Here is a 461,373-nt window from a genome sequence, read left to right as displayed (position 1 = left end):
GAGTACGTTGCCCTTAGAAATGAACTCTTTAAATTCGAAAACAACACCCATAGTATGGAGAGGGAGGTTGGAGGTGGAAAAATAGAAACCGAAATGCTCGATAAAAGGGGCGAAGTAAATGTAATGGGCGAATAGCAGTATTTAGTTGTGGCAGTGGATTTAACACCCGCCGGGTAGGGCACCGGCCCGGGGCCCTACCTTTGACCCAACTGCTTAGCCCTCGCCTCATGGCCACTTCTTTCGATAACCTGCTCTACGACCTCGATGCCGCCACCGGCGTGCTCACCCTCACCGTCAACCGCCCTGCCAAGCTGAATGCCCTGAACGCGGCCACCATTGCGGAGCTCGACACCGCGGCCCAGCAGGCCCTGGCCGACCCGGCGGTGCGCGCCATCCTGCTCACGGGCAGCGGCGAAAAGGCTTTTGTGGCGGGGGCCGACATTGCCGAGCTGGCGTCCCTCACGGCCGTGCAGGCCGCGGGCGCGTCGGCGTACGGGCAGCGGGTGTTTGCCCAGTTCGAGCGCAGCCCCAAGCCGGTGGTGGCCGCCGTGAATGGCTTCGCGTTGGGCGGCGGCTGCGAGCTGGCCATGGCCTGCCACCTGCGCGTGGCCGCCGACACGGCCCGCTTCGGCCTGCCCGAAGTGAGCCTGGGCCTGCTGCCCGGCTATGGCGGCACCCAGCGCCTGCCCCAACTGGTGGGCAAGGCCAAGGCCCTGGAACTAATGCTGACCGCCGACATGATCAAGGCCGATGAGGCCCTGCGCCTGGGGTTAGTGAACCACGTGGTGCCGCTGGCGGAGCTGTTGGGTTTCTGCCAGCAGCTGCTGGCCAAGATGCTGAGCAAGGGCCCCGTGGCGCTTGGGCTGGTCATCGAATGCGTAAATGCCGGCTACGACCCCCGCCAGGACGGCTACGTGGCGGAGACCGAAGCCTTCGGCCGCGCGTTCCAAACCGACGATTTTAAGGAAGGTACCCAGGCGTTTGTGGAGAAGCGGCCAGCGGTATTTCAGGGAAAATAGCGCATGAGCATTGCCAAAAAGCTGGCTTCTCAAACCGCGGTGTACGGCGTGAGCAGCATCGTGGGCCGGGTGCTGACGTACTTCCTGGTGCCAATTTATACGGGCGCGTTTGCGGCGGCCGAATACGGGGTGGTGACGGCGCTGTACGCCTACGTATCGTTTCTGAACGTGGTGTTTACCTACGGCATGGAAACCACGTACTTCCGCTTCGCCAACCGCCCCGGTACCGACCGCCGCGAGCTGTACGACCGCTCCCTGAGCTTGCTGCTGCTGAGCAGCGTCGGGCTCACGCTGCTGCTGATGGCCCTGGCCCGCCCGCTGCTGGGCCTGCTCGACATCGGGCCCGGCTACGAGCGGTACTTCTATTGGATGGCCTTGATTTTGGGCTTCGACGCCGTGTCGGCCATCCCGTTTGCCCGGCTGCGGCTCGAAAACCAGGCCCGCAAGTTTGCCACCGTCAAAATGGCCGGCATTGTGGTAAACGTGGCCCTGAACCTGTTCTTCATTGTGCTGTGCCCCGCTGTGGCCAGCGGCAAGTGGCTGCCCGCGCTGGGGCCCCTGGTGGCCCGCGTGTACGACCCCGGCCTGGGCGTGGGCTACGTGTTTTTGGCCAACCTGGTGGCCAGCGCGGCCACGCTGCTGCTGTTGGGCCGCGAGCTGCTCGACTTCCGGTTTCAATTCAGCCGGGGCCCCCTGCGGCCACTGCTGAAGTACGCCTACCCGCTGATGCTGATGGGGTTGGCCGGCATGGTGAACGAAACGTTTGACCGGATTTTGCTGGCCCAGTGGTTGCCCACGGGCTTCTACCCGGGGAAGAGCAGCCTCACGGCGGTGGGCATCTACGGGGCGTGCTACAAGCTCAGCATCTTCATGTCGCTCGTCATTCAGGCGTTTCGCTACGCGGCCGAGCCGTTCTTCTTCGCCCAAAGCACCGAGAAGAACTCGCCGGCTACGTTCGCGCTGGTGCTCAAGTGGTTTACGCTGTGCTGCGCAGTGATATTCGTGGTTATCAGCCTGAACGTGGAGGACTTCGGGGCCCTGTTTCTGCGGCGCCGCGAGTACCTACAGGGGCTGGCCGTGGTGCCGGTGCTGCTGCTGGCCAACCTGTTTCTGGGCGTGTACTACAACCTGTCGGTGTGGTTCAAGCTGACCGACAAAACCTACTACGGCACCTACATCGGGGCCGGTGGGGCCGTGCTCACCATCGCCCTCAACTTCCTCCTCATTCCGGTGCTGGGCTACATGGGCTCGGCCATCGCCACGCTGGCCTGCTACTTCATGATGGCCTTGCTGTGCTGGCGGCTGGGCGAGCGGCACTTTCCGGTGCCGTACCCGGTGGGCCGGCTGGGCCTGTGGCTGGCGCTGGCCGTGGGGCTGGTAGCGCTGGGCTGGGCGGTGCCGATGGCTTCGTGGGGCCCCCGCCACGCCTGGCACGTGGGGTTGTCGCTGGCCTTCGTGGGGGCCCTGTGGCTGGGCGAAGGCCGCCACTTGCGGCGCGCCTAGCGCGGCTGCGGCTGAACCGGTGGGCAGTGCCAGTCATTTTATTCCGTCGTTCAGCTTGGCGTTCTGGCCCGCCAAAATGCCCCAGGTTCCGTTCCGCTTGGTGAGCACCAGCGTGCGGCGGAACTCAAAGGTTTGGTTGGGGTAGCGCGTGTCGCCGCTCAGGCCGGTGCGCACGTGCATGATGGCTACGTCGGGTTTCACGAATGTCAGGTCTTCGACGGACCGGGTGTAGTAGTGCGACGTTTTGAAGTACGTGCCGTGCACGGTGGCGTAGTGCGCCTGGATGTCGGGCCGGCCCTTTGAGTACGCTCCGAACCAGTTGACCCAAGTCGCGTCGGGGTGGTACTGGGCGGCGAGGCCTTGCGCATCGTGGCGGTTCCACGCATTTTCATAGTTCGTGACGAGCAACGCCAAGGCCTGCCGGTCCTTCAAGGTGTCGGGTTGTTGTGCAACCGCCAACTGGCGCGCCAGCCCGAAAACGAGGGCCGTCAAGGGGGTAGCCAGAAACTTGTTCATAAGCGAAACTTTTGCCGGTTGGCACAGGCAACCCCTGTGCGGGGCGGTGCCGCGAAGAAACAAGTATAAGAATATAATTTTATAAATAACCGACGTTGCGCAGGCCGCGCTTGGCAGGCCAACCGCGGGCAAGTGCCGCGCTTGTCGCACCTTGCGGGCCGGTGGGCCCCGCAACGGTTACGGGGCCCCGTAAGACCTTCTTTTTTTCATGGATAACCTGAACACCGAACTCATCCCGGCCGCCGTGCTGGCCGGGGCCCTCGCCAAAATCCGCGAGGCCCGCGCCGACCTTGCCCCCTACCTGTACCCGCTCACCCCGCAGCAGCGCCAGGACTTGCCCAAGATGGGCGACAAAACCCTGGCCTTTGTCTCAAAAATGGCCGAATACGCCCAGAGCCTGCCCGCGCTCATGCCTAGCTACCTCGACGCGGCCGGCCTCGCCATCGACGCCGACACCAGCAGCGGCCTGCTGCCCATCTACCTCGAAACCGACGCCCTGGCCCTCGACCTCGACTCAACCCGCATGGTGGCCGGCTCCGAAGGCTACGCCGCCGCCCTCGTCGGCTACGGGGCCCTGCAAGCGGCCGCCAAAAACAACCAGCCCGGGGCCCAGGCCGCCGTGGCCGAGCTGGCCCCCCGCTTCGCCCGCCCCACCGCCAAGGCCGTGAAACCAGCCACAGGGGCCTAGCCCCGCGCCGCCCGCCGCCCCCGGCGCGCCAGGGTTCAACCCCGGTGCGCCGGGGTCCAGCCCCGGCGTTCCACCAAAAAAGCCCGGCCCGCCAAGCAAATTGCTTGGCGGGCCGGGCTTTTTTGGTGGAACGCCGGGTTATTTCGGCGGCGCGCCGCTGAAAAAGCTCGGCGCGCCGGGGTCCGCCCCCGGCCCGCCACTGAAAAAGCCCGGCGTTCCACTGAAATAACCCGGCCCGCCGAGCTTTTTCGGCGGAAGACGGATGTTTTGGGGCGGCGGGCCGGGGCCCGGCCCCGGCCCGCCGCCCGCGGGCTAGGGCCCGGCTTATCTTGCCGCCATGAACGAACTTATCCTCGGCGACAACCTCGAAGTACTGCGCCAGCTCCCCGCCGACTCGGTGGACCTCATCTACCTCGACCCGCCGTTCTTCTCCAACCGCACCTACGAAGTCATCTGGGGCGACGCCGGCGAGCGCCGCTCTTTTGAGGACCGCTGGTCGGGCGGCATCATGCAGTAGATGGCGCGGGGCTCTGCCCCGTGCCGCGGTGTCCCCGGCCTCCGGCCGGAACAGTAAAACGGTTTCTTTTTGCAGCTCCGGCCGGGGGCCGGGCCAAACCGAGCAGTTGGCTACCAACCCAGTTCCGTGAGCGGCATGCCGTGGCCGGGGCAAGCGCTGCTGAAGGGGTAGTGCTGCGCTTCGGTGACCAGGCGGGCCACCACGGGATTTTGCCGGATGTAGTGCTGGCAGCGCTTTATCTGCCCCGGATTGGTGAGGCCGACGGGGTGCGAACCGTTTTGCCACACCTTGTTCACTTGCCCGTGGTGCCGGCCTTCGAAGCCGAGCTGGTGCAGCAGCCAAGGGCGGCGGCTTTCCTGGGGGTGGGTTTCGATGAGCTTTACCAGCTCTTTCGCGGTGTAGCTTTTTACGTCGCGCAGCACGTGGGCCAGCAGCTTGTCGTCGTCTGCGAGGTCGGCCAGCAAGTGGATGTGGCTGGGCATAACGCAAAATTCATACACGCGCAGCCCCTTGTGGCGGATGCAATGGCGCAAGCCGTCCAGCACCAGGTCGGCGTAGTCGGCCCGGGTAAAAAGGTCTATCCAGCCCGTAACGGTCATTGTGGCGAAGTAGAGGCCGCCGGCGTGGGTCTTGTATTTTTGTGACATTGGAAAATGGGTACAAGCCTGGGGGCCCGTGCCGCGGGCAATGTAGCGCCTGCCGTTCAACGGTTGCGGGGCAGAGCCCCGCGGCATTGCGGCACGGGGCGGAGCCCCGCGCCACTTCGTTGCCACGTCTTGCCCCCTACGCCTTCGAGGGCTGGCTGGTGACGCAGTTCGGCGGCACGCCCAACGCCAAGCGGCGCGGCGACTTCGGCCTCGACGGCACCAGCCGCGAGGGCCTGCCCCTGCAAGTGAAGCAGAGCGAGGGCATCGGCCGCAACGTGGTCGACAACTTCCGCGCCGCCGCCGAGCGCCACGACGCGGCCCTCTTTGCCCGGCAGCGGGCCAGCGGGGCCCCGGTGGGCTACATCCTGGCCTTCTCGTTTGGCAAAGGGGCCGTGGAGGAGTGCGCCCGCCTGCGCACCAAGGAGGGCATCGGCATCGAGCTGGTGGCCGTGAAAGACATCGTGCCCCTGGCCCACAAGCCCCGCCTGGCGGTGGCCGTGGCGGCGCTGGCGCCGGCGGGGGCCCCCGCCGGCAAGCGGGCCGTGCAGCTCACGGCCACCGGCGAGAGCCCGGCCGGCATTGAGTTCTACGCCTGGGACGCCCACCACGACCCGGCCCAGGGCTTTCGCCCCAGCATTTTGCTCGACAAGGCCGGCGTCCAGACCTTCCAGCTCCGCCCCGGGGCCCACGTGCTGGCCGTGCAAGTGGTGGACAACGACGGCCTGAGTGCCACCGAAGTGGTGCGCCTGCACGTGAACGGCGACGTGAAGGTGCAGCCGAAATTATAGCGGCCGGCGTGTAGCCCGCCCCCGCTTCTATCTTCGCCCGCCTATTTAGTTTTCCCATGCAGATACCCGTCGTCAACCGCTCGCGCCACCCGTTGCCCGAATACCAAACCGACCACGCCGCCGGCCTCGACCTGCGCGCCTTCCTCGACGCGCCCGTGACGCTGGGGCCCCTGGAGCGGGCCCTGATTCCGACGGGGCTGGCGGTGGCCATTCCGGTGGGGTTTGAGGGGCAGGTGCGGCCCCGCAGCGGCCTGGCCCTGCGCCACGGCATTGCCCTGGTGAACAGCCCCGGCACCATCGACGCCGACTACCGCGGCGAAATTGGGGTGCTGCTGGTGAACCTCTCCAACGTGCCCTTCGAGGTGCGCGACGGCGAGCGGGTAGCCCAATTGGTGGTGGCCCGCCACGAAACCATCGCCTGGCAACCCGCCGAAACCCTGGCCCCCACCGGGCGCGGCACCGGCGGCTACGGCAGCACCGGCGCAGGGTAGGGCCCCCGGCGAGGCGGGCTGCCGGCTTTTCGCTGGCTGCCCGCTAATTGTTGCGGCGGCTTGAACAACGGTTTAGGGCCCCAGGAAATTGAGGCAACGATTACCGGGCGGTCAGTGAAAAAGCCGCCCGCCGGGGCCCCGCCCAGCCCCGGGGCCCCTTCTTCCGTATAGCTTTCCACCGATGGACTTCGTTACTTTATCCGATATTGAGCAGGCCCAGGTGCGGCTGCGCGGCCTGGCCCGGCACACGCCGCTGCTGCCGCTGGCCGTGCCCGAGCTGCCCGAGGAAGCCGTGTACCTCAAGGCCGAAAGCCTCCAGCCCATCGGCTCCTTCAAAATTCGCGGGGCGGCCAACCGCATCCTGGCCCTGTCGGCCGAAGAGCGGGCGCAGGGCGTCATCGCCTATTCCAGCGGCAACCACGCCCAGGGGGTGGCCTACGCCGCCCGCGCGCTGGGCTTGTCGGCCGTCATCGTGATGCCCACCAATGCCCCGGCCGTGAAGGTGGCCGCCACCCGGGCCCTGGGGGCCGAAGTGGTGCTGTACGATCCCGCCCACGAGCGGCGCGAAGACGTAGCCGCCCGCCTCCAGGCCCAGCGGCCGCGCATTCTGGTGCCGCCGTTCGACGACTCCTACGTAATTGCCGGGCAGGGTACGGCGGGGCTAGAAATTTTCCGGGACCTGCCGGAAGTAGAACTGGTGCTGGCCCCAGTGGGCGGCGGCGGCCTGCTCAGCGGCCTGGCCGTGGCCCTGAAGGCGCTGAAGCCCAGTATTAAAATTATCGGTGTAGAGCCCGAGCTGGCCGCCGATGCCCAGGCCTCGCTGCGCGCTGGCCACGTGGTGGAATGGCCGGCCGCCGACACCAATCGCACCCTGGCCGACGGCGTGCGCACGCTGCGGCTGAGCGAATTGACCTTTCGGCACATCCGCACGTATGCCGACGACATCGTGACCGTGAGCGAGGCCGACCTGCGCCGCGCCGCCCACCGCCTCCTCACCGAGGCTCGGGTAGTGGTGGAGCCCACGGCTGCCCTGCCGCTGGCGGCGCTGCTGCGCCACCGCGCTACACTGCCGCCCAGCCGCCACACGGTGCTGCTGCTCAGCGGCGGCAACGTGGACCCCGCCACGCTGGCCGATCTGCTAGCTGATCCTGTTGGCGACTAGTTCGGCGGCGCCTTTCTTTGCCGAACATCTTACTTCTTCTTTCTCACCTTTACCGACACTCCGTCCAATGAAAATCATCGTTCCAATGGCGGGCATGGGCAAGCGCATGCGCCCCCACACCCTCACCGTGCCCAAGCCCCTGGTGCCCATCGCCGGCAAACCCATTGTGCAGCGCCTCGTGGAGGACATTGCCAAGGTGTGCGGCGAGCCCGTCGACGAAGTAGCGTTCATCATCGGGCGCTTCGGGGCGGCTGTGGAAAAGCAACTCCAGGGCATTGCCGAATCGGTGGGCGCCAAGGCCACCATTGTGTACCAGGACGAGCCGCTGGGCACGGCCCACGCCATCCTATGCGCCAAAGAGTCGCTGACGGGGCCCCTGGTGGTGGCCTTTGCTGACACGCTGTTCAAAGCCGACTTCACGCTCGATTCGACCGTGGCCGGCACCATTTGGGTGCAGCAGGTGGAAGACCCGCGCCCCTTCGGCGTGGTAAAGCTCAACGAGCAGGGCCAGATCACCGACTTCGTGGAGAAGCCCGTGGAATTTGTGTCCGACCTGGCCATCATCGGCATCTACTACTTCCAGGACGGCGAGTACCTGCGCAAAGAGCTGCAGTACCTGCTTGATAACGACATCAAGGACAAAGGCGAGTTCCAGCTCACCAACGCCTTGGAAAACATGAAAAACCAGGGTACTACGTTCGTGCCCGGCCGCGTGACGGAGTGGCTCGACTGCGGCAACAAAGACGCCACGGTGTTCACCAACCAGCGCTACCTGGAGTACCTCAAGGAGCGCGGCGAATCGCTGGTGGCCGCGTCGGCCATCATCACCAACTCGGTGCTGATCGAGCCGGTGTACGTGGGCGAGAACGCCATCATTACCAATTCGGTGGTGGGGCCCCACGTGAGCCTGGGCGACCACGCCAACGTGCGCGACTCGCGCCTGAGTAACTCCATTGTGCAAACCTCGGCCTCGCTGCTCAACACGGTCATCACCAACTCGATGGTGGGCAACCACGCCGTGGTGGCCGGCACCCCCGACGACCTGAGCCTGGGCGACTACAACAACCTGCGCGTGTGAGGCGGCCGCCCACGGGCGGAAATTTTTAGGGCGAATTTGCGTTAAAGCGGCGCGGCCTCCGGTGGGGGCCGCGCCGTCGGCATTTATTAGCCGTAATTTTGGGACCGGCCGCGGGGCCGATTAGCTTCTTTCGTCATGCGCGCTGCCCTGGTTGTTTTTCTTTTGCTGCTGCCGGCCTGGGCCGCCCGCGCCCAAGCGCCGGCCGACCGCCCGTCGCTGAGCCGGGCCGAGCGCCGGGCCATTGCCAAGCAGCAGCGCGAGGCCGATAAGGCCCAGGCTGCCGCCAAAAAAGACGCGCCCGCCGCGCCCGTACTGTCGGAGCGCGACCGCGAGGTGAGTGAGTCGCTGTTCGTGGACGGCGTGAAGTACGTGCTGCTGGAGGACTACCCCAAGGCCCTCGACCGCCTGGGCAAGGCGTACTCCTTCAACCCCACCAACGCGGCCCTGAACTACAAGCTGGCCGAAGCCAGCCTGCTGAGCGGCAACCTGCGCGACGCCACCAACTACGGCAGCGCCGCCGTGCGCCTCGACCCCAAGAATGCCTACTACTACCTGCTGCTGGCCCAGGCCCAGGCCAGCCAGAAGCAGTACGACGCCGCCACCCGCACCTACGCCGCCCTCGTGAAGGAAGTGCCCAACTCGGGTGGCTACCTCTTCAACCTGAGCGACTTGTACCTGGCGCAGGGCAAGCTGCCCGAGGCCCTGGCTACCCTGGCCCAGGCCGAGCAGCAGTTCGGGCCCAGCGACGAAGTATCGTTCAAAAAGCAGCAGATTTACCTCAAGCAAAACAAGTTGGACCTGGCCCTGGCCGAGGGCAACAAGCTGGTGGCGGCCAACCCCGACCAGCCCCGCTACGTGCTGGCCCAGGCCCAGATGTACGCCGCCAACAACCGCCTGCCCGACGCCATTCGCCTTGCCCAGGAGGCCCTTAAGCTCGACCCCGGCAACGCCGGGGCCCACCTGCTGCTGGCCGACGCCTACCGCCAGCAAAAGCAGGCCGAGGCCTCGGAGAAAGAGCTACGGCTGGCCTTTGATTCGCCGGCGCTGGACATTGACAACGCGGTGCGCATCTTGGCCAGCTACCTCAAGCAGCTGCCCAACCCAGCCTTGAACCAGCTGGCCCTGGACCTGGCCGCTGCCACCGTGCGCACCCACCCCAAAGAAGCCAAAGCCTACGCCCTGAGCGGCGACGTGCAAACCCTGACCGGCCACAAGCGCGAGGCCCGCAACGCCTACCTCAGGGCCCTGAAGTACGACAACACCCGCTACCAGGTATGGCAGCAGGTCGTGCTGCTCGACGCCGAGCTGAGCCAGACCGACTCGCTGCTGGTGCACTCGGAGCGGGCCCTGGAGCTATTTCCCAACCAGGCGTCGATGTGGTTTTTCAACGGCACGGGCCTGCTGATGAAGAAGCAGCCGCAGCAGGCCGTGGCCTCGCTGGAACACGGCCGCAAATTGGCCACCGACACGCCGGAGCTGCTGGCTCAATTCGACTCGCAGCTCGGCGACGCGTACCACGCGATGAAGGACTACGAGAAGTCGGACGCCGCCTACGACGCGGCCCTGGCCATCGACGCCAACAACTGGGCGGTGCTGAATAACTACAGCTACTACCTGTCGCTGCGCGGCCAGAAGCTCGACAAAGCCAAGGAAATGGCCGGCCGCGTGGTGAAGGAGTTTCCCGCCAGCGACACCTACCTCGACACCTACGCCTGGGTGCTGTACAAGCAAAAAGACTACGCCGGGGCCCGCACGGCCCTGGAAACGGCCCTCAAAACCACCAAGGACGCCTCCGTCATCGAGCACTACGGCGACGTGCTGTACCAGCTCGGTGAAAAAGAGCCGGCCCTGGCCGCCTGGCAGCGCGCCCGCAAGGCCGGGGGGGGGGCCTCCGAATTCCTAGACCGCAAAATCCGCGACCATAAATTGTATGAATAAATCCGTTTTGCTGCTGGCCCTTGGGCTGGGGGCTGGCGCGTGCCACCGCGCCGTGCCCACCACGAAAGGCACGGCCCCGGGCGCGTCGACCTCGACCACCGTGCGCCCCAGCAAAGAGGCCGCGGTGAAAGCTGTCGATTTCGACTCGCCCTACCTCACGGCCAAGGGCAAAGTGCAGGCCACCATTAAGGGCGATGAAAAGTCGGCCACCATCAACATTCGGATGCGGCGCGACAGCGCCATCTGGATTTCGGCGGGGCTGTTGGGCTTTGAAGGCGTGCGGGCCCTGCTTACCCCCGACTCGGTGCGGGTAGTCAACCGGCTGGACAAAACCTACTTCGCCGGTGGCTACGACTACCTGACCAAACTGCTGAACGTGCCGGTGAGCTTCGCCCAGGCCCAGGCCCTGCTGCTGGGCAACTACCAGGCGGCCCCGGCCGGCGCGGCCCTCACCTTGGGTACGGGCCCCAGCGGCGGCCAGCGCGTGGCCTACCCGCTCAACGGCGTGATTGTGGAGCAGATAATTCAGGCCGCTTCGGGCCGGGTGGAAAAGCTTACGCTGACCGAAACTGGCTCCAACCGTAGCCTCGCAGCCGACTACGCCGATTTCCAGGCTGTAGACGGGGCCAAAGTACCCTTTGCCCACAGCCTGCTGATAGACGCCAAGCAGGGCGCCGTGGGCACAAAGGCCAGCCTGAAGTACAGCAAGGTGAGCGCTGGTGCGGCCGGGCTGAGCTTTCCCTTTGACATCCCGAAGGGCTTCCAGCGGGTGAAAGGCAACAAATAGCACGGAGTGAACGGCACGGCGCAAGCAACACAACGGCCCCCAAAACAACGGCGACGCAAGTCGCTTCGGGCCACTGTGGCCGGCTTGTTGGTGCTGTGCCTGTGGCTGGGCCAGGCCCTGGGGGCCCCCGCGCAACACCACCCGCGCCGCAAAAAAGCTGCCCCGACGCATTCGGCCAAGAGTCGCCCGGCCCCGGCGCGCCGCCGGAAAACGCGCGTGGCGGTGGGGCCCCCAGCTAAAAGCAAGGCCCAGTTGGAGCGCGAGCGGCGCGCCAACCTGCAAGCTATCCAGGAAAAAAGCCGGGCCCTGGACCAAACCCAGGCCAAGAAAAAGGTGACGTTGGGCCAGCTCAGCGTCATCAAGGAGCAGCTGGTGGTGAAGCAGGACGTCATCCAAAATATTTCGACCCAGCTGCACGGCATCGACACCAATGTGCACCAAACGGCCCAGCAGGTGCTGCAAACCCAGCACAGCCTGGCCGAGCTGAAGGACGAGTACGCCCGGCTGCTGTACACAGCGTCGAAAACGGCCAACGGCTTCAACCAGCTCATGTTTTTGTTCGCCGCCGACTCGTTCAATCAGTTCGTGCTGCGGCTGCGCTACGTGCGCCAATACACCGAGGAGCGGCAGCAGCAGGCGGCGCGCATCCGCGGCACGCAGGTGCGGCTGCACGAGCAGCTCACGGGCCTCACGCAGCAGCAGCGCCGCAAGGGGGCCCTGCTGAACACCCAGCTGTCGGAGAATAAAAGCCTGCTCACCCTCAAAACCCAGCAGGACGAGGTGGTGCAGCAGCTGGGCCAGCAGGAGCAGGGCCTACGCGCCGAGCTGGCCGAGCGCCAGCAGGCCGTGGAGCGCCTCGACCACCTGATTGCCGAGCGCGTGCGCGAGGAAATTGCCCGCGCCGCCCGGGCCGCGCGCCTCGCCGCCCGCCGCGAGGCCCTGGCCACCACCCGCGCCCGCAGCGGCCGCCGCACCTCCCGCAGCGACGACGGCCCCGACGCCGACGCCCCCGAAACCGCCGCCGACCGCAGCGCCAGCCGCGTGGCCCTCACCCCGGAAACCGCCCTGGTGGCGTCCAACTTTGCCGGCAACAAGGGGCGGCTGCCCTGGCCGGTGGGCCGCGGCTTCATCAGCCAGCGCTTTGGGCGGCACCCGCACCCGGTGCTGCGCCACGTGACGGTGGAAAACCGGGGCATCGACATCCAGACCGGGGCCGGCGAGCCGGTGCGGGCCTGCTTCGACGGCAAGGTGCTCACCATCACCAGCATTGCAGGCATGAATACCATCGTTATGATTCAACACGGCGACTACTTCACGGTGTACGCCAAGATGCGCACGGTGAGCGTGAGCGACGGCCAGCGGGTGCGCGCCCGCGACGTCATCGGCACGGTGGCCGCGGGCAGTGACGGCACCGCCGAGCTCCAGTTCCAGGTGTGGCACAACTCGGCCAACCTCAACCCCGAAAGCTGGCTGGGCCGCCGCTAAAGCAAATTGCTGGTGCCGCCAAGCTGCGCTTGGCTTTGCCCTGGGGCCCCAGAGCAGCATATGCTAGGCCAAGCATAGCCTAGCGGTGCCGCTTTAGCGTACCAAAGCTGCGCCCGGGGCCCCCGTGCGGGCTAAAAAAAAGACACCGAGCAAGGCGCGGTGTCTTTCCAAAGCTATGAAAACAAACTTAGCCGCGGCCACCGCCCGGTGCCGGGCAAAGCCCGGCAGGGGCGGCTAATGGCCGGTAGCCGCCATAAAAGTGGGGCGCCGCGGCGGGCTGCCCCGGGCCGACTCGTTCAATGGGCCGATTTTCTCGGTAAAGCTGGGCTGGCGGTAGCTGGCGGCTACAGCACGTGGAGGCGGGCCAGCAGCGCCGCCCGGTAAGAGCTGCCGATGGGCACGGCCGTGGCGGGCCGGCCGGCTGGGGCCCCGGGGCCGGCGTCGAGCAATACGGTGTCGCCTTCGAGGGTCAGCAGGCGGTCGAGGCGAATGATGTATTTGCGGTGGACACGGGCGAAATCGGTGGCGGGCAGGCGCGCTTCCATGTCCTTCATGGTGCCGTACACGGTGAAGCGTTCCCGCACAGTGTACAGGTTCACGTAGTCGCCCAGCGCCTCGAAGTGCGTCACATCGGCAGGGAGCACGCGCAGCAGGCGGGCATCCTGCTTCACGTACAGCTCGGGCCGCTGCACTGGTCCGGCCGCGCCGGCCACCCGAAACACCGCCGCCAACTGCTGCTGGTCGGCCAAAGCCCGCTGGGCCAGGCCCTGGGCCACGTAGTCGGTGGCCCGCCGGGCCAGGCAGGCCAAGGCCTCGCGCTGGTCATCGGCGAGGGCCAGCGGGGTAGGGGCCCCCACGCCCAGCACACCCAGCAGCTCCCCCCCCGGGCCCTGAAACGCAACGCCGGCGCAAAAGTGGGTGTGCGACAAGCTGGTAGCCACCCCATCGGTGTCCGCCGCTGTGGGCTCAGGCCCCAGCAAGGCCCGGCAAAATTTGTCTAACTCGGGCATGCCCGTTGCCCGCCCGTGCCGGGCCTGCACGGCTAGGGCCCCGGGTCCGGCCAGGGCCACCAGCGCGTGCGGCACGCCGCATGCTACGGCGGCCAGGTGCACTAAATCGGCGAAAAGCTGGGGCGGGGCAGCTGCCAGCACTTCGGCGCCGCCGGCCACGGGCGGCTGAACCAGTTCCTGATTTGGGGAAACGGTCATGAGTAGTACGAAAGTGGGAACTGACTTTGAGAGCCGATCATTAATAAAAAACAAACTACGTTGCTAAACCAACCCTGTATTTAATAATCCGACCAAGGGGCCCCAGCGCCCGGCCAACCTTTCCTCCGGCTCCACCAAATTATTAGGGGCCGCGCCGCACAACCGCAGGCGATGCGGTATCTTTGCCATCCAGCCGGGCCCGGGCTCCGTATAACGTCCTACTCAACCCTTTACCGGGCCAAACGGCCCTCCCCCTATGCTTGCTTCCTTGTTCTTGCTCGGTATTCCCAACGGCGGCGAACTGCTGTTGATTGTTTTTGTGATTGTATTGCTGTTCGGGGCCAAGCGCATCCCGGAGCTGTTCAAAGGTTTGGGTTCGGGCGTGCGCGAATTCAAAGACGCGACCAAGGAAACCCCGCCAGCGTACCGCGACCAAGCACCGTATCCCCAAGACAACAACGGGCAGATCTATCCGCCCCAGGGTTATCCCCAGCAGCCCAACGGCTACCAGCAGCCATACCCGCAGCAGGGCTACCCCCAACAGGGCTATCCGCAGCAAAATGGTTACCCCCAGCAGCAAAATGGCTACCAGCCCCAGTATCCGCAGCCTGGCCAGCCCGGCTACCAGCAGCCTGCCCCGCCGGCGCGCAACCCCAACGACCCCAGCCAGCAATTGAGCTAGGGCCTTTGGTGTAGTCACTCATTCGCAATCCTTTTAATTAGCACTATATGCAACAGTCCCTTTTGTTTCTAGGTGACATCGGCGGCTCCGAGTTGATCCTCATCATGGTCGTCATCCTCGTGTTTTTCGGGGCCAACAAAATTCCTGAGTTGGCCCGGGGCCTCGGCAAAGGCATTCGCGAGTTTAAGGATGCCAGCAGCGAAATTCGTAACGAGTTTGAGCGCGCCGGCCAGCAGCCCCAGCAGCCGTACAATCCCAACCCTAATTACAACCCCAACCCCGGCTACAACCCCAATTACCCGGCGCAGCCCGGGGCCCCGCATGACCCCTACGCCGCCCAGCCTACTCCCGGCTACGAGCCGCACCCGGTAGCCGGGGCCCCTACCGAGCAGCCCTACGTGGCCCCCGTGTTGCCGCCCAACCTGGCCCCCGAAGGCACGCAGCCCCGGCAGCCCTACAGCCCGCCCAGCGTTTAGGTACCCCTCAAATAATTTGCGAGTAGTTTGAAGCGTTTCAGTTCTCTTTCGGCAATTCAGCGCGAGCTGACGGCGGGCACCACGTCCTGCCGTCAGCTCGTTGACTATTACCTCGGTAACATCGAGCGGCAGCAGCACCTCAATGCCTTCCTGGAAGTGTGGGCCGACGAGGCCCGCGCCCAGGCCGACGCCATAGACGCCAAGCGCACCGCCGGCACCGCCGGGCCCCTGGCCGGTATGGTCATCGGGTTGAAAGACGTGCTGGCCTATACCGGCCACTCGCTGCAAAGCAGCAGCCGCATGCTCGACGGCTTTAAGTCACTTTTCACCGGCACGGCCGTGCAGCGCTTGCTCGACGCCGACGCCATCCTCATCGGCCGGCAGAACTGCGACGAGTTTGCCATGGGTGGCTCCAACGAAAGCTCGTACTTCGGCCCGGCCCGCAACGCCGCCGACCCTAACCGGGTGCCCGGCGGCTCGTCGGGCGGTTCGGCCGTGGCCGTGCAGGCCGATATGTGCTTGGCCTCCATTGGCTCCGACACCGGCGGCTCGGTGCGGCAGCCAGCGGCCTTTTGCGGCGTCATTGGCCTGAAACCTACCTACTCGCGCATTTCGCGCTACGGTTTAGTAGCCTTCGCCTCGTCGTTTGACCAGATAGGGCCCCTGACTCGCTCGGTGGAAGACGCCGCCCTGCTGCTCGAAGTGATGGCGGGCCCCGACGGCATGGACAGCACCGCCAGCCAGCGCGAGGTGCCAGCCTACAGCCAGCTGCTGGCCCCGGCCGGCCACTACCGCATCGGCTATATCGCCGATGCCATTGACAACGAGGGCCTGAACCCCGAAATCAAAGCCGCCCTCGAAGGGCAGTTGGACCACTTGCGCGGCCTGGGCCACGTGGTGGAGCCGGTCGATTTTCATTACCTCGACGTGATGATTCCGACCTACTACATCCTCACCACCGCCGAGGCCAGCTCCAACCTCAGCCGTTTCGACGGCGTGAAGTACGGCTACCGGGCCCCCGACGTGACGGATTTGGAGTCGCTATACAAGAAAAGCCGGTCGCAGGGCTTCGGCACGGAGGTGCAGCGGCGCATCATCCTCGGTACGTTCGTGCTCAGCGCCAACTACTACGACGCCTACTACACCAAGGCCCAGCGCGTGCGCCGCCTCATCAAAGAGAAGACCGACGAGCTGCTGCGCCAGTACGATTTCCTGGTGCTGCCCACCACGCCCACCACGGCCTTCCGCATCGGCGAAAAGCAAGACCCGGTGAGCATGTACCTGGCCGATATTTTCACGGTGCAGGCCTCGCTGGCGGGCGTGCCGGCCATCTCGGTGCCCATGGGCGACGACGCCGAAGGGATGCCGATGGGCCTGCAAATAATGGCCGGGGCCTTCCGTGAAGCCGAGCTGCTGGCCTTCGCCACCGAATTGGTGCCGGCCGAAACGGCGGCCTAAAGGGCGGTGTTGCGTTGCGCGGCGACGTAAAAAGCCCCCACCGGCCGGTTCCGGTGGGGCTTTTTACGCATTATCGGTTGCGGTTGCTGCAACCTTAGTTGCCGCCAACGACCAGCCGCTCGACCTGGGTTTGCGTGGCTGTGCGGAAGACGCAGTAGTAAACGCCGGGCGCCAGGCCGGTCAGGTCAGCGCTTAGCTCCTGCACGCCGGCCGGGGCATTTTGCGCCAGCAGCGTCCGCACGGTTTGCCCGAGGCTGTTGCGCAACGTCAGCCGCACCGGGCCGGGCTGCTCCACCGGGTAGCGCAGGCGGACCGCGCCGGTGGCGGGGTTCGGATAAGCCTGCAACGCAACACTGGCCGGGGTGCCCGGCGCGGCCGGCGGGCCCGCTTGCGGGCGGCCCGGCTTCAGCAGCGTCACGGCATCGCGGTACTTGCTGCCGTTGCACACGACCTGGACGGTGGCCGGGGTGGCCTGCGGCAACACGCCATCGCTGGCGCGCGGCAGCGTGGTATACTCACTAACGTTGTTTTGATTGACGGGGTACCGGGCCACGAACAGCACGTTTTGGCAGGTACTGCAATCCAGCGGGCGCAGGTTCAGCATCACCTTTAGGTACAGGTTGGTGTAGTAGAATTCGGGGCCGTAATAAGTGCCTTGGATGGGGCCTTTGCGAATGTAGGAGTAGATATTGTTCTTGATGCTGCGGGCGTCCACGTAATCCGTCCGGTACGCGTGTTGCATCATCCCAGTGGCGTTGGTCGTTGGGCCCTCGTAAGTCTGAATGCCGCCGTAATCATAGTACGGCCGGGTGGGAATTGTTTGGTTGGGCCCCTCGAACACCAGCGCCGCCTGAAAATCCTGCACTTCTAAACGGGCCGCCGGATTGATGACGTACTGCAAATCCTCCGTTAAGCGAAATGAATACCGCGTAAACGGCTGAGTCCCCGGTTGTGGGGCGCCGCCCGCGCCAGTGTAGGGCGTGGTGGTCCGCACGTCCACCGTGGGGCGCTTCAACAAGCTGAACACGCCCATTGCCTCGTTGTAGAAGGGGATTTTTTCCGGAATGTTGTTGGGATTGCGGTTGCCGGGGTTTTGGAAGGATAAGCTGGTGTACCAGTTGTTGGTGGTAATAGTCCCCGTAATGGTCGTGCTCATTTCAATGGTCATTGGCTCCATCACCACTTTTTGCGGCCCAGCGTCCTGCCCCCCGCCCATAAAATAGTCGAGCATACTCAGGGCGGCCCCTACGTAAGGCAGAGAATTCAGGCCGTCTTTCATAAAGTTCCCTAATTTGCTCGCGTCTTTAAATGAGCTTAACGGTGTAGCCTTATCGGGAAACAGGTTGGCCATCTTCGTGGTGAACTTGTCGATGTTGTCGTAAGACTTCCCGCCGGCGTCTAGCGCAGAATTTATTTTGCGGATGAACGGCAGGCCCTTGTCCATGTCGGGGTCCGTGGAGCCGGTGGCGGTGCCCGTACCGCCGTCTTTCATTGCAATTAGGCTGCCGGCGGTTTTGCCGAGCAGCTTCACGTCGGCTTGCGTAATCAAATTGACTTCGATATTAAACTGCGAGTCGAATTGGCAAATGCACGGGTCGTAGTCCATCGGAAAATCAGCAACGAACCACTTGGAACGGCCATTGAGGTAGCGGGTTGCCGATACGAATTCCGGGTTGGTACGCGGTTCGGTATCTTCGAGGGCCACGCCCAACGCGCTCATTCTGTTGAGGGTAGCTGCTTTATACGTTGCCGTAGTACCAAACTTGAGCTTAATTTCCGCGAATTGGAAATTGTTTTGCGGGTCGCCAACGCACGTGAAAACGCGCAGCACACTGGTACGGCGGTTATAGAGAATAAGCAAGGGATTGGTGGTTTTAGCTTCGGCACCCGAATCCAAATAGCCAAGGTCGCGCCGGATCAACTCCCAACCATCACCGGGGGTATCGACATGGCCTTGGAAGCGGTTCATTACCGCATTACTAGCTGCCTGAAGCCAGGGCAATTCAGTATACGCCTGCCCCACCCCCGGATACGGACTGTTGAGCGTGTACATAGTGCCATTGTACACCGAGGGCTGGTAATCGCCACGATACCAGTTGAAGGAATTAACCTTCCCGCCCCCACCAGCGGGATTGGCCGGGTCGGTGCGGATGCCCGCGGGCGGGCACGGGGTTTGCGCGAGCACCCGCGCCGGGCCGGATAGGGACGCAGCCAGCAGCCCCACCCCAAAAAGAGTAGAAAAACGCATAAAATAGGAAAAAAGGTGGAAAGAAGCGGCTAGCGGACCCGCTTGCCGAGGAAGACCCTGTCGATAATGGTCGGCGATACCTGGGCCCGGTATTCGAGCCGGATGCTGTCACGGGTCGTCAGGTAACCCCTGTTGACGTTAAAGCTGGTACAGCCGCCACTGGTAGCCGTGATACCCCGCCAAGTCAGCCCTATCTCCCGATAAGGCACCTTGCACCCCTTCGGAATGCCAATCAAATAGTTGAGTGGATCAGGACTATTTGGGTATTGCCAATCCGGGCCGGAATAAATCCGCACGCTGAACGTGTCGGCGGGCGCGTCTTGGTTGGCCCCCTGGAACTTACCGTAGATGGGGGCCCGGTGGTCGTTGTAGTACACCAGCGTCAGGCGCTTGGTGAGCGTGTCGATGCCGTCATCTTTCGGGAAGCAGGCCGTATTTGGGGGGCGCTTGGCAATTAAGCGCACGTCGATATCGCCCAGGGTGCTGCGGTCGAACGCCACGGTGATGGCGCGGCTGGTGCGGCTGTCAACGGGGCCCACCAGCCACTCGTAGCTCGTGTAGGGGGCCCCGGGGGCCTGAAAGGCCATCGGCTGGTTGTTGTAAGCCGTGTCGGGCGTGGGCGTACCGAACGCCTCGATGAACTGGATGGTGAGCGGGTTGGCCACCTGTCCCTTACACGGGTCGGGGGCAGTCTCTTTGTCGCCGCACCCTGGCAGGCATAGGCCAGCCGCAAGCGCGGCTAGGGGCAATAAATGGGAGCGCAACGCTCGGGTGGGCACCAACTGATTTTGCACGGGTAGGAGCAATAATGAGCTTAAGATGAAGCGAATCTACCCCCCCCCCCCTCATTTAAGCAAATTATTTTTTTATATTTTTAAAAATTTATATTGTTAACTTTTAAGATCACAAAAAGAAGCTGTTTGGAATTTGAATGGTATTGCAAATCGATTAGTGAAAAAATGCCTCCGTCCGCCCGGTGCGGCAACTCCCTAACCTGCGTTGTATTTCACCCGATTTAGCCAATGAATTAATGCGTTGTGTGGGCCGGTTGAAGTAATGCTTTAGGACAAACGCTGGGATTTACAGGGTTTTTTTCTACCTTCGGTCATATGAAGCAAGGACGTATCCCGGCGTTTCGGCCCGGCCGCCTGTGGCGGCGGCTGGCGCTGGCCCTGCCTTTGGCCGCCCCCGTGGCCGCCAAGGCACAGCAGCTGCCGCCCCTTTCTACCGATACCACAAAGGTGCCGGTGCTGCTGCTGCCCGACTCGCTGGCTGTGGTGCCCATCGTGCCCGTCGATTCGGTGCGGCTTGCCTGGCTGCAAACCCCGCCTACCGTGCGCGACCTTGTGGGCGACCGGATGAGCTGCATCGAAACCGACGCTCCGCACCAGTTCAACAATGCGGTGATGGCTTACATCACCCTGTTTACGGTGCGCAAGCGCGACTACACGCAGCGGGTGCTGGAGCGCGAAAACCTATATTTTCCGCTGTTTGAGAAGTACCTCGCGCAGTACCACCTGCCCACCGACCTTAAGTACCTGGCCGTGGTGGAGTCGTCGCTGATTCCCACGGCCAAATCGCCGGTGGGGGCCACCGGGCTCTGGCAGTTCATGGGGCCCACGGCTGGCGACCTGCGCCTGCGCCGCGATGAGTGGGTGGACGAGCGCATGGCCCCCGAAAAAGCCACCGAAGCCGCTTGCAAGCACCTGCGCTACCTCTACGGCGTGTTTCACGACTGGGAACTGGTGCTGGCCGCCTACAATTGGGGCGCGGGCAACGTGCAACGGGTGATGCGCCGCACCGGCAAAAAAACCTTCTGGGACCTGTACCCGAACTTGCCGGCCGAAACGCGCAACTACGTGCCCACCTTCACAGCTGTGATGTACAGCATGAAGTACGCCCAGCAGCACGGCCTGCACTCCGACAAGCTGGCCTACCAGCGCGCCGAGGCCCTGGATACGCTGGGCCTGCGCGGCCAGGCCTTCGACCTGCACCGCCTGAGCGTAGCCTGCGGCTATTCCGACTCAACTTACCTCGCTCGCTACAACCCTGAGCTGTTTCGGGCCGGGCTGCCGGCCGGCTACCGGCCCTACGTGGTGCGCTACCCCGCCACGGCCCGCGCCGCTTTTGGCGACGCCGACCGGGCCACCCTGCTAGCGTTTTGCCAGCCACTGGCCGCGCTGCCCCAGCCGCTGGCCGCGCTGCCGCCGCGCCTCGACGGCGTGGAGCCCTGGAGCCGCCCCGCCCCGCTGCTGGCTGATGCAACTGCTGCTGATGTCGCGCCGCGCGTCCGGCGAATCCACCACAAGGTGCGCCGGGGCGAAACCGTGGCCGGCCTGGCCGAGCGGTTCGACGTGAGCCCAGGTCAATTGCGCCGCTGGAACGAGCTAACCAAAAAGCAAACGCTGAAGCCGGGCCGCACCGTGGTGGTACTGGTGCCGCTGCCCGCCGCGCGGCCGCCGATGGTGGTAGCGGCCGTTGCTCCGCCCGCGCCCCGCGCCGTCCGGGCCCTGCCCTCGGCGGAGGACGTAGCGGCCCGCCAGGCCCTGGCCGCTGCCAATGCGTTGGAAGTGGCCCGCGTGGCCGCCGTGGCCGCGCTGGAGCAGCAGCAAGCCACGCGCCTGGCCAAGGTGCGCCAGCGGCAGGAAGCTGCCCAGCACGCCCAGGCCCGGATTGCCGCCGTGCAGGCCGCGGCATTGGCCAAAACCACGGCCTCCCTGGCCGGGCGCAAATCTGCTGAGCCGGTAGCCTTGGCGTCAGCCCTAGTTGAAACCGCTGCTACCGAAACGCTTCTGGCTAGCAATGAAGCGACCCTTGGGGGCCCTGTGGAGGTAGCAGAAACCCCTACGCCCAAGCTACGCCGGGCTCCGGCGGAGGCTGCCGCCCGGCCGCGGGATACTGCCGCCGAAGTAGAGCCAACGCCTACTGCCACTGCAAGCTACGTGGTGCGGCGGGGCGACAACCTGACCAAGCTGGCCCAGGCGCGCGGCGTGAGCGTGGCCCAGCTCGTGGCCTGGAACCACCTCGATGCCGAAACCGTGGAAGCCGGCCAGCACCTGCGCTTCGGCCCCCCCGCCGGGGCCCCAGCGAAGGCGGCGTCTGCGCACCTCGCCGCGGTGCCCAAGACGCATAGGGTTCAGCCCGGCGACACGCTCTATAATATTTCGCGCCGCTTCAACGTGAGCGTGGCGGTGCTGCGGCGCCTCAACCACCTCACTTCCGACGACGTGAAGCTGGGGCAGAAGCTGCTGGTGCCGCAGGGCTAGCGGTGGCCGAGAAGCGGCTTCTGTGAGAGTGGGGCCCTCTTTATCAGGGGATTGGTATAGGGCTTGCCAAGGTGAGTTATTTTGGCTTTTCCTCCACCTTTCCACTTTCTTTCCCATGAAAAAAATCGCCTTCTTTCTGGTTGCTGCTGCGCTGCTCACCGCCTGCGCCAAAAAGAAGTACCGCCCGCCGACCCGGTTCCGGCCACGACGCTGGCCCGCACCCTCACTTTCCCAACGGCCAGCAGCCTGAGCAACGACACCACCTACGCCCAAACGGCCATGACCAGCACGGGCCAATTGGATGGCAAAAACCTGTGGGTGGGCTTTGCGCCTTTGGTCGGCCGGGACGTTATCCGGTTCATGGTGCCGGTGGCGGCGCTCACCCCGGCCGTTGTGGGCAGCTACAAGCTGGTGGACAAGCAGCGCAGCCCGGGCACGGCCGCCTCGGTTTTCTACAATTTTCTGGTGGCCCGGAACGTGTCCACCTCCGGTTCTTTTCTAATTGATGGCGAAAGCCATGCAACGCGGGGGCAGCTATTGATTACCGCTTACGATGCCCCGCGCCGGCTGCTCAGCGGCTCGTTTGAAATGGCCATTGACGGGATGCAAAACATTACCGATAAGTATTCGGTGCCCAACGACCCGCCGCTGTGCAACCTGAAAGTAACGGGCACTTTCACAAATCTCAAGCTGCAATAAACACCTGTTTTTGCTCAGGACGGAAGCTCCGTGCCCGCCCGGTGCAGGGCTTTTGTGCGCCGGGCCGGGCGGGTAAGCGGTACTTTTGGGGCAATCAGCCGGAACTTGCGGGCCCCGGCTGCGTCGTTTCTACCCGCTTCCTGACCAAAACCTTATGCTGAAAATTAACAAGCAGGACGCCCTCAACTACCACTCGCAGAGCCCCGCGGGCAAAATCGAGGTAGTGCCCACCAAGCCCGTCAGCACCCAGCTTGACCTAGCGCTGGCCTACTCGCCGGGCGTGGCCGAACCCTGCCTGGCCATCGCCGCCAACCCCGACGACGTATACAAGTACACCGCCAAAGGCAACCTAGTGGCCGTTATCAGCAACGGGACGGCGGTGCTGGGGCTGGGCAACATCGGGCCCGCCGCCAGCAAGCCGGTAATGGAGGGCAAGGGCGTGCTGTTCAAGAAGTTCGCCGGGCTGGACTGCTTCGATATTGAGATCGACGCCACCGACCCCGACGAGTTCATCCGCATCGTGAAGGCGCTGGAGCCCACGTTTGGCGGCATCAACTTGGAGGACATTAAGGCCCCGGAGTGCTTTCAGATTGAGACGGCCCTGCGCGAGCAGATGAACATCCCGCTGATGCACGACGACCAGCACGGCACGGCCATCATCACGGCGGCGGCGTTGCTGAACGCGCTGGCGCTGGTGGGCAAGAAGATTGACGAAATCCAGCTGGTGGTGAGCGGGGCGGGGGCGGCGGCCGTGTCGTGCCTGCGCCTGTACCTGGCCCTGGGCTTGAAAAAGGAAAACGTGGTGGTGTTCGACAAGGACGGCCTCATCCACGAGGGGCGCACCAACTTGGCCCCCATCCAGATGCAGTTTGCCACCACGCGCCGGCTCAACAACCTGGGCGAGGCCCTGGTGGGGGCCGACATGTTCCTGGGCTTGTCGGCGGCCAACGTGCTGCCGGCCGAGTACCTGCTCACGATGGCCGCCGACCCCATCGTGTTTGCCTTGGCCAACCCGAACCCGGAAATCGAGTACGAGCTGGCCATGGGCACCCGGCCCGACCTCATCATGGCCACCGGGCGCTCCGACCACCCCAACCAAGTGAACAACGTGCTGGGCTTTCCTTACATTTTCCGGGGGGCGATGGACGTGCGGGCCACCGAAATCAACGAAGCCATGAAGCTGGCCGCCGTGCACGCCCTGGCCGAGCTGAGTCGCGAGCCCGTGCCCGACATGGTGAACCGCGCCTACGGCGACAACACGTTGGCCTTCGGCCGCAGCTACCTCATTCCCAAGCCGCTCGACCCGCGCCTCATCACCACCATCAGCCCGGCGGTGGCGCGCGCGGCGATGGAAAGCGGCGTGGCCCGCCTGCCCATCACCGACTGGGAAGCCTACGGCGACCAGCTCCACGCCCGCCTCGGCGGCAACCAGAAGCTGATGAACCGCATCACGAGCGCCGCCAAGTCGGGGCCCAAGCGGGTGGTATTTGCCGAGGGCGACAACTACAAGGTGCTGAAGGCGGCCCAGATTTTGCGCGACGAGGGCATCGCCCGGCCCATCGTGCTGGGGCCCCAGGAAAAGATCGAGGAGATTGCCCGGGCGAACAACATCGACCTGGAAGGCTGCGAAATCATCAATATTCTGAAAGAAGACGAGCGCCGCGCCGAGTTTGCCCAGCTGCTGTACCAAAAGCGCCAGCGCCGGGGCATGACGCTCTACGAGGGCCGCCGCCTGATGCGCGAACGCAACTACTACGCCGCCATGATGGTAGAAACCGGCCAGGCCGACGCCTGCATTACGGGCCTCACCAAGGACTACGGCAAGAGCATCATCCCGGCCCTGCAGGTCATTGGCACCGAAGACGGGGTGAAGCGCGTGTCGTCGATGTACATCATCCAGCACAAGCAGGGGCCCTATTTCTTCGCCGATACCACGGTGAACATCAACCCCACGGCCGAGCAAATGGTGGAAATCATCGGCCTGACCGCCCGGGCCGTACGCTTCTTCGACGCCGAGCCGCGCATCGCCGTTATCTCCTACTCCAACTTCGGCTCGAACCAGGGCGAGCTGCCCGAAAAAACCCGCCGCGCCACCGAGTTGGCCAAAGCCCGCTACCCCGATTTGCTCATCGACGGCGAAATGCAGGCCAACGTGGCCCTGAGCCCGCGCCTGCTGCAAGAGCACTACAGCTTCAGCACCCTGGCCGAAAAAGGCGCCAACACCCTCGTGTTTCCCAACGTGGAATCGGGCAATATCGCCTACAAAGTGCTTCAGGAAATCGGCGGCGCCGAGGTCATCGGCCCGGTGCTGATGGGCATGCGCAAGCCCGTCCACATTCTCCAGCTGGGGGCCTCGGTGCGCGACATCGTGAACATTGCCGCCATCGCCGTGGTCGATGCGCAGTCGGGCGGCAAGGGCATGTAGGTAGGGCCCCGGGGCTATGTTCAGGAATGCTTATAAGAATTCCTGAACATAGCCATGTCGCATTTAATTTGCGGCATGAAAAAAATTATCCTGCGTACGTTGGCCGCGCTGTTGCTGGTAGTGGTTGTGTTGGTCGTCAACACTATTTGGTTTAAGCCCTTTTTCATCCGGGCCTTTTATGAGAAGGTGTTTGCGCAGATTGCCTTCGACTCGCCCGAGCTGCTGTCGCAGCTGCGGCTGGTGGAAGGCGTGGGCATTCAGGGCCACAACCGGAAACTGGACGACGTTTCCGAGGCCAAAACCACCCAAACCCTGGCCCGGCTGCGCGACGACCTGGCCACCCTGCACCGCTACGACACCACCGGGATGCGCGGCCAGGACCGCCTCAACTACCGGGTGCTCGACTGGTACATGACCAACGCGGCGGCCGGTGCGGCCTTCCGCTACGACGATTACCCCGTGAACCAGCTCTTTGGGGTGCAGAACGAGTTTCCGGCCTTTATGGCCAACGTGCACCAGGTGCACAACCGCCGCGACGCCGACTACTACAACGAGCGGCTGGCGGCGGTGAAGGTGAAGTTTGCGCAGGTGCTGGAGGGGCTGAAAGTGCGGGAGCAGCACGGCGTGGTGCCGCCCACGTTCGTCATCGACAAGGTGCTGGCCGGGATGACGGGCCTCGTGGCGCAGCAGCCCGAGCAAAGCATCCTGTACACCTCGCTGGTCGAAAAGCTGAAAAAAGCCGACGGCCTCGACGCCGCCGCGCAGGCTGCGGTGCTGGCCGAAACCAAGCGCCAGATTACGGGCAGCGTGTACCCGGCCTATCAGCAACTCATCAGCTACTTCACGGCCCTGCGCCCCCGCTCAACCACCGACGCGGGGTGTAGAAGTTTCCCGACGGCAAGGCCTACTACGCCTACCGCCTGCGCACCATCACCACCACCAACCTCAGCGCCGTCCAGATTCACCAGTTGGGTTTGCAGGAAGTGGCGCGCATCACGGCCGAAATGCGGGCCATTTTGCAAGCCCAAAAAGTAGCTGGCGCCGACAGCGTGGGCCCCACCCTGGCCCGCCTCGGCGAAGAGCCACGCTTTCTGTACCCCGACACCGACGCGGGCCGGGCGCAGATTCTGGCCGATTACCAAACCATTCTGACCGAAGTGGACAAGGGCCTGAGCAGTGCGTTTCGCATCCGGCCCAAGGCCCGGCTGGAAGTGCGCCGGGTACCGGTGTTCAAGGAAAAAACCTCGGCCGGTGCCTACTACGACCGGGCCGCGCTCGACGGCTCGCGGCCCGGCGTGTTCTACGCCAGCCTCTACGACGTGAAGGCCACGCCCAAGTTCGGGATGCGCACGCTGGCCTACCACGAAGGCATTCCGGGGCACCACTTTCAAGTCGGCGTGGCGCAGGAGCTGAAGGGCCTGCCCACGTTCCGCACGCTGGTTTCCTTTGTTGCTTATGGCGAAGGGTGGGCCCTGTACGCCGAACGGCTGGCTTCGGAGCTGGGCTTTGAGAAAGACCCGTACGACCGGCTGGGTGGCCTGCGGGCCGAGCTGTTCCGGGCCGCCCGCCTGGTGGTGGACACCGGCCTGCACGACCAGCGCTGGACGCGCGAGCAGGCCATCGGCTACCTGCGCCGCACCACGGGCATGGCCGCTTCCGACGTGGAGGCCGAAGTGGAGCGCTACATCGTGATGCCCGGCCAGGCCTGCGCCTACAAAGTGGGGATGCTCAAAATCCTGGAGCTGCGCGAGCGGGCCAAGCAGCAGCTGGGCCCCAAATTCGACCTGCGCGATTTCCACGACGTGGTGCTGAAAAACGGGCCCCTGCCGCTGGAAATCCTGGAGCAAGTCGTGAGCGAGTACATCGCCGCCAAGAAGGCGGCCTGAGCGGTGCCGAGTTGATCGGGCCGATGGGCCTGCGCAAGCCGGTGCACATCCTGCCGCTGGGCGCTTCGGTGCTCGGCATCGTGAGCAGCGCCGCCAGCGCCGTGGCCGGTGCGCAGTTGGGCGGCCAGGGCATGTAGCGGCCCGGCCCGGCCTTTTGGAGGTAAACGGATTTAGGGCCCCGGAAGCGGCATCGATTGGCTGAGTTACGAGCCGCTTGGGGTTGACAAAGCTGAAAAAGCCAACAACGCCACCGCCACCAAGTCCGTTAAAGCCATTACATTTGCAACGGTAAAAAACAAAGGGCCAAGCCTCTCGGCCCGGCCCTTTGCCAACTACCGAAGTAAGAAAGCGAGTAGCAAAGCCCACAGGGCCTTACCTATCCCGCTTGCAAACCCCAACAAGATGCCTTTTCCGACCTCTTGCAATAGTTTATTCGCGCTGTCCCTTTTCATTTGAGTTGAAGTAAGAGGGTTGCACTAAAACCCCCGCACTTCTGAAACCCCGGCGTCTCCTAACGTCGGGGTTTCTCTTTTCAGAGGAACCCGTAGGCCGGGGGACAAACCAAACGCGCTTGCTGCAAAGGTAGCCGGGCGGCTGGCGGTTGAACAATAAACCCGTGTTTATACGTAGGCAGGTTAGCAGCCACGGCTGGAGCTAACTAAAGGAGTGGTTCAGCACTTTCTGACCGAAGCCGGCCGGGTAATTGGATTAAACCGGCGCGGGTAGTTGCTTTTCGGGGCCCCACGCATCGGACTTTCGCATGAAAGTTTAGTAAATTTGGACAGTAAAAAACCCCTCGCGGGGCCTTCCTTTCCAAATTACGGTTTTTATGATTGCTTACCTCGACGGCAAGCTGGCCTACAAAGACGCCACGCAGGCCATCATGGACCTGGGCGGCGTGGGCTACGAAGTCCGGATTTCGCTGGCCACGTTTTCGAAGCTGCCGGCCGAAGGGGCCCCGGCCAAAATCTATACCTACCAGCACATCAAGGAAGACGGCCAAACGCTGTACGGCTTCCTCGATCCGGCCGAAAAGGCGCTGTTTATGCTCCTGATTTCGGTGTCAGGCATCGGGCCGGGCACGGGCATCGTGATGGTAAGCAGCATGAGCGTGGGTGAAATCCGCGAGGCCATCGTGCACGAAAACGTGCGCGCCATCCAGAGCATCAAGGGTGTGGGGCCCAAAACGGCCCAGCGCGTCATCCTGGAGCTAAAAGATAAATTGCGCAAAGACGAGCTGCTGGCCAAGGCCGGCGTGGACACTGTGCCGCTGGCCCGCCAGCACAATACCCAGCGCGCCGAAGCGTTGCAGGCATTGGTAACGTTGGGCTTCGCCCGCGCCGCCGCCGAAAAGAACCTGGACCAAATCGCCCAAAAGCACGGCCCCGGTCTAACGGTGGAGGAAATGATTAAGTTTGCTTTGAAGTCGCACTAGGCCTTGGCGGGAAGTATTTGGCGGGGCCCCGCCAAGGCAACCCTTTTGGCCGGCGAGGTGCTCGTTGGATAATTACTCTAGTGCGCGCTGCGGGGTGCGGGAACCGTTTTGGCGGGCCCGGGCCCCCGGCGCGCGGCCGCTGCCCAACCTTTATTCTGCTTGAAATCCGGTCGTAAATTACTCTCTCCGTCGGTGGTATTGGTGGCGTCGTTGCTGGCATGGTGGGCCCAGGCCAGCCCGCTGGCCAGGCGCCCTGCCCGCATGTGGCCCCTGGCACCCAGCGCCTTGGCTGTGGTCGACGCCGCGCGCTACGCGCCGGCCGACACGGTGTACAAACCCAGCCGCCGGCCGCGGGTGGGTGCGCGCGACCGGCCGGGAAGCCCCATGGGCCAGCCGCGGCGTGAGTCGCCACTGGTGCTGCCCCTGCCGCCCAACGTGAAGCTGAACGTGGCCGTGGACGACAGCCTGCGCAACTTCGACGTGCAGGAAAAGGTGGGCGAAAACATCGACTACCGCGACCCGAGCCGGCTTACGTACAAAGAGTACGAGCAGTTTCAGCAGCGCCAGGCCATCCGCAACTACTACCGCGAGCGGGCCCGGGGCGGCATTACGGGGCCGGCCGTGGCGGCGGGCACGCCGCAGGCCCAGCGCCTGATTCCCAAAATTGACCTGGGGCCCGTGGGCGACCGGATTTTTGGCGGGCGCTACGTCGACATCCGGCCGGCGGGCGCGGTCAGCATCAAGGCGGGGGCGAAGTTCAACGTGAACGAAAACCCGGCCCTGACCCTGCGCCAGCAGCGGGTGGGCGACTTCATCTTCGACCAGAGCATGAACATTAACCTGACCGGGCAGGTCGGGACCAAGCTCAAGCTGGCGTTCAACTACGACACCAAGGCCTCGTTCGACTTCGACAACCAGATGAAGTTCGACTATTCGGGGCAGGAAACGGACATCATCCGCAAGCTGGACCTGGGCAACGTGAGCCTGCCGCTGGGTAACTCGCTGGTGCAGGGCGGCCAAAACCTGTTCGGGGCCAAGGCCCAAATGCAATTCGGGCGGCTGGGCGTGACGGCCGTGGCCGCCACCGTGCGCGGCACCGCCGACGAGGTGCGGGTGCAAAACGGGGCCCAGAGCCGGCAGTTTGAGCTGAAGGCCAGCCAGTACGAGAAGGACAAGCACTTCTTCCTGTCGCACTACTTCCGCGAGCGCTACGACCAGGCCCTGCGCAACCTGCCCACCATCCAGAGCGGCGTGCAGGTGACGCAGCTGGAGGTGTACGTGACCAACGACAACCGCACCACCGCCAGCCTGCGCAACGTGGTGGCCCTGATGGACATCGCCGAGCCGCTGCGCTTCTACCGCCAGCAATTCCTCGACGCCAGCCGCAACGCCACGGTGCGCACCCCGGCCGAAAACAAGGCCAACCGCGAGTACGCCACCCTGGTGAACGGCGGGGCCCAGGCCCGCAACGACCTCACGGCCGATTCGTACCTGGCCGGCCTGGGCCTGCTGAAAAATCTCGACTACGAGCGGGTGCGCGCCCGCAAGCTCGACCCCAACGAGTACACTTTCAACGCCGAGCTGGGCTACGTGTCGCTGAACACCACCCTGCTGCCCGACCAGGCTCTGGGCGTGAGCTACTCCTACATCTACAACGGGCGCACCTACAAGGTGGGCGAAACCGTGCAGGACTACGGCACGGTGAGCGCCGACCAGGTGATTTACCTCAAGCTGCTGCGCGCCACCAACCCCGGCATTGGCACGCTGCCCACGGCCCGGCCCGACCCGCTGGTGCCCCCGGGGCCCCCCACGCGCAACACGCCGACCTGGGACCTGATGATGAAAAACGTGTATTCGCTGAATACCACGCAGCTCAACCGCGACAACTTCCAGCTCCAACTTATTTACAAAGACGACATTACGGGCGTTGACCTTATTTCGCTCAAGGAAGGGGCCAAGATTCAGAACATCCCCCTGATTCAGGTGCTGGGCCTGGACCGGGTGAACCCCAACAACGACCGCAACCCCGACGGCAACTTCGACTTTTTCCCGGGCGTCACGGTCAATCCCGAGTTGGGCCGCATCATTTTCCCCAACGTGCAGCCCTTCGGCGACTACCTGCGGGCGCAGTTCGACACCACCGGCGTAACACCGGGTGCGAACGCGGCCAACGAACAGGCGCTGCTTCGGAAATACGTGTACACCGAGCTGTACACCCAAACCCAGAGCGACGCCCAGCAGCGCCAGGAAAAGGACAAATTCTACCTGCGCGGCCGCTACCAGGGCACCACCACCGACGAAATTAGCCTGCCGGGCATCGGGGTGGCGCAGGGCTCGGTGAAGGTGTTTTCGGGCTCGACGCTGCTCACGGAAGGCACCGACTACCAGGTGTTTTACGACCAGGCAAAGGTGAAAATCCTGAACCCGTCGTACCTGGCCTCGGCCAACGAGCTGCGCATCACCTTCGAGAAAAATGCCCTGGTGCAGGTGCAGCCGCGGCGCCTGCTGGGCACGCGCTTCGACTACAAGATGAACAAGGACGTGACGCTGGGCGGCACGGCCCTGTACTTGCTGGAAAACCAGGCCCCCGGCATCAACCGCGTGAACATCGGCGACGAGCCGGCCAACAACAGCATCGTGGGCCTCGACGGCAGCATCCGCAAGGACAGCCGGGTGCTGACCAAGCTGCTCGACCGGCTGCCGTTTTATTCGACCAAGGAGATTTCGACGTTTGCCTTCAGCGGCGAGTTTGCCAAGCTGCTGGCGGGCAAGTCGCAGCTGGGCAGCGGCGAGAACGGCACCAGCTACGTCGACGACTTCGAAAATGCCCGCACGCCCTACACCCTGGGGGGCCTCACGGCTATTCCGGCCTGGCGCCTGGCCACCACGCCGTCCACCATTTCAATGGCCACCGGCCTGGGCGTGAACTACCAGCGCGCCAAGCTGGCCTGGTACACCGTGGACCAGACCTACTACACCGGGGGCCCCAGCGTGCCGGCCAACATCGGCACCGGCGACGCAACGCTGAGCAACCACTACACCCGCGGCATTCCGCGCAACGAGGTGTTCCCGAACAAGGACCTGGGCGCCACCGGCAACGGCTACGAGTACACTTTCGACATGGCCTACTTCCCCGGCGAGCGGGGCCCCTACAACTACACGCCCAACATCGCCGCCGACGGCCAGCACTTCGCCAACAACACCGGCGTCAACCTACCCGAAAACCGCTTCGGTGGCATTTCGCGGGCCATCACGTTCGACACCGACTTCGACAACGCCAACATCGAGTACCTGGAGTTCTGGATGCTGGACCCGTTTCTGCCCGGTACCAATGGCCAAGTAAACGACTCCAATAACCCGCCCACTAACAACACCACCGGCGGCAAGCTGATCATCAACCTCGGCAATGTGAGCGAGGACTTGCTGCGCGACAGCAACCAGCACGAGTTTGAGAACGGCCTGCCCACGCCCGATCAGACGGATACCACCGGCCTCGCGCGCCGCACCATTTGGGGACGGGTGAGCCGGCAGCAGTTCCTGACCGACGCGTTTTCGGCCGCGCCGGGGGCCCGGGCCGTGCAGGACGTGGGCCTCGACGGGCTGAACGACGTGGCCGAGCAGGCCTTCGTGGCGCAGGCAAACAGCAACATTTCGGGCGTCTACAGCTCGTTTGCCGACCCGGCAGCTGACGACTTCCGCTACCATCTCGACGGGTTTTACACCGACAACAACGTCAAAATCCTGGGGCGCTACAAGAACTACAACGGCTACGAGGGCAACTCGCCCGAGGGCAGCCAGGCCACGTCCACGGCCTACCCCGACAAGGAAGACCTGAACCGCGACAACGTGATTCAGGACGTGGAGCAGTACCACGAGTACAGCATTCCGCTGGGGCCCAACGCCAGCACCAACGCCCTGAACGTGGGCCAGAACTACATCATTGACAAGGTAACTACGCCGCCCATTACGGGCAGCAGCGGCGAGTCGGTGACGTGGTACCAGTTCCGCATCCCCATCCGCGACCCCAGCCAGCGCATCGTGGTGAACGGTGCGACCAGCACCACGGACTTCGGCTACAAGTCCATCCGCTTCATCCGCATGTACATGACCGGCTGGCAGCAGCCGGTGGTGCTGCGCCTGGTACAGCCGCAGTTCGTGGCCAACCAGTGGCGCCGCTACAACTACCCCATTGCGCAGGCCCAGAGCAACTTGCCCGTCAACATCACCACCGACGCGCGGGCCTTCAGCATCTCCACCGTGAGCATCGAGGAGAACGGGCAGTCGGCCACGCCCGGCGCCATTCCGTACGTGACGCCGCCCAACATCATCCGCGACACCGAGTACGGCAGCTCGGCCGTAGCGCGGGTGCAGAACGAGCAGAGCCTGCGCCTGTCGGTAACGGGCCTCAGCGACGGCTACGCCAAGGCAGCTTACAAAAACCTGACTGTGAACATGCTGCGCTACAAGCGCCTGCGCATGTACCTGCACGCCGACGCCGACGACCCCAACATTAAAGACGGTGACGTGCGCGGCTTCGTGCGCATCGGCACCGACTATACCCAAAACTACTACGAGTACTCGGTACCGCTGGTATTCACCCGGTCTGGCCAAACCGCCCAGGCCCAGGTATGGCCCGAGGCGAACAACATTGACGTGGCGTTTCAGGATTTCATCGACGCCAAGTCGCTGCGCAACAAGCAAGTGCCGGTGAACTACTTGGTGCCTTTCACCGTGACGCTGCCCAGCGGGGCCACCGTGACGGTGGTGGGCAACCCCGACTTTTCGGCCGTGCAGGGCTGTATGATTGGCATCCTGAACCCGACCTCGGCCGACGTGGGCGCCAAGAGTGTAAACATGTGGGCCGACGAGCTGCGGGTGTACGACTTCGAGCAGCAGGCCGGCTACGCCGCCAACGCCCGCCTGAACGTAAAGCTGGCCGACTTGGCCACCGTGACGGCCACCGGCAGCTTCACCAGCATCGGCTTCGGCGGTTTGCAGGACAAGGTGCAGCAACGCTCGCTCGACGACGTGCTGCGCGGCGACCTGAACGCCGTGGTGGCCGCCGACAAACTCCTGCCTGCCCAGCTGAACCTGCGCGTGCCGGTGCTGCTGCAAGTGGGCGCCGAGCGCCGGGCCCCCGAGTACGACCCCCTCGACCCCGACACCAAGCTGCGCCAGAGCCTGGAGAAATTTACCGATGCCAACGCCCGCGCCGAGTACAGCAAGAAGGTGATTGACATGACCACCACCCGCAGCCTCTCGCTGCTGAACGTGCGCAAGGAGCGGGTGGTGGCCGCGCCGCCCGTGGGCGGGGGGCCCGCCGCGCTGCCGCGCCAGCCCAAGCCCTGGGACATTGAGAACATTGCTCTGAGCTACTCCATTGCCGAGCGCCAGCACTCCGACGTGCGCACCTCCAGCGACTACACCCGCTCGTTTCAGGCGGCGGCGGCCTACACCTTCCAAACCACGCCCAAAAACTATACGCCCTTCGCCCAGGTGAAGGCCCTGAACAACCCGTACCTGAAGTTTTTGCAGCAGGTGAACTTCACGCCGCTGCCCTCGCGCTTTGCCTTCCGCATCGACCTGGACCGGCGCTACAACGAGCGGTTTTTGCAGCGCGTGGTGAACCCCGGCGAGGTGCCCAGCACGTTTGGTATTCCGGGCGTGTACCAGAAGTCGTTCTACATCAACCGCATCTACGACCTGAGCTGGGCCCTGACCAAGGCCCTGACCATCGACTACACCGCCACCAACCGCGGCGTGATTGACGAGGGCGTGGGCCGCGCCATCGGCACCAGCCAGGAGGCCATCAGCAACCGCACGCTCATCCGCCAGAACCTGCTGGCCGGGGGCCGCACCACCAACTTCTTCCAAAAAGTATCAGCCACCTACCGCCTGCCGCTCGACAAGTTTCCGCTCACCGACTGGCTGAGCGCCGACGTGCGCTACGCAGCCAACTACACCTGGCAGGCGGCCTCTACGGCCCTCCGCTCGCCCGTGTACCCGGTGCCTACCGGCGACATCGCCAAGGACACCATGACCGTGCCGCTGGCCCTGGGCAACACCATCCAGAACAATGCCGAAACCAGTGCCAACGGCCGCATCGATCTGGTGAAGCTCTACAACAAGGTGAAGTTCCTGAACATCATCAACAACGCCCCGCCGCCGCCCCCGCGCCCCGCCCCGCCCGCCCCCGGGGCCCCGGGGGCCGCCGGCACCCGACCCAAGCCCGACGCCGCCGCGCCCCGCGACACTACCCCGGTGCTGGTGAAGGCTGTAAAGGCCGTGCTGCGCTCGCTGATGACGGCCCGCTCGCTCAACTTCACCTACGCCCGCTCCAGCGGCACGCTGCTGCCCGGCTACCTGCCCGGTACCACGGCCTTCGGTCTGAGCCACCTGCGGGGCCCCGGCATCATTGCGCCCGGCATTCCGTTCGTCATCGGCAAGCAATACGACCTGCGCGACCTCTACGAGTACGCCAACCGCAACGGCTGGTACACGGGCAGCAGCGAGTTCCTGAACACCCCGTTTAGCAGCCTGCTGACCGAAAACCTGACCCTGCGCACCACCCTGGAGCCGTTCCGCGACTTCCTCATTCAGTTGGATGCGCGCCGGCAGAAGGTGGAAAACAAGGAGGCCTACTACCGCAACCAGCTCGACACGCTGACCCTGCTGGCCGCCCGCGACCCGGCAACGGGCAACAAGATTCTGGATCCGAAGATAGCCCAGGCCCTCACGTCGGGCTCGTTCAGCACCAGCACCATCACCATCAACACGCTGTTTAACGACCTGAGCGCCAACGGGGAAGTGTCGAAGGCCTTCGCGCGATTCGTGACCAACCGGGGCTTCATCCAGAGCCGGCTGCAAGCGGCGGCGGATGCGCAGAACACGGGCCTGAACACGCCGCTGGGGGCCTACAGCTACAACTCGCAGGACGTGCTCATCCCGGCCTTCCTTGACGCCTATCACGGCCGGTCGTCGGACGGCTACCAGGCCAAGAAATTCAACCTCTTCGACCAGTTGCCTCTGCCCAACTGGAACATCGGCTACAATGGCCTCTCGCAACTGCCATTTTTCCGCAACTACTTCGCCTCCTTCACCCTCAACCACGCCTACAACTCGAGCTACAACGTGGGTTCCTACACGTCGTCCACGCTCTATAATAACAACGACCTGGACTACGCCACCCGTGCCAGCGCCACCGGCCAGTACATCCCGTACTACGTCATCGGGCAGGTGAGCATCGTGGAGCACCTGGCCCCGCTGATTGGGGTGAATTTCCAGACCCTGAATAAGGTAACCGGCCGTATGGAGTACCGCACCGACCGCCTGCTGAGCCTGAATACCACCAACGCCCAGGTGACGGAGCTGCACACCACGGCCTTGGTTATCGGCTTCGGCTACGTTACGAATGGCCTGAAGCTGCCCTTCCGAGTGGGGGGCGAGCAGCGGGTACTGAAAAATACGCTAAACGTGAAGCTCGACCTGAGCATCAACGACAACACCACCGTGCAGCGCAGCATCGTGAACACAGTAGACCCCGCCGCCGCCACCCTGCTCAACCCCGCCAGCGTGGGCACGCCCAGCAGCCAGATCGTGAACGGCTCGCGCACGTTCCAGCTGCGCCCCACCGTCGATTACCTGCTCAATACCCGCCTCAACCTCCAGTTTTACTACACCCAAACCATCACCACGCCCCGTGTCAGCAATGCCTTCCGCAACGCCACCACCGAAGGCGGCCTGCTGCTGCGCTACAGCCTGACGCAGTAAGCGCCGGGGCGAACGAGCGAATGAGGGCGCGGGGCCCCAATGCCGGGCCCCGAATGCGTCGGACTGCGCTGGCTTGCCTACTTTTGGCCCCTGATAAGCCTTGGCTGGCCCACTTACTCATTCGCCCCTTCACTCCCTCACCGCATGACCCTGCCCACCACCCTGCACTACACCAAAGACCACGAATGGATTCGCGTGGAAGGCGACGTGGCCGTCGTTGGCATCACCGACCACGCGCAGCGCGAGCTGGGCGACATTGTGTACGTCGACATCGACACCGTTGACAAAGAAGTGGCCCAGCACGACGTGTTCGGCACCGTGGAAGCCGTGAAAACGGTGTCCGACCTGTTCAGCCCCATCACCGGCACCGTGCTGGAGGTGAACTCCAAGCTGGCCGACGCCCCCGAAACCGTGAACTCGGACCCTTACGGCGACGGCTGGATGGTGAAGATTGCCATTGCCAACCCCGCCGAGCTCGAAGGCCTGCTGAGCGCCGAGGCCTACGGCGAACTGGTGGGTGCCTAGGGCCCCGGCCCCGCTGCCTATGCCAACCTTGCTGCCCCCGGCCCGCCGGCCCTACGCCGCGCTGCCCCTGCTGTGGGCCGCGTTCATGCTCCTGCTCACCCTCACGCCGGCCCGCGACATGCCCGTCACGCCGGCCTGGGAGCTGCTTTCCTTCGATACGGCCGCCCACGCAGCCGTGTTTGGGGTGCTGGCTGCCCTCAGCTGGTTTTCGCTGCGGCGGCAGCGCCGCTGGCCGGTGCTGGCCCAGCAAGCCACAGCGGTGGTGTTGGCCGGCTGCATCGCCTTCGGGGCCCTCATCGAGGTGCTGCAATACGTCATGGCCCAAGGTCGCCACGCCGAGTGGTCGGACCTGCTCAGCGACGGCATTGGGGCCCTACTGGCCCTGGTGCTGGCCGTTTTCCTGGCCCGCCGCCGCCCGGTCGCCGCCTGGGTATAGCCGGTTCAAGTAATAACGCAAAAAGCCCCTCTGCTACCGGCAGAGGGGCTTTTTGCGTTTGGCGCGAAGGCGAGCGGGTTATTTTCCGGCTTCGCTGTTGGCTTTTACCGAGAGCATGATTTGCTTGGCCACCGGCTCCCACTCGGTCTTCTGGCGGTCGGCGCAGTTGAAGGTGCAAATCATGAGCTTGCCCTGCACGTCGGTGAAAAACACCAGCGTGTAAACCTGGTGGCCCATCTCGGGCTTCATGAACTCGAGGTAGCCCACCTTGTGGTTGTTGATGTTCTTCACGCCGTCGCCGAACCAAGTGGCGTCTTTGTACTGCTTGTGGTAGGTTTTGGCAAACGTGGCGGCGTACATGTCCACCATGTCCTGGTCCGATTCGTTGTCGGAATAGTTAAAGGCCAGGCTCACCAGGTTGTTGTTGGTGAAGATGACGCTGGGGCGGCTCTGCGCCTTGGCGTAGTTAAAGTCCATTTGCTGCTCGCTCATCACCTCGAAGCCCTTGGGGATGAGAATCTCCACCCGCTCGCTGAGCACGTGTTTTTTCACCAGCTCAATTTCAGACGCGGGCCGCGCCGCCATTAAAAAGAGGCCCAGGAAGCAGAGTAAAAGGGTGGATTTCATGGGACTGGGGGTTTGGGTGAAGTTGCGGAGGGGAGTGGGCGGGGGTGAAATATAAAAGCCCTTCCGTAAAATTACCAAATCCTGGTAAAACAAAAAATGCCCGTTTTGCCCGCGCTGCCCCGGGGCCCCAGAAATGGCTTACCCGCACAGTACAAGCTGTTTAGCAAAATATGGTCAATTTGCTTGAATAAGGCCTAATACGTTTCGAGTTGTCATTTAAAAGCAAAAATTATCAGTAGTTTATTGCTATTGGTTAATATGTTGAATATGCATTATTTGCCCTGAATAATGCAAATATATTTTCACGATTTAACAGTTGCTTAAACGCTGCCGCGACGGGCCGATGTGGACCTAAAGGATGTTGTTCAACTGCTCCTTTATTTTCTCCAATTCTTCCTTCATGCCCACCACTAGGTGCTGCACGGTGGCATCGTTGGCCTTCGAGCCGATGGTATTGATTTCGCGGCCGATTTCCTGGGCCAGGAAGGCGAGCTTCTTGCCCACAGCCTCGTCGGGCTGGCGGGCGGCTTGCTCGAAGTAGGTGAGGTGAGCGGCGAGGCGCACTTTTTCTTCGGCGATGTCGAGCTTCTCTATATAATACAGCACTTCCTGCTCGAAGCGCGTGGCGTTGAACTGCTCGTGGCTGGTGAGTTCGGCCAGGTGGCCCTGCAAGCGCTGGCGCACGTGGGCAATGCGGGCGGGGTCGTGCAATTCGACGGCGGCCAGCTGCTGCCGGATGGTGGCCACGTAGCCCAGAATTTCGGCCGTGAGCGTCGCGCCCTCGTCGCGCCGGAACTGCTGGAGGGCCCCCAGGGCCTCGTGCAGCAGCGGTTGCAGTTCGGCCCAGGGCACGTCGTCGGCCACGGGCTCGGCGTCGCGGGCGTCGGCGGCGCTGGGCACCACGCCCGGCAGGCGCAGGGCGGCGAGCAGGGTGTTTTCGCCGGCGCGCAGGCCCAGGCCCTCGGCCACGGCGCGCAGCTCGTGGAAGGCGGCTACCAGGGCTTCCTTATTAAGGGCAGTGGCGGTGCGGGCAGCGGTGGGCCGCACGAAGTCGAGGGCGAAGTTGACCTTGCCGCGGAGCAGCTCCTTGGCCACGGCGTTGCGGATTTCGAGCTCGTGCGGCAGCAGGAAGCGCGGCAGGCGCAGGGTGATGTCGAGGGTTTTGGAGTTGAGCGATTTCAGCTCGACGGTGGCGGCGTAGGCGTCGGTCTCGCGGTGGGCCTGGCCGTAGCCGGTCATGGAAATAAGCATGGGGGAAGGGGTGCAGTGCGGGTGGGCCGCAAAGATCGGCACGGCGGGCCGGGGCCCCAGCGGCCGGGCTACCGGGGCCCCGGCCAATGTTACCGTTAGATTAAGGCTATGTTAATAACACAACGATTAAGCAACATGCATTCCTGAAATCAGCCAAATGCGGGCCGGAACTTTGTGCCCGAAACCAACCCCGCATTTTATGCTCCCCAACCGTACCGTTTTCTTTCGTGGCCTGCTGCTCGTGCTCTTGGCCTGGACGACGACTGCCCGTGCGCAGGTAACTACCTCGGCCATAAGCGGCAAGGTGACCTCCGACAAGGGCGAAGACTTAATTGGCGTGACGGTAGTGGCCACCAACGTGCCCACCGGTACCAAGCGCGGCACCGGCACCGAGCCCGACGGCCGCTTCAGCATTCCGAACCTGGCCCCCGGCGGGCCCTACAGCGTGACGGTAACCTACGTGGGCTACAAAGAGCAGACCATCGGCGGCGTGTTCCTGACCCTGGGCAATACCACCCGCCTGAACGTGGTGTTGGTGACCGAAGCCCAGCAATTGAATGAAGTAGTGGTGGTGGGCAACACCGAAGCCACCAAAACCGGGGCCGGCACCAACGTGGGCCGCGCCGCCATCCAGCAGCTGCCCACCATCACGCGCAGCATCCAGGACTTCACTCGCCTCGACCCGCGCAACTCGAACAACTCGTTCGCGGGCAGCTCGTTCCGCTACAACAACATCACCCTCGACGGGGCCGTGAACAACGACGCCATCGGCTTCTCGCCCTCGCTGGGCGGCACCAGCGGCACCAGCGGCCTGCCCGGCAGCTCAGCCCGCGCCAACCCGATTTCGCTCGACGCCATCCAGGAAATTCAAGCCCAGGTGGCCCCGTTTGATGTGAAGCTGGGCAACTTCACCGGTGGCTCCATCAACGCCGTGACCCGCTCGGGCACCAACGACTTCCACGGCTCGGTGTACGGCTACGGCCGCAACCAGGGCATCACGGGCCGCAGCATCGACGGCGCGGACACCAAAATCGGCTCGGCCTACCACGACTACCAGACGGGCGTGCGCCTCGGGGGCCCCATCATCAAGAACAAGCTGTTCTTCTTCGGCAACTACGAAATCGCCCGCCGCAACGAGCCCCAGTTCTACGCCGCCGGGGCCCCCGGCTCGCCCGTGTCCATCGACCTAGCCCAGACCATCAGCAGCAAGCTGCAAAATACCTACAACTACAACGTGGGGGCCTACGGCGACTACAACATCTACGCCAACAGCAACAAGCTCTTTGGCCGCCTCGACTGGAACGTGGACGACAAAACCAGCATCACGCTGCGCCACAACTACGTGAAGTCGGAAGCCACCAACCTGGAGCGCTCCAACAGCTTGTTCAAGTTTGGCTCGCAGGACTTTGTGCAAAACAACCTGCAAAACTCGACGGTGCTGGAAGTGAAGTCGAACTTCAGCAACAAGCTCTCCAACAACCTGATCCTGGGCTACACCGACATCCACGACTACCGCTCGCTGCTGGGCGGCCAAGCCAGCGTGTTCCCGGCGGTGCAAATCAACAACGTGGGCCTGAACGCCGGCAACGGCTACCTGGGCTCGAACCAGATTTTGCTGGGCTCGGACCGCGAGGCGAGCATCTTCAACACCCGCACGAAGACCTTCGAAATCACCGACAACCTGACCTACTACACCGGGGCCCACGCCCTGACGCTGGGCACCCACAACGAGCTGTACAAGATTGACTACGGCTTCATCAACTCCTGGAACGGCCGCATCGAGTACAACAACGTGGCCCAGTTCCTGGCCGACCAGCCCAACCGCATCCGCGGTACCTACAACATCGCCGACAACAGCTACGCCAACAACTACAACAACCCCTCGGCCCAGTTCAACATCAACCTGTACTCGGCCTACTTGCAGGACGAGTGGACGGTGAGCGACCGGTTGAAAATCAGCCCCGGCATTCGCTTCGATCTGACCTCGCTGCCCACCCCGCCGGCCCTGAACTCGACCTTGGTGAACAACCCCGCCAACGACGCCCGCACCCTGAACCAGACCTACCAGCACACCAACTGGACGGACCTGAAGAACAACATCCTGGGCAAGGTACAAGTCTCGCCCCGCCTAGGCGTCAACTTCGACGTGAAGGGCGACCAGAGCGTGGTGATCCGCGGCGGTACGGGCTTGTTCACGGGCCGCGTGCCGTTTGCCTGGCTCGGCTACGCCTATTACAACAACGGCATCAACTACAACTCGGTGGATTTGAACAACATCCAGCCTAGTACTACTTCCACCACGGGCCCCAAGTACCTGCTCAACCAGGACCCGAACAAGATTTACGCCCAACTGCCCGCCTCGGCCCAGAACACGACGGAGGTGAACCTGATCGACAACAACTTCAAGATGCCGCAGGTGTGGCGCTCGTCGCTGGCCCTCGACCTGAAACTGCCCGGCGGCGTGCGCGCCTCGGTGGAAGGCCTCTACACGAAAGTGATTCAGGACGTGAAGTTTGAGAACATCAACCTGATCGACAACGCCACCTACTTCAGCCAGGGCCCCACCCAGACGCCCCGCTACGCGGGCTACACCTTCCCCGGCGCCACCACCGCCGCCACCAAGGTGAACACGGCCTTCTCGAACGCCTTTTTCCTGACCAACACCCAGCAGGGCTACCGCTACCAGCTCACGGGCTCGCTGGGCAAAACGTTCGCCAACGTGTTTGACGCCAACGTGGCCTACACCTACGGCCAGAGCAAGGACATCAGCAACGGCATCCGCAACTCGCCCCAGAGCAACTGGGAGCTGAACCCGGCCCTGAACGTGAACAACCCCGGCCTAGCCTACTCCAACTTCGACCTGCGCCACCGCGTGGTAAGCTCCTTGAACCTGCACCACAACATCGGCGACCGGTTCACGGCCTACGCCACCGCGGTGCTGACCTTCGCCAGCGGCTCGCCGTTCACCTACGTCTACAACAACAACTTCTTCGGCAACGGCCAGCAGAACGTGCAGCTGGCCTACATCCCCGGCTCGGCCGCCGACATCACGCTGGTCTCGCGCGCTAGCTCAACGGCCCCTTACACCGTGGAAGCCTCCGGGGCCCAGTACGCCGCCCTGAGCAGCTTCATCGACAACGACCCGTACCTGAAAACCCGCCGCGGCCAGTACGCCGAGCGCAACGGCGCCCGCACCCCCTGGAACGACCAGGCCGACGTGCGCCTGATGGTGGAAGCCCGCTTGGGCAACCTCTCGCCCAACGCCGCCGGCGTGGTGGCCCCCGGCCATAGCATCCAGATTTCGTTCGACGTGGTGAACGTGGGCAACATGCTGAACAAGAACTGGGGCCGCCAGTACTTCGTGCCGAACACCTTCAACTCGACGCTCGGCACGGGCCTTTCGCAGGTGGCCTTCGCCGATGCCGCCGGCAACATCTCGACCACCTACAGCGCCGGCACCTTCAACCGCCCGGCCTTCACCTACAACGGCTCGCCGGCTACCTACGCCATCGACCAGCTGGCCTCGCGCTGGCAGGGGCAGCTGGGCCTGCGCTACTCGTTCTAAGCCGCTCTTCCAGGTTGCCTCGGCGGACCCGACCGCCCCGCCCGGCCCAAAAGCAAAGCCCGCCCGCAACGGCGGGCTTTACTTTTGGGGCCCCGGCCAAGCTTGGCGGGGCCCCGCGCGCCGCGGTTCCTTCGGCTTTCCTCATGAGAATTCTGCACCTGCCCAAGTGGTACCCGCACCGCTACGACGACCAGGACGGCGACTTCATCGGGCGGCACGTGGCGGCCATTGCGGCGGCGGCCGGCCCGGGGGCACAGGTGGCGGTGGTGTTTGCCGCCGTGGCGCGGGGGCCCCTGGCTAGCTTTATTGAGGAAGATATTGACCGGACGGGCCCCGTGCCCACCTGGCGCTACTACTACCGCGCCCGCCCCACCGGCTGGGGGCCCCTGGACCGGCTGCTGAAGCTGGGCCTGTGGCTGGCCTGCCAGCGGCGCGGTTACCGGGCCGTGCGCCGCCACTGGGGCGGCGCGGGCCCCGACCTGGTGCACGCCCACATTTTGCTGCGCACGGGCCTGGCGGCGTGGTGGCTGAAGGCGCGGCACGGCATCCCGTACGTCGTCACCGAGCAGTGGACGCTGTACCTGCCGGCGCGGGTGGCGCAGGTGGGCTGGGGGCGGCGGTGGCTCACGCGGGCGGTGGTGCGGCGGGCAGGCGCTCTGCACGCGGTGTCGCAGGCGCTGGCCGATGCCCTGGGGGCCCTGGGTGCCCGCGCCCCGCGCACGGCCGTCATCGCCAACGTGGTGGACGCCGCGCTGTTCCGGCCCGTGGCGGCTGGCGCCGACAACCCCGACCACGCCCGCCGGCTGCTGCACGTGGCCGCCTACCACGACCGGGTGAAGAACCTCTCGGGCGTGCTGCGAGTGGTGGCTGCCCTGCGCCCGGCCTGGCCCGGCCTGTGCCTGCGCGTGGCCGGCTACGGCCCCGACGAGGCCGCCCTGCGCCGCTACGCCGCCGAGTTGGGCCTGCTGGCCGACGGCACGGTGGAATTTCTGGGCAAGCTGCCGCACGCCGCCGTGGCCGCCGAAATGGCGCAGGCCACGGCGCTGGTGTCCTTCAGCCGGGCCGAAACTTTTGGGGTGGTGCTGCTGGAGGCCCGCGCCTGCGGCCGGCCGGTGGTGGCCACCCGCATGGGCAGCGTGCCCGAGCTGTTCGCCCCCGAAGGCGCCTTCGGCCTACTGGTAGCGCCCGACGACGAGGCTGCCCTGGCCGGGGCCCTGGCCGAAGTGCTGGCCCGTCCCGGGCAGTTCGACGGGGCCCGCCTGCGGGCCGACGCCGAGGCCCGGTGCAGCCCCGCCGCCGTGGGCACGGCCTTTTGGGCCCTGTATGCGGAGGTGGTTTCTTAGTTGTCAGTTGCTGGTTGTCAGTTGCTAGACGTTTGTTTGATGCATTCCCAATAACCAGCAACTGACAACCAGCAACTGACAACCAGCAACTGACAACCAGCAACTGACAACCAGCAACTGACAACCAGCAACTGACAACCAGCAACTGACAACCAGCAACTGACAACCAGCAACTGACAACCAGCAACTGACAACCAGCAACTGACAACCAGCAACTGACAACCAGCAACTGACAACCAGCAACTGACAACCAGCAACTGACAACTAATTCACTTTACCACTTGCAGCCAGCCTTTTACGCGGTGGCCGTCGGGGTAGTGGAGGAGGTAGTAGTAGGTGCCGGCGGGCTGGCCCTCGGCGGCCCAATCGTTCTGGTAGGCCACGGCTTCGAATACCGGCTGGCCCCAGCGCGAGAAAATCTGGATGCGGGGCGCGCAGCTGGCGGGCAGGCGGAAGGTTTGGTTGAGGCCGTCGCCGTTGGGGGTGATGATGTTGGGCAGCGGGGCGTCGGTGGCCTCGACGGGGGCCAGGGCGGCGGTGGTTTCGCAGCGGCCGTTGTTGTAGCGCAGGCGCAGCGTGGGCTGGTAGCGGCCGGCCGCGGCGTAGGTGTGCGCCGGGCTAGCGTCGGTGCTCTGGGTGCCGTCGCCGAAGTCCCACACGGTGCCCGAAACCGCCGCGCCGTTGGTAGCTGCCCCAAGGTTGAACTGCACCCGCAGCGGCACCTGCCGGTCTTCGGGGCAGGCCGCTGGGGCCCAACCAGCCACCACGGCCGGCACCGGGGCCACGCCCACGCGCCGCACCGCGCTGGTGCTGCAACTGCCCGCCGCGTACGTGAGGGCCACCGAGCCGCTAAACCCCGCCGGCGGCGTGAACACGTAGCCCGTAGCGGCGTTGCCGCTCACGCCCGGCCCGCTCCAGGTGCCGCCCGCCGGGGCCCCGCGCAGGGCAAACGGCCGGGTGCTGCCCGGGCACAGCAGCGTATCGGCCGGCACTTGGGCGGCCACGGGGTTGGCCACCGTGATGGCCAGCATGGCATCGACGGCGCACTGCCCGGTCGAAACGGAGTACCTCAGTTGAAAAGTGCCGGCGGTAGTGGGCGTGAAGTAGTAAGCACTCCCGGAATAGAACACCCCGAAACCCGCCCAGTAGCCACCGGCCGGTGTGGCCGCCAGCAGCTGCGGCGCGGGGTTGTTGGTGCACAGCACCGGCACGGGCGCGAAGGCAATGGCCGGCACCGGGTTCACCGTAATCACGCGGGTGAGGGTGGCGGCGCAGCTCCCGCCCGGGGCCCCCACGGTGTAGGTGAGGGCGTTGGCGCCCGGGCTGGCCTTGGCGGGGTCGAAGGAGTAGCCCGCGACGCTGCCGCCCACGCCGGGCCCGCTCCAGGTGCCGCCGGCGGGGCTGGCCACCAGGGCCGTGGGCGCGGCGTTGGCACAAAACTGCGTTTGGGGCCCCACTTCCGTGATGCGCAGCACGCTCACCTGCTGGGTAGCAATGCTGGGGCAGCCCGTGTCGTAGGTGTAGGTGAGGGTGAAAGTGCCATTGCCGGTAGCCTTGGGGTCGAACACGAAGCCCGTGGCCACGCTGCCGCTCACGCCGGGGCCCGAAAACACGCCGCCCGCCGGCGTGCCCGCCAGCGGTACCGGCGCCGGGCCGGTGGGCGCGGTGGGGGCCCCCGCGCCGTAGGTAATGGCGGGCAGGCAGTACGCCGCCTGCGGCAGCGCGGCAAACGTGGCCGTGGGTGGCGCCGTCACCGTGATGCGCCGTGCCGAGCTGGTGGTGCAGTCGCCGGTGCTGGCCACGGTGTAGGTGAGCACGTGGGGCCCCGCACCGGCCGCGGTGGGGTTGAAGACGAAGCCCGCTGCCGCGCTGCCGCTCACGCCGTCGCCGGCCCAGGTGCCGCCGCCCGGGCTGCCCACCAAGGCCAGGGGCCCCGCGGTAAGGCAGCGCTCCTGGTCGGCACCGGCCTGGGCAATGTCGGGCTGGAAGTTGAGCACGAACGCCGCGTTGTTGCAGGTGCCGGCGCTGCCGTTGGTGGGCGAATAGGTGTTCACGCCCGGCGGAATGGGGAAGCCGGTGGTGGTGAAGCACGAGCAAACCGCCTGGTAGACAACGCCCCGCGGGTCGAAGCGCGAGGTGCCGCCGTCCACATGCTCGCCGATGCTGGCGGTGCTGGTGTTGCCGAAGTACGTGCCGTAGCCCAGGGCCGTGAGGCCGGCCGCGAACTGGGCCAGGTAGAAGTTGCTGCCGTTGGTGGTGCGCTGGGCCGCGTCGGCCGTCACGGGCAGGTTGTAGGTCGAGCCGCCCGCATTGGCGCTCAGGTACGCCGCCCCCGCCAGGTTGCTGGTGCCGCCCCAGCCGCACACAAACACCCGGTCGCAGCGGTCCACCAAAAAGGCGGTGGGCGCGATGTCCACGCTGGCCCGGCCGCTGCCGAACACCGTGGCCAGCTGCGTCTGGGCCAGGTCGGCGCTCAGTTTATGGATGAACTGCCGGCCGTTGGCATTTTGGTACAGGCCGGCGGTGGTGGGGTAGGCCCCCAGCGTTTGGCCCAGCGTGTACACCCCGCCGTCGGAGCCGAGTTGCAGGAAGTACGCCTGGTCGTAGGCGCTGGTGCCCAGGTAGGTAGTGCGGCGCAGGGTGGTGCCGTCGGCGCTGATGCGGGCCGCGAAGCCATCCACCCCGCCCAGGGCCCCCGGGTGCAGGGCCCCCGCCGTGGCCGGTAGGTCGGGGCTGAGCGTGCCGCCGGCCACGTACACCTCGCCGCTGCCGGGCGCCACTTGCAGCGAGTAGGCCGCGTCGGAGGCGCTGCCGCCCAGGTAGCTGCCCCACAGCAGGCTGGTCAGGCCCGCGTTCAGCTTGCACACCACCCCATCGGAGGTGCCGCCGCGGTAGGTGCTTTGGAAGCCGCGCGCCACCGGGAAGTTGCTCGACGACGTGCACGAGGCCACGTACACGTTGCCGGCCGCGTCCACCCCAATGTCGCCCCGGAACGAGTCGCCGTAATTATGGGCCAGCTGCACCACGCTGCTGAAGGGTTGGAGCGGCAGCAGGCCGTCGTTGCCGCTGCCGCCCAGGTAGGTGCTGCCCGCTAGGGCTGCCCCATCGGCGCTGAAACGGCTGATAACCAAGTCGGAGCCCGGAATCTCGTACGCCGTGCCGTCGCCAAACGGGTCGGCTACGGTGCCGCCCCCGAAGGTGCGTTGCAGGGCCCCCGCCGTGGTGGGAAAGTCGGCCGAGGCCGTGGTGCCCAGCACCAGCAGCTCGCCGCGGCCGTTCACCACCAGGCTGTGGGGGTAGTCGGCGCGGGTGCCGCCCAGGTAGGTGGCCCACACGCGGGCCGAGGCGCCGTTGGCGGCCACGTTGTACTTGATCAGGGCCATGTCAATCACGCCCCCGAACGTGGTTTTATAGGCCCCCACCGTGGCCGGGTAGCCGGGCCCGAAGGCAATGCCGCCGGAGTACAAATTGCCCTGCGCATCGTACGTCGCCGTGAAGCCCCAGTTGTTGGCCAGCGAGCCGGTGTAGGTGGCAAAGACCACCACCGGGTCGATGGTCAGGGCGCGGGTGTGGTCGTAGGGCCCCAGGGCGAAATGCACCACGTCGCCGCTCAGCGCGTAGCGGCAGGCCACGGGCTGGCGCTGGCCCTGGGCATCGGTTTGCCAGGCCTGGGGAGCCAGCTCCTCCAGGGTGCCGGCGCTGGTTTGCACCTGCAAGCGGCCGTCGGGGGCCAGGCGCACGGCGTCGGCGCCGGCGTGGCGCAGGCCGATGGCGGCCGCATTAGCCCCGGCAGCCACCTCAAAATCGTACTCCAATTGCTGCTGAGCGTTTTCGTAAAAGCGCGCGTCCACGCCCGGCCACAGCCCGGCGTAGTGCAATTGCCGGTAGCTGCGCACGCCCCGGGCCCAGTGCGCCGCATCGGCCCCCAGGAAGTAGTTGCGCCGCTCGGCCGTGGGGCCCTCGGGGGTGATGCGGGCCGGGGCCGCGCCCGCAAAGCGCAGGTCCAGGGCGTGGGCGCGCACGGGGGCCTCGGGCGCCGGGTGGGCGCGGTGCCCAGGCAGGTCTACGTCGCTGAACAAGGCGAACCGCAACCCGTCGGCCTCGGCAAACAGGCGGCCCCCGGGCACGGCTGCGGCGTAGCGCACGGGCGCGGCCCATTGGCCTTTGTTCTCAATGAATTCGAGGGTGGGCGCGGGGGCGGCGCTGGCGTGGTGGACGGGCGCCGCGTGGGCCAGGGGCCCCAGCAACGCTACGCCCAGAAGCATAAAGAGTGTTTTCACTTGGTATTTATCGAGGACGGGGATAGCAACCAATAAAGATAGAATGCCCATCCATGCGCCGCCCGCCGCGGGCTTAAAAGCAGAGAAAAATCCTGTTTAAACCCCGTAAAAGCTAGCCTGATGGGTGTGCAGTGCCTACGGAGGCCACTGCGAAGACTTTGCCCGCCCGCCCCGGGAAATTGCCCAAACCGGCCTTGTCAGTCCAACTGCAATTGGAGGGATAATAAGTTTTTGATGAAAATTTATTTGGAATGTGTCTAAACAATGCGCTAGTTTTGCATCAGTTTTGAATCATTCTAAATAGCCCGATGCGCAAAATCTTACTTTCCACGGTGGCGGCGGCCTTCCTTTTGCCGGCTTTGGGGCAGGCCCAGCTGGCCCCGGCCGGCACTCCGGCCACCCGCTTGCACCAGCGGCCGGGTGCCATCAAGGGCGTCATCCGCACCAGCGACGGCCAGCCGGCGGCTTTTGTGAGCGTCGGCATCCCCAAGCTGGGCAAGGGCGCCAACACGGCCGAGGATGGCTCGTTCCAGATCATCGGCGTCGAGCCGGGGCCCCACGTGCTGCAAGTGTCGTTCGTGGGCTTGCAGCCCCAGCAGCAAACCGTGGCGGTAGAAGCCGGCCAGGTTACCCGGGCTGATTTTGCGCTGAGCGAAAACGCGGCCCGGCTCCAGGAGGTGGTCGTGACGGCCACCAGCGTCATCAACCGGCGGGCCACGGCCAGCAAGAGTGACCTTGCGCCCCTCGACCTGCCCCAAAGCATTGGGGTGGTGAGCAGCACCGTGATTGCCGACCAGCAGGTGAACCGCCTCGGCGATGCGCTGCGCAACGTGAGCGGCGTATCGCTGACGCAGCAGCGCGGCGGCGTGGCCGAAACGTTTTCGGCCCGGGGCTCCAGCATCGGCGTGGGCGGCGCGGGCGGCAGCATCTTCAAGAACGGGCTGCTGTCCAACACCCAGGGCTTCCCCGATGCCAGCACCCTGGAATCGGTGGAAGTGCTGAAGGGCGCGGCGGCCCTGCTCTACGGCAACGTATCGGGCGGGCTGGTTATCAACATGGTCACCAAGAAGCCGCGCTACGAGTGGGGCGGCGCGGTGGAGATGCGCGCCGGCAGCTACGGCTTCTACAAGCCGATGGTGGACGTGTACGGGCCGCTCACCAAAAACCTGGCCTTCCGGGTGGTGGGCACCTACGAAAACGCCCAAAGCTACCGCGACGTGGTGACCCAGAAGCGCCTGTACGTGAACCCCTCGCTGCGCTACAAGCTCGGGGAGAAAACCGACCTGCTGGTGCAGGGCGACTACCTGCGCTCCAACCTCACGCCCGATGCGGGCGTGGGCATCATCAACCAGAACACCGACGCCCGGCTGCCGGACGCCGCGCCGCGCGCGCGCTTCATCAACACGGCGTGGGCCTACAACGTGACGGACCAGGCCAGCGGCTCGGCCGTGCTCAACCACCGCTTTTCCGACCAGTGGCGGCTGAGCGCCATTGCCGGCGTGCAGGACACCCGCGTGCACGGCTTCGGGGCGGCCGTGCCCAACAACACCATTGCTGCCAACGGCGACTACACCCGCACCCTGAGCGCCGCCAACACCAGTGAGCGCAACTACAACGCCCAGCTGAACCTGAACGGCAAGTTCGACACGGGTTTCCTGCACCACCAGCTGCTGGTGGGGGCCGACGCGCTGCGCATCGTGAGCACCACCACCACGTTCAAGTACCAGGATGCCAGCGGCAAGGTGGGCCCGGCCTACGACAAAATCAACCTCATCGACCGCGCGAAGTACGAGGAGCGCCTGGACGTGCCCGGCATCATCGACACGGCCCGCACCACCTCGCCTTCGTACCGCTTCGGGGGCTACGTGCAGGACTTGGTTACGCTCACGCCCAAGTTTAAGGTGCTGGCCGGCGTGCGCTACTCGTACCAGAACACGCGGCAAACCACCATTGCCAACCTCGACCAGCAGCGCGAACGCGGCGGCGTGGCCGCCGACAAGCGGGACAAGGCGTTTTCGCCCAAAGGCGCGCTGATTTACCAGCCCCTGCCCACGCTCTCGTTCTACGCCAGCTACGCCAACAACTTCATCGTCAACACCGGCACCGACATTTACCTCCAGAACCTGTCGCCCTCGCTGGTGAACCAGTACGAGGCCGGGGCCAAGACGGAGCTGTTCGGCAGCCGCCTGTTTGCCAACGCCACCGTGTACCGCTACCGCAACGGCAACTTTGCCCAAATCGCGGCCCTCGACCAGTACGGCAAGCCCAACGGCAACACCAACATCAAGGAGCTGACCGGCGAAACCACCAGCGACGGGGTGGACGTGGACATCAGCGGCAGCTTCGCCACCAACCTGTACTTCAACGTGGGCTACGCCTACAACTACGCCCGCTACACCCACACGGCCGGCGTGGCGGGTAGCCCCGTGGAGGGCGAGCGCCTCACCAACAACCCGGCCCACACCGCCAACGCCGCGCTTTTCTACACCTTCACCCAGCCCGGCCTGCGGGGCCTCAAGCTGGGGGCCTCGGCCTTCTACACCGGCCAGCGCCTGGGCGGCAACAACAACACGGTGGGCCAGGCGCCGGTGTACAATCGCCTCATTGCCCTGAGCGGCTTCACCACCGTCGACCTGTCGGCGGGCTACGCCTTCGAGCACTTCTCCCTCCTGGCCAAGGTGTCCAACGTCACCAACGCGCTGAACTACCTGGTGCACGACCGCTACAGCATCAACCCCATCCCGCCCCGCCAGTTCCTGACCACGGTGGGCTACCGGTTCTAAGGCGGCGAATGCGGACGCTCCGTCGCCGCATTCCGCCTGTTTGTCCTGATTGATTTGACCCATCGGCCTGGCCGGTGGGTTATTTGCTGAAAATCTGGCTTCTATGAAAGTACTCTTCCGCCGCATTCACTTGTACCTCGGGCTTGCCTCGGGGCTTTTCCTGGTGATGGTGTGCCTCACGGGCTCGTTGTTGGTGTTCGAGCAGGAGCTGGAGCACCTCTGGCACCCCGCGCGCTACTTCGTGGCGCCGGCCGGGGGGCCCCGCCTGTCGCTGGCCCAGCTCACCGCCGCCGTGCGCGCCGCCAAGCCCCAGGCCAAGGTCAGCAGCTTCAAAATCTATGCCGACCCCGCCCGCACCGTGGAGGTGAACCTGGCCGGCAGCGGCAATAAAGGCGGCGAAGGCCGGGGCGCAACGGCCGGCGGGGGCCCCCGCGGCGGGCAAGGGCCGGGCGAAGGCCGGGCCGAAAGCCGTCCTTCCGCCGAAGCCCGGGGCCCCGGGCCCCTTGCCCCCGCGGGGCCCCAGGGCCCGGGCGGCCGCAGGGGTAAGGGCCGCGACAACGGCCCGCGCCTCTTCCTGAACCCCTATACTGGGGCCATTGCGGGCGAGGTGAAGCCCCAGGATTCGTTCTTCCACTTCGTCGAGCAGCTGCACCGGGGGCTGGTGGCGGGCCGGGTGGGCAAGCTCGTGATGGGCATCAACGCCATCATTTTCCTCTTCATCCTGGGCACGGGCCTCGTGCTGTGGTGGCCAGCTGCCCGCAAGGCCCTCACCCAGCGCCTGATGGTGAAGTGGGGCAGCAGCTGGAAGCGCCTCAACCACGATTTCCACATCGTGCTGGGCTTTTACACCTCGCTGTTTCTGTTCATCATGGCCCTCACGGGCGTGGGCATGTCGTTCGATTGGGTGGGCAACACCATCAACACCCTCACCCACTCGCCCTCGCAGCGCCCCGAGCCGCCTGCCTCCACCGTGCCGGCCGCAGCGGGCCAAACCTTCGGGGCCGACGACGCCCTGGCCGCGGCGCGCCAACAGGCCCCGGCCGCCGAAAGCTATAACATGCAGCTACCCAAGGAAGCCACCGGCAGCCTCCAGGTGGGCATACTGCGCCCCGGGGCCCCCACCGAGCGCGCCACCAACGACGTGTACTTCGACCGGTACTCGGGCCAGGTGCTGCGCCGGACCACCTACGCCCAGCAGCCGCTGGGCCAGCGCATCCGGGGCTTGTTCAAGCCCATCCACACGGGCGCCATTTTCGGCTGGCCCACCAAGGTGCTGGCCTTCATCATCGTGTTGCTGGGGGCCACATTCCCCGTCACCGGCACGTTGCTGTGGCTGAACCGCACGCGCAAATCCAAGAAGAAAAGCGCGCCCCGCGGGCTGGCCGTGGAGGTGGGGTAGGGCCCCCGGCGCTTGGGGGCGGTTCGGTCAGGGACGGTTTGGATTAATTGAGTTAATAAACACGGTCATGCTGAACGCAGTGAAGCATCTCTCCCGCGCAAGTAATTAGGTTTACTGCTGCGGTAGAGATGCTTCACTGCGTTCAGCATGACCGTGTTTATAGCTTTTATCAGTTCAACAAAGGCCAGTTGGCAAGCGACGCCTGCCTAACCTGGGGCCCTACCGTACCACCTGCACCCAGCCCTTTACTTGGCGGTCGTCGGCGTCGCGCAGCAGGTAGTAGTAGAGGCCGGCGGGCAGGCCTTCGGCCGCCCAGTTGTTGTGGTAGTCGGCGGTGGTGTACACCTCCTGGCCCCAGCGCGAAAACACTTTCAGGCTGGCCGGCTGGCAAGTGAAGCGCGGCTGGAAGGTGGCGTTCAGCTGGTCGTCGTTGGCGGTGATGACGTTGGGCACGAACACGTCGCCCACCTCCACCGGCGCAAACTGCGTGATGACCTCGCACCCCGCGTAGCGCGCCGTGAGCCGGATGCGGTAGGTGCCGGCCTGCACGTAGCGGTGCGTAGGCGCGGCCTCGGTGCTGACGGGACTGCCATCACCAAAATCCCAGCTGTAGGTGCCGCCGGCCAGCAGCGGCGTCATCGGGCAGTCGAAGGGCGCGAGGCCGGCGTATTGGGGCGCGGCGGCGCACACGGGTAGGTTTAGGGGCACGTCGCTGAGGCTGGCGGGGGCCAGGATGACGCGGCGGGTGGCGGTGGTCTGGCACACGCCCTGCGTCACGGCGTAGGTCAGCTCGAACGCGCCGCCCCGGTTCTGGGTATTGGGCGGCGTGAAGAGGCCGCCGGGGCTCACGCCCGTGCCGCTCCAAGTGCCGCCGGCCGGGTTGGCGCGCAGCTGGAAGGGCCGCAGCTGGTCGGCGCACAGCGTGGTGTCGGGGCTCACCCGCGCCTGCACGGGGCTGCTGATGACCACCTGCTGGGTGGCCGCGCCGCAGGCCAGCGAGTCGGCCACGGTGTAGGTGAGGGTGTGGGTGCCCGCGCCCGCCGCCTGGGGCGAAAACGTGTTGCCCGTCACGCCCGGTCCGCTGAAGGTGCCGCCGGCCGGGGCCCCCACCAGCGTCACGGCCGGGCTGCTCACGCACCGGGGCCCCACCGGGGCAAAGTCCGGCACGGTGGCCGGCGCCACCTGGTAGCGCACCCGCAGCGTGGCCTGGCAAATGCCCGTGGTGGTCACCTTGTAGGTCAGCACGAAGGCGCCGGGGCCCGCCGCGCTGGGCACAAACTGGTAGCCCCCGCCAGCGGTGCGCTGCACGCCCGGGCCGCTCCACACACCGCCGCCGGGGGCGCCGCCCAGGGCCACCGGGGCCCCGCTGGCGCACAGGGCGCGCCGGGGCCCCGCGTCGGCCACTTCGGGCTGGAAGTCCATCTTAAAGGCCGCGTTGTTGCAGTTCACGCTGCCGTTGCGGTTGGTGTAGGTGTTGGCGCCGGGTGGCACCGGGAAGCCCGACGTGCCGCCGCAGCCGCCGCACACGGCCTGGTACACAATGCCGCGCTTGTCGAAGCGCGAGGTGCCGCCGTCCACGTGCTCGCCGCGGCCGCCGGCCTCGCCAAAAAACGTCGCGTAGTCGAGCCCCACCATGCCGGGCAGGAACTCGGCCAGGTAAAAATCGGAGCCGTCGGTGGTGCGCTGGGCCGCGTCGGCCGTCACGGGCAGGCCGCGGGTGCTGCCGCCCAGGTTGCCGGCGTTGGTGCCGCCGCCCCAGCCGCTCACGTAGATGCGCTCACAATCGTCGACGAGGAACGCCGTGGGCACCAGGTTGATGCCCGCGCCCGACCCAAACACGGTGCTGTACAAGCTGGCCGTCAGTTCGGCGTCCAGCTTCTGGATGAACTGGCCGCTGCCCGCGTTGGCGTACAGGCCGGCTGTGACGGGGAAGGTGCCGCCCAGCGTTTGGCCCAGCAAGTAGGCGTTGCCGGCCGCGTCGAGCTGCAAAAACTGGGCTTGGTCGTAGCCGGCCGTGCCCACGTAGGTGGCCCGCTCCAGGGTGCGGCCGTCGGCGCTGATGCGGGCCGCGAAGCCGTCCACGCCGCCCGGGCGGGCCGCGCGGTAGGCCCCGGCGGTGGCCGGGAAGTTGGGGCTGGTGGTGCCGCCGCTCACGTACACCCGGCCGGCGGCGTCGCGCTGCACCGAGTACGCGGCGTCGGCGCCGCTGCCGCCCAGCAGGCTGGCCCAGGTCACGGCGCTCAGGCCCGCGTTCAGCTTGCACACCACGCCGTCGGAGGTGCCGCCGCGGTAGGTGCCGTTGAAGCCCGTGCCCAGGCCGGGGAAGTTGGGCGAGTTGGTGTTGGCCGCCACGTACACGTTGCCGTCGCCGTCGAGCAGCACGTCGCTGCGGAAGGCCTCGCCGTAGTTGGCCGCCAGGCGCTGGGTGGCGGCCACGCGCGGGTCGGGGTCGAGCACGCCGTCGTTGCCGCTGCCGCCCAGGTAGGTGCCGGCCAGCAGCGTGCCGCCGTCGGCGCTGAGGCGGGCCACGAACATGTCGGCCCCGTTGGCCAAGATTTCGGTGGCGTCACCGCCCTGAAAGGGTTCGATGGCCGTGCCCCCGCCGAAGCGCCGGCTCAGGGCCCCCGCGGTGGTGGGAAAGTTGGGCGAGCCCGTGCTGCCCAGCACCACCAGCTCACCCAAGGCGTTGGTCACCAGGCTATGCGGGAACTCCGTGCCGCTGCCGCCCAGGTACGTGGCCCAGACCCGCGCCGCCGGGCCGCTCACCTGGGTGTTGTACTTGATGAGGGCCACGTCGCACAGGGCCCCAAACTTGGTTTGGAACGCGCCCACCGTGGTTGGGTAGCCGGGCCCAAAAGCAATGCCGCCCGAAAATAGGTTGCCCGACGGCCCGTAGGTGGCCGTGAAGCCCCAGTTGTCGTCGGTGGCGCCGGTGAAGCTCGAAAACACCACTTTCGGGTCGATGGTCAGGGCCCGTTGGTGGTCGTAGGGCCCCAGGGCGAAGCGCACCGTGCTGCCAATCAGCGTGTAGCGGCAGGCCACGGGCTGGCGGCGGCCCTGGGCGTCGGTTTGCCAGGCCTGGGGAGCTAGCTCCGTCACGCGGCCCACGGCGGTGGCAATGGCCAGGTCGCCGGTAGCAGCGTCGAGGGCCACGGCCTGCGTGCCCTCGTAGCGCAGCGCCACGCGGGCGGCGTCGGCGCCGGGGGCCAGGGCGAAGTCGTACTCCAGCTGCTGGCCCGCGTTTTCGTACACCGCCGCGTCGATGCCCGGCCACAGCCCGGCGTACTGCACCCGCCGGAAGCTGCCCACGCCCCGGGCCCAGCGGCGCGGGTCGCTGCCCTGCAAGTAGTTGCGCACCTCGCCCGTGGGGCCCGTGGCCACCGGGCGCGCCTGCCGGCTGGCTCCCTCAAAATGCACGGTGTAGGCGTGGCCCGCCACTTGGTCGCCGGGCAGGGCGGGGGCGGTTTCGGCCGGGGCCCCGCGGTGGCGGGGCAGCGCGGCGGGGTCCACGAACAGGTAGGTGAGGGCCGCGTTTTCGAGGAACAGCCGGCCGCTGGGCAGCGCCGCCGCGTAGCGGGCGCGGGCGTCCCACTGGCCCTTGTTTTCGACGAATTCAAGCGAGGCCGCGCCGGGGGCCGACCTGGGGGCCACGGCCGGGCGCGGCGCGGCGGCCAGCGGCGCAGGCGCCAAAGCAGCGGCCCCCAGCAGCAGGGTTCCGCAGTACACTAAGTAGCGTTGTTTCATAGCAAGGAAGGGCGGGGCAGGCAGCGCGGCGCCGGCCCGCCAAGGTACCTTTGCCGCTCGTTAAAGAATTCGTTGTGCGTCGTTCGTTCGCTTTCAAAATTACACTTTTAGCGCTGGCTTGGCTCGTGCTCGCCATTGCCTGCGAGCGGGTGCCGGCGGGCACCTGGTGGCCGGCGGTTTTCGGGGCCCTCACGACGCCCGGGGCCCTGCTGCTGACGGCCGCGCTGGCCCTGTACTGGCTGCGGCGCGACTGGCGCGGGGCCCTGCTGCCGGCCGTGGCGCTGGCCCTGTGCTGGCCGCACGTGCAGCGGGGCCTGGCGCTGCACTGGCCGGCCGGGGGCGCCGCCCAAAGCAGTGGCCCCGGCCCGGGCCTTGCTTCCACCTTTCTGCCCGAGGCCGCGCCCGGGGCCCTGCGGCTGCTCTCGGCCAACGTGCGCATTTTCAACGTGTACGCCGAGCTGCGTAATCCGAACTTCGCGTCTTCCAAAGCCTTTATCGCCTGGCTGGCCGAGAGTCCGGCCGATGTGCTCTGCCTCCAGGAGTTCTACAACGAGCCGCGTGGCTCGCGCGAAAACGGCCCGGTGTTCCGCAGCGCCGAGCGGCTGGGGCGCGGCAGCGGGCGGCACGCGTTCGTGAGCATCAGCCTCACCAACCGCATCGGGGCCGAGTTTGGGCTGGCCATCTTTTCGCGCTTTCCCATTGTGCGGCGCGGCACCATCCCGTTCGGCAAAATCAGCCAGAACCACGCCATGTGGGCCGACCTGGCCCGCCCCGCAGGTTCCGCGGGCCCCGGCCAGCCGCGCGCTGATACCATCCGCGTCTTCAACCTGCACCTGCAAAGCATGAGCCTGGCCGAGGGCGACATCGTGGACGCCTCCACCACCAAGGCCGGCCTGCGCGACAAGGCCCCCAATTTGCTGCGCCGCTTCCGCAACGGGGCCGTGGCCCGCGCCTGGCAAACCGATACCGTGCTGGCCCGCGTGCGCCGCTCGCCCTACCCGGTGCTGCTGGCCGGCGACTTCAACGACCTGCCCTACTCGTACCCTTACGACCAATTCGCCGGGGCCCTCACCAACGCCTGGGCCGCCGTGGGCCTCGGCCTGGGCGCCACCTACCACGGCCGCCTGCCCGGCCTGCGCATTGACCAGCAGTTTGCCAGCCCGCAGTGGCAGGTGCTGGGCTGCCGCGTGCACGACGAGATTTTGTGGTCCGACCATTTCCCGGTGGAAGCCCTGTACCTACTGGGGCCCCGCTAACCCCACCCCACCGGATTCCGCGCATCAAGCGGCATGGGCCGGGGGTGGGGTTTTTTGCGTTGGGCCCGAAGCGCACAAATTGCCGAACTTTGCGCCGCCCGCCACCGAACGAACCGGACCGGTCGCCGGTTGCTCGCTTTCTGACTTTCTGATTTTCATGTCGCTGACTCTTTATAATACGCTTACCCGCGCCAAAGCGCCCTTCGTGCCCATTCAGCCGCCCGTGGTGGGCGTGTACTTGTGCGGGCCCACCGTGTACAGCGAGGCCCACCTGGGCAACGCCCGGGGCCCCGTGGTGTTCGACGTGCTCACGCGCTACCTGCGCTACCTCGGCCACACCGTGCGCTACGTGCGCAACATCACCGACGTGGGCCACCTTGAAAGCGACGCCGACACCGGCGAAGACAAGCTCGCCAAAGCCGCCCGTGCCCAGCGCCTCGAGCCCATGCAGGTGGCCCAGCACTTCGCCAACCGCTACCGCGCCCACATGGCCCAGCTCGGCTGCCTGCCGCCCGACATCGAGCCCCAGGCCAGCGGCCACATCACCGAGCAAATCGGGCTGGTGGAGGAAATCATCGCCAACGGCCTGGCCTACGAGGTGAACGGCTCGGTGTACTTCGACGTGCCCAAGTACGACGCGCAGCACGACAAAGCCGGGCGCTACGGCAAGCTCGCGAACCGCAGCATTGAGGACCAGCTCGCCGGCACCCGCGACACGCTGGCCGGCCAGGACGAGAAGCGCAGCCCGCTCGATTTTGCCCTCTGGAAAAACGCTGCGCCCGAGCACATCATGCGCTGGCCCTCGCCCTGGGGCGAAGGCTTCCCCGGCTGGCACCTCGAATGCTCGGCCATGAGCCGCAAGTACTTGGGTGCCGAGTTCGACATCCACGGCGGCGGGCTCGACCTGATGTTTCCGCACCACGAGTGCGAAATTGCCCAGAGCCAGGGCAGCCACAGCCACACCGACGAGGCCCGCGTGTGGATGCACAACAACATGATTACCGTAGGCGGCGCCAAGATGAGCAAGTCGACGGGCAACTTCATCACCCTCACCAACTTGTTTGCGGGCCCCACCGGCGGCCTCAGCCAGGCGTATTCGCCCATGGTGGTGCGCTTCTTCCTGCTGCAAGCCCACTACCGCAGCCCCGTCGACGTGAGCGACGACGCCCTGCAAGCCGCCCGCAAAGGCTACCGCAAGCTGATGAACGGCCTGCGCCTGCTGGATAAATTAGTTGTTAGTAGTTCGTTGTCAGCTGTCAGTGGGCAAGACGGCCAGGCAGGGGCCCAAAAAAACGGCCCAACAACTGACAACGAACAACCAACAACTAAAGACAACGCCGAGCTAACCAAGCTCACCGCCGACCTGTGGGTGGGCCTGGACGACGACCTGAACACGGCCCGTAGCATCGCGGCGCTGTTCAACCTGCTGCGCAAATTCAACGCGCTGGCCACCACGCCCGCCGCCCGCGCCGGCGTGAGCGACGCCGCCCTGGCCGCCGCCGCCACCGCCTACCGGGCCCTGGTGACCGACGTGCTGGGCCTGCGCGACGAGCCCCGCGCCAACGCCGAGGAGCTGCTGGCCCTCACGCTGGGCTTTTACTCCGAAGCCAAGGCCGACAAAGCCTACGACAAAGTGGACGTCATCCGCGCCGCCCTCAAGGACCAGGGCATCGTCATCAAAGACACCAAGGCCGGCGTGGAGTGGGCCTACAGCGAGGACTAGGGCCCCGGCGCGAAATTTGTCATTCACCGCGTTAGGCCGTCGTGTCATTAGGCCGTTGCCATCGGGCCGTCATGCAGAGCGCAGCGAAGCATCTTTCCTGCGTAACTAATCAATTACCGCCGCGAAAAAGATGCTTCGCTGCGCTCTGCATGACGGCCTTTCGAACGGCCCTTTGCATATATAGCACCTTGTAGTATAACGGCTGCTCGTATAATCGATTCACCCCAATCCATGCGTTTCCTTCGCCTTCCCCTGGCCGCTTTGGCGGGCCTGCTGCTACTCACCGCCTGCCCCAGCAAAACCCCCGACGCCGGCACCGACGCCGCGGCCCCCGAGGCGCCGCTGCCCAAAGCCCCGGCCTTCAACGCCGATTCGGCCTACGCCTTCACGGCCAAGCAGGTGGCGTTTGGGCCCCGGGTGCCCAACTCGAAGGCGCACATTGCCTGCGGCGACTGGCTGGTGGCCAAGCTCAAAGGCTACAAGTTGAAGGTGTTGCAGCAGCCGTTCGACGCCATGACGTTTGACGGTACTAACATCCACGGCCGCAACATCATCGCCCAATTTCAGCCGCAGGCCGCGCGCCGGGTGGCCATCTTCGGCCACTGGGACACGCGCCCCTTTGCCGACGCCGACAAGGTGCACAAGAACGCGCCCATGGACGGCGCCTCCGACGGGGCCAGCGCCGTGGCCGTGGCCCTGGAAATGGCCCGCGTGCTCAGCCAACAGCCCGACAGCCTAGCCCCCGCCGTGGGCGTCGATTTTATCTTCTTCGACGCCGAGGACTGGGGCTACGAAACCACCACCCAGGCTGACCTGAAGGACCAGCTGGAGGAAAGCGCCACCACGTCGTCGTGGTGCCTGGGCTCGCAATATTGGGCCGCGCACCTGCTGCCCGCCGGCTACAAGGCCGAGTACGGCGTGCTGCTCGACATGGTGGGCGCCAAGGGCGGCGTCTTCACCCGCGAGGGCACCTCGCGCGAAAACGCCCTGGGGCCCCTGAACAAAATCTGGAACACCGCCGCCCGCCTCGGCTACTCCGATTACTTCCGCTACCAGGACACCGGCGGCATCACCGACGACCACGTATTCGCCAACAAGGCCGGCGTACCCACCATCGACATCTACCACTACAACAACAGCGTGGACATCTTCCCCGCCTACCACCACGCCACCGGCGACAATATGAGCATCATCGACCGCAAAACCCTGAAAGCGGTGGGCCAAACGATGCTGCAAACCCTGTACGTGGATTGATTTATAGCAGCCTTTCACCAAAAAAAGCCCCGCCAACGCGGGGCTTTTTCGTGAAAGACCGTCATCAAAGGCCGTCATGCTCATCTGGCGTCCGCGCAGCCGAAGCATCTCTCCCGCAGCAGTAAACCATGATTAGTTGAGCAGTAAAGATGCTTCGGCTGCGCTCAGCATGACGGCTTTTGAGCGTTCCTATAATGCATTGAGATACGTCAGTCGGGCCCCGGCGGCGTCCACCGTCAGGGTCGCTGCGCGGCCCACCACCAGGGCCCTGTTATCGGCCTCGTGGCCCACGGCGAAGCCGTAGCCGACGGGGAAGTTGTACAGCTGGGCGTAGTTGTTGATGATTTCCAGGGCTGAGTGGCCGAAGGGGATGGCGTTGTCGTGCATCTGCGAGAAGTGGCCCACTACCAGCCCGGCCAGGCCCGCCAGCTGGCCGCTGCGGTGCAGGTGCAGCAGCATCCGGTCGATGTGGTAGAGGTACTCGTCGAGGTCTTCGATAAACAAAATCCGACTCGCGAAGCTGGCCTGCGAGCCCGTGCCCGTGAGCGTGTGCAGCAGGCTGAGGTTGCCGCCCACCAGGGCCCCGGTGGCCGTGCCGGGCCGGTTGAGGGGGTGCACTGGGGCCCCCAGGCCGGCGTCGGCTTCGCCGAACAGGGCGCGGCGCAGGCTCTCCAAGGCCTCCTCGCCGCCGGGCTGGTTGAACAGCACCGGCACCGGGCTGTGCAGGCTGGCGAAGCCCCGGCGCAGCAAGTGGCAGTTGAGCACGGTAACGTCGGAAAAGCCGGCCACCCACTTCGGGTGCTGCGCAAACCGCTCGAGGTCAAGCCCGTCTACGATGCGGGCGGTGCCGTAGCCGCCGCGGGCGCAGAAGATGGCGCGGATGCTGGGGTCGTCGAGCTGCTGCTGGAAGTCGCGGCGGCGCGCGTCGTCGTCGCCGGCAAACTGGTGGCTTTCGGCCCCGATGCTTGCCCCCAGCGTCACCTCCAGGCCCCAGCCGGCGAGGGTTTCGAGGGCCTCGGCCAGGTCGGCGGGCGGCACTTTGCGGGCGGGGGCCACGATGGCCACGCGCTGGCCGGCTTGCAGCGGCGGCGGAAAAACAATCGGCATAACGAAACTTTAAGTAGTCGGGCAAAAATAAATGGGTTGTCAGTTACTCGTTGTCAGTTGTCAGTCAATAGCTTATCAACTAGCTAATAACTGACAACGAGCAACTGACAACTTAAAAGGGCCCGCAAAATAACGGCCGCCCGCGCCCCGCCCGCGGCAACCTGGCCCGCCGGGGCCCCGTTTGCCCAAGGCACCCCACTGCTGCTGCCATGAAAATCCTGCCTTCCCTCGCCGCCGGCCTCGCCGGGGCCCTGGCCCTCACCGCCCTGCACGAAACCGTGCGCCGCCTGCGCCCCCGCGACGCGCCCCGCATGGACCTGCTTGGCGAGCGGGCCCTGCGCCAGCTACTGGCGCAAGCTGACGCCGACCAACCCAACGACCAGGAAGCCTACTTCCTCACTATGGCTGGCGACGTAGTGGGCAACGCGCTATACTTCAGCTTGGTGGGCAGCGGCCGGCACGCCCCGCGGCGCGGCCTGCTGCTGGGCCTGGCTGCCGGCGTGGGCGGCGTGGTGCTGCCGGGGCCCCTGGGCCTGGGCACCGCGCCCAGCGCCCGCACCCCCCAAACCCAGGCCATGACCGTTGCCTGGTACACGGTGGGCGGCGTAGTAGCCGGCGCCGTGGCCCGGGCGCTGCGCCGGCGGCGCTAGGGTTTGGCTGGCGCTCAGCCGTTATTCACCCGCCGTGTGCCACCTTGCGGCGGCGGGCGCCAAAGTGCAGCCCAGCAGACCGTTAATCTTGTTTACGCACGCTTTTTTCTTCTGATAATGAAAACAATCTTATTCTTGCTGGCGCTGTGGCTGCTGGCCGCCGTGGGCCCCGCCGCCGCCCAAATCGATACCACCCGCGCCCGCTACTACCAGCCCGTGTTTGCCAACGTGGACGTGACCAGCAACGTGGCCTATGGTTCGGCCCCCACTTACACCGGCAGCACCCAGTCGCTGGTGATGGACATCTACCAACCCGCCGGCGACACGGTGAAGCGCCGGCCACTTATCATTTTCGCCCACCAAGGCGGCTTTTTCCTGGGCTCCAAAACCGACGCCTACATGGTGGCCGTGTGCACCCGGCTGGCCCGGCTGGGCTACGTCACGGCCAGCATGGAGTACCGCCTGGGCTTCGCCGTCACGGGCCTCGCCCAGCCCGCCGACACCACGGGCCTGGCCCAGGCCGCCATCCGCGGCATGCAGGACATGAAGGCCGCCGTGCGCTTCTTCCGGCAGGACGCGGCCACGGCCAAAACCTACCGCGTACACGCCAGCTACATCGCCGTGGGCGGCTCGTCGGCCGGCGCCTTTATGGCCTTGGAAACTGGCTACTTAGACAAGGCCAGCGAAGTGCCCGCCTACGTGGGCCTGGCCGCGCTGGGCGGGGTGGATGGCCAAAGCGGCAACCCCGGTTACAGCGCCGCCGTGCTGGCCGTGCTCAACCTGAGCGGCGCCCTTGAAAGCCCCAGCTACATCGAAGCTGGCAATGCGCCGCTGTGCAGCGTACACGGCACCGCCGACCGCACGGTGCCCTTCTTTCAGGGCAAAATCGGCTCCATTATCCCCCCCAAGTACGTGTACGGCAGTGGCCGCCTCCACCCCCGCGCCGCGGCCCTGGGCATCCCCAACACGCTGCGCACCCTCAAGGGCGCGGACCACGTACCGTTTGAGAAAAATGCCGCCTACGCCGACACGGCGTTCTGGACCATGCGCGACTTCCTGCGGCCCCTGCTGCGGCAAACCGGTACCGTGCTGGCCGCCCGCGCCACCGCCGTGGGGCCCCAGGCCCAGGCCTACCCCAACCCCGCCACCGACGCCGTACAGCTGAACATCCCCGCCGCCTGGCGCCAGCTCGGCGAAGCCCAATTGCTCGACATGACCGGCCGCGTGGTGCGCCGCCTCGACCCCCGCACGGCTGACTTGCGCCTCACCCGCGGGGCCCTAACCGCCGGCGTGTACTCGCTGCGCTTCCCCGGCCAGGCCCCCCTGCGCATCGTGTTCGAGTAGCGCCGGGCGGCGCTGCTGGTACTTGCGACGAAAGCCTTGAGTGGCCTGCTTATGAAGGAACGGAATGGCTAATTACCTTGCGGGTAACGGAAGATTTTCTAGCAAGCATGGGTAATTATTCAAGGCGCAACTTCATCGAGCAAATTGGCTGGGGGCTGGGTGCCGCGGTTGCTTTGCCGCCCCTCGCCGCAATGGCGCCGGACCAAGCGCTGTTTCAGGGTAAGCAGAAGCTAAACATTGCGCTCTGTGGGCTGGGTCGCTACGCCAACGTCCTCAAAACCGGGCTGGCGGCCTCGCAGCATTGCCGCCTGGCGGGCATCGTGACCGGCACCCCCGCCAAGGCGGCGGAGTGGAAACGGGCTTACAACATACCCGACAAAAACAGCTACACCTACCAAACCTTCGACCAAATCAGCGCCAACCCGGCGATTGACTTGGTGTACATCACCCTCCCCAACGGGCTGCACAAAGAATACGTCCTCCGGGCCGCCAAGGCGGGCAAGCACGTCATCGTGGAGAAACCGATGGCCTTCACGGAGCAGGACTGCCAGGAAATGATTGCGGCCTGCCGAAGGGCGGGGGTGCAGCTAGCGGTTGGGTACCGGCTGCACTACGACCCCCACCACATTGAGCTGAAGCGACTGGGCCAGAACAAGGTATTTGGGCAAGTCCGCCTCATTGAAGCCTCGTTGGGCTACCGCTTGGAAGGCATCAGCCCGGACGATTGGCACCTGAAAAAAGCGCTAGCCGGTGGTGGGCCCCTTATGAACCTGGGGGTGTACTGCGTGCAAAGCGGCCGGTACGTGCTGGGCGAAGAACCCAGCGCGGTAACGGCGCAATTTGGGCCGGTTACCATGCCCCAGCTATTTAAAGAGGTCGAAGAAAACATCACCTGGCAGCTCTATTTCCCCAGCGGGGCCATCTGCACCTCCTCCAGCACGTCGAACTGCAACGTCGACCGGTTCTTCGCCTCCGCGGATGAGGGTTATTTTGAATTGCAGCTCGCGCTCAGCTATGGGCCTTTCCAGGGCCGCACCAGCCAGGCCGTGTTCAATTTTCCAGTAGTCAATCAGCAGGCCGCGCAGCTGGACGATATTGCCGCCCACATCCTAGCAAACAAGCCTTTGCCCGCCCACATATCCGGCGAGGAAGGCTGCAAAGACATGCGGGTAATCGAGGCCATTTACCAAGCGGCCCGCACGGGCCGAAAAATCACGCTGGCATGAGTACTCCCAAGAAATGGGCCTTTTCCCTGCTGACCTCCGGTGCGTTGCTGGTGCTGGTCACCGCGCTTCTGGTCCTGAATCCGGGCTTCTTGTACGCCAACCGGACGGCGACAACCCACTACGTCATCTACCATAACCGCGCCCTAGACCCGGCGCTGCTCCCCCGCCTGGATCAGGCCCGGGCGATAGACCAACAAAGCAGCTGGTTCGATCCGGCCCTGCGTCTGAATATCTGCTTGAACGACGGATCAGCGTATCCTAAGCTGGTGGAAAAGGTGCTGGGGCCCGCGTTTGGGTGGAGCGTCTACCGCAGCGTCGTACTCAGCGGAGAAGCCAATCCCCGAGCGAATTACGTGTTCCTAAATGGGTACAAGTGGAATTTAGTCCAGCTGCTCGCTCACGAAGCCGCCCATTGTTACCAGTTGCGGCGGTTGGGCATCTGGCGAATGAATCCAATAATTCAGCAGTACCCGACGTGGAAACTAGAAGGCTACGCGGAGTACGTTGCCCGCCGGGGCCCCAATTACCCGTCCCTACGCCAACAAGTCCAGCAACTAAACCAGGCGGAGCAAGCAACGCCGCACGAATGGGGCATCACCCTAGTCGATGGCACCACCGCCAGCCGTGAGTACGCGAACTACCTTATCATCACCACCTATTGCTTGGACGTTAAAAAGCTGACCTACCAGCAATTGCTGGCCGATACCACTTCCAAACAAACGGTTCACCGCCAACTAGCAAACTGGTATCGGCACGGGGAAAGCCAATAGGCGTTGCTCGCGCTGGCAGAGATTTCCTGGGGGCCCTATTTAATTATGCCGCCACGCCCAGCGCCTCCAGCAGCCGCTGCTTCTGGGCCTGGAAATCGGGGGCGGTGCGGCGGCGGGGGCGGGGCAGGTCCACGTGGAAGGTGTGGTGCACGCGGCCGGGGCGGCTGCGCAGCACCACTACGCGGTCGGCCAGCACGAGGGCTTCCTCCAGGTCGTGGGTCACGAGGACGAGGGTGGGGCGGTCGTCGGCCCAAATGCCGAGCAGGTGCTCCTGCAAGTCCATCTTCGTGAACGGGTCGAGGGCGCTGAAGGGCTCATCGAGCAGCAGCAGGCTTGGCCGCGCCACCAAGGCCCGGGCGATGGCCGCCCGCTGCGCCATGCCGCCCGAGAGCTGCCGCGGCCAGGCTTCGGCAAAATCGGCCAGGCCCACCCGGGCCAGGGCCCCCGCGCTGCGCTCGGCGCGCTCGGCCGCGGGCAGGTGGGCAATGCCAAACTCCACGTTTTGGCGCACCGTGAGCCAGGGCAGCAGCCGCGGCTCCTGAAACAGGAAGCCCACCGCCGGGTGGGGCCCCGCCACCGGGGCCCCGTCAATCAGCACGCGGCCGGTGCCGGGCGCTTCCAGCCCCGCCACAATGCGGAGCAGGGTGCTTTTGCCGCAGCCGCTGGTGCCCACCAGGGCCACAATTTCGCCGGGCTGTACCTGGAGGCTAACGTCTTGCAACGCCACCACCTGGGGCCCAAACTGCTTGCCAAGGTGCTCGATGCGCAGCATTATTTAGATGTGAAGAATGTGGGAAATGTAGAGATGTGAAGAATGTAGGGAGTTATGGAAACGGAAGGGCGAGAATATAAAATTTGGAAATTGATTCTATTATCTCTCCACCCTTCACATTTTCACATTTTCCATATTCATCACATTTGTTCACTGCCGTGCGTGTCTTGCCAGCGTAGCAGGCGGTGGCTGAGCCAGGCCAAGCCGGCATCGGTGGTGCGGCCCAGAATGGCGAAGAGTAGGATGGCAGCCAGGATGGTTTGGGGCCGGCCGGTCATCTGGCCGTCCACCAGCAGGAAGCCCAGGCCCTTGTTGGCCCCCATGATTTCGGCGGCCACCACGAACATCCAGCCCAGGCCGAGGCCGTTGCGCAGGCCCACCAGGTAGGCCGGCAGCGTGGCCGGCAGAAACACCCGCCGCACCAGCGCCAGCCCCGAGAGGCGGTACATGCGGCCCACTTCCACCAGCTTGCGGTCTACGCCCTGCACGCCGCTCATCAGCCCCAAATACACCGGGAAAAACACGCCCACGGCAATCAGCACCACTTTCGAGGTTTCGTAAATGCCCATCCAGAGGATGAACAGCGGCACCCAGGCCAGCGACGGGATGTTGCGCACGCCTTGCAGCAGCGGGTCGAGCAGGCGGCGGGCCAGCGGCGCGTAGCCCGTGAGGGCCCCCAGCGCCGTGGCCGCCAGGCTGCCCAGCGCGAAGCCCGCCCCCACCCGCGCCAGCGTGAGGCCCAGGTGCGGCCACAGCTCGCCGGTGCGGGCCAGCTCGGCAATGGTGCCCAGTACTTTGGACGGTGCGGGCAGCAGGTTAGGCGGCAGGGCCCCGGTGCGGGCCAGCACTTCCCACAGCGCCAGCAGGGCCAGCGGCAGCGCGGCGCCCAGCGGCCACTGCCAGCGCCGCGGCGCGCGCGGGGAAGCCGGTGGCCGGGCCGCTATGCGAACGGGCGGGGCTAAAACGAGGGTGGAGTTGGACATGGAGAAAGAGAAAATGGGAGCCAGCCTGGGCCCGGCGTGGGGCCCCGGGGCCCTAGCGAACCGCCACGGGCGCGGCGGGCAGCTTGTTCACGAATTGCGGATCAATCAGCGCCTTCAGGGTTTGGGCCACGTCCACGCCGGCTTCGATGGTGCCAGTTTTCTTGAGCACGTCGCCGGCCGCCGCAATGGTGGCCAGCTGCGGGGCCCCAAAGCTGTTGACGGCAAAGTCGGTGCGGGCCAGTTGCTTAGCGGCTACGGCCGGGCTCAGCTTGGCCGCGTCGGCGAGGGTTTGCTGGAGCTCGGCGGGGTGCTGGCGGGCCCAGGCGCGCGCTTGCTCGTAGGCGCGCAGCACGGCGCTCACCAGGGCCGGGTGGTCCTTGGCAAAGGCTTCGCGGACGTTCAGCACGCCGTAGCTATTGAAGTCGGGGTTGCGGTAAAGGAGCTTCGCGCCCGACTCCAGCTCGGCCTTGGCCATGTGCGGGTCGAGGCCGGCCCAGGCGTCCACGTCGCCTTTTTCGAGGGCAGCGCGGCCGTCGGGATGCTGCAGCGGAATCAGCTCAATATCTTTCTCGCTCATCCCGGCTTGGTCGAGGGCGCGCAGCAGAAAGATGTACGGGTCGGTGCCCTTAGTAGCGGCCACGCGCTTGCCCTTGAGGCCCGCCACGGTCGTAATGGTCGATTTGGGGCCCACCACTAGCGCTGTCCACTCGGGTTTCGAGTAGATGTACACGGCCTTAAGCGGGTTGCCGTTGGCGCGGGCCACCAGCGCCGCCGCCCCGGCCGTCGAGCCAAAATCGAGGCTGCTGCCGTTGAGGAATTCCAGGGCCTTGTTGCTGCCCTGGCTCAGCACCCACTCCACCTTAATGTTCTGCTTGGCCAGGTCTTTTTCCAACCAACCCTGCCGCTTCAGCACCAGGCTGAGCGGGTTGTAGTAGGCGTAGTCGAGGCGTACGGTTTCGGGCGCGGCAATGGCACCCGCGGCGTTACTGCCGCTGCCACAGCTGGTTAGCAACCCAGCCAAAGCCAGCGCACCGCACAAAAGGGCCCGCGGCCCGCGAAGGGCCGATAAGAAAGGAAAGGTCATGTTCAAGAGAATAAGGGGGTTGATGGGCCTGGGGCCCCGGCGCCTACTGCGCGAGGGCCGGCGCGTAGAACCGTTCCAGCTGCTGGGCGATTTGCACGGTTTCCAGCAAAAAGCCGTCGTGCCCGAAGCCCGAATCCAGCTCGGTGTACAGGGCCCCGGCAATGCCCTCGGCCAATTCCCGCTGCTCGCTGACGGGAAACAGCACGTCGGACGTGATGCCCAGCACCAGCGTGCGCGCCCGCACCTCGGCCAGCGCCGCCGGTACGCCGCCGCGGTGGCGGCCCAAGTGGTGGGTGTCCATGGCCCGGCTCAGGGCCACGTAGCTATAGGCGTCGAAGCGGGCCACGAGCTTGTCGCCCTGGTAGCGCTGGTACGTGCTGGCGCGGTAGTCGCGCAGGCGCGGGTCGTCGTCGGCTTCGGTTTGGGTGGCGGCGTAGGCTTCGTAGCCGCGGTAGCTGAGCAGGGCAATGGCGCGGGCGGCCCGCAGGCCCTCGTCGCCGCCGCCGGGCTCGTTGGCGTGGTAGGTGGGGTCGGCCTCGATGGCCAGCCGCTGGGCTTCGTTAAAGGCGATGCCCCAGGCCGAGTGGCGGGCATTAGTGGCAATAACCACCAAGTGGTTAAATACTTCAGGTTGCATCACCGCCCACTCCAGGGCCTGCTGCCCGCCCAGCGAACCGCCAATCAGGGTGTGGATGCGGTCCAGGCCCAGCTCCTGGCGCAGGGCTTCGTGGGCCCCCGCCAGGTCGCGGATGGTGAGCAGCGGAAACGCCTGGTAGCGTGGCCGGCCGGTAACCGGGTCGGGGCTAAGTGGGCTGGTGCTGCCGTAGCACGAGCCCAACACGTTGGCGCACACGATGAACCAGTCGGCCGGGTCGAAAAAGCAGCCCGGCCCAAACAAGCCCGGCCACCAGTCCAGCACGTCGGCGTTGGCCGTCAGGGCGTGGCACACCCACACCGCATTGTCGCGGGCCGCGTTCAGCTGGCCCCAGGTGCGGTACGCCACGTGGGCCCCTGAAAGCACTGCACCGCTCTCCAGCGGAAACGGGTCGGGCAGTTGAAAAATGTGTTCGGGCATGGCCATGAATGAGTCGGAAGCTGTCTAACGCTAAAACCCAGGGCCCCGGCGACTGCCGCCGGGGCCCTGAGCTTCAGGTACGTTGCGCGCCGGCAGGGGGGGGTTATACCTCTAGCGGCTGCGCGTGCTGCGCCGCGGGCTCGGGAATGGATTCGTCGGTGTGTGTCTCGCCCTTCGGCGTGGCCTGGGTGGCGGCGGCCAGGGCCTGGGCCAGGTCGGCGGTGATGTCGTCGATGTGCTCGATGCCGACCGACAGGCGCAACAGCGTGGGCGTCACGCCGGCCACCAGCTGCTCCTGCTCGCTCAGCTGCTGGTGCGTGGTGGCCGAGGGCTGGATGATCAGCGTTTTAGCGTCGCCCACGTTGGCCAAGTGGCTGATCAGCTTGAGGTTGTCAATCAGGGCCACGGCTGTTTCCTTGGTGCCGTGCAGCGTGAAGGAGAGCACGCCGCCGAAGCCGCGCTTGAGGTACTTGGCCGCGTTGGCGTGGTGGGGGCTGCTGGCCAGGCCGGGGTAGTTCACGTTAGCTACTTCGGGCTGCTGTTCCAGCCACTGGGCCACTTTCAGGGCGTTTTCCACGGTGCGCTCCACGCGCAGGCTCAGGGTTTCGAGGCCTTGCAGCAGCAGGAACGAGTTGAACGGGCTGATGGCGGGACCGAAGTCGCGCAGGCCTTCCACCCGGGCCCGGATGGCGAAAGCAATGTTGCCGAACGGCCCGTTTTTGCCGAACACGTCGTTGAAAACCAGGCCGTGGTAGCCTTCGCTGGGCTCGGTGAACTGCGGGTACTTGCCGTTGCCGAAGTCGTAGGTGCCGCCGTCCACAATCACGCCGCCCACGCTGGTGCCGTGGCCGCCGATCCACTTCGTGGCCGACTCCACCACGATGCTGGCGCCGTGCTTGAGGGGCTGGAACAGGTAGCCGCCCGCGCCAAACGTGTTGTCGACCACCAGCGGAATGTCGTGCTTGTGGGCCACGGCCGCAATGCGCTCAAAATCCGGCACGCTGAAGCTGGGGTTGCCAATCGTTTCCACGTACAGGGCCTTGGTGTTCTCGTCAATCAGCTTCTCAAAGCCGTCGGCGTCGTCGCCGTCCACGAAGCGGGCCTCGATGCCCAACCGCTTGAAGGCCACCTTAAACTGGTTATAAGTGCCGCCGTAGAGGTACGAGCTGGCCACCAGGTTGTCGCCCTGCTTGAGGATGTTGTTGAGCGCGATGAACTGCGCCGCCTGGCCCGAGCCCACGGCCACGGCCGCCACGCCGCCTTCGAGGGCCGCAATGCGCTGCTCGAATACGTCGGTGGTGGGGTTCATCAGGCGGGTGTAGATGTTGCCGAACTCCTTCAGGGCAAATAGATTAGCGCCGTGCTCCGCGCTTTTGAACACGTAGCTCGTGGTTTGGTGAATGGGCACGGCACGCGAGCCGGTGGTGGGGTCGGGCACCTGGCCAGCGTGGAGTTGGAGGGTTTCGAAATGCAGGGGAGCGGACATAAAAGGGGAGGGTTGAAAACCGTAAAAAATCTAAGGGAGAGAGGGGAGGCTGGTCAAAACCGGGGACCTGGGCCGCGCCGGCAAGCAATAAAGCCCGTGTGGTTGAGGTGAAAGGGGGCCCCAAGGTGCCCAGTGGCCCGGTGCGGCCCAGCTGGCCGCTACCCAAAAAACCAGTGGTAAGAGGGGGCGGGCAGTGCCCGCAGCATCAGCCTAACCGCAACAACACGGGCCCCAACAGCACATTCGCATGCGGCCGGCCAACGCCAAAAAGCCCAGCACCGGCAAGGCCGGCTGGGCAGGGAGGGTCGAATGGGAAACGGGGGGGTTGTTCATGGCACTCCGGTTATATTTCCCGCAACGGCCAGGGGCCGAGGGGTAGGAAGTGGCACCTTTCGCGCGGTCGAAGGTTGCCAGCGGGTCGTAGAGCCTAATCTCTCGCCGCTTCTGTATAAAATGAAACGCTGCACCGCCGCGAGGGGGAGCGTACCGGGTTGGTAATGGCAAATATAGAAGCGAAAAATTTGCTTCCGCAAGCGGCGCCCCAATTTTTTCGCCGATGGGCCCAAAAAAGCCCGCGCCAGGGGCCCGGGCTTTTTCTGCCTTTTTTCTGCAAAAAAGTACCTAGAGACTAGGTAGGGTCAACACCTGGCCTACTTCGATGAGGTCAGGGTCGTTGCCGATGAGGTCTTTGTTGGCCTCGTATATCTGGTGCCACTTGGTGCCGTCACCGTAGTGGTTTTTAGCAATCTTCGAAAGGGAATCGCCGCTTGCCACCGTATAGGTGTTGGCATCGGCATTACCAAAGAGGGCGTCGGCCCCAGCGGTGGGCTGGGGGGCATCGACAGGCTTCTTTTCGCCTTCGGTGTTCAGGAAATCCATCAGGCCCATGGCGTGGGGGTGGGGGTTAGGTGAAAACGGGTAGGACATTGCCGGGGTCCCTCCAGGGAAGTACTGGCAACAACTGAGCGGGTTTTACGCACCGCTAAGCATAGGGGTTGCCGAATAAACTATTTAATTACCTTGCCGTAAGCAGGGCGGTCGGCACGGGCCGGCACCTCACCCTCCCCATCATTACTTCCGCACCTTTCATGAAAAACTTCCAATTGGTTGCCCGTTCTTTCCTGGCCAGCTTCGCCCTGTTGCTCTCCCTGTTTGTGGTGGCCTGTGGCAACGACAAAGGCAAAGTAGAAGCCGTGAACATGCTCTACGGCACCGACAGCAAGGTGTGGAAAACTGCCAAAGAAACCAGCGCCGCCGGCGACAAAGTGAAGCAGACCGATGCCCAGAAGCAGGAGGAGCTGCGCATTTTCGCCAACGGCAATTACACCATGACGAGCCCCACCGAATCCATTTCGGGCAAGTACACCTTCGACCAAGCCGGCAAGACCGTCACGATGACGCCTCAAGGTGCCACTGCTGGCAACCAGTTTACGGTGGAAACGCTCACCGACGACAAGCTGACCTTGGTGGGCACCAGCGGTGCTAAGCTGATGTTGGAAAAAGAATAATGCCGTTTCCACAACGCTACAAGAGCCCCGCGCCGATTCTGGCGCGGGGCTTTTTTGTAGCCGGTCTGGTGCAGCGAACACGCAGAAGGCGGTTCTTTGCGTTTGGTATTTTGCTTGGTTTAAATTTTCTTTTTGCTTAAAAAATGGCGTGGTTTCGAATGTTGCTGCTGTGGGGCGTGTACCTGGGAGCTATCGGGGTGCAGGCCCAAACTCCGGCCGCACCGGGGCCCCGGCCGGTACCGGCGCGTGCGTTGCGCAGCCTAAGCCCAGCTGACACCTCGTTTGCCGAGCTGGAGTTTTTGCGGGCGGAAATTGGCGGGGCGCGGGTGGTATTCCTCGGCGAGCCCACCCACGGCGAGGGCAACGTGCTGGCGGCTAAGGCGCGGCTCGTGGCGTTTTTGCAGCAGCGCATGGGCTTCACCACGCTGGCTATGGAGAGCGGTTTTTTTGAGCTGCACAAGGCCCAGCAGGGCATTGCGGCGGGTAAGTCGGTGGCCAAAAACCTGGCCAGCAGCGTGTTCCCGGTGTGGACGAGCACCCAGGAGTTCCAGGCCGTGGGGGCCCTGCTGGGCCCCGATGGCCTGCGCGTAATGGGCTTCGACCCGCAGCTGAGCGGCGACTACAGCGACGACCTGGCCGACGACCTGGAGGATTTCCTGGAAAGCGAGAAGGGCGCCGACGCCGTGAATTACGAGTTGTTGGGCGACGCGGTAGACTACATGGCCGCGCACTATGCCTTCCCGCTTACCCAAAAACCAGCCGAGTTTGAGGCTGTGCTGGCCCAGGCCGACCGGCTGCTGCGCAAGGCCGCCGGGGCCCCCGCTGCCAGCCGCCGCACCGAGGCCGCCTTCTGGCAGCAGTGCCTGCGCAGCCTGGGGGCCCTGGCCCGCGACTACGCCGCCCACGACCCTAGTTCCAAAACCGCTGCCACCTTCGTGGCCGCCGACAGCAACCCGCGCGACGCCCAAATGGCCGATAACCTGCTGTGGTACCTACGCCAGCACCCGGCCGAAAAAGTGATTTGCTGGGGGGCCCTGCCGCACTTCGCCAACCACGTGGAGGTGCTGGGCAGCGAGGAGCTGCGCGCCTACCAGCCCATGGGCCGCGCCGTGAAAACTGCCCTGGGGCCCAACCAGGTGTACGTGCTGGGCACCCTGGCCGGTGGGGGCACCCACGGCCTGGTGGGCACCGAGGGCGTGCCCGTGCCCGCGCCCGCCGCCGGCACCCTGGAAGCCGAGCTGCTGGAAAAAGACGGGCCCCTGGCTTTCGTCAGCCTGAAGCACGACGCGCCCGGCTTGCAGCTCACCACCTACGCCTTTGATTACCAGCCATTGGCGGGGCCCTGGAGCGAGGTAGTGGACGGCTTCCTATTCTTCCGGAGCGTAGCGCCGCCGCACCCGGCCGTGCCCGACAGTACCGCTGGGGCCGCCGCCGCAGTGGTCGCTGCGGCCGATACCACAGCCACGGCCGTGGCGGCCCGCGCCGCGCCACCCGGCTCGCTGAACCCCGCGGCCGGCCGGGGTGGGGCCCTGGTGCGGGCGGCCGCGGCGGCCCCCGACGTATCGGGGGTGCGCACGGTGCGCGGGCAGGTACTCGACGCGCGCAGCCGGGCGGGCGTGCCCTACGCGTCGGTGGTGGTGCCGGGGCAGGGCAAGGGCACCACGGCCAACGCGCAGGGCCGCTTTGCCTTATCGCTGCCGGGGCCCACGCCGCTGCAAGTGAGCAGCTTGGGCTACGCCACGGCCGTGGTACAGTCGCCGCGCGGCAACGAGGAGCTGACAGTGCCGCTGACGCCATCGGCCTACGCCCTCGACGAGGTGCGCGTGCCCACGGTGCCGCCCAGCCCGTTGGCCATCATGCAGGACGTCATCAAGAACGTCCCGGCCAACTACGAGCAGCAGGACTACGCCACGGAGGTGTACGCGCACCGCCGCATCAGCAACTTCGACACGCTGCGCTACGAGGCCGAAACCGTGGGCCGGCTGCGGGTGCCGGCCGGCTACCGGCACTTCACGGGCGGCTTTATGATGCGCGGGCCACTGGTCGATTTGCAAGTGCAGCAGCAGCACGTGCTGGCGAAGCGCGGGGCCCCGGTTGGCTGGGAGTTGTACGGAAGCGTCCAAAATTCTTACCCTGAGTCGGCCGACGCCGTGCGGATTTCGCCGCTGTTCGTGGCCCGTAACCTGCGGCGCTTCACGCTCAAGCTCGACAGCGTGCGCGGCGAGGGCCCCGAAACGGTGTATTTGCTGAGCTTCGCCGCCAAGAAGGCCGACCGCCGCAGCACCGGCACCAACCTGATGGGCGTGTACCAGGGCCGCCTGCTGGTGCGCCAGCGCGACCACGCCGTGCTGCGCTACGAGGCGCTGTGGCAGCTCGACACGGCTGCCTTCAACGGCGCGGCGCGCAAGAACCGGGGCAGCCAAAGCCTGAAGGACCGCCTCTTTAACCAAACCTTCACCGCCGACCGCACCACCCACGTGGTGGACTACGCCCGGGGCCCCAACGGCCGCTACTACGCCCGCCGCAGCGTGGGCCAAACCCAGAGTGCGGGCCGCGGGCCGGGCAAAGCGCCGTTCTACTACCAGAGCCTGAGCGAGCTGTTTTTCAAGCCGTTGCCCGATGCGGGGCCCCCGCCGCCGCCCGCCGCCAAAACCAACGGTCCGCCCGCGGCCATGCCCGAAGTGCCGTACCGGCCCGAGTTTTGGAACGCCTACCGGCGGCCGGGTGGGGCCCTGGCGGCGCCGGCTACTCGGCCATAGGGGCCCCACCCGCGGCTGGGCGTGGGCCGAACACCCGCGCCAGCCAGCGCGGCAGGTAGGCCACGCCCAGCGCCAAGTAGAAGTAGTACGTGACGATGCGGTAAAGCAGTACGAGGAAGCTCGTCATGGTGGCGGTGCCGATGAAGTGGCCGAAAAATGTGGGAAATGCCCCCTCGGCAATGCCCGCGCCGCCCGGCGTAATGGCCAGCAGCAGCACCACCTTATAGGTAATGTTGCGGGCGAAAATGAACAGGAACGTGCTCGTGGCCATGGGCGTGAAGGCGGCAATGAGGCAGCCGATGACGGCGTAGCGGGCCGTCCACACGAAGGCCGTGCTCAGGCAGGCGCGCCACCAGTACAGGGGCCCCGCGCCGCGCAGGTGGTGGGAGGCGTTCACCATTTCCTGGCCCTGCCGGTAGGCCAGCCGCCGGAATCGCCGCAGCCCGCGTACCGAGGCCAGGCGCACCAGCAGCCGCCGCACCGAGCGCGGGTTCACGAGCAGCGCGTAGAGCAGCAGCCCGGCGTAGGCCGACACGGCTACGTAGCTCACCACAAACAGCACCCGCAGCGTTTGCACAAACGCCGACTGCAGCCCGTGCGGGTACAGCCCCGCGCCGGCCAGGGTCACCACCAGCGGCACCATCAGCACGTAGTACAGGTTGTCGAGCAGGGCCGTAACGAGCGTGTAGGCCAGCGACTTGCCCAGCGGAATGCCCGTGTGGGTAAGGATGATGGGGGCCGCCGCCGTGCCGCCCGCCGCCGAGGGCAGCACGCACGAGGCAAACTCCCACACCACAATCACGCCGAACGACTGCTGCCAGCTCAGGGCCCGCTCCGTGATGTGGCGGATGCGGTAGATGTAGCCCAGGTCGCGGGCCCAGAGCACGAGCAAGGTCACGAGCAGCCACTCCCACTTGGCGTCGAGCAGCGGGGCCAGGTCGCCGGGCTTGTAGGAGCGCCAGAACAGGATGGCCACCACGCCCAGCCCAATCAGGGCCGGCACCACAATGCGCGACGGCCGCAGCTGCCGCAGCAAGGCGGCGTCCTGGTCGGCGGCGGGGCCGGCGGATGGGGGCGAGGGAGGGGAGAGGGGCATAGGTACGGGAAAGGCCGGGTAAAAGTACGGCCGCCCACCGGGCGGGGCCCCACCCGCCACTCCTACGCAAAACGCCCCGCGGCGACGGGCGCAGCGGGGCGTTGGCAAAAGCATTAGCGAAGCCTTGGCGGGCCCCAACCGGCGGGGGCCCTGCCACCTACGGCCGCCCGCCGGGGCTACCGGCCGGCGTGATGCCGCCCGGCGACGTAGTGCCCGGCGAAGGCGTGCCCACCGGCACGGTGGACTTCGTGGCTGGCGCTTTAGCCTTGGTGGCCGAGCTGTCGGCCGGGGCCGCGGTGGCGGGCACGGGCGCGTTGGCGGGGTCGGGGGCGGCGGGCAGGCCGGTGGGCGTGCCCGCGCCGGGGATGAGGGCCGGCGTGGCAGCGGGCGCCACGGTGCCGTCGGGCTGCACTGCGCCAGTGGCGGGGGCCCCGGCCGGGGCTGTGCGCGTGGTATCGGCGCGGGGGGCGGCCGTGGCCGGGCGGGCCCCGGGGGCCCCAGCTGCCCCGGCGGGGCGCCCGCCGCCCTGGCGAGCGCCGCCACCGCCCTGGCCACCGCCGCCACCGCCTTGGCCGCCGGCTCCAGCTCCTGCGTCGCCGCCGCCGCCGTTGTCGCCGCCTTCTTTCAGGTCGTCGTTGTTCACGCCCTTGCGGTTGCGGGGGCGCTGGTCCACCGTCAGCTTGCCGATGCGGTAGCTCATGTTCACCTTAAAGCTCATGTTGTGCAGCACGTTGGTGCTGTTCTGCGTGAGCAAGGGGCTGGAAATATCGTTGCGGATGTTGATGGAATTCGTGAAGAAGTTCTCCGCCCCGATGCCGAAGCTGCCCTTCTTCTCGGCGAAGTCGCGCTTCACGCTCAGGCTGTACACCCCAAAACCGCTTTGCGTGCCTTGCAGCTGCACTTGCCGCCCGCGGTAGAAGGCAAACGCCTGCAAGCCCCACACCTTGGTGAGGGCGTAGGAGCCAAACAAGCGGCCGCTCACCACGAAGCCTTCGTTCTTGGCGGTGTAGTTGGCGTCGGCAATCTGGTTGTTTAGCACGGCGTAGTAGGTGTCCACCCCGCCGTTGAGGCTGAACTTGCTGCCCGAGTTTTTGCTCACGAACACGCTCCCACCGTAGGCGTCTTCCTTGCCGATGTTTTGGTAGGTGACGTACACGGCCCCCGGGTAGTAGGTGAGGCCCAGCGGCGTGATCACCGCGTCGATGGGCGAGCGCACCGACTGGATGGAGCCGGTGGTGTTGCGCATGAAGCCCGAGAAGTTCAGGTTGGCCCCCTTGAGCGCCGTGCTGTAGCCCAGCTCGTAGTTATTGGTGTACTCGGGCCGCAACTCGGGGTTGCCCTGGGTCTGAATCAGCGGGTTGGAGGCCTGCACGTTGGGGTTCAGGAACTGCAGCGACGGGCGCTGGATGCGACGGTTGTAGGCCAGCTTCAGCACGTTGCCGTTGGCGAGTTTGCGCGAGAGGTTCACGCTGGGCACCGTCACGCCGTAGTTCGGAATCTCAGCCAGCGGGCCCTGGCCAAAGTCCGCCGTGATGGTGGTGTACTCGAAACGCACGCCCGGCTTCAGGGTGAAGCCCTTGGGCAGGCCGATGGTGTAGGCCACGTAGCCCGAAGCCACGTTCTGGTTGTAATTAAAAGAATTGTTGGGCTGCGTAGTGCCCTGCGGCACGGTGGTCGAATAAGAATAGTCGCTGTTGACGGTGCGCTTGATGTCCTTCACCCCGAACTCTAGCAGCTGGTTCTTGGCCGTTGGCGTCTGGTAGTCCAGCTGGGCCGTCAGCTCCTGGTTTGAGCTTAGGTTGTCGTTGCCCAAGGTGCCCGTGCGGCCATCGCTCGCCGAGTAAATGTCGTTGTTGAAATTATAAGTACGGTTGTTGCGGCTGAAGAGCGTCAGCACGCTGAATTCGCGCTGCTCCACTTCGTAGGTGTGGGTGTAGTTCAGGCTGGCGTCCACCGTGCCCGACTGGTCGGTGGTCTTCACGTTACGCAGCGTGTTGGCGGTCGTGCCGGCCAACGTCAGGCTCGTGGCGGTGGCCAGCGCGTCCTGGTAGTTGGTGGCGTTGCGCGTGCCGTAGGCCACGGAGGCGGCCAGCGAATTGTGTTTGTCGATGTCGTAGTCCCAGCCCAGGGTGTAGCGCCCAAACACCTGGTTCTGCCGCGTGTCGGCTGCCTGCCGGGTCGTCGATTGCCGGGTGCCGTCCGTGTTGTAGGTCGTTTGATTGTTTTCGAAGCTGCCGGGCGTGTTGTAGCCGGCCCGCCCAAAGCCGCCGAGCGAGAAGCCCATTTTGCCGGTGCGGTAGCTGCCGTTCAGGCCCAGGTTAGCCGAGCGGGTGCCCACGCTAAGGTCGGCGCCGAGCTGGCCCCCGCGCAGGTTGTTCTGCTTGGTGACGATGTTGATGATGCCGCCCGAGCCTTCGGCGTCGTACTTGGCGGAGGGCGAGGTAATCACCTCCACGCTCTTGATCTGATCGGCCGGAATCTGCTTCAGCGCGTCGGCGATGCTGTTGGCGGCAATCGTGCTGGGCTTGTTGTTGATGAGCACCCGGATGTTGCTGGAGCCGCGCAGGCTCACGTTGCCGTCGAGGTCCACGCTCAGCAGCGGCACGCGCTTGAGTACATCGGTGGCGTCGCCGCCGCGGGTGGTCTGGTCGTTCTCGGCGTTGTACACGGTACGGTCCACCTTTTCCTCAATCAGCGGCTTTTGGGCCACTACCACCACTTCGCCCAGCTTCTGGGCCGAGGCCGCCATGGGCAGGGTGCCCAGGGCCACCGCACCGCCGTCCGCGGGCACCACCACGCCCGGGCGGGTCACGTCCTGGTAGCCCAGAAAGCTAACCTTGATGGTGTAGGTGCCGGGCGGAATGCCGGGCAGCACAAACCGGCCGTCGTCGCCGCACACGCCCCCGTTCACGGGGGTGCCGGCGGCGTTCAACACCGCCACCGAGGCGTACGACACGGGTTTGCCGTTGGCGCCATCTGTTACGGTGCCCGTGATGCGGCCCGCCACGCGGGTGGGGGCCCCGGGCAGGGCTGGGCGGGCGGGAGCTTGCTGGCCGCGGCCAGAAGAAATAGAGCCTGCTAAAGCCGTGGCTAATAGCAGGGTAGAGGTAAGAATTCTTGGTTGCATATATTTTAGGGTAGCCCCCAAAGTGCGTATTTGGCGGCAAAAGGTTGCACCGGTCCCAGTTTTTTCTGTGAATCCCCGACCAAGAGTCCCTTTGTCCCGACGTAGACCAGTTTTTGGGCCAATTGTTGCGAAGGGCCGCAACTGCTCGTCCGGCCCCGGTGTATCTTTACTGCCGGCCGGCCAATCTTTTTGCGGGCCCAGCGGTTGCTTACCGCCTCCCACTCCGACGCTTGCCCCTGATGACAGTTGAACCCGGCCCGCTCCTAGCGGCGATAAATTCGCCCGACGACCTCAAAAAGCTCGCCCCCGAGCAGTTGGTGCAAGTCAGCACCGAGCTGCGCGAGTTCATCATCGACACGGTGAGCATCTACGGCGGGCACTTCGGGGCCTCGCTGGGCGTGGTCGAGCTGTCGGTGGCGTTGCACTATGTCTTCAATACGCCCTACGACCAGCTTGTCTGGGACGTGGGCCACCAGGCCTACGGCCACAAAATCCTGACCGGCCGGCGCGAACGGTTCCCCACCAACCGGCGCTACGGCGGCATGTCGGGCTTCCCCAAGATGTCGGAAAGCCCCTACGATGCCTTTGGGGTGGGCCACAGCAGCACCAGCATCGGGGCGGCGCTGGGCATGGCGGTAGCCTCGGATTATAAAAAAGAGTTTGACCGCCAGCACATTGCCGTGATTGGCGACGGCGCCATGACGGCCGGCATGAGCTTCGAGGCCCTGAACCAGGCCGGGGCCCTGAACAACAACATGATTGTCGTGCTCAACGACAACTGCATGAGCATCGACCCCAACGTGGGGGCCCTCAAGGAATACCTGACCGACATCACCACCTCGCGCACCTACAACAAAGTGCGCGACGAGCTGTGGAACGTGCTGGGTAAGCTCAGTAAGTTTGGCCCCAACCCGCAGCAGATTGCCCGCAAAGTAGAGGCCGCTATGAAGGCGACCCTCATGAAGCAGAGCAACCTGTTCGAGGCCCTCAACTTCCGCTACTTCGGGCCCGTCGACGGCCACGATGTGCAGCACTTAGTGGCGGTGCTCAACGACCTCAAGGCCATCCCGGGCCCCAAGCTGCTGCACTGCGTGACGGTGAAGGGCAAGGGCTATGCGCTGGCCGAGAAGGACCAGACGCTGTGGCACGCGCCGGGCTTGTTCGACAAGATTACGGGCGAGATTTTTACCAAAATTCCTGATAAGCCGCAGCCGCCCAAGTACCAGGATGTGTTCGGCCACACGCTGGTGGAGCTGGCCGAGGCCAACGACAAAATCATGGGCGTGACGCCGGCCATGCCTTCGGGCTCGTCGCTGAACATTATGATGGCCGCCATGCCCACCCGCGCCTTCGACGTGGGCATTGCCGAGCAACACGCCGTGACGTTTTCGGCCGGCCTGGCCACGCAAGGGCTGGTGCCGTTCTGCAACATCTACTCCTCGTTCATGCAGCGGGGCTACGACCAGGTGATCCACGACGTGGCCCTGCAAAACCTGCACGTGGTGTTCTGCCTTGACCGGGCCGGCTTAGCCGGGGCCGACGGTCCCACGCACCACGGCTGCTACGATTTGGCTTTCATGCGCTGCGTTCCCAACATCGTGGTGGCCGCGCCCATGAACGAGCAGGAGCTGCGCAACCTGATGTACACCGCCCAGCTGCCCGAAAACGCGGGGCCCTTCAGCATCCGCTACCCGCGCGGCGAGGGCGTGATGCCCGCTTGGCGCACGCCGCTCCAGCGCGTGGCCGTGGGCACGGGCCGCGTGGTGCACAAGGGCGAGGCCGGCGGCGTGGCTATCCTCACCATCGGCCACATCGGCAACTACGCCGTGAAGGCCACCGCCGCCCTCGCCGCCGAGGGCCTCGACGTGGGCCACTACGACCTGCGCTTCTGCAAGCCGCTCGATGAGGAAATGCTGCTGGCCGTGGCCCGTCGCTACCGCGCCATCGTGACGGTAGAGGACGGCTGCCTGCCCGGCGGCTTCGGCTCGGCGGTGCTCGAGTTCCTGGCCGACAACGGGCAGCACTTGCCCCTGCGCCGCCTCGGCATTCCCGACCGCGTGGTGGAGCACGGCACCCAGGACCAGCTCTACAAAGAGTGCGGCTTCGACGCCGCCGGCATCGCGCAGGCCGTGCGCGAAATGGCCGCCAAGGTGCCGGATGCGGCGCTGGCGCTGCGGTAATTGGGTTTTTGAAATAGGAGAGGGCCCCGCGGCGGATGCTGCGGGGCCCTGTTCATGTTTAAAGTGTAGCGAACGAAATGCACAGGCTTAATGCGCAGGGCCCCGGCGTGGCTGGCCTGAAACGCAAAAGATAAAACAATAGCAGCCCCGAAAACGTCTTAACTGAATGCCCCGGCCACACCCGGCCGGCCGCGTTCACTTTAAGCAATTTAGCAATGGCAGCTACCACCGCAACTTACCCCGCCACGTTCACCATCGGCGGCGACCTCACCGTGAACCGCCTCGGCTACGGGGCCATGCGCATTACCGGCGAAGGCATTTGGGGGGCCCCGGCCGACCACGACGAGTCCATCCGCGTGCTGCAAAGGGCCGTGGAGCTGGGCGTGAACTTCATTGACACCGCCGACAGCTACGGCCCCAACGTGTCGGAAGAGCTGATTGCCGAGGCACTGCACCCCTACGCCAAGGGCCTCGTCATCGGCACGAAGGGCGGACTGCTGCGCACGGGCCCCAACCAGTGGCCCGTCGATGCCAGCCCCAAGCACCTGGAAGACGTGCTGCACGGCAGCCTCAAGCGCCTGAAGCTCGACCAGATTGACTTGTACCAGCTGCACCGCGTGGACCCCAACGTGCCGTTTGAAGACACGCTGAAGTTCCTGCAAAAGGCCCAGCAAGACGGCTACATCAAGCACATCGGCCTGTCGGAAGTGGATGTGGACCAGATCAAAAAGGCCCAGGAGTTTGTGGAAATCGTGTCGGTGCAGAACATGTACTCCGTTGACAACCGCAAGTGGGAGCCGGTGCTCGACTACACCCGCGAGCAGAATATGGCCTTCATTCCGTGGTTCCCACTCTCGGGCGGCAACAAGGAGGCCCTGGCGGCCCTCGACCAAATCGCTAAAAAACACGGCGCCACCCAGCAGCAAATTGCCCTGAGCTGGCTGCTGCACCATTCGCCCAACATCCTGCTCATCCCCGGCACCTCGAAGGTGAAGCACCTGGAGGAGAATATGAAAACCGCTGACATTCAGCTGTCTTCGGAAGACATGGCGGCGCTGGATAAAATCAAAACGGCATAGAACTGATATTGCGGGCCTGTAGAACGGAGTAGCACCCCGTTCCCGTGCGAACGCCGAACGAAGTGCCGCTCCGTTCTACGCGCTGGGTACGCCGACTTGAAAACCGTTCTGGTTCCCGGCATTGGCCTGCTACCAAAAGGGGCCCCGCGACTACGGTTGCGGGGCCCCTTTTGGTGGGCGGGGCCCCTTTTGGTGGGTGGGCCGCCCGGGAAATGAATTCTTCGCCGGCTGCGTTTGATGAATACACGTTTTGGGATTCTACCCCGCCTTCACCATTGCCCTTTGCCATGTCTTTCCCTTTCCAACTGCTGAAAACACCGTTGCTCGCGCTGGCCTTGGGGCTCGCGGCAGGCGCGCCCGCGTGGGCGCAGGCCACGCAAACCGACCAAAAGACCGGCACCGATTTTACGCGCTACAAAACCTACAACTTCATGGACGAGACGGCGCGCAATGATTCGACGGCGGCCGACCTGAGCGCGAACATTTTTGACCTGAAGCGGGCCGTGACCCACGAAATGGAGGCCCGCGGCTACCAGTTGGCCGCCCAACCCGACCTATTGGTGAACATCGGCATCTCTACCCAGCTGCTGACCCAAACCCGCGAAACCAACTTCCTCAACGACGGGGCCCCGTACTACATCGGCCAGCGCAACTACCGCTGGCAGGCCCAAAACGTGCCCATCGGCCAGTACCGCGAAGGCACGGCCACCATCGACGTGGTGGACGCCGCCCGCAAGGAGCAGGTGTGGCAGGGCACCACCACCAGCATCCTCTCGCGCAAGTCGCGCAAGGCCGCCCAGCAGATTGACAAGGGCGTGGCCGAAGCGTTTGCAAAGTTTCCGGGGCGGGTGCGCTAGGGCCCCGGTTACGCCAATGCCTGTTCGAACAAATGCAAAAAAGAACAGTCATGCTTCGCTGCGCGCTGCATGACCGCCTATTTGGGTAGGCCTTTGCCGGCGTTGGTGCGGTCGATGAGTTGGAGTACGTCTTTGGTCGAAACCCGCTGGCCGGTTTCGGCGGCGCGGTAAATGGCTGCGAGCAGCTGCACGTCGCGCAGGCCCATTTCGCCGGGCACGCGGGTAGGCCGGTTGCGCAGGATGCAGTCGGCAAAGTCGTCCATTTGGGCGGCTTGCTGGTTGATGTTGGGCAGGTTGAGCCGGCCGTCGTTTTGGCTGGTATTGCCCGCCAGGCCGCCGTAACCAAAGGCCGGCGTCAGCTCGGCCCAGCCCTGGGGCCCCTCGGCGCGCAGGCGGCCTTCCATGTTTTCGGTGTAGCGGGTGCGGCAGTCGGCCACGGCGCCGTCGGCAAACTGGAACTGCCAGTCGAGCCCCGCTTCCACGTTCTTAAACAGCTTCGGGTCGGGGTTGGGAATGAACTTGGCCGTGACCGACACCGGCACCTGGCCCTTGGTGTAGAGGCAGCCCTGCACGCAATAAATGCCCATGTCCATGAGGGGTCCCCCGCCGCTCAGGGCCCTATCCACGCGCCAGCTGGGCGTGCTGAGCCGAAAGCCGTTGTCGGCCGCCAGGTGCCGCACCGGCCCGAACACTTCGCGCTGGCCCAGGCGCATCATTTCCTGGTTGTGGGGCTCGAAGTGCAGCCGGTAGCCCACGCTGAACTGCTTGCCCGCTTGTTGCACCGCCGCCACCATGCGGCGCGCGTCGGCCGCCGACGTGGCCAGCGGCTTCTCGCAGATGACGTGCTTGCCCGCTTGCGCCGCCCGCACCACGTACTCGGCGTGCAAAGCGTTGGGCAGCACCACGTACACAATATCGATGGCCGGGTTGTCAATCATCCGGTCGAAGGTCTTGTAATCGTAGACGTTCGCGTCGGGGATGTTGTACTGCTGCTTCCACTGAGCGGCCTTGGCCGGCGTGCCCGTCACGATGCCCGCCAGCCGGCACCGCTTGGTTTGCTGCAAGGCCGGGGCCAACTGCCCGGCGCTGTAGCTGCCCAGCCCCACCAGCGCCACGCCCAATTGGCGGTCGGCCGCCGGGGCCCCGGCCAGCCAGCCCAGGGGCCCCGCCATAGCGTTGGCACCCACCAGCGTGGCCCCCGCGCCCAACGAAAGTGTGCGCACAAAATCGCGGCGGGAAGTAGCAGAAGCGAGGAAGTCGGTCATAGCACGCAGAAGGTTGGGGTAGATGCAGCTTACCCCATATGGCCGCGCCGGGTTATGGTCGAGCTTGCGTCAGGCACTTACCCAAATAGAACGGTCATGCTGAGTTTGCCGAAGCATCTCTCCCGCTGAGTAATAAACGGATTACTGCTGCGGGAGCGATGCTTCGGCAAGCTCAACATGACCGTTCTTAATTAATGCTTAGGAGGGGCCCCGGCTACTCGTCCTCCGGAAACTTGCCCATGTTGCCGCTCTCAAAGTCGGCAATGGCGGCCATTAGCTCCTCGTTAGTGTTCATCACGAACGGGCCGTAGGTGGCCAGCGGCTCCTCGATGGCGGCACCGGCTAGCGCCAACACGAGGCTGTCTTTCGAGGCGGTGATTTGCACGTCGGGCGAGTTCCAGCCCAGCACCACGAGCTGCTGGGTTTTGGCGGGCCGCTCGCCGTTCACCAGCACCGCGCCGCGCACCACGTACAGCCCACGTTGTAGGCGGCGGGCAGCATCAGCACAAAGTCGGCGCCCTGGGGCAAGTGCAAGTCCAGCAGCGTCATGGGCGAAAACGTGCTGGCCGGGCCCGTGGCGCCGCCGTAGCTGCCGGCTATCACGCGGACGTGGCCCCCGCCGCCGGGCAGCGGCACGCTCGGAATAGCCGCAGTGCGCAGCTCCTGGTACTGGGGCGGCACCAGCTTATCGGCCTTGGGCATGTTCACCCAGAGTTGCAGCAGCTCCAGGGCCCCGCCGCGGCGGGCGAAGTCGCGGTCGTACATCTCGGCGTGGCGCAGGCCGGCGTCGGCGGTCATCCACTGTACATCGCCGGGCCCGATGGTGCCGACGTGGCCGGCCGTGTCGCGGTGGGCCAGGTAGCCGTCGTACACCACCGTCACGGTTTCGAAGCCGCGGTGCGGGTGGGGCGGCGAGCCGAGCGGCGCCTCAGTGGGCGCAATCTGCATCGGCCCGATGTGGTCGATGAGCAGGTACGGGCTCAGCTGCCGGATGCGGGGCCCCGGCATGGGGCTGGTCACGTCGAAGCCGTCGCCAACGGCTTTCTTGTTGCCGTCAATCACCTGAAATACGCGGCGGAAAGGTGAGGTAGCTATAGCAGAATCGGAACAAGAGGAAAGTGGCTTTTATAAGCCACGGGCCCCCAAAAGGTTATGTCTTAATAAGGAGAATTAGTCGGCGGAAGTGCTTCTATTGATGACAAGTACATTCTCAACAATTAAGCGAACCCGAACGGGTATGCCTTCAAAACGATTGTTGAAAGAAGCACTCAACGCCAGAAAATCTGCTCCGGGATAAGGCCGCTGGGAGGTGCGCCCAACGCACGCATAGGCCATCACCAGGGCCCCCGGCGGAATAATATCGCGGCTGATGAAATCCTTGATGGTGTGTTCTAATTGCTCCACGCAGTCAGCAGCGCGGGCGTAGCGTAGGTTGCCGCTGGTGGTAATATCTCGCTCGGCAGCCTTAAACTCCACAAAATAAGCTTGCTCGGTGGTCAACAGCAGGCAGTCGCAGCGCCGCCCTTCTGCTGCGGAGTACAGGCAGCGGTCAATCTGGATGAGGTGCACCAACCGGCCTGATGCATTCCGCACTTGCAAATCAAACCGGTTGCGCGCCGGGGGCAAATAGTGAAAACAGGGAGCCGTACTGGGCGGAGGCGGGTCTTGTATGAAAAACTCAACTGCCGTGATGGCCTCTTGGCAAGCGTTGCCGCGCGTCTGGTCGCGGAATGATTCGCGGAGCGGATTCAGCATCTTCTAGAAGCCGCGATTAATGTCGAGCAATTGGTCAAACTCATCGGCCTGAATACCCGAAACCGCGTCCAACTCATTCTGCGAAATAAGCTTAGTTTCCGGGTCTAGCAACGACCGGATACCGCCTGCTCCCTCGGGACCATTCACGTAGTAAGCCGCAAACTCATCGGGATTTACCCAATATTTCTCAGGAATAATAGCTGCTACTTTCTGGCGCTTTTCTTCATCTTTATTACCGACGTGGTGCGCATAAAGCAGTAAATTTAAGTGCGAAAGAATGTAAGGGCTATGCGTAGTTATCGTCAGGTCGTTTTCGCCCTTCGTGCATTTTTCCACCAGCCAGTTCAGCAGCCCTTGTTGGGCGGTGGGATAGAGGTTCAGCTCCGGCTCTTCAACGATAAAGCTCTGTGCTTGCTCAGTATTGCGGCTGACGTACTCCAGTAATACTAGCAACGGTGTGACGGATTGAATACCGCTGGCAGTTTCGTAAAGACGGAGAAGAATTGCGCTGCCAGGCATTTTGATAAAATCCTGTCCATTGCGATGGACATAATCAATATTCAAGAATCCTATGGCAAGTTTTTTTACTTGCGCTTTTGCAACAGAAAAATCGTTTGCAAAATTTAATAAGATTTTCGGTAGCCCAATATCATCTCTTAAAAGACCAGCCCAAGAATACTCTACAGCTGGCACAAATATTCTATCCGTTGGAATATATATGTTCTTTTGAAGCCTATTAACTGTAAAGAATTTCATAAACATTCTTGCAAGCTTATCAGCCGTCGTCTGACTTGTTTCATTGTGAATGGCTGAATTTCTCGCACTTTTATAATCATTTACCAGCTTCATAAAATCAGGGGTACTGGATAATCGTGTTAAAAATTCTGTATTGATAGGTTGTAGTTCAGGAAGAGGTGCATTCGATGAATCTTTGCCGTATTCCTTACCCATAGAGAAAGAAATTACTTTATCGCCCCAAATTATATTAGAACCCTTTTTGAAATACTTATCTATTGAAAAGTCTTTGAAAAACAGCTCTCGCTCTTTAGCTAGAGAATTCATAAATTCATTATCTCTAAATACGGCCGCCAACTTCGCCAGCGTACTCTTCCCGCCACCCGTGGGCCCTATAAAAACCGTTACCCGCTTAAAGTCCACCGTGGCGTCTTTAATGGGGCCAAAGTTTTTGACAATCAGTTGCTCGTTCATAACCAATACGAATTAGGATAGGGCCAAAAATAGCACGTGGCGGCCCCGTTGCCGGAACCGCCGCGTGGGTAACCGTTTCGGGCGCTGCTAGATTTTCTCCGGCAGCAGCGTGGCGTCGGGGTAGTTGCCGAGCACGGGGGCCTTGCCCTGCGTGACGGCCTCCACCAGCAGGGCCCCGCCCACGAAGGCGCCTTTCCACGACTCGCCCAGGCCGCCGAATACCTCGGCCCGGTCGCCGCGCGAGCGCAGGCCGTTCACGCCCACCTTGAAGGCGCGGATTTCCTTGGCCGTGCGGGCGGCCCAGGCCGCGTCGTCCGACACGATGGCGGCCACCAGGGCCCCGTTCGAGATGTTCATCTCGCCCACCAGCTCCTCCACGCGGTCCACCAGCACCACGCTGTCGATGGGGCCGAAGGGCTCCTTGTAGTACAGCTCGCTCTGGCGGGGCAGGCCCACCAGGGCACGGGGGGCGCGGTAGGCGCTGCGGTCCTGGCCGGGCAGGAAGAGGCTGTCGTCGAGCTTGCCGTCGTAGAGCGGCGTGGCGCCGGTCTGCAACGCGTTGTCGTAGAGGCGGTCCAGGTCTTCGGCCTGGCGCGCGTTGATGACCGGCCCGAAGGCCAGCTCGGGCAGCTTGTCGTCGGGGCTGTCCACCAGGGTGGGGTTGCCCACCTTCAGGCCCTTGATGACGCCGAGGTAGGTTTCGAGGAACTGCGGGAACAGGCGGCGCTCCACCACGAAGCGCACGTAGGCCGTGCAGCGCTGCTTGCCGTAGTCGTAGCCCTTGCGCAGGTGCTGGGCCAGGGCGTCCCAGTCCGAGAAATTCCAGAGGCCGTAGGTGTTCACGCCCTCCATTTCGAGCATGTAGCGCTTGTGGTTCTGGCCCAGGGCATCGGCGATGTTGCGGCCGTTGTAGCGCCCGCCCACAAAGCTCAGTGCGTCGATGCGCGGGTCCTGCACCAGCACCTCGCTCAGCTCGCCGCCGGGGCCGCTCACCAGCGTCAGGGGCAGGCCGCAGCGGCGGGCCACGGCAAAGGCCAGGCTCAGGGAAATGAAGCCGCCGTCGGTGGGCGTCTTGGCAATCACGGCGTTGCCGGCCAGCGCCTGCACCAGCACGGCGTGGAAAAGCACCGAGAACGGGTAGTTCCACGAGGCAATGTTGCTGACCAGGCCCAGCGGCTGGCGGCCGGCCAGCATGGGCTCGATGTTCTCCACGTACCACTGGGCTCCGTCGATGCAGCGGTCGATGTCGGTGAAGCCGGTGGCGTAGGTTTTGCCGATTTCCCACATCAGCAGCTTGCCGATGAGGTCGGCCATTGGCCGCAACTGGGCTAAGCAGTCCTGCACGCGGCGCTGGCGGTCGGCCAGGCTGGTGGCGCTCCAGGCGGCGGCTTCGGCCTTGGCGGCCACCACGGCGCGCAGGGCCACGTCGTGCGTGAGCATGGGCAGGCCGCCCAGCTCCGAGCCGTCGATGGCCGAGTGGAAGGCGCGCGGCTGGCCGGGCTCCTGCCAGCGGCCTTCGAGCAGGTTGAGGAAGTGGCCGTCCTGGTCGAAGATTTCGGGCGCGTGCTGCTTGACTTGTTGCAGCAGGAAACTGAATTCGACCTGCGGCGAAACGATTTTGGGCATGGTGCTTTGGGCAAGTGAGACGGAGTAGTAACGCGGAAGGTAGGGCGGAGTTTATTGCCAAAAAAGCCGGTGCGGGGCCCCGTGGAACTGCCAACGCGTTAGCAACCCGGCCCGGGGGGGCGAAATGCCCGCGAACGGGCCCGGCAACGTTTGCGGATGTATTATTTCTACTCACGCCAACCGAGTCATTTTTGGGGCCCCCGCACGCCAATTGCCGGCCCAAAAGCGCGGCCCCGGGCCCGGCGTTTACATTTGCCGGCATGGCTGCACCCCTTACCACTGCCCCCACGCTCGTTTTCCTGCACGGCTTTGCCGAAAGCCGCGAGGTGTGGACCGATTTCACCCGCTCGTTTCCGGCCGGCTACCGGCTGCTGGCCCCCAACCTGCCCGGCCACGGCACCAACCGGGCGCCCGTGCCCGATTTCAGCATGGAGGCCCAGGCGCGCTACGTGGCGCAGTACCTCACCGACAAGGGCGCCGCCGACCCCGTGCTGCTGGTGGCCCACAGCATGGGCGGCTACGTGGCCCTGGCCCTGGCCGAGCGCTACCCCAGCCGTGTAGCCGGCCTGGCCCTCATCAACTCCACGGCCCTGCCCGACACCGACGAGAAGCGCCAGAACCGCGAGAAAAACATCGGCTTCGTGGAGCGCCACGGCGTCGAGAAGTTCATGGACAGCTTCGTGCGCCCGCTCTTCGCGCCCGCCAACCGCGACCGGCTGGCCGAGGCCCGCGAGCTGCTCGAAGAAATTGGCAAGGCCACGCCGGCCGCCACCTTCGCCGGGGCCCTGCGCGGCATGGCCGCCCGCCCCGACCGCACCGCCGTGCTGGCCCGCGCCGCGTTTCCGGTGCTGACGGTGGCCGGCAAGCACGACGTGGCTGTGCCCTTCGACGACTCGGTGCGCCAAGCGGCGCTGCCCGCCACGGCCGCCGCCCTGTTCCTGGAAGGCAGCGGCCACTTGGCCTACCTCGAACAGCCCGAGGAAACCCGCCGCGCCGTGCTGGCCCTGGCCGCCGCCGTGTTTGGGGAATAGCCGGGGCCCTATTGTATTCTGAAGGTAACCGGCAGGACGTAGTACACCCGCACCGGTTGGCCGCGCAGCAGTGCGGGGGACGTAGCCGGTGGGAGAAGTTTGACTACACGCAGGGCTTCCTCGTCGAGCGACGGGCTGGCAGTGCCCACCACTTCGGGCCGCTCAATTGCCCCGGTTTCGGCCACTTCGAAGTACAGGTACACCACGCCTTGCTCGTTGTTGTTCTGGGCATTGCGCGGGTAGCGGGTTTGGCGCTGGATTAAGCCGAGCAGGTCCCATGCTGAGTAGGCAACCCGGGGCTTGGCGCGCGACTGCCCCATTTCCGGCACAGAGAATACCGGGTTTTGGTCGGCGTAGGCGTAGGGGAGAGCTGCCTGGCCCGTTGCGAAATCCAAGGCCAAAATCGTCTTTGGGGCCCTGCCCGCCCCCGCCTTTGGAGCGACCGGGCCCGCTTGCCAATCGGGCATTTTGGCGTCCAAATAATTCAGGACCGCTGTTGCGGCCTTGGTAAGTGCGGGGTCGGTTGGCTTGGGCGGCGGTGCCAATTGAAAAGCGAAAGGCATTTGGCCGTTGCCTAACTCAAAGACTAAGGCCACCCGGCCCGCGGGCGCGGGGCCAGCCAGCCGAGTGGCGCGAGCAACGAGGGCGCGCAGCGAATCGGGCCCACCCGGAAAGCGGGGCCCGGTGTAGGCAGCTTCCGGCACTACGGTTTGGGCATAAGCCAAGGGAGCCGCGGCTAATAGTAGGATGGCGGCAACAGCTCCGGTAAACAGGTTTTTCATGCGGGGTAGGCGAGGAAAGTGGTACCGCAAGCTACGCGGCTTCCGGCGCGGCGCCGGGCAGCCCAGAGTCACAAATCCTCATTTTTCGTTCATGCGCGGCCTTGTTTGCCGTGGGCGCCGGGGCCCCGGCGGCCGAAAAAGCCCGGCGCTCCGGCGTCGGCCCGTATCTTTACGGCCGATTTATCTACCGCCGGGCTGAGATGAGGAGTTGCGGCGCTTACCTGTTTTATTGATGAAACTTCGCTACTTACTAGCCGCCCTGTTGTTGGGCGGTGCCCAAACGGTGTGGGCCCAAACCGACGTGCCGGCCACCCCCGCCCCGGCTACCACACCCCAGACGCCCACCATCATTTTGCCGCCCAGCGCCAAGCACCGCGGCAGCCTCTACTTCAGCTGGGGCTACAACCGCGACTGGTACGCGCGCTCCGACATCCGGTTCCAGAACCAGAAAACGGACAACTACGACTTCACTTTCGTGAACGCGCACGCCAGCGACCACCCCAGCATGAGCGACTTCTGGAAGTTCAAGTCCCTGACCATTCCGCAGTACGACGCCACGCTGGGCTACCTCTTCAACGACAAGCACGACCTGGGCATCGAGGTGAGCTGGAACCACTTGAAGTACGTGGTCGACGACAACCAAATCATCCACGTGCGCGGCAACATCCGCGGCCACTACATCGACAAGGACACGCTGGTGACGCCCGACTTCGTGCACCTCCAGCACACCAACGGCAACAACTACCTGATGGTGAACCTGGTGAAGCGCCAAAAGCTGATTGTGGGCAAGCACCTGCAGCTCAGCGCCATCGGCAAAATCGGCGGGGGCCCCATGATTTCCTACACCATCTCCACCATCTTCGGCAGCCACCAGGAGGGGCCCTTCCACTACCACGGCTGGGTGGTGGGCACCAGCGCCGGCCTGAAGCTCGACATCTACAAGTACTTTTTCTTGCAGGGCGACGTGCAGGGCGCCTTTGCCGACTACACCAACACCTGGATCGGGGCCGATAAAGTAGGCCGCGTAACGCACGTATTTACCTCGGCGCAGGCCATCTACGCCTTCGGCTTCAACGTGCCGCTGTGAGTCACTTGATATTTATCAATTAGCATTTAACAGACATTCCTGCCGGAGGGCAACGGAATATTTACCCTACTTTCGGCCCGCCGCCCCTTGCTTTGGCAAAAGGGCGGCGGGCCGTTTCTATTGGATTTCACCTGTTAAATGCTGATTGATAAATGTTAAATGACCAGGTTGCCTTCTACCGTTGGGACGACATGCCCGAGGAGCGCATGACGGACTTGATTTCGCGCCGCTTCATCACCGGCGACAAAACGATGCTCGCCCACGTGTACCTCAAAAAGGGGGCCCTCGTGCCCAAGCACCACCACGAAAACGAGCAGATTACCTACATCCTCGAAGGGGCCCTGCGCTTCTACCTCGGCGACGACCAGGCCCAGGAAATCATCGTGCGAGCCGGCGAAGTGCTCCACATCCCGTCCAACGTGCCGCACGCGGCCGAGGCCCTGGAGGACACGCTCGACGTGGACATCTTCAGCCCGCCCCGCCAGGATTGGATCGACAAGACCGACGCCTACCTGCGCTAATGCTTTAGTTGCCCGTTGTCAGTTGTTAGTGCGGGGTAAACCAATAACCGGCAACTAATAACTGGCAACTCACAACTGGCAGCGAGCGACTGACAACTGACAACGAGCAACTGAAATGGACTTAGGCTTAAAAGGCAAGATTGCGCTAGTGGCCGCCGCCAGCAAAGGCCTGGGCCGCGCCGTGGCTGAAGAGCTAGCTGCCGAAGGCGCGCACTTAGTACTTTGTGCCCGGGGCGAAGCCGAGCTACGGGCCACGGCCGCCGCCCTCGAAGCCGCCAGCGGCGTGCCGGTGCTGGCCGTGCCCGCCGACCTGTCCGCGCCCGGGGCCCCCGCCGCGGTGGTGGCGGCGGCGCTGGCCCGCTTCGGCCGCGTCGATGTATTGGTGACCAACGCCGGGGGGCCCCCGGCTGGGGGATTCGACGGCCTTACGGCCGAAATGTGGGATGCCGCCACCCGCCTGCTGCTCACCAGCGTGGTGGAGCTGACGCGCGCCGTGCTGCCCGGCATGAAGGCGCAGGGCTGGGGCCGCATCCTCAACATCACGTCCATCAGCGTGAAGCAGCCGGTGGATAACCTCATGCTGTCCAACAGCTTGCGGGCGGCCGTGACGGGCATGGCGCGCACGCTGGCCACGGAGGTGGCGCCGTTCGGCATTACCGTCAACAACATCCTGCCCGGCTACACCCGCACCGCCCGCGTCGAAAACCTGGCCCAGGCCATTGCCACCCGCGACGGCATCGCGCCCACCGAGGCCCAGGCCCGCTGGGAAAACGAAATTCCCATGCGCCGCCTCGGCGAGCCGCGCGAGTTTGGGGCCCTGGCTGCCTTTCTGTGCTCGGCGCGCGCCAGCTACATCACCGCCACCTCCATCCCGGTGGATGGGGGGTGGATTAAAGGGTTGTTGTAGAGATAAATAAGGAAAGTTCGCTGTCATCCTGAACGCAGTGAAGGATCTGAGAACTGTAGAACGGCGCGCAGTAGCCATTTACTGCAAGCTGTTCCGCGGTCCTCAGGTCCTTTGCTGCGTTCAGGATGACAGCGAGATTTTTTGTTTCTGCTCTTTAATCAAAATGCTACACCAACCCGCGCAGCCGCTCAAAGTCGGTGCCCAGAATGCTCGTGTCGTCGGCGCCGAGCCAGTCTTTGAGGACGCTGGCGTAGATGCCGCGGAAATCGACTTGGTGGCGCAAGTCGCCCTGGTCGAGGTTGGCCAGGTCGGGGGCGTCGTTAAGGACGCCTCTTTGTTGGAGGCTGCCGCCGAGGAGGAACACGGGGTTGGCGGTGCCGTGGTCGGTACCGTTGCTGGCGTTCTGGCCCACGCGGCGGCCGAATTCGGAGAACACCAGCACCAGCGTGTTGGCCCACTGGCCGTTCTTCTGGAGGTCGTCGGCCAGCGCAGCCAGGCCGTCGCCGAGGTCGGTGAAGAGCTTCTGCTGCTGCTCGTGCTGGCGCACGTGGGTATCGAAGCCGTTGAGGGCCAGGTAGTACACCCGCGACTCCACACCGGAGTTAATCAGCTCGGCGGTGGTTTTTAGGTTCTTGCCAAACTCGGACTGGGGGTAGGCCCCGGCCGACTTGTACACCTTCGACTTGTCGTAGAGGTAGTCGGCCGACGACGCGGTTTCGGCCAGCGTTTGGTAGAGGTAATCGACTTGCGCGTGGTGGTGGTCGGAGGCGGTTTCGCGGCTCACCTTGCTCAGTAAGCGGTTCTGGGTGAGCTGGTGCAGCTTGTCGGGGTTCTTGAATGCCAGGCCTTTGCGCTGGCTGCCCTTCAGGGTCAGGCTCAGGGTGTCGTCTACTTCGAGGGCGTTGTAGGGGTTTTGGCACCCTGGGGCCCCCGAGTCGAGGTAGCGGCCGAGCCAGCCGGTGCTCAGGTTCTGGCCGCTGCCCGAGCCGGTTTGCCAGATGTCCATCGAGCGGAAGTGCGAGCGGTCGGGATTGGGGTAGCCCACGCCGTTGAGCACGGCCAGGTAGCCCTGATCGTAGAGGTTCTTGAAGCCCTTGAGCGCTGGGTGGAAGCCCATCCCTTTGTCCAGGGCAAAGATTCCTTCCGATTCCTTAATGCCCAGCGTGGGCCGGGCCTTGTAGTACAGGTCGTTCTGGTACGGAATGACGGTGTTCAGGCCGTCGTTGCCGCCGCCTAGCTGCACCACGATGAGGCGGCGGGCCCCCGGCGCGTCGGCCAGCCGGGCCAGCCCCGGGCCCCGGTCGAGGGCATGCAGCATTTTGGGCACGAACAGCAGCGTGCTGGCCAATACCGAGGCCTGGAGGAATTCGCGGCGTTGCATAATGGGGATAAGATAAATAGAAGATGAGAACGGTCATGCAGAGCGCAACGAAGCATCTCTACTGCTTCACTAATCATGGTCACAGCCGCGGGAGAGATGCTTTGCGGCGCTCTGCATGACGACCTTGTTTAAAAAATAAGTGCTCAAAATTCCCTACGACAATTGGTATTCCGGCAGGCTCATTAGGCTAATTAGTGTGTTGCGCAGGGCCTCGGCAGGGACGGAGTTTTGGGCGGCGGCTTGCTGCACCAGGGCTAGGTTTTCGGGCCGGATGGGCGTTTGGAGCAGGAACTCGCTGAGGCGGGCGGGTTGGGCCGGGGCGGGTGTGGCGCCCAGCAGCTGTTGCAGGGGCCCCAGCGGCAGGTGGGCCCCGGTGGTGGGCTTCACGAGGCGGTCGGCGCGCGTTAAGTTGGGGGCGATATCGTTCTCGTCCTGCTTGAGGGCCACGGCGAAGTCGGCGTTTTTGAAGAGGATGGCCGGTATTTGCAGGCGCAGCAGCAGCGACGACGAGTCAATCCAGTTGCGGCCGCCGGGCCAGCCGGCTACGTTCGGTGGCTCGAACAGCGTCTGGCCCAGGGCTTTCTGGTAGCCCAGCAAGGGCAGCTCGTTGTCGAGCTTCACGTTGAGGGTGCGGCGGATGCCGGCCAGCAGCTCCACCGGGCTCTTGAGGTGCGTGCCCACGTTGGCGGGGTCGTAAAACCAGTCGGCCGAAAACATGCGCTCCAGCAGGTCCTGGATGTCGTAGCCGCTGCGGCGAAACGCATCGGCCAGCGGCGCGATGCGGGCCGGGTCGGGCGTGTCGTTCACGAAAAAGCGGTAGAGCTTGGTGGTGAGGAAGGTAGCCGCCGCCGGCTGCTCCAGGATGATGGCCAGCACGTCTTCGCCCTTAAAGTTGCCGGTGCGGCCGAGGAAGGTTTTGGGGCCGTCGTCGTGGTCCATTGGCCGGAACTTGAAGTTGCCCTGCGCGTCGTAGCTCCAGCCGGTGAAGGCGCGGGCCCCGTCCTTCACGTCCTGCTCCGAGTAGTTGCCGCGGCCCAGCGTAAACAGTTCCATCACCTCGCGGGCGAAGTTTTCGTTGGGGTGGCCCTTATGGTTCTGGCGGTTGTTAAGGAATTCGAGCATGGCCGGCTCCTGGCTCACGGCCAGCAGCAGGTCGGGGAATTTGCCCAGCGCGTGCTGCCGCATGGTGTTGTGCAGGCTGAGGGCGGGGCCCGGCTGCCGCACCCGGCAGGCAAAGTGGCCGTGCCAAAACAGCGTCATCTTCTCGCGCAGCTGGGCCGGCGAGGTGGCCATGCGGTCCATCCAGGCCGTCGAGATGTTGATGAACGCCTCGCGCAGGCCCTGGTTCTGCATCTTGCGCTGCTCGGGCGTGAGGTCGCGGCGGCGCAGCAGCGGCACGCCGCCGGGGCCCATGCGGTAGGGCTGGCGCGCCGGCAGCGCGGCCACCGGGGCGGGGGGCGTGGCTTCGCCGCCGGCCATATCCATCGTCGCGGGCGCAGCGGTGGCCGTGGCCTGGTCCGGCGTGGTCACCATGCCGGTGGGCACCGGGTTTTTGGCCGGCGCGGAGGCGGGCGGCACGGGGGCCACGGCCATCACCGCGCCCATCGGGTCGGTGAAGTGCATGCTGGGCGCGTCGAGCGGCTCGAACTGCGCCGAATCGTGCAGCAGCTGCCGCAGGGCTTTGCGAAGGCTGAGGCCAGCGGCCACATCTTGGGGCCGGGGCCCAAAGCCGGCGCGCCAATACAAGTGCTGGAGTTGCTGGGTGGTATCCATGCCGGTAAGAGGGCCGGCGGCGGGCAGGGTTTAAAAGGCTGGCCAGAATAGACTGGTCGCCAGGCCTGAATTGGCCCACCGGGGCAAGTTCGAAATTGAGCAATGGGCCGTTTCCTCCGGCTCGTGTTAAATTGACCGCAACAGGGGCGAAACCAGCGCTTGCGACCACTAAAGCCAATGAAAAAACTAGCCGATTTGCTTCAACTGGGCGACCCGCGCCTTTACGAAACGTGCGCGCCGGTTTTGCCCGCCGAGCGGCCGTTGGTAGCGGGTTGGGTGGCCGATTTGCACCACGTCATGCAGGAGATAAGGGCCCGATACCACTTCGGCCGGGCCATTGCCGCGCCGCAACTGGGCATCATGAAGCGGCTGATTTACCTGAACATCGACCGGCCCGTGGTCTTCATCAACCCCGAACTCAGCGGGCTAAGTACCGAGCTGTTTGAGCTGTGGGACGACTGCATGAGCTTCCCCCACCTACTGGTCAAAGTGCGGCGGCACACCCACCTAACCATCGACTACCTGGATGAAAACTGGCAGCCGCAGACCTGGCACATGACGGGCGATTTGTCCGAACTGTTGCAGCACGAGTACGACCACCTGAACGGTGTACTCTGTACCATGCGGGCCATCGACGACAAGTCGTTCAAGTGGCGGCCGTGAACAGATTGCCACGGTCAGGCAAAAAAACGGTTATGCTGAGCGCAGCCGAAGCATAACCGTTTTTTTGTAATTGTAACTAGGTGGTTGCCAAGTGCTCGACTTACTAAAACCGGGCCCCCAGCACCACCGTTTTCTTGTATTCGCGCCGCTCGCCGCTGGCGGGCCGGAACAGTTCGACGTGCAGGATGTAGTACCCCACGGCGGCTTTGCGGCCGCCATCGTCGAGGCCGTCCCAGGCCACGAAGCCGGCGGTGGGCAGGCTCGCGTTGCGGAGCAGGCGGCGGGTGAGGCGGCCCACGGCGTCGTAAACCGTGACAGAGCCTACGTAGCCGGCCTGGTCGAGCTGGTAGGTGAGGGTGGTGAAATCCTGCTGGCCGTCGTCGTCGGGCGTGAAAACTTCGGGCGTCACGGTTAACTCTTGGCCGCCGCCGGGCGCATCCTGGGCCTGCGAGTTGGGGCGGCCGGGCGTGGCGTAGCCCACTGTGCCGGCCGCCGAGTGGAAGTTGCTGCCCAGGCTGGGCCCCTGCGCCCGGATGCGCTCCAGCGACACGCCGTCCTGGCTGCTAAGCAGCGGCAAGTGCAGGCTTTTGTTGTAGGCCAAGCGGTCGATTTCCTTCCCGCTCGCATCCAGCAGCACGGCCAGGCCGGCGTCGTCGGGCCAGGTGGGCAGGGCCCCCACGGGCAGCATTGCCGCTGGGTCGGCACTGGTGGGGTACTGCGCCTGCACCGTGGCCGGGCTGGTGCTGAAGGCCACTAGCTGCCCCGGCGTCAGCACGTAGGGCCCCGGGCATACCGGCAGCCCCGCCCCGCCGTCTCCCACCTGAAACCCTTGCAAGTCAACGTATTTCTGGCTGCGGTTCAGTAGTTCGACGAAGCGCACGGCCCCCACCCGGGGGTTAAAGAGCAGTTCGTTTATCACTACGTCGCCGGGAGCGGCGGTCTCGGGCAGAGCAAATTCGGCGGCTTGCAGCGGGCCGCTGGCGTTGCCGGCGCAGTCGGTCGCTGTTTGCACCGTGAGGGCCGTGGGGCGGCTGGGAGCCAGGGCCCCGGCCAGCACCAGGTCCACCACCCGGAAGTCAGGTCCCACGGGCGCGGCGCGGGCCACGGCGGGGGCCTGAGACCCCAGGGCGTAGCGGGCGGGGTTGGCCGCGGCGGCGCTGTCGAGCTTTTCGGAGAAGAACAGGCGCACGGTGCGGGCATCCACCGCCACGGCGCGGAGCAGTGCGGGCGGCACGGCGTCGGGGTGCGGGGCCCCGGCGGCGTTGGCACGGCCCGGGGTGCCGCCGCGCGGGTCGGGGCTGGCGGTCCAGTTGTCGGCGCCGGCGCAGAGGTTGGCGGGGTCCAGCATTTCCAGGCTCCAGCCACCGGCTTGCTTGCGCGCGTCGCGGTACCACGCGTCCGAGTACGTCACCTCAAACAACACCCGGCCGCCGGGGCCCCGCAGCACCAGCTGGTCGCCGCCGTTGCTCAGCGCGGGGAAATTCGTGAGCCCGTACACCTTGCCGAACGGCGCAAACTGCGCCGCCCGGGTGCTGCCGCAGACCACCGCGTACTGCCCCGGCAGCAGCCGCGCCGTGTCGGGAAATACGGCCTGGGCGGCGGTGCCCGTCTTGCCCAGCCGCACGCCGCGCAGGCTGAGGGTTTTGGTGGCCGAGCGGTTGTAAACCTCCACGAATTCCGATTCGGGCAGGCCGACGGCCGGGGTTTCATCGGCGAATATTTCGCTGATAATCAAATCGCTAAATTCCGGAGCTACCGGCAGGCCAGCGAAGCTGGCCGCCAGGGCCCCCGTCGCCGCATTGCCGAACAAGTCGGCCACCTGCCGCGCTTCCAGCACGTTGGCCGCCGGCAAATCGGCGCCGAAGGTCAGGCGCACCACGGCCGGATTATTAGCCAAAATTTCAGCCGCCACCGGTCCTGCCCCACCGCGCAGCCGGTAGCTGGCCGCCAGGGCCCCTGTGGCCGGGTCCACGGCTTCGTTGAACACGACCTCGACCCGGCGCGCATTAAGCGGCGTGGCCTTCAGCAGTAGGGGTGGCGTGGCGTCAACCACGTTAAAATCATCGAAGTAGAAGTTTTTGCCGTTGGCCGACGAGTATAGCAAAGCCACGCCCGCGGCGGCGCTGCGCTGGTGCGTGGCGTCGGTAGCCGGGGCCCCATCGGCCACGAAGTTGCGGCCCCCAGCCAGGTCGCGCTCCAGCGTCCAGCGGTTGGCGGTGGTGCGGGTGATGCGCACGCGCACCGGATTGTTAGTGCTGCTGCTCAGCGTACTGGCGTTCCCCGTGATGAGGGCCACGGCCGTCTTCGCCGAGTCTTTGCGGAATAGGGTAAGGTTGTCGGCGGTGCTACCCAGGCGCACGAAGTAGCCGGCCGTGGCGGCGCTGCCCAAGTCGGGCCCCGAGGCCATCAGCCACACGTCGGCCACGTTGCTGGCGCTGGTGGCCAGGCGCAGGTTGGCCCAGAATTCCCAGGTGGTGCCGGTGCTGGCGCGGCAGGGCGCGGCCAGTTGGAGGCGGGTGCCGGTCACGGCGGGGCCGTTGCTTTGCAGCTGGCGCTGGGCGTTGACGGTGAAGAAATTAGCGGTGCCGGCCCAAGCGGGGTTGGCGGTAAAATTGCCGTCGGTGAAATCGTCGCGCAGTTGGGCCGAGGCCGCGTGGGAAAGCAATAGAAAAGCTAAGAATAGTAATCGTTTCGACATTAATAAGCGGACTAAAAGGGTATTAGCGTCGAATGTAACCCATTTTTGGCGACCTTTGCCCGGTGCGCGCGCCGGTTTGCGCGCCCCTTCAACCCCCTGATTACCTCCATGAAACTTGCCATCGTGGGTGCCACCGGCCTGGTGGGCACCGAGCTGCTGAAAGTGCTGGCCGAGCGCCATTTCCCCCTCACCGAGCTGCTGCCCGTGGCCTCGGCCAAATCGGTGGGCCAACTGGTTCACTTCCAAGGCAAAGACTACCCCGTGGTGAGCATGGACGACGCCATCGCGGCCCGGCCCGACATCGCCATTTTCTCGGCCGGCGGCTCGGTTTCCAAGGAGCACGCCCCGCGCTTCGCCGCCGTGGGCACCACCGTGGTCGACAATTCCTCGGCCTGGCGCATGGACCCCACCAAGAAGCTCGTGGTGCCCGAAATCAACGCCAGCACCCTCACGGCCGCCGATAAAATCATCGCCAACCCCAACTGCTCGACTATCCAGATGGTGGTGGCCCTGAATGACTTGCACAAGGCTTACGGCTTGCAGCGCATCGTGGTGAGTACCTACCAGAGCGTGACCGGCACCGGCAAAAAAGCCGTGGACCAGCTCCTGGAGGAGCGCGCCGGCCAAACCGCCCGCAACCCCGCCTACCCGCACCCCATCGACCTGAACGTGCTGCCCCACATCGACGTGTTCGAGGAGAACGGCTACACCAAGGAGGAGATGAAAATGGTGCACGAAACCAAGAAAATCATGGGCGACAACAGCATCCAGGTGACGGCCACCTGCGTGCGCATCCCCGTGATGGGCGGCCACTCGGAGGCCCTGAACGTGCAGTTCCACAAGGAGTTTGCCCTGGCCGAGGTGCGCGCCATCTTGCGCCACACCGCCGGTGTGGAGCTGGTGGATGAGCCGAGCCAGAACCTCTACCCCATGCCCAAAGACAGCCACGGCCGCGACGCCGTGCTGGTGGGCCGCCTGCGCCGCGACGAAACCCAGGGCTGCACCCTGAACATGTGGGTGGTGGCCGACAACCTGCGCAAAGGCGCCGCCACCAACGCCGTGCAAATCGCCGAGTACCTGGTAGCGAATAAGTTGGTAGGATAATCTGTAGCGTGGACTCTGCGAGTCCGCGTGTTTCGCTTCGTCCTGCCGTTCATCGTTTGGCGACCGTTTAACCGCGCGGACCCATAGCGTCCACGGCGCTGCCCGATAATTGGTAGGGCGAAGCGAAACGCGCGGACTCGCAGAGTTCACGCTACATTTAGCCGTATGCGCGGATTTCTGATTGCCCTCCTACTGCTGCTATTGGCTGGGCCCGCTTGGGCCCAGGGTTCCGCCGAGCTGCGCGGCCGCGTGGTAGACGCCGAAACCGGCCAGCCAGTACCCAACGCGCAAGTGGGCGTGGCCGGTAACCGCTTGGGCACCAGCACCAACGTCGACGGCATTTTCACGCTTAACATTCCGCCCGCCTACCAGCACGAGCCGCTGGAAGTGGCGCTGCTTGGCTACCGCAAGTACACCCAGGCGCTGCCGCCGCTGCCGGGCCCCGGGCTGCTTATTCGCCTGCAAATCAGCCCCGCCGCGCTGGGCGAGGTGACGGTGACCAGCTCCGTGATGGGCATTATCCGGGCGGCGGTGGCGCGCATTCCGCGCAACTACCCGATGCGGCCCGCGCGCCTCACGGGCTTCTACCGCGAGGCCGAAAACGTGCTGGGCGACAGCAGCCAGTACCAATATTTTGCCGAGGGCTTGCTGACCGTGTACCAGGCTGGCTACCAGCACCCGGGCGACGACGGGGCGGTGGAAATCCGGGAGTCGCGCAAGGTGGAGCTGCGGGCCCCCGGCACCGCTGACCACAATTGGTACGGGGGCCCCTTCGTGCCGCACCAGCTCGATTTTGTGCACCGCCGCGCGGCCTTCATCAACCCTGCCCACTTCCGCGACTACGACTACCGGCTGCTGCCGCAAACCACGTTCCGGGGCCGGCCGGTGTACGTCATTGCTTTTGCCCCCAAACCAGGCCGCGCCGCGCGGGCCAATTTTGCGGGCCGGCTTTTTATTGAGGAGAACAGCTACGCCTTTTTGCGGGCCGAGTGGCACCGCACGCCGGCCGGCCTGCGCCACGAAAGCCAGGTGGCCGTGGCCATCGAGGAGCGCGCCAGCCGCGCCGATTACCAGCCCTACGCCGGCCGCTGGTACCTCAAAAGCGCCTGGCACCGCACCCAAGGCCGCCCGCGGCTGGGCAACAAAGCGCCTATTAGTGTGCTGGTGGAGTACCTGACGACGGGTATCGACACCGCTCAGGGGCTCCGGCCCGGCTACGCGGCCCGCGCCCAGTACCGCGACGTGTACCTGGAAAACCCGGTGCCTTACGACTCCACGTTTTGGCAGCGCCAAACCACGCTGGTGCCGCCCGCGGCCGTACAGCAGGCCCTGCGCCGGGCGGCCGCGCCGGTGCCTGCCGCGGCCGGGGCCCCGGGGCCCGTTGCGGGGGCCCCTGCCGCACCGGCCGCGCCGGTGCGCCGCCCGAGCCGGCTGCGCTACGGCTACCTGGTGGGCGGCTGGCCAGTGGCGGTAGCGGGCGGCGCGGTGCAGGCGGGGTTTGCGCCAGCGGGTTCGGGGTTTCAGGCGCTGGGCTCGGCGGAACTCCGGGCGCAAAGCACAACGTATTGGTACGGTTTCTCTTACGAGTACAACGCCGTGGGCGGGTGGTGGCTGCGCCTGGGCTCGCGCAGTGGCTTCGAGCCGCTGGGCGGCAGCGGTTGGGAAGGCGGCCTGGCCTACGAGCGCAACCTCAACCCGCGCCGCCGGCCCATTTTTGCGCGGTCAGGGCTAACATACTTCCGCCAGAGCGTGGGCCGCGACCTGGGGCCCTACCATAACCCCGACGCCGGCCTGCGCGTGGCCGGCACGGCCTTCAAAGCCGACGAAATTGGCCTGACCTTGCAAACCACCACCGGGGCCCTGCAACCCAAGCTGGGCCTGGGTGTGGAGCTGAGCCACCACCTGGAGCTGGTGGCCGACGCGGGTTACCTGCTCTTCCCGCGCACCCGCACCCAGCTGGCCCTCGACGAGCGCAGCGGCTTCTGGCTCAGCCGCAGCGCCGCCACGCTCGACCTGCCCGCCGCCGACGCCACCCTGCGCGTGAACGGCCAGCCGGCCACCGGCGCGCCGTGGCAGCCCGGCCGGCTCACGTTCGGCTTTGGGCTGCTGTACCGGCCACGGTAGGGCCCCAGGAGTCAGTTAAAAGTGAAGGGTTAAAAACAGCAAAAAATTTAACCCTTCACTTTTAACTGGCCTCTACCCCAGCCGTATGGAAGCGGTATGAAGCTAGGTTTGGAGTTCTACCAGCGGCCCGACGTGCTGCAAATTGCCCGCGAGCTGCTGGGCAAGCACTTGTACACCAACGTGGATGGGGTGATAACCGCCGGCCGGGTGGTCGAAACCGAGGCCTATCGTCACGAAGGCGACAACTCGATGACCATGCACCTGCAACGCAAGCACCAGCAGGCCAGCGCCTTGTACGTGCCCGGGGGCCACGCCTACATCTACACCGTGTATGACCGCCATGCCCTTTTCAACATCGCCACCCACGACGCTACCCACCCCGACACGGTGTTGATCCGGGCCGTGGAGCCGCTGGTGGGCATCGAAGAGATGCTGCGCCGCCGCGGCCTGGGGGCCCCCGCCCGGTCCCTCACCGCGGGCCCCGGCGTGCTCACCCAGGCGCTGGGCATCACGCCCGCTCTCAGCGGCACGGCGCTGGATGGCAGCGTATTATGGTTTGAAGACCACGGCGAAACGGTGACCGACGCCGACGTGCTGGCCAGCGCCCGCGTGGGCCTGGCCTACGCCGGTGCGGAAGCCGCGGCGCTGCCCTGGCGCTTCCGCATAAGTGGGAGCCAGTGGACGAGCCCCGCCAAATAGGGGCCCCGGGGCGTGCCGGTCTGGTACTCATGGGGGTTTTTAGCTGGCCGCGGCACGGCGGCGCGGCTGGGGGCATTGCACAATTGCACCAACCACAATTTTGGGTAAAGCGTACATGTAATCGATAGCCTGTATATATTTGACGCCGAAAGGGTTATTATTCTCCGATTCGTTATCATTTCCCGATGAAAAAAGCGTTGTTTACCACCATGCTGGCCGGAAATATGCTGGCCGCCCGGGCCCAGGCGCCGGCACTGGCCACGTTTCCGGTGGGCACGGCCACCGTCACGGTGTCGGAGCTGACGCCCGGGCTGGCCACGCTTTGGGAACTGGTTTGGGGCCCCGATAACTTCCTGTGGGCCACCGAGCGCGCCGGGCGCATCAGTCGCATCAACCCCAGCACCGGGGCGCTGCTGCCGCTGCTCACCATCGCCGACGTGACGCAGAACAACGAAAGCGGCCTGCTGGGCATGGCCCTACACCCCGATTTTGCCACCCAGCCCTACGTGTACGTGGTGTACAACTACACCGAGCAGGGGGTGCTGAAGGAGAAGCTGGTGCGCCTCACCTACGCGGCCGCGGCGGGCACGCTGGGGGAGCCGCTGGTGCTGCTGGGCGGCATCGTGGCCACCACCAACCACAGTGGCTCGCGCCTGCTCATCCTGCCCGACCGCACCATCTTGATGACCACCGGCGACGCGCTGCAAGCCTCCGAAGCCCAGAACCGGGCTTCGCTGAACGGCAAAATCCTGCGCCTGAACCTCGACGGCAGCATCCCGGCCGACAATCCCACGCCCGGCAGCTACGTGTACACGCTGGGCCACCGCAACCCCCAAGGCATTGTGCAGCTGGCCAATAGCCGCATTTATAGCTCGGAGCACGGCCCCAGCAACGACGATGAAATCAACAAGATTGAGGTGGGCCGCAACTACGGCTGGCCCACCGTGGAGGGCCTCTGCAACTTGCCCGCCGAGGCCGCCTTCTGCACCGCCAACAACGTGCGCGAGCCCCTCACCACCTGGACGCCCACCATCGCCCCAGCCGCGCTGAAGTACTACGACCACCCCGCCATTCCGGGCTGGCGCGGTAGCCTGCTGGTGGCGGCCCTGGGCGGCCGCCGCCTCGTGCAGATGCCCCTGGACGCCACCGGCGCCACCATCACCGCCCGCAACGAGTTCCTGACGGACTTTGGCCGGCTGCGCAGCCTGTGCGTGTCGCCCGACGGCCGGGTGTACGTGGGCACCAGCAACCGCGACGGCCGCGGCACCCCCGCTGCTACCGACGACCGCATCCTGGTGCTCGAAAACCGGGCCTACATGCCCACGGCCAACCGCAACGCCGCGGCCGTCAAGTTCGAGATTTTCCCCAATCCCGCCCGCCAGCAGGCCAGCCTAACGCTGCTCGCCCCGGGGGCCCACGTCACCATCTGCGACCTGCTGGGCCGCCGCCTGCGCGAGCAGTCCGTGCCGGGCCTCACCGCCACCCTCGACCTGGCCGGCCTGCCCGCCGGCCGCTACCTAGTGGCCGTGGCCACCGCCGCCGGCACCGCCACCAAGCCGCTGAGTGTGGAGTAGGGGCCCTGAATTGGAGTGCAATGGCTGCTAAGAATTAATGAATCAGACAGTGGTTGCGAGATAGTTCAAACTCACTTTCCTCTGCTTCTAACTGGCTCGCTTGTTAGGGAAGTCTACATCGCTAGCTGAGAAATGAAAGACTTTCTTTGACTACCTGAAGCTAGAGGACCGGGCTTTCATTCAAGAAGATATGAATATCGCCGGCTGGCTCCAATTTATCGGCGACCGAAATCTGCGCGCCGCGGCGGATGCTTAGGCGCCGCCATTAAGCGCTTGGTGGTTTCTAGATGCTTGGGCACAGACTAGCGGTGGGTTGCATAGCACGATAGGAAGTTAGAATAGAAAATTACTTGGCATATTGAGACGGTACTGTCGACCCATCATTTCCCCTATCTTTGAAGCGAGGCTGCTTGCAGCTTTCATTATCACTTACTTACGGCCGGCTTTACGAGCTGATGAGCCCTTGAGCTTCCTATCCCAGCCGGTTGCACTTGCTACCTATGATAACTTTCTACTTCATTGCCTCTCCCCTAGCTCACAGTTGCCTAACCACGGCAGTGACGCTTGGTCCGTGCCAGGTGGACCAAGCGCACGCTAGCGAGCGCAACGGCTGCTCCCAGGTCCTGCTGCCCTGGGCCCAGGCTAGGTCACGAGCGCTGATCTGCGGTCGCGTTAGGTGTGGCGCCCAACCGGGCGGCTCGGGCTCTTAAGCGTCGCGGGCAGGCCATGTCTAGTACGCAGCCGCTCGCATAGCTTAACTACTCGCCGCGGTACTGGAGGATTGACCATCACTATAAGCTCAATTCGTTTTCTTGCGGGCTCACACCATTGCCAGATGCCGGCACACCCTCGAGCTCCCACCGCCCTTCCTGCGCATCTCTGTTGCGGAAGCCCAGTAGGGGCCCGTAGGGGTGGCAGCTACTTTAGGGTGCTGCTTTATTCTGCGCAAGGGCTTTGGAGGTCATCGCCGATGAGCAACTTGTCCCGAGCCCGGCAATAAGATTCAACACTTTGCTCCCATTATTCTCCTTTGAGCCCGCAATAGTAAAAAAGAACGGATTGATTATGAAAAACAAGCATTATGCACGAGTACTTTTTTTACTTATTAGCCTACTGCTAACTTCTATGCAACGCTCCGCGGCCCAAAGAACCCAAATCAGGGGGTTTGCGGATATCTCTACTTTTTATCAAAAAGGAAAAATAAATTTTGGGTTTGGAGAGGAAGATTTATTTATCACCTCCGAAATAACCCAGCGGCTGTCTTTTTTAGGAGAAACAATTTTTAAGTATTCACCGGATTCACCTACTGATTTTAATATCAGCATCGAGCGCATTATTTTAAAGTATAATTACTGGGGTAACCATAGCGTGTTGATTGGTAAGCATCACACACCTATCAATTATTGGAATGACACTTACCACCACGGCAAGGTCTTCTTCCCAACGGTTGACCGGCCCTTGTTGTTTGCGGAGGGTTTTATTCCACTTCACACGACTGGCATCAGTTTACAAGGGCAGAACTTGGGTCGACTGCGCTTCGGCTACAATGCGATGCTTGGCAATGGCCTGGGTTCGGGAGATGCGGAAGATAACAATATGTTTAAGTCAGTTACCCTGGCGGTGCACGTAAAGCCCTCCGATGGCTTGCGCCTTGGTGCTTCCCTGTACCACGATGTAATCTCGAAAGGGAGCACGATCCAAAATCATACGACCGGCATTAACACGATAGCACTTAGTAGAATAAATCAGGATATCATGACGGCTTCGGTGTATTATAACGACTCCATTTTCTCCAAGAAGTTTGAATTACTGGTGGAGAGCAGCATGGCCGTCAACAAATCCGATAGCCTAGGAGCGCAAAGAGCACTCGCTTCTTACGCGTATGCAGGACTCAGAATTACTGATAAAGTCATTCCCTACGTCAGAGTGGATGACATCCGGTACAGTAATAAGGAAGTGTATTTTTTGGACAACAATACGCGCTCCTTCGTGGGAGGCGTGCGGTACGAGTTAAGTTACTTAGCCGTGTTTAAGCTTGAATACCAGCACGTAAAGACCCGCATGTACAATAATTCAGACAACATCATTTTCCAGGTTGCAGTCGGATTTTAAACTACCATTGTTTATGACTTGGATTTGGCGATTTCTTATTAATACTTTCATCATCAGCATACTTTGTCATTTATCAGCAAGTTCGCAGGACCTGAACTTGGTGATAATTGCCAATGGCAAGGGGGTACCCACGGAAATGAAGCTGGCTCAGCTGAAATCAACTATGCGAGGAGAAAAGTTACGGTGGCCCGATGGTACCAAAGTAGTTATTGCGTTACTTAAAAGCAGTACGCCTATTGGTGTTGATACCAGCAAAAAAATCTATAATATGAGCGCGAACGAATTAAATAAATACTGGCTGGCGCTGGTATTTCAGGGCAAAGCAGATGCACCTAATTTTTTCAATTCGGAAAGTGAATTGGAAGAATTTGTTTCTCAAAACAATGGGGCTATTGGAGTAATTGTCCACCCGGCTGCCAACAATAAAATCGTTCTCATTGACGGGAAAAGGTTTTTATAAAAGCTTTATCCTTTCGGCTTTAAATCGATATTTTTCATGTTGACTAGCACATCGACATCCTTGCCTTTTTCCGTTCTGCGACACATTCGTCTAACGGTCAAGACTAAAATTTGGATGACGGTAACGTCGATTGTATTATTATTCTCCTTTTTTGTCTTATTTTATCTTCCCGCTATTCAGGGAAAAACGCTGCTGAATAATTTCAATAAAGACGTTCAGAATCAAGCTAACACCGTGGCCCTCGGGGTAAAAATTGCCATGACTGAACAAAATTTCCAGGGCGTCCAAATCGCCATGGATTTTGTGAAGAAGGATCCCCTCTTACGGTTTGTAAGCTTAATCCAGATTGACACCGTCTGGGACGCGAACCATGCTACTTACCAAACAATTAAAAACGTTTTTAAGACTTACCCGGATCAGAAGAAAATTGATATGGCCGTGGTCTCTGATAATTCAATGGTTGTCAAGCATGCGGACTTCGATACCCCGACGATGAAAGGCGAAATACTATTGGCCTTCTCCACAAAAGAAATTATTGAAAGTCGGAGGCAGATTCGTGCTACTTCGCTTTTTTTTAGCTTTTTAGTGTTTAGCATCGGTATGCTCATTGGCTTTGGCTTGGCCCGGAGCATCTCTGTCCCCATCCTGAAGCTACGAGACGCGGCCACTAAAGTGGGTCGAGGTGACCTGACCCAGCGCGTATCGAATAAATCACGGGATGAGATTGGCGAGTTGGGAATAGTCTTTAATAAAATGGTAACTGATTTGGCGACAGCCCGTCAGGAATTGGAAAATAGTACCAGTGAACTGATTATTGAAAAGAAGAAATCGGATGATTTATTGGAAGGCCTCAAGCAAACTCTTGCTGACCTGAAAGCTACTCAGGAGCAATTAATTAGGCAGGAAAAACTGGCTTCCCTCGGCCAGCTAACTAAAGGGCTAGTGGATAGATTGCTGAATCCCCTAAGTTATATCAACAACTTTGCGGCGGTCTCGAATGAGCTCCTGCATGAAAGCCAAGAGTTATTAGCCGCAGATAAATACACCGCGGATGAACACGTGCACCAGGAAGTAGCATCTTTGTTTGCGTTAATTGAAAGTAATATAGAGAAAATTAAAGAGCACGGCGCTAGCTTAACGAGGATAGTTCGGAGCATGGATAAATTGCTGCAAAACAGATCTGAACTTTTTATTGAGAGTGATATCAATTATTTTGTCGAAGCGCAAGTAATTACCTACAAAAACGAGCTCGAGGAAAATTACCGTAGCATACCGCTGAAGTTCATTCAAGGACCTAACCTAAAAAGATTCTCCGTAAAAATCTTGCCCGCCGAGATGAGTTTGGTGCTGGTCAGTATGTTGAACAACGCCATGTACGCGTTACATGAAAAGTCTTTAAAAGACTTGCATTTCCACCCTAAGCTTACCGTGGAAACCCAGTATGGTGATAATTACGTTGCGATAATTATAAGGGACAACGGAATCGGGATTTCTGAAGGGGAGAAAAAGCAGTTGTTTTCTCCGTTTTTTACCACTAAGCCCACCTCCAAGGGCACGGGTTTAGGCCTCTTCCTTAGTCAGGATATTGTTAAAACCCATAAAGGGACCATCTCGGTAGATACCCAACCAGACGCCTATACTACGTTTACTATTCAATTGCCACTATCCAATTCGCCGGAGATGGTTTAGTCAAAACGGATATTTTCGCTGTTTTAACTTCTCTCAGCAACTTGAAAAGGTAGGCTCCAGAAGGTACGGCGGCGGTAGAATTTCACCTTGGGTAGCCGGGTTACGCCTCAACCCGCTAAAACCTCCCAACAAACCGCATCAAAGCGACGCTGATTAGCATTCTGCCGACGACATCTTGTAGGTGTGCACTACCCCAGCCCTTCTTCACCACCAAGCCCACGGGCGAGGGCACCGGCCTGGGCCTGTCCCTGGGCTACGACATCGTCGTGCAGGGCCACGGCGGCACGCTCGCGGTACAAAGTCAGGCAGGCCAGTGCACCACGTTTACGATTTGCTTACCTGTTTAACTCCTTTGTTTCTATGTCAACCCCTACGCCGCGCCAGCTAAAACACGCCGGCTTCTTAGTGGGCCTGCTAGTACTGCTCTTGGCAGGTGGTCCGCTACGGGCCCAAACCTCTTTGCACCGCTATTGGGCCGCGTCGCCCGACTCCCTGCGCCGGGTGCTGGCGACGCAGCACGCCGATACGGCTCGGCTGCGCACCCTGCTGCACCTGCTAGATTGCTCCTTGTATGAGACAGAATCGGCTATGCCTGACATAGCCACGGTCGTCGCGCTAACCAAGCACCTGCGCCGCCCGGAATATTGTGCCTACCGCTTGCTGCTCGCCGGGGTGCAGGCAAAAGGGGAGCCATCGCTCGACAGCCTGCAAGCAGCCGTGACGGCCTTCGACCAGCTGCACCAGCCCGCCGCCTGGCCCCTCATCTACCTGCGCGAGGTCTTTAGCGCCCTCAACCGCGAAGATGCCCGGCTGGCCTACTATCAAACCAAACGCGCCCAGTACCTGCGCAGCGGAGACACCATCAGCCTGGCGGTGTGCCACCATGCGCTGGGGGGCTCCTACACCTACCGGGGCGATTACAACCAAGCCACTAGCCAGTACCTGCGAGCAGCGGAGCTGGGGCGTTCGGCTTCCCAGCAATTGTACCACACCTTGCTGCTGAGTGTGGCCAGCAGCTACCGCAAGTGGGGCAACTACGCCAAAGCCTTGAAGTACCTGCGCTTGGGAGAACCTGGCCTGACCAGCGTTTCCGCCCGCGCTAGTGTGTTTCAGGCACGTGGCTTTATTTACCTGCGTCAACGTGACTACCCGGCCGCCCTGCGCGCCGCCGACCAAGCGCTACTAACCGCTGTATTCGCCGGCCCAGGACCCGCGCCGGCGGCCATACTGCGCGCAAGGGCCTACGCTCTGCTATTGAAAAGCCAAGTGCTGCTTACGCTGGGTCGGGTGGGAGAAGCCGGCTTGCTGCTGCAGCAGGCCCAGTCCCTAGCCGATTCGCTGCGGCTTCCGCTGGTATCGACGGCCGCTCCCTTTGAGTTAGATGCGACCTGGGCGCGTTATTACCAAGCTCGGCGCGAGCCCGCCCGCGCCGAAACATACTGGCTAACGGCCTACCGCAAAGCCCGCGAATCCCTCAGCACCCCGCTGCGCCTGGCTTACTTGCGCGCGCTGACCCGCTTTTACCAGCCGCGCCAGCCCGCGAAAGCGGCCTCCTATGCCATCGCCGTCTTGGCGCTGGCCGATTCGCTCGAGGCGCGCGAAGGGACTTTGCACGTGGCCAGCTACGAAATTGAGCAAGCCGACCGCGCCCAGACCTCGCGCATCGCCGGCCTGCGGCAAGCCCAGGTGCAGGAGGCGGCGCGGGCCCGGCGCCAACGCTGGGTGCTCGGGGCCGTGCTCACAGTGCTGGCCCTGATTGGCGGCTTCTCGTTTTTGCTGTGGCGTAGCAACCGCCGCCAGCAGCGAGCTAACGCTCTGCTGAGCCAGCAGAAAGCCGAAATTCAGGCCCAGCGCGACCAGCTCAACACCAGCCTGACCAGCTTGCGTGCCACCCAGGCCCAGCTCATCCAGGCCGAGAAGATGGCCAGCCTGGGGGAGCTCACGGCCGGCATCGCCCACGAGATTCAAAACCCGCTCAACTTCGTCAACAACTTCTCGGAAGTCTCAGCCGAGCTGGTCGAAGAGTTGAAAGCAGCCCAGGCGGCCGGCGACGCCGCGGAAGCCACCGCGCTGGCCGACGACCTGATGCAGAACCTGGGCAAGATCCATCACCACGGGCGGCGGGCGGCCCGCATCGTGCGCGGCATGCTCGAGCACAGCCGCGCCGGCGCCGGGGAGCGGGCCCCCACGGACGTGAACGCGCTGGCCGACGAGTACCTGCGCCTGGCCTACCAAGGCTTGCGGGCCAGGGATAAAACCTTCAACGCCGCGCTCCAGACGGACTTTGCTCCCGATTTGCCGCTGGTGGAGGTCGCGGCCGGCGACCTGGGGCGCGTCTTGCTCAACCTATTCAGCAACGCCTTCTACGCCGTGCGCCAGCGCCAGCAAGCCGGCGAGCCGGGCTACGCGCCCACCGTGCGCGTGGCCACCACCCGCGCCGGCGACGCGGTGGAGCTGCGGGTGTCGGACAACGGCACGGGCATCAGCCCCGAGGTGCAGGCCAAGATCTTCCAGCCCTTCTTCACCACCAAGCCCACGGGCGAGGGCACGGGCCTGGGCCTGTCGCTGAGCTACGACATCATTACCCAGGGCCACGGCGGCACGCTGCGCGTGCAATCCCGGCCGGGCCACTCCACCGAATTCCTCCTCACCCTACCCCGCTAACCGTGCTCGTTTCTGTCCTCGCTGCCTCGCGCCTCCGCCGGGGCTGGCTGCTGCCGCTGTTGCTCCTGCTGCTGAGTGGGCCGCTGGCCGCCCAGCCCAGCCGCCGCTATTGGGAGGCCAACCCCGACTCGCTGCGCCGGGTGCTGGATACCCAGCACGCCGACGCCGCCCGCCTGCGTACCCTGTTGCACCTATACGACGTGGGAGGCTACCGGTCAGATGCTGATTTGGAGAAGCTGAGCCAGGAACAGGTGCAGCTATTACGCCGGCTGCGGCGGCCCGAGGCGGGCGCTTTCCACCAAGAATACGCCCTCCAGCAAGTATTCAAAGCCCATACCGCGCCCACCCAGCAGCTCGACAGCGCCCAGGCAGCCGTGGAGGCCTTTGACCGTCTGGGCCGGCCCGTGCCGGAACTACTATCGACTGTTGCCAAGCTGTTCAGAGAACTTAAGCAGCCGGAGGCACAGGTTGCTTATTTTCAGGCCAAGCTAGCCCAGTATCAGGCCCAGGGGGCTCAGGTAAATCTGGCCGTTTGCCACCATTCGCTGGGTGCCCCCTTCGCGGACCAGGGCAACTACAACCAAGCCATCAGCCACTACCTGCACTCGGCCGACCTGTACCGTACGTTCACCCGATTTGGGCAGGAAAACGAATTGAAAGTAGTCGGCTACTACTACGCCGAATGGGGCAACCCGGTCAAGGCGCTGCACTTCCTGCGCCAGGCGCTGGCCGTGAGCGCCACGCTGCCTCAGCGGTACGGCTACAATAGGACTGTCTATACTTACTGGGGCATTGCCAAGGCCTATCGCCAGCTGCACAACTACCCCGCCGCCCTGCGCTATGCCAACTTGGCCCTGGCGGGTAACCCGGCCGATACTACCCGCAGCTACGCCGCCGGCGTATCACTTTACCAAGCTTATGGACTGGTGCTCAAGAGTGCCGTGCTGCTCGATGCGGGCCACGTGGCTGAAGCCGGGCCCTTGCTGGCGCGGGCGCAGCACCTGGCCGACTCGCTGAAGCTGAACATCAATTCTTCCAGCGGCTCCTTTGAACTCGATGCCACCTGGGCCCGCTACTACGCCGCCCGCGGCGAGCCGGCCCGCGCCGAAACCGCCTGGCTGGTGGCCTACCGCAAAGCCCGCGAGTTCAAGCTCGTGCCGCTGCGGCTGGCGTATTTGCGCGGGCTAGCCGATTTTTACGCCCAGCGCGGGCAGACGGAGCCGGCCGGCCGCTATGCCCGCGCCGGACTGGCCCTGAGCGACAGCCTCACTACCCGGCAGGGTACGTTTCACGTCGCGCAATACGAGGCCGAGCGCGCCGAGCAGGCCCAGCAGGCCCGCATCGGGGCGCTGCGCCTGGCCCAGGCGCAGGATGCCGCCCGCGCCCGCCGCCAGCGCTACGTGCTGGGCGGCGTGCTGGTGGTGCTGGCCCTGCTGGCGGGCCTGGGCTTCGTGCTCTGGCGCGGCAACCGCCGCCAGCAGCGCGCCAACGCCCTGCTCAGCCAGCAGAAAGCCGAAATTCAGGCCCAGCGCGACCAGACCACCCAGGCCCTCACCGACCTGCGCGCCACCCAGGCCCAGCTCATCCAGGCCGAGAAAATGGCCAGCCTGGGCGAGCTCACGGCCGGCATCGCCCACGAGATTCAAAACCCGCTCAACTTCGTCAACAATTTCTCGGAAGTTTCGGCCGAGCTGGTCGAAGAGTTGAAAGAAGCGCAGGCGGCTGGCGACGCTGCGGAAGCCACCGCGCTGGCCGACGACTTGGCGCAGAACCTGGGCAAGATCCATCACCACGGGCGGCGGGCGGCCCGCATCGTGCGCGGCATGCTCGAGCACAGCCGCGCCGGCGCCGGGGAGCGGGCCCCCACGGACGTGAACGCGCTGGCCGACGAGTACCTGCGCCTGGCCTACCACGGCCTGCGCGCCAAAGACAAGGCCTTTAACGCGGCCCTCGAAACGGACTTCGCCCCCGGCCTGGCCCCCGTCGAGGCTGTGGCCGGCGACCTGAGCCGGGTGCTGCTCAATCTGTTCACCAACGCCTTCTACGCCGTGCGCCAGCGCCAGCAGGCCGGCGAGGCGGGCTACGCGCCCACCGTGTGCGTGCGCACGAAACGGGTGGGGCCCCAGGTCGAAATCCGCGTGGCCGACAACGGCACGGGCATACCGGCCGAGGTGCAGGCCAAGATATTCCAGCCCTTCTTCACCACCAAGCCCACGGGCGAGGGCACCGGCCTGGGCCTCTCGCTGGCGCACGACATCGTTGTGCAGGGCCACGGCGGCGTGCTCACCGTGGAGAGCGAAGCCGGGGTCGGCACCGCGTTTACCATCCGGCTGCCGGCCGGCGGCCCGGTGATTTGAACGCGCGCGGGGTAAAAACCCGGGCGAGGCCACGGCGCAACCACTGCCCGGCCGCGGCGGACGCTTTTCTTGGGGCCCCGGCCTCACGTCTACCGGCTAATTGAGTTAAATTTGCCAAGATGAAAATACTGGTGGTAGACGACGAAATGGACGTGCGCGTCCTGTTCGAGCAACGGTTTCGGCGCGAAATCCGCAGCGGCGAGTTTGTGTTTGCTTTCGCCCATTCGGGCGAAGAAGCGTTGGACTACCTGCGCGACCACCCCTCCGAAGTGGTGCTCATCCTCTCCGACATCAACATGCCCGGCATGAGCGGGCTGGAGCTGCTGCGGCAGGTGCGGGCGCAGTACCCGGCCCCGGTTCCGCCGCCCACTCCGGTCGTGCTGATGCTCACTGCCTACGGCGACCAAGCCACCCGCGACCAGGCCCTGGGCCTGGGAGCCGATGACCTGATAACCAAACCCGTCGATTTCGCCGCCCTCAAGCACACGCTCCTGGCCCTGGCCGGCGTCTAGGCCCTCCTCCCCAACCCCTGCCCCCGCATGAAGACCCACATTTTGGTCGTCGACGACGAGGCCGACCTTGAGCTGCTTATCAAGCAGAAGTTCCGGCGCCAAATCCGCGAAAACGTGTACGAATTCCGGTTCGCGGCCAACGGAGAGGAGGCCCTGGCCAGCCTGGCGGCCCACCCCGACACCGACGTCCTGCTCTGCGACATCAACATGCCCGTGATGGACGGGCTCACGCTGCTCTCGAACCTGCCGGCCGCCAACCCGGTGGCCAAGGCCGTGATGGTGTCGGCCTACGGCGACATGCAGAACCTGCGCACGGCCATGAACCGCGGGGCCTACGACTTCGTGACCAAGCCCGTGGATTTTGCGGACCTGGAGCGGACGATGGAAAAAACCGCCGCTCACGTGCAGCAGCTGCGCCAAACGCTGCTCGCCATCCGGGAGAACAACATCCTAAAGATGTACGTCGACGAAACGGTGATCAACTTCATGGGCCGGCCCGGTTTCGAGAACCAGCTGCTGGTTAGCGAAACCGTGGAGGCCACGGTGGTCTTCTTCGACCTGTGCGGCTTCACGGCCCTCTCGGAAGGGCAGCCCGCGGGCGTGGTCGTGCCGCTGCTCAACGCCTACTTCGACAGCATGGTGCAGGAAATCATCGCCCACGAGGGGCACGTCGACAAGTTCATGGGCGACGCGGTGATGGCCGTGTTCCGGGGCGCGTACCACCTCGACCGCGCCGTGGACGCGGCCCTGGCCGTGCGCGCGCTGCTGGCCGCCACCCAGAGCCCGCTGCCCGACGGCTCAACTTACCAGCCACGGGTGAGCATCGGCGTCAACACCGGCGACATGGTGTCGGGCAACATTGGCTCGGCCACGCTCAAGCGCCTCGACTACACCGTCATCGGCGACGCCGTGAACGTGAGCCAGCGCCTGCAGGCCGCGGCGCAGGCCGGCCAAATCCTCGTCAGCGAAGCCACCTACCAGCGGCTGAAAGAATCGTTCCAGTGCCAGCCGGTGGGCGAGGCGCACCTCAAAAACAAGGCCGCCCCGGTCATGACGTACGAAGTGGTGGCCTAAAGCACGTGCATACGCTAGGCACGACGGTCAAAGGGGCGGGTTGAACGTTAAAACCTTTATCAAATAAGGTTTTAACGTTTAACCCGCCCCTTTGACCTGCTTCAAACCCGTGCCCAGACTTGGAAACCATTCTAAGCCGGGGCCTGCACCGGGGCCGGGGCGCGGGCTTCGTTCTGGCGGCGCAGGCGCTGGCACAGCACCCGCACGATGTTGCGCAGCACCTCGCCGCGCTCCTCCATCACGTCGTAAAAGTCCTCTTGATCGAGCCGGAAGGCCGTTACCGCGTCCTGCGCCACCGCCGACGCCGAGCGCGGCTCGGTGTCGAGCAGAGCCAACTCGCCAAAAAAGTCGCCGTTGCCGAAGGTGGCCAGTTGTTGGGAGCCGTTGAAAATCCCGACTTGGCCTTCGTGGATGATGAAGAGCGAGGCTCCTAACTCGCCCTTAGCAAAAATCTGCTCGCCGGCGGCAAAGCGCACTTCGTGCATGATGGGCACAATGCTGCTGAGCACGTTCGCCGCCGTTTGGGCAAACAGCGCCGTTTGTTGCAGCACCCGCACCTGCTCGGCGGCGCCGATGGACGAAGTAGTGGCGGTGTGGCTCATAAGCAACTGGTTAAGGGGTTGGTGGGCGGCCTCTACGAGCCGGTAAAGGGCCGGCTGCCGTGCGGCGAGCCGCGCCAGCAGGGCGAAAGCGCTTTCGCGCACCAGCGGGCTGGGGCTGCGCAGGTGCGGCGAAAGCGCCGCCACCGAACTGGCAGTGGGCTGCCACTGCTCCAGGGCCACCCGCACGGTCCAGTCGGAAAAGGCGGTTTCGCCGCGCGTCACAATGGTCTCGACGACGGGAGCGGGGGCCAGCAGGGGCCCCAACAGGCGGTCAAAAATGCCCGCTTTTTCAGCGGGCGGATCTTGCGTGAGCAGGGCTTGCAGGCCCAGGTAGGTGGGCCGGGCAATGCTGTTGTCGAGAATTTCGAGCGCGTTGGCTTGGCGCTCGCGGGCGGCGTGGGCCACCCCGCGTTGCGCGTCGGCAATGAGCTGGGGCGCGTGCAGCTGGCCCAGCAAGGCAAACACCCGCTGCTGGGCCCGGGCCAGCTCGTAGTCGAGGCAACCGGCCAGCGCGGGGCCGGCCGTGGCCTGGCCGTGCAGCAGCAGCTGGGCCAGGTGCAATTCTTCGCGCACCAGGGCCTGAAACAGAGGCGCCTCGTGCTGCTCCGCGTCGGCGTGGCGCAGCGCCCGCATGGCCGCCTCGCGCCGGAACAGGTGGGGCTGCCGGGCCAGGGCCACCAGCAGCTGGTGGCTGGCGGCCGTGCGCAGGCGGCCGCACACCTGTGCTACCCGGCGCACCAGGGCCTGGTCGGGCTCGGCGCTGAGCACGTTCGCCAGCGTAGGTAGGGCGGCTTCGCCCAGGTGCAGCAGGTGCTGCGTCGCGGCGGCCCGGCCCGCCTTGCGCCCCAACTCCGTCACTAGGCGGCGAATCTCGTCGGGGCTAGCGGTGACCGGGGGGGCCAGGGCGCTGCCGGGGCGGCCGGCCGCCGGCGCTTCGTCTTCGCCCGGCGCAAAGCGCGGGCGCAGGGCGTGCTGCAGCTCGGCTACGTACTGGCGGTAGGTGCGCCCCAGCAGCAGCAGCACGCCGAGCAGCAGCAGGCCCATCCACGCGAACGGGGCCCCGGGGTGGCTCCCCGGCAGGGCGGGCAGCGCAAAGAGCAGCCCGCCGCCCAGGGCCAGGCCCAGCGGCTCGTAGAGGCCCTTGGCCAGGGTGTGCGCCTGCAGGCGCTCGGGCGGCGAAAGGGGTTGAAAGAGCAGCAAAAAAACGGGATCGAACACGGCCCGGCGCAGCACTTCCAGCCCCAGGTACAGCCCGCAGAAATACCGCAGCGCCGTGCCCGCGTTGGCCAGGTCGAGGCTGACGTACAGGGCCAGCCCACTTAGCAGGGCCACCGGCAACGCCAGCAGCACCCGGCGCACGCCCAGCCGGTCGAGGGTGCGCTGCGAGAGCAGCAGCTTGAAGACCAGGGCCAGCAGGTAGGTGCACCCGAGCACGGTGCCCACGTAGCGCATGATGGCCGCCTCGTCGTGAAAGCGGTGCTTGACGTTCACAAAAAACAGGTATTCGATGCCCGTCGTCACGGCCGCCAGGCCCAGCAGGCTCAAGCACAAGGTCGTTACCAGGCGGCTCTCGCCCAGCCAGCGGCGCAGCCCCGGGGCCACCGCTTGCTCCCGGGCCCGCCGCGGGGCAGGGGCCGCGGCCACCGCGTGCGCGCCCAGTGTGGCACGCAAGGCCAGTAGCGCCGCCAAGTAGGCCCCGAAGGCCATGCCCAGCAGCCACGGCAGGTCGGCGTTGCCGCGGATGGCCAGGGCCAGCACGGCCCCCAGCATTTTGGCCGGCATGTCGCCCGCGCTGATAACGCCAAACAGCCGCTTGCTCTGCCGTACGTCGAACACCACTGCCGCCACGCCCCAGAACTCCAGGCTGGTGAGCAGGTAGATGACCCGGTAGCCCGCCATCACAGCCACGGCCGAGGCCACCGAGTGGCCCGTAGCCACCAGCACGCCTAGCACGCCCGCCAACACCACCGCCGCCAGCAGCACCCGCACCGCCAGCTTTGGCAGGGGCCAGTGGTGCTCGAAGCGCCCGTAGAGTTGGCCCGCCGCCAGCATGGCCAGGGCCGCCGCGCCGTAGGCCAGCGGCAGGTTGCGCTCGGGGTTGTTTTCGAGCAGCAGCACGTTGGCCGCCACGTACACCAGCACGGCCCCGACCCCCAGCAGGCAGTTGTGCAGGAAAAATAGCCATACCGTGCGCCCCTCCCCGGTCCGCACGCCCAGCAGCCGTTTTCCGCGCTCGGTTATCGTCATGGCCCGCAAGTTATACCCGTCACGTAGAGGAAAACGAAAATAAGTGGTAAGGTTGCCACATGAACCTGATCCTAACTGCATCGGAGTAGAGCCAGTTGCGGATGAGGTGGTCTAGGAGTGCCGGACAGAAGAAGGCTGTCTTGTCCTGAAATAGGTTGACAGTTTTTGCCTAAAAAACTGTCTCATGGAAGACCACATTCGCGCCTTACTTCAGCGTTTTCAGTACAGCGAGCAACTCAAAGAAACGGCCGCGTTCCGCATTGTCTTTGGGGGCGAAACGCTGAGCCAGGTCATGGCCGACCTGGATATTCATAACAGCTATACCCTGCGCAACTGGGTGAGCCTTTATCAGCGTAAGCTGCAGACCGGCTTGTTCGTTTGCCCGGCTATGACACGAACACCAAAACGGGACGTGCAGGCCTTACAACAGCACAATGACGAGTTGGAAGAAACGCTCCAACAGGCCAATCTGCTAATTTTAGCCCTGCATACGATGATTGAGGTGGCCGCGCAAGAGCTACAAGTGCCCATCCGAAAAAAGTCTGGCACCAAACAGTCCTGAGGCTTCAGGAAAACGAAATCGCCCGGGTGAGCGTCGGTCACCTGTGTCGACTGTTTGGTGTCAGCCGACACGCCTTTTATCACCGCCAACACGACGCCCAACGGGTGCGTGGCCACGCTTTGCTGGTGCTGGACCCGGTGCTCGCGCTTCGGCGCGAGATTCCAGGGCTGGGTACCCGCTGCTGCTCCAACAACCCCTGGCAGCAAGCGGCATCAAAATGGGCCGCGACAAGCTGCATCAGCTCCTACAAACACACAATTTGATTCTGCGCCGAAAGCGGTCAGTGCCGAAAACGACGAATTCTGCCCATAGCCTGCGCAAGTAGCCGGACTTGCTGCTGGATACAGCGCTTACGGCGCCCCAGCAAGCGTGGGTGTGCGACATTACCTACTTGTGCATCGGGCTGGGCTTCGGCTACTTATTCTTGCTAACGGATGCGTATTCGAAGCTCATCGTCGGCTACTGCCTGCATCCGTACCTCACGGTGGAGGGCGCACTGAACGCGTTGGAAATGGCCCTGCAAAGCGAGCAGCCCCGCTCCGCATGCCTGATTCACCACTCGGACCGGGGGAGTCAGTATGGCAGCTTCGCTTACATCCAGCGGCTCCGGCAAGCCGGGATTGCCATCAGCATGACCCAACACGGCGACCCCTACGAGAATGCCGTGGCTGAGCGCATCAATGGTATCTTGAAAACGGATTTTCGGTTAAACCGCGTGTTTACCACCTTTGACGAAGCAGCCCGCGCCGTCGAGCAGAGTGTGCGCAATTACAATCACCTGCGCCCTCACATGAGTTGTAGCTATCTAACGCCGGCCGCCGCCCACGCCAGTACCAAGCCCTTGCAAAAGCATTGGAAACCTAAAGTCTACAAGATCGCGCAGCCCCCAACATCAACCGACACAGCTTAACTTGACAACCTGCTAGCAGGATTAAAACCACTCATTTTTTCTCCCGCAAAAACTGACAACTTTTTTTCAGGATTGGACAAATGGTCAACGCAGACCCGGACTACCACTAACCGATCAACTTATTTCTGGACAAGACGCTCGGTGTCGGCCGGGCCACCATTTACCGTTACCTAGCGCATTTAGCTGTCCCTACCGGTGGCAGTATGGGAGTAACCCCTGGCAGATAACGTAGGATATGCCCATACCCCTAGAAGGTAGCTAAGGGGGGAAACCACAGCTGAAACGCACTGCCTGCCCCCGCTACGGAATGGACCTGAATGCTGCCTTGGTGCAGCTGCATGATTTGCTTGGCCAAGCTCAGCCCAATCCCGGAGCCGTTGGGGCGGGTAGTGAAAAAAGGAATAAAGATGCTGTCCAGCACGTCGGCGGGAATACCGCTGCCGTTGTCCTTTACCTCGATAATCACCCGCTCCTGTTCATCGAACCAAGCCTGCAGGCTAAGGCGGGGGTTGGGGTTTTGTACGAGCGCCTGCGCCGCATTGAGCACCAGATTGATGAGCACTTGCTCCAGTAGGTGGCCGTCAGCGTGCAGGGTGAGGTGGGCGGGCCGGACGCTAAGGGTGACCTCAATGCCTTGCGCGGCCAGTTGTTCCGCCAGTAGCTGCCGGGTGGCCTGGAGCAACTCCCGCACATAAAGGGTCGTGCGCTGCGGCGAGGTCAGGGTACTAAATTCCCGGTACACTTGGGCGAAGCGCAGCAGCCCTTCGCTGCGCTGCTGGATGATGCGAATGCCGGTTCCCACGTCGTCGAGCAACTCATCTGAAGTCTCCTGCTGCCGGGCACGCTGCACGTGGCGGCCCAACGAATCGGCCAGCGAAGCGATGGGGGCAACCGAGTTCATGATTTCGTGCGTCATCACCCGGAGCAGTTGCTGCCAAGCAGCGGTTTCGGTATCAGCCAGGGCCTGGCTCACGTTTTTGAAGGCCAGGAGGGTAAACGCTTCGCCGCGTAGCTTAAACTGGGTGGCCGATACGAGCAACTGCACCGTTTGGAGGCCCACAATCAGCTTCACTACCGCGGGCTGGCCGGGAACCGCCCGGCAAATGGCCTCGTAGAGGACCGGCTGCCGGGATTGCAGCGCCCGGATGTTTTTCAGGTACGGCAGGTGCAGCGTCTGCTTAAACGCCTCGTTCACCCAGGCCACGGTGCCCGCCGCGTCGTAGGACACGATACCGGTATCGAGCAGCGCCAGGATGGTTTGCAGGTATTGGAACTGCCCTTCCTGCGCGGCCCGCAACTCCCGAAACGTGGCGTTGACCTGGTTGAAGGCCTCGTGCAAAGGCCGCAGCGACGCCGGGACGGACTGCACTGGGTACTGCCGCGAAAAATCCCGGTACTGGAGGGCCAGGGTGAAGTCGGCCAGGGCCTGCTGGCCGCGCGTCAGGTAACGGGCCAGGTCCAGGACCAGCGCTAACAGTAGCACCAGGGCCCCCAGGGCTAGCCCGTAGGCGTGGTGCAGCGCGGCGTACCCGCCCCCGGCCAGCGTGGCCACCAACATCACCAACCGCCCCAGCAGACGGGCATCCAGGCTATTAAATATCATGCTTGTCGAGCCGACGGTAGAGGGCGGTGCGGGTGAGGCCCAGTTCCTTGGCGGCTTTGGTGAGGTTGCCTTGATGGCGCTCAAGGGCCTGCTGAATGGTATTTTTTTCTATTTCCAGCAACGGCAGCGGATTCTCAGCCACGGTCGTAGCCGGCGCTGCCGCCGCGGAATCATGCGCCGATTCGGGGTGTCGAAACGAGAAATCCTCGGGTCCCAGCACCGGGCCGCTCCCCAAAATAACCGCCCGCTCCACGGCGTGTTGCAGTTCCCGCACGTTGCCCGGCCAGGCGTGCTGCCGAAGCTTGCGCAGGGTGGCGGGCGCAAACTCCGGGGCGGGGCGTTGGTTGCGGGCGGCGTACACCTGGGCGAAGTGCCGGGCCAGCAGCCACACGTCGTCGCCGCGCTCGCGCAGGGGCGGCAGCGTGAGTTCGACCGTGTTGAGGCGGTACATCAGGTCCTGGCGGAAGTCGCCGCGGGCCACCAGCGCGTGCAGCGGGGCGTTGGTGGCCGACAACAGCCGGATATCCACCGGTACGGGGGTGTTGCTTCCTACGGGCACCACCTGGCGGTTTTGCAGGGCCGTGAGCAGCTTGGCTTGCTGCGGCAGGCCAATGTTGCCAATCTCATCCAGAAACAAGGTTCCTCCGGTGGCCGCCTCAAAGCGGCCCACGCGGCTGGCCTGGGCATCCGTGAACGCGCCCTTGGTGTGCCCGAACAGCTCGCTTTCAAACAACCCCTCACTAAGCGCGGCCACGTCGGCGGCCACGAAAGGCCGGGCAGCACGGCGCGACTGCTCGTGCAGGGACTTGGCGACCAGCTCCTTACCCGTGCCGTTCTCGCCGAGCAGCAGCACGTTGGCTTCGGTTGGGGCGACTTTTTCAATGATGGCGCGCACTTCCTGCATGGCGGCTGACTCGCCGAGTAGCGCGGTAGCCGCGGCCGGCCCGACTACTTTTTTCGAGGTGACTCCGCTTTTGCTACCGGTTTTAGGTTGGAGAGCGGCGGCCAGCGTTTGCAGCAGTTGTTCGTTGTGCCAGGGCTTGAGCAGGAAGTCGGTGGCGCCGGCTTTAAGGGCGCGCACTGCCGTGCGCACGTCGCCATAAGCCGTAATGAGGATAACGGCCGTGGTGGGGTCGTATTCCCGGATGCGGCCCAGCCAGTAGAAGCCCTCGTTGCCCGTCGCCTGGCCGCTGCGGTAGTTCATGTCGAGCATCACGGCGTCGAAGTGCTGCTGGCGGAGCAGGGAGAGCAGCAGCTCCGGGTTTTTCTCCGTCACGACTTCCCGCACCTCGCTTTTGAGCAGCAGCTTGAAGGCGAACAGTACGTCGGGTTCGTCGTCTACTACCAGGATGCGGGCGTGCTTGAGAATCATGAAAAAAGGATGGGTAAAACGTAAAAGTGGGTGTTGTTAAACAAATAGGGGAAAACCTCCAACTCTAAGGTTTTCCCCTACTCTGTCTATCTACGAAGCTTTTATTTTCCGCGCCCTTAGGCTGGCTGACGATTGGCCACAAAAGGAGCTTGCTTCACATACTCGGGGCTATGGAGCTGTGTAAGCAGAAATTGTGCTAGGTCAGCTACTGTGATAGTTGGCCCTAGCAAGCATTCTAATCGCGCTTCCACATTGCTAATAAGCGCTGGCCCTTCTAAGAGATAGGGTAAACGAACGTAGGTCCACGCTAAATCACTATCTGAAAGAAGCTGCAACTCCCGCTCTCTGTCTGCCATAAAGAGTGGATAGTGCTGCTGCATATAGGCCGCAGCCTGTTTGGTGCCCGCATCGTGTTGCTCGTGGGCGGTTTGGTAAAGAGAAGTTACCGCGATATACCGCTTAATGTGTTGTGCTTGTAGAATAGGTAATAGCTGTGCTGTTACCGCGCTTAACATAGGAGCAGGTTCTCCTTTCGGGTTGCCTAATGTGCTGACTAGGGCTTGGCAACCCTGTAACAGCGTGGTTAAGGCTGCGGGGTCCCGGGCATCGCCTGAGATAATAGTGAGCTGCTTGTGCTGTAGCTGAAAATCAGCTGGATGGCGAAGTAAAAGACGGACGTTATAGCCGGTTTGTAGGGCTTGTTGTACTAGGGGCTGGCCAGCTTTGCCGGCTCCGCCTAAAATGGCGATGGTTGAAAAGATAGTAGACATGCTGCTAACACGTTGGGGACTGCCTAAGGTGGACAATCGGATAAGGCTAAAAAAGAGAAGAAAAGCCCTTATTCCGCAATGGGACTGGTGCTGATTTATTCCCCGCCATAAAAATGAGAAGAGCTCTTTCCGGGCATCCACGCTGAAAAATACCAGCGCAGCCGTTCGCGGTAGACCATACCGGCCTACACCTCCACTGGCAGGAGGTCGGAACAAGCAAAAAGGGGTAATTAGCAGATTTTAATGAGCCAAAGTAAAGCAACTATTCTTTAACAAGAACTGAGCACGGCTACTTTTTAGAAGAGTAGTTTCTTCTTTGAGGCAGTAGACAGGTGATTTGCCTAAGCTGGTGGGGGAGTAATGGGTTGGAGCTTTTACCCTATTTATTTAACGACACCCAAAAGTTGGGGCTAGCTGGCACCCGTACCAACCCAGGCCACATAAACCGTGCAGGCCTCTGAAAATGCTGGGTTTCAGTTGACCAAGACATTCCTGGCCCAGCAACAGCTTCAGACTGTATCAGAACCGAACGGTCAACTGTATCAAAACCGGACGCTTGGCAACAACTGGCTACTAGGTTTTCGAGCCAGGCCATTGAATAGCAATACTTTGTGAGTAAGGCACCGTTCTTGGCACCTCCGGTCAATAGCTTTTTGCTGCTATTCCCTGCGCCAAACCGAATGGATGTCCTGATACCGAAGAAAAAGTGGTCGTTTGTCACCCGCTGGTGGTGGCTGGGCGCCTTGGTGCTGGCGGGCACGGGCGCGGCCGGCCTCTACTGGCCCCGGCCGGGCCAGCGGCTGCACGTGGCGGCCAGCCGGCTGACCATCAGCCCTGTAACGCGGGGAAATTTTCAGGAATTCACGGCCATCGACGGGGTGGTGCAGCCGCTGCACACCGTGTACCTGGACGCGGCGGAGGCCGGCACCGTGCAGCAGGTACTGGTGGAAGAAGGTATGACCTTGACGGCGGGCCAGCCGTTGCTGCGGCTGGCCAATCCCGACCTGCAACTGGAAATGGTAAACCGCGAAACGGCCGTGTACGACCTGATGAATAACCTGCGCAACACCCGCAACCAGCTGCTGCAAAACCGCATCCTGCGCCAAAACCAGCTAGCCGACATCGACTTTCAGCTGGCCGAGGCCCGGCGGGTGTTCGACACCAACCAGGTGCTCTACGACCAGAAAGTGATTGCGCGGCAGGACTACCTGCAAAGCCAGAACGCCTACCGCTACCAGCTACGCCGGCGACAGCTGACGCAGCAGACCCTGCGCCAGGACTCAATAGCCATGCAGCAGCAGCTGGGCACCATGCAGGAATCGGTGCAGCGCATGACCAGCAACCTGGCCCTGATGCGGCGCAAGATGGACGACCTGCTGCTACGGGCCCCAGTCGGCGGGCGGCTCAGCTCGCTGGCCGCGGAAGTGGGCGAGGCCAAAACGCGGGGCCAGCGCCTGGGGCAGATTGACGCGCTGGCGGGCGTGAAACTACACGCCGCGGTGGACGAGTTTTACATTGCTCGTATCGGCGCCGGTCAGGTGGGCGAAGTGGTGGTGGAGGGCCAGGCGTATGCCTTGCGCGTGACCAAAATCTTCGCCCAGGTGGCCAAAGGCCTGCAAATCGACCTGGCCTTTATAGGCACCCCGCCACCGGGCCTGCGGCGGGGACAGACCCTGCCCATTCGGCTGGCGCTGAGCGCAAAGGCCCCGGCGGTGCTGCTCCCAAAAGGCGGCTTTTACCAGCAAACCGTGGGCAATTGGGCGTTTAAGCTGGGGGCCGATGGCACTAGGGCCCAGCGGGTGGCCATCCGGCTGGGGCGGCAGAACCCCGACTACTACGAGGTGCTGGCGGGCCTGCGTCCTGGTGACCAAGTTGTAACGTCCAGCTACGAAGGGTACGCCGACCAACAGGAACTAGTGCTGGACAACCACCAGCCGTAGGCATTTTACTAACTACTTGGCCCTAAAAGACTGCTAATCATGATTAAGACCGAAAATCTGGAAAAGGTATACCGCACCGAGGAGGTGCAAACCAAGGCGCTGAACCACGTCTCGCTGACGGTGGAGCAGGGGGAGTTTGTGGCCATCATGGGCCCCTCGGGCTGCGGCAAATCGACGTTGCTCAACCTGCTGGGCCTGCTCGACGAGCCCGACGGCGGCAGCCTGCAACTGCTGGGCACCGAAACCAGCCGCTACTCGGAGCGGCAGCGGGCCGAGCTGCGCAAGCGCAGCCTGGGCTTCGTGTTCCAGAGCTTCAACCTGATTGACGAGCTGACGGTGTTCGAGAACGTGGAGCTGCCCCTGCGCTACCTCGGCGTGGGGGCCGCCGAGCGGCGGCAGCGGGTGGAACAGGTGCTGGAGAAAATGCAGCTGCTGCACCGGCGCCACCACTTTCCCCTGCAACTCTCGGGCGGGCAGCAGCAGCGCGTGGCCGTGGCCCGCGCCGTGGTAAACGCCCCGCCGCTGCTGCTGGCGGATGAGCCTACCGGCAACCTCGACTCAGCCAGCGGCCACGACGTGCTGGGGCTGCTAACCGAGCTGAATGAGGCGGGCACCACCGTGCTCATGGTCACGCACTCTGAGCACGACGCCCGGTACGCCCGGCGCGTCATCCGCCTGCTCGACGGGCAGGTGGTGCTGGAAAACAGCCGCAGCCAATTCTAACCGATTCCTCACCCTTCGGCCATGCTTCCCTACCCCCTGCTGCTCCTCTACCGCAACTTTAAGCGGTTCAAAAGCACGTTCTTCATCAACCTGATTGGCCTTTCGACCGGCCTGGCCTGCGCGCTGCTCATCTACTTGTGGATAAGCGACGAGCGCAGCTTCGACCGCTACCACGCCCTGGACGGCCGGCTTTACCAGGTGATGGAAAACCGCCGTACGGCCGCCGGCATCGAGACGCAGCTCGGCACCATGCCGCTGCTGGCCGAGGCCCTGCGGCGGGAAATGCCGGAGATTGAATTCGTGGCCACTACCACGCCGGTCCCGTTTTTCGACGCGTTCTCGCTGTCGGCGGCGGGCGGCCAGCACCTCACCGGCGTCGCCAAATACGCGGACCCGGCCTTCTTCCAGCTGTTTTCCTACCCCCTGCTAGTGGGCACCCCCGCCACGGTGCTGCGGGATAAACATTCCATTGTGCTCTCCGCAGCCCTGGCCACTAAGCTCTTTGGGTCGCCGCAGAACAGCCTGGGCAAAGCTGTGAAATGGCAAATGATGACCGATAGCACGCAGACCAGCCTGGTGGCCGGGGTGTTTGCCGGGGTGCTCCGCAACTCGTCGGAGCAGTTTGACCTCGTGCTGCCGTTTGCCTCGTTCAGGGAACGGATGCAGGTGGGTGAAACCATCAAGTGGGACGACAACGGCCCTTTCAACACCTACCTGGCCCTGAAGGAGGGGGCGGACCCCGCGCAGTTTCAAGCCAAGCTGGCGGGGTTACTGAAAACCAAAAGCGCGCAGGCCCAGGCCCAGGGGCGCACGCTATTCGTGCGGCCGTTCTCGGCGGCATATTTGCACGGCACCTACGAAAACGGCGTTGCCACCGGGGGGCGCATTGCCTACGTGCGGCTGTTCGCCCTGATTGCCGGGCTCATTCTGGTGATTGCCAGCATCAATTTCATGAACCTGTTCACGGCCAAGGCCTCGCGGCGGGTCAAGGAAGTGGGCATTCGCAAGGCCCTGGGGGCGAGCCGCGCCGCGCTGGTGGGGCAGTACCTGACCGAGTCCGTGGTGATGGCCTTGCTGGCCCTGGTCGTGGCCGTGGGGCTGGTACAGCTCGTGCTCCCGCAGTTCAGCGCGCTGACGGGCAAGCCGCTGGCCTTGCGCTGGGAGTGGCCGCTGGTGGCGGCCAGCCTGGCCCTGGCGCTGGGTACGGGGCTGCTGGCGGGCAGCTACCCCGCGTTCTACCTGTCGGGGTTCCAGCCGGCGGCCGTGCTGAAGGGCAAGCTGCCGACCCGGGCCGGCGACGTCTGGACGCGGCAGGGACTGGTCGTGCTGCAGTTCACGCTCTCGGTGCTGTTCATTGTGGCCGTGGTGGTCGTTAACGCGCAGCTGGCGTTTGTACAGCGCCAGCCGCTGGGCTACGACAAGGCGCACGTAATCCGCTTTGAAGCGGCGGGCCGGGCGGCCCGCCAGCCCGCGGCGTTTCTGGCCGAGGTGAAAAAATTGCCCGGCGTCGTGCAGGCATCCAGTGTCGTGGGCGGCTTCTTGAGGGGGGGCAGCGGCGGGGGGGGCGGCCCTGAGGTGAGCTGGGGAGGCCGGCGCGTGGCGGTAAACGCGCAGTTGGGCAATTACGACCTGGTGGAAACCCTGGGCCTGCACCTGGTAGCGGGCCGCAGCTTTTCGCGGCAGTACCGCGCCGACAGCGCCGTTATCCTCGTCAACCAGGCCCTGGTGGCCAGCCTGGGAATGCCGGACCCCGTGGGCCAACGGCTCGACGGCGCCCGCATCGTGGGCGTGGTCCGCGACTTCCACCTCGAGTCACTGCACGAAAAAATCAAGCCCTACCTCCTTCGGCTGGAAACCCAAGCGGGCACCCTCTACGTCAAGCTCCAGCCCAACGCGGAGCAGGCCACGATTGCGCGGCTTCAGCAACTGTACGCCGCCTACAACCCCGGCTTTACGCTCGACTACACGTTTCTGGATACCGACTACCAGGCCCAGTACGTAGCCGAGCGGCGGGTGGCGGTGCTCGCTCGCTACTTTGCCGGGCTGGCCATTCTCATTTCTGCCCTGGGCCTGCTGGGACTGGCGGCCTTCACCGCCGAGCGCCGGCGCAAGGAAATTGGTATCCGCAAGGCCTTGGGCGCAAGCGAGCTGGGCATCGTCTGGTTGTTGACCAGCAGCCTGACCTGGCTGGTAGTCGTGGCCATCGTGCTGGCGTTGCCCCTGAGCTACCTGCTCCTGCAGCGGTGGTTGGAAGGCTTTGCCTACCGCGTGGCGTGGCAGTGGTGGTACTTCGCGGCGGCCGGCATGGGTGCCCTGCTTATTGCCTGGCTCACGGTGAGTGTGCAGGCCTGGCGGGCCGCCCGCCGCAACCCCGTGCTGAGCCTGCGGGCCGAGTGAGAGGCAGATAGATGGGTCGCTCTGAGTTGGGTGTTGTTGAACAGATAGGGGAAACCTCCGACTCAGCAGCCAACAGTGGATTAGTGGTCCAGCCATTGCTTAAAGTCCGGCGCGCGGCCCGCGCTGACGACCAGGGCCTCCCCCGCGACCGGGGGCGCTACCTGCAGGACCAAGCGGCCCTTGAAATACGGACTTTTCGCCCTGGCCTCGTTGGGGGTTGCCGGGCGGACCGCTTGTTCACTTCGGACGCACCGGAAGCCCGTGGGTCCGGCGCCCTAGCCCCAAGCAGCCAGCTGCTGGAGCGCAAGGCGGTCTCTAATTAGAAGCGCCGACGAAGACAAATCCGTCGGGGTGCCAGCTAAATGTAACGCCGCAATAAACTAAAAACTCTGCCCGCTCTCAGCTTATAACGCCGATTATGTTAGGTAGTAAGATACCCTGCGCCCGGCGGGAGCTAATATTCAACTTGGGAAAGTGGAAATTTATAACGGAGGCCTTTTCCAGCTTTCCAGCCTCCAACAGCGCACCTGTATAACCCATAGTATAATCCAGAAACAAAACAGCCACTCATCCTTGTGGATAAGTGGCTGATTCTGAATGAGCGAGAAACGAGGTTCGAACTCGCGACCCTCAGCTTGGGAAGCTATGGCAGTAGTCTAATTATGGGTTAGCCCCGTTCATCAAAACTGCCATAAACCGTCTAATAACAGCTATTCATTCTATTGTTGCTTATCGTTACTATCTGGCTTTCTATTACATTTGTGTAAACCGGCGTGTAAACCGCCATTGGTTTACACGCGATGAGCAAGACCACCGGTCATAAAGAAGGGCGCGCCACGGTGCGGGTCGTGTACTACACCAGCAAAACGCTGGCTGATGGCTCACACCCCTTGCTGGTGTGCATCACGAAAGACCGCAAGCGCAAGTACCTGTCCACCGGACTCTCGCTCCTGCCCAAATACTGGAACGCCAGCAAGAGCAACTACCGGGAGGCCATTCGCAAGAGCTACCCGGAGCCACACCGCGAGCAGCTACTGAATTCCTTAGGAAAATGGGAAGCCAAGTACAGTGAAGCCGCTGGCACATTGGCAGCAGCCGACGAGCAACACGATGCGCTTGCTGTGGCCACCAAGGCCATCGAAGGACGAAAGGCCACGCGCCGCGTGAAGCTGCTGGCCTACGTCGAGGAGCTGGCCGCCGGCATGGCCGCGGTCGGGCAGATCGGCAACGCAGGTATTTACCGGGACCTGGCCAGCCAGTTGGCCAAGTTCGTCGGCAGTGCGCACGGCGCGCCTGAGCCGCCACTAGGAAGGGGGCAGGAGGCAGACAAAGCTGCCTGGGTGAGCAAGCACGACGTGCCCTTCGAGCGCGTAACGGTGGCCTTTTGCACGGAGTGGGAGTCGGCGCTGCGCGCCACGGGCATCGAGGAGATTACATTATCGCTCCGCTTTCGGACCCTGCGGGCCGTACTCAACAAGGCCATTGCCGCGGGCGTGGCCAAAGCCGACTACTATCCGTTCGCGCGCACGGTTGCCGAGAAGCACAAGTTTAGCGTGGGCAAGTTCGACGTGAGCACCACCAAGCGGGCCCTGCCCCGTGATGCCGTGCGCCGGCTCGAGGCCTTGCAGCCGGGCACTGACCGGTTGCGCCTGGCCAGAGAGGTTTTCCTCTTTTCGTTCTATGGCGGGGGCATCAACTTCGTGGATCTGGCGCAACTCCGCTGGCGAGACGTAAGCTTTGACGCAGTTGGTCAGCCCGAACGCCTGCACTACGTGCGCCAGAAGACGGGCGGGAAGTTTTCGCTTAAGCTGCTGGGTCCGGCTTCCAATTTGGTGAGCGCTTACGCCCCCTTGACACGGGCCACGCCTGAGAGTTATCTGTTCCCCATTCTGGACCCAGCAAGGCACCAGACGCCCACACAAATCAAAAACCGTTTGCACAAGGTGCTTGGGCAAGTCAATGAGGATTTGAAAGTGCTGGCTGAGCAGGCGGGTATCACGACCTCGCTCACAACATATGTTGCTCGACACTCCTTTGCCACGGCTATGAAGCTGAACGGTACCAAAACGGCCATTATCAGCCAAGCCATGGGACATAAGTCTGAGGCCGTCACGTCTGTGTACCTGGATAGCTTCGCTTCGGTACAGGTCGATGCAGAATTTGATAAACTCTTGTAACTACTTTTTACATAAGGCAGCTTATGGCTTCTTACAGCGAACAACTAGCCCAACGGAAGCAAGCTGCCGCCAATGCTGAAGCAGCATTGGTAACACATTTTGGCCCCGAAGCTAAAAATTGCGCGAGTTGGAATAGCCTTTGGCAACGGGGGTGGCGGGAAGTCTTAGTTAACCCGGCTTCAACTGCAACATACCAGCCTAAAGGATTGCCTCCAGATGGAGCCGGCGGCTGGATCTCGGAGGACGGTCACCAAGCCTTCGCGGAACCGCCTAGTCTCTACAGTGACAAATTTTTGTTCTATTTCGCCACACAACTAGTTGATGGTGAGGCAACGGTAGCGGCAAGGATTTCGGAGTGGCTGGAAGATGCTGACGAGATAGATTGTGATCAACTCAATACTGCTGTGGGCAAAGTGGCTACTTGTTTGGCCAATTATAACCTGTACCATGTGAGTGGTACAGGCTGGAACGTGGACATGGGCATACTCGAACCAACGCGGTTGGAAGCATTTTTCCAGAATTGGAAAGGCACAGATGAGGAGGCTGGGTTATTCATTTCCCGTCCTGGTTTAGCCGTTGCCAAGCATCAAGCTGTGCCAGCGGTTGTAGTGAGTAGTGTATTACAAGCCGTGAGTAGAAGGATTGAAACTCGGCAGCAGCAGTTGAAGAACGGTGTAGCCATTCAAACGCCTTTCAAGGAGAATGGCAAAATGCCGTTACCCACGTTGGCTTTAATTCTAATCTACGAGCACCAAGTATTGCAGCGTGGAGAACAGGCTAACCAACTGGCTCGCAATGCTGGATATAACAGCGGTGACAGCTTGTACAATGAATACTGCCGCTATTCGACTAAGGATAACCGGTTAGGGTTTGATAATGATACAGCTCAAAAGGGGCGCAATATGATAAGCCGTATTCGCGCAGCACTACCTTACCTAAAAGATGGCTCAAAACAAATGGCTGAAAATGAGATCAATATAATTGATGGTAGAATTTCGTAACCGGTTGTAACCGGTTACCGTCCTACGCACAAAGGCAATTTTGGCCCGTCAAACTAATCAGACGGAAGCCATGCATAACCCCTTTGAAAACCTCAGTACCAGACTGACTAACCTGGAAACTCTGGCACTGCAAATCTTGGAAAAGCTTGGCAGTAATACCGAGAACGTCGCTCACATCGGTGGCATTGAGCTGGCTCAAGAAATAACACGCTTAAGTAAGGCCCGCCTATACGCGTTAGTATCAGCGCGGCGCATTCCGCACAGCAAGCGAGGCCAAAGATTGTATTTTGATCGTGCTGAACTACTAGCGTGGATCCAGGCTGGCAAGCGAGCCCAAAACGAAACGGCCGCCTGCATATGAATGCCGACGACCGCAACGCTTTGGAGTGCTTTGGAGTGCACGACAAAGTTAACGAGAACTCAGGGGTTTACCTATCAAAAAAGGGCACACCAATTACCAGTACGCTGCCCATGTCGAAGGACCTCGACATGACGCATGGCAACCTGTTGCAAACTCTGGACAACTTGGATGTAAGTCCAGAGTTTGATCGAATGAATTATCATTCGATTACTTACCGCGACAGCCGTAATCGCCAGCAACGGGAAGTCGTCATGACCCGGCAGGGGTGCGTACGCTTGCTTTTGGCGTTCCGAGGAAAACGCGCCGCCGCCTTCCTTGAGCAATACATTGCCCAGTTTGACCGCATGGAAGCTCGATTGAGAGCCTCACAGTCGGCAGCGCCAGCGGCCACGCCCTTAGTCGCACTAACCCGCACCGATGTACAGGTAACTCACGTCAAAGCGGCCAACGCATACTTGTGGCGCCTTGCCAATGACCCGCACGTTCTTATCCAGCACCACCGCCAAGTCATGTGGTTGCTGACCACCCGGACCCCTAGCCAATACAGGCGTGACGCAGTGGAAAACGGAATGCGGGTTAGCTCGCTCTCTGGCCGCCAGGTGCTACGCCAACTGGAGCCAGCCAAGGCCTGCACCGCGGCCTTAATGGACGAATTGGTCGAACAAGGCTGTACCCTGGAGCAAATCGCCGCTGCTGGCATCCCTCAGACGCTCACGGCGGCCTTTGATGCCATGCTCAGGTGCGGTATCGCTCCCGCCGAATTGCGAGCGGCCGCTTAGTAGTGCTATTCCGCTAAGCGCGCCCATGGCTCATCCCAGCACCCTGCCCTTAACGCTGCCGGCCGACGTGTTGCGCCTGCCTTACCCGCCCGCTACACGTTTAGTGCTAGCCGAAATCGTGAGCCTGCACGCCGCCAACCGCGGCTGCTGCGATTGCTCCGATGCCCACCTAGCTGCTCGCCTCACCATCGCCAAAGACACGGCCAGCGTTGCGGTCCAGTTGCTCGAAAAAGACGGCTTGCTAGTGAAGCACGTCGTACGGGAACGCACCGGATTCTACCGCACACTGGCTCCCGTCGCGGCGGCCATTGCCGCCAAGGCCGCGGCCAACCCCTACCCGGACTTTCCGGGTACCCGGAAAACGCCGGTACACGGAAATACCCCCCCAGCCTACCCGGAAATTCCGGCTACCCCTACCCGGAATTTACCCCTCGCCCTACCCGGAAATTCCGGCAGTAATACTACACTTAATACTCCAGAGAGTTTACAGGTAAATAATACATCAGCGGCTAGCGCCGCAAGTGCGCCAATTGGTGGAAGAGAGGCTACTCTTTTCCCCTCAGAAATGGAGACAGCGCCTTCCCGTACCACGACCACACCGGGCCTCAGCTTCGAAGAGTTTTGGGACGCCTACGCTTACAAGCGGGATCGTAAAAAATCGAAGGGGCAGTGGCAGTCGCTAAAGCCCGCCGAGCGCGTCGCGGCGCTCGCCGCCGTGCCGGCCTACGTGGCCGCGACGCCAGACAAGCATTTTCGGAAAAACCCGCTGACGTGGCTGCGCGGGTCCTGTTGGCTCGACGAGGAAAACCCCGAACCATTCAAGTCCCGTGTCTCGGGTCCCGCAGGCGGGTCCCCGCCAGTGGCTGCCCCCTTCGCCATCGCCGACAAAGTGCGGCAACAACAACAAAACAATTACCTATGACAACCGCTGACCTCCTTGCCCCACCGGCCAACACCGACCTTGAAGCCGCCGTGTTGGGGAACATGCTCCTGTCGCGCGACGCCGTTAGCCTAACCATAGCCTTGCTACGCGCCGGCGCGGCCGTCTTCTACCGCCCTGCTTACCAAGTCGTGTATCGTACGATACAAGTGCTTCACAGCAAAGGCGATGCGGTGGACGTACTGACCGTAATTCAGCAGTTGCTAACGGATGGTTTACTGGAAAGAGCCGGTGGCGCGGCCGATGTGGGCCATCTCGTCAAATGCGTACCGTCGGACTTACACCTGAAAACCTACTGTCTGCAGCTGGTCGAATTGCACACGAAGCGTTGCGTCGCAGAGATGGCAGCTCAACTGCGCGATCAGGCGCTTTCGCCTACCCACGATCCGCACGACTTGCTGGCTGCGGCCCAGCGCACGCTCAACGAGCTGCACGACACGCTGCAACTGCGCCGGGCCCAAACCGTGGCCGAACGCTTTCCCGCCGCCGTGGACGAAATCGTGGCCGCGACCCGGGCCCCCAACGGCATCACGGGGGTGACGTCGGGGTTGTGGGCCCTCGACAAGGTGACGGGCGGCTGGCAGCCCGAGGATTTGATCATCGTGGCGGCGCGGCCCGGCATGGGCAAAACCAGCGCCTCACTGGCCATGGCCGCCATGGCCGAAGCAGCAGGCGTGCCCGGCTTCTTTGTCTCGTTGGAGATGGGCGCGGGCCAACTGGTTAAAAAGCTCATTGCTAACGAACTAAGCTACACCACCTCGCAGCTCACCAAGGGGGCCCGCTTGAGCCCAGCTGAGGCGGAGAGCATCCGCACCCGCGCCGCCGGTACGGCCCGTTCACGCCTGTTGCTCGACGACACGCCCGGCTTGAGCGTGGGCGAGTTCCGGGCTAAGGCTGCCAAAGCCGTGCAAGAACACGGCGCGCGTTTCGCTATGGTGGACTACCTGCAATTAATGACGGGCGACGCCCGCGGCAACCGCGAGCAGGAGATCAGTTCCATCTCGCGCGGGCTAAAACTTGTGGCCAAGGAGCTCAAAATACCGGTGCTGGCCATGTGCCAGCTCTCGCGGGCGGTGGAAACCCGGGGCGGCGACAAGAAGCCGCAGCTCTCGGATCTGCGCGAGAGCGGGGCCATTGAGCAGGACGCGGACGTTGTGATTTTCCCCTACCGGGCCGAATACTACGGCACCCTGCAGGACAGCGAGGGCAACTCCACCGCCGACTTGACAGAGTTCATCATTGCCAAGCATCGCAACGGGGCCCTAGCCAACGTGTTTGTGCGCTCCAACATGGCAACGGGGCGCTACGAAGACCTGGAAGCTGATGCTCCTGTGACAGTGTCCAACGCGTTGGACGACCACGCGACCAGGGCCCTGCCTACTTCCCAGTTCGACCGCGACCCTCCCTTTTAGTCCTGCTCAGTATCCGCTCAATCAATTGACAATTGGTGGTTTACACGATAAACCATTCATAAAACTGAACATTCCCGGTTTTACAAACGGCGTACCCAGCCCCCCTAACTCTTCATTTTCCTTCTTATGAGAATCCACGTCTTAACGCCAATCGAAGGCTACGGCACCCTAGCCTCTCTCTTCAACGACTACATGCGCGGCCTCGCAGGCCTCCAGTTCGTCGCCGTTCCCCGGCAGACCGTGGCGCAAATGACCGCGCTGGTCGCCCAGGATGCGGCGGCCGGCACCCAACACGCAGCCGAGCAGGCCCTCCCGTTCTACAGTTTGCAGGTGCTGGACAACGCCCTAACGGACCTTCACCGCTGCGTGCAACTGGCCGGGCTGGAGCTCTGCGATTTCTTTAAGATTTATCGAGGCAATTTCTTCGATTTTGCCGTGGGACAGCGCCAGGAGTTACTTGAAATCCATGGCAGTGACGATGACGGCGATTGGAACGAAGACGGCAGCATCCGCCACCGGGTGGATGCCGCGGGGCTGTTACCCTTCACGCTGCGTGCCGCGCTCGCGCCTTATTTCACGGGGCCCGCTGCCCGAGGCGAGGCCATTGGGAGCAGCCAACCGGCTGACTTTTCATTTTTTCACAAAATTGTTGGCAATGCCTCGGCCTTTAGCCCAATCAGTTTGCTGGCTGCGGTGACCAGCGAGCCCCTGCCGCTCTACCAACGGTCCGAAAGCGGGGGAATGGTGTCAGAAACGTTGGGCGACCAATTGGAGCGTCAGTTGAACGAGGATTTGCAAGGCGAAGCGGTCGTCCAGCGCTTCAACGCGGTGCTGCACTTGGGGCAAACCGCTGCCGCCCTCTACGCTACGCTGGGCCCTGAGGACGCAGCCGGTTACCAGCGGCTCTACAACTTGGTGAAGCAGATGGACGCTTAGCCCAGTACACCCTAACGCCGGTCTATTCGACTCTTTTACAACCACCTTCGTGTGCGTGTGTCGGCCGGCTAGTTCCTCTCCCACATTTCCTCATTTCCTGCAACGCCTACAAAATGCCTGTCCCGCCGCCAGCCTCCGCTGATTTACCGCTGTTTCTTGTGGTAGCCGAAGTAACGGCGCGTCGCCGGTGCGCTGCTCGCTACGGCCTGCGCAGCGGGGCCCTGCCCGTGCTGGCAGCAGTCGGGGCCCTGGCCGCGCGCAACACCGCAGCGATTCAACCCGCTCACCTGCACGCGGCGGGCCTGATGTCGGCCAGCTTGCTGCGCAGCTACGTGCGCGAGTTGTGTATGGCTGGCCTGGTGGAGCGCTACACTCGGGGCGGCACCCGGTACCTGTGCCTCGCCGCTCCCGGCGTGCGTTGCCTGGCTTGGTACCAGCGCGCGCTGCGCAGTGGTGCGCAGGCCTACTTTTCCAACACCCGCATTGGCTGAAGGCTGTGCAGACCCGGTGAAAGACCAAGCACCCCCGTGCTGCAAAAGCTGGGGCCTCGGGCAAACGAAACCAGCAAACCCGGTACCCCTCTGCGAAGGGCCACCCCCCGCATGGCTTCAGGAGCCCCGCCACCCGGCCTGCTGATTACCAGCCACGGGGCGGGGGCTTTCTGCTGGGGCCATGACCAGCAAGTGCCAGAAGCGCACAACGGCAACGCAATGGAACGGAGCGGCGCCCCGAAAGCATAGCGCTTAACTGACCTGTAGGGCAGAGGGACGCAGCCGGCGGGCGCAGCCAAGCGTCACGCTTCGGGGCCTGGCGGCAAGCTCCAAGCAAGACGAAACCACTCACATTTAATGCGTAATAAATTGAAGTATTCAGCTGATTTTTAGTATATAAGCGTGCAAAATGTTGTACCTTGAGAGAACTGGTTATCTACTGAAAGCAACTCCCAACCGTGCACCCTTCTGCCTCGCCCGACCTCTGCAAGCACGGCCATGCTTTCACGGAAGCGAACACTTACAAGAGCAAAAGGGGCCGGGAGTGCCGCCAGTGCCGGCGCGTGCAAACCGGCTACAAGGGCTACCGCCAAAAACGCCCTTTAGCTGACCGGTTCTGGCCCAAAGTGGATAAAACACCGGGCTTCGGCCCCCACGGCACGTGCTGGCGGTGGACGGGTGCTCAGGCGAGTCAGTACGGCGCCATCATGATTGAGCGCAAAAAACGGTTGGCGCACCGCGTCGGCTACGTGCTGGCAGTGGCACCGGTAGCGCCGGGGGTGAACGTGCGACACACGTGCAGCACGTCACTGTGCGTCAACCCAGCGCACTTGTTCGTGGACAGGCTTCAATGCAAAAAAGGTCATCTGCTTACCCTGGCTAACACCTACGTCGGATCCGATGGCGGAAAGCGGTGCAAGGCGTGCATCAAGCAGAATTACACCCTAAAGGGGCGCGTAGCCCAGCCATAACATGCCCATTAACGGAGAAAACTTAGGTATTCTAGGCCCTCGTATGGGTGCAGCCGTCGTGCTTGGCACCGACAACAGCGCGCTCAACATCCTCAACCAGGGCTACCGCGCCCGCGAGCTGCGCGCCCAGCGCGAGGCGGCGGCGCAGGCCAAGCGCGACGCGGAGCGCGGCAAGCAGTTGGTGGACGCCGTGAAGTTTCCCACCGACGGCAGCCACCTCTTCGGCAACGCCTTGCAACAGCAAGTGTACCAGCCCCTGCTTGGCAAAATCACGCCGTTCTACCGCAGCGACAGCGGGCTGGACGAGGTGGGCCGCCGGGTAGCCGCGCAGCCGCACCTGCAACAGGCCGACAGCGAAACCGTCCAGAGCAAGGCCAAAACGGCGTTCGTGGACGAGAAAATCCGCGCTGCCCAGGCCGACAAGGCCCTCTACAACGTGGAGAACCTGTCGCGCGGGCTCTCGGCCCGCTTGCATGCCCCAGACGGGCGCGAACTGTTGCCCTCGCAATTCGACGAGGAACAGTGGCACCAGGACGCGCTGGCCAACGCCGACAACTACAACGAGCCCGAAGTGATCAAGCGCAGCGTGAAGGACCTGTTCCCGGCCGTGACCCAGCGCATTGCCGAGGCGGGCACGCTCGGCGGGCAGCACTTCGCCGACCAAGTAAAGGGCCGCTTTGTCGCCTACGATGGCCACGGACGCCCGGTACTCAACGCCGACGGCAGCCCCCAACTCAACCTCACCAAGGACACCGAGGCCCTGCTCGACCAGGGGCTGCTCAAGCTGCAGGTTGACAAACGCGCCGCCGCCTACGAGGCCCGTCGCGCCGCCGACCCGTCGCTGCCCGTGATGACGCGCCGCGGCCACTTGGCCACAATGCTCGGCCCCCTGGCTTCCTACGACACCGCCCACGACGAAGGACTCAACGCGCGCGTCGCACCGCCCCGCACCGGGGCCGCTCCCAAGTTTACCGTACTGCCCAACACCGGTGGGGGCGGGGCAGCCGGCGTGGGCATTGCCGACCACGGCCGCGCCCTGAACTACCCCACGCCCTACGTGGGCCAGGCCCCGCAGAAGCAGAAGCCCAGCGGCGAGGTGGTGAGCTTTTCCCACGCCGGGGCCGTGCACAACACGTTTATCCGGCAGATTCCTGGCCGCGACGACGAGGTGGTGGCCAATAACAAAGAGCCGCAGGATGTGCAGTATGGCGGGCATTTCACCGCCTTGGTGACGCCCTCGGGCAAGCTGGTGCGGCCCCACAACGAGGCCGCCCTGAGTCCAGAACAGCTGCACCGGTACTGGCAGCAGGAGCGCGAAAAAGATTCGCGGCTCACCGTGGAAACGGTCATCACCGGCAGCCCCGCCAAGGGCAAGAACCGATTGGGTGACCGCGAGAGCGTTGCCCAGGCGCTGGCCAGCAGCTACGGCGGGCGCGGCCACCGGCCCTCGCACGAGGAGCTGCTGAAAAAGGCCGACGACCTCATTGGCCAGCAGAACGCCACCTACCAGTACGTCTACCGCGACGGCACGAAGCGCGAGATCGACGCTTTCGCCCCCGGGGCCTACAACGGCCCGGAGAAAGCCGCCGAAATCGAGCGGGCCCGCCGCGCCGCCGACCAGGCGTCGGCCCCGCGCCAATTGAGGGGCCCGGCGGCCGCGCTCCAGCACGCGCAGGCCTCCACCGTGGCTCCTGGCACCCCTACCCCTACAAGCATTCCCACCGGCAACGCCAGCCGCTTCCGTAAAAAACGCTAAGCATGTCCCCGAAAACCCTGCCGGCCACGCCGCCGCAAGCCCCCGCCACCCTGCTCGGCGAGACCTACAAATTGATGCGCCAGGGCGACTACGACGTCCCCGACAGCTACGACGCGTTCGAACAGCAGGCCACCACGGATCCCCAATACGTGGCCGACCTGCACGCGCTATTCAAGGAAGAGAAGTGGACGGCCCCCGACAAGTTGAATGACTTTCGCCAGGAGTTGCTGGCCGGCGTAAAAAAAAAGCCCGCGTTGGCTACGCCGCCCGTCGATTCGTTGCCATCTGGGGGCGTGCTGCCATCGGCTTTGGGCTCGGACTTGGGGCTGGGGGCAGCGCTGTCTGGCTCGCCTGCCACTGACCAGCAGTTTGCCGAAGTAGGCCCTGGGGCCCCGCCGCTGCCGGTTCTTACCGACGCGCCCACCGAGCAGCGCCTCTCCCCGTTGGCCGCGCTCGAAAAGGCGCCCGGCGACGAGTACCTGGCCGCCGGGGTCCCGCTGCCCTCGGGCGAAGACCTGCGGGCCGAGGAGGAGGCCGCCAGCCTGGCCAACTTGGCGCTACTGCGGGGCAGTACGAACGGCGACGTGCGCCCCGTCGTGGACCGCAAGGCGCTCGGTAAAGCGCTGCCCCCGCTGGCCTACGGGCAGGAGCGGGTTGTGATTCCGGCCGGCCACCAGGGCGTGGTGCCGCCCAATACGTACGCCGACCCCGAAACCGGCCTGCGCTTCTTTGACCGGGCCCTGAGCACCAAAGCCGACGGCCAGGAGCAGGGCGCACTGGGCGGGGCGGCGGCCCTGTTCAAGAACAGCCTCATCGAGATGGGGCAGGGCCTTGTCGAGGGCGTGGGGGCCCTGGCCAACGCCACCTCGGGCCTGCCTTACGACGCCGCGCCCGACGCGGTGAGCCAGCGGATGGAAGGGGCGAAGGCGGCCGTGTCGGACCTGAACGCCCGCCAGCCCCTCGACCTGGCCCACCCCAGCACCATCCTGATGAAGTCGGCCGAGTACGGCCCGCTCATCGTGGCGCAGGTCGCGCAGACCCTGGCCCCCGAGCTGCGGGCCCCCGCGGCCGTGAGTAAAATCCTGGGCCTGGTGAGCACGGTCGGTTTCGACGCCCAAATGGTGCACGGCGCGGCCGAGCACGCCAAGGCCGCTGGCCTCACCGGCAAGGACGCCGCGCTCTACACCGTGCTGGAGGGCGCCCTGACCATCGGGGGCTTCAAGGCCGGCAGCAAGCTCATGGGGGCCCTCGGCGACAAGCTGGCCCGGAAGCTGGCCCCCGACGCGCTACGCGAGCAGGTAGCGGCCGACGCCGTGGCCCGGGTGCGGGCCCTGGAGGCCCAGACGGGCCGCACCGCCACCCAGGCCGAAACCAGCGCCGCCCTGCACGAGAGCCTGCGGGCCGCCCTGCCGGGCCTGGCCCAGGTGCCGAAGGAAATGCTCCAGCAGGCCCCGACGTTCGCCGGGGTGGAGGGGCTGAAAATCGCAGCGAACCAACTCGCGGCCCCCGCCCTGGGCGGCCAGGCCGACAACCTGACGCCGGAGCAAATGCTGGCTCAGGTCGGCGGGGCCGCCGGTGAAGGCCTGGTGATGGGCGCGGTGACGGGCGCCACCAGCGCCGTGCTCGGCGGGCTGGCCCGTTCCGGCACGGTGGGCGGCGCGGCGCTACCCGCCGAAAACCAGGGCCCGGAGGCAGCGGCTCCCGAAGCAAGTGGCGAACCCCCCGCACTGCCCCGCACCGTGCCGCTGGGCCCGGGCAGCACGGGCGAGCCCATGTTTGCCGAGCTGAGCCCCGAGGGCCAGGTCGTGCGCGTGCACACCGCCGACGGCGCCGAGGCCGACCTGCAAGCCTGGGGGCCCTGGCTGGAAAAGAATTTGCCCACTAAACTGGCGGAAGCCGATGCGCCCGCGCCCGCGCCCGCCGCGGCCGAACCGTCCGCCGAACCCGTTTCCCTAGATGCACCCGCCGACCCTCTCCCCGCTGCTGAACCAGCCCCCGCCCCCGCCCCGCCTGCCGGTTTCGGTCCTGTATCAGCGGAGCCGCCTGCGCCTGCGCCGGCTCCTACTGCTGCAACTCCACCGCCAGCTGACGGGGCCCCCACCGAGCGCCTGCCTGCCGCCGAGCCCCACCCCGACCACGCCCAGCCGCTTACCCCTGCTCAGCAGGCCGTAAACGCCACCCTCGACGCGCTGGATGGCTACAACGCGCTCGGCACCCGCGAAAAGAAGGGCAAGGCCGGCAGCGCGGCCCGCGCCGAGCTGGCCCGCCTCGGTAAAGCGGCCGGGCTCGACGTGCAGGTGGGCAACGACTTCGGCGTGAAAGTCACGCGCGGCGGCAAGCGGGTGACGCGGGCCAACGAGTACACGGCCACCACGCCCGCCAATAACCCCGTTCCGCTGGCCGAGCGGCCCGCGGCGGTGCGTCCCTTCCTGGAGCAGGTCGTGGCCGCCGCCGACGGCACGCCCGGCGTGGTGCAGGGCCTGGGCATCGAGTTGCGCGGCAAGCCGTTGGGGGGGCCCGAATTGCAGGGGGCCCTCGACGACATCAAGGCGGGCCGCAACACGCTCCGCGCCCAGCTCACGCTCGACGCGCTTGAAAACGCGCACCGCCGCGGCTTCGTGGAGAAAAGCGAGGGGACCGGCCTGGCCACCCGCAAGTACAGCATCCCCGTCGAGGAGTTCGTGGGCGGCGGGGCCCCGGCTGAAGCGGCTGCCCAACACGAGCGGCCCATCACCGACGCCGAAATCGACGCCCTGCTGGCCCAGGCCCCGCAGTTGGACGCGGCCCTGGCCGACTACACCGACCTGGCCACGGGCGGCCTGAATTACGCCAAGCTGGCCCAGGATGGCCGCGCCCTGCCGTTTCTCTTCGAAGTTCCCGACGATATTGCCCTTCAAATAACCACCCTAGCCCGTGAGCGCGCCCAATCCCCAACTAACCGCCAACAACCAACCGCCAGCGAAACCGACCCCGGAAGCGAAGCGCCAGGCCTTCCGCCAAGCCCAGGCCCTGCTGCGGCAGGCCCAGGGGTTGCCCCCGCTGCCGGAACCGAAGCCGTAGCGGCCGTCCCCGCCGCGACCCGCGCGCGGGGCCACGCCCAGCGTTACAGCGAGGAGACGCAGGCCGCCCTAACAGGCGAGGAAAAGAGCTACGCGCCCGCCGCCGCCCAGCTAGCAGCCAATGAATCTCCTGCGGCCTTCATCCAACGGGTTGGGGCCGATGCCGCGTACGAAGCGGCCCTCGCGCCACGGGGCGACCAGGAAGCGCTGCTGCACAACCGCCTGATTAAGGGCGTGCGGGCTCATTACGAGGCCGCCCGCACCGCTGCGCTGGCGGCGGGCAAACCCGCGGTAGCCGAGCAGGCCAACGAGCAGGTGTTGCGCCTGACTGGCCGGTTGGCCCGGGCCGGTACCGAAGCGGCCCAGGCGTTGCAGGACTTTGCGGGCGCGGCCGACACCATTGGGCGGCTCGTACAAGCCGTGCACCCAGCTGACGCCGGCCAGGCCACGGTGGACAGCGCGTTCGGGGCCATCGCCCAGGACACCGAAGCCAAGCAGGCCGAAAACGACCACGACGGGGCCGCTCTGCTGAAGAAAGCCATACCGGCCCGCCGGCAGAAGATGGCGGACGTGCTGGCAAGTGCTGCGGTGCAGGCCGCCGTGGAGAAAGCCGTGCGGGGCCCCCGCGCCGCGCCGGCCCCTCGCGCGGAAGCGCCCGAGCCCACCGGCTACGGCGCGGGCAACAAGGTCTTCACCAAAAAGGGCTTGGGCGAGCTGCGGACGCGGCTCAAAAACACGGCGTTTGCAGCCCCTTTGCCCCCCGACTTGGTGTACCTGGCCGGCTACCACGTCGAAGCCGGGGCCCGCCGGTTCGTGGACTTCGCTCAAAAAATGGTGCGCGAGCTCGGCGAGCGGGTGCGTCCCCACCTGCCCGCACTCTATGAAGCCGCCACGCGCGAGGTGGTGGGCGCCGGGGCCAACGCGGCCGGCTTCGACAGCCCGGCCGCGGTGCGGGCCCTGGTAGCTGAACAAGCCGCGCCCAGCGCCGTGCGGGCCGGCGTGCACGAGCTAGGCAAGCGCCTCGTGGACATTGCCAAGCAGCACGCCGCCGACCTCAACGAGGACCGCCGCACGCTGACCAAGAAGTTTGTCGAGGACGCGGGCCTGTCGGGCCCCGCAGCCGGCGAAATGGCTGCGGCCATTGAAAAGGAGTGGAACCGGCGCGTAGAAAAAGGCGCGTGGCAGGCCCTGGGGCAGCGCTTTCAGCCCCGGCGCAGCCGCGCCAAAGCCGACGCGTTCGACCGGCTGGTGAACGACTTGAACGCGGCGGCGAATTTGCCCGAAAGCCCCCAACGCAACCCGGCCGGGCAGCTGCTCGACCAACTCCTCGGCGACCAGGTGCGCGTTGGCGCGGCGGAGGCCGACCACATCCAGCACTTAAAAGACGCCTACGTGGCGGCGGCGCAGAAAACGGTGCAGCGCATCGGCGGCAAAATGGTGGAAACCACGGACACGCGCCGGGCCACGACGGCCGCCATCGACTTGCTGCGGGTGCTGGGCCAGCTCAAAAACGTGGGCCAGTCGGACTGGGCGCAAAAAAGCCAGGCCTTGTACTACGCGAGCCTGCTCTCGGGGCCCTACACGCACCTGGCCAACGCCTACCTGAACGCCATCGCCACCGGCCACGAGGTGGGCCTTATTTCTACGCTGCACACGTGGGCTGCCACCGGCTCGCTGCGCACTGCCTTGGCGCCGCTCGGCGGCCTGGGGGCCGGCTACCGGCGCGGGGCCGCCGAGGCCCAGCACGTGCTGGCGACCGGCTACGACGGCGACACCAAAACCGGGGCCCGCTTCACCGACGCGTCCTTCGACAGCGACCCGTTGGAAACGGCCTCCACCCTGCGGGGCGGAGCCGTGCGGCTGCTCCACCGGCTGGGCCTGGGCCGGGGGCTGGCCGTGCCCGACCAGAGCGCCGCCCGCTACGTGCGGCGGGCGCTGGGGGCCAGCGACACCTTTTTCCAGGGCGGCCTGGCCGAAGCCCGGGCCCGCGAACTGGCCGTGAAGCTGGCCACGCAGCGGGTGGCCCGCGACCAGCGGGCCGGCGTTGCCGTGAGCCGCCAACGCGTGCGCCAGCTGGTGGCCGACGAGGCCGATAAAATCCTGTTCAACACGCCCGAGGCGCTGGCCGACATCGCGGCCCTGGTAGACCGCGAAGGCCTGGTCCAGCCAAAAACAGCCGCGGCGTGGGCGGCCCGGCAGGCGCGCCTCGGCGACTTGCTCGACCAGGCCCGCGCCAGCGCGCACCCCGAGCTGGTGGCCGACGCCCAGGCGTTTGCCGCCCGCCACGCCGGCAACAGCGACTACGAAGGACACATGGGCGCGTGGGCCCACCAGTTCGCCGGCGTGATGCAGAACGTGCCGGTGCTCGGCAAGCTGCTCATGCCCTTCAGCCGGGTCGTGGCGAACTTCCAGGCCCGGCACGCCGAATGGTTCGGCCTGGGTTTTTACCGCGCCGTGCGCGGCGGGGCCGGCCAGCCGCTGCTGGGGGGCCAAGGATTAGCCGACCGCTACCGGCGCGCCTACACGCCCGAAGAACAGGAAAAAGCCTTTCTGCGCTCCACGCTGGGCGTGGTGGCCACCCTGGGGGCCTACGCGCTGGTGAAACAGGGGCTTATCCAGGTAACCGGGCCTGCTACCGGCGACAAGGAGCAGGACCAGCAAACGCCGCCGATGAGCATCATTTGCCGCGGCGCGGCGTGGTCGTACAAGGGCCAGGAGTGCGAGATTCCGTTGCTGGCCTTGGCGCAGACCATGGCCTGGGCCAAGGCCATGCACCTGAAGGGCGACGACCCCGACCTGGCGCAAAAACTCGGCATGGTGGGCGTGTTCACCGTCGTGGCCACGGCCAACACGGGGCCCACCAACGGGGTGGCGGAATTTGCCGGGGCCCTGAGCGAGGCGCAGCGCCACCCCGACCAGCTCATCGGGGCCCTTAAACGCCTGGCCGTTTCTGGGGCCAAGACGGCGGCGGCCCCGGCCGCGCTGACCCAGCTGGCCCAGCTCTACAACGTGGCCACCGACGCCGCGCTGCCCGAAAAGCGCAGCACCGACGCCTGGCACCAACTCCAGCTCCAGGTGTTCGGCGACGTACCGGTGTGGCACGGTGGGGCGGAAGCGGCCCTCGACCAGTTCGGTGACCCGCTGCACTACGCCAGCAACCGCTTCTGGGGCGTGCGGCCAGTGGCGGCCGACCCCATCAAGGACGCGGCGAAGGTGCGGCTGGCCGAATTGGGCATCGACACGGGCAACCCCCGGCCGGCTGATTACGGGCTGCGACTCTTCGACCCGGTGAGCGGCACGCAGGCCACGGCCCTGTCCGACGCCGAGTTCCGGCAGTACGCGCAGGCCCGGGGCAAAGGCTTTTGGAAGGAATTGACCCGCCCGGCCCCGGGCGGTGCGACGCCTGCGCTGGCCGCGCTGCTGCACGGCACGCCGGCGGAGGCCGAAGCCGCGGTGAAGGAAGCGTTGAAGTTCGCCACGGCAGACGCGAAACAGCTGGTGCTGGACCAACGCATCCGCCAGGGGCAAGAGGTCCGCTTCGGCAAACCGCACCGCGTGGCCGGAGGGCGATAAAACCCGTAATGCGCGGGGAGCAACCCGTAATGACTGGGTGCTCTCAGCGCATTACGGGTATTTTGTGGGTTGCTCTCCTAAACCAGGGCCCTGGCACTCAGCTGAACCGCCCGGTTCGGCTGGCCACCGGGGCCCTGGCACTACGCATTGCTTAGGCGGAGACTACTTGGCTTTGCGCTTGGCCGCATGTGTAACGGGCAAGGGAACGACTTGGCCGGAGCGGTTGCGCTGCTGCCAAGCGGCGATATCGGACTGGAGCACGCGCCGGCCCGCGGCGTGGTTGGAGGTACTCACATAAGGCAGGTGCTGCGGGTGCCCAAGGGGCAGATCGAAGTAGCGACGCACCGTTGACGGGTAGACGCTGAGGGTTTTAGCGGCAATCGGCACTGACACCTGCGGGTCAACGGCCGGTAATTGCGCCTGGGCCTCGCGGGCTGCTTGCAGAGCGGCCTCGCGCAGTAAAGCCTTGATATCAACGTCGACATTGAAGGTAAGCATGAGGTAAGGGGGGGGGGCTGATTAGGAAATGCTGGCCATAACTACGACGCCGAAGAAATGGTGGACACGACCCGGTACCAGCAGCACCCCAGCTCGTACTTGGGCAGCTTCAACAGACCGGGCCCCGCGGGCGTGCCGCGGTAGAGCACGAGCCAATCGTGTTCGGGTCCGTGGTCGCCCCGCCGGGATTTCTCCAGCACCACGCCGGCTTCGAGCAGGGTGGGCACGGCGTCGGCCAGCCGTTCGACGACCGCCACGTTGCCCACCCGGCTCTGCTGGAGGCGGGCGCGCACCACCACGTCGCCCAGCCAGATGTCGGCCCACTCGACCACTTCCAGCCGCAGCAGCGACCCCTGCGGCAGGCCCACCGGCACGAGGGAGTTGTCGGGCACGCAGTAGCACAGCCCGCCGCCGAGCTGGATGGTCTGGTGCGTTTCCAAATACAAGTTGCCGACGCGGGCCAGGGCCTCGGCGTAGGTGCCCGGCTCGTTTTTGCGGAGCTTGGCGATGCGGTAGGCGCAGCCGGTTTTTTGGGTCAGGGCCGCAATGGCCTGGGTTTGCGCCGCGGTGGCGTGGGCCCGTTTTGGTAAGGTGGCCATGGCTACGCGGCAAGAGAAGTAAGCATGTCTGCTGCTTTGGGGTGGGCAACGCCGCCCCGGTCCAGCACCTTTTGGTACAGATTGCCCACCAGGGCCACAGCCTGGGGCCCATCGAGCCGGTTGATGTTCAGCAGCGCCTTCGTCTTTTCCTGCCGGGTGATGAGCACGTGGTTGAGCAGGGTAATGATTTCTTCCCGCTGCGCCGGTGTGGCGTAGGCAGCCGGAGAAGTTGCTTCCGTCCCGCGGCGGGCAATCTCGTGCGCACAGTTGCGGTGCCACTTCTGGAGCGTTTCCAGCGACTGGCAGGCGTTGACGCGCTGGGCAGCGGTTTGGTATTCTTGGTCGGAGATGTGCTCCGACGTGGCCAGTAGGGCCTCGATGGCGGTGCGGAGCACCGCCAATGAATTGACCGCTTTGGGGATGGGAGCCAAGCTGTTCGTGCAGCCGACAGCGCCCTGCATTGCATTTTCCATGTAATTTTGGGGGTGAAGATTGGGTTGAAAAATCCAGCTAGATTTCAGTCGTTCGTGCGATTGTTGTCGGGAGGTCAGCCGTTCGTGCGGCTGGCCTCCTTTCATTTTCTCCGTGCTGGCATTCCCTTTTGGAACGATACAAATATACAGTAATTTTCTGTACATTCAAGATGAAATACAGAAATGATAAACTTATTTTATAGTTAATATATAGTTATTATCTTTGCGATATGAAATCACCAAAGGAAACACCCATTCGTAAGCCGCAAATCAACTTTGGCTTGGAGGAAGAAGAAAAAGACATATTCGAGCAGGTAGCTAAAGCGCGGGGTAACATCGGCGTTTCAGCCCTTATCCGCTTGCTGGTAATGGACGAAGCCCGTCGTTTGGGTATTGTGAAGTAATGAAAGCCGAGCACGTGCCCCCTCTGCCGCCCCACGCCGGCACCGGCCTTTCTGCCGCCTGGCTCGACGCGGGCCGCGGGCAGTACGTCCACCACTACGGGGCCAACCAGAACACCAGCGCCTGCGGGCGATACCGTCAGCGGGTGGGTGTACAACAACTGGGTGGGCTACCAAACCTACGTGGGCATCGTGGCCGGGGCCGACGCCTGCCTGTTCCCGTTGCGGGACAACCGGTGCGCGTACCTGCTCAACGACAACCGCGAGGTCGTCGGGCCCTGGAACCACGCCGTGGCGTGGATCGTCACCGACTGGGCGCCGCGCGCCGCCGCCCAGGGCCTGACGCACTTCGCCAACGTGGTCAGCTCCGAATCCATGGCCGCCCAGTCCGCCGAGGCCATGTTTTTGGGGATTGGCGCGCGCTTGCAGATGCGCATGTTCGGCGCCATCGAAGAAGCCCAGGCGTGGCTGCGGGAGGCCCAGCGGGGGGTCGCCAGTTAGGGCCTAAATTGAATCAGTCCGCTTCCCCATTAATCGCGAGCCCGCCACTTGGGTATTGAATATGATACCCACCGACCTTCCCCCGCGCCCGCCCAATGGCACCGGCATTCCTGAAGCCGCGTGGCTCGACCCGGCGGGCGGCAAGTACCTCCACCACTATGCGCCGTATGCCAACAGGGCCGCCTGCGCCCGGTATCGGCCAGTGCCTGCCACGCGCGAGGCGTGGCTGCGACGGAAAACAACGGATAAGCCCAAGTGCCTGACTTGCCTACGCAAAACATCGTTGGGCTGGTTTCCTGAGTTAATGTCCTAAAAAGTCCGAAGCCCCCGCGCTTGCCCTCGGCTTCGCAGCCAGCGAGTTATTTGCTTGCATTGTCTCAAGCCCCGTACAAAGCCCGCTAGCCATATATTATATGCTGCATCCTGATAACTCAGTCTGCAAATGAGTGAACTGCCGCGGCACCCTTATCTCTGCATTCGTGTTATCTTCACGCCCCCGCTGATTGGGATGTCGCCCAAAGTACAATAAGAACTATGTTTTATTCAAAACCACAATCCCTGCAAAAAATCGATTCTCTGCATTTATGCGAGTACATCATTGAAAAGGTGCGCGCTTATGGACCAGTTTCGCACTTGAAACTTCAAAAGTTGCTCTACTATTGCCAGGCTTTTCACTTGGCTTACTTTGATGCGCCCATCATTGATGACCAGTTCCAGGCTTGGTTGCATGGACCGGTTTCGCGTAAGATATATGACGAATTAAAAGGTGTTTCCGTATTACACGCTGCAATTAATTACACACAGGACCCAGGCGAGCCGAGCCCGCAAGAGCGACTCGATCATACATTATTGGCTTCCCAAGTCGAGTTTATTGATGATGTATTAGCTGAGTTCGGTCCAAAATCGGCCTACGAGTTAGAGGGCATGACTCATGCTGAGTTGCCTTGGGTTGAAGCCCGGCGCGGGTACGGACCGGGTGATCGTTGCGAGCGAAACATCTCCGAAGCAACGATAAAGTCCTACTACGGGCAGTTCATGTATGGGCCAGAACCAGAAGCGGTTTAAACCGGGCCAGACTAAAAGTTTTATGCAGCAAGTAGCAGAGCTTAAGGCGTCTGCTACTGTCGAATCTCTAGCTGAAGCTGGTAACTTTCAAATCAGTTTCCAGCACCTAGATCGCGAACAAGGGCAGAGCTTCGGGCGGTGGCAAGAAACTACAAAGCTTTCGGAAGCGATGGAAACCTTGCGCAATTATTCTGCCCGACCGCTACGGAGTCAACTGGACGGCAAGAAATTTACCGAGTACGGAGATTTCCCGCCCGATGCTAAAACTAAGTTTGCGCACCCGGCGCAAGTGCCGCCAGACGCTTCGTGGGCACGCATTCATGTGGATGGACTACATTGTTTGATTGGACATTTAGTGGAGAATACATTTTATTTAGTCTTCCTAGACGAAAATCACGAGTTCTGGATCTCAGAGTTGAAACACACTTAATAGATCAAGCCCCGCGCCCCATCCGGCCGGGGCTCTTGCCTTCAAGCAATATGTTACAGACCGGTTCGCTGCTTTTTCTCGAGCACGAACACGATAGTAGTAACGCCGACAGTAGCCACGGATGTGAAAGGAATTGGCACTATCTGCTTTACAGTGTAGCCATCCGCTAGTGCAGCATCCAGGCTAGGGAAGTTGATTTCTGACATTATATTATTAGTCAGCGCCTTGACGTTGACGGTGATTATTTTTTCAGCTATTTGGATGGTAAGGATTAAGTGGACTGCCAAGGTAGCTGCGCCCCATGAAACTCACCCGTTCCCGCGTTCTGGCTTGGGCCCGCTATTGGCGCTTGGATATGTGGTGGTGGGGCGTACTGGCGCTGCTGGCCATTGGGGTGCGGGAGTGCAGCCGGAACGAGGCGCTGCCGAGCGTGGGGCCGGTGGAGGTGGCAGTGAAGCCCTGAAAACGCAATTCGTAATCTTGGTTGAAATTATTTTGCAACCGTTTGCGAGGTATCACAAATAAAGTCAGAGAATTGGCATCCATGAGTTATGTTTGCTACGTATTTGAGTTATCCCAAAAGTATTTGGCATTTTGCCAATATTTTTGGTGTTATCTTTGCAGCCCGATTTACAGGGGCGTCAACTTTTTTTTGGGAGGACAAGACTATGAACACCGCCTTTTTTGATTACGAAAAAGCGATGCAAGCATTGCTTTATGTCGTGAGCGAACTAAAGGCTCCGACCTTACACCAGGCTTTTAAAGCGCTCTACTTTGCTGAGCAAGACTACTTGGGGAACTACGGGAATACTATGCTCGGCGACACCTTCATTAAGATGGAGGCTGGCCCCGTGCCTTCGCGTATCTACCATTTAGTTCAGATGGCTGATGGCCGCTATAATGGCAATTGGCTTGGAACGCTTGGCATTCAATACGCTAAGCAAAATATTGAGGTAATACAAGGCAAGCGCCTCTCTGCGTTGGTCGCACCTGATTTAGATTATTTGGCAGGCACTGAAAAAGATTGTTTAGACAAAGCCATTGCTTTCTGCCGAAATCGTTCGTTTGCAGATCTTAAGTCTCTATCGCATGACGCTGCATGGGATGCAGCGGATATGAATAGGGAGATGGACAGGTTAAAGATTGCCGAGGCGGGCGGCGCTGACGAATCTGCACTTAGCTATTTGGGCGAGTCTTTGGCAAACAACGATTATTGCTCGTTGTAGCCCGCCCTTGTAATTGTGCATAGTCCAAATAGCTCGCCTCTCCCGGTCCCACTATCTTTAGCTGTAGGGACTGTCATTAGGTCGTTTGTTGACGACACGACACCTCCAAAGATTAAGTTCTGGATAATTGTTGGCGTGACAAGTGATGAGGTCGACCTAGCTACTGTGTATATCAATTCTTGGCCCAATGACTTTATTCTTCGGAATCAGGCACTAGCAGATGCGCAGTTCCCTCTTATGGCGGATAGTCGGAAGCTAGTAGATTATAATTGCTACGCTAACTGTTCAGAAGTGAAAAGGAAAAGCGCCGCTGCGATCCACGGCCTACTGGCAAAAAATCCAGATTTCATTCGTGGCGAGCTGTATCCGGAGGAAATAGATCAAGTTTTGAAATTGTTGAGAGAAACAACTAACATATCGAATCGTGATAAAAAGCGATACGGATTGCTATAATAAAAAAAGCCCCGCCCACCAGCGGGGCTTTTTTGTGCCCCACCCGCCCGCTTCTCCCGCTTTCCCCCGCCCGGTTCCGGCACCCGGGGCCCCCGTCCGGAACTTCGAGCATGTGTAAATAGCTGCACCGCCAGATTATTCCGAACCCGGCCCCCGGTGGAGTCGCTAGGATAAAAAGTTAGCGCTCTTTGTGCTCATATTGGGTTAATGAGCCAAGTTACAGGCCTATCCATGCTCGCAGCATCAGCCCTCCATTAACAAGCTTGACGCATGGCCGCCAGCCGCACTAAGCGGTCCCACCCACTTACTCGCATGGTACCCAAACTCATTCTGACCGGGCTATTGGCCGCCACCGTAGGCCTGCTCACCCCGCCGGCCAACGCACAAGCGCCGTCCGCCACCACAGCCTACCGCCGGCCGGTACAGTACGCCATCCTGTACGCGCAGTCCATCAATGCCGACCATCCCGCCGGCGACGCGCGCTTGGAATTGCAGTACAGCTTGGTGGCGGGCTACACAGTGGACGAAAAGATCCGCCTGCGCACGGAGGCCACCAAAGTCACGGGCTTTGCCTCCGTGGCCGACGCCCTGAACTACCTCAGCGCCCACGGCTGGAAGTACGTGGACGCCCAAACCGACGTGACACCCCATTCTTACTGGCAGCGCTACACGCTACGGTGGCCGCTGAACTAAGAGCCACTAAGCCACCATCAGTTGGTGGGGCCACTGTCGGTGCGGGCCTCCAGCGTGCTCTGCAGCCCCCCTGATAAGGCCGAGAGCAAGTCCAGGCCCGTGGCCGCCTCGATGGCGTCGACGCTCGTGCGGTACTTGCCCCAGCTGGAACTAAGAGAGTTGTCGTTGGGCGTGTCGATGGCAATCACGCGGGTGCTGCTGCTGACCGGGGCTACGTCGTTGGTGCCGACGGGCAGCACCACCAGCACCTTCCAGCAGCGGGCGGGCACGGTCACCTTGCCGCCGGCTACGGTGGTGGCGTAGCCGTTGCTGCCCGTGCCGCCCCGGCCGTACGAGCCGCAGACGATGTACAACTCGTTGCCCGCGTCGGCCAGGGCCCGGGCGTAGTTTTCCAAGTTGGCCCAGGTCTGCTGGTTGTTGTTGGGCGCCTGGGGCATCATGTTGGTCATGAAGAACGTGGCCGTGTTGTCGGCGGCCGAGCCCTTGCGGTCGGCGCTAGGGCAGTTGTGCCCCCGGTCGAAGCCCGAGCCGCTGTAGTCCGACGCTTTCACTTGGTACCAGCCGCTGGGCAGGCTGGCGTCGGCGGCGAAGTCATCTTTGCGGGGCGCGCTGCCTTCCCACGCGGTGCTCAGGTGCCAGCTCACCCAGTTAGGCTTGCCTTGGTCGCGGTTGTAAGACAGCGTGTACTGGTCTTTTACCAGCAGGTAGTTGTTGGGCGAAGAGGTACTAGCAGTGGCGCCGCTGGGGTTACCCAGCATTAGGTTGTTGTCGCGGGTGGCGGTAGCGGGTGCGACGGGCGCTACCGTATCGGTTTTGGCGCAGGACGTGGCCAGCAGCCCCAACAGGGCCCAAGCGCCGAGGCGGGTAACGAAATGTTTCATAAGGGTGGCCCTTGGGGCAGGCGCACATGTCACAGACGGGCGCCTTTCCGAGAGTATGGAAAAAATGCCCAATCACCAGACAATGGCTAAACACCAAGCCGGGCAGTAGTTACTGCGCTGGCTGTCGAAGTTCTAACGCGAGAAGTAACGCGGTAACGGGTAAAGCCTAATAAGCAGATGCCCAAATATATGATGTCACATCGCTCTGGAAAGTGTCCTTTTTATTGGCTCCTTTTAGCAATTCATTTGTAGCACATTAAAACCTCCTCTTTTCCACATTCCTCTTTCCTACCCCCATTTCTCCGTTTATGCGCTTTCTACCCCTCTTTTCCACCCACAACCCTTGGCGCCTTCGGTCGTTGTTTGCCGCCACCTTGGGCCTGGCTTTAAGTGCCTGTTCTGTCCTGCCCGAAGCACCAGCACCGGTCGCGCCAGCTGTTTCACAAAACCCGAACCAGCTAAAAACCAATCAATTAATTGTTGATCTACCCCCTGTTGTCGTTGTTGGCACCCCCGAGCCTACATTTCCCGGAGGCGTTACCATCACCCCAGGCGGTACCGGCGGCGGCGGCACCGGCGGCGATGGGGGAGCTGGCGGCGGCGGCGGCGGCGGGACAGGCACCGGGACGGGCACCGGGACAGGTCCCGATGGCCTTCCTTATGCAGAAGATGCGCCGTTGACCGTCGGCGATCATTCCAAGATGATGACGGTCAAGTACAACGCCACTACCACCATTGCTGTGAAAATCGAGTTTACCGAGGCCACGCACACGGTCGAAAAATTGTCGATCACCAGCTACGGGTTTGCGTTGGGCACGTCCTTTGCCCCCTTTGGCGACGGCATCGGGAAATACATTTCGGCGCACGACATGTACAACTTCTCAATTTCTGGGCAATTCTCAACCACCTCGCCCCAGACGGGTACGGTACAGAACCTGGCTCCAATTACGCTAAACGGCACATACTACCCAGCGACGGATACATACAAGCTATACGTAAAGCCGTAAACGTCACGAGCGGCTGACCTGCTTGTCCCCGGGAGTGGGGCCGGCCATTGAACATACAACGTTCAATGGCCGGCCCCACTCCCGGGTATTTTTGCTGGCAACGCCCGTTGGCTAAGCACCGCGTGGTTGGCCACTCGTGCGGGGTGGCATCTTACCAAAATTCCCTTACTATTTTTGCCTTCAGCCCCCTCCACATGCGGTTGCTTTTTGACTTAAACTATTGGTTACTGCCTTTCTTTCAATTGGTGCTCTCAGCAGTGATAGCCGGGGTCTTATTTTTAGTAATTCGCTTGCTAATCGTTAAAAACTTTCGCAAAAAATGAGGAAAGGGGGTTAGGAACACGGCGGCGAAAGTAGCGCAGGCTTCGCACGAAAATACCCCGGCCTCAACTGGATTTTTTTTCTGCGTAGGTACGGGCATGGTCAAGATGTACAACGACGGCAAGGGCCAGCCCCAATCGGTCGAAGCGTCCACGACGGATGTAGACTTACCGGCCTCGGTCAACTACGGCCACGGGGCCGACGAAGCGGAGGCCGTAGCCGACTTGCGTCGACGCGTGCTGGCCTACACCGCCAGCCGGTACGGCCTGGATTTCACGGTCCTCATTCGCTAGGGGCCGCGCGGTTGCCCCACCGCTTCAGCGCCCCCTGCCGAGCGCGTTCGCTGCGTTGCTCGGGCGTGAGCTTGGTGACGGTAGGTACTATGCGGTCACTCCACCGTTTAAGCGCCCCTTGCCGCGCAATGTCACTGCGTTGCTCGGGTGTCAGCTTCACCGCTTTGGCCGCGATCCGCTGACGATTCTGGGCTAGGCGTTGTTCGTACCGGGCCTGCGCTACCGGGTCGCCGGCGGCCATGCGTTGCTTGCGGGCCTGGTAGGCCGCGCGGTTCCGGGCCAGGTTCAGCGCGACGGCCTGTACCGCCCGCTCGGCGGCCGAGAGCACGGGCTTAGGCGGGGCGGCCGCAGCGGCTTCGCGCTTTAGTTTCGCGGCCGCCAAGCGAGCCCGGCGTTGACGGGCGTCCTCCGCTTCCGCCGGGGTTAGAGCCAATAGCCAAGCGGCTTTCGCGCGAGCCCGATAAGCGGCCTTTTGTGCGGGGTATCGGTACTTACGGCCTTCCGCTTGGGCTTTGGCGGCGGAAGCGCGGTTGCCGGCGTTGATCGCGTCCACTTGCGCCTGGGCCACCGCGTCGCCGGCACGGGCCTGCGCGCGCAGAGCTTTGTAGCGCTCGGCTTGGGTCGGCTTGCGGACGGGCGGCTCTTCCATGGGCCCAAAATAAAGCGCGGGCGCGGTAATTTGGGCCGGTATGACGCTCTACGAATTCAACCAGCTGCCCTACGAACGCCAGCTGGTGGCCGTTTTCGACACCGGTACTTACCTGGCCCGGCGCTGGGAGGAAGAGGACGGCGTGAACCTGTACCACTTGCCGGGCGGGTTCTTCGTCGAGCTCTACTACGACACGCACCGCCACGAGCTGGTGCGGCTGCGCAGCTTCACCCGTGCCGCTGGAGGACTACGCCGCGTCGGTGCGGCTGCCGGACGGGTTATGATCAGCATGACCGGTGATTCGCGGCAACTAACGCGCTTAAACCGGAGAACGGGAGTTGAGTAAATAATCTGCTGTGCCGTATTGGAAAGGCTTCGGCACCTACTTTAGCTGCACCTTTTCTCTTCGCCTGCTTATGAAAACACCTACTACGCTTTACTCCTGCCTTTTGGCACTCGTTGGGTGCGCGGCCCATGCGCAAGCCGTGGCGCCCCGTTGGACGTGGGCCAATTCGCTCGCTAGCGTCCCTGCGGTTTTACCCCAGGCGCTGGCCGCGGACGCGGCCGGCAACACCTACGTGAGCGGCACGTTCACGGCGCCGCTTACCCTCGGCGCGGGCGCGGTGCTGACGAGCCAGGGCGGGACGGACAGCTTCGTGGCGAAGTACGGCCCGGACGGGGCCCTGCGGTGGACCTGCCAACTCGCGGGGCCGGGAACCGAGCGCATCGCGCGCCTGGTGGCCGACCAGGCGGGGGGCGTTTACCTGCTGGGCACGTCCAACCTCGTGGGCCAACCCAACACGGTGCGCCTCGGCGCTTCAGCGCTGACCGCCACGGGCAGCGGCAACACGGCCACGCTGCTCGCCCGCCTCGACGCGCAGGGGCAGCCGCAGTGGCTGCGCCAGCCCAACCCCGGATCGGGGGCCGTCGGGGCAGACCTGGGCGTGGACGCGGCCGGCAACCTGTACCTGACCGGTGTGCTTACCGGCACTGCCACCTTTGGCGCCCTCACGCTGGCCGTGCCGTCGATCTCCTTTGACCGCTACTTGGTGAAACTGGACCCGCAGGGGGCCGCGGTGTGGGCCCGGCAGGGCGGCCGCGTGCCCAACAGCAACGGGCTCGCCTTCTATAATCAAAAGTTGGTGGTCAGCGCGGACGGGGACGCGTACCTGGTTTTTTACGCCAACGCGGGACCCAACGGGGCCTTTGGTTCGGTCACGCTGCCCCCCGGCGCCGGCGATTTTGACGAGGCGGTCGTTAAGTACGACGGCCAAGGCGCCGCGCAGTGGGCGCAGCAAGGCGGCGGCCCGGGGTTCGACCGGGTGCTAGACGCCGCACTCGACGGCACGGGCCGCTTGGGTTTGGTCTGCCAATTTCCCGGCACCGCCACGTTTGGCGCGCAGGTGCTGGCCGGACCGGGGACGCAAAGCGGGGCCTTGGTGGTGCTGGACGCGGCGACCGGGGCGGTGCAGTGGGGCCGGGCCTTCACCAGCCCGGGCGCGGCCCAGCTGAGCGGCGTCGCCGCCGATCCCCAGGGCACGTGGTACGTGGCCGGCTACTTCGACGGCACGGGCACGTTGGGCGACCGGTCCTTCGCCAGCACGGGCGGTAACGACGCCGTGGTGGCCAGTGTCTCGGCCCAGGGCGCCGTGGGGTGGGTGCAGCAATCGACCGGGCCGAACAACGAGTCCGCTTTTCTCTTGCGGTTCACCAGCCCCGGCCGCTTGGCCGTCGGGGGCACGTTCACCGGCACGGCGCAATTGGGAAACCTCGCCCTGACGAGCCAAGGCGGGGCCGCGGCGGCGGACGGGTTTGTGGCGCAGCTGGCCAGCACGCCGTTGGCTTCCCGCGCCGCCCACGCCGCCGGGCCGTTGGCGCTGTACCCCAACCCGGTGGCCACCACAGGCGCGTTGGGGCTCCCCGTCTTGCCCGCGGGCACCCGGTTGGCTGTGCGCGACGCGTTGGGGCGAACCGTGCGCACCGGCCCCGCGGCGGCTTCCTTCCCGTTGGCTGGCGTAGCCCCCGGCCTCTATCAGGTGCAAGCAACGGCGCCCAATGGGCAACTGTGGGCTGCCAAATTTATCGTGGAATAGACCCCTGTGGGGTTCATTGGGAGTTGCAGTGATGGTACTGCTCTTAACGACAGCGTACTACTTTCTGACCGGGTCGGACTTCGTCTGGATCATATCGGCAGGCTTACTTTTCTGTATCATCCGCCGCCCAAGCTCCTCGCCGTTGCGAACCACTTTTGGTCCTGTGTAGGCAGCTGTGCGACGATTAGTTGTCTTGGTTCGGCTGGCTAGGGCCTGGCTGGGCGTAGTAGTAGGGGGCTTACTTTGCGCATGCGCCGGCAGTGACAAGGTGGTCAAGGCTAGGGGGGCAGCAAGAAACAGTAAGGCTTTCATGGCGAAAGAAGAATTGCAAACCGACTATTACACGTGATTCAAACTAACTTTGCTGTAAATCCGTACTTTACGTGTTACCTGAAAGTACTAAACGTAGCTTAATTTTGTGGCGGGCAAACCAATTCCTGCGGATTCCTACCTGTTTTTGAGTTGTGAATCCCTTGGAGCATTCAACAATAAAAGAAGGTGGCGTTCGCTCGACGGCAAAAGGTATTTTGAGTGGGATGCTCTACATGGAGAAATTGAAGTTTACAACCGACGTGGTAAACACATGGGCGTGCTCGACGCTTACGGAAATTTTATAAAAGATGCAGTTGAAGGTCGCACAATCACCATCTAGCTTCATCAGCGATTGCATCCGCGGGGTTGCACTGCTTGAGGACGCAGATGATTACATTGACCGGTGGCACGAAGGTGACACGGGGCAGACTCTTCATGAATTTCTGGGTATGACGCGCCAAGAATACAATGCTTACCTACTCGATGATAGTGCGTTAGCTTTCATTGTAAAAGCCCATCGTGAGCAGGTTCCTTTTAAGCAGATTGCCGAACAAGACTATTCGTATGCACTGGCCGCCCGTTCCCAGGGCGGTGAAAAAATATTGCAATTGATGCAGTGGCTGAAACAGGAGGGGCTTTTGAGCTAAGCGAGTACCCCGAAGTCAATATGGCGCGCACGCTTTTGCAAAAGCAGTGTCTCACACCACCGATTGACGTACTCACTTTGATTCAGCGATACGCTGACGTCATTTTTCGGCCTATTCCGATTGCGAATGTCGACGGCGTGTGCCTTGACCTTAAGGTAGCAGGTAAACGCCCGCGAGTCATTGTGAATACCAACACGTCGACTCGTCGGCGGCTATTCACGCTTGCGCATGAGTTGGGCCACATCATTATTCCCTGGCACGTCGGGACGATAGCCGACATCATAAACTTCTCACCCGAGGAATTGGATGAGTTGCCTGCTGAATATGTGTCTTCTGCGTTAACAGATCTCGGTCGCTATTCGCAGACAGAGCAGGAGGCAAACCGTTTCGCGTCGGAGCTACTAATGCCAGAGCAATGGGTAAAGACTCAAATTGCCCAGTATTATGATTTAGCTCAACTCCACCGCGTTATTTCCGAGACAGCAGGCGTCTCTCCTTTAGCTGCCAGCATCCGTTTAAAGGCGTTGCTACCACCCGGAATCGTGTATTTCTGTTTGGAAAGCGACGTCAATGTCTCTTTTGCTGGCCGTACTGAAGGTACTATCCAGCGCCAACTATCTCGTGGCGAATTGGATTTGCCTGATTCATACGTTCAAGCAATAGCTAGCTACAAGTGGGAATCAGGATACAACGTTTATCACTGGTGGCGCTTCCCAATTGAAATAGCACTTGAAATATCTGATCCAAGGCCGTGGAAAGAGATACTTCATTCCGTTATAACGGATGTGGCATCGCAGCCTGAAGACGTTGTGCAGTTGAAGCACGTAGTCAATGCTGTCCTTGCCGCAGCACATGGCTCTGTAATAAAAAATGCCTTAGTTACTTACTCCGAGGATGCTATAATTGCTGCGTGCATCCATCGTCTGCACGAGCGGGAAGATTTAAAGGAAGTAGCACGGCATGTAAGCATTAAGCAAGTGATTAAAAAACGGGCGGTAGAATGGTACGTTGTGCGGTCTCGACAGCGCTAAGTGATTGTATTACCACTACTCGAACTACTTGGGTATCTGGTAGCCTGGCAGTTGCTTAACCTGATCTAGCGTCAGCGGCTGGTACTCGATGCCCAGGCGTTGGGCGTTGGCTTCCACGGTCTGGTCGAAGCCGGCCTTTTTGCGGCGTGCGTTGACGTGGGCAGGGTCTTTTATAGGCCAAATGAAGCTCTTGCCCCCGGTGTAGGTCATTCCCTGGGTGCCGTACACCTGGGGTTGCTGCGTGTACATCAGGTGCCGGTCGAGCATCATGGCGTACAGGCGAAACGGCAACTCTCCCTGCTGAGCTGCTCGTTCGACGAGGGGTAGGTACTGGGCGATGCGGGCCGAGTGCTGCAAAACGTAGAAGGCGGCCTCGTTGGTGGGGGTGCCGACCAGGGTTTTGCCTGGGTAGCCGTAGCGGTTGATCAGGGCGTACACCCGGGTGGCGTTGGACGAATCGGTCTGCATCATCAGGTTCATCAGGCCCTGGGATTCGCGGCCTGGGGGGAAGTGCCGGGCCTGGGCGATGGAGTCCCGGAGCCGGCTTTTGCTCGGATCGACCAGGGCCTCGCGGTAGAGCTGGTCGATGACGTAAAGGCTGTCGAGCTCGTGCTTGAGTCGGGGGTTCTGGGGGCGTTGGGCGTGAGCTAGGACGGGCAGCACGAGCAGGCAGCCGAGGAGCAGCGTTTTCATGGGCCCAAGCTACACACGGCGCCCACTATTTCTACAGGTAAGCTGCTCTGAACAAGCGCGCTAAATGCCAAGGAATCGCTTAAAAACAACAATTTCCACCCGGACTACAACGTACATATCGGGGAATTAACGGGCCTCAATGCGTAACCCATTACGCATTGGGGCCGCCCCGCCCGCCATGTCCTACGCCATCCTGCGCCTGAGCAAACTCACGAACCTGGGCACGGCCACGAGCGCCACCCAGCACAACTACCGGCTACAAGACACGCCCAACGCCAACCCGGACTGGGCCGCGCTCAACGAGGAATACCTCAACCACGGCCACCGCAACTACTGGCATTTGGCCACCGAACGCATCGCCGAGCTGCACCTGCCGCGCCTGCGCCACGACGCCGTGCGGGCAGTGGAGGTGGTGCTCACGGCCAGCCCCGAGGGCTTCGCACGCGACGCCGAGGGCCGGGCCCTGGACGTGCGGGGCACCCCCTGGGTGGCGGACAACCTGGCCTTTTTGCAGGCAACGTTCGGGGCCCCCAACGTAGTCAGCTTCACGCTGCACCAGGACGAGGTGACGCCCCACATCCACGCCGTGGTGGTGCCCGTCACGGCCGATGGCCGGCTCTCCAGCCGCGACGTATTCAGCCCGGCCAGCCTGCGCCAGTTGCAAACCGATTACGCCCAGGCCATGGCGCCCCACGGGTTCGAGCGGGGCATCAAATACAGTACGGCCCTGCACGAAGATGTGCGCCGGCACTACGGAGCCCAGCGGACAAGCCAGCAGCAACTGGCCGAGGTGGCCACACCGGTACCGACGGGGCCCCACCTGCTCCAGGCCATGCCCCCGTGGCTGGAGCCCGAGAACCACCGCGTCCGGGAGCAGTTCCGTCTCGACCACTACGTGCACCACCTGACCACCACCAGCAACGAGAAGATTGCCCAGCTGGCCACCGTGGCCTCGGCCAACGCGCTGGCGCACGACCGGGCGCGCGTGCTGGAAAAGCAGTTGGCCCGCAGCCAGGAGCAGCTGGCCCTGGCGCGGGACGGGCTGACGCCCCGCCTCGCCCACCTCACGGAGCAGCTACGCCAGGCAAAAGAGCAACTGGCGGCCAAAACCACCCAGTTCAGTGAGCAGCAAGCGCTCGCCAAGCAGCAAATCCTGCTGCACAAACGGGCCGTCATTCGGCACGTGCAGGGGCAGTCGGTGCCGGACTGGTTGGCAACCTTGGCAAAGGGCCTTCGGGAGCGGCACCAGCGCAAAATTGAGGCGTTGCTGGCCAAGCAGTTGCTGTTACCCACCCGCGAGGTGGCGGATCTAAAACCAGGCCTAGAGCAGGCGGGGTACGTCCTGAAAGTAGTGGGGCCCCAGGAGTGGACGGTGCAGCACAAAGAAGATGGGACGCGCTTTCGGGGTGACGAGCTCCGCCCCAATGGCCGGAACTTGTTAGAGCAGTGCCGGGAGGCAGCGGAAAGAACGAAAGAACAAGAGCCAACCATTCAGTTACTGCCCAAGGAAAGAGAGATTGAGATGTGATGATTGCCCCAGGCTTTGAGGTTTATTCGAGTTATTATTGTGCTGAACCAAGTGGCCAAGTCCTGCTTTCAGCGACCGTCAGAAGGTTGGTACATTACTTAATAACAAGCGGCGTGGCTGAGTTAGAATCGAAATGGATCAAGGCGGAGCGGGAAGCACGCTGCCGTGGGATCCCTAGTGCCAGGTGGCACGGCATACCGCCTCCCTATACCAGTCGTTTTGATTTTTATCTGCGTTGGGTACTGGCCCGAATTCCCTTACCAAGCAGAGAATCGCCGAAACCATCGCCGCTCGTTACAACCGACTACCACGCACGGGAGTCGGCCATGAACGAGTATTTTAGGCGTGCTCCTATAGCTCTATATGAAGTAGAAAGCTTTTTGGAGGAGCTGCTTGGCGAGCAGTTTGAGGCAACCCTTGGGTGCAAAGCAGATAGTGAAGATTATAAGTACGTTGCCGACGTAATCCAGGAAGAAACACAAGAGCTTAATCCTGTCCCTATTAACGTAGCGCGCGCTCTTGAATGGTTACGTGAGCAGATGGTGCGCCTAAATAATGCCGAGGCGCTGCTAAGCGGTGCATCCGCACCTCCTACGAATGCAGTAGAGGAGCTAAGCTTGGATTCAGCAGAACCGACAAAGCCACTTGTCGTTCAATCCGTTACTGAAACCAGCCGGAAACTCAGTATACGGCAAGTGGCTCTATTGCACATTTATCGAGGTTCTGCCGCCATTATCAACGATGCAAAACAAGTAGCTCTCGACGCTGGGTACAAAAAGCCCACGAGCGGGCAGCAGTTAAAGGGACACTACAATAAATTAAGTCGCCAAATTAGTAACCGCATAGGTGTAGAAGGCAAAGCATCAACTGATATGGCGAAAGACATATCAAAGGTTATTCCATACCTCACTGGAGCAGCCCAACAGCAGGCTGAAAGAGAGTTGCAAACAATTAAAGCGAAATCGTAGGTACTGGGAATGTCCTCAGCACCTACTCACGGCTTGTGTAAACCACCGCGTAAACCAAAACCAAAACAGCCACCCATCTTTGCAGATAAGTGGCTGATTATGAACGAGCGAGAAACGAGGTTCGAACTCGCGACCCTCAGCTTGGGAAGCTGATGCTCTACCAACTGAGCTACTCTCGCGGGGTGTTTGGTAAGGCAAAAGTACGGCGCCGGGGCCAATCGGCAAGCTCGGCCGCTAAAAACCCGGCCGCGGCGGGCGGCGTATGAAACGGGGTATGGCCACCGCTCCCCTTTCGCCCGCTACCCGCCGCCTCCTGGGGTGGATGTTTCTCTGGACCGGTATTTTGCTGGGGCTGGGCCAGTTGATTCGGCTGAGCATTGCGGCCTATGCGTGGTCCATCGAGGGCATTGAGGGCGGGCTGGAAGTGGGCCTGGTGCTGCTGTACCTGCTGGGCCTGGTGGGGGCCAGCCTGCTGGTGCGCTACGGCCGCCAGCTGCTGCGCGGCGGCCGGCTGGCCGACGGCCCGGCCAAAGAAACCATCCTCTAATGCCTGCCCCGGGGCCCGGTTGGCCAGCGGGCCCCACCTTTGCTGCCCTTATGTCGTCTCCCCTCCGCATTGCGCTGGCCAAGGCCAACGCCGCCACCGCCGCCCAACTGGCCGAATTGGGCCGCCAAACCTTCCAGGATACTTTCGCCGCTACCACCGCGCCCGCCGACATGGCCGCGTTCCTGGCCGCCACCTTCGGGCCCGAGCAGCAGTTGGCCGAACTGCAGGATTCGGCCAATACTTTCCTGCTGGCCCACATGCAGGGGGCCGTGGTGGGCTACGCCAAGCTGCGTGAACCCTCGGCCCTGGGCCTGCCCGCAGGCGAAGACGCCCCCGCCGGCCGCCTCGAAATTGAGCGCCTCTACGTGGCCGAAGACTGGCTGGGCACCGGCCTGGGCGCGGCCCTGATGCGCGCCGTGCTGGCCCTGGCCGAGCAGCTGCACTGCTCGGCCGTGGTGCTGGGCGTGTGGGAAAAAAATACCCGCGCCCTGGCGTTCTATCAGCGGTTTGGCTTCCGCGAAATCGGGGCCCACGACTTCCGCATGGGCCAGACCTTGGACCGCGACCTGATCCTGCGCAAAGGCCTGGCCGGCCGATGAGGGCCCACCCGGGCGGCGGCCCCGCCACGCACCGGCCCGCCGGGGCCCCATCCGCCCCGGGGCGGGGCTTGCTGGCCGCGGCCCGGCGCGGGCCCGGGCGGCTGGTGCTGCTCGCACTGGCCGGTGCCCTGGGGTTGCCGGCCTGCCAGCCGGGCGGCCCCGGGCACGCCGCGCCTGCCCCGCCGCCCGTGGGCCACTACGCCGGCACAGTGCAGCTCGCCGCTGGGCAGCCCGCCCAAGCCGTGGCCCTGGAGCTGCGCCACCCGGCTCCCGGCCACTACACCGCCGAGCTGACGGGGCCCCCGGCCCTGCGCTTCGTGGCCGATACCGTGGCGTTCCAAGGCGGGGAGCTGCACCTCGTGCGCCCCGGCCGCCCCGGCGAAGCACTGGCCCTGACCCTCGACGGTGACTTCTGGCGCGGCACGCTGCGCCTCGATTCGGTGCAGGCGCCCATGCTGCTGGTGCGGCGCGGCCCGCCCACGCCCACCATGTACCGCGTTGGAGAAGTGCCCCAGGCCCAAGGCTCGGCCTGGCTGTTTGCCCCCGCCGACGTGCGCACCGCGGGCGCCGGCTTGGCCCTGCTGCCCGATGCCGCCACGGGCCCCGCCGCCGCCATCTGGGCCGATGCCCTGGCCCGCTACGGCCTCACCGTGCTGCTGCTGCCCGCCACCGATTCGGCCAGCCCAGCCCCCGCCGGGGCCCTGCTGGCCGCCGCGCGCCGCCTGCTGCGCAACACCGCCGGCGTGGACACTGCCAACATCGGCACCTGGGCCACCGGCCCCCGCGCCGACGCCGCGGCGTTGGCGCTGGCGGCCCCTGGGGGCCCCCGCACGGCGTTTTTCATTGTGCAAAACGCGCCCGCGGCCGCCGCCAGCCGCGACGCTTACCGCGCCCTGGCCCGCCAAAAGCTGCCCATGTTGGGCCTGTACGGCGGCGGCGGAACCAGCAGCGCCGCGGCCGCCGGCTTGCGCGGGGCCCTGCGCAGCCCCGCCGTGCGCACCTACCGCGCCGCCGGGCCCGATTTGCTGGTGCCCGGCCCCGGGGGCCCCACCTTCGCCCCGGGCCTGCCCGATGCAGTGGTGCAGTGGCTGCCCCGCCCGCAGTAAGGGGCCCTAAAGTTGGTTGTGTTGGTTACAAGATAGCACGGGGTGGTCCGGCGACTTTTTCAGTCGTCGGGCCACTCTGACTACGGCCCGGGGCCCCTGTTTAAGGATAAAAGTGGCCCGACGACTGAAAAAGTCGCCGGACCACCCCGTGCTTGCCCTTCGCCAACTGCTACTTACTTCCGAAAGCAACGCTGCGCGCCGGTTTAGCAAATGCCCCCGAAGCTGGCGCTACTGCGGCAACTCCACCGTTACGCGGTGGGCCAGCGGCGGGGCCCCGGGGGGGGGCGGCGCGGCGGGCAGCGGGCGCGGACTATAAATGGCGCACAGCGAATGGCTTACCACGTACAGGTGGCCGGGTGCGGCGGCGGGCAGGCCGTCGAGCAAGCCGGCCAGCACCTCCCAGCGCGGGGCTCCGGGCTGGCGGCTGGCGTCGTGCCACACCACCACAGTTTGGGGCCCCACGAGGTGCGCAAACACGCGGGCTGTGTCGCGGCGCACGGCCTCGTAGTGGTGGTCGCCGTCGATGAAAATCAAATCGAACGGCGGGTCCAGGCCGGCAAAATCGAAGGTGGCGGAGTTGCCGTGCAGGTGCGTGACGTTGGGCAAGTCCTGCGAGAAAAATCCGTGCAGGCCGATGTATTCCTCCGCCAAGCCCAGGGCCCGCATCTCGGCGGCCGACAGGTTGAGGGTGTGGACCGAGGCGGCCACGGCGGCCACATTGGCCGCGCTCTCGCCCCGCCAGGTGCCGATTTCGAAGTAGCGGCAGCCGGGGCGCTGGCGGGCCAAGCCGCGCAGCAGCAGCAGGTCGGTAGGCAGCGAGCCGCCCTCCTCGAAGGCGAAGGGCGCCGCGGCATCGGTGCCACTTGGGGGTAGGAAGTGGCGCAGCGGCACCACCGGCAGCCCCTGGGGCCCCACGCCCCAGCGGGCGGCGTGGGCCCCGGCCCGGCGCTGCCAGGCGCTGGTGTCGGCGGCCAGCACGGCGTTTAGCAGCCAGGGGTTGCGGGCCAGACGGACAAGGGCAGATAGGGTTTTGGAGAGGCGCGACACGGGTGCGAAGCTAGGCCCGCCGGCCGTAGCGCGGACTTTGTAGCCCGCGGCTCTCGCTTTGTCCTGCCGATTACCGTGCGGCGACCGAGCAGCGCCGCGGACTGCAGAGTCCGTGCTACGGATCGTGCAGCGACCGTTCAGCCGCGTGGACTCGCAGCGTCCACGCTACAGCAGCAGCAGGCCTTTTTCGCGCAGCAGCTGCCAGGCGGGGCTTGTGAGGAAGGCGTCGAAGGGGCCCGCGACGGCGGGGAAAGTGGCGGCGGCTTCTTTCAGCAGCACTTTCGTGTCGTAGTCGTGGCTGAGGCGCACCAGCAGCTCGTGCAGCCAGCGGCCGGCGGCTTCGGGGGCCTTTACCTCGAAATCTTCGGCCTGCTCGTAGCAGGTGAGGACGGCGCGGGCGCCTTTTTTGCCGGCCTCCACGCGCAGCTCGGGGGCGTTGCCGAGCCAGAACAGGCGCTGGTTTTGCTTAGCGAAGTCGGGCTTCTCGGGGGCTTGCAGGGCCTGGGCCACCAGCTGGCGCGGGGTGGTGGTTTTGGGCGTTTTGAAGTCGAACCAGAAGCCCAGCGGCTCGTCCAGGGCCACGCCGTGGAGGTAGTTGTAGAGGCTTTTGGCCAGGCCGGGGCCGAAGGCTTCGTGGTCGGTGCCCAGGGGGTCGTCGTGCCACAGGTCGTTCCAGGCGAAGCCGGCGGGCTCGGGGCCCACGGCGGCCACTTGGTACTTGGCCGGGTTCTTCCCCACCGGCGAGTGGGCCGTCATCGAGAAGCGGTGCCAGTAGCCGCTCTGCACCACGCCGGCGGCAAACAGCTGCCGCACAACTTCCAGCGAATCAACGGTTTCTTGCGCCGTTTGGGTGGGGAAGCCGTACATGAGGTAGGCGTGCACCATGATGCCGGCCTGCGTGAAACCGTCGGTGACGCGCGCCACCTGGCCGATGGTGACGCCCTTTTCCATCAGCGCCAGCAGCCGATCCGACGCTACCTCCAGGCCCCCCGAAATGGCGATGCAGCCCGAGGCGGCCAGCAGCCGGCAGAGGTCGGGCGAGAAGGTTTTCTCGAACCGGATGTTGCCCCACCACGTGATGGCCACGCGGCGCCGGAGCAGCTCCACGGCCAGGTCGCGCAGAGCCAGGGGCGGGGCGGCCTCGTCCACGAAGTGGAAGCCGGTTTGGCCGGTTTGGGCAATGATTTGCTCGATGCGGTCCACGAGCAGCGTGGCCGGCGCGGTTTCATAGCGGCTGATGTAGTCGAGGGTGACGTCGCAGAACGAGCAGCGCTTCCAGTAGCAGCCGTGGGCCACGGTGAGCTTGTTCCAGCGGCCGTCGCTCCAGAGGCGGTGCATGGGGTTGAGCACTTCCAGCACCGAGAGGTAGTCGGTGAGGGGCAAATCGGAGTAGTCGGGCGTGCCCACTTCGGGGTGCGGCACGTCGGGGTGCGGGTGGTTGACGTACTGAATCTCACCCGCTTCGTCGCGCAGAAACGTGCGTTGCAGCTCGGTTTGCGGGATTTTGCCGGCCCAAAAGTCAAACAAGCGAAGCCAGGGCCCCTCGCCGTCGTCGAGCGTGAGGTGGTCGATGTAGTCGAAAAAGCGCGGCTCCTGGATGGTGCGCAGCTCTGTGTTGGGGTAGCCGCCGCCCATGATGGTCCGCGTTTCGGGGCAGGTTTGCTTGATGCGTTGGGCCAGACGCAGGGCCCCGTAGAGGTTGCCAGGGAAGGGCACCGTGAAGCCCACCACGTCGGGCTGCGTGCGGGCCAGCAGCGCGTCCAGCTCTTCCAATAGTAACGCATCCAATAAGTTAGCGGGGGCTTGCAGGGCCTGATGCAGCGGCTCGAAGCTGGTGGCGGAGAGGGCCAGCTTTTCGGCGTAGCGGGAGAAGCCGAAGTGGGGCCCCACGGTTTCCTTGATGAGGTCGGCCAGGTCCTCCAGGTAGAGCGTGGCCAGGTGGCGGGCCTGGTCGGTGAGGCCCATCGTGCCGAAGGCGGATTCGAGGTCGGCCACGTTGTCGAAGCGGCTGGCTTCGGGCAGAAAGCGGCCGTGGCAGATGCGCGGGGCCAGCGTCAAGTCCTTGTTTTGCAAGAACCTGACCACCGGCGCCACGGTGGCCAGGTAGCGGTTTTGCAGCCGCAGCATCCGCTTGGCGTTGTCGCTGAGATTGAAATCGCCGGCTTCGATTTCGGCAAACACCCGCTTCAGCCCATCCACCGAAAACAGGCGCAGCACCAGCTGCAGGCCCAGGTCGGCCTGCGCCACGTCGTAGCCGCGGCCCTTCAAAAACCCCTTGATGTAGGCCGTGGCCGGGTACGGGGTGTTGAGCTGCGTGAGCGGCGGGGTGATGAGCAGGATTTTGGGAGCGACGAGCGACACGGTAGCCTTCAACCCGGCCAGGGGGCCCCGGGTTCAGTGGCCGCAAAGGTCGGGCGGGATTTGCGGGTGCGGGGCTGTACCTTTTGCCAAGCTGTTTGGGGAGTTAATGGCACGTCATGCTCGTCTGGCGTACGCTTCGACAAGCGTACGCCAGATGAGCATGACGTTCAACTTTGAATCTCCATATTCCTGAACACCTCCTACATCTTCATGCCGCCCATCTTGCTGCCGCCCATCATTTTGCCCATGCTCATCCAGGGCGCGTTCAGGCGCACGTACACCGAGGCCGAAAGCGGCACCTGGCCGTAAAGCGGGCGCAGCGCGGCGGCCGGCACGTAGCCCGTAAGCTGGCCGCCGACGTGCACCTCGGGGCCCCGGAAATCGTCGGCGGTGAGGCGGTAGCTGGCCCCCAGCGTGAGGGCGTGCACGTTGAACACGGCCGCCAGCGGCTCATCGGCGGGGCCCTGCAAGTAATAGCCCAGCTCCTCGCTGTCTTTCTGCACGAACTCGTAGCGGCCGTAGAACGTGGGGCGGCCCAGGGTGAGGTTGGTTTCGGCCAGCACGGCGTGCTCGGGGTGCGGGGTAGAGCCCTGGTTCATGCCCCAGATGAGGGCCGAGGCGATGTAGTGGCGGGCATCGCCAAAGTGGTGGCTGTGCAGGATGCTGGCCGTGGTGCGGGTCACGTTCTCGTCGGGGTGCAAGTCTTCAGGGCTTTTGATGAAGGCGCGGCTCACTTGCAGCGCCAGCTCGCGGCCGGGGTTCCAGTTCAGGCGGGCGGCCCAGGAGTCGGCCCGGGGCTTGTCGAAATTGTAACGGTGCTCGTCGGGCTCGCGGCCGGTGAAGTTGCTGCCTTCCAGCTTAAACTGCTTGTAGCGCACGCCCAGCGTGGCCACCCCGAAGGCGATGTGCGTGGCGTCGGTCCAGTGGTGGGAGAGGGGCGCGTCGGGGTTGGGCATGGCCGAAATGCGGTGCATGAAGGCCACCGGCCCGATGGCCGGCTCGCCGGGGTAGCCCAGGTACAGGCTCACGTCCACGTCCTGGCTCACGGCGTGCACGTAGCCCACGCTCAGGCCCGAAAATAGGTCGTGCGGGTGCTGCTTGTCGATGAGCGGCTGACCCTTGTAGCTCTCGCCGGTCTGGAACAGCAGCGGGTAGCCGCCGCGGGTTTCCGTTAGCGCGTCGAGCGACATCATCAGCGTGAGGTTCAGCAGGCCGTGGGCCCCCACGTTGCGCTGGGCCATGGCCATGCCCCAGTTGGGGCCGTCCACGGCGTTGGCGTGGCCGCGGCCGCCGCTGTGGTTGAAGTTCTGGCTGGTGTAGCGGCCGTAGGCGCCGCCGTGGGCCATCACCATCCAGGGGCCCTTGTGGGTCATCCACATGTACATCGGCGTGGCGTCGGGCTGCCAGCTGGTGGCCGAGCCGTTGCGGCTCATGGGCAGGTTGCGCGAGGTGGCGGCCGACATGGTGGGCCCGCCGTCGGCGCCGCCCATGTCCATGCCCGCGTGGTCCATGCCCGGCATGTGCTCCATTTGTTTTTTGGGGCGAGCGGTGTCGGCGGGCATGGCCATGCCGGGCATGGCGCCGGGCTGCTGGGCGTGCGCGGGGGCCCCGGTCAGGGCCACCAGGCCGGCGGCCACCAGGCTGGCGGCGGCCCGCTTGGGGCCCCGGGCGGCGGAAGGATGTAACGGTGTGTGCATGGCCTTATAACGCTCGGTTTCCCCGCCCGGTTTTCACCCGGGCCAACACCATTCGGCCTGGCATCAACAGGATTTGGGGCCCCCGCCGAATGGTGTAGGCTTTTGGCCGAATGCTGCACCACCCCGGCGGCCGGGGCCCCGTAAACCAGTCCAAGCAGCGCGTTGCCGCTTATTTATTCAACTTATTCCTGCCTCAGTACATGGCCATTTCCACTGACCCCCGTCCCGCCCACCAAGACGTCCTCGATGCCCTCGCCCGCTGCGTAGCCGCCTGCGAGCACTGCGCCACCGCCTGCCTCGGCGAAGACAACCTTGCGATGATGGTGCCCTGCATCCGGCTCGACCGCGACTGCGCCGACATCTGCCGCCTCACCGCCGCCTTCATCGCCCGCGGCTCCGACCACGCTCCGCACGTGCTCAAGGAGTGCATCGAAATCTGTCAGAAGTGCCACGACGAATGCGCCCAGCACCAGCACGCCCACTGCCAGCAATGTGCCGCCGCCTGCAAAGCCTGCCTGGAAGCTTGCAAATCCTACAAATAATTGCCCTGTAGAGACGCGGCACTTCGCGCCTCAATCGCTGCTCGGTCGTGGCAATGCTGTATCGGTCAGCTCAAGCCGGGCAGTGTTCAACCGGATATTGGCCGAGGCGCGAATCGGGCATTTATAGAGGCGCGAAGTATCGCGTCTCTATAGCTATGAACCAAAAAGGGGCCCCTACCGATTTGGTGGGGGCCCCTTTTATATGCCTGAAATCGGGGCTTTACAGCGCGTCGAGCGAGAGGCGGGGGGGCAGGACCTGGCGGCGGAACTCGCTCACGGAGTGGCCCGTGACCTGGCGAAACTGGTTGCTTAAGTGCTGGCCCGAACTGTAGCGCATCTGGTCGGCAATCTGGTTTAGGGTGAGCTCGCCGTAGCTAAGGAGCTCCTTCACGTGCTCAATTTTGAGGCGGATGAGGTACTTCTCGATGGTGAGGTGGGCGGTGCGCGAAAACACCTTGCTGAGGTGCGAGTAGGTGGCGGCCAGCCGCTCGGTGAGGAAGGCCGAGGTGGTGAGCGGCGAGCGGGCCGTGCGCAGGTGCTCGAGGTAGTCGGCGAGCAGGGTTTTGATTTGTTCGGTGAGCTGCTCGGCGCGGCCGCGCAGCAGCTCGAAGCCGGCGGCTTCGAGCAGCGGGGCCACGGTTTCAGGGTCGACGGGGGTGGTGGCGTCGAGCTCGGCGGTGCCCAGCGTCACGGTTTTGGTCTTGTAACCGGCGCGCTCCAGCAGGTTGTGCACGGCTTCGACGCAGCGTGGGCACACCATGTTTTTGATGTATAGCAAGTTCGTAGACATATAACTAACGTGTTGAAGACCGCCTTGCGGCGGCGGTGGAAGATGTGGAACGAACGGGCCCCCGGGCCGGAGCCGGGCGGGAGCGGCGGGCCGCCGGAGCCGGCGACGATGCCGCCCAGCCCCGGCCAAACCAGTGCTCGGTGGCCCAGCTCACGAAGGGCACCACGGCCAGGAAGGTAACAGCCAACAGCCAGAAAAAGATAAAGAACGCCGGGGCTAGCCGGCCAAAGAAATGCCCGTCGGCCCCAAATACGTACCCCACCAGCGCCAGGGCCAGCCCCAGGCTGACGGCGGCCAGCACGCTCACCCGCCGCCACGGCCCAGGGGCCAGGAAACGGGCAAAGCGCAGGCGCGGCAACTGGGGCATGGAGGGGAATTGGGCAGGTGAAATTACACGGAAATTTATAAGGGCCCCGCGGGCCGGGCCGCTACAACGTGCCCCGGCCCCGGAATAGTGCCCACCGCTACGCCAGCACCGCCAGCAGCTCGCGCTGCAACGATTTGCCCTGGTCGGCGGTGTACCACTCGTTCATTTGGCGCACGATGGCGGCGGTGTGCTGCTCAGGGTCGGAGTGCAGGCGGTGGGCCAGCGCCTGCGCTTCGGCCGGGCGGGGGCCCCACTCGGCCACGGTGGCGCCGGTGGCCGCGTCCTGCATCACTAGCTTGGGAATGCTGTCTTTGCCGTTGGTTTGGTGGGCAGCCATGAAGGCGGGGTGCTCGGAGCGCAGCAGCACGTGCAAAGTCACGCGGCCGCCGCTGCCCTCGGCCAGGTGCGCCAGCAGGGGCAGCTCGTGGGCGGTGTCGCCGCACCAGGCCTCGGCCAGCACCAGCCAGCGCTGGGGAGCGGGCAGGTGGCGCAGGCGGTCTACCAGCTCGGGCAGCAGGGGCAGGGCGTAAGCATTGTCGAGGTGTTGCTGGTTTTGCTCGGTGAAGCGCACCAGGGCGGGGCCCTGGTCGGGGCCGGTGGTGCGGCGCTCGGCGGCCAGCGTGCCCACCAGGGCCCGGAACTCGGCGTAAGTATGGGCAGGGGCCGGCAAAGTAGCGGAAGCGGAAGAAGCGGACATGAACGGGGACGTGGGGCGAAAGAGCCGGGCAAATTAACCGGCGGCCGGTGAGTTAACCCAACCCGAGGCCAGAGGTTACGTTTACCTTTGCACCGGGGAGTTACCGCCGGGCTGGTTTTAATCTTTTTGCTTTGTCGCCATGAAAAACTGCTTGCGCCCCCTCCCCGTCTTGCTGGCCGTTGCTTTCGTTGGCGCCTTGGCCAGCTGCAGCAACCCCGACCACCCCGGCGAAACCAACGTCGAGAACGGGGGCGACAAGTCCATCGTGCCGCGGGAAACGGCGCCTCCTACCGGCGGCGACTCGGCCGTGGCCGGCCTGCACCGCAACGCGCCGGGCCGCCCCACCGGCGAGCAGCTTTATGAGCACGCCGACGAGCACGTAGACCACAACCACGACGGCAAGGCCGACCATTAGCGCCACGCTGTTTACCCACGCCGTTACCCACGGCTTTTCCTATTTTCGCTTACCTTATGAAAACCCTTTTTCGTCCCCTCCTGCTGGTTGCCGCCGTGGCCGCCGGCCTCAGCGTCAGCGCGTGCGGCGATTCGAACAAATACGGCTCGACCCACGTGGAGGAGAGCGGCCCCAAGCACGGCGACATTATCCAGGCCAACCCCAGCGGCGACTCCATTGTGGCCGGCCTGCGCCGCCCCGGCAAAGCGCCCAGCCAGGAGCAGGGATACGAGGCCGCCGATACCCGCACCGACAGCAACCACGACGGCAGGTCGGACAAGTAATACCATTTAACAACCAGCGACGGACTGGGCCCCATGCAATGGCATTGCTCGCCGCTGGTTGTTCAGAAGCTGTCCGACTAGGGGCTATCGTGCTGACGCAGAAAGCAGCTTATCACCGCTGAACGGCTTGTTCTACCTTGATAGGCTGCTTTCTGCGTCAGCAGAACAGCCCCTAGTCGGATACTTCCTAATTTGGATAGCTTCTGATTGATAAATGCTAAACAATTAGCGCCGGAAGCTGACGCCCAGGAAATACTCGCGGTCGACGCCGTGGGTAACGGGCAAGTGGGCACCAAAATCGAGCTGCACGTTGTCGTTGATGTCGAGCTGGGGCCCCACGTTGATGGAGCTGCCCCACGACCTCTGGCGTACGTCCCAATAGCCCACCAGCTCCACAAAGGCCTGCACCACCTTGCTGAACTGATAATCGGTGGTGAGCGTGGGTGTGAGCTGAAGGTAGCGCGACTGGGTGTCGCGGTCCCAGTACACGGACCCCGCCACCTGCCCGCCGATGCTCCAGGGCTTGGTGATTTGGAACACCGCGGGCAGCACCGCCCCGTACTCCACGGCCCCGTCGCCGCGGGGGCCCCCGGTGGGCAGCGTCACGTAGCCGATCAGGCCCAGGGCCCAGCGGCTGTTGTCGTCGCCGGCGATGGTGTGCTTAATGCGCAGCCGCACGTCGCCGAAGCCGTGGTACAGCTGCGACTGACCCGGGTCGCTGTTGTCGTAGTTGCGGGTGTCGGTGTATGAATCGATGCCGACCTGGAAATCGGTTCGGTCGGTGAGGCCGATTTTGGCCAGCGCGTGGTTCACGTACCAGTCGTGGCCGTAGGTGCTGCCCTCGCGCCGCGTCAGCAGGCGCAAGGCGTCGGTTTCGTACTGGAAGTGGCCCGCGTCCACCGAGTACGGGCTTTCGGTGATGCCCGGGCGGTCGGGCACCATGGGCCGCATAAACTTGCGCGGCGTGGGCTTGAAAATGGTATAGTGACTTTTGTCGACGGAGACGGTATCGTTCAGCAAGGCCTTGTTGGCCCCGCTGGTTTTGTGGGTCACGGGGGCTTTTTGGGCGGCCGCCGGGCGGGCCCCCGCCAGCGCCAGGCCCAGGGATAGATAGAACAGCTTCATGGCGGCAGATTAAAAGGACATTAAAATTTGCCCCCAATACGCAGCGCCCGCCCCAGCGGCTGAAAACAGTTGGATGACGTAAGGAAATGGGTCTGAGACTAACCAGAACGTCATGCTGAGCGCAGCCGAAGCATCTCTCCCGCTCACTAAATGATTAGTTAAGCAGTAGGGATGCTTCGGCTACGCTCAGCATGACGTTCTAACTAGTACGTTCCCAAAGGCCTTTCCAACACCTACTCAGAACGGCACCACCACTTTCAGGCCCACGTTGCGGCCGGGGTTGAAAATGCCGGTGCGGCCGGTGGGCGTGGTGGCGTAGTACTCGAAGTACTTCAGGCGGCTGAGGTGGGCCTGGTAGGCGGTGTTGAGCACGTTGTCGGCCTGCGCGAACACCTGCACGGCCTCGCGCCCGGCGCGGGTGCGCCAGGTGGCGCCGGCCCCCAGGCCCAGCAGCACGTAACCGGGTGTGGCGGTTTCGGCCCCGTCCACGGCGTAAAACTGGGTTTGGCGGGCCGTGGCGTCCAGCCCCACCCGGACGTAGGCGCCGGCCACCCGCCCGGGCCGGGCGGGGGCCGTGGCGCGCCACTCGGTGCGAGCCTGCGGGGCCGGAATAAGCGGCAGGTAGCGGGCCGGGGGCCCCAGGCGCTCCAGCAGCGCGGCGTTGTCGTTGAGGCCGCGCACCAGGGCCGCGCCGGTGCGCCAGCTCAGCCAGGGCAGGGCGGTGGGGTGCACGTTCACGCTGATTTCCAGGCCGTAGAGGCGGGCGGCGGCTTGCTGGTACTGGTAGGTAGCGTTGCCGGGCACCACCTCCACGGGCTGGCCGGCGGCGTCGTAGAGCCGGGCCTGGTAAATGAAATTATCGACGTGGTTGTGGAAGATTTCGGCGCTGGCGTCTACGGCCGGCGACTGCCACAGGGCCCCCACGTCTTCCTGTAAGCTGAACTCGGGGCCGAAGCCGCGGTTGCCCAGGTACACGATGTGGGCCCCGGGGTCGAGGCCGTTCGAGCCGATTTCGGGGATGTTGGGGGCCCGGTAGCCGCGCGCCACGTTGGCCCGCAGCACCAGCCGGGGCCCCAGCGCGTAGCTGCCGCCCAGGCTGGCCGACACGCCCCGGTAGCGGTTCCGAAACGCCGGAAACGGCAAATCGGCCCCCGCCGCGCCCGCCCCCGCGGCCCCCGCGAAGCCCGTGGCCGGGTTCGGGGCCACGTAAAAATCGTCCCAGCGTACCGCGCGGGTGTCGTAGCGCAGGCCGCCGGTCAGCTCCAGGGGGCCCAGCGTTTTCTTCAGCACCCCAAAGCCGCCCAGGTCGAAGAGCTGGTAGGCGGGGATGGGGAAGTCGGTGGCGTTGAGGTGCTTATTGAGCTGCGTCATGCCGTTGCCGCCCACCGTCAGCTCGTAGCCGCGCCAGGCTGGCAGCAGGTAACGTGTCTCGTAGCTGTAGGTGGTGAGCTGCAAATCGAGCCCCGCCTGGGCCGGCGCGGTGGGGTGGTTGAACTCCTGGCGGTGGTTGCGCTGGGCCCCCAGTAGCAGGCGCAGCTCGCCGCCGCCCAGCCGCACGGTGCCCCGCCCAAAGGCCCGGTAGTGCCGGATGCGCTGGCGCAAGTCGCTGAGGACGTAGCGGTTCAGTTCGTCGTCCGTCACCAGCGGCCGGTTCTTGATATTGTCGGCCCCGCTCTCCAGCACCTGCCGCGTGAAGCGCCGGCTGAGCGAGTCGCGGCTGCCGTCGGGAATTTCCTGGCGGTTGTCGTAGGCCGTGAGGTAGCCGTGGGCGCTGCCCCAGCTTTTTTGCACGCCCACCATGCCGGTGAGGGCCAGCTCGCGGTAGCCGGTGTTGTACACCGGGCCATCGGCGGCGTTGCGGTAGTCGCGGGCCAGGTGGTGGCTGGCGCGCAGGCTGGTTTGGAAGCCGTTCTGCTGGTAGTTCAGGCCCAGCGAGGTGCCAATTAATCCATTGACGCTCTGGTACTCGGCCAGGGCTTCGCCGTGCAGCTCGCCGCTGGGGCCCTGGGGCAGGGCGGGCAGCAGGTTCACCACGCCGGCCACCGCGTCGGAGCCGTAGAGCAGGCTGGCGGGGCCCTTCACTACCTCCACCCGCTCCACGTCGTAGCCGTCCACCTCCAGGCCGTGCTCGTCGCCCCACTGCTGGCCTTCCTGGCGCAGGCCGTTGTACAGGGTCAGCACCCGGTTGTAGCCCAGCCCGCGGATGAACGGCTTGCTGATGTTGGGGCCCGTGGTCACGGCGCTCAGGCCGGGCACGCCGCGCACCGCCGCGTCGATGGCGTTCGTGTTGGCATTAAGCTGCATTTCGCGTCGGCTGAGGGCGGCAATGGGCACGGGGCTGCGCCGAAGCTCGGTGGCCCGGCCCACGCCCGTCACCACCACCTCGCCCAGGCCGGCGGGCGCGGCCACCAGCACAAAGTCAACGGCGACAGGGGCCCCGGCCGGCCCCGAAACGGCCACTGCCCGCTCGGCCGGCGCGAAGCCCACGGCGCTGGCCCGCAGCCGCTGGGGCCCCGGCGGCACCCCGCGCAGCTGGTAGCGGCCGGCCGCGTCGGCGGTGGCCCCCAGGGCCGTGCCCACCACGCCCACCCCGGCAAACGGCACCGACTGGTGCCGGCCGTCGCGCACGGTGCCGCTCACCTCAACGCTTTGGGCAAAAGTCAATTGAGAAATAAAAAGCAAGGCGAGGAATAATATTCTCATAGATATTTTCTTAGATATTAAGAGGCACGACGAAGCCGACCCGCCGTGGAGCGGGGGAAGTAGGAGATAGGTGATCGAGCGGCTGTGCTTGTTCGCTGGCCACAGTTTAGCGCGGAGCGCGTAACTGCGAGCCGTGGTACGGGGTGAGTTTGCAACTCACGGCCGCGTAACGGCCAGGCAGGTTGCGCAAATAGGTCGTTCCACTTTGCGAGTTGCAAACTCGCCCCATTTACCAGCCAGCAGTTACGCGCTCCGCGCTAAATTGCGGCCAGTGAAAAGCCTAGCCACCCCCGGGGCCCTAGCCCACCGCGGTTTGCCAGAGCAGGTACACGTTCAGCACGATGATGATGGCGGAGACGGCCCAGGCGGCCACTTGCACGCCGGGGCGGTTGGCGAACACGCCCATTTTCAGCTTGTCGCCGGTGAAGAGCACCAGCGGCACCACCGCAAAGCTGAGCTGCAACGACAGGATGACCTGGCTGAGCACCAGCAGCTGCCCGGTGCCCCGCTCGCCGTACAAGATGGTGACCACCAGGGCCGGTACCACGGCAATGAGCCGCGTGATGAGCCGCCGCACCCAGGGCTTGAGCTTGAGGTCGAGGAAGCCTTCCATCACAATTTGGCCGGCCAGCGTGCCGGTCAGCGTCGAGTTTTGGCCCGAGGCCAGCAACGCCACGGCAAACAGCACCGAGGCCGCGCCCGCGCCCAGCACCGGCGTGAGCAGCTTGTGGGCGTCGGCGATGTCAGCTACGCTGTCGTGGCCCTTGCCGTGGAAGGCAGCGGCGGCCGTGACGAGGATGGCCGCGTTCACGAAAAACGCCAGGAACAGCGCCACCGTCGAGTCGATGGTGGAGAACTTGATGGCCGTGCGCTTGGCCGTTTCGTCCTGCCCGAAGGCCCGGGTTTGCACAATGCTGGAGTGTAGGTACAGGTTGTGGGGCATCACAGTGGCCCCCAGGATGCCGATGGCCACGTAGAGCATCCCGGGGTTCATCACCACTTCGGGGCGGGGCAGCAGGCCGCCGGCCAGGGCCCGCCAATCGGGCCGCGAGGCGATGATTTCGTAGAGGAAACAGAAAAAAATCAGGAGAATGAGCCCCCCAACCAGGCTTTCGATGAGCCGAAAACCTTTGTGCTGGAAAAACAGCACCACCAGCACATCCAGCGTGGTGAGGACGACGCCCCAGGCCAGCGGCAGCCCAAAGAGCAGGTTGAGCGCAATGGCCGAGCCGATGACTTCGGCCAGGTCGCAGGCGGCGATGGCAATTTCGCACATGGCCCACAGCCCCAGGCTCACGGGGCGCGAGTAGTGGTCGCGGCAGGCTTGGGCCAGGTCGCGGCCCGTGGCGATGCCCAGCTTGGCGGCCAAGTGCTGCAAAAACATGGCAAACAAGCTGGAAACCAACACCACCGACAGCAGCGTATAGCCGTAGCGGGCCCCGCCGGCCAGGTCGGTGGCCCAGTTGCCGGGGTCCATGTAGCCCACGGCCACCAGCAAGCCGGGGCCCCAGTAGGCCCGGAACTTCCGCCAAAACGAGGCCCCCGCTTCGGGCACCGCAATGCTGCCGTGCACCTCGCTCAGCGAGTTGGCGCGGCGGGCGTGGCGCCAGCCAGCATCGGCGGGATTGGCAACGGCAGTGGAAACGGCGGGCACGGCAGTGGAAGAAGCAAACTCAGTCATGGTACACTACAAAGGTAGGGCAGATTTTTAGGTTAGTCTAAAAATTAATTTTAAACGACCTAAAATACGCCGAACCTGGGGAAAAGTTGCGGGCTGGCCGGCGGCCGGGGGCCCCCAAAGCGCGACCTTTGTCGGCCCGTTTTGCTTTTATACATGACTGCGCTGGCTCAAACCAAAACCCGCCTCGGCCTGCTTTCCCTCGTGGTGAGCGTGGCCCTGGTGGCCATCAAATTCTACGCCTACCACCTCACCCGCTCGCAAGTGGTGCTGACGGATGCCCTGGAAAGCATCATCAACATCTTCACCAGCGGCTTTGCCCTGTACAGTCTGTACCTGGCCGGCCTGCCCAAAGACGAGAACCACCCCTACGGCCACGGCAAAATCGAGCACCTGTCGGTGGGCTTCGAAGGGGCCCTAATTTTTATAGCCGGGGCCTACATCCTGTACTCGGCCACGGGCAGCCTGCTGCACCCGCACGCCGTGGCCCGGCCCAGCTGGGGCGTGGCGCTGCTGGCCACCACGGCGGTGGCCAACCTGGGGCTGGGCTTGTACCTGGTGCGCCAGGGCCGGGCGCTGAACTCGGTGGCTCTGGTGGGCGACGGCCAGCACCTGTACATCGACGCCCTGACGTCCATTGTGTCGTCGGGGGCGCTGCTGCTGGTGGCGGCCACTGGCGTGGTGCGCATCGACGGCGGAGCGGCGCTGCTGCTGGGCGGCTTCATTCTGGTGAACGGCGGGCGCATGGTGGGCCGCTCGGTGGCGGGCCTGATGGACGAAACCGACACGGCCGTCGTCACGGAGGTCATCGCCGAGCTGCAAGCCCACCGCCGGGCCCCCTGGATCGACGTGCACAACCTGCGCGTGCAGCGCTACGGCGCCAACCTGCACATCGACTGCCACATGCAGATGCCTTACTACTTCAGCCTGGAGCACGTGCACACCGAGCTGCACGACATCGAGGAGCTGATTCGGGAGAAGTTTGCGGTGGAAGTGGAGATGTTCGTCCACGCCGACCCGTGCACATTTGCCGCCTGCTCGCTCTGCCGCGTGGCCGACTGCCCGGTGCGCGAGCACCCCTTCGAGCACGCCGTAGTGTGGGACCTGCACAACGCCGTGCGCAACGAGCGCCACCGGCTGTAGGAAAAAGGCATTTGATGAGCGGCGGAAGGAGGCTTCACGCGCAGCACGGGGGCAACGGCCAACTATATGTGGTACGTTTGCAACCCGGCCGGTCACCCACGGCTCTTGTGCTACAACCTCCTTTCTACTTCGCTATGAAAATCCACTTTTACACCACGCTCCCCGTCTTGTTGGTGGCGCTGAGCCACGCCCCCGGGGCCCTGGCCCAGGCCGAACGCGCGACGCCGCTGGAAGCTGTGCCTGCTACGTCCGCCGCGCCGGTTCCAGCGCGGCCCTTTCAGGTGGCCTACCTGCGCATTGGCCTCGGCACCACGTTCGATGCCTACAAAGCCTACCGCTGCACCCGCCTCGCGGTGGAGTACGCCCCGATGCTGACGCGCCACGTGGGGCTGGCCGGGCGCCTGGTGGGCGTGGCGGGCACGCCTTCAGACTCAGGGCCTTTCGGGCCTTGGATCTACCAGCTGCCGAACCAGAACTACAAATCCGGCCACGCGGAAGCCGAAGTGCTGTTCTACCCCTTTGGCAATGCCAAGCGGATACGCTTTGCGGTTGGGGCCGGCGGCTTCGCGGGTTACTATAAACTCAACGGTTTCAGTTCGGCGAGCTTGCTGGACGGCAACGTTGTTGCTTACCAATTGCTCTCGGAACAACGAGTCTACGGCGGCTACCTGGCCTCGCTGAACCTGGACGTGGCCCTGGGCCCGCAACAGCGCTGGCTGGTGGGCCTGCGGGTGGCGCAGCAAAAGGGCGCCGGCGGCGTAACCGACGTGCCCTCCGAAACCCTCACGCTGGCCCGCCGCCTCTGAGCCGCTGGGGCCCCAGTTGCCCTTATCTTGGCCGGCGTACGCTACTTTTTCGATGGCCAGAATGCCAGCTGAATACCACGAAACCTCCGAGGACGCCGCATCCGCTACAGCCCGCGGCCGGCGCCAGCGCCTGGCCGGGGCGGCGGCCACCACCGCTACCAAGTTGCTGCCGCTCGTGGCCCTGCTCGACGCCGTGCAGCCAGCGGCGGCGCAGGAATCAGTGTTCCGCGTGCGGCGCAAGAAAATTCAGGTGCACTTGGCCTTGGTATACAAAGAGTTGCAGGCGGAGCGGCCACGCTGCCGGACCCTAGCTCACGCCTTCCAGACCCTGGCCTACTTGGTGCGCGAAGAAACTCGCGACATCAGTCCCGACGAGCTAAAGCAGGCCGCTAAAGAAGTGGCGCTGGCCACCCTCAAAAACGCGCCCGCCCTCCTCAACGCCGCCCACCAGGCGCGGTTGCTATCGTAGGGGCCCGGCGCCTACTTGCTGGGGCCCCCGGCACTCATCCTGCCCAACGGCTGCCTTGCCAACCCGCTGAGCGTGCGGCTATACGGCTTCTGGGGCTTCGAGAAAGTAGGCGAAACCCTGCCCCGGGACTACGTGCCCGGTGCGGTGAAGTAGGCTTAGGGTTCCGGGGCCCTAATCCGTGGCGGTGTCCTCGGTTTCGCCTTCGTACTCGTCGAGCAAGAATTCGCGCATGCGGTTGACGTGACGCTTGAGGTCGTCGAGGCGCTCGGTGTGGCGGCCAGTGCCGTAGGCTTCGTCGCGGGCGGCGAGGCTGGCGAGCAGGTTCTTGCGCTCCTCCATCATGCGCAGGGCCACCCACAGGGTTTCCTGCATTTTGCGCTGCGAGCCCTCCAGCATGGAGGCTGCGGTGTAAGCGTGGCCGGTGTGGCAGCGGAAGCGCAGCACCTCGCCTTGGGTCACGTCCCAAAGGTTGCCGCCGCAGTCGGGGCAGGTGAAGGGCACCAGGGTGCCCAACTCGCCCATTTGGCCGGCCGTGCCCACCGTGCGCTCGGCAATGGCCGCTTCCAGCCGCAAGTCGGGCGGGATGCTCAGGGCATGGGCGGGGCCGGCGTGGGCGGGGCCCACCAGCCCCACCAGCAGGGCCCCCATGGCGGCCACGGGCAGCACGTGGTCCACGGCCACGTTGCGCAGGGCACTTTCGGGCATGCTTGGGAACTCGGCCTCGGCGGGGTCTTGCACCACGGCCGTGCCCCCGCAGCGCTTGATGAACTCCAGGCCGGCGGTGCCGTCGTGCAGCATGCCGGTGAGCACCACGCCCACCACCTGCGCGCCAAAGGCCACCGCCGCCGCCCGGAACAGTGCGTCGGCGGAGGGGCGGTAGCCGTTCTCGAAGGGGCCCTTGGTCACCAGCACCCGGTCTTCCTTCACCAGCAAGTGGCGCTCGGGCGGGGCCAGGTACAGGTGGCCGGCCAGCAGCGGGGCCCCGTGGCCGGCCACTTGGCAGCGCAAGCCGGTGTGGGCGGCCAGCCGCGTCACCAAGGCTTCTGTGTCGGCGTCGGGGGCGAGGTGCTGCACCACCAGCACGGCGGCGGGCAGGGCGGCGGGCAGCTGGGCCACGAGCTGCGTGAGGGCGGGCATGCCGCCGGCCGACGTGCCGATGACGATGAGGTGAGTAGGGGCGGCCACAATAGTGGAAGGAAAGTAGAGGAAGGACCCCGGCCCGCGCGGGCCGGGGCCTAGCTATACGGCCCGTCGGGCGGGGCGTTAGCCAAATTATGCGCAATTTTGGTAGGATAATGCGTTTTGTTACCTGCTTGGTGCGCCGCGGAAAAATTTGTTTTTGGCTCGATGAAACAACCTGTGCCCCCGGCCGACGCGCTGCCTACCCCGCCTAACCCAGACGCCGCCGCACCCGCCGCTACACCCGCCGCCGCGCCCGCTGCTACGCCCGCCGGGCCCCCGCGGCCCCGCACCGGCGCCGCGGGGGCCGACAAGTTTCCGGTGGTGGCGCTGTGCGGCTCGGCGGGCTCGCTGGCGGCGTTCGAGCAATTTTTTGGGGCCCTGCCGGAGCGGACTGGCTTGGCCTTTGTGGTGATAACCCACCTGGGGGCCACCCCCTACAGCCAGCTCCCGCAGGTGTTGCAAAACTTCACGCCGCTGCCCGTGGCGGAGGCCACCGACGGCCTGCCCGTGCGCCCCGACCACGTGTACGTCATCCCGCCCGCCGCCGACCTGAGCCTGCTGCACGGCTGCTTGTTTGTGCTGCGGCCCACCCAGCCGCCGGGCCACCGCCTGCCCATCGATTTCTTTCTGGAGAGCCTGGCCAAGGACGTGGGCGCGCGGGCCGTGTGCATCATCTTTTCGGGCCTGGGGGCCGACGGCAGCGCGGGGCTGAAGGCGGTGATGGAAAACTTCGGGATGGTGGTGGCCCAGGACCCCGACACGGCCGCCTTCGATTCGATGCCGCGGGCGGCGCTGGCCACCGAGTTCGTCGATTTTTCCCTCGCCCCCGGCCAGATGCCCGCCGAGCTGCTGGCCTACACCGCCCGCCTGAAAACGCCCGGCGGCAGCCGCCAGCGCCTGCCCAACGACGCGGCCGACGCCCAGCCGGCCCACGCGCTGCAAAAAATCTTTCTGCTCATCCGCCAGCGCACCGGGCACGACTTCAGCTTTTATAAGCGCAACACGATGTTCCGGCGCATCGAGCGGCGCATGAACGCCCACCAAATCAAGGCGTTCACGGACTACGTGCGCTACTTGCAGCACAACCCCGCCGAGGTGGAGCAGCTATTTCGGGAGCTGCTGATTGGGGTGACGAAGTTCTTCCGCGACGCGGCGGCCTTCGAGAGCCTCCACGAGCACTTGCAGCCGCTGGTGCTGGCCAAGGAGCCGCGCGGCACCGTGCGCGTGTGGGCCCCGGGCTGCTCCACGGGCGAGGAGGTGTACTCGCTGGCCATGCTGCTGCTCGAATGCCTCGACGCCGTGGGCCACAGCCGGGGCGTCAAGCTCCAGCTTTTCGCCACCGACATTGCGTCCGACGCCATCGACTTTGCCCGCGCCGGGCGCTACCCGGCCGCCATTGCCGCCGACGTATCGCCCGAGCGCCTGGCGCGCTTCTTCACCCCGGAAGACGGCCACTACCAAATCTGCAAGGAAGTGCGCGAGGCGGTGGTGTTTGCCCTGCACGACGTGAACAAGGACGCGCCCTTCACCAAGCTCGACCTGCTGTGCTGCCGCAACCTGCTGATTTACCTGAACGCGGAGCTGCAGAAAAACCTGCTGCCCGTGTTCCACTACGCCCTGCGGCCGGGCGGCATCCTGTTTTTGGGCCCCAGCGAAAACCTGACCGGCTTCCAGGACCTGTTCCAGCCCCTGGACGGCAAGTGGAAAATTTCGCGGCGCCTCGAAACCGGCGCCGCGCCCGGCCGGTTGCTCAACTTTCCGTTCGTCCTGTCGCCCCGGCCGCCGGCGGCGGCCCACCCCGCCACCATGCCTTCCGCCGCCGCCACCGCTGCCCGCCCGGGCGGCCCTTTTGCTGCCCTGGTGCAGAAAACGCTGCTCACCGCCTACGCCCCGCCGGCGGTGGTGATTACGCCCAAGGGCGAAATCCTGTACGTGAACGGCCGCACCGGCAAGTACCTGGAGCCGGCCCCCGGCGTGGGCGGCCTCAACCTGTTTGACATGGCCCGCGACGGGCTGCGGGTGGAAATCAGCGGGGCCGTGCACCGGGCCCTGCAAACCCACGAGGACGTGGCCGTGGACCGGGTGCGCGTGGACGCCACCGCCGGGCCATCGCAGCTGGTGCGCCTCTCGGTGCGGCACCTGCCGGGGGCCGATGCCTTGGCCGGGCTGCTGCTGGTGGCGTTTGAAGACCAGCCCACCCCGCGCCGCGGGCACCGGGCCAAGGGCCAGGCCGGGGCCCCCGCCGCCGACCCTGGCCGCGAAGCCGCCGCCGCCCTCGACCAGGAGCTGCAGTACACCAAGCGCCGCCTCCAAACCACGGTGGAGGAAATGGAAAGCAGCCTCGAAGAGCTCAAAAGCGCCAACGAAGAGCTGCAAAGCGCCAACGAGGAGCTGCAGAGCACCAACGAGGAGGCCATGACCAACAAGGAGGAAATGCAGAGCCTGAACGAGGAGCTGATGACGCTGAACATGCAGTACCTGTCCAAAACGGAGGAGTTTTCGCAGACGGCCAGCGACTTGAAAAACCTGCTCGACGCCACCGAAATCGCCATTATTTTTCTCGACAATGATTTGCTGATCAAGCGCTTCACGCCGCACGTGCGCGACATCATCAGCCTGGTGCCCAGCGACGTGGGGCGGCCGCTGGCCCACTTCGCCTCCACCCTGCGCTACGAGCACCTGCTGCGCGACGCCCAGCAGGTGCTCGACCGCCTCACCACTGTGGAGGCCAACATCCAAACCACCCGGGGCGAGTGGTACACAATGCGCATTTTGCCCTACCGCTCGCTCGACAACTACATCAACGGCGCCGTCATCACCTTCACCGGCGTGACGGCCCTCAAGCAGCTCGAAGCCCAGCTCCAGGAAACGGCCCGCTTCGCCGACAGCCTCCAGGACGCCGTGCCCCAGCCCTCCGTGGCCCTCGACGGGGCCCTGCGCGTGCGCCTGGCCAACCACGCCTTCGCCGAGGCGTTTGGGCTGGTGGCCACCGAAATCCGTGGCCACTCCCTGGTCTCCCTCAGCGGCGGGGCCTGGAACCAGCCGGCCCTGCTGGCCCAGCTGGCCCAGCTGCTGAACCCCGCCCATCCCCAAAACCAGTTCGACGGCCTGACGCTAACGGCCGATTTTGCCGGCCTGGGGCCCCGGCGCGTGGTGCTGTACGGCCGCCGCCTGCTGCACCAGGGCCAGCCCACCGGCCAGGTGCTGCTGGGCGTGGAGGTGGTGGCCCCGCCCGCCTAGCGGCCGGGGCCCCGCGCACCGCTGCGCGGCCGGGCTAGGCGGCGGCGCCCACCGGCTGGTCCAGCTCGCTCGGGGCCAGGTCGCCCACGGCTTCCGCCAGGGGAATTTCGACGGTGAACACGCTGCCCGCGCCCTCGGTGCTGGCCACGGCAAGCGTGCCGTGGTGCCACTCCACAATGGTTTTGCACAGCGACAGGCCCAGGCCGATGGTTTCCTCGCCCCGCAGGCCGAGCCGCCGCGCCCGCGTGAACCGCTCGAACACGTGGGGCAGCATGGCCGCCGAAATGCCCATCCCGTCGTCGCTCACCCGGAGGCGGGCCCGGCCCGGCAGCCGCTCCACCAGCACGCGCACGTGGCCCTCGTCGCGCGTGAACTTGATGGCGTTGCTCACCAGGTTGATGAGCACCTGGGTAAACTTGCTCACGTCCAGGTTCACGTACACCGGGTCGGGGGGCAGCGCGTAGCTGAAGTGGTGGCCCAGCAGCCCCTGCCCAATTTGCAGCTGCTCCAGGGGCCCCCGCACGACGAGGTTCAGGTCCACCCGGTCAAACTTCAGGTCGGTGTCGGCAGCAGCCGAAAACTCCAGGTTGATGAGGTTCCGAATCATTTTCACGCTCTCGCGGCTGGTTTGTTCGAGCACGCCCAGCATCTGGGTCACGCGGGCCAGGGCGGGCTCGGGAATTTCTTCGCGCAGGTACTGCGCAATTTGCTCCACCAGGATGAACGCCCCGCTCGCGTCGTGCGAGAGCACTTCCAGCGTCACGTTTTTGCGGCTATTGAACAGGTCGGAATTCTCCTGGTGGTACTTCGCCGCGCTGATGTCGTGCAGCGTGCACAGCAGCAAGGGGCCCCCGGGGCCCCCCGGGTGGTAGTAGGGGCTGGCCGAAAACCACTGGTTGGGAAGGTCGGGGGTTTGCAGGCGCACCTCGATGGCCACCAGCCGCTCGCCCCGCATCCACTGCTGCCAGTGCGCGGCCAGGTAGCCCCGGTCGTCGGGGTGAATGCGGCGGAGCAGGGCCGGCAGCTCGGCGTTCGCCCCGGCGTCGGTGCCGTGCAGCACGTGCGCGTAGGCCGCGTTGACGAACACCACGCGGCTGGCGGCGATGTCGTACGCAAACTGCACTTGCGTGCTGGCGTGCACCTGGGCCAGGAAAACGGGGGCAAAATCAATCATAAGGAGTGGTGGAAACCGGGGGCGCCAACGGCGCAATAGGCTGAACGTTAAACGCAAGCTGAACGATAAAAAATCGGATAAATACTTGTTATCCAGAGGGGCCTGCCCGCGCCAATGCCCCGCCCCGGGCCTACCTTGCTTGCACTACCCGCGCTCCCTGCCCGTTGGCCCCATGACCCCCCCCGACCCCCGCACCGCCCAAGCCCAGCTGCGCGCCCGCGCCGAGCGCCAGCGCCTGGCCGCCGCCGCGCCCCTGGCCCCCGCCGACGCGCAACGCCTGGCCCAGGAGCTGCAAGTGCACCAGATTGAGCTGGAAATGCAGTACGAAGAGCTGCTGCTGACCCAGGCCGACGCCGAAGCCAGCCGCGCCCAGTACGTCGATTTGTACGACTTTGCGCCGGTGGGCTACTGCACCCTGGCCCCCGACGGCACCCTGGCCCAGCTAAACCTGCGCCTGGCCCAGCAGCTGGGCCCCGTGCGCCAGCAGCTGCTGGGCCGGCGCCTGGACTTGTACGTGGCGCCCGCCGAGCGGCTGGCGTTTTCCCAGTTTCTGGCCCGGCTGTGGGCCGCGCCCGGCCAGCGCCACACCTGCGAGGTGGCCATGCAGGGCCCCGGCGAAGCGCCGTTTTTTGCCCAGCTCGAAGGCCTGGTGGGCACCGGGCCCGGCGGCGGCGACCATGCTCCCGCCGGCTGCCGCCTGGCCCTCACCGACGTGACGGCCCGCCGCCAGGTCGCCGATGCCCTGGCCGCCAGCGAGGCCCGCTTCCGCGCCACCTTCGAGCAGAGCCACGACGGCGTGCTGCTGCTGCGCGGCCAGTGCCTGGTGGACGCCAACGCCGCCGCCCTGCGCCTGCTGGGGGCCGCCGATAAAAAAGAAGTGCTGGGCCGCCACCTGGCCGGGTTCTGGCCCGACGACCAGCCCGACGGCCGCCCGCTGCGGGAAGTGCTGAACTATTGCGCCCGCGAAGCCCAGGCGCACGGCTGGTGCCGCCACGAGTGGCGGCGCTACGACGCGGCCGGCCAGCCGCGCTGGGACGAGCTGTCCTTCAACCCGGTGCTGGTGGTGGGCGAGCCGCTGCTGCACGTGGCCCTGCGCGACATCACCGAGCGCAAGCTCAGCCGCCAGCGCATCGAGGAAAACGAAGCCCGCCTGAACCTGGCGCTGGAAGCCTCGGCCACTGGCGTCTTTACCTGGGATATTGCCCAGGACCGCCTCGAATGGGACGCCCGCGCCCAGGCCGTGTTCGGCCGGGCCTTCGACCCCGCCCCCGTGCCCGCCGCCGTGCTGGGCGAGCGCCTGCACCCCGACGATGCCCCCCGGGTGTGGGCGGCCACGGAGGCGGCCATTGCGGCGCAGGCCCCGCTCGCCATCGATTACCGGGCGGTGTGGCCCGACGGCTCGGTGCACCACGTGTCGGCGGCGGGCCGGGCGGTGGCCGACGCGCACGGCCAGGTAAAGAGCCTGGCCGGCGTGCTGCGCGACGTGACGGCCCTGTACGCCGCCGAAGAAGAGCTGCACTACAAAAACCGCCTGCTCGACCACATCCTGAAAAGCCTGCCCGTGGCCCTGATCCGCTTCGACCCCGAGGGCCGCTACCTCAGCCTGGCCGGGGCCGGCCTGCGCCGCCTGGGCCTGGCCGACAATGGCTTGGTAGGGCAGTTGGCCGCTGAGGTGTTTCCGAGCGAAGCCGCGGCCATCGGGCGCCTGCTGGCGGGCCACGACGATAACCACCTAGCGGTGCTGGGCACCCCCGAGCAGCCCGCCTACTTCCTCACCTACAGCTTCTGGGACCCCATTTACCGCGAAGGGGTCAGGTTTGCGCTCGACGTCACCGAGTCGGAACTGCTGAAGCAGACGGTGGCCCGCCAGCAGCAGGTGCTGCTAGTGGCCGTGCTCACGGCCCAGGAGGAGGAGCGCCGCCGCATTGCCGAGGCCCTGCACAACGGCGTGGGCCAGCTGCTGTACGCCACCCGCCTGCACCTCGACGCGCTGCCGCCCTCGGCGGCGGTGCGCGCCGGCCAGGAGCTGCTGAGCGACGCCATCCGGGCCACCCGCACCATGGCCTTCGAGCTGACGCCCAGCATCCTGGAGGACTTTGGCCTGCCCGCGGCCCTGCGCGAGCTGGCCCGCCGCATCCCCGCCAACCAGCTCGCCGTCGACTTGAACTTGAGCAACCTCGACGCGCCCCTGCCCGCCCCCTTGGCCACGGCCGTGTACCGGACGGTGCAGGAGCTGCTCAACAACGTGATGAAGCACGCCCGCGCCCGCGAGGTGTTTGTGCAAGTGGCCCGCGAGGGCCCCGAGGTGCACCTGAGCGTGGAAGACAACGGGGTGGGCTTCGACGCGGACGCGCCGGGGCCCCCGCCGGGCCTGGGGCTGGCCGGCATCCGCACGCGGGTGGGGCTGCTGGGCGGCACGCTCACCGTTCGCTCGCGGCCGGGGCAGGGCACGGGCGTGTTCCTGGTGCTGCCGGTGGCGTAGGGCCAGGGCCCCGGGGCCCCGCCGCCCGCGCCCGGGGCCCTACGCCGGGGCCCCGGCGGGCACCAGGGCGGCGGGCACGGGGTCTTGGGCCAGCTCGGGGGCGTCGCGCAGCAGGTCGTAGTTGTTGGCGGCGGGCTTGATGGTGAGCGGCACTTTCTCCACGGCCACGTCGCTGGTGTCCAGGCCGAAAAGCTGCTGGTCGGAGATGGCGAAGCGGTTGATGAAGAAGTAGCCGTTCATGAAGAAGCGCTCCTACCAAGTGAGCTGGTTGTCGTAGCTGAGCACCTTTTCGAGCACCACGAAGCGGAAGTCGCCGGGCAGGTGGTGGCGGGCCAGCGAGTCGTAGCGCGAGGTAATGTCGATTTCGCCGCGCGCGGCCATTTCCTCCAGTACCCTTCTGAACAGCAGGTTGAGGCGGGGCTGCACCCGGAAGCCGAGCCGGAAGTTGATTTTGTACGCCACGCCCGGCACTAGCTCCTCCACGCTGTAGCGCGTCGAGTACGGGTCGGTGAGGGTGCTCATGTTGATGAACCAGTAGCGGTCGGCCCGCTTGGGCTGCTTGCGGATGATGGAGTAGAGGATTTCGCTCTCCAGCGCGCCGGGCGTTTTGCTGTGCGTGAGGTACACCAGGTTGGAGGCGTAGCGGCGCACCGAGGTGTCGGCGCTCAGCTCTTCCAGCGTGGGCACGCTGCTGGCCACGGGCACGGTGGCCAGCAGGCGGTTCTTGATTTCGCGGCCCTTGCAGCCCAGGTACATCATGAAAATCAGGCCCCACTCGAACACCAAAATGCCGAGCCGGTTCAGCAGCTTGGTGATGTTGGCGATGAGAAACGACGTCTCAACGGTGAAGAACACCAGCATAATAGCCGCCACCACCGGCACGGCCCAGTGCTTGACGCCGCGCAGGTACTGCGACAGCAAGATGCTGGTCATCAGCATGGCCACCGTGATGGAGAAGCCGTAAGCCGCCGTCATGGCCTCGGAGGTTTGGAAGTGCAGCTGCACGCACACGCAACCAAACCACAGCAGCCAGTTGATGCTGGGCACGTAAATCTGCCCGCGCTGGTCCGTGGGGAACAGCACCCGCACCTTGGGCCAGAAGCGCAGGCTCACGGCCTCCGAAATAAGCGTGTAGGAGCCCGAGATGAGGGCCTGCGAGGCGATGATGGTGGCCATCGTGGCCAAAATAATGAGCGGCACCAGGGCCCACGGCGGGGCAATCATGAAAAATGGGTTTTGGTTGCTGGCCAGTGGCGCGCCCACGTGGCCCATCGTCCAGGCGGCCTGGCCCAGGTAGTTGAGCACGAGCGTGGTTTTCACAAAAACCCACGACGTGCGGATATTCTTGCGGCCGCAGTGGCCCAGGTCCGAGTACAGGCCTCGGCCCCGGTGGTGCAGAGAAACACGGCCCCCAGCAGCCAGCAGCCCTTGGGGTACTCCGTCAGCAGGCGCACGGCGTACACGGGGTTCAGGGCGGCCAGCACGCCGGGGTGGTGCGCAATCTGGACGAGGCCCAGCGTGCCAATCACCGAAAACCAGACCAGCATGATGGGCCCGAAGGCGGCGCCCACGATTTTGGTGCCGAACTGCTGGAACCCAAACAGCAGGCTGATGATGACCAGCACCACGACGACGATGGTTCCCTGGTTGAGCGCTGGGTACAGAATTTTCAGGCCTTCGATGGCCGATGTGACCGAGATGGGCGGCGTGATGATGCCGTCGGCCAGCAGCGTGCCCGCCCCGATGATGGCCGGAAACAGCAGCCAGCGGCCCCGGCTCTTCACCAGCGGAAACAGCGAGAAAATGCCGCCCTCGCCGTGGTCGTCGGCCTCCAGCGTCAGCAGGATGTACTTGGTGGTGGTCTGGAGCGTGAGCGTCCAGAAAACGGCCGACACGCCGCCGTACACCAGCAGCTCGCTCACCGGCCGGGGCCCGATGATGGTTTGAAACACGTAGAGCGGCGAGGTGCCAATGTCGCCGAAAATGATGCCGAGCGTGACCATGTTTGGCGGGGTTGGTCGGGGATTTTTGCCCATTGGGCGATTGGCCCGGCGGGCTTCATATGAAAAGCTGGGGCCCCCGCACTATTTGCGCGCCGGCCGGGCCTCCCGGCTCGGCCCATCACCCCCGTTACGTTTTGCGTTTCATGAAAAAACTTCTCCTGGCCCTGCTCGTGGGCACCGCTGCGGCCCCCGCCGCCCGCGCCCAGGCCGATGCCGACGCCCCCGCCAAGCCCACGCCGCCCGCCCCCGCGCCGCGCCCCGCCACCCGCACCAGCGTGGGCCTCAAGGCCGGCTACTCGCTCTCGTCCATCACCGGCGACGGGGCCAGCGCCCTGCCCAACGCCGACCGCCTGCCCGCCTTCCACCTGGGGGCGTACGGGCAGCTGGGCATCAACAAGTTTGCCTCGGTGCAGGCCGAGCTGCTGTACGCCCGCCGCGGCTACCGCACCACGCTGGGCAGCACCGCGGCCTACAACACGCGCCTCAACTACCTCGACCTGCCGGTGCTGTTCGTGGGCAACCTCACGCCCAACCTCAGCTTCCACGCGGGGCCCCAGGCGTCGGTGCTGCTCGACGTGGCCCGCGACGGCGACAACGTGCCGCTCGGCGGCCGCTACCAGCGCTTCGCCCTGGGCGGCGTGGGCGGTCTTGAGTACCGGGTGGGCAACGCCCGCCTCGGCGCGCGCTACAACCTGAGCTTCAGCCGCCTCTACCAGCAAGACGCCAACGTGCAGTACAACAGCGGCGCCGTGTTCCTGTCCAACAACAACATCTACACCCGCAGCCTGGAGGTGTACCTGGGCTTCGGCTTCGGGAATTAGGGCCCCGGCGGATGCGTGCCCACTGGCTTGCCCCAACGGGTGGTACCCCAACGGCCCGCCTGTCATCCTTCACTGCGTTCAGGATGACAGGCGGTGGCGCGGGCGGTGGCGGGTAGAACATTCCGAACGGGCTACCCGGCGATGGGCAGGGTGAAGTGGAAGGCGCTGCCGCTGCCCAGCTCGCTCTCGACCCACAGCCGCCTGTAAGCTCCCCCTCAAAGTAGGCCAGTCAAAACTAGAGTTAGGCAGCTTGACGAAACTCAATGGGGGTTAGAAAGTTAAGGGCCTCATGCGGGCGCAAATGATTGTAATCGTACTGCCAGCTCTGGCATTGTTCGCGCACCTGCCGTAGCGTGGTAAAGAGGTAGGCATTGAGCAGCTCGCGGCGAAACGAACCGTTAAAGCGTTCAATATAGGCATTTTGGGTCGGGCTAGCGGGTTGAATCCAGTGCAACTCGATGTGCTGGTCTTCACACCAGGTCTGCAGCACCTGGCTGATAAGTTCAGGGCCGTTATCCACCCGAATCCGGGTCGGCGAGCCGTAGCGGCTGACCAGGGTGGTGAGCAGGGCCACTACCCGCGTGGCGGGCAGCGAGAAATCGACTTCAATACCGAGCACTTCCCGGTTCCAATCTTCGACTACGTTCAAGGTGCGGAAGCGCCGCCCATCGGTTAAGGCCTCGCTCATAAAGTCGAGCGACCAGCAGACATTGGGCTGGATGGGGACTTCCAACGGCTGCTTGACCCGTTCAGGCAACCGCTTCTTTTTGCGCCCCTTACCCAGTTGTAAGCTCAGGAGCTGGTAGATACGCCATAGCCGCTTGTGATTGACCAGTACCCCCAACTTGCGCAGCCGGTAGTAGTATTTCCAACATCCCCAGCCCCCGTGCCGCTTGACCAGCGCCCGCAAGCGGGTGACCAGGTCGGCGTCGGTGGCTTGCAGTCCCCCACGGCCCCCGCCCGGCGGGGTGGCATAGCGGTCGCGGGCCAGACCCGCGAGTCGACACGCCTGGCGCTGGCTCAGCCCCCGCTCACAGGCGTAGTGCGCTACTTGGCGCCGGGCCGTGGGGGTGGTTACTTTTTTCGCAACACCTCCTTGATAACCTGGTTTTCCAGACTCAACTCGGCGTAGAGCTGGTTGAGGCGGCGGTTTTCGTCCGCTAAATGCTTAAGGCGTTGCAACTCACTGGTGCTTATGCCGCCGAGCTTGTTTTTCCACGCGTAGAACGTGGCTTCGCTGATGCTGTGCGCCCGGCAACTCTGGGCGACGGTCTGCCCTTGTTCCTGCTGACGCAACATACCCACTATTTGGGCTTCACTAAATCGACTCTTTTTCATAGGGCTGGTAAAAAAAGGGGGGGATGAAAAATACCACCTTCCTCTAGTAGGTCAAATCTAGCCGGTTGTCGGGTACAACCGTTTGAGTTTGATGCGGGCCTTCTCGGTTGTAAACTGCCAGTTGGTGGGTGCCCCCAGTTGGTTGCGCGCTAGTTGCCAAGCGTAGCAGTGCGCTTCCAGCGTCGGCCGGTCGGGCACGCGCTGCGGCAGGCCGTGGGTGAGCAGGGCGGCAAACTCGATTTCAGCCATGTTGAGCCACGAGCCATGCTTGGGGGTGAACACAAATTCCACGCGCTGCAACAGGGCGTGCGCCCGTACCGGGTCAAAAATCTCGTAAAAAGCGGCGGGCTGGTGCGCCGACAAATTGTCGAGCACCAGCGTCACGCGCGTCGCTTGGGCGTAGTCCTCCTCCAGCAGGCGGGCTACCGCCCGGGCAAACGTGAGTCGGTCATGGCGGTCTTCGACCTGCACCCGGCGGCGACCGGCCAGCGGCTCGTGCAGCATATACACCTGGGCCACGCCCTGGCGGTGGTACTCGCAGTCGTAGCGGGTGCTGCCATCGGGCAGCGGGAGTGGCACGCGGCTTTCGCGTAGTAATTGCTTGGGCGACTCATCCAGGCACACGACTGGCTGGGCTGGGTCGTACGGGCGTTGGTAGACGTCAAGCACCCGTTCCATGGCGCAGACGAAGGCCGCGTTCTGAGCGGGTGGAATCACCCACATCTGTCGCTTCCAGGGCTGTAACGCATTTTTTTTAGTACCCGCCCCACCATCGCCGGGCTGGCCTCGGGCAGCACCTGCAGCGTGACCAGGTGAGCGGCCAACAAGCGCAATGTCCAGTGGGCGTACCCTTCGGGCGGGGTGGAGCAGGCCGCCGCGGCCAGGTGCGCCTCCACCTCCCCGGTGTACTTACTGGCCGGCCACTGCTGGCGGGGCTGCCCCAGCAGGGCGGCCTCCACGCCCGCCTCGCAGGCGCGTTGGCGCAGGCGCTCCAGGGTGCGCGTACTCACGCCGTAGGCTTGGCTAGTCTGGGTGTCGCTCCAGTTCAAGCCGTTTGTAGCTACGGCCAACAGGCACTGAGCCCGCACAAGCCGGGCGCTGGCCACGCGCCGCTGCTGCACGAGTTCCGTTAGCGAGGCCTGTTCTTCGGCCCTCAGCGCTAAGACATAATACTTCGCCATTTGTCAGGTCATTTTACCCGACAAGATACTAGATTTATCCTACTAGTTTACACTGGCCTACTTACAGGGGAAGCTTACAGCCTGGGCCCCCGTGAAGGCTCCCTTCTTGTAGCCAAACAGCTCTGACTCCAGCAATTCGCACGAAAAGGCGCTGCAATTGACGGCCACGAATGCCTTGTTGCGCCGCCCGCTGGCCCCGTGGATGGCCTGGGCAAACAGCTCCTTGCCCGCGCCCGTGGGGCCCCCCAGCAGCACGGTGGCGTCGGTGGGTGCCGCCTGGCGGGCCAGGTGCTTGGCCGCTTCCAGGGCCGGCGCGTGCCCGATGATGGCGTCGAACGTGGACTGGGCCCCCGCCACTTGGCGCTCCAGGTCGGCCACGCGGTGCTGGAGGCGGGCTTTTTCCACGGCCCGCTCGGCCACCACCAGCAATTGGTCGTCGGAGTCGCCCTTGGTGAGGTAGTCGAAGGCCCCCGCCTTCATGGCGCGCACGCCGTCGGCCACGGTGCCGTAGGCGGTCATCAGCACCACCTCGGCCAGGGGCGCCTGCGCCTTGTAGCGGGGCAGCAGCTCCACGCCGTAGCCGTCGGGCAGCTTCACGTCGCTCAGCACCAGCAAGATGTCGTCGGCGTGGTCGTGCAAGGTTTGCAGGCCGCGGCGGGCGTCGGGGGCTTGCCACACGGTGTATCCTTCCAGTTCCAGCAGCCGCCCCACCACGGTGCGCAGCTGGGTTTCGTCGTCAATCAGCAAAATGGTGCCGGTGGGCATGGGCGGGCGGGGCAAGTGGGACCCAAAGAACGGTGGAACAGACTGGCCAATGCACAAAAAGGGCCCCGCACCAAGCGGTGCGGGGCCCTTAAAATGGCCAACTACAGTAGTTAGTTACTACTGGTTCACGCTGGTGGGCGTGAACAAGTCCGCATTGGTCTGAGCGGGCGTGTTGGAGTTGGTCGTTATTTCGCTTTGCGGGTAGAGGAAGCGCTGGGGGAGCACAGCGCCCTTCTTGGGCGTCACGCCCACCACGCTTTGTGCCAGCACGCTGCCGCCGGCTAGCGGCCGAGCGCGGCGCTGGTCGTTGAAGGGCTCAATCTGGCCAATCATGCTCAGATACTTTTCCGTCAGAATTTCCTTCAACAGGGCCTCATTGGCGTTGGCCGTGCCGTATACCGCGATGCCACCGGCGGCAAAATCGGCCGCTGTATAAGCGTCGTACTGCGCCGTGCCTCTAGCAGCGTAGAGGCTGGTGCTACCAGCATGATAAGCGCGCACGGCATTTAAGGCCGCCAGAGCCGCAGTGAAATTACCAAGTCGAAGCTGTGCCTCAGCCAAAATCAGCTGCGTTTCGACATAGGTGACGATAGGGTAAGAACTGCCAGGGGTAAAAGCACCGTTGTAGATGTTAGGCTCGTAATCGATAGTGGCATATCCTTTCTGAACACCGTTGACGAACGTCTTAGTATAGAAATAATTGAGTCGGCCAGTTTCGTTGGTTTTAGTGTTGGTGTGGCCAGTTGCCAGCAGTTTGGTTGCAAAGGCGGCATCAGCAGTAATGTCGCCGGAACGGTCCTGATCAAGAAAGGAATAGATTAGGTTCATGTCAACGTGGACCGCTGTACCTGGGTGAGCGATAATCAACTCGGTGTTCGTGGCCGGTGTGCCGCCTGGGCGTGCCACGCCCAAGGCTGCGTATTTAGCAGCGTTGGTATAATCTTTGGTGTGCAGATAATAGCGGGCACGCAATGTATTGGCTGCACCTAACCAGTACGCGCTTGTGCCACCAAAGAAAATATCGGCCGCTCCCGGACTGATGCCGGGCTTCGCCAAATTAGCGGCGGCATCTGTCAGCAAGGTTTGCACACTGGTGTACACGTCCTTCTGCGCATCGAACTTAGGCTGGGGAATAGTCAACGGGGTAAAAGCTTCCGAATACGGAACATCTCCCCATAAAGCAGTGGCTTGGCCGATAGACAAACCCTCCAGGGTCTGGACAATGCCTTTTACTAGGGGATTTTTGTCAACGTCAGCGCTGGCTTCAGCTAGGCGGGCATTGTTGGTTACGTACAAGTAGTAGTTGGCCCAATCACTGTCGTAGTCGGAAGCTAGGGTCTGGTACACATTCAGGCCAGCAGCTTGACGCGCCACCCCGGTGAACTGCTGGGTCCAGATGCTTGACAGACGGGCCGCGTTTGCCTCTTCCTGCAAGCCCGTGGCCACCTCTACTGAAGTTAGCAGCAGCGGAGTAGAAGCCGCTAGGGGTAAGTTTGGACTGATGTCGTAGCCGGTCGTGAATTTCTCGCAACCCGCCAGTGCGGTTGCGGCCAAAAGCCCGGGCACAAGGAATCTTAATTGTTTTTTCATATAAGCAGCGACGTGTAACGTCTGCGAATAAAGTAAGCTGGAGGTTAGTACGTGAGGCGGACGGAAAACAAGACCGAGCGGGTGCTCGGGTTGTTGAAGTAGTCCAGGCCGCGGCCGTTCGATACCCCCGTCAGGTTAGTTTCTGGGTCCACGCCCGAATAGTTTGTCCACAAGTAAAGGTTGCGGCCAGTCAGGCTGAAATCGATGGATTGCAGCTTGGTGGCGTCGCGGAAGCCCTGGCCGTTGAGCGAGTAAGAGAGCGTGACTTCGCGCAGGCGGGTTGTGTTCACGTGCTCCACGTACTGTTCGCCGGCCCCAGTGAAGCCGCTGCCGGCCCCGCTCGAATACCAATCCTCGTCTAGAGCCACCGGGCCCCCGCCGTAGTTGCCCACGGTGCCGCGGAAAGTAACGCTGCCGTCGGCATTAAGCACGTAAGCCGAGTTCTGGCCCACTTTGGAAGCTACTGTGCCACCGCCATAGGTTTTGGTGTTGGCGGCGTCAGCGGCGCTCAGCGTAGTTTTCGTGCCGGTAATGGCCGAAGTGCCGAAGTAGTTCAGGATGCCGCGGGTACCGTTCCACACGTCAAAGGCGTGCACGTGATCAACGAGAGCGTACAGCGACAAGCCTTTGTAGCGAATGGTGGCACCGAGGCCACCGCGCCACTGCGGGTTGGGGTCGCCCACCACGCCGTTGGCCGGATCGAGTTGCGCAAAGCCTTGGGCATCGAGTACCAGTGCATTGGTACCATCGGTGGCGCGCTGGAAGCGTGAGCCGTACAGCACGCCCAACTGGCGGCCCTGAATAGCCGAGGAGTTAACGGAGTTGCCGCTGAAGCCGTTGAGAAACACCGAAGTTACGCCGGCCAAGTTGGCCACATTGTTTTTGTTCTGCGAAAAGTTAGCGTTCAGGTTAAAACCAAAATCCTGGGTTTTGACGATAGCCCCGTCCAACTGAAGCTCAATACCCTTGTTAGTAATGGTGGCCGCATTCTGGTACTGCGACGCAAAACCCGTTGTGTAAGGCTTCGGAATAGCCAGAATAGCATCAGTTGTCTTGTTGTTGTAGTACGTGGCGCTGAAGCTGATGCGGTCTTTGAGAAAGCGCAGGTCAAGTCCGGTTTCTACCTCCTGCTTGCGCTCGGGTTTCAGGAAGTTGTTGCCCTGAGTAGTGCTGCGGATATAGCCACCGCCGTAAGCCGCTACGTCCAGTGCGGGGCCGTAGCCGTCCACCAGCGAACCGCTGGCGGGTATGTAGTACGTCTGGGTCTGGTACAGGCCCGGCTGCACGCCCACCTGGCCGTAAGCCACCCGCAATTTGCCAAAGGTCAGACCCTGCTTGTCGGCTAGGGCCCCCACTTTGGTGAACTGCCAGGCGAATGTGCCCGACGGGAAGTAAAACGTGTTAGCAGTGGCGGTGCCGAAGGTAGAAGCGGCTTCGCCGCGCAACGTACCCGTCAGGAAGAACTGGTTCAACAGGGCCACGTCCACTTCGCCGTACACGGCTGCCGTGCGCAGCACCGTTTTTAGGTTGTAGGGCGTGCGAGCCGTAGCCGGCGAGTTGTTGAGCTGGGGAGGCGAGAGTACGTTCACGATGTTGGTGGCCGAAGCACCAACCTGGTCGGCCCGCCGCTCGTTCAGGTTGTTGCCCACAATCGCCGAAATCGAGAAATTCTCGCTGAAATTGTGGTTGGCCCGCACGATGAAATCGTTGTTTACCTGCGTTTCAGTGATATTTTCTTCCGTCAGCGCGCCGGTCAGGTTAGCCGCCGATTGCCGGGGAAAGAAAGCCTCGCGCCGGTCGTTGTAGGTGTCCACGCCCGTGCGGTTGAGGAAGCTCAACCACTCAGTGGGATGGTAATTAAGCTCGGCCGAACCTACTAAGCGGTTCACCAGCGAGTTGTTCGTTACACGGTTGATGGTCCAGTTAGGATTGTCGTAGCCAGGGTTAGCGGCCCCCAGTGGGTTGCGGAAGCTTACCTGGCGGTTAGTAGTAGTGGCCCCAGCGGCATTGGTGTAGTCACCGTAGTATTGGCTGTTATTGTAGTCAGCCGGGGTGCGCAAGCCGCCCAAGAAGATGCCGCTGACGTTGGAACCCTGCTGAATCCGGTCGGAATAGGTACGGGCGTAAGTCAGGTTTACGGCCGAGCTGAATTTGTCCGACAAGTTGCGCGTCACGTTGGCCCGAATAGTCGTCCGGTTGTTGTCGCTGTTATTGTACACAATGCCCTTGGTATAGGTATTGCCAGCACTTAGGAAGTAGGTCGATTTTTCGTCGCCGCCGCTAAATTCCACTGAGTTGTCGTGGTAGTAGCCCGTGCCAAAAATGTCGCGGCCGTGGTCATACGTCTGCTGGCTGTTTCGGCCGCCGTGGGGGTTGGCCGCTGTGCCATTGGCAATAGCGTATTGCGTCGAGCCGTCGGGGAAAGTCACGAAGCCGCGATAGCCGGCCGCCGTTGGGTCAGTAATTTGGGTATCTGCTCCGCCAGTACGGGTGCTGATTTCGTCGCCCCAGTTGGTGCGGCTGCCGAAAGCATATCGGCCGCCGGCTCCCTGGCCGTAGTTGAGCTGCAAGGCGGGCGTCTTATTAATGCGGTCGAAGCTATAAGCCGAGCGCACGGCAATGTGCATCCGGTCACCCAGCTTGCCCTTTTTGGTGGTAATAACGATTACGCCGTTGGCGGCCCGGGTGCCCCACAGCGCGGCGGCGGCGGCGCCTTTCAGCACTTCCATCGAGGCGATGTCGTCAGGGTTGATGTCGTTGAGGCGCGAGGCCTGTACTACGCCGTCGGTTTGGTTCGAGCTGGCACCGCCGTTACTGGAAGCAATGCCGTCGTTGCCAATCGACGAGTTGGAAATCGGAATGCCGTCCACCACAATCAGCGGCTGCAAGTTGCCCGTGATGGTGGCCGCGCCCCGAATCTGAATGTTGGCGCTGGCGCCCGGGTCGCCCGACGAGCGGGTGATGAGCACGCCCGGCGTTTTGCCCGAAATACCGGTCACGACGCTGGTTTCGCCTGAGCTCACCAGGGCCGTGCCCTGCACCGTGGCCTGGGCCGTGCCCAGTTGGTCACGGTTGGCCTGGAGGCCCAGGGCCGTCACCACCACCTCGCTCAGCTGCTTGGCGTCGGTGGCCAGCGCCACGTTTAGTGACCCCCCGGTAATGGGCTGCTCCTGCGTGGCGTAGCCCACAAAGCTGAATACTAGGGCAGACGCATCGGCCGGCACGTCGTTCAGTACGAAAGTGCCTTCCGCGTTACTCGTGGTGCCAATGGTCGGCCGCCCCTTCACAATCACCGTTACCCCGGGCAGTCCTTGGCTAGTAGCCCGGTCGGTTATTTTCCCCGAAACGGTTCGGTTCTGCGCCTGGGCCTGCTGCAACAGGCCGCCGAGGAGCAGGACAAACAACAATAAAATTTGCTTCATCTTTTGGTTGGTTTGGTGAGTGAAAATGTCTGGTAAAGGGCACAAGAAACGATGGCAAGTGGAAGATAAAAAAATAAGGAGAATTTTTTGCGCGAACTATGGCCAGCGGCTCCACATTTTTTGGTCGGATGTTTCGCCGCTGGCCACTGCCCGAGCCCCAGCAGCGGCCAGCGGGGTGCTTTATCGCCGGCCATCCGCGGGGCCCGGCCTACTCTCTGCTTTCCGTAGCGCTAATTTGTGCTAATCAATGGTGAGCAATTGATTAAGATTAAAGCAACTTGTTGATAAACAAGAGAAATAATATTTGGCCGGGTGGATTTGGGGCCCCAAGCCGCCAATTGCTTCCCTGCTGAATACGCAAAAAAGCCCGAAGCCCCTGCGCGCAGCAAGGGCCCCGGGCCTCGATTTGTTTAACAAAAAATTAGTCGCGCTTGCCCTTCAGCACGCCTTTTAGGGCGGCCAACTCGTCGCGCAGCTTGGCGGCTTGCAGGAAGTCGAGCTCCTTGGCGGCGGCTTCCATCTGCTTTTCAGTTTGCTTGATGAATTTTTCCAGCTCGGTTCGGTTCATCATGGCCACTACCGGCTCGGCGGCCATGGCCAGGGCGGCGCCGCCGTCGGCGTAGCCCACGGCAGCGGCCTGGGGCTCCACGGTGCGGTAGTCGGCCAGATCGGTTTGGCCCAGGATCTGGGCGTGGCTCTTGCGCACAGTGCGCGGCGTGATGCCGTGCAGCTCGTTGTAGGCGGCCTGAGTGGCGCGGCGGCGGTTGGTTTCGTCAATGGCGCGCTGCATCGAGCCGGTCATGCGGTCGGCGTAAAGAATGACCTTGCCACGGTCGTTCCGCGCCGCCCGGCCCATAGTCTGGATCAGGCTGCGCTGGTCGCGCAGGAAACCTTCCTTGTCGGCATCCAGAATGGCCACCAGACTCACCTCGGGCAAGTCGAGGCCCTCGCGCAGCAGGTTCACGCCGATGAGCACGTCGATTTCGCCCAGCCGCAGCTTGCGCAAAATCTCCACCCGGTCCAGGGTTTTCACGTCGGAGTGCACGTACTCCACCTTGATGCCCAGGCGCAGCATGTACTTGCTCAGCTCCTCGGCCATGCGCTTGGTGAGGGTGGTGACGAGCACCCGGTCGCCCATCTTCACGCGGTTGTCCACCTCGTCGAGCAGGTCGTCGATCTGGTTCGAGCTGGGGCGCAGGTCAATTTCGGGGTCGAGCAGGCCGGTGGGGCGGATGATTTGCTCCACCACCACGCCGTCGGCCTGGGCCAGCTCGTAGTCGGCCGGCGTGGCGCTCACAAACACGGCCTGCTGGTACATGCTCTCAAACTCGTTGAAGGTCAGGGGCCGGTTGTCGAGGGCCGAGGGCAGGCGGAAGCCGTACTCAATGAGGGCCGTTTTGCGGCTGCGGTCGCCGCCCCACATGGCCCGGATTTGCGGCATCGTGGCGTGGCTCTCGTCCACCACCAGCAGGTAGTCTTTCGGAAAGTAGTCGAGCAGGCAGAAGGGGCGCGAGCCGGGCGTGCGCTGGTCGAAGTAGCGCGAGTAGTTCTCGATGCCCGAGCAGTAGCCCAACTCCCGAATCATCTCCAAATCGAACTCGGTACGCTCCTGGATGCGTTTGGCCTCCACGTCGCGGCCTTCCTTTTCGAAGTACGCGTGCTGGGCCACCATGTCGTCCTGAATCTGGTGGATGGCGGTTTGCAGCGTCTCCTTGCCGGTCACGAACAGGTTGGCGGGGTAGAGCGTGGCCGATTTTTCCTCGCTCAGCTTCTTGCCGCTCACCGGGTCAATCTTCTGCACAGACTCAATCTCATCGCCGTAGAAGTAGATGCGGTAGGCGTAGTCGGCGTAGGCCGGGAACACGTCCACGGTGTCGCCCTTCACCCGAAACGTGCCACGGGTGAACTCCACCTCGGTGCGCGAGTACAAAATCTGGACGAACTGGTAGAGCAGGTTGTTGCGCGTGTAGCGTTGCCCAGGGGCCAGGAAAATGACGTTTTTGGCGAACTCCTCGGGGTTGCCGATGCCGTAGATGCACGACACAGAGGCCACCACAATCACGTCGCGCCGGCCACTCAGCAGCGTGGAGGTGCAGTGCAGCCGCAGCTTCTCAATCTCCTCGTTGATGGCCAAGTCCTTCTCAATGAACACATCAGAGCTGGCGATGTAGGCTTCGGGCTGGTAGTAGTCGTAGTAGCTGATGTAGTACTCGACGGCATTTTCCGGGAAAAATGCCTTGAACTCGCCGTAGAGCTGGGCGGCCAGCGTCTTGTTGTGGCAGAGCACGAGGGCCGGCTTACCGGTTTCGGCGATGACGTTGGCCATCGTGAAGGTTTTGCCAGTGCCGGTGGCCCCCAGCAGCACCTGGGCGTGCTCGCCGTTGTTCACGCCTTCCACCAGCTTGGCGATGGCGGTGGGCTGGTCGCCGGTGGGCTTGAATTCGGAAGTAAGCTGGTAATCCATGCGGAAGGGAAAGCGGCGGAAAAAGGCCAACCTACCCAACCCCAAACCAGGGGCTTGGGTTTCTGCGCCTTTAACAAAAATAGGCCGCGCCGCCACCCGGGGCCCCCGTTCAGCGCGGGTCGCGCCAGACAAGTTGCCGGTCGGTTGAGAGCCGGTAGAATTCTGGGCAGCGGCCGTCGCCCTGGCCCGAGAGGCCGCCGCTGGGGGCGCACAGCACGTTCAGGCACGCATCGTACAGCGTTTCGTACTGGTCGCAGCACGAGGCTGTGACCAAGTACACTTTCTGGTCGCGGAACGTGTACTGCCACACTTCGTAGGCGGGGTTACCCTTGGGCAACGCCTGCAATTCCGCAATTTTGGTCTGGATGTTGGCGCGGCATTGGGGCCCCGGCTCGCTGGCCGCGTGGCTGCACTGGAAGGCCAAGAGGGGCAAGCTGCCGAGGGCAGCCAGCCAAAAGAGTCGAAGTTGAACCATAGAACGTCCCGCGCTGCGATGGTGGAAGAAACCACTTGTGCCGAATGGATTGGCCCTAGGGCCCCGAGCGGCTACGGCGTTTTCACAGCGCCCCCGAAATCGACGGCGGCTTCCAGGCCCACACTGTAGGGGCGGCGCTGGTTCACAAAATCCTGCACTGGCTGGGCGTTGAGCGAGAGCACGCCAATCTCGGCCGTGGGGCCCGCCGAGATGGTCCAGCGGCCCGCCGCGGCGCGGTACTGCACGCCGCCGCCGCCGCGCAGGGTGGTGAGCAGCCGCCGGTAGGGCGAGCCGGCCGCCGCCAGTGGGTAGTCTTTGGTGGCGTCGGGCTCGCCGGCCACTTCCGAGCGCACGCTCAGTAGGGCCCCCACCACGGCGCCGAGGTGGCCGTAGCCGCTCCACCCACGCTTGGCGGGGTTGGCGTAGTGCACCGCCACGGGTACGCCCACGGTGCGGTAGCGAAACGAGGTGGTGCGCAGCGTCGGCTCGGGGGCCATCATGGCCAGGGCAGCAGCGTTGTTGTAAGCGTAGTAAGTCGGCAGTTGCTCGCCCACGAAGCGGGTGCTGGTGGCCGACTGGGCTTCGTGCTGGCCCAACTCTACGCCGGTGCGCAAGGCCCAGCGGCCGCCCAGCAGGCGGGTGGCCCGCACGGCCACGCGCTGGTCGAGCCCGCCGTGCAGGTACTGGCGGTACTCGGCCGCCGAGCGGTTGTTGAGGGCTACTGCGTTGGTGGTGGCCGCCACCGAGTAGGGAATGCTGGCCGTTGTGGGCGCCGGCGCGCCGCCCGCCTGTGAGAAATCGGCGTTGGGGGAAAACACGCCCGATGCCACGCTGACCCCAAACTGCCAGCGCTTTAGGGGTGCGGTGGCCACGTTGGGCACTACGGCCACCGCCGCCAGGTGGACCGGCAAAGCTGACGCAGCTGAATTCTTCGCCAGCGCTGCCGGCCGTTGGGCCAGGGCATCCCACCCCGCTGCAAATTGCGCAGTGGCAGCCGCTGCTGCGTAGCCAGGGCCCTGGGCATTCATTCCGGTGCCCGCCGCATCGTAGGTGTTCAGGGCCGTGCGGTAGGTTTCGCCGCGCTGGCCGGTGGTTGAGCTGGCAAAAGCCGCCTCGCCCGCCGCTGCCTGTGCCCCAAAACCCGCGCCCTGGTCGCCGCCCGTGCGGGCTAGCACTTGAGCGTTAGCCCGCGTTCCAGCCAGTCCGGTACCTGCCGCCGGGGCCCCAGGCGCCGCGTAGCCGGCGCCGCGGCCACTGGCAGCGTCGCCGTAAGTAACGTAACCGGCGCGGCTGGTCGCGGTCGGTTGCGGCGTGCCTACTGGCGAGCCAGCCGCTAGCTGGTTCGCCACGGTTTTGGCATCGGTAGTGCCGACACCAGCCAAGGCGGCGTCATGGGCTTGGCCCGCCCTCGGGGCCCCAGCAGCCCACTCGGCGGTGCTGCGGCTAGCGGGTGAGCTGGGCGTGGCAGCGGCCACGGGCCCCCCCGGGGGGGCCTGGTGGGCCCACCAGCTTGCCCCGCCGGCCAGCGAGGCCAGCAGCAGGCTGGCGGCCGCTACCCAGCGGGTGGCGGCGAGGCGGCGGCGGTACGTTTCGTTCTGGCGTACGAGCAGCGCGGTGTCAATTTGCTTCCATAGTACCGGGCGCGGGGGCGCCTCGGCATGGGCCAGGTGGTGGCGGAACAAGTCTTCCAGGCTGCCCTGGGGCCGGTCGGCGTCGTGGCCGGCCGGGCTAGAGGAATCGGTAAAGGCCATAAAGAATGAGTAGTTAAATAATCGTTAAGAATCGTGGCGGGGCGGGGCACCCAGGCGCTCCAGCTTGGCTTGCAGAATGGCGCGGGCCCGTGAGTACTGCGACTTGCTGGTGCCCTCGCTGATGCCCATCAGCTCGCCGATTTCGCGGTGGTTGTAGCCCTCGATGGCGTAGAGGTTGAACACCATGCGGTAGCGCGGGGCCAGCTCCTGCACCAGCCCCAGCAGCTCCTGGAAGCTGTAGTTGCTGAGCGTAAACTCGGGGCTGGCCAGCGCAGCCGGGTACTCGGCGTCGCTCACCGCCACCAGCGGGGCGTTGCGGCGGTGCTGGCGCAGGGCAGCGTTCACCATCACCCGCCGAATCCAGAATTCAAGTGGGCACTTGCGCCGGAAGCTGCCCAGCGTCCGGAACACGGTCAGGAAGCCTTCCTGGAGCACGTCCTCGGCTTCGAACGTGGTTTGGGCATAGCGCAGGCACACGGCCATCATGCGGGCCGCGTACTTGTCATAAAGCTGCTTTTGAGCCAGTTGGCGGCCTTCGAGGCAGCCGGCAATTAACTCCTCTTCGGTGGGCGCGGCGCGGGTGGTGCGGCTCACGGTGAGGTGTGGCAGGGCGGCTTCGCCGGCCCCGCGGGCCGGCCAGGCGGCCGCGCTCATGCGCGGGGCCGGCGGCAAAAACCGGCCCGGTGCCCGGCAGGACCAGCGGTGAAGGGAGCGAAAAAGGAAAAGTCCGGCATAGGGGCGCGCGAGGTGGGTAGAACTAGCAAAGCCGTGGGCTATTTCCGGGAGGCCGGCCGCGCCCGAATGGTTGCATGCGCGCCCGCTGCCCTTAAAATAAGTTGACGATCAGTGAAAAATAATATTATCGCGCAACCATGTTTGTACATTTAATGTATATACATTTGTTTTGTATCACTCACCTGTCCCCCTTTTTTCCACTTAGTCCCAACTCCATGAAAACGCTGGTTCTGTTTTATTCCACCTATGGCCACGTCTGGAAATTAGCCGAGGCCGTAGCCGAAGGCGCCCGTCAGGTAGCTGGTAATGAAGTAGTAGTGAAGCGCGTACCCGAAACGCTGCCCAAGGAAGTGCTCGACAAAACTGGCGCCACCGGGGCCCAGCAGGCCTTTGCTCACGTGCCCGTGGCCACCCCCGATGAGCTGACGCAGTACGATGCCATCATCTTTGGTACGCCTACCCGCTACGGCAACCTCTGCGGCCAGATGCAGGCGTTCATGGACAGCACCGGCGGCCTGTGGGCCACGGGGGCCCTGGTGGGCAAAGTGGGCGGCGCCTTTGTGAGCACCGCCACCCAGCACGGCGGCCAGGAAGAAACCATTCGCAACTTCCACACCGAGCTGTTGCACCACGGCTTCGTCATCGTGGGCCTGCCCTACGCCTGGCAGGGCCAGATGGGCCACGAGGAAGTGACCGGCGGCACGCCCTACGGCGCCAGCACCGTGGCCGGCGGCAAAGGCGAGCGCCAGCCCAGCGAGAACGAATTGGAAGGCGCCCGCTTCCAAGGCCGCCACACGGCCGAAATTGCCAGCAAGCTGGCCAAGTAAGGGCAACGTTTTCAACATAAGAGCGGGCTGCCCAGCAATGGGCAGCCCGCTCTTATGTGTTTGTGCGGTAGTTCTGTTCAAGCCGGTGGGTTCCAAATGTCCCAGGCGGCTTCGGCTTGCAGGCACAGCATCTCGTAGCCGTTTTTGACCTGGGCCCCGGCGGCCCGGCCGCGCGCCATGAATGCGGTTTCGCGCGGGTTGTACACCAAATCGTAGAGGTAGTGGCCCGGCGTGAGGGCCCCATAAGGCAAGTCCGGCGCTTCTTCCACGTGCGGAAAGGTGCCCACCGGCGTGGCATTGATGATGAGTGGATGTGCGGCCAGCACCGCCGGCGTCAGGTCGGCGTAGGTGAGGCTGGGGCCCCCCGGGCGGCGGCCCACCAGCTGGTACGGAATGCCTAAGTCGCGCAGAGCAGCCTCCACGGCTTTGGCGGCGCCGCCCATGCCCAGCACCAGCGCTGGGGCCCCGGCTCTGGTGCTGGGGAGAAACCGGCGCAGCGATTCGCGGAAGCCGATGTAGTCGGTGTTGTGGCCCACCAGGCGACCGTCGGGGCGCACGTCAATCACATTTACGGCGCCAATGAGGGCCGCGGCAAGTACCACTTCGTCGAGCAGCGGCAGCACGTCCTGCTTGTAGGGCACCGTCACGTTCAGGCCCCGCAGGCCCGGGTGGGCGCGCAACAGCACCGGCAGCTCGGCGGCGGTAGGCAGCTCGTGCAGGTCGTAGCGGCAGTCGGCCAGGCCCAGGTCGTGGAACTTCTGGGTGAAATAGGTTTGTGAAAACGAGTGGCCGAGCGAGCGGCCGATGAGTCCGAACTCACGCATGGGGCAGGAATAAAACGGGCGCCTACTTCGCCGGGGCCCCGGACTGGGCCCCTAGCTTGCCCTTCAGGTACGACCACAGCGGGGGCAGCACCGACAGGGCGATGATGCCGAGCACGACAAGCTCGAAGTTTTTCTTTATCATTTCGATGTTGCCAAACAGGTAGCCCGCCAGCGTCAGCACCACCACCCACAGCACGGCCCCCACGATGCTGTACGACGCGAAGTGGCGGTACGTCATGGTGCCCACGCCGGCCACAAACGGCGCAAACGTGCGCACAATGGGCACGAAGCGCGCCATGATGATGGTTTTGCCGCCGTGCTTGGCGTAGAACGCCTGGGTTTGCTCCAGGTACTTGCGCTTCAAAAACCGGAAATCCTGCTGAAACACCCGGGGCCCCAGGTAGTCGCCCACGGCATAGTTCACGTTGTCGCCGATGAAGGCCGCCGCAATCAGCAGCGGCATCAGCGCCCACACGCTCAGGCCGGTTTCGGGGCGGGCCGCCAGGGCCCCCGCGGCAAACAGCAGCGAGTCGCCGGGCAGGAAAGGAAAAATGATGATGCCCGTTTCGGTGAAGATGATGAGGAACAGAATCAGGTAGGTGAGGCTGCCGTAGTCGTGCACCACGTTCACGAGGGTTTTGTCGAGGTGCAGCAGCAGGTCGAAGAAGTGTTTAATGATTTCCATTAGGTGCGAAAAGAATAGACGACAAAGAAAACGGCTCCGAGGCAAAGCCCGGACAGCCAAAACGCTGGCCCCTGCCAAGAGACCAGCGTTTCGGTGAGGAGAAGCGCGCAACGCCCGCGCTGGGGCCCCGGGTTAGCCGCGGGGCATCGACGTGCCGGGCTTGCCGGTTTTGGCGGCCGGGTGGAACATAGGGTCCACCGCGTCCATGTCAAGGAAGTGAGTGAACGTATCGCCACGCAGGCCCAGGCGGATGGTTTCGAGGCTCACCACCTCGTTGGGGGCGATGTTGCCCAGGTTCACGTTGGCCCCGAGCAGCTTGATGAACCACACCTGCTGGGCTTTCTGCGGGGCCTCCCAAATGATTTTCTCGCCCGGAATCTTGGTCAGAATCTCTTCCACTAAGCCCGAGCGCACCTCGCCCGTGCTGCGGAACAGGCCCACGTTGCCGCCCTCGCGGGCCTCGCCGATGACCTTGATGGCCCCGGCGGCCAGCTCGGCCTCCATCTGCGAAATCCACTTATAGGGCGGAATGATCTTCTCGGCGTCCTTGCTGCCCACTTCGCTTAGCACCCGCACGGTCTTGCTCAGGTCGCGGATGTACGCGCACTTGCGGTCGTGGGCCAGGTCGATGCTGCCGTCCGATACCTCGGCGTACTCCATCTGGTACTCGTCGAGCAGGCGGCGGTAGTCGTCGAACTGGTTGCGGATGATGAAGGCTTCGAATAGCGTGCCCCCGAAGTACACCGGGATGCCGGCCGCCCGGTAAATTTCCAGCTTGCGCTTCAGGTTGGGCACCACGTACGACGTGGCCCAGCCCAGCTTCACCACGTCGGTGTAAGCGGCGCCCACTTCCAGAAAGTCTTCCACCTCGCGCAGGCTCATGCCCTTGTCCATCACCATGGTGTAGCCTTGCTCGCGGGGTTTAGCGGTGCGGTCGGGAAGTTGGTTAATCGAATAATTCATGGGCAAAACAAGCGTAGAATGGGCCAGCAAGCGCGGCAGAAAACAAAAAAACCTGCCCGCCCCGAAGGGCAGGCAGGCACAAAAATAGCAACTGGGGCCCCACCGCTACGACCGGTGCTGGTCGATGAGGCGCAGCAGGGCCGGCTGGCGGCGCAGCTCAGGGAAGTAGTCGAACAGCAGCGTGTGCTGGTCGTAGTTCAGGGCCAGGGCCGTTTCCAGCGACTGGTACGCTTCGCGCAAGTGGCCGTCGGCCAGCAAGTAAGCGCAGCGCATATAGTGGAAATGGGCCTCGTGGGGGTGCAGCTCCACGGCGTGTTGCACTAGCGCCGCGGCCTCACCAAAGTGGCCTTGCTCGTAGAGAATGGCGCTCCAGTTCACCCAGCCCTGGGCCTCCTCAGGGGCAACTTCAGTGGCTTTTTCGTAGGCCTCCAGGGCACTGACGACGTTGCCCACTTGGTTTTCGGCCGCGCCCAGCGCCGCCCAGTACTCGCCGCTGTCGCCGTACAGCTCGGTGGCCTTGCGGAAGAAGTGGATGGCTTCCATCCAACGTTCCTGCTCCTGCATCAGCACGCCCTGGCCAAACCAGGCTTCGTCCATCTCGGGGTTCACCTCCAGGGCCTGGCGGTAGAAGCGCCGGGCCGCGTCCCACTCGCGCAGCTTCTCGTAGCACTCGCCGATGTTGCACAGGGCCTCGTCGGTAGGCTCGCCGGGCGCGTAGCTCAACTCAAATTCGGCAATGGCCTTGCGGAATTCCTCCTGGCACACAAACGCGTCGGCCAGCCAGTGGTGGGCGTCGTAAAAATCGGGGCTGATGACGATGGCGTAGTCAAACGCCTCGGCGGCCTTCGTGAAATCCTCGCGCCGGTACCAATACTGGCCGAGGTTGTACCAGGCCATGGCCGCATAGGGGTCGTCGTCGGTGAATTTCTGGAAAAACTCCGCATGCTCCTCCAGGCGGCCGCTGATTTCCAGGCAGTGCAGCAGCTCCTGCACGCCGGTTTCGTTGTCGGGGTTCAGGCGTAGGCTCTGCTTGTAGTGCTTGGCGGCGCTCTTGAATTTTTGCCAGCTCTGGTACGCGAGGCCCAGGTTGAAGTGAATGTCGTCGCGCTCAGGCTCCTGCTCCAATCCAATTTGGAAAAACGCCACAGCTTCAGCAAACTGCCCGCGCTGGGTGCTGATGATGCCCCGCGTCACGGCCACGTCGGCGTTGGTAGGGTCCAGCGTGGCCACGTGGTCAATCTGGCGTTCGGCTTCGGTGTAGTCGCCGCGCATGGCTGTGACCTGCGCCCGGTCGATGAGCAACTCGGTGGAAAACGGATACTGGCCGAGCGCGGCTTCGCACGCCTGCAGTGCCTCCTCAAACCGGGCATTGGTGACGTAGTGATCAATGATTAATTCAAAGTCTTCCAAGTCAAAAAAGACAGACTCTTGGCGCGCCTGCATTTGCTCGAAGCGCCGGACGGTGTCAAGCACGGCCCGGTGGTTTTCATAATGTTCGTTCATTCGCATAGTATCGCCGCTAAACCCCGGGGCTGGTGCGACCCGGACCGGCCGCTAAAGCCGGGCGCGGTGCAACCGGTGGGCTCCGGGAGTTAACCAATATTACTAACAATATTCCCCAAAATCCGTGCGATTAACGAAAAAACTCCGCGCCACGGATGAGGCAGCTATCAACAGCTAAAGCTAAGTTGCCGCCGGGGCAATTACCAAATTTGCAGCGCACCAAGCAATGGTTTCGTTTAAAGGTTTGAAGGGAAGGCCGGTGGCTTGCTGCACCCGCGCACTGGCGTAGGTAACGGGGCGGCGGCCGGCACGGGCCGTGTCGCGGGTGATGAGTGGCCGCGCCCCCGTTAGCAGGGCCCGCGCGTGTTCGAGCCGCCAAATGCCTTCGGCCGCCCAGTCGGGCACGGCCACCGTGGGCGGGCGGCGGCCCATCGCCGCCGCCGCCTGCCCAAAGAACTCGGCCAGCGGCAGGGCCCCAGCGCTCAGAATGAAGCGTTGGTCGCGCACGGCCGGCAGGTCCAGCGCCAGCGCCAGCAATTGGGCCACCACGTCGCGCACGTCCACGAAATTGACCAGGCCGCGGGTATAAAAGTGGTGCTGCTCGTGGGCGTAGCGCAGCAAGCGGGTGCTGCTGCGATGCCAGTCGCCGGGCCCCAGCACCACCGACGGGTTTACGACGACGGCAGATAAGCCCTCGGCTGCGCCGCGCCACACCTCCAGCTCGCCCAGGTACTTGCTGGTAGCGTAGACGGGGTGGGCGGCCCCCAGGTCCCAGGTGGCGGCTTCCGTCACTACCTGGGGCCCCGGGGCCGTGGGCGTGCCCAGCGCCGCCACCGACGACACGTGCGCCAGCCGAATGCCTGGCCTTTCCAGGCACGCGTCCACCATGCCCGCCGTGCCGTCCACGTTCACGGACTGAAGCAGTTCTATGTCCTGTGGCGCATACGACACCAGCCCGGCGCAGTGGAACACGTGCGTGACGTCGGGCGTGAGCGCTGCCCGCAGCAGGTCAGTATCGAGCAAGTCGCCGGCCAGCCACTCCACGCCCGGTGCTGCTCCGGTGGGCACCGGGCCCCGGTGCAGGGCGCGCACCGCCAAGCCCCGCGCTCGCAAAGCCCGTAGCAGAAAAGAGCCGATAAGCCCGGTGCCACCCGTGACAAAAATCATGGCTCAGAGCGTTTTATTAAGCAGCGGCAATTCCAAAAGCCGCTGGAAGTAGGGGGACGATGCCACCTTGCGGCCTAGCGTGGAAGTGTGGCGCAAGTGATGCGTGTCGGTGCCCACAAAGTCTACGAGTTGCGCGTCAATCAGCCGCTCGGCAATCTTTTGCGCGGTGGGCGAGTAGTAGCCTGCCAGCGAATTCAAGTTGATTTGCAGCAGCACGCCGTAGTCGCGGCGCAGCTTCTCAATGTCGGCCAGCCGCCCGTAGAGGTAGGTGTAGCGCTCGGGATGGGCCAGCACCGGCTGGTAGCCCTGCGATTTCAGTTCGAAGATGGTTTCGTACAGATTAAGCGGCTCATTTAGGTACGACGTCTCGAACAGCAAGTAGCGCCGGCCCCCCCCGAAGGTGAGCATCTCGGTGCCATCCGCCAGCTTGCGGCCCAAAAACTCGTCGAGGTAATATTCGGCCGCGCACTCCAGCACCACATCGTCCAAGCCCTCGGCGGTGGCGGCCTTGCGCAGCAGTGCCAAGGCCTCCCGAATACCTTCGGGTGTATTTTTGTAGAAATCGCCCATGATGTGAGGCGTCATCACCAGCCGCTTAAACCCCAACCGGCGCAGCTCGCGCAACAGGGCCAGCGAGTCTTCCAGCGTTGCCGCGCCATCGTCAAGGCCCGGCAACAAGTGCGAATGCATGTCGGCGCCCAGCGCCGCCAGGGCCCCAGCCGGAGCGAGGCCCGCAGCGACGGGAGCGGCGACCGGGCCGAAAAGCCGTTGCCAAAAAGTAGCCATCAGTGTAGGTTAGGTCCTATAGCAGGCCTATTTGAAGAGTCGGCCCAGCTTTTGCGCCAGCGTAGGAGGCGCAGTTGGGTCTTCGTAGTACCCTTGGCCGTACGTGCCGCTACCATACCCATACCCATAGCCGTACCCATACCCGTAGGCGCCTTTCGACTGGGCGTCATTGAGGATAGTGCACATGCGGGTAAGGTTATTGGTGCGCATCAGGCGGTTCATGTTCTTGATGAAGGCCTTGCGCGAATAGTCAGCCCGCACGATATAAATTGGAATATCCGCCCGCCGCATAATCAGAATGCCATCGGTTACCAATCCCACCGGTGGGGTATCAATCATCACTACGTCATAACTTTCGTACAACTCCTTCAGCATCTGGTCAAACCGGGGGCTGAGGATTAGCTCGGATGGGTTGGGTGGGGTGGGGCCTGCCGAAATAAATTGCAGCGCATCGATGGATGTGCGCTGAATGCATTCTGCCACCGAGTGCCGGTCAATCAGGATGGTGCTCACGCCCTTCAGGTTCTCCGCCCCGAATGCCAGGTTCACTTTGGGCTTGCGCATGTCAAGGTCGAGCACAATAACGCGCTGCCCCGACATAGCAATAATGCCGGCTAAGTTGACCGTAACAAATGTTTTGCCCTCGCCCGATATGGTGGACGTTACCGAAATCAGCCGCTGTTTTTTCGCAGAGCTGATGAAATCCAGGTTGGTGCGGATGGAGCGGATGGCTTCGGAAATGGCCGACTTAGGGTTGTCGTTTACCACTAAGCGCGACACTTCCATTTTCTCCTTATCGTAGGTGGGAATGACGCCCAATACGGCGGCCTGGGTGCTGTGTTCCAGCTCGCGCGTGTTCGTAATGGTGTTGTGCAGCAAGTACCGCACCGCTATCAAACCTAGACCTAAGAATAGGCCTCCAGCCAGTCCAATGGCATATACCATGAGCCGAACTGGCGAAATGGGTACGCGTGGTTCCGAAGCAGGAAACAAAATCTGGAAATCAGCAGTAGTGCCAGCTTTCTGAATATTATAATCCACCTTTTTGCCCATCAGCATGGTATACGTACCCTCAGCCAAGGCGAGCGGACGTTGCAAGCGGGCTTGCTCGGTGGCCCGGCTGGGCAGCCCTTGTTGCTTGGCATCAAGCTTATTTTGCTGCCGGTCGAGCAACGCTATTTTATTGAGTAAAGCCTTGCGTGCCTGCGTAATCTGCCGTAAAATGCTGCTCAAGGTATAGTCCATCTGAGCGTTTTTCTGCTGCACGGCCTCGGTGGCACCAGTATAAGAGCGCCTGATGCGTTCCTGTTCCCACTGCATGCCGTTGAGTTGGCTCAATAGCTGGCTCAGAATAGGGTCGTTAATATCTCCCAGGCCTGGAATGCTTTGCTCTATCGTTTCATCCTCGTTTCGGGTAATGTGGGTTTGTTGCACCATGCGGGAGATTTCACTCAGCAACACAAGGTTTTGGTTTAGCTTTAGTCGTTGCTCCTCTAAGTCCTCGCCTCTGGAAGCCAGTGCCGCCACTTCCGACTTCACGTCGTACGTTTTCGTTTTTTCAACGAAACCTTGGTAACGATTCTCGGCACGTTCCAGGTTATCATAATTGACTTCAAGTTGCTGGTCGAGGTACCGTAGCGTGCGCGCGGTGTTCTCCTGCTCGCGCAACACTTTGGCCCGTTGGTATACAGTGTCAACTTTGTTGACAATGCGCTGCGCCTTTTTGGGATTAAAATCAGTGAAGGAAATCTGGATGGTATTAGCATCGGCGCTCGAAATATCAACGGCCAGATTTTTTTCCAAATAAGCATTCACCGTACCTTGGTCTTGGATGGTGAAATGGTATTTCGCGATTAGGGACGCAGGTCCAAAATACTGCGTCGGCGTTACTTTTAAATCGAGGCCGGGCAGCGATACCTGTTTCTCAAGGTCGTATTCGCCATCTAAGGCTGTACCCGGTCCACTGTAGCTAATGCTGTAGCGAGTAGGGCTGGTAAACGCTAAGCTAATCTTCTGGTTATAAAGATCTTTATCTTTTATTGTATATGCAATCTGGAATGGTGAAATGCCGTACAGCTCACTTTCGAGCACCGTGCCCTGCACGTAATAGTTCACGTACAAATCCAAAGAGTCGCGCAACTCCTTATAAATAATCTCCGACTTGATGAGTTGGACCTCGCCTGCTAATTTGCTGCTGGCGCGGGGGTCGGCAGCAGCAAGCTGGCCACCTAGCCCCACCACGCCAGCTTCGCTTCGCTGGTCTATTTTGAGCAGCGAAGTAGACTTATATACTGGCTTTGTATAACGCAAGTACAGCCAAGCTGCTGAGCCTCCTAAAGCTAACAGCAACAGCAACCACAGCAAGCTGCGCCGCGCCACCAGTGCCAGCGTAGATAAGTCTAGGCCTCCATCAGCTTCGTCGTCAGCGGCCGCGCCCACGGTGGCAGCAGTAGGCGGCTCCGTGCCGCCGTCGATAGCGTTGCGGATGAGAGCTTCTAGCTCTGCATTTTCGTTTACGGCCATTGCGATGGTTGTGCTAATGCGTAGTTAAAAATAAAACAAATTGGATAAGTAACTCATGTTAAGTTATTGTTTAACAAATAAATAGGTGAGCGTAATGACCAACGATATGATGCTGGTTGTAAAACCAAGAATAGGCGCCGAATCGGTTAGGTTCTCCAATAGTGGGCGACGAATGGGATCAATGTAAATTATGTCGTTTGGCTCAACCTGCAAATTGGCGCGCCGCATGCCAGCAATCGTTGTTAAATCTATCTGTTCTATTTGGGGATACTTTAAGTTGCCCCTGATGATGCGAATGTTATCGGCCCGCCCGCCGTACCTGTATAAGCTACTGCCACCCCCACCGCTACCGTCTACACCGCCGGCTAAAGCAAGCACTTCAAGCAAGTTCATGTTATCGTTCTCAAGGGGAATGACCCGACCACCCTGGGCCCCTAGCAAAATGATGCGGTTGTTGGTCACATGCGTCATCACAAAAGGGTCAATGTAATATTTGCCGTAGCTGATCTGGAGCACGCTATCGGCCTGGAGCAGCGAGAGGCCACTCAGCCGCACTCGGTTCACCAAAGGCAATGTGACCGTGCCATCGGCTTGGACTAGAAAAGAGCCTCCCGAGCCCGACCGGCCGCTACCGGTCGTTCTGGAAAGCGGGGCCCCACCCGTTCCCCCAAATTGCAATTCGCCGTTGGGGTCTAGAATTCGCTCGCCCTTGTTCGTGTTGACGCGTACTTCGAGGTAATCGTTGGGCTGGATAAGGTAATTGCGCGCCGTCCGATTCACCGCTACCCGAAGCTTGGCGGTATCTATGGCCCGACCGCGCTCATCGGTGAGGCGGAACATGGTGCGCTGGTTGTAGTAGCGCGTCGAAGCGCACGAGGAAAACAGTAGCGCAGTCAGCAAACAGCTCAGAAGAATCTGCCCAAAGCGGCCAAAAATGGAAGGGAACATGCAGACCGAAAAGGTGCTGATAATAGGAATAATTCAAAGAAGCCCCCACTAATGATAGTTGGATTGCTCCTGAAAAGCCTCAAAAGTAGCACGTTTGCTTCATGCTATCGATGGAATACATTATATACAATAGCCAACCATAAGATTTTCAAACGGTAAAGGCGTACTTTTGTCAGACACGAACTAGCGTTAGTTAGCCACGTGTTTTGTTGTATCTTTTTCTTTTTATTCCCACCCATCCCCGCTTTATGGAAGCCGTAGCCACCGAAAACCAAGCCCTGATTGCGCAAATGGTGCGCGACTTTGGGGCCCAGTACATCCAGCCCCACATTATGGAGTGGGATGAAAGCCAGGAGTTTCCCCGCGACGTGTTTCGCCGATTAGGCGAACTGGGACTAATGGGTGTGCTAGTGCCCACCGAGTACGGCGGGGCAGGGTTTGGCTACCCCGAGTACGTAACGGCCATCGCCGAGCTATCGCGCATTGACGGCAGCATTGGGCTAAGCATGGCGGCACATAACTCTCTTTGTACGGGCCACATCTTGCAGCACGCATCGGCGGCGCAAAAGCAGCAGTACCTGCCCCGCTTGGCCTCGGGCGAGTGGCTGGGGGCCTGGGGCCTCACCGAGCCCAACACGGGCTCTGACGCCGGCAACATGCGCACCACGGCGACGCTTGACGGCGACGATTACGTGCTGAACGGCGCAAAAAACTTTATTACGCACGGTAAGTCCGGCGACGTAGCCGTCGTTATTGCCCGCACCGGCGAGGTTGGCGACTCACACGGCATGACGGCTTTCATCGTGGAGCGCGGTACGCCGGGTTTCGCTGCTGGCCGCAAGGAAAACAAGCTGGGCATGCGCGCCTCCGAAACCACGGAGATGATCTTCACTGACTGCCGCGTGCCCGTGACGAACGTCATCGGCGCAGTGGGGGAGGGGTTTGTGCAGTCGTTGAAAGTGCTCGACGGTGGGCGCATCAGCATCGCGGCCCTCAGCCTAGGCATTGCCCAAGGGGCCCTAGACGCAGCCATTCAGTACAGCAAGGAGCGCCAACAGTTCAATAAGCCCATCAGCCAGTTCCAGGGCATCGCCTTCAAGCTGGCTGATATGGCCACCGAAATCGAAGCCGCCCGCCTGCTCACCTACCGCGCGGCGGAGATGAAGGACGCCGGCCTGAACGTGAACCGCGAATCGGCCATGGCCAAGCTCTACGCCTCCGAGGTGAGCGTGCGCGTGGCCAACGAAGCAGTGCAGATTTTTGGCGGCTACGGCTACACCAAGGACTATCCGGTGGAGAAATTCTACCGCGACGCCAAGCTGTGCACCATCGGCGAGGGCACCAGCGAAATTCAGAAGCTGGTGATTGCACGCACGTTGCTGAAGTAAGATTGTGATTTAGGAGCTTTGCTCAGGCAAAAATTCTGCTTATCTTTGCGGCCCGATTTACTCGGCTTCCCGCCTGAAATTTTTTCGAAATTCCCGATATGATCATCATCCAAATCAAAGACAACGAGTCGGTTGACCGCGCCCTGAAACGCTTTAAAAAGAAATTCGAGCGCACCGGTGTGCTGAAAGAACTGCGTCGCCGCACGTTCTTCCAGAAGCCGAGCGTGACGGACCGTAAGCTGAAGCAGAAGGCCGTGTACAAGCTGGCTACCTACGGCACGCCCAACGAGTAGGCTCCTGTTTTGTGGATAAAAAACCGGCTGGTGAGCTCCTTGGGGCCCGCCAGCCGGTTTTTTCGCGTCCGCTAGGGCCAAGTGCCGCGGGTAAATAAAAAAATGGTACTTTGGACGCCCGGCCCCACAGGCCGGGCTTTTTTGTGGCGTAGGTAAATGGAGGCGTTTTTTGATTTTTTGCAGTTCGAGCGGCGCTACAGCCCGCACACGGTGCTCTCGTACCGCACCGACTTGGGCCAGTTTGCCGCCTACCTGATTGCGGAGGGCGACGCGGAGGGCCCCAGCCAAGCCACGCACCACACCATCCGGGGCTGGGTGGTGGCGCTGATGCAGCAGGACTTGGACCCGCGCACCGTGAACCGCAAGGTGGCGTGCCTGCGCTCGTACTACAAGTTTCTACTGCGCACCAACGCCATTGCGGCCAACCCCATGCTGCGCATCAAGGCCCCCAAAATGGCCAAAAAGCTGCCCGAGTTCGTGCCCGAGGCGGCGCTGAATGGCATGCTGAACTCGTTTGAGTTCGAAGATTCGTTTGCCGGGCAGCGCGATCAGCTGGTGTTGGAGATGCTCTATGGCACGGGCATTCGCCTCTCGGAGCTACTGGGCATGGAGGCGGCCGACGTGAGCCTGCCCGGCGGCACGGTGCGCGTCACGGGCAAGGGCAACAAGCAGCGCCTCGTGCCGCTCAACCCCACGCTGCTGCAAGTGCTGGCCCGGTACCAGGCCCGCCGCGCCCACGAGTTTGGGGCCCTGCCGGGGCCCCTGCTGCTCACCGACAAGGGTGTACCGCTCTACGAAAAGCACGTGTACCGCACCGTGAAGCACTACCTGAGCACCGTCACCACGTCGGCGGCGCAGCAGCACCCGCACGCGCTGCGGCACGCTTTTGCTACCCACCTGCTGGGCAAGGGGGCCGACCTCAACGCCATCAAGGAGTTACTGGGCCACGCCAGCTTGGCGGCCACTCAGGTGTACACCCACATGTCCGTCGACCGCCTGAAATCCGTATTTGATCAGGCCCACCCGCGGGCTTAAACGCGGGGCTTGTTAATTTTTTCACCCTCAATTCCTTCTTCGCTCTATGAAAGTTCAGATGAATGCGGTGCATTTCACTGCCGACCAAAAGCTGCTCGATTTTATCCAGCAGCGGCTCAATAAGTTGGAAACATTTTACGATAAAGTGACCGGCGGAGAAGTCATTTTGCGGGTTAATAACAAGGACGGCGCGGCTAACAAAACCGTCGAAATAAAGCTGCTGGTGCCCGGCGGCACCCTATTTAGCGAGGAAGACGCCACTTCGTTTGAAGCGGCTACCGACGCTGCCACCGAAAACCTGCGCCGCCAAATTGTGAAGCACAAGGAAAAAACCTTGCAAACGCATTAGTGCCAACCCAACGGCTGCCGGCCGTTAGCCGCTGGCCTTTCACATAAAAAAGGGGCCCCGACTGAGTACATCAGCTGGGGCCCCTTGCGTTGCCGCAAAATCAGCAGTGGGTTCTATAGGCCGAAAGCTTCCTTGATTTTGGGCACGTAATCGAGCTTTTCCCAGGTAAAGGTTTCGAAGGTTTTCACCTCGCCGCTGGGCATGGTGACCTGCTTGGTGCCGGGCGTGCGGCCCATGTGGCCGTACGCCGCAGTTTCGCCAAAAACGGGATTTTGCAGGCCCAAGCGTTGCACAATGGCGTAGGGGCGCAGGTCGAACAGCTCCTTCACCTTGCCGGCAATGGCGCCGTTGGACAGCGGCTGGCCGTTGGGGCCCAGGGCCTTGGTGCTGCCATATGTATCCACAAACACGCCTACTGGCTCGGCTACGCCAATGGCGTAGGCCACCTGCACCAGGGCGTGGTCGGCCACGCCGGCGGCCACCAGGTTTTTGGCAATGTGGCGGGTGGCGTAGGCCGCCGAGCGGTCCACTTTGCTGGAGTCTTTGCCCGAGAAGGCACCGCCGCCGTGGGCCCCTTTGCCGCCGTAGGTATCCACGATGATTTTGCGGCCGGTGAGGCCAGAGTCGCCGTGGGGGCCCCCAATGACGAACTTGCCCGTGGGGTTGATGTGGTAGGTAATCTGGTTAGTGAAGAGCTTCTGCACGTCGGAGCCCAAGCCGGCCAGCACGCGCGGCACGAGGATGGATTGCACGTCGGCCTTGATTTTATCCAGCATGGTGGCCTCGTCGGCGTCGAACTCGTCGTGCTGAGTGCTCACCACGATGGTGTCGATGGCCTCCGGGGTTCCGTTATCGGCGTAGCGAATCGTGACCTGGCTTTTGGCGTCGGGGCGCAGGTAGGGCATGTCGCGGGCCTCGCGCCGGATAGCGGCTAACTCTTGCAGCAGCCGGTGCGACAGGTCGAGGGCCAGGGGCATGTAGTTGTCGCTCTCGCGGGTAGCGTAGCCGAACATCATGCCTTGGTCGCCGGCGCCTTGGTCTTCGGCCGTGGCGCGCACCACGCCTTGGTTAATGTCGGGCGACTGCTCGTGCAGGCGGTTCATTACCTCGCAGGTGTCGGCGTTGAAGAGGTATTCGGGCTTGTCATAGCCAATGCGGCGGATGGTGGCCCGGATGATGGGCTCGGCGTCCACGCGGGCCGTCGATTTAATCTCGCCGGCTACCAGCGCAAAATCGGTGGTCACTAGGGTTTCGCAGGCCACTTTGGCAGCCGGGTCCTGCCGCAGGTATTCGTCCAGGATGGCGTCGGAAATCTGGTCTGCAACTTTATCGGGATGGCCTTCCGAAACCGATTCGGAGGTGAACAGGTAGGGCATAGAACGGGAAGAGAAGCAATAAAAAGCAAAAAAACTAACCGCTTACGCAGTCAAAACCAACGCGTGGGCGAACGGCAAAACTACGCCACGCCGCCCGAAGGCGCGGGCCCCGCCGGGGTAGCTTCGGTGAAACTGGGCAGTATTGCTTTCTCGCAAACCAGCACAATGGGCCGGCCGCGCAAGTCAGTGGTGGCAAACAAATACGTGTCGCCGCCCTCGCGGATGCCGGTGCGCAACCGGAAATCGGCCACCGAGTCAGGAAAATTACGGGTCGTGACATGGGCGCGGGCCTCAGGGCCTAAGTGGGCCTTTAGGGCGGCGCCGTCGGCCTTCTCCACCGCCAGCACCCGGAAAATGCGGCCCGGAAAGTCGGCACGCAACGTAGCCGACGTGTACAAGTGGCTGTGCTGGTGCAGTTTCAAAAGCTCGAACGCGGTGCCGATGCTGCGGAAGGCCCCAGCTTTGAGCACTGCCGCGTTGGGCTCGTAGAGAAACTGCTGGGCCTCGGCGTAGCGCGGCACGGCCCGGGCCTCGCGGGCCCGGTTGAAGCGAAATTCCTGCCGGGTGCCGTCGCGCCGCAGGTTCAGGGCGAAGCGCTCGGGATCCACGGCGGCCTCGGGGCCCAACTCGTACAGCACTTCCTTTACTTCGTTGTCCAGGGCCAACACCCAAAGGCGGCGCACGTGCTTCAGTTCCTGCACGGCCTGCTCGATGTCGAGCATGGGCGAGGTTTTCAGTAGCACGCGGTCGGCCTTGTGCAGCAATAGCGGCAGCAGATGCAGCACGTCGGGCTCGCAGTCGGCCAGCCGGAAAATCTTGCGCGAGGCCGTGTCGCGCCGCGCTGGGTCGAGGTAAATCCAGTCGTAGTGGTGGGGCGTTTCCTTAAGAAAAGCCAAGGCGTCGGCGTTATGCACCGCCAAGTTCTCAATGCCGAGCAGTCGGAAATTATAGCGTGCCACGGCCGCCAGCTGCGGGCTGCGCTCCACGTAATCGACCTGAGCCACGCGGGCGGCAAAGTGTGCCGCGTCGGCCCCAAAACCGCCGGTGAGGTCGGCCAGCCGCTGGCCGTCTACCAGCCCGGCTTTAAAGGTTGCCGTGCGTTCCGACGAGGCTTGCTCAACCGACAGGGCGGGCGGAAAGGCCAGGTCGGGGTTGGCGGCCCAGGTGGGGAGCTTGCCCTGGGCCTTCTGGCGGGCCTGGATTTGGCGCACCAATTCGGGAACGGGCAGGCCGGGGTGGCGGCGGGCTTGCAGGGCCAAGTGAGCAGGGTCGTCGTGCAAATGCGCGGCCACGTAGCGACGGGCCGCCTCGGGCAAAGGAAATTCCATGTAGGCGGGTATACGGGGAAAACGCCGCGGGCAGCACAAATAGTGCCCCGCGGCCTAGCGCAGGCCCCAGCCCAGGGCCAGCAGCGGCGTGCTTTGGGGCCCCAGGCGCAGGCCCGCCGTACTGGGTGAGTACCGCTGCCACCACGTGCCGTAGGCGCCCGTCAGGCCACCGTTGTAAGCCGCCACAGCTTTCTGCAAGTGCCCGTTGGTGTGGCGATTGATGGGGATGGTAGCCAGCAGGCTGGCGACGAATAAGCCCGCCGCCACCTGCTGGGTACCGTTGAAATACTGCTGGCCGCCGTCTTTGGCAAATACCTGGCTGCCGTACAGGCCCAGGGCCCCCACGGCCACTAGGCGGTCAGCTAGGAACAGCGTTTTCTGTCGGCGGTAGTCGTTTAGGTTAGCCAGGGCTGCGGCGTTGGGGCCCAGGTAGGGGCGCAAATTTTGGCCGAAGAAACCGGCATTTTGGTAGTTTTCGCCCGTCTTGCCGGGAGGCAGGAAGTAAAAATTGTGCTGATGGCCACTGAGGCCGCGCGCTGCATCGTCGGGCTGAAGCCGGATGGTGGCGGGGGCCGCCTGGGCCACGGCTGGGCGCGGAGCTGCCGCAGACAAAGCCAATAAAAACACGCTAAAAGATAGGTGAAGAGCGGGATTTAAAGCCCTGATAGAATATTGCATGAAGTAAAGATACGGGGGCTTTACCTACTTAAGCTACCGCTTTTAGCGGCCGGGGCCCCGAAACAATTGCCATATCTTTGTGGTTGAACCCGACCATACTAAACAACCCCCTATCATGGTGGAAACCAAAACGAACACCTACGTTCCCTACAAGGTAAAAGACATGTCGTTGGCCGAGTGGGGCCGCAAAGAGATTCGCCTCGCCGAAGCCGAGATGCCCGGCTTAATGGCCCTGCGCGAGGAGTTCGGCGCGCAGCAGCCTTTTAAAGGTGCCCGCATTGCCGGCTGCCTGCACATGACTATCCAAACCGCCGTACTCATCGAAACCCTGAAAGCGCTGGGCGCCGAGGTGACGTGGTCGTCGTGCAACATCTTCTCGACCCAGGACCACGCCGCCGCGGCCATTGCCGCCGCCGGCATCCCGGTGTACGCCTGGAAAGAAATGACCGAGGAGCAATTCGATTGGTGCATCGAGCAGACGCTGTTCTTTGGCGAAGAGCGCCAGCCGCTGAACATGATTCTCGACGACGGCGGTGACCTCACCAACATGGTGCTAAATAAGTATCCTGAGCTAGCCGCTGGCATCCGGGGGGTGTCGGAGGAAACGACCACCGGCGTGCTTCGCCTCTACGAGCGCGTGAAAAATGGCACGCTGGCCTTCCCCGCCATCAATGTGAACGACTCGGTAACGAAGTCGAAGTTTGACAATAAGTACGGCTGCAAAGAGTCGGCCGTGGACGCCATTCGCCGGGCTACCGACGTGATGATGGCCGGCAAAGTGGCCGTAGTGGCTGGCTACGGCGACGTGGGAAAAGGCACCGCCGCTTCGCTGAGCGGCGCCGGGGCCCGCGTCATCGTAACGGAAATTGACCCGATTTGCGCCCTGCAAGCGGCTATGGACGGCTACGCCGTGAAGAAGCTAGCTAACGCCGTGAAGGAAGCCGACATCGTGGTGACGGCCACCGGCAACTGCGACATCCTCACCGAGGAGCACTTCCGCAGCTTAAAGGACAAGGCCATTGTGTGCAACATCGGCCACTTCGACGACGAGATTGACATGGCGTGGCTGAATGGCAACTACGGCCACACCAAGGACACGGTGAAACCGCAGGTGGACATCTACAACATCGACGGCAAAGAGGTCATCATCCTCGCCGAAGGCCGCCTCGTGAACCTGGGCTGCGCCACCGGCCACCCCTCGTTCGTAATGTCGGCTTCGTTTACCAACCAGGTGCTGGCCCAGATAGAGCTATGGGAGCGCAACGACCAGTACACCAACCAGGTGTACACGTTGCCCAAGCACCTCGACGAGAAAGTGGCTCGCCTGCACCTCGCCAAAATCGGCGTGGAGTTGGACGAGTTGACGACCCACCAGGCCGACTACATCAAGGTGACGGTGGAGGGCCCGTTCAAATCAGACCTGTACCGCTACTAGGGCCCCAGCCCTTCGCAAAGAGCCCCGCCAGCATTGCGCTGGCGGGGCTCTTTTGCATTCGTGGAATCAACCGCGTCCGCTAATCCAGAAACTCCGTACCCGTTAGTTCCTCGCTCATTTTCCAAAGGCGTTGGCTGTTGGCCAGCGTGTTGAAGCTGCTTTTCACGGGTTCGGGCTTCTTCTTACTATAGTACCCGCCGCTGACTGCGGCCACGCTGGGGTCGGAGGCCAGGAAAATGCTGGTTTCGGCCCCCTTCTCGGGCGAAAGCATGAAGGGCCGGCCCAGCGCCAGCATGGCCGACAGCCAGCCGCCCGACTGCTGGCCGTAGCCGGTGGCCACGGCGCCGGGGTGCAGCGAATTGGTCGTCACGTTGGCGATGCTGTGGGCGCGCAGCCGCCGGGCCAGCTCCTGAGTGAACATGATGTTCCAGAGCTTGGTAGTGCCGTATTCCCACATGGCGCTGTAGCTGCGCTCCGACTGGAAATCGTCGAGCGTGGGCTTGGAGAAGCGGTAGGCCATCGACGCTACGTTCACGACGCGGGCGGCCGGACTTTTGCGCAGCAAATCGAGCAGCAGGCTTGTGAGCAGGAAGGGCCCCAGGTGGTTGGTGGCCAGCGTCAGCTCGTAGCCGTCGGCCGATACTTCGCGCTGGGCTCCCAGCATGAGGCCGGCGTTGTTCACCAGTACGTCGAGGCGTGGGTACTGGCCGTTGATTTCGGCCGCCACATCGCGCACCTCTTGCAGCGACGAGAGGTCGGCCAGGGCCATGTCCACGCGCTGATTGCCGGTGGCGTCGATGATTTCCTGGCGGGTGCGCTCGGTTTTCAGGCGGTTGCGGCCTAGCAGAATAACGTGGGCCCCCTGCCGGGCCAGCGCCTCGGCCGTAACCTTGCCGATGCCCGAGGTGGCGCCGGTGATGAGAATGATTTGGTCTTTTAAGTCAGCCATGGTGGTGGGAAAAGAGAAAGTACTGGGCCCTGATACGCGCCACGACGGCTCGCGGTGCCGAATATTTTAGGGCCCCGGGCGCTGGGGCCGTGTTTACTTTGCCCCATGCCTGATTTTTTGCGCGTCGAAACCATTTTTTTTACCATGCTCGGCTACCCCATGAGCTACCTCGAATTCTTCGGGGTGCTGACGGGTGCCGTAGCCGTGTGGCTCTCGGCCCGAGCCAACGTGTGGAGCTGGCCGCTGAGCTTGGTGGGCATTGTGCTCTCGTTCTTCCTGTTCTTCCAAGTGCAGCTCTACCCCGATACGTTCTTACAAGTGTTCTTCTTCGTGACCAGCCTCATCGGCTGGTGGCAGTGGACGCACCCGGCCCCCCGCGAGGCCGACCAGAAGGAGGAGCTGCGCATCACCTACACCCCGCGGCCTGTGCTGCTGCTGGGCAGCGCCGGGGCCCTGGCGGCCACCGCACTACTGGGGGCCCTGGCCCAACGCCTGCACCAATGGCTACCGCTGGTGTTCAGCAAACCCAGCGCTTTTCCGTATCTCGACTCGTTCACCACGGTGCTCAGCATCGCCGCCACCTTCCTGCTGATGCGCAAGAAGGTGGAGAGCTGGTACGTGTGGCTCCTCGCCGACGTGGTGCTGACCTACGTGTACTTTCTGAAGGGCATCAAGTTCGTGGGCATCGAATACGTGGTATTCTGCGCCGTGGCGGCCTACGGTGCCTACCACTGGACGCGCGAGTTCCGCGGCTACGCCAACCAGTTGCCCGCCGCCTAGGGGCCCGGGGCCCGACTTTTGCGCTTATCCTTTCGCCCGCCGTGGTTTCGCTTTCCGTCGTCGTCATCACTTTCAACGAAGCCGCCAACATTGGCCGGTGCCTAGACGCGCTGGGCGACGTGGCCGACGAAGTACTAGTGGTGGATTCTTTTTCGACGGACAACACGGTGGAAATCTGCCAAACTCACGGGGCCCGGGTGGTACAAAATGCCTTCGCCGGCTACGTCGAACAGAAGAACTTCGCCACCGCCCAGGCCCGCTTCGACCACGTTCTCCAGCTCGACGCCGACGAGGTGCTGACCGAGGAGCTGCGCCAGAGCATTCGCCAAGCGAAGGCCGATTGGCAGCACGCCGCCTATGCCCTGGCCCGCCTCACCAACTACTGCGGCCACTGGGTGCGCCACGGCGGCTGGTACCCCGACCGCAAGCTGCGCCTCTACGACCGGCGCCTCGGCCGCTGGGAGGGCCTGCTGCTGCACGAGCACTACGAGGTGGGCCCCGGCCACACCACCGGGGCCCTGGCCGGCGACGCGCTGCACTACTCGTACCACTCCATTGCGCAGCACGTCAGTCAGTTGAATAAATTCACTAGCATTACGGCCCAGGAACTGGCCCTGAAAGGCCGCACCCGCGTTACGTTGTTCCACTTGCTGCTCAAGCCGCTCTGGAAGTTCGTACACGGCTATTTCCTGCGGCTGGGCTTCCTGGACGGGTTTGCTGGGCTGTGCATTGCCGGCATCTCGGCCTGGGGCGTGTTCCTGAAATTTGCGAAGCTGAAAACCCGCACCGAACGCGCCGTAGCATGAGCCCTACCTTCCTCGTCTCCCGCACCGATGCCATCGGCGACGTAGTGCTGACCCTGCCCGTGGCGGGCCGCCTGAAGCAGCTATTTCCCGGGTGCCGGGTGGTATTCATCGGCCGCGCCTACACCGCACCGGTGGCCGCCGCCTGCCCGTGGGTGGATGAAGTACTGGACTTCGACGCGCTGCAAAAGCTGCCCGTGGCCGCGCAAGTGGAGGCCCTGCGGGCATACGGGGCCCTGGCCATCGTCCATGTGTTCCCCAATCGGGCCGTGGCCATCCTGGCCCGGCGGGCGGGTATTCCGGTGCGCATCGGCACCCGCAACCGTTGGTGGCACTGGCTGAGCTGCAACCGCTTGGTGGCCCTCAGCCGCCGCCATTCGCCCCTGCACGAAGCCCAGCTCAACCTGCAACTCCTCAAGCCCTTGGGTGGCGCCGAAACCCTGCCCCTGCCTGCCGTGGCCGACCTGGTACGCCTGCGGGCCCCTGAGCCGCTGGGGGCCCCGTGGCAGCAATTGCTGGCCCAGCGCCGCCCTGGCCAACTCAACGTGGTGCTGCACCCCCGCAGCCGGGGCAGCGCCCGCGAGTGGGGCCTGGACAATTTTGGCCACTTGGCGCAGCGCCTGCACACCGCCGGCCACCGCGTATTCGTCACTGGCACGGCTGCCGAGGGTGCCGAGCTAGCCGAGTGGCTAACTGCCAACGCGCCTTACCTAGCTGCCAACCTTACCGGCCAACTGGCCATGCCGCAGTTTCTGGCTTTCCTGGCCGCCGCCGATGGCATAGTGGCGGGCAGTACGGGACCCCTGCACCTGGCCGCCGCGCTAGGCCGCCACGCCTTGGGGCTGTACCCGCCTATCCGGCCCATGCACCCCGGCCGCTGGGGCCCCCTGGGACCCGGGGCCGAGTATTTGGTCTTCAATCGGCCCAATTGCCAGGACTGCCGCGCCCAGCCCACGGCCTGCACTTGCATCCGGGCCCTAGAGGCCGCCGCCGTGGCAGCGCGCGTGGCGCTGTGGCAGCCCGTGTTTCTGAGTGAAAGATGATGCTCGGCTGGGGTCCCCATCTCGTGCTTCTCCGGCCTTGGCCGCCGCCCAGCGCTGGTGCTACACTTCGTACAAAAGCCCGGGGGCCTACTTAATGGTGCAACCCGGGGCCCGTCACCCTCCGTACATCTGCCAGTTTGTAGTGGTGCCTAGCGCAGCATTGTGCACTAGTGCGCTGCTAGATCCGCAGTTACGTTGTCATGCGCTTGTGTTGGGTGGCGGCCTGTGTCGCTTACCACGGGTGGCCCGGCCGCAACTTTAACGCCTGTTGTTGCTTATGCAATGACCCTAGCTCTTTACGCTTGCACTTTTGTAGGTTGCACCCTATTATATTCCCCGCCCCATTATCATGAGCGATTCTCCCGAACGGGTCAAACTGAGCAAAGAAGAAAAAGACCGGCGCTTTCAAGCCGAGTTGATGCCCATCATCGATCCGCTCTACAATTTTGCCTACCGCCTGACGCTGGACGAAGACGACGCCAACGACCTCGTGCAGGAGACCTACCTCAAAGCCTACCGGTTTTTTGAGTACTTCGAGCCCGGCACCAACGCCAAGGCTTGGCTGTTCCGCATCCTCAAAAATTCGTTTATCAACGATTTTCGGAAGAAGAGCAAGCAGCCCGCCAAGGTTGATTACAGCGAAATTGAGGGCTATTATAACCCCGACGATGTGGAGGCCGAAGGCGAAGTGGGCGCTTCGTCGTCCGACCTGCGCCAGCAATCAGCGCGCGATTTAATTGGTGACGAAGTAGCCGGGGCCCTCAATTCTTTGCCAGTCGATTTTCGCACAGTTATTATCCTCTGCGACTTGGAAGGATTTACCTACGAGGAAATGGCTAAAGTGCTTGATATTCCGATCGGTACGGTACGCTCGCGCTTGCACCGGGCTCGTAACTTCCTGAAGGATAAATTGGAGCGCTACGCCCAATCGATGGGCTACGGCCACGACGAATTGCACGCGGCGGCGGAACTTCCCGACGATGAGAATGATTAGCCTCTCAACTAAGTAACTATCTCCTTATCTCCAGCCTCCTACATTTTTTGTTATGAACCCAGCCGTTACTACTTCCACCAATACGTCGGCCCCCGCTTCGCTACCCGATGGCGGCCCCGACTGCGAACGCGTGAACACTGTACTAGACCAACTGGCCGAAGGCCAAGTCATTACGGCCGAAGACGAAGACTTTCTCTACGACCACGGCACTGACTGCTCGCCTTGCTTCGATGGCATTGAGAAGCAGCACGTTTTCATCGAGTTCTTGAATTTGCGCGTTGGGCGCAAGTCTACACCGGCTGGGCTGTCGCAGTCCATCATGGCCCGTGTGCACGTCGAGATGGCGTAAAAGCGGCTAGCTTTGCGCGATGCAAGGCAAAATTATTGTGTTTTCAGCACCTTCCGGGGCAGGCAAAACCACCATTGTGCACCGGCTCATGCAGCGGGTGCCGGGGCTTAGTTTTTCCATTTCGGCTTGTACCCGCGACCGGCGCGGCCGGTCTGAAGTCAACGGCAAGGACTACCACTTTATTACGCCCCAGGATTTTCAAGAGAAAATCCGTCACGATGAATTCGTGGAGTGGGAAGAAGTATACGAAGGTGCTTTCTACGGTACACTTAAGTCTGAGATTGAGCGCATCTGGGCCAATGGCCAGCACGCCATTCTCGACGTTGACGTGAAGGGTGGCCTCAGCATCAAGGAGTTCTACAAGGATAGGGCCCTGGCCGTGTTTGTGCGGCCGCCGTCCATCGAAGCGCTGGGCGAGCGGCTGCAAGCCCGTGCTACCGATTCACAGTCCAGCATTTCATCGCGCCTTTACAAGGCCGCGTTTGAATTGGCCTTCGAAGATCGTTTCGACGTGACAGTGGTTAACGACAACTTGGATGAGGCTTCGGCTGAGGCCGAAAAACTCGTGCGTGACTTCATACAGGCTGAAACGCTAGCTGTATGAGCCGCCGTGTGGGCTTGCTCTTTGGCTCGTTCAACCCGGTGCACACCGGCCACCTCATTTTGGCCGAGCATTTTGCTACCCGCACCGACTTGGCTGCGGTTTGGTTAGTTGTCACCCCCCACAATCCTTTCAAAGCTGCCAGCGGCTTGCTGCCTGAAGCCGAGCGCCTATACTGGGCCGAGCTAGCGGTGGCGGATAACCCATTGTTGCGGGTCGAGGCCATTGAGTTTGAACTACCGCGCCCCAGCTACACCATTGCAACGCTCGATGCCCTACGTTCGCGCTACCCCGGTACCGAATTCGTGCTTTTGATGGGGGCAGACAACCTATCGGGCGTGTCACAATGGCGCGATGCTGACCGTCTACTAGCCGAAACGGCTATTTACGTATACCCTCGTCCTGGGGCCCCAATGCCACCTTTGGCCGGCTTCCCACGGGTGCGAGTGCTGGAAGCGCCACTGCTGGACATTTCGGGGACTTACATTCGGGAATGCCTGCGGGCAGGTTTAAGCATCCGTTACTTGGTGCCGCCCGTGGTAGAACAGGCCCTTGTAACCATTGATTTTCAAGATGAAACGATGAATTAATACAAGTGCAGCTATGGCCCGAGTACCAATAAAAAAGCCCTGACTGCGCGTAGCAGCCAGGGCTTTTTTGTGAAAAAAATCTTCAGATGGTCATAATCTCCGACTCCTTTTTGCTCAGCGACTTCTCCACTTCCATAATGTAGCTGTCGGTAGCTTTTTGCACTTTCTCTTCGGCACTCTTAATTGCATCTTCCGAAGCGCCGTCTTTCAGCAGCTTGCGCAGGGCTTCGTTTACATCCTTGCGGATGCCGCGCATTCTGATTTTACCAGCTTCCGATTCGTTCTTGGCTTGCTTTACCAAATCGCGGCGGCGCTCTTCCGTCATGGCCGGAATGTTTAGCCGCACCCCATCGGCGTCCGACACAGGGTTCAGCCCCAGGTCGCTGGCTTTAATGGCCTTGGCCACCTCGCTCACCATGTTTTTCTCCCAAGGTTTGATGAGGAGCGAGCGAGCGTCGGGAGCCGAGATATTGGCCACCTGACCAATAGGCGTGGGAATGCCGTAATAATCTACCTTGAGGCCTTCGAGCATGGCCGGTGAGGCTTTGCCAGCCCGGATGCGGCCCATTTCGACGCCCACGTGGGCCAGGGCTTTGCCCATCGACTCTACCGCATCGTCGAGGTAGAACTGAATTTCTTCGTCCATTTTAGTTTAAGGTTGTCAGTTATTAGCAGGCTGTCAGGCGTCGGCCGTCATTGGTTTTCCAGTACAAACTAACAACGGCCGGCGGACAACCAAGGATTAGGCATGTTCTGGCTGGGGCCCCACAGCGGGCTGCAAGGCGCTGTGCTTGGCGTCGAGCGCCGGCGCCTTGCCGTGGCGGGCCGTGGCGGTGCCGTCCATGCTCACGAGGGTGCCCATGGGCTCTCCGTTCAGCAGGCGCGCCAAGTTGCCAGGGGTGTTCATGTCGAAAACGATGATGGGCAAATTATTTTCCTTGCACAGCGTGAAGGCCGTCATGTCCATCACGTTCAAATTCTTGGCAATTACTTCGTCGAAGGTGATGGATGGGAAACGCACGGCGTCGGGGTTCTTCTCCGGGTCGGCCGAGTAGATGCCGTCCACGCGCGTGCCCTTCAGCACCACGTCGGCCTCAATCTCGATGGCCCGTAGCGAAGCGGCTGAGTCGGTGGTGAAGTACGGCGAGCCAATGCCGGCTCCAAAAATCACCACGCGGCCTTTTTCCAAATGGCGCACCGCCCGGCGGCGGATGTAGGGTTCGCACACCTGCTGGATGGTGAGGCCCGAAAGCAGCCGAGTGCTCACATCGAGCTTTTCAAGGGCACTCTGTAAAGCCATGGAGTTGATGACCGTGGCCAGCATTCCCATGTAATCACCTTGCACGCGGTCGAGGCCAAACGCTTCGGCCTGCACGCCCCGGTAAATGTTGCCGCCGCCAATCACCACGGCTACTTGCACGCCGGTGGCGGCCACGGCTTTAATTTCGGAGGCGTACTGCATCAGCCGCTCAGCGTCGATGCCGTACTGCTGCTGGCCCATCAGGGCTTCGCCGCTGAGTTTGAGAAGAATACGGTGGTAGTTCAAAATGCGAAGCGTTGGTAAAGAGTAAGATAAATAACAAACTTCAGCGCTGAAGCCCCCGGGGCCCTAGCTGAACTGCACCAGTAGCTGCCCTTTCTGCACGTTGTCGCGCAGGCCCACCTTTATGGCGCTCACGGTGCCGTCGGCTGGGGCCTTGAGGATATTTTCCATCTTCATGGCCTCCAGCACCAGCAGCGGATCGCCTTTCTGCACAACTTGGCCGGGTTGCACCCGCACATCCACAATAAGCCCCGGCATGGGGGCTTTCAACTCGTTGACTTGCACAGCGGCAGCGTTGCTCAGGCCCAAACGCTCCAGTAGCTGGTCGAACCGGTCTTTGGCGCGCAGTTCGATGCGTTGGCCATTGATTTTCACTACGAATTGCTTGGCAGCGTAGTCGGCGCTCACCACTTCCGCGTTGTACGAACGGCCACTGTGTAAAATTTGAAAATGACCGGGGGCCCCGGCGGTTACGTCCCAGCCAAAAGCTTGGCCATTGAGATGCAGATCGTCGGTGGCGCGGTAGTCAACCTCCCAAAAACGGTCGGGGCCGGTGCTGATTTGGAGCATAGGAAAGGGAGCGGATAGGGTAGGAGCGGGGTTAAAGGTAGCCCAATTCCCAAATTATTTCGGAAATTCCAGCGATTTTTCGTCCCTTATCGCCGCTATGAATTATTTGCTAACGGGCCTTTGTGGGCTGCTACTGGCCAGTCCGCTAGGGGTTTGGGCACAAAAGGCGCGGCCTGGGGCCCCGGGGCCAGCCAGCCGGGCAGCGCAACGCCACAAGGGCGCCACGGCCGCCGCTGGGCCCCTCGCTACGGCGCCGCTGGTGGTGCCATCGTGGCTGCCGTCGGAAGGACCGTTGCAGCCGGCCGCCACCATCCTCACCGAAGTCACAAATACCAAGCTCGATGCCCGCTTCGATTACCAGAAGCAGTACCTGCTCGGCACGGCTATTCTCACGCTGCGCTCGCACTTTTACCCACAGAGCCAGGTGGTGCTCGATGCCAAGGGGTTTGATGTGCAAAAGGTGGAGCTCGTGGGCGAGCGTAAGGTGAAGCCGCTGGTGTACACCTACGACAAGCGCCAGCTCACCCTCACCCTCGACCGGCCCTACTCGCGCACCGAGGCCTACCAGGTGCGCATCGTGTACGTAGCCAAGCCCAACGAGCTGCCTGTCGGCGGCTCGGCGGCCATCACGGCCGCCAAGGGCCTGTACTTCATCAACCCGCTGGGCCTGGAGAAGAACAAGCCCCGCCAAATCTGGACCCAGGGCGAGACGGAGTCCAACTCGTGCTGGTTCCCGACCATCGACCGGCCCAACCAGCGCATGACGCAGGAAATCAGCCTAACGGTGGAAAAACAATTCAAAACGCTCTCCAACGGTTCGCTCATCTCGTCCAAAACCAATCCCGATGGCACCCGCACCGACTCGTGGCGCCAAAGCCAACCCCAGCCACCCTACCTGACTACCATTGTAGTGGGCGACTATGCCGTGGTGAGCGACGTGTGGCGCGGCAAAGCTGTCGAGTACTACGTGGAGCCGCCGTACGCCGGCACCGCCAAAGCCGTGTTTGGCCACACGCCCGAGATGCTGGAGTTCTTCTCGAAAAAACTGGGCGTGGACTACCCGTGGGACAAGTACGCCCAGGTAGCGGTGCGCGACTACGTGAGCGGGGCCATGGAAAATACTACCGCCGTCACGCACGGCACCAACGTGCAGGTGACGCGCCGCGAGTTGCTCGACGCCACGTACGCCGGCAACGAGTCCATCATTGCCCACGAGTTGATCCACCACTGGTTCGGCGACTACGTGACCTGCGAAAGCTGGAGCAACCTGCCCCTAAACGAGTCCTTTGCCGACTACGGCGAATACCTCTGGGCCGAGCGCAAGTATGGCCCCGACGAAGCTGCCTTGGTACAAGAAACTAAGCTGGCCAGCTACCTCGACGAAGCCCAGGGCAAGCGCGAGCCGCTGATTCGCTACCACTACAACGAGCGGGAAGACATGTTCGACCGCCACTCTTACGCCAAGGGGGGCCGGGTGCTGCACATGCTGCGCAAGTACGTGGGCGACGAGGCTTTCTTCGGGGCCCTCAACCGCTACTTGGTTCAGAACAGGCAATCGGCGGTGGAAATATCCAAGCTGCGCACGGCTTTCGAAGAAACCACCGGCGAAGACCTGATGTGGTTTTTTGATCAGTGGTTCCTGAAACGCGGGCACCCCGAGTTGCACATCAGCCACAGCTACGCCGGTGGGGCCCTGGCCCTGCGCGTACAGCAAACCCAGGATACCATCTACCAGCCCGTGTTCCGCCTGCCAATAACCGTGACCGTGTGGCAGAAAGACCGGCCAACCGATTACCGCATCACCGTCAGCAAAGCCGACCAAACCTTCTCGTTCCCTGCTGCCGAGCGGCCCAACTTGGTCAAGTTCGACAGCGAAGGCCAACTGCTGGCCCAAATCGACGAAGACCGCACCCCTGACGAGTTGCTGTTCCAATTCGACCACGCCCGTGGCTACTTGCAGCGGGCCGAAGTGCTGGAGTTGCTCCAGAACAAAACGGGCGACCTGCCCATCAGTGCTTTATTTCGGAATGCCTTAAACGATAAGTTCTGGGCCATCCGCCGCACAGCTCTCGAGCACCTGCGCCGCTACCGGGGCCCTGAGGGCAGCGCTGTGCGCCAAGCCGTACTAAGCGTGGCCACCACCGACCCCAACCCCCAAGTGCGCGCCCAGGCGCTGGCCACACTGGCTAGTTTCCCCGACAATGCGTACCGCGCCACTTTCCTAGCCGCTCTCAACGACAGTTCCTATACCGTGGCTGCGGCAGCTTTGACCGCTGTGGCCAAAATCTCCGGCAGTGGCATTCAAGCCCAAGTAACCGCTCTCGACAATACGGCCAGTAGCGTATTAGTATTGGCTTTGGCAGACTACTATGCGCAAAATGGGGCCCTCAACCAGTACGCGTGGTTCCTTCGCCGCCTGCCCGACGTGCCCGAAAGCGACCTCTACCGCTACCTGCAATCCTTCGGGGCCCTCATGGTTAACATCCCGCCCGTCGAGCGCGATAAGGGCAAGCAGTTGCTCGAGGAGTACGCCCGCCACGCTCCCCGCTACGATGTGCGGCTGGGGGCCTACAAAGGCTTGGCGCTACTACTGCCCAGCACGCCCAACCTCAAAGTCACACTCCAACACATCCGCGAGCAGGAAACTGACCAACGGCTTAAAGCATTTTACAATTTGATGTAGAACGAGTTGCCTAATACAACCGAAAAAAGAACAGCTTTTTTATGCGTATTCCTTGCCCCGTAAAAGAAAAACCGTAATTTTGCGCTTCCTAACGAAACACTACTGCTTTAGGGCAATTAGCAAATCAACGGGAATGCTCGCAGGCAATCGGCCGGCCAGCGCCAAATTTGGGGGTATCGCATAGTGGCAATTGCGGGTGACTGTAACTCACCTCCTTCGGGTTCATAGGTTCGAGTCCTGTTACCCCCACTTTTATAATTATTGATTGCCATCTGCGGGAGTAGCTCAGTTGGTAGAGCGGCAGCCTTCCAAGCTGCAGGTCGCGGGTTCGAACCTCGTCTCCCGCTCATTTCAAACAGAACAAGCCGTTTTAGCTCAGTGGTAGAGCACTTCCTTGGTAAGGAAGAGGTCATGGGTTCAAATCCCATAAATGGCTCACATTATTTACAAGTCCTGTCGGCTCACCCGCTACGGGCACGCTCCACACGAAGTAAGCGACGCGCAGTTTTCCTGAACTTTTGGGGGCTGAGTTTCGCTTTCTTGCCGTAGGGGCCTATTTTTTAAAATTCACCACCCTCTTTTTTCAACTCTTTACAATGGCTAAAGAAAATTTCGACCGGTCCAAGCCGCACGTTAACATCGGCACCATCGGCCACGTTGACCACGGCAAAACGACCCTGACTGCTGCTATCACGATGGTGTTGGCAAACCAGGGCCTGGCCGAAAAGCGTGACTTCTCCTCGATTGACAACGCTCCCGAGGAAAAAGAGCGTGGTATTACCATCAACACCTCGCACGTAGAGTACTCGACGGTTAATCGTCACTACGCCCACGTTGACTGCCCCGGCCACGCCGACTATGTGAAGAACATGGTGACGGGTGCCGCCCAGATGGACGGTGCTATCCTCGTGGTAGCTGCTACCGACGGCCCCATGCCTCAGACCCGTGAGCACATCCTGCTCGCCCGTCAGGTTGGTGTGCCCCAGCTGGTGGTGTTCATGAACAAAGTAGACATGGTGGACGATCCTGAGCTCCTCGAGCTGGTGGAGATGGAAATTCGTGAGTTGCTTTCGTTCTACGACTTCGATGGCGATAACATTCCGATCATTCAAGGTTCGGCTCTTGGCGGCCTGAACGGCGATGCTACCTGGGTGCCGAAAATCAACGAGCTGATGGAAGCGGTTGACTCGTTCATTCCGATTCCTGCTCGTCTGACCGAATTGCCTTTCCTGATGCCGGTAGAGGATGTATTCTCGATTACGGGCCGTGGCACTGTAGCCACCGGTCGTATCGAGCGCGGGATTATCAACTCGGGTGAGCAAGTAGATATCCTCGGCATGGGCGCCAAAGCTGGCCTCAAGTCGACGGTAACGGGTGTGGAAATGTTCCGCAAAATCCTGGACCGTGGCGAAGCTGGTGACAACGTTGGCCTGCTGCTCCGTGGCATTGAAAAGGATGACATCCGCCGCGGCATGGTTATCTGCAAGCCCGGCTCGGTAACTCCTCACCAGAAGTTCAAGGCTGAGGTGTACGTTCTCTCGAAAGAGGAAGGCGGCCGCCACACCCCGTTCTTCAACAACTACCGCCCGCAGTTCTACCTGCGTACCACCGACGTTACTGGCATCATCACCCTGCCCGAGGGCGTGGAGATGGTAATGCCCGGCGACAACATCACCATCACTGTTGAGCTGATCAGCAAAGTGGCGATGGAGAAAGGCCTCCGTTTCGCTATCCGTGAGGGTGGCCGTACGGTAGGTGCCGGCCAGGTAACCGAAGTGCTCGACTAGTTCGACTGGTTAAAACGACAATCCGCCCCTGCCTCCGCGGGGGCGGATTTGTTTTGTAACCAAGTTGTAGTACCTTTGCACTCCCGTTGGTAAAATATTGTCACCGGGAGTGTACTTTACGAGTGTAGTTCAAGGGTAGAATAGAGGTCTCCAAAACCTTTGATGGGAGTTCGAATCTCTCCACTCGTGCATTTTGAGGCGGTTGCCTCACATTCGGTTCATTTTTGCTGGCTTAGCCGGTCCCTTCTGCAATGACCAAGCTGACTAATTACTTCCGCGCCACTGCTGAGGAAATGCGTTATAGCGTGACGTGGCCCACTGCCATCGAACTGCAAAAGAGCGCTGGGCTAGTGCTCATTGGCTCGTTGGTATTCGCTGCAGTTGTCGGCATTATGGACGTTGCATTCAGTAAAAGCCTGACGGCTTTTTATCAATCATTTCGCTAATCACTAGTAGAAGATGGGCGAATTGAAATGGTATGTGGTGCGCTCAGTGAGTGGCCAGGAAAAAAAAGCCAAGAATTACCTTGAAACCGAATTAGGTCGCCACAACCTGACCGAGTTGGTTCCTCAAGTGCTGATCCCAGTGGAAAAGGTATTTGAGATGCGTAATGGCAAAAAGCGCGTTCGTGAACGCAACCTTTATCCGGGCTATATCATCATTCACGCTGATCTAGGTCACGGGGAAGTAGACCATATTATTACCAGCACTCCAGGCGTTATTGGTTTCCTTGGTGACAAGGACAAGAAGGACGCTGCCAACAATAAGCCTGTCCCTCTCCACATCACTGAGGTTAACCGGATCCTCGGTATTGTAGACGAGGCGGAAGAACAAGTTGCTACCCTTGATAAACCTTACGTGATGGGCGAGTTGGTGAAGATAACGGATGGTGGTTTCGCCGGTATGTCAGGAACTGTTTCCGAAATCTTTGAGGAGCGTAAAAAGCTTAATGTCATTGTAAAGATATTTGGCCGTTCACAGCCAATGGAATTAAATTACACCCAAGTGGAAAAAGAGTCCTAGGGGCCCTAATGATACCATGTCGACCATTGGCTCCGGGTCGGCTGGGCTTCCAAACAGGAGTATACTACTAACTGAGGCAAATGCGAGTTACGACGCAAGAACCACAGCCTTACAAATCAAATGGCCAAGGAAATTAGAGGTTATCTGCGCTTGCAGATAAAGGGAGGCTCAGCGAACCCATCGCCGCCGGTAGGACCTGCACTTGGTAGCAAAGGCCTTAACATCATGGAGTTTTGCAAGCAATTCAATGCGCGCACCCAGGATAAGGCCGGCCAAATCTGTCCCGTGTTGATTACCATGTACACCGACAAGTCTTTTGACTTTGTGGTGAAAACTGCTCCTGCACCGGTACTGCTCATGGAAGCAGCTAAGTTGCAGGGCGGTTCGAAAGAGCCTAACCGTAACAAGGTGGGTTCGGTTACATGGGATCAAATCCGCACCATTGCCGAAACGAAGATGCCTGACTTAAACGCCTTTAAGGTGGAGTCGGCCATGAAGCAAGTGGCCGGTACAGCTCGCAGCATGGGCATTACCGTCAAAGGCGATTCTCCTTTCGCAGAATAATTAAACGGAGAAAAGCAAATGGCAAAGATCACCAAAAAGCGCAAGGATGCCCTTGCCAAATATGACCTGACAGAGGTACGCAGCCTCCTTGAAGCAGCGAAAGTAGTGAAGGACATCTCCTACACTAAGTTTGATTCTTCAGTAGACATTGACGTGCGCTTGGGCGTTGACCCCCGCAAAGCTGACCAAATGGTTCGTGGTGTGGCAACACTGCCCCACGGCACTGGCAAAACTGTGCGTGTGTTGGCACTCGTAACTCCTGACAAGGAGGCCGAAGCCCTCGCTGCTGGTGCTGATTTTGTGGGCCTGGACGACTACATCTCGAAAATCGAGAAAGGTTGGACTGACATCGACGTTATCATTACCATGCCAGCCGTAATGGCTAAGGTAGGCCGTTTAGGCCGCGTATTGGGCCCCCGTGGCTTGATGCCAAACCCTAAATCGGGTACGGTAACAACCGATGTAGCTAGAGCTGTGCAAGAAGTGAAAGCTGGTAAAATCGATTTCAAAGTTGATAAAACCGGTATCATTCACTGCTCGGTAGGTAAAGTATCATTCGACGAAAGCAAATTAGCTGAAAACGCGCTAGAAATCATCCAGACTTTGGGTCGTTTGAAGCCGTCTTCGTCGAAGGGCACTTATATTAAGAGCATTACTCTGAGCAGCACTATGTCGCCCGGGGTGCCAGTTGACAGCCAGGTTACTTCCGCTAACTAATTAAACGACTCACCCATGAACAGGGAAGAAAAACAAACCCTCGTGGACGAGTTGAGCGAGAAGTTTCAATCGCACAACTCGTTCTACATCGTCGATGCTTCGGTGATGTCAGTAGCGAAAATCAACGAGTTTCGTCGTCTGTGCTTCAACCGTGGTATGGAATATAAGGTGTACAAAAATACCTTTATCCGTAAGGCGCTTGACACTTTGGGCCACGACACTTCGGAGATGGACGCTGCGCTGAAAGGTCAATCGGGCGTACTTTTCTCGCAGGAGAGTGGCTCGGCCCCTGCTAAGCTGTTGCGCGATTTTTATAAGTCGCAAGCTTACGGCCGTAACGTAACACCTAAACCCGTGTTGAAAGGGGCCTACGTTGATGCCAGCATCTATGTGGGTTCGGATCAGCTTGAAGGTCTGACTACCATCAAAGGCAAACAAGAATTGCTTGGCGAGCTTATCGGCCTGCTGCAATCGCCCGCCAAAAATGTTATTTCGGCGCTGCAAAGCGGTGGCAATAAATTGGCTGGTATTCTCAAAACGCTTTCCGAGAAAGAGGCTGCTTAAGCGATTTGCTCATTTCTCGTACTCCAATATTATTTTCAACAACACTTTTTTTAACAATCTACTGAAATGGCAGATTTGAAAGCATTCGCTGAGCAGCTCGTAAACCTGACGGTGAAAGAAGTAAACGAATTGGCTGGTATCTTGAAGGACGAGTACGGCATTGAGCCTGCTGCTGCTGCTCCTGTAATGATGGCTGGTGGCGGTGGCGCTGCTGCCGAAGAAGCCCCTGAGGAAAAAACGTCGTTCGACGTTATCCTGAAGGCTGCCGGAGGTGCTAAACTGGCCGTAGTTAAATTGGTGAAAGACCTGACCGGCCTCGGCCTGAAGGAAGCTAAAGAACTGGTTGACGGTGCCCCCAAGCCCCTGAAAGAAGGCGTAACCAAAGACGAAGCCGACACGCTGAAGAAGCAGTTGGAAGAAGCTGGCGCTGAAGTAGAGGTGAAGTAATTGCAGCTTCTGAAGCTGTATTTATCCTGCTTCAAATAAGGATTAGACCTGGCAACTTAGCCAGGTCTTTTCCTGTTTGTAGTATCGCCGGAGCGCAAGCCAGTTGGTTTGCGCTTCGTTGTGTCAGTATACAGTTCTGTTTTGCAGAATTGTTTTGGGCTGTAAACCAATAGGTTCGCAGAGCTGAACCTCCACCTCTATTGGGTGGCCCCCAGTTTTACGCTTCCGTGTCCATCTTTTAATCCCCTCCGCATTGGCTACACCGAAAGCAAAAACGGCCGCGCTCCAGAAATCGGCCGCCGCTGAGCGAATCAGTTTCGCTAAGATTAGAAAGGTTATTGAATATCCGGACTTCCTAGACGTGCAGGTGCAGTCGTTCCAGGATTTCTTTCAGTTGGAAACCGCCGCTGAGAATCGGTCAAATGAGGGTTTGTTCAAGGTATTTGCCGAGAACTTCCCCATCTCTGATTCGCGCGAAAATTTCGTGCTGAACTTTATAGATTACCACGTTGACCCACCCAAGTACTCGGTTGACGAATGCATTGACCGGGGCCTAACCTACTCGGTGCCTCTTAAAGCCAAACTGCGCCTTATCTGCAATGATAAGGACAACGAGGATTTTGAAACGATTGAGCAGGAAGTGTTTCTGGGTAACATCCCGTACATGACCGAAAAAGGCTCGTTTGTTATTAACGGCGCTGAGCGGGTTATCGTATCGCAGTTGCATCGTTCGCCGGGTGTATTCTTTGCCCAGAGCAAACATACCAACGGTACCAAGCTGTATTCAGCACGCATCATTCCGTTCAAAGGATCGTGGATCGAGTTTGCCACGGACGTGAACAACGTGATGTATGCCTACATCGACCGCAAGAAGAAGTTTCCAGTTACAACGCTTCTCCGTGCCATCGGTTACGGTACTGACAAAGACATTCTCGACCTGTTCGGACTGTCGGAGGAGGTAAAGGCAGACAAAAAGAATCTTAAAAAAGCTGTCGGACGCAAGTTAGCCGCCCGGGTGCTGCGCACTTGGACGGAGGACTTTGTGGATGAGGATACCGGTGAGGTAGTTTCCATCGACCGGAATGAGGTATTGCTGGAGCGTGACTCGATAATTGAGGAGGCTGATATCGATACCATCTTAGAGGCTGGAGCGAAATCGGTTATCCTGCACCGTGAGAACGTTAACATTGCGGACTTCGCTATCATATACAATACGCTTCAGAAGGATAACTCCAACTCGGAGAAGGAAGCTGTAGAGCAGATTTATCGCCAGCTCCGTAACACTGAGGCCCCTGATGAAGAAACTGCTCGCGATATTATCCAGAAGCTGTTTTTCTCGGACAAGCGCTACGACCTTGGGGAAGTAGGCCGCTACCGTATCAATAAGAAGCTAGCCATTGATATGAGCCAGGCTTCACGGGTATTGACCAATCAGGACATTGTGTTGATTGTGAAATACCTGATTGGCCTGATTAACTCAAAGGCCATTGTTGATGACATTGACCACTTGAGTAACCGCCGTGTACGCACGGTTGGCGAGCAGCTCTACGCGCAATTTGGCGTGGGCCTGGCCCGTATGGCCCGTACCATTAAGGAGCGCATGAACGTGCGCGACAATGAGGATTTCAAGCCGGTTGACTTAATTAACGCCCGGACGCTGTCCAGCGTGATTAACTCGTTCTTCGGTACGAACCAGTTGTCGCAGTTCATGGACCAAACCAATCCACTGGCTGAAGTGACGCACAAGCGCCGCGTATCGGCTCTTGGGCCGGGAGGTCTGTCGCGTGAGCGTGCCGGTTTCGAAGTACGTGACGTGCATTATACGCACTACGGTCGTCTGTGCACCATCGAAACCCCTGAGGGCCCCAACATCGGTCTGATTTCGTCGCTGTGCGTTCACGCTCGCGTGAACTCGATGGGTTTCATTGAGACTCCTTACCGGGACGTAAAAGACGGTAAAGTGGACATGAGCTCTAACGTGAAGTTCTTGACCGCTGAGGAAGAAGACACGCACCACATCGCGCAGGCCAACTCCTTGCTTGATAACGACGGTAAACTGACCCAGGAACTGGTAAAAGGCCGTTTTGAAGGTGACTTCCCGGTAGTAAACCCTGAGGAGTATTCCTATATGGACGTAGCTCCGAACCAAATCGTATCGGTGGCTGCTTCGCTGATTCCTTTCCTGGAGCACGACGATGCTAACCGGGCCCTGATGGGCTCGAACATGCAGCGCCAGGCTGTGCCGTTGGTGCGCCCCGAGGCCCCTATTGTAGGTACCGGTTTGGAGGGCCGTATTGCCACCGACTCGCGTACGCTGGTTGTATCGGAAGGCGAGGGTGTAATTGATTACGTTGACGCCAACAAGATTGTCGTAAAGTACGATTTATCGGAAGACGATGTGATGATAAGCTTTGATGCCGAGCGCATCACTTATGACCTCATCAAGTTCCGCCGTACCAACCAAGATACATGCCTCAACCTAACGCCGCTAGTAAAACGCGGCGAGCGAGTGAGCAAGGGTCAGCCGCTGTGCGAAGGTTACGGCACCAACCAGGGCGAACTAGCTTTGGGTCGCAATATGCAGGTGGCCTTCATGCCATGGCAGGGCTATAACTTCGAGGATGCCATCGTCATCTCGGAGCGCGTGGTTCGCGACGACATTTTCACCTCGATTCACATTGAAGAATTTGAGTTGGAAGTGCGTGAAACCAAGCGCGGCGAGGAGGAACTGACCTCGGAGATTCCTAACGTGAGCGAAGAAGCAGTTCGTAACCTTGACGATAACGGCATCATCCGTTTGGGTGCTGAAGTACGGGAAGGCGACATCCTGATTGGTAAAATCACGCCTAAGGGCGAGACGGACCCAACCCCGGAAGAGAAGCTGCTCCGCGCCATATTTGGCGATAAAGCCGGTGATGTTAAAGATGCCTCGCTTAAAGCGCCGCCCTCTTTGCAGGGTGTGGTGATTGGCACCAAGCTATTTTCACGTCCTAAGAAAGACAAGAACCTGCGGGCCAAGTCGAAGAAGGAAGTGGAAGACCTGAAGGACAAGTACGCGCACGAGTTGCGTGGCATCAAAGCCATCATGGTGGATAAGCTGGTGCAGTTACTCGAAGGCAAAACGTCGCAGGGCATCAAGCACCGCTTTGGCGAAGAGATGATTGCCAAGGGCGTTAAGTTCAACCGCAAAAATATCAACGAGGGCCTCTTCCCCGAGAAGAACCCTTACAAGGACGAAAGCAACTACGCCGTACCGGAAGAGGTGAACCTGTTCAAGGACCTGATTCTGGAAGGGTGGACGGCTGACGCCCGCGTGAATGCTATGCTGTTAACGCTGGTGAAAAACTACGCCAAGCGCCGCAACACCATTACGGCACACTTTAAGCGCCACCGCTTCACATTGGAAGTGGGTGATGAATTACCTGCGGGTATTGTGCAGCTGGCCAAGGTTTACATCGCCAAGAAGCGCAAGCTGAAGGTGGGTGATAAAATGGCTGGCCGTCACGGTAACAAAGGGGTTGTGGCCCGCATCGTGCGCGATGAGGACATGCCTTTCCTTGCCGACGGCACGCCGATGGACATTGTACTGAACCCACTGGGCGTACCAAGCCGGATGAACATCGGACAGATCTACGAAACCGTGCTGGGCTGGGCCGGTCTGAAAATGGGCCGTCGTTACTCGACGCCAATTTTTGACGGTGCTACGGAAGCAGAAGTATCGAAAGAACTGGCGGAAGCTGGTCTGCCGCACTTCGGCCGTACCTACTTGCACGATGGTTTGACTGGGCAGCAGTTCGACCAGCCGGTGACCGTGGGCGTGATTTACATGCTCAAGCTTGGCCACTTGGTTGACGACAAGATGCACGCCCGTTCCATTGGGCCGTACTCGCTCATCACGCAGCAGCCGCTGGGTGGTAAAGCACAGTTCGGTGGCCAGCGTTTCGGCGAAATGGAAGTTTGGGCCCTGGAGGCCTTCGGTGCTTCCAACGTGCTCCAGGAAATATTGACCGTGAAATCGGACGACGTGGTGGGCCGTGCCAAAGCTTACGAAGCCATTGTAAAAGGCGACGTATTGCCAAAGCCGAACATTCCCGAGTCGTTCAACGTGCTGATCCACGAATTGCGTGGCTTGGCACTGGAAATCACGCTGGAGTAAGTCTTGGTTGCTGATTGCAGCTATTGGCAAAGCGCTGGTAGCTGCAACCAGTAACTAATGACCAAGGCACGATTGCCGAATTTTCGATGTTGGTTTTATTCGGGCTCATCAAAAGCCATTAAAAACTGACAGCATACAAGCCAACAGCTAACAGCTTCCTAACATGGCGTTTGCAAAAAGCAAAAAATTAGTACAGGACTTCTCGAAAGTCACCATCTCATTGGCGTCGCCGGAAGTGATTCTGGAGCGTTCGACGGGGGAAGTGGTGAAGCCTGAAACCATCAACTACCGCACTTACAAGCCCGAGATGGGCGGCCTGTTTTGCGAGCGGATTTTCGGTCCTGTGAAGGACTGGGAATGCCACTGCGGCAAATACAAGCGCATTCGTTACAAGGGCATCATCTGCGACCGGTGCGGCGTGGAGGTAACCGAGAAGAAAGTTCGCCGTGAGCGGATGGGTCACATCGAGTTGGTGGTGCCCGTTGCGCACATTTGGTACTTCAAATCGCTGCCTAACAAAATCGGCTACCTGCTGGGCTTGCCCACCAAAAAGCTTGATCAAATCATCTACTACGAGCGCTATGTGGTGGTGCAGCCCGGCGCAATGGCCGAAGAAGGCGTGCAGCAACTCGACTTCATGACGGAGGACGAGTATCTGGACGTCATCGATAAGCTGCCGCGTGAAAACCAGATGTTGCCGAACGAAGACCCCAATAAATTCATCGCTAAGATGGGGGCCGACGCTTTGCAGATGTTACTGGAGCGTATCAACCTCGACGAGCTAAGCTATTCGCTCCGTGACTCGGCTGCGCACGAAACCTCGCAGCAGCGTAAGGCGGAAGCGCTGAAGCGCCTGCGCGTAGTGGAAGCCTTCCGCGACGCTGCTACCCGCGTGGAGAACAAGCCCGAGTGGATGGTCATCCGCATGGTGCCGGTGATTCCGCCCGAGCTGCGCCCGCTGGTGCCGCTCGATGGTGGCCGCTTTGCTACCTCGGACTTGAACGACCTGTACCGCCGCGTCATCATCCGCAACAACCGCCTCAAGCGCCTGATTGAAATCAAGGCCCCGGAAGTGATTCTGCGGAACGAGAAGCGGATGCTGCAAGAAGCCGTTGATTCGCTCTTCGATAATTCACGCAAGGTGAATGCCGTGCGCGCCGAAGGCAACCGGGCCCTGAAGTCGCTGTCTGATATGCTGAAAGGCAAGCAAGGCCGTTTCCGTCAGAACCTGCTTGGTAAGCGTGTGGACTACTCGGGCCGCTCGGTTATCGTAGTGGGCCCCGAGCTGAAATTGCACGAGTGCGGCTTGCCTAAAAACATGGCTGCCGAGCTGTTTAAGCCGTTCATCATCCGCAAGCTCATCGAGCGCGGTATCGTGAAAACGGTCAAATCGGCCAAGAAAATCGTGGACCGCAAAGACGCCGTTGTTTGGGATATCCTAGAGAACGTACTGAAAGGCCACCCCGTGCTCCTCAACCGGGCCCCCACGTTGCACCGCTTGGGCATCCAGGCGTTCCAGCCGCGTCTTATTGAGGGTAAAGCTATCCAGCTACACCCGCTGGTGTGTACGGCTTTCAACGCCGACTTTGACGGTGACCAAATGGCTGTGCACGTGCCTCTGGGCCCGGCTGCTATCCTGGAAGCCTCCATGCTGATGTTGGCTTCGCATAACATCCTGAACCCCGCCAACGGGGCCCCCATTGCGGTGCCCTCGCAGGACATGGTGCTCGGGTTGTATTACGTAACCAAAGGCAAGCGCAGTACCGATAACGAGAGGATCCAGGGCGAAGGCCGTGTGTTCTACTCGGACGAGGAAGTGGTGATTGCCTTGAACGAAAACCAGCTTTCGAAGCACGCTTACATCAAGGTGCGCACGGTCATTCGCGACGAGAACGATGACTTAGTGACGAAAGTCATTGAGACGGTAGCCGGTCGCGTGCTGTTCAACCAGATGGTGCCCGCCGAAGTGGGCTTCGTGGACGAGTTATTGACTAAAAAGAAGCTCCAGCAAATTATTTCGCTGGTGTTTAAGCGCACGGGCATGGCCCGCACGGCGCAATTCTTGGACGACATCAAAACCCTCGGTTTCCAGTCAGCCTACAAGGGCGGCTTGAGTATGGGCCTTGGTGACATAAACATTCCCAAGGAGAAAGACGAGTTGATTGCGCAAGCCCAAGCTGACGTAGCTGCAGTAACGCAGAACTATCAGATGGGTTTGATCACCAATAACGAGCGTTACAACCAAGTTATCGACATCTGGACGCGCATCAATAACCAGATCACCGAGACCCTTATGGGCCGCCTGGAGAAGGAAGACCAAGGCTTCAACTCCATCTACATGATGATGCACTCGGGGGCCCGTGGCTCGCGTGAGCAGATTCGTCAGCTTGGCGGCATGCGTGGCCTGATGGCCAAGCCTCAAAAGTCGCTGCAAGGTTCGGTAGGTGAGATCATCGAGAACCCGATTCTGTCTAACTTCAAAGAAGGCCTAGACGTAATTGAGTACTTTATCTCGACGCACGGTGCCCGTAAGGGCCTTGCTGACACGGCTATGAAGACGGCTGACGCCGGCTACCTGACCCGTCGTCTGCATGATGTGGCCCAAGATGTAATCGTTACTCAGAGCGACTGCGGTACCCTGCGGGGCATCGAAACTTTCGCTCTAAAGGATAACGAGGACATTGTGGAGCCGCTATCTGAACGCATCCTCGGCCGAGTAGCTGTCCACGACATTGTGGACCCCTTGACCGATGAGATGATCCTGATTGCTGGCGGTGAGATTACTGAAGAAATCACCCGTCGTGTTGACCAGACGGCCATTGAGTCGGTGGAGATTCGTTCGGTGTTGACTTGTGAATCGAAGCGCGGCATTTGTGGCAAGTGCTACGGCCGTAACCTGTCGTCGGGCCGCATGGTCCAGCGCGGTGAGGCAGTAGGCGTTATCGCTGCCCAGTCGATTGGTGAGCCCGGTACTCAGCTTACGTTGCGCACGTTCCACGTGGGTGGTACCGCTTCAAACATTGCCGTAGAGGCAGGCATTAAGGCTAAATTCGCCGGCGTGGTTGAGTTTGAAGATATCCGCACCGTGGATACCCTGACTGCTGAAGGCGTGAAAGGCCAAGTGGTAATGGGTCGCTCGGGTGAAATCCGAGTGGTAGAAGCAGTCACTGGTAAAGTGTTGCTTTCTAACCACGTTCCCTATGGCTCGGTCCTGCTTGTAAAAGAAGGCCAGCAGGTAGAGAAAGGCCACGAGCTTTGCACCTGGGACCCTTACAACGCCGTTATTTTGGCCGAGTTCGATGGTACCGTGCAGTACGACGCCATCACGGAGGGCATTACCTACCGCGAGGAGTCGGACGAGCAAACAGGCCACCGCGAGAAGGTAGTCATTGAAAGCAAAGACAAGGCTCAGAACCCGTCCATCATTGTGAAGGGTGGCAAAAAAGCCGATGCCGATGCTCAGCGGGCTTACAGCTTGCCCGTGGGTTCGCACATCAATATTGAGAACAACGCGAAAATCAAGGCAGGTGATATCCTGGCCAAGATTCCGCGCATGGTGGGCAAAACCCGTGACATCACCGGCGGTCTACCGCGCGTAGTGGAACTGTTCGAAGCCCGTAACCCGTCGAACCCGGCCGTTGTGTCGGAAATTGATGGTGTGGTAACCTACGGTTCGGTAAAACGTGGCAACCGTGAAATCTTCGTCGAGTCAAAAGACGGCGTGAAGAAAAAGTACATGGTGCCGCTGTCGAAGCACATTCTGGTGCAAGACAACGACTTTATCCGCGCCGGTATGCCGCTTTCGGATGGTGCTATTACGCCTTCCGATATCCTGAGCATTCAGGGCCCCGGGGCTGTGCAAGAGTACCTCGTGAACGAGATTCAGGAAGTGTACCGCTTGCAGGGTGTGAAAATCAACGACAAGCACATTGAGGTGGTTGTCCGCCAGATGATGCAGAAAGTGGTGATCTTAGATGCTGGTGATACCTCGTTCCTTGAGAACCAGGTGATCAACAAAATCCTTTTCATGGAGGAAAACGACACCATCATCGACATGAAGGTGGTGACGGAAGCCGGCGACTCGGCATCGATGAAGCCCGGTCAGATTGTGACGGCTCGCCGCCTCCGCGACGAGAACAGCAGCCTGAAGCGCCGCGACCTGCAACTCGTGCAAGTGCGCGAGGCGCAGCCTTCGGTGTCACGTCCTACGCTGCAAGGCATCACGCAAGCCTCCCTGGGCACGCAGTCGTTCATCTCGGCTGCTTCGTTCCAGGAGACGACCAAGGTGCTGTCGGAGGCTGCCATCCGTGGTAAAGCCGATGAGCTGTTGGGCTTAAAGGAAAACGTGATTGTCGGTCATCTCATCCCGGCCGGTACTGGTTTGCTGGAATACACGCGTCAGATAGTGCAAACTAAAGACGAGGTAGAAGCCCAGCAGGCTGCTAAAGCCGCCGAAGAGGCTACGCCTGCCAAGCGCCCCTCGCGCGCTGGCAAGCGGGAAACCGTAGCCGAATAATTTGGCTCCGCGTTGAGTGAAGAAGAAGCCGACCGGTGTGAGCCGGTCGGCTTTTACTTTTTTCATTAATTGGCAAGCCTTCTTGGGCGTAACGCCGCAAAAAAAACGACCGTATGCAGCCTGAACAAACGCCAGATCCCAACGCCATCAACATTGAGCTTTCTGAAAACATGGCCGAAGGCGAGTATGCCAATCTGGCTCTTATAGCCCATAGCAACAGCGAGTTCGTGATTGATTTTATCCGGATGATGCCGGGAATGTCAAAGGCTAAGGTCAAATCGCGCATTGTGGTAACGCCTGAACACGCTAAGCGCCTGCTCGCAGCACTGTCCGAAAATGTGGAGCGTTACGAACAGTCGTTTGGCCACATCAAAGTGCATAGCGATGCGCCCAATTACCCGATAAGCTTCGGTGGTGCGGTAGGGGAAGCTTAGGGGCCCAGCCGGCACTTAAAATTAACCAACTCACGTAGTTTGCTATTGCAAGGAAATAAACTTACCTTTGCAAGCCAAAAATTGGGGGCAAACGGCTCCTGCTAATCATTCGCTAAATGCCAACTATCAACCAATTAGTACGAAAAGGCCGTGAGGCTTTGACCACAAAGTCAAAGTCGCCCGCGCTTGACTCGTGCCCGCAGCGTCGGGGCGTGTGCACCCGTGTGTACACCACCACGCCTAAGAAGCCGAACTCGGCTATGCGCAAAGTGGCCCGTGTGCGCCTTACCAACGGTAAGGAAGTAAACGCATACATTCCCGGTGAAGGCCACAACCTCCAAGAGCACAGCATTGTGCTGATTCGTGGGGGCCGGGTAAAAGACTTGCCGGGTGTGCGTTACCACATCATCCGCGGTGCCCTTGACACTGCTGGTGTAAGTGGCCGGACGCAACGCCGCTCGAAGTACGGTGCCAAACGTCCTAAGCCTGGTCAGCCTGCTGCGGCCGCTGGCAAAGGTGGAAAAGCCGCACCTGGCAAGAAAAAATAGTGATTGAGTAGTTGGTAGTTAGTTGTCAGCATTCGAGCCCTTGGGTTTAATGGGCGCTGGCTTCAATTGCTGACTACCGACTACCCAATACCAAAAATTCCAATGAGAAAGTCGAAACCAAAGAAGCGCATTCTGCTTCCCGATCCTAAGTACAAAGAGACGCTGGTGACGCGTTTTGTAAACTACATGATGTACGACGGGAAGAAAAACCTAGCGTACACCATTTTCTATGATGCCTGCGATCTAGTGGAGCAGCGGACCAAGGAAAGCGGCCTCGAGATGTGGCGCAAAGCCCTGAATAACGTAATGCCAACTGTTGAGGTGAAAAGCCGTCGCGTGGGTGGTGCTACTTTCCAAGTTCCAATTGAAGTGCGCGCTGATCGCCGTATTTCGGTAGGTGCCAAATGGATGATTCAGTACGCTCGCCGCCGTGGTGAGAAAACGATGAAAGACAAATTGGCTGGTGAAATCATCGCCGCTGCCAAAGGCGAAGGTGCCGCCGTCAAGAAAAAAGACGATACGCACCGCATGGCGGAAGCTAACAAAGCTTTCTCGCACTTCCGATTCTAAATTGGTTGTCCGGCATTTGGGGCCCCAGGGGACTTGGATTTTTTTGACGCAATCTGACGTTGAACAACCAAGTCCTTGGGGCCCCTTATTCCTAAGACCTTAAACATAATCATGGCCGTTAACAAAGAACTCCAGTACCTCCGCAACATCGGGATTATGGCGCACATCGACGCCGGTAAGACCACGACTTCGGAGCGTATTCTGTATTATACCGGGAAAACCCACAAAATCGGGGAAGTGCACGACGGTGCCGCCACGATGGACTGGATGGAGCAGGAGCAGGAGCGGGGTATCACGATTACTTCAGCCGCTACCACGACTTTCTGGAACTACCCAACGGACATCAAGGGTGACCCAATTGCCGATACGCATCAGTACAAGATCAACCTGATCGATACGCCAGGCCACGTAGACTTCACGGTGGAAGTGGAGCGCTCGTTGCGCGTGCTTGACGGAGCAGTAGCTCTGTTCTGCGCCGTATCGGGCGTAGAGCCTCAGTCGGAGACGGTATGGCGCCAAGCTGATAAGTACAAAGTGCCGCGCATCTGTTTCGTCAACAAAATGGACCGTGCCGGTGCTGACTTCTTCAAGGCCGTTGCCGAAATCAAGGACAAGCTCGGGGCTAACCCCGTGCCCCTCCAGATTCCGATTGGTGCTGAGGATACGTTTAAGGGCGTTGTGGATTTGCTGACTGGCAAAGCCATTGTGTGGGACGATGCGACGGAAGGCAAATCATACAGCGAAATCCCAGTACCTGAGGATTTGGTGGAGACTGTGGCTGAGTGGCGACAAAAGCTAGTAGAAAGCGTAGCTGAGTACGATGATGCGTTGATGGAGAAATTCTTCGATGATCCGGACTCCATTACCCGTGAGGAAATGATGGTTGTTATCCGCAAAGCGGTTATCGACATGAAGTTCTCGCCGGTTATGTGCGGCTCGGCTTTCAAGAACAAGGGTGTGCAAACCATGCTGGATGGCGTTATGGCCTACTTGCCGTCTCCGCTCGACATGCCCGCTATTATGGGCAGCGACCCGGATACCGGAGCTGAAATTGAGCGTCACCCTGATAACACGGAGCCTTTCACTGCGCTGGCTTTCAAAATCGCTACTGACCCGTTCGTAGGCCGTCTGTGCTTCTTCCGCTGTTACAGCGGGGTATTGGATGCCGGTTCGTACGTACTAAACAACCGTACTGGCAAAAAGGAGCGTATCTCACGTCTGATGCAGATGCACTCCAACAAGCAGAACCCGATTGATAAAATTCAGGCGGGTGATATTGCTGCTGGTGTGGGTTTCAAAGATATCAAAACCGGTGATACGCTAAGCGAAGAGAAGTACCCCATCGTCCTTGAGTCGATGAGCTTCCCCGAGCCGGTAATTGGTTACGCAATTGAGCCGAAAACGCAAGCTGACGTAGACAAAATGGGCATGGCCATTGCCAAGCTTATCGAGGAAGACCCCACGTTGAAAGTAAACACTGACCCCGAAACCGGCCAGACGGTGTTGCGTGGCATGGGCGAATTGCACTTGGAAATTATCATTGACCGCATGCGTCGTGAGTTCAAAGTGGAAATTAACCAGGGGGCCCCACAAGTGGCCTATAAAGAGATTCTCACTAAGAAGGTCGACCACCGCGAGACGTACAAGAAGCAAACCGGTGGTCGCGGAAAGTTCGGCGATATCGTTTTCGAACTTGGTCCGAAAGAAACAGAACCAGAAAAGCCCGGGTTTGAGTTTGACAACGCTATTGTAGGCGGTGTTATCCCGCGTGAATTCATCGCCCCGATTCAGAAAGGCTTTGAAGAAGCGATGAAGCAGGGCCCCTTGGCTGGCTTCCCAATCGAGGGTATGAAAGTGCGTCTCTACCATGGTTCCTTCCACGACGTTGACTCGGACGCACTATCGTTTGAATTGGCTGCTCGCGGCGGTTTCCGCGAAGCTGCTCGCCAAGCTGGCCCGAAATTGCTCGAGCCCATTATGAGTGTAGAAGTTGTCTGCCCTGACGAATACACTGGCCCGGTAACGGGTGACTTGAACCGTCGTCGTGGTTTGATGAAAGGTATGGACACTAAAGGTGGTGCCCAGTTAATTAAAGCTGATGTGCCCCTTTCGGAGCTTTTCGGCTACGTGACGGCATTGCGCACCATTTCGTCGGGCCGTGCTTCGGCATCGCTCACGTTCTCGCACTACGAGCAAGTACCCAGCAACATGGCTGAGGCCATTATTGCTAAAGTTAAAGGTTCCAAATAACACCCCCTAATACCGGTCACTAACTTGGTCAATCGGACCAAAACCCCAATGAACCAGAAAATTCGCATCAAACTCAAGTCTTACGACCACAACCTCGTAGACAAATCGGCTGAGAAAATCGTGAAAGCCGTAAAGGCTACCGGCGCCATCGTTAGCGGCCCAATTCCGTTGCCGACGCAAAAAGAGAAGTTTACCGTACTGCGCTCGCCTCACGTGAATAAGAAGAGCCGGGAGCAATTCCAACTCTGCACTTACAAGCGTTTGGTGGACATCTTCTCGACTTCGTCGAAAACGGTAGATGCTTTGATGAAGCTGGAACTGCCTAGCGGCGTTGATGTGGAAATCAAAGTCTGAAGACCTAACTTAATGTATTCAGTAAAAAGCCCCGTTGCGACTAATCGCAACGGGGCTTTTTACTGGAATTTCTTTTGAGTTTTATGTAAACCAAATGAGATTATTAAAAGCTAACTGCCTCATTTGGGAATTATTTGTAAGCCATATTGGGAAAATTCGGACTTTAATTCTATCTTTGCACTCCCTTAGCGAAAACGGCACTCGGCCGTTTTCTTTTTGTATTCATAAATTTCCACAGAATGCCTGGCATCATCGGTAAGAAAATCGGTATGACAAGCCTCTTCACTCCGGACGGGAAAAATATTCCCTGCACGCTCATCGAAGCGGGTCCGTGCGTAGTGACGCAGGTTAAGACTATCGCCAACGACGGCTACACCGCCGTTCAGATTGGATACGGCGAAAAAAAGACGAAGAATACGACCAAGGCTTTGGCCGGTCACTTCGCTAAAGCTGGTACCACTCCTAAGAAAAAGCTTGTTGAATTTCGTCTCGACGCGGAATCGACTTACGCCGCTGGTGCTACCATCGACGCTTCGCTCTTCGCAGAAGGCGAGTTTATCGATGTAGTTGGTACCTCAAAAGGCAAAGGCTTTCAGGGGGTCGTAAAGCGCTACAACTTTCAGGGTGTTGGTGGCCAAACCCACGGCCAGCACAACCGCCTACGTCACCCCGGTTCTATTGGGGCTTGTTCATGGCCCTCGCGTGTGTTCAAGGGAATGCGCATGGGTGGCCGCATGGGCAGCGACCGTGTCAAAATTCAAAATTTGAAAGTGATGCGCGTAGTAGCCGACAAGAACCTGATCTTGGTGAGTGGTTCAATACCCGGTGCCAAGAACTCTTACGTGGTCCTGGAGAAATAACCCGACGCAGCAATGGAACTCGCAGTATATAGCATCAAAGGCGAAGACACTGGCCGCAAGGTCACGTTGTCGGAGGACATTTTCGGACTCGACATTAACGAGCACGTGATGTACCTGGACGTGAAGCAGTACCTCGCTAATCAGCGTCAGGGTACACATAAGTCCAAGCAGCGTAACGAGGTGCACGGCACCACGAAAAAGCTTAAGAAGCAAAAAGGTACGGGCGGTGCCCGAGCTGGCAGCATGAAGTCAGGTGTATTCGTTGGTGGCGGCCGGATGTTTGGCCCGCAGCCCCGTGATTACAATTTCAAACTCAATAAAAAGACCAAGCGCGTAGCTCGCCTCTCGGCTCTGTCGAGCTTGGCTAAAGATGGCAAAATTTCTTTGGTGGAGAATATCGCTATGGATGCTCCCCGCACCAAAGATTTCGTTGCCATCATGGACGGCCTTAAGCTAAACAATGGTAAGAAAACGATGCTTGTTACCGCCGAGGTGAACAAGAACGTCATTCTCAGTGCCCGCAACATACAGAAAGTTAAAGTATCGACGCCTATTGGCCTCAATACCCACGATTTGCTGAATACGGATACGCTATTGATTTCCGAAGATGGCATGGCTTCGTTGGTTCAACTCTATAGCACCGCTGAATAATGAGCACGCTGAAACGTCCCATCGTAACAGAGAAGGCCACAGGCCTGAACGAGAAAGGCCGCTATACCTTTGAGGTGGAGCGCACCGCTAATAAAGTGCAAATCAAGAAGGACATCGAAGCGCTTTATGGCGTGACGGTAACCGATATCAATACGATGCGCACCATTGGCAAAATGAAGTCAAAGGCTACCCGTAGCGGCCAAGCCACCGGCCGCCGCGCTCATGGCAAAAAGGCCATTGTGACTGTGAAAGAAGGCGATATCATCGACTTTTACGGTAACCTGTAGCATTATCCGCCGCAAAAGCACAACTAGCTAGTAATGGCACTCAAAAAACTCAGACCAACAACCCCAGGGCAACGCTTTCGCGTTGCGCCGGCGTTTGACGAGCTAACGACGTCAACCCCGGAGAAGTCCTTGATGACTTCCCTCAAGAAATCGGGTGGCCGGAACTCTTCCGGTAAAATGTCGAACCGCTACATCGGCGGTGGGCATAAAACCCAGTACCGTATTGTGGACTTCAAGCGTGACAAGGCCGGTGTGCCTGCCACGGTGAAGACTATCGAGTACGACCCTAACCGTACTGCGCGTATCGCACTACTCGGCTATGCTGATGGTGAGAAGCGGTACATCATTGCCCCGGCTGGCCTTACCGTTGGTACGCAAGTAGTGTCGGGTCCTGGTGTAGCTCCTGAAGTTGGCAATACATTGCCACTACGTGAGATCCCACTTGGTACTATCGTACACAACATAGAGTTGCAGCCTGGCCAAGGAGCAGCTATGGCTCGTTCGGCTGGTACCTACGCTCAGATTGTAGCCCGCGAAGAGCGTTACGCTACGCTGAAATTGCCTTCGGGTGAAATGCGTATGGTGCTGGTAACCTGCATGGCTACGGTGGGTACAGTCTCAAACGGTGACCATATGAATGTGCGTATGGGCAAAGCTGGCCGGAATCGTTGGGCTGGCCGTCGTCCCCGGGTTCGTGGTGTGGCTATGAACCCTGTTGACCACCCAATGGGTGGTGGTGAGGGTAAATCGTCGGGTGGTCACCCGCGTAGCCGCAATGGTCTGCTGTCGAAAGGCTACAAGACCCGCGATAAAAACAAATATTCGGAGAACCTGATTGTGAGCCGCAAAGGCAAGAAGTAATATATGGCACGTTCACTCAAAAAAGGGCCGTACATTGACTTCCGGCTAGAGAAGAAAGTCACGGCGCTCGAAACGGCTGGTAAAAAATCGGTGGTGAAGACTTGGTCGCGCCGCTCAATGATTTCGCCAGATTTCGTAGGCCACACCTTCGCTGTTCACAACGGCAATAAGTTCATCCCGGTGTATGTGACCGAGAACATGGTAGGACACAAGTTGGGCGAATTTGCTCCGACGCGTAACTTCCGTGGTCACGTCGCCAAAAAAGATAAAGGCAAGCGCTAAGATGGAAGCAGTAGCAAAACTCCGCAATGTGCCTACCTCGCCGCGCAAGATGCGCTTGGTAGCCAACTTGGTACGCGGCCAAAAAGTGACGCGGGCCCTCGGTCTGCTTCGTTTTGAAGCCAATAGCGGTGCTGAGAAGATTGAGAAACTGCTCCTCTCGGCCTTGGCCAACTGGCAGCAACATAACGAAGACCAACGCATTGAAGAAGCTAACCTCTACATCAGCGAAATTTTCGTTGACGAAGGCCGGCAGCTAAAGCGTTTGCGTCCAGCCCCCCAGGGGCGCGGCCACCGGATCCGCAAGCGTAGCAATCATGTGACGCTGAAAATCGACACGATGATTGAGAAGGCTGGCAGTAAAGCCGCCCAAGCGCAAGCTGCTAATTCCTCTATCACCGAAAATCAGGCCGAGGCCAACTCATAAATAATATGGGACAGAAAGTAAATCCGGTTGGCTTCCGCTTGGGAGTTATTAAAGGCTGGGACTCGAACTGGTACGGAGGTAAGGATTTCGCCGAAAAATTGGTGGAAGACGAAAAAATCCGTAAATACATCAACGCCCGTATTCAGAAAGGTGGCATCAGCCGCATTGTGATTGAGCGTACCCTTAAGCGGATCACTATCACCATCAACACGGCTCGCCCAGGTGTGGTAATTGGCAAAGGCGGTCAGGAAGTTGATAAGATTAAGGACGAACTGAAGCAAATCACCAACAAAGATGTTCAGATTAACATTTTTGAGATTAAGCGACCAGAACTGGATGCCAAGTTGGTGGGTGAGAGCATTGCTCAGCAATTAGCAGCTCGTATCTCTTTCCGCCGTGCTATGAAGATGTCAATTCAAGCCGCTATGCGGGTTGGAGCTGAAGGCATCAAGATCCAGTGCGGCGGTCGTTTAGGCGGTGCTGAAATTGCTCGCTCTGAACAATACAAAGAAGGACGTACTCCGTTGCACACCCTGCGTGCTGATATTGATTACGCGTTGTCGGAAGCTCAGACCGTATATGGTAAAATTGGTATCAAGGTGTGGGTAATGCGTGGGGAGGTATTTGGCAAACCCGATTTGTCACCTAACCAACAGCAGACAAACCCAGGTGGCGACGCCGGTGGACGCCGTGATGACCGTGGCCCCCGCGGTGAACGCAGTGACCGCGGCGGTGACCGTGGTCCTCGCCGAGACCGTGGTGGCAACCCTGCAGGTGGTGCTCCTGGTAGCGGTGCTGGCCGTGGCGATAGCAATGGGCCTCGTCGTAACGGCCCTGCCCAAGGTGGTGGAGCTGGTCGGGCCCCACGTCGCTAGTAAATAAAATAAGAAGCCACTTCGGGATGCTGGGCCCCGTGCCTTAACATCTCGAAGTGGACTTTTTGCGGATTCAGTCTGCGCATTCTTAATAATCTCTCTATTTAATTTCTCATGTTACAACCGAAAAGGACTAAGTATCGCAAGATGCAAAAGGGTCGCGTGACTGGCTTAGCCTACCGCGGCAGCTCCATAGACTTCGGTTCGTTCGCCATCAAGTCGCTGGAAACGTCTTGGATTACGGCTCGCCAGATTGAGGCTGCTCGTATTGCCATGACCCGCGCCATGAAACGCGAAGGGCAAGTATGGATCCGCATTTTCCCTGATAAGCCAATTACTAAAAAGCCCGCTGAAGTGCGAATGGGCAAGGGTAAAGGCTCGCCTGAGTATTGGGTGGCCTGCGTAAAACCAGGTCAGATTATGTTTGAATCGGATGGCGTGACGCTGGAAGTGGCGAAAGAGTCGCTCCGCCTGGCATCTCAGAAGCTGCCGGTTCGGACGACTTTTGTAGTGCGCCGCGATTACGTTGAAGCTGCTGCCTAATATGAAAAACAAGACCGACCTTAAAGGCCTTTCCGCTGATGCGCTGAAAGAGCAAATCAAAACTGAGCGTGCTCAAGGCCAGCAATTGCGCTTCGCCCACGCCATCTCGCCGCTTGAAAACCCCGCCCGTCTGAAGGCTAGCCGCAAAAATGTTGCCCGTTTGCTTACCGAGCATACCCGCCGCAATAACGAGCAGGCCATTAACCCCGCTCAATAATGGAACCAACTCAAGAAAAACTGTTGCCGGCTCACGACCCCGCATCTGATCGCAACGCGCGCAAGGAAATCGTCGGTAAGGTGACTAGCAGTAAGATGGAAAAGTCCATCACGGTAGCTGTGGTTGAAAAGCAAAAACATCCTAAATACGGGAAGTTTGTGACCAAAACCACCAAATTCCATGCTCACGACGAGAAGAATGAGTGTGGTGAAGGCGATACGGTACGCATCATGAGTACACGCCCGCTGAGTAAGATAAAGCGGTGGCGCTTGGTTGAAATCCTTGAACGTGCTAAATAACCCAGACCGATGATCCAGCAAGAATCCCGCCTGACGGTGGCCGATAATAGCGGTGCCAAGGAAGTGCTCTGCATCCGCGTTCTGGGTGGTACGGGCAAGAAATACGCCAGCGTTGGTGACAAGATTGTGGTAGCCATTAAATCGGCTATTCCTTCCGGCAACGCTAAAAAAGGCACCGTGAGCAAGGCCGTAGTGGTGCGCACGAAGAAGGAAGTACGCCGTAAAGACGGCAGCTACATTCGCTTCGACGACAACGCCGCCGTTCTGCTCAACAACAACGACGAGCCGCGCGGTACGCGCATCTTCGGGCCAGTGGCTCGTGAGTTGCGTGAGCGCCAGTTCATGAAAATTGTATCGCTGGCCCCCGAAGTACTGTAAGCCATGGCTATTAACAAAGAATTGCCCGTCAAGCTGCACGTGAAGTCGGGCGACACCGTGAAGGTGATTGCAGGCGACGAGCGTGGCAAGACCGGTGTTATCAAATCGGTAAACCGGGTGACCCAGCGCGTAATCGTGGATGGTCTCAACCTAGTGACCAAGCACAACAAGCCGAGCGCCAAGTCGCCCCAGGGAGGCATTACCAAGATGGAGGCGCCTATGCACGTAAGCAACGTGCAGGCTATTGATCCCAAAACTGGTGATCGGGTGCGTAAGGCACCTGTCACGAAAAAGGCTTAATTAGCCCCTCGCATCATGGCTCGACTGAAAGATATATACCAAAAAGACGTAGTACCGGCGCTCCAGGAGAAATTCCAGTTTAAGAGCATTATGCAGGTACCGCGCATCTCCAAAATCTGCATCAACCGCGGTATTGGCGCAGCGGTTGCTGACAAGAAGCTAGTGGACAACGGTGTGGAAGAATTGACAACTATAACTGGTCAGAAAGCTGTTCCGACTATTGCTAAGCGTTCGGTGTCGAACTTTAAGCTCCGTGAGGGTATGCCCATCGGTGCCAAAGTGACCCTGCGCGGTGAGCGGATGTACGAGTTTATGGATCGCCTGCTGACGGTGGCTCTGCCCCGTGTGCGCGACTTTAAAGGCATCAATGATAAAGGCTTTGATGGTCGCGGAAATTACACATTAGGTGTGAAAGAGCAAATCATCTTCCCTGAAATCTCGATTGATAAAATCAAAAGCATTTCGGGTATGGATATCACCTTTGTAACCACTGCTGAAAACGATGAGCAAAGCTACGAGCTGCTTAAAGCTTTCGGGATGCCATTCGCCAACGCCAAAAAAGAAGCATAATCTCCCGAACTCATGGCTAAAGAATCCATTAAAGCACGGGAGCGCAAGCGTATTGCTACCGTGGCCCGCTACGCTGAGAAGCGAAAGGCTCTGAAAGCTGCCGGTGACTATGAAGGTCTCGACAAGCTGCCTAAAAATGCTTCGCCTGTGCGCCTGCACAACCGTGACATGATTGATGGTCGCCCTCGCGGCTATATGCGTAAGTTTGGCATTAGCCGGGTGCGCTTTCGTGAAATGGCCCTTGCTGGGAAAATTCCCGGGGTGACCAAATCGAGCTGGTAGTATCAGCTATTGACATTTATCGGATCCCGAGCTTACGTCTTTTAAAAGGCGTAAGCTCGGGATTTTTAATTTAGATCAAATCAGAATAACAGTTCAACTGTTTTTAATTTAATCTTGTGTAAGTCTCGCGCTTTCATTACCTTTGCACTCCGAAAAGTTGGGGAAGTCTCTAAACCCTTTGGCAGGTTGCCGAAAGAAACCATTGGCTGCACCGTCGCCGGGCAAGCCGAGTAGTCTTAACCGAAATTTCGTTGGCCCCACTGGGGACCCGACGAAATTTTCTTATCTTTGCGCTCCGAAAAAAGTGAACGCACTCAGCACTCAATGAATACTGATCCCATTGCCGATTACCTTACCCGGGTGCGCAACGCCATCAAGGCGAACCATCGGGTGGTAGAAATCCCGGCCAGCAACATCAAAAAGGAAATCACGAAGGTGCTCTATCACAAAGGGTACATTCAGAGCTACCGGTTTGATGATGCGGCAGTACAGGGCACGATTAAAATCGCGCTCAAGTACAACCCGACTACCAAGGCTCCGGCCATTACCAAGCTTCAGCGTGTTTCGACGCCTGGCTTGCGCCAGTATGTTGCGGCTGATAATCTGCCGCGAGTACTCAGCGGTTTAGGTATCGCCATCATATCGACCTCTAAAGGTGTAATGACGGAGAAAGAAGCCAAAACCGAGAATGTGGGTGGCGAAGTATTGTGCTTCGTGTACTAATTCGGAACTTGCTTAGCTAATAGAAATATGTCACGTATTGGTAAATTGCCGATTGCTGTTCCTACTGGAGTCGCTGTTTCGGTTGACAAAGACAACGCGGTGACGGTAAAGGGCCCCAAGGGCTCGCTGACCACGCAAGTGGACCGCGATATTGCCGTCGCTATTGAAGACGGTACCCTTACCGTAACCCGTCCCACCGAGCAGAAGCGCCACAAGGCCATGCACGGCCTGTATCGCTCCCTTATTAACAACATGGTGGTTGGTGTGAGCAATGGCTTCACCAAGCAGCTTGAATTGGTAGGTGTGGGTTACAAGGCTACTTTAGCTGGTACCACCTTGGAGCTGGCACTTGGCTACTCGCACAACGTGTACATTGCCCTACCAAAAGAAGTGACTGCCACGGCAATCACCGAAAAAGGCAAGAACCCGATTGTGACGCTCACGAGCATCGACAATCAGCTCTTGGGCCAGGTAGCCGCTAAGATTCGTTCGCTACGCAAAGTTGAGCCCTACAAAGGCAAAGGCGTACGCTTCGTAGGCGAAATCATCCGTCGCAAAGCTGGTAAAACAGCCTCTAAATAATTTCGCATCATGGCTTTTGACAAAGCAACCCGCAGAAAGCGGATCCAGCGCATCATCCGCACTAAGGTGGCTGGCACGTCCGAGCGGCCGCGGTTGTCGGTGTTCCGTAGTAACACGGGCATCTACGCTCAGATTATTGACGATACGGCTGGCCGTACTTTGGCTTCGGCTTCGTCTAAACAGGTAACTGCTGAAGGCGGTAACGGCGTAGCTTTGGCCGCCGCCGTTGGTCGGCAGTTGGCGGTGGTAGCCCAGGAGAAAGGTATATCGAAAGTGGTATTTGACCGTTCGGGCTACTTGTACCATGGCCGCGTAAAATCATTGGCAGAAGGAGCCCGCGAAGGCGGCCTCAATTTCTAAATTATCATGGCGCAAGAACGCGACAATAATCGTCCTGGCGGAGACCGTCAGCGTAGCAACGACCGGGACCGTAACAAGGAAGCGAGCCGCATGGGCCCGGATTCTGACTTTAAAGAAAAAGTCGTTGCTATCAACCGTGTAGCGAAGGTGGTAAAAGGTGGTCGTCGCTTCAGCTTCTCTGCCATTGTGGTGGTGGGCGACGGTAACGGTACTGTAGGCTATGGCTTAGGTAAAGCTAACGAAGTAACCGATGCCATTGCTAAAGGCATTGACGACGCCAAGAAAAATTTGGTGAAGGTGCCGATGTACAAGCATACCGTACCTCATGTGATGCAAGGTAAATACAGCGGTGGTTTTGTGTTAGTGCAACCGGCTGCTGCTGGTACCGGCGTAATTGCTGGTGGGGCCATGCGTGCGGTATTCGAGAGCGCCGGTATTAAAGACGTACTAGCTAAGTCTAAGGGTTCGTCGAACCCTCACAACGTAGTGAAAGCTACCTTTGACGCTTTATCCAAAATGCGTGACCCGCTGCAAATCGCGCAGGCACGTGGTATTTCATTGTCCCGCGTATTTAACGGTTAATTGACGATGGCACAAATTCAAGTAAAGCTCGTGCGCAGCGTCATCGACCGCCCCGAGCGCCAAAAGCGCACCGTGAAATCGTTGGGCTTGGGTAAAATGAATAGCACTGCTCAGCACGAATCAAATCCTGCCATTTTGGGCATGGTTAAGAGCGTGCAGCATTTGGTGCAAGTAACCGAACTGTAGTTCTCCAAACGTTATGAATCTTAGCAATCTAAAACCTGCTGTTGGCTCTACAAAGAACCAAAAGCGGATTGGCCGGGGCGAAGGCTCGACCCGTGGTGGTACGTCGACTCGGGGTCACAAAGGTGCCAAGTCACGCTCTGGCTATAAGCGCAAGTCGGGCTTTGAAGGCGGTCAAATGCCTCTGCAACGCCGGGTACCTAAGTTTGGCTTCACTAACATCAACCGCATCGAGTACAAAGCCATCAATCTTGATGTGTTAGCCTCGTTGGTTGAAGGTACACAGGCTACCACATTGGACGCGGCGTATTTTGTGGCTAATGGGTTAGTATCGAAAAACGCGAAAATCAAAGTTCTGGGCCGTGGTGAAGTCACTACTGCGTTAGAAGTTCATGCTCACGCCTTTTCCAAGTCGGCTGCAGAAGCCATTGAAAAAGCGGGCGGCAAAGCGGTAACGCTCTAAAGCTCAATAAAAAAGCAATGAATAAGTTTATCACCGCGATAAAGAATATTTTTGCGATTGAGGATTTGCGTACGCGAATCCTCAATACGCTTTTTTTCATTGCTATCTATCGGCTGGGCTCATATGTCGTGCTGCCAGGTGTTGACCCAACCCGTTTGAAAACGGGCGCGGCTGGCTTGTTTGGTATTTTGGATACACTGCTCGGTGGTGCTTTTAGCCATGCCTCTATTTTCGCGCTGGGCATTATGCCCTACATCTCGGCTAGTATCGTTCTGCAATTGTTAACAATTGCAGTGCCTTATTTCCAGAAGCTGCAGAAGGAAGGTGAATCGGGTCGCAAGAAGATAAACCAGTATACACGTATCCTCACAATACCTATTGTGTTGGCTCAGTCGGTTGGTTTTATTGCTACCATAAATGCGGAGGCTATTACAAACCCAGGCACGTTCTTTACGATTTCGACCATGCTTATCATCACGGCGGGAACGCTGTTTTGCATGTGGCTGGGCGAAAAAATCACAGACAAAGGCATTGGTAATGGTATCTCCATGATTATCATGATAGGCATCGTATCGCGTCTTCCCGGTGCCATTATTGGGGAAGCAGCTGCTAAGGGAGTGAATAAGTCGTTGATTTTCCTGCTGGAATTGGTTGTACTCTTTCTAGTAGTAATGGCAGTAATCGTCCTGACGCAGGCAGTTCGCCGCATCGCTGTACAATATGCCAAGCAGGTAGGCGGTACTACACAGCTTGATGCACAGCGTCAGTTCATTCCACTGAAAGTAAACGCCGCTGGGGTAATGCCCATCATATTCGCTCAGTCGTTGATGTTCGTGCCAGCAATTGCTGCTTCAGTTTGGCAGAACAAGAGTGATTTTGCTAGCTATATTGGAGTGAAGTTTTCAGACTATACCTCTTGGCAATACAACCTGACGTTTGGGATTCTGATTGTTGTATTTACTTACTTTTACACAGCAATCAGTGTCAATCCTAACCAGATTGCAGATGACTTAAAGCGTAGTGGTGGCTTTGTGCCAGGCGTTAAACCTGGTCGGGACACTTCGGAATTTATTGATGAAATTCTGACCCGCATCACGTTGCCAGGCGCTATCGCACTTGCTGCTATTGCCATTTTCCCGGCTATTGCCTTGTTACTAGGCGTTACTCGTCCGTTCTCGGCATTCTATGGTGGTACTTCACTTATCATTATGGTAGGCGTAGTGCTTGATACGGTGAATCAGGTTCAGAGCTACCTGTTGATGCAGCACTACGACGGTATGATGAAATCGGGCCGGGTGCGTGGACGCTCGCAAAACGTGGCCCTGGCCTCGTAAGCGATTATCATGGCAAGCGGCAGCATTCAATACAAAACAGAGGAAGAGATTGACCTTATCCGTGCCAGTGCTCAACTGTTGGCCAAGGCTCATGGTGAAGTTGCTACCTTGGTGAAAGAAGGAATTACTACTCGTCAACTTGATCAACGAGCTGAGGAGTTTATCCGGGATCATGGTGGAACTCCTTCTTTTAAAGGCTATAACAAGTTTCCATTTAGCCTGTGCGTCTCACCCAATGCGGTGGTTGTACATGGATTCGCTACGGATGAGCCGTTGAAAAGCGGTGATATTCTATCGATTGATTGCGGCGTTTTCCTAAACGGATACCACGCCGATAGTGCTTACACTTACCCAATTGGGGAGGTGACCCCAGAGGTACTAGTCTTGTTGCGAGAAACCAAGGCAAGCCTGTACAAAGGGATTGAAAAAGCAGTGAGTGGCAACCGTGTTGGTGACATCAGCTACGCAATTCAGAACCATGTAGGGCCCCTAGGCTACGGCGTAGTTCGGGAGTTAGTAGGCCACGGTGTGGGAGCCAGCTTGCATGAAAAACCTGAAGTACCAAACTATGGTAAGCGAGGGTCTGGTCCTTTGCTTCAAACAGGTTTAGTATTGGCTATTGAGCCGATGGTGAACTTGGGCAAGAAGGATGTAGTGCAGGAAGCAGATGGCTGGACTATCCGTACCAAAGACCGCAAACCTTCAGCGCACTTTGAGCACACTGTTGTTGTTAGAAAAGATAAGGCGGAGATTCTCACGTCTTTTGAATACATCGAAAAAGCATTGCAGTAGCCCCTTATGGCCAAACAAGCCTCTATTGAGCAGGACGGTACTATCCTCGAAGCCCTTTCCAACGCTATGTTTCGCGTGGAGTTGGAAAACGGTCACCAGCTAATTGCCCACATTTCGGGTAAGATGCGGATGCACTATATTAAAATTCTGCCGGGGGATAAAGTGAAGCTAGAAATGTCACCTTACGATTTGTCGAAGGGCCGAATTAAATACCGTTACAAATAACCTCGTCATGAAAGTCAAGACCTCGGTGAAAAAGCGCAGTGTGGACTGTAAACTCGTCCGCCGTAATGGCAAGCTGTACGTCATCAACAAAAAGAATCCCCGCTACAAGCAGCGTCAGGGATAAATAAATTTTCAAGAATCCCGGAGCCTTGGGTACTGGCCACTGCGGTGGTCGCCTTCCAAGATGCTGCCGGGCTTCTGTCCGCAAACACATAACAAAACCACATGGCTCGTATCGCAGGGGTTGATATCCCGGACAACAAGCGCGGCGAAATCGCCCTGACTTACATTTTCGGCATTGGCCGGAGCAATTCCCAGAAAATTCTGGTTAAAGCAGGTGTTGACATTAATAAGAAAGTGAAAGACTGGACTGAGGAAGAGTCCGGCGCTATTCGCGCAATTATTGCTGCTGAGCACAAGACCGAGGGCGTGCTGCGCTCGGAAGTAACCACTAACATCAAGCGTTTGATGGACATCGGTTGCTACCGTGGTTTGCGTCACCGCAAAGGATTGCCCGTACGTGGCCAGCGTACCAAAAATAACTCGCGTACCCGCAAGGGTAAGCGTAAAACCGTAGCCGGCAAGAAGAAGGCAACGAAATAAATTTTAGTGGGAATCGGCGTTGGCTGCTACGGGTGATGCACTCGAGTTGCCAGTGTCAACACCTTCCACATTTTTCGCGATAACCAAATGGCACAAAAAAGAAAAGACAAAGCTAAGAAGCGCGTTGTCGTGGTGGAGCAAGTTGGACAAGTGCACATTCGTGCTTCATTCAACAACATTATCATCTCCATCACTAATAACAACGGACAAGTGATTTCGTGGGCTTCGGCTGGCAAAATGGGCTTCCGTGGTTCAAAGAAAAACACGCCTTACGCCGCCCAAATGGCGATGAGCGATTGCGGCAAAGTTGCCCATGATCTGGGTATGCGCAAAGCTGAAGTGTTCGTAAAGGGCCCCGGTTCGGGCCGTGAGTCGGCCATCCGCGCCTTGGGTAACGTGGGCATTGAGGTGACGACCATCCGCGACGTAACGCCGCTGCCGCACAACGGCTGCCGCCCGCCCAAGCGCCGTCGCGTCTGATTATTCACCTCTGATTTTATACTAACATGGCACGTTATACCGGCCCCACGTCCAAGATTGCCCGTCGCTTCGCCGAGCCGATTTTCGGCCCGGACAAGGCGCTCAACAAGAAAAACTACCCTCCAGGCCAGCACGGCCGTGGCCGCCGCAAGAAGCAGTCGGAATACGCTGTGCAGCTAATGGAGAAGCAGAAAGTGAAGTATATGTACGGGATGCTCGAGAAGCAATTCGAGAACCTGTTTCATAAAGCAGCCAGCCTACCCGGCATTACGGGTGACAACTTGCTGAGTTTGCTGGAGGCGCGCCTCGACAACACGGTTTACCGTTTGGGCATTGCTTCGACCCGCCGCGCTGCTCGTCAACTGGTGGGCCACAAGCACATCACGGTGAACGGTGAAGTGGTGAACATTCCCTCGTACCACTTGCGTGCCGGCGACATTGTAGCTGTACGCGAGAAGTCGAAGTCGTTGGAAGCCATTGCTACCAGCCTTTCGGTTCGCAACTCGCGTCAGTTTTCGTGGCTGGAGTGGGATGGCAAGGAACTGGCTGGCAAATTTGTGAATGCGCCTTCGCGCGAGTTGATCCCTGAGAAAATCGTGGAGCAGCTCATTGTCGAATTGTATTCGAAGTAATCTGCATAGCGCCGATAGGGTGCGGCCTGGCAAATTGCCGGGCCGCATTCGTGCGTAATGCCTCCCTCATCTTTTTTTAGTTTTTAACGCCTCATCTATGTCAATCTTAGCTTTTCAGATGCCGGAGAAAGTAGTGATGGAGAAATCCGACGACTTCACCGGGACGTTTGAATTTAAACCGCTCGAGAAGGGCTACGGCGTGACCATCGGCAATGCGCTGCGTCGCATTCTGTTGTCGTCGCTGGAAGGTTTTGCCATTACTTCGGTGCGCACTAATAGCGTGTTGCACGAGTTCTCGACGATTGAAGGGGTGATTGAGGACATGTCCGAAATCATTCTGAATCTGAAAATGGTGCGCTTCAAGAAAGTGAGCGATGCCATTCCGGATAAAATTACGGTGCGCGTGAAAGGACAGGACACCTTTTCGGGCGCTGACATCAGCAAGTTTGCCAGCGGCTTTCAGGTGCTGAACCCGGACCACGTGATTTGCCACGTTGACCCGAGCAAAGAACTGGAATTTGAATTGACCATCAATCGTGGCCGCGGCTACGTACCGGCTGACGAAAACAAGCAGATTGACCAAGTATTTGGTCAGATTGCCATTGATGCTATTTACACGCCTATTAAGAACGTGAAATACAGCATTGAGAATACTCGCGTGGAGCAAAAGACTGACTACGAGAAGCTTATTCTTGAAATTCAGACCGATGGCTCTATCCATCCGGAAGAGGCGCTGAAAGGTGCAGCTAACATTTTGATTCAACACTTCATGCTGTTTTCGGACAGCACGATGGCTACCGTAGGGGCTCGTGTAGTGGAAGATGAGCCCATCGATGAGGAAACCATGCAGATGCGCAAAATGCTGAAAACTCCGTTGGAAGACATGGAGTTGAGCGTGCGCGCCAAGAACTGCCTCAAAGCTGCCGACATCAAGACCATGGGCGAGCTGGTGACCTTAGAGATTGCCGACATGATGAAGTTTCGGAACTTTGGCAAGAAGAGCCTGACAGAGTTGGAGAACTTGGTAGAGGAGCGCGGCCTGGAGTTCGGTATGGACCTCGGCAAGTACCGCCTCGAAGAAGACTAGTAATGTCGTGGAGCAGTGCGACAGTGGGTAACCACTGCGGCACTGCTCCACTTTTTTGTTTTTCACATTTTCAACCAGTGCGCCCGAGGGGCAGCGGTTCTAATGAGGTTTTGACCCGCCGTGGTCGCTACCCGCAAGTGCACACTTACTTTTCAGTCCATGCGGCACGGAAAAAAGATTAACCATTTGGGCCGGACTACCGCCCACCGCCACGCGATGCTGTCGAACATGGCAACGTCGCTCATCATGCACAAGCGCGTGACCACGACCGTTGCTAAGGCCAAGGCCTTGCGCCAGTACGTGGAGCCGCTGCTTACCAAGTCGAAAGAAGACACGACGCACTCGCGCCGCTTAGTGTTTGCTCAGTTGCAGGAGAAAGAGGCTATTAAGGAATTGTTCGGTGAAGTGGCGGGCAAAATTGCCAACCGCCCCGGCGGTTACACCCGCATCATCAAGTTGAGTGCTTCGCGCCTCGGTGACAACGCCGATATGTGCGTGATTGAGCTGGTGGACTACAACGATACCTTGCTGGAAGCCAAAAACGCTACTGCTGAGAAGGCCACCACAACGCGCCGTTCGCGCCGCCGCTCGGGTGGTGCCGCGCCGGTTGCCGGTGATGCCGCTGTGACTTCGGCCACCGAAATGACGGGTGAGGCCGTAGCGCCCAACGCTACCGTGCAGCAGTCAGCTCCGGAAGATACCCCCACCGAAACGGTGAAGGATGGCGAGAGCCGCGACGAGGCCAAAGCCGACGCGTAAGCTCCCCAAGTTTGATTTTGAAAAGGGATGCTCCTCACGGGGCATCCCTTTTTTGTTGGGTTTTGGGCAAGGAAACTCGTGGAATTTTTGCGGTAACTCATCGGAATTTTCAGCGGATTGGTGGGCGGCTAGGCGGGGCCAGCGGCGGGAGAGGCGTGCTTTGAAGTACTCCATCACCGACTATGCGGCCAAGCCGCTTTTCATTATGAAATTCACTTTGCTTCTGAGTTACACTTTGTTTTGGGCCACACCGCTACTATTAAGGGCCCCGGGGGCCCGGGCGCAAACAGCCTTGCCGGAGTCCGTATTTACTGGGGCCCCGTTGGAAACCATTGAGGCGGGAAGGGAGACGTTTGCGCTGTTCGACAAAGCGTTTTATGCTAACCAACTGTTTTTACTGGGTGAATCGCACGGGGTTCAGCGTCCCCAAGACGTTGATTTTGCCCTGCTGAAGCACCTGAATGCCCGGGCAGGGGTACGCACCTACGTGGCAGAAGTGGACTGCGCCAAGGCGTATTATCTGAACGAATACCTGCGCACGGGCCAGGACAGTACCTTGCGACTAGTGTTCAGGGGCTGGGTAGCTGACCGGTCGCAGTGGGCCAATCAGGAGTTCTACCAGAAAATTCAACGCATCAGGGCCCTGAACCAGACGCTGCCGGCGGCGCGGCGCATCCGGTTCGTGGGGCTCGACCAGTTGCAAGATTTACCACTGGCTGCTGATTATATCACGGCGCTGCTGCGTACGGCGCCGCTGGCGCCCGGGCTGCGTAGCCGCGTTGATTCGGTGGTGGCAGTGCTGCGGCAGCCGGGGGGGCCGGGGCTTCCGGGAGTGACGCAGCGGGCAGCATTGGCGCTGGCCAGCGGGCATTTGGGAAGCGAATACGATGACCTGCGCCTTGCGCTGGCGAATGCGGCCTACGACTTGCGAGCGGGTCGGCGGGAGGACAATATTTTTGCCAATTTCCAGGCGTTGGTGCATACCAAGCGGCTGGCCCACGAGAAGATGTACGGAATGTGGGGCCTGGGCCATGTGCTGCAAAGCCCACTGCAAAACGGCTTTTCGGACCTAGCTGCCCGGATTGGGCAGAGTACGCTGCCGGTGCACGACAAGGTGGTGTCGGTGCTGTGCGTGTTTAGCGAGTGCCAAATGCTGTACCCGACGGACGGCCTGCCGGGGCCCTGGCAGGCGGCGGGGCAGCCGTACACCGTGACCGATAAATTCAACCACGACGGGCCCTTGGTAACGATAACCGGCCTAGCCGACTTAAAGCAGCGCACCGCGCCGGGCAGCACCACGCTGGTGCGGCTCGACGCGCCGGGGGCCGCCGCCACCCGCCAGCCCATTCAATTGCGCTACGCGCCGGGGATGCCGCCGGAACAGCAGATGCAGTTCCGCCCCGAGCTGCCGGCCACAGCCTATGTGCAGTACTTGGTGCTGATACGCGGCTCGGGCCCCGTAACGCCGCTGGGGGCCCCAGCAGCGGCGGTATCCAGCCGCCGTTAATCGGTGGAAAAATTTGAAGATAGGGTAATAAATCAACCATTTGATACTGATGAGACTGATTGTTAGTGCATTCATATTAGGAATGCTCGTCTTGTTGCTGTGCTTGCCGGGGTTGTGGCGCGCCGCTGACCGGCGCAATATCCTGTGGGGGGCACTGCTTGTTTTTTGTAACATTGCGGCTGCCTGGGCCCCACTGGATAAATGGACCAGCCAAATGCTGGCACTGCTGGCGAGCGTGGCTGCCATTGCCCTACTGATGCGATTAGGCGGCTGGAAACGAGCAGAATTCGGGCTGCGGGCCGGTTTCAATCCCGGAACCGGCCGCGATGTGGGCCGCTGCTTGTTGCCACTAATACTAGTTGAATCAGCGGTGCTGTGGGCATTGGTGCCGGGTGGGCAGCCGGCGCTGGAATACCACTTGTTTCAGCTGACAATGCCTGGGCTGACCGAGGAGCTTGCCTTTCGCGGGGTGTTGCTGGCGCTACTTGACCGGGCTTTTGCGGGCCGGGTGCGCGTACTGGGGGCCGACATGGGGTGGGGCGCGGTGGCCAGCTCGCTCGTTTTTGGGCTATGCCACGGCTTGCGCGTCAGCCCCGATTTGCACGTCGCACTGCAACTATTGCCGATGGCCATTCCGACCGTGGGTCGGTTTGTGCTGGCGTGGTGCCGGGCGCGGAGCGGCAGCCTACTGCTGCCCATTTTTGTGCACTCGGGCATGAACGAAGCAGCCCAGCTGGTGGCGGTGGCAAAGGCACTGCTTTGAGGCGGTGCGTTGGGGGCCCCAAGCCATTATCCGTTTAGTTTAGCCACTAGACTTGTTCCCGAATAAGAAATGGCTGAAAATTTGCGTCCCTTTGGGCAACTGGGTGGGCTATTTGGCTTGGCCAAGCCAGTATCCTCAGGTTCTTGGAGCAGCTACCGTTTCTGGCTCCAAATACGGCTTGGAAAACATCCGATTTCTTATTGGGGAACAAGTCTACTGTCTGCAATTCCTTTCACATGAATGTTTTACCTGCCGCGCCGCGGCTTTCGCGCTCGGACCTGGGGCTGGTGGCTGCCTACTGGCTCGTGGTAGGGCCCATCTTGCTGGTGCAGTACGGGGCCGACACCGGCTGGAGCTGGGCCCGGGCGCTGCCGGTGGTGGGGGCTACGGCGCTGCTGGACACGGCCACGGTGGGCGTGCTGGTGGGCGGCTTGCTGCCGCTGTTCCTGAACCGACGGCATTGGCTGGGCCTGGCGCTGTTGCCCCTGTTTTTGCTGCTGAGCGGCTGGGCTTACGTCAGCCTCTATGGGGCCCTGCTGGGGCACGCGGTGCCGCTATCGGGGGCGCGGCTGGTGCTGGGGGCGGTGGCCCACGCCAAAAGCTACGGCCTGCTGGCCGTGCTGCTGACGGGCAAGCGCTACTTCGAGGCCCAGCAAAAGGTATTGCAGCTGCGGCAGGCCCAGACCGAAAGCGAGCTGCGCCACCTCAAGGCCCAGATTGACCCGCATTTCCTGTTCAACAACCTCAACGTGCTGCGGGGCCTCATCCAACACGACCCGGCCGAGGCCCACGAATACCTGACCCGTTTCGCCGCGCTCTACCGCTTTTTGATTCGCCATAAGAACGACGACTTTGTGACGCTGGCCGAGGAACTGCAATTTGTGGATGAATACATTTACCTGCTGCGCCACCGCTTCGGGGCGGCCTACGAGTTCTGGCAGGAGCTGCCCGCGGCGGCCGAGCTGCACCGGCTGCTGGTGGTGCCAGGCACGGTGCAGCTGCTGGTCGAAAACGCCATCAAGCACAACGCCGGCGACGACGACGACCCGCTGCGCATCACCATCGGGGCCACCATCGGGGCCACCGCCGAGGCCCTGCGCGTGGCCCACCCGCGCCGGCCCAAACGCACGGCCGTCGACTCGCTGGGCACGGGGCTGGCCAACTTGCGCGAGCGGTACCGGCTACTGGCCGGCCAGGAAATTACGGTGACGGCCACCGCCGCCACCTTTGCCGTGGCCGTGCCGCTGGTGGCGCTGGCCCCGGGGCCCCCCAAGCCCGCCTTGCGATGAACATCCTGATTCTGGAAGACGAAGAGCTGGCCGCCCGCCAAACGGTGGATTTCCTGGCCCGGGCCGGGCTGGCGCCGCTGGCCCCGCCCGTGCTGCGCAGCGTGGCCAAGGCCCTGGCCTGGCTGGAAACGCACCCCGTGCCGGATCTAATTTTCTCCGACATTGAGCTGCTCGACGGCAACGTGTTTGCGCTTTACGAGCAGTTTCGGGTGACGTGTCCGGTCATTTTCACCACTGCCTACGACCAGTTTTTGCTGCCAGCGTTCCGAGGCAACGGCATTGCCTACCTGCTCAAGCCGTTCGACTACGCCCAGTTTCGGGAAGCCCTGGACAAGTACCAGCTCCTGGCCGGGGGCCCCAGCACTGACGCTGGGGCCTCGGTGCTGAGCCCCGAGGTGCTGCGCACGCTGGCCCAGGCCCTACGCCCATCGCCGGGGCCCCAGTACAAGCAGCGGTTTTCGGTGCGGATGCGCAACGGCCTCTACGTGCTGCCCGTGGCCGACGTGGCCTACGTGCAAGCCGATGCGGGCGTGGCCTTCGCTGTGGACGCAGCTGGCGCGCGCTACCCGCTGGCCGGTACGCTGGCCGAGGTGGAGCGCCAGCTCGACCCCGCCCACTTCGGCCGCCTCAACCGCTCCGAGCTGGTGAACATTGCCTTCGTGGCGCGCGTGGAGGCCTACTTCAACAACCGGCTGGCGGTGCAGTTGCGCACCAAGCCCGAGGCGGTGCTCACCACCAGCGCCGCCCAAACGCCCGAGTTCCGGCGCTGGCTGGAAGGGTAGGGGCCCGGCGCGTATTATTTTACCGCGTTTTAACTGACGGCGGCGGGGTGCTAAAAAACGGAATGAGTACCTTGCCGCCACAACGCGCCGCGGCGGGCATTGGGGCCGCCGGGGCGGGTTTTGGAACCTTCCTCCCCAACCAAACCTCATTTTCAATGAGCATCATTTCGCAAATTCACGCCCGCCAGATTTTCGATTCGCGCGGCAATCCCACCATCGAAGTTGACGTGACCACCGACAGCGGGGCCACGGGCCGCGCCGCTGTGCCCAGCGGGGCCAGCACCGGCGTGCACGAAGCCGTGGAGCTGCGCGACGGCGACAAAGCCATGTACCAGGGTAAGGGCGTGCTCAAGGCGGTGGAGAACGTGAACACCACGCTGGCCGAAGAGCTGGTGGGCTTCTCGGTATACGAGCAGGGGCTGATCGACAAAATCATGCGCGAGCTCGACGGCACCCCCAACAAGGGCAACCTCGGGGCCAACGCCATCCTGGGCGTGAGCCTGGCCGCGGCCCGCGCCGCCGCCCAGGACGCCGGCATGCCGCTGTACCGCTACGTGGGCGGCGTGGGCGCCACCACGCTGCCCGTGCCGATGATGAACATCCTCAACGGCGGCTCACACGCTGACAACAAGATTGACTTCCAGGAATTTATGGTGATGCCCGTGGGCGCCAGCTCGTTTAGCGAGGCGCTGCGCTGGGGTACCGACATTTTCCACACCCTCAAAACGGTGCTGAAGAAAAAGGGCTACAGCACCAACGTGGGCGACGAGGGCGGTTTTGCCCCCGACATTCAGAGCAACGAGGAGGCCATCCAAATTGTGCTGCAAGCCATCGAGCAGGCCGGCTACCAGCCCGGCGAGCAGGTGATGATTGCCCTCGACCCCGCCGCGTCGGAGTTCTTCGAAGACGGCCACTACCACTTCAAAAAGAGCACCGGCGAGAAGCTGACGCCCGAGCAAATGGTGAGCTACTGGGTGGACTGGACCAAGAAGTACCCCATCATCAGCATCGAAGACGGCCTGGCCGAGGACGACTGGGCGGGCTGGAAGAGCATCACCGACCAAGTGGGCAAGAAAATTCAGCTCGTGGGCGACGACTTGTTCGTGACCAACGTGGAGCGCCTCCAGCGTGGCATCGACGAGCACATTGCCAACGCCATCCTCATCAAAGTCAACCAAATCGGTACCCTCACCGAAACGATTGACGCCGTAAGCTTAGGCCGCCGCAACGGCTATAAGTCCATCATGAGCCACCGCTCGGGCGAAACCGAGGATTCGACCATCGCCGACCTGGCCGTGGCCCTGAACACCGGCCAGATCAAAACCGGCTCGGCCTCGCGCTCCGACCGCATGGCCAAGTACAACCAGTTGCTGCGCATCGAGGAAGAGCTGGGCGAAATCGCCTACTTCCCCGGCCGCAAAATGTAGCACGGCGCGGGCTCGATAAGCCTGCGAGGTTAAGCGTTTTATAAAGTGGAAAAGCCCCCGCTGTGCCGAACAGCGGGGGCTTTTGCGTAGCTTTAGGGGCCCCTAAACGGCGAACGACCGATGACAATACCCCGATTCCTGGTGCCGGTGCTGCGCGTGGTGCGCAGCTTTTACTTCCTCGTGGGCGGGGCCTTTTTGGTGTGGATGCTGGTGTTTGACGCCAACGACCTGGGCAAGCAGTTCGACATCTACCGCAAGTACCAGGACCTGCTCAGCGAAAAGCAGTACTACCTCGACAACATCGAAACGGTGAAGAGTGACCGCGCCGAGCTGATGAGCAGCCCCGCGCTGCTGGAGAAATTCGCCCGCGAAAAATACCTGATGAAGCGCCCCGGCGAAGACTTGTTCATCATGGTGCCCGAGGACGCTGCCAGCAAGTGAGGAGGGCCCCCGGGGCCCTGTTCGGCTTCCTGGCCTGGGCCGCGGCCGGCCTGGGGGCCCCGGCGGCACGGCCCCCGCAGGCCTTCCTGGCTCGGCATTTTTTGTTGAATGCGCTGGCCGGCCGGCCCCGCGCTGCGCACGCCGCGCTGGCCCCCGGGGCAGCATTGTCGGCAGCGCAGGCGGCGGCCCAGGTGGGCGTGCTGCGGGCGCAGGCCCGGCGTTGGGGCCCCGCTATCGAGCTGTACAAGCTGGGCTGGCGCTTGCCCGAGGGGCGGCCGGCGCTGCTGTTTTACCAGTTCCGGTTTGCCGCCGACTCGGCCCGGCCGGGGCCCCACGTGGTGCTCGACGTCACGTTTCAGGACTCGCTGGCTACCCGGCCGCTGTGGTTTGGGGTGGTGGTGCGGCGGCGCTAGGCACCGGTTGGGCGCAAGGCTGACCGCCAATTAGTTGGGTGTGGAATGGCCGTTGCTAGGCGACGGCGGGTTTGGGGTGCAACTTGGGAAATTAATAAAAAAACTTTGTTCTATATTGTGGCGCTTCCCGGGTAAAACAGCGGTGGCGAGCGTTCCATGCGTTTTTTCGTGCTGCTCGGCTGGTTGGGGTGCAGCGGGCTGCTGGCCTGGCCGGCCGCGGCCCGCCCGGGGCCCCTGGTTGCCGACACCCTGTTCCTGCGAGCCGTGAACGACGGGCCTTGGAACCACTACTTCGCCTACTGCCTCGACGCCTGCGACCAGCCAAGCAGCGGGGCTAAAGCGGCGGCGCTGTGGGCCGCCGGGCGGTTTCGGGAGGTACCGCCGGGGCGCGTGTTTCAGGTGGGCTACACGCAGGACCGGCTGTGGCTGCGGGCCACCGTGGTGAACACGCTGCCCCAACGCACCCGCTTCGTGTGGAGCCTGTACACGTTCGTGGACAGCGCCACGCTCTTTGTGCAGCCCGGCGGGCGGGGTGTGCCGCGCTTCGTGGCGGCCACCAGCGGGCGGGTGGTGGCCGCCCGGCGCGGGTTTCCGGCGCGGGCCAGCTGCCTGCCGTTTTGGCTCGAAGCCCACGCCCAGGCCGTGGTGTACCTGCGCGTCGAGAACCACACCGGGGCCCTGTACCTGCCCACCGACCTGACCACGGCCGAGGATTACCTGGCCTACGAGTCGGGGTTTTTCATGACCAAAAACTGGGTGTGGCTACTGGGCGTGTACCTCAGCAGTGCCCTGTTCAACCTCCTGCTCTACGCGTTTCTGCGCGACCGCATTCACCTCTGGTACGGGGCCTACGTGTTCTTTATTACCTGGTTTTTGCTGATGGAAGACGGCATCGATGCCTGGCTGCTGCCGCCGTGGGCCTACGGGCTGGGCTGGCGCCTGGGGCAGTACAGCGTGCTGCTGCTGGCCCTGGCCTGCGGGCTGCGCATCATGGGGCTGTTTGTGCGGCTGCGGCAGGGCTGGCCGCGCTTGTACCGCCTCAGCGTGGGGCTCAGCGTGGGGGCGGTGGCGTGCGTGGGGGCCTACGCCCTGTTGTTTGGGCCCGTGCTGGCGCGGGCCCCCGCGGGGCTGGCCTGGCTGAACGGCGCCCGCGAGGTGCTGCTGTGGGGAATGCTGCTGGCGGGCGGGGCCATGCTCACGGCGGTGCTGCGCTACGGGCGGCCGCCGCAGCAGCGGCTGGCGGCGCTCTACGGGCTCACGTACAGCTGCTTTTTCCTGGGCAGCGTCAATTTCTTGCTGAACCGCTCGGGGCTGACCAACATTCATATTGCCAACCCCAACGGCCTGGCCTGGGGCCTGGCCCTGGAGCTGCTCGCGCTGAGTACCCTGCTCACGGACCGCTTCCGCCGCACACTGCGCCAGAATGCCGAGCTGCGCGTGCGCCAGCTGCGCGAGCGGGCGGTGGCCGGCCAGCGCCTCATCGGGGCCCAAGAGGAGGAGCGCGCGGCCCTGGCCCGCGAGCTGCACGACGCCCTGGCCCCCGGCCTCACGGCACTGCACCTGGCCTGGCAGGGCCGGCTGGTACGGCAGGCCCTGGCCCTGGCCCCGCCGCTGCTGGCCGAGGCCCATGCCCAAACCGAGGCCCTGCTGCGCCAGCTGCGCCACGACGTGCGCACCCTCAGCCACGTGCTGCTGCCCATTCCGGCCGACGAGCTGCTGCCCCTGCCCCAGGCCCTGGCCCTGCTCGTCGAAACCCTGGGCCTGACCGACGACGGCCCCCGCGTGACGGCCCGCTGCGACCCCGATGCTGACGGCCTGCCCGCCCCCGTGCAGCAGGCGGCCTACCGCATCGTGGCCGAGCTGCTGCACAACGCCCTGCGCCACGCCGAGGCCAGCTACGTGCGCGTGGGCGTGCGCTGCTCGAACGCGGGGGTGCGCCTCACCGTGGCCGACGACGGCCGGGGCTTCGACCCCCACGGCCCGGCCCCGCACCGCGGGGGCTTGGGCCTGCGCGGCGTGCAGGCCCGCGCCAGCTACCTGCGCGGCTGGGTGCTCATCAGCAGCCAGCCCGGCCAGGGCACGGTCGTTAGTGTCGAGCTGCCAGTATTTTAAGGGCGAAGGCGCGATTCGTAATAGGTAACTATGGTGTTAATTGCTGAGCAATAACTGTTTTCTGCCCATGCCCTGCCGTTTAATCCTCGTGGACGACCACCCGGCCCTGACGCGGGGCTTGGCCGCGCTGTTCAGCCAAGAGCCGGACTTGGTGGTGAACGGGCAGTTTGCTACCGGCGGGGCCCTGCTGGCGTTTTTGGAAGGGGCCCCCGTGCTGCCGGCCGATGTGCTGCTGCTCGACCTGCACCTGCCGCCGCCCCACGACGGGCTGGCCCTGCTGCCGCGCCTGCGCCGCCAGTGGCCGGCGCTGCGGGTGCTGGTGTTCAGCAGCGCCACCTCGCCCGTACTGGTGGCGCAAGTAGCGGCGGCCGGGGCCCAGGGCTTCCTCGACAAATCGGCGGAAGCCACCGACTTGCTGGCCGCCATCCGGGCCGTGCACGCGGGGCAGCGGGTATTACCGGCCCGGTCGGGGCCCCGGGCCGCCGCGCCCCACCCGGCCGCCGATGCCTTGCTGCGCCTGCACCAGCTCTCCGCGCGCGAGCGCGAAATCATCGGCCTCGTGTGCGAAGGCCTTTCTTCCCGGGCCATTGCCGCGCGCCTCTCGCTGGCCGAAGTCACGGTGGCCACCCACCGCCGCAACCTGATGCAGAAGCTGGGCCTGCACGGCGTGGCCGAACTGATGCGCTTCGCCCAAGTGCACGGCTTGTAGGCGGTGGGCGAGGCCCCAAAAATTACTTACAAGTAGGTATTGTCAGGCGCACAATTTATAGAAAACTTTGTGTACTGCAAGGTCTTAACCAATGCAGCAGATGTTGTGCTACCCCTCTCCACATTTTTATGAAAACACGCCTACCTGTTTCCGCCCCGCCCTTGTTGGCGTTACGGTACTTACCCGTTTTTTTGTGGGTCGAGCAAGAGCCCGCACCCATCTGGACCGCCGCCCAATCGGGCACCAGCACCGGCCGGGTGCAAGCAGTGGGCACGGCCACCGCCGTTGGCGGTGACAAGTTTGTGGCCTGGGAGAGCACCGACACGCTGCTGATGGGCGGCGCCACTACCACTGCCGCCGACGACCGCCGCGTCGTGGTCCGCACCGCCTAATCGTCCCCACACCCGCATCCAAACCCAAAAACCAGGGGCCCCGTTTCGGACGAAACGGGGCCCCTGGTGCTAAACCGGTAGTGCTGCGCGGCCCGTCAGATGGCCGGGTCGGCGGGCACGTTGGGGTTGTTGAGGCGCTCCTGGCGCGGGTAGGGGTAGTAGTTGCGGGTGCGCTCGGCGGTGCTGGTGGGCGGGCCGGGGCGGCCGAAGCGGCGGCTGTCCTCCAGCCGCTGGCCGCTGAGGAACAGCTCGATGCTGCGCTGCTTGTACACTTCGAGCAGCAAATCGGCCACCGCCGTGGAGCCGCTGTAGGCCGGCAGGGCCGCGTACACGCCAAACGGGTCGCCGCTGGTTTGGGTGCGCACGGCGTTGATGTCGGCCAGGGCCCCCGCCACGTTGGGCGTGGCCAGGCGCAGGTTGGCCTCGGCCCGGATGAGGCGTAGCTCGTCGGGCTGGTAGGCCGGAATGTCGCTGGTGAGGCTGGTGAAGAAGCCGGCCAGCGTGCGCAGGCTATCCGGCGGGCTCGCCACCCGGGCCCCGGTGAGGAAGAAGCTCCGGCGGCGGTCGGCGGGGTCCACGAAGCCCGCGGGCAGGCCAAAGTTGCCACGCGGCGCGAAGTTGCGCGTGATGTTCACCGACTGGTAAATGGGGTTGGGGCTCTGGCTGCTGTAGCTGAACACCGAGCGCACCGTCAAATCGACCAGATTGGCCGCCGTGAGGGCCGCCGCGTAGTTGCCGGCCACCAGGTTGAGGCGGGCGCGGTAGGCCTGCACGGTGTTGGGCAGGTTGAAGGCCGTGCCCAGCACCTGGGTCGTGAAATCAGCGGAGGCGGCGTTGGCTGCCAGCTCGGCGGTGGCCAGGTCCAGCAGGCGCACGGCCTCGGCCAGCACCTGCGCGCGGGGCACGAAGGCCGCCTGCCCGGTGGTGCTGGTGGTGATGGGCGCCTGCTCGAAGGCCCCGGCCAGGGCCCCCAGCGCCGCCGCCTTGAACAGGTAGGCGTGGGCCAGCACGCCGCTGCGGGCCCCGGCGTCGGTGCTGAGCACGGTGGGCGCGGCGGCAATCAGCTGGTCGGCCACGCCCACCACGCGCAACGAGCGCGAGAAAAGGTTGGTCAGGTTGGCGTTGTCGTTGGGCAGGGCGGTGCCGCCGGTTTCCAGGTCGGTCACGTTGATGAACGTGGCCACGCCCTTCACCTCGCGCGACGTGGTGGCCGGCGTCAGCAGGATGGGTTCCAGGGCCGAGGCGGAGTAGAGCTGGCGCAGGCCCACGCTCAGGGCCAGCAGGCCCTCGCGGGTGCCCAGGGTTTGGGCGTCGGTGGCGGCGTTGGGGTTCACCACGTCGAGCTGGCAGGCGGTGGGCCCCAGCAGCGCGGCCACGGGCAGCAGCCGGGCCCAGCGGCGCAGCGAGGAGAAGCGGTTTTTCATATCAATTAAGTAAGCAGCCAAAAGTAAACGGGTTGTCAGTTGCTCGTTGTCGGTTGTTAGCCAGTAACTTGTGACCTGCTAACAGCCGACAACGAGCAACTGACAACTTACTTAGAAAGAAGCGTTGAAGCCCACCGACACGGTGCGCGGGATGGGCACCTCCACGAAGTCGAAGCCCCGCACGGCGTTGCTCTGGCCGGCGGCGTTCACCTCGGGGTCGTAGCCGCTGTACTTGGTGAAAGCCACCAGGTTGCGGCCCGACACGGACAGCCGTAAATCGCGCAGGCCCAGAGCCTTGGGCTTCAGCAGGTAGCTCACCGAGGCCTCGCGCAACTTCACGAACGAGCCGTCCTCCACCCAGCGGTCGAAGGTGTTGTAGATGGCGGCACTGGTGCCCTTGGGCACCTCGCCGCGCAGCTCGCCCTCGTAGCCGCTCAGGCCCCCGTACAGGTCGCGGTTGCCCACGCGGCTCGTGAAGTTGAACACGTCGAAGCCCTGCTGGGCATCAAACTGCACCCGCAAAAGGAGGCGGTTGTTGAGCAGCCCCACTTCGTTGATGAGCGAGGCGATGTAGCGCGGGTTGGGGTTGCCGAGCACCTTGCTCAGGAACGCGCCGGTGGGCTGGCCGGTGGCGTCGCGCTGGGGCGTGCCGGTGCCGTTGGGGCCCTGCACGCCGCGCTCGCGCTGGGGCAGGCCGCCGCTGCCGTCGCTCAGCTTGGGCGTGAGCAGCAGGCTGCCGTCGGGGTTGCGGGCCGAATACGTGCCGTAGAACGTGCCCAGCGGCTGGCCCTCCACGGCCGCCACCAGGCCGAAGCCGTTGGGGAAGGTGAGCAGGCCCCCGGGGATGTCGGTGATGTGGTTTTCGTTGTGCGTGAACGTGCCCGTGATGCTCCAGCGCACGGCTTTTGATTGCACCGGCGTGGCGCGCACCAGCACCTCAATGCCGCGGTTGGTCATGTTGCCGATGTTCTCGAAGCGGTTGCTGTAGCCGCTGCTCAGGGCCAGGTCGCGCGAGAGGAGCAGGTCCTGCACGCGCTTGTTGTAGTACGACACCTCGAAGCCCAGCCGGTCGTTGAAGAAGCTGGCGTCGACGCCGGTTTCGAACTCAGTTTGACGCTCGGGCTTAATGTTTTCGTTGCCTAATAAAGTAGCCGGGGCCAGCCCTTGTAGCGAGCCGGCCGTGACGGGACCATAGTTCGTGAACCGGTCGTAGGGCCCGATGGCCGTCAGGTTGCCGGCCTTGCCGAACGAGCCGCGCAGCTTGAACTGCGGAATTAACGTGCCCAGCTTGCCGTCTTTCCAGAATTTCTCCTCTGACAGCACGTAGGCCACGCTGGCCTTGGGGTAATACTGCGTGCGGTTGTTGGCGCCGTACACCGAGGCCGCGTCCACCCGCAGCGCGCCCGTCAGAAACAGGCGGTTGCCCAGCCCCAGCGTTTGCTGCACAAAGGCTCCCACGAACGTACGTTCTTGGCGGCTGTCGTTGGGCACGGGCAAGCCATTTACTGTCGTTGGCACCAATGTGCCACCCGCGGTCGTTTGCACAATGGGCGAGAGCTGAATGGCGGTGAGGTTGGTGCTCAGGGCCTGGTCGTACTGCAAGGTGCCGCCCACGGTGGTGGTGCTGGCCAGCCACTCCGTGAAGTTGCGGCGGTAGTTGAACGTGGCGTCGTTGTTCACCAGAATGGCCGTGCGGTCGGCCCGCCGGGCGTAGCCGGTGCTGTAGCTGGGCGTGGTGTTGCCTACCGGAATGAAGCCCGTGCCGATTTGGGTGCTGGCGTCGTAGCCCAGCACGTAGTCGAACGAGAAGCCCTCGAACGGGGTGAGGCTCAGTTGGGCATCGCCGATGAAGCGCGAGGTGCGCTGCACGAAGTTGAAGCGGTTGATGGCCTCCAGCGGGTTGGTGCGCAGCACAAACGCCTGGGGCGAGGTGCTGGGGTAGCGCCCGGTGGTGGGGTCGGCGGCGGGGTTGATGAAGTTGTTGGCGAAAATGAAGCCCGTCAGGGCCCCGTAGGCTTCGTTAATGCCGCCATTCGGAATATCATGGCTCTCGCTAAGCGTGTAGTTGGCGCCCACGCTCAGGCTGGCCTTCGAGCCGAAGGACTGCTGCACGCGCACCCGGCCCCCGCCGCGGGCAAAGTCCGAGGCCTTGATAATGCCTTGGTTGCGGAAGTAGTTGGCCGAGGCGAAGTACTTGGTGGTGGCCGAGCCGCCGGTCACGCTCACGTAGTCGTCGGTGCCCACGGCGGTCCGGAAAATGCCGTCCTGGTAGTCGTAGCGCTGCACCGGCACCTGCGTCAGGTCGGTGGCCACGAAGTTGGTGAAGCGCGACGGGTACTGGTTGTAATCAAGCTTCTTGCGGATTTGCGAGACCAGCAGCTGTGACGAAAACGTGACCTGCGGGGCCCCTTCCTTGCCGCGCTTGGTGAAAATCTGCACCACGCCGTTCGACGCCCGCGAGCCGTAGATGGCCGCCGCCGCCGCGCCCTTGATGACCTCGACGCGCTCCACGTCGTTGGGGCTGATGTCGACCAGCCGGTTCTGGGCCGAGCCGCCCAGGTCGAGCAGCTGCGGCGAGTCGTTGTTCACAATCACCCCGTCGATGATGTAGAGCGGGTCCGACGAGCCGGCCACCGTGCTGGGGCCCCGCAGCCGCACCGACATGCCGCCCGCCGGGTTGCCCGAGTTTTGGGTGATTTGCACGCCCGCAAACTTGCCGTCCAGCGCCTGGTCAATCTGGGTGGGCACGGTGGTGCGCAGCTCGTCGCCGCTCACCGTGGCAATGGTGTTGCCGAGCTGCTTCTTGCTCGTGGCCACCGAAGTGCCGGTCACCACCACCTCGTTCAGGCGCAATTGGTCTTCGGTCAGGATGGCGTCCTGCACGGCCACGGGGCCGGCCGTGCCCAGCGCCACCGTGCGGCGCGTGCTGCGGTAGCCCACCGAGCTCACCTCCACCTGGTAGGTGCCGGGGGCTACGGCCGCGGGCAGCTCGTAGCGCCCGTTGGCGTCGGAGGTCACGCCGAGCACCGTGTTCAGCAAGCGCACCGTGGCGCCGGGTAAGCCTTCGTTGTTGCCATCCAGCACCCGGCCACTGATGACGTAGCGCACAGTTTGGGCCGCGGCGGGGCCCCCGGCCGCGCCCAGCAGTAGCAACAGCAACAGCCAGAAGTGCCGGCTGCGGGCGCCGGCAAGCAAGTAAGGTTGAGTCATAGAAAAGAGATTGAACCAGAACAGAATGGCACTAAAAAAAGCCAGGAATAACTTCCCGGCTGAATATTAATATAAAAACGGCAAGAATCTAATTTTTCGGTGAAAAATCACCCCAAGCCCCAGCTTGGAGCCCCAGGGCCCTAAGCCAGGTTTGGGGCAATTCTAGTGTTTCATGAGCGGTATGGAGACGTAGTCTTTGCGTCGTTACCTCGTTCCAGTACTTAGCTTAAATGTAATTTAAGGGTGTACGTCTGTAAAAACGCCGGATTTGAACGTGCTTTGACCGGTGTTGGCCGTGGCGGGATACGCGCCACTGAACGTGCCGGAAAAGCCGCCCGTGGCGGTCTTTTTTACGGTCAGGTTAGCCCCCAGGACGTAATTGGTATAGTCCGAGCCAGTAGCCGGGTTGTAGCGTAACACATCGATGCCGGGGCTGGGTAGCATTCGGAAGGCCGCGTCGGGCTCGGTAGCGAGCTTGATGAAGTCGAGGCTGAACTTCTCAGGGGCTGCGTTCGCCGCTACGGTGCCGACGCAAGTGATGGTCAGCAATTCGGCGGCGTGGTCGCCGGCGGCATCGAGTACGTGGTAGGTGGGATTGCGCACGGCCGTGGCGGTACCCGTCGTGGCGCGTCCGTCCAACACGTAAGAGCACGTGCCGGATGCAGGCTCGGGCGTGGGCTCATCGTTGCGGCGGGCGCAGGCCCAGGCATTGAGGGCTAACACGAGCAGCAGGAAGCGGTGCAAACGGGTAGAAACCATTGGAAGTAGGTGGTTTAGGAACAGGTGATTGTGGGCAAGCAAGATAAATAGGACTTACGCACACGACTAAACAAGGGCTTGGATAAGTGGTTTTTGGAGCAGTTGCCGCAGGTAGGGTGCCCATTGCTGTTGGTGTGCCTGATAAATGGTTTGGCCTATTCGGCGGGCATGTTGGCGGAGCGAAACCCAGGCCAGGTAACAGCAGGCCAAGTGGTTGCGTTGTGCATTGGCGTTGCGGCACTGGCACTTTTCGGCCCCCGTCAGCTGCTTGAAGCTGCGGTGAAATTCCTCCACCTGCCAGCGCACCTGCACGGCCTCGATGACCAGCTCCCGCGTCAAATGAGCGGCCAAGTGGTTGGTGATGACCCATTCAATGTCGCCGTTCGTGGCCACTAGCTTGAAGAGTTTTACGCCAAAGGGCACTTCTTTCAGGCGCACTTCCACGCCCTGGCTCCAGCCCTGCGGCGGCGGGTCGAGCGTGTCCAAGCCCTGGTAGCCGCTGGTTTTGGTCAGGCTCACCAACCGGTTGCTTTTCAGGGTCGTGAAAAACGTCCACCCGGCGCGGTGAATGCGCTTCAGGTTGGTGCTGCCGGCGTACCAGGAGTCGAATAAAATAGTGCGCGCCAGTACTTTGTCCTCGGCCACGACGTGGTCGAACATGGCCAGAAAATGGTCGTTTTTCGTGAGCTGGTCGTCATCCGGCGCGTAGACGCGGTAATCCAGGGGCAGAAAATCGCCCGCCTGGCCGCTGCTGTGCACGCGGTTGACCAGCCCGCTGCCGGTCACCATGCCGTGGACGTTGCCCGAGTACTGGCGCTTGGCCACTGCGATGAAGCGGCTGTACTTTTTGTCCTGTACGCTGTCGTCCACCAACAGAAACGCCTCGGGCGAATCGTGTAACAAGGGCTGCACCAACTCGCGCAACTGACGGACCGGCAGTCGGCTGTTGCGCAAAAAACGGTTCACCTGGTCGTGGCTCGCATCCGGCCGATGCGCTGCCAAATGGGTGCACGTGTAGTTGGTGGGCGTACTCAGCAGGTACTCGATATAAGCGGTTTGGGTCAGCATGAGCGTCCGGTTTTGCCTAAATTACCCCAAAGTGCGTAAGTCCTAATAAACTAAAAGATGCTTTTTTGCACGTGAATCGGGGCCCCAAAATCAACTTAATCCGTTGCTAACCCAACCCGGGAAAGCTACCCCGGCCACGAGATTTTGCCCATCGTGACGGCCGGCACGCGCTGCCGCCCAGCCCCCAGCGCCACCGGCCGGCCCGCCACCGCCTCGTTGGCCAGCACCGCAAACAGGATGGCCTCCTTGGCATCAGCTGGCACGCCCAGGGCATCGGTGCTGGCGAAGGCCGCGCCCGGCAAATGGCGGCGCAGGGCCCCCAGCAGCGCCGGGTTGTGAGCCCCGCCGCCGCTGGTATAAACCGCTGGCAACGGAGCCTCCGCGCTGCCGAATACCTGCTGCACCGCCCGCGCCACGCCCACGGCGCTCAGCTCCACCAGCGTGGCCAGCAGGGCTTCGAGGCCCAAAGCGGTGGTACCGGTGTGGGTCTGCGCGGCGGCCAGGTAGGCGGGGCCGAACAGCTCGGGGCCCGTGGTTTTGGGCAGCGCGGCGGCGAAAAATGGGTGGTCGAGCAGGGCCCCCAGCAGACCCTCATGCACCTGGCCGGCCAGGGCCAGGCGGCCGTCTTCGTCGTAGTGCAGCCCGGGCCGGTGGGCCCGGATGGTGGCGTCGAGCAGGGTGTTGCCGGGGCCCGTGTCTGTGCTAAAGGCGGTGCTGGCGTCGGCCCCGGCGCGGGGCAGGTAGGTGAAGTTGGCGATGCCGCCCAGGTTCAGCAGCAGGCGCTCCTCGTCGGGGCTGCTCAGCAGCAGGTAGTCGCCGTAGGTGGCCAGCGGGGCCCCCTCGCCGCCGGCGGCCAGGTGCTTCTGGCGGAAGTCGCTGACGGTGATGATGCCCGTGCCCTGGGCCACGTGGTCGCCGTCGCCGAGCTGCAGGGTGGCGTTCAGGCCCTCAAAATCGGGGTGCTGGTGCTGGTGGGCGGGCGCGTGGTACACGGTCTGGCCGTGGCTGGCCACCAGGTCCACGTCGGCCGGGGCCACCTGCCAGGCGTGCAGGCACCCAAGTACCATGTCGGCGTGCAGGCGGCCCAGCCAAGGGTTCAGCAAGGTCAGGTATTCCAAGCTAACTTGCTCGCGGGCAAACACCTGCCGGATGCGCCGGCGCACGTCATCGTTGTAGGGCACTGTGGCAAACTGCTCCAGCACTAGCTGCGTGGCCGCGCCGTGGCCCGTGAGGCGGCACAGGGCCACGTCGAGCCCATCAAGTGACGTGCCCGACATCAGCCCCACGATGCGGCGGCTGGGCTGCTGGGCCAGGCGGCAAAGGCGAGCAATGGCTGCGTTCATTCTTGCGCTTTTAAGAACTTTTTATTAAGTACAAAACGAATTTTATGCCCGCTTGTGCTGCTAGGTGGCGCAGGGCCTCTTGCCGAGCTGTGGTGAGGCGCGACGCGTTAAGCCAACAATGGGCTGTCGGCGGGGTCATTGGCGGCTTGGGCGGCGTAGCGCTGCAAGCTAATGGCCAGCCAGAACACCACAATAACCCGTGGCTCCTGCCAGAAATCCTGGGCAAAGGAATGCAACAGAAAGAAGACAAAGTACAAGGCCAGGCCCACGGCCAGCGCCGACCGCTCGCCGTGCAAAACGCGGCGCAGCTGGCGCAGCACCGCGTAGCCCAGCACCAGCAGGCCGGTCAGCAGCCCCAGGGCCCCGGCCTCGATGAGCCAGCCGAGGTAGAGGTTGTGCACGTTCATGCGGCGAAAGGTGGTGTAGTACCGGCGGTTAGCGGGCACTTCCTGCGCGAATTCGAGGTAGCGGTCAGGAAACGTGCCGGGCCCGATGCCCACCAGTGGCGTGCGCCGGTACAGCACCAGGCCGTACTTCCAGCGGTTGAGGCGCTCGGCGTTCGACTCGTTGGTAGCCGTGAAGTCGCTCACCGACTTCAGTTCGTGCAGCAGGGTGGGGGTCTTGCCAGCGTCGATGACGGGCGCAGCGGCCGCCGCCGCTTCCTCCGGCAGGGCCAGCCGCCACGTGATGCCCTGCCAGGCGCCGAACGTCAGGGCTCCGGCCACCGCCCAGGGCAGCCACAGCCGGGCAGCGGCGGTCCGGCCCAGCAGCACCAGCAGCAGCACCGCCTGCACCAGCAGCGACGCGTAGGACGCCCGCGAGTAGGAAAACGCCCCCACCATCAGCACGGCGGTGAGCAGGGCCGTGGCCAGCAGGCGGCCGCGGGGGCCCTGGGCCCGGGGGCTGAACAGCAGCACCAGGTTCAGCCCCAGCACCAGGGGCTCCAGCAGCACCGTTAGGTTGGTGTGGCCGTGCTGCAGGAATGGCTGCGCGATGGCGTACGAGAGCGGATACGTGATGCCCTGCTGCACGTGGCGCGCCAGCACGTACAGCGCCAGCGCGCCGGTGCCCGCGCCCAGCGCGGCCCCCGCCCGCCGCCACTCGGTGCGGCCCAGGCGCAGCACCCGCGGCACCCCGTAGCCAAAGCCCACGAAAACCAATACCGTGGCCACGTACTTAGCCGACACCCGCACGTCGCTCGAAAAAGCCGTGGCCAGTAGCAGGGCCCCCAGGTGCAGCCCCACCAGCTTGTCGAGCAAGGAGCTGGGGCCCGGCCGGGCCACCCACCCGGCCAGCACGCCCAGGCCCAGCAGGCCCACCGTCAGCACCATTAGGGGTTCGGCGGCCACCAGCAGCCCAAAGTGCCCCCAGGGCGAAAACCAGTTGATGGACAGCGGCAAACTAGCCAGGGCAGCATAAAACAGCCCCAGCAGCAGCGAGCGAAAGCGCGGAGAAATCATGTCAATAATCAGGCGGCAAGCAATAAAACGGCGCGCGGGCGCGGCAAGCAAGCCGCAAGAAAGCACACCGCCGGCCAACCGTGCCACTACCCAATCTTCTTGCCCGCCATGGCCTGCTGGATGGAGATGTTCATCACCCGCTCGGCGTAGGGGCGCGTCAGCTCGTCCAGCTCATCCATGCTCTTCAGGATGGGGTCGCGCTCGGTGCCGGCCAGCGCGGCGCGCACGCGCTGCACCTGGGCCCCGGTGGCGCTCAGCTCCTCTTCGGTGAGGTGCATGCGGTGCTTGCGGGTGAAGTTCTCGACCTGGTAAAGCAGCTGCTCGGCGGCGGTGCGGGCCTCTATTAGGAGGCGGGCGGCCACGTCGTCCTTGGCGTTCAGCAATGAGTCCATTAGCATCTGCTCCACTTGCTCGTCGGTGAGGCCGTACTGGGGCTTGATTTCGACCTGCTGGCGGGTGCTCGAGCGCAGCTCGATGGCCTCCACTTGCAGGATGCCGTCGGCGTTGAGCAGGAAGTTCACGTCCACCTTGGGCAGGCCGGCGGGCATGGCCGGGATGCCGGTCAGCACGAACTCGCCCAGCTTGCGGTTCTGGCTCACCAAATCCCGCTCGCCCTGGTACACGCCGATTTTCAGGTTCACCTGCCCGTCGATGCTCGTGGTGTACTGGCGCCCGGCCTTGGTCGGAATCTTCGAGTTGCGCGGAATAATCGGGTCGAGCAGCCCGCCCAGCGTCTCAATGCCCAGCGTGAGCGGCGTCACGTCGAGCAGCAGCACATCGCGGCGGTTGCCGGCCAGGATGTCGGCCTGGATGGCCGCGCCCAGCGCCACCACCTCGTCGGGGTTCAGCGAGCTGTTGGCCGGCTGGCCGAAGAATTTCGACACCTCGTCGAACACCAGCGGCACGCGGGTCGAGCCGCCCACCAGCAGCACCGCGTCTAGTTTAGTTGCTAGCTGTTGGCTGTCAGTTGTTAGGTTTTGGTTTTCGCTGGTACTAACAACTGACAACGGCGAACCGACAACTAACCCCGCATCGGCCACGGCCTGGCGGCAGGCGGCGATGGTGCGCGCCACCAGGGGCCCCACCAGGGCGTTGAATTGCGCTTTGGTGAGCGTAACCGGCAGCACCGCGCCGGCCGCGTCGGTGAGCTGGGTCGTGAAGTCGTCGTGCTGGCTGAGGTAGCGCTTGGCCATTTCGGCGGCCAGGCGCAGCTGCTGCTGGAGGTGCGGGTCGGTGGCGAAGGCGGCGGGCAGGCCGGCCGTGGCCTGCCAGTGCTCGGCAATGGCGCGGTCGAAGTCGTCGCCGCCCAGGTACGTGTCGCCGTTGGTGCTCAGTACCTCAAAAATGCCCTGCTGGATGCGCAGAATGCTGACGTCGAAGGTGCCGCCGCCGAGGTCGTACACGGCCACGGTTTTTTCCTCGTCGGGGCTCAGGCCGATGCCGTAGGCCAGGGCCGCGGCGGTGGGCTCGTTCACGATGCGCAGCACCTCCAGGCCCGCGAGGCGGCCGGCGTCGCGCGTGGCCTGGCGCTGCGAATCGTTGAAGTACGCCGGCACCGTGATGACGGCGCGGTTGACGGGCGTTTTAAGGGCGTGCTCGGCGCGGGCGCGCAACTCCTTCAGGATGTCGGCCGACAGCTCGATGGGCGAGTAAAACCGGTCGGCGACGCGGATTTTCACCAGGCCCTCGGCGTTATCGTCAATCACCTTGTAGCCCAGCTGCCCGGCGTGGAGCCCCAGGTCGCGGTAGCTTTTGCCCAGCAGCCGCTTCACCGAGTAAATCGTGCGCTGCGGGTCCGTGAGTAGGTATTCCTTGGCGTCGGTGCCCACCACGGGGTCGTGCCCATCAGCCGGAAAGTGCACTACTGAGGGCACGATGCTGCCGCGCCCCTGGTCGTTGATGGCCAGCGGCTGGCGGGTTTCGGGGTGCACGTAGGCCACCAGGCTGTTGGTGGTGCCGAGGTCGATGCCGACGATGATTTCCTCCTGCTGGAGGGCCCCGGTGGCGAGGTTGATGGCGACTTTGGCCATAAGAGCAAAACGCCGCAGCGGAGGCGGCACGGATAAGAGCGAGGAAGCGAAGCGGCCCGGCGTGGGCCGGGGCGGGCCCAAAAATACGCCCAGCGCCGCGGCCAGGGCCCCGGTCCAACGGCCCGACCAGGGCTGGGGTTTACATTGGAGTACGCTTTGCCTGTACCGCCAAGCTCTGTGCTGGCACCGCCGGGGCCTTGCATAGGCTGCCTTGGGGCCCTAAGGCAAGGCCCCGGCGGTGCCAGCACAGAGCTTGGCGGTACAGCCTAACGCCCCCAGCAGGGCCCCTGCTGGACAACGGCGCCCAACCACTCAAAGCGCGCTACCGGCCGCTACCGCACCGGCGCGCATTGGATAAAAAGAAGAAAAACTAAAGCTCAACCAGCGGTTTTTTTGCGGCGGGCGCGTAGTTTCGGGGCATGATGCGCTTTTCCGTTTTGGTGACCGGCGCGGCCTTGGCCGTGCTCACGGGCGCGGCCGGCTGCCAGCGGCCCGCCGACGCGCCCCTGGCGGCGGTGCCGCCGGCCGCCGTGGCGCTGCAAGCGGCGCCGGCCGCGGGGCCCCCGTCGGTGCTGCCCCTAGGGGCCCCGGCGGCCCTGCCCGATTCGCTGGTGCTCACGCCCGTGCCCGCCGTGGCCGAAATGCCCGACACCCTGCGCCGGGCCATTGCCCAGCTGCACACGGCCCTGGGGCCCGCCGCCGCCGCGCTGCGCCCCGCCGTGCTGGAGCAGGCCTGCGTGGGCTACCTCACCCTGCGCCGCACCGACCCCAGCTTCCGCGCCGGCCTGCTGGCCGTGGCCGACATGGACCTGCCCAACACCGAAGAGCGCCTGTGGGTACTCGACCTGAAAAACGCCAAGGTGCTGCACCGCAGCCTGGTGGCCCACGGCGCAGGCTCGGGCCACCTGCGCGCCCGCCGCTTCTCCAATAAAGAGTCCTCGGCCTGCACCTCGCTGGGCTTCTACCGCACCGCCGGCAGCTACGACGGCATTCACGGCTACTCGCGCCGCCTGGAGGGGCTGGACAAGGGCGAAAACGCCAACGCCTACAACCGCTACGTGGTGCTGCACGCCGCCGACTACGCCAGCCCGGCCTACGTGCACCAGCACGGCCACCTGGGCTACAGCCGCGGCTGCCCGGCCCTGCCGCCCGAGCAATTCAAGGCCATTATCAGCACGGTGCAGGGCGGTACTACGCTGCTGCTCAGCGGCCCGGGCCTGCACTCGCGCTGGCTCGACGGGCCCGTGGCCACCCGCCGGTTTCTGGCCCACGGCTGGGGTTAGGGCCCCGGCCCTGGAATTTACCGGGAATGTTTTGGCTAAAATTAAGGTTGTTTCTTGCTCCATCGCCGCTGTTTTTGCGTATATGGTTTAGTGCCTCAGTATTAATCAGTCATTATTGGCTACTTTGTTTACTGATTCGCCCTTGTTACTCAATAGATTGCATTCGTCTATGGAAAAGCATCATGTTAGCGTTGTCCTGCGCCAGCGCCGCTACCGGCGCACCAAGCGCGCCGTGCGGCGCGTGCTGCCCTTCTTGGCCGCGCTGTTCCTGGCCACGCCCGTAGCGGGGCCGGTGAGCCGTTCGCTGGCCGGCACCGCCGCGGGCACGCACCAGGTCGCCCGCGTGGCCCCCACCAAGGCCTTGCTGTTCAACCTGAAGCTGCACGAGACCTACGACGCCCTAGGGGCCCAGGCCCAGGGCCTGAAGTTCGAGGTGTTTGAGAAGGCCATGACCGGCTACCTCAACCTCAAGCAGGGCGGCCGCTTGGCCGGCGATAAGCAGTTGCTGACGGTAGTCGACTTCGACTTGCCCAGCACCGAAAAACGCCTGTGGGTGGTGAACCTGGCCAGCCAGCAAATCATTTTCCACACCCTGGTGGCCCACGGCCACAACTCGGGCGAGAACGAGGCCACCAACTTCTCGAACACCGACGCCAGCAACATGAGTAGCCTCGGCTTCTACGTGACGGGCAGCGAGTATCAGGGCAAGCACGGCCACTCGCTGCGCCTCCAGGGCCTCGACGAGGGCTACAACACCAACGCCGCCACCCGCTCGGTGGTGATGCACGGTGCTGAGTACGTGAGCGAAGAGTTCATCCGCGAGAACGGCCGCCTGGGCCGCAGCCTCGGCTGCCCCGCCCTGCCGATGGACCAGTACGCGCAGATCATCGACGCCGTGAACGGCGGCACCTGCCTGTTCATCAACCGGTCGGACGCCGGCTACAGCTCCAAATTCCTGGACCAAAACGTAGCCGTGCAAGCGCTGACGGAAGCGGTCCGGCCGGTGTCGTAATCAACACAAATGATATATAAAAAGGCCTTGCGCACCGTGCGCAAGGCCTTTTTGCTTTTTAGGGGCCCTACAACTTCACACCGAACTTGGCGCCCACGCCCTCCAAGTCTTTCACCACGGCATCGAGCAGCGGAATGCCGTCGAGCAGGCGGTGGGCGGCGGTGTCGCGCTCGGGGTCGCCGGGGATGAGGACCTGCTTGCCCTCCACAGCGTGGGCCTGGCGGAAGGTGGTTATCCAATTGTCCATGTGGGCTTTGAATTCGTCTGCGGGCCGAAAGGCATCCACCCGCAGGGCCCCGAAGAAGTGGCCCAGGCCTTGGCCCACGGGGTTGGCCGAGGGCTGGAGGAAGGCCACGAACGGTGGCACCCAGGGCCCGTAGTTGGCCCCGCTGAGCACGGCCGAGAAAATATCAACCACCGCGCCCAGGCCGTAGCCCTTGTGCGAGCCGGTTGCGCCGCCCAGCGGCAGCAGGGCCCCGCCGTCCTTCACGGCGTTGGCGTCGGTGCTGGGGCGGCCGTCGGCGGTTTGGGCCCAGCCTTCGGGCAGGGGCAGGCCCTTGCGCTGGGCAATTTCGAGCTTGCCGTTGGCGGCGGTGGTGGTGGCCATGTCGAGCACAAAATCGGGCTGCTCGCCGGCGGGCACGGCCACGGCAATGGGATTGGTGCCCAGCAGCCTATCGAGCGAATAGGTGGGGGCCACCAGGGGCGAGGCGTTGGTCATGGCTACCCCAATCATGTCGTGGGCCAGGGCCAGCATGGCGTGGTAGCCTGCTATTCCGAAGTGGTTGGAGTTCTTCACCGACACCCAGCCGGTGCCTACTTGCTGGGCCTTCTCGATGGCCACGCGCATGGCCCGGGGCCCCACCACCAGGCCCAGGCCGCCGTCGCCGTCCACCACGGCCGTGCTGGGCGTTTCGTAGGTCACGGCCACCCGGGGCGCGGCGTTGATGCGGCCGGCTTCCCAGAGGCGCACGTAGCCCACCAGCCGGGCCACGCCGTGCGAATCGACGCCCCGCAAATCGGCGGCTAGCAGGGTTTCGGTGGCCAGCGTGGCGTCGGCTTCGGGGCAGCCGATGGCCTGGAATACGCTTTCGGTGAAAGCAAACAGCTGGTTGTAGGCAAACGGGGTGGGGACGGGCATGGGCAAGTGGCTAAGCAGGAGCGCCGGGATGAGCGCTGGCAAAGGTAGAAGGGGCGCCCCCGGTAGCGTGGACGCTGCGAGTCCGCGCGGTTGAGCTACTGGTTAGGGCCCCGCGCGCGGGCTTGCAGCGTCCACGCTACCAGTTGCCACGATTATAATGAGGCTTTTTAGAGGACAGGAAAAGCCCCGAAACGGTCGTGCTGAACGCAGTGGAGCATGGCCGTTTCGGGGCTCTTCAACCACTTTCCCTCTAATCTTTTAACATGTTTTAAAATAAATAATTTTGATTGTCAATGGTTTACAAATATCAACTAATAATTTAGTTAATTAACTAAATTATTAGTTGATATTTGTTCCACAACCTCCCGCACCTACTTATGAGTCCCTCCTTTCCCGAACTTACCCGCGCTGAAGAGCAGGTGATGCAAATCCTCTGGCGCGAGGGCCCCAGCTACGTCAAGGACGTGCAGGGTGCCCTGCCGGCCCCGGCACCGGCCATCACCACGGTGTCCACCATCGTGCGCATTTTGGAGCAGAAGGGCTTCGTGGGCTACGAGGCCTTTGGGCGCACGCACCGTTACCACGCCCTGGTGGGGCAGGACGACTACCGCCGCTTTTCGCTGCGCAAGCTGCTGGGCGGGCACTTCGGCGGCTCGTTCAGCCGGCTGCTCTCCTTTTTTGCCCAGGAGGAAAACCTCGACGCCGCCGCCCTCGACGCGCTGCTCCGCCAGGCCCAGGCCGGGGGCCCCGGCGATGGCGACGCGCCCGCCGGCACCGACTTAGCTTCCACCCCCCACGCCCCGCAACCATGAACGACTTGCTGACCTGGATGCTGGGCTCCGTGCTGGGGCTGGGCGCTGCCTGGGCCGTGTACCGGCTGGCGCTGCGCGCCGAGCGCTGCTTCGGCTACAACCGCGTGTTCCTGCTGCTGGCGCCGCTGGTGGCGGCGGGGCTGCCGCTGCTGCCGCGCCCGGCACTGGGGTGGCTGACCGGCGCTGCGGCTCCGGGGGCCCCGGGGCTGGCCGGCGGGGGCCCCGGGCCGTCGTTTGTGCTGCCCACGCTGCACGTGCAAGCCAGCGGCTGGGCGGCCGAATGGGCCGGAGTTTCGCCGCTGGTCTGGCTGTACGTGGCCGGCGTGGCGGTGGGCCTGGGCCGCTTGGCGTGGCGGCTGGGGCAGCTGCACCGGGCCACGCGCGGCCTGGCCCGCACCGTTGGGCCCGGCTACGCGCTGGCCAACACCGGCGGCCGGCTGCCCACCAGCTCGTTCGGCCGCACTATATTTTGGGACGATACGGCCGCCCTGGCGCCCGCCGATGCCGCGCAGGTGCTGGCCCACGAGGCGGCCCACGTGAGCCAGGGCCACACCTACGACGTGCTCTGGCTGGAAAGCTGGCGGGCCGTGCTCTGGTTCAACCCCTTCATCTACCCGCTGCTGCGGGCCCTGGCCCTCACCCATGAGCTGCTGGCCGACCGCGCCGCCCTGGCCGAAACCGCCGCCGCCGCCCCGGGGCCCCGGCCCGGACCCACGGCCTACGCCACGTTGCTGGCCCGGCTGGCCACCCGCCGCATCACGCTGCCCGAAGCCCCGTTGCCCCTGCTGCACTCCTTCACCCATTCCCTCACCCTCACCCGCATTGCCATGTTAAAGTCGTCCCACCCCGTGCGCCGCTGGAAGCAGTGGCTGGCGCTGCCCGCCGTGGCGGGCCTATTGGCCGTGGCCTGCCGCACTGCTGACATACAGCCCAATAACGGAGTTGCCCCGTCGCCGCCGCCGCCGCCAATTGCCCTGTCGGAAGCGCAGCGTACGAGCATAAAGCAGGAAATCAAAGCTAAAATAATTGTTGCTCAGCACCTGGATTCGATGCGGACGGGGGGTAAAATTGAGCCGGGTACTACGCAGCAAATCTATGTTTCTAACATGGACAAGCCCGGTGAGGTTGTGGTCACCATTACCAGGGGCCTTATACCGCCGCACCCAATCAAACAGTTCACGAACAGCGGCGACCAAGTTTACGTGTTTGTTGAAGAAATGCCGCAATTACCCGGCGGGGGTGGTAATACTGCCATCGTGGAAGCCATTCAAAAAAACGTTCAGTACCCAATGCTCGCCGCAGCTGACCGGAAAGATGGCCGGGTGTTCGTGTCCTTCGTTGTGACCAAAGCAGGTGCAGTAGAAGATATGGAAATAGTGAAGGGGTTAGGGCCTGCCTACGACGAGGCTGTGAAGACAGCCATTGCCAAGCTGCCCACTTTTACCCCCGGCCGCCAAGGGGGCACCCCGAAAGCTGTACACTTCACCGTGCCCATCATGTTCCAGAAGCAGCCATAAGCTAGCCGCTTTGGGAGAAAACCAACCGGGCCCCGGCGCTGCACAGCGCCGGGGCCCGGTTTTTAGGGGGTTATCCAGTTATTCACATTGTTTTTGTGGATAACTTTTGGATTGGCTAGGGGCCCGGCTGCACATACCAGGGGGCCTTCCCATCGCGGTTAGATTGGTTCTTTAACCAGCCGCAGGCCCAGCGGCGGCAAGTGGTCGAAGTCGTTGTCGGTCGTGTGCAGAGGTAAATCCAGATAGAGGGCGGTGGCCGCAATCCAGAGGTCGTTTTTGCCCATGTTGCGGGCGCTCATGCCGGTCGGCAACTGCTGGCCCCGCAATTTGCCCTGGCTGTAGGCATCGAGCCGGGCGTACAGGCCCGCCAACTCGGGCACGAAGCCGACCAAGGGATGCCGTTCGAGTAGCTGCCGTAAAAAAGCCACTTTTTGGTAGCCCCAATCGGCTTTGAGGGCGAAAGATTCTAACTCCCCGACCACCGCGAAGGGCAGCACCCCGCGCAACGGGAGCCACTGTCGCCGGCGCAGGTGGGCAATAACGACGTTCGTGTCAAAGACCACGCACCGCGGCGGTGCGCTCTTCGCGCAGCAAATCGTCCATGCGGGCGTTCTCTTCGGCCGTGAAACCCAAATCCGGGATGGGCAACGGCTCGGTTGGGGATACTACGTCAAGAAAGTGCTGCACGCCCCAGCGCTTGATATCCGCCGGAGAGTAGTAGGTGAGCTGCCCCCACCGCAGGGGAGGAATAAGCTCGGGCGCTGGGGAGATAGTCATAGCTCAAAGATGGCGGCTTTTGAACAAACCCAGTAGAACTTCCGTGCCGGCACTTCGAAGCGGCCACCAAAAGCGGAACGCCAAGCCTACCGGGGCCCTATTGCTGCTGCTGTTGCTGTTGTTCCCAATCGGCGTACTTGCGGTAGGAGTTGACGGCCATTTTAGGCAGGGGGGCCTGCTGCACGTACACGGGGGCCTTGGGGAAGTCGTCGGAGGGCAGCGGGTGGCCGTTTTCGATGTGCACGGACACCTCCAGCGTGTGGGCCCCGGTGCCCTTGTAGGTGCCCTTCACGGGGGTGCAGTCGGCGAAGTGGCGGCCGATGGCCATGCGCACGTGCCCGTCGCTCACGATGCAGTTGTTGGTCGAGTCCAGCCCCAGCCAGCCGTAGAACGGAATGTAGGCCTCCACCCAGGCGTGGGTGGCCCCGGTGCCGCGCACCCCCGCGTCCTTGGGGCACACGTAGCCGCTCACGTAGCGCGCCGGGATGCCGTGCATGCGCAGCAGAAACAGCAGCAGGTGGGTAAAATCCTGGCAGACGCCGGCCCGCAGCCGCCAGATTTCCTCGGTCGGGGTTTCCACGCTCGTCACGCCCTTTTCGTACTGGAAGTGCTCGTTGACGTACTCCGAAAGCACCAGCGCGTTCTTAAGCGGCTTGTCGTTCAGGTCGATAACGCCCACCAGTGCTTCCCGGATTTCGGCTTGCAGCGCCGGGTTGTCCACGGTCAGGAAGTCGATGAACGCCGCCTCGTGCGCCACCTCGGCCAGGTGCCGCCACTGGGTGGGGGCGTCGGCCTCGTCCATCGGAAACTGGATGGCGTGCGTCACCACGGCCACGTTCGACTCGATGCGCAGCTCGGCGTGGGGCGCCACCAGCGAAAACACGCCCACCTGGTTGCCAAAGTAGTCGGTAAACAGGGCCACGTCGGGGCTGCCGGTCACGGCCACCTCCTGGCTCTTCACCTCCAGCCGGTCGTCGGCCAGCGGGTAGATCATGAGCTGGTTTGTGCAGTCGGTCACGGGGGCCCCGTAGGCGTAGCGCGTCAGGTGCTTGATTTTGTAGGAAGGCATGGGGTTGGCTTTTGGCTAAAGGCTCTTGGCCATTAGCTGATGGCGGTTGGCTCTTGATTCAAAGGACCATTTCTTAAAGAACGTCATGCAGAGCGCAGCGAAGCATCTTTTCTGCGGCAGTATTCAATGATTAGTCAGCGGGAAAGATGCTTCGCTGCGCTCTGCATGACGGCCTTTAAGGAATGGCGTAATCAACTATGCCCAAAGTAATACGTGCCAAAAGCATCGCCCACGTCGAGCAGTTCCTGGTGGGTTTGCTGCAAAAAGGCGTCGAGGCCGGGCGCGTCGTCAGGGGTGAAGCGGTGGTACTCCACGTTGGTTTTCACCCGGCCCAGCAAGTAGCGTACTTGCTCGTAGTGCTCGGGCACGGTGCGGCCTTGCAGCCGCTCGCCGAAGCGCACGAGCTGGCCCAGGGCGTAGGCCAGCGAGTGCGGAAAATCGACGTCGTGCACCGCAAATTGCAGCGCGTGGGCCGGGCTGAACTGGCCCTTGTAGGTTTTCACGTACTGCTCGTAGCCGTACAGGCTCAGCAGCAGGTAGCGCACCTGGGGGCCCCCGGCGGCCTCGGCTTCGGCGGGCACCAGGGCGGCGCGGTGCAGCTGCAAAATGGCCACCGTTTGCAGGGCCCGCTCCAGGTACTTGCCCATATTCAGGAAGGTGTAGCCCTCGTCGCGCGGCATGGCGTTCTGCACCGTGCCGATATACAGCACGTTTTGGCGCAGCAGCGCGTCGATGCCCGACACGGGGTCGTCGGCCAGAATCTGCTGGGCCACCTCGGGCTGGCGGATGACGTGGTAGAAGTCGTTCAGGCTCTGCCACACCTCTTTGCTGATGTGGTCCTGCACGGCGCGGGCATTCTCGCGGCCCTGCCCGATGGCGTTGAACGCCGAGGCTCCGTTGCCCTTATCCAGCAGCAAGTGGTGCAGCACCCGCGCCGTGAACGGGGCCACGGCCTCGATTTCCGCGTCGCTCAAGTCGCCGTAGTTGTGGAGCAGCGCATGCCACCCGGGGTAGTGCTGCTCGTCCTGCTTGGCGATGTAGTGGATGCGGACGACCTGCAGCATGGTTTGCGTGCGCTCCATGTAGCGGGCCAGCCAGTAAATGGTTTCGGCAACGCGGCTTAGCATTTCATTTATCAGTTAGCATTTATCATTTAACACGCCGGGGCAAGCAGTTGAGAGCTGTTAAGCAAGGCCGTCATGCTCATCTGGCGTCCGCGCAGCGCAGCGGAGTCGAAGCATCTCTCCCGCGGCAGTAATTAGAATTAGTGAAGCAGTAGAGATGCTTCGACTCCGCTTCGACTCCGCTGCGCTGCGCGGACGCCAGATGAGCATGACGGCCTTTTGGCTCGCTCATTCATCCATTCGCTCATTCAATCATTCACCGCCGGGCCCCAGCACCCAGGTGTCTTTGCTGCCGCCGCCCTGCGAGGAGTTCACCACCAGCGAGCCTTCGCGCAGGGCCACGCGGGTGAGGCCCCCGGGTACGATGTCGATGCCCGAGGGGCCGCAGAGGGCGAAGGGGCGCAGGTCCACGCGCCGCGGCTGGAGGGTGCCGTTGATGTAGCAGGGCGTGGCCGAGAGGCTGATGATGGGCTGGGCGATGAAGCTGCGCGGGTCGGCGGTGATGGCTTGGCGGAAGTCGTCCATTTCTTCCTCGGTGGCCGCGCTGCCGATGAGCATCCCGTAGCCGCCGCTCTCGTTGGTGCGCTTAATCACCATGCGGTCCATGCGCTCGAACACGTGCTGGCGGGCGTCAGGGTCGGCCATTTGGTGGGTGGGCACGTTCTTGAGGATGGGCTCCTCGCCCAGGTAGTAGCGGATCATGTCGGGCACGTAGCAGTACACGGCCTTGTCGTCGGCCACGCCGTTGCCCATGGCGTTCACGATGGCCACGTTGCCCTTGCGGTAGGCCCAGTACAGGCCCGGCACGCCCAGGGAACTGTCGGGCCGGAACACCAGCGGGTCGAGGAACTCGTCGTCCACGCGCCGGTAAATGACGTCCACCCGGGCCAGGCCCTTGGTGGTTTTCATGTACACGAAGTGGTTGTGCACCAGCAAGTCGCGCCCCTCCACCAGGCTAATGCCCATGAGGCGGGCCAGCGTGCTGTGCTCGAAGTACGCCGAGTTGAAAATGCCCGGCGAGAGCAGCACCACCGTCGGCTCGCTGATTTGGCGGTCGGCCAGGGCCAGCAGGTTGCGCAGCAGCAGGTCGGGGTAGTCCTTCACTGGCTGCACGTTGTTTTTGGGCAGCAGGTCGGGGAAGATGCGGTAGGTGATGCTCCGGTTTTCGAGCATGTACGACACGCCCGACGGCGTGCGCAGGTTGTCTTCGAGCACGTAAAACGCGCCGTCGTGGTCCCGGATCAGGTCCACGCCGGCCACGTGGGTGTACACGTCGTGCGGCACGTGCACGTTCACCATCTCGCGCAGAAACTGCGGGCACGAGTACACCAGCGCCGCCGGAATGATGCCGTCCTTGAGGATGAACTGCTGGTGGTAAATGTCCTTCAGGAAAATGTTCAACGCCTTGAGCCGCTGCTTGATGCCGGCCGCGATGGTCGTCCACTCGGCGTGCTTGATGATGCGCGGGATGATGTCGAAGGGGAAGATTTTCTCGATGCCCTCGCCGTCGCTGTACACCGTGAAGGTGATGCCCTGGCTCATGAAGAGCTTCTTGGCCAGCTCGTCCTTGCGGGTCATTTCGTGGCTTTCCAGGGTTTCGAGGGCGGCCACAAACTGCCGGTATTCGGGACGGATGCCCCCGGCGCTGAACATCTCGTCCCACACGTGGGCCTGTTCCTGGTAAGAGCGAAGAAGCGCGTTGGCCGACATAAGCAGAGCGGGTTAAGTAATGGCAAACGCGCCGGGCCAAACGGGGCCCAGCGGAGGGGCAAACTAGCTAAGCCCAGCCATTAATTTGCCACGGGGCCCCAAAATAAAATGGGTCTGACCAGGAAAAGATGTAATAATTATAGCTTGGTCCCCACAAGAGTAGGCTCAGTTTGAGAAAATATGACTAGGCAAAATATCCGTCGTTCCCAGCAAAAACGGCCCAAAAACCGTAAAGACAGTCGGTTCCACGCGTAGCCCGCCGCGCCATTTCCCGCTCCGCCATGAAGCTTTTTACCTGCCACCACTGCGGCCAGCTGCTGTATTTCGAAAACCATCGGTGCGAGAAGTGCCAGTACCCGCTGGGCTTCCACGCCGAAAAGCTGGCGCTGGCGCCGCTGGTGGCCACGCCCGGGGCCCCCGTCGAGGGCACGGTGCACCGCTACGGCGCGCCGCCCACGGCCCCGGGCTACGTGTACTGCGCCAACTACGGCTACCACGCCTGCAACTGGCTGGTGCCGGTGGGGGCCCCCACGCCGTTTTGCACGGCCTGCGCCCTCAACCGCACCATCCCCGACCTGGGCCACCCCGAGTACCTGGGCCGCTGGCAGCGCCTCGAAGTGGCCAAGCACCGCTTGGTGTACAGCCTGTTGCGCCTGGGCCTGCCCGTGGTGAGCAAGCACGTGGCGCCCAAAACGGGCCTGTGGTTCGACTTCAAGGCCGACGAGGGCCCCGAGCCCAGCGACAAAATCCTCACCGGCCACGACAACGGCCTCATCACCATCAACATCGCCGAGGCCGACGACATCGAGCGCGAAATGGCCCGCAAGTCGATGGACGAGCTGTACCGCACGCTGCTCGGCCACTTCCGCCACGAGGTAGGCCACTACTATTGGGACCGCCTCATCGACAAAACGCCCTTCTTGAAAGAGTGCCGCACGCTGTTCGGCGACGACCGCGCGGATTACGCCGAGGCCCTAAAAAAGCACTACGCCCAGGGCCCCCCGCCCGACTGGCTGGAAACCCACATCAGCGCCTACGCCACCACCCACCCCTGGGAAGACTGGGCCGAAACCTGGGCCCACTACCTGCACATCATGGACACGCTGGAAACGGCCCACGCCTACGGCCTGCGCGTGGCCCCCCGCGGCGTAGCCCCCGACCAGCACCTGCGCGCCACCATTCCCGACCCGTATTTGGAGGAAGATTTCGAGCCCATCATGGCCGCCTGGCTGCCCCTCACCTTCGCCATGAACAGCCTCAACCGCAGCATGGGCCAGCCCGACCCGTACCCGTTCGTCATCGGCCCGGCGGTGGTGCCCAAGCTGGCGTTTATCCACAAGGTATGCCGGGCGGCGAAGCCGTAGCGTGGAGGGGTGAACCCCGCCCCCGGCCCCTCCCCACCGGGGAGGGGCCGGGGGCGGGGTTCACCCCTCCAGCATCTCGGCCAACAGGCCTTCCTTCAAGGCAAAGGCCGAGGTTTGGATTTGCGTGATGCCGCTGATGCCCAGCACCCAATCAATCAGCACAGCGGCAACCACCAGCATATCGGCCCGCATGGGCAGGATGCCGGGCAGGGCCAGGCGCTGGGCGTGGTCGCGGCTTAGCAGTTGGGCGTAGCTGTGCTGGAAGCTGCTGAGGGCCAGCTCAGTGCGGGGCGGTAGCTCCTTCTCCGTGCGCAGGCGGCCGAGCTGCATGTCGGCTAGGCTGTCGAAGCTGCCCGAGGCGCCCACCAGGCCCACGGGTTTCAGCTCCGTAATGGCGGCCACCAGGGGCCCCAGCACGGTGTCGAAATATGCTTGCTCGGCGGCCACCGCCACGGCGGGAAACACGCCGCTGGGGTCGGGGAAAAACTGGTCGAGCAGGCGCTGGGCGCCCAGCTCGAAGCTCTGCTTCCAGAAAATCTCGTGGTCGTTGGCGACGATGAACTCCACCGAGCCGCCGCCGATGTCCACGATGAGCTGGCGCTCGGGCCCCAGCGGCACGGCCTGGCGCACGCCCTTCCAGATCAGCTCGGCCTCGCGGCGGCCGGCAATCACCTCCACCTCAATGCCGAACTGGCCAACAATTTCGCGCACCAGCGCCGGGCCGTTGCGGGCCACGCGCATGGCGCTGGTGGCCGTGGCGCGCACCTGCGTCACGCCGTGCAATTCCATTTCTTCCTTGAAGCCGGCCAGCGTGTGCAGGGCCCGGGCGTAGGGCTCGGGCGCAATTTCGCCCCGGCTGATGCCGCCCTCGCCCAGGCGCACGCCCGCTTTGGTGCGCAGCAGCTCGCGCGGCGGCTGGCCGGGCACGGCGGGCAGCTCCACAATCAGCAGGTGAAACGTGTTGGTGCCCATGTCGATGAGGGCGAGGCGGCGGGGGGAGGCGTGCATGGGAGGAAATTCAGGAGAGCAGCTTGTGCATCTCAACGATGGAGCGTTGCTCTCCGTCGGGAAAATGGATGAAGGAGCGCGCCCCGGCAGCGTAGCCCAGGGCCCGGTACAGCGGTTCGCCGGGTAAGGTTGCGGCCAGCGCCAAACTTCGGAAGCCGGCCGCGTCCGCCGCCCCCTCGCACACCCCAATAATAGCCCGCCCCACGCCCCGGCGCGCCCGGCCGGGGTGCACAAAGAACGCCCGGATGCGCCCGACGTCGCGGGCCGGGTCCAGCAGCGGGTCGGCGGCGGCTTTGCTTTGGTCGCCGCCGTACAGGGTTTGGCGGCGGCTCCAGCCGCCGCAGCCGGCCAGCTGGCCGTCAATTTCGGCCACGTAATAGGTGCCGTCCACCACCAGCTGCGTGTCGATGCCGAACAGGTAGCGCAGCGCACTCTCGATTTGGGGCCCCGTGTAGTAGCCCGCGCTCAATTGGCTCACCGCCAGCCCCACGAGCCGGCTAAGGGCCGGCACGTCGCCCAGGGTAGCCAGTCGAGTGCGAACGTCCATAGAGTATAGGAAAAGGATGTGTAAACCTATTTGAACGTCATGCAGAGCGCAGCCGAAGCACCTTTCCCGCTCACTAATTATTGACTACTGCCGCGGGGAAAATGCTTCGCTGCGCTCTGCATGACGTTCTGGAGCTCACCCGTTAAGTCTAAGCCCAATAACTCAGGTGGCAAACCGGCAGAACGTGCCCAGCGGCAGCTTGCGCTGGCCGGCGTCGTGCAGGTAAATTTCGCCCAGCTCGCGCACCGCCTTGGGCCCCGGGAAGATGGCCGTGGTCAGGTTGTCCAATATCAGCGCCGAAAAGCCCAGCGAGTACAGGTTCACCACGAAGAAGTGGTCTTCCGGGTCGAGCAGCTGCTGGCTCAGCTTGAGCAGCTCGTTCAGCTCGTCTTCGAGCTGCCACTTCTCGCCGTTGGGGCCCCGGCCGTAAGCGGGCGGGTCGAGGATGAGGCCCTGGTACTGGCTGCCGCGCTTCACCTCGCGGCGCACGTACTTCATGGCGTCTTCCACCAGCCAGCGCACGCCGTCGAGGCGGCTGGCCTCCATGTTGTCGCGGGCCCAGAAGTTGACCTGCTTCACCGAATCCAGGTGCGTCACGTCGGCCCCGGCGGCGCGGGCGGCCAGGGTAGCGGCCCCGGTGTAGGCAAACAGGTTCAGCACCCGCGGCTGGGCGGCGCGGCGCGCTTTGGTCTGGTTATAAATGAATTGCCAGTTCGGGTCCTGCTCCGGAAATAGCCCCACGTGCTTGAACGACGAGAGGCCCAGCCGAAACTTCAGCTTCAGGCCATCGGGCCGGTGGTAGTCAATCAGCCACTGCTCGGGCATGGCGGGTTTGAGGCGCCACTGGCCCTTTTCGGTGCTGCCGGGGGCCCGGGCAAAGGCGGCGTCGGCCCGTTCCCATTCGCTCAGCGGCAGGTGCGGGTCCCAGATGGCCTGGGGCTCGGGCCGGGCCAGCACGTGGGGCCCGAAGCGCTCCAGCTTCTGGAAATTACCGGAATCAATCAGCTCGTAGTCGGGCCAGGGCGAGGTGGTGAGGAAGTCGTACATAAGCAGGCCGCAAAGGTAGGGGCGGGCCCCCGGGGCCCCAGCGCCGCCCGGGTCAAGCCTTTTGGCGCGGGCCCTCGTACGTAGCGGGGTTCCCTACAAAACGGTGCCGAAAAAACCTCTGCGCCCGTTACCCGTTACCGGGGGGGGCCACTCGCAAGGCGCTGGGCCTCATTCACCGAACAGGTTGATATGGCCGAGCAAAAGGGTATTTATTTTATGCAATGGCCAGGAAAAATTGGATGAAAACGGTGTGCGGCTGGCTGTGGCTCGTGGGGCTCGGGCTCGGCGCGTGCTCGTCGCCCTCCGGCCCGGCCGCCGATGCGCCGGCCGAAACCTACGCGCGCCGCCGCGAGGTAACCGCCCCGCCCACCCGGCGCGGCCGCATCCTCGACCGCCACGACTCGGTGCTGGTGGACACCCGGCTCAGCTACCTGCTGGCCGTGCCGCAGCGCCCGGGCCTCGATTCGGCCACCACCATGGCCCTGAACCACCTACTGGGCTGGCCCGACAGCACCCTGGTGCGCCGCCTGGCTGAGGCCCTGCCCTACGCCGGGGCCCGCCCCCGGGGCCCCGTTCAGCTCGTCCTCACCCCGGCCGAGGCCGACAGCGTGCGCCGCCACCAGGCCGAGTGGCCCGGGCTGGCCCTGGCCGAAGCCGTGCGGCGCACCTACACCGTGCGCACGGCCGCCCCGGTGCTGGGCTACCAGGCCGCCAATGCCCAGCCTTTTATCAACCAAGCAATTCGCTACCGGCGCGGCCGGTTTTACCGCCTGCGCAACGGCGGCGTCGAAACCTATTATAACGGCCTGCTGACCGGCCACCGCGGCTACCTGCACCCGCTGGTGGACGCGGCGGGCCAGCGCCACGGCAGCTGGGCCCCCGACACGGCCTTCCAGGAAGGGCAGGACCTGCACCTGGCCCTCGACGCCAAGCTGCAAGCTTACGCCGAGCGCCTGCTGGGCGGCCGCAAGGGCTACCTCGTGGCCCTCGACCCGCGCACCGGCGAAATCCTCTGCTCGGTGTCGGCCCCCACCTACGCGCCCGCCGCCCTCACCAGCCCCGACCAGGCCGGCGTGCGCCGCCAGCTGCTGGAGGACGAGGACCTGCCCCTGCTGAACCGGCCCGCCGTGCTGGCCAACCCGCCCGGCTCGGTGTTCAAGCTCGTGAACGCGGCCATTGCCTTGCAGCTGGGGGCCATCGGGCCCGGCACCGGCTTTCCGTGCGACCAGTCGCTCATCAGCTGCGTGCACCACCACCCGGCGGCCCGCAGCCTCACTATGGGCTTGCAATACAGCTGCAACCCGTACTTCTACCAAACCATGCGGGCCCTGATTGACCACGTGCCCGACAGCCTGGTGGCCGATACCGTGGCGGCCCGCCACGCCAATCTGGCCCACTGGCAGCGCTACGCCCAGTCGTTCGGGCTCGACACGCTGCTCGGCGTGGATTTGCCCCGCGAGCAGGCGGGTTTCCTGCCCACGCCGGCTTACTACGACAAGGCCCGGCGTACGCGCAACTGGCGGTTTCGGTCCATCTACTCGCTCAGCGTCGGGCAGGGCGAAATCAACCTGACGGGCCTGCAAATGGCCAACGTGGTGGCCATCATCGCCAACCGGGGCTGGTACTACCCGCCGCATTTTGTGCGCAGCGTGGGCACCGGGGGCCCCCTGCCGCGCTTTCTGGTGAAGCACCACACCCTCGTCGACAGCGTGAACCTGGAGGCCCTGGTGCCCGGCATGCTGGCCGTGGTGCAGCGCGGCGGCACGGCCTCGGCTTCCAGCCTGGCCGACGTGGGCATTGCCGTGGCCGGCAAAACGGGCACCGTGCAGAACGACGAGGGCGACGACCACGCCACGTTCGTCGCCTTCGCCCCCGCCCAATACCCCAGAATTGCGGTGGCCGTGTACCTCGAAAACGCCGGCTTTGGCGCCACCGAAGCGGCGCCCTGCGCCGCCCTGGTCATCGAAAAATACCTGCGCGGCAGCATCGCTCCCCGCCGCAAGCGCTGGGAGCGGCGCATGCAGTACCGCGGCCGGGCCTACGAGCTGGCGCACCGCCTGGGCCGCAAGCCGCCGCCCGCGCCGGTGCCGCCTGCTCCCGTGGTAGTGCCCGTGGCCGCGCCCGAAGGCCGGTAGGTTCACCATCTTTTTGACACTGGCGCTCGTATAAGCGGCAATGTTTGGAATTCGCAAAGACCCCGAGCTGCCGGTTTGGGTATTCGTGCTGTTGCGGCTGGGCACCTTGCTGCTGGTGGCGGGCATCGCCTGGGTGGTGGCCCGGTGCAGCACCTGAGCCGGGGCCCCGGCCCGCCGGTAATTGCGCAAAATCGGCGAAATTTGTGGAAACTCCGGCTTCGCTATGACCCTCGCTTTTCATAAATACCAAGGCACTGGCAACGACTTCGTCATCGTTGACGACCGCGCTGCGCAGTTCGATAACGCCGACCACGCGCGCATCGCTCAACTCTGCCACCGCCGCTTCGGCATCGGGGCCGACGGGCTGATGCTGCTGCGCAACCGGGAAGGCTACGATTTCGAGATGGTGTACTTCAATGCCGACGGCCGCCCCAGCACCATGTGCGGCAACGGCGGCCGCTGCCTGGTGGCCTTCGCCAAATACCTGGGCCTCATCACGGACGAGGCCTACTTCCTGGCCGTGGACGGGCCCCACGCCGCCCGCGTGGAAGCCGACGGCACGGTGCGCCTGAAGATGATTGACGCCGCCGCCCCGCAGCTGGCCGAAGTAGGGCAGGAGGACGTGTTTGTGCACACCGGCTCGCCCCACCACGTGCACTTCCTCAACGCCGGGGAAGGCCACACGCTGGCTGAGTTCGACGTGTACGGCGCGGGCCACGACATCCGCTACGACCCGGCCTACGACCCGGCCGGGGTGAACGTGAACTTCGTGGAAGTGCCCGCCGACCCCGCCTACCCCTGGCCCGTGCGCACCTACGAGCGCGGCGTGGAAAACGAAACCCTGAGCTGCGGCACCGGCGTCACGGCCGTGGCCCTGGCCGCCTCGCAGCGCGGCGCGGCCTCGCCCGTGCGCCTCCAAACCCCCGGCGGCTTGCTGGAAGTAGCCTTCCAAACGCAGCCCGGCGGCGGCTTTGCCGACGTGTGGCTGAGCGGGCCCGCCGTGCGCGTGTTCGGCGGCGACATCAGCCTGTAGTGGCCGCCGCACCTGCTACGCCGTTGCCCGCGCCGGGGCCCCTCGTGCGGCTGCGGGCCCTGGAGCCCGACGACCTGGAATTTCTCTACGCCCTGGAAAACGACGCCGCCGTGTGGGCCGTGTCCGACACGCTGGCCCCCGTGTCGCGCTACGCGCTGCGCGAATACCTGGCCCACGCCACCGCCGATTTCCACGAGGCGCGGCAGCTGCGGCTGGTCGTCGAGCCGGGCGCCGGGGGCCCCGCCGTGGGCGTGGTCGACCTGTTTGGCTTCGAGCCGCTGCACCAGCGGGCGGGCGTAGGCATAATTATTTTGGCCACTGCGCGGCGCCGGGGCTACGCCCGGCACACCCTCGCGCTGCTGGTGGCCCACGCCCGCGACGTGCTGCGCCTGCACCAGCTGTACTGCACCGTAGCGGCAGCTAACCGGGCCAGTTTGCGGCTTTTCCAGGCGGCGGGGTTTCGGCGAGTGGGCACCCGGCGGGCGTGGCTGCGGGGCCCCGCGCCCGGCCAGTGGTCCGACGCGGTCGAGTTCCAGCTCGTATTGGGGTCCACTGGCTGAGCCGGGGGCCCCGGGCCGCCGCCCGCCGGCCGTATCCTTTTGATGCCGGGCCCCGTATAATCAAAGAGTGTTGCACACTAGGCCGGTTATCGGCAATTATATTATACGCAGCACCGCATCCTCTTCCTGTCGTTTCCCATGCCCCACGCTACTTTGGCGGAGGCTGCTGCACGCCCCGACGCGCTGCCGCAGGCTGCTGCTGCCCCAATTGCAACCCCCTACGCCCTGCCCGACCTCGTGTGTTTTGCGCACCTGCACTGGGATTTTGTGTGGCAGCGCCCCCAGCACCTGCTCGTGCGCTTCGCCCAGTACGGCCGCGTGTTCTACGTGGAAGATGCCTTTTACCACCCCGACCAAATAACGCCGCACCTCGAAATCAAGGAGCGCCAACACGGCCTGCGCGTCGTTGTGGCCCACTTGCCGGCCGGTTTGCCGGAGGCCGAAGCCGACCAAATCCAGTTTGAGCTGCTGCGCCAGTACTTCGCCGATCAGGGCGTGCGCCGGTACGTTTTCTGGTACTACACGCCGATGGCGCTGAACAAGTCGCGCCACTTCCGCCCCGTGCTGACGGTATACGACTGCATGGACGAGCTGGCGGCCTTCAAGTTTGCGCCGCCCGAGTTGCGCCAGCGCGAACAAGAACTTTTCGGGCGCGCCGACTTGGTGTTCACGGGTGGCCTGACCATTTACGAATCCAAGCGCGAGCAGCACCCCGACGCGCACCCCTTCCCCAGCAGCATCGACAAGGCCCACTTCGGCCAGGCGCGGGGCCCCATGGCCGAGCCCGCCGACCAAGTCGGCATTGCGCACCCGCGCATTGGCTTCTTCGGGGTGGTCGACGAGCGCCTGGACATTGAGTTGCTGGCCCAGCTGGCCGCCAACTACCCGGAGTGGCAATTTGTCATTATCGGGCCGGTGGTGAAAATTGATCCTGCCAGTTTGCCGCGCCCGATCAACATTCATTATTTGGGCGGCAAAGATTACCAGGAACTCCCGGCCTACTTAAAAGGTTGGGACGTAGCGACGCTGCTTTTCGCTGATAACGAAAGCACTAAGTTTATTTCTCCTACCAAAACCCCCGAGTATTTGGCCGCTGGCAACCCCGTAGTAAGCACGCCCATTCGCGACGTGATACGGCCTTACGGCGACCTCGATTTGGTGCACATTGCCGCTGACGCTGAAGCCTTTGGCGCAGCCATTGAGCGGGCTTTAACCCAGCGCGACGACGCTGACTGGCGCCGCCGCATCGATGCTTACCTAGCGACCATTTCGTGGGACCAGACCTGGCAGCAGATGGTGGGCTTGATGCAGAACCGCCTGACAGCCAAGACATCCGCGCCCCGCGCCGCCGCTCTCACGGCAGTGTCCTAAGCTGCCGTGCACCTCTTTGCAATCCACGTTTCCTAGTATATCCTCCTCCTTTTTTACTCTCCATATGTTTGACTACCTCATTGTAGGGGCCGGATTTGCCGGTAGCGTGCTGGCCGAGCGGCTGGCCACCCGTAGCAACAAGAAAGTGCTCGTCATCGACAAGCGTAACCACATCGCGGGCAATGCCTACGACCACTACAACGAGGACGGCATCCTGATCCATAAATACGGGCCCCACATTTTCCACACCAACTCAAAGGATGTATTCGACTACTTGGGCAACTTTACCGATTGGCGCCCCTACGAGCACCGTGTGCTCGCCTCGGTGGATGGCCAGTTTGTACCAATGCCCATTAATCTGGATACTATCAATTCGCTGTACGGCTTGAAGTTGAATAGCTTCGAGTTGGACCAGTTCTTCGAGTCGGTAGCTGAGGATGTGCCGGTTATCAAAACGTCGGAAGACGTGGTGGTAAGCAAAGTGGGCCGCGAATTGTACAACAAGTTTTTAAGAACTACACCAACAAGCAGTGGGGCCTCGATCCGTCGCAGCTTGATAAGTCGGTGACCAGCCGCGTGCCTACCCGCACCAACCGCGACGACCGCTACTTTACCGATACGTTTCAGGCCATGCCGCTGCACGGCTACACCCGGATGTTCGAGAAGATGCTCGACCACCCGAACATCAAGGTGATGCTGAACACCGATTACCACGAAATCATGGACTTCATTCCCTTCAAGGAGATGATTTTCACGGGCCCCGTGGACGAGTATTTCAACTTCCAGTTCGGTAAATTGCCCTACCGTTCGCTCGAGTTCAAGCACGAAACGCTGAGTAAAGAGAAGCACTTGGTGGCCCCCGTGGTGAACTACCCCAACGAGCACGCCTACACCCGCATTACCGAGTTCAAGGCCCTCACCGGCCAAGAGCACAGCAAAACGGCCATCGTGTACGAGTACCCGCAGGCCGAGGGCGACCCCTACTACCCCGTGCCCCAGCCCGAAAACGCCGAATTGTACAACAAGTACAAGAAGCTGGCCGACGAAACTCCCAACGTGCACTTTGTGGGCCGCCTAGCCACCTACAAGTACTACAACATGGACCAGGTAGTGGCGCAGGCCCTGACGCTGTACAAGCGCCTGACCGAGAAGGAGGAAGCCAGCAAACCCACCCGCCCCGCCATTTCGGGCAGCACCGCCTTGGTAGATAAGCTGGTGAGCCGCGCGCCCAAAGCCTGATCTGGCGTTGGGCCCCGGGGCCCCAGTTACCCGGCGGGTTCCTGCCCGCTGGTAATCAATTCCTCAATGAGAAAAGGCCCCGCCAATCTGGCGGGGCTTTTTGTTTGGGACGGTTTTGGCTAAGAAGCCGTAAATTTGGGGAGCGCCCCGGCGCTTATTCGTTAAAAAAACTACCCGATGTTAGATTTTTTCGGCAAGACCGTTGCTAAGCTATTCGGCTCCAAATCGGAGCGTGACTTGAAGGAAATTGTGCCTTACGTGGCGCTGATTAACGCCGAATACGCCAAACTGGCCGGCCTGACCGACGACCAGCTGCGCGAGCAGACCCAGGCCGTGCGCAACCGCATCGACGAGCGCCTGGCCGGCATCGACGGCCAGATTGGGGCCCTGCACCAGCAGATGGCCGACGCGCCCACAATGGAGGTTTCCCAAAAGGAAGCCCGCTTCGAACAGATTGACGTGCTGGAAAAACAGCGCAACAAGGACCTCGAAGCCGTGCTACTGGAGGTGCTGCCGTCGGCCTTCGCCATCGTGAAAGAAACGGCCCGCCGCTACAAGGAAAACGGCCAGTTGGTGGTAACTGCCACCGATTTCGACCGCGAAATTGCTACCCGCAAGGGCAACGTCACCATCGAAGGCAACCAGGCGGTGTGGGCCAACAAATGGCTGGCCGGCGGCGCCGAAATCACCTGGGACATGGTGCATTACGACGTGCAGCTCATTGGCGGCGTGGTGCTGCACCAGGGCAAAATTGCCGAAATGGCCACTGGCGAAGGCAAAACCCTGGTTTCGACGCTCCCCTCGTTCCTCAACGCGCTGTCGAAGCGCGGCGTGCACCTGGTGACGGTCAACGACTACCTGGCCAAGCGCGACTCGGAGTGGAACGCGCCGTTGTTCGAGTTTCACGGCCTCACCGTGGACTGCATCGACAAGCACCAGCCCAACACCGACGCCCGCCGCGCCGCCTACGCCGCCGACATCACCTACGGCACCAACAACGAGTTTGGCTTCGACTACCTGCGCGACAACATGGCCCGCGACCCCGAGGAGCTGGTGCAGCGCAAGCACCACTTCGCCATGGTCGACGAAGTGGACTCGGTGCTGATTGACGACGCGCGCACGCCGCTCATCATTTCAGGCCCCGTGCCGCGCGGCGACGTGCACGAGTTTTACCAGCTCAAGCCGCGCATCCAGCGCCTGGTGGACGAGCAGAAGAAGCTGGTGCAGAACTACTTGGTGCAGGCCCGTAAGCTCATTGCCGAAGGCAAGGATGGCGCGGAGGAAGGTGATAAAAACGGCATCGGCGGCCTGTTGCTGCTGCGCGCCGCCCGGGGCTTGCCCAAGAGCAAGCCGCTCATCAAGTACCTCTCGGAAACTGGCAACCGCGCCGTGCTGCTGAAGACGGAAAACTTCTACTTGCAGGACAACTCGCGCCAGATGCCCAAGGCCGACGAGCCGCTGTTCTTCACCATCGACGAAAAAAATAACCAGATTGAGCTGACCGAAAAGGGCATCGACCTGATTACGGCCCAGGGCGAAGACCCACACCTGTTCATTATGCCCGACATCGGGATGGAAATTGCTGCCATCGAGAAGACCCCCGGCCTCAGCGCCGAGGAAAAGCTCCAGCGCAAAGACCAGCTGATGCAGGACTACAACGAGAAATCGGAGCGCGTCCACACGGTCAACCAGTTGCTGAAGGCCTACACGCTGTTCGAGAAGGACGACCAGTACATCCTCACCGACGACGGCAAGGTGAAAATTGTGGACGAGCAAACCGGCCGCGTGATGGAGGGCCGCCGCTACTCCGACGGCCTGCACCAGGCCATTGAGGCCAAGGAAAACGTGCGCGTGGAAGACGCCACCCAGACCTACGCCACGGTGACGTTGCAGAACTACTTCCGCATGTACCACAAGCTGTGCGGCATGACCGGCACGGCCGAAACCGAGGCCGGCGAGTTCTGGGAAATCTACAAGCTCGACGTGGTGGTGATTCCCACCAACCGCGTCATCTCCCGCCAGGACGCCCACGACCAAGTGTACAAAACGGTGCGCGAGAAGTACAACGCCGTGGCCCTGGAAATCCAGAAGCTGGTGGAAGCCGGCCGCCCGGTACTAGTAGGTACCACATCGGTGGAAATCAGTGAGTTGGTGAGCCGCATGCTGAAGCTGCGTGGCATCCAGCACCAGGTGCTGAACGCCAAGCAGAACCAGCGCGAGGCCGAGATCGTAGCCGGCGCAGGCTTCCCCGGCACCGTGACCATCGCCACCAACATGGCCGGCCGCGGCACCGACATCAAGCTGCGCGAAACCTCAAAAGCCGCCGGGGGCCTGGCCATCATCGGCACCGAGCGCCACGAAAGCCGCCGCGTCGACCGCCAGCTGCGGGGCCGCGCCGGCCGCCAGGGCGACCCGGGTACCTCGCAGTTCTTCGTGAGCTTGGAGGACAACCTCATGCGCCTGTTTGGCTCCGACCGCATCGCCAAGCTCATGGATAAAATGGGCATGGAAGAGGGCGAAGTAATTCAGCACTCGATGATTACCAACAGCATCGAGCGCGCCCAGAAGAAGGTGGAGGAGAACAACTTCGGCACCCGCAAGCGCCTGCTGGAGTACGACGACGTGATGAACGCCCAACGCGAAGTGGTGTACAAGCGCCGCCGCAACGCCTTGCACGGCGACCGGATGGAGGTCGACATCCTGAACATGATTTACGACGTGGCCGAGGACCTGGCCACCGGCCACAAGCAAACCGGCGACTACGAGGACTTCAAGCTGTCCATCATCAAGACGTTCGGCTACGACACTGAGATTACCGCCGGCCAGCTCGGGGCCCTGCAAGCACCGCAGCTTACCCAGAAGCTGTACGACGAGGCCCTGGCCTATTTCGAAAGCAAGAACGAGCACATCGCCGCCAACGCCCTGCCGATGGTGAACGAGCTGCTCAGCCAGCCCAACGCCTACGAGAACATCGCCGTGCCCTTCACCGACGGGCGCAAGCACATCACGGCGCTGGCCAACCTGCGCCGGGCTCAGGCCACGGGCGGCCACGACATCCTGCGCGGCATGGAAAAAGTGGCCGTGCTCGGCACCATCGACACGGCTTGGACGCAGCACCTGCGCCAGATGGACGACCTGAAGCAAGTGGTGCAGAACGCCGTGTACGAGCAGAAGGACCCGCTGCTGGTGTACAAGTTCGAGTCGTTCGAGCTGTTTAAGCGCATGATTGGTAAGGTGAACGAAGAGACGTCCACTTTCCTGTTCCACGCCGACGTGCCGGTGCAGGAGGAAGCCGTGGGTACCAACCACGACGCCGAGTTCTACTACGAAGACGAGTTGCCCCAGCCCAAGCTCACCGAGCAGAAAGAGTCGATGCTCGACTCGCTCGGTGCGGGCCCCGAGGACATGGGCCCCGACGCCCCCGCCGTGGTGGAGAAGCAGGCCCCGGCCCGCAGCCAAAAAATAGCCAACCGCAACGACAAGGTGAGCGTGCAGTACATGGACGGCCGCGTGCTGCGCGACGTGAAATATAAAACCGTGGAGCAAGACGTGCTGGAGCAGCGCTGCGTGCTGGTAGACTAACTCCTGTAGCGACAAAGCGACGCTGATAAACCCGTTGGCCCTGCGCCAACGGGTTTTTATTTGGCCCTTCAGGCGGCGGCCCGCCCCGTACCTTTGCCCCATGAACCTTGCTCCTTACCTCGACCACACCCTGCTGCGGCCCGATTGCACGGCGGCCGAAATCCGGCAGCTGTGCCAAGAGGCCCGCGACCACGGCTTCGCCAGCGCCTGCGTGCCGCCCTGCTACGTGGCTCTGGCTGCCGGGCTGCTGGAAGGGAGCGGCGTGGCCGTGTGCACGGTCATCGGCTTCCCGCTGGGGTATTCGACGCGCCTGGTTAAGTTCAATGAGGCAGAAGTGGCCCTGGCCGACGGGGCTGACGAGCTGGACATGGTCATGAACATATCGGCGCTGAAATCGGGCGAAATGGCCGCCGTGCAAGCCGAAATCGAGGACTTGGCCGACCTGGCCCACGTGCACGGGGCCCTGCTGAAGGTCATCATCGAAACGGCGCTGCTCGACGACGATGAAATAACGGTGGCCGCGGGCCTATGCGCCGCCGCCGAAGCCGACTTTGTGAAAACTTCGACGGGCTTCGCTAGCCGGGGCGCGTCGGTGGCCGACGTGGAATTGTTGCGCCGGGTGCTGCCAGCCGGCGTCCGCATCAAGGCCTCGGGCGGCGTGCGCACGCGGGCGGCGGCGCTGGCGCTGGTGGCCGCCGGCGCCGACCGTCTGGGGGCCTCAAACAGCTTGACTTTGCTCGTGGATGATGAAAGTTCGACTCGTTAACGTGGTGGCTGTTCCAATTCTGCTCTGGCTAGTAGCGTGCGCCAGCGCGTCGCCCGGGGCCCCCCGGGCCGTGGTAACCGCTGACACCGTGCCCTCGGCCAAAGCCGCAATGCCGGCCGACGACCTGCGCGCCTACCGCTTGCCCGTGCCGGCGCCGCCGCCCGCCGGGGCCCCCGGCGCCAAGCCTGCGCCGGCCCGTCCTGCCCCGCTGCCCACCAACCACGTGAATGCCCAAGTGGAGCAGCGCCTGCGCGACCAGGCCTTCACCAACCAGAACGTGAAGTATGCCCAGGGCTACCGCCTGCTGGTGTACCTGGGCCTGGAGCGCGACCAGGCCATGGCCATTCGGCGGGCCGTCATCGGGCGCTACCCCGACGAGACGGACTACCTCACCTTTAAGGCCCCCGTGTACCGCCTCTACGTGGGCGACTACCTAACCCGGCTGGAGGTGGCCCGCGCTAAATCTCGCCTGCGCGGCCTTACCCAACGCGCCGAAGTGGAGGCCACGCAGGTGGTATTGAACAAGAACCAGTGATTGTCTGAACCACAGATTTATCGGATTACCCGGATTGATCGGATTTTGGGGACGATTAAGCCAGAGGTATTCGTTCACGTAGCCGTTGTGCCGAATAACTTTTGTACATTTTCATGATGGCCGCTTTTCAATGCACTGGTTAGTGCCTGAAGAGTATCGTCCTTAAATCGTTTCCAAAATCCGTGCAATCCGACCAATCCGATAAATCCGTGGTTCAGACTATTCAGCGCCTCGCCGCCGCCCACGCCGCCGATACCGTGGCCGTGCGCCGGCACCTGCACGCCCACCCCGAACTTTCGTTCGAGGAAACCGCAACCGCCGCCTACGTGGCCGCCGAGCTGCGCAAGCTGGGCCTCGACCCGCAGCCCGTGGCCGGCACCGGCCTGGTGGCCCTGGTGGAGGGCCCCGCCGGGGCCCCCACTGTGGCCCTGCGCGCCGACATGGATGCGCTGCCCATCCACGAGCTGAACGACGTTGATTATAAGTCGCAGAACGCCGGCGTGATGCACGCCTGCGGGCACGACGTGCACACGGCCTCGCTGCTGGGCGCGGCGCGCATCTTTGTGGCGCTGAAGGACGCGGGCCAGTTGCCGGGCACCGTGAAGCTGCTGTTTCAGCCCGGCGAGGAGCGCCTGCCGGGCGGCGCCTCGTTGATGATTGCCGAGGGCGTACTCGAAAACCCCGCGCCTGGCAGCGTGCTCGGCCAGCACGTGTTTCCGCAGCTGCCGGCCGGCAAAATTGGGCTGCGCCCCGGCCGCTACATGGCCAGCACCGACGAGCTGTATTTGACCATTAAAGGCAAAGGTGGCCACGGGGCCATGCCCGAGCAAAACCTCGACCCCGTGCTGGTGGCGGCGCACATCATCGTGGCGGCGCAGCAAATCGTGAGCCGCCGCGCCAACCCCAAGTTGCCCTCGGTGCTTTCCTTTGGGAAGGTCATTGCCAACGGCGCCACCAACGTCATCCCCAACGAGGTATACATCGAAGGCACTTTCCGCACCCTGAACGAGGAGTGGCGCAACGAGGCCCACCAGCACCTGCGCCAGCTCTGCGAGGGCCTGGCCGCCAGCATGGGCGCGGTGTGCGAGCTAGAAATCCGCCGCGGCTATCCGTACCTGGAGAACGAGCCCGCCCTCACGGCCCGCACCCGCGCCGCCGCCGAGGAATACCTGGGCCCCGAAAACGTGGTAGAACTCGACCAGTGGATGGCGGCCGAGGACTTTGCCTACTTCTCGCAGGCGGCCCCGGCCTGCTTCTACCGCCTGGGCACCCGGGCCCCCGACGGCCGTTTTGCCGCTTCGGTGCACACGCCCACCTTCGACATCGACGAAAAAGCCCTCGCCGTGGGCCCCGGCCTGATGGCCTGGCTGGCCGTGCGCGAGCTGCAAGCGCTGGCCGGACAGTAGCTTTAGCCCTTATTCTATCCTAATTATTATCTCTTTTATGCGTCGCTTATTTTTACTGATGTTACCCTTGGCAGGGGCCGTGTTGCCCGCCCGCGCCCAAACCACCCGCGCCACTAACACCCTGTTGCTGGTGCCCACCGCCCAAGCCGAGCTGGCCCTGCGCAACGGCGATTACGTGCTGCTGAACGTGGGCACGTCCCAGTTCACCAACCAAAATTCCCTGAACCAATCCTTCGCCGCCGTGTCCTACGAGCACTTCTGGGGCCCTAAGTGGAGCTGGGGCGGCCGCGTGCTGCGCTACGGCGGCGGCAGCTCAGCACTGGTACCCGAGGTGCTGCTGCGCCACCGCGCGGCCCTGGGGCCCCTCACCTTCGGGCAGCGCCTGAGCGTGGAGCGGCGCTTTTACACCGGCATCTCCTCGCGTGATTACGACCAGAACTGGGTGCGGCTGCGGCTCGACCTGGAAAAAATTATTCCCCTCGGCGGGGCCGACGCAACCACTGGCCTGGCCCTGCGCCCGCGCCTCAGCTTCGAGGCCGCCACCCACCTGCGCCTGCAAAAAGAAGCCGCTGACCCCAGCGAGCGGTTTATCCAAACCACCGCCCTGAGGGCCGAAGTGGGGGTGCGCACGGGGCCCAGTTTCGACCTTACGCCCTGGTTCGCCTACGGCGCCGACTACTTGGTTACGCTGCCCCAGTACGACAGCATGGGCAAGCAAACGGCCGGCGGCAACCTCAACGTGCGTACCCCATTGCTGGGCCTCGACGTGCGCTACACCTTTGGGGCGGGTCGGGGCGTGGCCGGCCGTCAGCAACTGCCTACCCAGCACTAGCTTGGGCCCGGCCGCGGCCTGACGAATTTACCGCCCGCCGGGGCCCCGCGCCCGGCGCACCGGCAAAAAAGGCACCCTACCGGGGTGCTTTTTTTATTGGCCCAAGTATTGTAGTTTGGTGGGCCGGAACTGGCCCCCGCGGGGCCGAACCATTGGGACACCAACTTGCTTTACTAAGCAGGCAACCCTGCCGCACGAATTTGACTCCCTTGTGCGTTGTGGGGGGCCCGGTGGGCGGTGAACATTGGCCGGCCGGTTTCGTTTTCATTCAAATAACTTCCTCTTTACCAACCATGCAAGCAAAACAAATGATGCTCGGCCTGTTCGGTTCCGCCATACTGGGCGGGGGCGTGGCCGTGGGCGGGTACAAGCTTTTGGAACCCGCGCCCCGCACCTCGCAAACCGTGGTGGCGGCTGACCCGAACGTGCGCTACACGTCGGCCATGCGCAGCAGCACCTACGCCGCCCCCGAGGGCCTGAACTTTGTGGCCGCCGCGGCCGCCGTGACGCCCGCCGTGGTGCACGTGATGACCGAGTATGCCGCTGCGCCGCAAGACCAGCAGCGCCGCCGGATGCAGATGGACCCCTTCCTGCGCCAGTTCTTTGGCGACGGGGGCGAGGGGCAGGGTGAAGGCCGTGAGCCGCGCGGTGGCGGCGAAGGCTCGGGCTCGGGCGTCATTATTGCAGCCAATGGTTACATCGTGACCAACAATCACGTGATTGACAAGGCCTCGAAAATCACGGTGGTGATGGACGACAAGCGCCGCTACGAGGCGGAGCTGGTGGGCGCCGACCCCAACACCGACCTGGCCGTGCTGAAGGTGAAAGCCGACAACCTCCCCTTCGTGAAGTACGGCAACTCCGACGACGTGAAGGTGGGCCAGTGGGTGCTGGCCGTGGGCAACCCGTTCAGCCTGAATTCGACCGTAACGGCCGGCATCATCTCCGCCAAGGGCCGCAACATTAACATCCTGCGCCGCGAAGACGGCATGGGCATCGAGTCGTTCATCCAAACCGACGCTGTGGTGAACCCCGGTAACTCGGGCGGGGCCCTGGTGAACCTGAGCGGCGACTTGGTGGGCATCAACTCGGCCATTGCCTCGCACACGGGCAGCTACGAGGGCTACTCCTTCGCCATCCCCAGCGCGCTGGTGAGCAAGGTGGTCGACGACCTGCTGAAGTACAAAGTGGTGCAGCGGGCCCTGCTCGGCGTGCAAATGCGCGAAGTAGACGCTACCCTGGCCTCGGAGAAAAAACTGACCAACTTGAACGGCCTGTACGTGGCCGGCCTCACGCCCAACAGCGCCGCGGCCGCCGCTGGCCTCAAGGAAGGCGACATCATCACCGACATCAACGGCTTGGCCGTCAACACGTCGTCGCAGTTGCAAGAGCAAGTGGCGCGCTTCCGCCCCGGCGACCAGATTAAGGTGACCTACCTGCGCGGCACCGCGCCCACCACCGTGACGGCCACCCTGCGCAACGCCACCGGCACCACGGCCGTGGTGCGCGAAGCCGCCGTGGCCGCTTCTGTGAAGTACGAAGGCGCGACCCTCTCGGTGGTGCCCACGCAGCTCCAGAACAAGCTCGACATCAAGGGCGGGGCCGTCATCACGGGCATTAAGGGCAGCAACTTCCGCGAGACCGGGATGGCCGATGGCTTCATCATCACCCGCATCGACAAGAACCTGGTGCGCAAGCCCGCCGACGTGCAAGCTTACCTCGACCAAGCCCGCGACAACTCGGGCGCCCTGGTTGAAGGCGTGTACCCCGACGGCCGCAAGTCCTTCTACCCCATCGGGCAAGAATAGGGCCCTGGGCCCCCAGTAGCAAGCCCCGGCCGTTTCGGCCGGGGCTTTTTTTTGAGCATTTTTTAGGGATAAATTGGAAGGTTTTAAGTCCCCTCGCGGGGGAATACTATTGCCTGCAAGTATTTGAACATTAGGATACTGCGGCGAAAAAAACAAGGCTTAAAAATTCATTTATTTCATTGTTCGGGTTGTATGTTTGTCGGCTAGCTATGAAGTCTGCCAACCTGTTTTTAGCGTAAGGGGCTGCTCGGCTTGCCTGCTGCTCACGTCACCGCCTGCCCTTGCATGGACACCGCCATCAACACGCTACACATTCAGAACTTTAAGTCAATTCGTAGTGCGCTGCTGCACCCGCGGCGGGTGAATATTATCATCGGGCAGCCCAACGCTGGCAAATCGACGGTGCTGGAAGCCATGAGCTTGCTGGGCAGCGTGCCCTACGAGCAGCAGAACAAGTTCGTGGGCAGCTTCATACGCTACGACAAGCCCCGCCAGCTGTTCCACGACAACCTGACGGCCAGCCCCATCAAAATCGAAACCGACCGCGACCTGTGCCTGCTGGGCAAGCACAGCCAGGGCCCCGGCTACCGCTACGCCAGCTTTAGCCAGGAGGCTTACCGCGAGCTGCGCACCCAGATGGGCACGCCCCTGGCCGGCGGCTACCTCTCACGGGCCGGCGACGACGGGGCCCTGCTCGACCGCCTGGGGCCCTACCTGCTGCGCACCGGGGCCCCGCCCACGCCAGGAGGCTACTACTACACCGAACTCGACAAGCGCGGCCGTCCCGGCCTGGCCGCCCCCGCCGAGGCCCGCTACCTGTCGTCGGGCTCGCCCTGGTACCCGCAGGCCGTGAAGCCTTACCGCTTCCGCAGCGAGGCCAAGCTGGCCGTGGCCCGGCCGGGCGCGGCCCTGTTTCCGCCCCACGGCGACAACCTGGTGCGGGTGCTGGAAACCAACGCCGAGCTGCGCCGCGAATTCATGGGCCTGTTTGCCGCCCAGGGCCTGTCGCTGCGCGTGCGCGTGGACGCGGGCCGGCTGGAAATTTCCAAGGAGCTCGACGGCCTGAGCTACGTGTACCCCTACCAGGGCACCGGCGACGCGCTGCGCCACTATGGCTTCCTGCTGGCCGTGCTCGAATCGAACCGCAAGGCCGTGCTACTACTCGAAGAGCCCGAAACCCACCTCTATCCCGACTACGCCACCGAGCTGGTGCGCCGCGTCGTGGCCGGCAGCGGCAACCAATTTTTCATCACTACCCACAGCCCCCACCTCTTCACGCAGGTCATCGAGAACATGGTGCCCTTCGAAAATAGGGCCCTGGAGCTGGCCGTGTTCGTGGCCTACTACCAGGACTACCAAACCAAAGTGCGCCAACTCTCCGACGAGGAGCTGCGCAATGTGCAGAGCGACAGTGCCTACGCTTTCCGCACCCTCAGCCGCGCCGCTACGCCCGATGTGGTGGTGCGATAGTAGCGGGGCCCCACACGTTGGTTGATTGCGGCGCCAGGGCCGGCCACTCCGCGGAGTGGCCGGCCCTGCGCATTCCGGGGCTGCTTGCGCCGTACCGTGGGGCGGGAGCGGCGCGCCACGCGCTTCGCCTGGCCGCCGGTGGCTGATAACCGCAGCGGCGTGGGGCCCCGGTTTCGCAGCGCCGATTAAGGGTAATTGCCCAGGGCCCTCGCGCCTAATTATTATTGCTTAATCATTTGTCATACAGATTACTGCACGGGTATGTACCTGGTTGTAGAAGTCTGATGGGCTCAACTATTGGTTTGGCCGACCACTACTGAAAAAGTAGGTTTGGTACCAGTACCCGGTAGCTGCCACGCGGCCGGTGCCAGTAAGCCATTCCCGCTTTTGCCGCCTGCCCATGAAAGCACTTTTGTTATTATCCCTGGCCCTGCTGCTGGGCTGTAAAAAGAACGAGCCCGCCCCGGTGGACCAATTGCCGCCCGCCACCCAGACCGGGGCCAACACCTTCGGTTGCCTGGTGAACGGGGTGCCGTGGACGCCCCAAGGCTTCGACGGCTCATCGAACTACAGCGTCAGCTACGACCAGAACCTCTACGGAGTAATTGATTTGCGGACCTACCGTTACCAGCAACAGCCCACTGACAACTACCAATATATTGTGATTTACGCTAGTGACTTACGAGGGCCTAAAAGTTATAATTTGAGTAGCTCGGTTGACACACGGGTCAGTCTAAATGATCGGCTAACAGGCTGCTATTTAAATAGCAGGGACGCTGGCACCTACCACAAGGGTACGCTGACCATTACACGGCTGGACCTGCAAGCGGGCATCGTTTCGGGCACGTTCGCCTACACGCTGGCCAAGCCCGGCTGCGACACGGTGCGCATTACCCAGGGCCGCTTCGACAAGAAACTTTAGCTACTGCGGGAGCTGGGGCCCCGGGGGCCCTAAACCGCACCGAAAAGGCCCCGCCGGATGTTCCGGCGGGGCCCTTCTTCAGGAAAGTGACTGCGTTACTTGGCGTCGCTGGGCCGGATTTTCTCCTTGGTGGTTTTGCCATCCGCGTCCTTGGTTTTGCGCTTCACCTTGCCCACGGGGGCAGGCTCGGGCATGGGAGCCGGGGCGGCGGCGGTAGGGGCGGGGGCGGCGGCCGGTACGGGCTTGCCATCGGTGTCCAGCTCCACTACTTCGTAACCCAGGGCCTGCACGGCGGGCAGCTGCTTTTTGTCGCCTACTACCACTACATACATGTTTTCGGGCAGGTCTTTTTGGGCGGCGGCTTGCACGTCGGCGCGGGTGAGGTTTTTCAGGATGTCGGCCTGCTGCGTTACGTAGTCGGGCTTGAGGTCGTACTCGACCAGGCGGGCGAGGAAGGCCGCCTTCTGGCCGCCGGTTTCATACTTCAGCGCGTCGCTCTGGCCCACCGACGACTGCAAGAACGCCAGTTCGTCGTCGGTGATGCCGGCGCGGTAGTTCGTCAGCTCGCTCATGAATTCCTTCACCGAGGCGGCGGTGGCGTCGGCGCGCACGCCGGCCAGCGCCGTGAAGGGCCCCGGGTTGCGCGTGCTCTGGAAATACGAGTTGGCGCCGTAGGTGTAGCCTTTGTTTTCGCGCAGGTTCAGGTTGATGCGCGAGTTGAAGGCGCCGCCCAGCACGTAGTTGGTGAGGTAGGCCTTGTAGTAGTCGCCGGTGGCGTCGTAGGGCAGGGCGGTGAGGTAGCCCACCCGGATTTCCGACTGCGCCGCGCCGTCCTTATTCACGAAGTACACGCGCGTTTTGTCGGGCTGCGGGATAGCGGCCACTGTGGGCGGAATCACCACGTCCTTCTTGGCCCAGGTTTTCAGGAAGTCCAGCTTAGGCAGCACGTCGGCCTCGGCCACGTCGCCCACCACCACCAGCGACGCCACGTTGGGCGCGTAATTGGCTGCATAAAAGGCCTTTACGTCGTCGAGCGTAAGGCTCGTCACCGATGCCGTGGTGCCGTTGTTGGGCACGCTCATGATGCTGTTGGGGCCGTACAGCAGGCGGCTGTAGGTGTTGTTGGCGATGGCCACCGGCAGCGTCACCTGGTTGGCGATGCCCTCCAGCGTTTGTTTCTTGATGCGGGCAAAGTCGGCGGCGTTGAAGCGCGGGTGCAGCAGCACCTCCTGCGCAATGGTCAGAGTAGCGGGAATGTTCTTGGTCAGCGACTCAATGTATACTGTCGTGTTGTCGCTGCCTGCGCCCACCCATACATCGCTGCCGAGCTTGTCGAGTGCAGCTACTACCTCCTCGCTGGTGTACTTCTGGGTGCCTTCGTTCATCATGGCGGCCGTGAGGGCGGCCACGCCGGCTTTGCCGGGGTTGGCCTGCTCCAGGCGGTGGCCGCCGCGGATGGTGAGCAGCATCGTCACGGCCGGGATTTCGGTGTTGCGGGTGCCCACCACTTTCAGGCCGTTGTCGAACGTGGCTTCGTACAGCGCCGGCACTTTCACCACGGGGTTGGCACCGCCCTTGGGCTGCACGTTGCGGTCAAACGTGTCCTGGGCCTTCACGTAGGTCAGGCCAGTATACTGGTCCTTGGGGGCCTGGTAGCCGCTGGGGTCCACGGTGAAGTTGTCCTTCCGGGCCACCATTTCGGGCTTGCCCTTGGGCACCACGCTCAGGATGACGGCGTGCTTGCCCTTGAGGTACTTGTCGTACACGCGCTGCACGTCGGCCTTGGTGAGGGCGCGCAGGCGCTGCAATTCCACGGCCAGGTAGTTGGGGTTGCCGGTGTAGGTTTGGTAGGCGGCCAGTTGGCTCACCTTGCCCTGCACGCTGGCCAGGCCGTTCACCACCTGGGCTTCGCGGCGGGCCTTGAAGCGCTGGAGGGCGGCGTCGCTCACACCGGTTTTCTCAAATTCGGCCAAGCTCTGGCGCAGGCGCACTTCGGTGCTGTCGAGGCCCTTACCCGGAAAAGCCCGGGCCTGCATGGTAAACTCGCCGGCTAGCTCCGAGGTGCTGTTGTATGCCGTGGCCTGTTCGGCCTCCTGGGTTTTCACCAAGTTCTTATAAAGCAGCGAGTTGTTGCCCTGGCCGATGATCTCGGCCAGCGCGTCGAGCGCCACCTCGTCGGGGTGGTTCTGGGGCACGCTTGGGAACACCATTTGCAGTTGCGGGAAGCGCACGTTGTCCTCGTAGCTCACGTAGCGGTCGGCGGTCAGCACGGGCTCGGGCAGGTGCTGGTTCTGCACCGCGGGGCCCCGCTTGATGGGCCCGAAGTACTTCTCGGCGTACTTAATCACGTCGGCCGTTTTCACGTCGCCGCCCACGGTCAGGGTGGCGTTGTTGGGGCCGTACCAGCGCAGGAAAAAGTTCTTGAGGTCGTTGACGTTCGAGGCATCGAGGTCCTTGAGGTAACCGATGGTCAGCCACGAGTAGGGGTGGCCGTAGGGGTACAGCGTTTTGGCCACGTACTCTCTGGTCAAGCCGTAAGGTCGGTTATCGTAGTTCTGGCCGCGCTCGTTTTTCACCGTCGAGCGCTGAATTTCAAACTTTTTCTGGCTCACGGCGTCCAATAAGAAGCCCATTCGGTCGGCTTCCAGCCACATCCCGGTTTCGAGCTGGTTGTTGGGCAGCGTTTCGAAGTAGTTGGTGCGGTCCCGGTTGGTGCTGCCGTTCAGGGTGCCGCCGGCGGCCGTCACCAGCTTGAAGTGCTGCTGGTCGCCCACGTGGTCGGAACCCTGGAACATCATGTGCTCGAAGAAGTGGGCAAAGCCCGACTTGCCGATTTGCTCGCGGGCCGAACCCACGTGGTAGGTCACGTCCACGTGCACCAGCGGGTCGGAGTGGTCCTCGGTCACCACCACGGTCAAGCCGTTGGGCAGCACGTACTTGCTGTAGGGGATGGTGAGGGCCCCGGGCTTGCGCACCACGGTTTCCACCAGCTTGGCGCCGGTGGCGGCAGGCTTGGCGGCCACCACGGTTTTGGGCTTGGGCGTGGGGGACTTTTTGGTTTGGGCGGCGGCCGGTTGCAGGGCCAGCGCCGTGCCCAAGCCCATCAACCAGAGTCTTTTTTGCATCATCGGAAGAAAGAATGGAAAACTGTGAATATCACCGGCAAGTTAGGCGCAAATGACATCGATCCTTCACCCGGCGCTGCACAAAACCAGCGGCTTGGGGCCCCGGGGCGGCAGGCCGCCCGGGGCCCTACTTTTGCCGGGGCCCCGCCGCCGCGCGGGGCTCCTTCCGTTGCCTTCCCACCCGTTGCCATTTCATTCATGAAGCAAGCCCTCGAACAAGAAACCGCCGCCGACCTCGCTGTGCCCGGCGGCCACCTCCACGCCGACCCCCACGGCCTGCAAGACGTGCTCCGCCAGCTCGGCGTGGAAGCCGACAACGCCGCCTACGCCACCGGCCGCACCTGGGGCGGGGGCCCCAATGCCGACCGCCGCGTGATAAATGCGCCCGCCGACGGCCAGCGCATTGCCAGCGTGGCCTTCGCCACCGCCGCCGACTACGAAACCGTGGTGCAGGCCGCCCAGGAAGCCTTTAAAACCTGGCGCCTGGTGCCGGCGCCCAAGCGCGGCGACATCGTGCGCCAGATTGGCAACCGGCTGCGCGAATGCAAGGAGCCGCTGGGCAAGCTGGTGAGCGCCGAGATGGGCAAAATCCTGCAAGAAGGCCTGGGCGAAGTGCAGGAGATGATTGACATCTGCGACTTTGCCGTGGGCCTGAGCCGGCAGCTGCACGGCTTCACCATGCACTCGGAGCGGCCCGCGCACCGCATGTACGACCAGTACCAGCCGCTGGGCGTGGTGGGCATCATCTCGGCCTTCAACTTCCCGGTGGCCGTGTGGAGCTGGAACGCCATGCTGGCCGCCGTGTGCGGCGACGTCAGCATCTGGAAGCCGTCGGAGAAAACGCCGCTCACCGCCGTGGCCATGCAGCACATCATCCGCAGCGTGCTGGCCGACAACGACATCCCCGAAGGCGTGTTCAACCTGATTATCGGCGACGCCACCATCGGCGCAGCAATGGCCGCCGACCGGCGCGTGCCGCTTGTCTCGGCCACGGGCAGCACCCGCATGGGCCGCAAAGTGGGCGAAGTGGTGGGGGCCCGCCTGGGCCGCGCCCTGCTGGAGCTGGGCGGCAACAACGCCATCATCGTCACCAAAAACGCCGACCTGAACATTGCCATCCGCGCCATCGTGTTCGGGGCCGTGGGCACGGCCGGGCAGCGCTGCACCAGCACCCGCCGCGTCATTATTGAAGACAGCATTTTTGAGGACGTGAAGCAGCGCCTGCTGGCCATCTACCCCAAGTTGCCCATCGGCCACCCGCTGCAAGAGGGCACCCTCGTGGGGCCCCTGATTGACGGGGCCGCGGTAACGGCCTTCACCGGGGCCCTGGAGCAAGTGCAGGCCGAAGGCGGCACACTGCTAACCGGCGGCGAGGTGCTGACGGGCCCCGCATACGCCGGTGGCCACTACGTGCGCCCCGCGCTGGTGGAAGTGGAAAACCACTACGCCACGGTGCAGGAAGAAACCTTCGCGCCCATCCTCTACCTCATCAGGTACAGCGGCGACGTGCAGAACGCCATCGACTTGCAAAACGACGTGCGCCAGGGCCTGAGCAGCAGCATCTTCACCCTGAACATGCGCGAGGCCGAGGCCTTCCTGGCCGCCAGCGGCTCCGACTGCGGCATCGCCAACGTGAACATCGGCACGAGCGGGGCCGAAATCGGGGGCGCGTTCGGCGGCGAAAAGGAAACCGGCGGCGGCCGCGAATCCGGCTCCGACGCCTGGAAAGTGTACATGCGCCGCCAAACCAACACGATTAATTATTCCACGGAACTACCCCTGGCCCAAGGGATTAAATTCGACGTGTAGGGCCCCGGGCTGCATTTGATAGCAATTAGAAACGGCCCGCCTTATGCATCAGGCGGGCCGTTTTTATGGTTCCAAATCAAGCGGCAGTAAGCCGCTGCGCACGGCAATCACTGAAATCCGGCCGTCGTTGAGCAAGCGGTAAACGATGCGGTACTGACGGTACAGGAGTTCCCAAACGGCAGGCTGCTGGTATTCGGGCACCATACGACCAAGCTGGGGGAATGACTCCAATTGGGCCACTTTGGCAAAAACTGATTCTACGAAACGAGTGGCCGCGCTAGCCGAATGGCCGGCTAAATGGTCTCTGATGGCTAAAATATCTTCGAGGCAAGCCGTGAGGAACTCAGGCCGCATGAGAAGCGTCATTAATCAGTCGTTGCGCTTCCTCGAAAGAAACGCTGTTGCCGGGTTGCTGCGACAGCGCAACGCGCTCGTCCAGGTGTTGCACGAACAGCAGCCGCTCGAATAAATCCTCCAACTGGAAGTCGTCGGGTAGGTTTTGCAAAGAAGTTATTACCTGTTCTTTGGTCATAGCGAAGGCAATTGAATGTGAATAGCAATTTACGCCTGAACGGAATAATAATAAATTTCGGGGCTAATAAGCGCTTTGCAGCAGCTCGCGGAGTACCCACAGGCTCCACGCTATCATCAACTACTCCACGGAATTACCACTGGCCCAGGGCATCAAGTTCGATATTTAGGGCCCCGGGCTGAGTCAGTCAACAAGCCAAAACGGCCCGCCTAAAGCTTCAGGCGGGCCGTTTCTATTGTAGCGGTTGCAACGGATAGCGGCTCGACTGCACCGACGTGATGCCCACGGGGCCCCCGCCGGGCGCGACGAAATAGAAGATGCGGTAGTGGCGGTAGAATACCTCGCGGATGGCCGGGTTGCCGTATTCAGGTACTGCGCGGCCTAATTCCGGAAACCGGCGCAGCAAATCTATTTTGGCGAAAATAGCGTCGATAAAAGCCTTGGCGTAGGACGGCGAAAAAGCGCCGAGCCGCTCAGCTTCCTCGTAAATTTCATCGGAAGCGCGGCGTGAAAGCCCTAAATTAACCACTTCGCTAGGCGTTGTTTGGCTTCTTCCACGGTCACCACTTCGCCCTGCTTTACCTGCTCCAAACCTTCTTCCATCTTTTGCAGGGAAATGAGGCGCTCGATGAGCTGCTCGGGCTCAAAGGTTTCGGGCAAATCTTGCAACGACGTAATTACTTGCTCCTTGGTCATGGCCGGGCTGAAATTAATGCGCTTCCAAAGTACGCTCGCAATCGGGTAAAAGTGCCCGGCGGCTAGCTGAACAGGCCCCCCAGGTAGTGCCAGACGGGGGCCACGTCTACTTTGCGCAGGGCCCACAGGCTCCACACCACCACCATGGTGCCTACGCCGACGAACATCCAGCGGGTGGGCAGGCGGCCGGCCAGGCGGGCGGCGATGGGCGCGGCCGCCACGCCGCCCACGATGAGGCCGGCCACGATTTGCCAGTGCGAAAGGCCCAGAATCGAGAAAAACGTGAGGGCGCTGGCAAACGTCACGAAGAACTCGACCAGGCTGACGGTGCCGATGACATAGTTGGGCGTGCGGCCGTTGGCGATGAGCGTGCTCGTAACCAGGGGCCCCCAGCCGCCGCCGCCGAACGAATCGAGGAAGCCGCCGGCGCCGGCCAGCCAGCCGGCGTTTTTCACCTTGCGGCGCTGCTGGGCCTGCTGGCGCACGGCCTTGCTGATGATGCGCACGCCCAGCCCGAGCAGGTACAGCGCCAGCACGGGCTTGATGATGTTGGCGTACTGGTCGCCGAACTTGGCCAGCAGCAGGGCCCCACTGATGGAACCGGCGATGCCCGGCAACAGCAGCACCTTGAACAGCCGCTTGTTGACATTACCGAACCGGTAGTGGTTGTAGCCCGAGGCGCCGCTGGCGAACATCTCGGCCGTGTGGATGCTGGCGCTGACCGACGCCGGGCTCAGCCCCAGCGACATCAGGCTGATGGCCGACACCACGCCGTAGCCCATGCCCAGCATCCCGTCGATCAGCTGGGCGATAAAACCCACCGCCACAAACGTGTAGAACGTGCCCGACGAGCGGGCCACGCCCCACACCTGCTGCCAGGTGAAGTAGTACGACAAAATATTGATGACCAAAAAGATGGCGAAGGCCCCCAACGTGGCCGTGGCCACGCGCCGCCAGTAGTCGATGGCCGCGGCTTCCTCGGCGGGACCGAAGGCGGCCACGGCGTGCAGCCGGCGGGCCGACGAAGCGGCGCGCACGCGGCCGTGCAGCGCCGCGTCGGTGGCGGCCACCAGCACCAGGTCGTGGCCCACCAGGTCGTCGGGCTCGAAGGCGCGGCGGCGCAGGATGACCTGCTCGTGCTGGGCCGCCAGGGCGTAGAGAGCCGGCAGCAAGTGCGGGGCCACCACCGTGATGGCCGCGTGCGGGTGCTCGTGCAGCACGGCCGTGAGCTGGGCCAGGGCTTCGTCGCCGCCGCCCACCAGCAGCACCCGCCGCTGCTCCAAGTCGAGGAACACGGGCAGCGAGGGCCCCGCCGGGGCCCCCGCGGCTGGGCCCTTGGTGGGCGGCGCAGACATAAGCAGGTCAGTAGCCATAATCTCAGGTAAAATACAACTTTAGCCGAGAAAATCGGCCCGGGCCGGTGGGCGCCGTGCGGGGAGGGGCCCCGGCTGGTAGCGCGGCGCTTGCCAGGCCAGGGGCCCCGGCGGTTTTATTTGGTACCCAAAGCATTAGCCGACGCGCTTTTCAGCGCCGCCAGCGTGCCATCGGCCACGTTGCCGAACAGCGACACGCCGGCCGCGCCGTTGCGCAGGGCGAGTTCGATGCCTTGCTGCACCTCGGCGTCGTTCTTGAAATCGGACAGGTACAGGCCGGCGTAGAGCGGGAATTTACCGTTCAGGGCCCCCACGCCTTCGGCCACGGCCTGGCCAATCCAGGCCACGTTTTCCTTGTAGAAGCCGTGGTAAATCATGGGGCACACGCCGCTGATGTTCCAGTTCACCCAGTCCTGCTTCACGTTGCGGTGGGCAATGTCGGGGGTCGGGAACACGGCCGCCGTCAGGGGCTTGCGATGCGTTTGGGCCACGGCCATCAGCCGCGCCACCACCCGGTTCACGCGCTGGTAGCGGAAGCGCCGCCACGAGGGGCTGGCCTCCGGAAACTGCACGGTGTCGATGTCGATGCCGTGCTCGGTTTTGTACGCCGCCTTGCACACGGCGCAGTAGCAGAAGTCGTACTCAGGCAGTTCGCTGGTTTGCACAATCTTGTAATTATCCCACAGGTTCACGGGCAAAATCACGTCGCAAAACCGCACGTAGTCCAGGTGCGCGCCGTCCACGTAGTCTTTCTTCAGGGCCGCGGCGTAGTCGTTTTCCAGGTACTGAATGACCTCGGGGCGCGAGGGGCACAGCCAGCGGTAGTAGTCCACGTAGGGCGGGTGGGTAGCGCACGACTCGCCCTTGCGGTTCACGGCGTACCACTCGGGGTGGGCGGCGAGCAGCGACTTTTCGCCGCGGTTCATCGTCCAAATCCAGCGGTGGGCCTCCAGCTTCTGGGCCTTGGCCGCGCGGCAGTGCTGCTCGCTGTCGGCCTCGAAAAAGATGCCGCGCACGCCGGCCGCGTAGTACTTTTTGTAGCGCTCGGCCAACTCGGCCGCCGTGTCTTTGGGGTCGGGGTTGGTCCACACCCAATGCTTCCAGGGGGCCCTGGGGGCCTCCGCGACGGGCAGGGCCGCCTGGGCCCCCGCCGGCAAAAGCGCGGCCGACAGACCCGCCGTTACGCTGTTCTTAACAAAATTCCGGCGGCTGTTCATGGTTTCAGGGTTTCGATAAGGCCTTCGTCGTTGATGCGCAGGGCAGGGGCCCCCGGGGCCGCCACCGTGGCGGAAAACTGCTGGGCCGTGGCGGCCAGCTGCAACTGGTTGGCCCGGTCGTCGATGGTAGGCTGGGGCCCTATTTTCAGCTCGGCCAGCGTGGCGGCGTAGCGGCCGTGCTGCGCGCGGAACTGCTGCTGGCGGTAGTACACCAGCCACAGGTAGCGCTTCTGCTGCTCGGCATAAGGCAGCCGAAACGCCGCGCCGGCCTGGCGCGTGAACTGCAAATAGCCCCAGCGCTCGGGGTAGTGCATGTTGATGACGCCCTGCGGCGACCACACCCAGTTGTGCTCGGGCAGGTCGTGGCCGGCCGCGTTCCGGCGCTTGCGGTTCTGGTCGCCGGCCGCGTCGGTGTCCCATTCCACGCGCGAAAAATTGATGCGCCACAGCGTGCCTTCGGTGGGCGGGGCCCCGGCGTAGCCGATGCGCAGGGCCCGCAGCGGGATGGCCATTTCCACGGTCCAGCTCTGGTCCTGGTCCTGCGGGTGGTTCAGGGTGCCGGCAATTTGCACGCCCGAGCGCAGGCCGGCCGCGTCCCAGCTCACCAGCGCGTCGCCGCCGTTGCGGTAGGGCTTGGACAGGAACAGCTCGAAGGTTTTATTTAGCGCATTTACCTCAATCTCAAAATATTGGTGGGTGCTGTTGCTCGGGCTAATGAAGATTTCAAAGTCGTTGTCCTTGAAAATAATGTCGTCGTGGTGGGTTTGGGTGGCCCACACCTGCGGTTCCTGCAAGGTGGCGGCCACGAACAGCGTCGAGTCGTTCCACAGCATTTTCGTCCGCGTCTGGAACGCCGGCAGCGGCTTGGCCGCGCCCTCGATGTCCACAAAATCCGTCGTCCAGGGGGCCCGCTGCCAGTCGCTTTCCGATAAGTTGCCGTCCAGCGTCAGGGCCTGGTCGGTGTGTAGCACCACGTAGTTTTTGGGCAGCGTGAATAGCGCCTCCAAACCCAGGAAAGCGGCGGGCGTAGCCACTGTTGCGGGGGCCCCGGCAAGCGGACGGGCGCTGCCCTGGGCCCATGCTTTGCCGGTGGCGAGGGCTAGGTAAGCCGCTAAAAAGAAAAACGACGACGCAGCGTTCAGCATTCCGCAGCAGGGGGTTAGGCACGCACCAAGCCGCCGCCCGGGGCCCGGGTGGCGGCCATAATCGGCCGTAAAATAGGACTTAGGCGTGGAAGTCCAGTCCTTTTACCGTGGCCTTCACCACGCCGGTGCGCACCACGAAGTCGCCGAAGCCCTCGCCGGGGCCCCGGCCGGCGGCGTAGGCGGCCAGCAGCGGCGTCAGCTCGCGCAGGATGCCGTCCTCGTCCAGCATTTCGCGGTAGAGCTTGTTGAGGCGTTCGCCGGCGTGGTTGGCCCCTAGGTACAGGTTGTAGCGGCCGGGGGCTTTGCCCACCAGCCCGATTTCGCCCAGGTAGGGGCGGGCGCAGCCGTTGGGGCAGCCCGTCATGCGCAGCAAAATGCCGGCCTCGGCCAGGCCGTGGGCCCGGATGACGGCATCGAGCTTGTCGAGCAGCTGGGGCAGGTAGCGCTCGGCTTCGGCGAAGGCCTGCGAGCAGGTATTCAGGGCCACGCAGGCCAGGGCGTCGCGGCGCAGCTTGGTGATTTGCTCGGCCCGGGGCCCCGCGCCGTTTTCCTCCAGAATGGCCTGGATGCGGGCACGGTGGCCGGGCGCAATGTTGCCCAGAATCAGGTTCTGGTTGCCGGTCAGGCGGAAGTCGCCGGTGTGGAAGCTGCTGATTTCGCGCAGTGCCGACTTGAGCCGGTAGCCCGGCCGGTCGAGGATGCGGCCGCCTTCGATGAAGAGTACAAGGTGCGACGGCCCGTCCGGGGCCCCCGTCCACCCGAAGGCGTCGCTGGAGCTGTGGAACTGGTAGGGGCGGGCCGGGGCCAGCTCGTGGCCCAGGCGCTGGTGCAGCTCGGCCACAAAGGCGGGCAGGCCCACGCGGTCGATGGTGTACTTGAGGCGAGAGAGCTTGCGGTTTTCGCGGTTGCCCCAGTCGCGCTGGATGGTCACCACTTTTTCGCACACGTCCAGCACCTGGTCGGTGGGCACGAAACCAATGAGGTCGGCCAGGCGCGGGTAGGTTTCGTTCATGCCGAACGTCATGCCCAGGCCCCCGCCCACGGCCACGTTGAAGCCCAGCAGCGCGCCGTTCTCCTCAATGGCGATGAGGCCGATGTCGTTGGAAAACACGTCGGAATCGTTGTAGGGCGGCAGGGCCAGGGCAATTTTGAACTTGCGCGGCAGGTAGGTATGGCCGTAGATGGGCTCGTCGTCCACGGCCTCGGTGGTTTCCTGGATGCTGCCGTCGAGCCAAATTTCGCGGTAGGCCGTGGTGCGCGGCGTGAGGTGCGCGCTGATGGCCTGGGCAATGCCCACCACCGCGCCGTGCACCGCCGACTCGTGCGGGTTGGTGTTGCACATCACGTTGCGGTTCACGTCGCCGCAGCCCGCAATGCTGTCCATCTGCACTTCGTTGAAGCCCTGAATAGCCGCTGGCAAGTTGCGCTTCAGCACGCCGTGCAGCTGGAAGGTTTGGCGCGTCGTCAGCTTCATGGTGCCGTTGCCGTAGGCGTCGCTCAGCGCGTCCATGCGCTGCCACTGCGCAGCCGAGGCCACGCCGCCCGGCACCCGCACCCGGATCATGAACGAGAACAGCGGCTCCAGCTTTTGGCGCTTGCGCTCCGATTCGAGGTCGCGGTCGGTCTGCTGGTACGAGCCGTGGAACTTGATGAGGTGGGTATCGTCGGGATTTAGGGCCCCGGTGAGGCGGTTGGCGAGGCTTTCCACCAGCGTGCCGCGCAGGTAGCGGCTGGCAATTTTGACGTGCTCCACTTCGGAAAGCTTGGGAGCGGTAGGGGTGGTATCGGACATGGACTTCTAATTATGAATTAAAAATTATGAATTATGAATTGAAAAACGGAATTGATGAAAGGCCTGATAGTCAATTCATAATTCATAATTTTTAATTCATAATTCCCTATCAGTGCAGCACTGTGGCGTCGAACACGACGCTGACGTAGTACAGGGCCCCGATGGTGGGCCCGGCGGCGTACTGGTAGTAGCGCTGGTCGAAGAGGTTGGTGCCGCCGAGCTTGACGGTGGACTTTAGGTTGGGCACGCGCAGGTTCACCTGGGCGTCAATGGTTTGGTAGGCGGGCACCTGGCCGTTGGCCAGCGGGCTTTCCCAGTAAAACGATTGCTGCCAGCGCCAGTTCACGTTGAAGCCGAAATTGCGCACAATCTCGCGGTTGCCGAACGAGAGGTTGGTGGCCCACTTCGGGGTGTTGAAACCGGTGACGAACACATCGGTTTGGTCGTTGGCCGAGAGGGCGTTGTAGTTGACGTTGCCGGCGAGGGTGAACTTCTGGTAGAAGTTGTAGGTCAGGCCCAGCGTCGAGCCGTAGCTGTGGTAGTCCTGGCGCGAGTTGGTGTACACGCGGTAGCGGTCTTGGCGGGCATCGCGGTTGGCGCGCAGGGCGGCCACGGCGGCGGCGTCGGTGCCCACGGCCACCTGGTTGCCGTTGGCGTCCTTGGGCACGCTCACTTCCACCTGGCCCAGGAAGCCCGAGTACACGTTGAAGTAGGCGTCGGCGTCGATGGCCAACTTGTTGTCGAACAGCACGCTGCGGTAGCCCACCTCGTAGGCGTTGATTTGCTCGGGCTGCTCGGTGGCCAAGTTGCCCACTTGCAGCAGGGCGCTGTTCTGGGGCAGCACGGCGGCCTGGGCGGCGGTGCTGCCGGCGTTGGCGGCCACGTATGCGTTCACGGCCGCGTTGAACTGGTCGATGCTGGCGCGGGTGTACGAATTCTGCAAGTAGTTCAGGCCCTCGTTCACGCGGGCCAGGCCGCCCACGCGGCGCACGTTGCCGTTGTTCACAAACGAGAGGGCCTCGAACAGCGACGGGAACCGCCAGCCGTTCTGGTACGAGGCGCGGAAGTTGTGCTTCTCGGCCACGGTGTACACGGCCGCCAGGCGCGGGTTGGCCTTGGCCGTGAACTCGGGGTTGTAGTCCACGCGCAGCGAGGCGGTGAGCTTCAGCTTGTCAGCGAGCAGCAGCTTGCTGGCCTGGGCAAAGGCCCCGAACTTCTTGTAGTACACGTAGTTGCCGCCCGGCAGGCTGCGCTCGGTCAGCGGCCGGCCGAAGTCCACGAAGTTGTTGCCGTCGGGAATGATTTGGTACACGCGGGCGTCGGCGCCCACCAGCAGGTCCACGAACTTGACGCGGGGCCCCAGGTTCCAGAGGCCCTCGGAGTGGTAGGTGCGGCTGTGCTGGGTGAGGGCCGCGCCGCCGGGCACGGGAGCCCCGGCCACGTTTACGCCGCTGTCCCAGTTATTGATGCTGGTAATCTGGTTCTTGAGGGCGTCGAAGGCGGGGGTGCCGGGCTCGGCGCGGCCGGCGTCGGCGGCGGTGCGGGCGGCGGCCATGGCTTGCGGCAGGGCAGTGCCGGCGGCCAGCTGGCTTTGCAGCGCGGTGCGGAACTTGCCGCCCCACACGGCGTTCGAGCCGTTTTGCAGGTCCAGGTTCAGGGCCAGCGGGTTGAGGTTGTAGGAGTCGCCGGTGTTCTCAATGAGCGTGTAAGCGCGCACCACGAAGTCGCTGCCCTTCAGCTCCAGCTTGTGGTTTTGCACCGTCACGCCGTTCAGCTGGATCTTGTTGCCGCGCTGGAACACGCCGTCCATCAGGCCGTAGCGGTAGCCATAGCTCAGCTCCAGGTTGTCAGTCAGCTTGTAGTGCAGGCTGGCGTCGGCCTTGATGTTGCGCACAATTGGGTTAACCAAATCCCGCTCGTAGTAGCCCGTGCGCGTCACCGTAAACGCCTGATTCTTGCCCTGGTAGGGGATGGTCACGGTCAGCGACGAGTTGGTGTCGTCGCCGTAGCGGTTCCACAAATCAGCGGCCGGGTTGAAGGCGCCCGACAGCTCCGAAAAGCCGGGGTTGGAGGTCGAGAGGCCCTGCGGGTTCTGGTCGGTTTGGGTATTCGAGAGCCAGTCGGTGCCGCGCAAATAGTCCAGGTTCACCTTGAAAGCCCACCGGGGCCCCAGGGCCTGGGCGTAGCGCACGGCCGTTTCCGTCAGGGCGCTCAGGTTGCGGTCGATGCCGTCGACGTGGTTCACCCCAATTTTCTGGTACACGCTGAGGCCCTGGTAGGTGAAGGGGCTCTTGGTGGTGAGGTTGGCCATGCCGTTGATGGCGTTCATGCCGTAGAGGGCTGAGGCTGCGCCGGGCGTAATCTCCACGCTGGCAATGTCCAATTCGGTGGGCCCGATGGCGTTGCCCAGCGGCACGCCCAAGGTGGCCGCCTGCATGTCCACGCCGTCCACGAGCTGCATGAAGCGGAAGTTGTTGGGGATGTTGAAGCCCCGGGTATTAGGTACTTTGAAGGTGAGGCTGCTGGTGAGCATCTGCACGCCCTTCACGTTTTCCAGCGCGTCGTAGAAGCTGGGGGCCGGGGTTTCCTTGATGGCGCGGATGTCCAATTTTTCGATGGCCACCGGCGACTTCAGCCGGCTTTCCTCGACCCGCGACGCCGACACCACCACTTCGCTCGTGAGCACGTCGCGCGCCTCCAACGAGACGGATATGGGCTGGCTGCCGCTGGCAATCTGCAGCTCCTGTGCATCGTGCCCCAGGGCGTTGAAAACCAGTACGAACGGGTAGCGCAGCTTGGCCTTAAAGGCAAATTTGCCGTCGGCCCCGCTTTGGGTGCCCACGCTGGCGCCCTTCACGCTGACGCTGACGCCGGGCAGCAATTCCTGGGTGCCCTTTTCGCGCACCACGCCGCTGATGGCAATCAACTCGGTTTGTGCATAGGCGGCGCCGATGCTAGCCAGTAACAGAATCAGAAATAGAAGAAAAGAAGGGTAGTAAGCTTTCACGGAAAGGAGCAGTTGAAGTCGGGGAAAGGCCCGCCGCAGCGGGCCAAAACGAGCCGGTGAGTGGGCGCAGACAGCACCCGGTAAGGCGACAGCAACAAGAGGGCATGGGCATGACTAAGCGTGTATTAAGGAGTAAGTCAGAATGACTTTTAGATTGAAATCGCAGCGATAAGAAGACCGTCATACGGGGCCCCAGGCCGTCATGCAGAGTGCAGCGAAGCATCTTTATCGCAGCAGTAATCATGATTAGTGGCGCAGTAGAGATGCTTCGCTGCGCTCTGCATGACGGCCTTTTTGCTTGGGGTAAACTACTGGTTCACCCCCGGGGCCCTAATACACGTCCTCCAGGTAGCGGCGCTGCTTGCGCAGGTTCTTCACGTAGGCCGTGGCTTCCTCGGCGGAGATGCCGGCTTCTTTTTGCACGACTTGGGCCAGGGCCGTTTGCACGGCGTGGCCGAGGCGGTTTTTGTCGCCGCACACGTAGAAGTGGGCCCCGTTTTCGAGCCAGCCGAACACGTCGCGGCTGCGCTCCAGCAGGCGGTCTTGCACGTACACTTTCTCGGCCTGATCGCGCGAAAAGGCCACGTCGAGCCGCGCGAGGCCGCCGCGCTTGAGGTGCTGCTGCCACTCGGCCTGGTAGAGGAAGTCGGTGGTAAAGTGCGGGTTGCCGAACAGCAGCCAGTTGCGACCGGGGGCCCCCAGCTCCACCCGCTCCTCCACGAAGGCGCGGAACGGTGCGATGCCCGTGCCCGCGCCCACCATGATGATGTCGGTACCGGCATTGGCCGGCAGCTTGAAGTACTCGTTGTGCTCCACGAACACGCGCACCTCTTCGCCCACCGCCACGCGGTCGGCCAGAAACGACGAGGCCACGCCGTGCTTGCGCCGGCCGTGGGCCTCGTAGCGCACGGCCCCCACGGTGAGGTGCACCTCGTCGGGGTGGGCCAGCAGGCTGCTGGCGATGGAGTAGGCGCGGGTGGGCAGCGGCCGCAGCGTATCGGCCAGGGCCTGGGGCGTGAGCTGGTCGGTGGGAAAATCGGTGAGTAAGTCGGCCACGTCGCGGCCGTAGAGGTAGGGCTGGAGGCGGGCCGTGTCGGCCAGCAGGCCGTGCAATTCGGCATGCGGGGCCAGGGCAGCGTAGCGCTCCAGTACGTCACGCGTCAGAACGGTCAGCTCGCGGCGGCTGGCCAGGGCGGCGGCCAACGGCAGGCTTTCGCTGCCCAGCAGCACGGGGGCCGAGTCGCTCAGGCGGGCGGCGCGCAGCACCTCTTCCACCAGCGGGTGGTGGTTGAGGGGGCGCACGGCCAGCGCGTCGCCGGGGGCATAGGCCAGGTTAGAACCGGCCAAATCCAGCTCGATGTGGTACGTTTCCTTGTCCGAGCCGCGGCCGTTCAACTGGATGCTCTCCAGTACCTTGGCCGGCCAGGGGGTGGCATTGGTGTAGTGGGCGGGCGCAATTTCGGCAATCACAGCCGCTTCACGCGGGGCCCCCGCGGTGACCACGGCGGCAGCAGGCGCGGCGGCCGCTGGGGCCCCGGCTATCATGTCCAGCACGGCTTCCACCCACTGGTCGGCGGCGGCGTGGTAGTCCACGTCGGCCTCGGCGCGGGCCAGCAGGCGGGTGCCGCCCAGCGCGGCCAGGCGCTCGTCAAAGTCCTTGCCCGTCTGGCAGAAGTGCAGGTAGCTCGTGTCGCCCAGGGCAAACACGCTGTACTTCAGTTTGGGCAATTTAGGGGCCCGGGCGCCGCCAATAAACTGGTGCAATTCCTCGGCGCTGATGGGCGGCTCGCCCTCGCCGTGGGTGCTCACGATAACGAGCAGGTTTTGCTCCTGCGCCAGCTGCCGGGGCGGGTAGTCGTTCATGTCGCGCACTTCCGCCACGAGGCCGCGGCGCTGGGCCGCGGTGGCCGCTTGCTGCGCAATTTTCTTGCCGTTGCCCGTGTGCGAGCCGTACAGGATGGTTAGCTTTTCGGCCGTCGCCGAGGCCCCGGCAATAGCCGGTGCAGCCGCAGCCGCGGCTACGGCGCCGCCGGGGGCCCCCGCACCAGCGGCCTGGCCGTAGAAGTAGCCGCTCAGCCAGACAAGCTGCTGCGGGGTGAGGCCGGCCGTGAGCTGCTGCAACGCAGCTTCGTCAAGCGTAGGCGGAAGGAGAGGTAGAACGGGCATCAGGCGAGGAAAAGCAGCGAGTTATATTTCACAAGATTGTAGGCTCCGGGGCCCTTAGGCCACCTTGGCGTAGGATAGCAGCTCGTACAAAAAGCCAGGTAGCGCGGCGCCGGTGTCGGCCGCGGCCTCCTGGGCCGGCAGCTTGGCCAGCCGCACCACCTCGCCCAGCACAATCACGGCGGGGGCCCCCAGGCCGGCGCGGCGGGCGCGCTCGGCAATGGTGGCCACGGTGCCGGCCACGGCGCGGGCGGTGGGCAAGGTGCCGTTCTGCACCACGGCGGCTGGCACGTCGGCCCCGCCGTAGCGGCTGAACAGCGCCGCGATTTCCGCCAGCCGGCTCATGCCCATCAGGATAATGGTGGTGGTGCGCGGGCTCTGGGCGGCCTCCAGCAGGGCCCCCGACAACTGCTCGTCGGCGGTGGTGGCCGTCAGCACCCGGAAGCCTTCGCTCAGGCCGCGGTGGGTGGCCGGGATGCCCAGGCTGCCCGCCGCCGCCACCGCGCTGCTGATGCCCGGCACGTACTCGGTGGCCAGGCCGTGGGCCTCGGCATACAGCATCTCCTCGCGCCCGCGCCCGAATATGAACGGGTCGCCGCCCTTCAGCCGCACCACGTGGCCGTGCCGAAACGCCTGCTGCACAATCAGTTCGTTGATGCCGAGCTGGGTGTAGGCCATGGCCCCGCGGCGCTTGCCCACAAACAGCAGGTGCGCGCCGGGCCGGGCGTGCGCCAGCAGGTCGTCGTTGGCCAGCGCGTCGTACAGCACCACGTCGGCCGCCGCCAGCACCCGCGCACCCTTCAGGGTCAGGAGTTCCGGGTCGCCGGGGCCCGCCCCAACTACCGTCAGGCGGGGCACGAAAAGCGGGGAAGTAGCCATTTTTAGTTGCTAGTTATTGGTTGTTAGTTGTCGGGGGTGGTTGTCGCTTGTTGGCCGCTGGAAGCAAGGCTGTCATGCGGAGCGCAGCCGAAGCATCGCCACTGCCCAACTAATTATTTACTGCTGCGGGAGAGATGCTTCGGCTGCGCGGACGCCAGATGAGCATAACGGCCGTGCGGGGCCACTTTGCTGACTGACGTCTAGATAGAAAACGCCGTTTCGGCCGGTACTTCCTGGGTGAAGTACTCGGGGTCGGTGGCGGCGATGAGGCCGGCGGCGAGGGTGGCGCCGGTCTGCTCATCTACCAGAATGAAGGCCCCGGTGACGCGGTTTTGGCGGTACTCGTCGGCCACCAGCGGCAGGGCGGTTTTGATGCGCACCCGCACGATGTCGTTGAGCTTGGCCTCGTCGGTGCCTTGGCTTTCAAAGGTTTCGATGTCGGTTTTCTGGAGGATGGTCGTCACTGAAGCCTTCACTACGGCGGCGTGGTGCTGCACCAGCAGCTTGCGGCCGGCGCGCAGGGGCCGCTCGTCCATCCAGCACAGGGTGGCTTCCAGCTCGCGCACCACGGCCGGGTGGGCCCCCACGGGCACAATGGTGTCGCCGCGGCTCACGTCCACGTCGTCGCGCAGGCGGAGCACCACGGCCTGCGGGGCCCCGGCGGCCGCTACCGGCTGCTGGTTCACCTCGATGGCGTCAATCACTGTTTCGAGGCCCGACGGCCAGATTCGCACTCGGTCGCCGGCCCGGTACGTACCGCTCTGAATACGACCGGCGTAGCCGCGGTAATCGGGCAGCTCCTCGGTCTGGGGCCGGATGACGTACTGCACCTGGAAGCGCGGCTCGTTGGGGTTGGCGTCGGTGGTGGCGGGCACGCTTTCGAGGTGCTCCAGCAGGCTGGGCCCCTGGTACCAGGCAATATTCTTCGAGCGCTTTACCACGTTGTCGCCCTGCAAGGCGCTCAGCGGAATGGCCGTTACGTTGGCCAACTTCAGCTGCGCGGCAATGAGTTGGTAGTCGGCCACAATCTGCTGGAAAACCGCTTCGTCGTAACCCACCAGGTCCAACTTGTTCACGGCCAGCACGAAGTGCTGGATGCCCAGCAGCGCGGCCAGCAGCGTGTGCCGGCGCGTCTGCTCAATCACGCCCTGGCGGGCGTCCACGAGCACGATGGCTAGGTCGGCGTTGCTGGCGCCGGTCACCATGTTGCGGGTGTACTGCACGTGGCCCGGCGCGTCGGTGATGATGAACTTGCGGCGCGGCGTGGTGAAGTACTTGTGCGCCACGTCGATGGTGATGCCCTGCTCGCGCTCGGCCTTCAGGCCGTCGGTCAGCAGGGCCAGGTCCACGGCGGCGCCGTTGGTGGCGCGGCGTTTCTCCAGCGTGGCCAGCACATCGAGCGACACCGAGTCGCTGTCATACAGCAGCCGGCCAATGAGCGTACTCTTGCCGTCGTCGACGCTGCCGCAGGTGATGAATCGTAATAAGTCCATTCTATTTAATGTGTTGAATGTGAGTAATGTGGAAATGTGTAAAATGAATTGGTTGTGAGATTTTGAAAATGGAAGCAGTACCTGGGAGGGCATCGTTTTTATTTTTACATCTCTCACACTTTCACATTCCCCCACATTTATTCTAGAAATACCCGTTCCTTTTGCGGTCCTCCATGCCGGTTTCCGAGAGGTTATCATCCAGCCGCGTGGCGCCGCGCTCGCTCACTTTGGCCAGCAGGAGGTCCTGGATGATGTCGTCAATCGAGGCGGCGTCGCTCTCCACGGCGGCGGTGCAGGTCGAGTCGCCCACGGTGCGGAAGCGCACGCGGCGGCTCACGATTTCGTCGGTGTCGTCGAGGTTGAGGTGCTCGCTCAGGCCCAGGAGCTGGCCGCTGGGCAGCACCACGCACTGGCGCTCGTGGGCGAAGTAAATGTCTGGCAGCTTGATGTTTTCGCGCTGGATGTAGTTCCACACGTCCAGCTCCGTCCAGTTTGAAATCGGGAACACGCGCACGTTTTCGCCCTTCTGGATGCGGCCGTTGTAGATGTTCCACAGCTCGGGGCGCTGGCGCTTGGGGTCCCACTGGCCGAAGTCGTCGCGCACCGAGAAAATCCGCTCTTTGGCGCGGGCCTTTTCCTCGTCGCGCCGGGCCCCGCCAATGCAGGCGTCAAACTCAAACTCCTCAATCACGTCGAGCAGCGTGTAGGTTTGCAGCGGGTTGCGGCTGGGGTACTTGCCGCCCGGCTCGTGCAGGCCGCGGGTGCGGATGGTGTCCTCCACCTTGCGCACAATCAGCTTTTCGCCCAGCGAGGCGGCCAGCGAATCGCGGAAATCGATGATTTCCTGGAAGTTGTGGCCCGTGTCGATGTGCACCAGCGGAAACGGAAACTTGCCGGGCCGGAACGCCTTTTCGGCCAGCCGCGTCAGGGCAATCGAGTCTTTACCGCCCGAAAACAGCAGCGCAGGCCGCTCAAACTGGCCCGCTATTTCGCGCAAAATGTGGATAGCTTCGGCTTCGAGCCGGTCGAGGTAATCGAGGTAAATAGGGGTGGGCATTAGCTAGTTGTTAGTTATCAGTTGCTCGTTATTAGTTGCTCGTTATTAATTGCTCGTTGTCAGTTGTTTGCCAGCAGCTAACTGACAACTGACAACTAAAATCCTAGCCGGGCATTCGCTCCACCACGGGGTCGAGGCCCTGGTGGGCGGTGGTGTCGTGGAGGCCGCACTCCTTGGCGTCGGCGTTTTCCCACCACCAGCGCCCGGCGCGGAAGTCTTCGCCCGGCTTGATGGCCCGGGTGCAGGGCGCGCAGCCGATGCTCACGAAGCCCTGCTGGTGCAACGGGTTGGTCGGAACGCCATTCTCTTGCGCAAACGCCACGCATTCGTCCCACGTCCAGTCGAAGAGCGGGTGCACTTTGATGAGCTGGTGGCCGGCGTCCCACTCGGCGCGGTGCATGTGCTGGCGGTTGGCCGACTGCTCGGCCCGGATGCCCGTGAACCAAAGTTGGGTGCCGGCCAGCGCCCGGGCCAGGGGCTCCACCTTGCGGATGTGGCAGCACTCCTTGCGGTTTTCCAGGCTCTCGTAGAAGCTGTTGGGGCCCTTCTGCGCCACGAGGGCTTCGATGCTAGCGGTCTGGGACGCAAATACTTCGATGGGCTGGCCGTAGCGCAGCAGCGTCTTGTTCCAGGTCGAGTACGTTTCCTGGAAGTTGCGGCCCGTGTCGAGCGTGAACACCCGGATGGGCAGCTGGTGCGCGAAGATGAGGTGGCTGATGATCTGGTCTTCCAAGCCAAACGAGGTGGAAAACGACGCCCGGCCGGGAAAGCGCTCGGCCAGCAAAGCCAGCGTTTCCAGCGCAGCGTGTTCGGGTAAGTCACGGCGCAGGTCATCGACCTGGCGTTCAAGGGGTAAGTCCATAAAAATAAAGGGGGAGGCCGTTCTTCCGAAGAAAAAACCAGGGGGCCCGGGGCCCCGCTGCACCGGCTGCCGTTACAGAACAGGCAACGACTTAGGTACCGCGGTGGGGGCGGGCGGGGAAAGGCTACCGGGGTAGCCGCAGGAAATTAAGCGGGCTTCAACAACCAGCACAACCCCCCGCATACAGCCGGTGGGGCATGGCATGCAACAGCACGTGCGGCGCAGGATAGCGGCGGAGGTGGTGGGTTGCAAGCGGGGGTGAGGAAAGTAGCGCACGGCGACGGTTTTATATGTCAGGACTTGGCACCGTTCCACGTTGTGGGGGTTGCCGGCGGTTCATCGAGCCTGTCTCTCCGCGCCTCTGTATAAAAACAACCCTAAAATGGGTTGCTGCGACAAAGGTAATGCAAAACTTCGCAATAGTGCAAGAAAATTGTTCTGGACGTTGCGGCCCGGCGTAATTTCGGGGCCCTATTATTCAGCCAAGTACCTCTTCCGCAGTGCAACCCCGAACCCATCGCGCGGTCTTTGGGTTGCTAACGCGTTCCGCTCCTTCATTGCCCCGCATGGAAGCCCTTTCCTACTCTGCTTACGTCGACATTAATGCTCCCTTGGTGGAACGCTGCCGCCTGCACGACCGCCAGGCCCAGGCCGAGCTGTACCGGCGCTACGCCAAGGCCATGTTCAACGCGGCCCTGCGCATCACCGGTGACTACGCCGAGGCCGAGGACGTGCTGCAAGATTCGTTCCTGAGCGCCTTCCGCGAGTTGAGCAGCTACAAGGGCGATTCCTCGTTTGGGGCCTGGCTCAAGCGGATTGTGGTGAACAAGAGCATCAACTGCCTGCGTCAGCGCCGCCTGGCACTGGTGCCGCTGGGCGAGCAGCACCACGACGCCCCCCTCGAAACCCACTACTCGGCCGACGACGAGGCCGAAACCCACTACCGCGCCGACGTGCTGCGCCGCTGCATCCAGGAGCTGCCCGACGGCTACCGCGTAGTGCTGACCCTTTACCTATTAGAGGGGTACGACCACCTGGAAGTGGCCGGCATCCTTGGCATTTCCGAATCCACTTCTAAATCACAATACAGCCGGGCCCGCGCCAAGCTGCGCGAGCTGGCCGCCCAGCAGGGCCTCCGCTGAACCTTTTTAGGGCCCCCGGGCCGTTTCTCTGTTAACCATTCTCTTTATATAGCTGCCGCGCCGGCCGCTGTCCCCACCCAACGCCGGCCGCCCGTCCTTACTACTATCATGCAATCCGATAAGCCCGATTCATTAGCCACCTTCGTCGAGCGGCACCGCGCCGATTTCGACGTGCACGAGCCGCGCCCCGACCTGTGGGCGGCCATTGAAAGAGACCTCGCGGGCCCCGCCGCGGTGCCGGCCGCCGCGCCGCTGCCTGGGGCCCCCACGCTCCCCGCTTTGGCGCCCGCCGCCCGGGCCCCGTGGCTGCACCGCTACGGCGTGGCCGCGGCACTAGCCTTGCTGGTGGTAGCCGCCGGCGCCAGCGAAGCCTGGAAAGCGGGCCATCACCAGCCGGGGCCCGAGCCGGGCATTGCCGCCGAGCCCGGCGCGGCCGCACCCGCCGGGCCCCTATACTTGGGCGACCCGCTGGCCCTGGCCGCGGCCGACCGCAACGACCTCACCGACGACCGCCTGCTGACTGCCGTGCGCGGCATGGAAAGCTACTATGTGGCCCAGCTCAACGAGCGCAAGGCCGAGCTGCGCCAGCTGGCCGATTCGGCCGCCGGCAGCCCCACCGCCGAGTGGCGGCACGATTTGGCGGCCCTTGATTCGAGCTACCACACCCTGAAGCTGGAGCTGCCCCACCACCCGCAGCCCGACGTGGTGCTGACGGCCATGAACCGCAACCTGCAAATCCGCCTCGACCTGCTCGACCGCCAGTTGCAAACCCGCGCCATGACCGAGGCCCGCCCCGCCGCCGCCACCGGCCTGGTGCTGGCCGACAGCCGCTCTTACCGCCAGCCTTAGTGAAGCGCGCAGCCCTTCGTTGGAAAACACAGCGCCTAGTTATGCTGGTGCTGGTCGCGGGGCTGCTGGGGACCAGTGTGCCCGCGCAGGCCCGCCGCACCCTATGGGTCCGGAAGGCCGCTTTGGAGGCCGGGCAAACCGGCCAGCAGGGCCCCGGGGCCCCGGCTGCCACCGCTGACCAAACGGGCAGCGAAGCCGACCTCGACGCGGCCACGCCGCCCGTGGAGCAGCGCCGCCGCCTGAGCCGCCGCTACCGGGTGCCGGCCGCCGGGCGCCCCTTCGCCCTGGAAGCCCGCTACGGCCGGGTGCAAATCAACACCTGGGCCAAGGCCGAAATTAAGGTGGAGGCCGAGCTGGTGGCCCGCTCCGAAACGGAGGCCGGGGCCCGGGAAGTGCTGGGGGCCCTGGGCGTGCAGTGGCTTGACTACGACGCCCGCACGGGCGGCGTGCTGGTAGCCTCGCAGTTTGGGCCCATGCTGCGCGGCCGCAGCGGGTGCAGTGGCCGGCGCTACGAAATCAACTACACCGTGTGGCTGCCCGCGGCCACGGCCTTGCGTGTGGCCAACGGCTTCGGGGCCGTGGCCGTGGCCGGCGACCTCACCGGGCCCGTCGACCTGGCCGTGGACTACGGCGACCTGCGCACGGCCCGCCTGCTGGGGCCCCGCAACGCGGTGCGCATTGCCAACGGCAACTGTGCCATCCCGTTCGCGGGCCGTGCCAGCATCGACGCCAGCTACGCCCGCCTGCGCCTCGACGCCGGCACGGCCGTGGACCTGCGTACCAACTACGCCGACGTGGAAGTGGGCACCGTGGAAGCCCTGGTGGTGCACAGCAAGTACGGCGACCTGGCCCTGGGCACGGTGGGTTCGCTGCGGGGCTCGTCGGGCTTTTCGCGCTTCAGCGTCGAAAAAATTGGGGAGGAGCTGGACATGGCCCTGCGCTACTGCCCCGATTTTGAGGTGCGCGACACGGGCCCCAACTTCCGCCAAATAACCCTCGACGGCGGCTTCAGCACCATTCGCCTGGGCTTCGCCGAAACGCCGTCCTTCCGCTTCGATGTGCGCACCGAGCAGGGCCAGCTGCTCGTGGACCCCGCCCTGGTGCGGGTGCTCTCGGAGGCCCACGGGGCGCAGTCGAGCGACGTGCTCGGCGTGTTCGGGCGGTCCATGCCGCGGCGCGGCGCGGGCAACGTCAGCATCCGGGTGCGTAACGGCACGGTGCGCTTCAGCCGCTAGGGCGGCTTTGGGAGGGAATTAAAAACTGATGTTACGCAGTCGTTGGCTTAGGTTGTCCGTTTAATCGATTGATGATGAGTTGCACGCTGGACCTGTACACGGATTATTTGCTGAGCTCGACGGGTCCGACGACGGCCACGGGCTTGTCGCGGCTGCTGGACGGGGCGCTGAGCCACGACCACATCACGCGCTGGTTGAGCAGTACGCCGTGCGGGTCAGCGCAGGTTTGGCGGCAGGCCAAGCCGTTGATTCGCCAGGCCGAAGCCCAACGCGGGGCGGCGGACTTCGCCGTGCTCATCGTGGACGATTCGGTCCTGGAAAAGGCCCACACCGATGCCAATGAGTTGATTTGCACCCATTGGGACCACAGCCAGCAGCGCTACGTCAAGGGCCTGAACTTCGTGAGTCTGCTTTATCAGGCCGGCGACTTGGCCCTGCCCATCGCCGTCGAGCTGGTGCGCAAAACCGTGCCGGTCTACCACCCCAAGACCCAGCAGACCAGCTACCAAAGCCCGTTCACTAAAAACGAATACCTGCAACAGATGCTGCGCGTGGCCCAGCAGCAGGTGGCCTACCGCTACCTGCTGGCCGACAGCTGGTACGCCTCGGCCGAGAACATGGCCTTGGTGCGGGCCCTGGGCCATCACTTTGTATTTGCCCTCGAAAGCAGCCGCACCGTGGCCCTGAGCGCCGAGGCGCGGGCCGCCGGCCAGTTCCAGGCCGTGCAGGCGCTGGTGTTCCCCGATACGCAGCCCTTGCGCGTCTATTTGCGGGCCGTCCAGCAGGCGGTGCTCGTGACCAGACAAGTCTTCACAAACCGAGACGGTAGCCAAGGTATGCTGTATCTGGTCAGCAGCGACACCGACCTGGACCAGGCCCAACTGACCACGATTTACCAGAGACGGTGGAAAGTGGAAGAATACCATAAGTCGCTCAAACAGAATGCCTCCATGGGCAAATCGCCCACCAAAACCCTGGCCACGCAGGCCACCCATTTCTTTGCCGCCGTGTTGGCTTACACCAAGCTCGAAGTGCTCAAGCTCAAAGGCGGCATCGGCCATTTTCGCCTCAAAGCCCAACTCTATACCGTTGGCCTCAAAGCCATGTACCAGCAACTCGTACTGCTCCGTGCGTAACATCAGTTAAAAATTAAAAATGAGGAATTAAAAATTTGGCTATCAGATTTTTAATTTCTCATTTTTAATTCCCTCTCAAAGCCGCCCTACCTTCGGCCGCTCATCCACCCCGCTATTTCTCATGCGCACCTTCAACTGGGCCATCCTGGGTCCCGGCCGCATTGCCCGCAAATTTGCCGAAGACCTGGCCCACGTGCCCCAGGCCCGGCTGCACGCCGTGGCTTCGCGCAGCCTGGCCAAAGCCGAGGCCTTTGCCGCCGAGTTTGGGGCCCCCCACGCCGTGGGCAGCTACGAGGAGCTGCTGGCGGTGCCCGGCATCGACGCCGTGTACGTGGCCACGCCGCACTCCGAGCACCACGCCCACGCCCTGCTGTGCCTGCGGGGCGGCCTGCCCGTGCTCTGCGAAAAAGCCTTTGCCCAGAACGCCGGCCAAGCCCAGGAAATGGTGCGCGTGGCGCAGGAACAAGGCGTTTTCCTGATGGAAGCGTTTTGGACGCGCTTTTTCCCCGCCGTGGCCCAGGCCCTGGAGCTGGTGCAGTCGGGCGTCATCGGCGAGGTGAAGCACCTGGTGGCCGACTTCGGCTTCGCGGCCCCTTACCCTTACGAGCCCGAAGGACGGCTGTTCAGCCCCGCGCTGGCCGGTGGCTCCCTGCTCGATATCGGCGTGTACCCGCTCTTCATCAGCCAGCTTTTTCTGGGGCCCCCGGCGGCCGTGCGGGCCGTCTCGACGCCCACCGGCACCGGCGTGGACCTGAGCTGCGCCATGGCTTTGGCCTACGCCAGCGGGGCCACGGCCACCTTATTCTCCACCATCGCCGCTACCACCGACAACCGCTGCGTGCTGTACGGCACCAAGGGCCAGCTGCAACTGCTGGGCCGCTTCCACGCGCCCACCGGGGTGCGGGTGCAGCTGCTGGGCGCGGCCGAAGCGCAGGAATACCCCGCGCTCACGGCGGGCGGCGGCTACCACTACGAAGCGGCGCACGTGCAGCAGTGCCTGGCCCAGGGCCTGCGCGAAAGCCCGCTGCTGCCGCTGGCCTTCAGCCTGGGGCTGATGGAGTTGCTGGACGCGGTGCGGCGCGAAATTGGGCTGCGCTACCCGGGCGAGTGAGCCAGCCGGGGCCCCAGGCCGAGGCTGGCAATGCCCGCGGCATGCCGTTACTTTACCGGGTGTCCCGCTTCCTCCTTCCGCTGCTCGGGCTACTGGCCGGCCCCGCGCTGGCGCAGTCCTTGCCGCGCCATCCTTCCGCCGCCGCCGTGTCCGCCGTCCCGTCTTCTTCGCTGAAAACCTACGCCCTGCGCCTGCGCCCCGGCGACGACCTGCGCCAGGGCCTCCTGGCCTTCGTGCAGGCCCAGCACCTGCGGGCGGGGGCCCTGCTCACGTGCGTGGGCAGCCTCACGGTGGCCACGCTGCGGCTGGCCAACCAGGAGGGCCCCACCGAGTACCGCGGCCACTTCGAAATCGTGTCGCTCGTGGGCACGCTCTCCACCAACGGCTCGCACCTGCATTTGTCGGTGGCCGACAGTACGGGCCGCACCCTGGGCGGCCACCTGCTCGACGGCTGCCGGGTGTACACCACCGCCGAAATCGTGCTGGCCGAGCTGCCGGACCTGGAGTTTCGGCGCGAAACCGACCCCACCTTCGGCTACCAGGAGCTGACGGTGCACCCCAAGAAAAAGTGAAGAATGTGGGGAAATGTGAGAATGTGGACGATGTGAGAAATCTGGGAATGAGGCGGTTGTACTTGTGATTTTCGTGCTCTTATCTTTTATCCCCAAAATCTTCACATCTCCGCATTTCTCACATCTTCCACATTCTTCTCGCCATGCCCGAACCCACCGTTTCCACTGATGCCCCGCAGGCGGCTGCTTTCCGCCGCCAGGTGCTCAGCCCGGCCAAGCTGCGGCTGTTCATGCTGCGCAAATTACCGATGGCCTGGCTGGCCGGCCTGCGCCTGCGCGCGCTGACGCCGACGCAGGCCACGGTTACCATCCGGTATAAATACCTTACCCAGAACCCGTTTCGCAGCATCTACTTCGCCTGCCTGGCCATGGCGGGCGAGCTGGCCGGCGGCATGCAGGCCATGATGCACGTGCAAGCCGGGGCCCCCGTGTCGATGCTGGTGACGGGCCTGACGGCCGAATTCACTAAAAAAGCCACGGGTCTGGTGGCCTTCACCTGCCCCGACGGGGCCGCCATTGCCCGGGCCGTGGCCGAGAGCCGCGCCACCGGCGAAGGCCGCACCGTAGTGTGCACCAGCACCGGCGTTGACGAAGCTGGCGATGTGGTGGCGGTGTTCCGCGTCACGTGGTCGTTCCGCGCCAAGCGCTAATTTTCTCCGCCTGATTTCCTCCCCCATGATGACGCTATTCAAGTCCGGCCGGCTCTTTTTGCTGGTTCTATTCGGCGCGGTGCTGGGCAGCGGCTGCGAGCAAGCTGCCCAGCCAAAAGCCCAGGCCAAGGCCCCGCGCTTTGAGGTGGCCGAAGCCTCGATTGCCGACGTGCAAGGGGCCCTAAAGCGGGGCGACTGCAACTGCGAGCAGCTCGTGCGGGCGTACCAGGCCCGCATTGCCGCCTACGACCAGCCCACCAAGCTCAACGCCATTGTCGTAACGAACCCCGCCGCGCTGGCCGCCGCCAAGGAGCTAGATGCCGAATACCGCCGCACCGGCAAGCTGCGGCCGTTGCACTGCATTCCGCTGATTGTGAAGGATAACTACAACACGGCCGGCCTGCAAACCGCGGCCGGCTCGCTGGCCCTCAAGGGCTTCGCGCCCGCCACCGATGCCACGGTGGTGCGGGCCCTGAAAGCGGCCGGGGCCATCGTGCTGGCCAAGTCCAACATGGCCGAGTGGGCCTTCAGCCCGATGGTGACCATCAGCTCGCTGGCGGGCGAAACCCGCAACCCCTACAACCTGGCGCACGTGCCGGCGGGCTCCAGCGGGGGCACGGCGGCGGCCGTGGCGGCCAGCTTCGGCACGGCGGGCCTGGGCACCGACACCGGCAACTCCATCCGGGGCCCCTCGTCGCACAACGCCCTAGTCGGGTTTCGGCCCACGCTGGGGCTGGTGAGCCGCGCCGGCATCGTGCCGCTGTACCTGCGCAACGACACCGGGGGCCCCATGGCCCGCTCCGTGGCCGACGCCACCCGCCTGCTCGAAGTGATGGCCGGCCCCGACCCGGCCGACCCGCTCACGGCCTACAGCGCCGGCAAGGTGCCGGCCGGCGGCTACCAGCAATTCTTAATCAAAGACGGACTTAAGGGGGCCCGCATCGGCGTGCTGCGCACCCTAAGCGAGCGTAACCCCGACCTGCAGGTGAAGGCCGTGTTCGAGCAGGCCGTGGCCGACCTGCGCCGGGCCGGGGCCGTGGTGGTAGACGTAGAAATTCCGGACTTCGCCCAAGTCAGCAAAGGCCAGTGGGCCTCGGTGTTCAAGCACGACGTGAACGCCTACCTGGCTGCCCAGGGCCCCGGCGTGCCCGTGAAAAACATTGACGAGGTGCTGGCCTCGGGCAAGTACGCGGCCTACATCAAGGAAAACCTGCAAGACGAGCTGGCCCACGGCGTGAGCCCCGCGGCCAGCACCGCCGGCCGCGGCGAGGCCTACACCGACCCGCGCCGCATCGCCTTCCGCCGCGCCGTGACGGCCGTGATGGACCGCTACAAAGTAGGGGCCCTGGTGTACCCCACCTGGAACAACCCGCCCGCCAAAGTGGGCGACTTCCAGGGCTACCGCGGCGACAACAGCCAGCTCATTGCCCCGCACACCGGCCAGCCGGCCTTCACCGTGCCCATGGGCTTTACCTACGACCACCTGCCGGCCGGCCTCCAGTTCCTGGGCCGCTCGTTCGACGAGCCGACGCTGATAAAATACGCCTACGCCTACGAGCAGGCCACGCACCACCGCCGGGCCCCGGTGCGGTTTCCGGCGCTGCCCGCGGCGGGAGTGGGCAAGTAAAAGGTGCCGGCCTATTTGCCCGGATTTTGCAGCAGTTGCAGCAGTTGGTCGAGCTTGCTATTAGTTTCGGCTTGGCCAGTTTTAAGGCCGGTAATGTCGCCCTTTATTTCGGTCACATCGGTTTTGAGGCCGGTGATATCGGCTTTCATTTCGGCCATATCTGCCTTCATTACTAATTGTTCCCGCAATAGGAAAGTAATATTGTCACCCTGTTGAATTACTGCTGCATTTAGTTGAACAACGTTGTTATTCAGCTGCTTGAGCTGGCTGGTGTGCCGATCCAAGATGGTGATGGTTTCGACGAGCAGTGGTTCGAGTTGGTTGAAGCGGTCGTCGGCGGTCATAGGGAAAGAGGCCTGTTTTGGGGCAGTAGGTCAAATTTAAGCGCGAATTTTTTAGAACTCCACTCGCTAGCTAAGGCAGGAGATGGCTCAGACTGCCGCGGCGACAACAGCCAGTTTACCGTCCCATTCACTGGCTAGCCGGTTTGCAACCTGCCCAGGGGCCTCACCTTACGACCACCGGCCGGCGCGGCCGGTGGCAGTGGGCAAGTAGGGGCCTGGCGTGCTGATGGCCTACAGCTTGGGCTTTTCAGTCAGGGCCAGCAGTTCCTGTAAGTAGCTGCCCCAGATGGCGGGGTTAGAGTGCGTGCCGTGGCCGGTGGTGAGGTCGGTGATGGGCAGCAGGATGTAGCGGCCCTTGGCTACTTTTTTGATTTCGGTGTCCAGGATGCCCAGCTCGGGCGGGTTCACCTGGTCGTCGGCCGAATTGATGGCGAACAGCGGCGCCTTGATGGCGGCCAGGTGCGGGGCCGGGTTGTAGTCGCGGGAGGCGTCGAACTGGTAGATGAAGTCGTTGGCGTCCAGCGCGGCGTAGAGGTTGGCTTCGGTTTTGGCCAGGGCGGCTTCGGCCAGGGCGCGGGTGGGGGCCAGCCGTTGCATCTGCTTGGGGCTGCTGGTCATGAAGATGAGCGACGACGCGGCCCCGGCGAGGCCCGTTTTGGGCTCGGTGGTGTAGGCCCCGCCCTTCCACTCGGGGTCCATTTCAATCATATCGATGGCCATTTTGCGCAGCATGCGGTTGCGGCCCGCAATCTCGACGGGCAGGCTGGCCAGGGGCAGCAGGGCATCCATGAAGCCGGGGTACTGGTAGCCCCACACCCAGGTTTCCATGCCGCCCATCGACGTGCCCATCACCAGGCGCAGGTGGGCCACGCCCAGCTTTTCGGTCAGCAGCCGGTAGTTGGCCAGCACCATGTCGTCGTAGGTGTACTTCGGGAACTGCATCCGCAGCCCGTTGCTGGGCTTGCTGGACTTGCCGTGGCCGATGGCGTCGGGCAGGATGACGTAGTACTTGGCCGCGTCCAGCGGCTGCCCGGGCCCAAACAGGTGCCCCGCAAATAAGTCGCTCAAAAAGCTGCTGCCTGCGCCCGTAGTGCCGTGCATGATGACCACGGCGTTCGTGACGCGGCCGCTGCGGTCCTTGCGCGGCTGGCCCACGGTGGTGTAGTGCAGGTTCAGCACCGGCAGCGTTTCGCCGCTGGCAAACCGGAACTGGGGCAGCGCGAAGTCGCCTTCTACCGGGGCGGGGTAGTGGGCCTGGGCGTGGCCGGCCATGGGCAGCAGTAGCCAGCCGCAAAGGAGCAGCGCGAGTCGGGCGGTAGAATTAAGCATGAAGGCGGCCGGAATGGTTATGGGAAAAGGCGCCGGCACGACGGCCGGCGCGTTTCCAAATGACGCGCAGAAAAAGCAAACCACCCGCTTGCCCGCACCCAATCCCTGAACTTCCCAGCGCCTACCGCTCTCCGCCCTCGCGCTTCGAGGTCAGCACGTTCACCAGGCCATCCTCGCTCACGACCACGGCCAGGCAGGGGTAGCGCGAGCTTTCGACGTAGCGGAGGGCCGAGTTGTAGCGGGCCCCGCGGCTGCCGTCGCCGCGGCCGCTGGCGGTGCCGTCCAGAATCACGCCGATGGAGTAGCAGTAGCCCTCGGGGTCGAGCAGCACGGCCCCGTCGATGGCCGTGACGAGGCGCGTGATGAGGGGCGTGAGCGGCACGGGCTCCACCAGGGTGCATTGCAGCTTGAGGCGGTCGGCTTCGGCCAGGGCCTCGGTGGTGATGACGAGCAGCGTGCCGTGCTTCTGGCGGCTGGCTTCGAGCACCACGTCCCACAGTTTTTCCACCTTGGGGGCCTCGGTGAGGCCGAAGGTGCGCTTGAGGTCGCGCCGGAAGCTGGCCCGGCTCAGGCGGGTGCGGGGCAGGCCGGGCAGGCCGTAGTGGGTGCGCATGAGCACGTGGCTGGCGTGCTGCAGCTCCCAGGCGTAGTGGGTGATGAAGTTGACGGCGAACAGGTCTTCGCGCGTCGCGTCGTAGTGGCCCACCTGGCGGCCCAGGGCGTACACGTTTTCGCCGTCGGCGAGCAGGTGCACGTCGGGGGCCGTCATTTCCAGCAGCTTGCGCACGGCCCGGTAGTCGGTGAGCGGGGTGGGGCAGGTGAGGGCGAAGATTTCCTCCAGGTTGGGGTGGCGGCGGCGGCCCAGCAGCAGGCGGCCCACGCCTTCGGCCCCCTCGTAGCGCAGGCTGGAGATGGTGTTGCAGGTGTTGAAAAGCTGGGCCACGGCCGGGTCGAGGCCCAGGGCCTGAGCCGGCGTGTCGAGGAAGGAGCGGCCGGCGGCGCGCAGCAATTCTTCGGTTTCGCGGGGGCGGCCCACCACGCCCGCGCCAGGCTCGGGCTCGCTCAGGTTTTTCACGCCCTCCTCGTTGAAGCGGTACAGCGCGGCCATCACCAGCGACGAGGCCAGCGGCCGGCCGTCGGTGTAGAAGCGGTCGGGCAGCAGGCTGGGGTGGGCCCGCAGGGCCTTGCGCTGGAGCCGCAGCACCGTCACGATAAAATGCTCGTTGATGAGCACCGGCCAGCCCGCGAAGTGCACGTGCGACGTATCTGCGTCCAGCGCGTCGAGCACCTCCTGCACGGCCGCGCGCAGGCCCCGGCCCTGCTGCCGCCGCCGCAGGATGGCGGGCGTCAGGTCGTCGCGGTCGAGGTAGCCGCCCTGGGGCACGGAATCTTGCAGGTAGCGGCCCCGCGCCACGGTGCCGGCGAAGTGGTCGGCGGGCAGGGCGCGCTCGTGGGGCTCCAGGCAGCGGGCCGACAGCGTGTGCTCGGCGGGCAGGGCCAGCAGCAGCACCACGGGGCGCAGCTCTTCGTCGAGGGCCCCGAACAGCTCCTCGGCCAGGGCCTGGGCCAGGCGGCGGTAGCGGGCCTGGTACGGCCACACGGGGGGCGCGTCCGTGAGCACGGAAACATCGGAGAGCAGGTCGTCGGTGCTGGAGAGGTACATAAACGAAGGAGAAGAAGCGCAGAACAACCACAACAGCGGCGGCGGCTAAAAAGTCCGGCCCGCCGCCCGCGGGCCGGGCGGCCCCGGGGGCCCGGCCCTACAATTGGAACAAGACGGGCAGCACCATCTTTTGCTTTAAGGGCTTGCCTTGGTACGTGGCCGGCTCCCACCTTGGGGCCGTCCGAATCAGGCGCAGGGCCTCTTCGTCCAGGCCCGAGCCCATCTTTTTGAGGACGCGCGCATCCGTCAGGCTGCCGTCGGCCTGCACGATGAACTCAACCGGCACCTTGCCCTGGATTTTGCGCTGGCGGGCCAGCCTGGGGTACTGCTGGTTTTTCTCGATCCAGGCAAAAAATGCGTCCGTGCCGCCCACTGGGGTAGCGGGCTTATCGGGGGCCACTACGGCCGGCTGGTCGGGGTGGGCCGAAGCGGCGATGTCGGCGGCGTTGGGCGGCGGGGCGGGGGCCCCACCTTTAGCCGGCAGCTGCACGGGGGCGGCCGGGGGCGAGAGCACGAAGCTCACCGGCACCGTCACGCGCTGGCGCACCACCTGGTTGCGGTTTTTGGCAGGCGTCCAGCGGGGCCCGCTCTTGATGAGGCGCACGGCCTCGGCGTCGAGCAGCGGGGCCACGGGCTTGGTCACCGCCACGTTGCTTACCACGCCGGTTTTTTCCACCACGAAACTTACCGGCACGGTGCCCTGCTGGCCCTGCTGCATGGCCGTGGCGGGGTAGCGCTGGTGGTCGGCCAGGAACTGGGCGTAGTGCGCGGTGCCGCCCAGCGGCACGGCCGGCTGGGCCACCGAGTCGTACACCTGGGTGCGGTCGGGCTTGGGGGCGGGGGCCCGCTTTTGGGCGTGGGCGGCGGGGCCAGCGGCCAGGCACAGGGCCACGGCCAAGGCGGGAATCAGGGATGCATTCATGAAGAAATGATGAACTAAAAAGGCGTGCGGCTGGCGCATCACCCCCAAAATACGCTAATTTTGGCCGTTCCGCTGGGACTGTTAGCACCGGCGGTCTTCAGAAAATACCAACGCTGGCCGCTGCTGGGGCCCCCAACTCCGGGCGGGGTTTGGCCGCGGGGACCGGCGGCGGCGTATGTTGGGTTCTCCTTTTTTAATTCATTCATGTACATCCGTACCAATCTTCGCCCCATCCTCATCTGGCGCTTGTCGCGCAACAGCTTGCTGTTCTTTTTTTCCTATAATGTGCTGATTTGCTTCTTGTACGGGCCCCTAAATGTGCACGCGCTTGACATCCCGTGGCAGCCGGTGGCCACGCTGGGTACGGCGGTGGCGTTCTACATTGGCTTCAAAAACAACGGCTCCTACGACCGTTTCTGGGAGGGCCGGCAACTGTGGGGCAGCATCGTGAACACCTCGCGGGTGTGGACGCTGCGGGTGTTCGACTTCGTACAATTTTCGGACGGCTACCCCAACGGGGCCCCGGTGCAAGAGCTGCACCGCCGCCTGGTGTACCGCCAAATTGCCTGGTGCAACGCCCTGCGCCTGCACCTGCGCCGCCAAACCGCCGAGCGCTGGGACGCCGAAGTGGCCCCTTTCCTGCTCGACCCCGACGATTCGGCCGCCCGCTTCGCCGCCAACCCGCCCACCCACCTGCTGCGCCACCAGAGCAAGGAGCTGCTCGACCTCCACCGCACGGGCCTGCTCAGCGAGTTCCGCCAGGTGGCCATGATGCAGACGGTGCAGGATTTGTTCAACTTCCAGGGCGGCTGCGAGCGGATCAAGAACACGCCGTTTCCGCGGCAGTACGCCTACTTCAGCTTCGTGTTTGTGTGGCTGTTTGCGCTGCTGCTGCCGCTGGGCCTGGTGGAAGAATTCGACAGCCGCCTGCCCCTGGGCCAGTACCACGTGTGGCTGATGGTGCCGTTTTCGGTGCTCGTGTCGTGGGTGTTCAACACCATCGAGCTGGTGGGCCACATCAGCGAAAACCCGTTCGACAATACCATGAACGACGTGCCCATGACCAGCATCTGCCGCAGCATCGAAATCGACCTGCGCGAGCTGCTCGCTGAAACCAATCTGCCGCCCAAAGTGGAGCCCGTGGACGACATGCTGTATTAAGATCCTGTTCGAATAGGGCCCGGCCAACCCCGGCCGGGCCCCGACGTAAAAGGTCTTAACGTCTTTTATTGCAAGGCCATGCGCTTCGGGGTTACACTTGTTTTGTTGGGGCTGAGCGGGGCCGTGCCCGCGGATCCGCGCCCGGCTGGGGGCGTGCCCATGCCCGTGCCGGCCGGTGCCGTGAAGGGCGACTTTGACGGCGACGGGGCCCCAGAGCTTGCCTGGGCCGTGCCGCCGCCCTTAACGCCCGGGGGCATGGACTGCGTGGGCGAGTGCCGGTGCTCGGTGCAGTTTTCCAACCCGGCCATCAAGCCCCTGGCGATAGGCAAATACATCGGGGGTGCCCTCACCAACCTGGGCGACCTGAACAACGACGGCAAGGACGACCTCGGGGTGCTGCCGGACTGGTTCACCAGCTGCTGGCGCAGCTACTTGGTGTTCAGCTATGCGCACGGCCGCTGGGCCTACGCGGTGCCGCCCTTTGCCGTGCATTGCAACGAGATGGAAAGCGGGGTGAAGCCCATCGAAAAAGACCCCGCCCACCCGGGCTACGTCATCGAGCGGTACAGCGAGTTTACGGAAGCCGGTATCGTGGTAAAGACCAAATCCGTCGCGGTCAACTAAGCGGGGGTCGAACGGGTTTTGCTAAAATTTGGCCCCGGACCGGGCACCCCGCCGGCCGGCCGGGCCGTACATTGGGCGCACCATGCCCCGTCCGCGCTTCCCCACCCGCCTGCAATACTTTTTCTTCGGGGCCGACTTTTCGAGTGGGCTGCGGACGGCCGTGGCCATCCTGCTGCCAGCGGCGCTGGGGGCCCAGTTCGGGCAGTTTGACCTGGGCCTGACGATGGCCACGGGGGCGGTGTGCGTGAGCGTGCCCGACACGCCGGGCCCCGCCAGCCACCGCCGCAACGGCCAGCTCGCAGCCCTGGCGCTGGTGTTTGCCGTGGCCCTGCTCACGGGCTACGTGGCCCCGGTGCGCTGGCTGCTGGGGCTGGAGGTGGCCCTGCTAAGCTTCGGGCTGAGCATGCTGCTGGTCTGGGGGGCCCGCGCCGGGGCCGTGGGCACGGCCGGCCTGCTGGCGCTGGTGCTCACGCTGGCCCACCCGGCGGCGCGGCCGGCGCAGGTGCTGCCCCACGCGCTGGCCCTGGGCGCGGGCGCCGCCTGGTACGGCCTGCTGGCGCTGGTGCTGAACTGGGTGGGGCCCTACCGGGCGGCCCAGCAGGCGCTGGGCGAGAGCATCCACGCGCTGGCCGGCTACCTCAGCGCCAAGGCCGATTTCTACCGCACCCGCACCGACCTGGCCGACGACTACCGCCGCCTGGTGGCCCGCCAGGTGGCCGTGAGCGACACCCAGGAGGCCGTGCGCGCCGTGCTCTTCCGCAGCCGGCAGGTGGTGAACGAATCCACCAGCACGGGCCGGCGGCTGGTGCTCACCTTTATTGATGTGGTGGACTTGTACGAGCGGGCCACGGCCACGTTCCTCGACTACGAGGCCCTGCGACGCGACTTTGCCACCAGCGGCGCGCTCGACGAAATTGCCCGGCTGCTGCGCGCCCAGGCCGCCGCCCTCGACCGCCTGGGGGCCGCCATTCAGGCCAACCGCGCGCTGAGCGGCCCGCCGCCCGACTTTGCGCCCGCCCTCGATGCCCTTAAGGCCCACCTCGACGCGCTGGGGGCCCAGGACGGGGGGCCCAGTGTGTGGCCGCTCAAAAAAACGCTCGTCACCCTGCGCGACTTCAGCCGCCGCCTGGCCGACATGGGCCGGTACTTCGACGCCGCCGCGGGCCCCGGGGCGGCCCCCGCCGAGCCCGGCCGCGCCGCCCAGCACGTGCAGTTCATCGCCCGCGACGCCTGGAAAGCGGGCGCCTACTGGCAAAGCTTCACCCTGAAATCGGCCGTGTTCCGGCACTCGCTGCGGGTGCTGGTGGCCAGCGTGGTGGCCTTTGCGGTGGCCGAGCTGCTGTGGCACGGGGCCCACAGCTACTGGATTTTGCTCACGGCCACGGTGCTGCTCAAGCCCGGCTTCAGCCTCACGCGGCAGCGCAACGAGCAGCGCGTGCTGGGCACGCTGGGCGGCGGCCTGCTGGGCCTGGCCGTGCTGGCCGCGGTGAGCAGCAACGACGTGCGCTTTGCCGTGCTGGTGGTGTTCGCCATCGTGGCCTACTCGTTTCAGCGCCTGAACTACGTGGTGTTCGTGGTGTTCCTCACGGCCTACCTCATCATCATGTACGGGCTGCTGAAATTTGAGTACCTCGACGTGCTCCAGGAACGCGTAATTGACACGCTCATCGGCTGTGCCATTGCCTTTGGCTGCGGCTACTTCCTGTTTCCGCGTTGGGAGGCTGCCGAGCTGCCCGACCTGATGGCCGCCGTGCTGCGCGCCAACCAGGCCTACTTGCACCAGGTGGCCGCCCGCCTGGCGGCCCCCGCCGGTCCCGCGCCCACCGCCTACCGCCTGGCCCGCAAAACCGCCTACGTGGCCACCGCCAACCTGGCCGCTGCCTTCCAGCGCATGCTCTCCGAACCCAAGCGCACCCACCGCCAGCCCACCGCCGTCTACGAGTTTGTGGTGCTGAACTACACCCTAGCCGCCGGCGCCGCCGCCCTGGCCGCCGCCGACCCAGGGCCCGAGTTCACGCTCGCCACGCGGCGCGCCCTGGTGGGGGCCCAGGGGGCCCTGGCCACCGCCCTGCGCCGCCTGGCCCCCGCCGCCCCCGAACTCGAAGCTACCCCTCCGCCCCCCGCCACCCCGGCCCCCGACGACCCCGCCTGGCGCGAGCAGTTGGCCTTCCTGCAAAAAGTGAGCGGCGACATCAGCAAAGCCGCCGAGGCCGTGGCGCAGTAGGGGCCCTGGAACCCCCGCGCGGTGGCTGCGCTGCCCCTAATGACAATAAATTAACCAGCCATGAACCCCATCCACTTCACCCGCTTCCACCACTTGCTGCTGAGCGTGCCGGTGGGGGCCCTGGCGGCGGCCCGCGCATTTTACGGCGGAGTGCTGGGGCTGCCCGAGGCGCCGGGGCCCCACCCCAAGGCCACCATTTGGTACCTGGTGGGCGGCATCGAGCTGCACATCCAGGAAGACCCCGCCCCGCTGGGGCCCCGCTCGAAGCGCCACCCGGCCTTTGAGGTGGCCGATGCCGGTGGGGCCCGGCGGGCGCTGGAGGCGCAGGGCGTGGCCATCGAGCCCGCGTCGGACCTCGACGGCCGGCAGCGCTTTTTCGTCCGCGACCCATTCGATAACCGCCTGGAAATGCTGCAAATCGTGCCGTAGCGCGCGGCGCTGGTTGCGGCGGCCACGGCCTGTTTCCAGGGCTTTCCGGCGCGGCCCAACCCGTGATTTTGCACCGCTGCCAACCGCTGGCTGGGCGGCACCGCCGGCCGCCACCTGGGGGCCCCCGCGTGGCCGCTAAGCCCGGCCTTAACCATTACCGCCCGCAGCCGTTGTTACCGCACAGTTATGGCAAAAAGTCTGGTGCTGCGGGAGAGCGTGGGGTTGCGCTACTTCACGTTTTTTTACCTGTACGTGATGCAGGGCATTCCCTCGGGGTTTGCCCTGACGGCGGTGTACAACTACCTGGTGGGCAGCGGCCTCACGGCCAAGTCGGTGGGCACGTTCGCCGCCATCGTGGGCCTGCCCTGGACGTTCCAGTTCATCTGGGGCCCCCTGATTGATAAATTTCAATATTCCATCATCGGGCACCGCAAGCAGTGGGTGGTGCTCACGCAGTTGGTGGCGTGCGTGGCCTCGCTCTCGCTGCTGCTCGTGCGCGACCCCGTGGCCCAGCTGGGGCTGATGGGCGGGGTATTTTTCGTGCACAGCGTGTTCGCTTCTATCCAGGACGCCAGCGTGGACGCCATCGCCATTTCGGTGGTGCCGCCGGCCGAGCGCGGCCGCGTGAATGCCTTCATGCGCGGCGGCTACCTACTGGGTTGGGCCGTGGGCGGCGCAGTGCTGGCCTACGTGCTGCACCACGGCGGCTTCCGGCCGGCGGCGCTGGTGCAATCGGCCACGCTGCTGGTGCTCACGGTGTTGACCTTTTTCATCAAGCTCGACCGGGCCGACCGCCTGCTGCCCACCTTCGGGCGGGCGGGGCGCGCCGCTGCCCGGGCCCACGCCGCTGCCTTGCACGACGACGAGGAAAACCCGTCGTTGCGCTGGCTTTTTGCCGAGCTGTGGCGCGCCATGGTGGAACGCTACAGCCTGCGGGCGTTCGGCATCATCTTCCTGGCGTACCTGGCCAGCTACGTATTTGGCTACGCCTACAACTACCACCTCATCCATTCCCTGCACTGGGCCGACGCCGACGTGTCCATCCTGCAAGGCAGTTGGGGCAGCGCCGCGGCGTTTGTACTATTGCTGGGCGGGGGCGTGCTGGTGGACCGCCTCGGCACCGCCCGGCTGCAGTACTGGGTGATGGCGGGCTACGCTTTTTTCCTGCTCGTGTTCGGGGCCCTGGCGCCGTTCTGGCACGTGCGGGCCGTGGGCTTCACGGGCCTGGTGCTGATGAACGTGGCCGACCCGCTGCTGAGCGTGGCCGCCATGCCGGCCCTGATGGCCTTCTGCCGCCCCAAAATCGAAGGCTCCCAGTTCACCACCTACATGGCCCTCGTGAACCTGTGCGGCGTGGCCAGCAGCTACCTCAACGGCTGGCTCTTGGAAATCGCCTCCGCGCCCGTCATCGGCCTGGCCTGCGGCGGGCTAATGCTGGGCCTCGTGGTGGCCCAGCGCCGCCTGCGGCCCCAGCCGCAGCTGGTAGCGCAAGGGTAGGGGCCCCGGCCCATTTGGCGGGCGGCGCCTCAGTGCTTCATGCCGCCCGCTTTGCCCCGGCCCAGCTGGTCCAAGGCGGCGCGGAAGCCGGCGGCCAGGGCCGGCGCTGGGCCCCGGCCGTAGTAGTGCAGGAACATCATGCGCGGCGCGTCGCCCAGCATGTGGTTGTGCACGGCCACCACCTCCAGGTTGTGGGCCCGCAGGGCTCGGATGACGGGGTTAACCTCGGTTTCCAGCATGGCAATGTCGCCGGCGATGTGGGCTTCGGCCTGCTTGCCGGCAAACGCCGCCCAGGAGTTCAGGCCGATGGCGGCGGTCATTTCCGTGCCCATCATCAGGGACTGCACGTCGGCGCGGCCCACGGTGTATTTGTAAGTGGGGCCGTTGACGACGCCTTGGGAGTGCACCACAGCGTCGAGGGCCGCCAGGTCGAACAGCTCTTTGCCGGTGGGCGGGCCGGCGGCCGGGGTGGCGTTGTTGCCCGGTGGCACGGCGGCGGGGACCCCCGCCGCCGGGGGCTGGTTGGCCGGCAGCAGCTTGGAATCTTTCAGCGCGGCGGCAAATTTTTTCGCCAGCTCGGCCGGGCTGCCCATGCCCGTAATGTGCATGTAGAAGATGCGGGGCTCTTCGTAGAAAAAATGGTTGTGGATGGCCCCGATTTCCAGCCCGTTGGCCTGGGCCGCCGAAATTAGCGGGTTCACCTCCGCTTGCAGTAGCACCGTGTCGCTCATCAGCATGGCGGATTTCCCGTCGAGCGTGCGCTTGATGGCCACCCAGCCGCCGAAGCCGAAGGCAATGGGCACCGACTCGCCCTTGACGGTCACCTTCAAATCGTTGCGGGGCAGGGAAGTGGTGTGCGTGGCCTGCGCTTCTACGTAAGTGCCTTTTTTGCCCATTGCCGCCTCGATGGCGGCAATGTCGGCGGCGTTCAGCGGCGGGGTTTTGCCCGGGGCCGCGGGCACGGCGGCCAGCGCCGCGCCGGGGCCCAACAGCAGCGGGGGCGTTGCCAGGGCCGCGGCCTTGAGCCAATCGCGGCGGGAAAAGCGGGAAGAAGGCATGGGGCGGGTGGGGCGAACGAAAAGCAGCCGACGCCGGCAACGGATAAAAGTAACTATTGGGGGCAGCAGCGCGCAAGGCGGCGCGGTGCGGCTACGGCCCGGGGGGCGCCGCGCCCAGGGCCCCCAGCCGCCGGCCCTGCTGCCGGCCCAGTAGCGGGTGCTTGGCCTGCCCGATTACCTGCGAGGCGTAGATGCCCTGGTGGCCCGAAAATAGGTAGGCCACCACGCAGCTCAGCCCCAGGTACACGCCGGCGCGGGCCCCGAACAGCTCCAGGCCCATCAGCAGGCAGGCCAGGGGCGTGTTGGCCGCGCCCGCAAACACGCCCACGAAGCCCATGCCCGCCAGCAGCGCCACCGGCAGCGGCAGCACCCCGGCCAGCGCCGAGCCCAGCGCCGCCCCGATGAAAAACAGCGGCGTCACCTCCCCACCCTTGAAGCCCGCGCCCAGCGTGAGGGCCGTCAGGGCCAGCTTGAGGGCGAAGTCCTGGGGCCCCAGCGGGTGCTGAAATGCCTCCACAATCACGGGTACGCCGAGGCCGGCGTAGCGCATGGTGCCCAGGGCCCACATGGTGGCCGCTACCAGCACGCCGCCTACCACTGGCCGCAGCGGCGGGTATTTTATGCGGCTGAAAACCCGGGAAATGCTGTGCGTGAGGGTGGCAAAAAACCGCGCCGCCAGCCCAAACAGGGCCCCCGCTACCAGCGTGCTGCCCAGCCCCGCGGCCGTGAGCGGCAGCGCCGCCAGCGCAGGGTACGGCGTGTGGCCCACGCCCCAGGCGCGCGTCACCGCGTCGGCCACCACGGCGGCCAGGAAGCTCGGCAAAATGGCCTCGTAGCGCACCGCGCCCAGCAAAAACACTTCCAGCCCGAACACGGCCCCCGCCAGCGGCGTACCGAACACTGCGGCAAACCCCGCGCTCATGCCCGCAATGAGCAGCAGCCGGCGCTCGCGCCGCGGCAGCCAGCGCGCCAGCTGGTCGGCCAGGGCCGCGCCCATTTGCACGGCCGTGCCCTCGCGCCCCGCCGAGCCGCCAAACAGGTGCGTCACGAGCGTGCCGCCCAGCACCAGCGGCACCAGCCGCAGCGGAATCGTGTTGCCGGGCGTGTGGATTTCGTCCAAAATCAAGTTGTTGCCTTTCACTACCCGGTTGCCGAAGTAGTGGTAAGCCAAGCCCACCAACAGGCCGCCCGCTGGCAGCAGCGCCAGGGCCCCGGGGTGGGCCTCGCGCCAGCGCGTCACCCATTCCAGCGAAACCAAGAAGCCGGCCGACGCCGTGCCCGCCAAGGCCCCCACCAGCGCCGCCAGCAGCGCCCAACGCAGCAAAAAAACCGCCGTGGCAGTGGTGGACGAAGCCCGCAGCCGGGCTGGCAGCCAGCGGGGAACAAGGGAAACGGTACGGTGAGCCACGGCGCGAAGTAACAAGATGATTCAGCCGGCGCGGCCCTTGCGGCCGGTCAGTTCAGTAGGAATCATCAGCGCGGCGCACAAGCACCGGCGGTTCGCGGTGGAAATCCATCACCGTTGGGTGGGCGGCTATACGGCGGCCAGCGGCCCGGGTTTGGGCCCCGGGGCCCCAACCCGGGCCGCTGGCCTGGGCACGGGCTACTGTTTGGGCCGCCGCCCCCGCGCCTTGGACCCAGTGGCAGTTGCCGGCTCGTTGGGCAAAAAGCCTTCGGCCCGCAGCACGTCGCGCAGGCCGTGCAGGGTGGGGAACTCCTCGCGCAGCTCCTGGGCCAGGCGCAAAATGGGTTCGGCGAGGCGGGGGGCGGTGCCGCGCAGGCTCACCAGCCACCGGCCGATCCGCTCGTAGAGGAAGGCCCCGCGCTTGGCGTTGGCCCGGCCGTGGAGGTAGGCGCGGGTGCGGATCTCCAGCTCCAGCATGAGGGGGAGGGGGTCGGTGTCGGCCAGGGCCATCATGGCAATTTCGGTGTGGTAGGGCGGGCTGACGGCCAGCCACTCCAGCCCGAGTACAAACTCGCGCAGCGCGGCCACGTCGCCGGTCTGGGCCAGCAACTGGGCGGCAAAGGCTACGCTGCCGCGCCGGTCCTGGGCCGCCGCCACGGCGGCCTGCACGAAGGCGGCGGCTTCGGCGGCGCTCAGCAGGGGGCGCAGCAGGGCGTAGTCGGGTAGGCTGTGGTTGGCCTGGGCGCGGTGGCGCAGGGCGTCGCGGTAGAGGGCGGGGGCCGTGGCGGAGCTGAAGGTGCGCAGCACGTAGTCGCCAAACTGGTCGGGCCAGGTGGCGAAGGCCGTGGCCGCGGTGCGCAGCAGGGCGGGGCGGTTGGCCTGGCTGGTGTAAAAATGGAGCAGCTGCTGGGCCACGGCGGCATCGGTGAGCAGCAGGGTTTCGGCGGTTTCGGCCCAGGCCACGTCGTCGGCCAGTGTCTGGGCGAGGCGTAGGCGCAGGGGCCCCTCGGCGGCGGGCCCCAGGGCGGCCTGGGCCAGCAGCGGCGGCAGCAGGGGGGCGGCCGCGGCATCGGCGGCCAGGGCCAGCAACAGCGGCTGCCAACTGGCTTCGAAGCCGGGCCAGCGGGCGGGCGGGTCGGCCAAATGTGCACCCAGCCAGGCGATGCCGGCGGCTAGCTCGGCGGGCGGCAGCACGGCGGCCAGCAGCGCAGCGGGCCAGCCGGCGGCGGCCAGCACGGCGTGCCACTGGTGCAGCACGTCTTCCCCATAGTCGCCAAACAGCCCAAAATCGTCGCTGGCCGGCTCTTCTAGCTGATAGAGGGCCTCGCAAGCCGTGGCCCAGTAGCGCAGGGCCGGCACAAACTGGCCGCCCCGCGCTAGGTGCAGCAGCTCGGCCGCGAAGGGGGCCAGGGTGTCGCGCAGCAGCTCGTCGGCGGCTTCCTGCAAGCCGTCGCCCTCGTCGTCCTCGTAAAAAGACTCGCTGTTTTCCCAGAAATCCTCGTCAAAATCTAGTACGCCCAGCGTGTCGGTGAGGCGGGCGGGCAGGTTGGCCAGCGGGTCGGCGGGCGCCGCAGCCGGTTGGCCAAAGCCCAGAAACTGCCGGGCCAGGTCATCGTTTTTGGCCAGCGCCTGCTTGAGAAAGCGCAGCTTGTCGCCCTTGCGGCGGTCGGCCCAGGCGGCCTTAATGGCCGTAGCCAGGGCTCGGTCGGCCACGGGCGGGGCAGCGGCTGAGGCCGGATTGGGAATGTCCAATTCCGCGCCGTAGGCGTCGAGTACCGCCAGGCCCAGCGCCACCTTGTGCTTGCAGATGCCGTCGAACGCATAAGGGCAATTGCAGCTGAACTCGGGCCCGGCGGGGCCCCGGTGCAGGGCCACGCGGTAGGGGCGGCTGCCGCGCACGGTGGCGGCAAAGCCCGCGCCCTCGCGGCGCAGCTTTTCCACCTGGCCTTCGTCGTAGTAGTCTTCGCCGCGCCGGTAGCTGTTGTCGTTGGCGAGGCGGCGCAGGGTCTGGCGAGTGAACATAGGCGGCAGGGCAGGATGAAGCGGCAAAATAATACCTTGCCGCGCAAACCTTTGGAGCCCGGGGCCCCTCTACCACCAGGCTGCCGCGCAGCATTGGCATACCGCAGGTGAACGCAAAGCAGCCCCCCTCCCCCGGCCGACTAGCTGGCTTTTTTGCGGCCCGCGCCGCCGGGCTTTTTGCCGCCGCCGTCCTGCTTGTTCACGGTGGCCCAGGCGCGGGCTTCGGCCTCGTCGGCGGGTACGCCTTTCTTCTCATAGCCGTCTTCGATGTGCGCGGCCTGGCGTTTTTGCTTGTCGGTGTACTTCGACTTATCTCCCTGGGGCATGGCGGTAACGGGTTGAGGGTGAATGTATGGCTAGGCGCCGGCCAGCCGGCGCCCGCGAGTTTTCTACGCAGGGGCCCCGGCGGGGTTGGGGCCCCACTGGTTACCTTCGGGGCCCTATTGCTTTGTTTTTAAGCCATGCGCCACGTCGCCGACATCCCACACCCCGCCGTTAAAATTACGCTCCTGGCCTGGAACAGCAAATTCCTGCTCAAGCTGGAGCAGGGCAACCTGGAGCAGACCTACAAAGTGGCCGAGTTGGACCTGCTCACCGGCACCGACGCCGAGGCCCGCGAACTGCTCGACGATGAGTTTCTGGCCGCCGCCATCGGCCGTTTCCAGGCCATGCGCGCCGATTTGCAAGCCGCCTTCGAGCGCCACGAGCTGCGCTAGGGGAATCCCAATTTACTTTATTGCCCTCTTCTTTCCCAAAGCCTTCTGCTTATGTTTCAGCGCTATTGCTTGCTCTTGAGCTGCCTGGCCGTGTTGCTGGCCACGGCCCCGGCCGGGGCCCAAACCTACGACGTGCGCGCCAGTACCGTCAACTACGACCGCCGCGAGCGGGCCGCCCTCAAGGTGCAGGTGGAGAGCAGCGCCAGCTGGCTGCGCGATTATTTTCAGACTTGGATGAAGGACAACTACGCCATCAAGTTCAAGGGTGGCGGCGTGCTTGGCGTTGGCGGCAGCAAAACCGACCCGCTCAAAGCCAAGCAAACGCCCGCCTCCACCATCTCGGGCAAGCTCGTCGACCTCTACGCCACCACCGTGGCGCCCTCCGACTCGGTGGCCGAGCTGGCCGTGTTCGGCGGCTTCGACAACAGCTCGTTCTTCGACCCCGACCGCACGCCGACCGAGTTCAACGCCCTGCGCACCATCACCCAGAGCTTCGCCAACGCCGCCCGCCTCAAAGTGTACCATGAGCGGGTAGCCGAGGCCGAAGACCTGGTAAAGAAGGCAGATAAGGAGAAGGACCGCCTCGAAAAAAGCACCAATTCGGCCCGTTCAAACACGTCGAATAACTTGTCCAAAATTGAATCGCTCATCAAGCAAAACGCGGCCAACCGCCTGCAGATCAGCCAGGACTCGTCGGCGCTGTTACTAAATGTGCAGGCGCGCGAGGCAGCATCCAAGCGTTTGCAGCAGCGCCAAGCCCGCCTCTCGGGCCTCGAACGCAAATAGTCTTTTCTCTCCAGTGGATCCTTCGCTCGAAACTGCCCTTGCCGCGCTGCGCCAGGTGCGCAACGACCGCCAGAACGGCCTGATTACCGACCGCGACTACGACCGCCGCATCGCCACCCTGCTGCAAGGCAAGAACGCGCCCGCCCTGCTGGCCCTGCTGCAAGCCGAAGCCGGGACCTCCGTGGTGCCCGGCCCCCCAGCCGCACCAGCTGCGCCCGCCCTGCCGGTGCCCATGCCCACAGTGGGGCCTGGCCGCGCCGCGCCGCCCACTGTGCCTACGCCGGATTTCCTGGGAAACCAAAAATCAACCGTGCCGCCCGCTACGCCGGTGCCGGATTTTATGGGATCGAAAAGGCCTGTGCCGCCCGCTGCCCCGCCGGTTGCCGCCCCGCCGCCCACCGCAGTGGAGGACGAAGGCGCCGCTGAACTGGGGGCCCCACCGGCCGGCTCGTCCACGCTGAATTACGTGCTCATTGGCGGCGGCGTGCTGCTACTGCTGCTGTTGGTGGCATACCTGATGAGCGGCCCCCGCTCCTCCGAGCACCTGACCAGCGGCAGCCGCACCGCCGCCGACAGCGCCGCTGCTGCTCCCGAAGTAGGGCCCCAGGCCCCGCAGTTGGAGCGCCCGCCCGTGGCCGCGCCCGAAACCGTGCGCGTATTTCCCCAGGTGGCCCCTATAGCGCCGGCCCTGGATAGCACCGCAGCCACCCCCGCCGCGGTGCCCCGCGCCGCCGCCGCCGATAGCACCGCCACCCCCAGCGCCGCTGACGGGGCTCCCGCCGCCACGGCCGCCGCTACCGAACAGGCGGTGCGCGGGGCCCTGGCCAGCTACTATGCCGACCTGCAAGCCGCGCCCTTTGACGCCGGGGCCCACTTCGCGCCTACCGTCGAACGGTTTTTGCTGCTGCGCGGTACCACCCCCACCGCCATTGCCGAGAACTTGGCCACCAACCACTTCCCCGAATTTCAGGATTACCAGGCCAGCATTGCGCCGGGCTCGCTGCGCGTGAGCGCGCCAGTGGCCGACGGTACGCGCACCGCTACCTATGTCGAGGTGGCGCGTTCGTTCCGGCCCACGCTTCAGCAGCACCAGCAAACGCGCACCCAAGTGCGGGTCCGCTTCACGCCTGACTACAAAATCGACTACCTGCGCCAGGAAAAAATCATCGAAAACACGCTGACGCCGTAGCAGGGCCCCAAGCGCGGAACGGCCCGGGCAGCCCGGGCCGTTCCGCGCGCCGCTACCCGCCAGCAGCCGGAACCCTAATGCTTGCCGCCCATCCGAACAGGAGACTGTCATTCCTACGCAGGAGGAATCTGAGTGATCCGGTCAAAGTCAGTCCTCAGATTCCTCCTGCGTCGGAATGATAAAGTCTTCCGTTCGGATGGCCTTTTAGCTCCAGTTGCGCAACCGCCGCGCCGCGCCAGAAACATTGCAGCGCGCCGCAGTTGTTTCGCAAGCTAATTAGCCACACTTCCATGCGTTTGCCTTTTTACGTTTTGCCAAGCCATTGGGCCCCGCGCTTAGCCCAGTGGTGGCCCGTGGCCCTGCTGGCCTGCACCAGCTGTATCAGCCTGTTAAAGCCCGCCCACGGGTTCACGGCCACGACTCCCGCGCCAGCCCCCGACTACGCCCAGGAAAGCAGCTGGGCCGCCCTGCCCACCCGCCGCGACTCAGCCGATGCCTTGCCCCGCGCCGCCGGCCTGCGCGACGGCCAGGCCACGGCCGCCGCCGATGTGTTCTTCATCCACCCCACCTCCTACTACTGGCGGGGCAGCTGGAACGCCGACGTGGGCAACGCCCGCCTCAACCGCTACACCGACCGCACCACCATCTTCAACCAAGCCAGCGTGTTCAACGCGGCGGGCCGCGTCTACGCCCCACGCTACCGGCAGGCCACGCTGTACTCGTTTTTCGATAAGCAGGGCCCCGACGGCCAAAAGGCGCTCGACCTGGCCTACGCCGACGTGAAGGCGGCCTTCCAATACTACCTCGCCCACTACAACCAGGGCCGGCCCATCATCATCGCCGGCCACAGCCAGGGCGCCACCCACGCCACGCGCCTGCTCCACGATTTTTTCGACAACGACCCCGCGCTGCGCAAGCGCCTCGCCGCTGCCTACCTCATCGGCTGTCAAGCGAAAACCAACGAATACCAAACCATCCGTCCCTGCCCCGATTCGCTGGCCACCGGCTGCTTCGTGGCCTGGAATACCTCCGAGCGCGGCTTCGATTACCCGCCCTACCACGGCCTAGTTGCCACCAATCCTCTCACCTGGACGCTCGACACCCTCAGGGCCCCCGCCGCCCTCAACCGCGGCGGCGTCGGCCCCCACATGAAGCGCATCGATGCCCACGTCACCGACGCCCAATCCCACCGCGGCCTGCTCTGGATTACCGCACCCAAGGTCCGCGGCTACCCCCGCTTTTTCCTCCCCGGCTACCCCGAGCTGCGCCACTCCTTCCACGCCGCCGACTACGGCCTGTTCTACCTGAACATTCGGGAGAACGCGGCGGCCCGGGTGCGGGCGTGGGAGAGAACCTACAAGACCGCTAAATGATCAGTAGTATATAAATACCAACTAGAAACGGTGGCAATGCGCCTAAAAGTAAAGCATTAGATAAGTAAAACTGTTTCTTTAGCCTAAGAGTCATGTAGACCATTATATTTATTAAAAGAGCAATAAAAAATAATTCTGGAATCCGGATCCTACTATGATGTTCAAATAATGCATATAATAGGAGGTAAGAGTTAACGAATAAAGAGATAAGTACAAGCGCTAGAAGGATAATGTATCTATACCAAGGCCAATTGGATGAGTTGTACATAGCGTGAACGAAGGAATACGAAAAAAGCCCGCTGGCACAATGCCAGCGGGCTTTCAATTTAGCTAAAAGCGACAATTAAGCGCCGATAGCTACGCGCTTGAAGTCCGAAACCGTCATGCCTTTCGACGTGCCGTCGAGCAGCTGGGCGATGGTTTTCGAATTGTCCTTCACGAATTCCTGGTTCAGGAGCGTATTGTCTTTGTAGAACTTGTTGAGCTTGCCCTGGGCGATTTTCTCCAGCATAGCCTCGGGCTTGCCTTCGGCACGCGCCTGCTCCTTGCCGATTTCAATCTCGCGCTCCACCGTAGCTGAGTCCACGCCGTCTTTGTCCACGGCAACGGGCTTCATGGCCACAATTTGCATGGCCACGTCGCGGCCCACCTCGGCGGTGTCAGCGCTGCCCACGTTCTTCAGGCCCACGAGCACGCCCTTTTTGTTGTCGGAGTGGATGTACGAAGCCACTTTCTCGGCGTTCAGCGTGGCGTAGGTCACGTCCAACTTCTCGCCGATTTTGCCCATTAGGTCGGTAATGTGCTCCTGCACGCTCTGGCCGTCGGCCTCTTTCGCGGCCAGCAGGTCTTCCTTGGTGCCGGCGTTGGTGCGCACGGCCGTGTCCAGAATTTGCTGGGCCAGCTCGCGGAAGTTAGCCACTTTGGCCACCGATTCGGTTTCGCAGGCCAGGGCCACCAGCTTGCCGCTGGTGCCGTCGGCGCTCACGTTCACGAGCACCAGGCCTTCGGAGGTTTCGTTCTCGGCGCGCTTGTCAGCGATTTTCTGGCCCTGCTTGCGCAGGATGTCGCGGGCGGCTTCGAAGTCGCCGTCGGCTTCCACGAGGGCTTTTTTGCAATCCATCATGCCCGCACCGGTCATGGTGCGGAGCTTGTTTACGTCTGCGGCGGTAATTGCGGCCATTAGAGTAAGTGGGGGTTGGGTGTAGAATCAAAAAGAAGAAGGGAACCCCCGGAGCCAACTGCTTCGCGAAGGTTCCCTTCTTTCAAAGAGCGAAAAGGCGCTTATTCCTCGTCGGCAGCAGTTTTCTCGGCAATGGCGGCTTCGTCGGCCTCCTTGCGGTCGGCGTCCTCTTTGTCCACCTTGCGCTCCGACAGGCCTTCTTCAATCGCCTTGCCGATCACGCCCACGATGAGCTGGATCGACTTCGAGGCGTCGTCGTTGGCAGGAATCGGGAACTGCACCAGCTCGGGGTTCGAGTTGGTGTCGCACATAGCAAACACCGGAATGCCCAATTTCTGGGCTTCTTTCACGGCGATGTGCTCGCGCTTCACGTCCACCACGAACAGGGCGGCGGGCAGGCGGCCGAGGTCGGCGATGCCACCCAGCACGCGGTCGAGCTTGGCGCGCTCACGCGACATCATCAGCTTCTCACGCTTAGCAAGAGCGGCGTAAGCCGTGTTCTCTTTCACCATCTTGTCGATGGTCGACATTTTCTTCAGCGACTTGCGCACCGTGGCGAAGTTGGTGAGCATGCCACCCAGCCACCGGTCGGTGACGAAGGGCATCTTTAGGCGCTCGGCTTCGGTGGTCACAATCTCCTGGGCCTGCTTTTTGGTGGCCACAAACATGATTTTGCGGCCGCTTTTGGCGATGTTGCGGATGGCAGTGGAGGCATACTCCAACGAAACCAGCGTCTTGTTCAGGTCGATGATGTGGATGCCGTTCTTCTCCATGAAGATGTACGGCGCCATTTTGGGGTCCCACTTGCGGGTGAGGTGGCCAAAATGCGAGCCTGCTTCGAGCAGGTCTTTATAGGTTGTCTGAGCCATGATAAAGGTCCTCCTGGTTTTAGCGTTTCGAGAACTGGAACGAACGACGGGCTTTGCGCTTGCCGAACTTCTTGCGTTCCACCATCCGCGGGTCACGGGTCAGGAAACCTTCTTTCTTCAGTGCCGGACGAGTTTCCTCGTTGTCGCTCACCAAAGCTTTGGTGATGGCCAAGCGGATGGCTTCGGCCTGGGCCGAAATGCCGCCGCCTTTCACGTTCACCTTGATGTCGTACTGGCCGACTTGCTCGAGGAGGGTGAGGGGTTGGTTCACGACGTTTTCCAGCAACTCGTTGCTGAAATACGTTTTCATGTCCCGTTCGTTGATAGTGATATTCCCTTGCCCGGCCTGCATGTAAATGCGGGCCACCGAGGTTTTTCTTCTACCAGAGGTGTTGGTAATTGCCATTTAAGTTGAAAAAATGTGAAAATGTGCTGGATGTGAAAATGTGGAAAATGAAAACAGCGGATGATTCCCCACATTCTCACATCTCCGCATTTGCCACATCTACTAAAGGTTAGTAAGTTCGATAACGCGGGGCTGCTGGGCCTCGTGGGGATGCTCGGTGCCGGCGTACACGTACATGTTGCGGTACTGAGCGGCGCCTAGCTTATTGCCTTGCAGCATGCCTTTTACGGCGTGCTCAATCACGCGGCGCGAATCGCGGTTCATTTGCTCGCGCACGGTGCGGCGCTTCTGGCCGCCGGGGTAGCCCGAGTGGGTGATGTACACTTTCTCGGTCATCTTCTTGCCCGTCAGGCGCACCTGGTCCGCGTTGATGACGATTACGCTGTCGCCGCAGTCGGAGTTAGGGGTGAACGACGGCTTGTGCTTGCCGCGCAGGATGTTGGCAATCTGGCTGCACACGCGGCCCAGCGGGGCTACGCTGGCGTCGACGATAACCCAGCTTTTCTGGGCGTTGGCCTTGTTGACGTGGGTCGTCTTGAAGCTCAGGTGGTCCATGAGTCGGAAATATAGGTAGGCTAAACAATTGAAAATAAACCCGAAGCCGGTTGGGCTTCGGGAAAAACGGACACAAAGGTACCTTTTTCTGTTCGGATTACCAAGTAGTATTCAGGATTTTGTCTTGCTGGGGGTCCTACTTTTACGCACCTTCCCCCACTGCTGCCCCTATTCTATGGTCCCGCCTCGTACTGTACTTGACGATTTCGCCGATTCTGACCGGGTGGCCCGCGGGCTGCTATTAGTAGGACTACTGGTGTCGGTGGCGTTCGTGTTCATCTCGAAAAACCCCTACGATACCGGCGACAGCATTCAGCACTATTTATATGCCCGCTACGCCCCGCAGCATCCCCTCAACCTGCTGCACTCGTGGGCCAAGCCGCTCTTTACGCTGGTCATCATGGGGCCCTCGCAGCTGGGCTACCGGGCCCTCATGGTATTCCAGTGCGGGCTGGTGGCGGCGTCGGCCTGGCTGAGCTACCGCATTGCGCGGGGCCTGCACGTGCCCTACGCGGCGCTGGCCATCCTGTGCTGCTACGTGGCTCCTGACTACTTCCGCATCCAGTTTTCGGGCCTGACGGAGCCGCTGTTTGGCCTGGTGCTGGTGGGCGGGGTGGCGCTGGCCGTAGCCGGGCGCCCGGCGTGGTCGGTAGCGCTGGTTTCGTGGCTGCCTTTTGTGCGTTCGGAAGGGTTTATCCTGCTGGGGCTGTGGGTAGTGTACCTGGGGTGGCAGCGGCAGTGGCGGGCGTTGCCGCTGGTGTTTCTGGGATACGCCGTGTACAGCGCCGTGGGGGCCTTGGTGCTGCACGAGCCGGGCTGGGTGTTTGGGCGCAACGCCTACCCCACGGTGTCGGCCTATGGGCACGGCGGCTGGGGCCAGTTTGCAGTGGGGCTGGTTTCCTTGCTGGGCTGGGTACTGGGGGCCCTAGCAGCGCTGGGCGGTGGGCAGTTGCTCTGGCGCGCCGCGCGCCGCGCCACGTGGCAGAACCCGCTCTTTCGGGCCGAGCTGCTGCTCGTGTACGGCTGCGCGGCGGTGTTTGTAGCGGCCCACACCTTATTTTGGGTGTTCGGCCTGTTTGGATCGGCGGGGCTCGTGCGGGTGCTGGCATCGCTTATGCCCCTGCTGGCCATCATTGCCCTGCGCGGCCTGAGTGTGCTGTGCGCGCTGGGCCGCACGGCCGCCGCGCGGCAGCGTATTGCCCTGGGGGCAGCCGCGCTGGCGGTGGCGTTCCTTTTCACGGGGCTGCGTATGGAGTTGCGCTGGCAGCGCGACTTCGCCATTCCCGGCGATTTGGCGCTGGCCGAGCAGGCTGCTGCCTGGTACCGGCGGCAGCCCGGGGCCCCGGCGCGCCCCGTGGTGCTCGACCACCCAGCCATCGGCCGTGCCCTGGATGTGGACGTGTTCAACCCAATTGCTCGGCCCATCGCATCCGCCAATGGCCACACCGCGCTGGCCCAGCTGCCCGTGGGCACCCTAGTGTTCTGGGACGACTGGTTTAGCACCGTGGAGGGAAACCTACCGCTCGAAATGCTGGCCACCGACCCACACTTCCGGCAGCGCTGGGCCGGGGCCCAGCTGCGCCAAGCCGATAATCCCAGCCGGGGCACGGCGCGGCTAGTGGTATTCGAAAAAGTGCGCTAAACCGCTAGTCGCCAGGGCCCCGGGGCCCTAGCGGTTCTGAGCCAGCACGTCCACCAGCACCCGGAAGTCTTTAGGGTAAGGGGCTTCCACCGTAATTTCCTCGCCCCCGAGGCCCGCAAACTGCAGGCGCATGGCGTGCAGCGCAAAGCGCTTAATGAACGGCTGCTCGGTGTCGCCTTCCTTCAGGTTGAACTTCTTCTTGAGTGACGAGAGGAAAAAATCTTCGCCGCCGTACATCCCGTCGCCCACAATGGGGGCCTGGAGGTACTGCAAGTGCAGCCGAATCTGGTGCATGCGGCCGGTCACGGGCTCGGCCAGCACGAGGGCGTGGCGGGTGTAGGTATCGAGCGTAGTGAAGTAGGTTTCGGCCTCCTTGCCTTTGTAAGCGAGGCGAGCCTTGCCGCGGGTAGTAGTTTCGATGTGGCGGTCCACTAGCTGATGCTCCAGGCGTGGGGTGCCCCACACCACGGCGTGGTACTGCTTTTTCACCTCCCGGTTCTCAAACTGCATGGCCAGGTGGCGGTAGGCCTCGGGGTGCTTGGCAAAGGCCAGGGCCCCGCTAGTGTCGCGGTCGAGGCGGTGGGCGGCCTGAATGTCATCGTAGTGCTGGCGTGCCATGCGCAGCATGTTGGGGGCCCCACCCACCCGCTCGTCGAGCGTAGCCAGAAAGGGCGGCTTGTTAACGACGAGGTAGTCGTCGCTTTCAAATAGGATCAGGTCGGCGAAATTCGGGAGCTTCATAAAGGCCCCAAAGGTAACGCCGAGGGGGCCGCATCAGGCTAGGCCCCCCCCGGGGCCACCTTGGGCTTGGATAGCTTAAACTCCATGGTGGTGCCCTCGCCCGCGGCGCTTTTCACGCGGATGCTCGACTTATGGGCCTCCACGATGTGCTTGCTGATGGCTAGCCCCAGCCCCGAGCCACCCGACTCGCGCGAGCGGCTTTTGTCGATGCGGTAGAACCGCTCGAAGATGCGGACCTGGTGCTCGGGGGCAATGCCGGGGCCGTCGTCGCGCACCACAATGCGCACGCCGCGGTTGCTTTCCAGCAGCGATACGCGCACTTGGCCCTGGTCGCGGCCATACTTCACGGCGTTGTCAATCAGGTTGATGAGCACCTGGCGGATGCGGTTGCGGTCGGCCACGACGGCAAGGCCCGTGGTGGCGTACTTGGGCGGCAGCAGCTCGAGCGTGGTGCCGCGGCGGCGGGCTTTTTCCTCCACCAGCTCGAATATTTCGTGTACCAGGGCCACCAAGTCGAAGCGCTGGCGGCGCAGGCGCACCACGCCCTGCTCAAGCTGCGAAATCGTGACCAAGTCCTGGATCAGTGCGTCGAGCGTGTCGAGGCTGGTGGCGGCTTTGGTGAGGAACTTGTGCCGGGTGGCGGGGTCGATGTCGTCGGGGCCCTCGGCGTCGAGCACGGTGTGCACAAAGCCCTGGGCGGCAAAAAGCGGCGTTTTCAGCTCGTGCGACACGTCGGCCAGGAACTCGCGGCGCAGGGCTTGGAGGCGCTTCAGCTCGTCAATCTCCTGCTGCCGACGCTCGGCCATTTGCAGTATCTCGTCGCGCACCCGCTTCACTGGCTCGGGCCGAAACAAGAACTTGTTGCTCAGCTTCTTGAACTCCTTGCGCTTGATGTGCTCCAAGCCAGCGTAGATGCCGTTGATTTCCCGGAAAATCAGGGCCTCAAACGTCAAATACACCAGCAGGAAGCACGCCGCCACCGTAATGCCGCCCGCCAGAAACGCCTCGCGCTGCGGCAAGCCCGGCACCACCAGCGCGCACGCCGTGAGCACGCCCGCCACCAGCAACGCAATGAGGATGGCAACGGTGCGGGAAGAGAAATCCATGGATTTAATGCGCTGAATAGGACGAATGTGAAAATATGAAAAATGTCGGCCCCAGCCGTTTTAACGCATTTTCACAGCCCGCCACTTTCTCACATTTTCACATCAAATTTAGTCCGCATTGAAGCGGTAGCCCACGCCTTTAATGGTTTGAATGTGGTGGTCGCCCACCTTTTCGCGCACTTTGCGCACGTGCACGTCCACGGTGCGGGCCAGCACAAAAACGTCGTTGCCCCAGATGTTCTGGAGCAGTTCTTCGCGGTTGAACACCTTGTGGGGCGCGGCGGCCAGGAAGGCCAGCAGCTCAAATTCCTTCTTGGGTAGCGTGATTTTGCGGCCCTCCTGGTACACAGCGAAGCCGGTGCGGTCGATGCGCAAGCCGTTGATTTCGATGGCTTCCACGGCGGCGTGGGGGTCCTGGTCGCGGCGCTTGAGGGCGGCCAGGCGGCTGAGCAGGGCCCGGGGCTTGATGGGCTTGGCGATGAAGTCGTCGGCGCCAGCGTCGAAGGCGGCCACTTCGGAGAACTCCTCGGCGCGGGCCGTCAGGAACAGGATGTAGGTGTCCTTGAACTTGGGCTGCTCACGCAGCAGGCGGCAGGCGGCGATGCCGTCGAGGTGGGGCATCATCACGTCGAGCAGAATGATGTCGGGGCCGAACGCGGCGGCCACCTCCAGGGCCTGGCGTCCGTCGCCGGCTGAGGCGGTGAGGTAGCCTTCCTTCTTCAGGTTGAATTCCAACAATTCCACAATGTCCGGGTCGTCGTCGACCACCAGAACTTTGTAAACGGGCGGTTTCGCAGTGCTCATGGCGCGGGGGCTTAGGTGGAATGTTGCCACAAAATTACCGCCGCGTTGCGCCAAGGCAGTGTTACGTTTGTGTGACGTGGGTCCGGGGCCCCGCCGCCGGCTAGCGCACCATGTTCAGGCGGCTGCGCAGGCCGCGGTACTGGTACATATCCACCTTTACCGCGCCCACAAACAGCTCGGCCTGGAACAGCACCGGAATCTTGTTGCGGTCGTCGGAGAGGTACACCGAAATGGCATTTTCGCCCTTGAAAATCTTGTTGGCGGGCATTTTGGGCACCAGCTTGAACGCGCGCACCGTGCCGGCCTTGGTTTCCACGGCTTCGCGGCCCTTGTACACCACTTCGAGCAAGAAGTTGTCGCCGTCGAAGTAGGCCGGCATTCGCACCATATCGCCCGGGTGCATACGCTCCAGGTTGAGGGTGCGGAGGTAATAAAAGCCGCTCACCAGCTCCAGGCAGTTGTTGGCCACCTTCACCGAGGTGCGGGTGGGGTTTTCTTTGTTGTGGTCCTGCACGTCGGCCACGTCGCGGATTTGGTCAAAGTCCACCGTTTCCTTCTTGTGGTAGCCCTTCTCCGTAATATCGCGCTGGGCCCGCAGCGGCAAGATGCTGGTCGTGTCGATGTAGGCCCGCCATTGGTCGCGGATGCGCAAAAAGAAATCGAACGAGCCGATGGTGCGCCCGCTCACGGTGGCCTTATAGCAGGGGCGGTCGGCCACGCGCTCCAGGGCCCCGCTGGTTTCCACCGTGGCCTCAGCGGCATTAATAAGGCCGTAGTGCACCTTGTAGTTGATGACCTCGCCGCGCCCGAAGCTGGCCTGCGGCAGGTAGCGCACGGCCTCGCCGGGCCCCGTGGCCGATTGGGCAGCCAGGAGCAGCAAAGCAAACGGAGCAGCGTAAATCCAGCGGCGCATGTAACAAGCAGAAGGGGTAAATCTAAGGCGTAACCACCAGCCGGCGTTGGTCAAATGCAGTGCCAGGCCCCAAATAAAAACGCGAAAAGGCCCGCTGCGGATTGCAGCGGGCCTTTTACTTGGTTTAATGAAAGCTTTTCGGCTGAAAGTGAAAGCCCAGGGCCCCAGAATTCAGCCGCGCCGCTCGGGCGGGCCTTACAGCGTGTCTTCGCCGTCCTCCACAATGGTCAGGTCCACGGGGATGACGTCCACGTCACCCTTGGCCATGTCGCGGATTTTCTTTTCGATTTCGTCGGCCAGCTCGGGGTTGTCGAGCAGCAGGGTTTTCACGGCCTCGCGGCCCTGGCCAATCTTGGTTTCGCCGTAGTTGAACCACGAGCCCGATTTGCCGATGATGCCCATGTCGACGCCGAGGTCAACAATTTCGCCCACTTTGCTGATGCCCTGGCCGTAGATGATGTCAAACTCGACCACTTTAAAGGGCGGCGCCACTTTGTTTTTCACCACCTTCACCTTGGTGCGGTTGCCAGTCACGTTGTCCTTATCTTCCTTGATCTGGCCAATGCGGCGAATATCGAGGCGCACCGAAGCGTAGAATTTCAGGGCGTTGCCGCCGGTCGTGGTTTCGGGCGAGCCAAACATCACGCCGATTTTCTCGCGGAGCTGGTTAATGAACACGCAGCAGCAACCGGTTTTGTTGATGGTGCCGGTGAGTTTGCGCAGGGCCTGGCTCATGAGGCGGGCGTGCAGGCCCACTTTCGAGTCGCCCATGTCACCTTCCAATTCGCCTTTCGGCACGAGGGCAGCCACGGAGTCAATTACGATGATGTCGATGGCGCCCGAGCTGATGAGCTGGTCGGCAATTTCGAGGGCCTGCTCGCCGTTGTCGGGCTGGGCGATGAGCAGGTTGGTGGTGTCGATGCCGAGCTTCTCGGCGTACGATTTGTCGAAGGCGTGCTCGGCGTCGATGAACGCGGCCATGCCGCCTTTCTTCTGCGCTTCGGCAATCATGTGCATCGTCAGGGTGGTTTTGCCCGACGACTCGGGACCATAAATTTCCACCACGCGGCCGCGGGGCACACCGCCAATGCCCAGGGCAATGTCGAGCGAGAGCGAGCCCGTGCTAATGCTCGGAATGTCGCCCACCTTGTTGTCGGAGAGTTTCATCACCGTGCCTTTGCCGTAGGCCTTGTCCAGCTTGTCGAGGGTCAGCTGGAGGGCCTTCATTTTTTCGGCGGCGACGTTCACTTCGCCCTTCTCGTTCTTTTCGGGTTTGTCCGCCTTTTCGGCTTTATCGGCTTTGAAAGCCTTGGAGGGTGCTAATGCCATGTGGGAGGGAGTTGGAAAAAAGGAATTACGTTTGGGTAAAGTTAAGGGGTTTTGGTGGGTTGCGCCCAGCCAATATGCACAAAACCAAGGCTTGCGATACTGCTGTTTATAGGCGGCTTTTTCTAACACTGGGGCCCCCGGTTTTGTGCCATTGGGGTTGGAAATATATGGGGAATTTTCTAAGAATTTTAGTAGCCGTTGGGGCCCTGCTGGTTACGGCTGGCGAGGCCCAGGCGCAACTGGATAACCGGGCGTTTACCTCGCCGGAGCCGGGCCGCACCAAGTTTGGTAAAAACCCCTCGCAACTTGCGGAAGACGCTGATACGGCGGCGAGTCGAGCCACGCCCCAGGCCGGCGATTTGCGCATCAGCCTCAACGCTTTCACGTTTTTCAAAGACAACGAGTACTTCAACGACATTGTGGAGGGCTACACGCTGTTTGGCACGCAGCTCAACCCGCAGCTCGTGTACTACCCCACCAAGGAGCTGCGCCTGGAGGCCGGCGTTTTCTTGTGGAAGGATTTTGGCAACCCCACGCTGCGGCAGGTGCGGCCCACCTACCGCGCCACCTGGACGCACGGGCCCCACCAGTTCATCTTTGGCAACATCCGGGCGAACCTCAACCATGGCTACATCGAGCCGCTGTTCGATTTTGAGCGGGTGATTTTGAAGCCGCTGGAGGAAGGCTTGCAGTACCGGCTGAATTCCCGGCGCGTGGCGCTGGACGTGTGGGTGGATTGGCTGAAGCAGGAGTACCCGGGTAGCAATTACCAGGAGCAGATTGCCGGGGGCCTCAGCAGCAGCTTCCGCCTCACCCGGCCCGAGAGCCCAGTGGACGTGTCCGTGCCGTTTCAGTTCACGGCCCGGCACCACGGCGGGCAGATTGACACGCTGCACGCGCCCATCCAAACGCTGTTCAACTACGCCACGGGCGTGGTGGCGCGCGTGCCGCTGCACGGCGCAGTGCTGCAAGCGGTACGGCTAAATGCCTACGCCGTGGCCTTCGACGACCACTCGTTCTCGAATTACCGGCTGCCGTACCAAACTGGCAACGGGCTGTACCTCAACGGCACGCTCGAAACCCGCTACCTCGACGTGATGCTGAGCTACTGGCAGGGCCACCAATTTTATGCACCGCTCGGGGGCCCCTACTACCAATCCATTGCCTCGCGCTACGGCACGCCGGGCTATACCGATGCTGAGCGCCGCCTGCTGCTGGTGCGCTTGCTGCGCGACTTCCGTATTTCCGACGCGGCGGCCCTCACGGTGCGCGTGGAGCCGGTGTACGATTTCAACCGGCAGCTGCTGGATTTCTCGTTTGGCTTCTACCTCAATTTTCGGCAGGAATGGCTGCTCGGCAACGTAGGCCGCCGCGCCCGGGTGGGGCAGTAGTGGGTAGGTAATTGAGTGAGTTGGTGAATGAAAATGAATTAGAAACGTTATAAAAAAGGCCGTCATGCTGAGCTTGTCGAAGCATGACGGCCTTTTTTACTGTATTCAGGAATAAGTCTAATGAGTAGTAATGTGCATTCACACATTCGCCGACTCACTAATTTGCCGACTCGCTCGTTGATTTTTCCTGTACGAAACGGTAGATGAGGCCTACCGCGTCGGCGTTGCGGAACCAGGAGCGGCGGGGGACGGGCTTTTCGAGGTGGAAGCCGGCGGCCAGGGCCACTGCCTGGCCCCGGGCGTTGTCGGCAAAGCAGCGGATGAGCAGGCGACGGCTGGCCACCGGCCCGAAACCAAAGCGACACATGGCTGCCAAGGCCTCGCGGGCATACCCGTGGCCCTCGGCTTCCCGGGCCAAGTAGTAGCCAATTTCGGCCTGCGCGTCGCTCAGGGGCATCAGGCAAATGTCGCCGATGTAGGCCCCGGTGGCGCGCAGCCAGATGCCCAGCACGTAGAAGCGCCCGCTGTGCCAATCGGCGGCGAAGGCAGCCAGGGCCCCAGGGGCCGCGGCGGCGGTGGGCACGGTGCGCAGGCGGTCGGGAAACGAGGTGTGCAGGCGGGTGTGGTTGTGCTGGAGCAGGGCGAAAAACGCGTCGGCGTCGGCCGCCTCATAAGGGCGCAGGAGCAGGCGGTCGGTGAGCAGGGGGGTACGCGGAAGCGGCATGGCCTCAAGTACGACAAAAAACGTCCGGCAGTGGTGCGCCGGGGCCCCAACCAGCCACAGGGCTCCAGAATAAATGGGCGGCAATAAGCCCCACCGTGGCAACCCGGCGCGGGGCGGGGGAGTACAAACTAGCCCCGCTGCCTCGGCCGTGGGCCCCGCCGTCCTTTTCCAAAACCAACCTCCTCCCCATGTCCGCTGCCATCGGTTACGCTGCCAAAAGCGCCAAAGCTAAACTAGTCCCCTTCCACTTCGAGCGCCGCGAACCCGGGGCCCACGACGTGGCCATCCACATCGAATACTGCGGCGTGTGCCACTCCGACGTGCACCAAGTGCGCAACGACTGGAAAAATTCGCTGTACCCTTGCGTGCCGGGCCACGAAATTGTGGGCCGCGTCACGGCCGTGGGCGAGCACGTCACCAGGTACAAGGTGGGCGACCTGGTGGGTGTGGGCTGCATGGTCGACTCGTGCCAGCACTGCGCTTCCTGCGCCGAGGGCGAGGAGCAATACTGCGAAAACGGCATGCTGGCCACTTACAACGGTCCCTTCAAGCCCGACGGTACCAACACCTACGGTGGTTACTCGGACCACCTGGTGGTGACCGAAAAATTCGTGCTGAGCGTGCCCACCAGCCTGGGCCACCGGTTGCAAGGCGTGGCCCCGCTGCTGTGCGCCGGCGTCACCACTTACTCGCCTCTGAAACACTGGAAAGTGGGCCCCGGCCAGAAAGTAGCCGTAGTGGGCCTCGGCGGCCTCGGCCACGTGGCCGTGAAACTAGCCGTGGCCCTGGGCGCGGAGGTAACGGTCATCACCTCTTCGCTGGGTAAGGAAGACCGCGCCCGGGAAATAGGGGCCCACGACGTGATTTACTCAAAAAACCCCGCGGCTATGCTTAAGCACGCGGAAAAGTTTGACTTCATCCTCAGCACCATCCCCGTCAAGCACGACGTGAACCCCTACGTGGAGCTGCTGAAGCGCGATGGCCACATCGTGCTGGTGGGCGTGCTGGAGCAACTGGCGTCGGGCACCAACAACATGCTGGTGGCCAGCAAGCGTCGCAGCGTAGCCGGCTCGTTCATCGGCAGCATCGCCGAAACCCAGGAAGTGCTCGACTTCTGTGGCAAGCACGGTATTACGGCCGACGTGGAGCTGATTGACATCAAGAACATCAACCAAGCCTTCGGCGACGTGGAAAAAGGCAAGGTGCCCTACCGCTTCGTCATCGACATGGCCACGCTGGCCGCGGTGAAAAAGTAAGGTATTAGACTAAAAAGCAATAAGGCTGGCCCGGTGGATTATCCGCTGGGCCAGCCTTATTGCTTTTTAGGGCCCCTGAACCTATTGCCCAGCGTATTGCCGGGGGCTGCCCAGCATGTGCTGGGTGCGCATCACGTTCACCTGGCGGGCGGCTTCGTTGAAGAATTCGAGGCGGCGGATGAGCATTTCCTTGGTCAGCACGCGGCCTTCGGGGGTGGCCATAAGGGCCCGCTTATCGGCCAGGATGTGCCGGACGGCGGCCAGCGCGGGGCCCTCGTGCTGCATAAACTGCTGCTCGAACTCGCCCAGCCGGGCCACGCCCTCGGTGGTGAGGCGGAACTGCTCACCGGCGCCCTGGTTCAGCACCTCGCACAGCACGTACACCTCGATGGGCAGGCTGGTTTCGAGGGCCGTGGCGCGCAAGTCGAGCCCGGCGGCCAGGGCGTCGAGGATAATGCGCACGTTGCGCTCAAATTGCTGGTAGTTGGCTTGGGCTTCCATGTTCTAGCGGGGAAAAAGAACGTCATGCAGAACGCAGTGAAGCATCTCTACTGCGTAAGTAATCAATATTTACTACCGCGGAAGAGATGCTTCACTGCGTTCTGCATGGCGAACTACAATAATTCTTTGATAATCTGCTCCACCGTCACGCCCTCGGCTTCGGCCTTGAAGTTGCGCACCAAGCGGTGGCGCAGAATGGGCAGGGCCACGGCGCGCACGTCCTCAATATCGGGTGAGTACTTGCCGCTGATCAGGGCGTTGCACTTGGCGGCCACCACTAGGTACTGCGAGGCGCGGGGCCCCGCGCCCCACTCCAGCAGCTGCTGGGCCCGGGGGGCGGCGCGCTCGCCCTGGGGGCGGGTTTTGTGCACCAGGCTCACCGCGTATTCTACCACGTTGTCGGCCACGGGCACGCGGCGCACTAGGGCCTGGTAGGCCTGTATTTCGGCGGCCGTCAGCACTTTGCTTACCGTGTGCTGGCGGTCGGCGGTGGTGTTCTTGACGATGTTCAGCTCCTCGGCGTAGCTGGGGTAGCCCAACTGCACGTTGAACATGAAACGGTCGAGCTGGGCCTCGGGCAGCGGGTAGGTACCTTCCTGCTCGATGGGATTCTGGGTAGCCAGTACGAAAAACGGGCGCGCCAGCGGGTAGCGCTGCCCGGCCACAGTCACGGCGTATTCCTGCATGCTTTCGAGCAGGGCAGCCTGGGTTTTGGGCGGCGTGCGGTTGATTTCGTCGGCCAGCACAAGGTTGGCGAAGATGGGGCCCTTCACAAACTGAAACTCGCGCTGTTGGGTCAGCGTCTCCGAGCCCACGATGTCGCTCGGCATCAGGTCGGGCGTGAATTGGATGCGGTTGAACGACAGATCCAGCGCGTCGGCAATGGTCTGGATTAGCAGCGTTTTGGCCAGGCCGGGCACGCCCACCAGCAGGCAGTGGCCTTGCGCAAACACGGCCGTGAGTACCAGCCGCACCACCTCGTCCTGCCCCACGATGACCTTGCCGATTTCGCGGCGCAGGGCCTGGTAGTGGGCCGCGAGGGCGTCGGCGGCTTCTTTGTCGTTCTGCATCTAAGTTGTTAGTTGTTGGTTGTCAGTTGTTAGGTAATACGTCCTAACATTGCCCTCATTCATTTGCTGGTTTTTCAGTACGAGGTAAACTTGCTAGAGAACCTGGCAACTGACAACCAAAAACTGACAACTAAAAAAAACGTTATAATTCTACGTCGAGCACTTTGCACTGCGCGTACTCGGGCACCACTTCGAGGTAAACGGTGCCGCGGTTTTTCACGAACCACAGGTCCAGGGCCTTGCTTTTCTTCTCGTTGAGCGCGGCAGCGGCAATCTTTTGGTAGTCGTCGTCGAGGTTGGCCTGGTGCGGTGCCGTGTTCGATTTCAGATACAGGATGCGCATGGCGTCCTTGCCGTCGTCGGTGCGGTAGGGCAGGGGCGGGGTGATGTGGCCCACCTTCATGGTGTCGATGGTGAAGAAGATGGCCGGGTCGAGCTTGTCGAGAGGCAGGCGCGAGCCGCCGTCCTGGCGGTTGGCCAATAAGCCGCCGTTCGAGCTAGAGGCCTTGTCGCTGGAGTTGTCCTTGGCTGCTTTGGCGAAGCTGATGCTGTCCGACAGAATCTGGGTGCGTAGGCGGGCTAGCTTCTTGGCCGAGGCGCTGGCGTCGGAGGCACCCGTCGCGGGCTTCAGCAAGATGTGGCGCGTGGAGTAGCTGTCGCCCTTGCGCTCAATGAATTGGATGAGGTGAAAACCGAACTGCGACTGCACCACCGGCGACATTTGCCCCGGTTCCAGCTTGCGCGAAGCGGCCTCGTACTCGGGCACCAATTCGCCGCGCTTAAAGAAGCCCAGCAGGCCCCCCTGCGCCGCCGAGCCCGGGTCTTCCGAATACTTTTTGGCCAGTTCCTCGAAGCTGGCGCCGGCCAGCACCTGGGCCCGCAAGTCGTTCAGTTTGGCCACGGCGGCCTGCTTGGCGGCGTCGTTCACCTGGGCGGGCACTACAATCTGGCCCACTTCCACTTCGGTCGAGTAATAGGGCAGGCTGTCTTTGGGGATGCGGGTGAAGTACTGGTTCACCTCGCGGGGCGTCACGGCGAGCTTGCCGGTGATGGTTTCCTGCATTTTCTGCTGCACTAGCTGCTCCTTCACCTGGGGCCGCAGGTCGTCTTTCAGCGACTTCACCGACTTATTGTACAGCTCCTCCAGCTTTTTTTCCGAGCCCACCTGCTGCACGAAGTAGGCCATGCGGCGGCTCAGCTCGCCATCTACGGCGGCGTCGGTCACGGTTACGGAGTCCACGTCGGCGCGGGCCAGCATCAGTTTGTTCAGCACCAAGCTCTGCAAAATTTTGCAGCGCAGGTCGGGCGGCAGGGCTTTGCCTTCGGCGCGGGCCGTTTCCTGGGCGTAAATGTTTTCGACGTCGGAGCGCAGCACAATCTGGTTGTCTACTTTCACGATGATGCCGTCGATCAGGTCCTGGCCTTTGGGCCGGCTCACGCCCAGCTGGGCCTGCGCCGCTGGGGCCCCGCCCAGCACCAACGCCAGGGCGCACAGCGCCGCGGCCACCAGCCGATTCAATGGATTGTGCATAATCACTTAACTATTTCAGGATAACGGTTGGAACCGGGCCGTAAAGTTACCGCCGCCCGCGTTGCCACGCCCGCGCAACGCTCAAAGCGGCCCGTAAATTTCACCACAAAACGGCCCGCGGCAACAAAAGGAGCCCCGGGGCCCCAGGTTGGTTGCAACCCGCCGAGCAGCCAAAAGCCCCGGCCAGCGGGCCGGGGCTTTTAGAAAACAATTATTTTTTACTTAAAAGAGTTGATTGCCAACTAGTTATTTAGTAATGAGCTTGTCTACCTCGGCCTGGTTCACTTGCACCGGGTACTGCTGGCGGAGCTGGGCAATCCATTCTTTTTCCAGGAAATTCTGGTAGTCGCTGGTGGCCTGGCCCCGGGCGTCGGACAGCGCCTTGGGGCCCGCGGGCAGCTGCCTGGCCACGATGACGGCGTAGTAGCGGCCGTCGAGTTGGGTGGTGTAGGTACCAGGCGCGCTGGTCAGAAACTGGTCGGCCGCCTTGCTGTCGCCCTTCTGGAACGCCTTCTGCTGGATTTGCACCGCCAGCGGGTTCTTGGTGTTGAAATGCTGCTCGATGGCAACGGGGTTGGAAGTAGCGCCGCTCAAGTAAAGCGCGTCGGCCGATGCTGATTTTGGCCGCTTGCCGCCGCTCATCAGCATAAGGCGGTCGGCGCTGATGCTTTTGCCCGCTAAGTACGCCTGGATGCGTGCAGTGCGCTGCTGCGCCAAGGCCCCGGTCGTTTTGGGGCTATTGGTAAATATCTTCAACGAAGTATCGGCCGCCATTTGTTTGGCCAGGGTTTCCAGGGCCGTGGTGCTGGCCGGCCGCAGGGTAGCCGTGCGGGGCAGGAAACCCACGCTGGCCGGTACGCCCTGGGTGGTGGGCATCCGAACTTCCGTAGCAGCCGAGGCAGTGGCCGTTTTCATGAAGTACTGCATGGCCTCCTTGCGCAGGGCTGGCGTGGCGGCGCTAACCACGGTGGCTTGGGCCCGGGGGCCCCACTGGTACTTTTCCTGGTTGGCGGCGAAGAACTTTTTTAGGCCCACCGAGTCTTCGATGGCCTTGCTCCATACCTTCTCGTCCATCAGCTGGAATAGTAGGATGCCGTCGCGGTACTCCTTGGCCAGCATCCGGTAGTCCTCGTACTTAGTGTCGAGCGAGTTTTTCTCGAAATCGGTCAGGCGCTGGTCCACGTACTGGTCGTAGAGCTGCTCCATCACGAGAGCTGGCTGGGCCCCCGGGCGCGGGCGCTGGTTCTGGGCCACGTATTGCAGGAAGTCCCGCACGTAGTAAGGCTGCTGCTTGATGGTGAACAGCACCAAGTTATCGGCGCCGCTGGCTTTCTTACGCTTCGCATCGGCCGGCGTAGCCAGCGCGGTGTACTTGAAGCGGCCGGCTATCAGCGACGTATCGGCCCGGGCCAAAGCCTGGGTCTTGGCGGCCGGAATTTCCAGGAACTGGTCTTCCTGCCGGATGCGCTTGAGGAACGCGGCCCGGTTCAACTCGGAGCGCGAATCTTTGGCCACCTTATTTTTCAGCGTCGTTTCCATCGTGGCAAACGCCGGCACCGGCTGCCGCTCCAGCAGCTTGATGATGTGCCAGCCGTAGGGCGTCTGCACGGGCGGGGCAATGTCGCCGGGCTTTTGCAGCCGGAAGGCGGTGGCCTCGAACGACGGAATCATGCGGCCGGTGCCGAAGGGTGGCAACTCGCCGCCATTGGCGGCCGAGCCCGCGTCTTCCGAAAACTGGGCCACCAGCTTGTCCCAGCCCTCGCCCTTGCGCAGGCGGGCGTACAGCTCATCGATTTTTTTCTTGGCCGTGAGCGAGTCGGCGGCCGGGGCGTGGGTGTTCACGCGCACCATCAGGTGAGCCACCTTGATTTCGCCCTGCGCCGCCCGCCGGTCGTTCACCTTGATGAGGTGGTAGCCGAAGCGCGTGCGAATGGGCGGCGACACCTGCCCCACGGGCGTTTTGTAGGCGGCCGTTTCAAACGGGTACACCATCTGCATAGCGGTGAAGTAGCCCAGGCTGCCGCCGTTTTCTTTGGCCGAAGGGTCCTCGCTCTGCTGCCGGGCCAGGGCCCCAAAGTCGGCACCGCCTACCACTTGCTGGCGCAGGGCCATGGCTTTCTGGTACGCGGCCAGGGTATCGGCGGGGGCCGCGTCGGGCGCCACCCGGATGAGGATGTGGGCGGCGCTCACTTCCTGGCCCAGGCGGTCGTAGGCCTCGCGCACCAACTGGTCGGTCACGCTTTTTTCCGTGAGGTAGGGCTGGGCCAGCTGCTGGCGGTAGCCCTCCAGCTCGCGCTTGAAGGCCTGCGTGGTGTCGAGGCCGCGGCGCTCGGCTTCCAGCACCTTCAGGCGGAAGTTGGTGTACAAATCCAAGTATTCGGCCACGCTGGCGCGGGTGCTGTAGTCGGCGGCCGTGCCGTTGTTTTTGCGGTACACGTAGGCAAACTCGCTGGTTGGCACCGCTACGGGCCCCAGGGTTTCAACGGCTGGCCCGGTGGCCGTAGGTTGCGAAGGCCCGGTGGCCTGAGGCTTGGTGGCCTGGCAGCCCGCCAAAAACAGCACGGCGGCCGCGCCGACGTGCAAAAAACGTATGTGCATGGAAGAGAAAAAAGAAGCTCGCCTGGCCCGGTTGCTAGCCCAACGCCGGCTGGGCCTAACCCGAACAATGGCGAAATTAACTAATTTCCAACCGATGAAGGGCCCGCGCCGGGGCCCGGGGCCCTCACACCAGCTCCTTGCTGAGGTGGCAAACGGTGTGGTGGTCGCGGGTGAAAAACTCTACCCGGTCCATCAGCCGGTTCACCAGGGCCATGCCCATGCCGCCCTTGCGGCCCTGCCGAATGTATTCGGGCAGATCGGGGGCCGTGTGGGGGTGCGGCAGAAAAATGGTGTCGCCGTTGTCAGCAATTTCTACGCTCAGCACGCGCCCGTCCACCACCAGTTCCAGGTCGATGAACTGCTGCTCGTCTTCGCTGTTGGCGTGAATAATGAAGTTGGCCACCACCTCGTCTACGGCCAGCACCACTTGGTTTATCAACAGTTCGGGTACCGAGCGGCGGCTGAGAAAACCCCGTACGAAGTCGCGCACCTGTTGCAGGTTGCGGCGCGAGCATTCAATGCGGAGCACGTCCTTCATCAGAAATTTTCTAATTGCTATTGGTAGCGTGTCATTAACGTTGCCCGGAACAGCTTTGGTTTGGGGCGCCACTGGGGCCCCAAACCAAAGCTCCACTACGCGGCCACGGCCTCAGCTTGGGTAGGCACAATAGTCATCAGCGAGTCGAGGCCAAGGATTTCGAAAACGTTGAACACTTTCTCTTGCATGTTAAAGAACACCAGCTTTACATTATTGTCTTGCAGGCGCTGCAAATGGGAAATGAAGACACCTAGGCCAGCCGACGAAATGTAGCTGAGCTTGGCGCAGTCGATGAGGACTTTGCGGTAATCGAGCAAGTCGGGCTTGTTGAATTCAGTGTCGAGCAGCACGGCCGAGCTGGCGTCCAGTTCGCCATCGAGGAGGAGCAGCAGGGAATCGGCGGAGGGTTGGGCGGTTACTTTCATGATGAGGCCGATACGTTAGGCCACCGGTTCAGGTTGGACAGCTTTGAATTTAACCACTAGGAGCGTTTGATCGTCGTGGATGGGCTGGCCGGTAGTAAAGCCGTTCAAGTCGTTCAAGATAAACCACTTGATGGCATCGGCATCCTGGTAGTAGCACTCTTCGAGGCGCTGCTTGAGGCGGTCCTCGCCGTATTCTTCCTGGCCGGTGCCACGGGCTTCCACAATGCCATCGGTGTAAATCACCATCACGTCGCCGGGCCCGTAGTCGTAAAACTGGTTATTGATGTGCTTCTCGTAGCTGTCGTTGCGGATAATGCCCAGCCCCAAGCCCGTAGACTGGAAGTAGAATACTTCCTCGCGCAGAGCGTGGTAGTACAGCGTGTGGCAATGGCCAGCGCGGGCAAACATAAAGCCCCCCTGTTCGTAATCAATGATGTAGAGCGACGAGGTAATGAACGACGAGCGTTCGAGGCAGTGAGCCAGGGCGGCGTTGGCCTGCGTCATGAAGCGGCTGGGCACCGGAAACCGGTCGCGCTCGTTCTTGGCCAGCGGGTTGCCCTGCATAAGGGCGTGGAAAATGCCCTTCATCTGGGCCATGTGGAAGGCGGCCGTAATGCCCTTGCCGCTTACGTCGCCGATGAGTACGGCCAGCCGCCGGCCCGGCAATAGCAGAAAATCGTAAAAATCGCCGCCTACTTCCTTCGCCGCCAGCGAATGGGTGCTGATTTCAAACCAGTCGTCGGTCGGCAACTTCTTTGGAATCAAGCTATCCTGCACCTCGGAGGCAATCTTTAGCTCTTCCTGGGTGCGCTGGTTGTGCAGGGCGATGGTGGCCAGCGCTAGGTTTTCGATGCTGAGCACCGCTTGGCTGGCGAAAGTTTGAAGCACACTAAGGTCCTCGCTGTCAAACTTCTTAGGCTCCGCTTTTAGCAAATACAGCGTACCGTATTCGAGGAGCCGCCCGTGCAGGGGCAGCCGTACCAGGGAGCGAAAGTCGGGGGCCGTGCCCGCAAAGCCAGGGTGCAGCCGCAAGTCGTTGATGACGGGTTCTTCGCTACCGGGGCCCAGTACGCGGAGTCCTGCCCGCAGGGCATCGGCCTGGGCCGGGGCGAGGTGGTAGTACTGCGCAATTGCTTCGGAACGGTTGTTGTCGTAGTCGGGACTCAGGTCGAGCCAGGCGGCGTCGGCTTGAACAGTTTGCACCGCTGATTCGAGCAGGATGTGGTACACCTCGGTCGGCGTTTGGCCGTGCTGCACGATTTGCACCAAGCGCTGCAAGCTCTGGATTTCGACGCGGCGCGGCAAAGCGGCCGCCGGCCGAAAAAACAACCTCGCCAACACAAGCAGTATGCCCAAGTCGCTGGCCAGCAACAGCAGGCCAGCGGGCCCCGGCAACATAGCGGCCCCAGGCACCCCCAGCAGGCTGGCTGCGGCTATGCCGCCGCTGGCCAGCGCAAATAAGAAACCTATGAAGAACAGCGGGTGGCGCACAGACGAAGTAAAGGGTAGCGACGCAAACTTAAGGACCGGGCACTATAAGCCAGGCAGCGCAGCCGAGGCGCAAGATACCATGCCGGGGGCGCACCGCCGAAACGCCCGCACCCGTCCGCCTGCCGGGGCCCTAGCGGCTGCTGTAGTTGGGCGCCTCGCGGGTAATTTGCACGTCGTGGGGGTGGCTCTCGCGCAGGCCGGCCCCGGTGATGCGCACAAACTGGGCCGCTTGCAGGGTGGGCAGGTCGGGGGCCCCCACGTAGCCCATGCCGGCGCGCAGGCCGCCGGCGAGCTGGTAGATAATCTCGCTCACAGCACCTTTAAAGGGCACGCGGCCCACGATACCTTCGGGCACGAGCTTCTTCACGTCGTCCTCGGCACTCTGGAAGTAGCGGTCCTTGCTGCCGTCCTCCATGGCTTCCACCGAGCCCATGCCGCGGTAGTTTTTGTATTTGCGGCCTTCGTATATGATAAGCTGCCCGGGCGATTCTTCGGTGCCGGCCAGCAGCGAGCCCACCATTACGGCGGCGGCGCCCCCGGCCAGGGCCTTCACGATGTCGCCCGAAAACTTGATGCCGCCGTCGGCTACCAGCGGAATGCCGGTGCCTTCCAGGCCGCGGGCCGCTTCGAGCACCGCCGAGAGCTGGGGCACGCCGATGCCGGCGATGATGCGGGTGGTGCAGATGGAGCCGGGGCCCACGCCCACTTTCACGCAGTCGGCGCCGGCGTCGGCCAGGGCGCGGGCCCCGGCGGCGGTGGCCACGTTGCCGGCCATCACGTCGAGGTCGGGGTAAGCGGTTTTGATTTGGCGCACGGCGTCGATTACACCTTTCGAGTGGCCGTGGGCCGTGTCGAGGCTCACCAAGTCCACGCCGGCTTCTACCAAGGCGGCCACGCGCTGGAGCAGGTCGGGCGTCACGCCCACGGCGGCGCCCACGCGCAGGCGGCCCTGGCCGTCTTTGCTGGCCTGGGGCGAACGACGGCGCTTGCGGATGTCCTTATAAGTCATCAGGCCGGCGAGGCGGCCGTCTTTGTCCACGAGGGGCAGCTTGTCCACTTTGCTGTCTTGGAGCAGCTCCTCAGCTGCGGCCTGGTCGATGCCGGCGGGGGCCGTCACGAGGCGGCTCAGCGGCACCATCACGGTGGTCACGGGCAAGGTCAGGTCGCGCTCGAAGCGCAGGTCGCGGCTGGTGAGGATGCCCTGGAGGCGGCGCTGGCCGTCAATCACCGGGATGCCGCCGATGCTGTGGTGGCGCATCAGGTGGCGGGCGTCGGCGAGGGTGGCGGTGGGCAGCAGTGTGAACGGGTCCTGGATCAGGGCCGACTCGCTGCGCTTGACGCGCCGCACCTGCTCGGCCTGCTTGCCGATGCTCATGTTTTTGTGGATGATGCCAAGGCCGCCTTCCTGAGCCAGGGCGATGGCCATGTCGGCCTCCGTCACGGTATCCATCGCCGCCGAAATCAGCGGAATCTGGAGGCGGATGCGGGCGGTGAGCTGGGTGCCGGGGTCGCAGTCGCGGGGCAGTACCTCGGAGTACGCTGGCAGCAGCAGTACGTCGTCGTAGGTGAGGGCCTCGAAGGCAATCTTGTTAGCGAGGGCGGCGGGATCAGCCATATGCAAAAGGATTTTGAGGGAAAACCTATTGCAGGGCAAAGTTACACCGGGAAGTTGGAACGCGCTGGAAAAAGAAATGCCCCGCCGCTGGGGCGGGGCGTTTAGCGTGCAGCGAAGGTGGATATAGCGTGCTAATAGAACCGGGGCCCTAGCTGCGCCCGAAGCGGTAGCGCAAGCCCAGCGCGGCCGTTGAGGAGATGTAGCTGTAGAGATGACGGGCCAAGAGAAAGTTGAGCATTAAGTCCCCCGTTAAGTCCAGGTCATTGCCCAAGCGGCAGCGCAAGCCGGAGCCTAGATTGAAGTAAAAGTTGTTGCTGGCGTAATCGTAATTGTTGTTGTAAACCACGTTTTGGAGGCCATCAACCGTGGTGGATTTGCTCTGGTAGGTGAACCGCGCCAGGGTGAAGCCGCCCAACGCATCGATTTGAACGCGCTGTTCGGGGCGGCGCGTGAGGGCGTAGCGCACCAGCACGGGTATTGCTACAATGCGCTGCTGGTTGGTGCTGGAACTGATGCCTTGATGCAGCCCGCCGTTGAAGTAGAAAAGGCCCGGGTGGAAGTAAGAATCCTTGCGCTGGTGGTACTGCGCGCCGGCTTGCACCGCCAGCCGGGGCTGCAATTGCGCACCCACCGTGAGGAGGGGCGAAAGGGTGTTTTCGTAGAATGCGACCGGCGATTGGGGCGAGCCCACCGCCGTGCCCAACCCCACAAAAAGCTAGGGCTTGAATACGGCGGGGCCTCAGTTTGGGCCAAGCCCGCCAGGGGCAGGGCCCCGGCCAGTAGGCCGGGCAAAAGAGTCGCGCAGAGCCGCATAAGAACAAGGAAAATGTGGAAGGAAAGGGTTTGGAAAAGATAGAGCCACGTTGTGCAACGTGCGTTGCACAACGTGGCTTTTAAGGCTATCATTTTTCTGTATGTCAATAAGATAAACTAATAACGATAGAAGATTTTTAATCGGACCCTGGTGGAGCCCCGGCGGCGGTGCGGCAAAACAAATCGGGGCCCCGCGCCGTCTTACGCACCTGGTATTTTCACTACTTGTAAAAACGACTCATGCCCAATTCCCCTAAAAACTGGTTCATTACCGGCGCATCGTCCGGCTTCGGCGAAGCTTTGGCCGAGCTGCTGCTCGCCAACGGCGACAAGGTGGCCGCCACCTTCCGCCACCAAAGCCAAGCCGATGAATTTACCCAAAAGGCTGGTGCCAACGGCAAAGGCGTGGTGCTCGACGTAACCGATGCCGCCCGCGTGCCCGGCGCCGTGCAGGAAGCCATTACGGCCCTTGGCCACCTCGACGTGGTGGTGAACAACGCCGGCTACGGCTCGCTGGGCCCCATCGAGGAAATCGGCGAGGAAGAAGTGCAGCGGCAGTTCGACGTGAACGTGTTCGGTGCTTTGCGGGTACTGCGGGCCGTGCTGCCCCATTTGCGCGAGCGTAAAAGCGGCCACATTTTGAACATTACCAGCATCGGCGGCCTGCGCGCCTTCCCGGGCGTGGGCATCTACAACGGCTCTAAGTTCGCGCTCGAAGGCATCGGCGAGGCACTTTCCAAGGAAGTGGGGCCCCTGGGCATCCGCGTGACCAACATCGAGCCCAGCGGCTTCCGCACGAAATGGGCGGGCGAGTCGGCCACGTTCACGAAGCCCAAAAACGCGGATTACGACGCTACGGCCGGCAAGAACATGGGCGACATTCAGGGCTACAGCGGCAACCAGCCCGGCGACCCGGTGCGCGCCGCCCAGGCCATGTACGACGTGGTGAACCAGGAAAATCCGCCCCTGCACCTGCCCCTGGGCGTAGCCGCCGTAAAGGGCGCCCGCGCCAAAATCAAGGAGCTGAGCGATGAGGTGGAGCAGTACGCCAGCGTGGGCGAAGGCGCGGACTTTCCGGCGGCGAAGTAAGCGCTTATCGAAAATTTCAACACAAAAGGGCCTTTGCGATACGCAGGGCCCCTTTTGTGTTGAAACCGGATTTAGTTCCTGGGCCCCATGCCAGCGGCTGCTGGCGCGGCCAAATTATTTGCCGTATTCGAGCACCCGGAACGTGCCGGGCACGATGCTGGGCCGCGGCCGCGGGTTTTCGGGGGTGGCGGCCGGGGTGGGGCCGTAGTCGGCGGTGCTGGTGAAGAGGTGGTGCGTTTTGGGGTCGAGGGCAATGGTTTTGGCACCGGGGGCCGTGGGCACATTCGCTACCACGGTGTACTGGTTGGGCGCGTCTTCATGGATGACGGTAAAGGTGCCCGACCCGTTCGAGGTGACGATGTTGTTGGTGGACGGGTCGAAGGCGACGCCGTCAACGCCTTTGCCGATGGGCAGCACGGCCACTTGCTTGCCGGTTTTGCTGTCGGTCACCACCAGCTTCTCGTTGTGGCAGCCGCTAAACAGGCGGTTGGTTTTGGGGTCGTAGCCCAGGCCGGTGGGCGCTTCGCCCGGGGCCAGGGGGTGGCGCTTGCGCACCGCCAGGGTTTTGGCATCGAATTCAATAACCTCGTTCTTGTCTTCCACGTTGGCGAAAATGCTGCCCTTGCCGTCGGTGGCGGGGGCCTCGATGTCGCCGCCCAGCTCGGCCGTGCCCGCCACGGCCCCCGTCGCGGCGTTGAGCACGGTGCTCCGGCCGCCGTCGTTGCTGAACAGGAACACGCGCTGGGAGTAGGCGTCGTAGAGCAGCGCATCGGGCTTGGGGCCGGTGGGGATGGGCGCGCCGATGGGCCGAAGGGTTTTCAAGTCGAACACCACGCACTGGTTAGCCCGGCCGCAGGTAATGTAGCCGCGGTTGGCGCTGGGCACCACGTCGATGCCGTGCACGTTGGGTGTGTTCGGGATGGAGCCAATGACCTTGCGGGTGCCGAGGTCTACCACCTCTACCTGGGTGCCGTGCGACACGTAAAGCCGCTCGCCGGCGGGGTCCACGCTGAGGTAGTCCCAGCCCCCCTCACCGCCAACGGTGATGGTGTGGAGCAGGTGGTAGGGAGCAACTACTGCGGTCGTCTGGGCCCGGACGGTGGTGATGCCTAAGGCGATTGCCAAGGGAGCGGTAAAAAGCAGGGTTTTCATGGTGTTGGGTAAATTTAAAAAAGCAAAGGCCGGGCCCGGGGTTGTTAACTGAACTGCCGATGGCACGGCCAAAAAAAGCCCGTGCCGAAGCACGGGCCTTCGCTGGAATGGGCTCTAGGCCACCGTAATTAGTGCTTGTTGCCCTTGTCGTCGCTGGTATAAGCGCCGATGTCGGCGTTGTACGTCGGGTTGCCCTTTCCTTTGGCCGGCGAGCCAGCTTGCAAGTGGTAGTCGTTCGTGTCAACGCCCTGGCTGGGGTCCGTCGTGGGCGACAGCTTCACGAATAGGGGATCCTTATCGGTCTTGCTCGTCGAAACAATGTCCGTAGCTTGGGCTTTCCCAATGGAGCCTACCGGGTAGAAATACTTGCGGGTAGAGTCCACCGCCGTATAGAAGTAATTGTTGCCGTAGGCAACGTTCTTGACATCGGCTACCGGGTTGATATCGAGGCCGTAGTAGTCATTTACCAACAGGTTGTTGTAAATGGCGCCCTGGGCGAATTTATCAGCCGAGATGCCCCGGCCGGGCTCGCCGGCTCCGCGGCGGTAGCCACTGCCCACAATGGTGTTGTTGTACACCTTCACGTTGGTCTGCGGGTAGAGCACCGTTGGACTGGTTTCCAGCTTGATGGCGGTGCCGGCCCCGTTCCACAACACGTTATAAGCCACGATGCCCGTTACGCCGCTTTTCAGGTTGATGGCATCGCCGTCGGCAAGACCTTCGTCCCCAATGGTGTTACGTTGGATATCCACCACTACCCCGCCGCCGAAGAGTGACATGCCGTCATCGGTGCCCGATAGCAACCAGGAGTCCTGAATGGTAACCATGATGTGCTGCTTGGGCGACTTGGGCGCGATGCGGATGGTGCCGCGGGGAAAGCCCGTTTTGTTAGGGCCACCCGCATAATTGATGTGGGCCCACTTGATACTGACGGCCTGCGCGCTGTCGCACTGGAAGCCGCCCCAGGACCCTTTTTTGGCCAGCGGCGAGGTGAACGTGATGGGGTTGGCGGCCGTGCCTTCGGCAATTAGGGTGCCGTCCACGAAAAAGGCCGAGTTGTTGGTGACGTTCACGGTGACCCCCTTCTGCACGTAAAGGGTATCTTTCTTGGCCACGTACACGTCGCCCGCCATCGTGTAGGTGCCTACTGAGGAGAGCAGCGTGCCCTTGAGATTGCCCGAAAGCGCGGTCGAGGTAATCGGGTGCGACGACGGTTGGGGAACGGAGGTGATGGTCAGGTCTTCCGTCTTTTTACAGGAAGACAAGGCCAGCAGGCCCACCGCCATACCGCCAAGAGTACGGGTGAAGGATTTTGACATTAGAAAGGGGTAGAAAAATGTGTAAACTAAAAAAGTGGCGACTAGAAATGAGACAACTAAAGCGGGTTTGAACTAGAGGACATAGCGTACGCCCAGTAGATAAGTCGCCTTAAAGGCATCCTGCTGCAATACAAAGTCGGATTGATTAACCGTAAGCACTGTTTTCGTATTCAGCAGGTTATTAAGCTTGGCAAAAGCCGTGAAGTGCCGGGTGATATCCTTATCCACTGACAGGGCCAGCGACGAGAGCGGCCGCTGATAGTAGTCGAAGTTGGACCCCACGAGCTGTAAAATGCGGCCCGTATATTGGTAAGAGATCTGGGCATAGAAGCCAGTGGGCTTGTCGCGAAACAGGAGTGACAGGTTAACAATGTGAGCGGCCTGGCTCTGCAGTGGCCGGTCCTGCGTTATCACGTAGGTCTGGCCAGTGGCGGCATCATTAAATACCTTTTGGTGGTCACTTATTACTGAGTGCGTATAAGTGTAGTTGCCCGATAAGCCGAAGTGCTGGACGTATTTCGTAAAAGTCACTTCCGCGCCCAGGTTCGTAGCAGGGGTAGGATTGTTTTGGGGCTGCCGGAAAAGCTGGCCGGCCGTCAAACCCTCGAGCTTCAACTCGATAGGGTTTACAATACGCTTATAAAAGACCCCCACCGTGAAGTAGTTTTCGGGCGTTGGATAGATCTCGTAGCGCAAATCCAGGTTGTCGGCGGTGGCGTGCAGCAAGCGGGGATTGCCATCAATGCCAGTGGTGTAATTGCGGTATGGAACCGACTCATAGTAGTTAGGCCGGTTGATGGAGGCGAAATAAGAAAAGCGCAGGTTCTGCTGCTCATTGAGTGTATATCGTAGATTCAGGCTGGGCAGGAAATCCTGGTAAGTTTTTGCTATCCCGCTGGGCAAAGTAGAAACCGGCGATATCTGCACGGTAGTAAATCCCTGCTGCGTACTCTCCAAGCGCACTCCCGTCAATACCTGCAGCGGCCCCAACTCCCATTTGGCTTGCACATAACCAGCCCCGATGTTCTCGTAAGCTGTGTAGTTGGCCGCATCAGCACCGGCCGTACCGAGCGGGGTGTAGACGGCAAACTGTGCGTTGTCGATGCCCATAAATAGCTGCTTGGTGCCATTGGTATTCTGAGCAGCGCGCAGTTCGTATTCGTCTTGGAGATTGTACCGGTCTTTGGCGCGGTATAACCCACCGACTTTCAACTCCAAGGCATGATGGAGTAGGCTGGTCTGATACGCCAAGTTGGCCAAGCCCGTGTAGTCACGGTCGCGGTTATGCTGCCAGACGCGAAGTTCAGTGTTCACAAATTCGGCGCTGCGATTAATCTGGCCACTCGCAGTAGGCGAAAGCAAGAAATCGGTGTTCAACGTCGCATAGTCTGGGGAATTGCTGGTCGCTACCGACACCACCCCCGCCCAATCAAACAACAGGCGGCTCGCCAGTTCGTGACGTCCAGAAAACTTCGCATTCTCCAGGATTTGCCGGGTGGTGTGGGTCTGAAGAAGTGGGTTAATCGTGCCCGTGCCGGGCCCACGGCGTTGGTCGGTGAGGAGAGTGTCGACAGAGCTTTCCAGCTGAGAAAAATCCGAGCGGAGCAACAGGTTATCAAAGGCGATTTTGTTACGCTCGTTGATAGTGAAATCAAGATGGGTAACTAATCCGTTGTTTATCTGATGATTAGAGAAAGTACGGGGCGCTGTGATGGTAACCAAATACGGTTGGTTCTGGGGGTCGGTCGCCACGGTGTTAAACACTCCATTCGAGCCGAAGTATTGGTTTTGGGTGTTGAGGGCAACCAACACGCCCAAGCGATTGCCCAAGTAGCGGTGACCGAAGGTCAGGCCGGCCAGGTAGGTCGGCGGGGCCTGCTTGGGTACCGTCTTGAGGTTGCTTCTGGAAAAATCCTGCTGGGTGGCCGCGTAGTCGGTTCCATAACGCCCGCCCGGACTTTTCTGCTGAATATCGGCCTGCGAAAACGACTCGTACTTGCGGTCGAAAAAAATCTGGCTGTAGCCGACAGAAGCCGTCGCCCGAAATAGGGTGGTATCGGGCGCGTCCTTCATCACCAGGTTCACTGTGCCGCCGGTGGCATCGCCCTCCAGGCTGGGCACGAGCGACTTGGTTACCTCAATCCGCTTGAGCAGGTCAGAAGGCACGATGTCAAGCGAGACGAAGCGGTTCTGGCCGTCAGGGCTAGGTATTTTGATGCCATTAACCAGCGTATTATTATAGCGCGGCTCCATGCCCCGGATAACGGCGTAGGCCCCGTTGCTGCCCGCGCTGCGCTGAATATTAATGCCCGACACCCGCGTCAGCACGTTGGCCGCGTTGATGTCCGGTGACCGTTCAATAGCCCGGGAGGAAATGATGTTAACGATGTTGTCGGCCGTCTTTTCCGAGAGACGGGAAGCATTTTCCTCTTCCTGGTTCAGTTTGCCCATTACTGTTACGCCGCCTAGGCTTTGGGCTTGAACCTGCAAGGCGAAATCGAGTTCAACGGTCGCGTCGGCGACCACTACCACGGACTTAACCGCTTCCCGGTACCCCACGAAAGAGGCCCGCACCGCGTAGCGGCCGGCGGGCACGTCGCGGATTTCGTAGTGGCCGGCCGCATCCGCTGCCGCGTTGAGGGATGTGCCCTGCACCACGACGATGGCCCCGGTCAGGGCATCGCCGCCGGGGCCCACCACCTGGCCGCGAAGGGTGGCGGCTGGGCTACTAAATGCCAAGGACAGCAATACAAGTAATAGAAACGAACGCATAATTCTCTGCACTAAATCCAGTGCAAAGGTCCCGTGTGGACAGGCAAAAAAGGTTACCGAATTGTGACCATGAGGTTATGTTCTGAGCAGAAATATGAGCAACTTATGAACTGATTATCAATTAGTTAAAGATGCAAAAAAATCAGATTTTCAACAGAATTGACCTTTATTGGAGAAACGTTTTTGGGGTTTATTTAGGCTGGGAAATACCCCTTGCCAGGCCGGGTGCCCAGCTGCCTGCTGAACCCCGCCCACGAGCCACCGGGCTCCGGGCGCGGCCGTACCTTTGGGCCATGCCCTACTCCGCCAACGATTACGTGGCCACTTCCTGGGCCCACTTGCAGGAACTGCTGTTTCAGGATACTTGGGACGGGCGCATCGGGCGGTTTCGCTCGCCGTTTGTGTACCGCGGGCAGCGCTCCAAAAACTACTTGCTGACCACCAGCTTGCAGCGGCTAGGCGGCAATTACTTCGAGCTGGAGCACCACTTACTGCGCAACTTCCGCAAGTACGCCCGCGACACGGCGGCCTCGCCCGCCGCCACGGCCGCGGTGTGGGACTGGCTGGCCTTGGCCCAGCACCACGGCCTGCCCACGCGCCTGCTCGATTGGACATACTCGCCCTACGTGGCCCTGCATTTCGCCACCGATGACCTCCAGGCCTACCACCAGGACGGTATTATTTGGGCCCTGAACTACGTGAAGGCCGCCGAGCACCTGCCTGATTCGCTGCGCGACGCCCTGCGCCACGAGGGTTCCAACGTCTTCACCTCCGAGTTGCTGGCCCCCGCAACGGATAGCCTGCGCAACCTCGAAAGCCTGCAAGCCGAGCCGTTTGTGCTGTTTCTGGAGCCGCCCAGCCTCGATGCGCGCATCGTGCACCAGTACGCGCTGTTTTCGCTGATGAGCTCCAGCCAGAGCGTGCTGCACGAGTGGCTGGCCCGCCACCCCGAATTGTACTTTCGCATTATTATTCCCGCCGCTCTCAAGTGGGAAGTGCGCGACAAGCTCGACCAGGCCAACATCACCGAGCGAGTGCTGCTGCCCGGCCTCGGGGGCCTCTCGCGCTGGCTGCACCGCCACTACGCGCCCCGCACCGGGGGCCCCAGCAGCACCTTCGTGAATGAGGATGACATGCGGTAGCAAGGTTGTAGCGTAGACTCTGCGAGTCCGCGCGGCCGAACGGTAATCATTGCGCAGCTGCCACAGTAGCTGCGTTGACCTTCGGTTGTAGTTCGCGTTTCTGCTCATTCGCCCAACGATTATCGGCAAGACGAAGCGAGCGGCGCGGCCTTGCAGGGTCCACGCTACAGGTTTTCCAACCGCTTCTTAGTCAGCTTGGTCGGAATGTGCTCCATCGGCTTGTCGGGCCAGGGGTGGCGCGGGTAGCGGCCCTTCAAATCCTTACGCACGTCGAAGTAGCCCTTCTCCCAGAAGCTGCGCAAGTCGCGCGTGACCTGCGCCGGCCGGCCGCCGGGCGAGAGCAAATGCAGCAGCAGCGGTACCCGGCCGCCGGCTACGGTGGGCGTTTCCGTCAGGCCAAACAACTCCTGCAACTTCACGGCCAGCACGGGCGCGGCGGCCTCGGAGTAATCGAGGGTGACGTGCGAGCCGCTGGGCACTTCGAGGGCGGTGGGGGCGAGGCGGTCCAGGGCTTGGCGTTGGGCCCAGCCGCCGGGCAAGCGCGCCAGCAGCGGCTCCGTCAGGTCCAGGCGCTGTACTTGGTCGAGGCTTTTGAGGCCGGCCAGGTGGGGCCCCAGCCACTGCGGCAGCTCGCGCAGCAGCGTGGCCTCGTCGGAGGCGGGCCAGCTAGTTATCAGTTGCTCGTTGTTGGATATTAGTTGCTGGTTGTCAGTTGTTAGGGTTTGGTTTGCCGGGAATGATTGATTCTCGGCGCCATTGGGACCCGGGAAGTGGTGCCGCAGAAACTCCAGCCGCTGCTGTAGCTGCCGGGCCCCGGGCGTCCAGTTCAGTTTGCCCAGGCCCGCTTCCTGCAAATACGCTACTAGGGCCCCCGCCACCAGCGCCGCGTCGGGCTGGCCGATGACGGTCTCGGCCAGGCGCAGGGCCCCCAGGCGGCGCACCCGGCGGCCAGTCACGCGTGCGGCGACGGGGTCGTAGCGCACCTCATCGGTGGTCGTAATCTGCTCGGCAAAAGCAGTTTCCAGCTCTTCGCGGCTCACGGGGGCGGCCAGGGTGGCGCGGGGCGCGGCGGCGGTGCCGGCCAGGTGGGCCACGGCGAAAAACTCGGCCTGCGGGTCCACGTCCTCGGTGCGCAGCTCCACGCGCTGGCCGGTGGCGAGGCGCAGGCGGCCGTCGGTCTCGCGCTGGGCCACGCGGTCGGGGTAGGCCAGGGCCGTGAGCAGGCCAATTGGTGAATGGGTGAAGGATTGAATGAGTAAATGACCCTTGGGGCCCTGGCGGCTTTGCAGGTGACGGGCCACGTCGCGCACGCGCTGCAAGGTGGCCGGGTGCAGGGCCAGGCCGGGCAGCGGGGCCCGGCCGCTGGCCAGGGCTTCGAGGCGCAGGCGCAGGTCGGGGGGCAGCGGGCGCGGGTCATTGGGGGTGGCCCAGCGCAGCAGGTCGCGCTCGGCCAGCAGGGCGGCCAGGGCGGTGGCGGCGGGGCCCTGGCCCAGCTCCTGGCCGCGCACCACGAGGTGGCCCAGGCGCGGCGGCAGGCCCAGCCGGGCCAGTTGGCGGCCGTGGGCGGTAGGCTTGAGGGGGGAATTAAAAATCAAAAATTGAGAATTAAAAGTGGGCTGCCCGGGCTTGGACTCAGCGTTTGAAGAATTGCTGAACGACTCATTTTTAATTTTTAATTCTTCATTTTTAATTGCCTCCAGGGCCCCCAGGCGCACCAGCAGCTCCTGGGCCTGGGCGTAGGCCGCAGTGGGCGGCGCGTCGAGCCAGCGCAAATCGGCCGGGTTGGTGGTGCCCCAGAGGGCCAGCTCTAGGGCCAGGGCGCTGAGGTCGGCGGCCTGGATTTCGGGGGCCCGGTGGGCGGGCAGCTGGTGGTGCTCGGCTTCGGTCCAGAGGCGGTAGCAGGTGCCAGGGGCCAGGCGGCCGGCGCGGCCCCGGCGCTGGTCGGCGGCGGCGCGGGCCACGGGCACGGTTTCGAGGGTGGTGAAGCCGGTGCGCGGCACAAAGCGCGGCACCCGCGCAAACCCGCCGTCCACCACCACGCGCACGCCCTCGATGGTGAGGCTGGTTTCGGCGATGCTGGTGGCCAGGATGACCTTGCGCCGGCCGGCCCGCGCCGGGCGCAGGGCGGCGTCCTGCGCGTCCAGCGGCAGCTCGCCGTGCAGCAGGTGCAGGTCGATGTCGTCGGGCAGCGAGTCGAGGGCCCGGGCGCAGCGCTGCAAGTCGGCCACGCCGGGCAGGAACACTAGTACGTCGCCCACCGCGTGGGCCCCCAGCGCGGCCCGCACCTGGGCCGGCACCAGCGTGGCCAGCCGCTCGCCGGGCCGGTTGGGCAGGGCGGCGGCCCGGCGCGGGTCGAGGTAATGCGTATCAATCGGAAACAAAAAACCGGCCGACGATACCACCGGCGCGGGCAGCCACTGCCCCAGCCGCTGCGCCTCCAGCGTGGCGCTCATGAGGAGAATCCGCAGCTCGGGTCGCAGCACGGCCTGGGCATCCAGAGCCAGGGCCAAGCCCAAATCGGCATTCAGGCTGCGCTCGTGGAATTCGTCGAACACCACGGCCGCCACCCCTTCCAGGGCCGGGTCGTCCTGGATCATCCGCGTGAGGATGCCTTCGGTAATCACTTCAACGCGGGTGGCTTGGCTCACCTTGCTATCGAGCCGCACGCGGTAGCCGATAGTGCGCCCCACGGGCTCGCCCAGCAGTTGGGCCAGGCGGGCGGCGGCCCCGCGCACGGCCAGCTGGCGCGGCTCCAGCACCAGGATTTTATCCTGGGGCCCCCGCCACTCGGCAGCCAGCAGCGCCAGGGGCACCACCGTAGTTTTACCCGCGCCGGGCGGGGCCTCCAGCACCACGCGGGCGTGGGCGGCGAGGGCGGTCCGCAGCGCGGGCAGCGCCGCGACGATGGGCAAATCGGGCAGCGGGGGCAGGCGGAAATCGTTGGCCAAGGGCGGGGTGGAAAGAGGAGAAAAATTAGCGGTTCGGGCCAGCGGCTGGCGCGGCGCAGGAGCTTAGGCACTCGGCGCCGGCTGCGGGGCCCTACTAATGGTCTGTCCAGTTAGGCTTGTGAAAGAACGGTCATGCTCATCTGGCGTCCACGAAGTGAAGCACCTCTCCCACGTAAATAACTCAGCTTGCTGAATTACTGCTGCGGAAGAGATGCTTCGGCAAGCTCAGCATGACGGCCTATTTGGATAAGCTCTCAGGAAGGCTGGCTGCGGTGGGGCGAATGGAGGCCGCCATGGGCGCGCCCTGGGCCAGGAACCGGGCCAGGCGCAGGTACTGGCGGCCGCGCCGGGCCCGGAAAACGAGCTTTACCACGAACAGCCACCGCACGGCTTCGGCGTGCACGGGGTTGAAGTTTTTGCGCAAAAAGTAAGCGAGCGAGATGTAGAATTCGCGCAGCAGGCCGAAGCTGGGCTGGCTGCTGCGCCCGCCCAGGTGCACAAATTCTGAGGTGGGCACCACCACCACCTGGCGCCCGGCCTGCCACACGCGCCAGGCTAGGTCTTCCTCTTCGCAGTACAGAAAATAACGCTCGTCGAGCCCGCCGATGCGGGCAAAAAGCGCGGCGTCGGCAAACATGGCGGCGCCGGTCACCATGTCGGCGGGGTAGGGCTGGCGGGCGGCGCGGGCGGGGCGCGGCGGGTGGTAGCCCAGCCCCAGGGCCCGGCACAGGGCCCGGCCCAGCAGCTTGTCGCCCAGCGTGGGGAAGAACCCGTAGCTCTCCAGCCACTGGCCTTCGGGGCCAAACATTTGGGGGGCCGCCAGGCCGATTTCGGGGCGGGTCGTCAGCAAGTCGGCCAGCTCCGTCAGGCAGTCGGTGCGCAGCAGCGTGTCGTTGTTCAGCAGGAATACGTGGGTGGGCCGGCGGGTGGCCGTGGCGGTGCGAAACCCCAGCATGTTGCCCCCGGCAAAGCCCAGGTTGAGGGCCGAGTAGCACACCTCTACTTCGGGGTAGGCAGCCAGCGCTTGCAAGGCGTCGCGCTCGGCCGGCGCGGAGGCGTTGTCAACCACCATTACCTGGTAGGCGGTGCCGGGCCGGGTGTGGGCGCGCAACGATGCTACGCACGCCAGGGTGTGGCCCGTGGAGTTGTAGTTGACCAGCACGACGAGGATCATAGCGGAACGCGAAAGGTGGGGCAAGCAAACCGCAAAGGAAACGGAATTGGCCGCGCTACACCCGTTGCAGCCACCACAGCTCCACGGCCAGGGGGCCCCCGGCATACAGCACCGGGGCCCCGGCGGGCGTGGGCAGGCCGTGCGCCTCAACCAGGTTGGAATCGAATTCCAGCAGCTCGGCTTCGCGCAACGGCCAGGCTTCGTGGTGGATGCGGCCGCGGTAGAGCCGGGGGCCCCAGGCCGCGTACAGGCAGTAGCGCTCGGTGAGGAAAAACGCCAGCGAGCCGGGCGCGGTGGCTTCGGGCGGCAGCAGCTCGCCCACGCGCCAGGTGGCGGCGAAGTGCGCGGCCGGGGCCCCGCCGTGGGTGCGGCGGGCGGTGTAGCGCACCTGGTCGGGGGCGGGGCGGGCCAGTGCCATGCGGGCGCGCAGGTAGGGCAGGTGGAACACCGTGCGCGCCGCCCACACGGCCAGGGCGTTGGTGGCGTCGAGCGACAAAAACCACACGCCGGGCACGCCGTCGAGGTGCACGTAGGTGCGCACGTTCAGCTCCAGGAACTGGTTGGCCCCGGGGATGGGCGGCGTGAAGCGGGTGCGCACGTCCCACATCCGAAACGGCACAATGGCCAGCCAGGCGTGGCCGTCGTGCAGGTCGAGGGCCAGGCGCGGGGGCAGGAAGGGGGCCAGCAGCGCCGGCGGCACCGGCCAGTGCATAAACAGCAAGTCGCCCCAGCGTTGGCGCATCAGCGGGGGGCCGGCGGGGGGCTGGCGCAGGGCCAAGCGGCTGGCCAGGGTGGGAGCAGGAGTGGGCGGGAGGGGCATGGGCCCCTACAACCGCCGCTGGGCTTCAATTGTGTGGCCGGGGCCCCCGATTCTGGGCGGTGCAGGCTACGGGCTGCCAAACAACGCGGTGCGCCGGCGGGCAAAGTGCGTTAGTACCGGGGCACGGAGGGGTCTACTTCGCAGCTCCAGGCGTCGATGCCGCCGCGCAGGTTCAGCAGGTTGGTGCGGCCGTGGCGCGACTGCAAGTAGCCGAGGGCCTGGGCCGAGCGCACGCCGTGGTGGCAGATAAGCACTACCTCGCCCGCGGTGGGCACCTCGTCGGTGCGCTGGGGCAGCTCGTCGAGGGGAAGTAGTGCGCTGCTGGGCAGGTGGCAGTAATCGAACTCGATGGGGTCGCGCACGTCAACCAGGTGAAGCGAGTCGCCGGCGGCGAGGCGAGTGGCGAGTTGAATTGGACTAATAGCGGCAATATTCATAAAATAACCAAGCGAACAGACAACAAAGATAGGCTCGCCGCGAAAGCTCACTCCGGCAAAAAATCCAATTTGGGACAAAACTGATTTAAATCAATAGATCCGGAATGAAGCTGGTGACGTAGTGCGGTGGTAATCGGCCCAGTAGCCAGCACCTTTGCCCCGGCAAAGCGGCGTTTTTGCTGCTTTCTTCTCGAAAACTTAACCTACGCTATGCTCCGCCTTGCGCTGACTGGCCCGGAATCGACGGGTAAATCGACGCTGAGCCAGCAGCTGGCCGCCTACTACGGGGCCCCTTGGGTGCCCGAATACGCCCGCGCCTACCTCGCCGGCCGCCGGCCGCCCTACGCCCTGGCCGACCTCGAAGCCATTGCCCACGGCCAGCTGTCCGCCGAGGCCGCGGCCGAAGCCGCCGGCGGGGCCCTGCTGGTGTGCGACACCAACCTGCTGGTAATCAAGGTGTGGGCCGAGCACGCCTTTGGCCACTGCCCCGCCTGGATTGCCGCCGCCGTGGCCCAGCCGCGCTACGACCTGGTGCTGCTGCTGGGCGTGGACGTGCCCTGGGAGCCCGACCCGCTGCGCGAGCACCCGCAGCTGCGCCAGCATTTCTACGACCGCTACCGCGACGAGCTGCGCGCGGGCCCCGACCCGTTTGCCGAAATTTGGGGGCCCCCAGCGCAGCGCCTGGCCGCGGCCCAGCAGCTGGTAGACGGGCTGCTGCGCGCCGCGCGCCCGGCCGTAGCTTAGGGGGCCTAAACCATTGCCTTCGCTACTGCCCGCGCCATGCCCGCCCTTGTTCTTGCCAATGCCCAGTGCCGGGCCACCTTCGCCGCCCACGGGGCCGAGCTGACCGGCTTTGTTGCCGCCGCCACCGGCCTGGAGTACGTGTGGCCCGCCGACCCCGCCGTGTGGGGCCGCCACGCGCCGGTGCTGTTCCCCATTGTGGGGCGCCTGCCCGACGACACCTACCTGCACCAGGGCCAGGCCTACCGCCTGGGCCAGCACGGCTTCGCCCGCGACCAGGAATTTGCCGTGCTGCGCCACACCGCCGACGAGCTGGCCTTCCGCCTCACGGACTCGGCCGAAACCCGCGCCAACTACCCGTTTGCCTTTGAGCTGACCATTACCTACGCCCTGCGCGGCACCGCCCTGGCCATGCGCTGGGACGTGCGCAACCCCGCCAGCGCCCCCGGCGACGACCTATTGTTTAGCATCGGGGCCCACCCGGCGTTTCGGTGCCCACTGCTGCCGGGCGAACGGTTCGAGGATTATTACTTCGAGTTCGACCACCCCGTGACGCTCAGCAAGCAGCTGCTGCGCGGCGGCCTGCGCAGCGGCGAAACCGCCCCCGTGCTGCACCAACAAGCCACGCTGCCCCTCACCTACGAGCTGTTTGCCGACGACGCGCTGGTGTTCGCCGGCTACGATTTCACGCGCGTGGCACTGCGGGCCCACGGCGCGCCGCACTTCGTGCGCCTGCGCTTCGACGGCTTTCCCTACCTCGGGCTGTGGACGAAGGGCCCCGGCGCGGCGTTCGTATGCATCGAGCCTTGGCACGGCGTGGCCAGCTCCGTAGGGCCCCCGCAGGAGCTGCGCGATAAGGAGGGCATCCTCACGCTGGGCCCCGGCCAGGCATTTGCGGCTGCCTACGAAATAGAGATTGGCTGAGCTGCCGGGGTGAGCATTAAGCCTGGGGCCCCCGGCACGGTTTAAAGGAAAATTTATTGATTTAATACAACAGTCATGCTCATCTGTCGTCCGCGCAGCCGAAGCATCTCTCCCGCAGCAGTAATCAATAAGTTAGTCAGCGGGAGAGATGCTTCGGCTGCGCGGACGACAGATGAGCATGACCGTGTAATATAGTATTTAGCTAATTCCAATAACTCACTATCCATTCGCCTCTTTTTGCTGCGTGATGCCGTTCCGTGCGTGGTTTTGCTTGTTGATGGCCGGGGCGCTGCGCGTGGCCGGGGCCCCGGCCCAGGTGCCGAACCAGGCGCCAGCCGACAGCCTACGCGCCGGAGTCCCCGTGCCTGTGCGCCACCCCATGGCTTCGCCCGCCGACGTGGTGGATGCCCTGAACGCAGCGGTGCCCCGGCTGCGGCTGCCTCCGCACGACTCGCTGGCCCTGGCCCGGGGCGGTAATTTTTTGGCGCTGCTGCCGGCCGTGGGCTACTCGCAGCAAACCGGCGTGCTGGCCGAAGTGGCGGCCAACGTGGCCTTCCGCCGGCCGGGGGCCAACATGTCGACGGTGCTGGGGGCCCTCATCTACACGGCGCGGGCGCAGGCCATTGCCACGGTCGCGGCAACGGTGTGGGCGGCCGACAACCGCTGGAGTTTTGCCAGCGACTACCGCGTCATGCACTACCCACAAAGCACCTACGGCCTGGGCATGCACACCAGCACCACCGAGCAGGTGACAACGATGGACTACGACTACTTGCGCGCCTACCAGACCGCGTTGCGCCGCCTAGCCCCCAACCTCTACGCTGGCCTGGGGGTGCAGCTCGACGACCATTGGAACATCGTGAGCCGCAACGGTGCCCGCCAGGTCAGGACTATCTCGCACTACCGCGACGGCGTCCAGGGCCGCTCCCTGTCGGTGGGCCCCACGCTGAATTTGCTCTACGACAGCCGGGCCAACGCCATCAACCCGGCCGGTGGCGCCTACCTCAGCGCCGTGTTTCGGCCCAACCGCCAGTCCCTGGGCAGCACCACCAACTACGAAACCCTGTTGCTCGAAGGCCGCGCCTACCTGCACCCCAGCCGCCGCTCGGCCAACGTGCTGGCCTTCTGGTCGTACAACGCCCTGACTTTGCGGGGCAACCCGCCGTTTCTGGACTTGCCCAGCACCGGCTGGGACACGTCGAGCAACCTCGGCCGGGGCTACATCCAGGGCCGGTTTCGGGGCAAAAACCTGCTCTACCTCGAAAGCGAGTACCGCTTCGGCCTCACCCGCAACCACCTGCTGGGCGGCGTAGTATTCGCCAACGCCCAAGCCGTGTCGGAAGACGCCCAGCGGCCCGGCGAGCCCATCGCCAAGCGCTACGACAAGGTGGCCCCGGCCGTGGGCGCCGGCCTGCGCATCAACCTCAACAAAGTGGCGCACACCAATTTGGGTATCGACTACGCCCGCGGCATCCAGGGCTCTAGCAGCCTCTCGTTCAACGTGGGCGAGGTGTTTTAATTTTCGAATGTGGGAGGATGTGAAAAATATGGGAGAATGTGAAAAATGAGGAGAGCGTATCTCCTAAATCTTCACATTCCCCCGCATTCTGCCCACATTTAAAAAATCAGGCGCCTACGCGCGGGCGGTTGTAGTCGGGCTCCCAATCGTTGATGGGGCGCGAAATGCCGGGGGGCAGGTCAAGGTCGGGCAGGCCGGGGTCGTGGGGTTCGCCGCCGTCGTCGTCGCCATCGGGCGGCGGCGGTGGGGGCCCCACGCGGCGGCGCGGCACCACGAGCACGAACAGCAGCACGGCACAAAGCACAACGGCGTAGAGAAGCTGGTACATAGCAGGCGAGCAGAGAAAAAACGGCCGGACTAACAACGGCTAAAACCGCCGCTGTGTTTCGGCGGCCCGATACTCTAAATTAATTGATTTCCACCAATAAGCTAGCCGCCCTGGCATAAAAAAAGTTGTGGGGCCCCCGAATGGTTCCCGCCCGCCTTACCTTTGCGGCCTGTTTAGGGGTGCTGGCGTTGTGCACGACGCCGGCTGAGATGATACCCATCGAACCTGAACCGGGTAATGCCGGCGAAGGGAAATAAACAATCCGCGGACGTTTCCGCCCTGGCTCCGACCCCTGGGGCCCGGGTGCGTTCTACCTTTTTCCACCGTTTTTTGAAAACTCTACCCTTTGCGGGGGCCGCGCTGCTGGCGCTGGCCGCCGCGCCGGCGTGGGCGCAAGGCCCCGTGTCCGGCACCCTTACCGATGGCCGGGGCGCGGCCCTGCCCGGCGCCACCGTCACCCTCCCCGATGTGCCCGGCCTGGGCGCCACCACCGACGCCGCCGGCCGCTTCGTGCTGCCGGCCGTGCCTGCGGGGCCCCACACGCTGCGGGCCAGCTACGTGGGCTTTGCGGCGCTGGCCCTGCCGCTGCAGGGCCAGCCGGGGCCCCAGCAGCTGCCCGCGCTGGCCCTGGCCACGGCCCGCAACCTCACGCCCGAGGCCGTCGTCACGGCCACCCGCGCCAACGAGCGTACCGGCACCGCCTACCAAAACGTGAGCCGCGAGCAGCTCCAGGCCCGCAACTTCGGCCAGGACATTCCCTACCTGCTCGACCAAACGCCGAGCGTCGTCACGACCTCCGACGCGGGCACCGGCGTGGGCTATACCGGCATCCGCATCCGCGGCACGGATGGCACGCGCATCAACGTGACCCTCAACGGGGTGCCGGTAAACGAGGCCGAAAGCCACGGCGTGTTCTTCGTCGATTTGCCCGATTTGGCGTCGTCCGTGCAGAGCATCCAGGTGCAGCGCGGGGCGGGACCCAGCACCAATGGTGCGGGGGCCTTCGGGGCCAGCTTGAACGTGGAAACCCTGGGCCTGCGCTCCAAGGCCTACGCCGAGATTAATAACTCGGCCGGCTCGTTTGGCACCTGGAAAAGCACGGTGGCCGCTGGCACGGGCCTCATCAACAACCACTTCACGGTGGACGCCCGCGCCTCGCGGGTGCAGAGCGACGGCTACATCGACCGCGGTTCGTCGCGGCTGAAGTCGCTGTACCTGGCCGGCACGTACTCCGACGAAAAAACTCTACTTCGGGCCCTCATCATCACTGGCTACGAAACCACCTACCAAAGTTGGTATGGCCTGGCCGACTCACTGCTCACCAAAAACCGCCGCTACAACGAGGCTGGCACCGACGCCGGCCAGCACCTGCCGGCCTATAAGAACCAGACCGACAACTACCAGCAGGACTACTACCAGTTTCTGATTTCGCGGCAATTAACGCCCAACCTCAACCTGAGCGTGACGCCCTTCTGGACGCGCGGCGGCGGCTACTATGAGGAGTACAAAGCCAACCAGGAATTCGCCAAGTACGGCATCGGGGGCCCCGTGTACCAGCCGCGCAACGGCGGCGGATTCGACACCCTGACAACCACCGACGTGATTCGCCGGCGCTGGCTGAAAACCGACCTCTACGGCGCCACTTACGCCCTGCAATTGCAGTCCCAAGGCACCGAGTCGCGCCTGCAATCCTTCACCCTGGGCGGGGCCCTGGTGAACTACCGCGGCCAGCACTTCGACGAGCTGACCTGGGCTCAGCGCGGCAATAACATTCCCGAAACCGGCACGCCCTACTACCAAGAGCCCAACGCCCACAAGCTCGACGTGAACAGCTACGCCCGCGCCACGGTGGCGCTGGGTGAGCGGCTGTCAGCCTTCGGCGACTTGCAATTTCGGTATGTGAACTACGAGCTGTTTGCGCCCGACGGCAGCCCCAACGGCGGCAAGAGCCAGCAAACCATCAAGTTCAATTTCCTGAACCCCAAGGCCGGCCTCACCTACCAGGTGAAGGACGGGCTGGCGGCCTACGCCTCCTACGCCCTGGCCCAGCGCGAGCCCACCCGCACCGACTACACCGACACGCCCGCCGACCGCCGCCCCACCTCCGAAACGCTCAACAACTTCGAGCTGGGCCTCCGCCGCACCACGGGCCCCATCCAGTGGTCGGCCAACTACTACCTGATGCTGTACCGCAACCAGCTGGTGCTCAGCGGCCACCTCGACGACGTGGGCAACCCCATCCACGCCAACGTGCGCGACTCCTACCGCACCGGCCTGGAGCTGCAAGCCGCCGCGGTGCTGGCCCGGGGCCTCACCTTCAGCCCCACGGCCACGTTCAGCCGCAACAAAATCAACAACTACACCGACTACCTGGCCGACTACGACAACGGCGGCGAGCGGGGCACGGCCTTCCAGCAAACCAACATTTCGTTCTCGCCCAGCGTCACCTTCGCCTACACCCTGGAGTACGAGCCGCTGCCCGGCCTGCGCCTGGCCACGCTGGCCCGCTACGCCGGCCGCCAGTACCTCGACAATACCAGCACCGAGAGCCGCAGCATCGCGCCCTACTACGTGCAAGATGTGCGCGTGCGCTACCTCTGGCACCCCGAGAAGCTGGGCTTCCGCGAGATTGAGTTGGCCGGCCTGCTCAACAACGTGTTCGGGGCCCGGTACGTGAACAACGGCTACACCTACGGCTACATCAGCGGCGGCCAAACCCAGTATTACAGCTACTACTACCCGCAGGCCTTCACCAACTTCCTGGCCTCGGTGAACCTGCGCTGGTAGCCGGTGCCAAGCGCGGCACTGGGGCCCCAGGGGCTCCGATACCGGCGTGGTATCTTTGCGAATATAACCATAGGGCCACCCGGTAGTTATCGGGTGGCCCTACGCGTAGTCCCATGCTTCGTCTTTTCGCTTTCTTCCTGCTGCTGGCTACTGGGGCCCCAGCCGTGGCCGCGCCGGCCCCGGGCCCCGCGCCGCTCACCATTGCGGCGGCGGCCGATTTGAAGTACGTGCTCGATTCGCTGCTGACAATTTTCAACCGCCAGCACCCCGCCGCTAAGGTCAGCGTGGTGTACGGCTCGTCGGGCCGATTTTATGAGCAAATCAGCCACGGGGCCCCGTTCGATATTTTCTTTTCGGCCGACGGCGACTACCCCCTGCGCTTGCAGCGGGCCGGGCTCACGGCCGGGGCCCCGCAGCCCTACGCCCTGGGCCGCCTGGTGCTGTGGAGCAAAAAGCTGGACCCCAACGCGAAGGGCCTGAACACGCTGCTCGACCCGCGGGTGCAGCGCATTGCCCTGGCCAACCCCGCCCACGCCCCCTACGGCCGCCGAGCCGAGGAGGTGCTGCGCCACTACCAGCTCTACGACCGGGTGAAGCCCAAGCTGGTGCTGGGCGAGAACATTGGCCAAGCCGCCCAGTACGCCGCCACCGGGGCCGCCGATGTGGGCCTGCTGGCCTACTCGCTGGCCCTCAGCCCGGAGCTGCGCCGCGCCGGCCGCTTCTACCTCATCCCCGCCGCCGCCCACCAGCCCTTGCAGCAGCGCTACGTGCTGCTGAAGCAGGCCCAGGGCAACGCCACGGCCGCCGCGTTTGCGGCCTTCGTGGCCAGCCCGGTGGCCCGCCAGGCGATGAAAAAGTATGGCTTCAGCCTTTAGTCCATGCCCCCCGACTACTGGCAAACCCTACAACTAACGCTGGTGCTAGCGGCCAGCACCACGGCGCTGCTGCTGGTGCTGGGCGTGCCGCTGGCCTACTGGCTGACGCACGCGCGCTTCCGCGGCAAGCCGCTGGTGGAGGCCGTGGTGAGCCTGCCGCTGGTGCTGCCGCCCACCGTGATTGGGTTTTACCTGCTGCTGGCGTTCAGCGACGGTACGGCGCTGGGGCGCTTCCTTATTAATACGCTGGGGCTGAGCCTCAACTTTACGTTTGCCGGCATTTTGGTGGGGTCGATGGTGTACAATCTGCCGTTCATGATGCAGCCGCTCCAGGCCGGTTTTCAGCAGGTTCCCCGCTCGCTCCGCGAGGCGGCCTACACGCTGGGCAAGTCGCGCCTCACCACGCTGGGGCGGGTGCTGCTGCCCAACATGAAGCCTGCTTTGCTCAGCGGCGCCGTGCTCACTTTTGCCCACACGCTGGGCGAGTTTGGGGTGGTGCTGATGATTGGCGGCAACCTGCCGGGCCGGACCCGCGTGGCCTCCATCGCCATCTACGACGAGCAGCAGAGCCTGCACTACGCCCAAGCCAATGCCTACGCTCTCACGCTGCTGGCGCTGGCGTTTGGCATTTTGGTGGGCCTGTTTTACCTGACCAAGCGGGACGCCACCCGCCGCCTGCTTTGAGCTTGCCCCGTGATTGATTTCCACCTCCTCAAAGCCCTGCACACCACCGCCGGTCCCCGCACCCTCGACGTGCGCCTGTCCCTGGCCCCCGGCGAACTGGTGGCCCTGAGCGGCCCCTCGGGCGCCGGCAAAACCACCCTGCTGCGCCTGCTCGCCGGCCTCGACCGGCCCGACAGCGGCTTCGTGCGGACCGAAAACCAGGTCTGGTACGACCACGACACGCGCCAGTGGCTGCCGCCCCAGCGGCGCCCGCTGGGCTTCGTGTTTCAGGACTACGCCCTGTTTCCGAACATGACGGTGCGCGAAAACCTGGCCTTTGCTGCCGCTGGCCAGCCCGGTGCGGGGCCCCTGGTGGCCGAGCTGCTGGACCTGCTGGAGCTAACCGCGCTGGCCTCGCGCCACCCGGGGGCCCTGTCGGGGGGCCAGCAGCAACGCGTGGCGCTGGCCCGGGCCCTGGCCCGCCGCCCGCGCCTGCTGCTGCTCGACGAGCCCCTGGCCGCCCTCGACCTGCCCACCCGCCTGCGCCTCCAGCAGGTGCTGGCCGACGCGCACCAGCGGTTCGGCCTCACCACGCTGCTCATCAGCCACGACCCGGCCGAAATTGTCCGCCTCGCCCACCGCGTGGTTGAGCTGGACCTGGGCCAGGTGCGCCGCGTGGGGCCCCCGCTGCTGGAGCCCCCGGGCCCCGTGGCGGGCCGGGTGGTGGCGGTGCTGCCCGGCGGCCGCCTGCGCGTGCAGCTGGCCGGGGGCCCCACCCTCGTGGACGTGCCCGCGCCCCCCGGCCGCACCTACGCCCCCGGCGACGAGTTGGCGCTGACGGTGAGCGTAGAATAGGGCCCCCGCCCAGGCCTGCGGGTGAACGTCCGGCGGCCTGGCTTGTTACCTTTACTCCTCCCATCCTTTCTTCGCCATGTCCTCCATCGCCGACGTCCTTGCCCCCGAAGCCAAAGCCCACACCGCCCAGGGTGGCAGCACCAACGCCAACGGCTTCACCGATTACTTCGACCTCGACGGCCTGCTCACCGAGGAGCACATCCTTGTGCGCCAGAGCATCCGCGACTTCGTGAAAAAGGAGATTTCGCCCAGCATCGAGAAGTGGGCCCAGCAGGCGCATTTCCCCTCCGAAATCGTGCGCAAGTTTGGCGACGTGGGGGCCTTTGGGCCCACCATCCCTACCGAGTACGGCGGCGGCGGCATGGACTACATCAGCTACGGCCTGATCATGCAAGAAATCGAGCGCGGCGACTCCGGCATGCGCTCCACGGCCTCGGTGCAGGGCTCGCTGGTGATGTTCCCCATCTACCAGTACGGCTCGGAGGCGCAGCGGCGCAAGTTCCTGCCCAAGCTGGCCAGCGGCGAGTGGCTGGGCTGCTTCGGCCTGACGGAGCCCGACCACGGCTCGAACCCCGGCGGCATGACCACCAACATCAAGGACGCCGGCGACCACTACGTGCTGAACGGTGCCAAGCTCTGGATTTCCAACTCGCCCGAGTGCCAGGTGGCCGTAGTCTGGGCCAAAAACGAGCAGGGCCGCATCAAGGGCGTCATCGTCGAGCGCGGCATGGAAGGCTTCACCACCCCCGAAATCCACAACAAGTGGAGCCTGCGCGCCAGCGTCACCGGCGAGCTGGTGTTCGACAACGTGAAGATTCCCAAGGAGAACATCCTGCCCAACATCGAAGGCCTCCGGGGCCCCCTCAGCTGCCTCGACTCGGCCCGCTTCGGCATCGCCTGGGGCGCCATCGGCGCGGCCATCGACTGCTACGAATCGGCCCTGAAGTACAGCCTCCAGCGCGAGCAGTTCGGCAAGCCCATCGCTAGCTTCCAGCTCCAGCAAAAGAAACTGGCCGAGATGATCACCGAAATCACCAAGGCCCAGCTCCTGGCCTGGCGCCTGGGCGTGCTCAAAAACGAAGGCAAGGCCACCAGCGCCCAAATCAGCATGGCCAAGCGCAACTCCGTGGACATGGCCCTGCACGTGGCCCGCGAGGCCCGCCAAATCCACGGTGGCATGGGCATCACCGGCGAGTACCCCATCATGCGCCACATGATGAACCTCGAATCCGTCGTGACTTATGAGGGTACGCACGACATCCACCTGCTCATCACCGGGGCGGATATTACGGGTATCCAGGCGTTTAAGTAGGGACGTTTTATAGTCTTGTAAAAAGCCGTTCTATATATAGAACGGCTTTTTGCGTTCTCACTTCCAATGAAAAAGTCTATCTGTTTTCTGTTGTTGCTTTTGCCCGGAATAATGGCAGTCCACGCCCAGCAGGTACCTGAAAAACTGAAGTATCAGTTGGCTGAATCCATTTTACAGGAGCTTTCTTCAAATTTTGTCTATGCGAAGCGCAGTCCCGACGGTCGGTATTACCGACAACCCCCGATGGCAACCGATACTCCAGTCGTGCGGCTGCTGTTACTAGACCATGCGTCCTCGACCGATGCTGATTACCAAATTGTGCTGGCCAGCGAGGGAACCTCTGAGCACGCCCAGGCAATAAAATATTTCTCTTCTGCTGATGTGGCCTACATGTGCACGCAGCTGCCGGCCGACAAGCTGTTCAAATTTGAACAAGCTAAAATCCGCGAATCCTGGGTTACGGTGATTCCACTTGATACCATAACAGCTATAGATCAAAGACTGGGATGGCGGGCGCGTTTTTTGGCGCGCGACTCGTTGTTCCAGCGCTACGGCAGCGATAAAACCTTTACCATCTGGGGCTTTCTGTTTTCGAAAAACCATAAGCGGGCGCTGGTAAATGTTGGTACGGGTGATGGGTGGGAAACTTGCGTCTATACCAAGGCAGGAACAGCTTGGCATAAGGAAGCAACTCTCTATATGGTTGATTACTAAAATGTTTTTGCTCTTCCGTTTATGGTAAAGTAGAAATAGCCTCAATTGGCAAAGGTGAAATAGCATACTTGCTGAAGGACGTTGCGGAGGAGTGACTGGCAAATTTTGAGCACAAAGCCGAAGCTTACGGTTGCTGGGGCCCCTAGCGCTTATCATACTGCCGCTCCCCAATAATTGCGTTATTCAGTCGGTTTGCCGCCCGCCCCGTAATTTGGCCCCATGAAGCAGGCTACCGAACCCCTTGTGCTATTAGAGTGCCTCGTTGCGGGCACCTCGCACCGCCGCCCCGAAATCGATGTAGTAGAGCCTTCGCTGCAAATCGGCCAGGCCCTGTTGCTCACCCGCGAGCCCGATAGCCACTACGACGACTGGGCCGTGCAGGTGCACACCCATCCCACCACCCACCCGGCCAACGTGTGGCTCGGCTACTTGCCCGAGGGCCACAACGAAACAGTGGCGCGGATGCTCGACGCTGGCTTCGACATCGGGGCCCGCCTCAACCACAAATCCTGGGAGTCGGACTGGCTGCACCTCGACATTGAAGTACTAATGAACCGTTAGCAGGAGCCCCGGATTGCGCGCGATTTTGCTAAAAAAATGGGAGCTTTTTCTTGGCGGTTGGGGTTGAGTAGCAGGGCCCCGACGGCTGCCGACTGACCACCACCAACTGATACCTACCCCATGCGCGAAGCCTATCTCACCGGCGACAACGAACAGTTCGACGCCACCGACAAGGACATCGACAAGGCCCTGCGGCCGCTGTCGTTCGACGACTTCACGGGCCAGGCCAAAATCCTGGAAAACCTGAAGGTGTTCGTGGCCGCCGCCAAGCAGCGCGGCGACGCCCTCGACCACGTGCTGCTGCACGGGCCCCCCGGCCTGGGCAAGACCACGCTCTCCCACATCATCGCCAACGAGCTGGGCAGCAGCATCAAGATGACCTCGGGACCCGTGCTCGACAAGCCCTCGGACCTGGCCGGCCTGCTCACCAACCTGGAGCCGCACGACGTGCTGTTCATCGACGAAATCCACCGCCTGAACCCCGTGGTGGAAGAGTACCTGTACTCGGCGATGGAGGACTACCGCATCGACATCATGCTCGATTCGGGCCCCAACGCCCGCTCGGTCCAGATTTCACTCTCGCCCTTCACGCTCGTAGGGGCCACCACCCGCTCGGGCATGCTCACGGCGCCGCTGCGGGCCCGCTTCGGCATCTCGGCCCGGCTGGAGTATTACGACTCCAAGCTGCTGACCACCATCGTGCTGCGCTCGGCCGAAATCCTGGGCACGCCCATTCACGAGGATGCGGCCTTTGAAATTGCCCGCCGCTCGCGCGGCACTCCGCGCATTGCCAACAACCTGCTGCGCCGCACCCGCGACTTTGCTCAGATCAAGGGCGACGGCACCATCACGGTGGACATCGCGCAGTTTGCCCTGAACGCGCTGGACGTGGACGCCCGCGGCCTCGACGACATGGACAAGCGCATCCTCACCACCATCATCGACAAGTTCAAAGGGGGCCCCGTGGGCATCACCACCATCGCTACGGCCTGCGGCGAGGAAGGCGAAACCATCGAGGAAGTGTACGAGCCGTTTCTCATCCAGGAGGGCTACATCAAGCGCACCTCGCGCGGCCGCGAAGCCACGGAAGCCGCTTACCAGCACTTGGGACGCCTGCTGCCCAGCCACTTGCGTGGCAACAACGGCGACCTGTTCGCCGAGATTACGGCGTAGGCTCATCTATTCAAAAAGCGCACGATGCGCCGCTAATTGCGGCACATCGTGCGCTTTTTCACGTACCTTTCAACTATGGAAACTTTGCAATTGGTGAAGGAAATTGAGGGTTTGCCGGACGAGGCCAAGCAGGAAGTGGAGGCGCTGGTGCTGGCGTTGAAGCTGCGTTACAGCCGGCAAACGCCGCTCACGCAGGAAGAGCTGATCGGGTGGGCGGACCCCGAAGTGTTTGGGATGTACGCCGACCGCGAGGACATGCGCGACAGTACGGCCTATATCAGCAAGTTGCGGCAAGAACAGTGGGGCGCGAAATGAGTGATTTTATCTGCATCGATTCAGATGTGTTGATTGATTTCCAGCGGGGCGACCAACTGGCGCTGCGCGAACTAGCTTACCTGGAGAGAATAATCCGCTGGCTGTCAGTACTATTGTGCGGATGGAACCGGTGGTTAGCAGTACAAATAAGGAGTTTTTGCAACGTACCGAAAAGCTGTTGAAGCGCTATCAACTTTTACCATTGAGCCCTGAAATCGGCGTGCTGGCCGACCGCTGGCTTACCGCTTTTAGCTTAAGCAAAGGGCTGCGCCTAGCCGATGCCCTCATTGCCGCGACGGCGTTGCACCACGCCGCGCCCCTGCTATCAAAAAACCAGCGCGATTTTCGCTTTATTCCCGGCCTGAAACTGCTGCCCTACCCGGCCGCATCCACTGCCTGATGCTACTCCGCGCCGACTGGACGCCCTTTATCAAGCGCCGGGCCGCCGAGCTGGGCTTCATGGCGTGCGGCATCTCCAAGGCGGAATTCCTGGAAGAAGAGGCGCCCCGGCTCGAAAACTGGCTTAAGCGTAGCATGAACGGCCGCATGGGCTACATGGAAAACCACTTCGACAAGCGCCTCGACCCGCGCTTGCTGGTGGACGGGGCCCGGTCGGTGATTTCACTGCTGCTCAACTACTACCCGCCCAAAGAGGAGCAGCAGCCCGACGACACGCTGAAAATCAGCAAGTACGCCTATGGGCGCGACTACCACTTCGTCATCAAAGACAAGCTGAAGACGCTGCTGGCCGACATGCAGGCCGAGATTGGTGAAATCGGCGGCCGGTGCTTCGTCGATTCGGCGCCGGTGCTGGACAAGGCTTGGGCCAAAAAGAGCGGCCTGGGCTGGGTAGGCAAAAACTCCAACCTCATCACGCCCGGCAGCGGCTCGTTCTACTTCATCGCCGAGCTGATTGTGGACGTGGACCTGGACTACGACGGCGCCATCCGCGACTACTGCGGCACCTGCACCAAGTGCCTCGACGCCTGCCCCACGCAGGCCATCACCGAGCCCTACGTGGTGGACGGCAGCAAGTGCATCAGCTACTTCACCATCGAGCTGAAGGACCAGATTCCGACCGAAGTAGAAGGCAAATTTGGCAATTGGGTGTTCGGCTGCGACATCTGCCAGGACGTGTGCCCGTGGAACCGCTTCGCCAAGCCGCACCAGGAGCCGCAGTTTCAGGCGCTCCCGGAGCTAAAAAACATGTCGGCCAGCGACTGGCGCGAAATCACCCATGAGCTGTTCACGGAGCTGTTCCGGCAGTCGGCGGTGAAGCGCACGGGCTACGCCGGCCTTGTGCGTAATATCCAATTCGTGTCGCCCGAGGCGTAGCGTCCACCGGGGCCCTAAGCGGCGCTGAGGGCGGGCCCCAGGCCCACGTGGGCCCGGAACACGCGCTTGAGCACGCGGCGGTAGAGCCGCGAAAACTCGGCGTAGCACCACGTACGGAAATGCGCCAGGTCGGCCGGCAATACGGTTTTAAGCGCTTTGCGCAGTTCTTTCTCAAACAGCAATCTGCTAAAACTAACTTTTAGCAAGATGATTTTGGCATATTCGAGCATGGTAGTGGGTGGGCTAGGGAAAGGAGGGTAGAGCCGCCAGCCGCGTACACAAGTTACATCAGCTAAAGCACCATCGCTCGGGTAGGAACGCGGTGCTCAACGGTTGCGGTGCCCTAGTACGCAAGGAAACCGGCCAAGGCTGCTTTTTAGGCCGGTGAACCCCCAAATTTTGTAGATGCAGTTGGGCCCTAGCGGTTGGTAGCGACTGATTTCCGCTAATAACGAGTGAAAGCTTAGCATAGGATGCATTTAAAAAAACCGCCGGCCTCGCGCATTGCGAGGCCGGCGGTTTTTGATTTGTAAAATGGAACTACGTTGTTTGGTTAAGCACCTACTAAGCCACCGGCGCGTGAAGCGTCAAGTACTTCAGCGGCTTGCAGGTATTCATCAAATGCCGCAGCGGCATCGCTAGCGCTGTACATTGCGCCTAAGCCCGTAGTGATGGGTACACCCGATTGCGTAGTATTACCGTTTTCAGTGGGGCTCGGGGTAGTGTAAGCCGGAATACCATAGCCAAAGGGCGACGTGGTCGAGGTGGGACCGGTAACGCCGCTTGTGTATGTAGGGTGTGCAGCAGCATCGTCGCCTGGGTTCACCCAAGCAAGTTGGCCGCGCATAGTACGGATGTGCGAAGCATGGCGGGCTTCAACCGAGTGAATTTGCAGAGCTACCGTCAATAAGTCGGTGCCGAGTAATTCACCGGCGCGGCCTTTATAAGCGCGTACCCCAGTGTCTTCTAGCAATTGGGCAATGCCGAGTTGGCTAGTAGCGTATGTTCCGCCGTTAAAAGTGGCCAAAGTAGCAAACACTGATGCTTTAAACGTTACGCCGGTTACCGGAGTACCACCGAGGGACTTGATGGTCCCACTCAACAAGGTGACGTGCGAGTCTTCATGCTTCTTAATCTGGTCTATAGCTGCTTTGTCAGCGGCTGCAGCACCCATATACTGAGAAGAAGCCTGCACTTTCTTGTAGAAGTCCTGCTCGAACAATTCTAAAGTCAACGCATACTGCAACACATCTACCGGGGTAGAAGTAGTGCCAGCATAGGCTTTCTGAAACAAGGCACCCAAAAATAAAGGTGTAGCTGCCAACGCCGAACGTTTGGCAAGGGTACCAAGTGAACCAAAAACGGCGCGACGCGAATCAAAACGGTCCAGTACGTCAGCATCCACCTCCGCGAGTTGGTCGATTATTTTGAAAAAATTCATAACAGAAATTAATGACAAGTGAAAGAGAAGGAATTACATGCCAACCATGCTGGCGTCAAGCTTTTCCATGACGAAACCACCAGCAGCTTTGATAACGTCAACCGGCATCATCGCCATGTCAAGGCCATTCATTGGATTTACTTGGTCGTCAGCGGCGAACGAGCCCGGAGCAATCAAGTCGCGTACGTAGGCAGCGTGACGAGCTTCCACTGACACAATCTGACCGGCTATTACCAAATAAGCCGCCGTTTTAATAAGTTTGCCGGCACCGTTGTAAGCAGCCACGCCCAAATCTTCAAAAGCTTTCGCAGCTCCCAAAACGCCTGCACGCTTGGTAAAATCAATGCTGGTGAAGTTCGGAGTTAGGCCGGGAATTGCTTTGCCGGGAGCATCACGGTTAATAGCAGCTTTAAAAAAGTCGCGGTGAATGGCCTCATGAGCCGCCACCTGCGTAAAGTAAGCTAGCTCGCTACCTTGGAAGTCGCCAGCAGGTGTCTTCACCACCTGAGCATAAAAAGCAGCCTCGAGCTGTTCCAACGCATATGCATAGTTCAATACACCTACATCGCCTGATCCTAGGCTTACCGATGCTCCCGTACCACCTGGTGTGGGTGTGGGCGCATTGTTAGTGGTATCGTCTTTTGAGCAGCCGGCCAATATCAGCGCAGTAGCACCGGCGGTGGCACCGGCATACATAAAGAACGAACGCCGTTTGATGGGCGTGTACAGCGGCTTGGCGGTGATTAGCTCGTCCTGGCCGCCTACTTGGGAGTGTTGGGACATGGTGAAAAATGAAAGTGGTAAAAAATAAATAAGTGAATTTTCAGTGCCCGTCACTCTAGCGTAATCTGGGTCTTGTGCAAAGTAAACACGCAAAATACCAGGCGCCTGAGGCGTTCGTGAGCTAGATACGGGCGGGCTTATCGCAAGGATTGTGTTTTTACCTAAATTATTTTGTTCTTGGTTTAATCCTATGCTGTTAGTTTCGTGCTATCGCAGGCCTAGTCAATGATTTAGGCCATTTTAGGGGTCACATAACGTAGAGATTAAAAAGACGTTGAAAATGATTGGCCTCCAATTTTTAACTATTATTTTTTTGCTATCGGCGAATTTTACGGCCTGGGCGCAGCCCGAGGGGCCCCGGGTGGTGCTGGTACCCGGCCCAGCCAGCGTGCCTATCACGGGCACCTATACCCTGGCATTTCGGCTGCGTGGGGAAGCACTCGCCGACTACTCCGGTTTCCCCGACCTCGAAGGCTTTAAAAAAGCCGGCAAAACCAGCACCACCACCACCCAGATTGTGGCGGGCCAGCGCTTCACCGAGCTGACGCTCACGCAGCGCTACGCGCCCTATGGTGAGGGCGACTACGCCATAAAACCGTTTCAACTGATGGTGAATGGGGTGCGGGTGCGTAGCGGCGGCGGCACTGTGCACGTGGGCCCGGCCGTGGTGGCACTGCCCCCCGCCAGGGCCCCGGCCGCTGGCACTGCGCCTCTACAAGGCGTGGGGGCCCTCGATCAGCTATTTGGCAAGCCCAAGCCCACCCTGTACTTGGATGTGCCCGACCGTGGGGCCCTGGCCCTGGAGGCCGACCGGCGGCAGGTGTATGTGGGCGAGGGCGTGCGCGTGGCGCTGTCGTTTTACCTACGGCCTGCCGACCAGGCAGTGCTGGCCTTCCATGATTTCGACGACCAGCTGCCGCGCCTCATCGGCCAGCTGCGCCAAACCACGGCCTGGGAAGTGCCCGCTGCCGAGCAGCGGGTGCTGCCCGATACCGTGCGCCGCGGCGGCGAGCTGCTGCTGCGCTTCCGGCTGGCCGAAACCACTTATTACCCGCTCACGGCCCAGCCCCTGCGCTTCCCGCCCCTGGCCCTGACGATGACCAAGTTCCGCCTCCTAAAAAAGCCCGAACCGGGCGTGGACGGCCGCTTGGCCCAATACAAAACTTACTTGGCCCCGGCCCTGGCTGTGGCCGTGCGCCCGCTGCCGGCGCGGCGCGGTGGGGGCCCCCCAGCGGCCGTGGGCCACTACCAGCTGCGCGAGTCCATTAGCCGCACCGAGTTTGCGGCGGGGCAGGTGTTCGGCTACACGTTTGGGGTGGAGGGGCGTGGCAACCTGGGGGCCCTGCCGCCGCCGGTGCTGGCCCCGCGGCCCGGGCTGGCCGTGTACGGCCCCGAGGTGCGCGACGAACCCCTGCCCGGCGGGGGCGGCCGCAAGCTGTTTCGCTACCGGCTGGTGCCCCAGCGGCCGGGGCCCCTGCCGCTCGATAGCCTTTTGCAACTGGCCGTATTCGACCCCGTGACGGGGCGCTACGACACGCTGCGCTCGGCCCTGCGCCTCCAGATTCGAGCTGGAGCCCCGGCGGCTGCGCTGGCCCCCGCGGTAGCCAATGCGGCTCCCGCTGACCCGTTTTATGGCCCCGCCATTGCCCGCGCCGATACCGTTTGGCAGCCCCTCGACGCCTATGGCCAGGCGCGACGTTACGCTGGGGGCCTGCTGGTGGCGCTGCTGGGCCTGGCCACCGCTGGTTGGTGGCAGGCCCGGCGGCGCAGCGGCTGATGATTTTCCCGCGAACTTGCCGGCTCGTTGCTTTTTGTTCGCTTTTTCGTTTCGTTTGCCCATGTCCAACACTTTCGGTACCCTTTTTCGCATCACCACCTTCGGCGAGTCGCACGGCACTGGTATTGGGGTAATTATCGACGGCTGCCCGGCCGGCCTGGCCGTGGACGCGGCGCACATCCAAGCTGCGCTGGACCGCCGCCGGCCCGGCCAAAGCGACCTGACCACGCCCCGCAACGAGGCCGACCGCGTGCAAATCCAGTCGGGCCTGTTTGAGGGCCTGACCACTGGCACGCCCATCAGCCTGTTTATCCCCAACGCCGACCAGCGCTCCGACGACTATTCGCACATCGCGCAGGCTTACCGCCCCAGCCACGCCGACTACACCTACGACGCCAAGTATGGCCGCCGCGACCACCGCGGCGGGGGCCGCAGTTCGGCCCGCGAAACGGCCGCCCGCGTGGCCGCTGGGGCCGTAGCTGCGCAGTTGCTGGCGCACTTTGGGGTGCGGGTGCAGGCCTATGTGTCGGCCGTGGGCGAAATCGAGGTGCCCGTGGGTTACAAGGAATTGGACCTGGGCCTGATTGATACCAACCTCGTGCGCTGCCCCGACCCCGCCACCGCGGCCCGCATGGAGGACCGCATCCGGGCCGCGCGCGACGCGCACGACACCGTGGGCGGCGTTATCACGGGCGTGGCCACCGGCGTGCCGGCGGGCCTCGGCGAGCCGGTATTCGACAAGCTGCCCGCCGTGCTGGGCCACGCTTTGCTCAGCATCAATGCCGTGAAGGGCTTCGAGTTCGGCTCGGGCTTCGAGGGCACGAAGCTGGCCGGCTCGCAGCACAACGACGAGTTTTACACCGATGAAGCCGGCCGCATCGCCACCCGCACCAACCGCAGTGGCGGCAGCCAGGGCGGCATTTCCAACGGCCAGGACGTCTACTTCCGGGTGGCATTCAAGCCCGTGGCCACCATCCTCCAGCCCCAGCCCACCGTCAACCAAGCCGGTGAAGCCGTGACGCTGGCCGGCCGCGGCCGCCACGACCCCTGCGTACTGCCCCGCGCCGTGCCCATCGTGGAAGCCATGACCCACCTCGTGCTGGCCGACTTGCTGCTGCGCGCCCGCAGCAACAAGCTGTAAATTAAATTGGGTGATACGCGCTATCTTTAATTAGACTAATTAAGAATACCTTAGCAAGAGGAGCTGCGCCGCTGTATTACCTTTGTAACCTCTCCGGTTCCGGCGCTGTTGTAGTGCCGCCCCTGGGGCTCTTCCCTCGCACAGTCAATTCCTTACCGCCATGTCCGCCGTATCCATTTACGCCGAAGCCTCGCCGAATCCGGAGAGCATGAAATTCGTCCTCAACCAGCAGCTCCTCGCCGACGGCGTGAGCGTGGATTACCCGACGCTGGAGGCCGCTGCCAACTCGCCCGTGGCCCAGGAGCTGTTCGGGTTCGACTACGTAGGCCGCGTGTTCATTGCCCAAAACTTCGTCACCGTCACCAAAACCCATCCCGATTTGGCCTGGACGCAGCTCATCCCCGAGCTGCGCCAGTTCCTGAAGGGCTACGTGGAGGCTGGGGGCCCCTTGTTCACCGTTGACCCCGCCGCCGAGCAAAAGGCCGCCCAAGCCGCCACCGCTGGCGACCCTACCGCCCAGGAAGGCCAAACGGCCCAGAAAATCATCGACCTGCTCGACAACTACGTGCGCCCCGCTGTGGAGCAGGACGGGGGCAACATCACCTTCAAAAGCTACCACGAAGGCGTCGTGACCGTGAACCTGCAAGGCTCGTGCTCGGGCTGCCCTTCGGCCACCGTCACGCTGAAGTCGGGCATCGAGAACCTGCTCAAGCGCATGGTGCCCGAAGTGCAAAGCGTCGTCGCCGAAGGCATTTTGGTGTAAGCAAACCAAACGCAAAAAGGCCGCTCCTTAACCTGGGAGCGGCTTTTTTGCGTATAATGGGCCCCAACGGGGCCGAATAGTGAAGTTGCGGGCCATGGCAAAGCCGAAGTCCAAGTTGCCGGCAGGGCAACTGAAGAAACAAGGGCTGCACAAGGATTTCTGGGCAATGGCGGGTTAAATCAAAAGCTTACCCAATCCGTTGATGCGGTATTAGCAAAAGCCAAAACGCAAAAAAGCCCGGCCACTGGGGCCGGGCTCTCTGCAAATGCGGGAAGGGCAGGGGCGGGGCCCCAAGAAAACCCGCCCGGGGCCCTAGCCTACCGTGCTGCGGCTCAGCTTGGGCGTGCCGCCGGTCAGGTCCACTACGTCCTCGCCCGCGGCAAGGCGCTCGCGCTCTTCCTTCTTCCCGTAGGTATCCAGAATGATGGGCGTAGCGATGAACAGCGACGAATACGTGCCGAAGATGATGCCAATCATCATGGCAAACGAAAACGAGCGAAGCGTCTCACCGCCAAAGATATACAGCACCAAAACCACCAGGAAAACGGTCGTGAACGTAATCATCGTCCGCGAGAAGGTCGAGTTCAGCGCCGGGTTCACCACTTGGGCAAATGTTAGCTTGGGATTCTCGCGCAGGTACTCGCGCACCCGGTCGTAAATCACCACTGTGTCGTTCATCGAGAAGCCGATGATGGAGAGCACGGCGGCCACGAAAATCTGGTCCATCTCATAGTTCACTCCAAAGGCGCGGGCAATTGGGTAGGAGGCGATGACCAGCAGCGCATCGTGGAACAGCGCGATAACGGCCGCCATTGAATACTGCCACTTCTCGAAGCGGAAGAGCACGTACACGAAGATGCCCAGCAGCGTCAGGCCCAGGCTCAGCACCGAGGTGCGCTTGATGTCGTCGGCGATGGTGGCGCCCACTTTGGAAGTGGACTTGATGGCCGGCGCGTCGGCGCTGAACTTGCTCAAGCCCTGGTTGAGGGCCGTGAGTACGGTTTTATCCGCGGTCTGGCTTTCGTCGGTGGCGAGGTAGCTGGTGGTCACGCGCAGGCGGGTGGGGGCCCCGTACTGCTTCACCTCGATGCCCGCGCTTTTGAAGGCGGGGCGTAGCTGGTTGGCCACGTCGGAGGCCACCATGTTCTTGTTGAAGTCGATGACGTAGGCGCGGCCGCCGGTGAAGTCCACGCCCAGGTTGGGGCCCCCTTGCAGGTACATCAGCACGAAGCCGATGACGATGACGGCCGACGAAAAGATGTAGGCGATTTTGCGCTTGCCCACGATATCGAAGTTCACGTTCTGGAACAAGTTGCGCGAGAGGAAGGTCGAGAAGGAGATTTTGCTGATTTCCTTGCCTTTCACCAAGGCCTCGATGATGAGGCGCGACACGAATACGGCCGACAGGAACGAGGTGAGCACGCCGATGCCGAGCGTGATGGCGAAGTTCTGCACCGGGCCGGTGCCGAAGAAGCCCAGAATCACGGCGATGAGCATCGTGGTCACGTTCGAGTCGAAGATGGCCGAGAAGGCGCGCGAGTAGCCGGCGTTGATGGCGTCGGTCAGGTTATGGCCGTGGTTGAGCTCCTCGCGAATACGCTCAAAAATCAGCACGTTGGCATCCACCGACGAGGCAATGACCAGAATCAGGCCCGCGATGCCGGGCAGGGTGAGGGCGGTCTGGAACGCGGCCAGCACGCCCAGAATCAAGAACATGTTGAAGAGCAGGGCAGCATCGGCCACCAGGCCGGCGCGGCCGTAGTACACGGCCATGAAGGCCATGATGATCAGCAAGCCGGCCAGCGACGAATACAGGCCCTGGTTGATGGCTTCCTTGCCCAGCGAGGGGCCCACCACGGCTTCTTCCACGATGCGGGTAGGGGCGGGCAGCTTGCCGGCCTTCAGCACGTTGGCCAAGTCCTGGGCTTCTTCGATGGAGAAGTTGCCCGAGATGCTGGTGTTGCCGCCGGCGATTTCGCCCTGTACCACGGGGTCGGAGTACACGTAGTCATCAAGCACGATGCCCACCTGGCGGCCGATGTTGGCGGCCGTCATGCGCTGCCACTTTTTGGCGCCGCTTGGGTTCATGCTCATGCTCACCTCGGGGTGGCCGCTCTGGTCGTAGTCCTGGCGGGCGTCGGCCACCACTTCGCCGGCCACGGGGGCCTGGCCGTCGCGGGTTTTCTTGATGGGGTTCAGCTCCAAGTACTCCTGGCGGTCAACCACGGTGGGCTTCACGCTCCAGAGCAGGGCCAGGTTGGGAGGCAGAATGGCTTTGGCTTCGGGGCTGCGCAGCAGGGCGTTCATGCGGGCGGTGTCGCGCAGGGCCACGCCCAGGCGGCCGGGCATGGTGAGCAAGCGGGCCAGGGGCCCCACTTTTTGCGAAGCAGTGGCCGAGTCGGCGCCAGCACCTTTGGCAGCGGGGTTCTTCTTGGCCAGCTGGGCGGCTAGCGAGGTGGTGTCGCCCGCGGTGGCCGTGGCAGCGGCAGCGGGGGCCCCGGCAGCGGCCGGGGTTTTGGCGGCGGCTTCGGCTTTCTCTTTCGTAGCCAAGGCTTGGTCGAGCTGCACCAGGTAGGGGCCCACTTCCTGCTGGGCCCACACTTCCCAGAACTCCAGCTTGGCCTGGCCTTGCAGCAGCTTGCGCACGCGCTCGGGGTTGTCGACGCCGGGCAATTCAATCTGGAGGCGGCCGGTGCCCTTCACGCGCTGGATGCTGGGCTGGTTCACGCCGAACTTGTCCACGCGGGTGCGCAGGATGTTGAAGGAGCGGTCGATGGCCTCTTCCACTTCCTTGTTAATGGCGGCAATCACCTTCTCGTTGGTCGAGTTGATGTCGATGCCGCGGCTTTTGTTAGTGGTGTTGGCGAAGATGGTGGCCAGCGGCTTGCTGGGGGCCAGGCGCTGGTAGTCCTGCCCAAACAGTGTGGTGAACGGCGTACCGGAGTTCACCTTCTGCGCTTCCTGGGCCTGGGCCAAGGCGGTGTTGAAAGCCGGGTCCTTCGAGTTGCCGCTCATGGCGCGCACAATTTCCACCGGCGATACTTCCAACGTCACGTGCATGCCGCCCTTCAAGTCGAGGCCTTCGCCGAGCTGGCTTTCGCGCACCTGGCGGTAGGTGAGGGGCCCAAACACGGGCGCGCGCCACACCGAATCGAGGTAGTGCTGGCGCTTCAGCTCGTTGAGCTTGCCGCCAGTGGTGGCGTAGGCCACGGCCTTGTCCTGCACCCCGTTCGAGATGTAGGTCAGGAACAGGTGGTACCCGCAAATCACCGCAATGATGATGGTGAGCGTGGTAATAAGTCCTTTGTTACGCATTAGTTAAAAATGTATTGAACAGAGCAAATGGAGGAGGCAAGCGGGACAGTTGGTTGAAAAACAGCGAATTAGAGGAGAATATGTCAATGCCAAATAGCACCGCTTGGGCTGACGCGAGGGCATCGGCACATTTCCACATCACCGTATTTTCACAACAAAAGCTAGGGGGCCTGCGGCGCCAGCGCCACGGCCAGCAGCCGGGCCCGGAACACTTCGCCGGCCCGCACACCGGCGCAGGGGCGCGGCACGGCCAGGGCGCGCCGCAGCCGCGGTAGCCACACGCTGCCCGCCGTAGTGGGCAGCCACGCCACGGCCACCGGGGCCACAAAATGGGCCAGGGCGGGGGTGGCTTCCAACAATACCTTCTGCCGGACGACCGGCGCCTTGGCCGGGGCTAGGGCCCCCGTGGCGGGGGCAGGCCCCAGCACTTGTACGGCGCGCTGGTTCAGGCCCAGCACCAGCAGCACGGAGGCAGCGAGCAGGGCAAAACGCAACGAAAACCAGAAACGGGACAAAGACACCGGCAAGGGTATGAACGGGGACTGCAAAGATAGGACTTTAGCCGCAAAGCCCGCGCCCTGCGCCGGGGCCTTATTTCAGGGCCTCAAAGGCGTACTGGGCATCGCTCCAAAACGCGTCCAGCGCGATGAGGCGGGGCTTGAAGAACGAAATCAGCGCTGGCCAGTCGTCGCGGCTGAACAGGTTAGCAGGGGCCAGCGCGGTGTAGATGCGGGCCAGGGGCTGGCCGTTGGCGTCGAGGGCGGCGGGCTCCCAGGCCCAGGTTTCGCCCAGGGTTTCGTGCAGCAGCGTTTTCAGTTCCTCGAACTGCTCAAAGAACAGGGCTCGGATGCCCGCGTCGGGCATCGTCAGCTCGATGCCGACGGTGGCGCGCTGGGTGTCGGCGTGCATTCGGAAATACACGTTTTTCAGGCCCGTCTTGTAGTTAATCCAATTGGCGGGTAATCCTTCGGCCGACATTACCGGGGCCATGTACTGCCCCAGCGTGGTCCAGAAGGCGTGCCGCAGCTGCGTGGCTTCGGCTTTACTGTACATCGTACCTAATTACTGTAAGGGAGGTGACTACTGCCCGATTTTGCTGCGCAAAAAGCCCACCAGCACTTCCAGGCCCTTGTCGAAGTGCCGGTTGTTGGGAATCACCACGTCGGCGTCGTGCTTATAAGGCGCGATGAATTTTTCGTAGGTGGGGGCCACGTGGTGGGTGTAGCGGTAAAGCACATCGGCCAAGTCGTAGCCGCGCTCATCCCGGTCGCGGATGATGCGGCGGTACAGCTTCACGTGCTCCTGGGCGTCGATGTACACCTTGAGGTCGAGCAGCTTCGCAATTTCGGCGAAGTGAAACACAAAGATGCCTTCCACCACCACGATAGGCGCGGGCCGGAATATCAGCTGCTTAGGCGTGACGGCGGCGTTGTTGAAGATGTACTCCTGCCGGCGCACCTTTTGGCCCTGGCTCAGGGCTAGCACGTCGGCCGCGTAGGCCGCCGAGTCGATGCTCGCGGGTAGGTCGAAGTTGTGCACGCCCTGCTCGTCCAGCACTTGCTGGTCGCGCGGGTGGTAGTAGTTGTCCTGCGAGACCAGGCAAATTTGGTCTTCAGGGAAAGCCGCCAGCAAGCGGTTGAGAAACGTGGTTTTGCCCGAGGCGCTGCCGCCGGTAATGCCGACGAGGTAGGGTTGCTGCATAAGGCCGCAAAGGTAGTTTTATCGGGTGGCAGTTGGCAGCGGGCCGCTGGGGCCCCAGCCGGCGCGGGTTTTACTGGGCGGCCAAGTAGGCCAAAAGTCCCGCCACGGCCCGGGCGCGGTGGCTGATTTGGTTTTTCTCGGCCCCGCTCATTTCGGCAAACGTGCGGCCGTCACCCTCAGTGGGCACAAACACGGGGTCGTAGCCAAAGCCGCCCGTGCCGCGTGGCGTTTCGGCAATGCCTCCCGCCACGGCCCCGGCAAACGTGCGCGTGGCGCCATCGGCCTGGGCCAACGCTACCACGGTGCGGAATTGCGCCGTACGGTCGGGGTGGCCGGCCAGCTCGCGTAGCAGCTTGGCTACGTTGTCGGTGGCTTCGCGCTGGGGCCCCGCGTAGCGGGCCGAGTACACGCCCGGGGCCCCGTCGAGGGCTGTTACCTCCAGCCCGGTATCATCGGCGAAGCAGGCCACGCCGTAGTGCTGGCGTACGTAGTCGGCCTTTTGGCGGGCGTTGCCTTCGAGGGTATCCTGGGTTTCGGGCAGCTCTTCGTGGCAGCCGATGTCGGCCAGGCTTAGCAGCTCGAGGCCGGGCGGCAGCAGGGGCCGGATTTCATCCAGCTTGTGGGCATTATTAGAAGCAAAGCAGAGGCGCATGGGCGAATGACTAGCAACGGTGGGCCCGCAAAGGTCGCGCCCGCGTCCGCAATGCCGTGCCTACTGCCGAAAGGTTTGCTTGATGACCCCCCAGGAGCGCGCCAGGGCCCCGGGGGCGTCTGCCAGCAAGGCCGGCGCATCCGGACTGTCGCTGGGGCGGAGCGTCACGAGGCGGTAGGTGAGGGGCTCGCCGCCAGCGAGCTGCGAAGCGCCCGCGTCGAGGCAGCGGTAGTGGCGGCGGCCGGCGGCTGGCCGCCGGGCCACCAGCTGGAAGCGCGGGTCGGCGGCCGTGTGGCGGTACAGGTCGTAGCCCCGCACGCCGGTTTCGTCGGCCACCGACCACTCCAGGCGCACATCGGGCCCGGTGCGGGTAGCGGTGAGGTGGGTGGGCAGCAACCAAACGGCCGCGGCGGCCGGGAGGGCCCCCAGCAAAAGCAAGCCCGCCAGGGTAGCTGGCGGACAAGCAACAGGCAGTAATTGCCTCATGCTAATAACTATTCGTGGAAGAAAATTAACGCAGTGTTTGGGCTGGATATTGTGCTAAAAGTACACGCACTGGCTATTGGACAAGAGCCCGCCGGGGTCCAAAGCGTTGCACTGGCGGCGGTTATCTGGAAAAAAAATAGCCTGGCGTTGGCTAAGTCGGCGCGAAGCCGTACTTTTGCAGTCCCTTCCGCAAAATCGGCCGGGTTCACCCGGTCAAACCGGCTTCCTACATGAAAAAAGAGACGCACCCCGAGTACCAGGAAGTTGTGTTCCAGGACACCTCTTCGGATTTTAAGTTCATCACCCGCTCCACGATGAAGCCGACCGAAACCATTACGATGGAAGACGGCAAAACGTACCCGGTAGTGAAAATCGAAGTAAGCAGCGCTTCGCACCCCTTCTACACCGGCAAAAACATGTTCATCGACACGGCCGGCCGCGTGGAAAAATTCCGCAGCCGCTACGCCAAGAAAGAGCAGAGCAGCGCCAACAAAGAATAGCCGCGGTCAGGCTGTTGGCCACTCGCTACCAGCCGTTCGCTTTCAAGAACTCCTTTCGGGACCGCCGGAAGGAGTTTTTTTTTGCCCTGGGCCCCGCCGCCCGGCGTAAGTTTGAAGTTGCTAAAAGAAGCTAGCCGCCATCAGTCGTTAGCCAACCGCTTATCAAAATGCACGTTCTGTTATTCGACGACCCGGCCATCCGGCCGCACCTGCTGCCGTTCACCTTTACGCGGCCAGTGGCGGCGCTACGGTGCGGCATCCTCACGCTGGCCGAGAAGTGGCAGCACCGCTTGGGGGCCCCCGCGGTAGGCTACCTCACCCAGCCATACTTGCAGGCCAAGTTCCCTGCCGGCGACGTGCAGGGCCCCGCGCTGGTCATTAACGGGGCGGTGTGCCCCGACGACTTGCTAATCAAGCAAGTGCAAGCGCTAGGCCCCGGCCAAGCCCTATACTGCGACGAGGTGTTGGTGGCCGCTCACCTCGCCGATGCCACCCTCGTGGCCGAGCTGGTGCAGGACGGCCTGTCCGACGCCCGCCAGGTGGCTGAGCCTGTGACGGTGATTTCGCGGCCCTGGCACCTGTTCCTGCGCAACGGCGCCGAGATTCGGCGCGACTACGCGCTGCTCACCCGCGGCCGCACCTCGCAGCCCGTCGGCGACGCGCACACCATCGTGTACGCCCCGGAAAACATTTTTATTGAGGAAGGCGTGACGATTCGCGCCGCCATCCTCAACGCCGAGAACGGGCCGATTTACCTGGGTAAAAATTCGCAGGTGCACGAGGGCGCCATCCTCAAGGGGCCCCTAGCGCTGGGCGAAGGGTCGCACATAAACGCCGGCGCCAAAATGCGCGGCGACAACACCGTGGGGCCCTACTGCAAGGTGGGCGGCGAAGTAGCCAACAGCATCTTGCTGGGCTACAGTAACAAAGGTCACGAGGGCTACCTCGGCAACTCCGTCATCGGCCAGTGGTGCAACCTGGGGGCCGACACCAACACCAGCAACCTCAAGAACAACTACGCCCCGGTGAAGGTGTGGAGCCACGCCGCCCACCGCTTCGTGAACACCGGCCAAACCTTCTGTGGCCTGATGATGGGCGACCACAGCAAGTGCGGCATCAACACCATGTTCAACACCGGCACCGTAGTGGGCGTGGGGGCCAACATCTTCGGGGCCGGCTTCCCGCGGCAGTTCATCCCCAGCTTCAGCTGGGGCGGCCCATCGGGCTTCGAAACCTTCCGCCTGCCCAAAGTGGCCGAAGTAGCCGAGCGCGTGATGAGCCGCCGGGGCCTGCCCTACGACGGGGTAGAAGCCGGAATCATGGAAGCGGTGTTCAAAGCCACGGCCGAGGACCGGGTGTGGGAGAATATCTGAACCACGGATTTATCGGATTGCTCGGATTTGTCGGATTATGGGGGCGATTAATGGGCCTTTGGGCACCGTAATAAAAATATTATGCTGCTGAATAATTTGCACAACCAGCTTACGGGCAGCATTATTGGGTGCGCGATGGAAGTGCATCGGACCCTAGGCAGCGGGTTTCAGGAGGTGATTTACCAGCGTAGCTTGGCCGTGGAGATGGAAAAAGCTGGGCTGGTTTTTGGGAGGGAAGTGGATATGCCGCTCTTCTACAAAGGCGTGGATGTGGGCGCGCGGCGCGCCGATTTTTTAGTGGGTGAGGCCGTGCTGGTCGAACTAAAAGCGCTGCATGAGCTTACGCCAACGCACTACGCTCAAATCATCAATTACCTGGAAGCGTACCAACTCGAAGTCGGCCTACTCATCAACTTCGGCGAGCGCAGCCTGCGTTTTAAACGCTTCATCAAAAGCCAGCCACGCACCTATTCGAACGCATAAAATCTGCCGCCAAGCCCTAGCTCGCCAGATGAGCGCACTGTGTCCGAAACCCGTTGCTCAATCGTCCCCAAAATCCGACGAATCCGAACAATCCGATAAATCCGTGGTTCAGATGAATTTCAACGACATCCCCAACCAGCTCGCCGTCAAGCAGCTGCTGCGCCAATCGGTGCAGCGGGAGCACGTGGCGCACGCGCAGCTGTTCCGTAGCAGCGAGGGCGGCGCGGGGCTGGCCCTGGCCCTCGCCTACGCCCAGTACCTGAACTGCGAGGAGCGGGGCCCCGACGCCGACGACAGCTGCGGCCACTGCCCGGCCTGCACCAAAATTGCCAAGCTGGTGCACCCCGACCTCAACTTCATCGTGCCGGTGACCACCACCAAGGCCGTGCCCAAGGACGCGCTGAGCAGCAAGTTCATGGCCGATTGGCGCAGCTTCGTGCTCGACAACCCGTACCAGGGCTTCAACGACTGGATGCAGCACATCGGGGCCGAGAATAAGCAGGGCAGCATCTCGAAAGAAGAAGCCGGGCAGCTGCTGAAGCTGGTGAGCCTCAAAGCATTCGAGGCCCGGTTTAAAATCGTCATCCTCTGGCTGCCCGAACTGATGCACCCCGCCACGGCCAACGCCGTGCTGAAGCTGCTGGAAGAGCCGCCGCCCGCCACCGTGTTCCTGCTCGTGAGCCACGCGCCCGAGCGGCTGCTGCCCACCATCCTCAGCCGCGTGCAGCCGGTGGCCGTGCGTCCCTTCGCCGAGGCCGACATTGCTGACTACCTGCACGCGCATTACCACGTGCCCGAGGCCAAGGCCCGCCAGGTGGCGCAGCTGGCCGAAGGCAGCCTGGGGGCCGCCATTGCCTCGAAAGACCAGAGCGCCGACCACGACTACTTCGCGTTTTTTCGCGACTGGATGCGCCTGTGCTTCAACTACAACACCAAGGTCGCCGAGATTCTGAAGCAGAGCGAGACGTTCCAAAAGCAGGGCCGCGAAAACCAGAAGGAACTGCTGGCTTATGCCTTGGTGCTGGTGCGCAAGGTGCTGCTCTTCGGCATCGACCCGCGGCTGATGCCCCACCTACCGGCCGAAGAGCAGCAATTTGTGGCCAGCTTCGCCAAATTTGTGACCCCGCGCAATGCCGATGCGCTGACCAAGGAGCTGACCGACGCTCATTACCACATCGAGCGCAACGCTAACCCGCGCATGGTGTTCGTCGACAGCTCATTGCGGCTTGGCGGCCAGCTGCGCGCCGCTTAGGGCCCCCAAACGCTGTTGACTGCTCACTGTTAATTGTTAACTGACTAGATGAACCCCATTCGCCTTGCCACCCGCAGCAGCCGCCTGGCCCTTTGGCAGGCCGAGCGCGTGGCCTACTTGCTCGACCAGGCCGGCCTGCCGTCCGAAATTGTGCCCATGACCACCATTGGCGACCAAGTGCTGGACCGCTCGCTGGCCAAAATCGGGGCCAAAGGCGTGTTCACCGAAGAACTGGAAGAAAGCTTGCGCCGCGGCGAAACCCACTTGGCCGTGCATTCGGCCAAGGACGTGCAAAGCCGCATCCCCGACGATTTGGAGCTACTGGCCTTTCTGGAGCGGGAGAAGGTCAACGACGTAGTGCTGAGCTTTAATGAGCATTTTGCGCTTGACAAGCCGGGTATTGTGCTGGGCACCAGCAGCACCCGCCGCAAGGCCCAGCTGCGCCGCTTCTACCCCGAAGCCACCACGGCCGAGGCCCGCGGCAACCTCCAAACCCGCCTGCGCAAGCTCGAAGAAGGCCAGTTCGACGGCCTGGTGCTGGCCTACGCCGGCGTGCACCGCATGGGCTACGAGCACCTGGTGCGCCATACGCTGCCCGAAACCCGGTTTGTACCCGCCACCGGCCAGGGCAGCATCGCCGTGGAGTGCGCCCGGGGACTGGACGCGGAACTGAAAAGCCAAATCCAAGCCGCCCTCGACCACCCCGCCACTCACGCCTGCCTGCGGGCCGAGCGCGCTTTTTTGCACACCATGGAGGGCGGGTGCAGCATTCCTTCGTTCGCCCTGGCCACATTTGATCCAGCGGGGGCCTTGCGTTTGCACGCCGGTATCATCAGCCTGAGCGGCGAAGAATACGTGGACGACATCCAAATCGCCCCCGCGGCCGATGCCTACCTTTTGGGCACGTCCGTAGCCGATTCGGTGCTGGGCCGCGGCGGCCGAGAAATCCTGGCCAGCATCCGCGAGCACCGCGGCTGAGGGCCCCGGGAGGCATACTTTCGCGAGCGCCGCGGCGTTAAATGGCTTATTGACTAGTTTATGACTTTCTTTTTCTCTCGGGCCGGGTGGTGGCTGGCGGCGCTGCTGCTGCTGGCTCCAGCTGCACAAGCCGCCGCGCCGTTGGCCAAGGGCCCTCGCAAGGGCGGTAAAGATGACGTGGTGACCATCACCACGCCTGAAGGCACCATCCGGCTGCTGCTGTTCCAGGACACGCCGCTGCACCGGGCCAATTTCCTGCAAAAAGCCCGCAAAGGCTTCTACAATGGCACCACGTTTCACCGCGTCATCGACGGCTTCATGATTCAGGGCGGTGATGCCAACTCGAAGGACGACGACCCCGCCAACGACGGCCAGGGCCACCCCGGCGACCCCACCGTGCCCGCCGAGTTGGGCCCCGGCCACCCGCACGTTTATGGTGCCGTAGCCGCTGCCCGCACGGGCGGCCCCGCCGGCACGCCCAGCAGCTATTCGCAGTTTTACCTGGTCGAAAACCACGCCGGTACCCACCGCCTCGATGGCCAATACACGGTGTTCGGCCAAGTCATCCAGGGCCTCGACGTGGTCGACAAAATTGCCAAGGTACCCAAGGACAACCGCGACCGGCCCCTCACCAACGTGCCCATGACGATGAAAGTGGAGCACCTGCGAAAGAAAAAAATCACTAAACTCTACGGCTATACCTACCAATAGAGCTGCTGAACGCCGGCCACGGCGTGGCAAGCCACGAACGCCGCACTGAAACGGCGCATTGATAAAACGATGAAAATCCTCATAACCGGTGCCAACGGCCTGCTGGGCCAAAAGCTGGTGGCGCTGCTGCACGCGCAGCCGGGCGTGGTGCTGGTGGCCACTGGCCGGGGCCCCAACCGGCTGGCCGAGTGGTATCCCACCCTACGCTTCGTAGCCCTCGATGTGACGGACGCCAGCCAAGTGCAGCGCGTGCTGGCCCAGGAGCAGCCCACCCACGTCATCCACACCGCGGCCATGACCAACGTGGACGAGTGCGAGCTGAACCAGGCCACTTGCTGGCAGCAGAACGTAGTGGCTACGGCGCACCTCGCCGCCGCCTGCGCGGCCCTGGGCATTCACCTCACGCACCTCAGCACCGATTTTATTTTTGATGGCAGCGCGGGGCCCCTGGCCGAAGACGCCGTGCCCGCGCCCATCAGCCACTACGGCGCCAGCAAGCTGGCCGCCGAGCAAGCAGTACAGGGCACGGCGGGCCTGCACTGGGCCATTGCCCGCACCGTACTCGTGTACGGGGTATTGCGCGGCGGCGGCCGCACCAACATCGTGCTGTGGGTGCGCGATTCGCTGCGCGCCGGCAAGGTTATTAAGGTGGTCGACGACCAGTGGCGCACGCCTACGCTGGCCGAAGACCTGGCCGTGGGTTGCTGGCTGCTGGCGCAGCACAGCGCGGCGGGCATCTACAACATCTGCGGCAACGAGCTGCTGACGCCCCACGCCATGGCCTTGCGCGTGGCCGATTACTTCGCCCTCGACAAAAACCTGATTGAGCGGGTCGACGCCCGCACGTTTTCGCAGCCGGCCCGGCGGCCAGCCCGCACCGGCCTGCTCATCGGCAAGGCGCAGCGCGAATTGGGCTATCGTCCCCGCACCTTCGAGGAGGGCATTTCCCTAGTAGCGGCCCAGTAGGGCCCCGGCGGGGATTCTATTTACGCAAACGGCCCGCCCGGGGAGGGGCAGGCCGTTTCGCGTGGGATAATTAGGATAAGAAACTTAATAGCAAATAAAAGCAAGCGGCGAGCTGCGGCTGTTCTCAGCGGGGCCCGGCCACAACAGTGGGTCTACCAGCTGCTACGGTTGCCCACGCTGAAGCCTGCGTCGGGAGTGCCCAGCACCAGCAAGTCGCCAATGAGGATGGCCTTGGAATCGCGCAGGGCGGCCTCACCAATGGCGCGCGGAATGAGGTGGCCGTCGGGGGTCAAAAAATCGGGGGCCGGCGCAGCGGCGCGGCGGGTGTTTGCGTATGGCCGCACCCAGGGCGTGGGCGTGGGCGTGGACTGGTACAGATCGAAAATAGACGCCATGGTAGTAGTCGGATACATCAGCAGGGACACGTAAGAGAATGGATATTCGCTAAGAGTATACAATATTACCGACCCTACTAACCCCCACCCTAAGACACTTTGCTGGTAATTGTGACATCACCCGTTGCAAAAATGACTGTTAAAAAAATCAGAAAATACTGAAATAAAGGATGGCTTTAAATATTGTAATGGCCCCTGTTATTCAATAAATACGCAATTAATAGCGGTAAAATACCCATTTAGTACCAAGGCGCCTAACCCCTCGCTTGCGAAAAAGCGTTCTGGTGTGACATTAGCAAAGCCCCACATTATTTATTTGCCTGGCACTGAAGGGGCACTCAAGGCCTGAAGGGCAAGCATGGTGAGCAGCAAAAGCCCGCCTGGCCCTGCTACCAGCCACCAAGCTGTAGGTTCGAGGCGGGCGGTGCTGAGCAGCTGGCCCCAGCTGGGCACCTCGGGCGGCAAGCCAATGCCCAAAAAAGAGAGCGTGCTTTCCAGTCCCAACAAGCCCGCCAAGCTAAGCGGAAAGGCCGTGCGCAGCGGCCGGCACGCGGCCGGCAACGCGTGCCGCCACCACACACGCCCCGGCGGCAGGCCCAGGGCCCAGGTAGCGGCAACAAAGGGTTGAGCTTTGACGCGCAACATTTCGGCCCGCACAAGTCGCGCCGGCCCGGCCCACGACGTGAGCACCAGCACCCCGAGCAAGCCAGCCGGCGAAAGCGCCACGCTGCCGGCCAGTACCACTACTAGCACCAACCGCGGCACGGCCCCCAGCAGCGCCGTGGCCCCCAGCACCCCTGCATCGAGCGGCACCGGCAGCCGGGGCCCCCGGCGGGCCGGGCCCCACCCGCTGCCGGCCAGCCCCGCGGCTGCCACCACCAGTCCGGCCCCGGCCCCGGGCAGCGCCAAGGCCCACCAGAGCAGCCCCAGTAAGCCGGCGCCGCTGATCAGGGGCAAGCGCAGGCGGTTGCGCCAAAAGCCGGCGGCCCCGCCCAGCAGGGCCCCCAAGGCGCTGGCCAGTGCGGCCGCCGTTACGCTCAGGCCCAGCGCCGTGCGGGCTCCGAACACCAACTCGGCCAGCACGTCGCGGCCCATCGGGTCGGTGCCCAGCCAGTGAGCGCTACCCGCAGTAAACGGCGGTAGACTAAGGTATACAAGATCAGGCTGGGCGGGCGGGTATGGCAGCGGCAGCACGGGGGCCACCAGGGCTAGGGCCCCCAGCAGCACCAGCCAGCCGAGTGCCACCGCGCGCCCACCACGCGCCAGGGCATAACCAGGGGCGCGCCTCATGCCACGCGCGGGTCAAGCCAGCGGGCCCCGGCGTCGGCTAGCACCAGGGAAAGCAAGCGAGCGGCTCCCACCAGCAACACGCCGCCCACCAGCACAGGGTAGTCGCGGGTAGCGGCGGCCTCGGCCAGCAAGCGGCCCATGCCAGGCAATGAAAATACCACTTCGACCACCACAGCGCCTGCTACCAGGGCGGGCAGCAAGTCGGCCACCAACGGCAAGAGGGGCACCAAGGCGTTGCGCAACGCGTGCTGCCGCAACACTTGCTGGGCCGCCAAGCCTTTGGCCCGGGCCGTGACGGCGTAGCCATTGCCCAGCTCGTGCGCGAGGGAGGCGGTCAGTTGCAGGGCGAGTTCGGGCGAGGCACTCAGCACCAAACAGACCAGTGGCAACACCAAATAGGGGCCCCACGAGAAGCCACCTTCTGCCCCAGCGGTTTGCGTGTAAGTAGGGAACCAGTCCAGCGCGTCGGGGTTGGCTAGGCCCAGCAGGAAGCCCGTGGCCAGCACAAACAGGGGCAAGGCCTGCATGCCTGCCAAGAAGGCCAGCGCGGGTCGCCGCCACCACGGCCGGCGGGCCAGGGCCAACGCCAAAGCAAGGGCCAGCCACAAAGACAAGGCCGCGGCTGCACCAGTCAGGGGAAGGGTGTACGCCAGCGCCGCGCCCAAACGCGCGACCACAGGCCGGCCATCGCGAAACGAGGTGCCCCAATCGCCCCGGAGCAGGGCCCCTAACCAGCGGTGGTACTGGTTGTGGCGGCCGTTCCACTGCCAGGGCGCCGGGCCCCCATCGGGTGCGGGGGGGCGGCGCGAAAAGTAGAACAGGGGTTCGGCCAACCCCAGCCGCTGGCGGGCCGCTTGGCGGGCCAAATCGCGCGCCTGGGCACTGGCAGGTGCTCCACTGCCTAGCTCGGTGGCGGCGGCAAGCCCCAGGCTTTCATCGGGGAGCGGGGCCCAGCGGCTCAGCAGAAACACGAGCGAAGCCAACGCCCACATGGCAAGGATGGCTTGGCCCGCGCGTTGAAAAAAAACCTGCCCCACGCCTACTGAAGTACGGCCTGGGGGCCCCAGGTCATGGCCGCAGCTGCGTAGCCCGGCCGGATGCTGCTGGGGCAAAGGTTGCGCAGCCGGCGGTTTGCCGCCAGGCGGTTGTATTGAAAGAAGAGCGGGACCATCGGCATTTCCTCGCGCAACAGTACTTGCAACTTCCGCAGCAACTGGGCCCTGGTGGCCGGCGACTGCGCCACCGCAACGGCCTCCACGAGGCGGTCGCTGACTGGGGTGCCAAAGCCCGTCAGATTACCTTCGCCCACCGCCTCTGAATGCAGAATGGGGATAAAATTGAATACGTAAGGGTTGCCCCTGATTGGCTCGATATACAAGTCAAAATCGCCCTTTTGCAGTGCGGGCCTAAGCAAACCTGCCTCTGTGGGGCGCAGCTCTACAACAATGCCAATCCGGGCCGCAGCCGCCCGAAATTGCAGCCCAATGGTTTCAAATGTAGTTTCTTCCGCCCGGTACCGCACCTGTAGCGCTAGTTGCTGCACCTCGCCGCGGGGGCCCTGGCGCGTCCAGCGAGCGGCGGGATCCGTTGCTTTTTGCCGCCAGCCAGCCTGCTGTAGCAGCGTTGCGGCCCGGTTTGGGGCAAACGAGAGCAAGGGTAAGCTGTCGGCATAATTGCGGCCCGTATTAGGCGAAATAATGCCGACGGTGCGCTGCCCCAGGCCCTGTTGTGTAGCGGCCAACAAAGCTGACACGTCGAAAAGCAAGGCCAGGGCCTGCCGCGTTAGGCGGTCGGCCAGGGCCGGCCGCCGGGTGTTAAAACCGGCCGTGACTACGTTGTGCGACAGCGTGCTGTAAAAAGCCAGCGTTTGCTGGGCCTTTGCTGACTGACGCAGCCGATTGAAATCGCGGGCAGGAATACCCGGGTATAAGTCCACATCGCCCCGGCGCAGCGCCAGGACTGCGCTGGCGCTGTTAGGAATAACCAAAAAGTCGATTTGCGCAGGGCGCGCTTGTAACACCAGAGGGGGAGATTTTAGCTGGTCGGCCCACCATTGCGGCTTGCGCTGGAAACGCAAGAGGTGGTCTTTTTCCCAACTTACCAAGCGGTAGGGCCCGCAACCGGGCAGCCGTTCGGGGTGCTGACCCGGGGCGGCGGCGGTATACCGCCGGGCCATAGCCTCCAGCGCAGTATCCGGGTCTGCATTGGCAGGGCGGTTGATCAAATCGGCCAAGCGGTAGCGGCGCAATGTGCCGCGAGCGTCCAACGCGGCTTCCGGCAAAATGAAAAAATCGCCGGAGGTTTGCGCAAAGTCCGACGCCTGTCCCCGACACACCAGCGTAAACCGCCGCGCGTTGTGGGGATCGGCCCGCAGCTCTTGGATAAAATTAAATTGGGTTCGAATATTTTCGTTGGGCATACCCGGGGCCTGCATCAGCTTGAGGGTAAACGCGACGTCGCTGGCGAGGACCGGCTGGCCGTTGTCCCAGGTGGCGGCCCCGCGCAGGCAGTACGTGAGCAGCATAAGCGAATCGCCCACCAACTTAATTCTGGGCAAGGAATCTGCTAAACCAGGGCTATAGGATGATTTGGCATAATCAACTTGCAATAGGCTCAGGTGAAGTAGGTTCTCCGCTTCGGCACTCGATTGGTTCGGCTGCCTCAACGGGTCAAGTGTCTCCGGATCGGTAGCCCACCGAATGCGCACACTATCGGCCACAGTTGCCCTTGGGCCCGAACAGGCCATTAGCAATCCGGTGCACAAGCCAGCGAGTAACGGTAACTTCATAAAACGATGGCGGGATAGAACGGGGCTAAGTTAGCCATCCTGTTCTATCCCGCCACCTTGGTCAAGCGAAGAAGTAGTGTTCTGCCTGGCAGGGTAACTACTTAGTGCTTTCTGTTTGAATTATTTATTTATTGGTAGGAGCGACGATGCCACCGCCCCAGCCGCTGCTGCCGCCGTTGGCCACGATGCCACCGCCCCAGCCGCTGCTGCCGCCGTTGGCCACAATGCCACCGCCCCAGCCGCTGCTGCCGCCAGCAGATGAAGTAGCATCTTGAGCGGGAGTACCGGTGATGCTGAAAATTTGGAACAAGGCGTAGGCGATGAGTTCAAACATGGGAGCGACCTTTATATTGTTGTTAGCGTTTGTGCGGCACAAAATTGGGCCACCGATGAGCTATACAAAAGGACACTCTTGTTTAAATAGTGACTATGATTATTTTTATACAAAACATAATTTATTATATAAAAATTCGTAAAATAGTTAATATTTCACTATTAATTATTAAAATAAAACAATACGTATTTGTAAAAATAGCTCTAATTGTGACATCTCAAGTATGAATATCTTGCTAAAATACTTTCATAATATAAGAATGTGCTTGCTATGCAAGCGGACGTACTTTAACCATGTCTGTAAAATAAGATTATTTAAAGATATTTGCTAAATGAGGGCTAAATAGCCCTTGTGACAAACCACAGTGTGTTATGAAAGAATCGAGAACTTTAGCACAAATAATAACATCTCGAAAATTGTCTTTGCTACCGCTGCTAGACTTTGATGCAGGCGAAAAAATGAAGGAGAATAAATTGGTGGCGGTTTTGGCTGAAGGACAAGAGTCAACCCGTACCCAGTTAGTACGGACACTTTACGGTAAAGGCACAGCTAATACTGAGGCATCATTCCGAAAATTGCATTCGCGCGTGATGGCTAAAATGTTAAATCATCTTTATTTTCTTGATTATTCTGATCAGCGTCATCTAGTTTCTAAGCGTCATGAATTGGAGTGCGTTGCATTATTTCATAAGGCGCTCATACTGTATAATGAGAGTGAGTCTTTATTAGCTATAAGATTGTTAAATAGATGTTTAGAGTTGGCGCAACGGGACGGATTTACCCGTTACGCTATTCAGGCTGCGGAATTATTACGGGTTTTGTATACTCAGCAGCAACAGCGACCTCGGTACCGCATCATAAATAAAGTGCTTACTGAATTGCAGAAAATACGTGCTTGTGAAGAAGAAGCGGATACTATATATAATGACGCCCGGTTGGCTGGTGCTGGGACGGTAAAAACGCGAAGGGTTTTGTTGCCGATGATGCCGACGTACTTAACGAGACTAGCTGAGTTACACCACAAAGCAAAGTCAGTCGATACGGGTAACTACTTGTATCAAATGCGGTTACTTCAGCAAGAGTTGACGGGCAATTATGCTGAAATCATTAAAATCACGGCGGAGGCGGCACGGCAGCTCAAGGCGGGTAAGCTAAACCCGCGCCGATTTGATGTGCGGTTCAACCACTTCATGAGCGTGTATGCGCACTTGCTGAGCCGGCAAGCCGAAAACGGCTTGAAGCTGGCAGTGGTGTACGACAAGGATTTTCATCCGTCGTCGGGCAACTGGTTTTATTTTCAGGAACACTTCTTGTTGCTGGCGCTGCACGCCGGCGATTACGTGCAGGCGCGGCAAGTGCTGCAAACGGCCACCGGCAACGCCAGCTTCGGCAAGCAGCGGGCGGCGGCGCAGCAGCGCTGGGAGCTGTTTCGGGCCTACGTCGACTTTGTGCAGCCCCCCGCCCGGCCTACGCCGGTGCGGCGGCAACAAATGGAGCAGTGGGCCCTCACCATTCCCGAGTATAGCCGCGACAAGCGGGGCCACAATGTGGCTATTTTAGTGATGCAGGTGCTGTACTTCCTGCGCCAGCGCGACCTCGACGCCGTGCTGCTGCGCGCCGACCGCCTGCGCAAGTACCAGCAGCGCCACCTGCGCGAGGCTGCTAACCTGCGCACCCGGCTGTTCCTGCGGTTATTATTACTGATTGTGGAGCAGGAGTTTGACCCCGTGCGCAGCGCTCGGCAGGCCGCCACGCTGCTGAAGCAGCTAGAAGACGCCCCGCCGCCCGGCGAGGCCTTTGCGGAGGTGGAAATCATTCCCTACGAAACCCTCTGGCAACTGGCCTTGCAGGAGTTGAGGACCGGGCCTCCTATGCCCAGTGCGCCGAGCGTGGCCGAGGCCAAGTAGCGTGGGGCCCCTGGCCAACGCTGGCCAGGGGCCCGGAGCTCGCCGCCAAAAAAACGCGGGGCCCGGGGTGGGGCCCCGGGCCCCGCGGGGCTGTTTATCATGCAGGGATGCTTATTGCACCAGCACGCGCCGCGCGGCGGCCACCCCGTTCAGGGGGCTAAAAACTACGCTGTAGAGGCCTGGGGCCAAGGGTGTGGTCAGCAACTGCTCGGTGGCGGCGCTGGCCGCCGTCAGCTGGGCTTGCCACACGGTGCGGCCTAGGTCGTCAATCAGGCGGAGCTGACCGCCGCCACTTTGGGCAGGCAGGCGTACGTGCAGGGCCGTGCCGGCCGCCGTGGGATTGGGCCAGGCTTCGAGGCCCGTGGCGGCGGCGGCGCTGGTGAGGGACAGCAACTGGCTGCCGACGTTCACGTTGTCGACGTAGAGGTAGTTGCCGTAGCCGTTGTAGCCCACGAAACGCAGCAGCACGCTCTTGCCGATGTAGGGCGTCAAGTCAACCAACTCTTGCCGCCACTGGGTACCGGCGGAAGGCACAAAATAGGTTTTTTGGGCCCCGGTGGTGCCCAGCGTGCCGGTGGCCCCCTTCGCGTAAGGGCGGCCCAGCACGGCTAGGGTGCAAGCATCCATCACTTGCACAATCAACGAATCGGGACTGGTGGCGGCGCTTGTGAGGGGCGCGTAGGCCAGGTCGAACCGCAGCGTGGGCTGGGCGGCGCTCAGGTTGAGGGGTGGGGTTTGCAACACGTCGCGCTGGCCCACGGCGGCATCGGGCGCAAACGGGGCCCGGGCGGCCCGGGTGCTGGTACCGGCGCGGCCGATGATGCCGTCGACGAGCACCCAGGTGAAGAGGCCGTCGGGATTCTCAATGGCCCAGCCCGCGGGCAGGCTGGTCGAAGTGTCGAAGGTTTCGGCGAAGGGCAGGGCGCGGCCAGCTGTCACCTCAATGCTAGCGGTGGACGTGGTGCTGCCGAAGCCGTTGGAGACGGTGAGACTGGCCGTGTAGGTGCCCGCCGTGGCGTACGAAACCGTGGCGCCGGCGGTATTGGCCGTAGCCGGCGAGCCGCCGGGAAACGACCAGGCGTAGGTACCCGGGCAGAAGTCCGTTTGACTGGTGAAGCTCACTGTGCCGCCGGGGCAAATGCGGGTGCGGTTAGCGGCGGCCGTGGCCTGCGGGGCCCTACCGTACACCACCACGTAACCGGTGTCGACGCGGGTGGCGGTGCCGTTGGCATTGGTAGCGGCCAGCGTCACGGCGAAGCGGCCGGGCGTGTTGTAGGTCACGGTGGGGTTGCGGTCGGTAGAAGCGGCGGGCGTGCCGCCGCTAAACGTCCAGGCCCAGCTGGTGGGCTTGAACAGCGACGAATCGCGGAAGGCCACCACCAGGCCCGGGCAGCCCACAGTGGGCTGGGTGGAGGTGTACAGCGGTACCGGCGCGGCGGCCGCCGCCGTCAGGGCAATGTCGTCGAAGGCCATGCCGCGGCGGCTGCTGGCTGTGGCCGCCGTGGCGGGGCCCTGGCCGTACTGCTGGAACTTCACCCGCACGTCGGCGCCCAGCGCGAGGTTGTTGGCCGCCGCAAACTGGGTCAGGTTCACGCTTTGGGTTTGATAGGTAGTGGTGGAATTAACGCCCGTCAGGTTCACTACCCGGTACCAGGTGGTGCCGCCGTCCACGCTCAGCGCCACGCCGTCGCCGTTGCTTGAACCCGTGAACTGGGTGGGCAGGGCATTATCGGTTTCGGCGGCAAACTTGCGCTGGCGGAAGGTGAGGAGCAAATCCTGGCCGGGCGTGTTTTTGGCGTACCACACGGCCTCGTTCAGGCCGGCGTAGGCCGTTGAGGCAGAAAATGCTGCGTCCATCACTAGGTAGCTGGTGCCCGAAGCGGCGCCGGTGCCGGTGGCCACCTGCACGCGGCCGGCCTTGGTGCTATTCACCGTCCAGCTTATGGGCAAGGCGCGCTTCTCCAGGTCTTCCACGGCCGGCGGCGTGATGGCCACGGGCGGGCCGTAGATGGCCGTGAAGGCATCAATCAGCCCGGCGCCGGTGAGGGTGTTGAAACCGGCCGTGGGGCCCACGGGCCGGGCGGTAGCCGCCAGGCGGGCGTTCACCTGGGCCGGGGTGAGGGCCGGCTCCGACTGCAACAGCAAGGCCGCCACCGCTGCCGCCGCAGGAGCCGCCGCCGATGTGCCGAAGAAGTTGGGCAAGCCATCGCCCTCGGCGTCTTGGCCACCAAAAAACGTGGTATTGCCGCCGTCCACCGAGGCAATGTCGGGCTTGGGGCGCGTCACGGGGGCCCCCAGGGCCGTGCCGTCGGGGTTGAACAGGATAGTGGGGCTGCCCTTCGCCGTGTACGACTCGGGGTTTTTAGAATCGAAATATGCCACGGCGGCCACCGCGGAAGCAGCCGCAGCGGCGGCGTGCCCCACCACGGTGCCGCTGTTGGTGAGCCACTCGGTGGGCTGGCCGTCGCTCAGGGCAATGTACTTGATGCGCGCGGGGTTGGCGGTGCCGGTGCGGCGCACAATCACCAGGTCAAACAGGGTGGTGTGAGTTTTGGACGTGTCGTTGGTAAAGCCCGTGATTTCTAAGGGCACCTGCGAGCGCAGGTTGCTGGTGTTCGACGCATCCACCGTGTCGCCGCGCGACGAGAGGATGTAGGCGTCAAGGTCGGTTCTGACCCCCGCGGTGGTGTAAAACGGGTCGCTCCACTGCAAGGCCACCGTCATGTCGGCCCCGTTGGCCACCGAAAAGCGCTGGGCCACGTCGGTGCCACCGGTGTTGTCGAAATTGAGCCGGGCCAGGCTGCGGGCCCCCACCACGAAGGCCGGGGCGGCGTTCTCGTAGCTCTGGTCGCCGTTGTTGCCAGCCGATGAAAAGTAGGTTGCCCCGCGCTGGCTCACCACCTGCGTCACGGCCTGGGCCACCACGCCGTCCTGGAAGTAAGGCTCGGCAAAGTAGGCAATGTCGTCGACGATGACCTTGCAATTGCCCTTGGCCGGATCGGCCAGGTCGAGGATGTGCTGGGCAAAGTCGGCCTCCGAGTTGTACGCTGTGCTGAACGCCAGCGGGGCCCCGGGGGCCAGGTCGTACACGAGCTGGGCCATAGCCCGGCCCTCGTCGGTGCCCTCGCCGTCGCCCAAGTCGCTGAGCACCTGCACGCCAGCGGCCGGCAAATCGTTCGAAGCCACGTCGTTGGCCGCGCCCTTCAGAGAGTTGTACGAGTCGCTGAGGATGCCCACGCGCACGCCCGCACCGGTCAGGTTCTTGGAGAGCGTGGCCCGGGTGCGGGCCGCTTCCAGCACGTAATCGGCCTGGGTGGTCACGCGGCCGGTTTGGGCAATGGGCCGCCACACGGGCAGCACGCCCAGCAGGCCCTGAGCCGCCAGCGCCTCCAGGCCCGGGGCCCCGGGGGCCAGCTGGGCCAGCGGCAGCATGCCGTCCACGAAGTGTAAATCGGGCCGGTTGGCCACCACTACAAAGCCCCGCGCCTGCAGCGCGGGCAGCAGCGCCGCTACGTCGCGCGCCGTGATGTGCACCAGCACCGCCGTGGCGTCTTTGCTTAAGCGCAGCTGCGGGTGGGCCGTTTTCAAATTAACCGGGGCCCCACCGCGGCTGGCCGCCGTGCCCTGCTGGTACACCTGCTGCAGCTCGGGGCTAATGCGCGAGTTGGGGTCGGCGCGCTGGTACACGGCGGTTGGCGGTGCCTTTTGCGTGGCGTGGGCCGTGGGGCGCGGCCGGAGGGGGCCGTCGGGCCCCGGCCTGGTTTGGGCCCCGGCGGTGCCCGTGGCAACCCACGTGAGGGCCCCCAGCAGCGCCGCGCGCCCGAAATAACCAATAGAGTTAAGGTTCATGCAGCGAGTGAGATGAAGGAAGGATTAGCGTATAGAAGCGACTGCGGGCGCGGGTGGCCCCGGCCGTTGCGCGCAGGCAAAGTACTAAGCATAACCCCGGGCCCCTAGTTCCGCCGACCGGCCGTGCCTATGAATCGACCAAGGGCCCCAGGCCGAACCTTTTGCCTGGCCGGTGGCTTTAGCACCCGGCCCGCCGTGCGTATCTTTGTCTATGCCGCCGGCGGCCGAATTTTTCTGTCGTCACCCCGCATTTTTTATTTTTACTACTATGGCAGTTTACCCCGAATACATGGTGGCCCCCATTCGCCAAGACCTGACGGATGTTGGCTTTGAGCAGCTCATGACCCCCGCCGACGTGGACGCCAGCTTGGCCGCCACCGAAGGCACCGTACTGGTGGCCGTGAACTCGGTGTGCGGCTGCGCCGCTGCCAAGGCCCGCCCCGCCCTCAAAATGGCCCTCGCCAGCGCCGATAAAAAGCCCGGCAAGCTCGTGACCGTGTTTGCGGGCATGGAGACCGAAGCCGTGGCCAAAATGCGCGAGCACCTGCTGCCTTACCCGCCCTCGTCGCCCTGCATCGGCCTGTTCAAAGACGGCGAGCTGGTGCACATGATCGAGCGCTACCACATCGAAGGCAACGACCTCACCCGCATCGTCAACAACTTGCAGGGCGCCTTCGAAGAATACTGCTAGGGCCCCACGGAGCTCAATGCGTTGAAAGCCACTCCCCAACCGGAGTGGCTTTTTTTATCGTGGTTTTACTGTTTAGACATGGTGGCCCTGCTACTCGAAACTAATGCACCTTGGGCGGGGATACCTGAGCCGCTACTTGCTCGGCTCCGATAGGGCGATGACGACGGCGCCGCCGGCCATCAGGGCGGCGCCGGCCACTACCTGCCAGTTCAGCTTCTCTTTCAAGAAGACGGCCGCTAGCGTCACCGAAAATACCAAGGCTACACTCGTGAGCGGCGATACCCGCGAGGCATCGCCCAGCGACAGGGCCCGGAACGAGAGCAGCGACGACACGCCCGTGAGCACGCCGGCCGCCAGCAGAATCAGCCAAGTTTTACGCTCGATGCGCGCAACTTCCGGCCATAGGCCCTGCCACGCCACCGCGCTCCACGCCACCACAATAATCAGTACCGATTGAATGGCAAACGCCAGCGCCGAGGGCACGTTTTTGATGCCTGCCTTCGACAGCGTCACCACAATCGCCGTCGTCAGCGCTGCCAGCAAAGAAAAAACCATCCACATGGTTTCCCCAACGCGTTGCTTCCCGTTGCAGTTGCAACGGTGCGCGGCGAGGCTGCCAAGCGGCACAAAAAAAGGGCCCCAGGGGCCCTTTTTCGCTGAAAAGAATGGATGCTCATAACCAGTGCCGCAACGTGGGCCCCTAATTGGCCACCTCGCTCAGGAACTTGACGCGCACAAGCCGAATTTCTTCTTCGGTGTAGTCGTCGGCGCCCAGCTCCTTCAGGGCCACGGCAATGTTGTCGGTGCTGGCCGTCATGAAGTAGTCGTAAATCTCGTCCTGCTTGTCCTCGTCCACCATTTCCTCCAGGTAGTAGTCGATGTTGAGGCGCGTGCCGGCGTAGCAGATGTGCTCGATTTCCTCCATCAGCTCGACCATGCTGATGCCTTTTGACGAGGCAATGTCCTCGAGCATCGTCTTCTTGTCGATTTGCTGGATGACGTAGATTTTGATTTTTGAGCGGTTCACCGCCGACTTAATCACCACGTCCGACGCCGTTTCGATGTCGTTGTCCTCCACGTACTTCTTGATGGCCGCCACAAACGGGGCCCCAAACTTCTGGGCCTTGCCCTGGCCCACGCCCGCCACGTGCGTCAGGTCGGCGAGGCTGGTGGGGTAGGTGGTGGCCATCTCCTTCAGGCTGGGGTCCTGGAAAAGCACGTAGGGCGGCAGGTTCTTCTGCTTGGCTACTTGCTTGCGCAACTCCTTGAGCTGCACGAACAAGGCTTCGTCGTGGCCGGCGGCGTGCTGCTCCTCTTCCTTGTCCTCGTCGGCCTTCTGCTCGGCCTCAAAGTTGTGGTCCTTGGTGAGGGTGATGGACTGCGGATTTTCGATAAAATCCATGCCCTTTTCCGTCATCCGCACCAGCCCGATGCTGTCGATGTCCTTCTCCATGAAACCGTTGAGCAGGCACTGGCGCAGCACCGAGTGCCAGAATAGGGCGTCGCCCAAGGCCTTGCCTTGGCCGTACACCGGCAGGGCGTTGTGGGCGTAGCTCTCGATGTGCGGGTTGCTGAGGCCCAGCAGCACCTGCCCCACATGGTTCAAGTTGAAGCGAGCTTCCGTTTGTACCACCGCACGCAGGGCCAAGCCCGCGGCCTCGCGGCCCTCAAACCGCTCCTTGGGGTGCTTGCAGTTGTCGCAAAAGCCACAGTCTTGCTCCAGCGTTTCGCCGAAGTAATGCAGCAGCTGCCGCCGGCGGCACACCGCGCTTTCGGCGTAGTTGGTCATTTCGGCCAGCAGCTGGTGCGCGTTGTCGCGCTCGGTCACGGGCTTGTCCTTGCTGAATTTTTCGAGCTTGAGGATGTCGTCGTAGCTGTAGAACATCAGGCAGTTGCCCTCCAGGCCGTCGCGGCCGCCGCGGCCGGTTTCCTGGTAGTAGCCCTCAATGCTCTTGGGCGCGTCGTAGTGAATCACGAAGCGCACGTCGGGCTTGTCGATGCCCATACCGAAGGCAATGGTGGCCACAATCACGTCGCAGTCCTCGTTCAGAAACGCGTCCTGGTTGCTCATGCGCGTGTGCGGGTCGAGGCCGGCGTGGTAGGGGCGGGCACGCACGTCGTTGACGCGCAACAGCTCCGCAATTTCTTCCACTTTCTTGCGCGACAGGCAGTAAATGATGCCCGCCTTGCCTTTGTGCTGCTTCACGTATTGGATCAGCTGCTTCTTGGTGTTGTGCTTGGCCCGGACCTCGTAATACAGGTTGGTGCGGTTGAACGAGGTTTTGAACACACTCGCATCGTCCATCTGTAGGTTCTTCTGGATGTCGAGCTGCACCTTGGGCGTGGCCGTGGCCGTGAGGGCAATGATGGGAATGTTGCCGCCCAGGTTGTCAATAATGCCGCGAATCTTGCGGTACTCAGGCCGGAAGTCGTGGCCCCATTCTGAGATGCAGTGGGCCTCGTCGATGGCCACGAACGAGATGGCCGTTTTCTGCAAAAAGGCGATGGTATCGTCCTTGGTAAGGCTTTCGGGGGCCACGTAGAGCAGGCGCACGTCGCCGTTCATTACGTCTTTGCGCACCCGCGTCATCTCGGTTTTGGTGAGCGTCGAGTTGTACACCTGGGCGTTCACGCCGAAGGCCCCCAGTTGGTCTACCTGGTTCTTCATCAGCGCGATAAGCGGCGAGATGACGATGGCCGTGCCGGGCACCACCAGGGCCGGCAGCTGGTAGCACAGGCTTTTGCCCGCCCCCGTGGGCATGATGACGAACGTGTTGCTGCCGCTCAGCACGTTGTGAATCACCGCCTCCTGGGTGCCCCGAAACTGGCCGTAGCCGAATACTTCTTTCAGGGTGTGCTTAAGAGTCGCCACCCGTTCTGGGGCTTCGGCGAGGGTTTGTGCAGGCATGGTGCAGTTGGGGCAGGTGAGTAATATATGTGCGGCGGCTGATAACGAAGATAAGCACTAGCGCTTTTAAAGCCCCTTTTTTGTACACATTCCCGTAATTTTGCGGAAAAAATTTGTGCTGCGCTATCGTGTCGTGCAGGCCTTTGGAGGCTACTTTGCTGGGCCCCTAACCAGGCCATTGGGGCCCCGGCTTAGCTAAATAGCGCGCAGGATGAGCAGCGGTAGGCTACTCAACCGGGGAATTGCCTGGTAGGTAATTCACTCATTGCTTGCCGACGGCTGGTTGGGCCCCGGGGCCCCGCTGGTTGAAGGCACCGGGCATTCGTCCCCACCTTTGCGGTAGTTTCGCCCTGCCCGCCATGTCCACGCTCCACCCCACCACTCCCGTAGCCCCCGCCCCCGTTGACGTGCTGGCCGTGGCCCGCCATGTGCTGCACGAAGAAGCCGCGGCCCTTTACGATGTGGCCGAGGCCGTGGCCGCCACCCCCGATTTCGCTCGTTGCGTGGCGGCCATCCTCGGCCTGTCGGGGCGGGTGGTGGTAACGGGCGTGGGCAAAAGCGCCCACATTGCCGGCAAAATGGTGGCTACGCTCAACGGCACGGGCACACCGGCGCTGTTCATGCACGCCGCCGACGCCATCCACGGCGACTTGGGCATGATCCAAGCCCAGGATTTTGTGGTGGCCATCAGCAAAAGCGGCGACACGCCCGAAATCAAGGTGCTCGTGCCGCTGCTGCGCCGCAAGGGCGTGCCGCTGGCGGCCCTCGTGAGCAACGCCGACTCCTACCTGGCCCAGCAGGCCGACTACGTGCTGCACGCCCCGGTGGCTCGTGAGGCCTGCCCCCACGACCTGGCCCCCACCACCAGCACCACCGCCGCCCTGGCTTTGGGCGACGCCCTGGCCGTGTGCCTGCTCGAAAGCCGCCAATTTTCGGCCCAGGACTTTGCCCGGCTGCACCCCGGCGGTACGCTTGGCAAAAAGCTTTACCTCACCGTGGGCGACCTTAGCCGCCAAAACCAGCGCCCACGCGTGGGCCTCGACGCGCCGCTGCGGGAAGTGCTGCTCGAAATATCGGGCAAGCGCCTGGGGGCTACCGCCGTGCTCGACAATGAGGGGGGGCTGGCCGGCATCATCACCGACGGCGACTTGCGGCGCATGCTGGGCGGCCACCTGGCCGACCTGGAAACGGTGCGCGCCCGCGACATCCTCACCCCCGCGCCGGCCACCATCGGCATCGACGAGTTTGCCGCCGAGGCCCTGGCGCGGATGCAGGCCCGCAATATCACGCAACTCGTTGTCTTGGAAAGTGGGCAGTTCGCCGGCTTTATTCATCTGCACGACTTGCTGCGGGAGGGACTTGTGTAAACGGCTCTTAACTTGCCCCATCAATATCAATATGTTTTTACACCTATGAATTCGACTTACCTCGTTGTGATGGCTGGCGGCATTGGCAGCCGGTTTTGGCCCTTTAGCCGCACCAACTACCCCAAACAGTTTCACGACGTGCTGGGCACCGGCCGCTCCATGCTGCAAGTGACGGTGGACCGTTTTGCCGGCCTCTGTCCGGCCGAAAACGTGTTCGTGGTGACCAACCGCGACTACGTGCAGCTGGTGCAGCAGCACTTGCCCCAAATGCCGGTTGACCAGATTCTGGGCGAGCCCATCGGGCGGAATACGGCCCCCTGCATTGCCTACGCCAGCTACCGCATCGCCCAGCGCGACCCCCAAGCCATTATCATCGTGACGCCTGCCGACCACGCGGTGTCGAACGAAGCGGAGTTTCAGCGCGTGATGGCGCTGGCTGTGGACGCCGCCCGCCACCACGACGTGCTCGTGACGCTGGGCATCCACCCCTCGCGGCCCGACACCGGCTACGGCTACATCCAGTACATGGACACCCAGAGCCTGCCCGGCGGCCAGCTGCACAAAGTGAAAACCTTCACCGAGAAGCCCAATCTGGAGTTGGCCAAGATGTTCGTCGACAGCGGCGACTTTCTCTGGAATTCGGGCCTGTTTGTGTGGCGCGCCGATGCCATTCTGAACGCCTTCGGCCAGTACCTGAGCGACATGGCCGAGGTATTTGAGGAAGGCGCTGGGGCCCTGGGCACGCCGCAGGAAGAAGCCTTCATCAGCGAGGCCTACGCGCGCTGTGCCAACATTAGCATCGACTACGGCATCATGGAGAAGGCCGACAACGTGTACGTGCTGCCCGCCGACTTCGGCTGGAGCGATGTGGGCACCTGGGACTCGCTGCACCGCATCGGCCAGCAGGACGAAAACGGCAACATGGTGAACGGCGACGTGATGCTGTACGACACCACCGGCTGCGTCATCAAAACCCCCTCCGAGCGCCTCGTGGTGGTGCAGGGCCTCGAAGACTACATCATCGCCGAGTACGACAACGTGCTGCTCATCTGCAAGCGCAGCGAAGAGCAGCGCGTGAAAGAGTTCGTGGCCGACGTGAAAGCCAAGAAGGGCGGGGGCTACAACTAATTAGGGCCCCGAGGAACTTCACGAGACCTCAGTGGAGCTGGCCCCTCTCCAAAAGAGTGGGGTGCCAGACGAATCAACAAAAAAGCCCGCTAACTAGCGGGCTTTTTTGTTGCGGGTTTACCGGTGAACCCAGCACCCGCGCATGGATTTTTACTCCGCAGTTACGCGCTGGCGGGCCACTTCAAACAGCATAATGCCGGCGGCCACGCTCACGTTCAACGACTGGATTTGGCCGGCCATGGGCACTTTCAGGCGCACGTCGGCCAGGCGGAGGAGCTCGGGGGCGATGCCGTCTTCTTCCGAGCCCATGAGCACGGCCACGGGGCCCGAAAAGTCGACTTCGGCGGCGCCCACGGCTTCGGTGGCTTTTTCGGTACAGGCCACCACCGTCACGCCCGATTGCTGGAGGAAGCGGATGGTTTCCTGCAAGTTGGCCTCGCGGCACACGGGCAGCAAGTTGAGGGCCCCGGCGGACGTTTTGAGGGCGTCGCCGTTGATTTGGGCGGCGCCGTGGCTGGGCACCACCAGCGCCTGCACGCCCAGGCACTCGGCGGTGCGGGCAATGGCGCCGAAGTTGCGCACGTCGGTGATGCGGTCGAGCAGCAGCAGAAACGGCACCTTGCCTTCCTCAAACAAGCCGCTGAGCAGGTTGTCGAGCGGGGCGTAGTCGATGGGCGACACGAAAGCCACCGCGCCCTGGTGGTTTTTGCGAGTCAGGCCGTCGAGCTTCTCCACTGGCACCTGCTGCACCTGGATGCCGGCCGCGCGGGCCAGCGTCGAAATGTCGCCCACGAGGCTGTTTTTGGTGCCGCGCAGCAGGAAGATTTTTTCCAGCGTGCGGCCCGCGTTCAGCGCCTCTAAAATGGGGCGCAGGCCAAACAGCATGTCGATGCTGCGGTCTTGCTGCGGGGCCCGGTTCTCGTAGCGGGGGCGGTCGTCGCCGCGCTCGGAACGCTCCGTGCGCTCGGGGCGGTCCTGGCGGTAAGGGGGGCGGCTGGCGCCGTTGCGGTGGGCGCTGCCGCGGTCGGGCTGGTCGGGCTGATTGTCGCTGCCCCCGCGGCCGCGGGGGCGGGCGGGCGCTTCTTCGGCAAAGCCGTCGGCCGCGTCGCGGTCGGGGCGGAATTGCTTGGGCGTGACGGGCCGGTTCTGCTCGTCGTAAAAGCGGCGGCCAGTTACCGGCCGCTGGGGTCGGTCGGGGCGCTCGGGGCGGTCTGTGCGTTTCTCCATTGCTCCACGGCGCCGAACCAAGGTTTTTCGTACTCGGGGCGGCGCACTAATTCGTAATTATCAGGCGCAAAGGTACTCGGCCGGGGCCGGAAGCTGAAGGTGAGGGCCCCGGCGTTGCCCACTTTGGCGTACGACCACTCTTCTTCGCCATTGGCCAGGCGGCGCACCCCCTGCGGGGCCCCCAGCACCACGTACAGCAAGCCGCGGTCGGTGAGGAAGCCGGCCTTGTGGGCGGCGAAGAGGCGGTTGGCGGCTGCCACGCGGCCGTAATAGTTGCGGATCATGGTTTTGCCCAGCGGCTGGTTGTCGTGGGAAGCGTTCAGCCAGAAGCCGTCCACGGCGCGCTTGGGGTCGGCGGCGGTGGCCAGGCGCTGGTGCTCGGCGGTGCTGGTGAGGTAGCGTAGGGGCTCGACGAGCTGCTTGGCGGTGCGCAGGTTGGGGTAGTCGCCGTTCACCACCAGCAGGGCCAGGGTGCGCGGGGCCTGGCCCCCCAGGCCGCCCACGCGCAGGGCCAGCAGGCTGGGGTCGTCGCAGCGCAGCAGTTGGCCAGTGCGGGCCGCGGCCGAGTCGAGCAGGGGCAGGGTAGATGGGGGCCCCACCACGGTGGCAGGGTTCGTCATGGGGGGCAGGGCGGGGGTGGGCGGCACGGCGTAGCGCCGCAGCCGCAGGGGCTGGATTAGCCCGTAGTTATCCACCCGAAACGTCTCGCCGGCCCGCACGTAGCCGCGTAGCAGCGGCAGCCCCACCGAGTCGGTAACGATGAATGGGCGGGCCAGGCGCTCGGCCGTGAGGGGGAGCCAGGCGGTGGTGGCGGCATTTTGTGGGGCCACGGCCAGGCCCGCGGGGCCCACCTGCACTTGCAGCACGCTGCCCTCCGGCACCCGCGCCGCCGCCACGCAGAAGCTGGCGCGGGTGCCGCTCGTGGCGTCGGGCCGCCGGTGCTGCCGGGCCCGCGGAATGCTGTCCTGCCACTGCGGGGCGGGGGCCTCGTAATTGGCCCAGGCCGCCACGCGCAGCTGGCCCACGGCCGTGCCGGCGGGCAGGCGCACGTACAGGCGGAGGCTGTCGGCCTCGCGGCGCACGTCCAGCATCACGCGCGGCACGTCGCGGTAGAGGCCCGCAAAATCGGGGCGGGGCAGGGCCTGGGCCCCGGCGGCCAAGGGCAGGATGGCCAAGCAAGGGGCGGCCAGCGCCAGTGCCCAGGAGAGAAAACGGTTCATGCCAGGGTGTACGTAGTTGAAGGCCCAAACATATGCAAAAGGCTGCTGAGGGCGGCCGCGGCCCCTGCAGGCCACGGCTGCCTTGCGCATTTTTTAGGGTGCCGTGGCCAATATTATTCGAAACGAGGCGTTTTAGGGATGCTCCAATGTGCGCCGGGCCATGCACTGCCCTGTTGCTATAATGTTGCGCTTAGGAATGCATTCGCAGCACTGCGACGGCCGAACGCGTTGTACGCTGCACCAAATTATGGAGCCCGGTTAGGCAGGCTAGCTTTTTGTTGGTTGCCAGCACCCTGTCTAAAATTCATTAATCCTCAGAACGAACAGGATTTACGAAAAGTATGCTCCCGCCTGAATCGAGTTGTACTGCGGCGATAGGGCGGGCGTTTGCGTTCCGGCAGCGGCTTGTAGAAGCGGTTGCTTCACGCATTTAGCTGGAAGCGGTTGTTGCTTTGCGGGGCTGCGGCGCCGTGCGATGCGGACCCGCCGCCCCGCCAGGGGCCCTAAGTGCTTCGTGCCAGGCACGATATCCATGGGCTCGTGCGTTGTTGTCCCGCTACTAATTGTGCCACGTTCGGCCGCCATTTGCCGCATGAAGAGGTTTTTTTCTGAAACTAGGGCACGGCAGCTGGGCGTATTTTGGTGCGTGGTCATCATCGCCGGGATTTTTGTCTCGGACTACGTGCGGGTGCTGCCGAGCATCGGCATCGCCGGGCTGTTTGTGACCGGCGTGGGCTACGCCGTGGCCCATCGGCGCATTGCCCAGCGGGCCCATTGGGCCATGCTGCTGAGCTTCGTGCTTATTTATGGGCTGCACGTGGGTACGGCGCTGCTGCACGCCGGATGGTCGAACGAAATCTTCCAACGCGACGCGGTGCTTCAGTTGCCGTTTTTGCTGCTGCCAATAGCTTTTTTGCTGCTACCCAGCTGGTTAGCTGTGCACAAGCGGGTTTTGTGGCTCGTGCTCATCGGCTGTTGCCTGGGGGCCGCGGCCCGCGCCACGTCGTACTACCTGCTGCACCAGAAAATAATTGACCAGAACTACCTGCATTCTAAGGTAATGCCCACCGTGCCCGACCACATCCGGTTCAGCCTGCTGGTGAGCATGGCCGTACTGGCGGGGCTGGTGCTGGTGTTGAACAAGGAGCTGTATCCGCGGCTGCGGCTGGCTGCCCTGGGGGGCGTGGTGCTTTTGTTCTTGTTCCAGCACCTGCTGGCCGTGCGTAGCGGCATCGTGACGATGTACGCCGCGGGGGCCCTGTTGCTGGTCTGGCTCGGGTGGCAGCTGCGGCACTGGCGCGTGGCCCTGGCCGGGGCCGGGCTGGTGCTGCTGCTGGGGGGCGCGTGCCTGCTGCTGTTTCCCACGCTTCAGAATAAAATAATCGCCACCCGCACCGACGCCGAGCAGCTCGACACCGTCGGCGCTGCCAACTACTATTCCGTCACGGCGCGGGTGTATTCGTACGACGTGGCCTGGGCCCTCATCAAGCAACGCCCGCTGCTGGGCCTCAGTAAGATAGAGTTGGAAGCCGCCATGGCCCGGCAGTACCACGCCATGTACCCGGGCATCGAACCCGCCCACTACTTGCTGCCGCACAACCAGTTCCTCTTCAACCTAGCGGCGTACGGTGCGGTGGGCCTGCTGGTGTTCGTGGTGGGGTTCTACTACGCGCTGTGGGAAGGCATCCGGCAGCGCAACCTTATGCTGCTGCTGATGTACTCGATTGTTTCGCTCTCCTTCATGGTCGAGTACACGCTGGAAACCCAGATTGGGGTGCTGATTGGCCTATTTTTTATTTTGCTGGCCGCGGCGCCCGTCGCGCCGGCCGATGCCCCGCGGGGCCCCGTGCCCAACTAAGTACCGCTGGCTGGGCCGCTGCGGCCACACCAGTAGCTTTGCCGCCATGCTCAGCAATTTAATTGGCCGCTTCCGCCAGTATCGCCGCCAGCGCCGGCAGGGCGGCCAGGTAACGGCCCTAAGCCAGGCCGACGCCACCGCGCTGGCCGCGCAGGCCCCGCCCGACCCCGCCCGCGTGCTGGTGGTGCGCAACGATTCCATCGGCGACTACCTGCTCTACCGCCCCTGGCTGCGCCAGCTGAGCGCCGCGGTGCGCGGCCGCGGCCAGCGCCTCACATTGGTGGCCAACGCCCTGTGGGCCCCCCTGGCCCGCGCCTGGGACGCCGACGCGTTCGATGAGCTGGTGGTGGTGGATTTCGGCCGCTTCACCAAGGACCTGGCCTACCGTGCCGAAACCCTGGGGGCCCTCGGTGCCCAGGGTTTCGGCGAAGTTGTGTACCCGCTCCACGTGCGCGAACCGGCGGTGGAAAACTTCATCCGGTTCCTGGGGGCCCCCGTGCGCGTGGCCAGCCAAAGCGGCCAGCAGGGGCCCTGGGTAGAACTGATTAATGCCGGCTACACCCGGCTGATGCCCAGCACGTTGCGCGTGCTGTTCGAGTACGACCGCAACCGCGAGTTCTTTGAAAATTGGCAGCGCGGCGCCACCGAAGCCGACGCGCCGCTGGTGCTCGTGCCAGGAGCCACGGCGGCCGTGCCGCTGCGCCTGCCCGCGGCGGTGCACCAAGCGGCGGACATT

General features: G+C 63.0%; 399 protein-coding genes, 5 tRNA genes, 3 pseudogenes and 4 riboswitches (2 of these 411 running past the window's edge). Of the genes and pseudogenes, 242 read left to right on the top strand and 165 right to left on the bottom strand.

Going from position 1 to position 461,373, the window contains the following annotated elements:
- On the bottom strand, positions 1-51 hold the 5' end (the start) of the coding sequence (mscL, locus tag AXW84_RS18970) for a large conductance mechanosensitive channel protein MscL (protein ID WP_068236919.1). Its footprint begins 381 nt before the window's first position; only the first 51 of its 432 coding nucleotides appear in the window; the start codon lies at positions 49-51; the stop codon falls past the left edge of the window.
- Between the two features lie 176 nt (positions 52-227).
- Here mscL and AXW84_RS18965 point away from each other — a divergent pair, with 176 nt between their 5' ends.
- Positions 228-1,019 (top strand): enoyl-CoA hydratase/isomerase family protein, encoded by a 792-nt coding sequence (locus AXW84_RS18965; RefSeq protein ID WP_068236916.1) that lies wholly within the window; start codon positions 228-230, stop codon positions 1,017-1,019.
- 3 nt (positions 1,020-1,022) lie between these two features.
- Positions 1,023-2,522, top strand: coding sequence for a lipopolysaccharide biosynthesis protein (locus AXW84_RS18960; protein WP_068236913.1), 1,500 nt, complete (start codon positions 1,023-1,025; stop codon positions 2,520-2,522).
- 33 nt (positions 2,523-2,555) lie between these two features.
- On the opposite strand, the gene AXW84_RS18955 is transcribed toward AXW84_RS18960, so the two are convergent.
- Complete coding sequence (locus tag AXW84_RS18955) at positions 2,556-3,038, bottom strand: YybH family protein (protein ID WP_068236910.1); 483 nt, start codon at positions 3,036-3,038, stop codon at positions 2,556-2,558.
- Positions 3,039-3,246: 208 nt separating this feature from the next.
- On the opposite strand from AXW84_RS18955, the gene AXW84_RS18950 reads away from it, so the two are divergent.
- Both AXW84_RS18950 and AXW84_RS18945 read left to right on the top strand, forming a co-directional pair.
- Complete coding sequence (locus tag AXW84_RS18950) at positions 3,247-3,726, top strand: hypothetical protein (protein WP_068236907.1); 480 nt, start codon at positions 3,247-3,249, stop codon at positions 3,724-3,726.
- Positions 3,727-4,063: 337 nt separating this feature from the next.
- Positions 4,064-4,243, top strand: a complete 180-nt coding sequence (locus AXW84_RS18945) for a hypothetical protein (RefSeq protein ID WP_068236904.1) — start codon at positions 4,064-4,066, stop codon at positions 4,241-4,243.
- Between the two features lie 110 nt (positions 4,244-4,353).
- Here the strand turns inward: AXW84_RS18945 and AXW84_RS18940 are convergent, their stop codons facing one another.
- Positions 4,354-4,890: an REP-associated tyrosine transposase gene (locus AXW84_RS18940; protein WP_068236900.1), complete on the bottom strand. Its 537-nt coding sequence runs from the start codon at positions 4,888-4,890 to the stop codon at positions 4,354-4,356.
- Between the two features lie 119 nt (positions 4,891-5,009).
- On the opposite strand from AXW84_RS18940, the gene AXW84_RS18935 reads away from it, so the two are divergent.
- The 7 genes from AXW84_RS18935 (at position 5,010) to AXW84_RS18905 (ending at position 12,619) form a co-directional block, all read left to right on the top strand.
- Positions 5,010-5,678: a hypothetical protein gene (locus AXW84_RS18935; RefSeq protein ID WP_068236897.1), complete on the top strand. Its 669-nt coding sequence runs from the start codon at positions 5,010-5,012 to the stop codon at positions 5,676-5,678.
- A 56-nt stretch (positions 5,679-5,734) separates the two neighbouring features.
- Positions 5,735-6,169: a dUTP diphosphatase gene (gene dut / locus AXW84_RS18930; protein WP_068236894.1), complete on the top strand. Its 435-nt coding sequence runs from the start codon at positions 5,735-5,737 to the stop codon at positions 6,167-6,169.
- 181 nt (positions 6,170-6,350) lie between these two features.
- Positions 6,351-7,331 (top strand): threonine ammonia-lyase, encoded by a 981-nt coding sequence (locus tag AXW84_RS18925; RefSeq protein ID WP_068236891.1) that lies wholly within the window; start codon positions 6,351-6,353, stop codon positions 7,329-7,331.
- A 67-nt stretch (positions 7,332-7,398) separates the two neighbouring features.
- Positions 7,399-8,409: a sugar phosphate nucleotidyltransferase gene (locus tag AXW84_RS18920; RefSeq protein ID WP_068236888.1), complete on the top strand. Its 1,011-nt coding sequence runs from the start codon at positions 7,399-7,401 to the stop codon at positions 8,407-8,409.
- A 135-nt stretch (positions 8,410-8,544) separates the two neighbouring features.
- Positions 8,545-10,347 (top strand): tetratricopeptide repeat protein, encoded by a 1,803-nt coding sequence (locus AXW84_RS18915; protein WP_082773989.1) that lies wholly within the window; start codon positions 8,545-8,547, stop codon positions 10,345-10,347.
- Positions 10,340-11,134, top strand: a complete 795-nt coding sequence (locus AXW84_RS18910; protein ID WP_082773988.1) for a DUF4292 domain-containing protein — start codon at positions 10,340-10,342, stop codon at positions 11,132-11,134. Before AXW84_RS18915 ends, AXW84_RS18910 begins: the two co-directional genes overlap by 8 nt.
- A gap of 75 nt (positions 11,135-11,209) precedes the next feature.
- The gene (locus AXW84_RS18905; RefSeq protein ID WP_236943167.1) at positions 11,210-12,619 is read left to right on the top strand and encodes a murein hydrolase activator EnvC family protein; all 1,410 of its coding nucleotides are present in this window, start codon (positions 11,210-11,212) and stop codon (positions 12,617-12,619) included.
- A 344-nt stretch (positions 12,620-12,963) separates the two neighbouring features.
- Here AXW84_RS18905 and AXW84_RS18900 read toward each other — a convergent pair whose 3' ends face one another.
- Entirely contained in the window at positions 12,964-13,827 is an 864-nt protein-coding gene (locus AXW84_RS18900) for a LytR/AlgR family response regulator transcription factor (protein ID WP_068236882.1), read from the bottom strand.
- A 256-nt stretch (positions 13,828-14,083) separates the two neighbouring features.
- On the opposite strand from AXW84_RS18900, the pseudogene AXW84_RS26040 reads away from it, so the two are divergent.
- From AXW84_RS26040 to gatA, 3 genes and pseudogenes are all read left to right on the top strand, one after another.
- Positions 14,084-14,239 (top strand): annotated as a pseudogene (locus tag AXW84_RS26040) (Sec-independent protein translocase subunit TatA/TatB); the annotation flags it as partial.
- Between the two features lie 317 nt (positions 14,240-14,556).
- Positions 14,557-14,985 carry a twin-arginine translocase TatA/TatE family subunit gene (gene tatA, locus AXW84_RS26445; protein ID WP_082773987.1) on the top strand — a complete coding sequence of 143 codons (429 nt, stop codon included), beginning with the start codon at positions 14,557-14,559 and terminating at the stop codon, positions 14,983-14,985.
- A gap of 27 nt (positions 14,986-15,012) precedes the next feature.
- Positions 15,013-16,443, top strand: a complete 1,431-nt coding sequence (gene gatA, locus AXW84_RS18885) for an Asp-tRNA(Asn)/Glu-tRNA(Gln) amidotransferase subunit GatA (RefSeq protein WP_068236879.1) — start codon at positions 15,013-15,015, stop codon at positions 16,441-16,443.
- A gap of 94 nt (positions 16,444-16,537) precedes the next feature.
- On the opposite strand, the gene AXW84_RS18880 is transcribed toward gatA, so the two are convergent.
- Entirely contained in the window at positions 16,538-18,691 is a 2,154-nt protein-coding gene (locus tag AXW84_RS18880; protein WP_082773986.1) for a T9SS type A sorting domain-containing protein, read from the bottom strand.
- 29 nt (positions 18,692-18,720) lie between these two features.
- A complete protein-coding gene (locus tag AXW84_RS18875; RefSeq protein ID WP_068236873.1) occupies positions 18,721-19,356 on the bottom strand; it encodes a hypothetical protein in 636 nt (211 codons plus the stop codon).
- Between the two features lie 444 nt (positions 19,357-19,800).
- Here AXW84_RS18875 and AXW84_RS18870 point away from each other — a divergent pair, with 444 nt between their 5' ends.
- The 8 genes and pseudogenes from AXW84_RS18870 (at position 19,801) to AXW84_RS18835 (ending at position 37,133) form a co-directional block, all read left to right on the top strand.
- On the top strand, positions 19,801-21,957 hold the full coding sequence (locus tag AXW84_RS18870) for a LysM peptidoglycan-binding domain-containing protein (RefSeq protein WP_068236870.1): 2,157 nt from the start codon (positions 19,801-19,803) through the stop codon (positions 21,955-21,957).
- 81 nt (positions 21,958-22,038) lie between these two features.
- Positions 22,039-22,656, top strand: a complete 618-nt coding sequence (locus AXW84_RS18865) for a hypothetical protein (protein WP_068236867.1) — start codon at positions 22,039-22,041, stop codon at positions 22,654-22,656.
- Positions 22,657-22,810: 154 nt separating this feature from the next.
- Positions 22,811-25,081 (top strand): NADP-dependent malic enzyme, encoded by a 2,271-nt coding sequence (locus AXW84_RS18860; protein WP_204248390.1) that lies wholly within the window; start codon positions 22,811-22,813, stop codon positions 25,079-25,081.
- A gap of 54 nt (positions 25,082-25,135) precedes the next feature.
- Positions 25,136-26,967 (top strand): annotated as a pseudogene (locus AXW84_RS26590) (DUF885 domain-containing protein).
- 829 nt (positions 26,968-27,796) lie between these two features.
- Complete coding sequence (gene ruvA / locus AXW84_RS18850) at positions 27,797-28,402, top strand: Holliday junction branch migration protein RuvA (protein WP_068236864.1); 606 nt, start codon at positions 27,797-27,799, stop codon at positions 28,400-28,402.
- A 261-nt stretch (positions 28,403-28,663) separates the two neighbouring features.
- Positions 28,664-36,172, top strand: coding sequence for a T9SS outer membrane translocon Sov/SprA (sprA, locus tag AXW84_RS18845; RefSeq protein WP_157887126.1), 7,509 nt, complete (start codon positions 28,664-28,666; stop codon positions 36,170-36,172).
- A 144-nt stretch (positions 36,173-36,316) separates the two neighbouring features.
- Positions 36,317-36,697 carry a glycine cleavage system protein GcvH gene (gene gcvH, locus AXW84_RS18840; protein WP_068236861.1) on the top strand — a complete coding sequence of 127 codons (381 nt, stop codon included), beginning with the start codon at positions 36,317-36,319 and terminating at the stop codon, positions 36,695-36,697.
- Positions 36,698-36,716: 19 nt separating this feature from the next.
- Positions 36,717-37,133 (top strand): VanZ family protein, encoded by a 417-nt coding sequence (locus AXW84_RS18835; RefSeq protein WP_068236858.1) that lies wholly within the window; start codon positions 36,717-36,719, stop codon positions 37,131-37,133.
- Positions 37,134-37,211: 78 nt separating this feature from the next.
- Here AXW84_RS18835 and AXW84_RS18830 read toward each other — a convergent pair whose 3' ends face one another.
- Both AXW84_RS18830 and AXW84_RS18825 read right to left on the bottom strand, forming a co-directional pair.
- The gene (locus AXW84_RS18830; protein WP_157887125.1) at positions 37,212-37,760 is read right to left on the bottom strand and encodes a hypothetical protein; all 549 of its coding nucleotides are present in this window, start codon (positions 37,758-37,760) and stop codon (positions 37,212-37,214) included.
- Between the two features lie 351 nt (positions 37,761-38,111).
- Positions 38,112-39,011, bottom strand: a complete 900-nt coding sequence (locus AXW84_RS18825) for a YicC/YloC family endoribonuclease (RefSeq protein WP_068239717.1) — start codon at positions 39,009-39,011, stop codon at positions 38,112-38,114.
- Positions 39,012-39,210: 199 nt separating this feature from the next.
- Between AXW84_RS18825 and AXW84_RS18820 the strand changes: the two genes are divergently transcribed.
- Both AXW84_RS18820 and AXW84_RS18815 read left to right on the top strand, forming a co-directional pair.
- The gene (locus tag AXW84_RS18820; RefSeq protein ID WP_068236852.1) at positions 39,211-42,576 is read left to right on the top strand and encodes a TonB-dependent receptor; all 3,366 of its coding nucleotides are present in this window, start codon (positions 39,211-39,213) and stop codon (positions 42,574-42,576) included.
- A 143-nt stretch (positions 42,577-42,719) separates the two neighbouring features.
- The gene (locus AXW84_RS18815; RefSeq protein ID WP_068236849.1) at positions 42,720-43,919 is read left to right on the top strand and encodes a glycosyltransferase; all 1,200 of its coding nucleotides are present in this window, start codon (positions 42,720-42,722) and stop codon (positions 43,917-43,919) included.
- 269 nt (positions 43,920-44,188) lie between these two features.
- Here AXW84_RS18815 and AXW84_RS18810 read toward each other — a convergent pair whose 3' ends face one another.
- A complete protein-coding gene (locus AXW84_RS18810) occupies positions 44,189-48,199 on the bottom strand; it encodes a DUF7948 domain-containing protein (protein ID WP_157887124.1) in 4,011 nt (1,336 codons plus the stop codon).
- 308 nt (positions 48,200-48,507) lie between these two features.
- On the opposite strand from AXW84_RS18810, the gene AXW84_RS18805 reads away from it, so the two are divergent.
- Together AXW84_RS18805 and AXW84_RS18800 are read left to right on the top strand one after the other, a co-directional pair.
- A complete protein-coding gene (locus tag AXW84_RS18805; RefSeq protein WP_071892311.1) occupies positions 48,508-50,982 on the top strand; it encodes a TonB-dependent receptor in 2,475 nt (824 codons plus the stop codon).
- Positions 50,983-51,085: 103 nt separating this feature from the next.
- Entirely contained in the window at positions 51,086-52,381 is a 1,296-nt protein-coding gene (locus AXW84_RS18800; protein ID WP_068236843.1) for a PepSY-associated TM helix domain-containing protein, read from the top strand.
- Between the two features lie 219 nt (positions 52,382-52,600).
- On the opposite strand, the gene AXW84_RS18795 is transcribed toward AXW84_RS18800, so the two are convergent.
- Positions 52,601-56,125 (bottom strand): DUF7948 domain-containing protein, encoded by a 3,525-nt coding sequence (locus tag AXW84_RS18795; RefSeq protein WP_068236840.1) that lies wholly within the window; start codon positions 56,123-56,125, stop codon positions 52,601-52,603.
- Positions 56,126-56,199: 74 nt separating this feature from the next.
- On the opposite strand from AXW84_RS18795, the gene AXW84_RS18790 reads away from it, so the two are divergent.
- From AXW84_RS18790 to AXW84_RS18780, 3 genes are all read left to right on the top strand, one after another.
- Positions 56,200-57,381 (top strand): endonuclease/exonuclease/phosphatase family protein, encoded by a 1,182-nt coding sequence (locus AXW84_RS18790; RefSeq protein WP_157887123.1) that lies wholly within the window; start codon positions 56,200-56,202, stop codon positions 57,379-57,381.
- 157 nt (positions 57,382-57,538) lie between these two features.
- Positions 57,539-59,104 carry a cysteine--tRNA ligase gene (gene cysS, locus AXW84_RS18785; RefSeq protein WP_204248388.1) on the top strand — a complete coding sequence of 522 codons (1,566 nt, stop codon included), beginning with the start codon at positions 57,539-57,541 and terminating at the stop codon, positions 59,102-59,104.
- A 231-nt stretch (positions 59,105-59,335) separates the two neighbouring features.
- Positions 59,336-60,358: a M28 family peptidase gene (locus AXW84_RS18780; protein ID WP_068236833.1), complete on the top strand. Its 1,023-nt coding sequence runs from the start codon at positions 59,336-59,338 to the stop codon at positions 60,356-60,358.
- Positions 60,359-60,547: 189 nt separating this feature from the next.
- Here the strand turns inward: AXW84_RS18780 and AXW84_RS18775 are convergent, their stop codons facing one another.
- Positions 60,548-61,465: a S66 peptidase family protein gene (locus tag AXW84_RS18775; protein WP_068236830.1), complete on the bottom strand. Its 918-nt coding sequence runs from the start codon at positions 61,463-61,465 to the stop codon at positions 60,548-60,550.
- Positions 61,466-61,674: 209 nt separating this feature from the next.
- Between AXW84_RS18775 and AXW84_RS18770 the strand changes: the two genes are divergently transcribed.
- The 4 genes from AXW84_RS18770 (at position 61,675) to AXW84_RS18755 (ending at position 65,455) form a co-directional block, all read left to right on the top strand.
- Entirely contained in the window at positions 61,675-62,115 is a 441-nt protein-coding gene (locus tag AXW84_RS18770) for a hypothetical protein (protein ID WP_068236827.1), read from the top strand.
- A gap of 117 nt (positions 62,116-62,232) precedes the next feature.
- Positions 62,233-63,459: an alpha/beta hydrolase fold domain-containing protein gene (locus AXW84_RS18765; RefSeq protein WP_068236824.1), complete on the top strand. Its 1,227-nt coding sequence runs from the start codon at positions 62,233-62,235 to the stop codon at positions 63,457-63,459.
- A 191-nt stretch (positions 63,460-63,650) separates the two neighbouring features.
- The gene (locus AXW84_RS18760; RefSeq protein WP_335339475.1) at positions 63,651-64,685 is read left to right on the top strand and encodes a Gfo/Idh/MocA family protein; all 1,035 of its coding nucleotides are present in this window, start codon (positions 63,651-63,653) and stop codon (positions 64,683-64,685) included.
- Positions 64,682-65,455, top strand: a complete 774-nt coding sequence (locus AXW84_RS18755) for a hypothetical protein (RefSeq protein WP_157887122.1) — start codon at positions 64,682-64,684, stop codon at positions 65,453-65,455. Before AXW84_RS18760 ends, AXW84_RS18755 begins: the two co-directional genes overlap by 4 nt.
- Positions 65,456-65,498: 43 nt before the next feature.
- On the opposite strand, the gene AXW84_RS18750 is transcribed toward AXW84_RS18755, so the two are convergent.
- From AXW84_RS18750 to AXW84_RS18725, 6 genes are all read right to left on the bottom strand, one after another.
- Positions 65,499-66,227: an ABC transporter ATP-binding protein gene (locus AXW84_RS18750; RefSeq protein ID WP_068236815.1), complete on the bottom strand. Its 729-nt coding sequence runs from the start codon at positions 66,225-66,227 to the stop codon at positions 65,499-65,501.
- Positions 66,228-66,367: 140 nt separating this feature from the next.
- Positions 66,368-67,210, bottom strand: coding sequence for an ABC transporter permease (locus AXW84_RS18745; protein ID WP_068236812.1), 843 nt, complete (start codon positions 67,208-67,210; stop codon positions 66,368-66,370).
- Positions 67,211-67,262: 52 nt separating this feature from the next.
- Positions 67,263-68,294 (bottom strand): aliphatic sulfonate ABC transporter substrate-binding protein, encoded by a 1,032-nt coding sequence (locus AXW84_RS18740; RefSeq protein WP_068236809.1) that lies wholly within the window; start codon positions 68,292-68,294, stop codon positions 67,263-67,265.
- Positions 68,295-68,337: 43 nt separating this feature from the next.
- Complete coding sequence (gene metX / locus AXW84_RS18735; protein ID WP_068239707.1) at positions 68,338-69,369, bottom strand: homoserine O-acetyltransferase MetX; 1,032 nt, start codon at positions 69,367-69,369, stop codon at positions 68,338-68,340.
- A 103-nt stretch (positions 69,370-69,472) separates the two neighbouring features.
- The gene (locus AXW84_RS18730; RefSeq protein WP_068236806.1) at positions 69,473-70,855 is read right to left on the bottom strand and encodes an O-acetylhomoserine aminocarboxypropyltransferase/cysteine synthase family protein; all 1,383 of its coding nucleotides are present in this window, start codon (positions 70,853-70,855) and stop codon (positions 69,473-69,475) included.
- Positions 70,856-71,195: 340 nt separating this feature from the next.
- Positions 71,196-71,310, bottom strand: a riboswitch (SAM riboswitch).
- A 166-nt stretch (positions 71,311-71,476) separates the two neighbouring features.
- Positions 71,477-71,782, bottom strand: a complete 306-nt coding sequence (locus AXW84_RS18725) for a LysM peptidoglycan-binding domain-containing protein (protein ID WP_236943166.1) — start codon at positions 71,780-71,782, stop codon at positions 71,477-71,479.
- A gap of 161 nt (positions 71,783-71,943) precedes the next feature.
- Here AXW84_RS18725 and AXW84_RS18720 point away from each other — a divergent pair, with 161 nt between their 5' ends.
- Both AXW84_RS18720 and AXW84_RS18715 read left to right on the top strand, forming a co-directional pair.
- Complete coding sequence (locus AXW84_RS18720; RefSeq protein WP_068236803.1) at positions 71,944-72,363, top strand: hypothetical protein; 420 nt, start codon at positions 71,944-71,946, stop codon at positions 72,361-72,363.
- Between the two features lie 143 nt (positions 72,364-72,506).
- Positions 72,507-75,122 carry an erythromycin esterase family protein gene (locus AXW84_RS18715; RefSeq protein WP_082773984.1) on the top strand — a complete coding sequence of 872 codons (2,616 nt, stop codon included), beginning with the start codon at positions 72,507-72,509 and terminating at the stop codon, positions 75,120-75,122.
- Here the strand turns inward: AXW84_RS18715 and AXW84_RS18710 are convergent.
- On the bottom strand, positions 75,109-76,218 hold the full coding sequence (locus tag AXW84_RS18710; RefSeq protein WP_068236797.1) for a lysylphosphatidylglycerol synthase transmembrane domain-containing protein: 1,110 nt from the start codon (positions 76,216-76,218) through the stop codon (positions 75,109-75,111). The genes AXW84_RS18715 and AXW84_RS18710 overlap by 14 nt on opposite strands.
- A 157-nt stretch (positions 76,219-76,375) precedes the next feature.
- A complete protein-coding gene (locus tag AXW84_RS18705) occupies positions 76,376-79,345 on the bottom strand; it encodes a TonB-dependent receptor domain-containing protein (RefSeq protein WP_071892305.1) in 2,970 nt (989 codons plus the stop codon).
- A 239-nt stretch (positions 79,346-79,584) separates the two neighbouring features.
- Between AXW84_RS18705 and dxs the strand changes: the two genes are divergently transcribed.
- The 3 genes from dxs (at position 79,585) to AXW84_RS18690 (ending at position 83,461) form a co-directional block, all read left to right on the top strand.
- Positions 79,585-81,525 (top strand): 1-deoxy-D-xylulose-5-phosphate synthase, encoded by a 1,941-nt coding sequence (dxs, locus tag AXW84_RS18700; RefSeq protein WP_068236794.1) that lies wholly within the window; start codon positions 79,585-79,587, stop codon positions 81,523-81,525.
- Positions 81,526-81,740: 215 nt separating this feature from the next.
- Positions 81,741-82,604, top strand: a complete 864-nt coding sequence (locus AXW84_RS18695) for an aldo/keto reductase (protein ID WP_068236791.1) — start codon at positions 81,741-81,743, stop codon at positions 82,602-82,604.
- A 287-nt stretch (positions 82,605-82,891) separates the two neighbouring features.
- A complete protein-coding gene (locus AXW84_RS18690; RefSeq protein WP_068236788.1) occupies positions 82,892-83,461 on the top strand; it encodes a DUF4136 domain-containing protein in 570 nt (189 codons plus the stop codon).
- Between the two features lie 77 nt (positions 83,462-83,538).
- Here the strand turns inward: AXW84_RS18690 and AXW84_RS18685 are convergent, their stop codons facing one another.
- The 6 genes from AXW84_RS18685 to AXW84_RS18665 all read right to left on the bottom strand — a co-directional run bounded on the left by AXW84_RS18685 (position 83,539) and on the right by AXW84_RS18665 (position 89,316).
- A complete protein-coding gene (locus AXW84_RS18685; RefSeq protein WP_068236785.1) occupies positions 83,539-84,726 on the bottom strand; it encodes a Gfo/Idh/MocA family protein in 1,188 nt (395 codons plus the stop codon).
- Positions 84,727-84,940: 214 nt separating this feature from the next.
- Complete coding sequence (locus tag AXW84_RS25190; protein WP_236943359.1) at positions 84,941-85,201, bottom strand: pirin-like C-terminal cupin domain-containing protein; 261 nt, start codon at positions 85,199-85,201, stop codon at positions 84,941-84,943.
- Positions 85,171-85,788: a pirin family protein gene (locus AXW84_RS25185; RefSeq protein ID WP_157887121.1), complete on the bottom strand. Its 618-nt coding sequence runs from the start codon at positions 85,786-85,788 to the stop codon at positions 85,171-85,173. The genes AXW84_RS25190 and AXW84_RS25185 overlap by 31 nt, the downstream gene beginning before the upstream one ends.
- 108 nt (positions 85,789-85,896) lie before the next feature.
- A complete protein-coding gene (locus tag AXW84_RS18675; RefSeq protein WP_157887120.1) occupies positions 85,897-86,481 on the bottom strand; it encodes a hypothetical protein in 585 nt (194 codons plus the stop codon).
- 3 nt (positions 86,482-86,484) lie between these two features.
- Positions 86,485-87,690, bottom strand: a complete 1,206-nt coding sequence (locus AXW84_RS23570; RefSeq protein ID WP_071892302.1) for an AAA family ATPase — start codon at positions 87,688-87,690, stop codon at positions 86,485-86,487.
- An 87-nt stretch (positions 87,691-87,777) separates the two neighbouring features.
- On the bottom strand, positions 87,778-89,316 hold the full coding sequence (locus tag AXW84_RS18665) for an aldehyde dehydrogenase family protein (protein ID WP_068236775.1): 1,539 nt from the start codon (positions 89,314-89,316) through the stop codon (positions 87,778-87,780).
- Positions 89,317-89,576: 260 nt separating this feature from the next.
- Between AXW84_RS18665 and AXW84_RS18660 the strand changes: the two genes are divergently transcribed.
- Positions 89,577-90,347, top strand: coding sequence for an alpha/beta fold hydrolase (locus AXW84_RS18660; RefSeq protein ID WP_068239701.1), 771 nt, complete (start codon positions 89,577-89,579; stop codon positions 90,345-90,347).
- 8 nt (positions 90,348-90,355) lie between these two features.
- Here AXW84_RS18660 and AXW84_RS18655 read toward each other — a convergent pair whose 3' ends face one another.
- On the bottom strand, positions 90,356-91,129 hold the full coding sequence (locus AXW84_RS18655; protein ID WP_068236772.1) for an energy transducer TonB: 774 nt from the start codon (positions 91,127-91,129) through the stop codon (positions 90,356-90,358).
- Between the two features lie 232 nt (positions 91,130-91,361).
- Between AXW84_RS18655 and AXW84_RS18650 the strand changes: the two genes are divergently transcribed.
- The 3 genes from AXW84_RS18650 (at position 91,362) to AXW84_RS18640 (ending at position 93,644) form a co-directional block, all read left to right on the top strand.
- A complete protein-coding gene (locus AXW84_RS18650) occupies positions 91,362-92,216 on the top strand; it encodes a hypothetical protein (RefSeq protein ID WP_236943165.1) in 855 nt (284 codons plus the stop codon).
- A 152-nt stretch (positions 92,217-92,368) separates the two neighbouring features.
- On the top strand, positions 92,369-92,737 hold the full coding sequence (locus AXW84_RS18645; RefSeq protein ID WP_068236769.1) for a cupin domain-containing protein: 369 nt from the start codon (positions 92,369-92,371) through the stop codon (positions 92,735-92,737).
- A gap of 115 nt (positions 92,738-92,852) precedes the next feature.
- Positions 92,853-93,644 carry an SDR family oxidoreductase gene (locus tag AXW84_RS18640; RefSeq protein WP_068236766.1) on the top strand — a complete coding sequence of 264 codons (792 nt, stop codon included), beginning with the start codon at positions 92,853-92,855 and terminating at the stop codon, positions 93,642-93,644.
- A 166-nt stretch (positions 93,645-93,810) separates the two neighbouring features.
- Here AXW84_RS18640 and AXW84_RS18635 read toward each other — a convergent pair whose 3' ends face one another.
- Entirely contained in the window at positions 93,811-95,025 is a 1,215-nt protein-coding gene (locus AXW84_RS18635) for a DUF1501 domain-containing protein (RefSeq protein WP_068236763.1), read from the bottom strand.
- 153 nt (positions 95,026-95,178) lie between these two features.
- Positions 95,179-96,798 (bottom strand): DUF1800 domain-containing protein, encoded by a 1,620-nt coding sequence (locus AXW84_RS18630; RefSeq protein ID WP_068236760.1) that lies wholly within the window; start codon positions 96,796-96,798, stop codon positions 95,179-95,181.
- A gap of 177 nt (positions 96,799-96,975) precedes the next feature.
- Here AXW84_RS18630 and AXW84_RS18625 point away from each other — a divergent pair, with 177 nt between their 5' ends.
- On the top strand, positions 96,976-97,461 hold the full coding sequence (locus tag AXW84_RS18625; RefSeq protein WP_068236757.1) for a peptide deformylase: 486 nt from the start codon (positions 96,976-96,978) through the stop codon (positions 97,459-97,461).
- 103 nt (positions 97,462-97,564) lie between these two features.
- On the opposite strand, the gene AXW84_RS18620 is transcribed toward AXW84_RS18625, so the two are convergent.
- On the bottom strand, positions 97,565-100,126 hold the full coding sequence (locus tag AXW84_RS18620; RefSeq protein WP_068236753.1) for a lamin tail domain-containing protein: 2,562 nt from the start codon (positions 100,124-100,126) through the stop codon (positions 97,565-97,567).
- Between the two features lie 141 nt (positions 100,127-100,267).
- Between AXW84_RS18620 and AXW84_RS18615 the strand changes: the two genes are divergently transcribed.
- From AXW84_RS18615 to AXW84_RS18565, 12 genes are all read left to right on the top strand, one after another.
- The gene (locus AXW84_RS18615) at positions 100,268-101,263 is read left to right on the top strand and encodes an aspartate-semialdehyde dehydrogenase (protein WP_068239695.1); all 996 of its coding nucleotides are present in this window, start codon (positions 100,268-100,270) and stop codon (positions 101,261-101,263) included.
- 165 nt (positions 101,264-101,428) lie between these two features.
- On the top strand, positions 101,429-103,387 hold the full coding sequence (locus tag AXW84_RS18610) for a carboxypeptidase-like regulatory domain-containing protein (protein ID WP_068236750.1): 1,959 nt from the start codon (positions 101,429-101,431) through the stop codon (positions 103,385-103,387).
- 96 nt (positions 103,388-103,483) lie between these two features.
- Positions 103,484-104,086, top strand: coding sequence for a DNA-3-methyladenine glycosylase (locus AXW84_RS18605; protein ID WP_068236747.1), 603 nt, complete (start codon positions 103,484-103,486; stop codon positions 104,084-104,086).
- 185 nt (positions 104,087-104,271) lie between these two features.
- Positions 104,272-105,660, top strand: a complete 1,389-nt coding sequence (locus tag AXW84_RS18600) for a PQQ-dependent sugar dehydrogenase (RefSeq protein WP_068236745.1) — start codon at positions 104,272-104,274, stop codon at positions 105,658-105,660.
- A 1,125-nt stretch (positions 105,661-106,785) separates the two neighbouring features.
- On the top strand, positions 106,786-107,772 hold the full coding sequence (locus AXW84_RS18595; RefSeq protein WP_157887119.1) for a hypothetical protein: 987 nt from the start codon (positions 106,786-106,788) through the stop codon (positions 107,770-107,772).
- Positions 107,773-107,785: 13 nt separating this feature from the next.
- On the top strand, positions 107,786-108,232 hold the full coding sequence (locus AXW84_RS18590; protein ID WP_157887118.1) for a hypothetical protein: 447 nt from the start codon (positions 107,786-107,788) through the stop codon (positions 108,230-108,232).
- 60 nt (positions 108,233-108,292) lie between these two features.
- A complete protein-coding gene (locus AXW84_RS18585; RefSeq protein ID WP_162268275.1) occupies positions 108,293-109,921 on the top strand; it encodes a sensor histidine kinase in 1,629 nt (542 codons plus the stop codon).
- Positions 109,922-110,058: 137 nt separating this feature from the next.
- Positions 110,059-110,268: an ATP-binding protein gene (locus AXW84_RS26440; protein WP_082773981.1), complete on the top strand. Its 210-nt coding sequence runs from the start codon at positions 110,059-110,061 to the stop codon at positions 110,266-110,268.
- A gap of 13 nt (positions 110,269-110,281) precedes the next feature.
- Entirely contained in the window at positions 110,282-112,585 is a 2,304-nt protein-coding gene (locus tag AXW84_RS18580; protein ID WP_068236733.1) for an ATP-binding protein, read from the top strand.
- A gap of 2 nt (positions 112,586-112,587) precedes the next feature.
- Positions 112,588-114,942 carry an ATP-binding protein gene (locus AXW84_RS26020; RefSeq protein WP_068236730.1) on the top strand — a complete coding sequence of 785 codons (2,355 nt, stop codon included), beginning with the start codon at positions 112,588-112,590 and terminating at the stop codon, positions 114,940-114,942.
- A 119-nt stretch (positions 114,943-115,061) separates the two neighbouring features.
- Entirely contained in the window at positions 115,062-115,454 is a 393-nt protein-coding gene (locus tag AXW84_RS18570; RefSeq protein ID WP_068236727.1) for a response regulator, read from the top strand.
- Positions 115,455-115,481: 27 nt separating this feature from the next.
- Positions 115,482-116,528 carry an adenylate/guanylate cyclase domain-containing protein gene (locus AXW84_RS18565; RefSeq protein ID WP_068236724.1) on the top strand — a complete coding sequence of 349 codons (1,047 nt, stop codon included), beginning with the start codon at positions 115,482-115,484 and terminating at the stop codon, positions 116,526-116,528.
- Between the two features lie 131 nt (positions 116,529-116,659).
- Here the strand turns inward: AXW84_RS18565 and AXW84_RS18560 are convergent, their stop codons facing one another.
- Entirely contained in the window at positions 116,660-119,377 is a 2,718-nt protein-coding gene (locus AXW84_RS18560; protein ID WP_068236720.1) for a cyclic nucleotide-binding domain-containing protein, read from the bottom strand.
- A gap of 184 nt (positions 119,378-119,561) precedes the next feature.
- Here AXW84_RS18560 and AXW84_RS18555 point away from each other — a divergent pair, with 184 nt between their 5' ends.
- Together AXW84_RS18555 and AXW84_RS18550 are read left to right on the top strand one after the other, a co-directional pair.
- On the top strand, positions 119,562-119,939 hold the full coding sequence (locus AXW84_RS18555) for a transposase (protein ID WP_068236717.1): 378 nt from the start codon (positions 119,562-119,564) through the stop codon (positions 119,937-119,939).
- Between the two features lie 391 nt (positions 119,940-120,330).
- Positions 120,331-120,849, top strand: coding sequence for an integrase core domain-containing protein (locus AXW84_RS18550; RefSeq protein ID WP_236943164.1), 519 nt, complete (start codon positions 120,331-120,333; stop codon positions 120,847-120,849).
- 247 nt (positions 120,850-121,096) lie between these two features.
- Here AXW84_RS18550 and AXW84_RS18545 read toward each other — a convergent pair whose 3' ends face one another.
- The 3 genes from AXW84_RS18545 to AXW84_RS23560 all read right to left on the bottom strand — a co-directional run bounded on the left by AXW84_RS18545 (position 121,097) and on the right by AXW84_RS23560 (position 124,594).
- The gene (locus AXW84_RS18545; RefSeq protein ID WP_071892300.1) at positions 121,097-122,452 is read right to left on the bottom strand and encodes a sensor histidine kinase; all 1,356 of its coding nucleotides are present in this window, start codon (positions 122,450-122,452) and stop codon (positions 121,097-121,099) included.
- Positions 122,442-123,824, bottom strand: a complete 1,383-nt coding sequence (locus AXW84_RS18540; protein WP_068236708.1) for a sigma-54-dependent transcriptional regulator — start codon at positions 123,822-123,824, stop codon at positions 122,442-122,444. The genes AXW84_RS18545 and AXW84_RS18540 overlap by 11 nt, the downstream gene beginning before the upstream one ends.
- A 116-nt stretch (positions 123,825-123,940) precedes the next feature.
- Positions 123,941-124,594, bottom strand: coding sequence for an NAD(P)-dependent oxidoreductase (locus AXW84_RS23560; RefSeq protein ID WP_071892297.1), 654 nt, complete (start codon positions 124,592-124,594; stop codon positions 123,941-123,943).
- 680 nt (positions 124,595-125,274) lie between these two features.
- On the opposite strand from AXW84_RS23560, the gene AXW84_RS18535 reads away from it, so the two are divergent.
- From AXW84_RS18535 to AXW84_RS18475, 13 genes are all read left to right on the top strand, one after another.
- Positions 125,275-126,534 carry an efflux RND transporter periplasmic adaptor subunit gene (locus AXW84_RS18535; protein WP_068236705.1) on the top strand — a complete coding sequence of 420 codons (1,260 nt, stop codon included), beginning with the start codon at positions 125,275-125,277 and terminating at the stop codon, positions 126,532-126,534.
- 39 nt (positions 126,535-126,573) lie between these two features.
- A complete protein-coding gene (locus AXW84_RS18530) occupies positions 126,574-127,257 on the top strand; it encodes an ABC transporter ATP-binding protein (protein ID WP_068236702.1) in 684 nt (227 codons plus the stop codon).
- 21 nt (positions 127,258-127,278) lie between these two features.
- Positions 127,279-129,654, top strand: coding sequence for an FtsX-like permease family protein (locus AXW84_RS18525; protein WP_068236698.1), 2,376 nt, complete (start codon positions 127,279-127,281; stop codon positions 129,652-129,654).
- An 800-nt stretch (positions 129,655-130,454) separates the two neighbouring features.
- Positions 130,455-131,831: a site-specific integrase gene (locus AXW84_RS18520; RefSeq protein ID WP_068236694.1), complete on the top strand. Its 1,377-nt coding sequence runs from the start codon at positions 130,455-130,457 to the stop codon at positions 131,829-131,831.
- Between the two features lie 23 nt (positions 131,832-131,854).
- Positions 131,855-132,832, top strand: coding sequence for a hypothetical protein (locus tag AXW84_RS18515; RefSeq protein WP_157887117.1), 978 nt, complete (start codon positions 131,855-131,857; stop codon positions 132,830-132,832).
- 70 nt (positions 132,833-132,902) lie between these two features.
- A complete protein-coding gene (locus AXW84_RS26585) occupies positions 132,903-133,193 on the top strand; it encodes a helix-turn-helix domain-containing protein (RefSeq protein ID WP_071892294.1) in 291 nt (96 codons plus the stop codon).
- A complete protein-coding gene (locus AXW84_RS18510; protein ID WP_082773980.1) occupies positions 133,190-133,972 on the top strand; it encodes a Rha family transcriptional regulator in 783 nt (260 codons plus the stop codon). The genes AXW84_RS26585 and AXW84_RS18510 overlap by 4 nt, the downstream gene beginning before the upstream one ends.
- Positions 133,973-133,997: 25 nt before the next feature.
- The gene (locus AXW84_RS25180) at positions 133,998-134,894 is read left to right on the top strand and encodes a hypothetical protein (RefSeq protein ID WP_157887116.1); all 897 of its coding nucleotides are present in this window, start codon (positions 133,998-134,000) and stop codon (positions 134,892-134,894) included.
- Positions 134,891-136,324, top strand: coding sequence for a replicative DNA helicase (locus AXW84_RS18500; protein WP_071892288.1), 1,434 nt, complete (start codon positions 134,891-134,893; stop codon positions 136,322-136,324). Before AXW84_RS25180 ends, AXW84_RS18500 begins: the two co-directional genes overlap by 4 nt.
- Positions 136,325-136,450: 126 nt before the next feature.
- Positions 136,451-137,260 (top strand): hypothetical protein, encoded by an 810-nt coding sequence (locus AXW84_RS18495; protein WP_068236678.1) that lies wholly within the window; start codon positions 136,451-136,453, stop codon positions 137,258-137,260.
- Between the two features lie 158 nt (positions 137,261-137,418).
- Entirely contained in the window at positions 137,419-137,751 is a 333-nt protein-coding gene (locus AXW84_RS18490) for a hypothetical protein (protein ID WP_068236675.1), read from the top strand.
- A 1,014-nt stretch (positions 137,752-138,765) separates the two neighbouring features.
- Positions 138,766-140,478: a hypothetical protein gene (locus tag AXW84_RS18480; RefSeq protein WP_068236670.1), complete on the top strand. Its 1,713-nt coding sequence runs from the start codon at positions 138,766-138,768 to the stop codon at positions 140,476-140,478.
- A gap of 2 nt (positions 140,479-140,480) precedes the next feature.
- Complete coding sequence (locus tag AXW84_RS18475) at positions 140,481-147,110, top strand: hypothetical protein (RefSeq protein ID WP_068236667.1); 6,630 nt, start codon at positions 140,481-140,483, stop codon at positions 147,108-147,110.
- Positions 147,111-147,272: 162 nt separating this feature from the next.
- Here the strand turns inward: AXW84_RS18475 and AXW84_RS18470 are convergent, their stop codons facing one another.
- From AXW84_RS18470 to AXW84_RS18460, 3 genes are read right to left on the bottom strand one after another with little or no spacing between them, the layout of a single operon-like run.
- Positions 147,273-147,608 carry a hypothetical protein gene (locus tag AXW84_RS18470; RefSeq protein ID WP_068236664.1) on the bottom strand — a complete coding sequence of 112 codons (336 nt, stop codon included), beginning with the start codon at positions 147,606-147,608 and terminating at the stop codon, positions 147,273-147,275.
- 41 nt (positions 147,609-147,649) lie between these two features.
- Complete coding sequence (locus AXW84_RS18465; protein ID WP_068236661.1) at positions 147,650-148,207, bottom strand: hypothetical protein; 558 nt, start codon at positions 148,205-148,207, stop codon at positions 147,650-147,652.
- A gap of 2 nt (positions 148,208-148,209) precedes the next feature.
- Entirely contained in the window at positions 148,210-148,680 is a 471-nt protein-coding gene (locus AXW84_RS18460; RefSeq protein ID WP_157887115.1) for a hypothetical protein, read from the bottom strand.
- A gap of 230 nt (positions 148,681-148,910) precedes the next feature.
- Here AXW84_RS18460 and AXW84_RS25175 point away from each other — a divergent pair, with 230 nt between their 5' ends.
- The 7 genes from AXW84_RS25175 (at position 148,911) to AXW84_RS18430 (ending at position 153,449) form a co-directional block, all read left to right on the top strand.
- Positions 148,911-149,084: a hypothetical protein gene (locus tag AXW84_RS25175; RefSeq protein ID WP_157887114.1), complete on the top strand. Its 174-nt coding sequence runs from the start codon at positions 148,911-148,913 to the stop codon at positions 149,082-149,084.
- A 147-nt stretch (positions 149,085-149,231) separates the two neighbouring features.
- Positions 149,232-149,582, top strand: a complete 351-nt coding sequence (locus AXW84_RS18455) for a hypothetical protein (protein ID WP_068236655.1) — start codon at positions 149,232-149,234, stop codon at positions 149,580-149,582.
- A gap of 534 nt (positions 149,583-150,116) precedes the next feature.
- Complete coding sequence (locus AXW84_RS18450; protein WP_071892285.1) at positions 150,117-150,647, top strand: Panacea domain-containing protein; 531 nt, start codon at positions 150,117-150,119, stop codon at positions 150,645-150,647.
- Complete coding sequence (locus tag AXW84_RS18445) at positions 150,622-151,077, top strand: hypothetical protein (RefSeq protein ID WP_157887113.1); 456 nt, start codon at positions 150,622-150,624, stop codon at positions 151,075-151,077. The genes AXW84_RS18450 and AXW84_RS18445 overlap by 26 nt, the downstream gene beginning before the upstream one ends.
- 301 nt (positions 151,078-151,378) lie before the next feature.
- Positions 151,379-151,540: a hypothetical protein gene (locus tag AXW84_RS25170; protein WP_157887112.1), complete on the top strand. Its 162-nt coding sequence runs from the start codon at positions 151,379-151,381 to the stop codon at positions 151,538-151,540.
- A gap of 205 nt (positions 151,541-151,745) precedes the next feature.
- Positions 151,746-152,303, top strand: coding sequence for a Panacea domain-containing protein (locus AXW84_RS18435; RefSeq protein WP_068236643.1), 558 nt, complete (start codon positions 151,746-151,748; stop codon positions 152,301-152,303).
- Positions 152,304-153,068: 765 nt separating this feature from the next.
- Positions 153,069-153,449: a hypothetical protein gene (locus AXW84_RS18430; protein WP_068236640.1), complete on the top strand. Its 381-nt coding sequence runs from the start codon at positions 153,069-153,071 to the stop codon at positions 153,447-153,449.
- Positions 153,450-153,466: 17 nt separating this feature from the next.
- Here AXW84_RS18430 and AXW84_RS18425 read toward each other — a convergent pair whose 3' ends face one another.
- A complete protein-coding gene (locus AXW84_RS18425; protein ID WP_068236637.1) occupies positions 153,467-154,330 on the bottom strand; it encodes a DNA/RNA non-specific endonuclease in 864 nt (287 codons plus the stop codon).
- A 308-nt stretch (positions 154,331-154,638) separates the two neighbouring features.
- Here AXW84_RS18425 and AXW84_RS25405 point away from each other — a divergent pair, with 308 nt between their 5' ends.
- A complete protein-coding gene (locus AXW84_RS25405) occupies positions 154,639-155,337 on the top strand; it encodes a hypothetical protein (RefSeq protein ID WP_082773978.1) in 699 nt (232 codons plus the stop codon).
- Between the two features lie 419 nt (positions 155,338-155,756).
- A complete protein-coding gene (locus tag AXW84_RS18410) occupies positions 155,757-155,951 on the top strand; it encodes a hypothetical protein (RefSeq protein ID WP_157887110.1) in 195 nt (64 codons plus the stop codon).
- Here AXW84_RS18410 and AXW84_RS18405 read toward each other — a convergent pair.
- Positions 155,941-156,600, bottom strand: a complete 660-nt coding sequence (locus AXW84_RS18405; RefSeq protein ID WP_068236626.1) for a hypothetical protein — start codon at positions 156,598-156,600, stop codon at positions 155,941-155,943. The genes AXW84_RS18410 and AXW84_RS18405 overlap by 11 nt on opposite strands.
- 40 nt (positions 156,601-156,640) lie before the next feature.
- Here AXW84_RS18405 and AXW84_RS18400 point away from each other — a divergent pair, with 40 nt between their 5' ends.
- The 5 genes from AXW84_RS18400 (at position 156,641) to AXW84_RS23545 (ending at position 160,683) form a co-directional block, all read left to right on the top strand.
- Complete coding sequence (locus AXW84_RS18400) at positions 156,641-156,946, top strand: hypothetical protein (RefSeq protein ID WP_068236623.1); 306 nt, start codon at positions 156,641-156,643, stop codon at positions 156,944-156,946.
- Positions 156,947-157,016: 70 nt separating this feature from the next.
- Positions 157,017-158,693, top strand: coding sequence for a T9SS type A sorting domain-containing protein (locus AXW84_RS18395; protein WP_157887109.1), 1,677 nt, complete (start codon positions 157,017-157,019; stop codon positions 158,691-158,693).
- Between the two features lie 418 nt (positions 158,694-159,111).
- Entirely contained in the window at positions 159,112-159,345 is a 234-nt protein-coding gene (locus AXW84_RS23550) for a colicin E3/pyocin S6 family cytotoxin (RefSeq protein WP_071892282.1), read from the top strand.
- Positions 159,314-159,652, top strand: a complete 339-nt coding sequence (locus tag AXW84_RS25400) for a hypothetical protein (protein ID WP_068236617.1) — start codon at positions 159,314-159,316, stop codon at positions 159,650-159,652. The genes AXW84_RS23550 and AXW84_RS25400 overlap by 32 nt, the downstream gene beginning before the upstream one ends.
- Before the next feature lie 20 nt (positions 159,653-159,672).
- Positions 159,673-160,683: an ImmA/IrrE family metallo-endopeptidase gene (locus AXW84_RS23545; protein WP_071892280.1), complete on the top strand. Its 1,011-nt coding sequence runs from the start codon at positions 159,673-159,675 to the stop codon at positions 160,681-160,683.
- A gap of 24 nt (positions 160,684-160,707) precedes the next feature.
- Here AXW84_RS23545 and AXW84_RS18385 read toward each other — a convergent pair whose 3' ends face one another.
- On the bottom strand, positions 160,708-161,376 hold the full coding sequence (locus AXW84_RS18385; protein ID WP_068236614.1) for a DUF6624 domain-containing protein: 669 nt from the start codon (positions 161,374-161,376) through the stop codon (positions 160,708-160,710).
- A 139-nt stretch (positions 161,377-161,515) separates the two neighbouring features.
- On the opposite strand from AXW84_RS18385, the gene mobV reads away from it, so the two are divergent.
- Positions 161,516-162,904 carry a MobV family relaxase gene (mobV, locus tag AXW84_RS18380; RefSeq protein ID WP_082773977.1) on the top strand — a complete coding sequence of 463 codons (1,389 nt, stop codon included), beginning with the start codon at positions 161,516-161,518 and terminating at the stop codon, positions 162,902-162,904.
- Positions 162,905-163,230: 326 nt separating this feature from the next.
- Complete coding sequence (locus AXW84_RS25155; protein ID WP_157887107.1) at positions 163,231-163,872, top strand: hypothetical protein; 642 nt, start codon at positions 163,231-163,233, stop codon at positions 163,870-163,872.
- A gap of 106 nt (positions 163,873-163,978) precedes the next feature.
- Here the strand turns inward: AXW84_RS25155 and AXW84_RS18375 are convergent.
- Positions 163,979-164,051 (bottom strand) — tRNA-Gly (locus AXW84_RS18375).
- Positions 164,052-164,146: 95 nt separating this feature from the next.
- Here AXW84_RS18375 and AXW84_RS18370 point away from each other — a divergent pair.
- The 3 genes from AXW84_RS18370 to AXW84_RS18360 are packed head-to-tail and all read left to right on the top strand — an operon-like array spanning position 164,147 to position 166,124.
- Complete coding sequence (locus tag AXW84_RS18370) at positions 164,147-164,419, top strand: hypothetical protein (RefSeq protein WP_157887106.1); 273 nt, start codon at positions 164,147-164,149, stop codon at positions 164,417-164,419.
- 50 nt (positions 164,420-164,469) lie between these two features.
- Entirely contained in the window at positions 164,470-165,018 is a 549-nt protein-coding gene (locus tag AXW84_RS18365) for a GNAT family N-acetyltransferase (protein ID WP_068236605.1), read from the top strand.
- Positions 165,015-166,124: a hypothetical protein gene (locus AXW84_RS18360; RefSeq protein ID WP_068236602.1), complete on the top strand. Its 1,110-nt coding sequence runs from the start codon at positions 165,015-165,017 to the stop codon at positions 166,122-166,124. The genes AXW84_RS18365 and AXW84_RS18360 overlap by 4 nt, the downstream gene beginning before the upstream one ends.
- 228 nt (positions 166,125-166,352) lie before the next feature.
- On the opposite strand, the gene AXW84_RS18355 is transcribed toward AXW84_RS18360, so the two are convergent.
- The 3 genes from AXW84_RS18355 to AXW84_RS18345 all read right to left on the bottom strand — a co-directional run bounded on the left by AXW84_RS18355 (position 166,353) and on the right by AXW84_RS18345 (position 171,229).
- Positions 166,353-167,171, bottom strand: a complete 819-nt coding sequence (locus AXW84_RS18355; protein ID WP_068236599.1) for a class I SAM-dependent methyltransferase — start codon at positions 167,169-167,171, stop codon at positions 166,353-166,355.
- Between the two features lie 165 nt (positions 167,172-167,336).
- The gene (locus tag AXW84_RS18350) at positions 167,337-169,532 is read right to left on the bottom strand and encodes a B12-binding domain-containing radical SAM protein (RefSeq protein WP_068239692.1); all 2,196 of its coding nucleotides are present in this window, start codon (positions 169,530-169,532) and stop codon (positions 167,337-167,339) included.
- A 200-nt stretch (positions 169,533-169,732) separates the two neighbouring features.
- A complete protein-coding gene (locus tag AXW84_RS18345) occupies positions 169,733-171,229 on the bottom strand; it encodes a hypothetical protein (RefSeq protein ID WP_068236596.1) in 1,497 nt (498 codons plus the stop codon).
- Between the two features lie 200 nt (positions 171,230-171,429).
- Between AXW84_RS18345 and AXW84_RS18340 the strand changes: the two genes are divergently transcribed.
- Positions 171,430-171,771 (top strand): four-helix bundle copper-binding protein, encoded by a 342-nt coding sequence (locus tag AXW84_RS18340; protein ID WP_068239689.1) that lies wholly within the window; start codon positions 171,430-171,432, stop codon positions 171,769-171,771.
- A gap of 220 nt (positions 171,772-171,991) precedes the next feature.
- Here AXW84_RS18340 and AXW84_RS18335 read toward each other — a convergent pair whose 3' ends face one another.
- The 3 genes from AXW84_RS18335 to AXW84_RS18325 form a co-directional block, all read right to left on the bottom strand.
- On the bottom strand, positions 171,992-172,561 hold the full coding sequence (locus tag AXW84_RS18335; RefSeq protein WP_071892276.1) for an AraC family transcriptional regulator: 570 nt from the start codon (positions 172,559-172,561) through the stop codon (positions 171,992-171,994).
- Positions 172,562-172,565: 4 nt separating this feature from the next.
- A complete protein-coding gene (locus tag AXW84_RS18330) occupies positions 172,566-172,928 on the bottom strand; it encodes a hypothetical protein (RefSeq protein WP_068236590.1) in 363 nt (120 codons plus the stop codon).
- Between the two features lie 97 nt (positions 172,929-173,025).
- Positions 173,026-173,625 carry a thioredoxin family protein gene (locus tag AXW84_RS18325; protein WP_082773974.1) on the bottom strand — a complete coding sequence of 200 codons (600 nt, stop codon included), beginning with the start codon at positions 173,623-173,625 and terminating at the stop codon, positions 173,026-173,028.
- Positions 173,626-173,764: 139 nt separating this feature from the next.
- Here AXW84_RS18325 and AXW84_RS18320 point away from each other — a divergent pair, with 139 nt between their 5' ends.
- Positions 173,765-174,040 (top strand): hypothetical protein, encoded by a 276-nt coding sequence (locus tag AXW84_RS18320; protein ID WP_068236584.1) that lies wholly within the window; start codon positions 173,765-173,767, stop codon positions 174,038-174,040.
- Positions 174,041-174,096: 56 nt separating this feature from the next.
- Entirely contained in the window at positions 174,097-174,363 is a 267-nt protein-coding gene (locus AXW84_RS18315) for a hypothetical protein (protein ID WP_068236581.1), read from the top strand.
- Between the two features lie 225 nt (positions 174,364-174,588).
- On the opposite strand, the gene AXW84_RS18310 is transcribed toward AXW84_RS18315, so the two are convergent.
- The 3 genes from AXW84_RS18310 to AXW84_RS18300 all read right to left on the bottom strand — a co-directional run bounded on the left by AXW84_RS18310 (position 174,589) and on the right by AXW84_RS18300 (position 179,845).
- Complete coding sequence (locus AXW84_RS18310) at positions 174,589-175,488, bottom strand: transporter (RefSeq protein ID WP_068236578.1); 900 nt, start codon at positions 175,486-175,488, stop codon at positions 174,589-174,591.
- Between the two features lie 237 nt (positions 175,489-175,725).
- Positions 175,726-178,152, bottom strand: coding sequence for a TonB-dependent receptor (locus AXW84_RS18305; protein WP_236943163.1), 2,427 nt, complete (start codon positions 178,150-178,152; stop codon positions 175,726-175,728).
- A gap of 337 nt (positions 178,153-178,489) precedes the next feature.
- A complete protein-coding gene (locus AXW84_RS18300; protein ID WP_071892926.1) occupies positions 178,490-179,845 on the bottom strand; it encodes an Nramp family divalent metal transporter in 1,356 nt (451 codons plus the stop codon).
- Positions 179,846-180,025: 180 nt separating this feature from the next.
- Here AXW84_RS18300 and AXW84_RS18295 point away from each other — a divergent pair, with 180 nt between their 5' ends.
- The 4 genes from AXW84_RS18295 (at position 180,026) to AXW84_RS25150 (ending at position 182,440) form a co-directional block, all read left to right on the top strand.
- A complete protein-coding gene (locus AXW84_RS18295; RefSeq protein WP_068236573.1) occupies positions 180,026-181,012 on the top strand; it encodes a cation diffusion facilitator family transporter in 987 nt (328 codons plus the stop codon).
- Positions 181,013-181,146: 134 nt separating this feature from the next.
- Positions 181,147-181,818, top strand: a complete 672-nt coding sequence (locus AXW84_RS18290; protein WP_068236570.1) for a hypothetical protein — start codon at positions 181,147-181,149, stop codon at positions 181,816-181,818.
- 61 nt (positions 181,819-181,879) lie between these two features.
- The gene (locus AXW84_RS18285; RefSeq protein ID WP_068236568.1) at positions 181,880-182,287 is read left to right on the top strand and encodes a hypothetical protein; all 408 of its coding nucleotides are present in this window, start codon (positions 181,880-181,882) and stop codon (positions 182,285-182,287) included.
- A gap of 15 nt (positions 182,288-182,302) precedes the next feature.
- On the top strand, positions 182,303-182,440 hold the full coding sequence (locus AXW84_RS25150; protein WP_157887105.1) for a hypothetical protein: 138 nt from the start codon (positions 182,303-182,305) through the stop codon (positions 182,438-182,440).
- Positions 182,441-182,458: 18 nt separating this feature from the next.
- Here AXW84_RS25150 and AXW84_RS18280 read toward each other — a convergent pair whose 3' ends face one another.
- Positions 182,459-183,472 carry a chemotaxis protein CheB gene (locus AXW84_RS18280; RefSeq protein ID WP_068236566.1) on the bottom strand — a complete coding sequence of 338 codons (1,014 nt, stop codon included), beginning with the start codon at positions 183,470-183,472 and terminating at the stop codon, positions 182,459-182,461.
- A 162-nt stretch (positions 183,473-183,634) separates the two neighbouring features.
- Here AXW84_RS18280 and AXW84_RS18275 point away from each other — a divergent pair, with 162 nt between their 5' ends.
- The gene (locus tag AXW84_RS18275) at positions 183,635-186,709 is read left to right on the top strand and encodes a CheR family methyltransferase (protein ID WP_068236561.1); all 3,075 of its coding nucleotides are present in this window, start codon (positions 183,635-183,637) and stop codon (positions 186,707-186,709) included.
- Between the two features lie 34 nt (positions 186,710-186,743).
- Here AXW84_RS18275 and AXW84_RS18270 read toward each other — a convergent pair whose 3' ends face one another.
- Complete coding sequence (locus tag AXW84_RS18270; RefSeq protein ID WP_068236558.1) at positions 186,744-187,883, bottom strand: PAS domain-containing sensor histidine kinase; 1,140 nt, start codon at positions 187,881-187,883, stop codon at positions 186,744-186,746.
- A gap of 172 nt (positions 187,884-188,055) precedes the next feature.
- Here AXW84_RS18270 and AXW84_RS18265 point away from each other — a divergent pair, with 172 nt between their 5' ends.
- Positions 188,056-190,365 (top strand): PAS domain-containing sensor histidine kinase, encoded by a 2,310-nt coding sequence (locus AXW84_RS18265; protein ID WP_068236555.1) that lies wholly within the window; start codon positions 188,056-188,058, stop codon positions 190,363-190,365.
- Positions 190,366-190,404: 39 nt separating this feature from the next.
- Here AXW84_RS18265 and AXW84_RS26435 read toward each other — a convergent pair whose 3' ends face one another.
- The 3 genes and pseudogenes from AXW84_RS26435 to AXW84_RS24090 form a co-directional block, all read right to left on the bottom strand.
- A complete protein-coding gene (locus AXW84_RS26435) occupies positions 190,405-190,605 on the bottom strand; it encodes a hypothetical protein (RefSeq protein WP_071892273.1) in 201 nt (66 codons plus the stop codon).
- A gap of 12 nt (positions 190,606-190,617) precedes the next feature.
- On the bottom strand, positions 190,618-191,121 hold the full coding sequence (locus tag AXW84_RS26580) for a KUP/HAK/KT family potassium transporter (RefSeq protein ID WP_442905614.1): 504 nt from the start codon (positions 191,119-191,121) through the stop codon (positions 190,618-190,620).
- Between the two features lie 102 nt (positions 191,122-191,223).
- Positions 191,224-192,368 (bottom strand): annotated as a pseudogene (locus AXW84_RS24090) (KUP/HAK/KT family potassium transporter); the annotation flags it as partial.
- Between the two features lie 143 nt (positions 192,369-192,511).
- On the opposite strand from AXW84_RS24090, the gene AXW84_RS18255 reads away from it, so the two are divergent.
- Positions 192,512-193,189 carry an outer membrane beta-barrel protein gene (locus tag AXW84_RS18255; RefSeq protein WP_068236552.1) on the top strand — a complete coding sequence of 226 codons (678 nt, stop codon included), beginning with the start codon at positions 192,512-192,514 and terminating at the stop codon, positions 193,187-193,189.
- Positions 193,190-193,430: 241 nt separating this feature from the next.
- Here AXW84_RS18255 and AXW84_RS25145 read toward each other — a convergent pair whose 3' ends face one another.
- The 11 genes from AXW84_RS25145 to AXW84_RS18200 all read right to left on the bottom strand — a co-directional run bounded on the left by AXW84_RS25145 (position 193,431) and on the right by AXW84_RS18200 (position 206,829).
- Entirely contained in the window at positions 193,431-194,213 is a 783-nt protein-coding gene (locus AXW84_RS25145; protein WP_071892266.1) for an IS3 family transposase, read from the bottom strand.
- A 50-nt stretch (positions 194,214-194,263) separates the two neighbouring features.
- The gene (tnpA, locus tag AXW84_RS18245) at positions 194,264-194,527 is read right to left on the bottom strand and encodes an IS66 family insertion sequence element accessory protein TnpA (RefSeq protein ID WP_068236545.1); all 264 of its coding nucleotides are present in this window, start codon (positions 194,525-194,527) and stop codon (positions 194,264-194,266) included.
- A gap of 57 nt (positions 194,528-194,584) precedes the next feature.
- Entirely contained in the window at positions 194,585-195,250 is a 666-nt protein-coding gene (locus AXW84_RS18240; protein ID WP_082773621.1) for an IS630 family transposase, read from the bottom strand.
- Positions 195,241-195,708: a helix-turn-helix domain-containing protein gene (locus tag AXW84_RS18235; RefSeq protein WP_068227630.1), complete on the bottom strand. Its 468-nt coding sequence runs from the start codon at positions 195,706-195,708 to the stop codon at positions 195,241-195,243. Before AXW84_RS18235 ends, AXW84_RS18240 begins: the two co-directional genes overlap by 10 nt.
- Before the next feature lie 57 nt (positions 195,709-195,765).
- A complete protein-coding gene (locus AXW84_RS18230) occupies positions 195,766-196,473 on the bottom strand; it encodes a sigma-54-dependent transcriptional regulator (RefSeq protein ID WP_068236542.1) in 708 nt (235 codons plus the stop codon).
- A gap of 117 nt (positions 196,474-196,590) precedes the next feature.
- On the bottom strand, positions 196,591-198,063 hold the full coding sequence (locus tag AXW84_RS18225) for a SusD/RagB family nutrient-binding outer membrane lipoprotein (RefSeq protein ID WP_068236539.1): 1,473 nt from the start codon (positions 198,061-198,063) through the stop codon (positions 196,591-196,593).
- Between the two features lie 44 nt (positions 198,064-198,107).
- A complete protein-coding gene (locus AXW84_RS18220; protein ID WP_068236536.1) occupies positions 198,108-201,485 on the bottom strand; it encodes a SusC/RagA family TonB-linked outer membrane protein in 3,378 nt (1,125 codons plus the stop codon).
- 421 nt (positions 201,486-201,906) lie between these two features.
- The gene (uvrB, locus tag AXW84_RS18215) at positions 201,907-203,949 is read right to left on the bottom strand and encodes an excinuclease ABC subunit UvrB (protein WP_068239684.1); all 2,043 of its coding nucleotides are present in this window, start codon (positions 203,947-203,949) and stop codon (positions 201,907-201,909) included.
- Positions 203,950-204,058: 109 nt separating this feature from the next.
- Positions 204,059-204,424: a DUF6970 domain-containing protein gene (locus AXW84_RS18210; protein ID WP_157887104.1), complete on the bottom strand. Its 366-nt coding sequence runs from the start codon at positions 204,422-204,424 to the stop codon at positions 204,059-204,061.
- Between the two features lie 71 nt (positions 204,425-204,495).
- Positions 204,496-206,175, bottom strand: a complete 1,680-nt coding sequence (locus AXW84_RS18205; protein ID WP_068236530.1) for a hypothetical protein — start codon at positions 206,173-206,175, stop codon at positions 204,496-204,498.
- Positions 206,176-206,199: 24 nt separating this feature from the next.
- The gene (locus AXW84_RS18200) at positions 206,200-206,829 is read right to left on the bottom strand and encodes an RNA polymerase sigma factor (RefSeq protein WP_082773970.1); all 630 of its coding nucleotides are present in this window, start codon (positions 206,827-206,829) and stop codon (positions 206,200-206,202) included.
- A gap of 296 nt (positions 206,830-207,125) precedes the next feature.
- Between AXW84_RS18200 and wrbA the strand changes: the two genes are divergently transcribed.
- Positions 207,126-207,737: an NAD(P)H:quinone oxidoreductase gene (wrbA, locus tag AXW84_RS18195; RefSeq protein WP_068236528.1), complete on the top strand. Its 612-nt coding sequence runs from the start codon at positions 207,126-207,128 to the stop codon at positions 207,735-207,737.
- A gap of 77 nt (positions 207,738-207,814) precedes the next feature.
- On the opposite strand, the gene AXW84_RS18190 is transcribed toward wrbA, so the two are convergent.
- The 8 genes from AXW84_RS18190 to AXW84_RS18155 form a co-directional block, all read right to left on the bottom strand.
- A complete protein-coding gene (locus AXW84_RS18190) occupies positions 207,815-208,561 on the bottom strand; it encodes a shikimate dehydrogenase family protein (protein ID WP_068236525.1) in 747 nt (248 codons plus the stop codon).
- 22 nt (positions 208,562-208,583) lie between these two features.
- Positions 208,584-209,246: a DedA family protein gene (locus AXW84_RS18185; RefSeq protein WP_068236524.1), complete on the bottom strand. Its 663-nt coding sequence runs from the start codon at positions 209,244-209,246 to the stop codon at positions 208,584-208,586.
- A gap of 132 nt (positions 209,247-209,378) precedes the next feature.
- Positions 209,379-210,209 carry a phosphosulfolactate synthase gene (locus AXW84_RS18180; protein WP_068236521.1) on the bottom strand — a complete coding sequence of 277 codons (831 nt, stop codon included), beginning with the start codon at positions 210,207-210,209 and terminating at the stop codon, positions 209,379-209,381.
- A gap of 105 nt (positions 210,210-210,314) precedes the next feature.
- Entirely contained in the window at positions 210,315-211,712 is a 1,398-nt protein-coding gene (locus AXW84_RS18175; protein WP_068236518.1) for a tetratricopeptide repeat protein, read from the bottom strand.
- 180 nt (positions 211,713-211,892) lie between these two features.
- Positions 211,893-212,879 (bottom strand): NAD-dependent epimerase/dehydratase family protein, encoded by a 987-nt coding sequence (locus tag AXW84_RS18170; RefSeq protein ID WP_068236515.1) that lies wholly within the window; start codon positions 212,877-212,879, stop codon positions 211,893-211,895.
- Positions 212,880-212,882: 3 nt separating this feature from the next.
- Positions 212,883-213,665: a tyrosine-protein phosphatase gene (locus AXW84_RS18165; protein WP_068236512.1), complete on the bottom strand. Its 783-nt coding sequence runs from the start codon at positions 213,663-213,665 to the stop codon at positions 212,883-212,885.
- A gap of 27 nt (positions 213,666-213,692) precedes the next feature.
- Positions 213,693-216,188, bottom strand: coding sequence for a polysaccharide biosynthesis tyrosine autokinase (locus AXW84_RS18160; RefSeq protein WP_068236508.1), 2,496 nt, complete (start codon positions 216,186-216,188; stop codon positions 213,693-213,695).
- Positions 216,189-216,251: 63 nt separating this feature from the next.
- Entirely contained in the window at positions 216,252-217,136 is an 885-nt protein-coding gene (locus tag AXW84_RS18155) for a polysaccharide biosynthesis/export family protein (RefSeq protein ID WP_068236505.1), read from the bottom strand.
- A gap of 248 nt (positions 217,137-217,384) precedes the next feature.
- Here AXW84_RS18155 and AXW84_RS18150 point away from each other — a divergent pair, with 248 nt between their 5' ends.
- The 4 genes from AXW84_RS18150 to hpf all read left to right on the top strand — a co-directional run bounded on the left by AXW84_RS18150 (position 217,385) and on the right by hpf (position 220,201).
- Positions 217,385-218,524, top strand: a complete 1,140-nt coding sequence (locus tag AXW84_RS18150) for an acyl-CoA dehydrogenase family protein (RefSeq protein ID WP_068236502.1) — start codon at positions 217,385-217,387, stop codon at positions 218,522-218,524.
- Positions 218,525-218,622: 98 nt separating this feature from the next.
- The gene (gene rpsU / locus AXW84_RS18145) at positions 218,623-218,817 is read left to right on the top strand and encodes a 30S ribosomal protein S21 (RefSeq protein WP_068236499.1); all 195 of its coding nucleotides are present in this window, start codon (positions 218,623-218,625) and stop codon (positions 218,815-218,817) included.
- Positions 218,818-218,973: 156 nt separating this feature from the next.
- The gene (locus tag AXW84_RS18140; protein ID WP_068236497.1) at positions 218,974-219,852 is read left to right on the top strand and encodes a tyrosine-type recombinase/integrase; all 879 of its coding nucleotides are present in this window, start codon (positions 218,974-218,976) and stop codon (positions 219,850-219,852) included.
- Positions 219,853-219,898: 46 nt separating this feature from the next.
- On the top strand, positions 219,899-220,201 hold the full coding sequence (gene hpf, locus AXW84_RS18135) for a ribosome hibernation-promoting factor, HPF/YfiA family (RefSeq protein WP_068236493.1): 303 nt from the start codon (positions 219,899-219,901) through the stop codon (positions 220,199-220,201).
- Positions 220,202-220,314: 113 nt separating this feature from the next.
- Here the strand turns inward: hpf and metK are convergent, their stop codons facing one another.
- The 3 genes from metK to AXW84_RS18120 all read right to left on the bottom strand — a co-directional run bounded on the left by metK (position 220,315) and on the right by AXW84_RS18120 (position 223,523).
- On the bottom strand, positions 220,315-221,577 hold the full coding sequence (metK, locus tag AXW84_RS18130; protein WP_068236489.1) for a methionine adenosyltransferase: 1,263 nt from the start codon (positions 221,575-221,577) through the stop codon (positions 220,315-220,317).
- Positions 221,578-221,657: 80 nt separating this feature from the next.
- The gene (locus tag AXW84_RS18125) at positions 221,658-222,905 is read right to left on the bottom strand and encodes a class I SAM-dependent methyltransferase (protein WP_068236487.1); all 1,248 of its coding nucleotides are present in this window, start codon (positions 222,903-222,905) and stop codon (positions 221,658-221,660) included.
- 54 nt (positions 222,906-222,959) lie between these two features.
- Positions 222,960-223,523: a hypothetical protein gene (locus AXW84_RS18120; protein WP_157887103.1), complete on the bottom strand. Its 564-nt coding sequence runs from the start codon at positions 223,521-223,523 to the stop codon at positions 222,960-222,962.
- Positions 223,524-223,698: 175 nt separating this feature from the next.
- Here AXW84_RS18120 and ahcY point away from each other — a divergent pair, with 175 nt between their 5' ends.
- Complete coding sequence (gene ahcY, locus AXW84_RS18115; protein ID WP_068236480.1) at positions 223,699-225,018, top strand: adenosylhomocysteinase; 1,320 nt, start codon at positions 223,699-223,701, stop codon at positions 225,016-225,018.
- Between the two features lie 79 nt (positions 225,019-225,097).
- Here ahcY and AXW84_RS18110 read toward each other — a convergent pair whose 3' ends face one another.
- A complete protein-coding gene (locus AXW84_RS18110) occupies positions 225,098-225,967 on the bottom strand; it encodes an SDR family oxidoreductase (protein ID WP_068236478.1) in 870 nt (289 codons plus the stop codon).
- Positions 225,968-226,072: 105 nt separating this feature from the next.
- Between AXW84_RS18110 and pnuC the strand changes: the two genes are divergently transcribed.
- The 7 genes from pnuC to nadD all read left to right on the top strand — a co-directional run bounded on the left by pnuC (position 226,073) and on the right by nadD (position 231,127).
- Entirely contained in the window at positions 226,073-226,747 is a 675-nt protein-coding gene (pnuC, locus tag AXW84_RS18105) for a nicotinamide riboside transporter PnuC (protein WP_068236477.1), read from the top strand.
- 41 nt (positions 226,748-226,788) lie between these two features.
- On the top strand, positions 226,789-227,553 hold the full coding sequence (locus AXW84_RS18100; protein WP_071892263.1) for a glycosyltransferase family 2 protein: 765 nt from the start codon (positions 226,789-226,791) through the stop codon (positions 227,551-227,553).
- Positions 227,550-228,593: a glycosyltransferase family 9 protein gene (locus AXW84_RS18095; protein ID WP_068236474.1), complete on the top strand. Its 1,044-nt coding sequence runs from the start codon at positions 227,550-227,552 to the stop codon at positions 228,591-228,593. Before AXW84_RS18100 ends, AXW84_RS18095 begins: the two co-directional genes overlap by 4 nt.
- Positions 228,594-228,942: 349 nt before the next feature.
- Positions 228,943-229,587 carry a sigma-70 family RNA polymerase sigma factor gene (locus AXW84_RS18090; protein ID WP_068236471.1) on the top strand — a complete coding sequence of 215 codons (645 nt, stop codon included), beginning with the start codon at positions 228,943-228,945 and terminating at the stop codon, positions 229,585-229,587.
- 52 nt (positions 229,588-229,639) lie between these two features.
- Entirely contained in the window at positions 229,640-229,936 is a 297-nt protein-coding gene (locus AXW84_RS18085) for a hypothetical protein (RefSeq protein ID WP_068236470.1), read from the top strand.
- A gap of 19 nt (positions 229,937-229,955) precedes the next feature.
- A complete protein-coding gene (gene gmk, locus AXW84_RS18080) occupies positions 229,956-230,540 on the top strand; it encodes a guanylate kinase (protein ID WP_068236467.1) in 585 nt (194 codons plus the stop codon).
- Positions 230,537-231,127 carry a nicotinate (nicotinamide) nucleotide adenylyltransferase gene (nadD, locus tag AXW84_RS18075; RefSeq protein WP_068236464.1) on the top strand — a complete coding sequence of 197 codons (591 nt, stop codon included), beginning with the start codon at positions 230,537-230,539 and terminating at the stop codon, positions 231,125-231,127. The genes gmk and nadD overlap by 4 nt, the downstream gene beginning before the upstream one ends.
- Before the next feature lie 82 nt (positions 231,128-231,209).
- Here the strand turns inward: nadD and frr are convergent, their stop codons facing one another.
- From frr to AXW84_RS18060, 3 genes are all read right to left on the bottom strand, one after another.
- Positions 231,210-231,773: a ribosome recycling factor gene (gene frr, locus AXW84_RS18070; protein ID WP_068236461.1), complete on the bottom strand. Its 564-nt coding sequence runs from the start codon at positions 231,771-231,773 to the stop codon at positions 231,210-231,212.
- A 96-nt stretch (positions 231,774-231,869) separates the two neighbouring features.
- The gene (gene pyrH / locus AXW84_RS18065) at positions 231,870-232,673 is read right to left on the bottom strand and encodes a UMP kinase (RefSeq protein WP_068236458.1); all 804 of its coding nucleotides are present in this window, start codon (positions 232,671-232,673) and stop codon (positions 231,870-231,872) included.
- Positions 232,674-232,736: 63 nt separating this feature from the next.
- Positions 232,737-233,240: an acetyl-CoA carboxylase biotin carboxyl carrier protein subunit gene (locus AXW84_RS18060; protein WP_068236454.1), complete on the bottom strand. Its 504-nt coding sequence runs from the start codon at positions 233,238-233,240 to the stop codon at positions 232,737-232,739.
- Positions 233,241-233,337: 97 nt separating this feature from the next.
- Between AXW84_RS18060 and AXW84_RS18055 the strand changes: the two genes are divergently transcribed.
- The 58 genes from AXW84_RS18055 to AXW84_RS17785 all read left to right on the top strand — a co-directional run bounded on the left by AXW84_RS18055 (position 233,338) and on the right by AXW84_RS17785 (position 279,322).
- Positions 233,338-235,923, top strand: a complete 2,586-nt coding sequence (locus tag AXW84_RS18055; protein WP_068236450.1) for a M1 family metallopeptidase — start codon at positions 233,338-233,340, stop codon at positions 235,921-235,923.
- Between the two features lie 169 nt (positions 235,924-236,092).
- A tRNA-Tyr gene (locus tag AXW84_RS18050) sits at positions 236,093-236,172 on the top strand.
- Between the two features lie 25 nt (positions 236,173-236,197).
- Positions 236,198-236,270: transfer RNA gene (locus AXW84_RS18045), tRNA-Gly, on the top strand.
- 17 nt (positions 236,271-236,287) lie between these two features.
- A tRNA-Thr gene (locus tag AXW84_RS18040) sits at positions 236,288-236,359 on the top strand.
- A gap of 160 nt (positions 236,360-236,519) precedes the next feature.
- Positions 236,520-237,710, top strand: a complete 1,191-nt coding sequence (gene tuf / locus AXW84_RS18035) for an elongation factor Tu (protein ID WP_068239675.1) — start codon at positions 236,520-236,522, stop codon at positions 237,708-237,710.
- A gap of 118 nt (positions 237,711-237,828) precedes the next feature.
- Positions 237,829-237,899, top strand: a tRNA-Trp gene (locus AXW84_RS18030).
- A gap of 62 nt (positions 237,900-237,961) precedes the next feature.
- Positions 237,962-238,156, top strand: a complete 195-nt coding sequence (secE, locus tag AXW84_RS18025; RefSeq protein ID WP_068236446.1) for a preprotein translocase subunit SecE — start codon at positions 237,962-237,964, stop codon at positions 238,154-238,156.
- 13 nt (positions 238,157-238,169) lie between these two features.
- The gene (gene nusG, locus AXW84_RS18020) at positions 238,170-238,733 is read left to right on the top strand and encodes a transcription termination/antitermination protein NusG (RefSeq protein ID WP_068236443.1); all 564 of its coding nucleotides are present in this window, start codon (positions 238,170-238,172) and stop codon (positions 238,731-238,733) included.
- Between the two features lie 120 nt (positions 238,734-238,853).
- A complete protein-coding gene (rplK, locus tag AXW84_RS18015) occupies positions 238,854-239,297 on the top strand; it encodes a 50S ribosomal protein L11 (RefSeq protein WP_068236440.1) in 444 nt (147 codons plus the stop codon).
- 18 nt (positions 239,298-239,315) lie between these two features.
- The gene (rplA, locus tag AXW84_RS18010; RefSeq protein ID WP_068236437.1) at positions 239,316-240,014 is read left to right on the top strand and encodes a 50S ribosomal protein L1; all 699 of its coding nucleotides are present in this window, start codon (positions 239,316-239,318) and stop codon (positions 240,012-240,014) included.
- Positions 240,015-240,029: 15 nt separating this feature from the next.
- On the top strand, positions 240,030-240,578 hold the full coding sequence (gene rplJ / locus AXW84_RS18005) for a 50S ribosomal protein L10 (RefSeq protein WP_068236433.1): 549 nt from the start codon (positions 240,030-240,032) through the stop codon (positions 240,576-240,578).
- A gap of 66 nt (positions 240,579-240,644) precedes the next feature.
- Positions 240,645-241,025, top strand: coding sequence for a 50S ribosomal protein L7/L12 (gene rplL, locus AXW84_RS18000; protein WP_068236430.1), 381 nt, complete (start codon positions 240,645-240,647; stop codon positions 241,023-241,025).
- Between the two features lie 253 nt (positions 241,026-241,278).
- On the top strand, positions 241,279-245,181 hold the full coding sequence (gene rpoB, locus AXW84_RS17995) for a DNA-directed RNA polymerase subunit beta (protein WP_068236427.1): 3,903 nt from the start codon (positions 241,279-241,281) through the stop codon (positions 245,179-245,181).
- 163 nt (positions 245,182-245,344) lie between these two features.
- Positions 245,345-249,697: a DNA-directed RNA polymerase subunit beta' gene (rpoC, locus tag AXW84_RS17990; RefSeq protein WP_068236423.1), complete on the top strand. Its 4,353-nt coding sequence runs from the start codon at positions 245,345-245,347 to the stop codon at positions 249,695-249,697.
- 113 nt (positions 249,698-249,810) lie between these two features.
- The gene (locus AXW84_RS17985) at positions 249,811-250,131 is read left to right on the top strand and encodes a DUF3467 domain-containing protein (protein WP_068236420.1); all 321 of its coding nucleotides are present in this window, start codon (positions 249,811-249,813) and stop codon (positions 250,129-250,131) included.
- Between the two features lie 116 nt (positions 250,132-250,247).
- Positions 250,248-250,679: a 30S ribosomal protein S12 gene (gene rpsL / locus AXW84_RS17980; RefSeq protein ID WP_068236417.1), complete on the top strand. Its 432-nt coding sequence runs from the start codon at positions 250,248-250,250 to the stop codon at positions 250,677-250,679.
- A gap of 102 nt (positions 250,680-250,781) precedes the next feature.
- Positions 250,782-251,249, top strand: coding sequence for a 30S ribosomal protein S7 (gene rpsG, locus AXW84_RS17975; protein ID WP_035567919.1), 468 nt, complete (start codon positions 250,782-250,784; stop codon positions 251,247-251,249).
- A gap of 111 nt (positions 251,250-251,360) precedes the next feature.
- Complete coding sequence (gene fusA / locus AXW84_RS17970; protein ID WP_068239671.1) at positions 251,361-253,499, top strand: elongation factor G; 2,139 nt, start codon at positions 251,361-251,363, stop codon at positions 253,497-253,499.
- Between the two features lie 48 nt (positions 253,500-253,547).
- Positions 253,548-253,853, top strand: coding sequence for a 30S ribosomal protein S10 (gene rpsJ, locus AXW84_RS17965; RefSeq protein ID WP_035567915.1), 306 nt, complete (start codon positions 253,548-253,550; stop codon positions 253,851-253,853).
- Positions 253,854-254,092: 239 nt separating this feature from the next.
- On the top strand, positions 254,093-254,713 hold the full coding sequence (gene rplC / locus AXW84_RS17960) for a 50S ribosomal protein L3 (protein WP_068236414.1): 621 nt from the start codon (positions 254,093-254,095) through the stop codon (positions 254,711-254,713).
- Between the two features lie 12 nt (positions 254,714-254,725).
- A complete protein-coding gene (rplD, locus tag AXW84_RS17955) occupies positions 254,726-255,364 on the top strand; it encodes a 50S ribosomal protein L4 (RefSeq protein ID WP_068236411.1) in 639 nt (212 codons plus the stop codon).
- The gene (gene rplW, locus AXW84_RS17950; RefSeq protein WP_068236408.1) at positions 255,364-255,651 is read left to right on the top strand and encodes a 50S ribosomal protein L23; all 288 of its coding nucleotides are present in this window, start codon (positions 255,364-255,366) and stop codon (positions 255,649-255,651) included. The genes rplD and rplW overlap by 1 nt, the downstream gene beginning before the upstream one ends.
- 33 nt (positions 255,652-255,684) lie before the next feature.
- Complete coding sequence (rplB, locus tag AXW84_RS23525; protein ID WP_070744235.1) at positions 255,685-256,512, top strand: 50S ribosomal protein L2; 828 nt, start codon at positions 255,685-255,687, stop codon at positions 256,510-256,512.
- Positions 256,513-256,515: 3 nt separating this feature from the next.
- The gene (rpsS, locus tag AXW84_RS17945) at positions 256,516-256,794 is read left to right on the top strand and encodes a 30S ribosomal protein S19 (protein WP_068191730.1); all 279 of its coding nucleotides are present in this window, start codon (positions 256,516-256,518) and stop codon (positions 256,792-256,794) included.
- Between the two features lies 1 nt (position 256,795).
- Positions 256,796-257,218, top strand: coding sequence for a 50S ribosomal protein L22 (gene rplV, locus AXW84_RS17940; RefSeq protein ID WP_068236405.1), 423 nt, complete (start codon positions 256,796-256,798; stop codon positions 257,216-257,218).
- A gap of 5 nt (positions 257,219-257,223) precedes the next feature.
- Entirely contained in the window at positions 257,224-258,093 is an 870-nt protein-coding gene (gene rpsC / locus AXW84_RS17935) for a 30S ribosomal protein S3 (RefSeq protein WP_068236402.1), read from the top strand.
- 114 nt (positions 258,094-258,207) lie between these two features.
- Positions 258,208-258,636, top strand: coding sequence for a 50S ribosomal protein L16 (gene rplP, locus AXW84_RS17930; protein WP_068236399.1), 429 nt, complete (start codon positions 258,208-258,210; stop codon positions 258,634-258,636).
- Position 258,637: 1 nt separating this feature from the next.
- On the top strand, positions 258,638-258,853 hold the full coding sequence (gene rpmC, locus AXW84_RS17925; RefSeq protein WP_068239669.1) for a 50S ribosomal protein L29: 216 nt from the start codon (positions 258,638-258,640) through the stop codon (positions 258,851-258,853).
- The gene (rpsQ, locus tag AXW84_RS17920) at positions 258,853-259,152 is read left to right on the top strand and encodes a 30S ribosomal protein S17 (protein WP_068236396.1); all 300 of its coding nucleotides are present in this window, start codon (positions 258,853-258,855) and stop codon (positions 259,150-259,152) included. The genes rpmC and rpsQ overlap by 1 nt, the downstream gene beginning before the upstream one ends.
- Positions 259,153-259,161: 9 nt before the next feature.
- Positions 259,162-259,530: a 50S ribosomal protein L14 gene (gene rplN / locus AXW84_RS17915; protein WP_046246583.1), complete on the top strand. Its 369-nt coding sequence runs from the start codon at positions 259,162-259,164 to the stop codon at positions 259,528-259,530.
- Between the two features lie 3 nt (positions 259,531-259,533).
- Entirely contained in the window at positions 259,534-259,830 is a 297-nt protein-coding gene (gene rplX, locus AXW84_RS24080; RefSeq protein ID WP_068236393.1) for a 50S ribosomal protein L24, read from the top strand.
- Positions 259,831-259,845: 15 nt separating this feature from the next.
- Positions 259,846-260,400 (top strand): 50S ribosomal protein L5, encoded by a 555-nt coding sequence (gene rplE / locus AXW84_RS24075; RefSeq protein ID WP_068236391.1) that lies wholly within the window; start codon positions 259,846-259,848, stop codon positions 260,398-260,400.
- Positions 260,401-260,412: 12 nt separating this feature from the next.
- Positions 260,413-260,682 (top strand): 30S ribosomal protein S14, encoded by a 270-nt coding sequence (rpsN, locus tag AXW84_RS23515; RefSeq protein ID WP_035567891.1) that lies wholly within the window; start codon positions 260,413-260,415, stop codon positions 260,680-260,682.
- 324 nt (positions 260,683-261,006) lie between these two features.
- A complete protein-coding gene (rpsH, locus tag AXW84_RS17900) occupies positions 261,007-261,405 on the top strand; it encodes a 30S ribosomal protein S8 (RefSeq protein ID WP_068236389.1) in 399 nt (132 codons plus the stop codon).
- Between the two features lie 27 nt (positions 261,406-261,432).
- Entirely contained in the window at positions 261,433-261,987 is a 555-nt protein-coding gene (gene rplF, locus AXW84_RS17895) for a 50S ribosomal protein L6 (RefSeq protein WP_068236386.1), read from the top strand.
- Positions 261,988-261,996: 9 nt separating this feature from the next.
- Entirely contained in the window at positions 261,997-262,347 is a 351-nt protein-coding gene (rplR, locus tag AXW84_RS17890; RefSeq protein WP_068236383.1) for a 50S ribosomal protein L18, read from the top strand.
- A gap of 90 nt (positions 262,348-262,437) precedes the next feature.
- Positions 262,438-262,929, top strand: coding sequence for a 30S ribosomal protein S5 (gene rpsE, locus AXW84_RS17885; RefSeq protein ID WP_068239666.1), 492 nt, complete (start codon positions 262,438-262,440; stop codon positions 262,927-262,929).
- A gap of 6 nt (positions 262,930-262,935) precedes the next feature.
- Positions 262,936-263,115, top strand: a complete 180-nt coding sequence (gene rpmD, locus AXW84_RS17880) for a 50S ribosomal protein L30 (protein WP_068236380.1) — start codon at positions 262,936-262,938, stop codon at positions 263,113-263,115.
- 13 nt (positions 263,116-263,128) lie between these two features.
- Complete coding sequence (rplO, locus tag AXW84_RS17875) at positions 263,129-263,575, top strand: 50S ribosomal protein L15 (protein ID WP_068236377.1); 447 nt, start codon at positions 263,129-263,131, stop codon at positions 263,573-263,575.
- 17 nt (positions 263,576-263,592) lie between these two features.
- On the top strand, positions 263,593-264,909 hold the full coding sequence (gene secY, locus AXW84_RS17870; protein ID WP_068236374.1) for a preprotein translocase subunit SecY: 1,317 nt from the start codon (positions 263,593-263,595) through the stop codon (positions 264,907-264,909).
- A gap of 9 nt (positions 264,910-264,918) precedes the next feature.
- Positions 264,919-265,701: a type I methionyl aminopeptidase gene (map, locus tag AXW84_RS17865; RefSeq protein ID WP_068236371.1), complete on the top strand. Its 783-nt coding sequence runs from the start codon at positions 264,919-264,921 to the stop codon at positions 265,699-265,701.
- A 6-nt stretch (positions 265,702-265,707) separates the two neighbouring features.
- Positions 265,708-265,926 carry a translation initiation factor IF-1 gene (gene infA / locus AXW84_RS17860; protein WP_035567874.1) on the top strand — a complete coding sequence of 73 codons (219 nt, stop codon included), beginning with the start codon at positions 265,708-265,710 and terminating at the stop codon, positions 265,924-265,926.
- Positions 265,927-265,933: 7 nt separating this feature from the next.
- On the top strand, positions 265,934-266,050 hold the full coding sequence (gene rpmJ / locus AXW84_RS23510) for a 50S ribosomal protein L36 (RefSeq protein ID WP_044016053.1): 117 nt from the start codon (positions 265,934-265,936) through the stop codon (positions 266,048-266,050).
- Between the two features lie 101 nt (positions 266,051-266,151).
- Positions 266,152-266,529: a 30S ribosomal protein S13 gene (gene rpsM / locus AXW84_RS17855; protein ID WP_068236362.1), complete on the top strand. Its 378-nt coding sequence runs from the start codon at positions 266,152-266,154 to the stop codon at positions 266,527-266,529.
- An 87-nt stretch (positions 266,530-266,616) separates the two neighbouring features.
- Positions 266,617-267,009 carry a 30S ribosomal protein S11 gene (gene rpsK / locus AXW84_RS17850; protein ID WP_035567868.1) on the top strand — a complete coding sequence of 131 codons (393 nt, stop codon included), beginning with the start codon at positions 266,617-266,619 and terminating at the stop codon, positions 267,007-267,009.
- A 26-nt stretch (positions 267,010-267,035) separates the two neighbouring features.
- Complete coding sequence (gene rpsD, locus AXW84_RS17845; protein ID WP_068236359.1) at positions 267,036-267,641, top strand: 30S ribosomal protein S4; 606 nt, start codon at positions 267,036-267,038, stop codon at positions 267,639-267,641.
- Positions 267,642-267,738: 97 nt separating this feature from the next.
- Positions 267,739-268,728 carry a DNA-directed RNA polymerase subunit alpha gene (locus tag AXW84_RS17840; RefSeq protein ID WP_068236356.1) on the top strand — a complete coding sequence of 330 codons (990 nt, stop codon included), beginning with the start codon at positions 267,739-267,741 and terminating at the stop codon, positions 268,726-268,728.
- Positions 268,729-268,887: 159 nt separating this feature from the next.
- Entirely contained in the window at positions 268,888-269,487 is a 600-nt protein-coding gene (rplQ, locus tag AXW84_RS17835; RefSeq protein WP_068236353.1) for a 50S ribosomal protein L17, read from the top strand.
- A gap of 322 nt (positions 269,488-269,809) precedes the next feature.
- Positions 269,810-270,994 (top strand): erythromycin esterase family protein, encoded by a 1,185-nt coding sequence (locus AXW84_RS17830; protein ID WP_068236350.1) that lies wholly within the window; start codon positions 269,810-269,812, stop codon positions 270,992-270,994.
- Positions 270,995-271,427: 433 nt separating this feature from the next.
- Complete coding sequence (locus AXW84_RS25140) at positions 271,428-271,757, top strand: CPBP family intramembrane glutamic endopeptidase (RefSeq protein WP_157887102.1); 330 nt, start codon at positions 271,428-271,430, stop codon at positions 271,755-271,757.
- Between the two features lie 236 nt (positions 271,758-271,993).
- The gene (locus AXW84_RS17820) at positions 271,994-273,046 is read left to right on the top strand and encodes a sensor histidine kinase (RefSeq protein ID WP_068236344.1); all 1,053 of its coding nucleotides are present in this window, start codon (positions 271,994-271,996) and stop codon (positions 273,044-273,046) included.
- Positions 273,043-273,828 (top strand): LytR/AlgR family response regulator transcription factor, encoded by a 786-nt coding sequence (locus AXW84_RS17815; protein WP_068236341.1) that lies wholly within the window; start codon positions 273,043-273,045, stop codon positions 273,826-273,828. Before AXW84_RS17820 ends, AXW84_RS17815 begins: the two co-directional genes overlap by 4 nt.
- Before the next feature lie 155 nt (positions 273,829-273,983).
- A complete protein-coding gene (gene eno / locus AXW84_RS17810; RefSeq protein WP_068236338.1) occupies positions 273,984-275,255 on the top strand; it encodes a phosphopyruvate hydratase in 1,272 nt (423 codons plus the stop codon).
- Positions 275,256-275,375: 120 nt separating this feature from the next.
- Positions 275,376-275,696 (top strand): FtsB family cell division protein, encoded by a 321-nt coding sequence (locus AXW84_RS17805; protein ID WP_068236336.1) that lies wholly within the window; start codon positions 275,376-275,378, stop codon positions 275,694-275,696.
- Positions 275,693-276,109: a hypothetical protein gene (locus AXW84_RS17800; protein WP_068236333.1), complete on the top strand. Its 417-nt coding sequence runs from the start codon at positions 275,693-275,695 to the stop codon at positions 276,107-276,109. Before AXW84_RS17805 ends, AXW84_RS17800 begins: the two co-directional genes overlap by 4 nt.
- Before the next feature lie 156 nt (positions 276,110-276,265).
- On the top strand, positions 276,266-278,221 hold the full coding sequence (locus tag AXW84_RS17795; protein WP_068236330.1) for a sensor histidine kinase: 1,956 nt from the start codon (positions 276,266-276,268) through the stop codon (positions 278,219-278,221).
- 67 nt (positions 278,222-278,288) lie between these two features.
- A complete protein-coding gene (locus AXW84_RS17790) occupies positions 278,289-278,930 on the top strand; it encodes a response regulator (protein WP_068236327.1) in 642 nt (213 codons plus the stop codon).
- A 191-nt stretch (positions 278,931-279,121) separates the two neighbouring features.
- A complete protein-coding gene (locus tag AXW84_RS17785; protein ID WP_068236324.1) occupies positions 279,122-279,322 on the top strand; it encodes a hypothetical protein in 201 nt (66 codons plus the stop codon).
- Positions 279,323-279,417: 95 nt separating this feature from the next.
- Here the strand turns inward: AXW84_RS17785 and AXW84_RS17780 are convergent, their stop codons facing one another.
- From AXW84_RS17780 to AXW84_RS17750, 7 genes are all read right to left on the bottom strand, one after another.
- Entirely contained in the window at positions 279,418-280,746 is a 1,329-nt protein-coding gene (locus tag AXW84_RS17780; protein ID WP_157887101.1) for a RagB/SusD family nutrient uptake outer membrane protein, read from the bottom strand.
- A gap of 111 nt (positions 280,747-280,857) precedes the next feature.
- Positions 280,858-283,956, bottom strand: coding sequence for a SusC/RagA family TonB-linked outer membrane protein (locus AXW84_RS17775; protein ID WP_071892257.1), 3,099 nt, complete (start codon positions 283,954-283,956; stop codon positions 280,858-280,860).
- A gap of 237 nt (positions 283,957-284,193) precedes the next feature.
- On the bottom strand, positions 284,194-284,715 hold the full coding sequence (locus tag AXW84_RS17770) for a hypothetical protein (protein ID WP_157887100.1): 522 nt from the start codon (positions 284,713-284,715) through the stop codon (positions 284,194-284,196).
- 66 nt (positions 284,716-284,781) lie between these two features.
- Entirely contained in the window at positions 284,782-285,783 is a 1,002-nt protein-coding gene (locus AXW84_RS17765; protein ID WP_071892254.1) for an IS701 family transposase, read from the bottom strand.
- A gap of 125 nt (positions 285,784-285,908) precedes the next feature.
- Positions 285,909-287,126 carry an anhydro-N-acetylmuramic acid kinase gene (locus tag AXW84_RS17760; protein ID WP_068236318.1) on the bottom strand — a complete coding sequence of 406 codons (1,218 nt, stop codon included), beginning with the start codon at positions 287,124-287,126 and terminating at the stop codon, positions 285,909-285,911.
- A 107-nt stretch (positions 287,127-287,233) separates the two neighbouring features.
- A complete protein-coding gene (locus AXW84_RS17755; protein WP_157887099.1) occupies positions 287,234-288,586 on the bottom strand; it encodes an O-antigen ligase family protein in 1,353 nt (450 codons plus the stop codon).
- Positions 288,587-288,672: 86 nt separating this feature from the next.
- On the bottom strand, positions 288,673-290,616 hold the full coding sequence (locus AXW84_RS17750; protein ID WP_068236313.1) for an Hsp70 family protein: 1,944 nt from the start codon (positions 290,614-290,616) through the stop codon (positions 288,673-288,675).
- A gap of 419 nt (positions 290,617-291,035) precedes the next feature.
- Between AXW84_RS17750 and AXW84_RS17745 the strand changes: the two genes are divergently transcribed.
- Both AXW84_RS17745 and AXW84_RS17740 read left to right on the top strand, forming a co-directional pair.
- The gene (locus AXW84_RS17745; RefSeq protein WP_068236311.1) at positions 291,036-291,899 is read left to right on the top strand and encodes a murein L,D-transpeptidase catalytic domain family protein; all 864 of its coding nucleotides are present in this window, start codon (positions 291,036-291,038) and stop codon (positions 291,897-291,899) included.
- Positions 291,900-292,068: 169 nt separating this feature from the next.
- Positions 292,069-292,911, top strand: a complete 843-nt coding sequence (locus AXW84_RS17740) for a murein L,D-transpeptidase catalytic domain family protein (RefSeq protein ID WP_068236308.1) — start codon at positions 292,069-292,071, stop codon at positions 292,909-292,911.
- Between the two features lie 67 nt (positions 292,912-292,978).
- Here the strand turns inward: AXW84_RS17740 and AXW84_RS17735 are convergent, their stop codons facing one another.
- Positions 292,979-294,052, bottom strand: a complete 1,074-nt coding sequence (locus tag AXW84_RS17735) for an Ldh family oxidoreductase (RefSeq protein WP_068236305.1) — start codon at positions 294,050-294,052, stop codon at positions 292,979-292,981.
- Positions 294,053-294,429: 377 nt separating this feature from the next.
- Between AXW84_RS17735 and AXW84_RS17730 the strand changes: the two genes are divergently transcribed.
- Together AXW84_RS17730 and AXW84_RS17725 are read left to right on the top strand one after the other, a co-directional pair.
- Positions 294,430-294,864 carry a BlaI/MecI/CopY family transcriptional regulator gene (locus tag AXW84_RS17730; RefSeq protein WP_068236302.1) on the top strand — a complete coding sequence of 145 codons (435 nt, stop codon included), beginning with the start codon at positions 294,430-294,432 and terminating at the stop codon, positions 294,862-294,864.
- Positions 294,861-296,381 (top strand): TonB family protein, encoded by a 1,521-nt coding sequence (locus tag AXW84_RS17725; protein ID WP_068236299.1) that lies wholly within the window; start codon positions 294,861-294,863, stop codon positions 296,379-296,381. Before AXW84_RS17730 ends, AXW84_RS17725 begins: the two co-directional genes overlap by 4 nt.
- Positions 296,382-296,539: 158 nt before the next feature.
- Here the strand turns inward: AXW84_RS17725 and AXW84_RS17720 are convergent, their stop codons facing one another.
- The 5 genes from AXW84_RS17720 to AXW84_RS17700 all read right to left on the bottom strand — a co-directional run bounded on the left by AXW84_RS17720 (position 296,540) and on the right by AXW84_RS17700 (position 301,061).
- Positions 296,540-296,944 carry a PIN domain-containing protein gene (locus AXW84_RS17720; RefSeq protein WP_071892252.1) on the bottom strand — a complete coding sequence of 135 codons (405 nt, stop codon included), beginning with the start codon at positions 296,942-296,944 and terminating at the stop codon, positions 296,540-296,542.
- The gene (locus AXW84_RS17715) at positions 296,934-297,158 is read right to left on the bottom strand and encodes a hypothetical protein (protein WP_068236293.1); all 225 of its coding nucleotides are present in this window, start codon (positions 297,156-297,158) and stop codon (positions 296,934-296,936) included. The genes AXW84_RS17720 and AXW84_RS17715 overlap by 11 nt, the downstream gene beginning before the upstream one ends.
- Positions 297,159-297,255: 97 nt before the next feature.
- Positions 297,256-298,227, bottom strand: a complete 972-nt coding sequence (locus tag AXW84_RS17710) for a transglutaminase family protein (RefSeq protein WP_068236290.1) — start codon at positions 298,225-298,227, stop codon at positions 297,256-297,258.
- Between the two features lie 191 nt (positions 298,228-298,418).
- The gene (locus tag AXW84_RS17705; RefSeq protein ID WP_068236287.1) at positions 298,419-299,354 is read right to left on the bottom strand and encodes an alpha-E domain-containing protein; all 936 of its coding nucleotides are present in this window, start codon (positions 299,352-299,354) and stop codon (positions 298,419-298,421) included.
- Between the two features lie 249 nt (positions 299,355-299,603).
- Entirely contained in the window at positions 299,604-301,061 is a 1,458-nt protein-coding gene (locus tag AXW84_RS17700; RefSeq protein WP_068236284.1) for a circularly permuted type 2 ATP-grasp protein, read from the bottom strand.
- Positions 301,062-301,342: 281 nt separating this feature from the next.
- Here AXW84_RS17700 and AXW84_RS17695 point away from each other — a divergent pair, with 281 nt between their 5' ends.
- Positions 301,343-302,425: a zinc-binding metallopeptidase family protein gene (locus AXW84_RS17695; RefSeq protein ID WP_068236282.1), complete on the top strand. Its 1,083-nt coding sequence runs from the start codon at positions 301,343-301,345 to the stop codon at positions 302,423-302,425.
- A gap of 60 nt (positions 302,426-302,485) precedes the next feature.
- Here AXW84_RS17695 and AXW84_RS17690 read toward each other — a convergent pair whose 3' ends face one another.
- The 3 genes from AXW84_RS17690 to AXW84_RS17680 form a co-directional block, all read right to left on the bottom strand.
- The gene (locus AXW84_RS17690) at positions 302,486-303,433 is read right to left on the bottom strand and encodes a Ppx/GppA phosphatase family protein (protein WP_068236279.1); all 948 of its coding nucleotides are present in this window, start codon (positions 303,431-303,433) and stop codon (positions 302,486-302,488) included.
- Between the two features lie 10 nt (positions 303,434-303,443).
- Positions 303,444-303,980 (bottom strand): GNAT family N-acetyltransferase, encoded by a 537-nt coding sequence (locus AXW84_RS17685; RefSeq protein WP_068236276.1) that lies wholly within the window; start codon positions 303,978-303,980, stop codon positions 303,444-303,446.
- A gap of 162 nt (positions 303,981-304,142) precedes the next feature.
- Entirely contained in the window at positions 304,143-305,027 is an 885-nt protein-coding gene (locus tag AXW84_RS17680) for a class I SAM-dependent methyltransferase (protein WP_068236273.1), read from the bottom strand.
- A gap of 221 nt (positions 305,028-305,248) precedes the next feature.
- Here AXW84_RS17680 and AXW84_RS17675 point away from each other — a divergent pair, with 221 nt between their 5' ends.
- The 14 genes from AXW84_RS17675 (at position 305,249) to AXW84_RS17615 (ending at position 322,686) form a co-directional block, all read left to right on the top strand.
- The gene (locus AXW84_RS17675; protein WP_082773967.1) at positions 305,249-307,162 is read left to right on the top strand and encodes a peptidoglycan D,D-transpeptidase FtsI family protein; all 1,914 of its coding nucleotides are present in this window, start codon (positions 305,249-305,251) and stop codon (positions 307,160-307,162) included.
- Positions 307,163-307,385: 223 nt separating this feature from the next.
- The gene (dapF, locus tag AXW84_RS17670) at positions 307,386-308,195 is read left to right on the top strand and encodes a diaminopimelate epimerase (RefSeq protein WP_068236268.1); all 810 of its coding nucleotides are present in this window, start codon (positions 307,386-307,388) and stop codon (positions 308,193-308,195) included.
- Positions 308,195-308,755: a GNAT family N-acetyltransferase gene (locus AXW84_RS17665; RefSeq protein ID WP_236943162.1), complete on the top strand. Its 561-nt coding sequence runs from the start codon at positions 308,195-308,197 to the stop codon at positions 308,753-308,755. The genes dapF and AXW84_RS17665 overlap by 1 nt, the downstream gene beginning before the upstream one ends.
- 138 nt (positions 308,756-308,893) lie before the next feature.
- Positions 308,894-310,126: a glycosyltransferase family 1 protein gene (locus AXW84_RS17660; RefSeq protein WP_082773966.1), complete on the top strand. Its 1,233-nt coding sequence runs from the start codon at positions 308,894-308,896 to the stop codon at positions 310,124-310,126.
- 64 nt (positions 310,127-310,190) lie between these two features.
- A complete protein-coding gene (locus AXW84_RS26015) occupies positions 310,191-310,694 on the top strand; it encodes an NAD(P)-binding protein (protein ID WP_236943161.1) in 504 nt (167 codons plus the stop codon).
- Positions 310,691-311,365, top strand: a complete 675-nt coding sequence (locus AXW84_RS26010; protein WP_236943160.1) for a UDP-galactopyranose mutase — start codon at positions 310,691-310,693, stop codon at positions 311,363-311,365. The genes AXW84_RS26015 and AXW84_RS26010 overlap by 4 nt, the downstream gene beginning before the upstream one ends.
- A gap of 177 nt (positions 311,366-311,542) precedes the next feature.
- Positions 311,543-314,947 (top strand): preprotein translocase subunit SecA, encoded by a 3,405-nt coding sequence (gene secA / locus AXW84_RS17650; RefSeq protein ID WP_068236261.1) that lies wholly within the window; start codon positions 311,543-311,545, stop codon positions 314,945-314,947.
- A 100-nt stretch (positions 314,948-315,047) separates the two neighbouring features.
- Complete coding sequence (gene deoC, locus AXW84_RS17645) at positions 315,048-315,713, top strand: deoxyribose-phosphate aldolase (RefSeq protein ID WP_068236257.1); 666 nt, start codon at positions 315,048-315,050, stop codon at positions 315,711-315,713.
- Positions 315,691-316,248, top strand: a complete 558-nt coding sequence (locus AXW84_RS17640; RefSeq protein WP_157887098.1) for a hypothetical protein — start codon at positions 315,691-315,693, stop codon at positions 316,246-316,248. The genes deoC and AXW84_RS17640 overlap by 23 nt, the downstream gene beginning before the upstream one ends.
- A 182-nt stretch (positions 316,249-316,430) precedes the next feature.
- Positions 316,431-317,654 (top strand): M20 metallopeptidase family protein, encoded by a 1,224-nt coding sequence (locus AXW84_RS17635; RefSeq protein ID WP_236943159.1) that lies wholly within the window; start codon positions 316,431-316,433, stop codon positions 317,652-317,654.
- Between the two features lie 58 nt (positions 317,655-317,712).
- Positions 317,713-318,486, top strand: coding sequence for a hypothetical protein (locus AXW84_RS17630; protein ID WP_068236251.1), 774 nt, complete (start codon positions 317,713-317,715; stop codon positions 318,484-318,486).
- A gap of 293 nt (positions 318,487-318,779) precedes the next feature.
- Positions 318,780-320,294 carry a S1C family serine protease gene (locus AXW84_RS17625; protein ID WP_071892249.1) on the top strand — a complete coding sequence of 505 codons (1,515 nt, stop codon included), beginning with the start codon at positions 318,780-318,782 and terminating at the stop codon, positions 320,292-320,294.
- A gap of 285 nt (positions 320,295-320,579) precedes the next feature.
- Positions 320,580-321,764 carry an AAA family ATPase gene (locus tag AXW84_RS17620; RefSeq protein ID WP_068236249.1) on the top strand — a complete coding sequence of 395 codons (1,185 nt, stop codon included), beginning with the start codon at positions 320,580-320,582 and terminating at the stop codon, positions 321,762-321,764.
- 400 nt (positions 321,765-322,164) lie between these two features.
- Positions 322,165-322,686, top strand: a complete 522-nt coding sequence (locus tag AXW84_RS17615) for a hypothetical protein (RefSeq protein ID WP_068236246.1) — start codon at positions 322,165-322,167, stop codon at positions 322,684-322,686.
- Between the two features lie 95 nt (positions 322,687-322,781).
- Here AXW84_RS17615 and AXW84_RS17610 read toward each other — a convergent pair whose 3' ends face one another.
- Complete coding sequence (locus tag AXW84_RS17610) at positions 322,782-325,814, bottom strand: M16 family metallopeptidase (protein ID WP_068236243.1); 3,033 nt, start codon at positions 325,812-325,814, stop codon at positions 322,782-322,784.
- A gap of 195 nt (positions 325,815-326,009) precedes the next feature.
- Here AXW84_RS17610 and amaB point away from each other — a divergent pair, with 195 nt between their 5' ends.
- A complete protein-coding gene (gene amaB, locus AXW84_RS17605) occupies positions 326,010-327,620 on the top strand; it encodes an L-piperidine-6-carboxylate dehydrogenase (protein WP_082773965.1) in 1,611 nt (536 codons plus the stop codon).
- A gap of 63 nt (positions 327,621-327,683) precedes the next feature.
- Here the strand turns inward: amaB and AXW84_RS23505 are convergent, their stop codons facing one another.
- The 14 genes from AXW84_RS23505 to AXW84_RS17545 all read right to left on the bottom strand — a co-directional run bounded on the left by AXW84_RS23505 (position 327,684) and on the right by AXW84_RS17545 (position 343,836).
- Positions 327,684-327,974 carry a type II toxin-antitoxin system RelE/ParE family toxin gene (locus tag AXW84_RS23505; RefSeq protein ID WP_157887097.1) on the bottom strand — a complete coding sequence of 97 codons (291 nt, stop codon included), beginning with the start codon at positions 327,972-327,974 and terminating at the stop codon, positions 327,684-327,686.
- Positions 327,964-328,152: a hypothetical protein gene (locus AXW84_RS17600; protein WP_068236240.1), complete on the bottom strand. Its 189-nt coding sequence runs from the start codon at positions 328,150-328,152 to the stop codon at positions 327,964-327,966. The genes AXW84_RS23505 and AXW84_RS17600 overlap by 11 nt, the downstream gene beginning before the upstream one ends.
- A 232-nt stretch (positions 328,153-328,384) precedes the next feature.
- Positions 328,385-328,681, bottom strand: a complete 297-nt coding sequence (locus tag AXW84_RS23500; RefSeq protein ID WP_071892243.1) for a type II toxin-antitoxin system RelE/ParE family toxin — start codon at positions 328,679-328,681, stop codon at positions 328,385-328,387.
- Positions 328,669-328,848, bottom strand: a complete 180-nt coding sequence (locus AXW84_RS17595) for a hypothetical protein (protein ID WP_068236237.1) — start codon at positions 328,846-328,848, stop codon at positions 328,669-328,671. The genes AXW84_RS23500 and AXW84_RS17595 overlap by 13 nt, the downstream gene beginning before the upstream one ends.
- Before the next feature lie 62 nt (positions 328,849-328,910).
- Complete coding sequence (locus tag AXW84_RS17590) at positions 328,911-330,203, bottom strand: TSUP family transporter (protein WP_071892240.1); 1,293 nt, start codon at positions 330,201-330,203, stop codon at positions 328,911-328,913.
- A gap of 134 nt (positions 330,204-330,337) precedes the next feature.
- Positions 330,338-331,438, bottom strand: a complete 1,101-nt coding sequence (locus tag AXW84_RS17585) for a family 10 glycosylhydrolase (protein WP_068236234.1) — start codon at positions 331,436-331,438, stop codon at positions 330,338-330,340.
- Complete coding sequence (locus tag AXW84_RS17580; protein WP_068236231.1) at positions 331,435-332,583, bottom strand: carbohydrate-binding family 9-like protein; 1,149 nt, start codon at positions 332,581-332,583, stop codon at positions 331,435-331,437. The genes AXW84_RS17585 and AXW84_RS17580 overlap by 4 nt, the downstream gene beginning before the upstream one ends.
- Before the next feature lie 79 nt (positions 332,584-332,662).
- Positions 332,663-334,375, bottom strand: a complete 1,713-nt coding sequence (locus AXW84_RS17575; RefSeq protein ID WP_068236228.1) for an NADPH-dependent assimilatory sulfite reductase hemoprotein subunit — start codon at positions 334,373-334,375, stop codon at positions 332,663-332,665.
- A gap of 109 nt (positions 334,376-334,484) precedes the next feature.
- Complete coding sequence (locus AXW84_RS17570; RefSeq protein WP_236943158.1) at positions 334,485-337,382, bottom strand: TonB-dependent receptor domain-containing protein; 2,898 nt, start codon at positions 337,380-337,382, stop codon at positions 334,485-334,487.
- 330 nt (positions 337,383-337,712) lie between these two features.
- Positions 337,713-339,548, bottom strand: coding sequence for an assimilatory sulfite reductase (NADPH) flavoprotein subunit (locus AXW84_RS17565; RefSeq protein ID WP_071892238.1), 1,836 nt, complete (start codon positions 339,546-339,548; stop codon positions 337,713-337,715).
- A 54-nt stretch (positions 339,549-339,602) separates the two neighbouring features.
- Positions 339,603-340,424, bottom strand: coding sequence for a uroporphyrinogen-III C-methyltransferase (cobA, locus tag AXW84_RS17560; RefSeq protein WP_071892236.1), 822 nt, complete (start codon positions 340,422-340,424; stop codon positions 339,603-339,605).
- A 200-nt stretch (positions 340,425-340,624) separates the two neighbouring features.
- On the bottom strand, positions 340,625-341,917 hold the full coding sequence (locus tag AXW84_RS17555) for a sulfate adenylyltransferase subunit 1 (RefSeq protein ID WP_068236222.1): 1,293 nt from the start codon (positions 341,915-341,917) through the stop codon (positions 340,625-340,627).
- A 142-nt stretch (positions 341,918-342,059) separates the two neighbouring features.
- Positions 342,060-342,974 carry a sulfate adenylyltransferase subunit CysD gene (gene cysD / locus AXW84_RS17550; protein WP_068236219.1) on the bottom strand — a complete coding sequence of 305 codons (915 nt, stop codon included), beginning with the start codon at positions 342,972-342,974 and terminating at the stop codon, positions 342,060-342,062.
- A 103-nt stretch (positions 342,975-343,077) separates the two neighbouring features.
- Positions 343,078-343,836 carry a phosphoadenylyl-sulfate reductase gene (locus tag AXW84_RS17545; RefSeq protein WP_068236217.1) on the bottom strand — a complete coding sequence of 253 codons (759 nt, stop codon included), beginning with the start codon at positions 343,834-343,836 and terminating at the stop codon, positions 343,078-343,080.
- A 283-nt stretch (positions 343,837-344,119) separates the two neighbouring features.
- A riboswitch (SAM riboswitch) is annotated at positions 344,120-344,208 on the bottom strand.
- A gap of 194 nt (positions 344,209-344,402) precedes the next feature.
- Here AXW84_RS17545 and AXW84_RS17540 point away from each other — a divergent pair.
- The 8 genes from AXW84_RS17540 (at position 344,403) to AXW84_RS17505 (ending at position 352,158) form a co-directional block, all read left to right on the top strand.
- On the top strand, positions 344,403-344,978 hold the full coding sequence (locus AXW84_RS17540; protein WP_068236214.1) for an RNA polymerase sigma factor: 576 nt from the start codon (positions 344,403-344,405) through the stop codon (positions 344,976-344,978).
- Between the two features lie 108 nt (positions 344,979-345,086).
- Positions 345,087-345,827 (top strand): hypothetical protein, encoded by a 741-nt coding sequence (locus AXW84_RS17535; protein ID WP_068236211.1) that lies wholly within the window; start codon positions 345,087-345,089, stop codon positions 345,825-345,827.
- A gap of 41 nt (positions 345,828-345,868) precedes the next feature.
- On the top strand, positions 345,869-347,062 hold the full coding sequence (locus AXW84_RS17530) for a hypothetical protein (RefSeq protein WP_068236208.1): 1,194 nt from the start codon (positions 345,869-345,871) through the stop codon (positions 347,060-347,062).
- Positions 347,063-347,133: 71 nt separating this feature from the next.
- A complete protein-coding gene (locus tag AXW84_RS17525; RefSeq protein ID WP_068230147.1) occupies positions 347,134-348,198 on the top strand; it encodes an IS701 family transposase in 1,065 nt (354 codons plus the stop codon).
- A gap of 121 nt (positions 348,199-348,319) precedes the next feature.
- Complete coding sequence (locus AXW84_RS17520; RefSeq protein WP_068236205.1) at positions 348,320-349,309, top strand: Gfo/Idh/MocA family protein; 990 nt, start codon at positions 348,320-348,322, stop codon at positions 349,307-349,309.
- A gap of 59 nt (positions 349,310-349,368) precedes the next feature.
- Complete coding sequence (locus AXW84_RS17515; protein WP_335339474.1) at positions 349,369-349,881, top strand: PPC domain-containing DNA-binding protein; 513 nt, start codon at positions 349,369-349,371, stop codon at positions 349,879-349,881.
- Between the two features lie 143 nt (positions 349,882-350,024).
- Positions 350,025-350,531, top strand: a complete 507-nt coding sequence (locus AXW84_RS17510) for a DUF4442 domain-containing protein (protein ID WP_068236202.1) — start codon at positions 350,025-350,027, stop codon at positions 350,529-350,531.
- 25 nt (positions 350,532-350,556) lie between these two features.
- Positions 350,557-352,158: an amidase family protein gene (locus AXW84_RS17505; protein WP_236943157.1), complete on the top strand. Its 1,602-nt coding sequence runs from the start codon at positions 350,557-350,559 to the stop codon at positions 352,156-352,158.
- Between the two features lie 11 nt (positions 352,159-352,169).
- On the opposite strand, the gene AXW84_RS17500 is transcribed toward AXW84_RS17505, so the two are convergent.
- The 4 genes from AXW84_RS17500 to AXW84_RS17485 form a co-directional block, all read right to left on the bottom strand.
- Entirely contained in the window at positions 352,170-352,502 is a 333-nt protein-coding gene (locus AXW84_RS17500; protein ID WP_068236196.1) for a hypothetical protein, read from the bottom strand.
- Positions 352,503-352,733: 231 nt separating this feature from the next.
- Complete coding sequence (locus AXW84_RS17495) at positions 352,734-353,831, bottom strand: alpha/beta fold hydrolase (protein ID WP_068239636.1); 1,098 nt, start codon at positions 353,829-353,831, stop codon at positions 352,734-352,736.
- A gap of 121 nt (positions 353,832-353,952) precedes the next feature.
- Complete coding sequence (locus tag AXW84_RS17490) at positions 353,953-355,494, bottom strand: DNA integrity scanning protein DisA nucleotide-binding domain protein (protein ID WP_068236194.1); 1,542 nt, start codon at positions 355,492-355,494, stop codon at positions 353,953-353,955.
- A gap of 97 nt (positions 355,495-355,591) precedes the next feature.
- A complete protein-coding gene (locus AXW84_RS17485; protein ID WP_162268274.1) occupies positions 355,592-356,416 on the bottom strand; it encodes an energy transducer TonB in 825 nt (274 codons plus the stop codon).
- A gap of 204 nt (positions 356,417-356,620) precedes the next feature.
- Between AXW84_RS17485 and AXW84_RS17480 the strand changes: the two genes are divergently transcribed.
- The 5 genes from AXW84_RS17480 (at position 356,621) to AXW84_RS17460 (ending at position 362,351) form a co-directional block, all read left to right on the top strand.
- Positions 356,621-357,577 (top strand): bestrophin family protein, encoded by a 957-nt coding sequence (locus tag AXW84_RS17480; protein WP_068236187.1) that lies wholly within the window; start codon positions 356,621-356,623, stop codon positions 357,575-357,577.
- A 78-nt stretch (positions 357,578-357,655) separates the two neighbouring features.
- Positions 357,656-358,201 (top strand): VCBS repeat-containing protein, encoded by a 546-nt coding sequence (locus tag AXW84_RS17475; protein WP_157887096.1) that lies wholly within the window; start codon positions 357,656-357,658, stop codon positions 358,199-358,201.
- Positions 358,202-358,283: 82 nt separating this feature from the next.
- A complete protein-coding gene (locus AXW84_RS17470; protein ID WP_068236181.1) occupies positions 358,284-360,425 on the top strand; it encodes an FUSC family membrane protein in 2,142 nt (713 codons plus the stop codon).
- Positions 360,426-360,485: 60 nt separating this feature from the next.
- Positions 360,486-360,854, top strand: coding sequence for a VOC family protein (locus AXW84_RS17465; protein ID WP_068236178.1), 369 nt, complete (start codon positions 360,486-360,488; stop codon positions 360,852-360,854).
- A gap of 186 nt (positions 360,855-361,040) precedes the next feature.
- Positions 361,041-362,351, top strand: a complete 1,311-nt coding sequence (locus AXW84_RS17460; RefSeq protein ID WP_071892234.1) for an MFS transporter — start codon at positions 361,041-361,043, stop codon at positions 362,349-362,351.
- 29 nt (positions 362,352-362,380) lie between these two features.
- Here AXW84_RS17460 and AXW84_RS17455 read toward each other — a convergent pair whose 3' ends face one another.
- The 4 genes from AXW84_RS17455 to AXW84_RS17440 all read right to left on the bottom strand — a co-directional run bounded on the left by AXW84_RS17455 (position 362,381) and on the right by AXW84_RS17440 (position 367,162).
- On the bottom strand, positions 362,381-363,409 hold the full coding sequence (locus tag AXW84_RS17455; RefSeq protein WP_068236175.1) for a DUF1259 domain-containing protein: 1,029 nt from the start codon (positions 363,407-363,409) through the stop codon (positions 362,381-362,383).
- A 91-nt stretch (positions 363,410-363,500) separates the two neighbouring features.
- Complete coding sequence (locus AXW84_RS17450) at positions 363,501-364,817, bottom strand: chloride channel protein (RefSeq protein ID WP_335339473.1); 1,317 nt, start codon at positions 364,815-364,817, stop codon at positions 363,501-363,503.
- Positions 364,818-364,866: 49 nt separating this feature from the next.
- Positions 364,867-364,939: riboswitch (Fluoride riboswitch) on the bottom strand.
- 73 nt (positions 364,940-365,012) lie between these two features.
- Entirely contained in the window at positions 365,013-366,836 is a 1,824-nt protein-coding gene (locus AXW84_RS17445) for an SWIM zinc finger family protein (protein ID WP_068236172.1), read from the bottom strand.
- Between the two features lie 140 nt (positions 366,837-366,976).
- Entirely contained in the window at positions 366,977-367,162 is a 186-nt protein-coding gene (locus AXW84_RS17440; protein ID WP_068236169.1) for a hypothetical protein, read from the bottom strand.
- A gap of 135 nt (positions 367,163-367,297) precedes the next feature.
- On the opposite strand from AXW84_RS17440, the gene AXW84_RS17435 reads away from it, so the two are divergent.
- The 4 genes from AXW84_RS17435 to AXW84_RS17420 all read left to right on the top strand — a co-directional run bounded on the left by AXW84_RS17435 (position 367,298) and on the right by AXW84_RS17420 (position 370,900).
- Positions 367,298-367,552, top strand: a complete 255-nt coding sequence (locus tag AXW84_RS17435; protein ID WP_068236166.1) for a hypothetical protein — start codon at positions 367,298-367,300, stop codon at positions 367,550-367,552.
- A 51-nt stretch (positions 367,553-367,603) separates the two neighbouring features.
- The gene (locus AXW84_RS17430) at positions 367,604-368,338 is read left to right on the top strand and encodes a hypothetical protein (RefSeq protein ID WP_068236163.1); all 735 of its coding nucleotides are present in this window, start codon (positions 367,604-367,606) and stop codon (positions 368,336-368,338) included.
- A gap of 13 nt (positions 368,339-368,351) precedes the next feature.
- Positions 368,352-369,527 (top strand): hypothetical protein, encoded by a 1,176-nt coding sequence (locus tag AXW84_RS17425; RefSeq protein WP_068236161.1) that lies wholly within the window; start codon positions 368,352-368,354, stop codon positions 369,525-369,527.
- A gap of 290 nt (positions 369,528-369,817) precedes the next feature.
- Positions 369,818-370,900 (top strand): DUF3089 domain-containing protein, encoded by a 1,083-nt coding sequence (locus tag AXW84_RS17420; RefSeq protein WP_068236158.1) that lies wholly within the window; start codon positions 369,818-369,820, stop codon positions 370,898-370,900.
- Between the two features lie 343 nt (positions 370,901-371,243).
- Here AXW84_RS17420 and tsf read toward each other — a convergent pair whose 3' ends face one another.
- From tsf to rplM, 4 genes are all read right to left on the bottom strand, one after another.
- Entirely contained in the window at positions 371,244-372,080 is an 837-nt protein-coding gene (gene tsf, locus AXW84_RS17415; protein ID WP_068236155.1) for a translation elongation factor Ts, read from the bottom strand.
- Positions 372,081-372,181: 101 nt separating this feature from the next.
- Positions 372,182-372,949 (bottom strand): 30S ribosomal protein S2, encoded by a 768-nt coding sequence (rpsB, locus tag AXW84_RS17410; RefSeq protein WP_068236152.1) that lies wholly within the window; start codon positions 372,947-372,949, stop codon positions 372,182-372,184.
- A 19-nt stretch (positions 372,950-372,968) separates the two neighbouring features.
- Complete coding sequence (gene rpsI / locus AXW84_RS17405) at positions 372,969-373,355, bottom strand: 30S ribosomal protein S9 (protein ID WP_068236149.1); 387 nt, start codon at positions 373,353-373,355, stop codon at positions 372,969-372,971.
- A gap of 102 nt (positions 373,356-373,457) precedes the next feature.
- A complete protein-coding gene (gene rplM / locus AXW84_RS17400) occupies positions 373,458-373,910 on the bottom strand; it encodes a 50S ribosomal protein L13 (protein WP_068236144.1) in 453 nt (150 codons plus the stop codon).
- A gap of 175 nt (positions 373,911-374,085) precedes the next feature.
- Between rplM and AXW84_RS17395 the strand changes: the two genes are divergently transcribed.
- Entirely contained in the window at positions 374,086-375,552 is a 1,467-nt protein-coding gene (locus AXW84_RS17395) for a hypothetical protein (protein ID WP_068236142.1), read from the top strand.
- 27 nt (positions 375,553-375,579) lie between these two features.
- Here AXW84_RS17395 and AXW84_RS17390 read toward each other — a convergent pair whose 3' ends face one another.
- The 5 genes from AXW84_RS17390 to recA all read right to left on the bottom strand — a co-directional run bounded on the left by AXW84_RS17390 (position 375,580) and on the right by recA (position 380,343).
- A complete protein-coding gene (locus AXW84_RS17390) occupies positions 375,580-376,293 on the bottom strand; it encodes an RluA family pseudouridine synthase (protein WP_068236140.1) in 714 nt (237 codons plus the stop codon).
- Between the two features lie 38 nt (positions 376,294-376,331).
- A complete protein-coding gene (locus tag AXW84_RS17385) occupies positions 376,332-377,399 on the bottom strand; it encodes a sensor histidine kinase (RefSeq protein WP_068236136.1) in 1,068 nt (355 codons plus the stop codon).
- Between the two features lie 108 nt (positions 377,400-377,507).
- Positions 377,508-378,203, bottom strand: coding sequence for a response regulator transcription factor (locus AXW84_RS17380; protein WP_068236133.1), 696 nt, complete (start codon positions 378,201-378,203; stop codon positions 377,508-377,510).
- A gap of 100 nt (positions 378,204-378,303) precedes the next feature.
- Complete coding sequence (locus AXW84_RS17375) at positions 378,304-379,116, bottom strand: DUF3108 domain-containing protein (protein ID WP_068236130.1); 813 nt, start codon at positions 379,114-379,116, stop codon at positions 378,304-378,306.
- Positions 379,117-379,311: 195 nt separating this feature from the next.
- Complete coding sequence (gene recA, locus AXW84_RS17370; protein ID WP_236943355.1) at positions 379,312-380,343, bottom strand: recombinase RecA; 1,032 nt, start codon at positions 380,341-380,343, stop codon at positions 379,312-379,314.
- A gap of 269 nt (positions 380,344-380,612) precedes the next feature.
- Here recA and AXW84_RS17365 point away from each other — a divergent pair, with 269 nt between their 5' ends.
- A complete protein-coding gene (locus AXW84_RS17365; protein ID WP_068236128.1) occupies positions 380,613-381,836 on the top strand; it encodes a hypothetical protein in 1,224 nt (407 codons plus the stop codon).
- A gap of 157 nt (positions 381,837-381,993) precedes the next feature.
- Here AXW84_RS17365 and AXW84_RS17360 read toward each other — a convergent pair whose 3' ends face one another.
- Positions 381,994-382,560: a GNAT family N-acetyltransferase gene (locus tag AXW84_RS17360; protein WP_068236125.1), complete on the bottom strand. Its 567-nt coding sequence runs from the start codon at positions 382,558-382,560 to the stop codon at positions 381,994-381,996.
- A gap of 188 nt (positions 382,561-382,748) precedes the next feature.
- On the opposite strand from AXW84_RS17360, the gene AXW84_RS17355 reads away from it, so the two are divergent.
- Entirely contained in the window at positions 382,749-383,816 is a 1,068-nt protein-coding gene (locus AXW84_RS17355) for an NAD(P)-dependent alcohol dehydrogenase (protein WP_068236122.1), read from the top strand.
- 81 nt (positions 383,817-383,897) lie between these two features.
- Here the strand turns inward: AXW84_RS17355 and AXW84_RS17350 are convergent, their stop codons facing one another.
- The 9 genes from AXW84_RS17350 to AXW84_RS17310 form a co-directional block, all read right to left on the bottom strand.
- Positions 383,898-384,317: a hypothetical protein gene (locus AXW84_RS17350; RefSeq protein ID WP_068236120.1), complete on the bottom strand. Its 420-nt coding sequence runs from the start codon at positions 384,315-384,317 to the stop codon at positions 383,898-383,900.
- Between the two features lie 113 nt (positions 384,318-384,430).
- Positions 384,431-385,387, bottom strand: a complete 957-nt coding sequence (locus AXW84_RS17345; protein WP_068236118.1) for an AAA family ATPase — start codon at positions 385,385-385,387, stop codon at positions 384,431-384,433.
- Between the two features lie 142 nt (positions 385,388-385,529).
- Entirely contained in the window at positions 385,530-386,918 is a 1,389-nt protein-coding gene (locus AXW84_RS17340) for a peptidylprolyl isomerase (protein ID WP_068236117.1), read from the bottom strand.
- A gap of 246 nt (positions 386,919-387,164) precedes the next feature.
- Positions 387,165-389,516: a peptidylprolyl isomerase gene (locus AXW84_RS17335; RefSeq protein WP_068236115.1), complete on the bottom strand. Its 2,352-nt coding sequence runs from the start codon at positions 389,514-389,516 to the stop codon at positions 387,165-387,167.
- Between the two features lie 124 nt (positions 389,517-389,640).
- Entirely contained in the window at positions 389,641-390,054 is a 414-nt protein-coding gene (locus AXW84_RS17330; RefSeq protein WP_068236112.1) for an ATP-binding protein, read from the bottom strand.
- 95 nt (positions 390,055-390,149) lie between these two features.
- On the bottom strand, positions 390,150-390,479 hold the full coding sequence (locus AXW84_RS17325; RefSeq protein WP_068236107.1) for an STAS domain-containing protein: 330 nt from the start codon (positions 390,477-390,479) through the stop codon (positions 390,150-390,152).
- A gap of 15 nt (positions 390,480-390,494) precedes the next feature.
- Entirely contained in the window at positions 390,495-391,970 is a 1,476-nt protein-coding gene (locus AXW84_RS17320; protein WP_068236103.1) for a PP2C family protein-serine/threonine phosphatase, read from the bottom strand.
- A gap of 130 nt (positions 391,971-392,100) precedes the next feature.
- Positions 392,101-393,585, bottom strand: coding sequence for an IMP dehydrogenase (guaB, locus tag AXW84_RS17315; RefSeq protein ID WP_068236097.1), 1,485 nt, complete (start codon positions 393,583-393,585; stop codon positions 392,101-392,103).
- A gap of 148 nt (positions 393,586-393,733) precedes the next feature.
- Complete coding sequence (locus AXW84_RS17310) at positions 393,734-394,294, bottom strand: outer membrane beta-barrel protein (protein ID WP_082773962.1); 561 nt, start codon at positions 394,292-394,294, stop codon at positions 393,734-393,736.
- A 344-nt stretch (positions 394,295-394,638) separates the two neighbouring features.
- Here AXW84_RS17310 and AXW84_RS17305 point away from each other — a divergent pair, with 344 nt between their 5' ends.
- Complete coding sequence (locus AXW84_RS17305; RefSeq protein ID WP_068236089.1) at positions 394,639-395,487, top strand: oxidoreductase; 849 nt, start codon at positions 394,639-394,641, stop codon at positions 395,485-395,487.
- A gap of 114 nt (positions 395,488-395,601) precedes the next feature.
- Here the strand turns inward: AXW84_RS17305 and AXW84_RS17300 are convergent, their stop codons facing one another.
- From AXW84_RS17300 to AXW84_RS17290, 3 genes are all read right to left on the bottom strand, one after another.
- Positions 395,602-396,612: a YncE family protein gene (locus AXW84_RS17300; RefSeq protein WP_236943156.1), complete on the bottom strand. Its 1,011-nt coding sequence runs from the start codon at positions 396,610-396,612 to the stop codon at positions 395,602-395,604.
- 155 nt (positions 396,613-396,767) lie between these two features.
- On the bottom strand, positions 396,768-397,958 hold the full coding sequence (locus AXW84_RS17295; RefSeq protein ID WP_157887095.1) for a right-handed parallel beta-helix repeat-containing protein: 1,191 nt from the start codon (positions 397,956-397,958) through the stop codon (positions 396,768-396,770).
- Between the two features lie 72 nt (positions 397,959-398,030).
- On the bottom strand, positions 398,031-400,730 hold the full coding sequence (locus tag AXW84_RS17290; protein WP_157887094.1) for a TonB-dependent receptor: 2,700 nt from the start codon (positions 400,728-400,730) through the stop codon (positions 398,031-398,033).
- Between the two features lie 293 nt (positions 400,731-401,023).
- On the opposite strand from AXW84_RS17290, the gene AXW84_RS17285 reads away from it, so the two are divergent.
- The gene (locus AXW84_RS17285; protein WP_068236078.1) at positions 401,024-401,872 is read left to right on the top strand and encodes an FRG domain-containing protein; all 849 of its coding nucleotides are present in this window, start codon (positions 401,024-401,026) and stop codon (positions 401,870-401,872) included.
- Between the two features lie 164 nt (positions 401,873-402,036).
- Here AXW84_RS17285 and hrpB read toward each other — a convergent pair whose 3' ends face one another.
- From hrpB to AXW84_RS17265, 4 genes are all read right to left on the bottom strand, one after another.
- Complete coding sequence (gene hrpB, locus AXW84_RS26005) at positions 402,037-404,820, bottom strand: ATP-dependent helicase HrpB (protein ID WP_236943155.1); 2,784 nt, start codon at positions 404,818-404,820, stop codon at positions 402,037-402,039.
- 238 nt (positions 404,821-405,058) lie between these two features.
- Positions 405,059-405,994, bottom strand: a complete 936-nt coding sequence (locus AXW84_RS17275; RefSeq protein ID WP_068236074.1) for a glycosyltransferase family 2 protein — start codon at positions 405,992-405,994, stop codon at positions 405,059-405,061.
- 55 nt (positions 405,995-406,049) lie between these two features.
- On the bottom strand, positions 406,050-406,814 hold the full coding sequence (locus AXW84_RS17270; protein WP_068236072.1) for a YqjF family protein: 765 nt from the start codon (positions 406,812-406,814) through the stop codon (positions 406,050-406,052).
- A 110-nt stretch (positions 406,815-406,924) separates the two neighbouring features.
- The gene (locus AXW84_RS17265; protein ID WP_068236069.1) at positions 406,925-407,251 is read right to left on the bottom strand and encodes a rhodanese-like domain-containing protein; all 327 of its coding nucleotides are present in this window, start codon (positions 407,249-407,251) and stop codon (positions 406,925-406,927) included.
- A gap of 210 nt (positions 407,252-407,461) precedes the next feature.
- Here AXW84_RS17265 and AXW84_RS17260 point away from each other — a divergent pair, with 210 nt between their 5' ends.
- From AXW84_RS17260 to AXW84_RS17250, 3 genes are all read left to right on the top strand, one after another.
- The gene (locus AXW84_RS17260; RefSeq protein WP_068236066.1) at positions 407,462-407,995 is read left to right on the top strand and encodes an AAA family ATPase; all 534 of its coding nucleotides are present in this window, start codon (positions 407,462-407,464) and stop codon (positions 407,993-407,995) included.
- Between the two features lie 36 nt (positions 407,996-408,031).
- Positions 408,032-408,916: an aldose 1-epimerase family protein gene (locus tag AXW84_RS17255; RefSeq protein WP_068236065.1), complete on the top strand. Its 885-nt coding sequence runs from the start codon at positions 408,032-408,034 to the stop codon at positions 408,914-408,916.
- 247 nt (positions 408,917-409,163) lie between these two features.
- Positions 409,164-410,435, top strand: a complete 1,272-nt coding sequence (locus AXW84_RS17250) for a BamA/TamA family outer membrane protein (protein ID WP_236943354.1) — start codon at positions 409,164-409,166, stop codon at positions 410,433-410,435.
- A 106-nt stretch (positions 410,436-410,541) separates the two neighbouring features.
- On the opposite strand, the gene AXW84_RS17245 is transcribed toward AXW84_RS17250, so the two are convergent.
- Entirely contained in the window at positions 410,542-410,763 is a 222-nt protein-coding gene (locus tag AXW84_RS17245) for a hypothetical protein (protein ID WP_068236053.1), read from the bottom strand.
- A gap of 165 nt (positions 410,764-410,928) precedes the next feature.
- A riboswitch (TPP riboswitch) is annotated at positions 410,929-411,032 on the top strand.
- A 61-nt stretch (positions 411,033-411,093) separates the two neighbouring features.
- Between AXW84_RS17245 and AXW84_RS17240 the strand changes: the two genes are divergently transcribed.
- From AXW84_RS17240 to queG, 11 genes are all read left to right on the top strand, one after another.
- The gene (locus tag AXW84_RS17240; RefSeq protein ID WP_068236049.1) at positions 411,094-413,550 is read left to right on the top strand and encodes a TonB-dependent receptor; all 2,457 of its coding nucleotides are present in this window, start codon (positions 411,094-411,096) and stop codon (positions 413,548-413,550) included.
- A gap of 113 nt (positions 413,551-413,663) precedes the next feature.
- The gene (gene modA, locus AXW84_RS17235) at positions 413,664-414,425 is read left to right on the top strand and encodes a molybdate ABC transporter substrate-binding protein (RefSeq protein ID WP_082773959.1); all 762 of its coding nucleotides are present in this window, start codon (positions 413,664-413,666) and stop codon (positions 414,423-414,425) included.
- A gap of 3 nt (positions 414,426-414,428) precedes the next feature.
- On the top strand, positions 414,429-415,109 hold the full coding sequence (gene modB / locus AXW84_RS17230; protein WP_068236046.1) for a molybdate ABC transporter permease subunit: 681 nt from the start codon (positions 414,429-414,431) through the stop codon (positions 415,107-415,109).
- 9 nt (positions 415,110-415,118) lie between these two features.
- A complete protein-coding gene (locus AXW84_RS17225) occupies positions 415,119-415,943 on the top strand; it encodes an ATP-binding cassette domain-containing protein (protein ID WP_071892230.1) in 825 nt (274 codons plus the stop codon).
- A gap of 76 nt (positions 415,944-416,019) precedes the next feature.
- On the top strand, positions 416,020-417,255 hold the full coding sequence (locus AXW84_RS17220) for an acyl-CoA dehydrogenase family protein (protein WP_068236042.1): 1,236 nt from the start codon (positions 416,020-416,022) through the stop codon (positions 417,253-417,255).
- Between the two features lie 66 nt (positions 417,256-417,321).
- Positions 417,322-417,969 (top strand): hypothetical protein, encoded by a 648-nt coding sequence (locus AXW84_RS17215; RefSeq protein WP_068236040.1) that lies wholly within the window; start codon positions 417,322-417,324, stop codon positions 417,967-417,969.
- Between the two features lie 219 nt (positions 417,970-418,188).
- Entirely contained in the window at positions 418,189-418,530 is a 342-nt protein-coding gene (locus tag AXW84_RS17210; RefSeq protein ID WP_068236036.1) for an HIRAN domain-containing protein, read from the top strand.
- A 120-nt stretch (positions 418,531-418,650) separates the two neighbouring features.
- Positions 418,651-419,703, top strand: coding sequence for a Holliday junction branch migration DNA helicase RuvB (gene ruvB / locus AXW84_RS17205; RefSeq protein ID WP_068236033.1), 1,053 nt, complete (start codon positions 418,651-418,653; stop codon positions 419,701-419,703).
- 75 nt (positions 419,704-419,778) lie between these two features.
- On the top strand, positions 419,779-420,018 hold the full coding sequence (locus tag AXW84_RS17200; RefSeq protein WP_068236032.1) for a hypothetical protein: 240 nt from the start codon (positions 419,779-419,781) through the stop codon (positions 420,016-420,018).
- 121 nt (positions 420,019-420,139) lie between these two features.
- On the top strand, positions 420,140-420,418 hold the full coding sequence (locus tag AXW84_RS23485; protein WP_082773958.1) for a PIN domain-containing protein: 279 nt from the start codon (positions 420,140-420,142) through the stop codon (positions 420,416-420,418).
- On the top strand, positions 420,418-421,353 hold the full coding sequence (gene queG / locus AXW84_RS17190) for a tRNA epoxyqueuosine(34) reductase QueG (protein WP_068236026.1): 936 nt from the start codon (positions 420,418-420,420) through the stop codon (positions 421,351-421,353). Before AXW84_RS23485 ends, queG begins: the two co-directional genes overlap by 1 nt.
- 14 nt (positions 421,354-421,367) lie before the next feature.
- Here the strand turns inward: queG and AXW84_RS17185 are convergent, their stop codons facing one another.
- The 3 genes from AXW84_RS17185 to AXW84_RS17175 all read right to left on the bottom strand — a co-directional run bounded on the left by AXW84_RS17185 (position 421,368) and on the right by AXW84_RS17175 (position 423,577).
- Positions 421,368-421,583 (bottom strand): hypothetical protein, encoded by a 216-nt coding sequence (locus AXW84_RS17185; RefSeq protein ID WP_068236023.1) that lies wholly within the window; start codon positions 421,581-421,583, stop codon positions 421,368-421,370.
- A 323-nt stretch (positions 421,584-421,906) separates the two neighbouring features.
- Positions 421,907-422,794: a ferritin-like domain-containing protein gene (locus AXW84_RS17180; RefSeq protein ID WP_068236020.1), complete on the bottom strand. Its 888-nt coding sequence runs from the start codon at positions 422,792-422,794 to the stop codon at positions 421,907-421,909.
- Positions 422,795-422,827: 33 nt separating this feature from the next.
- On the bottom strand, positions 422,828-423,577 hold the full coding sequence (locus AXW84_RS17175; protein ID WP_068236017.1) for a ferritin-like domain-containing protein: 750 nt from the start codon (positions 423,575-423,577) through the stop codon (positions 422,828-422,830).
- Positions 423,578-423,890: 313 nt separating this feature from the next.
- Here AXW84_RS17175 and AXW84_RS17170 point away from each other — a divergent pair, with 313 nt between their 5' ends.
- The 3 genes from AXW84_RS17170 to AXW84_RS17160 all read left to right on the top strand — a co-directional run bounded on the left by AXW84_RS17170 (position 423,891) and on the right by AXW84_RS17160 (position 427,258).
- The gene (locus AXW84_RS17170) at positions 423,891-425,354 is read left to right on the top strand and encodes a BatD family protein (RefSeq protein ID WP_157887092.1); all 1,464 of its coding nucleotides are present in this window, start codon (positions 423,891-423,893) and stop codon (positions 425,352-425,354) included.
- A gap of 61 nt (positions 425,355-425,415) precedes the next feature.
- On the top strand, positions 425,416-426,495 hold the full coding sequence (gene aroC / locus AXW84_RS17165; RefSeq protein ID WP_068236011.1) for a chorismate synthase: 1,080 nt from the start codon (positions 425,416-425,418) through the stop codon (positions 426,493-426,495).
- A gap of 160 nt (positions 426,496-426,655) precedes the next feature.
- Positions 426,656-427,258 (top strand): NifU family protein, encoded by a 603-nt coding sequence (locus AXW84_RS17160; protein ID WP_068236008.1) that lies wholly within the window; start codon positions 426,656-426,658, stop codon positions 427,256-427,258.
- A gap of 312 nt (positions 427,259-427,570) precedes the next feature.
- On the opposite strand, the gene secDF is transcribed toward AXW84_RS17160, so the two are convergent.
- From secDF to AXW84_RS17130, 6 genes are all read right to left on the bottom strand, one after another.
- On the bottom strand, positions 427,571-430,573 hold the full coding sequence (gene secDF, locus AXW84_RS17155) for a protein translocase subunit SecDF (RefSeq protein ID WP_082773957.1): 3,003 nt from the start codon (positions 430,571-430,573) through the stop codon (positions 427,571-427,573).
- A 161-nt stretch (positions 430,574-430,734) separates the two neighbouring features.
- Complete coding sequence (locus AXW84_RS17150) at positions 430,735-431,094, bottom strand: hypothetical protein (protein ID WP_157887091.1); 360 nt, start codon at positions 431,092-431,094, stop codon at positions 430,735-430,737.
- A 70-nt stretch (positions 431,095-431,164) separates the two neighbouring features.
- Positions 431,165-431,626: a DUF4268 domain-containing protein gene (locus AXW84_RS17145; protein WP_068236001.1), complete on the bottom strand. Its 462-nt coding sequence runs from the start codon at positions 431,624-431,626 to the stop codon at positions 431,165-431,167.
- A gap of 27 nt (positions 431,627-431,653) precedes the next feature.
- A complete protein-coding gene (locus AXW84_RS17140; protein ID WP_068235999.1) occupies positions 431,654-432,274 on the bottom strand; it encodes a uridine kinase family protein in 621 nt (206 codons plus the stop codon).
- Positions 432,275-432,344: 70 nt separating this feature from the next.
- Complete coding sequence (gene rdgB, locus AXW84_RS17135; protein ID WP_068235996.1) at positions 432,345-432,926, bottom strand: RdgB/HAM1 family non-canonical purine NTP pyrophosphatase; 582 nt, start codon at positions 432,924-432,926, stop codon at positions 432,345-432,347.
- A 60-nt stretch (positions 432,927-432,986) separates the two neighbouring features.
- On the bottom strand, positions 432,987-433,412 hold the full coding sequence (locus tag AXW84_RS17130; RefSeq protein WP_157887090.1) for a hypothetical protein: 426 nt from the start codon (positions 433,410-433,412) through the stop codon (positions 432,987-432,989).
- Positions 433,413-433,642: 230 nt separating this feature from the next.
- Here AXW84_RS17130 and AXW84_RS17125 point away from each other — a divergent pair, with 230 nt between their 5' ends.
- From AXW84_RS17125 to AXW84_RS17095, 7 genes are all read left to right on the top strand, one after another.
- On the top strand, positions 433,643-433,912 hold the full coding sequence (locus AXW84_RS17125) for a type B 50S ribosomal protein L31 (RefSeq protein WP_068235991.1): 270 nt from the start codon (positions 433,643-433,645) through the stop codon (positions 433,910-433,912).
- 167 nt (positions 433,913-434,079) lie between these two features.
- Entirely contained in the window at positions 434,080-435,285 is a 1,206-nt protein-coding gene (locus AXW84_RS17120; RefSeq protein ID WP_068235988.1) for a GlmU family protein, read from the top strand.
- Between the two features lie 81 nt (positions 435,286-435,366).
- Complete coding sequence (locus AXW84_RS17115) at positions 435,367-435,768, top strand: GxxExxY protein (RefSeq protein WP_068235986.1); 402 nt, start codon at positions 435,367-435,369, stop codon at positions 435,766-435,768.
- Positions 435,769-435,880: 112 nt separating this feature from the next.
- The gene (locus AXW84_RS17110) at positions 435,881-437,020 is read left to right on the top strand and encodes a DNA polymerase III subunit (RefSeq protein ID WP_068235983.1); all 1,140 of its coding nucleotides are present in this window, start codon (positions 435,881-435,883) and stop codon (positions 437,018-437,020) included.
- Between the two features lie 48 nt (positions 437,021-437,068).
- Positions 437,069-437,998 (top strand): hydroxymethylbilane synthase, encoded by a 930-nt coding sequence (hemC, locus tag AXW84_RS17105; RefSeq protein WP_068235978.1) that lies wholly within the window; start codon positions 437,069-437,071, stop codon positions 437,996-437,998.
- A gap of 60 nt (positions 437,999-438,058) precedes the next feature.
- Entirely contained in the window at positions 438,059-438,709 is a 651-nt protein-coding gene (locus AXW84_RS17100) for a peptidylprolyl isomerase (RefSeq protein WP_068235977.1), read from the top strand.
- A 69-nt stretch (positions 438,710-438,778) separates the two neighbouring features.
- Positions 438,779-439,675 carry an SDR family oxidoreductase gene (locus AXW84_RS17095; protein ID WP_068235975.1) on the top strand — a complete coding sequence of 299 codons (897 nt, stop codon included), beginning with the start codon at positions 438,779-438,781 and terminating at the stop codon, positions 439,673-439,675.
- A gap of 152 nt (positions 439,676-439,827) precedes the next feature.
- On the opposite strand, the gene AXW84_RS17090 is transcribed toward AXW84_RS17095, so the two are convergent.
- The 5 genes from AXW84_RS17090 to AXW84_RS17070 form a co-directional block, all read right to left on the bottom strand.
- A complete protein-coding gene (locus AXW84_RS17090; protein WP_162268273.1) occupies positions 439,828-440,088 on the bottom strand; it encodes a hypothetical protein in 261 nt (86 codons plus the stop codon).
- 294 nt (positions 440,089-440,382) lie between these two features.
- Positions 440,383-441,360, bottom strand: coding sequence for an ABC transporter permease subunit (locus AXW84_RS17085; RefSeq protein WP_082773956.1), 978 nt, complete (start codon positions 441,358-441,360; stop codon positions 440,383-440,385).
- Complete coding sequence (locus AXW84_RS17080; RefSeq protein ID WP_068235968.1) at positions 441,357-442,352, bottom strand: ABC transporter permease subunit; 996 nt, start codon at positions 442,350-442,352, stop codon at positions 441,357-441,359. The genes AXW84_RS17085 and AXW84_RS17080 overlap by 4 nt, the downstream gene beginning before the upstream one ends.
- Before the next feature lie 47 nt (positions 442,353-442,399).
- A complete protein-coding gene (locus tag AXW84_RS17075) occupies positions 442,400-443,917 on the bottom strand; it encodes an ABC transporter substrate-binding protein (RefSeq protein WP_071891470.1) in 1,518 nt (505 codons plus the stop codon).
- Positions 443,918-444,272: 355 nt separating this feature from the next.
- On the bottom strand, positions 444,273-444,482 hold the full coding sequence (locus AXW84_RS17070) for a hypothetical protein (protein ID WP_068235964.1): 210 nt from the start codon (positions 444,480-444,482) through the stop codon (positions 444,273-444,275).
- Between the two features lie 1,061 nt (positions 444,483-445,543).
- On the opposite strand from AXW84_RS17070, the gene AXW84_RS17065 reads away from it, so the two are divergent.
- Positions 445,544-446,389 carry a hypothetical protein gene (locus tag AXW84_RS17065; protein WP_157887089.1) on the top strand — a complete coding sequence of 282 codons (846 nt, stop codon included), beginning with the start codon at positions 445,544-445,546 and terminating at the stop codon, positions 446,387-446,389.
- Between the two features lie 111 nt (positions 446,390-446,500).
- Here the strand turns inward: AXW84_RS17065 and AXW84_RS17060 are convergent, their stop codons facing one another.
- Entirely contained in the window at positions 446,501-450,238 is a 3,738-nt protein-coding gene (locus tag AXW84_RS17060) for a PKD domain-containing protein (protein ID WP_068235958.1), read from the bottom strand.
- A gap of 268 nt (positions 450,239-450,506) precedes the next feature.
- Here AXW84_RS17060 and AXW84_RS17055 point away from each other — a divergent pair, with 268 nt between their 5' ends.
- Positions 450,507-450,929 (top strand): BrxA/BrxB family bacilliredoxin, encoded by a 423-nt coding sequence (locus tag AXW84_RS17055; RefSeq protein ID WP_068235956.1) that lies wholly within the window; start codon positions 450,507-450,509, stop codon positions 450,927-450,929.
- Between the two features lie 132 nt (positions 450,930-451,061).
- Here the strand turns inward: AXW84_RS17055 and AXW84_RS17050 are convergent, their stop codons facing one another.
- Together AXW84_RS17050 and recQ are read right to left on the bottom strand one after the other, a co-directional pair.
- Positions 451,062-451,484 carry an EamA family transporter gene (locus AXW84_RS17050; RefSeq protein WP_236943154.1) on the bottom strand — a complete coding sequence of 141 codons (423 nt, stop codon included), beginning with the start codon at positions 451,482-451,484 and terminating at the stop codon, positions 451,062-451,064.
- A 145-nt stretch (positions 451,485-451,629) separates the two neighbouring features.
- On the bottom strand, positions 451,630-453,837 hold the full coding sequence (gene recQ, locus AXW84_RS17045; RefSeq protein ID WP_068235946.1) for a DNA helicase RecQ: 2,208 nt from the start codon (positions 453,835-453,837) through the stop codon (positions 451,630-451,632).
- A gap of 359 nt (positions 453,838-454,196) precedes the next feature.
- On the opposite strand from recQ, the gene AXW84_RS17040 reads away from it, so the two are divergent.
- Both AXW84_RS17040 and AXW84_RS17035 read left to right on the top strand, forming a co-directional pair.
- Positions 454,197-455,204, top strand: a complete 1,008-nt coding sequence (locus AXW84_RS17040) for a KpsF/GutQ family sugar-phosphate isomerase (protein WP_068235943.1) — start codon at positions 454,197-454,199, stop codon at positions 455,202-455,204.
- A gap of 45 nt (positions 455,205-455,249) precedes the next feature.
- Positions 455,250-456,332, top strand: a complete 1,083-nt coding sequence (locus AXW84_RS17035) for a mannose-1-phosphate guanylyltransferase (protein ID WP_068235941.1) — start codon at positions 455,250-455,252, stop codon at positions 456,330-456,332.
- A 150-nt stretch (positions 456,333-456,482) separates the two neighbouring features.
- Here the strand turns inward: AXW84_RS17035 and rlmB are convergent, their stop codons facing one another.
- Both rlmB and AXW84_RS17025 read right to left on the bottom strand, forming a co-directional pair.
- The gene (gene rlmB, locus AXW84_RS17030) at positions 456,483-457,559 is read right to left on the bottom strand and encodes a 23S rRNA (guanosine(2251)-2'-O)-methyltransferase RlmB (protein ID WP_071891467.1); all 1,077 of its coding nucleotides are present in this window, start codon (positions 457,557-457,559) and stop codon (positions 456,483-456,485) included.
- On the bottom strand, positions 457,505-458,779 hold the full coding sequence (locus AXW84_RS17025; RefSeq protein ID WP_068235938.1) for a GWxTD domain-containing protein: 1,275 nt from the start codon (positions 458,777-458,779) through the stop codon (positions 457,505-457,507). The genes rlmB and AXW84_RS17025 overlap by 55 nt, the downstream gene beginning before the upstream one ends.
- Before the next feature lie 592 nt (positions 458,780-459,371).
- Here AXW84_RS17025 and AXW84_RS17020 point away from each other — a divergent pair.
- Together AXW84_RS17020 and AXW84_RS17015 are read left to right on the top strand one after the other, a co-directional pair.
- The gene (locus tag AXW84_RS17020; RefSeq protein ID WP_157887088.1) at positions 459,372-460,637 is read left to right on the top strand and encodes an O-antigen ligase family protein; all 1,266 of its coding nucleotides are present in this window, start codon (positions 459,372-459,374) and stop codon (positions 460,635-460,637) included.
- A 46-nt stretch (positions 460,638-460,683) separates the two neighbouring features.
- Positions 460,684-461,373 carry the 5' portion of a glycosyltransferase family 9 protein gene (locus AXW84_RS17015; RefSeq protein ID WP_157887087.1) on the top strand. It continues 534 nt past the right edge of the window, so the window shows 690 of its 1,224 coding nt (coding positions 1-690); the start codon lies at positions 460,684-460,686; its stop codon lies beyond the right edge, outside the window.

Source organism: Hymenobacter sp. PAMC 26628, assembly GCF_001562275.1.
Classification (GTDB): domain Bacteria; phylum Bacteroidota; class Bacteroidia; order Cytophagales; family Hymenobacteraceae; genus Hymenobacter.
Note: the sequence above shows the minus strand (reverse complement) of the source record. Positions and strands in the feature narration are given on the sequence as shown.

Bases quoted from the DNA above. Each gene is read 5' to 3' on its own strand.
- AXW84_RS18695 (WP_068236791.1), top strand. From the start codon at position 81,741: ATGGCAGCTACCACCGCAACTTACCCCGCCACGTTCACCATCGGCGGC.
- AXW84_RS17475 (WP_157887096.1), top strand. From the start codon at position 357,656: ATGCGCTTCGGGGTTACACTTGTTTTGTTGGGGCTGAGCGGGGCCGTG.
- AXW84_RS18805 (WP_071892311.1), top strand. From the start codon at position 48,508: ATGCGCAAAATCTTACTTTCCACGGTGGCGGCGGCCTTCCTTTTGCCG.
- AXW84_RS17710 (WP_068236290.1), bottom strand. From the start codon at position 298,227: ATGCCTTCCTACAAAATCAAGCACCTGACGCGCTACGCCTACGGGGCC.
- AXW84_RS18165 (WP_068236512.1), bottom strand. From the start codon at position 213,665: ATGGCTACTTTTTGGCAACGGCTTTTCGGCCCGGTCGCCGCTCCCGTC.
- AXW84_RS17295 (WP_157887095.1), bottom strand. From the start codon at position 397,958: ATGTCAAAATCCTTCACCCGTACTCTTGGCGGTATGGCGGTGGGCCTG.
- AXW84_RS17090 (WP_162268273.1), bottom strand. From the start codon at position 440,088: ATGTATCCGACTACTACCATGGCGTCTATTTTCGATCTGTACCAGTCC.
- AXW84_RS17755 (WP_157887099.1), bottom strand. From the start codon at position 288,586: ATGATTTCTCCGCGCTTTCGCTCGCTGCTGCTGGGGCTGTTTTATGCT.
- rpsM (WP_068236362.1), top strand. From the start codon at position 266,152: ATGGCTCGTATCGCAGGGGTTGATATCCCGGACAACAAGCGCGGCGAA.
- AXW84_RS17510 (WP_068236202.1), top strand. From the start codon at position 350,025: ATGCCCGAACCCACCGTTTCCACTGATGCCCCGCAGGCGGCTGCTTTC.
- AXW84_RS17355 (WP_068236122.1), top strand. From the start codon at position 382,749: ATGTCCGCTGCCATCGGTTACGCTGCCAAAAGCGCCAAAGCTAAACTA.
- AXW84_RS26435 (WP_071892273.1), bottom strand. From the start codon at position 190,605: ATGAACGGCTACTTCTTCATCAACCGCTTCGCCATCTCCGACCAGCAG.
- AXW84_RS17745 (WP_068236311.1), top strand. From the start codon at position 291,036: ATGATGCGCTTTTCCGTTTTGGTGACCGGCGCGGCCTTGGCCGTGCTC.
- AXW84_RS17430 (WP_068236163.1), top strand. From the start codon at position 367,604: ATGTTTCAGCGCTATTGCTTGCTCTTGAGCTGCCTGGCCGTGTTGCTG.
- AXW84_RS18465 (WP_068236661.1), bottom strand. From the start codon at position 148,207: ATGGCCACCTTACCAAAACGGGCCCACGCCACCGCGGCGCAAACCCAG.
- rpsS (WP_068191730.1), top strand. From the start codon at position 256,516: ATGGCACGTTCACTCAAAAAAGGGCCGTACATTGACTTCCGGCTAGAG.
- map (WP_068236371.1), top strand. From the start codon at position 264,919: ATGGCAAGCGGCAGCATTCAATACAAAACAGAGGAAGAGATTGACCTT.
- AXW84_RS18880 (WP_082773986.1), bottom strand. From the start codon at position 18,691: ATGCGTTTTTCTACTCTTTTTGGGGTGGGGCTGCTGGCTGCGTCCCTA.
- AXW84_RS18660 (WP_068239701.1), top strand. From the start codon at position 89,577: ATGGCTGCACCCCTTACCACTGCCCCCACGCTCGTTTTCCTGCACGGC.
- AXW84_RS18590 (WP_157887118.1), top strand. From the start codon at position 107,786: ATGACTTGGATTTGGCGATTTCTTATTAATACTTTCATCATCAGCATA.
- AXW84_RS18320 (WP_068236584.1), top strand. From the start codon at position 173,765: ATGAAAAACTGCTTGCGCCCCCTCCCCGTCTTGCTGGCCGTTGCTTTC.
- AXW84_RS18235 (WP_068227630.1), bottom strand. From the start codon at position 195,708: ATGGCGAAGTATTATGTCTTAGCGCTGAGGGCCGAAGAACAGGCCTCG.
- secDF (WP_082773957.1), bottom strand. From the start codon at position 430,573: ATGCGTAACAAAGGACTTATTACCACGCTCACCATCATCATTGCGGTG.
- AXW84_RS17420 (WP_068236158.1), top strand. From the start codon at position 369,818: ATGCGTTTGCCTTTTTACGTTTTGCCAAGCCATTGGGCCCCGCGCTTA.
- dapF (WP_068236268.1), top strand. From the start codon at position 307,386: ATGACCCTCGCTTTTCATAAATACCAAGGCACTGGCAACGACTTCGTC.
- cobA (WP_071892236.1), bottom strand. From the start codon at position 340,424: ATGGCTACTTCCCCGCTTTTCGTGCCCCGCCTGACGGTAGTTGGGGCG.
- AXW84_RS18745 (WP_068236812.1), bottom strand. From the start codon at position 67,210: ATGTCCAACTCCACCCTCGTTTTAGCCCCGCCCGTTCGCATAGCGGCC.
- AXW84_RS18925 (WP_068236891.1), top strand. From the start codon at position 6,351: ATGGACTTCGTTACTTTATCCGATATTGAGCAGGCCCAGGTGCGGCTG.
- AXW84_RS23485 (WP_082773958.1), top strand. From the start codon at position 420,140: ATGGAACCGGTGGTTAGCAGTACAAATAAGGAGTTTTTGCAACGTACC.
- AXW84_RS18480 (WP_068236670.1), top strand. From the start codon at position 138,766: ATGGGTGCAGCCGTCGTGCTTGGCACCGACAACAGCGCGCTCAACATC.
- rplN (WP_046246583.1), top strand. From the start codon at position 259,162: ATGATCCAGCAAGAATCCCGCCTGACGGTGGCCGATAATAGCGGTGCC.
- AXW84_RS18720 (WP_068236803.1), top strand. From the start codon at position 71,944: ATGAAAAACTTCCAATTGGTTGCCCGTTCTTTCCTGGCCAGCTTCGCC.
- AXW84_RS26580 (WP_442905614.1), bottom strand. From the start codon at position 191,121: ATGTACCTGGGCTGCAAGGGCCGCGAAATCAAGAACCGCCTGCTGGCC.
- AXW84_RS18445 (WP_157887113.1), top strand. From the start codon at position 150,622: ATGGGCCAGAACCAGAAGCGGTTTAAACCGGGCCAGACTAAAAGTTTT.
- AXW84_RS17375 (WP_068236130.1), bottom strand. From the start codon at position 379,116: ATGCGCCGCTGGATTTACGCTGCTCCGTTTGCTTTGCTGCTCCTGGCT.
- wrbA (WP_068236528.1), top strand. From the start codon at position 207,126: ATGAAAACGCTGGTTCTGTTTTATTCCACCTATGGCCACGTCTGGAAA.
- AXW84_RS18770 (WP_068236827.1), top strand. From the start codon at position 61,675: ATGAAAATCCTGCCTTCCCTCGCCGCCGGCCTCGCCGGGGCCCTGGCC.
- AXW84_RS18345 (WP_068236596.1), bottom strand. From the start codon at position 171,229: ATGCACACACCGTTACATCCTTCCGCCGCCCGGGGCCCCAAGCGGGCC.
- cysD (WP_068236219.1), bottom strand. From the start codon at position 342,974: ATGCCCACCCCTATTTACCTCGATTACCTCGACCGGCTCGAAGCCGAA.
- AXW84_RS18650 (WP_236943165.1), top strand. From the start codon at position 91,362: ATGAAACTTCGCTACTTACTAGCCGCCCTGTTGTTGGGCGGTGCCCAA.
- AXW84_RS17460 (WP_071892234.1), top strand. From the start codon at position 361,041: ATGGCAAAAAGTCTGGTGCTGCGGGAGAGCGTGGGGTTGCGCTACTTC.
- rplK (WP_068236440.1), top strand. From the start codon at position 238,854: ATGGCCAAGGAAATTAGAGGTTATCTGCGCTTGCAGATAAAGGGAGGC.
- hemC (WP_068235978.1), top strand. From the start codon at position 437,069: ATGAACCCCATTCGCCTTGCCACCCGCAGCAGCCGCCTGGCCCTTTGG.
- AXW84_RS26015 (WP_236943161.1), top strand. From the start codon at position 310,191: ATGTTTGACTACCTCATTGTAGGGGCCGGATTTGCCGGTAGCGTGCTG.
- AXW84_RS18140 (WP_068236497.1), top strand. From the start codon at position 218,974: ATGGAGGCGTTTTTTGATTTTTTGCAGTTCGAGCGGCGCTACAGCCCG.
- AXW84_RS18560 (WP_068236720.1), bottom strand. From the start codon at position 119,377: ATGACGATAACCGAGCGCGGAAAACGGCTGCTGGGCGTGCGGACCGGG.
- AXW84_RS17395 (WP_068236142.1), top strand. From the start codon at position 374,086: ATGGTCCCGCCTCGTACTGTACTTGACGATTTCGCCGATTCTGACCGG.
- rplP (WP_068236399.1), top strand. From the start codon at position 258,208: ATGTTACAACCGAAAAGGACTAAGTATCGCAAGATGCAAAAGGGTCGC.
- AXW84_RS17365 (WP_068236128.1), top strand. From the start codon at position 380,613: ATGGGGAATTTTCTAAGAATTTTAGTAGCCGTTGGGGCCCTGCTGGTT.
- tsf (WP_068236155.1), bottom strand. From the start codon at position 372,080: ATGGCCGCAATTACCGCCGCAGACGTAAACAAGCTCCGCACCATGACC.
- AXW84_RS17335 (WP_068236115.1), bottom strand. From the start codon at position 389,516: ATGCACATACGTTTTTTGCACGTCGGCGCGGCCGCCGTGCTGTTTTTG.
- AXW84_RS17325 (WP_068236107.1), bottom strand. From the start codon at position 390,479: ATGAAAGTAACCGCCCAACCCTCCGCCGATTCCCTGCTGCTCCTCCTC.
- AXW84_RS17535 (WP_068236211.1), top strand. From the start codon at position 345,087: ATGCAATCCGATAAGCCCGATTCATTAGCCACCTTCGTCGAGCGGCAC.
- AXW84_RS18610 (WP_068236750.1), top strand. From the start codon at position 101,429: ATGCGCGGATTTCTGATTGCCCTCCTACTGCTGCTATTGGCTGGGCCC.
- AXW84_RS18685 (WP_068236785.1), bottom strand. From the start codon at position 84,726: ATGACCGACTTCCTCGCTTCTGCTACTTCCCGCCGCGATTTTGTGCGC.
- AXW84_RS17795 (WP_068236330.1), top strand. From the start codon at position 276,266: ATGCGTTTTTTCGTGCTGCTCGGCTGGTTGGGGTGCAGCGGGCTGCTG.
- AXW84_RS17625 (WP_071892249.1), top strand. From the start codon at position 318,780: ATGCAAGCAAAACAAATGATGCTCGGCCTGTTCGGTTCCGCCATACTG.
- AXW84_RS17025 (WP_068235938.1), bottom strand. From the start codon at position 458,779: ATGAACCGTTTTCTCTCCTGGGCACTGGCGCTGGCCGCCCCTTGCTTG.
- frr (WP_068236461.1), bottom strand. From the start codon at position 231,773: ATGGACGAAGAAATTCAGTTCTACCTCGACGATGCGGTAGAGTCGATG.
- AXW84_RS18580 (WP_068236733.1), top strand. From the start codon at position 110,282: ATGTCAACCCCTACGCCGCGCCAGCTAAAACACGCCGGCTTCTTAGTG.
- deoC (WP_068236257.1), top strand. From the start codon at position 315,048: ATGAACCTTGCTCCTTACCTCGACCACACCCTGCTGCGGCCCGATTGC.
- AXW84_RS18665 (WP_068236775.1), bottom strand. From the start codon at position 89,316: ATGCCCAAAATCGTTTCGCCGCAGGTCGAATTCAGTTTCCTGCTGCAA.
- metX (WP_068239707.1), bottom strand. From the start codon at position 69,369: ATGCCCGAACACATTTTTCAACTGCCCGACCCGTTTCCGCTGGAGAGC.
- secE (WP_068236446.1), top strand. From the start codon at position 237,962: ATGACCAAGCTGACTAATTACTTCCGCGCCACTGCTGAGGAAATGCGT.
- AXW84_RS17330 (WP_068236112.1), bottom strand. From the start codon at position 390,054: ATGAAGGACGTGCTCCGCATTGAATGCTCGCGCCGCAACCTGCAACAG.
- AXW84_RS18290 (WP_068236570.1), top strand. From the start codon at position 181,147: ATGAAAATCCACTTTTACACCACGCTCCCCGTCTTGTTGGTGGCGCTG.
- AXW84_RS18270 (WP_068236558.1), bottom strand. From the start codon at position 187,883: ATGATTGATTTTGCCCCCGTTTTCCTGGCCCAGGTGCACGCCAGCACG.
- AXW84_RS17610 (WP_068236243.1), bottom strand. From the start codon at position 325,814: ATGATGCAAAAAAGACTCTGGTTGATGGGCTTGGGCACGGCGCTGGCC.
- AXW84_RS17440 (WP_068236169.1), bottom strand. From the start codon at position 367,162: ATGCCCCAGGGAGATAAGTCGAAGTACACCGACAAGCAAAAACGCCAG.
- AXW84_RS17210 (WP_068236036.1), top strand. From the start codon at position 418,189: ATGAAGCAGGCTACCGAACCCCTTGTGCTATTAGAGTGCCTCGTTGCG.
- AXW84_RS17285 (WP_068236078.1), top strand. From the start codon at position 401,024: ATGCCCTACTCCGCCAACGATTACGTGGCCACTTCCTGGGCCCACTTG.
- rpsD (WP_068236359.1), top strand. From the start codon at position 267,036: ATGGCACGTTATACCGGCCCCACGTCCAAGATTGCCCGTCGCTTCGCC.
- AXW84_RS18330 (WP_068236590.1), bottom strand. From the start codon at position 172,928: ATGCCCCAGTTGCCGCGCCTGCGCTTTGCCCGTTTCCTGGCCCCTGGG.
- AXW84_RS18190 (WP_068236525.1), bottom strand. From the start codon at position 208,561: ATGCGTGAGTTCGGACTCATCGGCCGCTCGCTCGGCCACTCGTTTTCA.
- AXW84_RS18835 (WP_068236858.1), top strand. From the start codon at position 36,717: ATGCCAACCTTGCTGCCCCCGGCCCGCCGGCCCTACGCCGCGCTGCCC.
- AXW84_RS18360 (WP_068236602.1), top strand. From the start codon at position 165,015: ATGAGGGCCCACCCGGGCGGCGGCCCCGCCACGCACCGGCCCGCCGGG.
- rplV (WP_068236405.1), top strand. From the start codon at position 256,796: ATGGAAGCAGTAGCAAAACTCCGCAATGTGCCTACCTCGCCGCGCAAG.
- rplQ (WP_068236353.1), top strand. From the start codon at position 268,888: ATGCGGCACGGAAAAAAGATTAACCATTTGGGCCGGACTACCGCCCAC.
- AXW84_RS17385 (WP_068236136.1), bottom strand. From the start codon at position 377,399: ATGGATTTCTCTTCCCGCACCGTTGCCATCCTCATTGCGTTGCTGGTG.
- AXW84_RS25155 (WP_157887107.1), top strand. From the start codon at position 163,231: ATGAACGAGTATTTTAGGCGTGCTCCTATAGCTCTATATGAAGTAGAA.
- AXW84_RS18255 (WP_068236552.1), top strand. From the start codon at position 192,512: ATGAAAAAACTTCTCCTGGCCCTGCTCGTGGGCACCGCTGCGGCCCCC.
- nadD (WP_068236464.1), top strand. From the start codon at position 230,537: ATGAGCCGCCGTGTGGGCTTGCTCTTTGGCTCGTTCAACCCGGTGCAC.
- AXW84_RS18750 (WP_068236815.1), bottom strand. From the start codon at position 66,227: ATGCTGCGCATCGAGCACCTTGGCAAGCAGTTTGGGCCCCAGGTGGTG.
- AXW84_RS18595 (WP_157887119.1), top strand. From the start codon at position 106,786: ATGCAACGCTCCGCGGCCCAAAGAACCCAAATCAGGGGGTTTGCGGAT.
- AXW84_RS18635 (WP_068236763.1), bottom strand. From the start codon at position 95,025: ATGCAACGCCGCGAATTCCTCCAGGCCTCGGTATTGGCCAGCACGCTG.
- AXW84_RS17505 (WP_236943157.1), top strand. From the start codon at position 350,557: ATGATGACGCTATTCAAGTCCGGCCGGCTCTTTTTGCTGGTTCTATTC.
- AXW84_RS17490 (WP_068236194.1), bottom strand. From the start codon at position 355,494: ATGTACCTCTCCAGCACCGACGACCTGCTCTCCGATGTTTCCGTGCTC.
- AXW84_RS17615 (WP_068236246.1), top strand. From the start codon at position 322,165: ATGAAAGCACTTTTGTTATTATCCCTGGCCCTGCTGCTGGGCTGTAAA.
- AXW84_RS17250 (WP_236943354.1), top strand. From the start codon at position 409,164: ATGCCGTTCCGTGCGTGGTTTTGCTTGTTGATGGCCGGGGCGCTGCGC.
- AXW84_RS18395 (WP_157887109.1), top strand. From the start codon at position 157,017: ATGAAAACACCTACTACGCTTTACTCCTGCCTTTTGGCACTCGTTGGG.
- AXW84_RS18915 (WP_082773989.1), top strand. From the start codon at position 8,545: ATGCGCGCTGCCCTGGTTGTTTTTCTTTTGCTGCTGCCGGCCTGGGCC.
- AXW84_RS18200 (WP_082773970.1), bottom strand. From the start codon at position 206,829: ATGAGCGCGGCCGCCTGGCCGGCCCGCGGGGCCGGCGAAGCCGCCCTG.
- AXW84_RS17270 (WP_068236072.1), bottom strand. From the start codon at position 406,814: ATGCCCCTCCCGCCCACTCCTGCTCCCACCCTGGCCAGCCGCTTGGCC.
- rpsC (WP_068236402.1), top strand. From the start codon at position 257,224: ATGGGACAGAAAGTAAATCCGGTTGGCTTCCGCTTGGGAGTTATTAAA.
- AXW84_RS18675 (WP_157887120.1), bottom strand. From the start codon at position 86,481: ATGCTGAATCCGCTCCGCGAATCATTCCGCGACCAGACGCGCGGCAAC.
- AXW84_RS17130 (WP_157887090.1), bottom strand. From the start codon at position 433,412: ATGAGGCAATTACTGCCTGTTGCTTGTCCGCCAGCTACCCTGGCGGGC.
- AXW84_RS17525 (WP_068230147.1), top strand. From the start codon at position 347,134: ATGATGAGTTGCACGCTGGACCTGTACACGGATTATTTGCTGAGCTCG.
- AXW84_RS17495 (WP_068239636.1), bottom strand. From the start codon at position 353,831: ATGCTTAATTCTACCGCCCGACTCGCGCTGCTCCTTTGCGGCTGGCTA.
- rplO (WP_068236377.1), top strand. From the start codon at position 263,129: ATGAATCTTAGCAATCTAAAACCTGCTGTTGGCTCTACAAAGAACCAA.
- AXW84_RS17640 (WP_157887098.1), top strand. From the start codon at position 315,691: ATGATGAAAGTTCGACTCGTTAACGTGGTGGCTGTTCCAATTCTGCTC.
- AXW84_RS18690 (WP_068236788.1), top strand. From the start codon at position 82,892: ATGTCTTTCCCTTTCCAACTGCTGAAAACACCGTTGCTCGCGCTGGCC.
- AXW84_RS17445 (WP_068236172.1), bottom strand. From the start codon at position 366,836: ATGTTCACTCGCCAGACCCTGCGCCGCCTCGCCAACGACAACAGCTAC.
- ruvB (WP_068236033.1), top strand. From the start codon at position 418,651: ATGCGCGAAGCCTATCTCACCGGCGACAACGAACAGTTCGACGCCACC.
- AXW84_RS25175 (WP_157887114.1), top strand. From the start codon at position 148,911: ATGAAATCACCAAAGGAAACACCCATTCGTAAGCCGCAAATCAACTTT.
- AXW84_RS25405 (WP_082773978.1), top strand. From the start codon at position 154,639: ATGCGCTTTCTACCCCTCTTTTCCACCCACAACCCTTGGCGCCTTCGG.
- AXW84_RS18385 (WP_068236614.1), bottom strand. From the start codon at position 161,376: ATGAAAACGCTGCTCCTCGGCTGCCTGCTCGTGCTGCCCGTCCTAGCT.
- rdgB (WP_068235996.1), bottom strand. From the start codon at position 432,926: ATGCGCCTCTGCTTTGCTTCTAATAATGCCCACAAGCTGGATGAAATC.
- AXW84_RS18125 (WP_068236487.1), bottom strand. From the start codon at position 222,905: ATGGAATTTCCTTTGCCCGAGGCGGCCCGTCGCTACGTGGCCGCGCAT.
- AXW84_RS17735 (WP_068236305.1), bottom strand. From the start codon at position 294,052: ATGCCCGTCCCCACCCCGTTTGCCTACAACCAGCTGTTTGCTTTCACC.
- AXW84_RS17715 (WP_068236293.1), bottom strand. From the start codon at position 297,158: ATGACTATCTCCCCAGCGCCCGAGCTTATTCCTCCCCTGCGGTGGGGG.
- AXW84_RS18410 (WP_157887110.1), top strand. From the start codon at position 155,757: ATGGTCAAGATGTACAACGACGGCAAGGGCCAGCCCCAATCGGTCGAA.
- AXW84_RS18710 (WP_068236797.1), bottom strand. From the start codon at position 76,218: ATGCCCCTCTCCCCTCCCTCGCCCCCATCCGCCGGCCCCGCCGCCGAC.
- AXW84_RS17805 (WP_068236336.1), top strand. From the start codon at position 275,376: ATGACAATACCCCGATTCCTGGTGCCGGTGCTGCGCGTGGTGCGCAGC.
- AXW84_RS17620 (WP_068236249.1), top strand. From the start codon at position 320,580: ATGGACACCGCCATCAACACGCTACACATTCAGAACTTTAAGTCAATT.
- AXW84_RS18900 (WP_068236882.1), bottom strand. From the start codon at position 13,827: ATGACCGTTTCCCCAAATCAGGAACTGGTTCAGCCGCCCGTGGCCGGC.
- AXW84_RS18860 (WP_204248390.1), top strand. From the start codon at position 22,811: ATGCTGAAAATTAACAAGCAGGACGCCCTCAACTACCACTCGCAGAGC.
- AXW84_RS18910 (WP_082773988.1), top strand. From the start codon at position 10,340: ATGAATAAATCCGTTTTGCTGCTGGCCCTTGGGCTGGGGGCTGGCGCG.
- AXW84_RS18400 (WP_068236623.1), top strand. From the start codon at position 156,641: ATGACGCTCTACGAATTCAACCAGCTGCCCTACGAACGCCAGCTGGTG.
- rplX (WP_068236393.1), top strand. From the start codon at position 259,534: ATGGCTATTAACAAAGAATTGCCCGTCAAGCTGCACGTGAAGTCGGGC.
- AXW84_RS18765 (WP_068236824.1), top strand. From the start codon at position 62,233: ATGAAAACAATCTTATTCTTGCTGGCGCTGTGGCTGCTGGCCGCCGTG.
- tnpA (WP_068236545.1), bottom strand. From the start codon at position 194,527: ATGAAAAAGAGTCGATTTAGTGAAGCCCAAATAGTGGGTATGTTGCGT.
- AXW84_RS17500 (WP_068236196.1), bottom strand. From the start codon at position 352,502: ATGACCGCCGACGACCGCTTCAACCAACTCGAACCACTGCTCGTCGAA.
- AXW84_RS18570 (WP_068236727.1), top strand. From the start codon at position 115,062: ATGAAAATACTGGTGGTAGACGACGAAATGGACGTGCGCGTCCTGTTC.
- AXW84_RS18150 (WP_068236502.1), top strand. From the start codon at position 217,385: ATGGAAGCCGTAGCCACCGAAAACCAAGCCCTGATTGCGCAAATGGTG.
- rplJ (WP_068236433.1), top strand. From the start codon at position 240,030: ATGAACAGGGAAGAAAAACAAACCCTCGTGGACGAGTTGAGCGAGAAG.
- AXW84_RS17770 (WP_157887100.1), bottom strand. From the start codon at position 284,715: ATGGTTTCTACCCGTTTGCACCGCTTCCTGCTGCTCGTGTTAGCCCTC.
- AXW84_RS17085 (WP_082773956.1), bottom strand. From the start codon at position 441,360: ATGAGGCGCGCCCCTGGTTATGCCCTGGCGCGTGGTGGGCGCGCGGTG.
- recQ (WP_068235946.1), bottom strand. From the start codon at position 453,837: ATGCCTGCACAAACCCTCGCCGAAGCCCCAGAACGGGTGGCGACTCTT.
- AXW84_RS17840 (WP_068236356.1), top strand. From the start codon at position 267,739: ATGTCAATCTTAGCTTTTCAGATGCCGGAGAAAGTAGTGATGGAGAAA.
- AXW84_RS18945 (WP_068236904.1), top strand. From the start codon at position 4,064: ATGAACGAACTTATCCTCGGCGACAACCTCGAAGTACTGCGCCAGCTC.
- AXW84_RS17115 (WP_068235986.1), top strand. From the start codon at position 435,367: ATGCTGCTGAATAATTTGCACAACCAGCTTACGGGCAGCATTATTGGG.
- AXW84_RS18435 (WP_068236643.1), top strand. From the start codon at position 151,746: ATGAACACCGCCTTTTTTGATTACGAAAAAGCGATGCAAGCATTGCTT.
- AXW84_RS17065 (WP_157887089.1), top strand. From the start codon at position 445,544: ATGCGGTTACTTCAGCAAGAGTTGACGGGCAATTATGCTGAAATCATT.
- rplE (WP_068236391.1), top strand. From the start codon at position 259,846: ATGGCTCGACTGAAAGATATATACCAAAAAGACGTAGTACCGGCGCTC.
- eno (WP_068236338.1), top strand. From the start codon at position 273,984: ATGAGCATCATTTCGCAAATTCACGCCCGCCAGATTTTCGATTCGCGC.
- recA (WP_236943355.1), bottom strand. From the start codon at position 380,343: ATGAAGGCCCTCCAGCTGACCCTCGACAAGCTGGACAAGGCCTACGGC.
- rplL (WP_068236430.1), top strand. From the start codon at position 240,645: ATGGCAGATTTGAAAGCATTCGCTGAGCAGCTCGTAAACCTGACGGTG.
- AXW84_RS17585 (WP_068236234.1), bottom strand. From the start codon at position 331,438: ATGAACAGCCGCCGGAATTTTGTTAAGAACAGCGTAACGGCGGGTCTG.
- AXW84_RS17590 (WP_071892240.1), bottom strand. From the start codon at position 330,203: ATGTCTGCGCCGCCCACCAAGGGCCCAGCCGCGGGGGCCCCGGCGGGG.
- ahcY (WP_068236480.1), top strand. From the start codon at position 223,699: ATGGTGGAAACCAAAACGAACACCTACGTTCCCTACAAGGTAAAAGAC.
- AXW84_RS18545 (WP_071892300.1), bottom strand. From the start codon at position 122,452: ATGATATTTAATAGCCTGGATGCCCGTCTGCTGGGGCGGTTGGTGATG.
- secA (WP_068236261.1), top strand. From the start codon at position 311,543: ATGTTAGATTTTTTCGGCAAGACCGTTGCTAAGCTATTCGGCTCCAAA.
- AXW84_RS18095 (WP_068236474.1), top strand. From the start codon at position 227,550: ATGAGCCCTACCTTCCTCGTCTCCCGCACCGATGCCATCGGCGACGTA.
- rplB (WP_070744235.1), top strand. From the start codon at position 255,685: ATGGCACTCAAAAAACTCAGACCAACAACCCCAGGGCAACGCTTTCGC.
- AXW84_RS18530 (WP_068236702.1), top strand. From the start codon at position 126,574: ATGATTAAGACCGAAAATCTGGAAAAGGTATACCGCACCGAGGAGGTG.
- mobV (WP_082773977.1), top strand. From the start codon at position 161,516: ATGCGTAACCCATTACGCATTGGGGCCGCCCCGCCCGCCATGTCCTAC.
- AXW84_RS17265 (WP_068236069.1), bottom strand. From the start codon at position 407,251: ATGAATATTGCCGCTATTAGTCCAATTCAACTCGCCACTCGCCTCGCC.
- AXW84_RS17350 (WP_068236120.1), bottom strand. From the start codon at position 384,317: ATGGAAGCCCAAGCCAACTACCAGCAATTTGAGCGCAACGTGCGCATT.
- AXW84_RS17780 (WP_157887101.1), bottom strand. From the start codon at position 280,746: ATGAAAAACCGCTTCTCCTCGCTGCGCCGCTGGGCCCGGCTGCTGCCC.
- AXW84_RS17530 (WP_068236208.1), top strand. From the start codon at position 345,869: ATGCTGGTGCTGGTCGCGGGGCTGCTGGGGACCAGTGTGCCCGCGCAG.
- AXW84_RS17455 (WP_068236175.1), bottom strand. From the start codon at position 363,409: ATGCCTTCTTCCCGCTTTTCCCGCCGCGATTGGCTCAAGGCCGCGGCC.
- AXW84_RS17435 (WP_068236166.1), top strand. From the start codon at position 367,298: ATGCGCCACGTCGCCGACATCCCACACCCCGCCGTTAAAATTACGCTC.
- uvrB (WP_068239684.1), bottom strand. From the start codon at position 203,949: ATGGATTACCAGCTTACTTCCGAATTCAAGCCCACCGGCGACCAGCCC.
- AXW84_RS18205 (WP_068236530.1), bottom strand. From the start codon at position 206,175: ATGGCCTTTACCGATTCCTCTAGCCCGGCCGGCCACGACGCCGACCGG.
- AXW84_RS17600 (WP_068236240.1), bottom strand. From the start codon at position 328,152: ATGACCAAAGAACAGGTAATAACTTCTTTGCAAAACCTACCCGACGAC.
- AXW84_RS17765 (WP_071892254.1), bottom strand. From the start codon at position 285,783: ATGCTGACCCAAACCGCTTATATCGAGTACCTGCTGAGTACGCCCACC.
- AXW84_RS18085 (WP_068236470.1), top strand. From the start codon at position 229,640: ATGAACCCAGCCGTTACTACTTCCACCAATACGTCGGCCCCCGCTTCG.
- rpsQ (WP_068236396.1), top strand. From the start codon at position 258,853: ATGGAACCAACTCAAGAAAAACTGTTGCCGGCTCACGACCCCGCATCT.
- AXW84_RS23545 (WP_071892280.1), top strand. From the start codon at position 159,673: ATGGCGCGCACGCTTTTGCAAAAGCAGTGTCTCACACCACCGATTGAC.
- hpf (WP_068236493.1), top strand. From the start codon at position 219,899: ATGAAAGTTCAGATGAATGCGGTGCATTTCACTGCCGACCAAAAGCTG.
- AXW84_RS18265 (WP_068236555.1), top strand. From the start codon at position 188,056: ATGACCCCCCCCGACCCCCGCACCGCCCAAGCCCAGCTGCGCGCCCGC.
- AXW84_RS17180 (WP_068236020.1), bottom strand. From the start codon at position 422,794: ATGAATTTTTTCAAAATAATCGACCAACTCGCGGAGGTGGATGCTGAC.
- AXW84_RS17160 (WP_068236008.1), top strand. From the start codon at position 426,656: ATGTCCGCCGTATCCATTTACGCCGAAGCCTCGCCGAATCCGGAGAGC.
- AXW84_RS18630 (WP_068236760.1), bottom strand. From the start codon at position 96,798: ATGGATACCACCCAGCAACTCCAGCACTTGTATTGGCGCGCCGGCTTT.
- AXW84_RS18470 (WP_068236664.1), bottom strand. From the start codon at position 147,608: ATGCTTACCTTCAATGTCGACGTTGATATCAAGGCTTTACTGCGCGAG.
- AXW84_RS17040 (WP_068235943.1), top strand. From the start codon at position 454,197: ATGTCCACGCTCCACCCCACCACTCCCGTAGCCCCCGCCCCCGTTGAC.
- secY (WP_068236374.1), top strand. From the start codon at position 263,593: ATGAATAAGTTTATCACCGCGATAAAGAATATTTTTGCGATTGAGGAT.
- AXW84_RS18565 (WP_068236724.1), top strand. From the start codon at position 115,482: ATGAAGACCCACATTTTGGTCGTCGACGACGAGGCCGACCTTGAGCTG.
- AXW84_RS18640 (WP_068236766.1), top strand. From the start codon at position 92,853: ATGGACTTAGGCTTAAAAGGCAAGATTGCGCTAGTGGCCGCCGCCAGC.
- AXW84_RS18370 (WP_157887106.1), top strand. From the start codon at position 164,147: ATGGCCACCGCTCCCCTTTCGCCCGCTACCCGCCGCCTCCTGGGGTGG.
- AXW84_RS18600 (WP_068236745.1), top strand. From the start codon at position 104,272: ATGAAAAAAGCGTTGTTTACCACCATGCTGGCCGGAAATATGCTGGCC.
- AXW84_RS17100 (WP_068235977.1), top strand. From the start codon at position 438,059: ATGACTTTCTTTTTCTCTCGGGCCGGGTGGTGGCTGGCGGCGCTGCTG.
- rplF (WP_068236386.1), top strand. From the start codon at position 261,433: ATGTCACGTATTGGTAAATTGCCGATTGCTGTTCCTACTGGAGTCGCT.
- AXW84_RS17820 (WP_068236344.1), top strand. From the start codon at position 271,994: ATGAATGTTTTACCTGCCGCGCCGCGGCTTTCGCGCTCGGACCTGGGG.
- rpsE (WP_068239666.1), top strand. From the start codon at position 262,438: ATGGGCCCGGATTCTGACTTTAAAGAAAAAGTCGTTGCTATCAACCGT.
- AXW84_RS17730 (WP_068236302.1), top strand. From the start codon at position 294,430: ATGAGTCCCTCCTTTCCCGAACTTACCCGCGCTGAAGAGCAGGTGATG.
- AXW84_RS18800 (WP_068236843.1), top strand. From the start codon at position 51,086: ATGAAAGTACTCTTCCGCCGCATTCACTTGTACCTCGGGCTTGCCTCG.
- AXW84_RS18060 (WP_068236454.1), bottom strand. From the start codon at position 233,240: ATGCTCCAAATCAGCACCGGCCCCGACCGTTTTTGGGAGGTTGACTAC.
- AXW84_RS17020 (WP_157887088.1), top strand. From the start codon at position 459,372: ATGAAGAGGTTTTTTTCTGAAACTAGGGCACGGCAGCTGGGCGTATTT.
- AXW84_RS18960 (WP_068236913.1), top strand. From the start codon at position 1,023: ATGAGCATTGCCAAAAAGCTGGCTTCTCAAACCGCGGTGTACGGCGTG.
- AXW84_RS18405 (WP_068236626.1), bottom strand. From the start codon at position 156,600: ATGGAAGAGCCGCCCGTCCGCAAGCCGACCCAAGCCGAGCGCTACAAA.
- AXW84_RS18510 (WP_082773980.1), top strand. From the start codon at position 133,190: ATGAATGCCGACGACCGCAACGCTTTGGAGTGCTTTGGAGTGCACGAC.
- AXW84_RS17290 (WP_157887094.1), bottom strand. From the start codon at position 400,730: ATGCGTTCGTTTCTATTACTTGTATTGCTGTCCTTGGCATTTAGTAGC.
- rplW (WP_068236408.1), top strand. From the start codon at position 255,364: ATGAGCACGCTGAAACGTCCCATCGTAACAGAGAAGGCCACAGGCCTG.
- AXW84_RS17595 (WP_068236237.1), bottom strand. From the start codon at position 328,848: ATGACCAAGGAGCAAGTAATTACGTCGTTGCAAGATTTGCCCGAAACC.
- AXW84_RS18340 (WP_068239689.1), top strand. From the start codon at position 171,430: ATGGCCATTTCCACTGACCCCCGTCCCGCCCACCAAGACGTCCTCGAT.
- AXW84_RS17540 (WP_068236214.1), top strand. From the start codon at position 344,403: ATGGAAGCCCTTTCCTACTCTGCTTACGTCGACATTAATGCTCCCTTG.
- AXW84_RS18920 (WP_068236888.1), top strand. From the start codon at position 7,399: ATGAAAATCATCGTTCCAATGGCGGGCATGGGCAAGCGCATGCGCCCC.
- AXW84_RS18495 (WP_068236678.1), top strand. From the start codon at position 136,451: ATGAGAATCCACGTCTTAACGCCAATCGAAGGCTACGGCACCCTAGCC.
- AXW84_RS23570 (WP_071892302.1), bottom strand. From the start codon at position 87,690: ATGAACGAGCAACTGATTGTCAAAAACTTTGGCCCCATTAAAGACGCC.
- rpsJ (WP_035567915.1), top strand. From the start codon at position 253,548: ATGAACCAGAAAATTCGCATCAAACTCAAGTCTTACGACCACAACCTC.
- AXW84_RS17985 (WP_068236420.1), top strand. From the start codon at position 249,811: ATGCAGCCTGAACAAACGCCAGATCCCAACGCCATCAACATTGAGCTT.
- AXW84_RS17340 (WP_068236117.1), bottom strand. From the start codon at position 386,918: ATGCACAATCCATTGAATCGGCTGGTGGCCGCGGCGCTGTGCGCCCTG.
- AXW84_RS17080 (WP_068235968.1), bottom strand. From the start codon at position 442,352: ATGTGGGCGTTGGCTTCGCTCGTGTTTCTGCTGAGCCGCTGGGCCCCG.
- AXW84_RS17070 (WP_068235964.1), bottom strand. From the start codon at position 444,482: ATGTTTGAACTCATCGCCTACGCCTTGTTCCAAATTTTCAGCATCACC.
- rpsH (WP_068236389.1), top strand. From the start codon at position 261,007: ATGAATACTGATCCCATTGCCGATTACCTTACCCGGGTGCGCAACGCC.
- rpsI (WP_068236149.1), bottom strand. From the start codon at position 373,355: ATGGCAATTACCAACACCTCTGGTAGAAGAAAAACCTCGGTGGCCCGC.
- AXW84_RS17630 (WP_068236251.1), top strand. From the start codon at position 317,713: ATGTTACCCTTGGCAGGGGCCGTGTTGCCCGCCCGCGCCCAAACCACC.
- AXW84_RS25140 (WP_157887102.1), top strand. From the start codon at position 271,428: ATGCCTGGGCTGACCGAGGAGCTTGCCTTTCGCGGGGTGTTGCTGGCG.
- AXW84_RS17705 (WP_068236287.1), bottom strand. From the start codon at position 299,354: ATGCTAAGCCGCGTTGCCGAAACCATTTACTGGCTGGCCCGCTACATG.
- AXW84_RS17390 (WP_068236140.1), bottom strand. From the start codon at position 376,293: ATGAAGCTCCCGAATTTCGCCGACCTGATCCTATTTGAAAGCGACGAC.
- AXW84_RS17050 (WP_236943154.1), bottom strand. From the start codon at position 451,484: ATGGTTTTTTCTTTGCTGGCAGCGCTGACGACGGCGATTGTGGTGACG.
- AXW84_RS18615 (WP_068239695.1), top strand. From the start codon at position 100,268: ATGAAACTTGCCATCGTGGGTGCCACCGGCCTGGTGGGCACCGAGCTG.
- AXW84_RS18625 (WP_068236757.1), top strand. From the start codon at position 96,976: ATGAAAAAACTAGCCGATTTGCTTCAACTGGGCGACCCGCGCCTTTAC.
- AXW84_RS18555 (WP_068236717.1), top strand. From the start codon at position 119,562: ATGGAAGACCACATTCGCGCCTTACTTCAGCGTTTTCAGTACAGCGAG.
- AXW84_RS18965 (WP_068236916.1), top strand. From the start codon at position 228: ATGGCCACTTCTTTCGATAACCTGCTCTACGACCTCGATGCCGCCACC.
- tuf (WP_068239675.1), top strand. From the start codon at position 236,520: ATGGCTAAAGAAAATTTCGACCGGTCCAAGCCGCACGTTAACATCGGC.
- AXW84_RS17055 (WP_068235956.1), top strand. From the start codon at position 450,507: ATGGCAGTTTACCCCGAATACATGGTGGCCCCCATTCGCCAAGACCTG.
- tatA (WP_082773987.1), top strand. From the start codon at position 14,557: ATGCAACAGTCCCTTTTGTTTCTAGGTGACATCGGCGGCTCCGAGTTG.
- AXW84_RS17555 (WP_068236222.1), bottom strand. From the start codon at position 341,917: ATGGACTTATTACGATTCATCACCTGCGGCAGCGTCGACGACGGCAAG.
- AXW84_RS18830 (WP_157887125.1), bottom strand. From the start codon at position 37,760: ATGAAATCCACCCTTTTACTCTGCTTCCTGGGCCTCTTTTTAATGGCG.
- AXW84_RS18645 (WP_068236769.1), top strand. From the start codon at position 92,369: ATGTTAAATGACCAGGTTGCCTTCTACCGTTGGGACGACATGCCCGAG.
- AXW84_RS17565 (WP_071892238.1), bottom strand. From the start codon at position 339,548: ATGCCCGTTCTACCTCTCCTTCCGCCTACGCTTGACGAAGCTGCGTTG.
- AXW84_RS17360 (WP_068236125.1), bottom strand. From the start codon at position 382,560: ATGCCGCTTCCGCGTACCCCCCTGCTCACCGACCGCCTGCTCCTGCGC.
- AXW84_RS17060 (WP_068235958.1), bottom strand. From the start codon at position 450,238: ATGAACCTTAACTCTATTGGTTATTTCGGGCGCGCGGCGCTGCTGGGG.
- AXW84_RS18825 (WP_068239717.1), bottom strand. From the start codon at position 39,011: ATGCTTATTTCCATGACCGGCTACGGCCAGGCCCACCGCGAGACCGAC.
- AXW84_RS18730 (WP_068236806.1), bottom strand. From the start codon at position 70,855: ATGTCCGCTCCCCTGCATTTCGAAACCCTCCAACTCCACGCTGGCCAG.
- AXW84_RS17120 (WP_068235988.1), top strand. From the start codon at position 434,080: ATGCACGTTCTGTTATTCGACGACCCGGCCATCCGGCCGCACCTGCTG.
- AXW84_RS17775 (WP_071892257.1), bottom strand. From the start codon at position 283,956: ATGACTCAACCTTACTTGCTTGCCGGCGCCCGCAGCCGGCACTTCTGG.
- gmk (WP_068236467.1), top strand. From the start codon at position 229,956: ATGCAAGGCAAAATTATTGTGTTTTCAGCACCTTCCGGGGCAGGCAAA.
- AXW84_RS18705 (WP_071892305.1), bottom strand. From the start codon at position 79,345: ATGCAACCAAGAATTCTTACCTCTACCCTGCTATTAGCCACGGCTTTA.
- AXW84_RS18475 (WP_068236667.1), top strand. From the start codon at position 140,481: ATGTCCCCGAAAACCCTGCCGGCCACGCCGCCGCAAGCCCCCGCCACC.
- AXW84_RS25180 (WP_157887116.1), top strand. From the start codon at position 133,998: ATGGCTCATCCCAGCACCCTGCCCTTAACGCTGCCGGCCGACGTGTTG.
- AXW84_RS17480 (WP_068236187.1), top strand. From the start codon at position 356,621: ATGTACATCCGTACCAATCTTCGCCCCATCCTCATCTGGCGCTTGTCG.
- rplM (WP_068236144.1), bottom strand. From the start codon at position 373,910: ATGGACCACCTGAGCTTCAAGACGACCCACGTCAACAAGGCCAACGCC.
- sprA (WP_157887126.1), top strand. From the start codon at position 28,664: ATGTGGCCCCTGGCACCCAGCGCCTTGGCTGTGGTCGACGCCGCGCGC.
- modA (WP_082773959.1), top strand. From the start codon at position 413,664: ATGCTTCGTCTTTTCGCTTTCTTCCTGCTGCTGGCTACTGGGGCCCCA.
- AXW84_RS18220 (WP_068236536.1), bottom strand. From the start codon at position 201,485: ATGAAGCAAATTTTATTGTTGTTTGTCCTGCTCCTCGGCGGCCTGTTG.
- AXW84_RS17815 (WP_068236341.1), top strand. From the start codon at position 273,043: ATGAACATCCTGATTCTGGAAGACGAAGAGCTGGCCGCCCGCCAAACG.
- modB (WP_068236046.1), top strand. From the start codon at position 414,429: ATGCCCCCCGACTACTGGCAAACCCTACAACTAACGCTGGTGCTAGCG.
- AXW84_RS18725 (WP_236943166.1), bottom strand. From the start codon at position 71,782: ATGTCCTACCCGTTTTCACCTAACCCCCACCCCCACGCCATGGGCCTG.
- AXW84_RS17185 (WP_068236023.1), bottom strand. From the start codon at position 421,583: ATGCTCGAATATGCCAAAATCATCTTGCTAAAAGTTAGTTTTAGCAGA.
- AXW84_RS17305 (WP_068236089.1), top strand. From the start codon at position 394,639: ATGCCCAATTCCCCTAAAAACTGGTTCATTACCGGCGCATCGTCCGGC.
- AXW84_RS18240 (WP_082773621.1), bottom strand. From the start codon at position 195,250: ATGTGGGTGATTCCACCCGCTCAGAACGCGGCCTTCGTCTGCGCCATG.
- AXW84_RS17145 (WP_068236001.1), bottom strand. From the start codon at position 431,626: ATGTACAGTAAAGCCGAAGCCACGCAGCTGCGGCACGCCTTCTGGACC.
- rpoC (WP_068236423.1), top strand. From the start codon at position 245,345: ATGGCGTTTGCAAAAAGCAAAAAATTAGTACAGGACTTCTCGAAAGTC.
- AXW84_RS18365 (WP_068236605.1), top strand. From the start codon at position 164,470: ATGTCGTCTCCCCTCCGCATTGCGCTGGCCAAGGCCAACGCCGCCACC.
- AXW84_RS18180 (WP_068236521.1), bottom strand. From the start codon at position 210,209: ATGAATTATTCGATTAACCAACTTCCCGACCGCACCGCTAAACCCCGC.
- AXW84_RS18090 (WP_068236471.1), top strand. From the start codon at position 228,943: ATGAGCGATTCTCCCGAACGGGTCAAACTGAGCAAAGAAGAAAAAGAC.
- AXW84_RS17275 (WP_068236074.1), bottom strand. From the start codon at position 405,994: ATGATCCTCGTCGTGCTGGTCAACTACAACTCCACGGGCCACACCCTG.
- rplD (WP_068236411.1), top strand. From the start codon at position 254,726: ATGGAACTCGCAGTATATAGCATCAAAGGCGAAGACACTGGCCGCAAG.
- AXW84_RS18430 (WP_068236640.1), top strand. From the start codon at position 153,069: ATGGTACCCAAACTCATTCTGACCGGGCTATTGGCCGCCACCGTAGGC.
- AXW84_RS18815 (WP_068236849.1), top strand. From the start codon at position 42,720: ATGAGAATTCTGCACCTGCCCAAGTGGTACCCGCACCGCTACGACGAC.
- AXW84_RS17245 (WP_068236053.1), bottom strand. From the start codon at position 410,763: ATGTACCAGCTTCTCTACGCCGTTGTGCTTTGTGCCGTGCTGCTGTTC.
- gcvH (WP_068236861.1), top strand. From the start codon at position 36,317: ATGACCCTGCCCACCACCCTGCACTACACCAAAGACCACGAATGGATT.
- AXW84_RS17485 (WP_162268274.1), bottom strand. From the start codon at position 356,416: ATGAATGCATCCCTGATTCCCGCCTTGGCCGTGGCCCTGTGCCTGGCC.
- AXW84_RS23505 (WP_157887097.1), bottom strand. From the start codon at position 327,974: ATGCGGCCTGAGTTCCTCACGGCTTGCCTCGAAGATATTTTAGCCATC.
- AXW84_RS17660 (WP_082773966.1), top strand. From the start codon at position 308,894: ATGCCCCACGCTACTTTGGCGGAGGCTGCTGCACGCCCCGACGCGCTG.
- AXW84_RS18540 (WP_068236708.1), bottom strand. From the start codon at position 123,824: ATGATTCTCAAGCACGCCCGCATCCTGGTAGTAGACGACGAACCCGAC.
- metK (WP_068236489.1), bottom strand. From the start codon at position 221,577: ATGCCCTACCTGTTCACCTCCGAATCGGTTTCGGAAGGCCATCCCGAT.
- rpsK (WP_035567868.1), top strand. From the start codon at position 266,617: ATGGCACAAAAAAGAAAAGACAAAGCTAAGAAGCGCGTTGTCGTGGTG.
- rpmJ (WP_044016053.1), top strand. From the start codon at position 265,934: ATGAAAGTCAAGACCTCGGTGAAAAAGCGCAGTGTGGACTGTAAACTC.
- rpsN (WP_035567891.1), top strand. From the start codon at position 260,413: ATGGCTAAAGAATCCATTAAAGCACGGGAGCGCAAGCGTATTGCTACC.
- AXW84_RS17690 (WP_068236279.1), bottom strand. From the start codon at position 303,433: ATGCACGCCTCCCCCCGCCGCCTCGCCCTCATCGACATGGGCACCAAC.
- queG (WP_068236026.1), top strand. From the start codon at position 420,418: ATGCTACTCCGCGCCGACTGGACGCCCTTTATCAAGCGCCGGGCCGCC.
- AXW84_RS17740 (WP_068236308.1), top strand. From the start codon at position 292,069: ATGGAAAAGCATCATGTTAGCGTTGTCCTGCGCCAGCGCCGCTACCGG.
- AXW84_RS23560 (WP_071892297.1), bottom strand. From the start codon at position 124,594: ATGTCTACTATCTTTTCAACCATCGCCATTTTAGGCGGAGCCGGCAAA.
- AXW84_RS18155 (WP_068236505.1), bottom strand. From the start codon at position 217,136: ATGTTCCCTTCCATTTTTGGCCGCTTTGGGCAGATTCTTCTGAGCTGT.
- ruvA (WP_068236864.1), top strand. From the start codon at position 27,797: ATGATTGCTTACCTCGACGGCAAGCTGGCCTACAAAGACGCCACGCAG.
- AXW84_RS17750 (WP_068236313.1), bottom strand. From the start codon at position 290,616: ATGGCCAAAGTCGCCATCAACCTCGCCACCGGGGCCCTCCAGCAGGAG.
- rlmB (WP_071891467.1), bottom strand. From the start codon at position 457,559: ATGGAGAAACGCACAGACCGCCCCGAGCGCCCCGACCGACCCCAGCGG.
- rplC (WP_068236414.1), top strand. From the start codon at position 254,093: ATGCCTGGCATCATCGGTAAGAAAATCGGTATGACAAGCCTCTTCACT.
- AXW84_RS17465 (WP_068236178.1), top strand. From the start codon at position 360,486: ATGAACCCCATCCACTTCACCCGCTTCCACCACTTGCTGCTGAGCGTG.
- rpsU (WP_068236499.1), top strand. From the start codon at position 218,623: ATGATCATCATCCAAATCAAAGACAACGAGTCGGTTGACCGCGCCCTG.
- AXW84_RS18160 (WP_068236508.1), bottom strand. From the start codon at position 216,188: ATGGCCGTAAACGAAAATGCAGAGCTAGAAGCTCTCATCCGCAACGCT.
- AXW84_RS18500 (WP_071892288.1), top strand. From the start codon at position 134,891: ATGACAACCGCTGACCTCCTTGCCCCACCGGCCAACACCGACCTTGAA.
- AXW84_RS17545 (WP_068236217.1), bottom strand. From the start codon at position 343,836: ATGGACTTACCCCTTGAACGCCAGGTCGATGACCTGCGCCGTGACTTA.
- AXW84_RS25170 (WP_157887112.1), top strand. From the start codon at position 151,379: ATGAAACTCACCCGTTCCCGCGTTCTGGCTTGGGCCCGCTATTGGCGC.
- dxs (WP_068236794.1), top strand. From the start codon at position 79,585: ATGACAGTTGAACCCGGCCCGCTCCTAGCGGCGATAAATTCGCCCGAC.
- AXW84_RS17695 (WP_068236282.1), top strand. From the start codon at position 301,343: ATGAAGCTTTTTACCTGCCACCACTGCGGCCAGCTGCTGTATTTCGAA.
- AXW84_RS17680 (WP_068236273.1), bottom strand. From the start codon at position 305,027: ATGTACGACTTCCTCACCACCTCGCCCTGGCCCGACTACGAGCTGATT.
- AXW84_RS18460 (WP_157887115.1), bottom strand. From the start codon at position 148,680: ATGGAAAATGCAATGCAGGGCGCTGTCGGCTGCACGAACAGCTTGGCT.
- AXW84_RS18535 (WP_068236705.1), top strand. From the start codon at position 125,275: ATGGATGTCCTGATACCGAAGAAAAAGTGGTCGTTTGTCACCCGCTGG.
- AXW84_RS17200 (WP_068236032.1), top strand. From the start codon at position 419,779: ATGGAAACTTTGCAATTGGTGAAGGAAATTGAGGGTTTGCCGGACGAG.
- AXW84_RS18795 (WP_068236840.1), bottom strand. From the start codon at position 56,125: ATGAAACAACGCTACTTAGTGTACTGCGGAACCCTGCTGCTGGGGGCC.
- AXW84_RS18295 (WP_068236573.1), top strand. From the start codon at position 180,026: ATGACTGCGCTGGCTCAAACCAAAACCCGCCTCGGCCTGCTTTCCCTC.
- AXW84_RS17140 (WP_068235999.1), bottom strand. From the start codon at position 432,274: ATGCAGCAACCCTACCTCGTCGGCATTACCGGCGGCAGCGCCTCGGGC.
- rplR (WP_068236383.1), top strand. From the start codon at position 261,997: ATGGCTTTTGACAAAGCAACCCGCAGAAAGCGGATCCAGCGCATCATC.
- AXW84_RS18335 (WP_071892276.1), bottom strand. From the start codon at position 172,561: ATGTCTACGAACTTGCTATACATCAAAAACATGGTGTGCCCACGCTGC.
- amaB (WP_082773965.1), top strand. From the start codon at position 326,010: ATGAAGCAAGCCCTCGAACAAGAAACCGCCGCCGACCTCGCTGTGCCC.
- rpmC (WP_068239669.1), top strand. From the start codon at position 258,638: ATGAAAAACAAGACCGACCTTAAAGGCCTTTCCGCTGATGCGCTGAAA.
- AXW84_RS18310 (WP_068236578.1), bottom strand. From the start codon at position 175,488: ATGAAGCTGTTCTATCTATCCCTGGGCCTGGCGCTGGCGGGGGCCCGC.
- AXW84_RS18775 (WP_068236830.1), bottom strand. From the start codon at position 61,465: ATGCCGATTGTTTTTCCGCCGCCGCTGCAAGCCGGCCAGCGCGTGGCC.
- AXW84_RS18425 (WP_068236637.1), bottom strand. From the start codon at position 154,330: ATGAAACATTTCGTTACCCGCCTCGGCGCTTGGGCCCTGTTGGGGCTG.
- AXW84_RS17035 (WP_068235941.1), top strand. From the start codon at position 455,250: ATGAATTCGACTTACCTCGTTGTGATGGCTGGCGGCATTGGCAGCCGG.
- AXW84_RS17255 (WP_068236065.1), top strand. From the start codon at position 408,032: ATGCCCGCCCTTGTTCTTGCCAATGCCCAGTGCCGGGCCACCTTCGCC.
- AXW84_RS17725 (WP_068236299.1), top strand. From the start codon at position 294,861: ATGAACGACTTGCTGACCTGGATGCTGGGCTCCGTGCTGGGGCTGGGC.
- nusG (WP_068236443.1), top strand. From the start codon at position 238,170: ATGGGCGAATTGAAATGGTATGTGGTGCGCTCAGTGAGTGGCCAGGAA.
- AXW84_RS18185 (WP_068236524.1), bottom strand. From the start codon at position 209,246: ATGGAAATCATTAAACACTTCTTCGACCTGCTGCTGCACCTCGACAAA.
- AXW84_RS18515 (WP_157887117.1), top strand. From the start codon at position 131,855: ATGGCTTCTTACAGCGAACAACTAGCCCAACGGAAGCAAGCTGCCGCC.
- guaB (WP_068236097.1), bottom strand. From the start codon at position 393,585: ATGGCTGATCCCGCCGCCCTCGCTAACAAGATTGCCTTCGAGGCCCTC.
- rpsB (WP_068236152.1), bottom strand. From the start codon at position 372,949: ATGGCTCAGACAACCTATAAAGACCTGCTCGAAGCAGGCTCGCATTTT.
- pnuC (WP_068236477.1), top strand. From the start codon at position 226,073: ATGCCTGATTTTTTGCGCGTCGAAACCATTTTTTTTACCATGCTCGGC.
- rpsG (WP_035567919.1), top strand. From the start codon at position 250,782: ATGAGAAAGTCGAAACCAAAGAAGCGCATTCTGCTTCCCGATCCTAAG.
- AXW84_RS18655 (WP_068236772.1), bottom strand. From the start codon at position 91,129: ATGAAAAACCTGTTTACCGGAGCTGTTGCCGCCATCCTACTATTAGCC.
- AXW84_RS18740 (WP_068236809.1), bottom strand. From the start codon at position 68,294: ATGACCTTTCCTTTCTTATCGGCCCTTCGCGGGCCGCGGGCCCTTTTG.
- aroC (WP_068236011.1), top strand. From the start codon at position 425,416: ATGTCCAACACTTTCGGTACCCTTTTTCGCATCACCACCTTCGGCGAG.
- AXW84_RS17575 (WP_068236228.1), bottom strand. From the start codon at position 334,375: ATGTCCGATACCACCCCTACCGCTCCCAAGCTTTCCGAAGTGGAGCAC.
- AXW84_RS18210 (WP_157887104.1), bottom strand. From the start codon at position 204,424: ATGGTTCAACTTCGACTCTTTTGGCTGGCTGCCCTCGGCAGCTTGCCC.
- AXW84_RS17125 (WP_068235991.1), top strand. From the start codon at position 433,643: ATGAAAAAAGAGACGCACCCCGAGTACCAGGAAGTTGTGTTCCAGGAC.
- AXW84_RS18940 (WP_068236900.1), bottom strand. From the start codon at position 4,890: ATGTCACAAAAATACAAGACCCACGCCGGCGGCCTCTACTTCGCCACA.
- AXW84_RS17260 (WP_068236066.1), top strand. From the start codon at position 407,462: ATGCTCCGCCTTGCGCTGACTGGCCCGGAATCGACGGGTAAATCGACG.
- AXW84_RS17345 (WP_068236118.1), bottom strand. From the start codon at position 385,387: ATGCAGAACGACAAAGAAGCCGCCGACGCCCTCGCGGCCCACTACCAG.
- AXW84_RS17470 (WP_068236181.1), top strand. From the start codon at position 358,284: ATGCCCCGTCCGCGCTTCCCCACCCGCCTGCAATACTTTTTCTTCGGG.
- rplA (WP_068236437.1), top strand. From the start codon at position 239,316: ATGGCAAAGATCACCAAAAAGCGCAAGGATGCCCTTGCCAAATATGAC.
- AXW84_RS18715 (WP_082773984.1), top strand. From the start codon at position 72,507: ATGGCGTGGTTTCGAATGTTGCTGCTGTGGGGCGTGTACCTGGGAGCT.
- AXW84_RS18955 (WP_068236910.1), bottom strand. From the start codon at position 3,038: ATGAACAAGTTTCTGGCTACCCCCTTGACGGCCCTCGTTTTCGGGCTG.
- AXW84_RS17675 (WP_082773967.1), top strand. From the start codon at position 305,249: ATGGCCAGGAAAAATTGGATGAAAACGGTGTGCGGCTGGCTGTGGCTC.
- AXW84_RS17380 (WP_068236133.1), bottom strand. From the start codon at position 378,203: ATGAGCACTGCGAAACCGCCCGTTTACAAAGTTCTGGTGGTCGACGAC.
- AXW84_RS17095 (WP_068235975.1), top strand. From the start codon at position 438,779: ATGAAAATCCTCATAACCGGTGCCAACGGCCTGCTGGGCCAAAAGCTG.
- AXW84_RS17175 (WP_068236017.1), bottom strand. From the start codon at position 423,577: ATGTCCCAACACTCCCAAGTAGGCGGCCAGGACGAGCTAATCACCGCC.
- AXW84_RS18755 (WP_157887122.1), top strand. From the start codon at position 64,682: ATGAGTACTCCCAAGAAATGGGCCTTTTCCCTGCTGACCTCCGGTGCG.
- rpsL (WP_068236417.1), top strand. From the start codon at position 250,248: ATGCCAACTATCAACCAATTAGTACGAAAAGGCCGTGAGGCTTTGACC.
- AXW84_RS18055 (WP_068236450.1), top strand. From the start codon at position 233,338: ATGAATTATTTGCTAACGGGCCTTTGTGGGCTGCTACTGGCCAGTCCG.
- AXW84_RS17220 (WP_068236042.1), top strand. From the start codon at position 416,020: ATGTCCTCCATCGCCGACGTCCTTGCCCCCGAAGCCAAAGCCCACACC.
- AXW84_RS18110 (WP_068236478.1), bottom strand. From the start codon at position 225,967: ATGGCTGACTTAAAAGACCAAATCATTCTCATCACCGGCGCCACCTCG.
- AXW84_RS17580 (WP_068236231.1), bottom strand. From the start codon at position 332,583: ATGCTGAACGCTGCGTCGTCGTTTTTCTTTTTAGCGGCTTACCTAGCC.
- AXW84_RS18175 (WP_068236518.1), bottom strand. From the start codon at position 211,712: ATGAACGAACATTATGAAAACCACCGGGCCGTGCTTGACACCGTCCGG.
- AXW84_RS18230 (WP_068236542.1), bottom strand. From the start codon at position 196,473: ATGCCCACCGGCACCATTTTGCTGATTGACGACGAAACCCAGCTGCGC.
- AXW84_RS18870 (WP_068236870.1), top strand. From the start codon at position 19,801: ATGAAGCAAGGACGTATCCCGGCGTTTCGGCCCGGCCGCCTGTGGCGG.
- AXW84_RS18605 (WP_068236747.1), top strand. From the start codon at position 103,484: ATGAAGCTAGGTTTGGAGTTCTACCAGCGGCCCGACGTGCTGCAAATT.
- AXW84_RS18170 (WP_068236515.1), bottom strand. From the start codon at position 212,879: ATGATTTTTGTCACGGGTGGCACCGGGCTTATCGGCTCTTTTCTGCTA.
- AXW84_RS17700 (WP_068236284.1), bottom strand. From the start codon at position 301,061: ATGTCGGCCAACGCGCTTCTTCGCTCTTACCAGGAACAGGCCCACGTG.
- dut (WP_068236894.1), top strand. From the start codon at position 5,735: ATGCAGATACCCGTCGTCAACCGCTCGCGCCACCCGTTGCCCGAATAC.
- AXW84_RS18520 (WP_068236694.1), top strand. From the start codon at position 130,455: ATGAGCAAGACCACCGGTCATAAAGAAGGGCGCGCCACGGTGCGGGTC.
- AXW84_RS26585 (WP_071892294.1), top strand. From the start codon at position 132,903: ATGCATAACCCCTTTGAAAACCTCAGTACCAGACTGACTAACCTGGAA.
- AXW84_RS18275 (WP_068236561.1), top strand. From the start codon at position 183,635: ATGAAACAACCTGTGCCCCCGGCCGACGCGCTGCCTACCCCGCCTAAC.
- AXW84_RS18760 (WP_335339475.1), top strand. From the start codon at position 63,651: ATGGCGCCGGACCAAGCGCTGTTTCAGGGTAAGCAGAAGCTAAACATT.
- AXW84_RS18450 (WP_071892285.1), top strand. From the start codon at position 150,117: ATGTTTTATTCAAAACCACAATCCCTGCAAAAAATCGATTCTCTGCAT.
- AXW84_RS17520 (WP_068236205.1), top strand. From the start codon at position 348,320: ATGCGCACCTTCAACTGGGCCATCCTGGGTCCCGGCCGCATTGCCCGC.
- AXW84_RS17685 (WP_068236276.1), bottom strand. From the start codon at position 303,980: ATGGACGTTCGCACTCGACTGGCTACCCTGGGCGACGTGCCGGCCCTT.
- infA (WP_035567874.1), top strand. From the start codon at position 265,708: ATGGCCAAACAAGCCTCTATTGAGCAGGACGGTACTATCCTCGAAGCC.
- AXW84_RS18950 (WP_068236907.1), top strand. From the start codon at position 3,247: ATGGATAACCTGAACACCGAACTCATCCCGGCCGCCGTGCTGGCCGGG.
- fusA (WP_068239671.1), top strand. From the start codon at position 251,361: ATGGCCGTTAACAAAGAACTCCAGTACCTCCGCAACATCGGGATTATG.
- AXW84_RS18325 (WP_082773974.1), bottom strand. From the start codon at position 173,625: ATGTCCGCTTCTTCCGCTTCCGCTACTTTGCCGGCCCCTGCCCATACT.
- AXW84_RS18285 (WP_068236568.1), top strand. From the start codon at position 181,880: ATGCCAGCTGAATACCACGAAACCTCCGAGGACGCCGCATCCGCTACA.
- AXW84_RS17110 (WP_068235983.1), top strand. From the start codon at position 435,881: ATGAATTTCAACGACATCCCCAACCAGCTCGCCGTCAAGCAGCTGCTG.
- AXW84_RS17215 (WP_068236040.1), top strand. From the start codon at position 417,322: ATGAAAAAGTCTATCTGTTTTCTGTTGTTGCTTTTGCCCGGAATAATG.
- AXW84_RS18315 (WP_068236581.1), top strand. From the start codon at position 174,097: ATGAAAACCCTTTTTCGTCCCCTCCTGCTGGTTGCCGCCGTGGCCGCC.
- AXW84_RS18780 (WP_068236833.1), top strand. From the start codon at position 59,336: ATGCGTTTCCTTCGCCTTCCCCTGGCCGCTTTGGCGGGCCTGCTGCTA.
- rpmD (WP_068236380.1), top strand. From the start codon at position 262,936: ATGGCACAAATTCAAGTAAAGCTCGTGCGCAGCGTCATCGACCGCCCC.
- AXW84_RS18820 (WP_068236852.1), top strand. From the start codon at position 39,211: ATGCTCCCCAACCGTACCGTTTTCTTTCGTGGCCTGCTGCTCGTGCTC.
- AXW84_RS17760 (WP_068236318.1), bottom strand. From the start codon at position 287,126: ATGAACGCAGCCATTGCTCGCCTTTGCCGCCTGGCCCAGCAGCCCAGC.
- AXW84_RS17790 (WP_068236327.1), top strand. From the start codon at position 278,289: ATGCCCTGCCGTTTAATCCTCGTGGACGACCACCCGGCCCTGACGCGG.
- AXW84_RS25400 (WP_068236617.1), top strand. From the start codon at position 159,314: ATGCAGTTGAAGGTCGCACAATCACCATCTAGCTTCATCAGCGATTGC.
- AXW84_RS18525 (WP_068236698.1), top strand. From the start codon at position 127,279: ATGCTTCCCTACCCCCTGCTGCTCCTCTACCGCAACTTTAAGCGGTTC.
- AXW84_RS18225 (WP_068236539.1), bottom strand. From the start codon at position 198,063: ATGAAAAAACAATTAAGATTCCTTGTGCCCGGGCTTTTGGCCGCAACC.
- cysS (WP_204248388.1), top strand. From the start codon at position 57,539: ATGTCGCTGACTCTTTATAATACGCTTACCCGCGCCAAAGCGCCCTTC.